395 protein-coding genes, 8 tRNA genes, 4 pseudogenes and 1 riboswitch are annotated in these 438,395 nt (G+C 70.1%); of the genes and pseudogenes, 190 read left to right on the plus strand and 217 right to left on the minus strand.

Annotated elements, in window-relative coordinates; all coding sequences use genetic code 11:
- Window positions 1-95: 95 nt before the first annotated feature.
- Entirely contained in the window at window positions 96-842 is a 747-nt protein-coding gene (locus ACTWQA_RS04495; RefSeq protein WP_443158027.1) for a hypothetical protein, read from the plus strand.
- Window positions 839-2,134, plus strand: coding sequence for a mycofactocin biosynthesis glycosyltransferase MftF (gene mftF / locus ACTWQA_RS04500; RefSeq protein ID WP_443158028.1), 1,296 nt, complete (start codon window positions 839-841; stop codon window positions 2,132-2,134). Before ACTWQA_RS04495 ends, mftF begins: the two co-directional genes overlap by 4 nt.
- On the opposite strand, the gene ACTWQA_RS04505 is transcribed toward mftF, so the two are convergent.
- Both ACTWQA_RS04505 and ACTWQA_RS04510 read right to left on the minus strand, forming a co-directional pair.
- On the minus strand, window positions 2,106-2,702 hold the full coding sequence (locus ACTWQA_RS04505) for a LuxR C-terminal-related transcriptional regulator (protein ID WP_443158029.1): 597 nt from the start codon (window positions 2,700-2,702) through the stop codon (window positions 2,106-2,108). The genes mftF and ACTWQA_RS04505 overlap by 29 nt on opposite strands.
- A gap of 28 nt (window positions 2,703-2,730) precedes the next feature.
- On the minus strand, window positions 2,731-3,549 hold the full coding sequence (locus tag ACTWQA_RS04510; RefSeq protein WP_443158030.1) for an inositol monophosphatase family protein: 819 nt from the start codon (window positions 3,547-3,549) through the stop codon (window positions 2,731-2,733).
- Between the two features lie 145 nt (window positions 3,550-3,694).
- Here ACTWQA_RS04510 and ACTWQA_RS04515 point away from each other — a divergent pair, with 145 nt between their 5' ends.
- Genes ACTWQA_RS04515 through ACTWQA_RS04595 form a run of 17 tightly spaced genes read left to right on the plus strand, consistent with a single transcriptional unit; the run spans window position 3,695 to window position 20,982 of the window.
- Entirely contained in the window at window positions 3,695-5,008 is a 1,314-nt protein-coding gene (locus ACTWQA_RS04515) for an aspartate aminotransferase family protein (protein WP_443158031.1), read from the plus strand.
- Window positions 5,005-5,994: a Gfo/Idh/MocA family protein gene (locus ACTWQA_RS04520; RefSeq protein ID WP_443158032.1), complete on the plus strand. Its 990-nt coding sequence runs from the start codon at window positions 5,005-5,007 to the stop codon at window positions 5,992-5,994. Before ACTWQA_RS04515 ends, ACTWQA_RS04520 begins: the two co-directional genes overlap by 4 nt.
- Window position 5,995: 1 nt before the next feature.
- The gene (locus ACTWQA_RS04525) at window positions 5,996-7,057 is read left to right on the plus strand and encodes a polysaccharide deacetylase family protein (RefSeq protein ID WP_443158033.1); all 1,062 of its coding nucleotides are present in this window, start codon (window positions 5,996-5,998) and stop codon (window positions 7,055-7,057) included.
- On the plus strand, window positions 7,042-8,100 hold the full coding sequence (locus ACTWQA_RS04530) for a hypothetical protein (RefSeq protein WP_443158034.1): 1,059 nt from the start codon (window positions 7,042-7,044) through the stop codon (window positions 8,098-8,100). Before ACTWQA_RS04525 ends, ACTWQA_RS04530 begins: the two co-directional genes overlap by 16 nt.
- The gene (locus tag ACTWQA_RS04535; RefSeq protein ID WP_443158035.1) at window positions 8,093-8,743 is read left to right on the plus strand and encodes a hypothetical protein; all 651 of its coding nucleotides are present in this window, start codon (window positions 8,093-8,095) and stop codon (window positions 8,741-8,743) included. The genes ACTWQA_RS04530 and ACTWQA_RS04535 overlap by 8 nt, the downstream gene beginning before the upstream one ends.
- The gene (locus ACTWQA_RS04540) at window positions 8,736-10,478 is read left to right on the plus strand and encodes a fatty acyl-AMP ligase (protein WP_443158036.1); all 1,743 of its coding nucleotides are present in this window, start codon (window positions 8,736-8,738) and stop codon (window positions 10,476-10,478) included. Before ACTWQA_RS04535 ends, ACTWQA_RS04540 begins: the two co-directional genes overlap by 8 nt.
- The gene (locus ACTWQA_RS04545; protein WP_443158037.1) at window positions 10,475-12,040 is read left to right on the plus strand and encodes an acyl-CoA dehydrogenase family protein; all 1,566 of its coding nucleotides are present in this window, start codon (window positions 10,475-10,477) and stop codon (window positions 12,038-12,040) included. The genes ACTWQA_RS04540 and ACTWQA_RS04545 overlap by 4 nt, the downstream gene beginning before the upstream one ends.
- Window positions 12,033-13,691 carry an acyl-CoA dehydrogenase gene (locus ACTWQA_RS04550; RefSeq protein ID WP_443158038.1) on the plus strand — a complete coding sequence of 553 codons (1,659 nt, stop codon included), beginning with the start codon at window positions 12,033-12,035 and terminating at the stop codon, window positions 13,689-13,691. Before ACTWQA_RS04545 ends, ACTWQA_RS04550 begins: the two co-directional genes overlap by 8 nt.
- 28 nt (window positions 13,692-13,719) lie before the next feature.
- A complete protein-coding gene (locus tag ACTWQA_RS04555; RefSeq protein ID WP_443158352.1) occupies window positions 13,720-13,950 on the plus strand; it encodes an acyl carrier protein in 231 nt (76 codons plus the stop codon).
- Entirely contained in the window at window positions 13,947-14,879 is a 933-nt protein-coding gene (locus tag ACTWQA_RS04560; RefSeq protein WP_443158039.1) for a 3-oxoacyl-[acyl-carrier-protein] synthase III C-terminal domain-containing protein, read from the plus strand. Before ACTWQA_RS04555 ends, ACTWQA_RS04560 begins: the two co-directional genes overlap by 4 nt.
- Before the next feature lie 38 nt (window positions 14,880-14,917).
- Window positions 14,918-16,219 carry a preATP grasp domain-containing protein gene (locus ACTWQA_RS04565; protein WP_443158040.1) on the plus strand — a complete coding sequence of 434 codons (1,302 nt, stop codon included), beginning with the start codon at window positions 14,918-14,920 and terminating at the stop codon, window positions 16,217-16,219.
- The gene (locus tag ACTWQA_RS04570) at window positions 16,216-17,493 is read left to right on the plus strand and encodes a type III PLP-dependent enzyme (RefSeq protein ID WP_443158041.1); all 1,278 of its coding nucleotides are present in this window, start codon (window positions 16,216-16,218) and stop codon (window positions 17,491-17,493) included. The genes ACTWQA_RS04565 and ACTWQA_RS04570 overlap by 4 nt, the downstream gene beginning before the upstream one ends.
- Window positions 17,490-17,753, plus strand: coding sequence for an acyl carrier protein (locus tag ACTWQA_RS04575; protein WP_443158042.1), 264 nt, complete (start codon window positions 17,490-17,492; stop codon window positions 17,751-17,753). The genes ACTWQA_RS04570 and ACTWQA_RS04575 overlap by 4 nt, the downstream gene beginning before the upstream one ends.
- 1 nt (window position 17,754) lies before the next feature.
- Entirely contained in the window at window positions 17,755-18,558 is an 804-nt protein-coding gene (locus tag ACTWQA_RS04580) for a hypothetical protein (protein ID WP_443158043.1), read from the plus strand.
- Window positions 18,555-19,148 (plus strand): hypothetical protein, encoded by a 594-nt coding sequence (locus tag ACTWQA_RS04585; RefSeq protein WP_443158044.1) that lies wholly within the window; start codon window positions 18,555-18,557, stop codon window positions 19,146-19,148. Before ACTWQA_RS04580 ends, ACTWQA_RS04585 begins: the two co-directional genes overlap by 4 nt.
- The gene (locus tag ACTWQA_RS04590; protein WP_443158045.1) at window positions 19,145-20,296 is read left to right on the plus strand and encodes an acyl-CoA dehydrogenase family protein; all 1,152 of its coding nucleotides are present in this window, start codon (window positions 19,145-19,147) and stop codon (window positions 20,294-20,296) included. Before ACTWQA_RS04585 ends, ACTWQA_RS04590 begins: the two co-directional genes overlap by 4 nt.
- A gap of 35 nt (window positions 20,297-20,331) precedes the next feature.
- The gene (locus ACTWQA_RS04595; protein WP_443158046.1) at window positions 20,332-20,982 is read left to right on the plus strand and encodes a 4'-phosphopantetheinyl transferase family protein; all 651 of its coding nucleotides are present in this window, start codon (window positions 20,332-20,334) and stop codon (window positions 20,980-20,982) included.
- Here ACTWQA_RS04595 and ACTWQA_RS04600 read toward each other — a convergent pair.
- A complete protein-coding gene (locus tag ACTWQA_RS04600) occupies window positions 20,957-22,036 on the minus strand; it encodes an inositol-3-phosphate synthase (protein ID WP_443158047.1) in 1,080 nt (359 codons plus the stop codon). The two genes, ACTWQA_RS04595 and ACTWQA_RS04600, sit on opposite strands and share 26 nt — an antisense overlap.
- Window positions 22,037-22,188: 152 nt before the next feature.
- On the opposite strand from ACTWQA_RS04600, the gene ACTWQA_RS04605 reads away from it, so the two are divergent.
- Window positions 22,189-23,721 carry an ABC transporter substrate-binding protein gene (locus tag ACTWQA_RS04605; RefSeq protein ID WP_443158048.1) on the plus strand — a complete coding sequence of 511 codons (1,533 nt, stop codon included), beginning with the start codon at window positions 22,189-22,191 and terminating at the stop codon, window positions 23,719-23,721.
- Between the two features lie 333 nt (window positions 23,722-24,054).
- On the opposite strand, the pseudogene ACTWQA_RS04610 reads toward ACTWQA_RS04605, so the two are convergent.
- The 3 genes and pseudogenes from ACTWQA_RS04610 to ACTWQA_RS04620 form a co-directional block, all read right to left on the minus strand.
- Window positions 24,055-24,129, minus strand: a pseudogene (locus ACTWQA_RS04610) (CGNR zinc finger domain-containing protein); the annotation flags it as partial.
- A 92-nt stretch (window positions 24,130-24,221) separates the two neighbouring features.
- Window positions 24,222-24,521, minus strand: coding sequence for a hypothetical protein (locus tag ACTWQA_RS04615; RefSeq protein ID WP_443158049.1), 300 nt, complete (start codon window positions 24,519-24,521; stop codon window positions 24,222-24,224).
- A gap of 369 nt (window positions 24,522-24,890) precedes the next feature.
- A tRNA-Arg gene (locus tag ACTWQA_RS04620) sits at window positions 24,891-24,964 on the minus strand.
- 197 nt (window positions 24,965-25,161) lie between these two features.
- Here ACTWQA_RS04620 and ACTWQA_RS04625 point away from each other — a divergent pair.
- Both ACTWQA_RS04625 and ACTWQA_RS04630 read left to right on the plus strand, forming a co-directional pair.
- Window positions 25,162-25,944 carry a phosphotransferase gene (locus ACTWQA_RS04625; protein WP_443158050.1) on the plus strand — a complete coding sequence of 261 codons (783 nt, stop codon included), beginning with the start codon at window positions 25,162-25,164 and terminating at the stop codon, window positions 25,942-25,944.
- Complete coding sequence (locus ACTWQA_RS04630; RefSeq protein ID WP_443158051.1) at window positions 25,928-26,881, plus strand: cobalamin biosynthesis protein; 954 nt, start codon at window positions 25,928-25,930, stop codon at window positions 26,879-26,881. Before ACTWQA_RS04625 ends, ACTWQA_RS04630 begins: the two co-directional genes overlap by 17 nt.
- 38 nt (window positions 26,882-26,919) lie before the next feature.
- Here ACTWQA_RS04630 and ACTWQA_RS04635 read toward each other — a convergent pair whose 3' ends face one another.
- From ACTWQA_RS04635 to ACTWQA_RS04655, 5 genes and pseudogenes are all read right to left on the minus strand, one after another.
- Entirely contained in the window at window positions 26,920-27,153 is a 234-nt protein-coding gene (locus ACTWQA_RS04635; protein ID WP_305916358.1) for a hypothetical protein, read from the minus strand.
- An 83-nt stretch (window positions 27,154-27,236) separates the two neighbouring features.
- Window positions 27,237-28,037, minus strand: coding sequence for an exodeoxyribonuclease III (locus tag ACTWQA_RS04640; RefSeq protein ID WP_443158052.1), 801 nt, complete (start codon window positions 28,035-28,037; stop codon window positions 27,237-27,239).
- Window positions 28,038-28,128: 91 nt separating this feature from the next.
- Window positions 28,129-28,476: pseudogene (locus tag ACTWQA_RS04645) on the minus strand (hypothetical protein); the annotation flags it as partial.
- Between the two features lie 6 nt (window positions 28,477-28,482).
- Window positions 28,483-29,472 carry an inositol-3-phosphate synthase gene (locus ACTWQA_RS04650; protein ID WP_443158053.1) on the minus strand — a complete coding sequence of 330 codons (990 nt, stop codon included), beginning with the start codon at window positions 29,470-29,472 and terminating at the stop codon, window positions 28,483-28,485.
- A 7-nt stretch (window positions 29,473-29,479) separates the two neighbouring features.
- Window positions 29,480-32,122, minus strand: coding sequence for an ATP-binding protein (locus tag ACTWQA_RS04655; RefSeq protein ID WP_443158054.1), 2,643 nt, complete (start codon window positions 32,120-32,122; stop codon window positions 29,480-29,482).
- Window positions 32,123-32,196: 74 nt separating this feature from the next.
- Between ACTWQA_RS04655 and ACTWQA_RS04660 the strand changes: the two genes are divergently transcribed.
- Window positions 32,197-33,306 carry an MFS transporter gene (locus tag ACTWQA_RS04660; protein ID WP_443158055.1) on the plus strand — a complete coding sequence of 370 codons (1,110 nt, stop codon included), beginning with the start codon at window positions 32,197-32,199 and terminating at the stop codon, window positions 33,304-33,306.
- Here ACTWQA_RS04660 and ACTWQA_RS04665 read toward each other — a convergent pair.
- A complete protein-coding gene (locus ACTWQA_RS04665) occupies window positions 33,275-33,901 on the minus strand; it encodes a hypothetical protein (RefSeq protein ID WP_305916368.1) in 627 nt (208 codons plus the stop codon). The two genes, ACTWQA_RS04660 and ACTWQA_RS04665, sit on opposite strands and share 32 nt — an antisense overlap.
- A gap of 296 nt (window positions 33,902-34,197) precedes the next feature.
- On the opposite strand from ACTWQA_RS04665, the gene ACTWQA_RS04670 reads away from it, so the two are divergent.
- Complete coding sequence (locus tag ACTWQA_RS04670) at window positions 34,198-34,362, plus strand: hypothetical protein (RefSeq protein ID WP_305916369.1); 165 nt, start codon at window positions 34,198-34,200, stop codon at window positions 34,360-34,362.
- On the opposite strand, the gene ACTWQA_RS04675 is transcribed toward ACTWQA_RS04670, so the two are convergent.
- Entirely contained in the window at window positions 34,338-35,897 is a 1,560-nt protein-coding gene (locus tag ACTWQA_RS04675) for an ABC transporter substrate-binding protein (protein WP_443158056.1), read from the minus strand. The genes ACTWQA_RS04670 and ACTWQA_RS04675 overlap by 25 nt on opposite strands.
- A 194-nt stretch (window positions 35,898-36,091) precedes the next feature.
- Here ACTWQA_RS04675 and ACTWQA_RS04680 point away from each other — a divergent pair, with 194 nt between their 5' ends.
- Window positions 36,092-37,951, plus strand: a complete 1,860-nt coding sequence (locus ACTWQA_RS04680; RefSeq protein WP_443158057.1) for a sensor histidine kinase — start codon at window positions 36,092-36,094, stop codon at window positions 37,949-37,951.
- Window positions 37,944-38,300: a DUF742 domain-containing protein gene (locus tag ACTWQA_RS04685; protein ID WP_305916372.1), complete on the plus strand. Its 357-nt coding sequence runs from the start codon at window positions 37,944-37,946 to the stop codon at window positions 38,298-38,300. The genes ACTWQA_RS04680 and ACTWQA_RS04685 overlap by 8 nt, the downstream gene beginning before the upstream one ends.
- Before the next feature lie 97 nt (window positions 38,301-38,397).
- Here ACTWQA_RS04685 and ACTWQA_RS04690 read toward each other — a convergent pair whose 3' ends face one another.
- On the minus strand, window positions 38,398-39,786 hold the full coding sequence (locus ACTWQA_RS04690) for an MFS transporter (protein ID WP_443158058.1): 1,389 nt from the start codon (window positions 39,784-39,786) through the stop codon (window positions 38,398-38,400).
- A 73-nt stretch (window positions 39,787-39,859) separates the two neighbouring features.
- On the opposite strand from ACTWQA_RS04690, the gene ACTWQA_RS04695 reads away from it, so the two are divergent.
- A complete protein-coding gene (locus ACTWQA_RS04695) occupies window positions 39,860-40,327 on the plus strand; it encodes a MarR family winged helix-turn-helix transcriptional regulator (protein ID WP_443158059.1) in 468 nt (155 codons plus the stop codon).
- Here the strand turns inward: ACTWQA_RS04695 and ACTWQA_RS04700 are convergent.
- From ACTWQA_RS04700 to ACTWQA_RS04730, 7 genes are read right to left on the minus strand one after another with little or no spacing between them, the layout of a single operon-like run.
- Entirely contained in the window at window positions 40,320-41,186 is an 867-nt protein-coding gene (locus ACTWQA_RS04700; RefSeq protein WP_443158353.1) for an ABC transporter ATP-binding protein, read from the minus strand. The two genes, ACTWQA_RS04695 and ACTWQA_RS04700, sit on opposite strands and share 8 nt — an antisense overlap.
- Window positions 41,187-41,188: 2 nt before the next feature.
- Complete coding sequence (locus ACTWQA_RS04705) at window positions 41,189-41,926, minus strand: ATP-binding cassette domain-containing protein (protein WP_443158060.1); 738 nt, start codon at window positions 41,924-41,926, stop codon at window positions 41,189-41,191.
- Complete coding sequence (locus ACTWQA_RS04710; protein WP_443158061.1) at window positions 41,923-42,771, minus strand: ABC transporter permease; 849 nt, start codon at window positions 42,769-42,771, stop codon at window positions 41,923-41,925. The genes ACTWQA_RS04705 and ACTWQA_RS04710 overlap by 4 nt, the downstream gene beginning before the upstream one ends.
- Window positions 42,768-43,784, minus strand: coding sequence for an ABC transporter permease (locus ACTWQA_RS04715; protein WP_443158062.1), 1,017 nt, complete (start codon window positions 43,782-43,784; stop codon window positions 42,768-42,770). Before ACTWQA_RS04715 ends, ACTWQA_RS04710 begins: the two co-directional genes overlap by 4 nt.
- A gap of 3 nt (window positions 43,785-43,787) precedes the next feature.
- Window positions 43,788-45,395, minus strand: a complete 1,608-nt coding sequence (locus ACTWQA_RS04720; protein WP_443158063.1) for an ABC transporter substrate-binding protein — start codon at window positions 45,393-45,395, stop codon at window positions 43,788-43,790.
- Between the two features lie 22 nt (window positions 45,396-45,417).
- Window positions 45,418-46,983 carry a hydantoinase/oxoprolinase N-terminal domain-containing protein gene (locus ACTWQA_RS04725; protein ID WP_443158064.1) on the minus strand — a complete coding sequence of 522 codons (1,566 nt, stop codon included), beginning with the start codon at window positions 46,981-46,983 and terminating at the stop codon, window positions 45,418-45,420.
- On the minus strand, window positions 46,976-48,055 hold the full coding sequence (locus tag ACTWQA_RS04730) for a DUF917 domain-containing protein (RefSeq protein ID WP_443158065.1): 1,080 nt from the start codon (window positions 48,053-48,055) through the stop codon (window positions 46,976-46,978). The genes ACTWQA_RS04725 and ACTWQA_RS04730 overlap by 8 nt, the downstream gene beginning before the upstream one ends.
- 193 nt (window positions 48,056-48,248) lie before the next feature.
- On the opposite strand from ACTWQA_RS04730, the gene ACTWQA_RS04735 reads away from it, so the two are divergent.
- From ACTWQA_RS04735 to ACTWQA_RS04755, 5 genes are all read left to right on the plus strand, one after another.
- A tRNA-Met gene (locus ACTWQA_RS04735) sits at window positions 48,249-48,321 on the plus strand.
- A gap of 32 nt (window positions 48,322-48,353) precedes the next feature.
- Window positions 48,354-48,788, plus strand: a complete 435-nt coding sequence (locus ACTWQA_RS04740) for an RpiB/LacA/LacB family sugar-phosphate isomerase (protein ID WP_443158066.1) — start codon at window positions 48,354-48,356, stop codon at window positions 48,786-48,788.
- Between the two features lie 123 nt (window positions 48,789-48,911).
- Window positions 48,912-50,078: an amidohydrolase gene (locus tag ACTWQA_RS04745; protein ID WP_443158067.1), complete on the plus strand. Its 1,167-nt coding sequence runs from the start codon at window positions 48,912-48,914 to the stop codon at window positions 50,076-50,078.
- Between the two features lie 27 nt (window positions 50,079-50,105).
- On the plus strand, window positions 50,106-52,667 hold the full coding sequence (locus ACTWQA_RS04750; RefSeq protein ID WP_443158068.1) for a Tex family protein: 2,562 nt from the start codon (window positions 50,106-50,108) through the stop codon (window positions 52,665-52,667).
- Between the two features lie 239 nt (window positions 52,668-52,906).
- Window positions 52,907-53,914: a hypothetical protein gene (locus ACTWQA_RS04755; RefSeq protein WP_443158069.1), complete on the plus strand. Its 1,008-nt coding sequence runs from the start codon at window positions 52,907-52,909 to the stop codon at window positions 53,912-53,914.
- 15 nt (window positions 53,915-53,929) lie between these two features.
- Here ACTWQA_RS04755 and ACTWQA_RS04760 read toward each other — a convergent pair whose 3' ends face one another.
- Window positions 53,930-54,628: a TetR/AcrR family transcriptional regulator gene (locus ACTWQA_RS04760; protein WP_443158070.1), complete on the minus strand. Its 699-nt coding sequence runs from the start codon at window positions 54,626-54,628 to the stop codon at window positions 53,930-53,932.
- Between the two features lie 101 nt (window positions 54,629-54,729).
- On the opposite strand from ACTWQA_RS04760, the gene ACTWQA_RS04765 reads away from it, so the two are divergent.
- Together ACTWQA_RS04765 and ilvD are read left to right on the plus strand one after the other, a co-directional pair.
- Window positions 54,730-55,950: a saccharopine dehydrogenase family protein gene (locus ACTWQA_RS04765; RefSeq protein WP_443158071.1), complete on the plus strand. Its 1,221-nt coding sequence runs from the start codon at window positions 54,730-54,732 to the stop codon at window positions 55,948-55,950.
- A gap of 14 nt (window positions 55,951-55,964) precedes the next feature.
- Entirely contained in the window at window positions 55,965-57,626 is a 1,662-nt protein-coding gene (gene ilvD, locus ACTWQA_RS04770) for a dihydroxy-acid dehydratase (protein ID WP_443158072.1), read from the plus strand.
- 215 nt (window positions 57,627-57,841) lie between these two features.
- Here ilvD and ACTWQA_RS04775 read toward each other — a convergent pair whose 3' ends face one another.
- The 7 genes from ACTWQA_RS04775 to ACTWQA_RS04805 all read right to left on the minus strand — a co-directional run bounded on the left by ACTWQA_RS04775 (window position 57,842) and on the right by ACTWQA_RS04805 (window position 64,592).
- On the minus strand, window positions 57,842-58,735 hold the full coding sequence (locus ACTWQA_RS04775; protein WP_443158073.1) for a sigma-70 family RNA polymerase sigma factor: 894 nt from the start codon (window positions 58,733-58,735) through the stop codon (window positions 57,842-57,844).
- A 9-nt stretch (window positions 58,736-58,744) separates the two neighbouring features.
- On the minus strand, window positions 58,745-59,131 hold the full coding sequence (locus ACTWQA_RS04780) for an STAS domain-containing protein (RefSeq protein WP_305916391.1): 387 nt from the start codon (window positions 59,129-59,131) through the stop codon (window positions 58,745-58,747).
- Between the two features lie 41 nt (window positions 59,132-59,172).
- The gene (locus ACTWQA_RS04785) at window positions 59,173-60,150 is read right to left on the minus strand and encodes a phosphotriesterase family protein (RefSeq protein ID WP_327589453.1); all 978 of its coding nucleotides are present in this window, start codon (window positions 60,148-60,150) and stop codon (window positions 59,173-59,175) included.
- A 58-nt stretch (window positions 60,151-60,208) separates the two neighbouring features.
- Window positions 60,209-61,615: a methionine--tRNA ligase gene (locus ACTWQA_RS04790; protein ID WP_443158074.1), complete on the minus strand. Its 1,407-nt coding sequence runs from the start codon at window positions 61,613-61,615 to the stop codon at window positions 60,209-60,211.
- Between the two features lie 362 nt (window positions 61,616-61,977).
- On the minus strand, window positions 61,978-63,300 hold the full coding sequence (locus ACTWQA_RS04795) for an APC family permease (RefSeq protein ID WP_443158075.1): 1,323 nt from the start codon (window positions 63,298-63,300) through the stop codon (window positions 61,978-61,980).
- A gap of 185 nt (window positions 63,301-63,485) precedes the next feature.
- Window positions 63,486-63,944, minus strand: coding sequence for a universal stress protein (locus ACTWQA_RS04800; protein WP_305916395.1), 459 nt, complete (start codon window positions 63,942-63,944; stop codon window positions 63,486-63,488).
- A 27-nt stretch (window positions 63,945-63,971) separates the two neighbouring features.
- Window positions 63,972-64,592 carry a DUF998 domain-containing protein gene (locus tag ACTWQA_RS04805; RefSeq protein WP_443158076.1) on the minus strand — a complete coding sequence of 207 codons (621 nt, stop codon included), beginning with the start codon at window positions 64,590-64,592 and terminating at the stop codon, window positions 63,972-63,974.
- A 213-nt stretch (window positions 64,593-64,805) separates the two neighbouring features.
- Between ACTWQA_RS04805 and ACTWQA_RS04810 the strand changes: the two genes are divergently transcribed.
- Both ACTWQA_RS04810 and ACTWQA_RS04815 read left to right on the plus strand, forming a co-directional pair.
- The gene (locus tag ACTWQA_RS04810; RefSeq protein ID WP_443158077.1) at window positions 64,806-65,156 is read left to right on the plus strand and encodes a MerR family transcriptional regulator; all 351 of its coding nucleotides are present in this window, start codon (window positions 64,806-64,808) and stop codon (window positions 65,154-65,156) included.
- Complete coding sequence (locus ACTWQA_RS04815) at window positions 65,153-66,127, plus strand: aldo/keto reductase (protein WP_443158078.1); 975 nt, start codon at window positions 65,153-65,155, stop codon at window positions 66,125-66,127. Before ACTWQA_RS04810 ends, ACTWQA_RS04815 begins: the two co-directional genes overlap by 4 nt.
- On the opposite strand, the gene ACTWQA_RS04820 is transcribed toward ACTWQA_RS04815, so the two are convergent.
- A complete protein-coding gene (locus ACTWQA_RS04820; protein ID WP_443158079.1) occupies window positions 66,124-67,044 on the minus strand; it encodes an anti-sigma factor RsbA family regulatory protein in 921 nt (306 codons plus the stop codon). The genes ACTWQA_RS04815 and ACTWQA_RS04820 overlap by 4 nt on opposite strands.
- Before the next feature lie 181 nt (window positions 67,045-67,225).
- On the opposite strand from ACTWQA_RS04820, the gene ACTWQA_RS04825 reads away from it, so the two are divergent.
- The 3 genes from ACTWQA_RS04825 (at window position 67,226) to ACTWQA_RS04835 (ending at window position 69,905) form a co-directional block, all read left to right on the plus strand.
- A complete protein-coding gene (locus tag ACTWQA_RS04825; RefSeq protein ID WP_443158080.1) occupies window positions 67,226-67,777 on the plus strand; it encodes a DUF1707 SHOCT-like domain-containing protein in 552 nt (183 codons plus the stop codon).
- 175 nt (window positions 67,778-67,952) lie between these two features.
- Complete coding sequence (locus ACTWQA_RS04830) at window positions 67,953-68,330, plus strand: hypothetical protein (RefSeq protein WP_443158081.1); 378 nt, start codon at window positions 67,953-67,955, stop codon at window positions 68,328-68,330.
- Between the two features lie 105 nt (window positions 68,331-68,435).
- On the plus strand, window positions 68,436-69,905 hold the full coding sequence (locus ACTWQA_RS04835) for a DUF2079 domain-containing protein (protein WP_443158082.1): 1,470 nt from the start codon (window positions 68,436-68,438) through the stop codon (window positions 69,903-69,905).
- Between the two features lie 24 nt (window positions 69,906-69,929).
- Here ACTWQA_RS04835 and ACTWQA_RS04840 read toward each other — a convergent pair whose 3' ends face one another.
- On the minus strand, window positions 69,930-71,024 hold the full coding sequence (locus ACTWQA_RS04840) for a glycosyltransferase (protein ID WP_443158083.1): 1,095 nt from the start codon (window positions 71,022-71,024) through the stop codon (window positions 69,930-69,932).
- 38 nt (window positions 71,025-71,062) lie between these two features.
- On the opposite strand from ACTWQA_RS04840, the gene ACTWQA_RS04845 reads away from it, so the two are divergent.
- The 3 genes from ACTWQA_RS04845 to ACTWQA_RS04855 all read left to right on the plus strand — a co-directional run bounded on the left by ACTWQA_RS04845 (window position 71,063) and on the right by ACTWQA_RS04855 (window position 76,473).
- Window positions 71,063-71,881: a PIG-L deacetylase family protein gene (locus ACTWQA_RS04845; RefSeq protein WP_443158084.1), complete on the plus strand. Its 819-nt coding sequence runs from the start codon at window positions 71,063-71,065 to the stop codon at window positions 71,879-71,881.
- A 50-nt stretch (window positions 71,882-71,931) separates the two neighbouring features.
- Window positions 71,932-72,999, plus strand: a complete 1,068-nt coding sequence (locus ACTWQA_RS04850) for a lysylphosphatidylglycerol synthase domain-containing protein (RefSeq protein ID WP_443158085.1) — start codon at window positions 71,932-71,934, stop codon at window positions 72,997-72,999.
- Between the two features lie 78 nt (window positions 73,000-73,077).
- Window positions 73,078-76,473, plus strand: a complete 3,396-nt coding sequence (locus ACTWQA_RS04855) for a BTAD domain-containing putative transcriptional regulator (RefSeq protein WP_443158086.1) — start codon at window positions 73,078-73,080, stop codon at window positions 76,471-76,473.
- Here ACTWQA_RS04855 and ACTWQA_RS04860 read toward each other — a convergent pair.
- Complete coding sequence (locus ACTWQA_RS04860) at window positions 76,442-76,948, minus strand: hypothetical protein (RefSeq protein ID WP_443158087.1); 507 nt, start codon at window positions 76,946-76,948, stop codon at window positions 76,442-76,444. The two genes, ACTWQA_RS04855 and ACTWQA_RS04860, sit on opposite strands and share 32 nt — an antisense overlap.
- Window positions 76,949-77,111: 163 nt before the next feature.
- On the opposite strand from ACTWQA_RS04860, the gene ACTWQA_RS04865 reads away from it, so the two are divergent.
- A complete protein-coding gene (locus ACTWQA_RS04865) occupies window positions 77,112-77,609 on the plus strand; it encodes a DedA family protein (RefSeq protein WP_443158088.1) in 498 nt (165 codons plus the stop codon).
- Here the strand turns inward: ACTWQA_RS04865 and ACTWQA_RS04870 are convergent.
- A complete protein-coding gene (locus ACTWQA_RS04870) occupies window positions 77,604-77,795 on the minus strand; it encodes a YegP family protein (protein ID WP_305916409.1) in 192 nt (63 codons plus the stop codon). The two genes, ACTWQA_RS04865 and ACTWQA_RS04870, sit on opposite strands and share 6 nt — an antisense overlap.
- 105 nt (window positions 77,796-77,900) lie before the next feature.
- On the opposite strand from ACTWQA_RS04870, the gene ACTWQA_RS04875 reads away from it, so the two are divergent.
- Window positions 77,901-78,743: a D-alanyl-D-alanine carboxypeptidase family protein gene (locus ACTWQA_RS04875; protein WP_443158089.1), complete on the plus strand. Its 843-nt coding sequence runs from the start codon at window positions 77,901-77,903 to the stop codon at window positions 78,741-78,743.
- Between the two features lie 26 nt (window positions 78,744-78,769).
- Here the strand turns inward: ACTWQA_RS04875 and ACTWQA_RS04880 are convergent, their stop codons facing one another.
- Window positions 78,770-79,348, minus strand: a complete 579-nt coding sequence (locus ACTWQA_RS04880; RefSeq protein ID WP_443158090.1) for a hypothetical protein — start codon at window positions 79,346-79,348, stop codon at window positions 78,770-78,772.
- Window positions 79,349-79,403: 55 nt separating this feature from the next.
- Entirely contained in the window at window positions 79,404-79,583 is a 180-nt protein-coding gene (locus ACTWQA_RS04885; protein WP_327589434.1) for a hypothetical protein, read from the minus strand.
- Window positions 79,584-79,657: 74 nt separating this feature from the next.
- On the opposite strand from ACTWQA_RS04885, the gene ACTWQA_RS04890 reads away from it, so the two are divergent.
- Both ACTWQA_RS04890 and ACTWQA_RS04895 read left to right on the plus strand, forming a co-directional pair.
- The gene (locus ACTWQA_RS04890) at window positions 79,658-80,710 is read left to right on the plus strand and encodes a LacI family DNA-binding transcriptional regulator (RefSeq protein WP_443158091.1); all 1,053 of its coding nucleotides are present in this window, start codon (window positions 79,658-79,660) and stop codon (window positions 80,708-80,710) included.
- A gap of 121 nt (window positions 80,711-80,831) precedes the next feature.
- Entirely contained in the window at window positions 80,832-81,113 is a 282-nt protein-coding gene (locus ACTWQA_RS04895; RefSeq protein ID WP_305916414.1) for a hypothetical protein, read from the plus strand.
- 14 nt (window positions 81,114-81,127) lie between these two features.
- On the opposite strand, the gene ACTWQA_RS04900 is transcribed toward ACTWQA_RS04895, so the two are convergent.
- The 3 genes from ACTWQA_RS04900 to ACTWQA_RS04910 form a co-directional block, all read right to left on the minus strand.
- Complete coding sequence (locus ACTWQA_RS04900) at window positions 81,128-82,723, minus strand: sulfatase family protein (protein ID WP_443158092.1); 1,596 nt, start codon at window positions 82,721-82,723, stop codon at window positions 81,128-81,130.
- Window positions 82,724-82,868: 145 nt separating this feature from the next.
- The gene (locus tag ACTWQA_RS04905) at window positions 82,869-83,678 is read right to left on the minus strand and encodes a TrmH family RNA methyltransferase (protein ID WP_443158093.1); all 810 of its coding nucleotides are present in this window, start codon (window positions 83,676-83,678) and stop codon (window positions 82,869-82,871) included.
- Between the two features lie 29 nt (window positions 83,679-83,707).
- Entirely contained in the window at window positions 83,708-84,478 is a 771-nt protein-coding gene (locus ACTWQA_RS04910) for a DUF4184 family protein (protein WP_443158094.1), read from the minus strand.
- Window positions 84,479-84,651: 173 nt separating this feature from the next.
- Between ACTWQA_RS04910 and ACTWQA_RS04915 the strand changes: the two genes are divergently transcribed.
- The 12 genes from ACTWQA_RS04915 (at window position 84,652) to ACTWQA_RS04970 (ending at window position 100,187) form a co-directional block, all read left to right on the plus strand.
- The gene (locus ACTWQA_RS04915; protein WP_443158095.1) at window positions 84,652-85,290 is read left to right on the plus strand and encodes a hypothetical protein; all 639 of its coding nucleotides are present in this window, start codon (window positions 84,652-84,654) and stop codon (window positions 85,288-85,290) included.
- A gap of 196 nt (window positions 85,291-85,486) precedes the next feature.
- Window positions 85,487-87,268: a substrate-binding domain-containing protein gene (locus ACTWQA_RS04920; protein WP_443158096.1), complete on the plus strand. Its 1,782-nt coding sequence runs from the start codon at window positions 85,487-85,489 to the stop codon at window positions 87,266-87,268.
- 106 nt (window positions 87,269-87,374) lie between these two features.
- Complete coding sequence (locus ACTWQA_RS04925; protein WP_443158097.1) at window positions 87,375-88,925, plus strand: RNA polymerase sigma factor; 1,551 nt, start codon at window positions 87,375-87,377, stop codon at window positions 88,923-88,925.
- Window positions 88,926-89,211: 286 nt separating this feature from the next.
- Window positions 89,212-89,583 (plus strand): hypothetical protein, encoded by a 372-nt coding sequence (locus ACTWQA_RS04930; RefSeq protein WP_305916421.1) that lies wholly within the window; start codon window positions 89,212-89,214, stop codon window positions 89,581-89,583.
- The gene (locus ACTWQA_RS04935; protein ID WP_443158098.1) at window positions 89,580-90,710 is read left to right on the plus strand and encodes a GNAT family N-acetyltransferase; all 1,131 of its coding nucleotides are present in this window, start codon (window positions 89,580-89,582) and stop codon (window positions 90,708-90,710) included. The genes ACTWQA_RS04930 and ACTWQA_RS04935 overlap by 4 nt, the downstream gene beginning before the upstream one ends.
- Window positions 90,711-90,851: 141 nt before the next feature.
- Complete coding sequence (locus tag ACTWQA_RS04940; protein WP_443158099.1) at window positions 90,852-91,685, plus strand: glycosyltransferase family 2 protein; 834 nt, start codon at window positions 90,852-90,854, stop codon at window positions 91,683-91,685.
- Window positions 91,686-91,696: 11 nt separating this feature from the next.
- Complete coding sequence (locus ACTWQA_RS04945) at window positions 91,697-92,638, plus strand: glycosyltransferase family 2 protein (RefSeq protein WP_443158100.1); 942 nt, start codon at window positions 91,697-91,699, stop codon at window positions 92,636-92,638.
- Complete coding sequence (locus ACTWQA_RS04950) at window positions 92,635-93,438, plus strand: polysaccharide deacetylase family protein (protein WP_305916425.1); 804 nt, start codon at window positions 92,635-92,637, stop codon at window positions 93,436-93,438. Before ACTWQA_RS04945 ends, ACTWQA_RS04950 begins: the two co-directional genes overlap by 4 nt.
- Window positions 93,431-94,753: a lipopolysaccharide biosynthesis protein gene (locus ACTWQA_RS04955; protein ID WP_443158101.1), complete on the plus strand. Its 1,323-nt coding sequence runs from the start codon at window positions 93,431-93,433 to the stop codon at window positions 94,751-94,753. Before ACTWQA_RS04950 ends, ACTWQA_RS04955 begins: the two co-directional genes overlap by 8 nt.
- A 122-nt stretch (window positions 94,754-94,875) precedes the next feature.
- On the plus strand, window positions 94,876-98,241 hold the full coding sequence (locus tag ACTWQA_RS04960) for a hypothetical protein (protein WP_443158102.1): 3,366 nt from the start codon (window positions 94,876-94,878) through the stop codon (window positions 98,239-98,241).
- A 114-nt stretch (window positions 98,242-98,355) separates the two neighbouring features.
- Window positions 98,356-99,495: a DUF418 domain-containing protein gene (locus tag ACTWQA_RS04965; protein WP_443158103.1), complete on the plus strand. Its 1,140-nt coding sequence runs from the start codon at window positions 98,356-98,358 to the stop codon at window positions 99,493-99,495.
- 38 nt (window positions 99,496-99,533) lie between these two features.
- The gene (locus tag ACTWQA_RS04970) at window positions 99,534-100,187 is read left to right on the plus strand and encodes a GNAT family N-acetyltransferase (protein ID WP_443158104.1); all 654 of its coding nucleotides are present in this window, start codon (window positions 99,534-99,536) and stop codon (window positions 100,185-100,187) included.
- Window positions 100,188-100,215: 28 nt separating this feature from the next.
- Here the strand turns inward: ACTWQA_RS04970 and ACTWQA_RS04975 are convergent, their stop codons facing one another.
- From ACTWQA_RS04975 to ACTWQA_RS04985, 3 genes are all read right to left on the minus strand, one after another.
- Window positions 100,216-101,529 carry a GH39 family glycosyl hydrolase gene (locus ACTWQA_RS04975; protein WP_443158105.1) on the minus strand — a complete coding sequence of 438 codons (1,314 nt, stop codon included), beginning with the start codon at window positions 101,527-101,529 and terminating at the stop codon, window positions 100,216-100,218.
- Window positions 101,530-101,728: 199 nt separating this feature from the next.
- Window positions 101,729-102,490 (minus strand): SDR family oxidoreductase, encoded by a 762-nt coding sequence (locus ACTWQA_RS04980; protein ID WP_327589416.1) that lies wholly within the window; start codon window positions 102,488-102,490, stop codon window positions 101,729-101,731.
- Between the two features lie 35 nt (window positions 102,491-102,525).
- The gene (locus ACTWQA_RS04985) at window positions 102,526-103,575 is read right to left on the minus strand and encodes a phosphotransferase family protein (RefSeq protein WP_443158106.1); all 1,050 of its coding nucleotides are present in this window, start codon (window positions 103,573-103,575) and stop codon (window positions 102,526-102,528) included.
- A gap of 155 nt (window positions 103,576-103,730) precedes the next feature.
- Here ACTWQA_RS04985 and ACTWQA_RS04990 point away from each other — a divergent pair, with 155 nt between their 5' ends.
- On the plus strand, window positions 103,731-104,813 hold the full coding sequence (locus tag ACTWQA_RS04990; RefSeq protein ID WP_443158107.1) for a GNAT family N-acetyltransferase: 1,083 nt from the start codon (window positions 103,731-103,733) through the stop codon (window positions 104,811-104,813).
- Window positions 104,810-105,955, plus strand: coding sequence for a DegT/DnrJ/EryC1/StrS family aminotransferase (locus tag ACTWQA_RS04995; RefSeq protein ID WP_443158108.1), 1,146 nt, complete (start codon window positions 104,810-104,812; stop codon window positions 105,953-105,955). Before ACTWQA_RS04990 ends, ACTWQA_RS04995 begins: the two co-directional genes overlap by 4 nt.
- On the opposite strand, the gene pdxR is transcribed toward ACTWQA_RS04995, so the two are convergent.
- Entirely contained in the window at window positions 105,936-107,312 is a 1,377-nt protein-coding gene (pdxR, locus tag ACTWQA_RS05000) for a MocR-like pyridoxine biosynthesis transcription factor PdxR (protein WP_443158109.1), read from the minus strand. The two genes, ACTWQA_RS04995 and pdxR, sit on opposite strands and share 20 nt — an antisense overlap.
- A 71-nt stretch (window positions 107,313-107,383) precedes the next feature.
- Here pdxR and ACTWQA_RS05005 point away from each other — a divergent pair, with 71 nt between their 5' ends.
- The 9 genes from ACTWQA_RS05005 to ACTWQA_RS05045 all read left to right on the plus strand — a co-directional run bounded on the left by ACTWQA_RS05005 (window position 107,384) and on the right by ACTWQA_RS05045 (window position 117,217).
- The gene (locus ACTWQA_RS05005; protein WP_443158110.1) at window positions 107,384-108,022 is read left to right on the plus strand and encodes a pyridoxamine 5'-phosphate oxidase family protein; all 639 of its coding nucleotides are present in this window, start codon (window positions 107,384-107,386) and stop codon (window positions 108,020-108,022) included.
- Between the two features lie 85 nt (window positions 108,023-108,107).
- On the plus strand, window positions 108,108-110,450 hold the full coding sequence (locus tag ACTWQA_RS05010) for a protein kinase domain-containing protein (RefSeq protein WP_443158111.1): 2,343 nt from the start codon (window positions 108,108-108,110) through the stop codon (window positions 110,448-110,450).
- Between the two features lie 114 nt (window positions 110,451-110,564).
- Window positions 110,565-112,184, plus strand: coding sequence for a serine/threonine-protein kinase (locus tag ACTWQA_RS05015; protein WP_443158112.1), 1,620 nt, complete (start codon window positions 110,565-110,567; stop codon window positions 112,182-112,184).
- Window positions 112,185-112,205: 21 nt separating this feature from the next.
- On the plus strand, window positions 112,206-113,624 hold the full coding sequence (locus ACTWQA_RS05020) for a hypothetical protein (RefSeq protein ID WP_443158113.1): 1,419 nt from the start codon (window positions 112,206-112,208) through the stop codon (window positions 113,622-113,624).
- A 49-nt stretch (window positions 113,625-113,673) separates the two neighbouring features.
- Complete coding sequence (locus ACTWQA_RS05025; protein ID WP_443158114.1) at window positions 113,674-114,738, plus strand: DUF2510 domain-containing protein; 1,065 nt, start codon at window positions 113,674-113,676, stop codon at window positions 114,736-114,738.
- A 68-nt stretch (window positions 114,739-114,806) separates the two neighbouring features.
- Entirely contained in the window at window positions 114,807-115,400 is a 594-nt protein-coding gene (gene orn, locus ACTWQA_RS05030) for an oligoribonuclease (protein WP_305916442.1), read from the plus strand.
- A gap of 68 nt (window positions 115,401-115,468) precedes the next feature.
- A tRNA-His gene (locus ACTWQA_RS05035) sits at window positions 115,469-115,544 on the plus strand.
- Window positions 115,545-115,702: 158 nt separating this feature from the next.
- On the plus strand, window positions 115,703-115,927 hold the full coding sequence (locus ACTWQA_RS05040; protein ID WP_090938928.1) for a helix-turn-helix domain-containing protein: 225 nt from the start codon (window positions 115,703-115,705) through the stop codon (window positions 115,925-115,927).
- A gap of 63 nt (window positions 115,928-115,990) precedes the next feature.
- Complete coding sequence (locus ACTWQA_RS05045; protein WP_443158115.1) at window positions 115,991-117,217, plus strand: NAD(P)/FAD-dependent oxidoreductase; 1,227 nt, start codon at window positions 115,991-115,993, stop codon at window positions 117,215-117,217.
- Here the strand turns inward: ACTWQA_RS05045 and lat are convergent.
- The 3 genes from lat to ACTWQA_RS05060 all read right to left on the minus strand — a co-directional run bounded on the left by lat (window position 117,207) and on the right by ACTWQA_RS05060 (window position 120,783).
- Window positions 117,207-118,481, minus strand: a complete 1,275-nt coding sequence (gene lat, locus ACTWQA_RS05050) for an L-lysine 6-transaminase (RefSeq protein WP_443158116.1) — start codon at window positions 118,479-118,481, stop codon at window positions 117,207-117,209. The genes ACTWQA_RS05045 and lat overlap by 11 nt on opposite strands.
- Window positions 118,482-118,579: 98 nt before the next feature.
- Window positions 118,580-119,227, minus strand: a complete 648-nt coding sequence (gene trhA, locus ACTWQA_RS05055) for a PAQR family membrane homeostasis protein TrhA (protein ID WP_327589404.1) — start codon at window positions 119,225-119,227, stop codon at window positions 118,580-118,582.
- Between the two features lie 20 nt (window positions 119,228-119,247).
- A complete protein-coding gene (locus tag ACTWQA_RS05060; RefSeq protein ID WP_443158117.1) occupies window positions 119,248-120,783 on the minus strand; it encodes a penicillin-binding transpeptidase domain-containing protein in 1,536 nt (511 codons plus the stop codon).
- A 25-nt stretch (window positions 120,784-120,808) separates the two neighbouring features.
- On the opposite strand from ACTWQA_RS05060, the gene ACTWQA_RS05065 reads away from it, so the two are divergent.
- A complete protein-coding gene (locus ACTWQA_RS05065; RefSeq protein ID WP_443158118.1) occupies window positions 120,809-121,654 on the plus strand; it encodes a spermidine synthase in 846 nt (281 codons plus the stop codon).
- A gap of 54 nt (window positions 121,655-121,708) precedes the next feature.
- Window positions 121,709-123,178, plus strand: a complete 1,470-nt coding sequence (locus ACTWQA_RS05070) for an AAA family ATPase (protein ID WP_443158119.1) — start codon at window positions 121,709-121,711, stop codon at window positions 123,176-123,178.
- 19 nt (window positions 123,179-123,197) lie between these two features.
- Here ACTWQA_RS05070 and ACTWQA_RS05075 read toward each other — a convergent pair whose 3' ends face one another.
- The 9 genes from ACTWQA_RS05075 to ACTWQA_RS05115 form a co-directional block, all read right to left on the minus strand.
- Entirely contained in the window at window positions 123,198-123,527 is a 330-nt protein-coding gene (locus tag ACTWQA_RS05075; RefSeq protein WP_443158120.1) for a nuclear transport factor 2 family protein, read from the minus strand.
- Window positions 123,524-124,624, minus strand: coding sequence for a low temperature requirement protein A (locus tag ACTWQA_RS05080; protein ID WP_443158121.1), 1,101 nt, complete (start codon window positions 124,622-124,624; stop codon window positions 123,524-123,526). Before ACTWQA_RS05080 ends, ACTWQA_RS05075 begins: the two co-directional genes overlap by 4 nt.
- 47 nt (window positions 124,625-124,671) lie before the next feature.
- Window positions 124,672-125,232 carry a superoxide dismutase family protein gene (locus tag ACTWQA_RS05085; RefSeq protein ID WP_305916461.1) on the minus strand — a complete coding sequence of 187 codons (561 nt, stop codon included), beginning with the start codon at window positions 125,230-125,232 and terminating at the stop codon, window positions 124,672-124,674.
- Window positions 125,233-125,330: 98 nt separating this feature from the next.
- Window positions 125,331-125,606: a 4a-hydroxytetrahydrobiopterin dehydratase gene (locus ACTWQA_RS05090; RefSeq protein ID WP_443158122.1), complete on the minus strand. Its 276-nt coding sequence runs from the start codon at window positions 125,604-125,606 to the stop codon at window positions 125,331-125,333.
- Between the two features lie 9 nt (window positions 125,607-125,615).
- The gene (locus tag ACTWQA_RS05095) at window positions 125,616-126,470 is read right to left on the minus strand and encodes a carbohydrate ABC transporter permease (RefSeq protein ID WP_443158123.1); all 855 of its coding nucleotides are present in this window, start codon (window positions 126,468-126,470) and stop codon (window positions 125,616-125,618) included.
- Between the two features lie 2 nt (window positions 126,471-126,472).
- Window positions 126,473-127,387, minus strand: a complete 915-nt coding sequence (locus ACTWQA_RS05100) for a carbohydrate ABC transporter permease (RefSeq protein ID WP_443158124.1) — start codon at window positions 127,385-127,387, stop codon at window positions 126,473-126,475.
- A gap of 4 nt (window positions 127,388-127,391) precedes the next feature.
- Window positions 127,392-128,837 (minus strand): N-acetylglucosamine/diacetylchitobiose ABC transporter substrate-binding protein, encoded by a 1,446-nt coding sequence (gene ngcE / locus ACTWQA_RS05105; RefSeq protein WP_443158125.1) that lies wholly within the window; start codon window positions 128,835-128,837, stop codon window positions 127,392-127,394.
- 195 nt (window positions 128,838-129,032) lie between these two features.
- Window positions 129,033-130,247 carry an aminotransferase class III-fold pyridoxal phosphate-dependent enzyme gene (locus ACTWQA_RS05110; RefSeq protein WP_443158126.1) on the minus strand — a complete coding sequence of 405 codons (1,215 nt, stop codon included), beginning with the start codon at window positions 130,245-130,247 and terminating at the stop codon, window positions 129,033-129,035.
- Entirely contained in the window at window positions 130,244-131,161 is a 918-nt protein-coding gene (locus ACTWQA_RS05115) for a carbohydrate kinase family protein (RefSeq protein WP_443158127.1), read from the minus strand. Before ACTWQA_RS05115 ends, ACTWQA_RS05110 begins: the two co-directional genes overlap by 4 nt.
- A 47-nt stretch (window positions 131,162-131,208) precedes the next feature.
- Here ACTWQA_RS05115 and ACTWQA_RS05120 point away from each other — a divergent pair, with 47 nt between their 5' ends.
- Window positions 131,209-131,793 (plus strand): TetR/AcrR family transcriptional regulator, encoded by a 585-nt coding sequence (locus ACTWQA_RS05120; protein ID WP_443158128.1) that lies wholly within the window; start codon window positions 131,209-131,211, stop codon window positions 131,791-131,793.
- Between the two features lie 48 nt (window positions 131,794-131,841).
- Window positions 131,842-132,474 carry a class II aldolase/adducin family protein gene (locus ACTWQA_RS05125; protein WP_443158129.1) on the plus strand — a complete coding sequence of 211 codons (633 nt, stop codon included), beginning with the start codon at window positions 131,842-131,844 and terminating at the stop codon, window positions 132,472-132,474.
- On the opposite strand, the gene ACTWQA_RS05130 is transcribed toward ACTWQA_RS05125, so the two are convergent.
- On the minus strand, window positions 132,471-134,039 hold the full coding sequence (locus tag ACTWQA_RS05130; RefSeq protein ID WP_443158130.1) for a DUF885 domain-containing protein: 1,569 nt from the start codon (window positions 134,037-134,039) through the stop codon (window positions 132,471-132,473). The genes ACTWQA_RS05125 and ACTWQA_RS05130 overlap by 4 nt on opposite strands.
- Before the next feature lie 22 nt (window positions 134,040-134,061).
- Between ACTWQA_RS05130 and ACTWQA_RS05135 the strand changes: the two genes are divergently transcribed.
- Complete coding sequence (locus tag ACTWQA_RS05135; RefSeq protein WP_443158131.1) at window positions 134,062-135,270, plus strand: DUF4032 domain-containing protein; 1,209 nt, start codon at window positions 134,062-134,064, stop codon at window positions 135,268-135,270.
- 38 nt (window positions 135,271-135,308) lie between these two features.
- On the opposite strand, the gene ACTWQA_RS05140 is transcribed toward ACTWQA_RS05135, so the two are convergent.
- Window positions 135,309-135,911, minus strand: coding sequence for an NAD(P)-dependent oxidoreductase (locus ACTWQA_RS05140; RefSeq protein WP_443158132.1), 603 nt, complete (start codon window positions 135,909-135,911; stop codon window positions 135,309-135,311).
- A gap of 78 nt (window positions 135,912-135,989) precedes the next feature.
- Between ACTWQA_RS05140 and ACTWQA_RS05145 the strand changes: the two genes are divergently transcribed.
- Window positions 135,990-136,316 (plus strand): winged helix-turn-helix transcriptional regulator, encoded by a 327-nt coding sequence (locus tag ACTWQA_RS05145; RefSeq protein ID WP_443158133.1) that lies wholly within the window; start codon window positions 135,990-135,992, stop codon window positions 136,314-136,316.
- A 36-nt stretch (window positions 136,317-136,352) separates the two neighbouring features.
- Here the strand turns inward: ACTWQA_RS05145 and ACTWQA_RS05150 are convergent, their stop codons facing one another.
- The 3 genes from ACTWQA_RS05150 to ACTWQA_RS05160 form a co-directional block, all read right to left on the minus strand.
- The gene (locus ACTWQA_RS05150) at window positions 136,353-137,192 is read right to left on the minus strand and encodes an alpha/beta fold hydrolase (protein WP_443158354.1); all 840 of its coding nucleotides are present in this window, start codon (window positions 137,190-137,192) and stop codon (window positions 136,353-136,355) included.
- Between the two features lie 44 nt (window positions 137,193-137,236).
- Window positions 137,237-138,031, minus strand: a complete 795-nt coding sequence (locus ACTWQA_RS05155; RefSeq protein ID WP_443158134.1) for a hypothetical protein — start codon at window positions 138,029-138,031, stop codon at window positions 137,237-137,239.
- 171 nt (window positions 138,032-138,202) lie between these two features.
- Window positions 138,203-138,337: riboswitch (cyclic di-AMP (ydaO/yuaA leader) on the minus strand.
- A gap of 160 nt (window positions 138,338-138,497) precedes the next feature.
- The gene (locus tag ACTWQA_RS05160) at window positions 138,498-138,698 is read right to left on the minus strand and encodes a DUF5302 domain-containing protein (RefSeq protein ID WP_305916475.1); all 201 of its coding nucleotides are present in this window, start codon (window positions 138,696-138,698) and stop codon (window positions 138,498-138,500) included.
- Window positions 138,699-138,865: 167 nt separating this feature from the next.
- On the opposite strand from ACTWQA_RS05160, the gene ACTWQA_RS05165 reads away from it, so the two are divergent.
- Window positions 138,866-139,855, plus strand: a complete 990-nt coding sequence (locus ACTWQA_RS05165) for a rod shape-determining protein (RefSeq protein ID WP_443158135.1) — start codon at window positions 138,866-138,868, stop codon at window positions 139,853-139,855.
- Window positions 139,856-139,934: 79 nt separating this feature from the next.
- Here the strand turns inward: ACTWQA_RS05165 and ACTWQA_RS05170 are convergent, their stop codons facing one another.
- Window positions 139,935-140,102: a hypothetical protein gene (locus tag ACTWQA_RS05170; protein ID WP_443158136.1), complete on the minus strand. Its 168-nt coding sequence runs from the start codon at window positions 140,100-140,102 to the stop codon at window positions 139,935-139,937.
- A 54-nt stretch (window positions 140,103-140,156) separates the two neighbouring features.
- On the opposite strand from ACTWQA_RS05170, the gene ACTWQA_RS05175 reads away from it, so the two are divergent.
- Window positions 140,157-140,636 (plus strand): TetR family transcriptional regulator, encoded by a 480-nt coding sequence (locus ACTWQA_RS05175; protein WP_443158137.1) that lies wholly within the window; start codon window positions 140,157-140,159, stop codon window positions 140,634-140,636.
- A gap of 58 nt (window positions 140,637-140,694) precedes the next feature.
- Here ACTWQA_RS05175 and ACTWQA_RS05180 read toward each other — a convergent pair whose 3' ends face one another.
- The 4 genes from ACTWQA_RS05180 to ACTWQA_RS05195 are packed head-to-tail and all read right to left on the minus strand — an operon-like array spanning window position 140,695 to window position 144,342.
- Window positions 140,695-141,915, minus strand: coding sequence for an ABC transporter permease (locus ACTWQA_RS05180; RefSeq protein WP_443158138.1), 1,221 nt, complete (start codon window positions 141,913-141,915; stop codon window positions 140,695-140,697).
- On the minus strand, window positions 141,915-142,685 hold the full coding sequence (locus ACTWQA_RS05185; protein ID WP_443158139.1) for an ABC transporter ATP-binding protein: 771 nt from the start codon (window positions 142,683-142,685) through the stop codon (window positions 141,915-141,917). The genes ACTWQA_RS05180 and ACTWQA_RS05185 overlap by 1 nt, the downstream gene beginning before the upstream one ends.
- Window positions 142,686-142,693: 8 nt before the next feature.
- Window positions 142,694-143,821 carry an efflux RND transporter periplasmic adaptor subunit gene (locus ACTWQA_RS05190; RefSeq protein WP_443158140.1) on the minus strand — a complete coding sequence of 376 codons (1,128 nt, stop codon included), beginning with the start codon at window positions 143,819-143,821 and terminating at the stop codon, window positions 142,694-142,696.
- Between the two features lie 5 nt (window positions 143,822-143,826).
- Window positions 143,827-144,342, minus strand: coding sequence for a hypothetical protein (locus ACTWQA_RS05195; protein ID WP_443158141.1), 516 nt, complete (start codon window positions 144,340-144,342; stop codon window positions 143,827-143,829).
- Window positions 144,343-144,493: 151 nt separating this feature from the next.
- On the opposite strand from ACTWQA_RS05195, the gene ACTWQA_RS05200 reads away from it, so the two are divergent.
- Window positions 144,494-145,150 carry a response regulator transcription factor gene (locus tag ACTWQA_RS05200; protein WP_443158142.1) on the plus strand — a complete coding sequence of 219 codons (657 nt, stop codon included), beginning with the start codon at window positions 144,494-144,496 and terminating at the stop codon, window positions 145,148-145,150.
- The gene (locus ACTWQA_RS05205) at window positions 145,147-146,346 is read left to right on the plus strand and encodes a sensor histidine kinase (protein ID WP_443158143.1); all 1,200 of its coding nucleotides are present in this window, start codon (window positions 145,147-145,149) and stop codon (window positions 146,344-146,346) included. The genes ACTWQA_RS05200 and ACTWQA_RS05205 overlap by 4 nt, the downstream gene beginning before the upstream one ends.
- Before the next feature lie 11 nt (window positions 146,347-146,357).
- Here ACTWQA_RS05205 and ACTWQA_RS05210 read toward each other — a convergent pair whose 3' ends face one another.
- From ACTWQA_RS05210 to ACTWQA_RS05250, 9 genes are all read right to left on the minus strand, one after another.
- Entirely contained in the window at window positions 146,358-147,302 is a 945-nt protein-coding gene (locus ACTWQA_RS05210; protein ID WP_443158144.1) for a hypothetical protein, read from the minus strand.
- Entirely contained in the window at window positions 147,299-149,716 is a 2,418-nt protein-coding gene (locus tag ACTWQA_RS05215) for an AAA family ATPase (RefSeq protein WP_443158145.1), read from the minus strand. The genes ACTWQA_RS05210 and ACTWQA_RS05215 overlap by 4 nt, the downstream gene beginning before the upstream one ends.
- Complete coding sequence (locus tag ACTWQA_RS05220; RefSeq protein WP_443158146.1) at window positions 149,716-150,855, minus strand: exonuclease SbcCD subunit D; 1,140 nt, start codon at window positions 150,853-150,855, stop codon at window positions 149,716-149,718. The genes ACTWQA_RS05215 and ACTWQA_RS05220 overlap by 1 nt, the downstream gene beginning before the upstream one ends.
- A 14-nt stretch (window positions 150,856-150,869) precedes the next feature.
- Window positions 150,870-152,621 (minus strand): ATP-binding protein, encoded by a 1,752-nt coding sequence (locus ACTWQA_RS05225; protein WP_443158147.1) that lies wholly within the window; start codon window positions 152,619-152,621, stop codon window positions 150,870-150,872.
- Window positions 152,622-152,687: 66 nt separating this feature from the next.
- Window positions 152,688-153,650: a hypothetical protein gene (locus ACTWQA_RS05230; RefSeq protein ID WP_443158148.1), complete on the minus strand. Its 963-nt coding sequence runs from the start codon at window positions 153,648-153,650 to the stop codon at window positions 152,688-152,690.
- Window positions 153,651-153,655: 5 nt separating this feature from the next.
- Window positions 153,656-154,783 (minus strand): ROK family transcriptional regulator, encoded by a 1,128-nt coding sequence (locus ACTWQA_RS05235; protein ID WP_443158149.1) that lies wholly within the window; start codon window positions 154,781-154,783, stop codon window positions 153,656-153,658.
- A 72-nt stretch (window positions 154,784-154,855) separates the two neighbouring features.
- Window positions 154,856-155,692 (minus strand): NAD(P)H-binding protein, encoded by an 837-nt coding sequence (locus tag ACTWQA_RS05240; protein WP_443158150.1) that lies wholly within the window; start codon window positions 155,690-155,692, stop codon window positions 154,856-154,858.
- A 10-nt stretch (window positions 155,693-155,702) separates the two neighbouring features.
- Window positions 155,703-155,846 (minus strand): hypothetical protein, encoded by a 144-nt coding sequence (locus tag ACTWQA_RS05245; RefSeq protein WP_443158151.1) that lies wholly within the window; start codon window positions 155,844-155,846, stop codon window positions 155,703-155,705.
- A 161-nt stretch (window positions 155,847-156,007) separates the two neighbouring features.
- A complete protein-coding gene (locus ACTWQA_RS05250; protein ID WP_443158152.1) occupies window positions 156,008-156,640 on the minus strand; it encodes a hypothetical protein in 633 nt (210 codons plus the stop codon).
- A 187-nt stretch (window positions 156,641-156,827) separates the two neighbouring features.
- On the opposite strand from ACTWQA_RS05250, the gene ACTWQA_RS05255 reads away from it, so the two are divergent.
- The 9 genes from ACTWQA_RS05255 to ACTWQA_RS05295 all read left to right on the plus strand — a co-directional run bounded on the left by ACTWQA_RS05255 (window position 156,828) and on the right by ACTWQA_RS05295 (window position 172,439).
- Window positions 156,828-157,943 (plus strand): hypothetical protein, encoded by a 1,116-nt coding sequence (locus ACTWQA_RS05255; RefSeq protein WP_443158153.1) that lies wholly within the window; start codon window positions 156,828-156,830, stop codon window positions 157,941-157,943.
- Between the two features lie 92 nt (window positions 157,944-158,035).
- A complete protein-coding gene (locus ACTWQA_RS05260; RefSeq protein ID WP_443158154.1) occupies window positions 158,036-158,827 on the plus strand; it encodes a hypothetical protein in 792 nt (263 codons plus the stop codon).
- Window positions 158,828-158,947: 120 nt separating this feature from the next.
- Complete coding sequence (locus ACTWQA_RS05265; protein WP_443158155.1) at window positions 158,948-159,835, plus strand: SseB family protein; 888 nt, start codon at window positions 158,948-158,950, stop codon at window positions 159,833-159,835.
- A complete protein-coding gene (locus ACTWQA_RS05270) occupies window positions 159,832-160,236 on the plus strand; it encodes a hypothetical protein (RefSeq protein WP_443158156.1) in 405 nt (134 codons plus the stop codon). Before ACTWQA_RS05265 ends, ACTWQA_RS05270 begins: the two co-directional genes overlap by 4 nt.
- Window positions 160,237-160,329: 93 nt before the next feature.
- A complete protein-coding gene (locus ACTWQA_RS05275; RefSeq protein ID WP_443158157.1) occupies window positions 160,330-160,728 on the plus strand; it encodes a YbaB/EbfC family nucleoid-associated protein in 399 nt (132 codons plus the stop codon).
- A gap of 2 nt (window positions 160,729-160,730) precedes the next feature.
- A complete protein-coding gene (locus ACTWQA_RS05280) occupies window positions 160,731-161,075 on the plus strand; it encodes a hypothetical protein (protein WP_443158158.1) in 345 nt (114 codons plus the stop codon).
- Window positions 161,076-161,085: 10 nt separating this feature from the next.
- Window positions 161,086-171,327 carry a WXG100-like domain-containing protein gene (locus ACTWQA_RS05285; RefSeq protein ID WP_443158159.1) on the plus strand — a complete coding sequence of 3,414 codons (10,242 nt, stop codon included), beginning with the start codon at window positions 161,086-161,088 and terminating at the stop codon, window positions 171,325-171,327.
- Between the two features lie 49 nt (window positions 171,328-171,376).
- Window positions 171,377-171,901 carry a hypothetical protein gene (locus ACTWQA_RS05290; protein ID WP_443158160.1) on the plus strand — a complete coding sequence of 175 codons (525 nt, stop codon included), beginning with the start codon at window positions 171,377-171,379 and terminating at the stop codon, window positions 171,899-171,901.
- Window positions 171,894-172,439, plus strand: coding sequence for a hypothetical protein (locus ACTWQA_RS05295; protein WP_443158161.1), 546 nt, complete (start codon window positions 171,894-171,896; stop codon window positions 172,437-172,439). The genes ACTWQA_RS05290 and ACTWQA_RS05295 overlap by 8 nt, the downstream gene beginning before the upstream one ends.
- 130 nt (window positions 172,440-172,569) lie before the next feature.
- On the opposite strand, the gene rnhA is transcribed toward ACTWQA_RS05295, so the two are convergent.
- The 6 genes from rnhA to ACTWQA_RS05325 all read right to left on the minus strand — a co-directional run bounded on the left by rnhA (window position 172,570) and on the right by ACTWQA_RS05325 (window position 176,656).
- Window positions 172,570-173,067 (minus strand): ribonuclease HI, encoded by a 498-nt coding sequence (rnhA, locus tag ACTWQA_RS05300; protein ID WP_443158162.1) that lies wholly within the window; start codon window positions 173,065-173,067, stop codon window positions 172,570-172,572.
- Window positions 173,068-173,079: 12 nt separating this feature from the next.
- Window positions 173,080-174,573: an AAA family ATPase gene (locus tag ACTWQA_RS05305; protein WP_443158163.1), complete on the minus strand. Its 1,494-nt coding sequence runs from the start codon at window positions 174,571-174,573 to the stop codon at window positions 173,080-173,082.
- Between the two features lie 186 nt (window positions 174,574-174,759).
- Window positions 174,760-175,230, minus strand: a complete 471-nt coding sequence (locus ACTWQA_RS05310) for a plasmid pRiA4b ORF-3 family protein (protein WP_443158164.1) — start codon at window positions 175,228-175,230, stop codon at window positions 174,760-174,762.
- Between the two features lie 193 nt (window positions 175,231-175,423).
- Entirely contained in the window at window positions 175,424-176,089 is a 666-nt protein-coding gene (locus ACTWQA_RS05315; protein ID WP_443158165.1) for a hypothetical protein, read from the minus strand.
- A gap of 96 nt (window positions 176,090-176,185) precedes the next feature.
- A complete protein-coding gene (locus ACTWQA_RS05320) occupies window positions 176,186-176,563 on the minus strand; it encodes a hypothetical protein (RefSeq protein WP_443158166.1) in 378 nt (125 codons plus the stop codon).
- Window positions 176,564-176,582: 19 nt separating this feature from the next.
- Window positions 176,583-176,656, minus strand: a tRNA-Lys gene (locus ACTWQA_RS05325).
- A 136-nt stretch (window positions 176,657-176,792) separates the two neighbouring features.
- Here ACTWQA_RS05325 and ACTWQA_RS05330 point away from each other — a divergent pair.
- Both ACTWQA_RS05330 and ACTWQA_RS05335 read left to right on the plus strand, forming a co-directional pair.
- Window positions 176,793-177,632 carry an AAA family ATPase gene (locus ACTWQA_RS05330; RefSeq protein ID WP_305916513.1) on the plus strand — a complete coding sequence of 280 codons (840 nt, stop codon included), beginning with the start codon at window positions 176,793-176,795 and terminating at the stop codon, window positions 177,630-177,632.
- Window positions 177,625-178,992, plus strand: coding sequence for a vWA domain-containing protein (locus ACTWQA_RS05335; RefSeq protein WP_443158167.1), 1,368 nt, complete (start codon window positions 177,625-177,627; stop codon window positions 178,990-178,992). The genes ACTWQA_RS05330 and ACTWQA_RS05335 overlap by 8 nt, the downstream gene beginning before the upstream one ends.
- Here ACTWQA_RS05335 and ACTWQA_RS05340 read toward each other — a convergent pair.
- Window positions 178,989-179,756: a nuclease-related domain-containing protein gene (locus ACTWQA_RS05340; RefSeq protein ID WP_443158168.1), complete on the minus strand. Its 768-nt coding sequence runs from the start codon at window positions 179,754-179,756 to the stop codon at window positions 178,989-178,991. The genes ACTWQA_RS05335 and ACTWQA_RS05340 overlap by 4 nt on opposite strands.
- A 153-nt stretch (window positions 179,757-179,909) precedes the next feature.
- Between ACTWQA_RS05340 and ACTWQA_RS05345 the strand changes: the two genes are divergently transcribed.
- On the plus strand, window positions 179,910-180,509 hold the full coding sequence (locus ACTWQA_RS05345; RefSeq protein WP_443158169.1) for a TetR/AcrR family transcriptional regulator: 600 nt from the start codon (window positions 179,910-179,912) through the stop codon (window positions 180,507-180,509).
- On the opposite strand, the gene ACTWQA_RS05350 is transcribed toward ACTWQA_RS05345, so the two are convergent.
- From ACTWQA_RS05350 to ACTWQA_RS05360, 3 genes are read right to left on the minus strand one after another with little or no spacing between them, the layout of a single operon-like run.
- Window positions 180,480-181,523, minus strand: a complete 1,044-nt coding sequence (locus ACTWQA_RS05350; RefSeq protein ID WP_443158170.1) for an acyl-CoA dehydrogenase family protein — start codon at window positions 181,521-181,523, stop codon at window positions 180,480-180,482. The two genes, ACTWQA_RS05345 and ACTWQA_RS05350, sit on opposite strands and share 30 nt — an antisense overlap.
- Entirely contained in the window at window positions 181,520-182,683 is a 1,164-nt protein-coding gene (locus tag ACTWQA_RS05355; protein WP_443158171.1) for an acyl-CoA dehydrogenase family protein, read from the minus strand. Before ACTWQA_RS05355 ends, ACTWQA_RS05350 begins: the two co-directional genes overlap by 4 nt.
- Window positions 182,680-183,882: an acyl-CoA dehydrogenase family protein gene (locus ACTWQA_RS05360; RefSeq protein ID WP_443158172.1), complete on the minus strand. Its 1,203-nt coding sequence runs from the start codon at window positions 183,880-183,882 to the stop codon at window positions 182,680-182,682. Before ACTWQA_RS05360 ends, ACTWQA_RS05355 begins: the two co-directional genes overlap by 4 nt.
- Before the next feature lie 106 nt (window positions 183,883-183,988).
- Here ACTWQA_RS05360 and ACTWQA_RS05365 point away from each other — a divergent pair, with 106 nt between their 5' ends.
- Entirely contained in the window at window positions 183,989-184,567 is a 579-nt protein-coding gene (locus tag ACTWQA_RS05365) for a GNAT family N-acetyltransferase (protein WP_443158173.1), read from the plus strand.
- A gap of 3 nt (window positions 184,568-184,570) precedes the next feature.
- On the opposite strand, the gene ACTWQA_RS05370 is transcribed toward ACTWQA_RS05365, so the two are convergent.
- The gene (locus tag ACTWQA_RS05370; RefSeq protein WP_443158174.1) at window positions 184,571-185,128 is read right to left on the minus strand and encodes a TetR/AcrR family transcriptional regulator; all 558 of its coding nucleotides are present in this window, start codon (window positions 185,126-185,128) and stop codon (window positions 184,571-184,573) included.
- An 85-nt stretch (window positions 185,129-185,213) separates the two neighbouring features.
- Between ACTWQA_RS05370 and ACTWQA_RS05375 the strand changes: the two genes are divergently transcribed.
- Window positions 185,214-186,371: an FAD-dependent monooxygenase gene (locus tag ACTWQA_RS05375; RefSeq protein ID WP_443158175.1), complete on the plus strand. Its 1,158-nt coding sequence runs from the start codon at window positions 185,214-185,216 to the stop codon at window positions 186,369-186,371.
- On the opposite strand, the gene ACTWQA_RS05380 is transcribed toward ACTWQA_RS05375, so the two are convergent.
- On the minus strand, window positions 186,357-187,247 hold the full coding sequence (locus ACTWQA_RS05380; protein ID WP_443158176.1) for a hypothetical protein: 891 nt from the start codon (window positions 187,245-187,247) through the stop codon (window positions 186,357-186,359). The two genes, ACTWQA_RS05375 and ACTWQA_RS05380, sit on opposite strands and share 15 nt — an antisense overlap.
- Window positions 187,248-187,422: 175 nt before the next feature.
- Window positions 187,423-187,797, minus strand: a complete 375-nt coding sequence (locus ACTWQA_RS05385; protein WP_443158177.1) for a VOC family protein — start codon at window positions 187,795-187,797, stop codon at window positions 187,423-187,425.
- A 221-nt stretch (window positions 187,798-188,018) separates the two neighbouring features.
- Between ACTWQA_RS05385 and ACTWQA_RS05390 the strand changes: the two genes are divergently transcribed.
- The 5 genes from ACTWQA_RS05390 (at window position 188,019) to secA2 (ending at window position 193,425) form a co-directional block, all read left to right on the plus strand.
- The gene (locus ACTWQA_RS05390) at window positions 188,019-188,435 is read left to right on the plus strand and encodes an acyltransferase family protein (RefSeq protein ID WP_443158178.1); all 417 of its coding nucleotides are present in this window, start codon (window positions 188,019-188,021) and stop codon (window positions 188,433-188,435) included.
- A gap of 196 nt (window positions 188,436-188,631) precedes the next feature.
- The gene (locus ACTWQA_RS05395; protein ID WP_443158179.1) at window positions 188,632-189,108 is read left to right on the plus strand and encodes a hypothetical protein; all 477 of its coding nucleotides are present in this window, start codon (window positions 188,632-188,634) and stop codon (window positions 189,106-189,108) included.
- Between the two features lie 89 nt (window positions 189,109-189,197).
- Window positions 189,198-190,016, plus strand: a complete 819-nt coding sequence (locus ACTWQA_RS05400) for an SAM-dependent methyltransferase (protein WP_443158180.1) — start codon at window positions 189,198-189,200, stop codon at window positions 190,014-190,016.
- A gap of 194 nt (window positions 190,017-190,210) precedes the next feature.
- A complete protein-coding gene (locus ACTWQA_RS05405) occupies window positions 190,211-191,134 on the plus strand; it encodes a DMT family transporter (RefSeq protein ID WP_443158181.1) in 924 nt (307 codons plus the stop codon).
- 140 nt (window positions 191,135-191,274) lie between these two features.
- Entirely contained in the window at window positions 191,275-193,425 is a 2,151-nt protein-coding gene (gene secA2, locus ACTWQA_RS05410) for an accessory Sec system translocase SecA2 (RefSeq protein ID WP_443158182.1), read from the plus strand.
- Here the strand turns inward: secA2 and ACTWQA_RS05415 are convergent.
- The 3 genes from ACTWQA_RS05415 to ACTWQA_RS05425 all read right to left on the minus strand — a co-directional run bounded on the left by ACTWQA_RS05415 (window position 193,422) and on the right by ACTWQA_RS05425 (window position 195,415).
- Window positions 193,422-194,018 carry a nucleotidyltransferase gene (locus ACTWQA_RS05415; protein WP_305916530.1) on the minus strand — a complete coding sequence of 199 codons (597 nt, stop codon included), beginning with the start codon at window positions 194,016-194,018 and terminating at the stop codon, window positions 193,422-193,424. The two genes, secA2 and ACTWQA_RS05415, sit on opposite strands and share 4 nt — an antisense overlap.
- A 109-nt stretch (window positions 194,019-194,127) precedes the next feature.
- Window positions 194,128-195,150 (minus strand): SDR family oxidoreductase, encoded by a 1,023-nt coding sequence (locus tag ACTWQA_RS05420; RefSeq protein ID WP_443158183.1) that lies wholly within the window; start codon window positions 195,148-195,150, stop codon window positions 194,128-194,130.
- Between the two features lie 7 nt (window positions 195,151-195,157).
- Window positions 195,158-195,415 (minus strand): hypothetical protein, encoded by a 258-nt coding sequence (locus ACTWQA_RS05425; RefSeq protein ID WP_443158184.1) that lies wholly within the window; start codon window positions 195,413-195,415, stop codon window positions 195,158-195,160.
- 54 nt (window positions 195,416-195,469) lie between these two features.
- Between ACTWQA_RS05425 and ACTWQA_RS05430 the strand changes: the two genes are divergently transcribed.
- Genes ACTWQA_RS05430 through ACTWQA_RS05440 form a run of 3 tightly spaced genes read left to right on the plus strand, consistent with a single transcriptional unit; the run spans window position 195,470 to window position 196,868 of the window.
- Window positions 195,470-195,850, plus strand: coding sequence for a hypothetical protein (locus ACTWQA_RS05430; RefSeq protein ID WP_443158185.1), 381 nt, complete (start codon window positions 195,470-195,472; stop codon window positions 195,848-195,850).
- A 45-nt stretch (window positions 195,851-195,895) separates the two neighbouring features.
- Window positions 195,896-196,144 (plus strand): BON domain-containing protein, encoded by a 249-nt coding sequence (locus ACTWQA_RS05435; RefSeq protein ID WP_138664103.1) that lies wholly within the window; start codon window positions 195,896-195,898, stop codon window positions 196,142-196,144.
- Window positions 196,128-196,868: a metallophosphoesterase family protein gene (locus tag ACTWQA_RS05440; RefSeq protein ID WP_443158186.1), complete on the plus strand. Its 741-nt coding sequence runs from the start codon at window positions 196,128-196,130 to the stop codon at window positions 196,866-196,868. Before ACTWQA_RS05435 ends, ACTWQA_RS05440 begins: the two co-directional genes overlap by 17 nt.
- 129 nt (window positions 196,869-196,997) lie before the next feature.
- Here the strand turns inward: ACTWQA_RS05440 and ACTWQA_RS05445 are convergent, their stop codons facing one another.
- Window positions 196,998-197,147: a GPGG-motif small membrane protein gene (locus ACTWQA_RS05445; protein ID WP_305916535.1), complete on the minus strand. Its 150-nt coding sequence runs from the start codon at window positions 197,145-197,147 to the stop codon at window positions 196,998-197,000.
- Between the two features lie 152 nt (window positions 197,148-197,299).
- On the opposite strand from ACTWQA_RS05445, the gene ACTWQA_RS05450 reads away from it, so the two are divergent.
- Together ACTWQA_RS05450 and ACTWQA_RS05455 are read left to right on the plus strand one after the other, a co-directional pair.
- On the plus strand, window positions 197,300-197,953 hold the full coding sequence (locus ACTWQA_RS05450) for a TIGR03557 family F420-dependent LLM class oxidoreductase (RefSeq protein WP_443158187.1): 654 nt from the start codon (window positions 197,300-197,302) through the stop codon (window positions 197,951-197,953).
- Window positions 197,954-198,100: 147 nt separating this feature from the next.
- A complete protein-coding gene (locus ACTWQA_RS05455) occupies window positions 198,101-199,930 on the plus strand; it encodes a transketolase (protein WP_443158188.1) in 1,830 nt (609 codons plus the stop codon).
- Between the two features lie 24 nt (window positions 199,931-199,954).
- Here the strand turns inward: ACTWQA_RS05455 and ACTWQA_RS05460 are convergent, their stop codons facing one another.
- Together ACTWQA_RS05460 and ACTWQA_RS05465 are read right to left on the minus strand one after the other, a co-directional pair.
- Window positions 199,955-200,338: a ChaB family protein gene (locus tag ACTWQA_RS05460; RefSeq protein ID WP_443158189.1), complete on the minus strand. Its 384-nt coding sequence runs from the start codon at window positions 200,336-200,338 to the stop codon at window positions 199,955-199,957.
- Between the two features lie 13 nt (window positions 200,339-200,351).
- The gene (locus ACTWQA_RS05465; RefSeq protein ID WP_305916539.1) at window positions 200,352-200,633 is read right to left on the minus strand and encodes a hypothetical protein; all 282 of its coding nucleotides are present in this window, start codon (window positions 200,631-200,633) and stop codon (window positions 200,352-200,354) included.
- A 38-nt stretch (window positions 200,634-200,671) separates the two neighbouring features.
- Here ACTWQA_RS05465 and ACTWQA_RS05470 point away from each other — a divergent pair, with 38 nt between their 5' ends.
- Both ACTWQA_RS05470 and ACTWQA_RS05475 read left to right on the plus strand, forming a co-directional pair.
- Complete coding sequence (locus ACTWQA_RS05470; protein WP_443158190.1) at window positions 200,672-201,175, plus strand: shikimate kinase; 504 nt, start codon at window positions 200,672-200,674, stop codon at window positions 201,173-201,175.
- A gap of 124 nt (window positions 201,176-201,299) precedes the next feature.
- Window positions 201,300-204,575 carry a protein kinase domain-containing protein gene (locus tag ACTWQA_RS05475; protein ID WP_443158191.1) on the plus strand — a complete coding sequence of 1,092 codons (3,276 nt, stop codon included), beginning with the start codon at window positions 201,300-201,302 and terminating at the stop codon, window positions 204,573-204,575.
- A gap of 10 nt (window positions 204,576-204,585) precedes the next feature.
- Here ACTWQA_RS05475 and ACTWQA_RS05480 read toward each other — a convergent pair whose 3' ends face one another.
- Together ACTWQA_RS05480 and ACTWQA_RS05485 are read right to left on the minus strand one after the other, a co-directional pair.
- The gene (locus tag ACTWQA_RS05480; RefSeq protein WP_443158192.1) at window positions 204,586-206,217 is read right to left on the minus strand and encodes a protein kinase domain-containing protein; all 1,632 of its coding nucleotides are present in this window, start codon (window positions 206,215-206,217) and stop codon (window positions 204,586-204,588) included.
- 92 nt (window positions 206,218-206,309) lie between these two features.
- Window positions 206,310-209,285: an ATP-binding protein gene (locus ACTWQA_RS05485; protein ID WP_443158193.1), complete on the minus strand. Its 2,976-nt coding sequence runs from the start codon at window positions 209,283-209,285 to the stop codon at window positions 206,310-206,312.
- A gap of 122 nt (window positions 209,286-209,407) precedes the next feature.
- On the opposite strand from ACTWQA_RS05485, the gene ACTWQA_RS05490 reads away from it, so the two are divergent.
- The 3 genes and pseudogenes from ACTWQA_RS05490 to ACTWQA_RS05500 form a co-directional block, all read left to right on the plus strand.
- Entirely contained in the window at window positions 209,408-210,508 is a 1,101-nt protein-coding gene (locus ACTWQA_RS05490) for a winged helix DNA-binding domain-containing protein (RefSeq protein ID WP_443158194.1), read from the plus strand.
- 93 nt (window positions 210,509-210,601) lie between these two features.
- Window positions 210,602-212,533 (plus strand): helicase-related protein, encoded by a 1,932-nt coding sequence (locus tag ACTWQA_RS05495; RefSeq protein ID WP_443158195.1) that lies wholly within the window; start codon window positions 210,602-210,604, stop codon window positions 212,531-212,533.
- A 21-nt stretch (window positions 212,534-212,554) separates the two neighbouring features.
- A pseudogene (locus ACTWQA_RS05500) lies at window positions 212,555-212,764 on the plus strand (histidine kinase); the annotation flags it as partial.
- A 4-nt stretch (window positions 212,765-212,768) separates the two neighbouring features.
- On the opposite strand, the gene ACTWQA_RS05505 reads toward ACTWQA_RS05500, so the two are convergent.
- From ACTWQA_RS05505 to ACTWQA_RS05515, 3 genes are all read right to left on the minus strand, one after another.
- Window positions 212,769-212,900, minus strand: coding sequence for a hypothetical protein (locus ACTWQA_RS05505; protein ID WP_443158196.1), 132 nt, complete (start codon window positions 212,898-212,900; stop codon window positions 212,769-212,771).
- Between the two features lie 14 nt (window positions 212,901-212,914).
- A complete protein-coding gene (locus ACTWQA_RS05510; RefSeq protein ID WP_443158197.1) occupies window positions 212,915-213,433 on the minus strand; it encodes a phospholipase in 519 nt (172 codons plus the stop codon).
- Window positions 213,434-213,679: 246 nt separating this feature from the next.
- The gene (locus ACTWQA_RS05515; protein WP_443158198.1) at window positions 213,680-214,537 is read right to left on the minus strand and encodes a DUF4429 domain-containing protein; all 858 of its coding nucleotides are present in this window, start codon (window positions 214,535-214,537) and stop codon (window positions 213,680-213,682) included.
- Window positions 214,538-214,566: 29 nt separating this feature from the next.
- Here ACTWQA_RS05515 and ACTWQA_RS05520 point away from each other — a divergent pair, with 29 nt between their 5' ends.
- Window positions 214,567-215,148: an HD domain-containing protein gene (locus ACTWQA_RS05520; protein ID WP_443158199.1), complete on the plus strand. Its 582-nt coding sequence runs from the start codon at window positions 214,567-214,569 to the stop codon at window positions 215,146-215,148.
- A gap of 6 nt (window positions 215,149-215,154) precedes the next feature.
- On the opposite strand, the gene ACTWQA_RS05525 is transcribed toward ACTWQA_RS05520, so the two are convergent.
- Window positions 215,155-215,865: a FadR/GntR family transcriptional regulator gene (locus ACTWQA_RS05525; protein ID WP_305916549.1), complete on the minus strand. Its 711-nt coding sequence runs from the start codon at window positions 215,863-215,865 to the stop codon at window positions 215,155-215,157.
- Window positions 215,866-216,002: 137 nt separating this feature from the next.
- Here ACTWQA_RS05525 and ACTWQA_RS05530 point away from each other — a divergent pair, with 137 nt between their 5' ends.
- Genes ACTWQA_RS05530 through ACTWQA_RS05550 form a run of 5 tightly spaced genes read left to right on the plus strand, consistent with a single transcriptional unit; the run spans window position 216,003 to window position 222,375 of the window.
- A complete protein-coding gene (locus ACTWQA_RS05530) occupies window positions 216,003-217,607 on the plus strand; it encodes an ABC transporter substrate-binding protein (protein WP_443158200.1) in 1,605 nt (534 codons plus the stop codon).
- Window positions 217,604-218,563 (plus strand): ABC transporter permease, encoded by a 960-nt coding sequence (locus ACTWQA_RS05535; RefSeq protein ID WP_327589312.1) that lies wholly within the window; start codon window positions 217,604-217,606, stop codon window positions 218,561-218,563. Before ACTWQA_RS05530 ends, ACTWQA_RS05535 begins: the two co-directional genes overlap by 4 nt.
- Window positions 218,560-220,491, plus strand: coding sequence for a dipeptide/oligopeptide/nickel ABC transporter permease/ATP-binding protein (locus tag ACTWQA_RS05540; protein ID WP_443158201.1), 1,932 nt, complete (start codon window positions 218,560-218,562; stop codon window positions 220,489-220,491). The genes ACTWQA_RS05535 and ACTWQA_RS05540 overlap by 4 nt, the downstream gene beginning before the upstream one ends.
- Window positions 220,484-221,473 carry an ABC transporter ATP-binding protein gene (locus tag ACTWQA_RS05545; RefSeq protein WP_327589310.1) on the plus strand — a complete coding sequence of 330 codons (990 nt, stop codon included), beginning with the start codon at window positions 220,484-220,486 and terminating at the stop codon, window positions 221,471-221,473. The genes ACTWQA_RS05540 and ACTWQA_RS05545 overlap by 8 nt, the downstream gene beginning before the upstream one ends.
- A complete protein-coding gene (locus tag ACTWQA_RS05550; protein WP_443158202.1) occupies window positions 221,470-222,375 on the plus strand; it encodes a dihydrodipicolinate synthase family protein in 906 nt (301 codons plus the stop codon). Before ACTWQA_RS05545 ends, ACTWQA_RS05550 begins: the two co-directional genes overlap by 4 nt.
- Window positions 222,376-222,402: 27 nt before the next feature.
- Here the strand turns inward: ACTWQA_RS05550 and ACTWQA_RS05555 are convergent, their stop codons facing one another.
- Complete coding sequence (locus ACTWQA_RS05555) at window positions 222,403-222,678, minus strand: DUF1876 domain-containing protein (protein ID WP_305916555.1); 276 nt, start codon at window positions 222,676-222,678, stop codon at window positions 222,403-222,405.
- Between the two features lie 269 nt (window positions 222,679-222,947).
- A complete protein-coding gene (locus tag ACTWQA_RS05560; protein ID WP_443158203.1) occupies window positions 222,948-224,006 on the minus strand; it encodes a hypothetical protein in 1,059 nt (352 codons plus the stop codon).
- A gap of 611 nt (window positions 224,007-224,617) precedes the next feature.
- Between ACTWQA_RS05560 and ACTWQA_RS05565 the strand changes: the two genes are divergently transcribed.
- The 3 genes from ACTWQA_RS05565 (at window position 224,618) to ACTWQA_RS05575 (ending at window position 228,410) form a co-directional block, all read left to right on the plus strand.
- On the plus strand, window positions 224,618-224,911 hold the full coding sequence (locus ACTWQA_RS05565) for a hypothetical protein (protein WP_443158204.1): 294 nt from the start codon (window positions 224,618-224,620) through the stop codon (window positions 224,909-224,911).
- Window positions 224,911-225,171, plus strand: coding sequence for a nucleotidyl transferase AbiEii/AbiGii toxin family protein (locus tag ACTWQA_RS05570; protein ID WP_443158205.1), 261 nt, complete (start codon window positions 224,911-224,913; stop codon window positions 225,169-225,171). The genes ACTWQA_RS05565 and ACTWQA_RS05570 overlap by 1 nt, the downstream gene beginning before the upstream one ends.
- 182 nt (window positions 225,172-225,353) lie before the next feature.
- On the plus strand, window positions 225,354-228,410 hold the full coding sequence (locus ACTWQA_RS05575) for an AAA domain-containing protein (protein WP_443158206.1): 3,057 nt from the start codon (window positions 225,354-225,356) through the stop codon (window positions 228,408-228,410).
- 161 nt (window positions 228,411-228,571) lie between these two features.
- Here ACTWQA_RS05575 and ACTWQA_RS05580 read toward each other — a convergent pair.
- The 3 genes from ACTWQA_RS05580 to ACTWQA_RS05590 form a co-directional block, all read right to left on the minus strand.
- Window positions 228,572-228,645: transfer RNA gene (locus ACTWQA_RS05580), tRNA-Lys, on the minus strand.
- Window positions 228,646-228,687: 42 nt separating this feature from the next.
- Window positions 228,688-229,614 carry a nucleoside hydrolase gene (locus ACTWQA_RS05585; protein WP_443158207.1) on the minus strand — a complete coding sequence of 309 codons (927 nt, stop codon included), beginning with the start codon at window positions 229,612-229,614 and terminating at the stop codon, window positions 228,688-228,690.
- Window positions 229,615-229,854: 240 nt separating this feature from the next.
- Window positions 229,855-230,271 carry an OsmC family protein gene (locus ACTWQA_RS05590; protein ID WP_305916558.1) on the minus strand — a complete coding sequence of 139 codons (417 nt, stop codon included), beginning with the start codon at window positions 230,269-230,271 and terminating at the stop codon, window positions 229,855-229,857.
- Window positions 230,272-230,323: 52 nt separating this feature from the next.
- Here ACTWQA_RS05590 and ACTWQA_RS05595 point away from each other — a divergent pair, with 52 nt between their 5' ends.
- Together ACTWQA_RS05595 and ACTWQA_RS05600 are read left to right on the plus strand one after the other, a co-directional pair.
- A complete protein-coding gene (locus ACTWQA_RS05595; RefSeq protein ID WP_443158208.1) occupies window positions 230,324-231,025 on the plus strand; it encodes a hypothetical protein in 702 nt (233 codons plus the stop codon).
- A 50-nt stretch (window positions 231,026-231,075) separates the two neighbouring features.
- Entirely contained in the window at window positions 231,076-231,852 is a 777-nt protein-coding gene (locus ACTWQA_RS05600; RefSeq protein ID WP_443158209.1) for an FAD:protein FMN transferase, read from the plus strand.
- Here the strand turns inward: ACTWQA_RS05600 and ACTWQA_RS05605 are convergent.
- Complete coding sequence (locus ACTWQA_RS05605) at window positions 231,849-232,118, minus strand: hypothetical protein (RefSeq protein WP_138664138.1); 270 nt, start codon at window positions 232,116-232,118, stop codon at window positions 231,849-231,851. The genes ACTWQA_RS05600 and ACTWQA_RS05605 overlap by 4 nt on opposite strands.
- Before the next feature lie 134 nt (window positions 232,119-232,252).
- On the opposite strand from ACTWQA_RS05605, the gene ACTWQA_RS05610 reads away from it, so the two are divergent.
- Window positions 232,253-232,633, plus strand: a complete 381-nt coding sequence (locus ACTWQA_RS05610) for a phage holin family protein (protein WP_443158210.1) — start codon at window positions 232,253-232,255, stop codon at window positions 232,631-232,633.
- Window positions 232,634-232,640: 7 nt separating this feature from the next.
- Window positions 232,641-233,999, plus strand: coding sequence for an aromatic amino acid ammonia-lyase (locus ACTWQA_RS05615; RefSeq protein WP_443158211.1), 1,359 nt, complete (start codon window positions 232,641-232,643; stop codon window positions 233,997-233,999).
- A 139-nt stretch (window positions 234,000-234,138) separates the two neighbouring features.
- On the opposite strand, the gene ACTWQA_RS05620 is transcribed toward ACTWQA_RS05615, so the two are convergent.
- The gene (locus ACTWQA_RS05620; RefSeq protein WP_443158212.1) at window positions 234,139-235,128 is read right to left on the minus strand and encodes a LacI family DNA-binding transcriptional regulator; all 990 of its coding nucleotides are present in this window, start codon (window positions 235,126-235,128) and stop codon (window positions 234,139-234,141) included.
- A 251-nt stretch (window positions 235,129-235,379) separates the two neighbouring features.
- Here ACTWQA_RS05620 and ACTWQA_RS05625 point away from each other — a divergent pair, with 251 nt between their 5' ends.
- The gene (locus ACTWQA_RS05625) at window positions 235,380-236,240 is read left to right on the plus strand and encodes an amidohydrolase family protein (RefSeq protein ID WP_443158213.1); all 861 of its coding nucleotides are present in this window, start codon (window positions 235,380-235,382) and stop codon (window positions 236,238-236,240) included.
- Entirely contained in the window at window positions 236,237-236,767 is a 531-nt protein-coding gene (locus ACTWQA_RS05630; protein WP_443158214.1) for a cysteine dioxygenase, read from the plus strand. Before ACTWQA_RS05625 ends, ACTWQA_RS05630 begins: the two co-directional genes overlap by 4 nt.
- Here the strand turns inward: ACTWQA_RS05630 and ACTWQA_RS05635 are convergent.
- Together ACTWQA_RS05635 and ACTWQA_RS05640 are read right to left on the minus strand one after the other, a co-directional pair.
- Window positions 236,739-237,404 (minus strand): hypothetical protein, encoded by a 666-nt coding sequence (locus ACTWQA_RS05635; RefSeq protein WP_443158215.1) that lies wholly within the window; start codon window positions 237,402-237,404, stop codon window positions 236,739-236,741. The two genes, ACTWQA_RS05630 and ACTWQA_RS05635, sit on opposite strands and share 29 nt — an antisense overlap.
- A gap of 16 nt (window positions 237,405-237,420) precedes the next feature.
- Window positions 237,421-238,593: a CynX/NimT family MFS transporter gene (locus ACTWQA_RS05640; RefSeq protein WP_443158216.1), complete on the minus strand. Its 1,173-nt coding sequence runs from the start codon at window positions 238,591-238,593 to the stop codon at window positions 237,421-237,423.
- 70 nt (window positions 238,594-238,663) lie between these two features.
- Between ACTWQA_RS05640 and ACTWQA_RS05645 the strand changes: the two genes are divergently transcribed.
- Complete coding sequence (locus ACTWQA_RS05645; RefSeq protein WP_443158217.1) at window positions 238,664-239,641, plus strand: LacI family DNA-binding transcriptional regulator; 978 nt, start codon at window positions 238,664-238,666, stop codon at window positions 239,639-239,641.
- Here the strand turns inward: ACTWQA_RS05645 and ACTWQA_RS05650 are convergent.
- On the minus strand, window positions 239,610-240,599 hold the full coding sequence (locus ACTWQA_RS05650; RefSeq protein WP_443158218.1) for a DUF5937 family protein: 990 nt from the start codon (window positions 240,597-240,599) through the stop codon (window positions 239,610-239,612). The genes ACTWQA_RS05645 and ACTWQA_RS05650 overlap by 32 nt on opposite strands.
- Window positions 240,600-240,663: 64 nt before the next feature.
- On the opposite strand from ACTWQA_RS05650, the gene ACTWQA_RS05655 reads away from it, so the two are divergent.
- From ACTWQA_RS05655 to ACTWQA_RS05695, 9 genes are all read left to right on the plus strand, one after another.
- The gene (locus tag ACTWQA_RS05655) at window positions 240,664-241,857 is read left to right on the plus strand and encodes an MFS transporter (RefSeq protein WP_443158219.1); all 1,194 of its coding nucleotides are present in this window, start codon (window positions 240,664-240,666) and stop codon (window positions 241,855-241,857) included.
- Between the two features lie 91 nt (window positions 241,858-241,948).
- The gene (locus tag ACTWQA_RS05660) at window positions 241,949-242,917 is read left to right on the plus strand and encodes a sugar-binding transcriptional regulator (RefSeq protein WP_443158220.1); all 969 of its coding nucleotides are present in this window, start codon (window positions 241,949-241,951) and stop codon (window positions 242,915-242,917) included.
- Between the two features lie 146 nt (window positions 242,918-243,063).
- Window positions 243,064-244,158 (plus strand): ABC transporter substrate-binding protein, encoded by a 1,095-nt coding sequence (locus tag ACTWQA_RS05665; RefSeq protein WP_443158221.1) that lies wholly within the window; start codon window positions 243,064-243,066, stop codon window positions 244,156-244,158.
- Entirely contained in the window at window positions 244,158-244,928 is a 771-nt protein-coding gene (locus tag ACTWQA_RS05670) for an ATP-binding cassette domain-containing protein (RefSeq protein ID WP_305916573.1), read from the plus strand. The genes ACTWQA_RS05665 and ACTWQA_RS05670 overlap by 1 nt, the downstream gene beginning before the upstream one ends.
- Window positions 244,925-246,205 carry a sugar ABC transporter permease gene (locus tag ACTWQA_RS05675; RefSeq protein ID WP_443158222.1) on the plus strand — a complete coding sequence of 427 codons (1,281 nt, stop codon included), beginning with the start codon at window positions 244,925-244,927 and terminating at the stop codon, window positions 246,203-246,205. Before ACTWQA_RS05670 ends, ACTWQA_RS05675 begins: the two co-directional genes overlap by 4 nt.
- Window positions 246,205-247,674, plus strand: coding sequence for an FGGY family carbohydrate kinase (locus ACTWQA_RS05680; protein ID WP_443158223.1), 1,470 nt, complete (start codon window positions 246,205-246,207; stop codon window positions 247,672-247,674). Before ACTWQA_RS05675 ends, ACTWQA_RS05680 begins: the two co-directional genes overlap by 1 nt.
- The gene (locus ACTWQA_RS05685) at window positions 247,671-249,107 is read left to right on the plus strand and encodes an FGGY-family carbohydrate kinase (RefSeq protein ID WP_443158224.1); all 1,437 of its coding nucleotides are present in this window, start codon (window positions 247,671-247,673) and stop codon (window positions 249,105-249,107) included. The genes ACTWQA_RS05680 and ACTWQA_RS05685 overlap by 4 nt, the downstream gene beginning before the upstream one ends.
- Window positions 249,104-249,724, plus strand: a complete 621-nt coding sequence (locus ACTWQA_RS05690; RefSeq protein ID WP_443158225.1) for a histidine phosphatase family protein — start codon at window positions 249,104-249,106, stop codon at window positions 249,722-249,724. Before ACTWQA_RS05685 ends, ACTWQA_RS05690 begins: the two co-directional genes overlap by 4 nt.
- Window positions 249,721-250,725, plus strand: coding sequence for a 2-hydroxyacid dehydrogenase (locus tag ACTWQA_RS05695; protein WP_443158226.1), 1,005 nt, complete (start codon window positions 249,721-249,723; stop codon window positions 250,723-250,725). The genes ACTWQA_RS05690 and ACTWQA_RS05695 overlap by 4 nt, the downstream gene beginning before the upstream one ends.
- Here ACTWQA_RS05695 and ACTWQA_RS05700 read toward each other — a convergent pair.
- The 3 genes from ACTWQA_RS05700 to ACTWQA_RS05710 all read right to left on the minus strand — a co-directional run bounded on the left by ACTWQA_RS05700 (window position 250,722) and on the right by ACTWQA_RS05710 (window position 253,914).
- A complete protein-coding gene (locus ACTWQA_RS05700; RefSeq protein ID WP_443158227.1) occupies window positions 250,722-251,510 on the minus strand; it encodes an AMP-binding protein in 789 nt (262 codons plus the stop codon). The genes ACTWQA_RS05695 and ACTWQA_RS05700 overlap by 4 nt on opposite strands.
- A 550-nt stretch (window positions 251,511-252,060) precedes the next feature.
- Window positions 252,061-253,518: a penicillin-binding transpeptidase domain-containing protein gene (locus ACTWQA_RS05705; protein WP_443158228.1), complete on the minus strand. Its 1,458-nt coding sequence runs from the start codon at window positions 253,516-253,518 to the stop codon at window positions 252,061-252,063.
- Window positions 253,519-253,554: 36 nt separating this feature from the next.
- Complete coding sequence (locus ACTWQA_RS05710; RefSeq protein ID WP_305916809.1) at window positions 253,555-253,914, minus strand: MerR family transcriptional regulator; 360 nt, start codon at window positions 253,912-253,914, stop codon at window positions 253,555-253,557.
- Window positions 253,915-254,065: 151 nt separating this feature from the next.
- On the opposite strand from ACTWQA_RS05710, the gene ACTWQA_RS05715 reads away from it, so the two are divergent.
- Entirely contained in the window at window positions 254,066-254,989 is a 924-nt protein-coding gene (locus tag ACTWQA_RS05715) for an aldo/keto reductase (protein ID WP_443158229.1), read from the plus strand.
- A 228-nt stretch (window positions 254,990-255,217) separates the two neighbouring features.
- Here ACTWQA_RS05715 and ACTWQA_RS05720 read toward each other — a convergent pair whose 3' ends face one another.
- Window positions 255,218-255,856 carry a TetR family transcriptional regulator gene (locus ACTWQA_RS05720; protein ID WP_305916583.1) on the minus strand — a complete coding sequence of 213 codons (639 nt, stop codon included), beginning with the start codon at window positions 255,854-255,856 and terminating at the stop codon, window positions 255,218-255,220.
- Window positions 255,857-255,946: 90 nt separating this feature from the next.
- Here ACTWQA_RS05720 and ACTWQA_RS05725 point away from each other — a divergent pair, with 90 nt between their 5' ends.
- Window positions 255,947-257,248, plus strand: coding sequence for a GH1 family beta-glucosidase (locus tag ACTWQA_RS05725; protein WP_443158230.1), 1,302 nt, complete (start codon window positions 255,947-255,949; stop codon window positions 257,246-257,248).
- Here ACTWQA_RS05725 and ACTWQA_RS05730 read toward each other — a convergent pair.
- On the minus strand, window positions 257,230-258,126 hold the full coding sequence (locus tag ACTWQA_RS05730; RefSeq protein ID WP_443158231.1) for a coiled-coil domain-containing protein: 897 nt from the start codon (window positions 258,124-258,126) through the stop codon (window positions 257,230-257,232). The genes ACTWQA_RS05725 and ACTWQA_RS05730 overlap by 19 nt on opposite strands.
- A gap of 202 nt (window positions 258,127-258,328) precedes the next feature.
- Between ACTWQA_RS05730 and ACTWQA_RS05735 the strand changes: the two genes are divergently transcribed.
- Both ACTWQA_RS05735 and ACTWQA_RS05740 read left to right on the plus strand, forming a co-directional pair.
- A complete protein-coding gene (locus ACTWQA_RS05735; RefSeq protein WP_443158232.1) occupies window positions 258,329-261,355 on the plus strand; it encodes a M14 family zinc carboxypeptidase in 3,027 nt (1,008 codons plus the stop codon).
- Window positions 261,356-261,481: 126 nt separating this feature from the next.
- On the plus strand, window positions 261,482-262,915 hold the full coding sequence (locus ACTWQA_RS05740) for an aldehyde dehydrogenase (RefSeq protein WP_443158233.1): 1,434 nt from the start codon (window positions 261,482-261,484) through the stop codon (window positions 262,913-262,915).
- A 231-nt stretch (window positions 262,916-263,146) separates the two neighbouring features.
- Here ACTWQA_RS05740 and ACTWQA_RS05745 read toward each other — a convergent pair whose 3' ends face one another.
- The 4 genes from ACTWQA_RS05745 to ACTWQA_RS05760 all read right to left on the minus strand — a co-directional run bounded on the left by ACTWQA_RS05745 (window position 263,147) and on the right by ACTWQA_RS05760 (window position 267,616).
- Window positions 263,147-263,899 carry an alpha/beta hydrolase gene (locus ACTWQA_RS05745; protein ID WP_443158234.1) on the minus strand — a complete coding sequence of 251 codons (753 nt, stop codon included), beginning with the start codon at window positions 263,897-263,899 and terminating at the stop codon, window positions 263,147-263,149.
- 10 nt (window positions 263,900-263,909) lie between these two features.
- Window positions 263,910-264,302, minus strand: coding sequence for an AMP-binding protein (locus ACTWQA_RS05750; RefSeq protein ID WP_443158235.1), 393 nt, complete (start codon window positions 264,300-264,302; stop codon window positions 263,910-263,912).
- A 56-nt stretch (window positions 264,303-264,358) separates the two neighbouring features.
- On the minus strand, window positions 264,359-266,773 hold the full coding sequence (locus ACTWQA_RS05755; protein WP_443158236.1) for a LuxR C-terminal-related transcriptional regulator: 2,415 nt from the start codon (window positions 266,771-266,773) through the stop codon (window positions 264,359-264,361).
- Window positions 266,774-266,863: 90 nt separating this feature from the next.
- Window positions 266,864-267,616, minus strand: a complete 753-nt coding sequence (locus ACTWQA_RS05760) for an AMP-binding protein (protein WP_443158237.1) — start codon at window positions 267,614-267,616, stop codon at window positions 266,864-266,866.
- A 264-nt stretch (window positions 267,617-267,880) separates the two neighbouring features.
- Here ACTWQA_RS05760 and typA point away from each other — a divergent pair, with 264 nt between their 5' ends.
- Complete coding sequence (gene typA / locus ACTWQA_RS05765; protein ID WP_443158238.1) at window positions 267,881-269,731, plus strand: translational GTPase TypA; 1,851 nt, start codon at window positions 267,881-267,883, stop codon at window positions 269,729-269,731.
- Window positions 269,732-269,811: 80 nt separating this feature from the next.
- On the opposite strand, the gene ACTWQA_RS05770 is transcribed toward typA, so the two are convergent.
- From ACTWQA_RS05770 to ACTWQA_RS05780, 3 genes are all read right to left on the minus strand, one after another.
- Window positions 269,812-270,462, minus strand: coding sequence for a DUF2461 domain-containing protein (locus ACTWQA_RS05770; protein WP_443158239.1), 651 nt, complete (start codon window positions 270,460-270,462; stop codon window positions 269,812-269,814).
- Between the two features lie 35 nt (window positions 270,463-270,497).
- Window positions 270,498-271,295: a polysaccharide deacetylase family protein gene (locus ACTWQA_RS05775; RefSeq protein ID WP_443158240.1), complete on the minus strand. Its 798-nt coding sequence runs from the start codon at window positions 271,293-271,295 to the stop codon at window positions 270,498-270,500.
- A 454-nt stretch (window positions 271,296-271,749) separates the two neighbouring features.
- Window positions 271,750-272,325, minus strand: a complete 576-nt coding sequence (locus ACTWQA_RS05780; RefSeq protein ID WP_443158241.1) for a helix-turn-helix domain-containing protein — start codon at window positions 272,323-272,325, stop codon at window positions 271,750-271,752.
- 94 nt (window positions 272,326-272,419) lie between these two features.
- Here ACTWQA_RS05780 and ACTWQA_RS05785 point away from each other — a divergent pair, with 94 nt between their 5' ends.
- Together ACTWQA_RS05785 and ACTWQA_RS05790 are read left to right on the plus strand one after the other, a co-directional pair.
- Window positions 272,420-273,253: an EamA family transporter gene (locus ACTWQA_RS05785; protein WP_443158242.1), complete on the plus strand. Its 834-nt coding sequence runs from the start codon at window positions 272,420-272,422 to the stop codon at window positions 273,251-273,253.
- Window positions 273,254-273,280: 27 nt separating this feature from the next.
- Complete coding sequence (locus ACTWQA_RS05790) at window positions 273,281-274,225, plus strand: anti-sigma factor RsbA family regulatory protein (RefSeq protein ID WP_443158243.1); 945 nt, start codon at window positions 273,281-273,283, stop codon at window positions 274,223-274,225.
- Here ACTWQA_RS05790 and ACTWQA_RS05795 read toward each other — a convergent pair.
- Window positions 274,222-274,806: a sigma-70 family RNA polymerase sigma factor gene (locus ACTWQA_RS05795; protein WP_305916598.1), complete on the minus strand. Its 585-nt coding sequence runs from the start codon at window positions 274,804-274,806 to the stop codon at window positions 274,222-274,224. The two genes, ACTWQA_RS05790 and ACTWQA_RS05795, sit on opposite strands and share 4 nt — an antisense overlap.
- 248 nt (window positions 274,807-275,054) lie before the next feature.
- Here ACTWQA_RS05795 and ACTWQA_RS05800 point away from each other — a divergent pair, with 248 nt between their 5' ends.
- Window positions 275,055-276,128 (plus strand): PLP-dependent cysteine synthase family protein, encoded by a 1,074-nt coding sequence (locus ACTWQA_RS05800; RefSeq protein ID WP_443158244.1) that lies wholly within the window; start codon window positions 275,055-275,057, stop codon window positions 276,126-276,128.
- On the opposite strand, the gene ACTWQA_RS05805 is transcribed toward ACTWQA_RS05800, so the two are convergent.
- Entirely contained in the window at window positions 276,125-277,105 is a 981-nt protein-coding gene (locus tag ACTWQA_RS05805) for an ABC transporter substrate-binding protein (protein ID WP_443158245.1), read from the minus strand. The two genes, ACTWQA_RS05800 and ACTWQA_RS05805, sit on opposite strands and share 4 nt — an antisense overlap.
- Before the next feature lie 104 nt (window positions 277,106-277,209).
- Here ACTWQA_RS05805 and ACTWQA_RS05810 point away from each other — a divergent pair, with 104 nt between their 5' ends.
- Genes ACTWQA_RS05810 through ACTWQA_RS05820 form a run of 3 tightly spaced genes read left to right on the plus strand, consistent with a single transcriptional unit; the run spans window position 277,210 to window position 280,063 of the window.
- The gene (locus ACTWQA_RS05810) at window positions 277,210-278,244 is read left to right on the plus strand and encodes a FecCD family ABC transporter permease (RefSeq protein ID WP_443158246.1); all 1,035 of its coding nucleotides are present in this window, start codon (window positions 277,210-277,212) and stop codon (window positions 278,242-278,244) included.
- Complete coding sequence (locus tag ACTWQA_RS05815; protein WP_443158247.1) at window positions 278,241-279,284, plus strand: FecCD family ABC transporter permease; 1,044 nt, start codon at window positions 278,241-278,243, stop codon at window positions 279,282-279,284. Before ACTWQA_RS05810 ends, ACTWQA_RS05815 begins: the two co-directional genes overlap by 4 nt.
- Window positions 279,281-280,063, plus strand: coding sequence for an ABC transporter ATP-binding protein (locus tag ACTWQA_RS05820; RefSeq protein ID WP_443158248.1), 783 nt, complete (start codon window positions 279,281-279,283; stop codon window positions 280,061-280,063). Before ACTWQA_RS05815 ends, ACTWQA_RS05820 begins: the two co-directional genes overlap by 4 nt.
- Window positions 280,064-280,128: 65 nt before the next feature.
- Here the strand turns inward: ACTWQA_RS05820 and ACTWQA_RS05825 are convergent, their stop codons facing one another.
- From ACTWQA_RS05825 to ACTWQA_RS05850, 6 genes are all read right to left on the minus strand, one after another.
- The gene (locus ACTWQA_RS05825; protein WP_443158249.1) at window positions 280,129-281,784 is read right to left on the minus strand and encodes a tetratricopeptide repeat protein; all 1,656 of its coding nucleotides are present in this window, start codon (window positions 281,782-281,784) and stop codon (window positions 280,129-280,131) included.
- 251 nt (window positions 281,785-282,035) lie between these two features.
- On the minus strand, window positions 282,036-283,214 hold the full coding sequence (gene ftsY, locus ACTWQA_RS05830) for a signal recognition particle-docking protein FtsY (protein WP_443158250.1): 1,179 nt from the start codon (window positions 283,212-283,214) through the stop codon (window positions 282,036-282,038).
- A 67-nt stretch (window positions 283,215-283,281) separates the two neighbouring features.
- A complete protein-coding gene (locus ACTWQA_RS05835; protein WP_443158251.1) occupies window positions 283,282-287,097 on the minus strand; it encodes an AAA family ATPase in 3,816 nt (1,271 codons plus the stop codon).
- A 167-nt stretch (window positions 287,098-287,264) separates the two neighbouring features.
- Window positions 287,265-287,459, minus strand: a complete 195-nt coding sequence (locus ACTWQA_RS05840; RefSeq protein WP_090938435.1) for a hypothetical protein — start codon at window positions 287,457-287,459, stop codon at window positions 287,265-287,267.
- Window positions 287,460-287,650: 191 nt separating this feature from the next.
- On the minus strand, window positions 287,651-287,938 hold the full coding sequence (locus ACTWQA_RS05845; RefSeq protein WP_443158252.1) for an acylphosphatase: 288 nt from the start codon (window positions 287,936-287,938) through the stop codon (window positions 287,651-287,653).
- 18 nt (window positions 287,939-287,956) lie between these two features.
- Window positions 287,957-288,859, minus strand: a complete 903-nt coding sequence (locus ACTWQA_RS05850; protein ID WP_305916810.1) for a LysR family transcriptional regulator — start codon at window positions 288,857-288,859, stop codon at window positions 287,957-287,959.
- Between the two features lie 91 nt (window positions 288,860-288,950).
- Here ACTWQA_RS05850 and ACTWQA_RS05855 point away from each other — a divergent pair, with 91 nt between their 5' ends.
- Window positions 288,951-290,102 carry an MFS transporter gene (locus tag ACTWQA_RS05855; RefSeq protein ID WP_443158253.1) on the plus strand — a complete coding sequence of 384 codons (1,152 nt, stop codon included), beginning with the start codon at window positions 288,951-288,953 and terminating at the stop codon, window positions 290,100-290,102.
- Here the strand turns inward: ACTWQA_RS05855 and mutM are convergent.
- The 8 genes from mutM to ACTWQA_RS05895 form a co-directional block, all read right to left on the minus strand.
- Complete coding sequence (gene mutM / locus ACTWQA_RS05860) at window positions 290,041-290,895, minus strand: bifunctional DNA-formamidopyrimidine glycosylase/DNA-(apurinic or apyrimidinic site) lyase (RefSeq protein WP_443158254.1); 855 nt, start codon at window positions 290,893-290,895, stop codon at window positions 290,041-290,043. The two genes, ACTWQA_RS05855 and mutM, sit on opposite strands and share 62 nt — an antisense overlap.
- 100 nt (window positions 290,896-290,995) lie before the next feature.
- Complete coding sequence (rnc, locus tag ACTWQA_RS05865; protein WP_443158355.1) at window positions 290,996-291,715, minus strand: ribonuclease III; 720 nt, start codon at window positions 291,713-291,715, stop codon at window positions 290,996-290,998.
- Window positions 291,716-291,929: 214 nt separating this feature from the next.
- Entirely contained in the window at window positions 291,930-292,109 is a 180-nt protein-coding gene (rpmF, locus tag ACTWQA_RS05870; RefSeq protein ID WP_033409409.1) for a 50S ribosomal protein L32, read from the minus strand.
- A 1-nt stretch (window position 292,110) separates the two neighbouring features.
- Window positions 292,111-292,662: a YceD family protein gene (locus tag ACTWQA_RS05875; RefSeq protein ID WP_305916610.1), complete on the minus strand. Its 552-nt coding sequence runs from the start codon at window positions 292,660-292,662 to the stop codon at window positions 292,111-292,113.
- A 72-nt stretch (window positions 292,663-292,734) separates the two neighbouring features.
- The gene (gene coaD / locus ACTWQA_RS05880) at window positions 292,735-293,211 is read right to left on the minus strand and encodes a pantetheine-phosphate adenylyltransferase (protein ID WP_305916611.1); all 477 of its coding nucleotides are present in this window, start codon (window positions 293,209-293,211) and stop codon (window positions 292,735-292,737) included.
- Between the two features lie 14 nt (window positions 293,212-293,225).
- Window positions 293,226-293,792 (minus strand): 16S rRNA (guanine(966)-N(2))-methyltransferase RsmD, encoded by a 567-nt coding sequence (rsmD, locus tag ACTWQA_RS05885; protein ID WP_443158255.1) that lies wholly within the window; start codon window positions 293,790-293,792, stop codon window positions 293,226-293,228.
- Window positions 293,793-294,280: 488 nt separating this feature from the next.
- Entirely contained in the window at window positions 294,281-296,473 is a 2,193-nt protein-coding gene (gene recG, locus ACTWQA_RS05890; protein ID WP_443158256.1) for an ATP-dependent DNA helicase RecG, read from the minus strand.
- A gap of 49 nt (window positions 296,474-296,522) precedes the next feature.
- Window positions 296,523-298,067 (minus strand): DAK2 domain-containing protein, encoded by a 1,545-nt coding sequence (locus tag ACTWQA_RS05895; RefSeq protein ID WP_443158257.1) that lies wholly within the window; start codon window positions 298,065-298,067, stop codon window positions 296,523-296,525.
- Window positions 298,068-298,338: 271 nt separating this feature from the next.
- On the opposite strand from ACTWQA_RS05895, the gene rpmB reads away from it, so the two are divergent.
- Window positions 298,339-298,524 carry a 50S ribosomal protein L28 gene (gene rpmB / locus ACTWQA_RS05900; RefSeq protein ID WP_049556934.1) on the plus strand — a complete coding sequence of 62 codons (186 nt, stop codon included), beginning with the start codon at window positions 298,339-298,341 and terminating at the stop codon, window positions 298,522-298,524.
- Window positions 298,525-298,658: 134 nt separating this feature from the next.
- On the opposite strand, the gene thiD is transcribed toward rpmB, so the two are convergent.
- The 3 genes from thiD to ACTWQA_RS05915 all read right to left on the minus strand — a co-directional run bounded on the left by thiD (window position 298,659) and on the right by ACTWQA_RS05915 (window position 302,613).
- Entirely contained in the window at window positions 298,659-299,462 is an 804-nt protein-coding gene (gene thiD, locus ACTWQA_RS05905; RefSeq protein WP_327589250.1) for a bifunctional hydroxymethylpyrimidine kinase/phosphomethylpyrimidine kinase, read from the minus strand.
- Between the two features lie 8 nt (window positions 299,463-299,470).
- Window positions 299,471-300,499, minus strand: coding sequence for a hypothetical protein (locus tag ACTWQA_RS05910; protein WP_443158258.1), 1,029 nt, complete (start codon window positions 300,497-300,499; stop codon window positions 299,471-299,473).
- 1,145 nt (window positions 300,500-301,644) lie between these two features.
- Complete coding sequence (locus tag ACTWQA_RS05915) at window positions 301,645-302,613, minus strand: thiamine-phosphate kinase (RefSeq protein ID WP_443158259.1); 969 nt, start codon at window positions 302,611-302,613, stop codon at window positions 301,645-301,647.
- 47 nt (window positions 302,614-302,660) lie between these two features.
- On the opposite strand from ACTWQA_RS05915, the gene ACTWQA_RS05920 reads away from it, so the two are divergent.
- Both ACTWQA_RS05920 and ACTWQA_RS05925 read left to right on the plus strand, forming a co-directional pair.
- Window positions 302,661-302,894 (plus strand): Lrp/AsnC family transcriptional regulator, encoded by a 234-nt coding sequence (locus ACTWQA_RS05920; protein WP_138666743.1) that lies wholly within the window; start codon window positions 302,661-302,663, stop codon window positions 302,892-302,894.
- Between the two features lie 16 nt (window positions 302,895-302,910).
- Window positions 302,911-303,390, plus strand: a complete 480-nt coding sequence (locus ACTWQA_RS05925) for a DUF3515 domain-containing protein (RefSeq protein WP_443158260.1) — start codon at window positions 302,911-302,913, stop codon at window positions 303,388-303,390.
- Window positions 303,391-303,393: 3 nt separating this feature from the next.
- Here the strand turns inward: ACTWQA_RS05925 and ACTWQA_RS05930 are convergent, their stop codons facing one another.
- The 3 genes from ACTWQA_RS05930 to ACTWQA_RS05940 are packed head-to-tail and all read right to left on the minus strand — an operon-like array spanning window position 303,394 to window position 306,274.
- On the minus strand, window positions 303,394-304,488 hold the full coding sequence (locus ACTWQA_RS05930; protein WP_443158261.1) for a D-alanine--D-alanine ligase family protein: 1,095 nt from the start codon (window positions 304,486-304,488) through the stop codon (window positions 303,394-303,396).
- Between the two features lie 60 nt (window positions 304,489-304,548).
- The gene (locus ACTWQA_RS05935; protein WP_327589245.1) at window positions 304,549-305,559 is read right to left on the minus strand and encodes an NAD(P)H-dependent glycerol-3-phosphate dehydrogenase; all 1,011 of its coding nucleotides are present in this window, start codon (window positions 305,557-305,559) and stop codon (window positions 304,549-304,551) included.
- Between the two features lie 4 nt (window positions 305,560-305,563).
- The gene (locus ACTWQA_RS05940) at window positions 305,564-306,274 is read right to left on the minus strand and encodes a lysophospholipid acyltransferase family protein (protein WP_443158262.1); all 711 of its coding nucleotides are present in this window, start codon (window positions 306,272-306,274) and stop codon (window positions 305,564-305,566) included.
- Between the two features lie 295 nt (window positions 306,275-306,569).
- Between ACTWQA_RS05940 and cofC the strand changes: the two genes are divergently transcribed.
- Window positions 306,570-307,208 (plus strand): 2-phospho-L-lactate guanylyltransferase, encoded by a 639-nt coding sequence (gene cofC / locus ACTWQA_RS05945; RefSeq protein WP_443158263.1) that lies wholly within the window; start codon window positions 306,570-306,572, stop codon window positions 307,206-307,208.
- Window positions 307,209-307,219: 11 nt separating this feature from the next.
- On the opposite strand, the gene ACTWQA_RS05950 is transcribed toward cofC, so the two are convergent.
- Window positions 307,220-308,425, minus strand: a complete 1,206-nt coding sequence (locus ACTWQA_RS05950; RefSeq protein ID WP_443158264.1) for an MFS transporter — start codon at window positions 308,423-308,425, stop codon at window positions 307,220-307,222.
- Between the two features lie 56 nt (window positions 308,426-308,481).
- Here ACTWQA_RS05950 and ACTWQA_RS05955 point away from each other — a divergent pair, with 56 nt between their 5' ends.
- Window positions 308,482-308,688, plus strand: coding sequence for a hypothetical protein (locus ACTWQA_RS05955; protein WP_305916624.1), 207 nt, complete (start codon window positions 308,482-308,484; stop codon window positions 308,686-308,688).
- 73 nt (window positions 308,689-308,761) lie between these two features.
- Here ACTWQA_RS05955 and ACTWQA_RS05960 read toward each other — a convergent pair whose 3' ends face one another.
- The 4 genes from ACTWQA_RS05960 to leuC form a co-directional block, all read right to left on the minus strand.
- Window positions 308,762-309,061, minus strand: a complete 300-nt coding sequence (locus ACTWQA_RS05960) for an HU family DNA-binding protein (protein ID WP_305916625.1) — start codon at window positions 309,059-309,061, stop codon at window positions 308,762-308,764.
- A gap of 99 nt (window positions 309,062-309,160) precedes the next feature.
- Entirely contained in the window at window positions 309,161-309,388 is a 228-nt protein-coding gene (locus ACTWQA_RS05965) for a hypothetical protein (protein WP_443158265.1), read from the minus strand.
- A complete protein-coding gene (gene leuD, locus ACTWQA_RS05970) occupies window positions 309,367-309,954 on the minus strand; it encodes a 3-isopropylmalate dehydratase small subunit (RefSeq protein WP_443158266.1) in 588 nt (195 codons plus the stop codon). Before leuD ends, ACTWQA_RS05965 begins: the two co-directional genes overlap by 22 nt.
- 12 nt (window positions 309,955-309,966) lie before the next feature.
- Window positions 309,967-311,352, minus strand: a complete 1,386-nt coding sequence (leuC, locus tag ACTWQA_RS05975) for a 3-isopropylmalate dehydratase large subunit (RefSeq protein ID WP_443158267.1) — start codon at window positions 311,350-311,352, stop codon at window positions 309,967-309,969.
- A 67-nt stretch (window positions 311,353-311,419) separates the two neighbouring features.
- Between leuC and ACTWQA_RS05980 the strand changes: the two genes are divergently transcribed.
- Window positions 311,420-312,136 carry an IclR family transcriptional regulator gene (locus ACTWQA_RS05980; RefSeq protein WP_043618626.1) on the plus strand — a complete coding sequence of 239 codons (717 nt, stop codon included), beginning with the start codon at window positions 311,420-311,422 and terminating at the stop codon, window positions 312,134-312,136.
- A 58-nt stretch (window positions 312,137-312,194) separates the two neighbouring features.
- Entirely contained in the window at window positions 312,195-313,907 is a 1,713-nt protein-coding gene (locus ACTWQA_RS05985; protein ID WP_443158268.1) for a hypothetical protein, read from the plus strand.
- A 144-nt stretch (window positions 313,908-314,051) separates the two neighbouring features.
- On the opposite strand, the gene ACTWQA_RS05990 is transcribed toward ACTWQA_RS05985, so the two are convergent.
- The 3 genes from ACTWQA_RS05990 to ACTWQA_RS06000 all read right to left on the minus strand — a co-directional run bounded on the left by ACTWQA_RS05990 (window position 314,052) and on the right by ACTWQA_RS06000 (window position 314,605).
- Window positions 314,052-314,124, minus strand: a tRNA-Glu gene (locus ACTWQA_RS05990).
- 19 nt (window positions 314,125-314,143) lie between these two features.
- Window positions 314,144-314,219 (minus strand) — tRNA-Glu (locus tag ACTWQA_RS05995).
- Window positions 314,220-314,533: 314 nt separating this feature from the next.
- Window positions 314,534-314,605 (minus strand) — tRNA-Gln (locus ACTWQA_RS06000).
- A gap of 164 nt (window positions 314,606-314,769) precedes the next feature.
- Here ACTWQA_RS06000 and ACTWQA_RS06005 point away from each other — a divergent pair.
- Window positions 314,770-316,740, plus strand: a complete 1,971-nt coding sequence (locus ACTWQA_RS06005) for a M3 family metallopeptidase (RefSeq protein WP_443158269.1) — start codon at window positions 314,770-314,772, stop codon at window positions 316,738-316,740.
- Here ACTWQA_RS06005 and ACTWQA_RS06010 read toward each other — a convergent pair.
- Genes ACTWQA_RS06010 through ACTWQA_RS06020 form a run of 3 tightly spaced genes read right to left on the minus strand, consistent with a single transcriptional unit; the run spans window position 316,718 to window position 319,730 of the window.
- Window positions 316,718-317,551, minus strand: coding sequence for an NmrA family NAD(P)-binding protein (locus ACTWQA_RS06010; protein WP_443158270.1), 834 nt, complete (start codon window positions 317,549-317,551; stop codon window positions 316,718-316,720). The genes ACTWQA_RS06005 and ACTWQA_RS06010 overlap by 23 nt on opposite strands.
- Before the next feature lie 30 nt (window positions 317,552-317,581).
- Window positions 317,582-318,919, minus strand: a complete 1,338-nt coding sequence (gene gltX, locus ACTWQA_RS06015; protein WP_443158356.1) for a glutamate--tRNA ligase — start codon at window positions 318,917-318,919, stop codon at window positions 317,582-317,584.
- Between the two features lie 34 nt (window positions 318,920-318,953).
- Window positions 318,954-319,730, minus strand: a complete 777-nt coding sequence (locus tag ACTWQA_RS06020; protein WP_443158271.1) for a fumarylacetoacetate hydrolase family protein — start codon at window positions 319,728-319,730, stop codon at window positions 318,954-318,956.
- 56 nt (window positions 319,731-319,786) lie between these two features.
- Between ACTWQA_RS06020 and ACTWQA_RS06025 the strand changes: the two genes are divergently transcribed.
- Together ACTWQA_RS06025 and ACTWQA_RS06030 are read left to right on the plus strand one after the other, a co-directional pair.
- Window positions 319,787-320,050, plus strand: coding sequence for a hypothetical protein (locus tag ACTWQA_RS06025; protein WP_443158272.1), 264 nt, complete (start codon window positions 319,787-319,789; stop codon window positions 320,048-320,050).
- Between the two features lie 49 nt (window positions 320,051-320,099).
- Complete coding sequence (locus ACTWQA_RS06030; protein WP_443158273.1) at window positions 320,100-320,444, plus strand: antibiotic biosynthesis monooxygenase family protein; 345 nt, start codon at window positions 320,100-320,102, stop codon at window positions 320,442-320,444.
- Window positions 320,445-320,448: 4 nt separating this feature from the next.
- On the opposite strand, the gene ACTWQA_RS06035 is transcribed toward ACTWQA_RS06030, so the two are convergent.
- Window positions 320,449-321,045 carry an HD domain-containing protein gene (locus tag ACTWQA_RS06035; RefSeq protein WP_327589232.1) on the minus strand — a complete coding sequence of 199 codons (597 nt, stop codon included), beginning with the start codon at window positions 321,043-321,045 and terminating at the stop codon, window positions 320,449-320,451.
- 117 nt (window positions 321,046-321,162) lie between these two features.
- Here ACTWQA_RS06035 and ACTWQA_RS06040 point away from each other — a divergent pair, with 117 nt between their 5' ends.
- Complete coding sequence (locus ACTWQA_RS06040; protein WP_443158274.1) at window positions 321,163-322,797, plus strand: heparinase II/III domain-containing protein; 1,635 nt, start codon at window positions 321,163-321,165, stop codon at window positions 322,795-322,797.
- Between the two features lie 33 nt (window positions 322,798-322,830).
- Here the strand turns inward: ACTWQA_RS06040 and cimA are convergent, their stop codons facing one another.
- Complete coding sequence (gene cimA / locus ACTWQA_RS06045) at window positions 322,831-324,405, minus strand: citramalate synthase (RefSeq protein ID WP_443158275.1); 1,575 nt, start codon at window positions 324,403-324,405, stop codon at window positions 322,831-322,833.
- 184 nt (window positions 324,406-324,589) lie between these two features.
- Complete coding sequence (locus ACTWQA_RS06050; RefSeq protein WP_443158357.1) at window positions 324,590-325,222, minus strand: DsbA family protein; 633 nt, start codon at window positions 325,220-325,222, stop codon at window positions 324,590-324,592.
- Window positions 325,223-325,248: 26 nt separating this feature from the next.
- Between ACTWQA_RS06050 and ACTWQA_RS06055 the strand changes: the two genes are divergently transcribed.
- Window positions 325,249-325,893, plus strand: a complete 645-nt coding sequence (locus tag ACTWQA_RS06055; protein ID WP_443158276.1) for an O-methyltransferase — start codon at window positions 325,249-325,251, stop codon at window positions 325,891-325,893.
- 4 nt (window positions 325,894-325,897) lie between these two features.
- On the opposite strand, the gene ACTWQA_RS06060 is transcribed toward ACTWQA_RS06055, so the two are convergent.
- Both ACTWQA_RS06060 and ACTWQA_RS06065 read right to left on the minus strand, forming a co-directional pair.
- Window positions 325,898-326,995 carry a branched-chain amino acid aminotransferase gene (locus ACTWQA_RS06060; protein WP_443158277.1) on the minus strand — a complete coding sequence of 366 codons (1,098 nt, stop codon included), beginning with the start codon at window positions 326,993-326,995 and terminating at the stop codon, window positions 325,898-325,900.
- A 221-nt stretch (window positions 326,996-327,216) separates the two neighbouring features.
- The gene (locus ACTWQA_RS06065; protein ID WP_443158278.1) at window positions 327,217-328,263 is read right to left on the minus strand and encodes a 3-isopropylmalate dehydrogenase; all 1,047 of its coding nucleotides are present in this window, start codon (window positions 328,261-328,263) and stop codon (window positions 327,217-327,219) included.
- Between the two features lie 75 nt (window positions 328,264-328,338).
- On the opposite strand from ACTWQA_RS06065, the gene ACTWQA_RS06070 reads away from it, so the two are divergent.
- Window positions 328,339-328,950 (plus strand): class I SAM-dependent methyltransferase, encoded by a 612-nt coding sequence (locus ACTWQA_RS06070; protein WP_443158279.1) that lies wholly within the window; start codon window positions 328,339-328,341, stop codon window positions 328,948-328,950.
- A 416-nt stretch (window positions 328,951-329,366) separates the two neighbouring features.
- Here the strand turns inward: ACTWQA_RS06070 and serA are convergent, their stop codons facing one another.
- Window positions 329,367-330,956, minus strand: coding sequence for a phosphoglycerate dehydrogenase (serA, locus tag ACTWQA_RS06075; protein ID WP_327589225.1), 1,590 nt, complete (start codon window positions 330,954-330,956; stop codon window positions 329,367-329,369).
- Between the two features lie 244 nt (window positions 330,957-331,200).
- On the opposite strand from serA, the gene ACTWQA_RS06080 reads away from it, so the two are divergent.
- A complete protein-coding gene (locus ACTWQA_RS06080; protein WP_443158280.1) occupies window positions 331,201-332,055 on the plus strand; it encodes a hypothetical protein in 855 nt (284 codons plus the stop codon).
- A gap of 12 nt (window positions 332,056-332,067) precedes the next feature.
- Window positions 332,068-333,429, plus strand: coding sequence for an MFS transporter (locus ACTWQA_RS06085; protein WP_443158281.1), 1,362 nt, complete (start codon window positions 332,068-332,070; stop codon window positions 333,427-333,429).
- On the opposite strand, the gene ACTWQA_RS06090 is transcribed toward ACTWQA_RS06085, so the two are convergent.
- Genes ACTWQA_RS06090 through ACTWQA_RS06100 form a run of 3 tightly spaced genes read right to left on the minus strand, consistent with a single transcriptional unit; the run spans window position 333,389 to window position 337,171 of the window.
- Window positions 333,389-335,983, minus strand: coding sequence for an FtsX-like permease family protein (locus tag ACTWQA_RS06090; protein WP_443158282.1), 2,595 nt, complete (start codon window positions 335,981-335,983; stop codon window positions 333,389-333,391). The genes ACTWQA_RS06085 and ACTWQA_RS06090 overlap by 41 nt on opposite strands.
- Window positions 335,980-336,663 (minus strand): ABC transporter ATP-binding protein, encoded by a 684-nt coding sequence (locus tag ACTWQA_RS06095; RefSeq protein WP_443158283.1) that lies wholly within the window; start codon window positions 336,661-336,663, stop codon window positions 335,980-335,982. Before ACTWQA_RS06095 ends, ACTWQA_RS06090 begins: the two co-directional genes overlap by 4 nt.
- Window positions 336,647-337,171 (minus strand): PadR family transcriptional regulator, encoded by a 525-nt coding sequence (locus ACTWQA_RS06100; RefSeq protein ID WP_443158284.1) that lies wholly within the window; start codon window positions 337,169-337,171, stop codon window positions 336,647-336,649. The genes ACTWQA_RS06095 and ACTWQA_RS06100 overlap by 17 nt, the downstream gene beginning before the upstream one ends.
- Window positions 337,172-337,259: 88 nt before the next feature.
- Here ACTWQA_RS06100 and ACTWQA_RS06105 point away from each other — a divergent pair, with 88 nt between their 5' ends.
- From ACTWQA_RS06105 to ACTWQA_RS06115, 3 genes are all read left to right on the plus strand, one after another.
- Window positions 337,260-337,811 carry a DUF1707 and FHA domain-containing protein gene (locus ACTWQA_RS06105; protein ID WP_305916648.1) on the plus strand — a complete coding sequence of 184 codons (552 nt, stop codon included), beginning with the start codon at window positions 337,260-337,262 and terminating at the stop codon, window positions 337,809-337,811.
- 97 nt (window positions 337,812-337,908) lie between these two features.
- Window positions 337,909-339,453 (plus strand): D-alanyl-D-alanine carboxypeptidase/D-alanyl-D-alanine endopeptidase, encoded by a 1,545-nt coding sequence (gene dacB, locus ACTWQA_RS06110; protein WP_443158285.1) that lies wholly within the window; start codon window positions 337,909-337,911, stop codon window positions 339,451-339,453.
- A 182-nt stretch (window positions 339,454-339,635) separates the two neighbouring features.
- Window positions 339,636-340,427, plus strand: a complete 792-nt coding sequence (locus ACTWQA_RS06115) for a CAP domain-containing protein (RefSeq protein ID WP_443158286.1) — start codon at window positions 339,636-339,638, stop codon at window positions 340,425-340,427.
- A gap of 251 nt (window positions 340,428-340,678) precedes the next feature.
- On the opposite strand, the gene ACTWQA_RS06120 is transcribed toward ACTWQA_RS06115, so the two are convergent.
- The 7 genes and pseudogenes from ACTWQA_RS06120 to ACTWQA_RS06150 all read right to left on the minus strand — a co-directional run bounded on the left by ACTWQA_RS06120 (window position 340,679) and on the right by ACTWQA_RS06150 (window position 345,382).
- Window positions 340,679-340,951, minus strand: a complete 273-nt coding sequence (locus tag ACTWQA_RS06120; RefSeq protein ID WP_443158287.1) for a hypothetical protein — start codon at window positions 340,949-340,951, stop codon at window positions 340,679-340,681.
- Window positions 340,952-341,167: 216 nt separating this feature from the next.
- Entirely contained in the window at window positions 341,168-341,935 is a 768-nt protein-coding gene (gene map / locus ACTWQA_RS06125) for a type I methionyl aminopeptidase (RefSeq protein ID WP_305916652.1), read from the minus strand.
- A 164-nt stretch (window positions 341,936-342,099) separates the two neighbouring features.
- Window positions 342,100-342,984, minus strand: coding sequence for an alpha/beta fold hydrolase (locus ACTWQA_RS06130; protein ID WP_443158288.1), 885 nt, complete (start codon window positions 342,982-342,984; stop codon window positions 342,100-342,102).
- 35 nt (window positions 342,985-343,019) lie between these two features.
- Window positions 343,020-343,859, minus strand: a complete 840-nt coding sequence (locus ACTWQA_RS06135) for a hypothetical protein (RefSeq protein ID WP_443158289.1) — start codon at window positions 343,857-343,859, stop codon at window positions 343,020-343,022.
- Window positions 343,856-344,119, minus strand: a pseudogene (locus tag ACTWQA_RS06140) (hypothetical protein); the annotation flags it as partial. The gene ACTWQA_RS06135 and the pseudogene ACTWQA_RS06140, both read right to left, overlap by 4 nt.
- 55 nt (window positions 344,120-344,174) lie before the next feature.
- Window positions 344,175-344,336, minus strand: coding sequence for a hypothetical protein (locus ACTWQA_RS06145; RefSeq protein WP_443158360.1), 162 nt, complete (start codon window positions 344,334-344,336; stop codon window positions 344,175-344,177).
- 2 nt (window positions 344,337-344,338) lie between these two features.
- Window positions 344,339-345,382 carry a glycosyltransferase family 2 protein gene (locus ACTWQA_RS06150; protein ID WP_443158290.1) on the minus strand — a complete coding sequence of 348 codons (1,044 nt, stop codon included), beginning with the start codon at window positions 345,380-345,382 and terminating at the stop codon, window positions 344,339-344,341.
- 285 nt (window positions 345,383-345,667) lie between these two features.
- Here ACTWQA_RS06150 and ACTWQA_RS06155 point away from each other — a divergent pair, with 285 nt between their 5' ends.
- Window positions 345,668-346,297: a class F sortase gene (locus ACTWQA_RS06155; RefSeq protein WP_443158291.1), complete on the plus strand. Its 630-nt coding sequence runs from the start codon at window positions 345,668-345,670 to the stop codon at window positions 346,295-346,297.
- Here ACTWQA_RS06155 and ACTWQA_RS06160 read toward each other — a convergent pair.
- Entirely contained in the window at window positions 346,290-348,305 is a 2,016-nt protein-coding gene (locus tag ACTWQA_RS06160; RefSeq protein WP_443158292.1) for a heavy metal translocating P-type ATPase, read from the minus strand. The genes ACTWQA_RS06155 and ACTWQA_RS06160 overlap by 8 nt on opposite strands.
- Before the next feature lie 66 nt (window positions 348,306-348,371).
- Here ACTWQA_RS06160 and ACTWQA_RS06165 point away from each other — a divergent pair, with 66 nt between their 5' ends.
- Entirely contained in the window at window positions 348,372-348,743 is a 372-nt protein-coding gene (locus ACTWQA_RS06165) for an ArsR/SmtB family transcription factor (RefSeq protein ID WP_443158293.1), read from the plus strand.
- A 28-nt stretch (window positions 348,744-348,771) separates the two neighbouring features.
- On the opposite strand, the gene ACTWQA_RS06170 is transcribed toward ACTWQA_RS06165, so the two are convergent.
- The 7 genes from ACTWQA_RS06170 to ACTWQA_RS06200 all read right to left on the minus strand — a co-directional run bounded on the left by ACTWQA_RS06170 (window position 348,772) and on the right by ACTWQA_RS06200 (window position 352,124).
- A complete protein-coding gene (locus ACTWQA_RS06170; RefSeq protein WP_443158294.1) occupies window positions 348,772-349,281 on the minus strand; it encodes a MauE/DoxX family redox-associated membrane protein in 510 nt (169 codons plus the stop codon).
- Entirely contained in the window at window positions 349,278-349,760 is a 483-nt protein-coding gene (locus tag ACTWQA_RS06175; protein WP_305916660.1) for a hypothetical protein, read from the minus strand. Before ACTWQA_RS06175 ends, ACTWQA_RS06170 begins: the two co-directional genes overlap by 4 nt.
- Before the next feature lie 72 nt (window positions 349,761-349,832).
- Entirely contained in the window at window positions 349,833-349,991 is a 159-nt protein-coding gene (locus tag ACTWQA_RS06180; RefSeq protein ID WP_305916661.1) for a hypothetical protein, read from the minus strand.
- Entirely contained in the window at window positions 349,991-350,482 is a 492-nt protein-coding gene (locus tag ACTWQA_RS06185; protein WP_443158295.1) for a hypothetical protein, read from the minus strand. Before ACTWQA_RS06185 ends, ACTWQA_RS06180 begins: the two co-directional genes overlap by 1 nt.
- A gap of 5 nt (window positions 350,483-350,487) precedes the next feature.
- Window positions 350,488-350,985, minus strand: coding sequence for a hypothetical protein (locus ACTWQA_RS06190; protein WP_443158296.1), 498 nt, complete (start codon window positions 350,983-350,985; stop codon window positions 350,488-350,490).
- An 11-nt stretch (window positions 350,986-350,996) separates the two neighbouring features.
- Window positions 350,997-351,677: a hypothetical protein gene (locus ACTWQA_RS06195; protein WP_443158297.1), complete on the minus strand. Its 681-nt coding sequence runs from the start codon at window positions 351,675-351,677 to the stop codon at window positions 350,997-350,999.
- A 27-nt stretch (window positions 351,678-351,704) separates the two neighbouring features.
- A complete protein-coding gene (locus ACTWQA_RS06200) occupies window positions 351,705-352,124 on the minus strand; it encodes a spore-associated protein A (RefSeq protein ID WP_443158298.1) in 420 nt (139 codons plus the stop codon).
- A gap of 171 nt (window positions 352,125-352,295) precedes the next feature.
- Here ACTWQA_RS06200 and ACTWQA_RS06205 point away from each other — a divergent pair, with 171 nt between their 5' ends.
- Window positions 352,296-353,909, plus strand: coding sequence for an AfsR/SARP family transcriptional regulator (locus ACTWQA_RS06205; protein ID WP_443158299.1), 1,614 nt, complete (start codon window positions 352,296-352,298; stop codon window positions 353,907-353,909).
- Here the strand turns inward: ACTWQA_RS06205 and ilvC are convergent.
- The 5 genes from ilvC to ACTWQA_RS06230 form a co-directional block, all read right to left on the minus strand.
- The gene (ilvC, locus tag ACTWQA_RS06210; protein WP_327591021.1) at window positions 353,906-354,889 is read right to left on the minus strand and encodes a ketol-acid reductoisomerase; all 984 of its coding nucleotides are present in this window, start codon (window positions 354,887-354,889) and stop codon (window positions 353,906-353,908) included. The two genes, ACTWQA_RS06205 and ilvC, sit on opposite strands and share 4 nt — an antisense overlap.
- Before the next feature lie 23 nt (window positions 354,890-354,912).
- Entirely contained in the window at window positions 354,913-355,437 is a 525-nt protein-coding gene (ilvN, locus tag ACTWQA_RS06215; RefSeq protein WP_443158300.1) for an acetolactate synthase small subunit, read from the minus strand.
- A complete protein-coding gene (locus ACTWQA_RS06220; protein ID WP_443158301.1) occupies window positions 355,430-357,169 on the minus strand; it encodes an acetolactate synthase large subunit in 1,740 nt (579 codons plus the stop codon). Before ACTWQA_RS06220 ends, ilvN begins: the two co-directional genes overlap by 8 nt.
- 205 nt (window positions 357,170-357,374) lie before the next feature.
- Complete coding sequence (locus tag ACTWQA_RS06225) at window positions 357,375-359,987, minus strand: putative bifunctional diguanylate cyclase/phosphodiesterase (protein WP_443158302.1); 2,613 nt, start codon at window positions 359,985-359,987, stop codon at window positions 357,375-357,377.
- Between the two features lie 236 nt (window positions 359,988-360,223).
- Window positions 360,224-361,132: a 2-hydroxyacid dehydrogenase gene (locus tag ACTWQA_RS06230; RefSeq protein ID WP_443158303.1), complete on the minus strand. Its 909-nt coding sequence runs from the start codon at window positions 361,130-361,132 to the stop codon at window positions 360,224-360,226.
- 38 nt (window positions 361,133-361,170) lie between these two features.
- On the opposite strand from ACTWQA_RS06230, the gene ACTWQA_RS06235 reads away from it, so the two are divergent.
- On the plus strand, window positions 361,171-362,232 hold the full coding sequence (locus ACTWQA_RS06235; protein WP_443158304.1) for a PQQ-dependent sugar dehydrogenase: 1,062 nt from the start codon (window positions 361,171-361,173) through the stop codon (window positions 362,230-362,232).
- A gap of 64 nt (window positions 362,233-362,296) precedes the next feature.
- Here ACTWQA_RS06235 and ACTWQA_RS06240 read toward each other — a convergent pair whose 3' ends face one another.
- The 3 genes from ACTWQA_RS06240 to ACTWQA_RS06250 all read right to left on the minus strand — a co-directional run bounded on the left by ACTWQA_RS06240 (window position 362,297) and on the right by ACTWQA_RS06250 (window position 366,627).
- Window positions 362,297-364,288 carry a VanW family protein gene (locus ACTWQA_RS06240; RefSeq protein WP_443158305.1) on the minus strand — a complete coding sequence of 664 codons (1,992 nt, stop codon included), beginning with the start codon at window positions 364,286-364,288 and terminating at the stop codon, window positions 362,297-362,299.
- Between the two features lie 93 nt (window positions 364,289-364,381).
- Window positions 364,382-365,050, minus strand: coding sequence for a response regulator (locus tag ACTWQA_RS06245; RefSeq protein WP_443158306.1), 669 nt, complete (start codon window positions 365,048-365,050; stop codon window positions 364,382-364,384).
- Window positions 365,047-366,627 carry an ATP-binding protein gene (locus tag ACTWQA_RS06250; RefSeq protein ID WP_443158307.1) on the minus strand — a complete coding sequence of 527 codons (1,581 nt, stop codon included), beginning with the start codon at window positions 366,625-366,627 and terminating at the stop codon, window positions 365,047-365,049. Before ACTWQA_RS06250 ends, ACTWQA_RS06245 begins: the two co-directional genes overlap by 4 nt.
- Window positions 366,628-366,783: 156 nt before the next feature.
- Here ACTWQA_RS06250 and ACTWQA_RS06255 point away from each other — a divergent pair, with 156 nt between their 5' ends.
- Genes ACTWQA_RS06255 through ACTWQA_RS06265 form a run of 3 tightly spaced genes read left to right on the plus strand, consistent with a single transcriptional unit; the run spans window position 366,784 to window position 369,746 of the window.
- On the plus strand, window positions 366,784-367,752 hold the full coding sequence (locus ACTWQA_RS06255; RefSeq protein WP_443158308.1) for a Bug family tripartite tricarboxylate transporter substrate binding protein: 969 nt from the start codon (window positions 366,784-366,786) through the stop codon (window positions 367,750-367,752).
- Entirely contained in the window at window positions 367,752-368,237 is a 486-nt protein-coding gene (locus tag ACTWQA_RS06260) for a tripartite tricarboxylate transporter TctB family protein (protein WP_305916675.1), read from the plus strand. Before ACTWQA_RS06255 ends, ACTWQA_RS06260 begins: the two co-directional genes overlap by 1 nt.
- The gene (locus ACTWQA_RS06265; RefSeq protein WP_443158309.1) at window positions 368,238-369,746 is read left to right on the plus strand and encodes a tripartite tricarboxylate transporter permease; all 1,509 of its coding nucleotides are present in this window, start codon (window positions 368,238-368,240) and stop codon (window positions 369,744-369,746) included.
- On the opposite strand, the gene ACTWQA_RS06270 is transcribed toward ACTWQA_RS06265, so the two are convergent.
- The 7 genes from ACTWQA_RS06270 to ACTWQA_RS06300 form a co-directional block, all read right to left on the minus strand.
- Window positions 369,730-371,073: an MFS transporter gene (locus ACTWQA_RS06270; RefSeq protein ID WP_443158310.1), complete on the minus strand. Its 1,344-nt coding sequence runs from the start codon at window positions 371,071-371,073 to the stop codon at window positions 369,730-369,732. The genes ACTWQA_RS06265 and ACTWQA_RS06270 overlap by 17 nt on opposite strands.
- 185 nt (window positions 371,074-371,258) lie before the next feature.
- Window positions 371,259-372,746: an Asp-tRNA(Asn)/Glu-tRNA(Gln) amidotransferase subunit GatB gene (gatB, locus tag ACTWQA_RS06275; RefSeq protein WP_443158358.1), complete on the minus strand. Its 1,488-nt coding sequence runs from the start codon at window positions 372,744-372,746 to the stop codon at window positions 371,259-371,261.
- A 2-nt stretch (window positions 372,747-372,748) separates the two neighbouring features.
- Window positions 372,749-374,239, minus strand: a complete 1,491-nt coding sequence (gene gatA, locus ACTWQA_RS06280; protein WP_443158311.1) for an Asp-tRNA(Asn)/Glu-tRNA(Gln) amidotransferase subunit GatA — start codon at window positions 374,237-374,239, stop codon at window positions 372,749-372,751.
- Entirely contained in the window at window positions 374,236-374,535 is a 300-nt protein-coding gene (gatC, locus tag ACTWQA_RS06285; RefSeq protein ID WP_305916679.1) for an Asp-tRNA(Asn)/Glu-tRNA(Gln) amidotransferase subunit GatC, read from the minus strand. Before gatC ends, gatA begins: the two co-directional genes overlap by 4 nt.
- Window positions 374,536-374,677: 142 nt before the next feature.
- Window positions 374,678-376,750, minus strand: coding sequence for a putative bifunctional diguanylate cyclase/phosphodiesterase (locus tag ACTWQA_RS06290; RefSeq protein WP_443158312.1), 2,073 nt, complete (start codon window positions 376,748-376,750; stop codon window positions 374,678-374,680).
- A 277-nt stretch (window positions 376,751-377,027) separates the two neighbouring features.
- Window positions 377,028-379,217: an NAD-dependent DNA ligase LigA gene (gene ligA, locus ACTWQA_RS06295; RefSeq protein WP_443158313.1), complete on the minus strand. Its 2,190-nt coding sequence runs from the start codon at window positions 379,215-379,217 to the stop codon at window positions 377,028-377,030.
- Window positions 379,218-379,319: 102 nt separating this feature from the next.
- A complete protein-coding gene (locus ACTWQA_RS06300; RefSeq protein ID WP_443158314.1) occupies window positions 379,320-380,312 on the minus strand; it encodes a methionine synthase in 993 nt (330 codons plus the stop codon).
- A gap of 24 nt (window positions 380,313-380,336) precedes the next feature.
- Here ACTWQA_RS06300 and ACTWQA_RS06305 point away from each other — a divergent pair, with 24 nt between their 5' ends.
- Window positions 380,337-380,969 (plus strand): MBL fold metallo-hydrolase, encoded by a 633-nt coding sequence (locus ACTWQA_RS06305; RefSeq protein ID WP_443158315.1) that lies wholly within the window; start codon window positions 380,337-380,339, stop codon window positions 380,967-380,969.
- 98 nt (window positions 380,970-381,067) lie between these two features.
- On the opposite strand, the gene mnmA is transcribed toward ACTWQA_RS06305, so the two are convergent.
- Window positions 381,068-382,129, minus strand: coding sequence for a tRNA 2-thiouridine(34) synthase MnmA (gene mnmA / locus ACTWQA_RS06310; protein WP_443158316.1), 1,062 nt, complete (start codon window positions 382,127-382,129; stop codon window positions 381,068-381,070).
- Window positions 382,130-382,196: 67 nt separating this feature from the next.
- Here mnmA and ACTWQA_RS06315 point away from each other — a divergent pair, with 67 nt between their 5' ends.
- On the plus strand, window positions 382,197-383,252 hold the full coding sequence (locus ACTWQA_RS06315; RefSeq protein ID WP_443158317.1) for a DUF695 domain-containing protein: 1,056 nt from the start codon (window positions 382,197-382,199) through the stop codon (window positions 383,250-383,252).
- On the opposite strand, the gene ACTWQA_RS06320 is transcribed toward ACTWQA_RS06315, so the two are convergent.
- Window positions 383,245-384,408: a cysteine desulfurase family protein gene (locus ACTWQA_RS06320; RefSeq protein WP_443158318.1), complete on the minus strand. Its 1,164-nt coding sequence runs from the start codon at window positions 384,406-384,408 to the stop codon at window positions 383,245-383,247. The genes ACTWQA_RS06315 and ACTWQA_RS06320 overlap by 8 nt on opposite strands.
- Before the next feature lie 53 nt (window positions 384,409-384,461).
- On the opposite strand from ACTWQA_RS06320, the gene ACTWQA_RS06325 reads away from it, so the two are divergent.
- From ACTWQA_RS06325 to ACTWQA_RS06335, 3 genes are all read left to right on the plus strand, one after another.
- On the plus strand, window positions 384,462-384,983 hold the full coding sequence (locus ACTWQA_RS06325) for a TetR/AcrR family transcriptional regulator (protein ID WP_443158319.1): 522 nt from the start codon (window positions 384,462-384,464) through the stop codon (window positions 384,981-384,983).
- Window positions 384,984-385,272: 289 nt separating this feature from the next.
- Window positions 385,273-386,466, plus strand: a complete 1,194-nt coding sequence (locus ACTWQA_RS06330) for an MFS transporter (RefSeq protein ID WP_443158320.1) — start codon at window positions 385,273-385,275, stop codon at window positions 386,464-386,466.
- A gap of 154 nt (window positions 386,467-386,620) precedes the next feature.
- Window positions 386,621-387,091 carry a GNAT family N-acetyltransferase gene (locus tag ACTWQA_RS06335; protein ID WP_443158321.1) on the plus strand — a complete coding sequence of 157 codons (471 nt, stop codon included), beginning with the start codon at window positions 386,621-386,623 and terminating at the stop codon, window positions 387,089-387,091.
- Here the strand turns inward: ACTWQA_RS06335 and ACTWQA_RS06340 are convergent.
- From ACTWQA_RS06340 to ACTWQA_RS06405, 14 genes are all read right to left on the minus strand, one after another.
- Entirely contained in the window at window positions 387,081-387,476 is a 396-nt protein-coding gene (locus tag ACTWQA_RS06340; RefSeq protein ID WP_443158322.1) for a type II toxin-antitoxin system VapC family toxin, read from the minus strand. The genes ACTWQA_RS06335 and ACTWQA_RS06340 overlap by 11 nt on opposite strands.
- Complete coding sequence (locus ACTWQA_RS06345) at window positions 387,470-387,724, minus strand: type II toxin-antitoxin system Phd/YefM family antitoxin (RefSeq protein ID WP_443158323.1); 255 nt, start codon at window positions 387,722-387,724, stop codon at window positions 387,470-387,472. Before ACTWQA_RS06345 ends, ACTWQA_RS06340 begins: the two co-directional genes overlap by 7 nt.
- A gap of 220 nt (window positions 387,725-387,944) precedes the next feature.
- Complete coding sequence (locus ACTWQA_RS06350) at window positions 387,945-388,898, minus strand: electron transfer flavoprotein subunit alpha/FixB family protein (RefSeq protein WP_443158324.1); 954 nt, start codon at window positions 388,896-388,898, stop codon at window positions 387,945-387,947.
- An 18-nt stretch (window positions 388,899-388,916) separates the two neighbouring features.
- Complete coding sequence (locus ACTWQA_RS06355; RefSeq protein ID WP_305916693.1) at window positions 388,917-389,696, minus strand: electron transfer flavoprotein subunit beta/FixA family protein; 780 nt, start codon at window positions 389,694-389,696, stop codon at window positions 388,917-388,919.
- A 237-nt stretch (window positions 389,697-389,933) separates the two neighbouring features.
- A complete protein-coding gene (locus ACTWQA_RS06360) occupies window positions 389,934-391,139 on the minus strand; it encodes a serine/threonine-protein kinase (RefSeq protein WP_443158325.1) in 1,206 nt (401 codons plus the stop codon).
- Between the two features lie 105 nt (window positions 391,140-391,244).
- Complete coding sequence (locus ACTWQA_RS06365) at window positions 391,245-393,059, minus strand: serine/threonine-protein kinase (RefSeq protein ID WP_443158326.1); 1,815 nt, start codon at window positions 393,057-393,059, stop codon at window positions 391,245-391,247.
- The gene (locus tag ACTWQA_RS06370; RefSeq protein WP_443158327.1) at window positions 393,049-395,013 is read right to left on the minus strand and encodes a serine/threonine-protein kinase; all 1,965 of its coding nucleotides are present in this window, start codon (window positions 395,011-395,013) and stop codon (window positions 393,049-393,051) included. The genes ACTWQA_RS06365 and ACTWQA_RS06370 overlap by 11 nt, the downstream gene beginning before the upstream one ends.
- A 121-nt stretch (window positions 395,014-395,134) precedes the next feature.
- Complete coding sequence (locus ACTWQA_RS06375; RefSeq protein ID WP_305916697.1) at window positions 395,135-395,647, minus strand: YbaK/EbsC family protein; 513 nt, start codon at window positions 395,645-395,647, stop codon at window positions 395,135-395,137.
- Between the two features lie 59 nt (window positions 395,648-395,706).
- Complete coding sequence (locus ACTWQA_RS06380; RefSeq protein WP_443158328.1) at window positions 395,707-397,275, minus strand: flavin monoamine oxidase family protein; 1,569 nt, start codon at window positions 397,273-397,275, stop codon at window positions 395,707-395,709.
- Window positions 397,276-397,290: 15 nt separating this feature from the next.
- The gene (locus tag ACTWQA_RS06385; protein ID WP_443158329.1) at window positions 397,291-398,133 is read right to left on the minus strand and encodes a M55 family metallopeptidase; all 843 of its coding nucleotides are present in this window, start codon (window positions 398,131-398,133) and stop codon (window positions 397,291-397,293) included.
- 34 nt (window positions 398,134-398,167) lie between these two features.
- On the minus strand, window positions 398,168-399,385 hold the full coding sequence (locus ACTWQA_RS06390; RefSeq protein ID WP_443158330.1) for a DUF6395 domain-containing protein: 1,218 nt from the start codon (window positions 399,383-399,385) through the stop codon (window positions 398,168-398,170).
- The gene (locus tag ACTWQA_RS06395) at window positions 399,376-399,735 is read right to left on the minus strand and encodes a hypothetical protein (protein ID WP_443158331.1); all 360 of its coding nucleotides are present in this window, start codon (window positions 399,733-399,735) and stop codon (window positions 399,376-399,378) included. The genes ACTWQA_RS06390 and ACTWQA_RS06395 overlap by 10 nt, the downstream gene beginning before the upstream one ends.
- A gap of 56 nt (window positions 399,736-399,791) precedes the next feature.
- Window positions 399,792-400,565 carry an enoyl-CoA hydratase/isomerase family protein gene (locus tag ACTWQA_RS06400; protein WP_327589178.1) on the minus strand — a complete coding sequence of 258 codons (774 nt, stop codon included), beginning with the start codon at window positions 400,563-400,565 and terminating at the stop codon, window positions 399,792-399,794.
- Between the two features lie 9 nt (window positions 400,566-400,574).
- Window positions 400,575-401,228 (minus strand): endonuclease, encoded by a 654-nt coding sequence (locus ACTWQA_RS06405; protein WP_443158332.1) that lies wholly within the window; start codon window positions 401,226-401,228, stop codon window positions 400,575-400,577.
- 96 nt (window positions 401,229-401,324) lie between these two features.
- Here ACTWQA_RS06405 and ACTWQA_RS06410 point away from each other — a divergent pair, with 96 nt between their 5' ends.
- A complete protein-coding gene (locus tag ACTWQA_RS06410) occupies window positions 401,325-401,609 on the plus strand; it encodes a Fe-S cluster assembly protein HesB (protein ID WP_305916704.1) in 285 nt (94 codons plus the stop codon).
- Here the strand turns inward: ACTWQA_RS06410 and ACTWQA_RS06415 are convergent.
- Window positions 401,606-402,295 (minus strand): rhodanese-like domain-containing protein, encoded by a 690-nt coding sequence (locus tag ACTWQA_RS06415; RefSeq protein WP_327589176.1) that lies wholly within the window; start codon window positions 402,293-402,295, stop codon window positions 401,606-401,608. The two genes, ACTWQA_RS06410 and ACTWQA_RS06415, sit on opposite strands and share 4 nt — an antisense overlap.
- Before the next feature lie 85 nt (window positions 402,296-402,380).
- Here ACTWQA_RS06415 and ACTWQA_RS06420 point away from each other — a divergent pair, with 85 nt between their 5' ends.
- Complete coding sequence (locus tag ACTWQA_RS06420) at window positions 402,381-404,396, plus strand: CehA/McbA family metallohydrolase (protein WP_443158333.1); 2,016 nt, start codon at window positions 402,381-402,383, stop codon at window positions 404,394-404,396.
- Here the strand turns inward: ACTWQA_RS06420 and ACTWQA_RS06425 are convergent.
- Window positions 404,393-405,112: a helix-turn-helix transcriptional regulator gene (locus ACTWQA_RS06425; protein ID WP_443158334.1), complete on the minus strand. Its 720-nt coding sequence runs from the start codon at window positions 405,110-405,112 to the stop codon at window positions 404,393-404,395. The two genes, ACTWQA_RS06420 and ACTWQA_RS06425, sit on opposite strands and share 4 nt — an antisense overlap.
- 86 nt (window positions 405,113-405,198) lie before the next feature.
- On the opposite strand from ACTWQA_RS06425, the gene ACTWQA_RS06430 reads away from it, so the two are divergent.
- Window positions 405,199-405,606: a hypothetical protein gene (locus tag ACTWQA_RS06430; RefSeq protein ID WP_443158335.1), complete on the plus strand. Its 408-nt coding sequence runs from the start codon at window positions 405,199-405,201 to the stop codon at window positions 405,604-405,606.
- A gap of 10 nt (window positions 405,607-405,616) precedes the next feature.
- Here ACTWQA_RS06430 and ACTWQA_RS06435 read toward each other — a convergent pair whose 3' ends face one another.
- Window positions 405,617-406,243 (minus strand): TetR/AcrR family transcriptional regulator, encoded by a 627-nt coding sequence (locus tag ACTWQA_RS06435; RefSeq protein ID WP_443158336.1) that lies wholly within the window; start codon window positions 406,241-406,243, stop codon window positions 405,617-405,619.
- Between the two features lie 58 nt (window positions 406,244-406,301).
- Between ACTWQA_RS06435 and ACTWQA_RS06440 the strand changes: the two genes are divergently transcribed.
- Window positions 406,302-406,946 (plus strand): DUF4386 family protein, encoded by a 645-nt coding sequence (locus ACTWQA_RS06440; RefSeq protein ID WP_443158337.1) that lies wholly within the window; start codon window positions 406,302-406,304, stop codon window positions 406,944-406,946.
- Window positions 406,947-407,055: 109 nt separating this feature from the next.
- Here ACTWQA_RS06440 and ACTWQA_RS06445 read toward each other — a convergent pair whose 3' ends face one another.
- Window positions 407,056-408,198 carry a helix-turn-helix domain-containing protein gene (locus tag ACTWQA_RS06445; RefSeq protein WP_443158338.1) on the minus strand — a complete coding sequence of 381 codons (1,143 nt, stop codon included), beginning with the start codon at window positions 408,196-408,198 and terminating at the stop codon, window positions 407,056-407,058.
- Complete coding sequence (locus ACTWQA_RS06450) at window positions 408,191-408,913, minus strand: hypothetical protein (RefSeq protein WP_443158339.1); 723 nt, start codon at window positions 408,911-408,913, stop codon at window positions 408,191-408,193. The genes ACTWQA_RS06445 and ACTWQA_RS06450 overlap by 8 nt, the downstream gene beginning before the upstream one ends.
- Before the next feature lie 276 nt (window positions 408,914-409,189).
- On the opposite strand from ACTWQA_RS06450, the gene ACTWQA_RS06455 reads away from it, so the two are divergent.
- Window positions 409,190-410,104, plus strand: coding sequence for an NAD(P)-binding domain-containing protein (locus ACTWQA_RS06455; RefSeq protein ID WP_443158340.1), 915 nt, complete (start codon window positions 409,190-409,192; stop codon window positions 410,102-410,104).
- Between the two features lie 88 nt (window positions 410,105-410,192).
- A complete protein-coding gene (locus tag ACTWQA_RS06460; protein WP_443158341.1) occupies window positions 410,193-412,106 on the plus strand; it encodes an N-acetylmuramoyl-L-alanine amidase in 1,914 nt (637 codons plus the stop codon).
- On the opposite strand, the gene ACTWQA_RS06465 is transcribed toward ACTWQA_RS06460, so the two are convergent.
- Window positions 412,069-412,965: a MurR/RpiR family transcriptional regulator gene (locus ACTWQA_RS06465; RefSeq protein WP_305916713.1), complete on the minus strand. Its 897-nt coding sequence runs from the start codon at window positions 412,963-412,965 to the stop codon at window positions 412,069-412,071. The genes ACTWQA_RS06460 and ACTWQA_RS06465 overlap by 38 nt on opposite strands.
- A 65-nt stretch (window positions 412,966-413,030) precedes the next feature.
- Window positions 413,031-415,613 (minus strand): alpha-glucan family phosphorylase, encoded by a 2,583-nt coding sequence (gene glgP, locus ACTWQA_RS06470; protein WP_443158342.1) that lies wholly within the window; start codon window positions 415,611-415,613, stop codon window positions 413,031-413,033.
- A gap of 243 nt (window positions 415,614-415,856) precedes the next feature.
- Between glgP and ACTWQA_RS06475 the strand changes: the two genes are divergently transcribed.
- From ACTWQA_RS06475 to ACTWQA_RS06515, 9 genes are all read left to right on the plus strand, one after another.
- Window positions 415,857-417,965 (plus strand): alpha-1,4-glucan--maltose-1-phosphate maltosyltransferase, encoded by a 2,109-nt coding sequence (locus ACTWQA_RS06475; RefSeq protein ID WP_443158343.1) that lies wholly within the window; start codon window positions 415,857-415,859, stop codon window positions 417,963-417,965.
- A 70-nt stretch (window positions 417,966-418,035) separates the two neighbouring features.
- Entirely contained in the window at window positions 418,036-419,739 is a 1,704-nt protein-coding gene (treS, locus tag ACTWQA_RS06480; protein WP_305916716.1) for a maltose alpha-D-glucosyltransferase, read from the plus strand.
- Window positions 419,740-419,742: 3 nt separating this feature from the next.
- Window positions 419,743-421,068, plus strand: coding sequence for a maltokinase N-terminal cap-like domain-containing protein (locus ACTWQA_RS06485; RefSeq protein WP_443158344.1), 1,326 nt, complete (start codon window positions 419,743-419,745; stop codon window positions 421,066-421,068).
- A gap of 117 nt (window positions 421,069-421,185) precedes the next feature.
- Window positions 421,186-424,284, plus strand: a complete 3,099-nt coding sequence (locus tag ACTWQA_RS06490; protein WP_443158345.1) for a BTAD domain-containing putative transcriptional regulator — start codon at window positions 421,186-421,188, stop codon at window positions 424,282-424,284.
- Window positions 424,285-424,448: 164 nt separating this feature from the next.
- Window positions 424,449-426,602, plus strand: coding sequence for a 1,4-alpha-glucan branching protein GlgB (gene glgB, locus ACTWQA_RS06495; protein ID WP_443158359.1), 2,154 nt, complete (start codon window positions 424,449-424,451; stop codon window positions 426,600-426,602).
- A gap of 99 nt (window positions 426,603-426,701) precedes the next feature.
- Entirely contained in the window at window positions 426,702-428,603 is a 1,902-nt protein-coding gene (locus ACTWQA_RS06500) for a S8 family peptidase (protein ID WP_443158346.1), read from the plus strand.
- 210 nt (window positions 428,604-428,813) lie between these two features.
- Window positions 428,814-430,307 (plus strand): S8 family peptidase, encoded by a 1,494-nt coding sequence (locus ACTWQA_RS06505; protein ID WP_443158347.1) that lies wholly within the window; start codon window positions 428,814-428,816, stop codon window positions 430,305-430,307.
- 163 nt (window positions 430,308-430,470) lie between these two features.
- Window positions 430,471-431,829, plus strand: coding sequence for a S8 family peptidase (locus ACTWQA_RS06510; protein ID WP_443158348.1), 1,359 nt, complete (start codon window positions 430,471-430,473; stop codon window positions 431,827-431,829).
- Window positions 431,830-432,249: 420 nt separating this feature from the next.
- On the plus strand, window positions 432,250-432,501 hold the full coding sequence (locus tag ACTWQA_RS06515; RefSeq protein ID WP_443158349.1) for a hypothetical protein: 252 nt from the start codon (window positions 432,250-432,252) through the stop codon (window positions 432,499-432,501).
- A 245-nt stretch (window positions 432,502-432,746) separates the two neighbouring features.
- Here ACTWQA_RS06515 and ACTWQA_RS06520 read toward each other — a convergent pair whose 3' ends face one another.
- A complete protein-coding gene (locus ACTWQA_RS06520; protein WP_443158350.1) occupies window positions 432,747-433,181 on the minus strand; it encodes a hypothetical protein in 435 nt (144 codons plus the stop codon).
- Between the two features lie 103 nt (window positions 433,182-433,284).
- On the minus strand, window positions 433,285-438,395 hold a 5,111-nt coding region (locus tag ACTWQA_RS06525), incomplete at its 5' end, for a golvesin C-terminal-like domain-containing protein (protein ID WP_443158351.1).

Raw genomic sequence — 438,395 nt, forward strand, 5'->3', positions numbered from 1 at the left:
CCCCCCCTCCCCCCCCCCCCGCGTCGGCGGCGCATCCGATAGAGATCGCGGAGGTCGAGCGATCGGCCGCCGGGCACAGGATGGAGACGGCCGCGTTGGCACACATCCGTTCCACGCTGCGCGCCTTCCCCTCGGCCAACTTCCCGCGCGCGTCCGCGCCCCCGGAGAAGCCTCGATACCGGCAGGGCGGCCTGGGCTCCTATGCCGTGGGCGCCGCGCTGGACGCGCTGGCCGCCCGCTATCGCGTCGGCAGCTCGACCATCGCCCTGGCCGCCACCGCCGCGATGCTTCGCGCGGTCACCGGACGCCACGAGGTGGGCCTGCTGCTCGTGGCGGGAAACCGGATCCCCGCCGAGCTGCGCCATGCTGTCGGCACGCTCACGCAGGACGTCCCGGCCCTGATCCCCGTGACAGGCCAGGTCTTCTCCGACGTGATCCAGACGGTCTGGAAGTCGTCCATGCGCGCCTACCGTCACGGCAGATTCGACCCCGCCAAGGCGTGGGACATCATCGACGAGCTCGGGGAGGAGCGGGGCGCCCACCCCGAGCTGCGTTCCTTCTACAACGACTTCCGGACCGGCTCGGGACCGTCCGCGGCCAAGGGCGGCGGCGTCCCGTCTCGGTTCCGATGGGCCGACAGCGCCACCGAGGAGGGCAGCACGTTCTTCATGGAGGTGGGCGACGTGCCCGGCCATCCCGGCGCGGCCCTGCTGTCGCTGTGCGCCGACACCATGTACCTGCCGTCCGAAGTCATGGAGCGGTTCCTGTGGGGCTGCGAGCGACTGCTGGTCGATCAGCTCTCCGAGGACGTGCCGGTTTCACGGCTGGGAGAGTACACGTGATCCCGCGGATGGCCCCGGAAACGCGCATCCTCGCCAATGGTCGCGTGCTGGTGGGGGGGTTTCCCACCAGGATGGTGCGCCTGGGGCGGGCGCAACGCGACGAGGTCGCCCGCTGGCAGGCCGGGCACCGGGTCGCCGGCCCGCACCGGGCCTTCGCCCGGCGCCTGCTGGAGGCCGGGCTGCTGCTGCCCGAACCGGGCGTGGGAGGGCCGACGACCGGGGATGTCACCGTCGTCGTCCCGGTGCACGGCCGGGTGCTGGAGTTGGCGGACTGCCTGGCGGGACTGGGCGGGCTCGCGGTGATCGTCGTCGATGACGGTTCGCCGGACCGGGACGCCGTGGAGGCTGTCGCCGTACGTGCCGGGGCCGCCTATGTGCGCCGCGACGGGCAGGGCGGGCCCGCCGCGGCCAGGAACACCGGGCTGGCCGCCGTGGCCACGCCGTACGCGGCGTTCGTGGACTCCGACTGCGTTCCGGAGGCCGGCTGGCTTGACCGGCTGCTGCCGCACTTCGCCGCACCGGAAGTGGCGGCAGTCGCGCCGCGCATCATCTCCCATGACACCGGCCGCGACTGGCTGTCGCGCTACGAGGCTGCCCGATCGTCGCTCGACATGGGCGAGGTCGCCGCGGTCGTCAGGCCGGACGGTCGCGTACCGTACGTGCCGACAGCGGCGCTGGTGGTGCGGCGGGCGGCAGCCGGTGGCGGCTTCGACGAACGGCTTCCGCTCGGCGAGGACGTCGACTTCGTCTGGCGGCTGGCGGCCTCCGGATGGCAGGTCCGCTACGAGCCCGCCGCGAAGGTGGCTCACCGGCATCGGGTCCAGCTGCGCGCATGGCTGGCCCGTCGCGTCGAGTACGGCACCACCGTGGCCGCCCTCGACCGGAGACATCCGGGCGCCATCCCGGCCCTGGACACCTCCGGCTCGGGAGTCCCGGCCTGGGCTGCGATGGTGTGCGGCGAGCCCGCAAGAGCGGCGATGCTCGCGGGCACGGAGACGCTGGCGGCCGGACGGCTGGTGGGGACGTCCGTGGCGCAGGTGTGGTGGCCGCTGATGCTGCCCGCCGCGCTCGCCGTGCCCCGGCTGCGCCTGCCGCTCGCGGCCGCGCTGGCTCTGCCGGCGCTGGCCGAGTGGGTCGAACGCCGCCCGGCGCTCGACCCGGTCAGGTACGTCGCCACGCATCTGCTGGACGATGTCGTGGGTGCGGTCGGCCTGTGGAAGGGGATGCTGCGCGAGCGCACGTTCCGGCCTCTTCTACCGCGTCTCAGGCGTGTTCGATCAAGCGCGCCTTGATCGCCGCGACAACCGCCGCGGTCCTGTTCGGTGAGTCCAGCTTCAACAGCACGCTCGCCACCAGCCGTTTCGCGCCGTGCTCGGAGATCGACAGGCGGCGGGCGATCTGTTTGTTGCTCAGGCCGTCGGCGAGCAGCGACAGTGTGGCGCTCTCGCGAGGGGTGAGGCTCACCGGCCTGCGCTGAAGCGTGTCGGCACGGGTGATGAGTTCCCGGGTGAGTCTGTCCGGGACGGCCATCTCGCCCGCGGTCACCCGCTGGATGGCGTCGCCCAGGAGGTCCGCCGTGATCTCCTGGAGGATCAGGTAGCCATCGGCGTGCGCCGAGGGCGTGAACGCCGATCCTGCCACCTGAGCCTCGTCCAGCAGCACGAGGGCCTTGGCGGCGCCGTAACGGGTGTCCGGAAGGGGGTGGGTGGTGATCAGGACATCGGCGCCGTGGACCGTGAGGTTGACCACGGGGAGCCGACGCAGAATGGTCTCCAGACCCTGGTGGAGCAAAAGGCTGTCCACCTGGATCGCGACGTCGATCTGTGCGTTCGCCGTACGGTGCGGAAATGTCATTGTCATAGCTCTCATCAAATACAGTGCTCGTTTCTCAAGGCCAGACATTTGACGCGTTCCGGACAGTAAGCTCCGCGAACCCCGCCAGCCGGTCCGCCAAGTCGCGGCCCTGGGCGGCGAAGAGCGGGCCCCACGCCACGAAACCGGACCGGCGCTCCGTCCCCGGCTCATCTGGCACCCCGGCGAATCCGCCGCCCGCCGCGACGACCAGCGCCCGGCCGGCGGCCACATCCCAGACGAACACGTCGGCGTTCGCGGCCATGTCCGCCCGTCCCGCCGCCACGTAGGCCAGGGCCAGCGCCGAAGAGCCGATCCGGCGCACGTCCGCGGCCTCTACCAGCTCCGTGTGCAGCCGCGCCTCCGCAGGATCTCCGACCCCGGGTGTCGGGATGTCGGTCAGCACGACGGGCAGCGGATCGGGCGGTGCCACGGAACGGCACACCGGTGTGCCGTTGACCCGCAGCACGCCACCGGCCGCGGTGAACAGCTCGCGGCGCACCGGGTCGTAGACCACCCCTCCGACCGGATCACCGCGCACCGACACCCCGATGGAGATGGCCCACAACCCGAGGCCGCGCGCGAAGTTGTGCGTCCCATCGATGGGATCGACCTGCCACTCGACCTCGCCCGCCCCGCTGGTGCCGCTCTCCTCGCCGACGATGGCACTGTCCGGGCAGGACGCGGCCAGGACCGTACGGATCACCGCCTCGGCCCGAGCGTCGGCCTCTGTCACCACGTCATGCCTGCCGCTCTTGGCCCGGGTACCGGCGCCCTGGCCGAAACCCGTCACCAGCAGGGATCCCGCCTCGGCGGCGGCTGTCGCGGCCAGAGCGACCAACTGCTCATGATCCATCTCCTCACCCTAGAAGGCCGGGCTTCCCGCGGCATCGGCTCGTTCGGGTATGCCCGCTCGCCCGGCCGATCGTGGCTTATGCCACGACGGGCCAGGCAGCACGCTGAAGCCCACAGGGCCGGTCAACACCTGGAAGGGCCTGGAGATGGCAATTGGACTGACGGCCGACCGCAGCAGGTCGGACACGCACTGGGCCCACGAGCAAGAGGTCATCGGGCCAGGTCTGCAAGCCGTGATGCTGTGGTCGAAGCTGTGCGTGGAGCGCGCCGAAGGCGCCATGCTCACTGACGTCGACAGGCACGACATCGTCGACTTTCAGGGCGCCGGAGGCGTGAACTCGATCGGGCACGCCCACCCCCGATACGTCGCGGCGCTGGCCGCCCAGCTCGCCACCACACCCACCGGCGCATTCGGCTCGCCTGCCCGCCTCGACATGGTCAACGCACTGCGCCGTCTGCTGCGCGCGCCCCTGGACCGCATCCAGCTCTACAGTGGCGGCACCGAAGCCGTGGAAGCCGGCCTGCGGCTGGCCAAATCGGTCACCGGAAAACACGAGTTCCTCTCCTTCTGGGGCGGCTTCCACGGCAAGACGCTGGGCAGCCTGGCCCTCACCTCGGGGGCCAGGAAAGGACTCGGGCCGATGCCCGCCGGCTTCTTCAGCGCGCCGTACGCCAACTGCTACCGCTGCCCGCTGCAGCTGACGAGCCCGTCATGCGGGCTGGCCTGCGTGGACGCCGCCCGAGACGTCATCAAACGCGAATCCACCGGAGCGCTCGCCGCGATCGTGGTCGAGCCCGTACAGGGCCGCTCGGGCAACGTGGTCCCGCCCGACGGCTACCTTGCCGCGCTCAAAGAGGTCGCCGAGGAGTTCGACGCCCTGCTCGTCGTCGACGAGATGATGACAGGGTTCGGCCGCACCGGGGCCGCCATGGCCCACCATCACGAAGACGTCACCCCGGACATCGTGACAGTGGGCAAGGGAATGGGCGGCGGGTATCCGGTCACGGGTGTGATCTCCACCGCGGCTCACATGGCGTCCGCGCCCTTCTCCGAACCCAGCGCGAGCTCGTCGAGCTTCGGCGCTTTCCCCCTGGCCTGCCGGGCCGTCGCCACCACGGCGGACGTCCTCGTCGAGGAGAACCTGGCCGAGCACGCGCGCAAGCTCGGCGCCGAGTTGCTGGACCTGCTGCGGCCGCTCGCCGACGAGGCTCCGCTCGTCGGGGAGGTACGTGGTCTCGGCCTCGCCATCGGCATCGAGCTGGTGGCCGACAAGGCGACGAAGGAGCCGGTGTCGGGCGAGGTGCTGCGCGAGACGTTCCTGGCGCTGCTCGAAGCCGGCGTCCTCGTCATGACCGGCGGCAACACGCTGCGGCTCTATCCTCCACTCAACGTTGACGCCGACCTTGCCCGCGAGACGGTCGACGTCATCGGCGCAACCCTGACGAGAGGCGCCCGATGAAGGTTGTCATCGCCGGCTTCGGGACCGCGGGTACCGCCCGGCTGGCGGCCTACGCCGGCGTCGAAGGCGCGGATGTGGTCGCCGTCGTCGATCCGTCGCCGGCCAGGCGAGCGGCGGCCAGGAGCGCCGGAGTCAGCGCTTACCCGGAGCTTGCCGCGCTGCCCGGCTCCGACCGGCCGGACGTCGTGGACGTGTGCGCCCCTCCCAGCTATCACCGGCTCCTGACCATGGCCGCGCTGGACGCCGGCAGCCATGTGATCTGTGAGAAACCCGTCGCCTTCCGCACGGCCGACGCCCTCGCGATGGCCGCCGCGTCCAGGCGGGCGGGGCGGCTGCTCTACCCGGCGCACAACTACCTGTTCTCGCCGATGATGGGGCAGCTCCGCGAATGCGCCGCCACTGCGGGCACACCGCAGGCGCTGCGCATCCGCATCGAGCGGCAGACGCACGCCAAAGGAAGCCGCGGCTACCAGCCCGACTGGCGGCGCGATCTGCGCATCGCCGGTGGCGGGATCCTGCTGGACCACGGCTCGCACTGCGTCTACATGGCCACGCGGTTGTTCGGCGAGCCACCCGCCAAGGTGTCGGCACTGGCTCGCTGGCAGACGGAAGGCCTCGACGAGGCCATGAACGTGCGGCTGCACTTCCCGCATGGAACCGCCGACATCGAGCTGAGCTGGGTGGGCGAGCGGCGCACCAACCTCTACGCCCTGACCGGCCCGGCCGGCTCAGTGACGATCACGGATGGCACGGCACGGCTGATCGGCCCCGGCGGAACCGAGGAACGCGCGCTGGAGTCACCAACGGGCAGTTCCACCCACGAAGAGTGGTTCGCCGGCCTGTTCGCCGACTTCACCGCGGTGCTGTGCCGCCCAGCGGCGTGGGAGCGGCCTCTGGCCGACGTGATCTCCACCACCGAGATCATCGAAGCCGCCTATACATCGGCTCGCCTGCACGGGGAGCCCGTCCCCATCCGGGAAGGCTGACATGTGGTACGCGGGCCTCGGATGGGAGGGCGACGGGCACGAGGTCTCCGTCGTAGACGGAGCGGGCGTCCCCGTCGCGCCGCCTGCCCGGTTCGGCACGGGCGGCATCGGCGCGGTGGTGTCCTATCTCCTGCGCTTCGCCGCGGCCGAGCCGCTGACGTGCGTCATCGACAGCACCAACGGCCTCATCGACGGCCACCTGACCGCCGCGGGAGTGTCCGTTCACCGGGCGGATCCGGGAACGGCGCCGCCTCGACGCACCTTCGGCTCGGCCAATCCCGCCGCGCTGGCCGGGCTCGGCCGTACGCACAGATCGAGATTGACCCGGCTCACGCTCGACTCCGGCACACTCACCGGGCTCGACGAGCACATCGAGGAGGATCTCGAACGGGCAGCTCCCGTCGAGCGGGAACTGATCGCGGAGGGCAGGTGTCTGACCCACGGCGACCGCGCCCGCCCCGTAGTGGCCCTCACCTTCGATGACGGGCCACATCCCGATCACACGCCGCGCCTGCTCGACATGCTGCGACGCTACGAGGTGACCGCGACCTTCTTCTGCCTCGGCATGAACGCCGCAGCTCACCCCGAACTGGTGGCGCGGATCGCCGACGAGGGCCACAGCGTGGGCAATCACACCTGGTCGCATCCCTACCTGCCACATCTCACCCCGGTCGAGGTCATCGCCCAGGTGGAGCAGACCGCCGCGGTCCTGGCCGGCATCACCGGCGAGCGACCGACGCTGTTCCGGCCACCGTTCGGCGGCCGCGACGCCGATGTGCTGCGCACGGTGGCCTCAGCCGGGCAGGCCACCGTGCTCTGGGACGTGGAGGCCGGCGACTGGACGCTCCCGGGCACGCCGGCGATCGTGCGGCAGGTGATCCGTGACACGGACTTCGGGTCGGTCATCCTCCTGCACGACGGCGGCGGCGACCGCACCCAGACCGTCGAGGCATTGCCGCTGATCCTGGAGAACCTCATGGTCAGAGGGTGCAAATTCGTCCCGGTCGACGACCTGATCGATGCCGACAAGGAGTACACAGCCCCGTCATGGACGTCCGCCTGAGCGTCGCGATCATGCACCATCCACGTCGAGCCGATCGTCTCCCCGCACTGCTGGCCTCGTGTGCACCGTTGTCGGCGCGGGTGGTCGTCGACCCCGACCCCGCCAGCCCGCCCAGTCCGCTGCGAACCGCCAAGCGCGCCTGGGCAGCCGGTCTTCCCGCGGCCACCCACCATCTCGTCCTGCAGGACGATGTGCGGCTGAGCCCGGGTTTCGCCGAGCACCTGCTCGCGGCGATCCGGCACCGCCCCAAGCACGCTATCGCCCTCTACTCCAACTGGAACAGTCCGCAGAACTCCTACCTCGTACGGCGGGCGGCGGCCACCGGCTCCGCGTGGGCGCCACTGTCAGGGGTCGAGTGGATACCCACCCAGGGACTCGTGCTGCCCGCGGCCCGTGCCAGAGATTTGGCCGTATTTCTCGCCCCGATCAGTGACGACGTCCGCGACGACGACGAGATGATCGCGCTGTTCTGCGCCGAGCAGGGCATCCCGGCCGTCGCGACGGTGCCGCACCTCCTCGACCACGCCGACGAGCAGAGCCTCGCTGGCCATCCCGGTTCCTTCCACGCCACGGTCTACGCCGACGGCCGCCCGCTCGCGCCGCACCACTGGGACGGCGGGCAGGACAGGCGACCAGGCGGCTTGGCCGTCGAACTGATCGACTCGCGCTGCTTCCTACGACTGTCGCGGCCGGGCGAACCCGTCGAACATCCGTTCGGCTGGTACTGGGCAGACTGGTCGGCGCTGATCGGCCTGGAGCCGCGGCAGATCCTGCGGGCGGCACCGGGCGATCTGCCGTCATACGCACGCGAGCTGTGGGCGGCGGCCTACATCCTGGGCGCCGACGCCGCCGGCGAAGGCGGCAGGGGCGGCTGGATCCTGCACGAGGCGATCAGCTCGTGGGTCTCCTCCGGTCTCAGCGACCGTGACCGTGCCGGCATGGACGCGCGTTCGCGCGCCGCCCTGATTGACATGGGCGTCGCGGCCGTCGAACACGGCCGGACGGCAGCGCGGCCACGGCGGCTGGAGTTCATCGGTGCGTGAGGAAACGACCATCGCCGAACGGATGGCGCGGCGTGAGGCGAGGGCGTTGCTGCTCGTCCCACCGTCGATCCCGGCGCCGCCGGGGGTGCTCGACCCGCAGATGAGCTTCCGCGCCGTCCGCTGCCCCTGGTGCGGCGTCGGGCCGGCGTGCCACGACGAGCGTCCGCCGAACGAGCCGCCTGACCGGCCACTGGTGACAGTGCTGGCCTGCGAGTGGCTGGCCAACCGGGCGATGCTGGCCGTGCTCGCCGCCGGGCGACCGGCCGGCTCCTACCTGTCCCGGGCGGTCTTCGCAGCGAGGCACCGAACGCTCGGAAACGCCACCGACCTGCTGGCCGCTCTGGACGCCGCGGAGAGATGGGCGGACCCGCTGACATCGGCCGGTGCTGTCCGGGACGCAGTGGTTCCGGCCGCGACGCGGAGCACGCACTCGGTGGTCTCGCATTTCCTCTCACCCCATGCGGGCCGAGAGTTCGACGACCTCAACACGCTGTACGCACGGGTCAGGCTGGGCGCCGTGCGCGCCGGGCTGGGCGGCCGATCAGGCATAGCCCAAGGGCCGCCCGAACGCGGCTGTCACCCGGTTGAACCCGGCGAAATCATCCCTATCAGGTACTCCACTCCGGGAGGGGCGCATGCCTGACCACGACACGCTGACGGCGGTCCTGCGGGACTGGGCCGTCGTCCACGCCGACCGCGAGGCGGTCATCTTCTCGCCTGACCCGATGGACGCGACCGCCGACCGGTCCGTCACCTACGGCGAGTTGGACCGGATGGCGCGCCAGGTCGCGGCGCTCTTGCAACTGCACGCTGATCCAGGCGACCGGATCATGCTGCTCAACGAGCCGGGACTCGACTTCGCCCTCGCCTTCCTCGGCTGTTTCTACGCCGGCATGGTCGCGGTCCCCGCGCCGCCTCCCGACGGCCACCGAAGCCAGCAGACTCGCCTGACCGCCATCGCCAGGGACGCGAGCGTCGCTGCGGTCCTCACCGAGCAGGCCGGCCTCGACGCCGTCCAGAGATGGGTGACCGACTCGGGAATGGACGAGATCGCCTGCCTCGCCGTCGACGGGCCGCGCCCGCCGGCCGAGCGCTGGACGGAGCCGACGGCGACCCGCGCCGAGTCGCTGGTCTTCCTCCAGTACACCTCGGGCTCGACGGACGATCCCAAAGGGGTGATGGTCGACCACCACAACCTGCTGGAGCACACCGAGCTGTTTCGCCGGCTCACGGGAGCGACCCCGGACACGCGCTTCGGAGGATGGCTGCCGACCTTCCACGACTTCGGCCTCATCGGCCTGCTGCTGTTCCCGCTCTCCCTGGGCGCGACCACCGTGCTCATGCCGCCGCTGGCGTTCGCCATGCGGCCGTACTCCTGGCTGCACCTGCTCCAGCGGCACCGGATCAACTTCACCGGCGCCCCGAACTTCGCCTTCGAATTGTGCGTACGCAGCGTGACCGAGCAGCAGGCCGCCGGGCTGGATCTGTCCTCGGTGACCCAGATGCTCAACGGGTCCGAGCCGATCAGGGCGGCTACCCAGCAGGCCTTCACCGCACGCTTCGCGCCGTACGGCCTCGACCCCGCCGCAATGCTTCCCGCCTACGGCCTGGCCGAAGCTACCCTTGCCGTGACCTGTGCCGATCCGCGACTGGGCACCGTGACGACCCACGTGGACCCCGCCGAACTGGCCACTGGAGCCTTGGTACCGACCACAGAGACGCCGCCCGACCGCAGCCAGCCGCTCGTCTCCAGCGGCCTGGTCAGGGACGAGGTCGTCGTCGCCGATCCGGTCACGGGCGAGCTCCTGCCGGAGGGCCGGATCGGGGAGATCTGGGTGCGCGGGCCCCAGGTGACCCGTGGCTACTGGAACCGCCCGGACGCGACTGCCGCCGTCTTCGGGGCAGGGAAGCGCGGCTACCTGCGCACCGGCGACCTCGGAGTCATCCACGACGGCCAGTTCTACGTGACCGGAAGGATCAAGGAGGTGCTCGTCGTCCGAGGCCGGAACCTCTACCCCCAGGACCTGGAGGCCACGGCGCGGAACGCGCATCCGGCCCTCGCCCGCGGCGCCGGAGCCGTCTTCACCGTGCCCACCCCCAACGAGCAGATCGTGATCGTGCAGGAGTGCCGGGCCCACGCCCTGGAGGACATGACGCCGGCGTTGCTGGCCGCGGAGGTGCGCAGGGCGATCCAGCGTGACTTCGGCGTGCCCGTCGGCGGCGTGGTCCTGGTCCGTACCTCGCAGGTGAGGAGGACCACGAGCGGCAAGATCCAGCGTGTCCTCACCAGAGAGCTGTTCACCCGCGGCGCGCTCAGGACCGTGTATGAGGATCTCTCACCCGCCGTGCGCACCCGGTACCGGAGTGACACGCCATGACCACCGCCGCCGACCTGGACCGCGCGCTGGGTGACCCCACCGACGCACGCTGTCTCTTCTCCTTCGCACGCCTGGCCGAACTGGACAGGGCCGAGGCGTTCCCCGCCGACCACTGCCGCGAGCTCGACAGGCTCGGGCTGGCCGCGCACTACGTGCCCGCCGAGTTCGGCGGCGACCTGCGCTCCTACCCTGAGCTGCTGGAGCTCGTCAGGGTGGTGGCGCGCCGGGACCTGACCGTGGCGGTCGCGCACGGCAAGACCTTCCTCGGCACGGTATGCGTCTGGCTGGCGGGCGACCGCGACCAGGCAACAGGGCTGGCCCGCGAGGTTCGGGCCGGCATCCCGGTCTCGTTGGCGCTTACCGAGCGCGACCACGGCAGCGACCTGCTGGCCGGCCAGGTCCGTGCTGCCGAGGGCCGGCTGACCGGCGAGAAATGGCTGATCAACAACGCCACTCGTAGCAGCCTGGTCAGCGTGCTCGCCCGCACCTCGCCCGCAGGCGGGCCACGCGGGTTCAGCATCCTGCTAGCCGACAAGCGGACCCTGCCCGAGGGGAGCTACCGCCTGCTGCCCAAGGTGCCGACGCACGGCATCAGGGGCGCGGACATCAGCGGCATCGAGTTCCGCGACGCCCCGGCGGCCCTGGTGGGTCCGGTCGGAGGCGGCCTTGAGCTGGTGTTCAAGGCGCTCCAGCTCACCCGCACCTTCTGCGCCGGACTGTCTCTCGGCGCCGCCGATCAGGCACTCAGCCAGGCGACCGCGTTCACGCGCTCCAGGCACCTGTACGGCAGGCGGCTCATCGACATGCCGCACATCCGTCGGAAACTGGGTGAGGCGCACGCGGCCAGGACGGTGGCCGAGGCCGTCACTACGGTCGCGGCCCGGTCGATCCACACCCTGCCCGGCGAGATGGCCGTCGTCTCAGCCGTGGCCAAGGCATTCGTCCCGGCCAGGGTCGACGAACTGATCGCCGGGTGCGGGACGTTGCTGGGCGCCCGCGCCTTTCTCACCGAGGTCCTCGACCACGGCGCCTTCCAAAAGCTCGACCGCGACCACCGCGTGGTGGCGATCTTCGACGGTAGTTCGTTCGTCAACCGGAACGCCCTGATCAACCACTTCCCCGCGTTGGTCCGCGGCTACCGCGCGAGCAAGGTGGACGAGATGGGATTGCGAGAAGCGCTCGACGCGCGCGGACCCCTCCCTCCGAGCGATCCGCGGCGGCTCGCGCTGTCGTCCAAGGACGGGTCAAGCCTGGTGCAGAGCCTGCGCGACGGCCCCGGCGACCTGACCGGCGCCACCGAACTGCTGCGGGCCTGCGACGACCTGCACGAGAAGCTCGTGCGGGTCAAACCTGCCCCCCGTGACGTGCCTTCCGAGGCTTTCGCGCTGGCCCAGCGCTACGAGTTCTGCTTCGCCGGGGCCGCCGTACTCGGGCTGCACCGGGTCGGCGCCCTCGCCACAGGTCAGGCCACGGCAGCGCTCGCCTACGTCCTGGCCGGGCTCACCGGCCGACCCGCCAAGGCCGCCTACGATCGGCTGGCCGAGGAGGTCCTCAATGACTGAAGCGCTGGAACGCCTGCTCGGCGACCCCTGGGACCCGGCGAACCCGCTCAGCCACGCAGCCGCGGTGGCCGCGGATGAGCGACAGGAGATGTTCACCGAGGCCGAGCGGCGGCTCGACGCCTTCGGGATGAACGCCGAGTTCGTCCCCGCCGAGCTCGGCGGCCGCTTCACCACCCTGGACAGACTGGGCCGGCTGATGCGCGCCGTATGGCGGCGCGACCCCTGTCTTGGCCTCGGCTACGGCGCGAGCAGCTTCATCGCCTCCGTCAACGTGTGGACGGCAGGATCGCCGGAGCAGAAGAAGAGGTTCGCCGAGCAGATGCTGGCCAACCGGAAGATCGCCTCGGTCTACCACGAGCTGGCTCACGGCAATGACTTCGCCCGCGCCGAGTTCACGGCCTACGACGGGCGGCTGAACGGCCGCAAAGAGGTAGTGACGAACGCCCAACGCGCCGACTCCCTCGTGATTTTCGCCAGGACGTCGCCCGGCGCCGGCAGCCGGAGCCACTCCCAGCTCTTCGTCGACAAGGCCGACCTGCCTGCCGACCGGATGGCCTACCTGCCACGCTTTCCCAGCATGGGTATGCGTGGCGTCCAGCTGGGCGGCATCGTCTTCACCGACTGCCCGGTTCCCGACGACGCGATCCTCGGCACGCCGGGGCGCGGCATCGAGACCGCACTGCGCTCCTTCCAGCTCACCCGTGCGGCGCTGCCTGCGATGATCACCGGCGTACTCGACACGGGACTGCGCACCGCGCTGAGGTTCACCACGGGGCGACGGCTCTACGGCCGCACCGCGGCGGACATCCCGCACGTGCGGGCGATCCTGGCTGAAGCCTTCACCGACCTGCTGCTGTGCGACGCCTTCTGCACGGTGACCGCGCGCACAGTCCACGAGCTGCCCGGTACGGCCAGCGTCCCGGCCTCACTCGTGAAGTACGCCGTCTCCCAGCAGTTGATCGAGGCGATGGACCGGCTGTCGCTGGTGCTCGGCGCCCACTTCTACATCCGAGAGGGCGATCATGCGATCTTTCAGAAGCTGCTGCGCGACCTGGCCGTCATCGGATTCGGTCACGCGGCAAGGGTGGCGTGCCTGGCCACCGTCCTACCGCAGATGCCCCAGCTCGCGCATCGATCATGGCCGTCCGCCTGTCCGCCGCCCGCCCCCGTCTTCCGGCTCGGCGCCGAACTGACGCCGCTACCGTTCGAGGAGCTGACCGTCGCCGCTGGCGGGCGAGACAGCCTGAGCTCAGTACCCCTGGCTCTTCTCGACGAGGGCGGCCTCCCCCCCGAGCTGCGCCGGCTGACGACGCTGTTCGCCGACGAGTTGATCGAGCTGACGGCCGAGGCGGGGAGTCTGCGGCCCAGGGACACCGGCGTGGGGGCGACCCCCGAAGCGCTGGCCGTACCAGCACGGCTGTCGGCGGTGCTGGCCGCGAGTGCCTGCCTCGGGATCTGGCGGCATGCCGAAGGCGGGTTCCTCGCGGACCCTGCGTGGGTGGTGGCCGCGCTGACCCGCCTCACGGCCCGGATCGGTAAGGGCGACGGCCACCTGACCGCCTCACTGACCCGGCACCTCATGTCCGAGCTGCTGACCCGGGAAGCAGACCGACGCGGTTTCGACCTGACAGCCGACCCGATCGCCGGCTGACCATGTGAAGGAGATACCTGTGGACGACATGCGTGATTGGCTGACCCACCTGGTGGCCTCCTACCTCGACAAAGATCCGGCCGAGATCAGCGGCTCGGTGTCGCTCAGCGACTACGGGCTCGACTCCGTGTACGCCTTCGTGATGTGCGGCGACATCGAGGACCGCCTCGACCTGCGACTGGAGCCGACCGTGGCCTGGGACTACGAGACCATCAACGCGCTGGCAGACCATCTGACGTCCCTGGTGGCGAAGCAGTGACCGTCCTGAAAGGGCTGGCTACCAACCTGCCGTCGCGACGGGTCCCGATCCGCTCGCTCCAAGAAGAGCTCGAACTGCCCCCTGAGCAGATCAAGATGTTCGAACGGTTCTACGATCTGTCGCACATCCTGCGCGAGCCCGAAGGCGACATCACCGACCTGCTCCTGGCCGCCGCGGGCAAGCTCAGCGAGCTGCGTGGCCTGGAGGAGCGGATCCGCTTCGTCATTCAGGCCCGCACCATGCCGGTCGCGACGCCATATCCGGTGAGCGCGGTCCACGAGGTCGCCCAGGCGCTCGGCCTGCGGCGGGCGCAGGCGTTCGTGGTCTTCCATCATGCCTGCGCGTCCGGTCTGCTGGCGGTGGACCTGGCCGGCCGGCTGCTGGAGGAGAACGGCGACCCTGACACGCTCGCCCTGGTGCTGGCCGGAGAGAAGACGTTCACGCTGGCCGCCAAGCTGGTGCCTGACGCGGCCATCAACGGAGAGGGAACCGCTGCGGTCCTGGTCGGTCCGGGGAGTGGGCGCGACCGACTGCTGAGCTATGCCACTCGTACTCACGGGCGATTCAGCGCAGGGCTCACGCTTTCTGCAGCGCTGGCGGCCGAGTTCGGCGAGGTCTATCCGAAGGCGCTCGCCGAGGTGATCCAGGAGGCGGCCGAGCGGGCTGGGCTGGACCTCGCCGACCTTGACCTGATCCTGCCGCACAACGTCAACCGTGTCTCTTGGGTGCGGTTGTGCCGCCTGCTGGGCTTCCCCCTGGACCGGGTCTTCCTGGACAACATCCCGGTGACCGGCCACTGCTTCTGCGCTGATCCCTTCCTGAACCTCCAGTCGGCGCGCGAGCTCGGACGGCTGAATCCAGGGGACCGCTACCTCATGGCCGCCGTCGGACTCGGGGCGACGTTCTCGGCCATGATCTTCGAGCATTAGGAGACCCCATCGTGTTTCTCACCAGGATGAAATCGGCGGTGACCGGTTCACCCCACACCCCGCTGGTCTTCGTGGGCAATTTCGAGGTCGAAGACCAGTGGGCCGAGGGGGAGAACGGCCTGCCGCGCGTGGACTTCTCGGCCACGGCCGCGATCGTCAACCGGATGGACGAGTTCGCGCTCCTGCTCGCCGGCCCCAGCGACCACGTCGTGCTCAAGGAGGCACCGGACGAGGACTACCTGGCGCACCTCGACGCGCTCGGCGTGCCACTCCCGCACCTGCACACCGTGGTGCGCAACGACCCCGCGCGGACAGTGACGCTCGACGCGCTGGACGACGAGAGGCTCCTGGCGAGGCTGGCCGCGCTCGACGGCGCCATGATCGCCCCGCACGGTACCTCCGTCCTGGAGGAGCGGATGGCGGCGGCGGCCCGCCTGCCGCTGATCACGCCGCCCGCAGCGGTGTGCAAGGCGGCCAACAGCAAGATCTACAGCCGCCGGGCAGCCGAGGAGACGGGCCTGCGCCAGGCCGCGGGATGGACCGCAGGCAGCCTGAGCGAGCTGGAGGTCGCGCTTGACGAGGCGCGCTCCCTGCTGAGCCGGGACCGCACCGTGGTGGTCAAGGACGCGTTCGGAGTGTCGGGCAAGGGCATCTCGGTGATCGCCGACGTGCGGAAGCTGGATCGTCTGCACACCATGATCCGGCGCCGGGCGGCCAGGACCGGAGACGAAACGCTCGCCCTCGTGGTCGAGGAATGGGTGGCCAAGGTGGCCGACCTCAATTACCAGTTCACCGTGGGCCCCGACGGATCGGCCCACTTCGACTTCGTCAAGGAGGCGATCATCGAGGCCGGCGTGCACAAGGGCCACAGGATTCCGGCCGAACTGGTCCCCGAGCAGGTGGCCGAGCTCGAAGACGCCGCCCACCGGCTGGCCAAGGTGCTCGCCCGTGACCGCTTCTACGGTGTGGTCGGCGTCGACGCCATGGTGGCGCCCGACGGCGGCCTCTATCCCGTGATCGAGATCAACGCACGCAACAACATGTCGACCTATCAGCTGCCGGCCCAGGAACGGTTCATGGAACCCGGGCAGGTCGCGCTAGCCAGACAGTACCCGCTGAACCTCGACGAGCGCCTGTCCTACCGGGACCTGCGGCGAAGACTTGCCGGCCGACTGCTGGACGGCCGCGGCGGAACGGGCCTGCTCGTCAACAACTTCGCCACGGTCAACGCCGCCGCCCGGGACGCCTCCTTTGGAGGACGCCTGTACGGCCTGCTCATCGCCGACGACCGGGCGGCGCTGGCCGCGCTCGACAACGAGATCGTGAGGAGACTCCCATGACGGCATTCACGGTGCAGGGCCTCGGCATCGAAGACCTGGCTGAGCGGTACGGCACGCCGCTCTACATCTACGACGGCGATGAACTGCGCAGACAGTACGAAGGACTACGCACCCGGCTCCATCCCCGGATGGAGATCTTCTTTTCGCTCAAGTCCAACCCCAACTTGTCCATCTGCGCGCTGCTGGGCTCGTTCGGCGCGCGTGCCGAGGTCTCCTCCCTGGCCGAACTGACCACCGCGCTGCGCGCCGGCATCTCGCCCGGCGACATCCTGTTCCTCGGCCCCGGCAAGAGCGAGGCAGAACTGCGAACCTGCCTCGACGCGGGCATCCATGCGATCGTGTGCGAATCCTTCGGCGAGCTGGAGCTGATCGACCGGCTGGCCGCCGAGCGCGAGGCGCGGGCTGCTGTCGTGCTCCGGGTCAACCCCGCCTTCGCGGTCAAGGGCTCGAAGCTGACCATGGGGGGAAAGCCGCGCCAGTTCGGCATCGACGAGGATCAGCTCCTCGCCGAACCCGATCTGGCGGAGCGCTACCCGAACGTGCGCCTGGCCGGCGTTCAGGCATACATGGGCACGCGCATCCTCAGCGAGGACGTCGTCGCTCAGAACACCCGCCTGATCCTGGACCTGGCGGAGCGGCTGTCGGACAAGCTCGGCTTCCCGCTCGACCTCGTGGACGTCGGGGGCGGGCTCGGCGTGGCTTACTTCGACGGCGAGCGCGACCTCGACGTGGAGGTGCTGACCGGCCTACTCAACCCGATGATCGAGGAGTTCTGCGCACGGCACCCGGACACCCGGATGGTCATGGAGCTCGGACGCTACCTGGCAGCCCTTTGCGGGATCTACGCCATCCGCGTCCGCTACGTGAAGAGCTCGATGGGCGAGCACTTCGCGATCGCAGACGGCGGTACCAACCATCACATGGCGGCCGTAGGCATCGGGTCGTTCGTCAAGCGCAACTTCCCCATTCGTCTGCTCAGCAGGTCGGCGGAGACCACCGGACGGTGGACCGTCACCGGCCCGCTGTGCACGCCCAACGACATCCTCGGCAAGGCAGTCGACCTGCCCGACCTGCGGCCCGGCGACCTGCTCGGCGTTCTCAGGTCCGGCGCGTACGGCCCCAGCGCCTCGCCTGTCCATTTTCTCAGCCACGGTCACCCCGCCGAGGTCCTCGTCGTCGACGGGGAGCCGCGGCTGGTCCGCGACCGCGACGGTGTCGACGACCTGCTGCGGCAGCAGCACCTGTCCCTCCCCTGCAAGGAGAACCGCGCATGAGCCACACCCAGAGCCTCGAGCGTTCCGCGATCACCAAGGCGATCGCGGGGGAGCTTGCCGACATACTCAACCGCGACGCCGAGAGCATCTCGGAGAGCTCCGCGCTCTTCGACGATCTCGGGCTCGACTCCACGACCGTCCTCGAACTGCTGATGCGTCTGGAGGACTCGATCATGATCGAGTTCGACACCGACACGCTGGAGCAGCACCACTTCGAGACGGTCGGCACGCTCGCCGACTACGTCATCGAGCAGGCATGACGTGCGCCTGAACAGGATCGAGACGCGATCGTTCGAGGACGGCCGTCCGTTCTCGCCGGGGCGATCTCACCGGTTGATGGAGCACTACATCCACGACATCACCGGCCAGTACGGCCTGGCCCTGCGGCCCGGACACCTGTTGACGCGGCGCAACAGTTACGCCGAGATGGCTGCGGCAGTGCTGGAGGACCTGGGACCGGTCCCGGTCGCCATGGACGTCGTCGCGATCGCCAGCGCGGTGCCCGACGCGGATCTGGTCCAATCGCCGATCGCGATGCTGGCTGACATGCTCCCCGGAGACCCGCTCCCGCTGGGCGTGGGTGACCAGGGGGCGATCGCGCCCTTCACCGCGCTCGGGCTGATCGCGCTGTACGACCCGGACAACGCCCTGCTGATGGTGATGGATCAACGGAGTCTGCCGTACGACGTGCCGGGTCCGAGCGAGAGCACGCCCCGCGAGGACCGCGTGGTCGCCCTGCTGTTCACCGAGGACGGTCGCGCCGGTGACGGCTTCGCCGTTCGGCATTGGATGGACGTGGCGCCCGAGCAGGCCTCGAAACTGCTCGCCGGCGCGCTGGAGGCGGGTACCTCGCTCATCGCCGGACGCGAACTGGCCATGGTGTTACCGAGTGGGTTTCCCGTTCTTCGCGTGGCGCGGCCCGGACGGCCCTGCACGGGAGCCTGGGTGGAGTTCGCCGCGGCCCTGCCCGGGCTGAGGGGCCGCCGGGCCGCCGTCGCCGAATACGACCACGCGCGCCGGCTGCTCAGCATCTGCACCCTCGACATCCCTAGCGAGGCGCAATGATCTCCTATGACTCCCTGCGAACAGCGGCGCGAACGGAAGGCCTGGTCGTCGCGCTGACTCTGCTCCACGGGACCGACGGGCGACTCGAGCACGGTCCCGAAGGCCATGCGCTCGTCCCCCGCGGTCTGATCGAGGCCGGCCCCACCGCCGTGCTCCTCGACACGATCGACTTGCATGGCCGGCTGATCGACGGCCTGCGCGACCCCGGCCGCTCAGGAGAGGTGTCGCCTCCTTGGGCGCTCGGGCTCGTCTGGCTGCGCTACGGCCTGTCCGAGGCGCTGCTCGAATCATGTCTGGACTACCTCGGCGGCCGCACGGTCGGGGGGTCCCCACTACTGCTCCAGCAGATGGTCAAGGGCCAGCTCGCCGAGGCCGTGGTCGAGCAGCTGGAGGTCCTCACCATGTTGGACGGCGCACGGCCGGGCGACCTCAGCCAGGACGCACTCGCGAGCTTGCATCAACAGATCACCCGCGCCGACCGCAGGCTACTGCGCCTGCTCGGCGGCAGCAGCCTGCGCGCCGACGGTCCTGGCCAGGACGCCCACGTCTCCGAGCTCATGGCCGACGCGTACACAGGACGGACGGCATGATCGACCTGACCGAACAGCAACTGACACTGCGCGCCTACGCCCACGAGTGGGCTGTCGAACTGGCGAAGCACTCCTTCGAGCTGGAGCGCGCGCCGGACCTCGTACACGACCTCCTGGATCTTCCCGGCATGGTCTTCCTGGCCCGGACCCCCGTTCCTGACGAGTACGACCGCGATCCGATCTTGCTCGATGGCCACCGTTACAGCGGCGGTTCGATGGAGCGGGTGACGATCTGTGAGGAGTTCGCGGCCGCCGACGCCGGGATGATGCTCGCGGCGCCGGGTCCGTCCATGTCCGGCGTCCTCGTCTCTCAGCTTGGCGACAAGGCACAGCAGGAGTGGTTCTTCACCCATGTCCTGGAACGCCCCACATGGACATTCTTCGCGCTCACAGAACCCGCTCGCGGTTCCGACGCCGCCGCCCTGGAGACCTCGCTCACCCCCGATGGCGACCGCCTGCTCCTCAACGGAGCCAAGCGATTCATCGGCAACGCCGCGCGCGCCTCGTCCGGCGTGGTCTTCGCTCGGGTCAAGCCCGGGCCGCTCGGGGTGGTGGCCGTCCTGGTCGAGACTCGGCTGCCCGGCTTCACCGCCACCCCCCTCCCGACTGTCGGTCTACGCGGCAACCAGGTCACCGACGTGCGATTCGACAATATGGAGATAACGCACGACCGCATACTCGGCGCGCATCTGTCGCCCACGAGGCGGGGCCTTCTGGGCGCCGTGCGCGGCCTGAACAAGCTGCGGCCCGGTGTCGCGGCCCTGGGCCTCGGCATCGCGCGGGGCGCCTATGAGTACGTGAGCGCGGAACGGCGCGACCTCACCTCATGGGAGAGGTCTCAACTCGACGCGATGGGCCGCAGCATCGGCGCGGTGCGGCAGCTTGTCCGCCGCGCCGCCACCGCGGCCGACGCCGACGACCCGGCGCTCGGCGCCTTGGCGTCGGCCGCCAAGTCCCGTGCCTCCCGCCTGGCCGAAGAGGTGACACTGGAGGCACTCGGCTTCTTTGGCGCGGGCGCGCGGTTGCAGCACCCCATGCTGGACAAGTACGCCAGGGACGCCCGCGCCGTCGAATACATGGAGGGCACCCGCAACATCCATCACCTCAACGTTTTCCAGGCGCTCGTCCAGAGAAAGCTCGCCGGTTGATGACGCGCGCACGCCGGTCACACAGTCTCGCACTGATGGCCGGCGTGGCCCTGCCTGACGATCTTGAGATCTGGCAGGTGGCCCTCGACCAGGAGGCCGATCTGGAAGCCCTTCTTGCGACCCTGGACGAGCATGAGCGGGGGCGGGCGGGGCGTTTCGCCGACGCCGCGGCCTTCCGGCGCTATGTCGTGGCCCACGCGGCGGTACGGCGCCTGCTGGCTGTGCGGATGCGGATAGCCCCGGCGGAGGTATGGATCGCCGCGGGCAGGCACGGTAAGCCGTACGCGCCGACGCATCCTGACGTGCAGTGGAACCTGTCCCACTCCGGGGAGTTGGCGCTCGTGGCTGTGGCGCACGGGCGCAGCGTGGGGGTGGACGTGGAGCGGGTGCGGCCCGAGCTCGACAGGGCCGCCTTCGCCGCCCGCTTCTTCTCGTCAGGTGACGCCGCCTATGTCAGGGGATCACCGGAGCGCTTCGCGTCACTCTGGGCGCGGAGGGAAGCTTGTGTCAAGGCAGCGGGCGGCCGGCTTGCCCAAGGGCTGCGTCTCCCGGTCCGCCGGCTGGCTCCGTTCCTCGTCCGGGACGCTGAGCAGGCGCTGCCCGGCACGTGGCTGGTCCTGGACATACCGGTGCCGCCCGGGTACCGGGCGGCGGTGGCGATCAGCGCTCGACCTCACCCCGGATGAACTTCTCGACGTAGTCCCGAGCCTCATCGTCGGAGAATTGCTGGGGCGGTGACTTCATGAAGTACGACGACGCCGACAGGATCGGCCCGCCGATGCCCCGGTCCAGCGCGATCTTGGCGGCCCGGACGGCGTCGATGATGATGCCGGCCGAATTGGGCGAGTCCCAAACCTCGAGCTTGTACTCGAGATTGAGCGGAGTGTCGCCGAACGACCGCCCCTCGAGCCGCACGTACGCCCACTTGCGGTCGTCCAGCCACGGCACGTGGTCCGACGGCCCGATGTGCACGTCGGCCTTGCCCATCTCGTGCGGGATCTGCGAGGTGACCGACTGCGTCTTAGAGATCTTCTTGGACTGGAGCCGCTTGCGCTCCAGCATGTTCATGAAGTCCATGTTGCCGCCGAAGTTGAGCTGGTAGGTGCGCAGCAGCTCAACGCCACGGTCCTCGAACAGCTTGGCCAGCACACGGTGCGTGATTGTGGCGCCGACCTGCGACTTGATGTCGTCGCCGACGATCGGCACCCCCGCCTCGGTGAACTTCGCCGCCCACTCCGGGTCGGAGGCGATGAAGACCGGCAGCGCGTTCACGAAGCCCACCCCGGCCTCGATGGCGCACCGCGCGTAGAACCGGGTGGCGTGCTCGGAGCCGACGGGCAGGTAGGAGACGAGCACGTCGACCCGGTTGTCGCGGAGCACCTGGACCACGTCGGCCGGGGTCTCGTCGGACTCCTCGATGATCTCGCGGTAATACTCGCCCAGGCCGTCGAAGGTGTGGCCGCGCTGAACGGTCACCCCCGTCGGCGGCACATCAGTGATCTTGATCGTGTTGTTCTCGCTCGCGACGATCGCCTCGGACAGGTCACGGCCGACCTTCTTGGCGTCAACGTCGAACGCCGCGACGAACTCGACGTCGCCGACGTGGTAGTCGCCGAACTTCACATGCATCAGGCCCGGCACCCGTCTGCCGGGATCGGCGTACCGGTAGTAGTACACACCCTGGACCAGCGACGACGCGCAGTTGCCGACACCGACGATCGCCACGCGAACAGAACCCATGCGGTCACTCCAATCAGGGGATGGCGAATGGCCACCATCCAAGTCCAGTCAATGCCGAAGGACCATAAATCTGTCGGGAAGCCGACAACTCCCTTGTGAGGGGTTCTCAGCCAGGGAATTGTCTGATTTGTCACTATCAGCTAAGGGGACTCATGAGCCTGCCGCCGCTCGCCATCCACGCCGTCGATGCCGACGCTTTCGAGGAGAACTTCAACCCCCTCATCCTCGACGGCGCGAACCACGGCACCACCGGGATGATCTACGAGACGCTGGCCTTCTTCAACCGGCTCAAGCCTGGCGAGGTCACACCCTGGCTGGCCACGGGGCACGAATGGTCCGATACGGGCAGGACGCTGACCTTTGCGCTGCGCACCGGCGTGAGGTGGAGCGATGGTCAGGCGTTCACCGCCGAGGACGTGGCATTCACCTTCGACACACTGAACAGGCACCCGGAGCTGACCAAGGGGCCGCTGGAGCTGGATCACGCGGAAGTGCTCGCCGCTGATCGCGTCAGGCTCCATTTCGCCGCCAACTCCTATATCAAACTGTTCAAAGTCGCCGGTAATCAACCGATCGTGCCGAAGCACCTGTGGGAACGCGTCGCCGACCCCGTCACCCACACCAATCCGCGACCGGTCGGGACGGGGCCCTACGTGCTGTCGGCGTTCTCTCCTGAGCTGTACGAGATGCGCAGGAACGAGGCGTACTGGCAGCTGGGAAAACCTGCCGTGCCGCTCCTGCGCTTCCCGGCCCATACGGCGCGAGCCGCGCAGGAAGAGCTGCGGCGCGGTCAACTCGACTGGGCAGGCACCTACGTGCCCGACATCGAGGAAACCTTCGTGCGAGGACGTCCCGACCAGAACACATTCTTCTTCCCGCCGGAAGGGCTGGTATGCCTGCTGGCCGGCCTGGCGCATCCGGTGCTCTCTGCAGTGGAGGTACGGCAGGCGATCAGCCTCACGATCGACCGGCAACGGATCGTCGACATCGCCGAACGCGGCTACACCACGGTCGCGCATCCGACCGGGATGCTGATGCCGGGCAGCGAGCACTACATGAGCCCCAGGCAACGCACAGCCACCTTCGGCATCGACACCGCCGTGGCAAGGAAGCTGCTGAACGGCTTCACGCCAGATCAGCTCACCTTCTCCCTGCTGGTGCCGGAGCCGTTCACCGACTGGGTCCGGGCCGCAGACCTCATCGTCGAGGACCTCGCGGAGATCGGCATCACCTTGCGGTCCCAGAGCCTCGCCTTCGACGAATGGCTAACTAGGGTGCAGTTGGGAGATTTCGACCTGACTATCAAGGACACCCCCGGAGGTCCCACGCCCTTCCTGCAGATGTGGTCAACGATGTTCGGGCGCCTCGCCCCGCCTGTCGGCACTCCGGCCGTTGTCGGCAACTTCCAACGGTGGCAGGACAAGGAGACGGAGGGATTTCTCGCCGATTATGCCTTCACCGACGATGCGGACGAGCAGCGGCAGGCAATCCAGCGGCTCGGTGACATTGTGATGACGAGGTACCCGTTGCTTCCGTTGTTCTACAGCCCGTCCTGGGCGCAGTTCAGGACGACCAACTACGTGGGCTGGCCGTCTCGTGAAGATCCATACGCCTTGCCCTCCCCGTACACCTGCCCAGACGCGGCCATCGTCCTGCTCAATCTGCGACCCGCGCGGGCGAGCTGACCGATCACACCCGATGCCCGTCGGCCCCGAAACCGTAGATCAGCGGCAGGGTATATGACCTCCTGGCAGGGGAGGGGCGGACGAATGACAGCCACGCCGTGCTTCGGCCTCACTGGACGTTCCTTCCAGCACGGCCGCTCATTGGCCAGGCCAGGAGAAGTCGCGCCGGAAGCCCTGCGGCGGACGGGGCTCGCCGACCGGCTGCCGGTGCGTGATTATGGCGACTTCCCTAAGATCCGAATTGCCCCGACCCCGGCCATCACCCACAGAACCTGGAGCTGACCGCCGCGGTAGCCAGAGCCGCGGCCGGACGGACGTCTGAGACCTATCTCTTCAAGGGCGCGCGGCGGCCTTGCGATGGTGAGAGGCGCGGGCCTTGGCGCGATTCCCGCAGAGGTCCATGGAGCATCAGGTCCGGCGTCGATTGCGGGAGAAGTCGTAGTAGGCCAACCGGCAGCTCCGCTCCCGGCAGGCCTTGAGCCTCGTCCACGTGCCGACCGCTACAGCCTGGACGACGAGCGCAGCCGACGATGGCGTTGCGCATGCCGCAGGAGCGGGCGATAGGTGAGGGCTGGCATGGTGGCCTTTGCGTGCAGCACCGTCGGCAACCACCGGGCCAACGCCGCGAGAACAGCCCGATCGGCCCAGTCCGGCTTCGGCCGTCCAACCTGACGCCGCGGCACCGCCACCTCATGACGCAACACCATGATCTCCGCGTCCTTCGACGCTTGACCACGGCCCAGCAACATCAGCCAGCCGAACACCCGGAGCGCGATCAGATAGAGCAGGCGGACAAGCACAAGACGCGATCTTGCCTGTGGGGCCTGGATCCCGTCAACCCGCAGGCTAGAGCCGTCGTGACTGCATTTTGACGCGGTACAGGCCGAGAAGACCGCCGCCCTGCTCTTCGGCGAAGAAGACCAGGCTGCGATAGGGAGACTCATCTCGCTGCGAGGCTGAACAGTCGGATTAAGCATCCGGCCCCGCGATCGCCGCCTGCTCGCGGTGAGGCGGGGCCGTTACTCTTCCCGCGGAAGCCGAGGATGGCGATTGAATCATGGTGTGTGCAGGGTTGGTACACGCGAGCACGCACGGAGCACGCAGACGCCAGACATATATTCTAGAACGCATCCGACGCTGCGTTTCCGCAGGTCAGGCCTTGATCAAAGCGCGCCCTGCAGGATTCGAACCTGCGACCGTCGGATTAGAAGTCCGGTGCTCTATCCAGCTGAGCTAAGGGCGCTCCCGCCTTATTGTGCATGATCCTGCGACTTGTCACGCACTCGTTTTCCCAGTGTCAGCCCTCCGGCCCCGTGACACCCCCCCGTGAGCAGCGTTCCCGCAGGCCATGATCCTTAGCGTCCAGCCGGTTCCATCGCCCTGGAGGTGGGCGGAAAAGGCGGGGCGATCGTGGGGCGGGAAGGTCTAAGCTGTCGTGGCATGGTTGCGACGCTCCTGCATGAGATCCCCCTGCAGGGCGGGGATGTGACTGACGGGGTGGTGCGGGTCGGGGACACCGTACGGAGACCGGTCAGTGCGTCCACGCCCGCCGTCCACGCCCTCCTCAGACATCTTGAAGCCGTCGGGTTCGCAGGGGCGCCGCGCGTGTTGGGCGTCGATGAGCTTGGGCGGGAGATGCTCACCTACCTGCCGGGCGTCAGCGGGTTGCGGCTGGAGAGTGTGACGGATGAGGCGCTTGAAGGTTTAGGGCGGTTGTTGCGGGACTACCACGATGCGACGGCTGGGTTTCCACTGACCTTGGACGGATGGGAAGGCGGGTCGAATGATGACTTGGCGCCGGAAGTTCTTGGGCATTGTGATTTAACGCCGGACAACGTGATCTTTCAGGCGGGACGCCCCTACGCGCTGATCGACTTCGAGCTGGCCCGGCCCACCACTCGGCTTTTCGACGTCGTGACCACACTGCGGCACTGGGCGCCCATCGCCGATCCCCTCGATCGGGCCCCGTTGCTCCGCAATCTCGACGTGGGAGCCCGCCTGCGGCTCTTCTGCGACGCGTACGGCCTCCCACCGCGCGATCGGCGGCGGCTGCTGGAGTTGGCGAGGCTGCGGTTCCAGCGCTCCTACGCGGTCATGCGGGACCGCGCCGCGGTGGGCGGCAACTGGGCGAAGATGTGGGCGGGTGGCTCCGGTCAGCGCATCCGCCGGGCGGCGGCCTGGCTGGATGTGCACGAAGATGAGCTTCATGCCCATTTGGTATGACCCCCTCGGCCTCGCTCTCGGCGTGGCGCTCGATCGGCTGCTCGGGGATCCGCGCAGTGCCGCCCACCCGGTCGCCGTGTTCGGGCGGGCTGCGGCAAAGCTGGAGCAATCCCTGTACGGCGACACGAAGGCGCACGGAGTGCTGCATGTGGCCATCTGCGTAGGGGGCGCGGCGGGGATCGGCGTTGCGGTGCAGCGCATCCCCAGCCCCATGGCCCGTACGGTCGCCACAGCCCTCGCCACCTGGGCCGTGCTCGGCGGTACCACGCTGGCCCGCGAAGGCGCCTACATGGCCGACGCCCTCGAACACGACGACCTGGAACGAGCCAGGGCCAGGCTGCCGCATCTGTGCGGGCGGGATCCCGCCGCGCTGGAGGCGGCCGAGCTGGCGCGGGCCACGGTCGAGTCGCTGGCGGAAAACACCTCCGACGCCGTCGTGGCGCCGTTGTTCTGGGGTGCGGTGGCGGGGGTGCCGGGGCTGCTGGCGTACCGGGCGATCAACACGCTGGACGCGATGATCGGGCACCGGTCACCGCGTTATCAGCGGTTCGGGTGGGCGGCTGCCCGGCTTGACGACGTGGCGAATTACGTGCCGGCCCGGGTGACGGGGCTGCTCACCGTCCTGGCCGGGCCGGATCGGCGGCAGGCGCTGGCCGTGCTGCGGCGCGACGGGCACCGGCATCCCAGCCCGAATGCAGGGCGCTGCGAGGCCGCGTTCGCCGGCGCGCTCGGCGTCACCCTGGGCGGCACGAACGTCTACGGCGGGCGGACCGAGCACCGTCCCACGATGGGCGACGGCCCCAAGCCCGGCGTCGGGGACATCCGGCGTGCCGTACGCCTGACCGGGATGGTGAGCCTGGCCGCGGTCGGCGTCGCCGTGGCCGCTTCCTTCTTGCTGAACCGAGCCACGACGGGCCGCCGACAAGGAATCCGGTAATCGGTCAGAGCGGATGGTAATCAGCCAAACGTCATTTTTCACATGACGCTGTTCAGGTTGATCACTAGCCAGATCACGAATATCGAGATCAGCGTTATTCCGATCATCGCCTTGGCGGCACTGTTCGCGACTTCCTTCCTGGCCGTCACCTGCTTGGCGCTCTGCTTCCACACCTGCCGCATAATGATCATGGTCTGGAAGCGGCGGCCAAGGGCGAATACGGCCACGGCGAGGAGGATGAATAAGAAGACGCGGCCGTCTGCAGATTCCACGGAGACCCCCTGTGGCCTTGAAGAGGTTTAATGCCCCCGAAACATTTGAGAACACAGGATACTCGGACGGCTGCGATTTGTAATTAGATTTCCGGGCCGAGGTCCACCACGATCGGCGCGTGGTCGGACGGTCCCTTCCCTTTGCGGGCCTCGCGATCGACGTACGCCGACCGCACCCGCCCCGCCACCTCCGTGCCGGCGTACACGAGGTCGATGCGCATCCCCTTGTTCTGGTGGAACATCCCGGCCCGGTAGTCCCAGTACGTGAACGGATGCGGCCCCTTCATCGGCGTCGGCACCACGTCGTGCAGGCCCAGCGCGCGCAGCGCGGCCAGGGCCTCGCGCTCGGCGGGGGTGACGTGGGTGGCGCCGACGAACAGAGCCGGATCCCACACGTCGGCGTCCGTGGGCGCCACGTTGAAGTCGCCGCACGCCACCAGCGGCAGGTCCATCTCCGCGGCCAGCGCGTCCCGCAACGCGGCGAACCACTCGAGCTTGTAGAGGTAGTGGGGCGAGTCGACGGTACGGCCGTTCGGCGCGTACAGCGACCACACCCGCATCCCGCCGCAGGTCGCGCCGATCGCGCGGGCCTCGGGACGAGCCGGGCCCACCTTGTCCAGCTCTCCGAAGCCCGGCTCGCCGGGAAAGCTCAGCGTCACCTCGTCCAGGCCCACCTTGGACAGCAGCGCGACGCCGTTCCACCGCCCGTCGCCGTGGGCCGCGGCGGCGTAACCCAGTGCGCCCACTTCCGCGATGGGGAACACCTCGGCCGGGCACTTGGTCTCCTGCAGGCAGACGACGTCGGGCCTGGTCTCGGCCAGCCAGTCGAGCAGCCGGGGCAGGCGTGCCTTGACGGAGTTGACGTTCCAGGTAGCCAGGCGCATGCCCCCAGCCTGCCACCGGCTCCGACGGTTCGGGGTCGGCGACCCAGCCGGCGGTCAGGACGAGGCCGCTGCGTCGCTCGACCGCGAGGAAGCCGAACGGGCGGGCGAACTCCACGTCGACGCGCCTGACCCGGTAGGGCGGCGGGGGGAGAACGCCGCCTGGAACGGCGGCGAAGACGGTGACGGACGCGGACTCGAACCCGGTGGCGCTGAAGACCGCGACGGCGGCCTGCGCGGCCTGGTCGATCGCCAGCGGCTCGGGGCTGATCCCCGGGAAGTGGCCGTAACGGGCGTCGGTGACCGCGCCCAGGCCGAACACCTCAGGCAGGCGCAGCAGGTCGTGCGCGGAGTGGACGGTGAAGCGGGGCACGGTGACGTTCAGCGTCTCATCGCGGGTGTAGGAGGGGACCACGGCGACGTTCACCCCTGGTCCGGGCATAGTGTGTCAAACCGCCTTCATCAGCGTGGCGGACACCTCCTCGAGGAGCCCGCCGACGCCCTGGTCCATGGCCGCCTTGGCGTGCCGGACCGCGTCGAGGGCGTTGCCCGCGGCACTGGGCGAGTCCTCGACGACCATGCGCAGCTCCACCTCCAGCGGGGAGCCCCCGAACCCCTCGCCGTCCAGCCGGATGTAGGCGACCTTGCGGTCCTCCATGAACGGTATGTACTGGGCGCCGACGTGCGCGGCCGAGCCCGCACCCGTGACCTTGGTGGCCTTCTTGCTCGCCATCCGCGAGGCGTCCTGGAGGTTGACGAAGTCCATGTTGCCGCCGCCGAGCAGCTGGTGTCCGCCGCCGAGGCGGACGCCGCTCGCCGTCAGCGCGTCGACCAGCGCCCGGTGCAGCAGCGTGGCGCCGAACGAGCTCTTCAGGTCGTCGCCGAGCAGCGGCAACCCGGCCTCGGCGAAGCGGCGCCGCCACTGCGGGGAGCGGGCGAGGACGGCCGGCATGCAGTTCACGAACGCGCAGCCGGCGTCCAGGGCGGCCCGCGCGTACCGCTCGGTGGCCTGCTGCGCGCCCGTGGGCAGGAAGTTCAGCACGACGTGGGTGCCCGTGGCCGCCAGGTGCGCGGCGACCTCCTCCGGCGTGAGCTCCGTGGCGCCGGAGCTCGCGCCGCGCGGGTCCACGAGATCCGCGGAGTCGGGACCCACGCCGTCGGCCAGGATCCCGTTCACGACCGGCACCCCGAGATACGGCACGGCGGCGAACGCGCGGGCGTTGTTGGGCGGCGTCCAGATGGCCTCCGACAGGTCGCGGCCGAGCTTGGCGGCGTTGACGTCGAAGGCGGCGGTGAAGCGCACGTCGGAGATCGCGTAGCCGGCGCACACGGGGTGCCGCAGACCGGGCGCGTCGCCGCCGCGGTAGTACTCGACGCCCTGTACCAGGGACGACACGCAGTTGCCCACGCCGATCACGGCTACGTTCACGGTAGTCATGACGGGATTAGATCAGCCCCGCGCGACGGGCCAGCGCGGCGGCCTCCACGCGGGAGGTCGCGCCCAGCTTGGCCAGGATGTTCGAGACGTGAACGCCCGAGGTCCTGGCGGAGATGAACAGCCGCTCGGCGATCTGCCGGTTGCTCAGCCCCTCGGCCACCAGGCCGAGCACCTCCAGCTCCCTGGCCGACAGGTGGAGGTCGCCGCTGAGGCCGACCCTGAGCGCGGCGGCAGCCGCTTCGACCTCCCGCCGCAGCGGCTCCGCGCCCAGGCTCGCGGCGATCGCGGCCGCCTCGCGGAGTAGCTCGCGGGCGCCCGCCCGGTCCTGCTCGGCCGCCCTGACCAAGGCCTGCCCCAGCGCGTGCGGCTGCCTGACGGTACGCCAGCACGCAACGGCCGCCGCCCACGACCCGCCGCGCTCGGCCTCGAACGTGGCCCGGTACGCCTCCTGCACCGGCCCCGTCGTGGCGATGCCCGCAGGCGCCTCCCGCACGCGGCCGACACGGGCCGCCAGCACCAGCAGCGGCCAGGCGTACCGGCGGCTCTGCCGGAGATCGTGCTCGGCCAGCACGTGGTCGATCACCCACCCGGCCCGCTCCGGGTCCGCCTGGGCCACCGCGAGCCGGCACTCCAGCAGGTCGGGCTCCAGACAGGAGTCGTAGCCCCGCGACCGTCCGCGCATCAATGGCCTGGCCAGGCGGACGACGCCGGCGGCCTCTGCCAATGCCCCTTCCCAGACGGCGACCGTCCCCAGCACCATGAGGATCCAGGCCCGGTGGATCGGCGCCGGGTCCAGGGCGAGCGCCGCCCGGATGACCTCGCGGGCCTCCTGCCAGCGGCCGAGCGAGACGAGCGGTTCGGCGAGGTTCGCGGCCAGGTGGGCGCCCCTGGTGCGGGCCATGCCCAGACGTCTGGCCCTGGACATGCCCTCGCGGGCCACGGACTCGGCCCTGACGTGCTCCCCCGCGGCCTCCAGCACGTCGGCCTCGCTGGCGTAGGACACGAGCAGACTGTCGTCGTCGGGCGCGGCAGACCGGAACTCGGCGTACAGGCTGGACGCCGCGGCGAGGTCGCCGTCGAGCGCGGTGAGCGCGGCCAGCGTGACCATGGCCCGGGCGTCGCCGAGCGCGAGCGCTTCCTCGGCGTGGGCGCGGGCCTCGGTGTCCTGGCCGTTCCAGGCCAAGACGGTGGCGAGGGAGCCGATCAGCATGGCCTCGCGCGGGGCCAGGCGTACGGCTTCGCGCAGGTCTCCGAGGCCCTCCTCGCCGAGCAGGTCGCGGATGGCGACGCGCAGCTCCAGCAGGTGCGCGGCCCGCAGCGGGTCGTCCACCTCCTCCAGCGCCCGGGTGGCCAGCTCCTCGGCCCGCTCGGCGTCGCCCACACACAAGGCGTCCCGCGCGGCCTGCTCCAGGACCCACGCATGATCCCGCCCCTGACCGACCGGGTCCGCGTGCGCGGCGTCCCCCAGCGGGCCCGCCGGGTCCGCGTGCGCGGCGTCCCCCAGCGGGCCCGCCGGGTCCGCGTGCGCGGCGCCCCACAGCTCGAGCACACGTTCCCAGCGGCCGGCCCGCCAGGCGGCGTCGAAGGCGCGCCGCCGGTCGCCCGCCGCGTACCAGTGGTCGGCGGCCAGCTCCGGCCACGCCTCGGCGCAGCGGGCGTGCAGGCGTCGCCGCTCCCCCGGCAGCAGGTCGTCGTAGACGGCGTCGCGGATCAGGGCGTGTCTGAAGGCGTAGCCGTCCCCGTCCACGAGCAGCAGCCGCGCGCGTACGATCGGCCGCAACGCGTCGTCGAGCGCCAGCTCGTCCAGCCCGGCCACGGCCGACAGCACCTCGTGCGGCGTCCTGCGCCCGGCCACGGCGGCAATCCGCAGCACATCCAGACTGAGCGGGCCGAGCCGGTCGGCCCCGGCGAGCAGCAACTCGCGCAGCGAGGCCGGGGTGGCCGCCCCGGCGCCGGCGTCGGCCAGCGCCTCGACGAACAGCGGGTTACCCTCGCTCCGCGACACGATCGAGTCCAGCTCCGCGACACTCCAGCGGGCCCGCCCGGCGGCGACCCGCGAACCGGGCTCCACCCCCTCGCCGTCGCAGCTCAGCATGCGGGCCACCTCCTCGCGCCCGAGCGGCGGCAGCCTGATCACCTCGGCGGCCGGGAGCCGCAGCGGCTCGCGGGAAGTCCCGATCACCAGCACGCCCGGCCGCATCAGATTGCGCAGCAGGAACACCAGCAGGTCACGGCTGGCCTGGTCGGCCCAGTGCAGGTCCTCCAGCACGAGCACCACGGGACGCCGCTCGGCGGCCCGCTCGACCAGCAGGAGCACCTCCTCGAACAGCCGCGCCCGCCCGAGCCCGGGCAGCTCCGTCGCCTCTCCCAGTTCGGGCAGCAGCCGCGCCAGCCCGCCGCGCCCGCCGCCCGGCACGAGGCCAGCTCCGTGCTCCCTGACCAGCCGCCGCAGCACGGGCACGAACGGCGCGTACGCGGCCCCGCCCGGATCGGCCCCGCCCTCCACGACGAGCGCGTCGATCCCGCTGACGAACTCGCGGACCAGGCGCGACTTGCCGATGCCCGCCTCGCCGACGACCAGCACGGCGGCCGGTGTGCCTGCCTGCGCCGCGGCCAGCCGCCGCAGCTCCGCCTCACGTCCGACGAACACATCACCCATTATGAAGAGGCGGCTAAGCATCTTGCCCAATGTGCCTGGGCACCGGCTCAGGCACCGTCGTCGGCATGATGATCCGCTCGATGAACCTGATGATGGCCGCCTCGATAGCCGGGCTGTTCGGCTTCTACCTGCTGTTCTCCGCGGTCCCCCTGTACGCCACGACGGGCGGCGCCGGTGAGCTCGGCGCGGGGATGACGACAGCCACCATGATGCTGGCCACGGTCCTGGCCGAGCTGGCCGTCCCGTGGCTGCTGGCGCGGTTCGGCTACCGCACCGTGATGGGGCTGGGCCTGGCGCTGCTCGGCGGACCCGCGCTGCTGCTGCCGCTGTCGGCCGCGCTGCCGCTGGTCCTGGCCGTCTCTCTGCTGCGCGGGGCCGGGCTCGGCATCGTCGTGGTCGCGGGCACGGCGCTGACCGCCGAGCTCGTGCCCGCGGAGCGGCGCAGCGAGGGCCTCGGCCTGTACGGCGTGGCGGTCGGCATCCCGTCGATCCTCGGCCTGCCCCTCGGCCTGTGGGCCGGCGACGCGCTCGGCTTCACGCCCGTCCTGGTCGTGGCCGGGCTGGTGCCCCTGGCCGGGCTCGTGACCGTGCGCGGGCTGCCGGCCACCAGGCCCGCCCGCGTGAGCGCCCGGCACTCGACGGAGGCACGCGGGCTGGCCGGGCCCGCGCTGATCTTCGCGGCGGTGACTACCGCCACAGGTGTCATGGTGACGTTCCTGCCGCTGGCGGGCTCGCCCGCGCTGGCGTCGGCCGCGCTGCTCACCCAGTCGCTGGCGACTCCGGTGGCCCGCTGGCTGGCCGGCAGATTCGGCGACCGGCACGGCTCGGCCCGCCTGCTGCTGCCAGGCCTGCTCGCCGCCGTCGCGGGGATCGCACTGCAGACCCAGGTCGACGGCCCGGTCGCGGTGGTGGCCGGGATGGCGGTGTTCGGCGCCGGGTTCGGGGTGCTGCAGAACGCGACGCTGGCGGTGATGTTCGAGCGCGGCGAACCCTCCCGCGTCAGCGCCCTGTGGAACCTGGCCTACGACGCGGGGATGGGCGCGGGGGCGATGGGGTTCGGGCTGGTGCTCGGCCACACCGGTTACCCGCTCGGCTTCGCCCTGGTGGCCGCGCTCATGGCCGTCACGCTGCCACTGACCAGGGTCAGGCCGGCGGGCGTTCCACTCCCACGGTGATCTCGTTGCCGAGCCGGCGGCCGGTGAGCAGGTCGAGATCGTCGCCGCTCCAGAACCTGCCGGGGTCGTACCAGTTGGGGCGGCGGCCGGACTCCAGCAGCCCCATCGCCTCGTAGGTGACGGCCACGACCTCGGCGCAGTAGGCGCTCTCCAGCGCCACCTCCTCGCGGGTCCGGCGCGGGATGCGGCCCCTGAACCAGCGGGCCGCCAGGCGGGCGGTGGAGGGGAACGGGGTGCCGTCGAGGCGGGCCACCGTGCGCAGGGCCGCGTCCTCCATCTCCGGCGTGACCTCCGGCTCCAGCTGGCGCAGCCAGGCCCGCTGACCGTATTTGTTGGCCCACACCGTGACCGCGCCGCGCAGGTCGTGCAGCTGCACCCCGCGGTGGTGGGTGCCGGCCCACAGGTCCGGCAGCGACCTGCCGAGCTCGGCGTGCCACATCATGGGCGGCAGATCCTCGATCACGATGGCCATGCCCACGTGGTTGACCGGGCTGTTGGTCATCGTCTGGATCGCGCGGTCGGGGACCGAGCGCCCGCGGAAAACCCACAGGTCGCCGGTCCTCGTCACCTTGACGGCCTCGTCGAGAGTCAGCACACCACTAGCGTCTTCGGTTCTCTGTGTTTACGCAAAACGAACATCGGCGTAGCCTCGTCGCACGCCGACCGAGGCCGGGCAGTGATCCGGTGGAAGCCGAAGCCGCGTCCGTCCGGCAAGCCGGGCGAACCTTGGCTGTGAACCGCGTTGTCGGGGCCTGACTCCGCACTCCTGGAGGGAGTGCGGCTCTTGGGCCACCGCCCCGCCGGACGCTGTCCTGTTGATGGGGACACCAACGGCCGGTAACCACCGGCTCCCATGGCGAGCGCTATCAACAGGTCATACTCTAGGCAACTATGCGCTGGTGGAAGATGCTGGGTCTGGCCGGAATCATGGGCGTCGCGGCCACGGGAGTAGTGATCGCGCGGGCCGAACGACGGCGCCGCGCCTACACGCCCGAGGAGATCAGGACACGCCTGCGCGAGCGTGCCCACACTCAGCCGGACGGACGCAACTCGTAGACGAAGACCACGTCGGAGTAGGCAGGATTGTCCACGTAGCCTTGGACGCTCCCCTGGTAAGCGCGCTGGTAGTTGACCACCCAGGGCAGCGCGGCGGCCGCCCGCTGGTCCAGCACCCGCTGGGTGGCCTGCTCGTACGCTCGCTGCGCCGCGTGCTTGTCGGTCACGGTCAGCTCGGGCACGGTGTCAAGCAGCGTGTCCAGCGCACGATCCTTGAGGTAGGTCAGGTTGAACACGGGCGGCTCGGCGCTGTGGAAGACGTTGCCGAAGTAGGAGTAGCCGTCGGCGTAGTCGGGCCACCAATACATGACGAAGATGTCCTGACCCTTTTCCCTGCCCTGATCCCACTGCGCGGTCCAGGGCATCGCCGTGGCCTCGACGCTGACGTTGAGCGGCTTCAGCGTGGCCTCCAGCCGCGTGGCGAGCAGACGCCAGTCGGTGTCGCCCTGCCCGTACGTCAGGCGCAGCCGCAACGGCCGGCCTCCCGGGCCGTAGCCCGCCCGGCGCAGCAGCCGCTGCGTGGCGGCCAGGTCCTGGCGGGGCACGCGGCCGGGCACGTAGCCGAGCAGTCCTTCGGGGATGACGCCGCTGGCCGGTGAGCCGGCCCCCTTCAGGTTCTTGATGAGGCCTTGATAGTCGATGGCCTTCTGGACGGCGCGCCGCACCCGTACGTCTTTCATGGGGCCGCTCGCGGTGTTGAACAACAGCATCGCCGTCTGGAACGACGGCCGCTCGGACGTGCGCACGCCCGGCGTGCGCGTCGCCCTGGCGAACAGGCGCGGGTTGAGCCGCTCGACGAAGCTCACCTCACCGCGCAGCAGCAGGCGCCACGCCTGGTCGGCGTCCGGCACGACGCGGTACTTCACCGTGCTGTAGTGCGGCTTGTCCCAGCCGCCCCAATACTTGTCGTACGCCGTGAGCGTGAGCTCCTCGTCCTTGCCCTTCTGCCACTTGGCCACCGTGTACGGCCCGGAGCCCGCGTCCCTGCCCTGGCCGAACCACTTCGTCAGGTCGGGCGCCGCCTTGGTGTCGTAGATATAGGCCGCGTACCCGGCGGAGGCCACCAGGTCGAGCGGCACCGGGTATTTGAGCACGAACGTCACCGTCGACGCGTCGTCGGCCCTGATCGAGGAGACCGCGTCCCAGATGTAGTACGCGCCGGTCTTGGAGGCGATGGTGCGCTCGATCGACGCCTTGACCGCCGCCGCGTCCAGCGGCCGGCCGGTGTGGAAGGTCACGCCGGATCGCAGGTTGAACGTCCAGGTGCGGCCGTCGGCGGAGGCCCGCCACGACGTGGCCAGGCGGGGGACGGACTTCTTGGTGACCGGGTTCCAGAGCGTGAGCGTCTCGTAGATGTTCTGGAAGGCGATGATCTCGTTGGAGTAGGACTTGCCTGGGTCCCACTCCGTGATCACGTCGAGGTTCTGTACATGCACGAACGGCGCCTCGCCGGCCGGGGCCCGCGGTGGTTCGGGGGGCGGTGAGCAGGCCGCGAGAAGCGCCAGCGCGACGGCCGCGGCGAGACGACGGCGCAACGCATCTCCCTCTGTCAGCGATGTACCCCGGGAAACCTACTCCAAGATCACGGAGGTAGGGGGCGCGTGTCAAAAAGTCCCGAAAAATTGGGCATTTTGGTGATCGGATTGCTATCCTCACCCTGTCCCGTCCGGGGTTGCCAGCAGGGGACCGACCGGAGTGAGGTGCCATGGGTCGTAGCCGAACGATCCGCATGAAGATCATCGGCCTACTGCTGGTGCCGCTGGCCTCCATGGTGGTGTTGTGGGGGGTCATCACCGCCGTCACCGCGACCGAGGGTTTGGAGCTGCGCGAATACAAGACACTCTGGACGAACCTGCGCCTTCCCGCGTACAAACTGATCAGCGAGATCCAGCATGAGCGTCTCGTCTCGGCCAAGCTCCTGCGGCACACGGCCGGCACCGCAGCCGTCGCCGCGCAACGAACCCGCACCGACACCGCCAGGGACACATTCAGGCAACTCTCCAGCACATCCAAGGACCGATCGGAAGAGATCCGCACACAGGTGGACGCGGTGTATGCGCAACTCGACAGGCTCGACGCGATCAGAGGAGAGATCGACACGGGCCTGTCCGACCGTCTGCACACCGTGGAGGCCTACAACGCGATCATCGACACGCTCTTCGGCCTGCACCGCCGCGTCGCGCTCATCGACGACATCCCGATCTACGAGCAGTCCCGCGTGGTCATCGACATGAGCTACGCCAAGGAGTTGCTGACCCGGGAGCAGGCCATCGCGCTCGGGCCGGTCACGGCCGCGGAGCGCAGGTTGTTCACCGAGATCGCCGGCAACCGGCGCTTCCTCATCGACCAGTCCCTCGCCGAGCTCGACCCGGCCCTGCGCGACGCCAACGCCGCCCTGATCGCCTCCCCCGCCTACCAGCGGATGCGGATGATGGAAGAGCAGATCATCGCCGGCGGCTTGCCCAAGGGCTGGCTCAGCGCGACAGAGGGGCTGGCCACGTCGTTCAACAAGACGCAGATGCAGGCCAGCGCGATGCTGAGCGCGCGGGCCGAGCCGGTCGCCGACGAGGTGATCAATCGGGCGTTCATGTTGGCCGGCACGTGTTTCGCGCTGGTCGTGGTGTCGATCGCGTTCTCGCTGCGGATGGGTGACCGGCTGTCGAAGGAGCTCGGCGCGCTCCGGCTGGTCGCGCTGGAGATGGCCCAGGAGCGGCTGCCGCACGTGGTCGCCAAGCTGCGCAGGGGCGAGAAGGTCGACCTGCCGGAGCTGTCGGTGACGAGCACGACGACCGAGATCGACGACGTCGGCCAGGCCTTCTCCACCGTCCAGCAGACCGCCGTGGAGTCCGCGGTCGGCCAGGCGCAGCTCAGCGAGGGCGTCGGCCACGTGTTCCGCAACCTGGCCAGGCGCAGCCAGACCCTGCTGCACCGCCAGCGCATCCAGCTGGAGGACATGCAGCACCGGGCGACCGATCCGGACGCCCTCGAAGATCTTTTCAAGCTCGACCACCTGACCACCCGCATGCGCCGCCACGCGGAGGGCCTGATCATCCTGTCGGGCGCGACCCCGGGCCGCGGCTGGAGCCGGCCCGTGCCGCTGCTGGACGTGGCCCGGGGCGCGGCCGCCGAGGTGGAGGACTACCAGCGGGTCACCGTCGAGCCGATGCCGGCCAACCGCCTGGCCGGGCCTGTCGTCGGAGACGTGATCCACCTGATCGCCGAGCTCATCGAGAACGCCACCGTCTACTCCCCCGCGCACACCTCGGTCATCGTGCGTGGCGAGAAGGCGGCCCGCGGCTTCGTCTTCCAGGTCGAGGACCGCGGGCTCGGCATGAGCGCAGAGGAGCTGGCCGAACTCAACGAGCGGCTGGCCAGCCCACCGGAGTTCGACCTGGCCGACAGTGACCGCCTCGGCCTTTTCGTCGTCTCCCGCCTGGCCGCCAGGCACGACATCCGCGTGACGTTGCGCGGTTCACCATATGGAGGGACCACCGCCATCGTGTTGATCCCGGAAGAGCACGTGGCCGAACCGGAGGATCCCGTGCTGCAGGAGCCCGTACGCCCCATGCGGGTGGTGCGAAGTGAGTGACGAGCGCTGGCTGGACGAGGACGCCGGTCCGATCGTCCCCGCCTACCTGCTGACCAGGGGCCGTACGGTGCCCGCGAGCGAGGCCATCGACCTCATCGCGGTGATCATCACCGCCGGCGGCCTGACGCCGCCCGCGGGCCTCGGGCCCGAGCATCTGATCATCTTGCAGAAGTGCACCAAACCCACCCGGCTCGCCGACGTGGCCGCCGAGCTCAACTTGCCGGTCGGCGTGGTCCGCGTGCTGGTCGGCGACCTGCACGCGCGCCAGCTCGTGCAGGTCGAGCACCCGCCTCCCGCGCCGGACGCCAAGGTGCTGCTGGAGGTGATCAGCGGGCTGAAGGCGCTGTGACGCGGCGATCTCATGCCGACTTCTTAGACCGCTGTGACATGGCGATCTCATGCCGACTTCTTAGACCGCTGTGACATGGCGATCTCATGCCGACTTCTTAGACCGCTGTGACCTGCTTGCGGTTGAGCCGCCCGTAGACCGTGGCGAACACCGTGGCCACCGCCCCGGCCGCGGTGGCCACGCCGAAGACCCACTGATAGCCGGTGACGCCGGGCTGGGCGGCCAGGATGGCGGCGATCACGGCGCCCGAGGTGCTGCCGCCCACGATCCGTACGAGCGCGTTCACGCCTGCCGCCACGGCCGTCTTGCCCGGGTCCACATGCTCGACGGCCATGGTGCCCAGGGCCGCGTAGCCGACGCCGAGGCCGACGCCCATGAGCGAGGCGGCCACGTACAGGTGGGCAGGAGTGTCGTGCATGTACACCAGCCACAGCGCGGCCAGGCCGGTGACCGCGGAGCCCGCCGCGACCATGGTCGAGGCCCGGAAGATCCGCATGAGCCGGCCCGCGAACAGCGAGATCACCAACATGAACAGCGTGCTCGGCAGCAGGTAGAGCCCGACCTCCAGGGTCGAGGCGGACAGGCCGGACACGGGCGACTGGGCGAACCCGGACATGCCCGTCAGGATCGTGAAGAACGCGAACCCGAGCAGCATCGAGGCCACCGTCGCGCCGACCGTGCCCCGGTGCACCAGCATCGACATCTCCACCAGCGGCTCGGCCACCCTCCGCTCGACCAGGACCCAGACTGCGGCCAGCAGCGCCGCGGCGGCGAACAGGCCGAGCACGCCCGGCGAGGTCCAGCCCCATGAGCCGCCCTCGCTGATGCCCAGCAGGAGCGCCACCAGCCAGGCGGCCATCAGCGCGGCGCCCAGCAGGTCGGGGCGGGCGCGCACGGCCGGGGCTTGGTCGCGGACGAGGAAGGCCACGATGATCGCGGCCACCAGGGAAATGCCGGCCATGATCCAGAACACCAGGTGCCAGTCGCCCGCGGCGAGCCCGGCCAGGATCATCCCGCCGCCGGCGCCGAACCCCATCGTCGCGCTCACCACCCCGATGCCGGTCGCCAGCTGCTGCCGGGGCAGCACGTCGCGTACCACCCCGATCGACAGCGGCACGAGGGCGGCCACGGCGCCCTGCAGCACCCGCGCCACCAACAGCCAGGCCAGCGAGGTCGCCAGGGCTGCCATGACCGAGCCGATCACCAGTAGGGCCAGCGCGCCGAGGATCATGGTGCGCCTGCCGTACATGTCGCCGAAGCGCGACAACAGCGGCGTGGCCACCGCGGAGACCAGGAGGCTCAGCGTGAGCGTCCAGCTCACGGCGGCAAGAGAGGTGCCCAGCTCGCGTTGCAGCACTGGAAGCAACGGCACCACCGCGGTGTTCTGAAGGGCGGCGATGGATGCGCCGAAGGCCAGCGCGATCACTCCCGGCCAGGGGTTCCTGTTCGACGTCGTGCGTGCGCTCGACGCGACGGCTGTCGCCATCTCGGCTCCTTTAGATAACTTAGGTAAGTAACAAGAAGCGATAATACATACGTAAGTTAGGTAAGCAAACGAGATGGACGAAGATCTCAACAGAACGGTGTCGGCCTTCCGCACGCTCGTGACCACCCTCAAGCGCGGCAAGACCCACGAGCGGCTGACCGAGGCCGCGGGCATCCGGCTCGACCGGCCCGGCGTGGAGATCCTCGTCAGCCTGCTGGACGCGGGCGAACCGCGCAGGATCGGCGCGATCGCCGAGGCACTTCAGGTGGAGAGCCCGCATGTGACCAGGCACGTCGCCGCGCTGGAGCAGCGCGGCCTGGTCGAGCGCGTCCGCGACCCCGACGACGGCCGGGCCTGGCGCATCGCCCTCACACCGGAGGGCGCCGAGGCGGCGGGGAAGTGCCGCAAAGTGACCACCGACTGGTTCGAGGGAGCGTTGGCCGACTGGTCGGCGGCGGACCGGACGGAGCTGGCCCGGTTGATGGAGAATCTCGCGGACGACGTCACCGCCCACCTGAGGGCTCAGCTGGTCATCAAGTGAGCAGCACCTCCTCCGCCCGGTGGCAGGCCACCTGACGGTCCTTCAGGTCCCGCAAAGGAGGCGCCTGCTCGCACGCCGGCACGGCGATCGGGCAGCGCAGACGGTACGGGCAGCCCGTCGCCGCCGGCACGGCCTCCGTCCGCCCCCTGGCCTCCGGCGGGGACCCGCCGAGCTTGGGCACGGCGTCGCGCAGGGCCTTGGTGTACGGGTGGGGGGGCTCGGCCAGGAGGCCGGCCGTGGGTCCCGACTCGACGACGCGGCCCGCGAACAGCACGTGGGACGTGCGGCACAGCCGCTCCACGACCGCGAGGTTGTGGGTGATGAGCAGGCGCTCGGTGTCCAGCCCCGCCAGCAGGTCGAGGATCTTGGCCTGGACCGTCACGTCCAGTGCGCTGGTGGGCTCGTCCAGGATGAGCAGGCGGGGGCCGACGGCCAGGGCCCTGGCGATCACGACGCGCTGGCGCTGGCCTCCGGAGAGCTGGTGCGGCCTCCGGGCCGCAAGGTCCGGGTCCAGTCCGACCTGTTCGAGCAACTCCCCCACCCTGGCTCGCTCGGCTCTGGGGAGCGCCTCGGCTATGGAGGAGCCGATCCGCATTCGCGGGTCGAGGGCCTCGGCCTGGAAGACGGGCTGGACGTCCTTACGGAACGCCCGCATGTCTGTGTTTTTCAGCGTTTGGTCGCCGTACCAGATCTTTCCGGACATAGGGCTGAGGAGGCCCAGGAACGCCCGGGCCAGCGTCGTCTTGCCTGAGCCGCTCTCCCCGATCAGCCCGACGCCACCCTCCGTGATGTCCAGGCTCACGTCGTGCACGACCGGGCGCTTGCCGTACCCGAGTGTCACGCGTTCGGCCCTCAGCATCCTCACGGCAGGGCCTCCAGCAGCTCGCGCGTGTACGGGTGGGACGGCGCGGCCAGCACGTCCGCGGCGGGCCCCGACTCGACCACCGCGCCGTCCTTCATGACGAGCACCCGGTCGGCGATCGTGGACACCAGGGCCAGGTCGTGGGAGACGAGCAGGAGCGACAGGCCCCGGTCGGCCCGCAGCCTGCGCAGCACGCCCACCACCTCGGCCTGCACGGTCACGTCGAGAGCGCTCGTGGGCTCGTCGGCCAGGATCACCTCCGCGCCCAAGGCGATGGCCAGCGCGATGGCGAAGCGCTGGGCCTGGCCGCCCGAGACCTCGTGCGGATAGCGGCGCAGGAGCTCCGGGTCGAGCAGCACGGCCTCCATGGCCTCCACCATGGCCTGCTCCGTGGCGTCTCTGCCGTGAAGCCTGAGCGCGCGGCGCATGAGGACGCCGAGCCGGGTGGCCGGGCTGAGCGCCGCCTGCGGCGACTGCATGACGAGCGCGGCCCTGGCACCGCGGATCTCACGGAGGCGGCGGGGCGGGGCGGTCAGCACGTCGACGCCACAGACCTTGATGTGTCCCGAAATTTCGGCATCCGGGGTGAGGCCCAGCAGCGAGAGGAGGGTGGTCGATTTGCCCGAGCCGCTCTCCCCCACGATCGCCACGCACTCGCCCGCGCCCACGTCGAGTTCCGGCACGTCGGCGACGACCCGTCCCCCGTAACTGACGCGGAGGTCGCGTACCTCGATCACTTGACCACCCTTCGCGGGTCGAGCGCGTTCCTGAGCCCCTCGCCGAGCACGTTGAACGCGAACGCCGTCACCAGGATCGCCAGCCCTGGGAAGGTCACGACCCACCAGTTCGTGGTGAAGAGCGTCTGGCCCTGCTGCACCATCAGCCCCCATTCCGCGGTCGGCTCCTGGGCGCCCAGCCCCAGGTACGACAGCGCGGCCGCGGTGAGGATCACCCCGCCCGCGTCCAGCGAGATCTGGACCAGGACGGGGGTGAGCGAGTTCGGCAGCACGTGCCTGAGAATGATCAGCGGTGCGGGGACGCCGAGGCACCGGGCAGCGTCCACGTAGCTCCGGGTGGCGATCGACGCGGCCACCGAGGCGGACAGCCGCGTGTACCACGGCCACCAGGTCACCGCGATGGCCAGCACGACGGTGTTCACGCCGGGCTGCAGCACCACCGCCAGGGCCAGGGAGAGCAGCAGCGCGGGGAAGGCCAGGAACACGTCCGTGACCCGCATGATCACGTCCCTGATCCAGCCGCCCGCGTACCCGGCCACCACGCCGAGCGTCACCCCGACCACCGCCGAGACGGCCAGCACGGCGACGGCGATGAACAACGACGTGCGACCGCCGTACAGGATCCTGGTGAGCACGTCCCGCCCGGCGTTGTCGGTGCCGAACCAGTGTGCGGCGCTCGGCGGCTGCGTCCCAACCAGCGGGTTCGGCTCGTCCGGGTACGGCGCGAGCCACGGCGCCAGGATCGAAGCCAGCACGACGACCACGATGAGCACCGCCCCGAAGGCCGCGAACCGGTCGGGGATCCTCGGCAGCGTGCGCCGCAGCGGCGCCTCGGTGGCGGTCATCGTGCCCTCGCCCGCGGATCGACGACGCCCTGCAGCAGGTCCACGACGAGGTTGGCCAGGGTGTACACGAGGGCGACGAGGAGGGTGACGCCGGCGATGGCCGGGGTGTCCAGCGACTTGATCGACTCGGCGGCGTAACGGCCAAGACCCGGCCAGTTGAAGACGGCCTCGACCAGGAAGCCGTTCACGATCGAGTACGCGAACACCAGGGCGATCAGCGACAACACCGGGCTCAGCGCAGGTCTCAGGGCGAACCTGGTCAGGATGGACGTCTCCCCGAAGCCCAGTGCGCGCTCCAGCCGGGCGTGGTCCTGCCCGGACTCCTCGATGAGGGCCGCCCTGGTCATCTGCGCGATCACGCCGGTCGGGTAGGCGGCCACGACGAGGGCGGGCAGCACCAGGTGTTCGAGCGTGCTGGTGAAGATCGGCCAGTTGCCGGTGATGAGGGCGTCGACGAGGGTGATGTTCGTCCAGAGGGTGAGGGGGCTGGTGGTGTCGAGCGAGGAGTCGTACTCGCCGGCGATCGGGAACCAGCCCAGATGGCCGGCGAACACCAGCTGCATGGCCAGGGCCAGCCAGAAGACCGGCACGGAGACCGCGAGCATGCTGGTGAACCGCACCCCGAAGTCCGGAAATTTCGTCCTATAGCGGGCCGCCAGCACCCCGATCGGGATGCCCACGACGACCGCGACCACCAGCGCCGCCCCTACGAGCTCCAGCGAGGCCGGGAAAGCGAGATACAGGTCGTCGCGTACCGGCTGCCGGGTCCGCAGACTGGTCCCCCAGTCGCCGGTGAACAGGTCACGCACGTAGGTCACGAACTGCAGCGGGATCGGGTCGTCGAGGCCGAACCGTTCGCGTGCCGCGGCCAGTTGCTCGGGCGTGGCCTTCGGCCCGGCGAACGCGACCGCGGGATCGCCGGGCACCAACCTCATGACGGCGAACGTGAGCATGACCACGCCGGCCACGACCAGGAGGGCCTGGCCGAGCCGGCGGGCCAGATAACGCGCCATAGGTCAGCTTGCGCGCTTGAGGTCGTAGAAGAAGACCACGTTGGGGTAGGCGGGATTGTCCACGTATCCCTGGATGTCGTCCGTGAGCGCGCGCTGGTAGGTCTGCACGTACGGCACCGCCACCGCCGCCTGCTCCTGGATGATCTTCTTCTGCAGATCCTGGTACGCCATGTCCGCCTTGAGCTGGTCAGTGGCCGTGAGCTGCGGCAACGCGTCAATGGCCGCGTCGATCCCGGCGTTCTTCAAGTAGGACAGGTTGAACTGCGGCTTCTCGGCGCTCTTGAAGACGTTCACGAACCACGAGTAGGCGTCCGGGTAGTCCGGATACCAGTACATGACGAAGATGTCCTGCCCCTGCTTCTTGCCCAGGTCCCACTGCGCGTTCCAGGTCATGGGCTTGGCCTGCAGGGTCACGTTCAGCTTCTTCAGCGTGGAGCTGAGCAGCGTGACCAGCAGCTTCTGGTCCTCGTCGCCCTGGGCGTAGGTCAGGGAGAGCTTGAGCTCGGGGAGGTCGGGGCCGTACCCGGCATCCGCCAGCAGTTCCTGGGCCTTGGCGAGATCCTGCTTGGGCTCCATGCCCGTGGCGTGGCCGAGCAGACCCTGGGGCACCAGGCCGCTGGCCTTCGTGGCCGAGCCCTTGAGCGCGGCGATCAGGCCGTCGTAGTCGATGGCCGCCTGCAGCGCCTGCCGTACCCGCTCGTCCTTCGTCGGCCCTGAGGCGGTGTTGAACAACACGAGCAGGTTCTGGAACGACGGCACCTGCGCGGTCTGCACCTTCGCGGTCGTGCCCGCCTGCTGGAAGAGCTGCGGATTCAGCCGCTGGACGAAGTTCACCTCGCCGTTCTGCAGCAACTGCCAGGCGGTGGTGATCTCGGGTGTGACGCGGAAGGCGACCTTCTTGTACTGCTCGGGCTTCCAGCCGCCCCAGTAGCCCTCGAACGCCTTCAGTGTGAGCTCGGTCTCCTTGCCCTTCTGCCAGGAGTCGATCGTGTACGGGCCGGTGCCGGCGGTGGTCTTGCCGTCGGGGTCCACGGCGTCCACGTCGTAGATGTAGGCCGCGTAGCCGGAGGAGGCGACGAGGTCGAGCGGCGTGGCGTACTTGAGCGTGAACTTCAATGTGGACGCGTCCACGGCCTCGATGGTGTCGACCGCGTCCCAGATGTAGGCCGCGCCGCCCTTCTTCTCGATCGTCCGCTCGATGGCCTTCTTGGCGGCCTCGGCGTCCATCGTGGCGCCGGAGTGGAACTTCACGCCCGGCCGGAGCTTGAACGTCCACTCCTTGCCGTCGTTCGCCGAGGTCCACTCGGTGGCCAGGCGCGGCTCGGCCTTGCGGGTCTCCGAGTTGTACCTGGTCAGGCCCTCATAGATGTTCGACAGGGCGACGATCTCATTGGAGTAGGAGGTCGCCGGGTCCCAGTCGGTGACCACGTCGAGGTTGGGCACGTAGACGAACGTGCTGTCGTTGGCCTGCGTGGTCGCCGGCTGACTGCCGCTTGGCTGCGGCTGGGGTGTCCCGCCGCCGCCACGCACCTGGCCGCCCGCGCACGCGGACGCGGTCAAGGCCAAGACACTGGTGACTCCGGCCACGAGCAGACGCTTGTGCCAGCGCATGGTGGGGGGATCCTTTCGATTTTCACCGGGCGAGTGGTCCGGCTGCTTTGACGTGTACCCGCACGGCGGGTTCGGAGAGGTAGCTCAGCGGCACCTCAAGGAGATCGACGATCTCGACCGCGGAGGGATCCGCCCCCGCGGCCACGGCTCGCGCCGCCGCCTCCTCCTTGGCCCTTTCGATGGCTTCTGACCGGCTATCTCCCGCAGGCAAGATCGTATCGACTCTGCCGCTCGCCAGTGCGATGGCGGCGCCCACCGCGTTGGCCACCTCGGCATGCTCGGGGCGGATCACCCGGCCGACGCCCGGGATGCGCTCCGGCAGGACGAACGCGCCGCCCCCCACCGCGACCAGCGGTCTGTCGGACTTGCCGAGCGCCATCCTGTCCACGGCGTCGATCACCATCTCGTCCGCGACGGCCACCGCCCTTTCCAGGGTGTCGCGGATTCCTTCCGACATGTCACCCATGCGGGCGCGCCAGCCTTCTCCGTCAGCCGGGGTACGGCCGGTCGCCACGGCGGCGTCGGTGATCGTCGGCGTGCTGCCGCCGAACACCAGCGCCTCCTGGACGATCCGATAGCCGACCGAGTCCGGCCCGATCCCGCGGTCTCTCACTACGGTCCCACCGCCGAGCGCGATGGCCAGGATGTCCGGCATGCGGAAGTTGGTGAGCACCCCGCCGATCTCGACCGCCGCCGCCGATTCCCTGGGGAACCCGCCGACCAGCACCCCGAGGTCGGTGGAGGTGCCGCCCACGTCCACCACGATCGCGTCCGCTACCCCGGACAGGTACGCCGCCCCGCGCAGCGAGTTCGCCGGGCCGGAGCCGATCGTCGACACGGGCAGCCGCGCGGCGTGCTCCAGCGTCATCAGCGTGCCGTCGTTCTGTGCCAGGTACGGCCGGGCTCGCAGGTCGCGTTCGGCCAGCGCGGCGACCAGGGCGCCGGTCACGTGGGCGGCGACCCCGTACAGCGCGGCGTTGAGCACCGTGGCATTCTCGCGTTCGAGCAGGCCGAGCGAGCCGATCTCGTGGCTGAGCGACACCGGCAGCCCGTACTCGGCCCGGACCAGCTCCTCGACCAGGCGCTCGTGCTCACCGCTCGCCGGGCTGAACACGCTGGTGACGGCCACGGCCTCCGCCTCCACGCCGTCCAGGAAACGGCGGATCGCGCCGAGGTCCGGCGGGCGGATCACGCGGCCGTCGACGTAGTGGCCGCCCTGCACGATGGCCTCTCCGGCCGAGACGGCCTTGCGCAGGTCGCCGGGCCAGCCGGAGAGCGGCGGCACGGACGTGGTGGCGGGCGCTCCGAGCCGCAGCACGGCCACCCGGCCGAGGTTGCGGCGCTCCAGGATCGCGTTGGTCGCGTGCGTGGTGCCCAGCATGACGCGGGTGACCCGGTGCCGCGCGTCCCCGAGTTCCGCCAGGACCGCGTCGAGTGCGGCACGCAGCCCCTCGGTCACCTCCGGCGTCGTCGGGCGCTTCGCCTTGGCGATCACCCGGCCGTCGGCGCCGAGCACGACCGCGTCGGTGTTCGTGCCTCCGACGTCGATCCCGATCCCGAGCTCCGCGAGCTCCGGCAGGTCAGCCATGTGCCGTCAGCTCCTCGACCGGAACGTAGTCCAGCTCGTACCCGAACGCCCGCGGCCCGGCGGTCTCCAGTCCCTTGGGGGTGCGCCAGAGCGGGTCGCACGGCCAGGCGAGCACCGTGACGCGCTGGCCGTACCTGAGGCCCTCGGTCTGGATCGCGGCGGCGGTCTCGGTGTCCACGACCGTGATCAGGTCGGGCACCATGGCCAGGACCCGGCCGTCCTCGACGGCGACCAGGTTCTCGTTCTGCAGCTCCAGCGTGACGGTGCGGGTCCGGTCGTCGCCGGTGCCCTCGATCGTGGCCGTGCCCCGTACGAACCCGCCCGTGGTGCGCCGCTCCACGTCGGTCAGCTTGCCCGTGATCAGCCTGGCGGCGCCGAGCCGGTCCTGCAGCGCGCGCAGCGGGTCGGCCGCCCGGGCACCCGTAGGGGACGTGCCCTCGGTGGCCCTGCCGATCTCGAGCGCGCGCGTGACCGTGCCCTCGATGACCGCGCCCCGCGCCTGCGCGGCCGTGATCACGTAGTCGGCCATCAACGCGCTCGATCCCGCCGCCACGCACACGGCCCTGGCCAGCCTCTCCGACCACAATCCGTCGATCGGGCGGATGGTGACCACGTTCCCGGCGACGTCGGTCATGATCACCAGGTCGGCCGGCAGCCCCGCCACGTACATCGACACCATCTGGACCTCGGGGAAGGCCCGCCCCATGCCGTCGGCGTCGAGCAGCGGCAACCCGAGCTGCGCGGCCCACGCGACCGGGGCGACGCCGTTGGAGCCGCCGATCTCGGACGACATGACGGCGGAGGGCGGGCGGCCGAAGAGGCGCTCGATCTCCTCGGCGATGCGCTTGGGCTCGTCCTCGCTGTGGATCATCTCGTGGCTGACGGTCGGCGCCCCGATCCCCGACAGCGGCATGATCAGCGCGTCGTCCGCCAGGTCGGCCAGCCGGACCAGCGGCACCTCGCCGTACTCGCGGATGGCCCGTGCGGCGGCCAACGATCCGGTACGGACGTCTCCTCCACCGCCGGTGCCCAGAACTGCGCACCCTCGGGCGAGTGCCGGAATATCGCTCACATCAATGCTCATTTGGCGACTCAACCAACCACATGGCACCTCAATCCGCCAGCGCGGCACGTGTGGGCGGGTAAATCCGTTGCGCCGGCGCGGTGGCCACCGGCAAGATCGAGGCCATGAACACCGGGCGAATGCGCAGGCGGCACCGCACGGGCGTGTCCTGATCTCAAGGACCCCGCCCGTCGCTCATCGAGGCGGGTGGGGGCGCTGGTGTGCCCGGCGATTTCATAGGTCGCGCAAGGCGGGTTCGATTCCCGCACCCGCTACGGGTCTCCCCATGCCGTGGCACCCTGGTGTCATGCGGATTTCGGTGGCCGCCGACAGCAAGGACGGCGTGGCCGAGCGGGTCGTGACGGAGCTGCGCAAGCGCGGGCACGAGGTGGTGACGCACGGCGCGCTCAACGACGAGGAGCGCGACGACTGGGCGTGGGCCTCGGAGCTGGCCGCCAAGGACGTGAGCGAGGGGCGGGCCGACCAGGCGGTCGTGTGCTGCTGGACCGGGACGGGCGCGTCGATCGCGGCGAACAAGGTGCCCGGCGTGCGGGCCGCGCTGTGCGTCGACGCCTACACCGCCGACGGGGCCCGCAAGTGGAACGACGCCAACGTGCTGGCGCTGAGCCTGCGGCTCACCTCCGACGTGGTGCTCGATGAGATCCTCGACGCCTGGCTGGAGGGACGGCCCAGCACGGACTCCGCCGACGCCGCCAACGTGTCCCACCTGGACGAGATCTGACCGCTACGCTCTGCGGGGCGAGAGCGCCAACCATCTTGAGCTTTCGCCAGTCGCCCCGACTGGCCGAGAACGGTCACGGCGGAGACACGGAAATCGTCGGCCCGGCCGTCTAGGGTTCTTGGCATGACCGACGTGCTGCTGCGCGGCGGGCTCCCCTGGGGGCTCGGGGCCACCGCCGACATCCTCGTCCGCGACGGCCTGATCCACCACGTCGGCCAGGGCATCGACGCAGCGGACGACGCCCTGGTCGTGGACATCGCGGGGCAGCTGGTGCTGCCCGGCCTCGTCGAGGCGCACTGCCACCTCGACAAGACCCTCTACGGCGGGCCGTGGGTGCCGCATTCGGCCGACGACACGCTCGCCGGCCGCATCGGCAACGATTTGGGGAGGCGGGCCGAGCTCGGCGTCCCGAGCGTGGAGCGGATCGGCGCGCTGCTGGAGCGCATGAGCGCGGCCGGCACCACCCACGTGCGCACGCACACCGACATCGACCCGCTGGTCGGGCTGCGCGGTGTGGAGGCCGTGCGCGAGGCCGCCGCCCGCTCCCCCCTCGAGGTGCGCCAGGTCGCCTTCCCGCAGCACGGCCTGCTCACCAACCCGGGCACGGCGGAGCTGCTCGAAGAGGCGCTGAAGAGCGGTGTCGAGGCGGTCGGCGGGCTCGATCCCGCGGGCATCGACCGCGACCCCGTGCGCCATCTCGACGTGATCTTCGGCCTGGCCGAGCGTTACGGCGCCCACGTGGACATCCACCTGCACGACGGCGGCTCCCTGGGCGGGTGGGAGCTGGAGCTGATCACCGAGCGCACCAAGGCGCTGGGGCTGGGCGGCCGGGTGACGGTCAGCCACGCTTACGCCCTCGGCCAGCTCGACGACGCCTACCAGGACCGGCTGATCCAGGGCTTCGCCGAGGCGGGTGTGGCGCTGGCGACCGCGGCCGTCTACAGCTTCCCTGTGCCGCCAGTGAAGAAGCTGCGGGCCGCGGGCGTCACCGTGGCCTGCGGGCACGACGGCATCAGGGACCTATGGGGTCCCTACGGCAGCGGCGACATGCTGGAGCGGGCGATGCACGTCGCCTACCGCAGCACCTTCCGCAGGGACGCGGACATCGAGCTCGCGCTGGAGGCCGCCACGCACGGCGGCGCCCGCGTGCTGGGGCTGGAGGGCTACGGGCTGTCCGCGGGCGACCGGGCCGACCTGGTCGTGGTGCCGTGCGCGAGCGCGGCGGAGGCCGTGGTCGTTCACCCTCCGCGCACTCTGGTCATGAGGAACGGCGTCGTCCTGCACAATTGACCGGCGGGACCATCGAAAGGCAGGCAAGTGCTCTCTATACACCAGCGGATCGCGGCAGAGCTCGGCGTACGCGACGGGCAGGTGCAGGCGGCCGTCGAGTTGCTCGACGGCGGCGCGACCGTGCCGTTCATCGCGCGATACCGCAAAGAGGCCACCGGCACCCTCGACGACGCACAGCTGCGCACGCTGGAGGAGCGGCTGCGTTACCTGCGTGAGCTGGAGGAGCGCCGCGCGGCGATCCTGGAGTCGATCGAGTCCCAGGGCAAGCTCGACGACCAGCTGCGCGAGCAGATCATGGCGGCCGAGACCAAGGCCAGGCTCGAGGACATCTACCTGCCTTACAAGCCCAAGCGGCGCACCAAGGCGCAGATCGCCCGCGAGCTGGGGCTGGAGCCGCTGGCCGACAAGCTGCTGGCCGACCCGGGGCTGAGCCCGCTGGCCGTCGCCGAGGGCTTCGTGACCGAGGGCGTGGCCGACGCGGGCGCGGCGCTGGAGGGTGCCAGGGCGATCCTGATCGAGCGGTTCGCCGAGGACGCCGACCTCATCGGCGAGCTGCGCGAGCAGCTGTGGAGCCGCGGGCAGCTGGTGTCGAAGGTGCGCGAAGGCAAGGAGGAGGCGGGGGCCAAGTTCTCCGACTACTTCGACTTCGGCGAGCCGTTCACCAAGCTGCCCTCGCACCGGATTCTGGCGATGTTCCGGGGCGAGAAGGAGGAGGTGCTGTCCGTCGCGCTGGAGCCGGACGACAGCCCCGATTACGAGCTGCGCGTCGCCTCCAGGTTCGACATCGCCGACCTGGGCCGGCCGGCCGACAAGTGGCTGACCGAGACCGTGCGGTGGGCCTGGCGCACCCGCATTCTCGTGCATCTGGGCATCGACCTGCGGATGCGGCTGTGGCAGGTGGCCGAGGACGAGGCCGTGCGGGTGTTCGCGGCCAACCTGCGCGACCTGCTGCTGGCTGCGCCGGCCGGCAGCCGCCCGACCATGGGGCTGGACCCGGGCCTGCGCACCGGGGTGAAGGTGGCCGTGGTCGACGCCACCGGCAAGGTCGTCGAGACCGCGACCATCTATCCGCACGAGCCCAAGCGACAGTGGGACCAGTCGCTCGCCGTGCTGGGCGCGCTCGCGCAGCGGCACGGGGTCGAGCTGATCGCCATCGGCAACGGCACGGCCTCGCGCGAGACGGACAAACTGGCCGGTGAGCTGGTCCAGCACATGCCGTCGGTCACGAAGATCGTGGTGTCGGAGGCCGGCGCCTCGGTCTACTCGGCCTCGCCGTACGCCTCGCAGGAGCTGCCCGAGCTCGACGTGTCGCTGCGTGGCGCGGTCTCCATCGCGCGCCGCCTGCAGGACCCGCTGGCCGAGCTGGTCAAGATCGACCCCAAGTCGATCGGCGTCGGCCAATACCAGCACGATCTCGCCGAGACCAAGCTGTCGCGTTCGCTGGACGCGGTGGTCGAGGACTGCGTCAACGCCGTCGGCGTCGACGTCAACACCGCATCGGCGCCGTTGCTCACGCGGGTGTCGGGCATCGGGTCCACGCTGGCCGAGAGCATCGTGCGCCACCGCGACGCCAACGGCCCGTTCCGCACGCGGTCGGCGCTGAAGGAGGTGCCGCGGCTCGGTCCCAAGGCGTTCGAACAGTGCGCGGGCTTCCTGCGCATCCGGGGCGGCGACGACCCGCTCGACGTCTCCAGCGTGCACCCGGAGGCCTACCCGGTGGTCCGCCGCATCCTCACCTCGGTCCAGAGCGACCTCAAGTCGCTGATCGGCAACACGGTGGCCCTGCGGTCGATCAAGCCGCAGGACTTCACCGACGAGACGTTCGGCCTGCCGACGGTCTCCGACATCCTGCGCGAGCTGGAAAAGCCGGGCCGCGACCCGCGTCCCGCCTTCAAGACCGCCACGTTCAAGGAGGGGATCGAGAAGATCTCCGACCTGACGTCCGGCATGATCCTGGAGGGCGTGGTCACCAACGTGGCCGCGTTCGGGGCATTCGTGGACGTCGGCGTGCACCAGGACGGTCTGGTCCACGTGTCGGCCATGTCCCGCACCTACGTCAAGGACCCGCGAGACGTGGTCAAGCCGGGTGACATCGTCCGTGTCAAGGTGCTGGACGTGGACATCCCCCGCAAGCGCATCTCGCTGACCCTGCGCCTGGAGGACGAGACCACGGCCCAGGGGCCGGGCGACGGCCCCCGGCGATCGACCGGCCGCCAAGGCGGCGGCCGTGACGGCACCCGGAGCGACGGCGGCGGCCGTGGTGACGGTGGCGGCCGTGGCGAGGGCGCTCGCGGCGGCGATGGCGGCCGTGGTGACGGAACCCAGCGTGCTCGAGGCCAGGGCGGCCGCGGCCAGGGGCCGCGCGGCGACGGCCAGCGCGACGGACAGCCTGGCGGACAGCGCGACGGCCGGGGCGAGGCAGGCCAGCGTGGCAACGGCGACGGCGGTCAGCGCGGGCGCGGCGACGGCCAGCGGGGGCGGGGCGACGGGCAGCGCGGCGGTCAGCGCCGCCAGGACCGCCCGGCCCCGACGGGTGCCATGGCCGAAGCCCTCCGCAAGGCGGGTCTCACCGGCGACAACGGTCGCTGAACTCAGCAAGCGGCCGCCTGGGCGACAACCGCCCAGGCGGCCGGCTCATCGGTGGCCTGATCGACGGGTGGCCGGCCGCATTTGCGACTCGCTGATGACCACCTGCTTGGAGCCCCACGGGGTCCTGAACAGCATCACCGTTTCGCAACGCCGCTCGATCGGCTTGATCTCCGTCAGGTCGGTGTCGACGACAGCGACCGCCGCGGCCTCAGCGCGTGCTGGAGAGATACGGTCGGATGGTGAGCACATCAGCGTTTACCACGGCGATCACCCAGGCCCACGACCTGCTCAGGTGGCATTCTCCGCTGCGGACGGAGCTATGGGCGGCGCGGCTCACGGCGAGCCTGGAGCAGGACCAGGTGGCCGCGTTCCTGCGGGAGCTGGCGGAGGACGGCGGGACGGAGGCACGGCTCACGCTTGTGGCGCTGGCGGCCGTCAATCCGAGCCCTTCACCCGGCGATGAGGCCCCGTCCGCCGAGGCCGATGAGTCGGGGGTGTACACGCGGGCCGCAGAAGGGCTGGTGGACACGCTGTCGCCGTGGGCGAGCCGGATGGGCAGGGTGACGTGCGAGGGCGCTTGGTACGGCAAGGCCGACCCGTACGGTGAGCAGACCCTGGCCGTCCTTTCCTTCCGCTACGAGAACGGCAAGGAGCCGCACATCCTGGTCGTCGGGATCGACCAGCCCAACGGCGGGCTGGCGGTCGACGCCGTGGTCGAGGAGCCGAAGTTCCTCGACGACCTGGGCCTGGACGCGGCCGATCCCGGGGTGGTCGGGGGCCGGATCCTGGACGCGATCGAACTGGGCGACCGGATCATGGGTGCGGCGGTCGCCGTCACGCTGACCGAGGTCCGGCCGCTCGCGATCGCCAGAGCCCGCACGGTGCCGGGCGTCGTCCGTGGGGCGGGCGATGACACCGCCTCTCGGTTCGACGACCTGCCCGACCTGCCGGGGGCGCGGGAGGCGTTCGAGAAGCTGGTCGAGTTCATCGGGGACCGGCCGCTGTGGTGGAGCCCGAGCCGGGTGTCGCAGTTCCTGACGTCGTGGCTGCCTCGGGAGGCCATCCTGTCCGACGAGGCCATTGCGGCCATGCCCGAGGTGGTGCGCGCCTGGAGCCACTTCTCGGGCGATCAGCCGGCGGTGCTGCGTCAGATCGACGAGGACGCGCCGCGCCTGCCCGCCCTCATGGCCGACGACTCCCCGGCCGGACTCGCCAAACGCATCGCCCAGAGCCGCCGCCGCCTTTGACCGTACGGTTCCGCATCATCTGCTGAGCTGGGCCGCCGCGCTGGACAGCAGCATGTCGAGTGCCGCCGGGTAGGCGCTGTCGTTCATGCGGGCCACCAGCAGCGGCGCCGTGGCGGCGATGTTGGGGTGGGTGGCGGCGGGCAGGCGGGCGTAGGTGTCCCGCCACACCTCCTCGTCGGCCTCCCGCGCGGCCGCGGGCAGGGCCAGGGTGGCGGCGTCGAGGATGGAGAAGGCCAGGCTCTGGTCGATGAAGGCGTGGTAGATGCGTACGGCGTCGGCGTCCGGGAAGCCGGCGCCGCGGAGGACGCCGAGGATCGTCTCGTCGGCCGCCACCTCGTTCGGGCGGCCCGTGACGCGGCTGGCGGTCAGCACGGCGGCCTGGGGGTGGGCCAGGTAGGCGTGGTGAATGCGGAGCCCGAGGTCGCGAAGGTCGGAACGCCAGTCGCCGGTGGAGCGCCAGCCGGCCATGGCCTGGGCGAAGAGCTCGTCGGCGATGGCCAGGATGAGGTCGTCCATGCCCCGGAAGTAGCGGTAGACGGTGCTGGCGTCGGCCCCCAGGGCGAGTCCGAGGCGGCGGGCGGTCAGGCCGGCCGCGCCGTGCTCGCGCAACATGCGTAGCGCGGTCTCCACGATGAGCTGGTGGGTGAGGACCTGACCCTGTTTGGTGGGGCGGCGGCGGCGCCGGCTCGCCTCGGGGACCACCCGTTTCGGCATCCCAATCCTCCTTATGCCAACGCCATTGACGTTGATGAGCGTAGTCGAGTTGGATGAAAGGACACAGCCCCCCAAAAGCGGATAAAAGGGGATTTATTGTCATGCGTATCCTTCTCGTGGGAGCCGGCGGGGTGGGAACCGCCATCACGCGGATCGCCGCCCGCCGCCCGTTCTTCGACCACATGGTGGTCGCCGACTACGACCTCCCCCGCGCCAAGGCGGCCGTTGCCGCGCTGGGCGAGCAGGCGACCAGGTTCACTCCCGTCAGGATCGACGCCGCCGACTCCGCCGCCGTCGCCGCGGTGCTCAACGAGCACGAGTGCGACGTGCTGCTCAACGCCACCGATCCGCGTTTCGTGTTGCCGCTGTTCGAGGCGGCGCTGGCCGCCAGTGCGGACTACCTCGACATGGCCATGTCGATGTCGAGGCCGCACCCCGAGCGCCCGTACGAGGAGGTCGGCGTCAAGCTGGGCGACGAGCAGTTCGCCAGAGAAGAGGAGTGGGCGGGGAAAGGCAGGCTGGCGCTGGTCGGCATGGGCGTGGAGCCGGGGCTCGCCGACGTGTTCGCCCGGTACGCCGCCGACGAACTGTTCGACGAGATCGAGGAGATCGGCATCAGGGACGGCGCCAACCTCACCGTCGACGGCTATGAGTTCGCCCCGTCATTCTCCATCTGGACCACGATCGAAGAGTGTCTGAACCCGCCGGTCATCTATGAAAAGGATCGTGGCTGGTACACGACCGAGCCGTTCAGCGAGCCGGAGATCTTCGACTTCCCCGAAGGCATCGGCCCGGTCGAGTGCGTGAACGTCGAGCACGAGGAGGTGCTGCTCGTCCCCAGGTGGATTTCGGCGCGCCGGGTCACCTTCAAGTACGGCCTCGGCGAGGAGTTCATCGGTACCCTCAAGACCCTGCACGCGCTGGGCGTGGACAGCACCGAGCCGGTCCCCGTCAGGACCGATCAAGGCACGGCCAGGGTGGCGCCGCGCGACATGGTGGCGGCGGTGCTGCCCGACCCGGCCGGGCTCGGCGACCGCATGCACGGCAAGACCTGCGCCGGCACCTGGGTGAAGGGACTCAAGGACGGCCGGCCGCGCGAGGTGTATCTGTACCACGTCGTAGACAACCAGTGGTCGATGCGCGAGTACGGCTCCCAGGCCGTGGTCTGGCAGACCGCCGTCAACCCGGTGATCGCGCTGGAGCTGATGGCGAGCGGGGTCTGGAAGGGCGCGGGCGTGCTGGGGCCCGAGGCGTTCGAGCCACGCCCGTTCCTGGACCTGCTGGTGACGTACGGCTCACCATGGGGCATACGGGAACAGTGAGGAATCATGGACGTGTGACCACCAGAAATACCATCGCCGACGATCCCGACCGCGCACCCGCCCGCTCCCACCTCTATGCCATGGGCATGTCGGAGGAGGAAATGCGCCGCCCTGTGGTCGGCATCGCCTCCACCTGGACCGGCACCATGCCCTGTAATCTCACCCACCGCGAGCTGGCCGCCCACGTGGCCGAGGGGGTGCGGGCGGCGGGCGGCATGCCGATGGAGTTCAACACCATCGCGGTCTCCGACAACCTGACCATGCACACGCCCGGCATGCGTACGTCGCTGATCAGCCGCGAGGTCATCGCGGACTCGATCGAGCTGATGGGCCGGGCGCACGGTTTCGACGCCATCGTCGCGATCGTGGGCTGTGACAAGACCGTCCCCGCGGCGATCATGGCGCTGGCCCGGCTGGACGTGCCGTCCGTGATCCTCTACAGCGGCAGCATGATGCCGGGCCGGTGGCGCGGCCGGGATGTGACGATCCAGGACATGTGGGAGGCGCTCGGCGAGCGTGCCGTCGGCCGTCTGGACCAGTCCGAGCTGGACGACCTCGCCAAGCACGCCTGCCCGGGCGCGGGCACCTGCGCCGCTCAATACACCGCCAACACCATGGGCAGCGTCGCCGACTTCCTGGGCCTGGCGCCGTTCGGCGTGGGCGACATCCCGGCCGTGGCCTCGGAGAAGAACGCCGCGGCGTACCGGGTCGGCGAGATCGCCATGGACGCGCTGGCCCGCGACGCCCGCCCGTCCCGCGTCCTCACCGAGGACGCCCTGCACAACGCGATCGTGTCGGTGGCGGCCATGGGCGGCTCGACCAACGCCGTGCTGCACCTGCTGGCCATCGCCCGCGAGGCGGGGCTGCCGCTGGAGATCGACAGGATCGGCGAGGTCTGCCGCGAGACACCGATCATCACGGGTCTCAAGCCGAGCGGCGGCGACCACACGGCACTCGACCTGTGGCGGGCCGGGGGCACCTCGCTGGTGGCCCGCCGGCTGCTGGCGGCCGGGTTGCTGCGCGAGAACGTCACGCTGGTGGACGGCCGCAGGCTCGTCGACGTCGCCGGGGCGGCCCACGAGAGGCCGGGGCAGGAGGTGGTGGCGAGCGTGGAGCGGCCGTTCAAGCAGCGCGGCGCGCTGGCCATCCTGCGCGGCACGCTGGCGCCCGACGGCTGCGTGCTCAAGCTGGGCGGCAAGAGCGACTTCCGGCACGAGGGCCCGGCCAGGGTGTTCGACTCCGAGGACGCCTGTTACGACGCCATCCAGGAGGGCCGGATCGTCGCGGGTGACGTGATCGTCGTCCGGTACGAGGGCCCGGCGGGCGGCCCCGGCATGCGCGAGATGCTCTCGGTCACGGGCCCGCTCGTCGGCCGGGGCCTCGGCTCGTCCGTGGCGCTGGTCACCGACGGGCGGTTCAGCGGCGTCTCGCACGGTCTGGTGATCGGGCACGTGACGCCGGAGGCGTACCACGGCGGGCCGATCGCGCTGGTGCGGGACGGGGACACGGTGGTCGTCGACAGCGCGGCCGGGACGATCGACCTGCTGGTGCCCGAGGCGGAGCTGGCCGAGCGCCAGGCCGCCTGGCGGCGGCCCGAACGGCCGGTGGAGCGGGGGGTGCTGGCCAAGTACGTCGCGACGGTCGGCTCCGCCTCCGACGGCGCGGTCACCGTTTGACGGCGGCTATGCTGCCCAGTGACGTGTCGGCAGTGCCCGCATAGGGCGTCCCAGAGGAGACTTGCGCAATGTACAAGGAGTTCGCTGTCGAGGCCGTGATGTGGCTTGTCCCGGTCGCCGTGCTGATCGGGGTAGCGCTCCTCGTCACCGCGTGAGCCTGGGGCTGGGCCGGGGGTCGGCGGACCCCTGGCCACTCACTCAGCCACGTTCGTGGGTTATGAGGCCCACGACAGCAGCGGCCCTCCCTGCCTGAGCCGTTTCAGTGCCTGCTTCTCCAACTGGCGGATCCGTTCCCTGGTCAGGCCCAGTTGCTCACCGATCTCGGTGTACGTCTGGACCTGCTGACCGCTGAGGCCATACCTGAGCCTGATGACGAACGCCTCGCGTGGCGGCAGCATGGTGACCACCTGGTGGAGCTCGTCGCTCATCGCGCGGCGCTCGGTCGCCTCCTGCACCTGCAGCCCGTTCTCGTCGGCGATCATGTCCCCGATCCGGCCCTCCCCGTTCTCGCCCACCGGGATGTCCAGGCTGACCACCTCCTGCCCGAGCACACGTAACGAGGCGACCTGCTCCGGCGAGCGCTCGGCCGCCTCGGCGAGCTCGGCGTCGGTCGGCTTCCTGCCCAGCTCCGAGGCCAGCTGCCGGGTGACCCTGATCAGTCGCGACAGCTCCTCCGCCACATGCACCGGCAGGCGGACGGTACGGCTCTTGTCGTGGATGCCGCGCTCGATGGCCTGGCGGATCCACCACATCCCGTACGTGGAGAACTTGTATCCCCGCCGGTAGTCGAACTTCTCCACAGCCCTGATCAGTCCGAGATTGCCCTCCTGGATGACGTCGAGCAGCGGCAGCCCCCGGAAGGCGTAACGCCTGGCGGTGGCCACCACCAGCCGGAGGTTGGACCTGATCAGCAGGTCCTTGGCGCGTTGCCCATCGAGGGCAACGAGTTCGAGCTCCGGCGTACCGGCGCCGCGCTCGATCAGATGGCCCGCGTACAAGCCTGCCTCGATCCGCCGGGCGAGGTCGACTTCGTCCGCGGCGGAGAGCAAGGGGGTCTTTCCGATCTGCTCCAGATACGTGCCGAGCAGGTCGGGCTCTTCGGCCGACATGCCCGGGAACTACCCGGTAAACGGCGGCGAATTCCCGGCTTCGTTGAGTTCGGCGATGGCCAGCTCCGCTGTGCTGCGGATGTCGAAGAACTTGTCCAGCGCGGTGATGGCGAACAAGTGCTTGCACCGGCCGTTGAGCCCGGACAACAACAGCCGGCCGCCGGAGGCGGTGACGGCCTTGTGCAGGTAGACCAGCACGGACAGCCCGGAGGAGTCGCACACGCTGACGGCCTGCATGTCGATGACGAGAAGCGGGGGTTGGGTCAGGTCGAGGGCCTGGGTGACGCGGTCACGGACCTCCGCCGCGGAGCCGAAGTCGAAATCCCCCGTCAGTCGCGCGATGACGCAGGGTCCCTGGAGTCCGAGGCTGATCGACAAGGCCTGCTCCGAAGTCACCCAGCTCCACCTACCTGCGTCGCTCTCCCGATCCACCCACTTTACGAGAAGTAGCGCTTCGGGTTGAACACCAGCATCTGCTCAATCTGGTCGTCGGTCACACCCGAGTCCAGCAATGCGGCCAAGACGTCGTCGTGAATGTGATCGTAGCGCCAGTTGGGCGCGAGCGCGCTGTGGGCCTCGTCCCAGGCACCGCCGAAGTAGTCCATGAAGCAGGCGGCGTCGTGGCTGAGCACCATGCGGTCGGCGTACCCACGCTCGCACAACGCCGCGATCGTGGCCACGCGCTGCGCGGTCGGGTTGTAGACGTCCAGGCCGAACCTGTCCATCCCGAGCGTCGCGCCGGTGTCGGCCAGCCGCATGAGGTAGTCGAGGTCGTTGCTGTCGCCCGCGTGCCCGACGACCACCTTCGTCAGGTCCACTCCTTCCTTGGCGAACAGGTCCAGCGCGATCAGTCCGCTCTGGGTGAAGGAGTTGGTGTGAACGGTGATCGGCGCGCCGGTGCGGACATGGGCCTGCGCGACCGCCCGGGCTATGCGCTCGACGCCCGGGGTCAGGCCTTTCGCCTCGACCACGCATTTGAGGAACGCCGCTTTCACCCCGGTGTCGGCGATGCCGTCGGTGAGGTCGCGGACGAAGTCGTCGACCATCGGCTCGGGTATGTCCATGAGCAGGCCGGGGCCGCGGAACTCGTACTGGTGCGGCAACTCTTCGAAGGAGTAGATGCCGGTCGCGACGATGATGTGCAGCCCCGGCACCTGCTCCGCGATGCGCTGGATGCGCGGGATGTACCTGCCGAGGCCCCACACCGTCGGATCGACGAGCGTCCGCACGCCCTTCGCCACCACGGCGTTGAGCTTGGTGATCGCGTCCTCGACCCGGTGTTCCTCGTCCCACCAGGCGCCCCTGCCGTAGTTGTCCAGGTGCTCGGTGGCCATGAAGAAGATGTGCTCGTGCATCAGGGTCTGGCCGAGGTCGTCGACGTCTACCGGGCCGCGGACGGTGTTGACGGTGGGCATGAGAGCCTCCATACCGGCTGGTCGGTGGGCGCCAACCTAGGCTTCCCCACGACCGCCGTCAACCGGCGACTCTGGGGTAAAGAGGCTTGGGCCGGGCCAGGCGCGCTCCGCTCACCGCCGCGGCCACCCGCGCCGCCGCCGTGGGCAGGAACGGCTCCAGGTGTACGGCCAGCGCCCGGCACGCGTGCACGAGCGTGCCCAGCGACGCCTCCTGCCCGGCCCGGTCCTGCTGCCAGGGCCGGGTGCGCTCGACGTACCGGTTGGCCTCCTCGACGATCGTCCATACGGCCGCGGCCGCGCGCCGGAAGTCGTAGTCCTCCAGCGCCTCGTGCACTGCGCCGGACACGTCGGCCAAGTCTTCAGCGGGGTCGGGCACGTGGCCGTCCAGGAAGCGGCAGACCATGGTGGCGACCCGGCTGACCAGGTTTCCCAGCCCGTTGGCCAGGTCTTCGTCGGCCCTGGCGATCAGGCGTTCCTCGGTGAAGTCGGCGTCGCCCACGCGCGGCACCTCGCGCAGCAGCCACCACCGCACGGCGTCCACGCCGTACGTGTCCACGAGCGCCACGGGATCGACCGCGCCGCCCGACGACTTGCTGATCTTCTGCCCGGCCACCGTCAGGTAGTCGTGCACGAAGATCTCCGTGGGCAGCGGCAGCCCGGCGGACAACAACATCGCGGGCCAGTACACGGCGTGGAACCTGATCACGCCCTTGCCCATCAGGTGCACCTTGCGCGGCTCGGCGACCCACCACCGCTCGTAGTCGCCGTTGCCGTCCAGCGCGGTGATGTAGTTGGCGAGCGCGTCCCACCACACGTAGACGACCTGGGCCGGATCGCCCGGCACGGGGATGCCCCAGCCGCGGGCGCGGGCGGCCGATCGCGAGACGCTGATGTCCGACAGTCCCGCCTCGACGAACGCCAGCACTTCGTTCCGCCGCGCGATCGGCTCGATCCTGAGCCGCCCGCCGCGGATCAGCTCGCTCAGGGCGTCCTGGTAGCGGGAGAGCCGGAAGAACCAGTTCTCCTCCGACACCCGCTGCAGCGGCTCCCGGTGTCCCTCGGGGCAGGGTCCTTCGGCGTAGAACTGCTCGCAGCCCACGCAGTAGAGCCCTTCGTAGTGCCGCTGGTAGAGGTCGTGTTCAACGGCCCGCCAGATCCGCTCAACCCCGGCGCTGTGCCCCGGATGACTACTTGTCCTGATGAAGGAGTCGAAGGACAGGTCCAGCGGACCGCGTAGCCCCTCGAACGCGGCCGCGTTCCTGTCCACCAACTCTCGCACCGGCACGCCTTCCGCCTCCGCGGCCAGCACGTTCTTCAGCGAGTTGTCGTCGGTGCCGGTCTGGAAGCGCACGGGTTCGCCGCGCCGCCGATGGTGTCTGGCCAGCACGTCAGCCTGGACGAGTTCCAGGGCGTGCCCGAGGTGCGGGCGGGCGTTGACGTAGGGGATGGTCGTCGTGATGTACATCGGATGCCTCCCGAAGGGCCCCGGACACGACGTGAGGCCCCGGATCGCAGGGCCTCAACAAGACGTCGCCGATGAAACCCCCTAGGGGGCCATCATCACCAGCGAGATCGTCATGCTCCCATGCTAACCGCCACGACGCCGCACCAGCCAGCCGATAATCCCGGCTCCGATGGCGCTCACCCACCTGTCCGCGCCCCGGCCGCTCCCGGCACGGCGCGGCGTGGGCGGCGCGGCGTGGGCAGCGCGGCGTGGGCAGCGCGGCGTGGGCAGCGCGGCGTGGGCAGCGCGGCGTGGGCAGCGCGGCGTGGGCAGCGCGGCGTGGGCAGCGCGGCGTGGGCAGCGCGGCGTGGGCAGCGCCGATGTCAGCGGCGGCGATGCCGGGCCAGCCACACTGACAGGCCCACCGCGAACACCGCCAGCCCTGCCAGCACGGACGCCGTCGGCAGGGTGGCCGCCAGCACCAAGCACAAACCTAATCCCAGGACGGGCACCGCCTTCGGCGGCGCGCCCTCCTCCCGGGTCAGGGTGAAGGCGCACGCGTTGGCGATGGCGTAGTAGACGAGCACGCCGAACGATGAGAACCCGATCGCCCCCCGCAGGTCGGCCACCAGCAGCAGCACGATCACCGCGACCCCGACCGCCAACTCGGCCCGCCGCGGCACCTGCCGCACCGGGTCCACGGCGGCCAGCACGCCCGGCAGGTCCCGCTCGCGTGCCATGGCCAGCATGGTGCGGGAGACGCCGAGCAGCAGCGCCAGCAGCGCGCCGAGCGCGGCCACCGCGGCGCCCGCCCCCACGACGGGGGCCAGCCACCCGGCCCCGCCCTCCTTGACGAGGTCGGACAGCGGCGCCACGGACCCTGACAGCAGCATGAGCCCGAGCACCCGTAGCGCGCCGACCGCGACCAGGGCGTAGACGACGAGCGTGATGGCCAGTGCGATGCCGACGGCCCGGGGGATGGTGCGGGCCGGGTCGCGGACCTCCTCGCCGAGCGTGGCGATCCTGGCGTATCCAGCGAACGCGAAGAACAGCAGCCCGCCTCCCTGCAGCACGCCCCACAGGTCGAAGCCGTCCAGCGGGAACCCCGACCGATAGACCGCCGTCATTTCCCGCGTGCTGTCAAGGTCGTTAAGGATGAACGTGAGCCCGGGCTCCGGCACGTAGGCGAACCAGCCGAAGGTGACCCTCGAGTCGCCCACCAGGCCCACGACGATCACGGCTGTCAGCACGGCCAGCACGAAGGCCACGATCACCCTGGCCACCCCGGCCGAACGCTGCACGCCATAGAGGTTGAGCGCGGTCAGCGCCACGACGGCGCCGATGGCGAGAGGCCTGGCCAGATCGGGGGCGACGTAGGCGCCGAAGGTGAGGGCCATCGCCGCGCAGGAGGCGGTCTTGCCGACGGTGAAACCCCAGCCCGCCAGGTAACCCCACAGCGGGCCGAGCCGCCGCCGGCCGTAGACGTAGGTGCCGCCCGACTCGGGATAACGCGCGGCCAGACGGGCGGAGGAGGTGGCGTTGCAGTAGGCCACGACGGCGGCGAGCGCCAGCGAGACGAGCAGCCAAGAGCCCGCGGCCGCGGCGGCAGGCGCAAAGGCGGCGAACACGCCCGCGCCGATCATCGCGCTCAACCCCACGACCACCGCGTCCGTGGTGCCCAGTCGCCGCGCCAGCCCCTCGGGCAACGTCCCCGCCTCCTCTGCCTATCGAGCAGGCACCCACTCTGCCGCATCCCACCGACGATCCGAACCGGGGACGCTTACAGCGGGCCGAATACGCCGGAACAAGAGGGATAACGAGACGCGGCTGACCGTGCGCGCCGGAGAGACACGCGGCAAGCCGCGCGGCGCTGGAACACGCCGGGCCGGGGTCAGTCGCCGGTACGCGGGGCGGGCACCACCAGGACCGGCCGGTGTGTGTGGTGCAGGACGCGGTCGGACGTGCTGCCGAGCAGCAGCGAGCGCACCCCGCCCAGCCCTCGCGTCCCGGTCACGATGAGCGTGGCGTCGATCTCGTCCGCCACGTCCACGATCGTCGCCCACACGACCACCGAGTCCGCCTCGCACCGCGGGACGGCGTCCAGCCCGGCCTGCCGGGCCAGGTCGGCGCCGTGCCGGGCCAGCTCACGCATCGCCTCGCCGATCGCCTCGTCCGCGGCGTTGTCACCGTCGATGGACGTCATGAGCCCGGCCGACGTCCTGGCCGAGGTCGTCGCCAGCCGCTCCCACACCGTCAGCACGACAGCGGACTCCCCCTTCAGGATCTGGCCCGCGAAGGCGATCGCCGCCTTGGCGTCGTCGGAGCCGTCGTACGCAATCAAAATCGTCATAGGAGCCCCCTTCCCCGGGGGCGGGTTTCACGCCTGGCGGACGACCGGCCGTCCCACGAGCGAATGCCGCAGCATCGACAGTCCGGCCAGCGCCAGCACGCCGAGCTCGGTCACGACCACGGCCCGCTGGGTCAGCCCGGCCGGGATGTCGTCGTTGGTGAGCGGGATGCCGAACATGCGCACCACGTACGGGATCACGACCAGCACCAGCGCCCCGAGCGCCAGCGCGCAGAGGACCTTCATCGCCTTGGCGTACCGGATCCTGGACTTGACCAGCAGCAGCCCGGCCACGGGCATCACCAGGAAGGCGGCGAAGGCGGCGTACCTGTGAATGCCTCCCGACAGGGACAGCGGCAGTCCTGGCGGGTCGGTGGGGAACGCGCCGATCAGGAACATGCTCGCGCCCCAGGCCAGCAGCAGGCCCACGATCCAGCGGTTCACACCCGTGCGGCGCATCGCCTCCGCGATCAGCGCCGAGCCCACGGCGAACAGGGTCAGCGAGGCGGGCAGGAGCCAGCCGGACTCCTGGAAGGCGTACTCACTGATGACGCTGTGCAACGGGTCGAGGCCGGCCTCCGCGTGGAGGGTGAGCATGGCGCCGGTCCCGATGCCGATGGCCGTGAATCCACTGACGAGCAATCCCTTCATGCCTCAAAGCTCGTGGAACACGGCATTCCCGAGTATCGGAGATCGGCCCGAAGCGGCCCTGAAGCATCCCCTAATACTTAGGTCGGGGCACCCTTGGGCCGGGCTCGCTGACCTGTGGGGACGTGACCCTGAGTAGGGCCTGCCCCCTCAGGGTAGGTGCCGAGGGCCTCCCCGATTTGACTTAGAGCGCGCTCGAAGGGTGACCCTGGAGACATGACGATCCAGGAGGCCGCGCAGCGGTCGGGCCTGAGCGCTCACACGCTGCGCTATTACGAGCGTATCGGGCTCATCCACTCCGTCGGCCGCAACGGCAGCGGCCACCGCGACTACGCGGAGGAGGACCTCCAGTGGCTGGAGTTCCTCACCAAGCTGCGCACCACCGGCATGCCGATCGCCGACATGTGCCGGTACGCGGAGTTGCGCCGTATGGGCGCGCACACCGCCGACGAGCGCAGGGAGATGCTGGAGCTCCACCGGGAGCGCGTGAGGACCAGGATCGCCGAGCTCACCCAGGACCTGAAGGTGCTGGAGTACAAGATCGACCTCTACAAGGAGCTGGCATGAACACCCGAACGCTTGGAACAGGCGGTCCTCAGGTCTCCGCGCTCGGCCTCGGTTGCATGGGCATGTCCGAGTTCTACGGTCAGGCCGACGAGGCGGAGTCGATGGCCGTCATCCACCGCGCGCTGGACTTGGGCATCAATTTCCTCGACACGGCCGACATGTACGGCAGGGGAGCCAACGAGGAGCTGGTCGGCCGGGCGATCAAGGGCCGCCGGGACGAGGTGGTGCTGGCCACCAAGTTCGGCGTCAAGCGCGAGGGCGACAGCCGTTCGATCGAGAACAGCCCGGAGTACATCAGAGCCGCCTGCGACGCCTCGCTGCGGCGGCTGGGCGTGGACCACATCGACCTCTACTACATGCATCGCCGCAACCCCGACGTGCCGGTCGAGGACGCGGTCGGTGCCATGGCGGAGCTGGTGCGGCAGGGCAAGGTGGGGCACCTGGGCCTGTCGGAGGTGAGCGCCGAGACGCTGCGCAAGGCGGCCTCCGTCCACCCGATCGCCGCGCTGCAGAGCGAATACTCCCTGTTCACCAGGGGTCTGGAGGCGGAGATCCTGCCCGCGGCCAGGGAGGTGGGGACGGCGCTGGTGGCGTACTCGCCGATCAGCCGCGGCCTGCTGACCGGCACGCTGCCGCGCTCGGAAGAGCTGCCCGCGGACGACTTCCGGCGCCACATGCCGCGCAACGTGGGCGAGAACGCCGAGCACAACGCCAAGCTCGTGGCTGAGGTGACGAGGATCGCCGAGGCGGCCGGCGTCACCGCGGCGCAGCTCTCGCTGGCCTGGCTGCTGGCCCAGGGCGAGGACATTGTGCCGATCCCGGGCACCAAGCGGCTGAAGTATCTGGAGGAGAACGCGGCGGCGGCCGGCATCACGCTGACGCCGGAGCAGCTCGGCGAGCTCGCCGCGGCCGTGCCCGCGGACGCCGTACGCGGCACCCGGTATCCGAGCATGGCGGAGGTCGAGCGTTAGGGCGCGTCGAAGTAGGCGCGGACGGTGGTGGCGCCGGCCCGGGTGTGCACGCGTACGAGATCGCTGAGCAGGTTGACGATGAGCAGGCCGCGCGAGCCCGAGTGACGCGGATCGACCGGCCTGCGCCCGGCCAGCGGGTCGGTGATGTGTCCCGCGTCGCTGACCTCGCACACCAGCCGGCCCTCCGCCGCCCAGACCCTGATCGTGCCGGCGCCGCCGCCGTGGTCGAGGCTGTTGGCGCCCAGCTCGGCCGCGGCCAGCCGGATGTCGTCGAGCCGGTCGCCGGTGAAGCCCATCATGGCGGCCTGCCCCGCGGCCAGGGCACGCGCGGCCGACAGGTTGGTGCGGTCGAACCGCAGCGACCGGCACTCCTTCGGCTCCTCCAGCGGCCGGTTGTGCCCCTCGACCACCAGATCGGGGGCGTAGTCGTCGCTTCGCCACTCGCCCGAGACGTCCCGCAGCACGGGATGGGTGCGGGCGGCGTCGCGGATGACCTCCGGGTCCAGGCGCACGGTGTCGTACGGGCACAGGATCGTCAGGTCGCGGCCCGCGAACGACAGGTTGATCAGCGCCTCGTGCTGGGCGCAGGCGGGATATTCCGTCTCGCTGCGCCCCGGCCAGATCGGCTCGCCAATGATCCGCACGTGCCCGTCGCGGTGCCGGTCGGCGAAGTCACGCAGCACCGCCGGGATGATCCGCCCCGGATTGCGTCCGGCCACGCTCATGTCGAGCAACTGCACGGCACTTGCGTCCGGGCCCAGCTCGGCCTCGATCATGGCCAGATTGCGGCCGGGGACCGCGACCGCGACCGGCTCGCCCGCCGCCAGCCCTTCCCGCACGAAAGCCGTGGTCGCAGCCACATACTCCCGGTCGCTCCGATAGAAGAGCGCTGGGTGTGAGAATGGTTCGGCCAGCATCAGCGTTCACGCTACCCAACGATGATGACTTCATGGCAGTCCGTTGGGTAGGTCATGCGACGTGAAGAGAGCCCAGGTCATCCGCCGTCCCCGTCCTCCACGCCGGCTGCCTCCCCTCGATCTGCGCACCCCTTCCGGCCGTATGCTCCCGTTCTGAACGTGGTGAATCTATGCTCAGGACATGTCGGAATTGCAGATGCGGGTCTCCGACGACGACCGTGAGCGCACGACACGCCGCTTGCAACAGGCGTTCACCGAGGGCCGACTTACCCAGCTGGAGCTCGAGGACCGGCTCGAGGTTGCCCTGACCGCGCGGACGTATGGCGACCTGCTGGGCCTGATCACCGATCTTCCGGACGAGCAGTCGCAGGTCGACGATGTGATCGACCTGGAGTCCAAGAACGGCAACCTCAAACGCTCGGGTGACTGGGCGGTGCCGCGGCGGCTTCGGGTGTCGTCCAAGTACGGCAGCGTCGAACTCGACTTCTCCGAGGCGGTCATCGCCCATCCGGTCGTGGACGTCGAACTGGACCTCACCTACGGATCCGCGAAGATCATCCTGCCCGAGGGCGGGGTGGCGAGCGTGGACGCCTTCCGCAGCGACTACGGCTACCCGAAGAGCACCGCGCCGAGCCGCCCGCGCCCCGGCTCCCTCTACGTGGTGGTCACCGGCAGGTCGAAGTACGGCGGGCTCGTCGTGCGTTATCCGCGGAAGCGCTGGTTCGCCCACTGACGGAACACGGGGACCGCGCCGCCTCCCCCTACCCGAACCGGGGGAAATCGTCCGGGTCCTCCTCCATGGCTTTACATCGGCTTGATACCGATGGTGTTACTGGGGTGCAAGTGGCGGTTAAGTGGGGGCCCATAATGTTCCCTTCGTTCGCTAAACCTACGAAGGGCACTGGAAAATGACTCCCCCTCGCCGTCGTCTGGCCGTCGCGGCCGCGACGCTGACTCTTGCCGTCCTCACCATGACGGGCTGTGGTGCTCTGGGCCAGGCCGTTGACTGCAACACCGCGGCCAACGAGGCCACCAAGATCATGACTGACTGGAGCTCGGAGGTCAGCAAGAACGCCACCGACACCAAGGCCGTCGGGGACGCCTCCAAGACGGCTGCGGACAAGACCAAGGAGCTCGCCGGCAAGTACGACGGCGACGTCGCCGCCGCGCTGAACGACCTCGCCGCCGGCTTCGAGACCATGGAGAAGGGCGACCTGAACGGCGTCACCGAGTTCACCGGCAAGATGAACGGGTTCGCGCAGAAGATCACCGCGGCCTGCTCCTGACCATGGGGCCCGCGGTCGCCGCTCCGCCTGTGGGGGGCAGGTCGGCGCGGCGGCCGCGCTTCTAGGCGGCCACATTCATGTGGATTCGTTCTAGTCTTGTCGCCCGTGACGGGTGACACGCTCGTGGCGCGCGCGGGGGCCGCCGCCGCCACGGCCTCAAGGACCATCCGGCTTTCCGGCCACCGCCTGCGGGTGAGCGCGATCGCGCTCCTCGCCGCGGTGGCCTATGCCGTGCTGGGGCTGGTCAAGCTGGCGTCCTTCAAGGCCAGCACGTTCGACCTGGTGATCATGGACCAGACGGTGCGCAACTACGCCGCCTTCCGGCCTCCGCACGTCCCGGTGCTCGGCATGTTCCACGGGCGCGGCATGGACTATCTCCAGCTCGCCGACCACTTCTCCCCCATCTACGCGCTGCTCGCGCCGTTCTACTGGATCCACGACGGGCCGGAGACCCTGATCGTGGCACAGGCTGTGCTGTTCGCGGCCGCGATCCCGTTCCTGTGGCGCTACACCAGGCGCGTGCTGGGTGTGGCGCCCGCTTATCTGGTCTCGGTGGCGTACGCGCTGTCGTGGCCGGTGTCGCAGGCGGTCGCGTTCGACGTGCACGAGGTCATGTTCGTGCCCCTGCTCACCGCGATCATGATCGAGCGTTACCACGCCGGGCGCATGCTGCCGGCGTTCCTGGCGATGGTGGGGCTTCTCCTCGTCAAAGAGGACATGGGGCTCATGGTGGCGGGCTTCGGGCTGTGCCTGATCGTCATGGGCGAACGATGGCGGGGCGCGCTGTGCGGGGTGTTCGGCATCGGGGCCATGCTGCTCGTGCGCGGCCTGGTGATCTCGGTCTTCGGCGGCAACGCCCAGGACTTCTGGGCCTACGGGCACCTCGGGAGCGATCTTCCCGGTGCGGCCCTCGGGATCATGCGTGATCCGCTCGCCGCGCTGCTGCTGCCCTTCAGCGAGGAGGCCAAGGTCGACACGCTGTTCTTGCTCGCGTGGCCGACGCTGATGTTGTGCCTGCTCTCGCCGCTGTCGCTGGCGGCGCTGCCGCACGTGCTCGAACGGATGTTGTCCGACCGTGTCCAGTGGTGGCAGGCCGACTTCCAATACAGCGCGTTCACCGTGGTGATCCTGTTCTGCGCGGGCGTGGACGGGCTGGCCAGGCTGCTGCGGTGGTACGAACGCTCCGACGACACCGCGCTGAAGCTGGTCTGGTCCGCGGCGGTCTGCGTGGTCGCGCTCACGCTGGTCCCCAAGTTCGCCTTCGACCAGCTCTACCATCCCGCCTTCTACAAGGGCGACCCCAAGGCGGCCGCCGCCGCCGAGGCGGTGAGCAAGGTGCCCTCGGGCGTCACCGTCGAGGCCGTCAACGCGGTCGGACCGGCGCTGACCTCGCGCGCCACCGTCCTGCTGTGGTCGCCCACCCCGCGCGGCGCGCCCTGGGTGGTGGCCGACACGTCCCGCTGGGAGTTCCCCTTCGGCTCGCTCAACGATCAGCTCGCCAAGGTCAACGAGCTGCAGGGGCAGGGGTACGTGAAGGTCTTCGAGCGCGACGGGTACGTGGTCCTGCGCCGCTGAGTGCCGACACGCGCTCGACCATGCCTAACGCGCGGCGCGCGCCTGCCGATAGGCCTGGTCGAAGCCCTCCAGCACCGTCGGCCAGGAGCCGGCGGCGGGTGGCGTGGACCGGTTGTGCGCGGCGATGGACTCGCGTAGCCCGGCATCGGCGCACAACCGGGCCACCGCGCGGGACAGGTCGCCGAGGGTGCGCCCGAGCAGACCCTCGACGCCGTCCTTGACGAAGTCGGCGACCCCGCTCTGCGTCCTGGCCACCACCGGCACCCCCGCCGCGCGGGCCTCCAGCGCCGCGATGCCGAACGACTCGCGCGGGGCAGGCGCCACGAAGACGTCGGCCGACTCCAGGACCTTGGCGATCTGCTCCCTGGTGTAGCGGCCCGGCAGGGACACCCAGTCGCCCATGCCGTGCCTGGCCAGGAAACGCTCCATCTGCCCGCGAGCGGGCCCGTCGCCGACGATCGTGGCCCGCATGGGGATCCGGGCGGGCACCCGGGCGCGCGCGGCCTGCAGGATCCTGAGGAGGCGTACGGGTTGCTTGCGCGGCGCCAGCCGGCCCACCGCCACGACGTGCACCTCCGCGCGCCGGTCCGCGCGCTCCCGCGCGCCGGGGGGCGGTGCCCAGCCGGACAGGTCGAGACCGTTGGAGACCACGCGCACCGGCACGCCGGGCCCGGCCACCGCGCGGATGGACGCCGCGGCGGCGTTGCTGACCGTGGTGGCCACCAGGCCCCAGCGCTGCCAGCCGAACACCAGCCGCAGCAGCCGGTAGATCAGGCGCGTGCCCGGATCCCACATGCTGTGCACGGTCACCACGCACGGCGTCCCCGCCCGCGCCGCGGCCCGCACGCCCATCCAGGCGAACGGCGAGACCGCCCCCGTGTGCACGTGCACGACGTCGGGACGCGAGGAGGTGATCCACCGTGTGAGATGCCCCACGCCGAACGGGTGCACCGGCAGGTCGAACGGCATCCTGGCGACGATCCTGCGCACGCCGGGCAGCGCCTCGCCCTTGGTCGCCGTGGCCACCGCCACCTCGTGGCCGGCCGCCTGCTGCATGCGTACGAGATCGGCCACCTGGACCTCGATCCCCCCGAGTCGCGGCAGGTAACAGTCACTCACGTGAAAGATCCGCACCCCTCCCAGACTAATCTGGGCGTGTGCCTCCACGTACCGCTGTGTTCTTCCATGCCCACCCCGACGACGAGGCCCTGCTGACGGCGGGCACCATGGCGATGCTCGCGGCCGAGGGGCACCGCGTGGTGCTCGTGGTGGCCACCGCGGGCGAACGCGGCCTGGCCGAGATCGAGCCGGGTGAGACGCTGGGCGAGACCAGGATGAAGGAGCTCTACGAGTCGGCCGCGGTGCTGGGCTGCGCCCGCGTCGAGTGCCTCGGCTACGGCGACTCGGGGCTGAGCCCCAAGGGCGGCCGAGCGGACGAGCGGCCGGACAACGCCTTCATGGACGCCGACAGCGAGGAGGCGGCCAAGGCGCTGGCCGCGATCTTGCAGGACGAGCAGGCCGACCTGCTGGCGATCTACGATCCGGCCGGCGGCTACGGGCATCCCGACCACGTGCAGGTGCACCGGGTGGGCAAGCGGGCCGCGCAGATCGCCGGCACGGAGATCGTCCTGGAGGCGACGGTCAACCGGGATCCGCTGCTGCGGCTGCTCAAGCTGGCCAGGCGGTTCTACACCTTCCCGCCGGAGTTCGACGTGCGGACGTTCGAGAGCGCGTACTCGCCGGGAGAGACCATCACCCACTGGGTGAATGTCCGGAAATATACGAAACAGAAGCGGGCCTCCATGGCCGCGCACGTCTCCCAGGCCAGCGGCGGCGACAGCGACCGCACACTCGCCGTCCTGCTGAAGGTCCCGCGCCCCCTCTACCGCTTCGTCTTCGGCACCGAGTGGTACGTTCGCCGCGGGCTTCCCGAGGGGACCCGGCTGCGTCATCCTTTCGAGAAGTGGCCTAAGTAGCACTTCCGGAGGAAGAGACCGCCGGCCCTGACCCGGCAGACTGGACTCCGATGAAGAACAAGTGGCTGCAGATCGCCCTGTCCGTGCTGTCGCTCGGGCTGGCCGTGCTGCTCGTGGTCTATTTGCCGCAGATCGTGCGCGCCCTCACCGGCAAGCCGGTCTCCTGGGCGGAGATCGGCGCGGTCTTCGGCACGCTGCGCGCGGGCGAGATCGCGCTGATGACCGCGTTGTGGCTGCTCAGCCTGCTGGCCTACACGTTCGTGCTGACCAATTCGCTGCCCGGGCTCAACAACCTGCAAGGTCTGACGCTCAACGCGGCCGGCAGCGCGGTGAGCAACCTGCTGCCGTTCGGCGGGGCGGTGGGGGTCGCTCTGTCGTTCGCGATGACCAGGGGATGGGGTTTCCCCAACCGCTCGATCGTGGTCATGACGCTGGTCAGCGGCATCTGGAACACGTTGTTCAGATTCATCCTGCCGGCCATCGGGATCATCGCGCTGCTGATCGCGGGCGAGGCGCCCAACGCGACGGTCGCCAACGCGGGCTGGACGGGCGCGATCTCCATCCTGGCGTTGTGCGTGATCGTGGCCGCCGCACTCTATTGGCAGCGCGCCGCGGACCTGCTGGGCCGGGCGCTCGACGGCCTCACCCGGGTGCTGCGGCTGAGGATCGACGCCTCCCAGGCGTTCCACCGGCTGCGTGCCGACACCGCCGGGGTGGTCAGGACCCGGTGGCCCGGCCTGTCGCTGGGCATGGTGTTCTTCCTCGGGTTCCAGTGGTCGATCATGGCGGCCTGCATGCACGCCACCGGCGCCTGGCCGGGACTGGCCCAGTCGATCGCGGTCTTCGCCCTGTCACGGGTGCTCACCAGCGCCGTGATCACGCCCAGCGGGGCAGGGATCATGGAGAGCGGCGTGGTGATTTTGCTCACCACCGCGTTCGCCGTTCCCGCGGCTCCGGCCACCGCGACCGCATTGCTTTTCGGCTTCTGGACATACACTATCGAGATCCCGTTCGGCGGCCTGGCACTGGGCGCATGGGCGCTGCTGCGCAGGCGCAACGGCCGGAACGCCGGCACGGGGTCCCCGTCCGCGATCTCGAAGTCGAAGGCCCCCCAGTGACAATCCCAAACCCCTCAGGTGTTTATCAATCACGGGCCTTGTGCGTGATTCACAGGCCCGCATAGCGTGGCGGCTGACATGGTGGCGTTCCGAGTTCTGGGGCCAGTCGAGGCGTACGAACACGACGACGAACTCGACCTCGGCGGGTTGCGGCAGCGGGCCGTCCTCGCCCGACTCCTCGTGGCCAGGGGTCAAGTCGTGCCTGTTGACACGCTTCTTTACGATCTGTGGGACGACGACGCGGCCAAGGGCGCGCAGTCGGGCCTGCAGGTCTACATCTCGCGCCTGCGCCGCGTGCTGGAGCCCGGTCGCCCGCGCGGCGGGCCCAACCGGTTATTGGTGACGGTCGCCTCCGGCTACGCGCTGCGGGTGGCCTCCGATCAGGTCGACGCGCTCAGATTCGAGCAGCTTGTCCGGGCGGCGGGCGAGCACCTGGAGGAGGGCGATCCGCAGTCGGCCCGCGGCCGCCTGGAGAAGGCGCTGGGCCTGTGGCGCGGGACTCCCTACTCCGACTTCGCCGACCAGCAGTGGGCCGAGGCGGAGGTCAACCGGCTGACCGAGCTGCGCCTGGTGGCGCGCGAGCGGCACGCCGACACCGGGCTGCGGCTGGGCATGCACGCCGAGACCGTGCCCGACCTGGAGGCGCTCACCACGGAGCATCCGCTGCGCGAGGAGGGCTGGCGGCTGCTGGCGCTCGGGCTCTACCGCTGCGGCCGGCAGGGCGACGCCCTCGCTGCCCTGCGCAGGGCCAGGAACATCCTGGCCGACGAGCTCGGCATCGACCCGGGCCCCGCGCTGCGCAAGTTGGAGTCCGACATCCTGGCCCAGTCGCCGGAGCTGGAGCTGGCCGTGCCCGCGCGGCCCTCGCGGCCGGCGCCGGCGACCACCGACACCTGGCCGCCCCGTCCCACCTCGCCCGTGGAGCCGCCGCCGCTGGAGCCCGAGCCGTTCGTGGGCCGCGACGCCGAGCTGACCAGGCTGACCACGGCGGCCTCGCGGACGGGCAGGTTCCAGGTCGCGATCGTGACCGGGGTCGCGGGCGCGGGCAAGACCACGCTGCTGCGCCAGCTGGAGGGCAAGCTGGCCGGTGACGGCTGGATCACCTCCTCCGGCGCCTGCCCCGACTCCAGCGCCACCCCGCCGGGGTGGGCGTGGGTGGAGATCCTGCGCACGCTCGTCGGCATGACCGGCGCGGGCGAATACCAGCAGCTGCTGGCGCCCCTGCTGGACGACGCCGTGCCCGATCCCGACGAGGACGAGGTGTCCGGCGGGTTCCGGCTGCATCGCGCGGTCGGCGGCTATCTGGCCGGGGTCGCCCGGCGGGCGCCGGTGCTGGTGACGCTCGAGGACCTGCACTGGGCCGACGACCAGACACTGGCGTTGCTGCGGGCGCTGCCGAGCCTGCTGGCCACCAGCCGGGTGCTGCTCGTGGTGACCTGCCGGGAGAGCGAGCTGGACGACCGCCAGTCCGACGTGCTGGCCGCGCTGGCCCGGCTCGGGCCGCTGCGGGTGGGTCTGTCGGGACTCGATCCGAAGGCCGTGGCCGAGCTGGTCAGGGCGACGTGCGTACGCGAGATCGACGAGGACGCGGTCGAGTCCATCGTCGAGCGCACCGGCGGCAACCCGTTCTTCGTCCGCGAGACCGTGCGCCTGCTGGACGCCGAGGGCGCGGCCGACCGGGCCAGCGCCACCGAGGTGCTCTCCAAGGTGCCGTCCGGCGTACGTGACGTGCTGCGGCGGCGCATCTCGCAGCTGCCGTCCGGAGCCCAGCAGATCCTGCTGCAGGCCGCCGTGATCGGCCGGGACGTCGATCTCGACGTGCTGATCGCCGTGGCCGGCGACGAGGACGCGGTGATCGAGGCGGTCGAGGCGGCCCTGCTGGCCGGACTGGTCACCGAGCCGGGGCCCGGGCTGCTCAGGTTCGACCACGACCTGGTGCGCGACACCATCTACTCCGACGCCTCCAGGCTGCGCCGCACCCGGCTGCACGCGGCCGTGGCCGGCGTGATCGAGCAGCGCACGGCGTCCGACGTGGCCGCGCTGGCGCACCACTACTACCTGGCCGACGCGGCGGAGAAGGCGGTCCACTACGCGGGCCTGGCCGCCGAGCAGGCCGAGCGGCGCTTCGCGCACCGTGAGGCGGCCACGCTGTGGGAGCAGGCCATCGCCGCGTTCGACCGGTCCCGCAACGACGAATCGGGCGAGCAGACGCCGGAACGCGCAAAGGAGCGCCTGCGGCTCATGCTGCGCCAGATCAGGGCGCTGGCGTTGTGCGGCGACATGCACGCCGCGCGGTTGCTGCGCCGCCAGGCCATGGACGCCGCGCTGCCGCTGGGCGACCTGGAGATCACCGCGAAGGTGGCGGCGTCGCTGGCCGTGCCGCACAAGGGCATGGCGCGCGATTTCACCCGCACCGCGTGGGAGATCGTGGACGTCACCGAGCGGGCGCTCATGGAGCTGCCGGCGGGCGAGCAGCGGCTGCGGGCCAGCCTGCTGACCACGCTCGCGCTGGAGCTGGAGGGCTCCTCCTCGCCGGAGCGCGGGCGGCAGGCGTCGCTGGAGGCGCTGGAGCTGGCCCGGCAGAGCGGCGACCCGGCACTGATCGCGGCGGCGCTGAGCGGCCGGCTGCGGCAGTCCTACGACATCCCGGCCGTGGACACGCGCGAGAGCATCGGCAGGGAGCTGCTGGAGGTCGCCCAGCGCTCGGGGCAGATGGCCACGCAGGCGCTGGCGCATCTGGTGCTCCTGGAGTGCGCGGCGGCCAGGGGCGAGTTCACCGTGGCCGACGAGCACGCGAGCGCCGCCGACCAGCTGGCCAGGCAGTATGACCTGTCGGCCCCGGCGGCGGTCGTGGTCTGGTACGGCGGCATGCGGCTCATGATCGCCGGCGACTACGCGGGCGCCGAGCGGGCCTACCGGGAGGCGGCCAGGATGACCGCGCGGGCGGGCATGCTCGAAGGCCGCCAGGACCTGCCGCTGATCACGATGTTCTGCCTGCACCTGGTGGACGGGCGAGCCGCGGAGACCGTCGACCTGCTGGCCGAGAAACATCACAGCGGCGCCAAGTGGACGCTCGACGCCTACGCGCTGGCCCTGGCCTCGGCCGGGCACGTCAACGACGCCAAAGCCGTGGCCGCCACGCGTCCGCCGGTGCGCCCCGACTTCCTCTACGAGCTGGCGATGACCTGGCGGGCGCTGGCCGGCATGCTGCTGGACGACCGGGAGCGGATGGTCGACTGCTACGACAAGCTCAAGCCGTTCGCCGACCGGGTGGCGGGTGCGGGCACGGGCGTGGTGGCGCTGTGGCCGGTGGCGCTGACACTCGGCGACCTGGCCATCCGCCTGGGGCAGCCGGACGCGGCACACGACCACTACCTGAAGGCCCTGGAAGTGGCCGAGCGGGTGGGCGTGCCGCGCTGGGTGGAGGCGGCGCAGCGGTCGGTCAGCAGCTCACCTGGAAACGGTCGCTCGTGACGGTCTTGGCGCCCTCGACGGCCAGCTCGACGCGATACCAGCCGGGGTTGCGGGTGATCTGGGTCCGCCACTCGACGGTCCGTGCCGCGCCGACGAAGCCGTCGTGGTCGACCATGTAGGTGCGCCAGGCCTTGGTTGCGGGGCTCCAGCGGGCCAGCCGCCAGCCGTATGTCACGCCCTCGGCGGGGTCGGGGTTGAGCAGCACGCTGCGGGCGACGTACGACTTGGCGCACCCGGCGCCGCCGTCGGCCAGGACGCTCATGGTGACCTTGCCGGCCTGGGCGGGCAGCTGCTCGGTGATGGGCGCCTCCCGGGCCGACAGGGTGACGGTCCTGGCGGGCTCGGGGGTGGAGCTGGCGCTACTGTAGGCGGAGAAGCCGACGTACGCGCTGGTGAAAGCAAGGGCGGCCACGAACAACCTGGCCGCGTTCGCGGTGCCACTGGCCAGGACGGCTGCGCTTCTCGTCGTCGACATCGTCAACACCCCTTTTTGGCTCACCCCTAGAGTGGGGCGGAGGGGTTGAGTGCTGGTTGTCGGCTGGTTGCACCTTTTGCGGGCGACTTGCAAGCCGGTGTGGCCATCACTTGCACCTTGAACTAAGGTAAGGCTGACCTAAGGCTTCAGGAAGGGCGGGCCGATGGACGACTTCGCCAGGCCGTTCTGGCTGGGCCTGCCATACTGGCTGGTGGGCGCCATCCTGATCCTCGCCCTGTTCGGCGCGTTCCAGGTCTACTACTGGGTCGGCCGCAAGCTGGGCGACAAGCTCTACGACTCGCGCATCGGCGTCAAGGTGGGCCGTGAGCGGATCGAGAAGGTCGAGCGGGTCGTCGAGAAGTGGGGGGCGCTGGCCGTCTACGGGTGCTTCTGGGTGCCCATGCTGCGGCACACGCTTCCGTGGGTGGCGGGCGCGCTGCGGGTGTCCTATCCCTGGTATGTGGTCGCCAGCGCGCTGGGCTGCCTGACCTGGGCGCCCCTGTGGTGGTTCGGCCTCTGGGGCTGGCTCCAGCTGGCCGTGCGCTCGCCTGTCACGGCGGCGGTCGTCGCCGTGGTGGCCGTCGCGGCCGCGGCCCTGCTCATGGTGCGGCGGCGCAGGAGAAGGCGACGCGCCGTGGACGAGACGCTCCTGGTGTCATAGCTCCTTCCCGTTCTGGTCCTCGATGACGGCGTCCACGGCGTTCCTGCGCACCGTCTCGATGCCGTTCACGCAGGCGACCTTGGTCGGATAGCCCTCCCCCACCGCCAGCGTCTGCCCGTTGTTCGCGACGAGCGCGAAGCGGAAGCCGCCCTGCCCGTCCTCGCTGATCACGAACCTGCCCGCCACGGTCGCCCCCTCCTCCTCGATCTAAGATTCGTTTACCCATGCCTGATGGGGCCTTATGGCGCTACTTCGCAAACGAACCGTTGATCTCCTGCCAACATGTTTGGCATGCGTATTGCGGGATTGATCAGCTGTGCCGTACCCGCGGTGGTTATGGGGGTCTCCTCCCCCGCTACCGCTACCGCGGCCGACGCGCCGAGCGTGATGGCCTCGTCGGCGTACGTCGTCGACTCGACGGGAACGGTCCACTTCGGCAAGCGGGAGACGCGGCGGGTCCCGGTGGCCAGCCTGGTCAAGGTCATGACGGCGTACGTCGTGCTGCGCGAGGCCCGGCTGAGCGACACGATCACGATCACCGCGACCGACGTGAAGTACGCCGCCCATGGCGGCGCCACCACGGCGGGGCTGAAGAAGGGCGAGACCCTCACGGTCAGGGACCTGTTGTACGGGCTCATGCTGCCCTCAGGAGCGGACGCGGCCAACGCCCTGGCCCGCCGCTACGGCCCGGGCAAGACGGCCTTCGTCGCCAAGATGAACGACACCGCCCGCGCCCTGGGCCTGACCGGCACCCGCTACACCAATGCCGACGGCATGCCCACACCGGCCAACGGCGGCTACTCGACGGCGATCGACCAGGCAAAGCTGGCCCAGCACGCGCTGGCGAGCAGCACGTTCAGGAGCGTGGTCGGCAAGAAGCTGCACATGGTGGGCAAGACCGCGCTGCACCGGGCGCACACGTGGCGCAACTCCAACAAGCTGCTGTCACGGGCGGACGGGGTGCTGGGTGTGAAGACCGGATACACGAACGCGGCCGGATATTGCCTGTTGTTCGCGGGCGAGCGCGCCGGTCGGCAGGTGGTGGGCGTGCTGCTGAACGACACGAACGAGCGCCGCTTCACCACGGCCGAACAGCTGCTCGACTACGCCGAAGAGCAGATCATCGAAGGCTAGCCGGGAGGGGGCGGAGAGGGACGGTGCTAGCTGAAGGTCATGTGGCCCGCGCCGTTGAGGCGCTCCAGACCTTGGGCGGCGCAGCCGAGCAGGCCCGTGTCGGGCGCGATGCCGCCGCGCGTCCGCGCACCCCCGAGCGCCCCCGACGTGACGGCGCCGGTGAGCAGGGTGTCGGCCGGGCGCTGGGTGGCCAGAGAGTCGCCCCCGCCGCGCAAGCTCGAGGTGCCGACGGGGCGGCCGTCCCCGCCGAACCAGGTGATGACCGCGCGACCGCGGACGCGGCGCGCGCTCGTGCACGAGAGCACGCCGTCGGCCTTCAACGCGACCCAGCCGGAGCGCAGTCCGGTCGCCGAGCCGTCCGGCGACGTGCAGCCCGTGAGCTGGAGGTGACCGCGGACCGCGGCGCGCCGGGGCGCGAGCCCGACCCATGGGTCGAAGACCAGCGGCCGGCCGGGTGGCGTGGCGACGGCGCAGATCAGGGCGGCCGGCGAGGTCGCGGCCGGACTTCGCAGACCACCGGCCACGGGCGGACTCAGCGCGTGCGCCACGTCGGCGGTCAGCGGGCCGGCCGCGGCCGCGACTGCGATGATCCAGGTCATTTTCACGGACCCCTCCCTGGGTAAATCTGTCTAGGTAATCGGCCCGTCACATTCTGCAGCATCACGCCGTGCGGCACACCGGATCCAGGCGGTCGGCCGTCCACCTGAGCGAGTGCGCCAGCCGTACGCGAACGCGGCTCCGGTCCCGATGCGGCCTGCGCGGCGCACCCGGCAGCGCCGCACTCAGCGACTCCCGGTATCCCATCGCGGTCTGATGCGCGAGGACGTGCATGGCATCCATCGATCTCCTCCTTAATCAATTAAGACCTTAATTGATTAAGAGCAGCATCACAAGGTCTTCGGTACGGTGGGACGATGGCCAGGGTCACACTCCAGACGATCGCCGACCGGCTCGGCGTGTCCCGGGCCACCGTGTCCTACGCCTTCTCCCGCCCCGACCAGCTCAGCGAAGGGCTACGGCAGCGGATCATGGAGGTGGCCGACGAGCTCGGCTATGCGGGGCCCAATCCGACGGCACGGTCCTTGCGGCTCGGCCGGGCGGGAGCGCTCGGACTGATCTTCAGCGAGACACTGGCGTACGCGTTCGCCGACCCCTACGCGATCGGGTTCTTCCAAGGGCTGGCCACGGCCGCCGAGGACGCGGGAGTGGGGCTGCTCATCCTGCCGCTGCCGCACGGCGACCGGCGCAGCGAGACCGTGCGCGACGCGGTGGTGGACGCCTTCTGCGTCGTGTCGCTGCCGGACGGGCACCCCGCGCTGGCGGAGGTGCTGGCCAGGAAGTTGCCGGTGGTGATCGTGGACGAGCCCTACGTGCCCGGCCACCCCTTCGTCGGCATCGACGAGCCCGCGGCGGGCGCGGCGGCCGCGCGGCACCTGCTGGAGCTGGGTCATCGCCGGATCGGGGTGGCCATGGTGGGGCTCAACGACGACGGCTACACCGGCTGGGCCGACCCGGCGCGGCAGGAAGGCGCGGTGTTCGAGGCCATGCGGGGGCGGCGCGGCGGCTACCAGAGCGCGTGCGAGGAGGCCGGGCTGGCGTGGGCGGGGGTGCCGTTCTACGAGGTGGCGCGCAACTCGCGTGAGGCGGGGAGGAAGGCGGGGCACGCGCTGCTCGGCCGCTCTCCGCGGCCCACCGCGATCCTGACCAACACCGACGTGCTGGCGCTGGGCGTGCTGGACGCGGCGGCCGACCTGGGGATCGGGGTGCCCGGGGAGCTGTCGGTGGTGGGGTTCTCCGACAGCGCCGCCGAGGAGGCCGGGCTGACCACGATCAGGCAGGCGAAGCAGGAGATCGGCGAGACCGCGGGGCGGCTGCTGTTGTCGGGGGACGCGGCCGAGCCCGAGCGGCTGCTCTTCCCCCACGAGCTCGTCGTCCGCTCCTCGACCGCCCCGCCCCCTGAGCGTTAGGCGCCTCCTGGCGGGTTTGGGGCGCGATCCGCCCCTGTTCCATGACACATCCCATGGGGTACGGTTCAGTCGCTCATGCGAGTGGCGTCGGAATTTCAGGCCATTTGAGAGGGAATGTGCCATGGCGGAGTTCATCGAGGTCCGCGCGACGATCGAAGGCCGCACGAAAGCGGCCGCGGTGGCGCACGGCATCCTGCGTGCGGGCCTGGCGACGTCCATCGACATCGACGAGGTGCCCCACCCGTCCGCGAACGCCTGGCAACTCACGCTCATCACGACGGACCAGCACGCGCCGACCCTCGAACAGCACATCAGAGGAAGCGGCGAGAACGGCCCGATCGTCAGCCGGCCGGTGAGCCACGACCTCGACGGTTACCCCGCCTGGCTCACCGACCAGCCTTGAAAGTCCTCCAAGCCCTACGGCTCGCGTAGGTGCGCGGCGTCCCAGCAGTTCGTCCTGCCCGGCTTGCCGCAGCTATCCAGGTCGTCGAGAGCCTGCGCGAGGCCGGCCGTCCTGGGGTTGCCCGGGTCGTTGGACTCCTGGTGGGGATCGGTGACGGTGTTGTAGTACTCGGGTTTCGGATCACCCTCGTACTCGACATAGAGCTCTCCGGCGGTGCGCACGGCGCCGTACGTGGGCGGCGTGGCGTTCCCCACCTTGCGCGAGTCCACGTCGGGATCGAAGCCCGGCGTGGCCGGCTTCGGCTTGACGTGCTCGATCAGCGCCGCGTTGCGCCAGTCCCGCACCGGGCGGCCCTGGATGAGGGGCAGCAGGCTGCGTCCGTCGCGGCTGTCACGCAGCGCCGGATCGATGCCGGCCATGTCGAGGAAGGTCGCGAACAGGTCCACGTTCTGGACGATGGCACCGGTCACGAGATCGCCCTGCCGTCCCGCGGCCGGGCGCTTGACCAGCAGCGGCACCCGGACGTCGTGATCATAGGCGGTGGACTTGTTGCGGAGCAGGCGATGCTGGCCCAAGTGGAAACCGTTGTCGCTGGTGAACACCACGTACGTGTTCCGACGCTCGCGCTCGGTCAACGTCGACAGCACGCGCTCGACCATGTCGTCGATCGACTGCACCATGCGGATCCGGTTGCGGAAGTCGGTGCGCAGCTCCTTGATGAGCTTTGGCTCGATCGGCTCCCGCCGTACCCACGAGGGCTTGTCCGCGGTGTCCTCGTTGAACGCGGGCAGCGTGGTCACATCGATGTCGGCGCAGTCGACGCCGCCGCAGTCCCCGTGGGGGAACTCGCCGGCGGGCCACTTGGTCTTCGGCCGGTCACGCCGCGCGGGCGGGAAACGCGGCTCTTTGTCACCCGGCTTGACGTCGACCCTGGCGTGTGGCGAGAACGGCGAGACCTGGAGGAAGAACGGCTCGTCGGGCGCGTACCGGCGGGAGCGCTCGATGAACCCGACCGCCCGCTTCCCGAGCTCGTCCACCAGATAGGTGCCGTCGGACGGGTCACGGGGCCTGGCGCCGGGCGTCTGCTCCTTGATGTAGCGAGTGAGCTGGTACCTGTACTCGTTGTAGCCGCCGGCCCCCGCGACATGCCACTCGTCCCAACCGGCCGGCACCTTGTAGCCCTCGCCCGCCGGATACTCGTTGACGTACTTGCCCAGGTAGCCGGTGCGGTAGCCGGCCTGGTGCAGCGCGGTGGCATAGGTGCGGCCCTCGTGCGGCGCGAACGCCCGGTAGCCGCCCCTGTCGTAGCCCTCGTTGGTGCGCACGCCGGTGTTGTGCGGGAACTGCCCGGTGAACATCGTGGCCCGCGACGGACAGCAGAGCGAGTCGGCCACGTAGTAACTGCCGAACGTGGTGCCGCCCTTGGCCAGGCCCTTGACGGCGTCCATGTACTGGAGCAGCTCGGCCGACAGGTCGTCGACCAGGAAGAAGATGATATTCGGCCGCTCAGGCTTGGCGACGACGCTCGCGGCGTTCGCCTGGCCGGCGGTGGTCAGAACCAGGACGACGGCCAACACCATCGCCCAGGCTCGCAGGATTTTCGCGCGCATGGACATGACAGCCCTTTACGGAGGGAGGGAGCTCAGGGCTGCAATGTACGCTAATGTCCGACATCGTGAACAATCGACCGATTCATCCCATGATCAGGGAACGGTCGGCAGGGCCGATCGCGTGCGGGAGCGCGAACGGTTCAGGTCACGTGGCGCGCATCAACCCGTGGCAGGCGATCGCGGCGGCGGCTACCACGTTCAGTGAGTCCACGCCGGCGGCCATCGCCGTCGCGCTCATCGGGATGCACACCGCCTGATCGGCTTCCTCCAGCCAGTGGGACGACAGCCCATCCCCTTCGGCGCCGAGCAGCAGCGCCACGCGATCCGCCAAGACGACCTCGTCCATCGGGATGGCGGCCTGATCTGGGGTCAGGGCGAGGGTCTGGTAGCCCGCCTCCCGCAACCGGGCGAGCCCGTCGAACCAGTCGTCCATCCGCGCGTACGGGATCGAGAACACCGCCCCCATCGAGACCTTCACCGCCCGCCGATAGAGCGGATCCGCGCACCGGGGCGACAGGATGATCGCGTCCACCCCCAGCGCGGCGGCCGATCTGAAGATCGCGCCGACGTTCGAGTGGTCGACCAGGTCCTCCAGCACCAGCAGCCGCCGTGTCCCGCCCTTGAGCAGAGTGTCGACCGAGGGCAGCGGGAGCCGCTCCATGGAGGCGAGGGCGCCGCGGTGGACCGGGAAACCGGCGATGCCCGACATGATCTCGTCGCTCACCACGTAGACGAGGGCGTCACCGAGCACGTCGGACAGCGAGGGCAGCCAGCGGCCCGTGGTCAGCACAGAGCGGATCGGGTAGCCGGCGCCAATGGCACGCCTGATCACCTTCTCGCCCTCGGCGAGGAAGAGGCCGCGCTCGGCCTCCAGGCTCTTGCGCAGCTCCATGTCCCGCAGACGGGTGTAGTCGGAAAGGCGCGGGTCGTCGGCGTCGGTTACGTACTCCAGCACGCTCCCGATACTGCCAGCCGGCGAGGCGCTCAAGTGCCTTCAGCCACCGTCATGCGCCGCCTGACCTGCCACACCATGGCGTAGCAGGTGAGGACCGCGCACAGGCCGATCACCGTGCCCGCGCCGACCTTGGTGATCAGGCCGGGCAGGCCGAACACCGGGTTGGGCTCGTCCACCAGAGGCCAGAGGAGCGCGCCGGCGGCGGCCCCCGCGGCGCCGGCCGCCAGGACGGTCCAGCGCGTGCGCGAGGAGATCCGCAACCGGTCCGGCACGGGCGCCGCCGCCATCCTCGACAGTTCCCGCCACCCCCACCACACCACCACGGCCAGCCCGATCGCCGACGACATGTACTGCAGGAGGCGGAACAGCCTGATCACCCCGAAGACCGACACGGACAACCATGGACCCCACTCCGCCGGGCCGGTGGAATGGGTGAAGGAGTCCCACACGACGTGAGTCGCCGCGCCGAGCACCGCGCCCGCGGCGATGGGGAGCGGCCGTAGCCGGTCCGGGGCCAAGAGCGCGGCGCGGCCGGCCAGCGACGGCGGGAGCAAGGAGGTCAGCGGGTCCCTGAAGATCCAGTGGAACAGCGGCACCAGCATCAGCACCGCGGCCAGGTCGATGGTGACGACGCCGAGCCAGGAGTGCCAGTTGGTGTAGTCAGGCAGGAAAGGGAGGAAGATCGGCAGGTCCGGGACCATCGCTCCCATCGCCAACGCCCACGGATCGGCGAATCTGCGTACCCGTGATGACATGATCAACGGCACCACCGCGGCGATGTGACTGGGCGTGAACGGCACAGACTTGCCCTCCCCCGAAGAGTCGTGAAGAGTCCCGAATCGTCCCCAACGATCAGCGCTCATTATGTGCGGAACTGGACCATCCCTTTGCCTTCGTCTTCCAGGATAACGATGCGTGATGGGTAAGTAACAGTTCGCTGTCGACGGCCGGATAGCCGGGAGTTCGGGGGTTCATGGTGCCTGATCAGCGGATTCATGAGCATCCGGCCGCGTCAGCCGATTGGCTCCGCGCGGCCCGCACGGCCCGCTGGCTGTCCGTCGCCACGCTCGCCTGGCTGGGTGTCGAAAGCACGCTCGGCCTGGCGGCGGGCTTGGCCGCGCACTCGGTGGCGCTGATCGGATGGGCGCTGTCCGCACTGGTGGAGGCGGCGGCCAGTTTGATCGTGCTGTGGCGGTTCACCGGGGCGCGCACGCTGTCGCCGGGCGCGGAGAGCACCGCCAGGAAGGCGATCGCGCTGAGCTTCTGGCTGCTCGCGCCCTATCTGGTCGTACACGTGGCCTACGACCTGGGCGAGGGCCACCGGGCGACGCCGACCGCCTTGGGCATCGTGGTGACGGCGTGCAGCCTGGCCGGCATGCCCGCACTGGGGCTCGCCAAGCGGCGGCTGGGCCGCCGGCTGGCCTCGGCGGCCACGTCGGGCGAGGGCATGCAGAATCTGATCTGCGGGGCGATGGCGGCCGGCGTCCTGGCCGGGCTGTGGCTCAACACCCTGGGCTGGTGGTGGGTGGATCCGGCCGTGGCGCTGATGCTGGCGGCGGTCGCGGTACGGGAGGGGAAGCGGGCCTGGCGCGGCCACGTCTGCTCCCACTGAACAACCATCCAGTCCACAACCCCGTATATTGCTGGCACTTCGGTCACAGTTGCGACCAGCGATGGCCACAGAGCGTAATTGCCGCATCAAAAGGGCTGTTTTGCACCACTGACCGCACCGAGTATCGTTCCCGGAGTATTGCGGAGCATCTCCCGCTAGGGTCTCCGGAAGGTCTCAACACACCTAAGAGGACATCGTGGGGCGACACCGCACAGACGAGCTCGACGGCGGATACGGCGGCGGATACCGAGCCAGCGAACCCCCCTCCCGCAGGCGCCGCAGCAGCCGGGGCCGCGTTCTCGTGCCGTTGGCCGGCGCCGTGGCGCTGGCCGTGCTCCTCGGTGTGGCCGCGTTCGTCATCTTCAACCGCGACCACGACTGCTCGGGCGGCAAGCTCGCGCTGCGCGTCGTCGCCACTCCCGACATCGAGCCGTCGCTCAGCAAGATCGCGAATAACTATAACAAGGCCATGCACTCGATCGACGGCAAGTGCGTGGACGTGACGGTGGCCAAGGAGGCGGCGGCCAGGACGGCCAACGCGCTGGCCGCGGGCAAGGCCACCGCCGACTTCTGGGTGGCGGACTCCAGCCTGCTCTTGGAGAGCATGCGCAGGACCCCGGCGGGCAAGGCGCTGCCCGAGCCCGAGGTCTCGATCGCCACCTCCCCCGTCGTGCTGGCGGCGGCCAAGTCGGCCGCGGCGAAGTTGTCCAGCGCCCTCAAGCCGAGCTGGTCCAGCATGATCGCAGCGGCGAACGTGGCGAACGTGGACGGCCCGGGCAAGCAGGTCCGCGTGCTCGCCCTCGACCCGCAGAAGAACTCCGCGGGCCTGGCCGCGCTGGTGGCCGCGGCGGGCACGGCCAAGGAAGCCGGGCAGGACAAGGCGCTGGTGGGCGCGCTGAAGGAGCTGTCGGGCCAGCTCGCGTCCGACTCGACGGCGCTGCTGGCCAGCCTCACCGTGAAGTCCGGCAGCAAGGTGCCCGTGGGCGTGGCCTCCGAGCAGGCCATCTACGCGCACAACACGAAGAAGCCGGAGGCTCCGGTGGTGGCCCTCTATCCGGAGGAGGGCACGCTCAGCCTCGACTACCCGGTCACGATCCTCACCAAGGATCCGGCCACGCAGAAGGCTGCGGCGGACTTCAAGCAGGAGCTGTCCACGGATCCGGCCAAGAAGGTCCTGCGTGACGCCGGTTTCCGCAGCGCGGACGGCAAGGCGGGCGACGTGCTGACGAAGGACAAGGGGTTCACTCCGGAGACGCCGCAGGCGCTGCCCGCTCCCGACGGAGCGACCGTGGCGCGGATGGTGCAGACCTGGTCCAGGCTGAACCTGGGCTCACGCCTGCTCACCCTGCTCGACGTCTCGGGCACGATGGCGCTGCCGGTGCCGGGCACGGGCATGACCCGGATGCAGGCCATCGGCAAGATCGCCACTGAGGGTCTCGGCCTGTTCCCCGCCGACTCCGAACTGGGCGTGTGGACGTTCTCCACGCATCTGGACGGCCGCGGCAAGGACTGGAAGGAGATCGTCTCCCTGGGGCCGCTCACCGAGAGCATCGACGGCGTCCTCCGCAAGGACATGCTGGTCAGGCAGCTCACCACGATCCAGGCCAAGGCGACGGGCGACACGGGGCTTAACGACACGCTCAAGGCCGCGTACACGGAGATGACCGAGACGTACCAGCAGGACAAGATCAACACGCTCTTGATCCTCACGGACGGCGCGGGCAACGACGACCCCGATGGCGGGATCAAGAATCCGGCGATCCTGCAGTTCCTGAAGGACACCTACGACCCCAAGCGCCCGGTCAGCATCATCATCATCGCCTTCGGCCCGGACGCCGCGCCCGGCAAGCAGCGGATGGACGCGCTGGCCAAGGCGACCGGCGGCGAGGCGTACATCGCCAAGAACATCCTGCAGGTCCGCGACTTCTTCCTGCAGGGCATGGAGCGCCGCCTCTGCTCCCCGAACTGCGACGGCTGAGTTCACCTCTCATGCCCAATGGGCATGAGGGGCGAACCTGGACAAACTAGGCCGCGTCCTCTCCGCGTGGGGCTTGAGTGCCCGTCGTACCTGCGGGGAGGGATCCGTGCCTGGATGGCCGACCGTCGATCGCGCCGGTGATCAGGAGCTCGTGGAGGCTCTGCGGCGCGCGGACGCCGACGCTCCCGCCAAACTCTTCGACTCCTACGCAGAGCGGCTGTACGACTACGCCTTCTCCCTGGCCGGGGACCGGGACCTGGCGACGGACGCCGTACACGACGCCCTCGTCACCGCGCAGGGGTGCGTGGAGCGGCTGAGGGAGCCGGGCCGGCTGCGGGCCTGGCTGTACGCGCTGGCCAGATTCCAGGTGCGGGCCAGGATGGCGCACCGGAGCACCCCTGCACAAGAGCTTCCCGACCTGGAGGAGCAGGCGGATCCGGAGCTCGCCGACCTGGTTCACGAGACGCTGGGCGAGCTCGGCGAGAGCGAGCGGGAGGTCCTGGAACTGTCGCTGCGCCACGGCCTGACCCCGTCCGAGGCCGGCGCGGTGCTGGCGCTGACCTCGCGACAGGCGGCCGCCAAGCTGGGCCGGGCCCGCGACCATCTGGAGATCGCCGCGGCGGCCGTGGTGCTCGCCAGGACGGGCCGGGCGCACTGCCCCGACCTGTCGGCGATGGTCGACTCGTGGGAGGGGCCGCTCACCCCGCTGCTGCGGCGGCGGTTGTCGGGGCACATCGGCGGCTGCGAGGTGTGCACCGAGGGCCGGCATCGGCAGGTCTCGGCCGGGCGGCTCCTGGACATGGTGCCGGTCGCGTTCCCGCCGATCTCCCTGCGCCGCCGGGTGATCGACACGTGTCTCAGTCCTGAGCGCGGTCAGACCCGCACGCTGATCATGGATCGCGGGGACAGCTTCGACCGGGCCGGGTTCCCGGTGCCGGCCGAGCGCCGCTCGCGCCGGCGCCGGCCGCGCAGGCTCGCGCCGGTGGTGCTGGCGGGCGTGTGCGTGCTGGCCGCGACGGGCGCCATGGTCGTGATCAGCGGCGGGACGGCGTCGAACCCCACCTCGCTGCAGTTCTCCCCCACCCTCCCCGCCGAAGAGAGTCCGACGCCGGAGGCCGTGCCCGAGCAGGATGACCTGACTCCCTCACCGAAGCCGACGCCGACCCCGACCCCGACCTCGAGCACCGGCCCGTCGGACGGGCCCACGCCGAGCGGGCGGCCGGCCGCCGCGCGGCCGAGCACGAGGCCCGCGGCCGCACCCACGGCCACCCGCCGCAGGCCCGCGCCCGGCGCCAGGCTCGGCGTCTCGTGCCCACGGGGAGTCGATGGGGCGGCCAAGATCGGGCTCAGCGCCCGCAACGCCTCGGTGTCCTGGGTGGCGACCGCCTCTCAGGGCCTGGACGTGTTCCCGGCGAGCGGGTCGATCAAGACCGGCGGCTCGGTGATGATCTGGGTAACGGTGATCGACCCGAACGAGGCCGGCACGGGCCGGGTCACATTCACCTCGAACGGCGGCACCGGGACCTGCTCGCTCTCTTGGGACGGCCGGGAGCCCCGGGCATCCGACCCGCCGAGCGACGAGCCGACGCCCACTCCTGAGCCGACCGAATCACCCACGGGGCTCGGGACGTCCTCAGTGGACACCATGGCAGGGTAAAGCTCGCGTAACGTCACAGTAGACTCATATTTAGACGACAATCGGGGATATATCGGACCCCGACTCGAAGATCCTAGGCTACATAGGGCATCCTGGTGTGCTTGGGGCCGCGTCGGCGTCCGGAGACTGCTTGACCGTGTGTTTAACCTCACACGAGAAATCTCTGCCTGCCGGTAAACCGGAGCGCGTCGCCAAGCGTCGGCATTGACGTGCTCAGGCGCGGATTGGTCCCATGAACTGCGATAAACCGCGCTTTTGACCAGTGAGAGCAGGAGAGATACAGGAGATGCTCAGGCAGCACCGCAGAGCCCTCGCCTGGTTGGTGGGGCTGGCCTGCATAGCGGGAGCGGTAGTGGCGCTGTTCGACATCGAGACGCCGCTGCGCCCGTTCCTGATCTCGTTGTTCCTTCTGGTGGTTCCAGGTGCGGCCGTAGTGGGACTGTTGCGTGATCGTGACCCACTGGCCGCTCTATCTGTAGGAGCCGCGGCAAGTCTCGTACTGAACGTGCTGCTCGCCGAGGCCATGCTGCTCTTCGGCGCGTGGTCGCCGCGGGCCGGTGTGGCGACGGTCGCCGTGCTCGGCGGGTTCATGTACGTGCTCCGCGTCTTGTACCGGGGGAAGAGCATGCAGAGCGAACAGGGGGCCAGGGCAAGGTGAACATCCAGGTAGTTCGGCCGGGAGAGCTCGGAGACTCCGAGCGGGCCCGATGGCGTGAGCTGCAGAAGGCTGACCGGAGTCTGGACAACCCGTTCCTGTCGGTCGAGTTCGCCGTGGCGATGGACCGCTTGCGTGACTACGTGAGGGTGGCGGTCATCTCAGATGGAAGCGGCATCAAGGGATTCTTCCCATACGAGCGGCACAGCTTCGGCATCGGCAAACCGCTCGGCGGCTTCCTCACCACCTGCCACGGTCTGATCTCGGCCCCGGACCTGACGCTGGACGCCAAGGCCCTGCTGCGGGCCTGCAAGCTCAGCGTGTTCGACTTCGACCACCTGGTGGCCGGGCAGCCGACGTTCGCCCCCTACGAGCAGGACGTGCGCCCGGCTCCGGTCATGGACTTCACCTCCGGCTTCGAGGCCTGGATCGAGCAGGTCAAGGCCAACTCGCCGAAAAACCTCAAGACCGTGCGCTACAAGGAGCGCAAGATGGGTCGCGAGCAGGGCGAGCTGCGCTTCGAGTGGGCCTCGGCCGACCCCGAGGTGATGCGGACGTTACTGGCCTGGAAGTCCGACCAGTATCGGAGAACTGGCCGGGTGGACAGATTCGCCCAGCCGTGGATCGTCGAATTGACCGACATGATGCATGCCGAGAACTCATCGGACTTCGCCGGCGTCCTCACCATGCTTTATGCCGGTGACGTGCCGGTCGCCGGACATTTCGGCCTCCGTACGGCCACCACCCTTGTAGGGTGGTTCCCCGCCTACGACACCGAGTACGCGCGCTATTCGCCCGGCATCGTGCACCATCTCCAGATGGCCGAGGCCGCCGCGAAGAACGGTCTGCACATGGTGGACATGGGCAAGGGCGGCAAGGAGTACAAAGACTGGCTCAAGAGCGGGGTCCTGTACGTCGCCGAAGGCCGCATCTCCCGGCCGTCCGCGACGGCGGCGGTCCACTGGATCGGCCGAACTCCTTTCAACAAAGCCCGAACAATTGTCATGGATCGACCGTCTCTTTATAGAGCGGCTGACCGTGTCCTCAAGGGCTTCGGTCGGGTGCGCACCTCGATGCAGCAGCAGGAGCCATCCAACGCAGTAGTCAAGGAACCGACCGGAGCACGCTGAGCGCTCCACCCAAACCCGCAGCACACCCTCACTCCACAGGACCCTTCAATGCACCGTTCACCGGTTTCGCCATTCCCGCAGCACCCGGGGCTGGCCTGGGCCGGCCCGCAGCACAGGGCCCCGGAAGGATAATCCCTCGCCATGAGTCCCGAGATCACCAAGCACAACGGCAAGGTCCACACCTCGCCCCTTCGGTCGATGCCACCGCCCACGAGCTTCACGCCCGTCACGCCTCACCTGGCCATTTCCCCAACGGTGAGCGTGGTCGTGCCGGCGATGAACGAGGCCGAGAACCTCCCGCACGTCTTCGCCACGATCCCGCAGTGGATCGACGAGATCGTGCTCGTCGACGGCAACTCCGTTGACGACACGGTGGCCGTGGCCAAGCGGCTGCGGCCCAACGTGAAGATCGTCACGCAGACCGGCAAGGGCAAGGGCGACGCCCTGGCCGCCGGGTTCGCCGCGTGCACCAGCGACATCATCGTGATGATCGACGCCGACGGCTCGACCGACGGCCGCGAGATCATCAACTTCGTGGGCGCGCTCGTGACGGGCGCCGACTTCGTCAAGGGATCACGCTACGCCTCGGGGGGCGGCAGCGACGACCTGACGCTGAACCGGCGCCTGGGCAACAAGGTCCTCACCGGCATCGTCAACGTCATGTACAGCACCAAGTACACCGACCTGTGCTACGGCTACAACGCTTTCTGGGCCCGCCACCTGGACGTGCTCAACCTCGACTGCGACGGCTTCGAGGTGGAGACGCTGATGAACGTGCGGGCCGCCAAGGCCGGGCTGAAGGTGCACGAGGTGCCGAGCCACGAGCGCAACCGCATTCACGGCGAGAGCAACCTGCGCGCCGTACGAGATGGCTTCCGCGTGCTCAAGACCATCCTGAAGGAGTGGCGTCGCCAGCCCGCTCCCGCTCAGCCTGAGCCGACCGCCACTCCTGCCGCTGACCGAGGCGTCGCTTAAGAAGGATCGTTGTGAACACGTCTGTTGTCATCTGCGTCTACACCGAGGACCGGTGGGAGGACATCAGGCAGGCAGTCGAGTCGGTCGAGAACCAGACACGCCCGGCACACGAGCTGATCCTGGTGGTCGACCACAACCCCGACCTGCACCTCAAGCTCAAGCTTGAATACCCGCAGGCCATCGTGGTGGAGAACACTCACGAGCAGGGGCTGTCCGGCGGCAAGAACACCGGTGTGGCCACGGCCACCGGTGAGATCGTCGCGTTCCTCGACGACGACGCGGTCGCCGATCCCAGGTGGCTGGAGGCTTTGGAGGAGGGCTTCCAGGAACCGGGCGTGGTGGGCGTGGGCGGCCGTACCGACCCCTTGTGGGCGTCGAAGGTGCGGCCGCGGTGGTTCCCGTACGAGTTCGACTGGACGGTCGGCTGCACCTACCGCGGCATGCCGTCGGTCCGTGCGCCGATCCGCAATGTGATGGGTGGCAACGCGGCGTTCCTGCGGGACGTGGTGGCCGAGGTGGGCGGGTTCCACAGCGGCATCGGGCGCAGCGTGCAGGGACGCAAGTCGCGCCCGCTCGGGTGCGAGGAGACGGAGTTCTGCATCCGGCTGAGCCAGCGCAAGCCGGGCTCGGTCATGTTGTTCGAGCCGCGCGCGATGATCGGGCACAAGGTGTCCCGTCAGCGCGAGCGGTTCGCGTACTTCAGGTCGAGGTGCTACGCGGAAGGGCTGTCGAAGGCCCTGGTGACGCAGGAGGTCGGCACTCAGGACGGGCTGGCCAGCGAGCGGGCGCACGCGCTCAAGACGCTGCCGCTGGGCGCGCTGCGCGGGATCGGCGAGGCTCTGCGCGGCGACCTGGGCGGGCTGGGCCGGGCGGCCGCGATCGTCATCGGGCTGGCCTGGACGACCTGGGGCTACGTGGTGGGTTCCGTACGGCTTAAGGTGGCACGATCATGATCCGAGTTCCGATCCTGATGTACCACTCCGTCACGGACACTCCCAATGACGAGACCCGCCCGCATTCGGTGCGGCCGTCGGACCTGGACGAGCAGCTCGCCTACCTGAAGGAGAGCGGCTTCACCCCGCTCACGCTGGGCGACCTGGTGGCCGCGCTCAACAAGATCGACGGCCACGAGGTGCCGGCGAAGCCCGTCGTGGTGACCTTCGACGACGGCTACGCCGACTTCCACAGCCAGGCGCTGCCGCTGCTCGACAAGCACAGCTTCCCGGCCACGGTCTTTCTGACCAGCGGCTGGGTCTCCGACGCGGGCAAGGACGCCGCGGGCCGGCCGCTGGACGACATGCTGTCCTGGGGCCAGGCCCGCGAGGCCGCGCAGACCGGCATCGAGATCGGCGGCCACAGCCACAGCCACCCCCAGCTCGACCAGCTCCGCATCGACGACATGCGGCAGGAGCTGCGGAGGAACAAGGGCCTGCTGGAGGAGAAGATCGGCGCGCCGGTCGCCACCATGGCCTACCCGTACGGGTACTCCAGCGCCCGTGTGCGGCGAGAAGTGCGCAAGGCCGGATATTTCGCAGCTTGCGCGGTGAGCAACACGATCGCCGCGGACCGGCACGACATGCTCGCCATCCCCCGGCTGACAGTCGGCAAGGGCACGACCATCAACATGTTCAAGCGCGCCGTCGAAGGCAACGCCGTACCTCTCATCTACCTGCGCGAGCGCATCCTCACCAAGGGGTACGCGGTCGTGCGGCGCACGAGGTACGGGCTGCAGCGGGTGCGCGGCAATGTCTAGCGTCTGGGGGAAGATCCTTCGCGACCTGCGCAACCCCCTTTTCCGGCAGGGATACTCCCTCATGGCGAACACCGTCGTCACCGGCGTGCTCGGCATGGGCTACTGGCTCCTGGCCGCGAATCCCGCGCTCTACTCCGAGGAGGAGTTCGGCCGCGGCCAGGCGGTGATCACGGCGATGCGGCTGTTCGCGTCGCTGACCGCACTCGGGTTCGTGGGGGCGCTCGCCCGTTACCTGCCGGTGGCGGGCCGCCGCACGCCCGAGCTGATCCTGCGCGGGTACGGCCTGGCCGCCGCCACGGGCGGGGTCGCGGCGCTCGGCTTCCTGCTGACGCTGCCGATGTGGGGTCAGACCTACCAGGTGCTGAGCGGCTTCGGGCCGGGGTTGTTCTTCCTGGCGTCCGTGATGGTGTGGGCCGTGTTCACGCTGCAGGACGTGGTGCTGACCGGGCTGCGCAGGGCGACGTTCGTGCCCATGAACAACTTCATCTTCGGCCTGGTCAAGATGGGGCTGCTCGTGGCGCTGGCGGCCGCGCTGCCCGAAGGCGGGATCTTCGTCTCCTGGGTGATCCCGACGGCGCTCGCGCTGATCCCGGTCAACTGGCTGATCTTCGGCGTGGTGGTGCCCCGGCACGTGCGGGAGTCCGACAGCGAGCAGGCGCCGCCGCGGCTGCGGGAGATCGGCAGGTTCCTGGCCGGGGACTTCCCCGGGACGTTGTCGATCCTGGCGATCGTCTATCTGGTGCCGGTCGTGATCGCCACACAGGTGGGCGAGGCCACGTTCGGGCGCTTCTCGATGGCGCACACGCTGGCCAGCATGATCGAGCTGCTGGCCATGAACATGGCGGTGTCGCTGACCGTCGAGGGCTCTTTCGATCCTGCTCGGCTGGCCGCGAACTGCCGGCGGGCGTTGCGGCGGGCGTTCATGATCGTCACTCCGCTGATCGCGGTGGCGATCCTCGGGGCGCCCCTGATCCTGACGATCTTCGGGCCGAAGTTCGCCGAAGAGGGCACTCTGCTGCTGCGGCTGATGTCGCTCGCCGTGTTGCCTCGGGTGCTGATCGAGGTTTATCTGAGCGCGCTGCGGTCGCAGAGCAAGGCGCGGTCGCTGGCGATCGTGCAGATCGGGCTGGCCGTGCTCGTGCTGGTGTCCACCATCGCCTTGTTCCCGTTCGCGGGGGTGAACGCGGTGGGATACGGGTTGCTCTTCAGCGAGCTGCTCGTAGCGATATTGATCTTCGGGAATCTCCGTAAAATTCTCAAGTTCGATGAAACAGGGAAGGCGACTGTCATCCAGGGGTCGTCCGGGACCGCATGATGGTCAACGTGAGGCAACGGGACGGCGATGGCATGACAACGGGGATCACGGGCTCCTCGGACGTGCGTGAGGACGGAGAGGGGAGCGGAGCTCCCGAGCCAAGAGGAAACGAGGATTCAGACGTGCCTTTCGATCCGGAAGCTACCGGGGTGATCCCGAAGCTGACGTTCGACAAGGAACCTGCCTCCGCGGAGGTCGATGAGGGCGCGGCTGAGGACTCTGCTGCCACGGACGAGTCCGCCGCGGACCAGACCACGACGTTCCGGATTCCCGGGCCGTCCCTCCACATCGGCCGGCCGCCTACGGCGGAGGAAGCGGACCCGGGGGCCGCCGGGACCGTCTCGATGCCCGTCCAACGGCCTGACTGCGACCCGTCGGAGACCGGGACCGGTGCTGCCGAGGTCGACGCTCCTGAGGCCGACGCTCCTGAGGCCGACGCTCCTGAGGCCGGCGCGCTTGAGGGGCCAGCGGGGACGAAGGCGGCCGATTCGGACGCCAATGCGCCGACCAACCCGGGCCTGCGCACCCAGCCGCCCAGCGGACCGCAGCCTGCCGGCGCCGCCAAGCCCACCAGCGGGCCGCAGCAGGGGGCTGCGGGTGCGAAGACGGGCGCGTCCAAGGGCGCGTCGACGACCGGTGCGCCCGCCGAGGAGGAGCCCGCCCCCAAGGGGGCGCCGACCGCCAAGGGGACGTCCACCCCCAAGGACACGCCGGCCGGCGGGCCGACGCCGCCCAGCGAGACGACACCCGCCGCCAAGGGCACTCCCACCCCGAAGGTCACGCCCACCCGGAAGGGCATGCCGACCGCGAAGGGGACATCCAAGGCGACAGGCACACCCGCTGAAGCGCCGACCGCGAAGTTGCCCACTGTCGGACCGGCGGCCAAAGGACCGCTCAGCGGCGCGTCGCCCACGGGCACGCCTACCCCTGCCGGCCGGTCGGGGAAGCCGACCGCCGGCGGGCCGTCCGGCGAACCGACCGCTGGCGGACCTGATGCTGGCGGACCCGCCGGTAGCGGACCGGCCGGAGCCGGACCCGCCGGAGGCGCACCCGCCAGGGGCGGACCGGCCTCTGGAAGGCCCGGTTCTGGCGGGCTGGGCGCATTGGTGCAGCCCATGGGGCCGCCGCAGGGCCCGGGAGGCCCGGGCGTGTCTCCAGGTCCCCCTCGGGGCGTGCCGCCCCGGCAAGGCCACCCCCAGCAAGGCCACCCCCAGCAAGCTGTGGCCCAGCAGGCAGTCGCCCAGCAGTCCGCCCCGCAGCAGGCGCTCCCCCAGCAAGCCGTGCCGCAGCACCCTCAGCAAGCCGTGCCGCAGCAGGCGGCGGCTCCCAGGCCGCGCCTCGCCGTCGGCCGTATCGGCGCGCTGATCGCCAGTGCCCCCAAGTGGCTGCCCGCCCTGCTGGTCCTTGAGGGCCTGCTCATGTACATCCTCGCCCTCAAGGTCCCCGCGGGACCCCTGCGCGGCGTGGATCCCAATGACATCGACGGCCTGGGCCTGATCTCGGCGCTCCCGGCCACGGCCTTCATCGCCATTCTCATCATGATCGTGTCGTTCTTCGTCACGGTCGCCCAGAGCACGGACCGCAAGTTCCTGCTCCTGTTCCAGATCGCCGCCATCACGTTCGCCCTACATGGCGCGGGCGCCCTGGTGGCGACCGAGCCGCGCTTCCCCACTGCCTACATCCATGCCGGTTTCGTCGAGTTCATCAGTAGAACCGGCGAGACCGCCATCAGCATCGACGCCCGTATGGGCTGGCCGGGCTTCTTCGCGTTGTTCGCGTTCGTGACGAAGGCCGCCGGCATCACCGACCTGACGCCGATCCTGATGTGGACGCCGCTCCTGTCCAACCTGCTCTACCTGCTCCCGTTCGTGCTGATCCTGCGCCAGGTCGTGGCGACCACGCGCGCGCGGTGGTTCGCGGCGCTGCTGTTCGTGCTGGTGCAGTGGATCGGGCAGGACTACTTCTCGCCGCAGGGCTTCACGTTCGCCCTCTATCTCGCGTTCGTGGCGATCCTGCTGCGCTGGTTCGGGCGAGTGGAGCCGCGGACCAAGCCGATCCCGACCAAGGGCCTGCGCAAGCTGCTGGGCAAGCTGGATGCGATGACGCCGGGCGAGCTGGCCAACACCGGCACGTACCGAGCCGACAAGCTGCTCATGCTGATGATGTTGCTGGCGTTGTTCTTCGCGTCGGTGGCCTCGCACCAGATCACGCCCTTCATGATGCTCGGCGTCGTCACCGCGTTCCTGATCTTCAAGCGGACCTCGCTGACGTGGGCGCTGCCGTTCGCCCTCGGGCTGGTGGTGCTGGCCTGGATCAGCTACATGACGGTCGGGTTCTGGGCGAGCCAGATCGACGCGATCTTCGGCGGCCTGGGCAACATCCTGCAGAACCTGCGCAGCAACACCGGCGACCGGATCGAGGGCAGCGACCCGGCGCACGCGATGGTGCTGCAGGCCCGCCTCGGCATCCTCGTGGTCATCCTCAGCCTCGCGGCGGCCGGCCTGTTCAGGCGGTTGCGGCGCGGGGTGTTCGACCGGTCGGCGCTGATCCTGCTGTGCGTGCCGGTGCTGGCGCTCGGCCTGCAGAGCTACGGCGGCGAGATCGGCCTGCGGATCTACATGTTCGCGCTGCCCGGCGCCTGCCTGCTGGCCGCGTACGCGTTCTTCCCGAACCTGCCGGCCGACAGCGCCGACGTGCGCGAGGAGACCGTGCCGCTGCGCAAGCGGAACGTGCGGTTCAACCCGCAGCTCACGAAGAAGCTCTCGGTCGTGCTCGCGGCCTGCTTCGCGGTGTTGTTCGCGTTCACGTTCCTGCTGGCCAGGTATGGCAACGAGAAGTTCGAGCGGGTCACCGCCGGCGAGGTCGGCGCCATGCACTACGTCTACGAGCACGACAAGCCCAGCGCCAGGGTGATCTATCTGGTGCCGAAGGAGGGCCCCGAGGTCACGCCCACCATGCCGTGGGGCGAGCGGGACGTCGAGATCGTCAGCTTCAACCTGCAGGCCCTCGTGCACAAGGACCCGACGAAGATCGCGGACGCGGTCAAGAAACTGAAGGACTCGCCACGGAACTCGTACCTCATGGTGAGCCGCGGCCAGGTGAGCTACCTGCAGCTCAACGAGGGTTTCTCGGCGGACTGGGGGGAGAGGTTCCGCGCTGCGCTGGACGCCTCGCCGGACCTGAAGCGGGTCTACTCGAACGCGGACGCGGCGCTCTACACGTGGAAGACGTTCGTCCGCGGCACGGAGATCCCCGAGCCGAACCCGTACGCGGGGCGCGGCGACCCCACCTCACCCTGGACGCCGGTGGGCATCGGCGCGCTGGGTGTGACATGGGTCGCACTGTTCGGCTATGAGGTCATCCGGCTGAACGGCCCGAACCGGGCCAGGAAGGCCCGCAGGCGGCTGCTCTACTTGGCGGTTCCCGCGTTCGTGGTGGCCTTCGCGGTGATCGTCGAGCGGTTCATCTATATCGCACAAAATAACTGAATTCACAGGAAACGCTCAGGATGTGCGGAATGATGTCACTCGATGAGGACACAGAAGACACTTTCCGCAACCTCCGACGCAAGAGCCCCATCCGCGGCGGCCAGGATCGCTTCTGTGGATGCCCTACGCGGCTTCGCGCTCCTAGGCATCCTCGTCGTGAACATCGCCTTCCTGGCCTCCGGTTACCGGATGGCCGGGCTGGCGGAGCCCGCGTTCCACTCGTCGCTGGACTGGGGCGTGCGATGGTCCGTGACGCTGCTGATGGAGAACAAGTTCTACCTCCTGTTCTCCTTCCTGTTCGGCTACAGCTTCACGCTCCAGCTCGACTCGGCCGCCCAGCACGGCCGCGCGTTCGTCCCTATGTTCCTGCGCCGGCTGGCCGGGCTGTTCCTGCTCGGGCTGGCGCACGCCGTGTTGTTGTTCCCGGGGGACATCCTGACGACGTACGCGGCCGTGGGCGTGGCGCTGCTGGTGCTGCGGCGGATCACGCCCCGGGCGGCGGTCCTGCTGGCCGCCGGCCTGACCGCCCTGCTGGCCCTCGGCTTCGTGCTCCTGGCCCTGATGGCGATGTCGGGCCACGACATGTCGGGGACGGTCGCGCCCGCGGCCGCTGACGCCGCCCGATCGGACGCGGCCCTGGGTGGCGGCGTCTGGCAGATCATCTCCGAGCATGTCCGCAAACTGTCGCTGATCATCATGTTCCGCGTGCTCTTCCAGGGGCCCGCGGTGCTGGCCGCGTGCCTGATCGGCCTGGCCGTCGGCAAGCTGGGCGCCCTGCGTGACCTGTCCGCTCACACGCGGGCGCTGCGCAGGCTCCAGTGGACGGGCTTCACGGTGGGGCTGGGCGGCGCGTTCTTCTATACCCTGTCGGCCTGGAACGGCACCGTGCACAAGTTCTGGGGCGAGGCGGTGGACCTGGTGACGGCCCCGCTGCTGGCGGCCGCATACGGGGCCACGTTCCTGCGGCTGTTGCCCTCTATGCCGCGGATCGGGCGTGCTCTGGCCGCGCCCGGGCGGTTGGCGTTGTCCAACTACCTGGCGCAGTCGCTGATCTGCTCGCTGATCTTCACGGGGTACGGGCTGGCACTGGTCGACCGGGTCAGCCCGCCGGTGGAGGTGCTGATCGCCCTCGGCATCTTCGGCGCCCAGGTGCTCTACAGCCGGTGGTGGCTCAAGGGCCATCGGTACGGGCCGGTGGAATGGCTGCTGCGGTACCTCACGTACTGGCGCAGACCGGGCGTCGCGCGTAAATGAGATGACCTTGTAGGCGGGGCCCGGAACAATGGGCCGACATGCGCCACTGGCCTCTCTTCAACCTGCGCCTTACCACGCCCCGGCTCGAACTGCGGTTCCCCTCCCTGGACGACCTCGACGAGCTGGCCGACCGGGCGCTGGAGGGCGTGCACGATCCCAGCCGCATGCCGTTCGGGGTGCCGTGGACCGACGCCCCCGCCGCCGAGCTCCCGGGCAACGTCATCCGCTTCCACCTCGGAGTCATGGCGCGCTGGCAGCCCGAGAGCTGGCACTGCAACTTCGTCATCGTCCACGAGGGCCGCGTGATCGGCGCCCAGGACCTGACCGCCACCGACTTCGCCGTCACGCGGGAGGCGCACACGGGCTCATGGCTGGGCCGCGCCCACCAGGGGCACGGGCTCGGCACCGAGATGCGCGCCGCCGTACTCCACCTGGCCTTCGCCGGCCTCGGCGCCCAGACCGCAGTCTCCGGCGCCTTCCTGGACAACCCGGCGTCACTCGCCGTCTCCCGCAAGCTCGGCTACCGGCCGGACGGGGTGTCTGTGCATCAGATCCAGGGGCGGCGCGCGATCCAGCAACGCCTGCGTCTGGACCGGGACGACTTCACCAGCCCGGTGCCGGTGAAGATCCACGGCCTGGAGGCCTGCCTTCCCCATTTCGGCCTGCCGGCGACACAGCCACAGCCGTCATGAGCACATGACCCCTAGTAGTCAGATGGGCCTATGCGCCGCCCCGGCCCGTCCACCTGATCTCGTACGGCGCCAGGGTGACCTGTTTGCCGTCCACCGTCGCCGTCACTTCCTCGTCCGCGGTGTTCACCATCACGAGCTGGCGTTCCTGACCCAGGACCTTGACGCGTTCGTCCGAGGACTGCACGTCGGCCACTTGCACACCCGTCGGGAACCATTTCGTGAAGCCGCTCAGCAGGCCGGCCATGGGCATTTCGTCGCCGACTTTCGGAGCCCATAGGCAGCCGCCGCAGTCGCCCTGGTCCTTCTGCTGCGGATTCCAATACAGGGCCGTGGTCACGCCGCTCTTGGCGAATTCCATCAGCGCCGTCGCCTGGACCGCCGTGCGCTTTTCCTCCGACCAGTTCGCGTTTTCCGGCTCCACGTACCACTCGGCCCACCACACCGGCAGGTCGTCGCTCTTCTCGCGCAGCCACGTCGTGATCGCGCTGAACTTGGCCTGGGCGGCGAAGTCGTTGGGGACGTTCCCCTTGTCGTTCGTCATGGAGGCGCCGTCGACCACGATGAAGTCGGCGCCCTTCTTGCGGTCGATCCAGTATTCGATCGCGTCCAGGGCCCGCTGGTCGATCGTCCCCCACGCGCCGCTCAGCTCCGAGGGGCGGGGCGAGCGGGCGTTGCTCTCGATCGGGATGTACGGGCCCCCGACCTGGATGTCCTTGTTGACCTTCTTCAGTGCCGTATAGACCTTGTTGTACAGCTCGGTGTAGCCCCTGGCGTCCCAGCGGTTGGTGGCCGGGTCCCAGAAACCTTTGAACTCGTTCCACACCATGTAGTGCTTGACCGTCGGGTACTGCTTGGCCACCCGCACGGCCAGCTTGGCGAAGTCGTCGAAGTGCTCGGGCTCGGGCGCGACCGTGTGGTTCTTGTTCCAGTCCGTACGCCCGGCCTGCCCGCCCTTCATCCAGTCGGGCGCGCAGCACAGCGTGATCACCGGCACCGCCCGCGACGACGCCATGAACTTCAGCCGCCGGTCGAGGTCGCGGAAGTTGAACTGCCCGGGGCTCGGCTCGGGGTTGCCGACGCCCCAGCCCATGATGTGCTGGTTCTGCAGCATCGGGACCCGGCCGAGCACGCCCCTGGCCTGCTCGACGACGTCCTGCGGCTCGTTGTCCGCGCTGTACTGGGTGTGCGTGATGCCCCAGCGCGGCCAGGTTTCCAGCGCCGGCGGCTGGTCGAGCTGGGGCGCGGGCTCGGTGGGCACCTTCGTGGCCACCTCGGCGCCGGTGAACCCGGTGCGGGACTTGGTCCGCATCGAGGCATAGACCATGATGCCTGCCACTAGCACGACCGCGAGGATCCCTGCTCCCAGTGCGATGGGCCAGGGCGATCGTCGGCGCGCGTGTCGGCCGTCGGTCGGAATCACTGAAACGCTCCTCACGGGTCGCGGACGTCATCAGGGCTGGGCACCTAGCATGGCCCAGCCCTGATTACGGTAATCGCCCTACTTGCAAGAGACTTACGGTTGGTCTACGCCCAGCTGACGCTCAGCTACCGCCGTCCCCCAGCGGCGGCCTCTGCCCGCCCGCCGGGCCGGGGACCCCGGCATAGCGGTAGGGGACCGGCTGCCTGCCGGGCTGGACGATCAGGAGCGTGCCTGGAACGTCAGTGTAGAAGGCGGACTCCACGGCGGCGGCCACGTCCTCGGCCGTGAGCAGCGGGAACCCGGCGTTGACGAACATCTCCCGCGACTCGGCCACCAGCGGCGTGTCCGTGAAGCCCGGGCAGACGGCGCTGATGCGGATCTTCTGCGCCGCCAGCGGCTCGGCCAGCGCCCTGACCAGCCCGACCACGGCGTGCTTGGTCATCGTGTAGATCGGGTCGCCGGAGTAGCCCACGAGCCCGGCCAGCGACGAGCTGACCACGATGGCGCCGCCGCCGGAGCGCAGCAGGAGCGGCACGGCGGCGCGTACGCCGAAGACCACGCCGTCCACGTTCACGCCCATCACCTGGCGGTAGCGCTCGGCGTCGAACGCCGCCAGATCCACCTTGCCGGAGATCCCGGCGTTGAGGTGCACCAGGTCCAGCCGCCCGTATCGCTGCCCGGCCAGCGCCACGGCCTCGAGCGAGGCCTCCTCGCGGCTGACGTCGGCGGCCAGCCACGCGCCGTCCACTTCCTTGGCCAGCCTCTCGACGCCCTCGCCGTCGAGGTCGACGAGGACGCATTTGACGCCACCCGCCGACAGTCGCCGCGCCGTGGCGGCGCCTATGCCGCTCGCCGCTCCGGTGATCAGTGCAACTGTGCTCATGGCGCTCGCTCCTCGTGGGGTCCGGTCAGGTGCGGTCAAGCCTGGTCGAGCATGCGGTGTGCGCGGGAGATCAGCGTCGGCACGGCGGAGCCGATCCCGTCGAATCCCTCCCCCACGGTCTTACCTTGCCGGAACCGCGCGTGGATACCCTCCACGATGACCGCCAGCTTGAAGTTACCGAAGGCCACATAAAACCCGAGATCCGAAATATCCCGCCCGGACGCCTTCGCGTAATGGCCGGCGAACTCGGCGCCGTTCATGAACCCGGGCGCGACCGTCACGTCCCCCGCCACGGGGATCCTGGCCCGCTCCTCGTCCCCGCGATCATGCCAGTACGTCAGCGTCAGCCCCAGATCGGCCAGCGGATCCCCGAGCGTGGACATCTCCCAGTCGACCACGGCCATGATCTCCAGATCGCCGAGCCGGATCAGCGTGTTGTCCAGCCGGTAGTCGCCGTGCACCAGCGTGCCGGAGCCCGCGGCACCCGCGGCCGGCTCGGCGGGCAGGCGCTTGCGCAGCCGTTCCACGAGCCGGTCGTACTCCGGCAGGTCGGCCGTCTTCGACCGCTCCCACTGCTGGCACCACCGGTCGAGCTGCCTGGCCAGGTAGCCGTCCGGCCGCCCGAAGTCGCCCAGCCCGACCTCGCGGTAGTCCACGGCGTGAATGGCGGCCAGCACCTCGGCCAGCCGCTCCGACAGCCGCCGCGTCCGCTCGGGCGACGACTCCGGGTCGCCGAGCTCCTCCCTGGTCCGTACGGCGGTGCCGTCCACGTGCCCCATGAGATAGAACGGCGCCCCGATCACGTCCTCGTCGGCGCAGAACGCGACCGGCTCCGGCACCGGCACCGGCGTCGGCGCGAGCGCGGAGATGACGCGCCACTCGCGCCGCATGTCATGGGCGGTGGGCAACACGTGACCGAGCGGCGGGCGACGCAGCACCAACCGCCGCTCGCGGGCCTCGATCAGATAGGTCAGGTTCGACCTGCCGCCGGAAATGAGGGAGACGGACAGGGGCTCGCCCGCGTCGGGCACGTTCCGGCCCATCCACTGGACCAGGCGGGGCCGGTCGATGCCAGGTACGGTCATGGACACCACATTAGAACGTCACTCTGTTCGCAACGCCATCTGAGAATTCTGTAAGAATCCCCGGCCACGTCGCTGAGCAGTGAGGACAACCCTTAGGCTGGGCGTACTTGTCTGCCCGCACGCCGGAGCAGGAAGCATGCCGTCAGTAGGAGCCCATGCGCGTCACCCTTGCCCTCCCCCGTGAGCTGGGACCGACCGAAGTGAGTCGATGGCGGGCTCTACAGGAGTCCAACCCCGCTTTCGACAATCCGTTCCTGTCCCCCGAGTTCACGATCACGGTGGGTGAGCTGCGAGATCTCGTCCAGGTCGCCATCCTGTACGACGGTTCCGAAATCATGGGATTCTTCCCCTTCGAACGGCATCCGCTGGGCATCGGCAAACCGGTCGCCGCGGGACTGACCGACGCCCAGGGCCTGATCCACGCCAAGGACTTCGAGATTGACGCGCGCCGGCTGATCAAGGAGTGCGGGCTCGCGGTTTACGAGTTCGACCACCTGGTGTCCGGGCAGCCGCTGCTGGGCGCCCGGCACGAGCGCCACCCGTCACCGATCATCGACCTGCGCGACGGGTACGAGCGTTACACCATGGCGCTGAGGGAGCATTCCGGCAAGACGTACAAGACCACCCTGGCCAAGTCACGCAAGCTCCAGCGCGACGTCGGCACGTTGCGCCACGACTTCGCGACCACCGACCTGGCGCCGCTGCGCACCCTGCTCGGCTGGAAGACCGACCAATACCGGCGCACCGGACGCACCGACAGGTTCGCGCACCGGTGGATCGTCGAGCTGGTCGAGCGGCTGCTGGCGACCCGGTCGGACACCTTCGCCGGAGTGCTCGACATGGTCTACGTGGACGACCAGCCGGTGGCCGGGCATTTCGGGGTGCGCACGCGGACGACGCTCGCCGGCTGGTTCCCCGCCTACGACACCCGCTTCGCCAAATACTCCCCCGGCCTCATCCACCACCTCGCGATGGCCGAGCAGGCCGCCGCGGCCGGGATCGAAGTGATCGACATGGGCCGTGGCCAGAAGGAATACAAGGACAAGCTCAAGACCGGCGAGCTGGAGGTGGCCGAGGGCCGGGTGGCCAGGGCCAGCGCGGCGGCGGGCGTCCACTGGATGATGCGCGTGCCCGCACGCAAGACCCGGGCCACCGTGATGGCCAGCCCGCTGCTGCTCAAGACCGCGGACAAGGCGTTGAAAACCTACGGGCGTTTCCGTACCGTCATACATCGGTGAAACACATCGCAGAGCGCACGGGCCGTCACTGCCTGCCGCTGCCGTCCAACCGTCTCGGCCTCTACCTGGCACTGCGCCACTGGTGCACGCCCGGCCAGCGGCTGCTCATGTCGCCCATCTCCGCCGACGAGATCCTCTTCCTGGTGCTCGCGGCCGGCCTGCGCCCGGTGATCGCGCCGCTGTCGCCACGTGACGGCAACATCGACGCCGACCGGGTCGATCTCGCCGCGGTGGACGTGGTGCTGACGACCAATCTTTATGGACTGCCCGACCGCGCCGAGGCCTTCGCCGGGAAGATCCTGATCGAGGACGTGGCGCACGCCATGGAGACGAGCGTCGGCGGGCGGCCGCTGGGGACGCTCGGCGAGGCAGGCGTCTTCAGCCTCTCCAAGCATCCGGGAGCGGGCTCGGGCGGCGTGCTGGCGGTGGCGCGGGAGCCGGACCTGCGGGCCCTCGAACGCGCCCGCGACCAGCTGCTCGTCACGGGGTCGTGGAAAGCGGACCTGATCGGCGTGGCCACCTCCATGGCCCGCCGGGCGGCGCTCAAGCTCGACCTCGTACGCCCGGCGCTCGCGCTCATGCGCGCGCTCGGCATGCAGGAGGAACGCGAGGGCTACCGTATCCCGCTCGACCCCGACAGGCTCGATGCGGCACTCAAGGAGACCCCTTCGCTGCCGCCCTTCGACCCCTGGGTACGCGCCGACCTGCACGACTACCGCGCCCGCCGGGGCGCGCCGGCCCGCTGGTACCAATCCCGGCGCCTGGCCAAGGTCCCCGCCGACCGCGGGCGGCGGCTTGCGGGCGTCGCCCGGCTGGCCGAGCTGCCCACCGTGGCGCCGGCCGTGCGGGACAACCTGGACCAGCCGCTGTTCCGGGTCCCGCTGCTGGTGCGCGACAGGGACGCGGCCATCGCGGAGCTGGAGCGGCACGGGGTCGCCACGGGCTACCTGTACGACCCCCCGTACGACGACTACGCCCCGGCCTTTACCGAGCCGTCGCCGGACCCGCTCCCGGCCCGCTGGTGGGCACGGCATGTGCTCCCCGTCGACCCGGTCTACGCCGGCCGCGCCCTGCCCGTCCTGCGCCGCCTGGAGCCCGCGCCACCGCTTCCTGCCGGCGGGGTCAGCGGGGGGCGTTCTTGATCAGGTCGGCCAGGATGCGGCAACCGCGGCGGACGTCGGCGAGCGACGCGGAGCCGTAGCCGATCACCAGGCCGTGCAGCCGCTCCCGCCCGTGGTGGTGCCGGCCGGTCGAGTCGAGCAGGACGCCGCGTTCCCTGGCCCGCTCGACCAAGGCGGGAACCACGGCCGCGGGCAGCTCCGCCAGCACGTGCAGCCCGGCCGTGTCGCCGCGCAGCCTGCAGACGGGTCCGAGGAGCTCGACGACCGCGGCGCGGCGGCGGGCGTATTCCAGCCGCATGCGCCGCAGGTGCCGGTCCAGGTCACCGCGCTCCAGCAGGGTCGACACCGCCTGCTGGACGGGCCCGCTGGTGCGGTCGGCCACGGCGCGGCGCAGGCGGGCGATCCTGGTGACGAGTTCGGGGTCGCCGACCAGCCAGCCGACGCCGACGTCGGGCGTCAGGGTCTTGGAGAGCGTGCCGAGGAGCACCACCCGGGACGGGTCGAGGCCGTAGAGCGCGGGCAGCGGGGCGACGTCGTAGCGGAACTCGGCGTCGTAGTCGTCCTCGATGATCGTCGCGCCCGTGCTCCTGGCCCAGGCCAGCAGCCGTTCCCTGCGCGGGATCGGCAGCCGCCCGCCCAGGGGGTATTGGTGGGCCGGCGTCGTGTAGAGCACGCGCAGATCGGCGGGCAGCCCGTCCACGATCACGCCGTCCTCATCCACCGGGCACGGCACGATCTCGGCCCCCCGGGCCGCGAACACGGTCCGCGCCACGTGGTAGCCCGGATCCTCCACGCCGGCGCGGGCGCCCCCGCCGAGCAGGGCAAGCGCGCACAGGTCGAGGCCGTTGCCGGTGCCCCTGGTGACCAGGATGTTCTCCGGGCCGACGGCCATGCCTCTGGCCCGTCGGAGGTGGTCGGCGAGCAGCTCTCTGAGACGCGGCAGGCCGTGCGGGTCGGGCGCGGCGCGGGGCGGCAGGTCGGCGGCCTTGCGCCAGGCCCGCTTCCATGCCGCCCGGTCGTAGTCGCGCACCCAGGGCTCGCCGGCCGTGAGGTCGATCCAGGTGGCCGGAGGCGTGGGCGGCGCGGGCACGTACGTCGTCTCGTGGGGCGGCGTGGGCGCCTCCATGTCGGCCACGAACGTCCCCGAGCCGTGCCGCCCGTCCAGCCACCCCTCCGCGTACAGCTGCTGGTAGGCCTCCGTGACCACGGTCCTGCTCACCTCCAGCTGGGCCGCGAGGGCCCGGGTGGACGGCAGCCGCTCGCCAGGCGCGAGCGCGCCGTCCAGCATGGCGCGGCGCAGCCAGTCGGCCAGCTGCGCGGTGAGCGGCTCGGCGCTGTCACGCGAGAGAGAAACGGGCAGGTCAACAGACGTACGCACGCAAGTGGTCCCTACGAAGGGGTCGATAGTGGCCCTACAGGATAGGTCCACTTCGCGACTACGGTCGAATCATGCTCTCCACCACTCCTCGCACCACGCTCGGCCGCTCGAAGGAACGCGGCAGCGCCGACAGGAACGATCTCTACGAGGTGCTCGACACCGGCCTGATCTGCCACCTGGGCGTCGTCGTCGACGGTCACCCGATGGTCGTGCCCACCGGCTACGGCCGGCTCGGCGAAACGCTCTATCTGCACGGTTCCACGGGCGCGAGGTCCCTGCGCGCGGCCGGTGACGGCGAGGTGTGCGTCACGGTCACGCATCTGGACGGCATCGTGCTGGCCCGCTCGATCTTCCACCACTCCGTCAACTACCGCTCGGCGGTCATCTACGGCCGGGCCAGGCTGGTGACCGACCCGGATGAGCGGCTGACGGGGCTGCGGGCGCTGACCGAGCAGCTCGCGCCCGGCCAGTGGGACTACGCCCGGCCGCCGTCGCGCAAGGAGCTGGCCGCCACGGCCGTGCTGGCGTTGTCCCTGGAGGAGGCCTCGGTCAAGATCCGGCGCGGCGCGCCGATCGACGAGGAGGAGGACTACACCCTTCCGGTATGGGCCGGCGTGCTGCCCCTGGTGACCGGGTGGGGCGCGCCTCAGCCAGATCCGCTGCTCCCAGAAGGTATCGATGCTCCTGTTCACATCCTCCATCGGGAGTAGTTCCATAAATCAGGTACCACCTGGCAAACCCGACTCCTTGATCGCACGTCTCATCAGGTGGGCCGGCTCCTGATGGGAGAGGCATATGGAGTGGAGTGCTCCCGGGTACACGGAGATCAGACAATTAGGCGCGGGCGCCAGCGGGCGGGTCGTGCTGGCCGTACACGACGAGACCGGCGTCAAGGTCGCGATCAAGTACCTCTCGGCGAACCTGCTGCGTGATCCGGCCGCGCTGGCCAGGTTCCAATCCGAGGCGCGGCTGCTGACCACGCTCAGGGACCCCAACATCGCCACGATGTGGGAGTACATCCAGGACGCCGGCGGCGCGGCCATCGTGATGGAGCTGGTCAACGGCGTCTCGCTGCGCGCGTTGTTGCGCGAGCACGGCGCGACCGAGCCGGAGGCGGCGCTGGTCGTGCTGAAGGGCTCGCTGCTGGGCCTGGCCAGGGCGCACACGCTCGGCCTCGTGCACCGCGACTACAAGCCCGAGAACGTGATCGTCAGGGACGACGGGATCAGCAAGCTCGTCGACTTCGGCATCGCCGTGCGGCAGGGCGCGGTCGCGCATCCGGAGGGCACGCCGCCGTACATGGCGCCCGAGCTGTGGTCGGGCGCGCCCGCCGGGCCCGCGACGGATGTGTACGCGGCTACCGCGGTCTTCTTCGAATGCCTGACCGGGCACCGGCCATACCGCTCGACCGAGCCCAGCGTGCTCGGCTACCAGCACATCCATGCCCCGGTGCCGTTCCACGACGCGCCCGAACCGGTACGCGGATTGATCAGGCGCGGCCTGGCCAAGGATCCGGGGCAGCGGCCGGAGAGCGCGCTGGCGTTCGTGGCCGAGCTGGAAGCGGTGGCCCTGGCGGCGTACGGCGAGGACTGGGAGGAGCGGGGCAAGCGGCGGCTGGCCGCGCTGGTGGCCCTGCTCGCCCTGCTGCTGCCGACACCGCCACCGGCTGCCACGCCGGAGGTGTCCACGTCGCTGGCCAGGACGGTCTTCCGCGGGCTGCGCTCGAATGCGAGCTCCGTCGCGCGGGTGGCGATCGGCGGCGCGCTGGCCGCCGCCGTGGCGGTGGCGGTGGTGGTCGTGGTGGCCAACAGGGAGCGGCCGCCCGGTGGGCCGATCGGCGCGGCGGCGGCCGTACCGCCGACCGAGATCACCCCGGAGCCCGCTTCGGCCCCGCCGACGACACCTGAGGGGACGCCCGAGGAAACGCCGGAGAGCACGCCCGAGCCCGGCCCGGAGAACACGTCCGAGGCGGTCCTTCCCGAGGAGAGCCCCGCCGCGTCCCCACCGGCGTCAACCAGACCCGCGCCCACGCCCACGCCCACGCGGACCCGGACGCCCACCCCGACCCCGACCCCGACATCTACCTCCACCCCCACCTCGACCCCCACCGTGACGCCGACGGTGACGCCCACCGTGACGCCCACCGTCATCCCGACGCCCACGGTGATCACGCCGTCGCCGGTCACGTCGGTGCTCGCGATCGGCCTCGGCGACCTCACCGTCAACGACGACGGTGTCGCCACCACCACGGTCACGGTGCGCGCCAGCGGCACCGCCGCCGTCACCGCCACCGCGACCTGGGCGGCCTCCGGCACGGACGGCCGCACCGAGCGCGTGCGCCTGAGCGGCTCCACCACCTACACCCGGACGCTCACCTGGTCCATGGGGGAACGCCCGTGCGGCAAGACGGTCACGCTGACCGTCTCCACCTCACCCGCGGCGCCCGGCGGCGAGAGGACCGCATCGGTGTCCGTGCCGCGCTGCCCGACGCGGGTGACCGGGCTGCGGGTGAGCCTCGTGCTGCCTGCCGCGCCCGCCCGCGCCGCCCAGGCCAGGATCAGGGTGACGGCGAGCGGCACCGGCGAGATCCCGGTCCAGGCCGAGTTCGCGGTGAACGGCGACCCGGTCGGCACCCGCACGGCGAGCCTGTCCGGCCAGACCTCCTACACCCGGACCCTCACCCACACCTTCAGATCCCGCCCCTGCGGCGCGACGTTGTCGGTGAAGGTGACCGCGGGCGGCCGGACGGAAACCGCGCGAACCTCGGTCGCCTGCCCGCCGGAGGTGCGGCGAGTCTCGATCGTGCGGGCGGGCCCCGGCGACGGTCTCTCGGCGACCGTCCAGGTGCTCACGTCAAACAGCCAGCCGGTACGGCTCAGCGTGTCGTTCTCGGCCGGCGAGCTCGGCGAAACGAAATCGGACACGCTGTCCGGCGAGACGTCCTACACCAGGACCTTCACCCTCCCGGTCAAGCAGCTTCCGTGCGGCACGAAATGGTCGGTGACCGCCTCCACGGACCCGGCCGCGGGCAACGGCAGCGACACGGCCAGCGGGGTCACGCCCGAGTGCCCGTCCGAGGAAGAGCCCACGAAGGAGCCGCGCCCCGAGACATCCGACACTCCCGGCAAGATCGACTAAAAGTCGTAATCCAGACTTATCAGGATGTTGGTAGCGAGAATGCGGTTCCTTCTGGTTAAGCTACGCATCCGTTTGATGCGGGTGGGGGCCCAGACAAGTCCAGAGGAGGCCGTTATGTACGGCGAGGGGCAATGGGGGGTCCCCGGCTACACCGGGGTTCGCGAACTGGGCTCAGGAGCCGCCGGTCGTGTCGTGCTGGCCACACGCGACTACGACGGCGTGGAAGTGGCCATCAAATACCTCAGCGACGAGCTGAGATCCGACATGGGCTTCGTCGCCCGTTTCCGGCACGAGGCCAGGCTGCTGGCCACGCTGCAGAGCACGCACCACGCCCGCTTGATCGACTACGTCGAGTCCGGCCAGGGCGCGGCGATCATCATGGAGCTGATCAACGGCGTCTCGCTCCGCGAGCTCCTCAGGTCCGAGGGACCGACCGGGGCCGAGGCCGCGCTGACCGTGCTCAAGGGCTCGCTCCAGGGCCTGGCCTCCGCGCACGCCATCGGCGTCGTGCACCGCGACTTCAAGCCGGAGAACGTCATGGTGGAGGGCGACGGCACCAGCAAGCTCGTGGACTTCGGCATCGCCGTCAAGGCGGGCGAGGAGACGAGCGTGGCGGGCACGCCGCCGTACATGGCGCCCGAGCAGTGGTCGGGCGCGCCCGCCGGGCCCGCGACCGACGTGTACGCCGCCACCGTGGTGTTCTTCGAGTGCCTGACCGGCGGCCGTCCCTACCGGGCGACCAACATGGCCGCGCTGGCCCGCCAGCACCAGAGCGCGTCGGCCCCGGTCGAGGAGGTGCCCCCGGCGCTACGCGGCCTGGTCGAGCGCGGCCTGGCCAAGGACCCCGCGGAGCGCCCGCCGTCGGCGGAGGCGTTCCTGACCGAGCTGGAGGCCGTGGCGGCCGAGGGGTACGGCCCCGACTGGGAGGAGCGCGGGCGTCGCCGCCTGGCGGCTCTCGCCGGTCTGCTGGTCCTGCTCTTCCCGAGCCCGCTCGCGGACCCTGCGGAGACGCAGACGTCGCTCGCCGAGACCCGTTTCCGCGACCCGACCCGTGTGCTGCGCAAGCTCCCCGCGAAACTCGCCATCGGCGCGCTCGCGGCCGGCGTGCTGATCGGCGCCGTCGTGATCATCGCGACGTCCTCCGCCGACGAGCCCGTGCTCCAGGCGCAGACCACCACGACGACGCCGAGCCCGGCGACGCCGTACACGGGCGAGCCGGCCGAGACGGACGAGGCGTCGGCCACGCCGGAGGAGACCACGCCAGAAGAAAGCACGCCGGAGCCGACGGCCACGACCAGCGACACCCCGCCGCCGGTGCCGACGACGAGCGCCGCTCCGACCACGACGGCCACGCCCACACCCGCCAAGACCAAGAAGCCGGCCTCCACCCCGAGCGAGAGCGCCGAGCCCGAGGCGAGCGGCACGATGAGCGTGCCGGACGACACCCGTCCGCCGGCCTCCCCGACGCCGACCCCGACGCCCACCCAGACCACCAGCCGTCCGACGACCCCGCCGACTCAGTCCACGCCGCCGACGACGCCGTCGACCACACCGCCGACGAGTACAACGCCGGAGAATCCGGGAGACCAGGTGCCGACCGAGGAGCCCAGGATCGACGCTGTCGGCATGGCGCAGTCCGCGTTCGTCGCGTTCGGCCTGATGACGTCCGGCGCGGTTCCGGTCACACTTGCGGTGAGACGCCGTATGGCGGGCCGCCACAGAAGGAAGCACTAGCAGAGTCGGGGGGCGACGGCGATGAACAACCCTACGACCGATATCGCCGGATTCCGGCTCACCGAACACACCTGGATGACCGAGCTGGGCAACTGGATCGACGCGATCTCGCCTGACGGCCGCCGCGCCGGCGCCTTGCTCTTCGACCCGAAGATCATCGGGCTGCCCGGCGTCCGTGACCGCGTCGTCCAGGCGGTCATGACCGACCAGCGGCTCGTGCTGGGCGGGATGACCGGCCTCATTCCGGTGGCCGACGTCGTGGCGGCGGGCGACCAGGTGTGGTTGCTCACGGGCCAGGCGGTCAGCCCCACGCTGGCCGACCTGCTCGCCAGTGGCCCTGTCGATCCGGCGGGCGCGGCGTCCGCCCTGGTGGAGACCGCCCAAACGCTGATCGCGCTGCACGCCGCCGGGATCACGCACGGCTCCGTGCACCCAGGCACCGTGGTGATCACCGCGGAGGGCGCCGCGTTGTTGTCCGAGCGCGGCCTGACCGACGCGATCCGCGGCCAGGTGTCCCGGCCCGAGCGGGACGCGGCCGGGTGGGCGGCGCTCGCCCGCGGTCTGGCCGCCTCCTCGGGCTCCGCGAGCTCCGTCGCGCCGGGTTCACCACAGGCCGGCTCCTCCGGGTCTGACGCGCGGCAAGCAGGCGCGTCGCAGGCCGCTCAGCTGTTCGAGCGGGTCGCGGCCATGGCGGGCACGCTCGGCCTGGCCGCCGCACGCAACGCGCTGCTCGGCGAGCAGGCGGCGCTGCCCGGCGGCGCGATCAGCCGGGAGGGGCTGGTGCGGGCGGCACGCGGCAGGTCGGCGTTCGCGCAGCCGCGGGCGTACGCGCAACCACCTGCCCTGCCCCAAGACGAGGGCGACATCGTCACGCTGCTGCACGTGCCCGGCCGAGGGGCGCGGCCCCTGCAGTTCGGGCCGGGGATCGGCACGCAGGAGCAGCGGCCGGAGACTACGGCGGAGCGGATCTGGCGGGCAGGACGGGGCGAGGCGTCCACGGTGCACCGCCCGGGTGGCAAGCGGCCCAGGGCCTCGCGGGCGCGGCGGTGGCGGACGATCTGGGCCACGGCCGTCTTCGCCGCGATCATGGCGGGGGCGATCCTGGCCTGGTTCAAGCTGGGCAGCACGCCCGAGCTGGTGGTCCAGTCGATCGACGTCGTGGCGCCGAAGAAGACGCAGGGGTGCGACAGCAAGGTCCTGATCACCGGAAAGGTCGTCACCAACGGGGCGCCCGGCGAGATCACCTTCGAATGGCGCAAGAACCTGGACAAGGAAGTCGTCAAGGGATCGCTGCGCACGAACTCCGACCAGACGTCCTACACGCTGCCGCTGAGGTGGTCGCTGTCGGGCAAGAGCAACGTCAAGGCCACCGCCACGTTGCGGATCCTGACGCCGGGACCGGTGCGTACGGACAAGGCCAGCTTCACGTACAAGTGTTGATGCCGTCTCAGCGATGCATATCAAAGCGGTTCTTACTAATCTGGCGAATATGACCTCGCAGACCCCCGCGGGCTGGTACCCGGACCCGTACGGCGAGCCCCAGCTCCGCTGGTGGGACGGCAACCAGTGGACCGACGCCACCCATGCGCAGGAGCCTGCCTCCGGGCCCCAGCAACCGCAGCCGCAGGCCGCCTCAGGGCCGCAGCAGCAGTCGCGGCCCGACTGGTCGGCGACGCCGGCGAACCCCACGCTCCAGTACGGGCAGCCCACCTTCGGGCAGTCCGCCTACGGCCAGCCCACGCCGCCCACCCAGCAGTGGGGCGGCGCGCAGCTGCCCGGCCCCGGCTACGGCCCGCCGCCCAAGCAGGGCAATCCGCTGCCCTGGGTGTTCGGCGGACTGGCGGCGCTGGTGGTGCTCGCGCTGATCGTGGTGGGCGGGATCTTCCTCGTCAACAGGAGCAACGACATCCCGATGTCGGCGCCGACGGAGACGTCGGCGCCCCAGGAGCAGCCGCCCACCAACGAACCGCCGTCCAACGAGCCGCCCAGCCAGGGCACCGGCCAGCCGCCTCCTCAGCCGGCCGATGGCCGGATCACCGACGCGCAGGCCGGCATCTCCTACCCGGTGCCCGAGGGCTGGACGGTGCCCGCGCAGCTCAACCCCGCGACCCCGAGCCCGACGCAGCAGCTGTGGTCGGCCGGGGTGCAGGCCACGTCACAGGAGAACTTCGTCGATGACGAGGATTGGGTCGGCAACGTCTACTCGGGGCTGCTCAACGAGCTCTACCCCTATAGCGGCGCCGCCGGCATGGGAGATACGGCGAAGGCCGTCTTCGTGGACTTCTCCAGGTTCTACGCGCCGCCGCACGAGACCAAGATCGTGGCGGACAAGGCCATGAAGATCGGCGATCGGGACGCGTGGCTGCTGCAGTTCGAGCTCGACTTCACCAAGGTGTCGGAGGAGAAGGGCTACAAGTGGAAGAAGGAGAGCGGTGCGCTCGTGCTCATGGATCGCGGCTCCGGTGAGCGCCCGGCCCTCCTTTACATCTCCGTACCGGACAATCTGGGCACGGACGTGGTGGGCAAGGTTTTGAGCTCGCTCAAGCCCGCGTGAGCAGTGGCACTAGGCTGGTGGGGTAACAAGCGGGCGGATTGCTCCGAGCCGCTGGGCGAGGAGATCTCATGAGTGACTTGCTGGTCTGGATCGACTGCGAGATGACCGGGCTCGACCTCGGGCGGGACGCGCTGGTGGAGGTGGCGTGCGTCATCACCGACAGCGAGCTCAATCAGCTGGACGAGGGCGTCGACGTGGTCATCAAGCCGCCGCCCGAGTCGCTGGAGCAGATGTCGGAAGTGGTGCGCGAGATGCACACCGCCTCCGGGCTGCTGCCCGAGCTCGGCAGCGGGGTGACGTTGTCGGAGGCGGAGTCGCTCGTGCTCGACTACATCCGCCGCCATGTGCCCGAGCCGAAGAAGGCGCCGCTGTGCGGCAACTCGATCGGCACCGACCGCACGTTCCTGGCCAGGGACATGCCCGCCGTGGATGCTTTTCTGCATTATCGGATGATCGACGTTTCGTCGATCAAGGAGCTGGTCCGCCGCTGGTATCCGCGGGTCTACTTCGCCGCGCCGGAGAAGCAGGGCGGACACCGGGCCCTGGCGGACATCACGGAGAGCATCCGGGAGCTGCGTTACTACCGTGCGGCGATCTTCGTGGAGCAGCCGGGACCCGACTCGGCGACCGCGAGATCGCTGGCAGAGCGTGTCAGCGGCTAAAGGAGTGGCGTAAAGACTCCCGAATCCCGCTACACTTTTCCTGTGCCGCCGCGTAGCGGGTGGCCGTGGTGGGTGTAGCTCAGTTGGCAGAGCGCCAGGTTGTGGTCCTGGATGTCGAGGGTTCAAGTCCCTTCACTCACCCCACTGCACGACGGCCGGTCCTAGATGGACCGGCCGTCGTCGTTTTCTCCCGACTACGCCCCCAAATCATGACAATGCGAGTTATGCTCGCTGTCTACCGCTAACGCCGGAAGCACGGGGGCCCTCGGCGATCTGACCGTCTTCGCGCCCCCGGAGGCCGGATGAGAGTCGACGACGCAGCGTTCGAGAGCGTGTTCACGTCCCTGAGCAAACGCGAGGCCGAGGTCATGGACCTCATCGCCACGGGTCAGTCCAACGGACAGATCGCGCAACGACTGTTCCTCAGCGAGAAGACCGTCAAGAACCACGTCAACCGCATCTACGCCAAGCTAGGCGTGGACTCCCGCGTCACCGCCATCGGCCTCTGGCTGTCCCGCCGGCAGTAGCCGTGCCCGGCGTCACTGACCTCCCTGTGGTTTAAAGGCCGTCGGCGGTGTCATAGGAGTCCCATGAGCATGACGCGTAGAGCGCGGGTCGTCGTCGTCGGGGCAGGGTTCGCGGGGCTGGAGGCGACGCGGGCGCTCGCCAAGGGCGGAGCGCTGGTGACGCTGGTCGACCGGAAGCCGTACTCGACGTTCCAGCCGCTGCTCTACCAGGTGGCCACGGCGAGCATGGGCACGTCCGACGTGTCCTACCCGATTCGCACGTTCGCCGCCCGATGGCCGAACGTACGGGCGCGCCACGCCGGGCTGAGCAAGGTGCTGGCCGAGGAGCGGCGGGTGGAGCTCGATGACGGCAGCTCGCTGGAGTACGACTACCTGGTGCTGGCGACGGGCGTCACGACCAACTGGCTCGGCGTGGCGGGTGCGCGGGAGAACGCGTTGCCGATCTACTCGCTCAACGACGCGGCCAACCTTCGGCGGCGGCTGCAGCAATGCCTGGAGGACACGGCCACGGGCCGGCGGGAGAGCACTCACGTCGTGGTGGTGGGCGCGGGCGCGACCGGCGTCGAGGTGGCGGGCACGCTGGCCGAGTTGCGGTGGCGCACGTTGCCGCTGACGCATCCGGAGATCAAGCCCTCCCAGACGAGCGTGAGCCTGGTCGAGCGGTTCGACTATGTGCTGGCGCCGTACAAGCCGCGGCTGCGGGACGCGGCGGCGGCCGCGCTGCGCAAGCGAGGGACGCGGCTGCATCTGGGCTCCACGCTGGCGTCCGTGGAGCCGGACGCGGTGGTGTTGACCGACGGGACGCGGCTGCCGAGCGACCTGACCGTGTGGGCGCTCGGCGTGACCGCGCCCGATGACGTGGCCGACTGGGGACTGCCGCAAGGCAAGGGCGGCAGGATCACGACCACGCAAGAGCTGCGCGTCCCCGGCCACCCCGAGATCTTCGTGGCCGGCGACCTCGCCGGGCCGCCGGAGCCGCTGCCCCAGCTCGCCCAGCCCGCGATCCAGATGGGCAAGCACGTGGGCAGGCAGATCCTGGCGGCGGCGCAGGGACGGCCGGTGCAGGCGTTCTCCTACGACGATCCCGGCATCATGGCGACCGTGGGCAAGGCGGAGGCCGTGCTCCAGTTCCGCAACGGGATGACCATGCGCGGGCTGCCGGCGTGGCTGACCTGGATCTTCATTCACGTGGCCTACCTGCTGGGCGGGCGCAACCGGGTGAGCGTGCTGCTCAACTTCTTCTGGCGTTACTTCGGGCCGCGCCGCGCCGCCACCAGCGTCACCCCGTGAGCGCGCCCGCCAGGGCGCTCAGTCCGTGGTCCAGGTCGGGCTCAGGGATGTTGAGGGCCGGGCGCAGGCGCACTGAGCGGGGGCCGCAGGGCAGTACGAGCACGCCGTGGTCGTCCCTGAGCCGGGTCACCAGGGCGTCGCGGGCGGCCTGGTCGGGCAGGTCGAACGCGCACATCAGGCCACGGCCGCGCACGCCCGACACCGCCTCGGGGCGCTCGGCCTCCAGCTTGGTGAGGCGTTCGAGCAGCACGCTGCCCAGCGTGGCGGCACGCTGGATGAGGCCGTCGCGTTCGACGATCTCCAGGATGCCGCGGCTGCGGACCATGTCCACCAGGCCGCCGCCCCACGTCGAGTTGATCCGGCCGCTCAGCTGGAACACGTTATCGGGGACCTGGTCGACCCTGCGGCCCGCCATGATCCCGCCGACCTGGACCTTCTTGGCGAAGGCCACCACGTCGGGTGCCAGCCCCAGCTGCTGGTAGGCCCACGGCGTGCCGGTCGTCCCGCCGCCGGTCTGGACCTCGTCGAGGATGAACAGCGCGTCGTACTCGTGGCACATGTGCTGCATGGCCTGCAGGAACTCCGGCCGCATGTGGTTGTCGCCGCCCTCGCCCTGGATCGGCTCGGCGATGAAGCAGGCGATGTCGTGCGGATGGCGCTCGAAGGCCTCCCGTGCCTGCGCCAGCGCGCGTTCCTCGGCCGCCTCGACGTCGCCGAAGTGGATGGCGGGCACGTCGATGCGCGGCCAGTCGAATCTGGGGAAACGGTCGGTCTTGCCCGGCTCGGTGTTGGTCAGGCTCATGGTGTAGCCGCTGCGGCCGTGGAAGGCCCGTGTCAGGTGCAGGACCTTGGTGCCCAGCTCGCGCGGGCGGCCCGCGGCCTCGTTGTGGCGGCTCTTCCAGTCGAAGGCGGTCTTGAGCGCGTTCTCCACGGCCAGGGCGCCGCCCTCGACGAAGAACAGGTGGGGCAGCTCGGGGTCACCGAGCACGCGGACGAAGGTGTCGACGAAGTCGGCCAGGTGCTCGGTGTACATGTCCGGGTTGGCCGGCTTGTTGCGCGCGACCTGCCCGAGCAGCTGGACGAAGTCGGGGTCGAACGGCGGGTTCACGCCGAGCGGGGCGGAGGCGAAGAAGGTGTAGAAGTCCAGGTAGCGGCGGCCGTTGCGGGCGTCGACGAGCCAGGAGCCGCGGCTCAGCTCCAGGTCGAGCACCAGACGGTAGCCGTCGATGAGCAGGTGGCGGGCAAGGCGGGTGTGTACGTCCATGTCCACTCCACTGTGGGCAGGTGGGCCGTACGTTCCTCCGGCGGAACGCCGACACATGCGTAATATTTACGGTACATCTACCCACAAAGTGGAGTTCTTTATGCGTGGGAGTAGACCACGATCGACACCGCGATGTACTGGACCAGGTAGGCGGCGACGGTGAACGCGTGGAACACCTCGTGGAAGCCGAACCAGCGGGGCGACGGGTCGGGACGGCGCAGCCCGTACACGACGGCGCCGGCCGAGTAGAACACGCCGCCCACGGCCACCAGCACGACGGCGGCCACGCCCGCGCCCTCGAGCAGCTGCGGCATGACGAAGACCGCGGTCCAGCCGAGCGCCAGATAGAGCACGGTGTAGAGCCAGCGCGGCGCGCCCATCCAGAACACCCGGAACAACACGCCCGCCAGCGCGCCGCCCCAGATGACGCCCAACACGGCCACCCGGGCCACCCCGTCCAGGGCCAGCAAGGCGAAGGGCGTATAAGTCCCGGCAATGATCAAATAGATGTTGGCGTGATCGACCCTGCGCAGGAACTCGGCCAGCTTCGGGCCGAGCGTGCTGCGGTGATAGGTGGCCGAAATGCCGAACAACAACGCCGAGGTGAGTGCGTAGACGGCGGAGGCCACACGGGCCTGCAACGTCGGGCCGAGCGCCACGAGCACGAACCCGGCGATCAGCGTCACGGGCAGCGCTCCAGTGTGCAACCAGCCTCGCAGCCTGGGCTTAACGGTGATGGTCGTCATGTAACCTACGGTACCGTAGGTTAGAGCCCATTCAAGAAGCGGGCGGCGATGGGAGCGGCGGTCGCGGCACCACTGCCGCCGTGCCGGACGAACACGCAGAAGGCCAGGTCGTCGCGGTATCCGACGAACCAGGCGTGATCCTCACCGTCGACCACCTCCGCCGTGCCGGTCTTGCCCGCCACGCCCTCCGGCAACCCGGTGTCGGCCGCCGTGCCGTAGTCCACCACCGCGCGCATCATGTCCCTCAGCGCCGTCACGATCCCCTCGTCCATGGGCGCGGGCTCGGGTGGCGGCGTGCCGTCGATGCGACTCACCTGCTCCGTCGACAGCAGTCTGGGCGAGCGCCACACGCCGCTCTGCACGGCTGCGGCGAGCGCCGCCATGCACAGCGGGGTGGTGACGACCTCGCCCTGGCCGATCACGTCCTCGGCGAACGCGTCCACGTCGTCGGTTTCCCGCACGGAGCCGCAGCTCCCGCCGATGCCCGTCATGATCGGCCGGCCGAACCCCCACTCGTTCGCCGTCTCCACCAGGTCCTTCGGGCTCAGCCTGGTGGTGGCCTGCTCGACGAACGTCGTGTTGCAGGAATGGGCGAACGCGTCGGTGAAGCTGATGAGGCCGCGATCCACCGCCCCGTCGTTGTCGACGGTCCGATGGCCGGGGATGGTGTAGCTGCCCGGGCACGAGACCTCCGAGAACGGTTCGAGGCCGTTCTTGAGCAGCGCCGCAGCCGTGATCGTCTTGAAGACGGAGCCCGGCGGGAAGACGTCCTGCACGGCGCTGAAGTTCTCCTCGAGGCGGTCGGCCAGCCCCACGATCTCGCCGGTGCCCGGCCGGATGGCGACGATCGCGGAGTCCTCCACGCCGTCCAGCGCCCGGGCGGCCGCCGCCTGGACAGGCCGCGACAACGTGGTCTGCTCGACGTTCGCCCCGGCCTGCTTGCTGAGCAACGGCCGGTCCGGCTGCCCCGGAACCTTCAGCACCAGCTCCCAGCCCTGGTTCGCCTCGGCGAACTCGGGTTTGAGCCGCTCGAGGTACGCCTCCGCGTAGCTGTCGTGAGGAATCCGGTCGCCCTCGCTCGTGACCAGCTCGGCCCCCACCATGTCGATCTCGCCCAGCTCCAACCTTCCGCCGTCCTTGAGCAGCGGGTGAAGCGTCTCGGGCGCCCATAACACCTTCCACACCCCGTCCCGCACGGCCAGCCGCAACGTGCTGTCGAACGGCCACGCCCCGAACTCGGTCAGCTCCCGCACGCCCGCGAACGGCACCTCGGCGGACCCGTCCCCCATGCTCTTCAACGGCGCCGGGGTCAGCTGGATGGACTCGACGTGCAGCTCGTCCGACAACGCCCGATGCCGGACGACGAAGTCGGCCGGCGGCTGGTACACCAGCCGCTCCATGCCCGTGATGTCCCCCTTGCGCCACGCCTCGAAGTACGCGGCCGCCGTTCTCGAGGGGCTCCCCTTGACCCGGTTGGACGCCAAGACCGCGAACGTGCTCGCCCCGACTATCGCGACAACCGCGATAACGAGCACGATCAGCCTTCGTCGTCGCATACGGTTTCTCCCAGGAGGGATCAGCGTGACACGTGGACAGCGGGAACCGATGCCCGGCCTTTATCCGGTGACGTTCGGCGAGGTGGAACTCCTCCGGGATCTGGACAGGCAGGACGGCTGGGTGCTGTCCAAGGATGGCGTACCTCAGTCGTATGTGGATCTCAAAGATCCCACATTCCTCGAATTCGAGTACGTCCGTCTCATGGCGGACGTTATTGACCTTCTCCAGGACGGACCGCTCAGCTGCGTCCATGTCGGCGGCGGAGCCTGCACGATCCCCCGCTACGTCGCCGCCACCCGCCCGGGCTCCCGGCACATCGTGATCGAGCCCGACGGCCTGCTGGTCAATCTGGTACGGGAGCAGCTGGAGCTGCGTTCCGTGCCCCGGCTGAAGGTCATCGTGGAGGGCGGCCGGGAGGGCGCCGCGAAGGTGTGGGACGCCACGGCGGACCTGGTGGTGCTGGACGCGTTCACCGGGGCGACGATGCCGGTGGAGCTGGCCACGATCGAGTACATGGGCGACATCGCCCGGGTGCTGCGCCCGGACGGCACCCTGCTGATCAACCTGGCCGACGGCAAGGGCCTGGCCTTCGCCAGGCGCCTGCTGGCCACGGTGATCGCCACGTTCCACCATGTGGTGTTGCTGGCGGAACCGGGCGTCATGCGGGGGCGCCGCTTCGGGAATCTCATCGTGGCGGCCTCGCGTACGGATCTGCCGGTGGACCTGCTCACGCGGCGCGCGGCCGGCGGGCTGACGCAGGCCAGGTGCGTGCATGGGGAGGCGCTGACGAACTTCGTCGCCGGGGCCTATCCCATCAGGGACGGCGACCCCGTCCTGGCCCCGGTGCCCCCGCCCGCCGTCTTCGGATGATCCCGCACTCTTTTAGGAGCACACTTATTATAATCGTGCTCCTAGGAGGTGCCCATGCGCATTCCCAAGCCCGCGGACATGTTCGATCGCACGTGGGAGTGGGCCCAGCTCACCAACTTCGTCTCCGACGAGCAGCCTGGGGCCAGCCTCGGCATCGTGTCGGGTCGCCGACGCCAGGGCAAGACGTTCCTCCTCGAGGCCGTATGCGAGGCCACGGAAGGCTTCTACTACGCGGCAACCGAAGTCGTCTCTGCCGAGGAATCACTCAGGCAACTCGGTGAGGCGCTAGGGCGGCACATCGGCTCGCCCGGGCCAATCCGCTTCGCAAGCTGGGAAGAAGCCATCGACGGCCTGCTCGCACTGGGCAAGGTCCGCCCCACGCCCGTGGTCCTCGACGAGTTCCCCTACATGGTGCGCGGGGCGCCGCAGCTGCCGTCGGTGCTCCAGCGGGCACTGTCACCCCGGCGCAGGGAACGCCGCGAGTCCCGTGCGCGGATCTTGCTCTGTGGATCGTCGATTTCGTTCATGGGCAACCTGCTGACGGGATCGGCCCCTCTCCGTGGCCGGGCTTCTATGGAGCTCATTGTGCCGACCTTCGACTTCCGCGCGGCCAGGGAGTTTTGGGGGCTCGACGACCATCGCCTCGCCGCGCTCGTCTACCTGATCGTGGGCGGCACACCCGCCTATAAGTCCGAGTTCCTGCGCGGAGCGGCACCCGCACGTATGGAGGACTTCGACGACTGGGTGATCAATCATGTGCTCAACCCGGCGAGCTCTCTCTTCAGGGAGGTCAGATTCCTTCTGGCGGAGGATCCGACGCTCAGGGACACCGGCCTCTATCACACGGTGCTCGCGGCGGTCGCCGAGGGAAACTGCACACGAGGTTCCATAGCCAGCAGGATCGAGCGCAAGGCAACCGACATCTCCCACCATCTGACCGTCCTCGCCGACGCAGGCCTGCTCGCCGTCGAGCCGGACGCGTTCCGCCAGAACCGCTCGGCCTACCGCATCATCGAGCCGCTGGTCCGCTTCTACCACTCGATCATGAGACCGATGTTCGCCCAGCTCGAACAGGTGCGGCCGGGCCGCACCGAACGCCTGTGGCAGGCCGCCCAACCCCGTTTCCGCAGCGCCGTCGCAGGGCCGGTCTTCGAGCACATGTGCCGGACATGGGCGCACGACATAGCGTCCGAGGAGACACTCGGCGGCTTGGCCGTCCGGGTGCTGTCCGGCGTCGTTCACGAACCTGCTTCACGCACCAGCCACGAGGTCGATCTCGTATCGATGGACGAGGCCGGGAACCTCCTGGCCATCGGGGAGGCCACGTGGGGTGACACGCTCGGCATGGCGCACCTCGAACGGATGGAGAAGATCTCGGCCCTCCTGAAAGCCCGTGGCAGGGAGCCCAAGGCGATCACTCTCTTCAGCGCCGCCGGATTCATGCCCGCCCTCCGGGCCGCTGCCGCGAAGAGCGGCGGGCAGGTTCAGCTGGTGGATCTCGAACGGCTCTACACGGGTGAGTGATCCCCTACGGCGTCGGTGATCAGGTGACCGGGAGGGCGGCGGCCGTCTGGCGCCAGATCCGGCCGTCCCTGACCACGAGCGTGCCGTACGTCGTCACCCGGTTGCCGCCGATCGTCATCACCGCGTTGTAGAAGATCACGTCATCGGTCACCTGCAGCGAGACGATCTCGTCGACCTGGGGCTTCGCCGACAGATACGCCGTGAACAACTCCCTGATCTCGGCGGGGCCCCTGGCGACGCGGTCTAAGCGGATCACCGTGGCATCGTCGTGGTATTGGGCGAGGAGGGCCTCGAGGTCCTGGCCGGCGATCGCGGCCAGCTGGCGGTCGAACAGGTCCTTGGTGGTCATGCGGCGCCTTCCGGTCGTGGTCGGAGCAGGACGTACGCCACCTGCGCGGCCGCGTACAGGAGAATGAGCGGCAGCGCAGCCGCGGTGGGCAGCGCGGCGGTGGCGAGGGTGAGCGCGGCGGCGGCCAGGCGGATGACGGCGGCGTGGCGGTCGAGCGAGCACAGGTGCTGCACCCCGAGCACGGCGAACACCAGCGCGGCCGGCAGCCCGATGGCCCAGCTCGTGCTGGACGGGTGGGCGATGGCGTGCTCGATGCCGATCCCGAAGGCCACCAGGCCCAGTGACAACGGCAGGTGCGAGTAGACCCACACCTGCCCGGCCAGCCGGGTGCGCAGGACGACGGACTCGTCGAGGTGGCCGAAATAGAGCCACCAGAAGCCCATCGCGACGGCCACGCCGGCCAGGGCGATCAGCAGCGTGCCCGGCGTGACGTCGTGGCCCTTGAGGCCGACGACGACCGCGGCGACGACCTCACCGAGCACGATCACCACGAACAGACCGAAACGTTCGGGCAGGTGCTCGGTCTGCGGAGGCAGCTTGCCCTGGTAGCGGCGGGCCAGCAGGGGCGTGGCCAGGTCGATGACGATGGCGACGGCCCAGAACCAGTAACGCGTGGGCGGCTCGACGGCGAGCGAGGCCAGCCAGATGACCGCGGCCGCGGCGAACCCGGCGGCGTAGCGCACCGTCAGCGGCCGGGCCTCGGGCACGTGGCGGCCGGCGCGGGCGTAGGCCACGATGAGCAGCACCCGGGCCACCGCGTAGGCGATCGCGAAGAGCCCGGAGCGGTGCTCGATGTCGCCCACGCTGGCGGCCATGGTCGCCACCGCCAGGATCTGGGGCAGCGCGAGCAGCCGGTGGCTGACGTCGTCGGTGTCGAATCTGTTGGCGTAGAAGACGTATCCCGCCCAAGCCCACCAGATGGGGACGAACAGCCCCACGAACGCGCCGACGTTGTCACCTTCGGCGAGCACCGCGGCCAGCTCCGCTACGGCCACGACGAAGACGAGGTCGTAGAGTAACTCGAGCCAGGTGGCGCGGCGGTGGGCGTCCTCGAAGAGTCTTAATCGGGGTGGCTGCCATTGGCGGCTACTGGTCACTCATACCTCCGCTATGTAATTGTGTAATTATGCCCTGCCTGCCGGGCTTAGCGTAGCGTGAGGCAGGCGACGCGGTCCCCCGCCTGGCCGGCCTTCGGACCGCTGGTGACGGTGGGCTTGGCGTGGATCACGAGCGAGTGGGGCAGCCGGTTGGGGTCCAGCGCCCAGGGGTTGCGGGCGGTCGAGCGGCCCGCGCCCTGGGCGTCGGTGGCGACGCCCAGCCAGACCTCGCTGACCGGGTCGATCTGTCCCTGGCGGTGCTGGTAGTGCGATCCCGCGTCGTCGGGCTTCTTGCCACATGGCTTGGCGTGCAGGTGGACGCCGTAGGTGTGGCTCGGCAGGAATCCCTCGACGACGAGCGACGTGCGGGTCTGGCCGCCGGAGGACTCGGCGGTGACGCTGGCCTGAGCACCCTTGGGGGCCAGCTTGCGGTCGTAGACGATGGCGTCGGTGTCGGACAGGGTGAAGTCGCCGGCGGCGGACAGCGAGAGCTGGCTGTTCGCGGATGCGCCCCGCGCGGGGGCGTTCTGCAGCGGGGCCGACGGGCCCGCGCAGGCGGCGGCGCCGATCGCGACGAGCGGGATGAACAGGACGGTGGGCACGCGCATGAGATCTCCTCATCGGCCGAGCCGCTGTCAGGCTCGGAGAAAGCACCCACTCTAACGAGTAATCGACCCACTACTCTGGGTATTCGCCGCCAAGTCTTTCAAGCGCCGTGTCTCGCCGCGATGTCGTCGATCATCGCGGCCAGGGTGAAGTCGAGGTCGGTGAGGCCGCCCTGGTCATGGGTGGTGAGCGACAGACGCAGCGTGCGCCACCGGATGTCGATGTCGGGATGGTGGTTGAGCTCCTCGGCCTTGACCGCGATCTCGTCGACGATGCGGATGGCGGCGGGGAAGTCGGGCGCGGTGACCGTGCGCCGGATCTCCTCGCCCTCGCGCCGCCACTCCGGCAGGGCTTTGAGCTTGCTCTCGACGTCCATGACTGCACTTTATTTCAGTGCCCCCGTGCCGAGCCCGGACTGGATCTGACGCTGGAAAATGATGTAGACGATCATTACCGGCAGGATCGTCATGCTGAGGGCGGCGAACAGGCCCGGCCAGTCGGCCTCGTACCCGGCCAAGGTGGAGATCCTGGCGATGCCCTGGGTGAGGACCCATTTGTCCGGGTCGCCGGCGAGGAGGACGAGGGGCAGCAGGTACTGGTTCCACTGGCCGAGCACGTTGAAGATGGTGATGCTGATCAGGCCGGGCTTGGCCATCGGGACCATGATCTGGAAGAACGTGCGAGTGTGCGAGGCGCCGTCGATGAGGGCCGCCTCGGCAACAGCATCCGGCAATGTCCGGAAAAATGCCGCCAAGAAGAACACCGTGAACGGCAGCGAATAGGCGATGTAAACCAGGACCAGGCCGAGGTGCGAGTTCAGCAGGCCGACCTGCTTGACGACGAAGAAGAGCGGTCCCAGCGCCAGGAAGACCGGGAACGCCAAACCGGCCACAAAGTAGTAATAAATCAGCTTGTTGCCGATGAAGCGGTATCGCGCCAGCACATACGCCGCCATCGACCCGAACACCATCGTCCCAGCCGTACCGAAGAACACGACGACGACCGTGTTGAGCATGTACTGCCCGATGTGCGCTTTGTCCCAGGCCCGGCCCCACGCGTCGAGCCGCAGCGCGCCGGGCAACTGCAGCGGGTCGCCGAAGATCTCGGTGTTGGTCTTGAACGACGCCAGGAACGTCCACGCCAGCGGCGCGATGATCAGCAATGCCCAGACCGCCAGCGCCATGTGCGACAGCCCACTGAGCACACTGGGCCGCGGCCGGCCGATGTCACGCGCGGCCATGTCTAGAGCTCAATCCTCTCGCGCCTGGTGGTACGCAATGTCAGCACGGCGAACGTCACGGTCAGGAAGAACAACGCCACGCCCATCGCGGAGGCGTACCCGACCTTGTTGAAGGCGAAGGCCGTCTTGTAGATGGTGACCGGGAGAATGGTCGTGGCCCCGTCGGGCTCGCCCTTGTCCCCCGCCAGCACCAGGATCAGCGCGAACCCGTCGAAGGCGGCGATGCCGAGATAGATCCAGCCGACCTGGACGGTGTCGCGCAGCAGCGGCAGCGTGATCGAGAAGAACAGCCGCACGCGCCCGGCGCCGTCGAGCGCCGCGGCCTCGAAATAGTCCCGAGGAATGGCGGCCATCCCCGCGGAGAAGAGCACGACGTAAAACCCGACCGCCTGCCAGACCATCACCGCCATGATCGACCAGAGGGCGAGTCCCGGCTCGGTGAGCCAGCCGACGGGCTCGACGCCGAACCTGCCGAGCACGCCGTTGAGCACGCCGTCCTCGTCCGGCCGGTAGACGGCCTGGAACAGCACCCCGACCACGGCCACGGCGAGCACTTGGGGGAAGAAGTAGACCACCCGGTAGAACGTCGACCCCCACACGCCCTTCATGCCCGCGCCGCGCGTGCCACCGCCCAGGTTCAGCAGGAACGACAGGAATAGCGCGATGACGAGGGTGACGACCGGCAGGACGAGCAGGAGAAGTCCGTGATTGCGCAGGGCCCGCCAGAACACCTCGTCCTCGAACAACCGGCCGAAGTTGTCCAGCCCCACGTAGCGCACGACCGAGGAATATCCGTTCCAGCTCGTCAGCGAGAGCTGGAACGCCTGGATATAGGGGCTGATGACGAAGACCGAATAGAGGGCGACGGGGACGACGAGGAATCCGGCGACGAACCCGTACCTGCGCAACCGCTCCATCGTGCTATTGGCTCCGCGTCTGCTTGGCGACGGCGTCGTCCTTCTTGATGGCGTCGGCTTTCTTCTGCATGTTGGCGCAGAACTTCTCCGGCGTGATCCGCCCGGCCATGACCACGTTGATCTGCTCGGTCCCGTAGTCGAAGAGCTCTTTGTACCAGCCTTCGAAACGGGCGTCGGTGATGATGTTCTCACCGGCCGCGTCCTGGGCCTTGGCCGCGCTCTTCAGGCCGGCGGGCAGGTCCAGGCCCTCGGCGGCGCCGTTCACCACCGTGAGGTTCTTGGTCTTCTCGGTGAAGCCCTTCGCGCCTTCCTTGGAGAGCATGATGCGCAGGTATTCGAGGCCTCCCTGCGGGTTCTTGCCCTTCGCGGCGACGACGAAGTTCTCGCCGACGCCGACCTGGATGGCGCCGTACGGCATCTTGTCGGCGGCGGTGACGTCGGGAATGGGGGCGATGGCGTATTGGAAGTCCAGCGGGATGTCCTTGGTCATCTCGTTCTCGATCCAGGACCCGACCGGGTAGAACAACACCTCGTTCTGCAGGTGCTTGATCTGGGTCTGCGTATGGTCGAGACCGAAGTATGCCTTGTCGCCATATTTCGCCTGGACGTCGGCCCACGCCGTGACCGCCTGCTTCACGGGCTCGGCGTTCCAGGCGTTGTCCACCAGGTTGTCGAGGTCGATGATCACCTGGTTGTCGCCGATCTTGGCGGCGGTGTAGAGCACGTTCCACAGCTGGTAGTACGGGCCCTTCTGGCCGGGGTAGGCGAACAGCAGGATGCCGTCCTTCTTCGCGGTCTCCCCCAGCGCCGTGAACTCGGCCCACGTCTTCGGGACCGCCCATCCCCTCGACTCGAACAGCTTGGCGTTGTACCAGAGCGCGCGGTGGGACACGGTGTAGTTCAGCACCAGGTCCTTGCCGTCGATCTTGGCGTTGTCGAGCACGGCCGGCGTGATGGTGTCGCGCACCTTCTTGCCCGGCTCGTCCACCGACGGCGCGTCGAACAGCGGAGCCAGGTCCGCCAGGTGGCCCTCGGCGGCCAGCGCGACCAGGTCCATCGCCTCGGGGCCTGAGTTGTTGAGCACGTCGGGAGCGTCGCCGCCGACGAAACGGGGGCGGAGCTGGGTGCCGATCTGCTGGGTGGCGGTGTGCTTGATCGACACCCCGGCGAACGCCTTCTTGTAGAGCTCTTCGTGCAGGTCCTTCGCGTAGGCGTCGCCGTACCCGCCGCTGAAGATGACCACTTCGAGCGGTTTCTTCGCGTCGACGCCGAAGGGGTTCTTGGGGTCGGCGGAGGCGGCGATCGAGGTCGCCGGGGCGGCCGTGGGATCGCTGCCCGTGCCGGCGGTGGCGCAGGCGCTCAGCAGGCCCGCGCCGGGGCCGGCCACGAACGCGGTCATGCCGATGCGGCGGAGCAGTTGGCGTCGCGTGATTTCGCCCGGGTGGGTCATGAAGGCTCCCGAATTAGGAAAGTTTCCTAAACGTTTGCCCGAAAGGTACGAACGGCCGCTGGCCTGCGTCAAGGTCCGAGATGGAGCCGTGACCTCGCCGTGACCGCGGGCGGCATGGCCGTGACCTGGAGGTAGACGACAGCATCGTCTACCTGGGCGAAGAGGGCAAGAGCCGACGGCACGTCAGGCCCGGCCTCAGCCGAAGTGTGCCCGAGTCTCGGCGAAGGCCTGGTCGGTGCCCTCCAACGCCTTGGCGACGTCGTCGTCCGTGTGCGCGGCCGACATGAACCAGTTGTGCCACGGGTGCAGATACACCCCGTGCCGCAGGCAGGCGTCGCTCCAGTACATGGCCACGGACAGGTCCGCGTCGCCGTCGAAGCTCAGCCACGGGATCGTGACCGGCCCGGTCTGGTTCACCACGAAGCCGTGGGACTTGGCCTGGTCGTTCAGGCCCTCGCGCAGGAGCGTGCCGGCGCGCTCCATGGCGGCGATGCCGTCCGTGTCGCGCAGGGTCTCGATGGTGGCCTTGGCCGCCGCCATCGCGACCGCCGAGAACCAGAACGAGCCGGTCGAATACAACGTCTGCGCGGGCCCGCGCAGCGCGTCGGTGCCGGTGACGGCGGCGATCGGGTAGCCGTTCGCCATGGCCTTGGACCAGGCCGTCAGGTCGGGCCGCACCCCATAGGGCTCCCACGAGCCTCGCAGGTCGATGCGGAAGCCGGCGCGCACGTCGTCGATCACCAGCGCCGCCCCCAGCCGGTCGGCCAGGGCGCGGGCGCCGCGGGCGAAGGCCGGCTCGACCAGTTCCTGGTCCTCGAACGCGTCGTGCTTGAACGGCGTCACGATGATCGCCGCCACGTCCCCCTCCACGGTGGCCGCCGCGGCCTCCAGCGACTCCAGCGAGTTGTAGGTGAACTCGACCAGGTCGGCCCGCTCGTTCGGCGTCGTGCCCGCCAGGGAGGGCGTGCACCAGGGGTCGGCGCCGTGGTAGGCGCCGTGGGCCATCAGGACCTTGGTGCGCCCGGTCGCGGCCCTGGCGACCATCAACGCCTGCGTGGTGGCGTCCGTGCCGTTCTTGGAGAACATCGCCCAGTCGGCGCTGGGGACGGTGTCCACCAGCAGCTCGGCCAGCTCCACCATGATCGGACCGGGGCCGTTGAGGCAGTCGCCGAGCGCGGCCTGGCGGGCGGCGGCCTCCTCCACGCGCGGATGCCGGTGCCCGAGCACGATGGGTCCCCAGCTGCACATGAAGTCGATGTACTCGCGGCCGTTCACGTCCCACTGGCGGCATCCTTCGCCGCGCTCGAAGAACTGCGGGAAGCCGGGGGCGAAGAGGGCGGCGTTGAGGTGCCCGTACATGCCGCCGGGCACGACCTTCGCGGCGCGCTGGCGGAGTTCGGCGTCGTTCACGTGAGCATCCCTAGGGTCGAGTCGAGGTCGGTGAGGCCGGCGTCCGAGCCGAGGCCGGTGGCGACGCGGGCGGCGGCGGCCGTGCCCCATCGTGCGGCCGTCAGAACGTCCTGGTCGTGGAGGAGGCCGGTGAGGAAACCCGCGCAGTACGCGTCGCCGCAGCCGGTCGTGTCCACCACGTCCGTCTTGAGGGCGGGCACCCGTTCGGATCCCCCGGCGGTGACCACGAGGCTGCCTTCCTCGCCGAGAGTGACGAGGACGCCGCGCGGTCCGTCGGCCAGCAGGGTCGCGGCCGCGGTCTCGAGGTCCGTGGCCCCGGTCATGAGGAGGGCCTGGGACTCGTTCGGCAGGACGTAGTCCACGTGCGGGAGGAAGGCGCGGGCCATCCCCAGTAAGTCGGCCATCTCCGACAGGACGTCCATGGTGACGATGGTCCCGGCTGCCCGTACCTCGTCCAGGAGCGCGAAGAAGGCCGGGTCCCCCAAGCCGAACGTGACGTCCATGCCGCCCAGGTGGATCGCCCGCGCGCCGCGCAGCACGCTGACGTCCAGGTCGGCATACGTCACGGAGAGGTTCGCGCCGGGCACGTGGAAGCTGGGCCGTCCGCCGTCGGGCCTGATGGGCAGGATCGAGGCGGCCGTCTGCTCGCCTTCCCTGCGGGCCAGGCACGAGGTGTCCACCCCCCGCTTGGCCAGCACCATCAGCAGGAAGTCGCCGAGCTCGTCGTCACCGATGGCGCCCATCGTGACCACGTCGTTGCCCAGCTTGACCAGATCGACCGCCGTGCCGGCGGCGGCGCCCGCGGCGGTGAGGCGGATCTGGTCGACCAGTACGGTGTCCTGGCCCTCGGGAATGTGATCGATGGGCCTGGCGAGGATGTCGGCGATGTGGACGCCGACGGTGGCGACGGTCATAGTCTAAATAGACAGACGTCCGAATAAAAAGTCAATGGAGGCGACCGATGCCGAAGATCGTCGATCATGACGAGCGCAGGCGCGAGCTGTTGTCGGCGGCGCGCCGGGTGATCGTCAGGGACGGCATCGACGCCGCCACCACCAGGGCCATCGCCAAGGAGGCCGGCTACTCCAACGGGGTGCTCGCCCACTACTTCGCCGACAAGGACGAGATCCTGCTGTCGGCGCTGCGCGAGTCGCACGAGCGTATAAGGGCGCGGCTGACGCGCAAGGTGGCGGGCGTGAAGGGGCTGGCGGCCCTGCGCGAGCTGCTGCTGGACAACCTGCCGCTGGACGCCGACCGCACCCAGGAGTCCCGGCTGGAGGTCAGCTTCTGGAGCCGGAGCCTGGCCTCGGAGCGGCTGGCCGAGGTGCAGCGGGCGGAGGCGGCCGAGCTGCGGGCCGCCGTACGCGAGCTGCTGGGCCAGGCGCGCGCGGCAGGCGAGCTGCGGGCGGACGACAACCTCGACGACCTGACCGAGCACCTGCTCGCCCTGGTCGACGGCCTCAGTCTGCACCTGCTGCTCTACCCGGGCCGGCTGACCCGCGTCGACCTCGAGCGGCTCATGCTGCAGGCACTCGACCGGCTGTGATCCGCCTTTGATTGCTGTATATCGGACGACCGACTACATTGCGAGCGTATGAGCCTCCGCGAGCAGCTGTGCGAGTACGGGCGGCGCGCCGTCGAGCTCGGCCTGGTCATCGGCACCTCCGGCAACCTGAGCGTGCGTCAGGGCGACCTGGTCGCGGTAACCCCGTCGGGGGCCGCGCTGGACCGGCTCACCCCGGAGATGTGCCCCATCGTGGACGTCGAGGGCTATCTGGTGGAAGGCGAGCTGCAACCGTCGAGCGAGACGCCCATGCATCTGGCCGTCTACGAGACCACCGACGCGCAGGCCATCGTGCACACGCACTCGGTGTTCGGCACCGTCGTGGCGACCACGATGACCGAGCTGCCGCCGGTGCACTACAACGCGCTGCTGCTGGGCGGCGTGGTCAAGGTCGCCGAGTACGCCACCTATGGCACGCCGGAGCTGGCCGCCAACGTGCGGGCGGCATTGGAGGGCAAGCGGGCCGCCCTGATGGCCAACCACGGAGGGGTGACCATCGGGGCGACGCTGGAGCAGGCGTTCGAGGCCACCCTGCTGCTCGAGTGGCTCTGCGAGGTCTACGTCCGCGGCCTCAGCATCGGCGAGCCGACGATCCTGACGGAGGAGCAGCTCGCCGCCGTGGTGGACCGCGCACTCAACCCGCCCGAATTCCCCCGGCGCTAAGCCAGGGCCGCCTGCTCGGCCAGGCCCAGCGGCAGGCCGCCGGATCCCGCGATCTTGTCGTGGAACTCCTTCAGCGTGCCCTGGAACGACGCCCGGATGCGGTCGATCTCGATGGCGCCGGTGAGGTAGGAGGGCGCCTGCGTGGGCCACGCGCAGTAGCGGTTCACCTCGCCCTGGGCGGTGCCGGGCGAGAGCGACGCCTTCGTGGCCATGAACGTCTCGGCTTCTTCGATCGACATGTCCTCACAGTGCAGCGCCGTGTCCACGACGATCCTCGCGGCGCGGAAGATCCGGCAGTCCAGGTGCGCCAGCTCGGTGGCGGGGGTGTCGAAGTAGCCCTGCTCGTGCAGGAGCTTCTCGACGTAGAGGGCCCAGCCCTCGGTGAAGTACGCCGTGCGGAAGACCTTCCTGACCGTGCGCGGGTTGCCCGCCATGTACGACAGGTGCCAGTGGTGCCCCGGGTACGCCTCGTGGACGGCGATCGACGGCATCTGGGCCCGCGAGTTCGTGCGCAGGCGCTGGCGCACCTGCTCGGGGGTGAAGTCGTCAGGCGTGTACGGCACGAAGAACACGCCGGTCCGTGAACTGGCCAGCGGCGGCGGCGCGAGGTAGTGGGCGACGGCCAGGATCGGCCGGGTGTACTCGGCGGACGGCAGCACGTGGCACTCCTCGCCGTCGGCGAACGTGACCAGGTCCCGCTCCTTGACGAACTCCCGTGCCCGCCGGGTCTCTGCCTCGTACTCGGCCCGCATATCCGCCAAGGTCGGCGGGTGGTCGTCCATGAGGGTCTCCATCGCGGCCCGCCAGTCCTCGCTCCCGTTGACCCGGACCGCCACCTCCCGCATCCTGGCGTCCAGCTCGGCCCACGCGCTCTTGCCCTTGTCGTGCAGCTCGGCGGCGCCGTACCCGAGGAGCTCGCGCTCGCGCAGCAGCGTGGAGTAGAGCCGCTCCCCCATCCGCCAGGTGCCGCCGCACTGGAAGGACTCGAGGAACGTGACAAGCCGGTCGAACGCCTCGGCGGCCGGCTCGGCGGCGGTCGCCAGCTTGGCCCGCAGCTCGGGGTCCTCGACCATGCCCGGGATCGTCCTGGTGAGGAAGTTGCGACCGGTGCGGGCCTGGCCAAGACCCCGCTGGATCAGCAGCGGGGCCGCCAGGTCGGGGTCGAGGTTCGCCCGGCAGGCCGCCAGCACGCCGGGAACCTCCGCTAACCGGGAGATCGCGGCCGACACCAGCTCGGGCTCGGGCCTGAGGCGCCGCTGGAACGGCGTGTACATGGAGCCGAAGATCGACGAGAGGTAGGCGGCGGGGTCGCGGCGCCACTCGGGCCAGGACGCCAGCGCGATGGAGCCTCTCAGCTGCGAGAGGACAAGATCTCTGTCGATCGCGTCGTCGGGCGAGGCGGCCTCGGTCGCCGACAGGCGCTCGAGCCAGCGGACCTCTTCCTTCTCGCGGGCGGTCCAGGCAGAGGCGGTGAAATCGCCGAGGGTGTGATCGTAGCCGTCGGCTCCCAGGAAGCTGGCGACGACGGGACGGTCGGAAAAGTACCACTTGAGAAACTCGTCCACCGGTGCACCTTATCCTGAGCAAATGCCCCTGCAGATGACTGGCGCGCTCGGTGACCCCGACCTTATTCGCCTCCCCTGGGACGTTCCACTCGCTGACTGGCCACAGCACCATCTCGTCGATCTCCCGCGCGGCATCTCGCGGCACGTGGTGCGCTTCGCCCGGCTCTCGGGCAAGGTGTACGCGATCAAGGAGATCAGTGAGCGCTACGCCAAGCGCGAATACCAGTTGTTGTGGGACCTGGCCCGGCTCGACGCACCGGCCGTGGAGCCGGTCGCGTACGTCACCGGCCGCGAGCACGACCTGGACGCTGCGCTGATCACCAGACACCTGCAGTTCTCGCTGCCCTACCGCGCCGTCATGTCGGGCACGCTACGCCCCGACACGCTCACCCGGCTGCTCGACGCCCTGGCCGTGCTCCTGGTGCGGCTGCACCTGAACGGCTTCTACTGGGGCGACTGCTCGCTGTCCAACACGTTGTTCCGCAGAGACGCGGGGGCGTTCGCGGCGTACCTGGTGGACGCCGAGACCGGCGAGATGCACCCGATGATCAGCAACGGCCAGCGGCTGGCCGACATCGACGCGGCGCACACCAACATCTTCGGCGAGATGCTCGACCTGGAGGCGGGTGGGCTGCTGCACCCGTCCATCGACCCCATGGAGACCGCCGAGGACGTCGTCACCCGGTACCACCGCCTCTGGGACGAGATCAACGAGAGCGAGATCATCGAGGAGGTGGACTGGCACCGCGTGGAGCAGCGGATCAGGCGGCTCAACCTGCTGGGCTTCGACGTGGCCGAGATGATGGTGCGGCGCAAGGTCGGCACCGGGCGGCTCATCGTGCGGCCCAAGGTCGTCGACGCCGGACACCACCAGCGGCGGTTGCTCCGGCTGACCGGACTCGACGTGGAGGAGAACCAGGCGCGGCGGCTGCTCAACGACCTCGACGGGTTCCGGGTGGCCAAGGGGCTGCGGCACGAGGACGAGGCCATCGTGGCGCACAAGTGGCTGGCGGAGGTGTTCCAGCCGACGGTCGAGGCCATTCCCGCGAGGCTGCGCGGGAAGCTGGAGCCCGCGCAGCTGTTCCACGAGATTCTGGACCACCGCTGGTATCTGTCGGAGCAGGCGGGCGCCGACGTCGGGCTGGAGGCGGCCGTGAAGTCGTATGTGGACAACGTGCTCGTCCACAAGCCCGACGAGAAGGCGCTGCTGCCGGAGGACGCCGCTCAGTAGGCCGGCGTTCAGTACGCCTCTGCTCAGTACGCCTTCGTTCAGTAGGCCACCGTGATGCGCCGGCGCGGATGTGCGCCGTTCTCCAGCTCGTCCGCGACAGCGACCGCGTAGTCCTCGGCGGAGATGAAGCTGCGGCCCTCCGCGTCCACCAGCAGCTGATCGCCGCCGATGCGGTAGACCCCGGTGCGCTCGCCGGGCGCGATCTCGGCGGCCGGCGAGATGTACGTCCAGTCCAGGTCCTCCACCTCGCGGAAGAGGCGCAGCACGGCACGCGCGGCCAGTGCCTCTTTCTTGTAGATCTCCGGGAACTCGGGCGTGTCGACCAGGTCGACCCCGGGAGCGACCTGGAGGCTGCCGGCGCCGCCGACGGCGATCAGGCGGCGCACGCCGGCCACGCGCACGCCGTCGATCAGCGCGCGATAGGCGGCGACGAAGGGCGGTTCCGGCTCGGTGCCGTCGCGCGGGGGGCTGATAGCGGAGACGACGGCGTCATAGCCCTTGGCCAGAGTGGCGGAGTCGTGAACGTCGCCCTTGACGGGACCCGAGCGGCTGACGCCGGTCACCTCGTGCCCGCGGTCGGTGAGCTCTGCGGCGATACGCTGGCCGATCATGCCGGTCGCGCCAAAGAGAAGGATCTTCATGGCAGCAAGAGTATCCATTGGATACTGGTTACTTCATCGTGCTATAAGTACCTTATGGATACCGGCAATGTCTTCGATATGAATTGCCCGACTCGGGTGGTTCTGGATCGGATCGGCGACAAATGGTCGGTGCTGGTCGTGCTCAGCCTCATCGGCGGGCCGATGCGGTTCACCCAGCTGCGGGCACAGATCGGTGGGGTCACACCCAAGGTGCTGACGCAGACGTTGCGGGCCATGGAGCAGGACGGGCTCGTCACGCGGGAGGTGTTCGCCGAGGTGCCACCGCGGGTCGAGTACACACTGACGGAGCTCGGGCGCTCGCTGCACGAACCGATCGCAGCGGTGGCCGAGTGGGCCGAGCGGAACATCACCGAGATACTCCGGTGCCGCGAGAAGTCGGCCTGAGCGGCACGCAGGCCGGTGCGGGCCGCCGCCGGGCGTTCAGGCGCTGGTGAGCTTGGTGATCTCGGTGACGATGTCGGGCCAGAGGGGGCGTGGCAGGTCGTGGCCCATGCCGGGATAGGTCACCAGCCTGGCGCCGGGGATGGCCGCCGCCGTGGCCTGGCCGCCCGCCACGGGGATGAGCTGGTCCGCCTCGCCGTGCAGGACCAGCGTGCGCACCTTCACCTGGGCGAGCAGCTCCGTCCGGCCGCCCGAGGCCATGATGGCGGCCAGTTGCCTGGCCGTGCCCGCAGGATCGAAGCACCGGTCGTAGGCCATCCCGGCCATCGCGATGATCCGCTCGCGGTCCAGGTCGTAGCCGGGCGAGCCGATGACGGACCAGGTGCGCAGCGCCTGCTCCAGCACGCCGTCACGGTCGGCCGGCGGCGTGGCCATCAGCACCTCGGCCGCCGCCGCGGTCGGCGGGGCGACCTCGGGGCCCGGCGTCGACATGATCGAGGTCAGGGTCAGCACCCGTCCGGGATGCCGGATGGCCAGGGCCTGGGCGATCATCCCGCCCATCGACGCGCCGACCACATGGGCGGCGGGCCAGCCGAGTGCCTCCATGAGGCCGGCGGCGTCGTCGGCCAGGTCGTCGAGCAGGTATGGCGCAGGCGTCCCCGCTGGGGGGACACCCTGGTCGTGGAAGTGCGTGGACAGGCCCGCGTCGCGGTTGTCGAACCGTACGACGTGGTGTCCCTGCTCCGCCAGGAGCCGGCAGAGCCCCTCGTCCCAGTGGATGAGCTGGGCGCCGAGCCCCATGATGAGGAGCAGGGGTCGTCCTGCCGGTGAGCCGAAGGTCTCGTAGGCGATGTCGATGCCGTTGACGGCTGCGCGCATGGTCACGGAGACCAGAATGACATTCTGGTCTCCGTCTCGTAAAGTCAGCGCTTGATAAGCCTGCGCAGGCGCTTGTGGCCGAGCACCACGCCGCCCCCGGCCATGGCCAGGGCGCCCGTGAGGAGGACGCCGCTCACGGCGCTCGACTCCTCCGCCTCGGTCTTGGGCGTGACGGGGTGCCCAACCGGAGCCGCCACCGCCTTGCCGCCGGCGGGCTCCTCAGCGGGCTCGACCTCGGCGGACTTGGCCTCGGGGGTCTTGACCTCGGCAGGCTCCTCCTCGGCCACGACCTTCGGAGGCTTGGCCGGGTTGGTGTCCTTCCTGCCCCAGGCGCCGGTGGAGAAGGGGACCGGGTAGTTCTTCTTGCCGACGCCGTCTCCCCACTTGGTGATGACGTAGTCGATCTTGATGTGACCCTGGCCGCCGACGCCGTCCACGCTGAGCGAATTGGGGTTGAACCTGCCGCCAGTCAGCTCCGCGAAGGTCTTGGCGTCCAAGTCGAGCATGATGCCACGGTTGGAAGGCACGCCCGGGCCGCGGTCACCGACGAAGAAGGGGAGCTTCTTGCCCTTGTAGACCACATATCCCTCGGTCAGCAGCGGCCAGCTCGGACTGGCGGCCAGGCCTTTCTGCATGGGCTTGCCGCTGGCGGGCATGCCCGTGTCACCGTTGCGGCCGGATCCGTCGTCCCAGTAATAGGACGCCGTGGTAGAGCCCTTGAGCAGGATCTTCTCTTCGGTGTCGGAATCGGCGTGGGCCGCCGTGCAGGCGATGGCCACAACGGTGGTGGCGGAGGTGGCGAACAGGGCGCAGGAACGCAGGCCAAAACGTGCAGACATGGGGCAGTGAGGTCCTTTGCGAGGGGTCAGGGACACGCGCTCCCAAAAAAGGGCGTAGCAAGGCAGAACGCCGAACGGGGGTTACTACGCGGAGCGCGAAAAGAGCCTGGGAAAAGGGCCGATCAACCGGAGGCCGGCACGACGCTGTCTGGGGGTACGTACATCAATGCGGTGTCCTCTCCATCACGCCTACCGGGTTAGCTGACGGGTTCGGGCGGTGGAGATGCCCTACCGGCACGTGGCCGGATTCACCCCAGGGGTTGGGTCCCCGGTTCCCGATCTATCGGGATTCGGCTAGGTAATGGCCCACACTTTAACCACGTATTCCGGACACGCGCAAACAAATCATCATGAATCTGCAGAAAGATCTACCTAGGGCTGTAAAGGGACGAATCGGGCAGAGGTTGGCGTTCGCGGGCATAGAAAGAGGGGGTACGGCATGCCGTACCCCCTCGCAATCCCAGCCTCAGCCGCCGCTCTTGCGCCTGAACGATCTTTTACTCGCAGCCGGACCGTGCGCCCCGTGGATCTTCGATGGGTCACCGCCCCTGCCACCTTCGCCCGAGCCCGCGTGCTGGTTGCGCTTGCGCTCCAGCGCCTCGCGGAACTTGCGCTTCATCTCGTCCTCGGGAGTTTCGCTGTTTTCCGGCTCCGGTGTATCCGCCATGAGGACCTCCATGGTGTTGGGGACAATCACAGCTTCGCACGGCGGCGGTTATGGCGCGAAACCGGGGCTGAGGCCGTGCCTTGGGCAAAGACGAACCGTTCCTGGTATTGCGTTGGTACGCACCGGGGAAGCAGAAGCGACATGATAGCCAACCCCCCGGAGCGGCAATGAGCGTCCTCGGCCATGACCTGGCGATGGATCTCGGGGCCGCGTCCACCCGGATCTACGTCAAGGGCAAGGGCATCGTGCTGGACGAGCCCTCGGCCGTCGCACGCCACGCCGAGACGGGCAAGGTCCTCGGGTACGGCGCGGCGGCCGTCGACGTCCTCGGCGAGACGTGCTGGCCGATCAGCGACGGACTGCCTGCCGACGGTGAGCTCACCCGGCGTCTGATCCGGTATTTCGTCCGTAAAGTGCACGGGCATCCGTTCGCCCGGCCCCGTGTGGTCCTGGCGCTGCCCGACGGGTGCACGCGGATCGACCGGGCGGCACTGCGGGACCTGGCGTTCGAGGCGGAGGCGCGGGACATCCTGCTGATCCCGCACGCGCTGGCGGCCGCGCTCGGCGCGGGCGTGCCGGTCAAGGACTGCGCCGGGTGGATGGTCATCGACATCGGGCGCGACGCGGCCAGGATCGCGGTGCTGTCTTACGGGGCCGTGGTCGCCTCTGGCACGGTCCCGGGCGGCGGCCATGCCATGAGCAGGTCGATCGCCCGCCTGGTCGAGCGCGAGCACGGACTGCTGATCGACGAGGGCGAGGCGGAGGCGGCGAAGCGGCGCGCGGGCTCCGAGTGGAAGCCTCTGGACCGGCAGGTGCTGGTCCACGGCAGGGACGCGGAGACCGGCAGGGAGCGCACGGCGGCGCTCCCGGTGCAACTGATCTATGAGGCGACCAGGCAGCCGGTCGAGACCATCGAGCGGGCGGCGGTCGGGATCGTGGAGGACTGCCCGGCGGAACTGGTGGCCGACCTCGGGGAACGGGGTGCGGTGCTGGTGGGGGGTGGCGCACTGCTGCGAGGGCTGTGCCGGCGGATGCGTACCGCCTTGTGCATGCCGGTGCGCCGGGCGGAGCGGCCTCTGGAGTCCGTGGCGCTCGGCCTCGGACACTGCGTGGACGACCTGGGACTGATCGCCAAGCTCAGGGGCGGCGCCAGGTGACACCGGGCCAGGCCCGGCGAACCTAGCGTTCGTCGACCAGCTCGGCCGCGGCCTCCAGGTCGGCCGGGGATTCCCAGCGCTAGATGTCGACCCAGGTCCGTTCGTCGATCCGGATCAGCTTGGCCTCCGAGGGTCCGGAGATCTTGGCGCGGAGCACGGCGATGAGGGCGGCCCGCGCGGCGAGCACCTTTTCGGTGGCGGCGGGGTCGGCGGTGAAGCGGGTGGTCAAGAGGGTCGGCAAACTCACGCAGAAGGCCAGGGAGACGCGCAGGCGGATCCTGCAGGCGGCCGGGAGTTGTTCGTGCGCGACGGGTACGGCACCACGAACCTGCAGGACATTGCGAACAAAGCGGGCGTGGCCGTGCAGACGATCTATTTCGTCTTCGGCAACAAACGCTCGCCGCTGAAGGAGCTGGTGGACGTCACGATCGCCGGGGACGACGAGCCGGTGGCGACCATGGACCGGCCGTGGTTCCACGCGGCGATGGCCGCCGATCATGAAGGTGCTGAGCACGGCCGCGGCGATGGACCCCGAGGTGGGGGCGCTCTGGTCGTACGACATCGATCCCGCTACACGGTGCAGCGGGCCGCGGCCGACGCGCTCATGGCCAAGCCGGGAGCATGGGCTGGCGTCTCGGCCGAGTTCGCGGCCGACGTGCTCTACACGCTGCTCAGTCCCGAGGTCTACCTGCAGTTCGTCGAGGAGCGCGGCTGGAGGCCCGAGCAGTGGGAGGAGTGGGTCCACGGGACCCTGGCCGCCCAGCTCCTCCAGCCGGAATAGGACGCCGGCCCGCGCCCGGGCGGCGGGCGAGGGCCGAGCGTGCCCGGGTGGGCGGGGGTCACGGCGTGGAGAGTGCCTCCGTCGGGGACAGGCGGGAGGCGCGGATCGCCGGGTAGAGGCCGGCCATGGCGCCGATGGCCAGCGTCGCGGCGAGCCCGCCGACCGTGGCCCAGGCCGGGACCACGGAGGGCCACCCGCTGTAGAGCGCGTACCCCATGGTGACGGCGGTGCCCAGGAGCACACCGCCCGCTCCGCCCATCGCCGACAGCAGCAGCGACTCGGCCAGGAACTGGGTGCGGATCTGACCGCGGGTCGCCCCGAGCGAGCGGCGCAGCCCGATCTCCGAGCGGCGTTCCAGCACCGAGATGACCATGGTGTTGGCCACGCCCACACCGCCCACGAGCAGGGCCACCGCGCCCACGCCCAGCAGGAGGTTGGCGAACGCCTGACTGGTCGCCTGCTTGGCGGCCAGCGCGTCGGACGGGCGGGAGACGTCCACCTCGTTCGGCGCCTCCGGGTTGGCGGTGCCGGCCAGGACCTGGCGTACCGCCTCCAGCTTGGCCTCCTCCGAGCGGGTGTAGAGCGTGGTCGGGTGCCCGTCGAAGTCCAGCCGTTCCTCGGCCACCGGCCAGCCCACCATGACGCCACTGTCCAGGTCCGTGGCGAGCGCGACCGGGTTCAGCACGCCGACGACGGAGAAGCGCTGGCCGCCGACGACGACCTGCGTGTCCTGGCTGACCGCGCCGATGCCGAGCCTCTGGGCGGCGGCCGAGCCGAGCACGGCCGCCGGATAGCGTTCGGTGGCCTGGTTGAGCCAGGTCCCGCTGCGCAGCGTCGCGCCGACGGTGGCGGGCAGGTCGAGGCGGGCCGCGTACGTGGCGATGCCACCGGTCTGGGCCTCGGGAATCTGCTCGGACCGGTAGACCTTGGCCGCGGAGATCTTCGCCACCGCGGAGGCGGCCTCCACGGGCCCGATGCGCTCGATCATCGCCTCGGCGTCCTTCGGCATCTGCGCCGCCTCGCCCGTGAGCGTGGTGCCCGAGGCGACGGTGAGCAGGTTGGTGCCGAGGGCGGAGAGCGTGCGGTCGAGCTCGGCGCCCGAGGAGGACGAGAGCCCGACCACGCCCACCATGGCCGCGATGCCGATGGCGATGCCGAGCGCGGACAGGAACGCCCGCAGGGGGCGCGTCCGCAGGCCCACCGCGCCGACCCGCATGACGTCGCCCAGCCGCATGCCGGCCGGGGCCAGTTTGGGCCGTTTCACCTCGACGACGGCCATCACGCCACCCCTGATTCGGCCATATCCGATGTGCCCGAGTCCGGCACCGCGTTCGATGTGCCCGAGTCCGGCACTATGTCGGACGTGCCCGAGTCCGGCATGTCCGGCACCGCGCTGTCCGCGATGATCTCGCCGTCCCGCATCCGCACCTGCCGGGGCAGGCTGGCGGCGATCTCCCGATCGTGCGTGATGATCACGATGGTGGTGCCGGAGGCGTTCAACTCGTGCAGCAACTCCATCACCCCCGTGCCGGACACCGAGTCCAGAGCCCCGGTCGGCTCGTCGGCCAGCACCAGCGGCGGCTCGCCCGCCACGGCCCTGGCGATGGCCACGCGCTGCCGCTCGCCACCGGACAACTCGTGCGGCTCGTGGTCCATCCGGTGCCCGAGACCGACCCGTTCGAGCGCGGCGGCCGCCCGGCGGCGCCGCTCGGACCTGCTCATGCCGGTGTAGATGAGGCCGTCGGCCACGTTGTCCAGCGCGGGGATCTTCGCGGCGAGGTGGAAGTGCTGGAAGATGAAACCGATCGTGGTGGCGCGCAGCGCCGAGAGCTGGCCGTCGGACAGTTTCGACACGTCGTAGCCGTCGATGTGGATGGTTCCCGAGGACGGCCGGTCGAGGGTGCCGACGACGTTGAGCATGGTCGACTTCCCCGACCCCGACGGGCCGGCGATGGCGACGAGCTCACCGTGCTCGATGCGCAGCGACACCGAGTTCAGCGCCGTCACCCCGCCGGGGTAGGACTTGGACACATCCGTCAGAGAGATCATGGGGTACGTCACTTCGGCATCCCCACGGTCATGCCCTCGGTGAGCCCGTCGCCCTCGACCTCGACCCGCCCGCCGGCGAACAGCCCCGTCTCGACGGCGATGTACCTCGACGTGCCGCCCTCGATCACCTCCAGGCCGAAGCCGCCCTCCCGCAGCGCCACGAGCGCCGCGACCGGCACGGTCAGCACGTTCTTGCGCTGGGAGGCGGTGAACGTCACGTCCACCGACGCCTTGTCGAGCCCCTTGGCGGCCTTGGCATTGCCGATCGAGACCAGCGCCTCGACCCGGGTCTCGGGGTCGGCGTTCTGGCTCTCGCCCGGCACGATGACCGTGGCGACCTCGGTGACCTTGCCGTTCACGTCCTTGCCGTCGGGCAGCGTGACCTCGACCTTGGCCCCCTTCTTGGCCATCCGCTGGTCCTCGGCCTCCAGCTCGACGGTGACGACCTTGGACGTGCCCGTGTACGTCAGGACCTTCTGGCCGGGCTGGGCCGGCTGGCCCTCCTCGGACTCGACGCTCTCCACGCGTACCTTGCCCGGCGCGAAGACGACGCGGCCCAGCTCGACCACGCCGGTCTCGTCCAGGCCACGGTCTTCCTGCCATTCCATGACGGCCTCGGCGGTGTCGTAGGTGTACTCGTCGTCGACCGTGAAGCCGTCGTAGCCCAGCTTGCTGAGGTTGCGCTCCAGGTTCTCCACGTCGTTGCCCTCCGCGCCGATCTTGAGGTCGCGGTAGGCGGGCGTGTCGCCGTACATGAGCGTGACGGGGTCGTTGTCCAGCCGGTACATCGACTTGCCGCGGGTGATCTGCTGACCGCTCTCGGGCAGCCAGGTGATGGTGCCGGGCTTCCTGGTCACCGCCGTGGTGACCGGTCCGTAGCCGAGCTCGCCATCGGCGTCCATGGTGTCGTTCAGCGTCTGCCTGGCCACCGTGGCGGTGGCCGGGGGCAGGGCCTTGGCCGACTGGGTCGGGCCCGAGGCGCCCTCCAGCAGGCCCGCGCTGTTGATCGCCACGAACCCGCCGCCCGCTGCGGCCAGCACGATGAACAGTCCGGCGACCACCTTGCCCCGCCCGCGACGGCGGCGCGGGCGGGAGGGCATCGCATCGGGCTCCGCCTTCCCGTCAAGGGTGGCCATTCCCATCACATTCCTCCCATACCGGCCTCAGCCATCTGCTCCTGGCACTTCTCCTTGGCGGACTTGAAGTCGGGGTCCTGGCCGACGTCGCCGGTGATGCGCATCATGCCGCCCTCGGGGTCCGGGTACTTCTCGACGCCGTTGTCCCGCATGCACTGCGCGACCTTGCGCAGGGCCTCGGCCCGCTTGGGGTCACCCCCGCCCGCCTTCTGACCGCTCGGGGCGTACTGCTTGCAGGCCTCCTGGGCCTTCTGCATCGTCTCCCTGGGGGTGTTCTTGTCGAGCCGCAGCATGACGCCCTTGCCCGGCTCGGGGTCCGGCATGTCGATGCCGTTCTCGCGCATGCACTGGGCGTACTTGAGCGCCCTCTCGTGCGGGTCCTCGCTCGGCTTGGCGCTGGCCCCGGCCTGATTGCCGGTGCCGGTGACCGAGGCCACGTCGGAGCCGCCGGCGGCGGCGCCTCCGCAGCCCGCCAGCAGCATGGTGGCGGCGGCCAGAGTTATGAGAGCTCGTGCTCGCATAGATGATCTCCTCCGTCGAATCAACGTCGTCGAGGGGAGATGCAATACGGCCCGCCGTTTCCTCCGCGTTTCCGCAGCTGACTTATTTGGAGCAAACGCCCCGTAGGTCACACTCGGCTCTGAAAGCAGAGAGAGGGGCCTGAGCTACGCCATGCGGGTGCTGGTGGTAGAGGACGAGCGGATGCTCGCCGACGCGATTGCCGAGTGGCTGCGCGAGGAGACCCACGCGGTCGATCTGGCTCACGACGGCGAGGCGGCGCTGGAACGGATCGCGGTCAACGACTACGACGTGGTCGTGCTGGACCGCGATCTGCCGCGGGTCCACGGCGACGAGGTGTGCAGGGAACTGGTCGCCTCGGAGTCCGACGCGCGGGTGCTGATGCTGACGGCGGCCGCGCAGCTCGACGACCGGGTGACGGGGCTGTCCATCGGGGCCGACGACTACCTGTCGAAGCCGTTCGCGTTCCCCGAGCTGGCCGCCCGCGTCCTGGCCCTGGGGCGGCGCTCGCGGCCGGCCGTGCCGCCGGTGCTGCGCCGGGCCGGGATCACGCTGGACCCGGCGCGCAGGGAGGTGTTCAGGAACGGGCGGTTCGTGCCGCTGTCGAAGAAGGAGTTCGCGGTGCTGGCCGAGCTGATGCGGGCCAACGGCACCGTGGTCTCGGCCGAGCAGCTGCTGGAGAAGGCGTGGGACGAGCACGCCGACCCGTTCACGGGGGCCGTCCGGCTCACCATTCTCAAGCTGCGCCGCAAGCTCGCCGACCCGCCGGTCGTGGAGACCGTGCCGGGGGTGGGGTACCGGATCGCATGAGAATCCCGCGCCTGCAGCCCACGTTGCGACTGCGACTCACGCTCGTGTACGGCGCCGTCTTCTTTCTCGCCGGGCTGACCTTGCTCGGCGTCACCTATTTGCTGTTCAACCAGCAACTGACGCAGACGTTCGAGAGCCGGTACGCGCCGGAGCCCGGCAAGGTCAAGAACCTGTTCTTCATGAAGGACGGCGTCCTGATGGAGGGCCAGGCCGCGATCGAGTGGCTGCGCCAGCAGGAGCTGGAGCTGCGCAGCGCCGCCATCACGTCGCTCCTCACGCAGGGCGCGATCGCGCTGATCGTGGTCGGCGGCGCGGCCGTCGGGCTCGGCTGGGTGGTAGCGGGGCGGGTGCTGGCGCCACTGCACCGGGTCACCGACACGGCCCGCAAGATCGCCGCCGAGCCCATGGCCGAGCGCGGCCTGCATCAGCGGATCGGTCTCGAAGGGCCGGAGGATGAGGTCAAGACGCTGGCCGACACGTTCGACACCATGGTGGAACGGCTGGACGACTCCTTCGACGGGCAGCGCAGGTTCGTGGCGAACGCCTCGCACGAGCTGCGCACGCCGCTGACGCTCAACCGGGCGCTGGTCGAGCTGGCCATGCACCGCCGTACGGCCTCGGCTGACGTCAAGGAGCTGGGCGAGAGCCTGCTGGAGATCAACGCCCGCCACGAGCGGCTCATCTCCGGGTTGCTGCTGCTGGCCAGGTCCGAGCAGGAGATCGCGGACCGGTCGCCGGTGGACCTGGCCGACGTGGTGACGCACGTGGTCAGGCAGACCGAAGGGGACGCCGCCGAGGCCAAGATCACCGTGTACGAGGTGACCGCGCAGGCGCCGACCACCGGGGACGCGTTGCTGCTCGAACGGCTGGTGCACAACCTGGTCGAGAACGGCATCCGGTACAACGTCGACGACGGCACCGGGTGGGTGCGGGTGGTCAGCCGTACGGTGTCGGAGGGAAAGGTCGAGGTGGAGGTCAGCAACACCGGGCCGGAGGTGCCGCCCTACGACATCCCGCTGCTGTTCAAGCCCTTCCACCGGCACGGCGCCGAGCGGGTGGTCACCGCGCGGAGCGCGGGTCTTGGCCTGTCGATCGTGCAGTCGGTGGCGCTCGCGCACGGCGGCGACGTCAGGGCACGGCCGCGCGAGGGGGGCGGCCTGATCGTGACCGCCTCGCTCCCCCGCGCCCGCCACTGATAGGTCAGCGCCTAGCCGCCCGCGGCGGTGCGCAGCGCGCGGTAGAGCAGGCGGGCGTCGCCCAGGTGGTGGCGCAGGAGCTTTTCCAGGCCGCCGATCGGGACGAGGTTCTGTGGCGCGCGCGGGTCCTTGTAGTCCACTCCGGCCAGCGGCGGCAGGGCCAGCGTGACGGCGTCGGCCAGCCCGACGACCTGGGCCGGCTCCAGCTCGGCGCCGGCCTCGCAGCGGGCCACACCCGCCCAGGGTGCCGATGACTGGACGGGGAGCCGTACGTACCAGGCGTGCCGCCGCCAGCTGGTGCCCATGAGGAAGACCGGCGTACGCTGCCCGGGCATGAGCGCGGCGACCACCGCGGACTGCGGCGGCGGCAGGTAGGCGGTGTGGTGCGTCTTGATGTAACCGACTGTGCGCGGCAGATGCGTACGCCCCCGCAACGGCCCGTCCACCAGCAGCAGGTCGTCACTCTGCGACCGGTGCCGCACCGCCAGGTCCACCTCCAGCTGCGTGACCTGCCGCTGCAACGCCAGCGACAGCTCCTCGAAGCTGCCGTCGGCGGCCTTGCTGGGGTGGTAGGTGGCGTGCGGGGTCTTGACCTCGGGCGCCTGCGGGAACGCCGAGATCAACGCCCGGTGGACCTCGATCTCGGCGAGATCGGCGCCGTCCGGGCCGCACCGCACGATCCCGGCCGCGTAGGAGGCCGCGATCCCGGGAACGGGCATGGGCGCGTCGGGATCGTGGACCCAGACGCGGGCGTCGATCCTCCGGACGCCGTCGGCGACCAGCAACGTCTCGGGGGCGGCGGCGTCAGGGCCGGGCGTGACGGGCTTCCAGTCTGCGGCCGACCGCTCGATGTCCAGCACCAGCTCGGCGCTGGTCGCGCCCAGCTCGGAGAGGGCCTCGACGGCGAGGGCGGCGGCGTAGCCGGGGTCCCACGGGTCAACGGTGAAGCCCGTCACTGAACCTCCGCCTTCCGCACATGGGAACCCTTGGCGTCGCGCCTGACCTCGAAGCGTACCGGCACCCGATCGGCCAGCGCGGGAACGTGGGTGACGACGCCGATCATGCGATCTTGGCCGGCGGCGAGGCGTTCGAGCGTGGTGGCGACGATGTCGAGCGTGGCCGGGTCCAGGGTGCCGAAGCCCTCGTCGAGGAAGATGGAGTCCAGTCCCCTGGCGACGGCGCCGGACAGGGCCAGGGCGAGTGCAAGCGCGGCCTGGAAGGTCTCACCGCCCGACAGCGTACGGGCGCTGCGCCGCATCCCGGCCTCGCCGAAGTCGATGACCTCGATGTCGCCGGTCTTGTCGCTGAGCGCCAGCTCGTACTGGCCGTCGGACAGCTCGCGCAGCGTCTCGGAGGCCGAGGCGACCAGCACGGCGAGGGCTTCGGCGCACAACCAGCGCTCGAAGGCGTTGGCGCGCAGGCGCAGCGCGAGCTCGTGGGCGACCTTGGCCTCGTGCTCCTTCATCGCGACCTGGTTCTCCAGGTCGGCGGCCCGCTTGCGGTCCTCCTTGAGCCGGTCGAGCGCGCTTTCGGCGCGGGCCGCGGTCCCGGCGACGGCGGCGCCCAGCTGGTCGGGGGAGGCTTCGCGCGGGGCGACGACGCCGTGCTCGGCCAGGCGCTCGCCGAGCCTGCGGCGGTCGGCGGCGAGCCGCTCACCGACCTGGACGAGCTCCTCGTCGTGCGCGGCCAGCGCGGCGCGGGCGGCCTGTGCGGCCCGGTCCCGCCAGCCGAGCAGCTCGCTCCAGGCCCGGTGCAGGTCCTCGCGGACCAGGGGCGGCGGCGGGTCGTCCTGGACACCCGAGACGAGCAGCCGGTCGCGGGCGGACTCCAGCGTGCGCCAGGCGCTGTCGGCCTGCCGCTCGACCTGCTCGGCGGCGCTCCGCGCGCGGTCCAGCCGGCCGCGGGCGGCGCGTACGGCGTTGCGGGCCTCGGTGGCGAGCTCGTCGGCCTTGGCGATGGCGGCCAGCCGCGCTTCGAGCTCGGCCCGGTCGCCGGGGGCGGGCAATGCGGCCAGCTCAGCCTCCAGCCGGGCGGCCTGCGTGGCCAGCATCGACGCCGACGTCTCGGCCTTGGCATGCGCGGCTCTGGCCTGCTGGACCCGTTCGCGGGCGGTGGCGAGGGCGCGGTCGGCGGTGCGCATGTCGGTGGGCTGCTCGTGGCGCGGCAGCTCGATGATCGGGTGGCGGCAGACCGGGCACGCTTCGCCGACGGCGAGCCGCTGGACGAGGTGGGCGGCGGCGTGGGCGTCACGCAGGCGTTCGCGGCGCGCCTCCACGTTGGCGAGCGCTCGTTCGGCATCGGCCGCCTCGGCGGCCAGGCCCTCCAGCGGCGCGGCGGCTGAAGCGGCGGCGCCGCGGGCGCGACTGGTCTCGGCGTGCAACCGCTCGCGGGCGTCCAGCGCGGCCAGCGCCGCCCGCGGCGCGCCCCGATCGCCCAGGGCGGCCAGCGCCTCGTACGCCTCATGATCGTCGGCTTCCAGGGTGGCGACCTCGGCGGTCAGCGTCTCGACCGCCTCGGCGGCGGCGCGGCGGGCCGAAGCCAGGGTCGGGACCGCGTCGGGCATGCGCAGCGCCGACAACACCGACTGCCGTTCGGCGACGGCCGCCCGCTCCTGCTCGGCACGGCGGATGTCGGACTCGCGGGCCCGCAGCAGGTCCAGGTCGGCGCTGATGGTCTCGGCCAGCCGCCGCAGCGCCGCCAGCCGCTCGGCCAGCTCCCGCTCGGCCTCCTCGCTCGCGCCGGACAACTTGGCGAGCTGGTCGCGGGCGAAGGAGGCGGCCTGCTTGGCGGTCTCCTCCTCGCGGGCGGCGCGCTGCCTGATCCGCTCGTACACGTCGGCGTCGAGCAGCTGCACCAGCAGGTCCTGCCGCTCGCGCGGCGCCGCGTGCAGGAACTCGGCGAAACGGCCCTGCGGCAACACCACGCACTGGGTGAAGAACCGGTATTCCAGACCGGTCACCTGCTGGGCCTCGATGGTGACGTTCTCGCCCTCGGCGAGGGGTTTGACCACCGCGTCGAAAGCCGGCGGGGCCGCGGGGTCGAGCTCGTCGAGCCTGGCCTCCTTGGTACGCACCGCGCCCTTGGCGTCGCGCACCATCGCCCGGACCACGCCGTACCGGCGCCCGTTGCTCTCGAACACCATCGCCACCTTGCCGGCGCTGACGGACGGCGCCAGGGCGTGGGCGACGGCGCCCTCCCTCCCCCAGCGCGGCACCGTGCCGTACAGGGCGAAGCAGATCGCATCGATGATCGTGCTCTTGCCCGCCCCGGTGGGGCCGACCAGCGCGAAGTATTCGGTGTCGGTGAAGTCCACCGTCACCGGCTCGCGGAAGCTGCCGAAGTGGTCCAGGTGCAGCAGCAGGGGGCGCATCAGCCGGTCACCTCGTCGTAGAGCCGGTCGAACAGGGTGGCCACCTGGTCGTCGTGGCGTCCGGTGGCGGCAAGGTAGTCGCGGAACAACTCGCGCGGGCTGCGGTCGGCGGAGCTCGCCCGCCGCGTGGCGGGCACCGGACGGAACTTCTCATCCAGCATGACGTCCACGGCGCCGGACAGCAGCTCGCGCACGTCGTCGGCGAGGCCCACGCGGGGTTTCTCCTCGACGATCACCTTGAGCCAGTCGTCGCCGGGCTCGATGGCCTCCAGCTGCTCCAGCGTGCCGCGTACGGTACGCAGCCGGCGGGCCGAGCCGAACGTCAGCTCGCGCACCACGGCGGGCCGTCCTGGGGAGACCTCGACCAGCAGCGCGCCCGGGGTGTTGCCTTCTTCGCCGAAGTCGACGGCGAGCGGCGAGCCGCTGTACCAGATCGGGCACGGGCCGGGGATCTGCTGGCGGCGATGGAGGTGGCCGAGCGCGGCGTACTGGGTGGCCGTCGGGAAGGCGGTCGGCTCGAAGTAGTAGGAGAAGATCGACTGCGCCTCCCGCTCGCCGCCGCCGAACGCCCCGCCGGGCAGGGTGCCGTGGGTGGTGACGAGGTTGACGGTGTCGCCGTGGAAGCCGGCGGTCAGCGCGCCGATCAGCTCGCCGATGCGGGCGGCGTAGTCGCGGTTGTGGTCGGCGGCGGTGCCGGTGAGGACCTCGGCGGCGCGTACGACGTAGCGGTGCGACAGGAACGGCAGCACGGCCAGCCGCACCGGCTCACCGGAGCGCGCGGTGAAGGCCAGCGTGCCGCCCGCGTCGGGACGGCGGAAGGCGCCGAGCACGTGCAGCCCCAGCTTGCCCAGCACCGGCCGGTAGACCTCCAGCAGCTGCGGGTTGTCGTGGTTGCCGGCCAGCACGATCACGTCGCGGTTGTCGGCCCGCAGCGCCATGAGCGCGTTGAGCACCAGCGACTGGGCCTCGGGGGTGGGGGCGGAGGTGTCGAACAGGTCGCCGGCCACGATGACGGCGTCCACGTCATGGGTACGGGCGGCGGCGACCAACTCGCGGAGCACGGCCCGGTGCTCGTCGAGTCGGGGGCGGCCTTTGAGCACCTTGCCCACGTGCCAGTCCGCGGTGTGGAGGATCTTCACGAAACCACCTGTGATCAGAAGGGCGGGATGTCGTCTTCGACGCCGGGCAGGCCCTTGAACGGATCACCGCTCGACGCCGTCACCTGCGCCGCCGCCTCGGCCGGCCGGGTCGCCCACGCGGGGAAGGGGAAGGCCACGGCCAGCGGGACCGGGATCTCCGGCTGGGCCACGAACATGGTGCCCGGCTTGGCGATCGTGGCGCGCTCCCGGACGGCCGGGGGCAGCCAGCCGTACTCGGATCTGGCGGCCTCGGCCGGGTCGAGGCGGCCTGCGACGCGTACGGCGCTGTTGGAGACGATGCGCCGCTCCACCTCCGAGGCGGTCTGCTGGGCGCCGATGAGGATGACGCCGAGTGAGCGGCCGCGCTCGGCCACGTCCAGCAGGATCTCCTTGATCGGCGAGTCGCCTTCGCGCGGCGCGTACTTGTTGAGCTCGTCCAGCACCACGAACAGCAGGGGTTTGGCCGTGCCGGAGGACTCCTTGCGGTGGAACTCGCCGCGCAGCACCACGCCGACCACGAACCGCTGCGCCCGCTCCGGCAGGTTGTGCAGGTCCACGATCGAGACCTGCGCGTCGGAGGTGCTGACCGAGTGGGCGCGGTAGAACGGCAGGTCGCCGCGGACGATCGGGGACAGCGGGCGGACCGCGCTGCGGAGCCTGCGCAGGAAGGCGTTGACGGTGCCGAGCGGCGTCTGCGCGCCGGTCCACTGCAGCCGGCTGCCCTCGTCCTGCAGCTGGTCGGACAGCATCTCGACGAGGTCGGCGAACGTCCGGCACGTCGTGCCCTGCACCCTGACCGCACCGCCGTCGCCCACGGGCTCGGCCCACGCCTTCAGCCGGGCGGCGACCTGGCCGACGAGCAGCGAATAGCCGGCCCGCTCGTCGTCGGCGTCGGCGAAGACGAACCGCAACAGCTCGTCCTCACAGAACTCGACCAGCGTCCAGTAGAAGGCGCTCACCCCCTGGGTGCGGGCGGCGACGTGGGGCACGCCGTTCGGGTCGTTCGGCCGGGGCGGGGCGAAGACGTGCACGCTGCCGAACGGCCGCGCGGGCAGCCCGAGCCTGGCGTAGGCGCTCCTGGCCTTCTCGTCGAGGCGGAGGTTGTCGTGGTCGAGGAAGAGCAGGTCCTCGCCCTTGACGGAGAAGATCAACGCCTTGGTGTTGGCCGACTCCGCGTCCAGCACTCCCGAGTTGAAGATCGAGTAGAGGAGGAAGGTGGCGAAGGAGGTCTTGGTGGCCACGCCGGACACGCCGGAAATCGACACATGCGCGCCGCGGGTGCCGTCGAGGAAGTCGAAGTTGACATAGAGCGGCTGCCCGTCGCGGCCCATGCCCATCGGGATGCGCCGGTCCATGACGTCGAAGTAGAGCGCCTGGTCGCGGTCGCCGGCACTGGCCAGGTAGACCTGGGCGCCGGGCAGCGGCGGCACGAACACCTCCGGCTCGACCCTGGTCACCCGTATCTCGGCCACCTCGACCACGGCGGCAGGCAGCGCGCCCTCGGCGATCAGGAACACGTCCGAGTCGTACGCCGCGCCCTCGTGCCTGGCCTCCACGGTCGTCACCACGCCCGCCATCAGTACCGGCCCGTACCCGGGCACCTCCCGCCTGGTCACCACCACGTCGTCGAGCTGCAGGACCTTGCCTGGCTCCAGCCCCACCCAGAACGACAGCGGCGAGGCCGCCTGCGTGCCCAGAACCCGCCCGACCGCCTGGCCCGTCACCTCTGCCACAGGCGTCGTCGCCGACGCCCCGTTGACCGTCACTAATCCCTCCGCCCCCAAGAATGCCCTTCTATGGGAGCGTAATGGGGCCCGAGGCGTGCGTCCGGCTCATTCAGCCCGAACGCGAAGGACGCGCAGCTCGTGTGCCCCGTCCTGGCGCGTCATCTCGTAGTAAAGCCACCACTGGCCGTCGAGGATCAGTGCGTCGAGATAGCGTACGGATCCGCTGCGGTGCGGCGAGGTGACCCACGGCCCATATTCCGACAGCCGCCGCCAGTCGAACAGATCGGTGGAGACGGCGATGCCGCAGCGCTCCTCGTAGTTCTCCGCGTGCGAGGCCGAGCCGTCGTAGAAGCCCACGTATCCGCAGCCGGGGATCGGCACCACGCTGTTCAGCCTGGCCTGGTAGCGGTCCCAGCCGGCGCCGACCGGCAGGACGCTCCCCCGCCAGGTGAACGACTCGCCGTCGAGGCTGGTGGCCAGGCCGGTGGGGTGCGTGGTCGCGCCGACGTTGTAGATGTCGGCGGTCGCGTGCGCATCGGGGTCGGGGCTCTCCAGCGGCTCGGCGTAGCTGGCGAACAGGTAGGTGACGGGACCGGCCCGCAGCACGTACGGGTCCTTGACGCCTTCGGTGCCGGTGGAGGCCGCGGTCAACACGGGCCGGGCCCGCGTGACGTCGAAGGCGGAAGGGTGCGCGGCGGTCACCGCGTCGATGCGCCACCGGTTGTCGGCCGGGTCCACGTACGACAGGTAGAGCCGGAACCCGCCGCCGTCGGCCGGCGCCAGGCAGAAGCGCTCCATCGACGGCGTGCCCAGCTCGTCCTTGTGCACCGACCACACGTCGGTGAAGTCGAGGCCGTCGTCGCTGACCGCGACCGCGCACTGCCAGCCGCGCTCCGACGCGGCGCCCCTGGGCCGGCGTCGCCGGTAGGTCAGCCAGAACCGCTCGCCATCGTGCAGCACGCCGGCGGCGCCCGACCAGTAACCCTCCTCGTCCTTCTCCGGCGCGAGCACCAGCTCACCCGCCAGCGGGTCGAACGCGGTCAGCGGGGCGTAAACGCGATTAACCACAGTTCCTACCTTTCGTACAAGTAACAATCCAAGGCGACGGCGGCCCCGCCCACCACGCCGGCGGCCTCGCCGCCGAGGGTCGGCCGCTCCACCCGCACCGCGTCGCGGAGCACAGGGAACGCCTTGGCCCGCAGGGCGGCACGCACCCGGTCGAACACCGGCTCAGGGGCCGGCGCGAAGATGCCGCCGAGCAGGATCAGCTCGGGGTTGAGCAGGTTGACGGCGCTGGCCAGCCCGGTGGTCAGGTGATCCACCAGGTCGTCGAGGAGTCCGTCGGGGATCTCCGCGAGCGGGTTGGCGGAGCGGCGGCCAAGCTGCTCGATCAGGTATGGCTCCGACACCACGGTCTCCAGGCAGCCGGTCGCGCCGCACGGGCACGGGCGGCCCTTCTCCAGCACCCGCAGGTGGCCCAGCTCGGTGACCCCGTAGGCGCCTGGCCGGAACGGGTGGCCGCCGATCACCAGGCCGGCGCCGACACCGGTGCGGACGTACACGTACAGGAGGGGGTCGGCGCCGGCCGTCTCCCCGTAGCGGCACTCGGCCAGCGCCATGGAACGTACGTTGTGGTCGACGACCGTGGGGACGTCCAGCGCGGCCTCCAGCAGGTCGGCGAAGGCCACGTCGCGCCAGCCCAGGTTGACCGATAGCAGGTTGCGGCGGTGCTCGGGATCCACCGGTCCGGGGGCGGCGACCCCGATGCCCAGCAGCCGGTCGGCGGGCATGTCGGCGGCGAGCTCGGACGCGGCCTCGGCGATGCGCGCGACGACCCGCTCCGGGGCCTCGACGTCAAAGGCGAACGATGCGCTCCGGACGATTCGGGCCCTGAGGTCGCACAGCCCCAGTTGCACCGCGCCAGCGCCGACCTGGACACCGATGACGTATCGGGCGTCCGCGCGGATCCTGATGCCGGTCGACGGGCGGCCGACCCGCTGGCCGGCGCCTTCCACGGCGTCCTCCGCGACCAGGCCCTCCTCGAGCAGCTGGCCCACCACCTTGGTCATCGTGGTGGCCGACAGAGCCAGCCGCCGCGCCAGATCGGCACGCGGCTGAGGGCCGTCGTCGCGCAGGCTTCGCAGCACGAGCCGGCGGTGGTGCCGCCGTAAGTCCTGAACCGGCGAATACCTCTGGTCCATGAGCCGCCCCTTAATTAACTACTGGTGAGAAACTAATCCATGCAGGGCGGACCGGTCAAACCCCCAAAATGCCTAGATCTTTGCCAGGAGCTCCTCGAAGGTCGTCGCCGGGTGCCCGGTGAGGGCCGGGATGGCGTCGCTGACTCCTTCGAGCTCGCCGGCGGCGATCGCGAGGTAGGTGGACACCCACGCGTCGACCTGCCAGTCGGGTGCGCCGTAAACCCGGCGTGACTCGTAGGCCTCCTCGAGGGTCTCGGGGTGATAGGTGACGGTCCGCCCGGTGGCCCGGCTCAGTGTTGCGGCGACCTCGTCCAGCGTCATCGCGCGCGGCCCGGTGAGGTCGTAGGTCGCCCCTTCGTGCGCACCCGGGTCCAGCAGCACCGCGGCCGCCGCGTCGGCGATGTCGTCCTGGGCCACGGCCGCCACCCGGCCTTGGCCGGCCGGGCCGCGGATCACGCCGTCCTCGCCGGCCATGCTGGGCAGGAAGTCGGCGTACAGGCTGTCGCGCAGGAAGGTGAAGGGCAGGCCGCTGCCACGGATGTGCTGCTCGGTAGCCCAGTGGTCACGCGCCAGCGTGAACGTGGCCGACGGCGAGGCGCCGTAGAAGGAGATGTAGACCAGGTGCGTGACGCCGGCGTCACGGGCGGCGTCGACGAACGCGCGGTGCCGGTCGAGCCGGTCGGCGCTCTCCGACGCGGACACGAACAATACGGTCGTCGCTTTGTCGAGGGCCCGCCTCATCGCCTCGGGATCGCCGTAGTCCGCGCTGATCGCGCTCGCGCGGTCGAGCTGCGGCACGCGGCCCGCGTCCCGGGAGACGAGCCGCTGCTCGGCCCCGGCGGCCGCGAGCCGGGCGGCGATCCGGCCACCGAGCCTGCCGGTGGCGCCCGTGGTCACGATGAAGGTCATACCGCCCAGCCTACGGGCGCTCGTAGGCGACGACCACGGCCTGGGCGCGGTCGCGCAGGCGAATCCCGCTGCTGGCCGCGCTCGTGCCGGCGGGGGTGGCGATCGCGATGCTGGGCGCGTTTCTGCCTGCCCGCTCGGCGGCCCGGCTGACCATCGCGGAGGCGCTGCGTACGGAATGACGGCAGCGATCCCTTCCCGGCCCCTTCCCCCTCGCCCTGCTCAAGGCGAGGGAGGAGGCGGGGGTCCGATCGGCGGCCGGCGCCCCGGCGTCACGAAGGAATGGCTGGACTGGGAGAACACCGAGAGGGCATGGCCTCAGGGCGCGAACGCCGCCTTGGTCCACACGTATTGGGCGTCCAGCACCTCCCCCAGCAGGTCGAACAGCTCCCCTCTCGGCTTCCCCTCGACGCGGACAGGTGCGGCATAGCCGCCGGACGGACCCCGCTCGGCCACCAGCAGCACACGACCCTTCTGCCGGTCCACGCCCAGGGCCAGGGCCGTCTCCCGTGCGTCCACGCACGCCTCGGCGTCGCCATCGCGGTAATAGCCCTCGACCAGGTTCGCCCACAGTGCGCGGGCGGACGGGCTCTGCTGCGGAGCGAACGCCCGCGCCGAAACCACGAAGACCATCGCGTCCACCCGCATTACTGCCGCCACTCGCCGGTGCCCCTCGGCGAACGCCTCCTTCGGCGGCACCGGGTGTGCCCGCATCGACCCGGCGGCGGCGCGCAGCAGGGAGGCCGGGTCGAGAGCCGCCGCCTCCGGGCCCAAGTCGTTCTGCAGGTATCCGACCAGCGGAAACGGTGGATTGGGAAGCGCGTTGTAGCCGAGGAAGAGTTTCGGTCCGTCCTCGATGCCAGACAGGGACGTCAGCGCTCCGTGCGCCACCTGTCCCAGCCCTCCATGCCCATGGTCAGGCAGGCCATTGGCCGACTGCAGCATTTTCATATACGCATTGTAATGGCTTCATTACTCTATGTTAAGAGCGGCGTAAAACCATCTCAGAGAAGTCCCAGACAGGCTCTCCCGTCGCAGCGCTCGGACACCATCGCGGGACTCCAGCCGCGCTCACGCAAGGCGGCAAAAGGTGCTACTTGCATCAATCCGGCGCAGCAGGGGCGCATAAGCTGCTCGGATGATCGGTCGGCCCACCGAAGTGGAATCCCTCTTATCCCGCCATCGTCCCGCCCCCGTCACCGTCGTCGGCTGGCAACCCGTGCCGCCCTGGGCCGTCGCACGAGCACGGCTGGACGACGCCGAACGGGTGATCGCCAAATGGACGCGTCCGCACCGAGGTGCCGACGGTCTCCGTACCGCCTCGTGGCGGACCCGCACCGAACTGGCCGTGCTGCGCTTCCTCTCCGACGACCTCGGCCTCGGCCTGGCTCCGCGCGCTCTGGCGGCCGACCTGGATGCCGGGCTCATCGTGCTGGAGGACCTGGCGCCACGCACGCCGCTGGACGGGCTGCTGCGTGCGGACGGCGCAGCCGCCCACGCCGTACGCCTGGCCGCCTTCGCCCGCGCCCGCGGCGAGCTGAACGCCGCCACCGCCGGGCAGGCCGCGACCTACCACGCGCGCAGGGCCGCGCTCGGCCCGATCACGCCGGACGAGGACCGTATCGTGCATTTCGCCGGGAACCGCGAGGAGGGGCACAGGCAGGCCGCGGCCCTCGGCGCGCCGATCGTGGGGCGGGCCGAGCGGGAGCTGGCCGCCGTACGGGAGGAGCTGGCCGAGCCCGGATCGTTCCTGGCGTTGAGCAGCGGCGACCCGGAGACCAACAACATCCTCGTGCATCTCTCGGGCGACCCGGACGCCCGGCTCATCGACTTCGAGTTCGCCGCCTACGCCCACGCTCTCCACGACGCCGTCTGCCTGCACGTCCCCGGTCCCGGCTGGTTGTCAGTCCGCGACGACGGCCTCGCCGCCGAGTATCGCCGCGCCCTGGCCCGCGGCGTGCCCGAGGCCGAGGACGACCGGCGTTATGGTTTCGGACTGGCCGCGGCCTGCCTCTCCTACGCCCTGAACCGGCTGGAACGCTTCCCCAGGGTGGACGCCCGCCTGGCGGGCGACGACAGCCGCCCGCAGCTCGTCGCGATCCTGGAGGCCGCCGCCCGTACCGCCGAGGCCCACCGTGCTCTGCCGCATCTGGCCGGCTGGGCCCGTCAGGCGGCCGGCCTGCTCCGCCGCCGCTGGCCCGACGCGGATCTGGACCTCGAGGCCGTCCCGCCCTACACGCCCCGACGCGGCTGACCGGGTTGTCCATATGTGGACATTCGTGTCAACCTCGTGTCTCCACCAGGATTTTCCTCTGGTGCCTCATCTGCCACAAAGGAGGGCCCGCCGTGCGCGTCCACCTGGTCGTCCCGATCATCGCCCTGCAGTTCTTACCCGCCCCCGCGGCGAGCGTCGTGGACTACGAGTGCACCACGACGGCCACAGGCCAGAAGCAGCAGGTCAAGGTCGATGTCGAACTAACGGTCCCCGCGCGTGCCGCTGTGGGGGAGAACCTGACGATCGGCTGGCGCGGCACCTATGTGGCGGGAGCCGAGCTCCGCGCACCCTCGACCGGCCTGGACGGCAGTCTCAAGCTGTACGCGTACGCCGGCATCAGCAAAATCCCGCGGCTGACCTCGGCCACCGGCGTTGGGCAGCTCGGCACGATCACCCCAGGCCAGCCCATCCTGCTCCCCACGACCACGGTCAACCTGACGACGACACCGCCGGGCAAGGGCGAGGGCGAGGTACACGCCGCCGCCATCAACATCGGCCCCAGCCCTCAGGAGCCCTTGATCGAGTGCGAGGTCAAGAACAAGTCCGCTCTCACGCAGTACCCGCTCGCCGTCGGGGAATCCGATGGCGCGACAACCCCTACCTCCTCCCCCACCGACACGGCCGACGACGAGACCACGGACGACGAGGACGAGAGCGACGCCACGACCCCAGAGGTGACGACCACCGTCACGACCACCGCGACCCCGGAGGGAGGAGTCGATACGGGGGCCGGAGGCGAAGCCGGGCCGGACGGGCGGGCGTTGATGCTGGCCGGATCCCTGGTGATCCTCTCTTCCGCCACCGGCCTCGCATTGCGCCGCCGCGGGTCAAGACGGCCGGCACTGCGACGGCCCGGTCAGTAACCCTCCATCTCCCGCATGAAGGCCGCCCGCCCTTGCGAGGCTCAGCACAGCGGCGGGCCGAAGAGGCCGCGACATCACCGCAGCCCACCTTCACGTGTGAGGCAAACTGGGCGGGTGAGGATGAGCGATCATCAACCGGTCACGCCGTTCGAGGAGCGGCTGTGGGCAGCCCATCAGGACGGGCAGGAGGCCCTGTGTCTGAGCCTGCTCCGCGATGCCGACCTGGCACTGCCGATCACTGCCGCCGCGGCGGCCGGGACCGAGGCTCCCGCGTGGGCGACCGTCAGCGACTCGGAGCGGACGTGGCTGCTCGCCTACACCTCCGTCGAGGCGATGCGACTGGCCACCGGGGGCGTCGCCACGCACTGCCGGGTCATCTCGCTGGTCGAGCTGGCAGCCGGCTGGCCGGACCTGCGGTGGGGCCTTGCGATCAATCCCGGGTTGACGGCCTTCCTCCTGCTGGAGTCCGGAACGGTGGCCAGGCTGGCGGTGCCCACGCTGGCCCAGGACCTCCTGCTCGATCCCGCGTCAGGGGTGCCGGCGGTTCAGAAGCTGCTCTCCCCCGTCGACGTCAATGACCTTCTGACCGGGGGCGAGCCGAGGATCTCCGGCTACTGCCATCACGCCCTGGACGTCTCGCACATCGCGACGCCCGCCGTGCTCGCCCAGGCGCTGGGGCAGCCGGACATGCTGACCGCGGATGGCTCCCTGAACATCCTGCGCTGGCGCCCGGCCGGCCTCGACCTCTACCGCACCCCCTACGGCGGGACCGACGAGGAGAGCCGGGCGGCGGTGGCGGGCTGGGTGATCGAGGAGCCGCCGTTCGTGGGGATGGGCCTGGTGCCGAACGTCGATCACGTCATCCGCGAGTACAAGGTGTACGGCGTGGGCCTGCCGCACGGCGCGGAGATCTGGGAGCTCACCTCCAGGGGGACGGAGCACCGGCGCGCGATCTACCACGGCGACCTGCGGCGGTGGCTGCTGATCGGGACGCGAGCAGCGCGATGAGCAGGCACTTCTACCGGGCACGCTGGCGGGAGAAGGATTACGTGGCCAGCCCAGAGCCGCACTCTCTGGAGCTGTGGGTACGGCTGCGCCGCCCCGATCCGGCGGACGGCTTCGAAGAGGTCGAGCCCGGCTGCCATGTACGCACGGTCCCCGCGACCGAGTGCTCGGCCCTGCACTTCGTGACGACGGTGTGCACCTGGCGGGGAGAACAATTCCACGTGCACGACGAGCATGACGGGCGGCTGCTGCTCGAATACCTGGGCGGATCCGCGCTCGCGGCGGTCGACCTAGGGATGGAGCGCATCGAGCGGGGCGTTTACCGCCTCTGGGTGCCCCGCGCGGAGGTCACCGGGCTCCACGAGCACGCCGTTTCGCTGAATGTCGGAAATCAACACTTTTGACGGACACCCTTGTCTTCCGTTGTTCATGTGACGGAAACTGACTAGAAACGTAGGAGTGTCGTAAGAGACTTTCACGTGACATCAAGGGGATACATGGAGTCGCTGGAGCAGCCCGACGCGGCGGCGATGAGGGCTTATGCCGACGAGCTGCGCGACATGTTCCGGCAGATCCAGGACACGGGCAAGGAACTGCATGCCCAGGCCAGAGCGGTACAGATCACCGAGAAGTCGCGTGACGGCCTGGTGTCGGTGACGGTCGGCCCACGCGGCGAACTCGTCGGGCTCGACGTCGACCCGCGCATCTACCGGCGGCCCGACGCGCGGCACCTGGCCGACACGATCGTCGAGACGGCCCAGCGGGCGGCGGCCAGAGCTCGGGAGCGCATCACGGAGATCCTCGAGTCGGTGATCCCCCGTGCCGAGCTCGAGGCGCACCTCGACGGCGACCTCGAAACCGCCATGACGCAGCTCGCCGAGCGGATGGAGGGATAGCGGTGAGGCTCTGGGACGGCACAGAGATCGTGAAGTCTGTCGTGAACCGGGGGATCTCCGAGTGGTCGACGATGGCCGAGGACCTCGAACGAGAGGCGTCGAAGCTGATCGCCGAGGTCAAGGAGGCGCTCGCCGCCGCTCCTTGGGGCTCCGGCGTCGAGGGTGAGGCGTTCAAGGCCGCCCACTTCCGCGGCAACGGCCCGGACCGGATGCTCACCCAGTGCGCCCAGCTTGGCAGGGAGATCATCGACGCGGGGGACAGGGTGCGTAAATCCGTCGACAACACCCTGCTGACGGACGCCGACATCGAGCACCAACTCCGGGCCGGGCTAACGCGGGAGATCTGAGGCCCCAGACGTGACGGTGAACGCCGGCGTCGGCGTCGACAGCCCCGGCCAGCCGAATGCGCAGCCCCCGGTCCAGATCGACAGCGACGTCCTCCCAGCGTGGGAGACGGAAACGCTGCCCGACTGGGTTAACAGGTGGCTGATCCCCCTGCTGTCCGCCGGGCAGAAATGGCCGGAGACCAGCGAGAGCGGGATGTCGTACCTGGCAGGGAAGTACGACCGCCTGGCCACGGGGTCCATCGGCTTCACGCCGCTCGCGGGCTCGGCCGCGCGCACCATCGTGACCGGCTGGGTCTCGCCCGCGACCGCGAACTTCGTCACCAGGGCCCAGTTCCTGCACGGTCATGAGGGCGGATTGGCCGGGGTGTCCGGGAACGCGCGGGCCTACGCGCAGCAGGCCAACAACTTCGCCGTCCAGACGCAGTACTCGAAGCTCTCCATCAACGTGGCCTTCTGGGTGACGGTCATCGCCATCGCCATCGCCCTCTTCGTCGCGTTCTTCACCGCCGGGTCCTCCACCGCGATCATCGGGCCGTACGCGGCGGGGGCCCGCGCGGCCATCAGCAGGATCATCGTCAGGCTCGCGACGCTGGGCGCCAGGGAACTGGGCACGACGCAACTGGCCAGGGTGACCGCGCTCAGCGGCGCCACCGGGCGCGGCCTCCTCGCCCGGCTGCTGAGCACGGCGATCGGCAAGGAGCTCGTCGAGGAGATCGGCGAGGAGTTCATCATCGACGCGGTCGCCCAGTACCAGCAGATCAAGATGGGCACCCGGAAGAACTGGGACTGGCGGCAGTCCTGGGCCGCGATCATCGGCGCGGGCAGCGGCGCGATCATCGGCACGAAGGTGGCCGGGCCCGTGTCCCGCCTCACCAGGAGTGTGCCGGGATTCGCGGGCCGCGCCCTGACCACCGGCCTGACCAACACGATCGCCTCCCCGGTCGGCAGCTTCATCGCCAACGGCGTGGTCTACGGCCAGTGGCAGAACCCGTTCACGGCCGATTCCCTCTTGGGCGGCTTCATGGGCGGCGCCGGGCGTACCGGGACGATCAGCCCGTTCAATCCCGACGTCTACACCGCACTGGCCCACCCGCTGACCTCCCTCGCCTCCGCGTACAACGCCGCCGCGCACACCGACGCCGCCCGCGCGGCGGGTGATCCGCCCGGCGGCACGGCAGGCGGTAACCCGTCGAACGGCGGCCGCACCCCGAGCGGCGGCCAGCCCGACATGTCCGGGTCCGTGCAGCAGCCCGAGCCCGCGACGCCCGCGCCCACGAGGTCCGGCGGCACGGCAACTGCGCCGGACCTGAACACGACCTCGAGCAGGCGCGGCTCCACGCCGAACGCCGACCAGAACAGGACAGACGAGCGTCCGGAGGCGGCCAGGCAGGCCGACCCCGCGTCACGTCCCATCGGCGAAGCTGCCCCGCAGTCCGGGCGCAACACCACGGCGGCAACGCCCTCTGCGCAGAACAACGCCGGGACGGCAGAGCGCCTCGCCCCCAGCGCAGCGACGGCAGCGCAAACGCCGGACGGCACCAACGCACAGCACGACGACAACCCCGCCCGGCCGGACAGCACTCCTGCACAGTCCGACGGCCAGCAGGCACGGCCCTCCGACCAAGCGGTGCCCGCCGCCCAGGCCACCGGCGACCAAGCGGTGCCCGCCGCCCAGGCCACCGGCGACCAGACGGTGACCGCCGACGACGGTTCCGGGCACCCGGTCTCCTCCCTCACCGGGTCGGAGTCGGCCGCCACCCCCATGACCGCCGCCGAACGAGCCCGTACCGCGCTGATCGGCGCGCTCGCCACGGACTTCCCCGATGCGATGATCGGTCCGACGGGCGACCTCCTCATCACCTCCGCCAACGGCGTTCGCGTGATCTCCACCGCCACCATGACTCGCATCCGCGCCGCGCTGGACACGCGGGCCGAGGAGGTCCCGAACCTCGCCGAGCTGCAGGCCGAGGCAGCCGCCATGCTGGCGGTCGCCCAGGGCGAGGAGACGGCCGCCCCCGAAACCGACGCCGCGCCCGCCGACGGCCCCGCCGCCGCGCCCGCATACACGAGCAAGCCCGGGACGGTCACGTCGAGGCCGGTCCCCGGCACCAGGTACGTTCCCGGTGGCCGCCAGGGCGAGGACCTGGACCTCGACGAGGTGGGGCGCGCGATCGGGAATTGGCTCGCCCGCCACTTCCTCGACCAGGGCGTGACGCGCTTCACCTGGTCGAAGGATTCGAAGGGCCGCCGGACGCTGGCCGTCCATACGGAGACGGACGGCATCCACTACTTCCGCCCCGTCATCGGCAAGCCGTCCTCGGACCTGATGGCCAGGACCGAGATCAATACGGGCCGGGACGTGAACGACCCCCACGTGGTGCACTTCAACCCGCGTGTGGCCGCCGACCAGCTGTCCAGGGTCTGGCTGCACGAAATCACCGACACCCTGCAGGAGGTGCGGTCGGCCGGTGAGGGTAAGCGGCAGGGCGTCCTGCGACGCGGACGCGGCGGCGAGGCCACGCAGGACGCGTGTGTGCCCGCCTTCTACAACGAGCTGTCGTTGCTGGCCGGGAAGTGGCACCAGGCCCAGACGCTCGCGGAGAAGCGGCTACTCGCCGTCGACATCGACGGTGTGGCGCGCCGGCTGCGGGAACGAGGTCACACCCCGCCCCTGCCCCCCTGGGCGCCCGCACAGGCCACGCGGCCCCGCCACGCACCGGCCTTACCTGGTGAGGGCCTGTCAGCGGACGACGTGCGGGCCGTCATCGACGCGCTTGTCCGGGCGGAGCAGGACCTCCAGCTCCAGATCACGACGAAGACGGACAGCGCGAAAGAGGCGGGCGAGGAGGCCCGCAAGGCCGCGCGGAATTCGGTGCAGGCGCGGATGCAGCACGACCAGGGCAGGTTCGAGCGGGCCCGCAAGGCGCGGCAGGAGATCCGCAAGCACCGCGCCACGCGGGCGCGGCACATCAGGATCGCAGAGGCGAATGCCATCGCGCTGGCGCAGGCGACGCAGGCGCGGAAGGCCTACGAGCGACTGCTGGCGGCGATGAGCCAGGCAGGAAGGCTCGCCCTGCCGGGAGAGGTCGGCATGGCCACGATCGCCCAGTCGCTGGAGGCCGAGGCCAGGCGGCACCATAAGGGCTATCTGGACGCGCTGGCCGAGGCGCTGCCGCATAAGGACAGCCTGTCCACGACCATGCCGGGCCCGCTCGCCCACCTCAACGCCCTCACCGAAGCCGTCAACGACTTGCTGGAACGCAACAAGATCGGCCACCGCTTCGACCCGGACCAGCTGGAGCGCGCCCTGCGGGCCGACTGGCACAAGATCGTCTCCCCCGACGGCGCCGTGCTGCGCGTGGGCCGCGGCAGTAGGGCGGCGGAGGTGCGGATCAGGCTCTCACTCGCCGACCTGATCGAGGTGCTCGACCCGGCCGTCAAGGCGTCGGAGATGATGGTGGGCCTGTTCTTCCAGTCGGGGCGCACGGTCACAGCCACCGAGTCGGGCAGCGGCGGACTGCCCCTCGGCTTCAACACGGCCGCCCTGGCGAAGCTCCTGCCCGAAGGCGAGTCGGCCAGGATGCTGGCCGAACTGCTCGGGGTCGGCGTCGGGGTCGTCGCCGGGCGCAACTGGTCGGCGACGGGCGGCGCGGGGATGTACGCGCAGGGCGGCTCGGTCGCCGACAACAGGAGCGAATCCCTGCTGTTCGACGCCGCCGCGACGTGGACCGTCGAGATCCGCACCGGACAGGACGAGAGCTGGCGGGACACCACCGTGGTGGACTCCGGCAAACCCGGCGACTTTGCCGGCCAGCGGATGTGGGTCTCGCACTCCTTCACCGACCGGACGCCGCGGAGGCTCGCCTGGATCGACGGCAAGAAGCGGGACCCGAAACTCCCCAACCACGTCCTCGCCAACATGACCGGCCTGGAGGGCGCCCTCGACAAGATCGCGGCGACGCTCGGCGGGGAGTACACCGAAGTCGGCGCCGTCCCCCACGACCAGCTGCGCACGTTCGTGACCGACGAGCTGCCCCACCGGCTGCGCGACGCGGTCAACAACGGGCTGGAGCGGGTCTTCACCAAGGACGGCGAGCCGCACGCGAGGGTACGCGCCGAGACCCGGGTCGTGCTCGTGGCGAGCGAGCCGCTGGGCGGGACGACCCAGGATGAGTGGGAGGAGGAGGTGCTCGTCGACTTCGTCTCGGCGCCCGGCGGGGCCTCGTCCGGCGGGTCGCTGGAGGCGAACGCCTCGGCCGGGTTCAACGATCCCGCCCTGCAGGAGGTCGGCGGACCCGGCGGCTACCAGCCCAGCATCGGGCCGCGGGTCAGAGGTTCCAGGTCGGTGTCGCGGTCGTACTCGGCCACCGCCAACATGCAGGCCATCCATCCGAGCGTGCACAGGAAGACCAGCACCAAGCAGAGCTATCGGCTCGCGCTGGAGACCACGTTCACCGTGGAGGTGTTCGGCAAGCCGCCCGTCACGCTGCGGCCGGTGCACAGCGAGGCGGTGGTCAGCATGCGGGAGTCGGCCGCCTACCGCTTCGGCCTGCCCGTCGATCACGCAGCACTGGTGTACAAGGGCGGAAAGCCACTCATCGTGGACGGCAACCAGGTGCTGCGCGGCGATCCACGTCCCGGTCCGCCGCCGGGCCGCAAGGCCGAGCTGCCCGTGTGGCTCGGCGACGGCCCCGGTCAGATGCGCGGTGCCGGCCCCGCCCTCGTCCAGGAAATCACTGGTCTGGACGACGTCAGGAAAAAGGTGCTGGCCGAGCTCGCCGAGCGCGGAATCATCCCGAAGGTCGAGAACGGCGTGCCGCAGTACTCGTCCAACCGGCTCGCGCGCGCCGCCCAGATCCTCAACCTCCAGGAGGTCACGGAGCAGCTGTCCGAGCACCGGATCAGGTCCGCGTACGACTCGCTGGCCCAGGACGGCATCCTCGTCGACCTGGTGATGCACGGCTTGAACAACGCACCGGAGCACCACACGCTGCGCGTGTCGCTGAAGCAGGACTTCAACGACACGAAATACGTCGGATACTCCGAGTCGGAGACGGTGGTCAACCTCGAAATCGGCTCCGACACCTCGGCCCGGGCCGTCGGCCGGTCCAGGACGTACGCAGGCGGCGCCTCGGTCAGCGAGAGCGACGGCCCCGACCAGGGGCACGACGGGCTGTCGCACGAGGCGGGGGTCAACGCCGGCGGCAGCCGCACCCGTGCCGTGGGCTGGAGCGTCGGCAGCACGGTCAACGTGGTGACCCTGCAGGAGAGCACCGGCCCGGTCGCGATCTTCTCCGTGGGCCACGAGCTGACCGTCGAGCTGGTGCACGACGGGGAGACGACCCTCTTGGCGACCGACGAGGGCAAGGGCAGGGCCAGGCTGCTGTTCGCGGCGGACCTCCTCCCTTCGGAGAACGAATCGGCGCCCACGCCTCTGGGCAAGATGTCGCGGAAGGTGCTGTCCAAGGCGAAGCTCCTCCACTTTGACTCGCACGGCAGCCTGGAGCCTGCGGCGAAGCGAGTGCTGCCGAGGGGCATGCGCCCGGATTCGGTGGCGTACCAGACGATCAAGGCGATGCTGGGCGTCCGCAACCTCGTCTCCCACCCCAGGATGCTGATGAGGATGCTCACCACCGGCCTCGGGATCCGCACCAAGGGAATGCCCAGCCGCTCGTCGTTGACGGTGCAGGGTGAGGTCGGCGACGTGGAGGTGCTGGGCGTCGTCGACCATGTGAGCGGCGACATTCTGTTCGGGCTCGGCAGCGCCGGCGTGTCCTGGGGCGGGTCGTCCGGCGTGTCCGCCGGCGCCTCGACGAACGTCTCCGACCTCGACGGCGGCGGCGCGTCGAGCGACGGCGGCAAGCTCTCGCTGCCCTCCCGATCGGGAGGCACCTCCGTCTCCACGTCGATCCTCGACATCTGGGGCTCTGAAGAGCTCGCGATCAACTTCGGCCGCCAGTACATCTTGCGCGCCAACGTGGACCTCACCCTCACCGGCTCGGAGAGCGCGGCAGACGCCTTGCCGCTGGCGGACCGGGTTCCGCTCGGCGAGGCCGGCGAGGATACGGCACAGGGCACCGCGCTGTTCTCGCTCCCGGAGGACGACGCGCTGCTCCTGTACTCCGAAGGCGAACTCCCACTGCCGGGAGCCCTGGTTGCCGATGCCATCGAGCGGTTCGTCAACGGTAGCCTGAGCCTCGACCCGAGCCTCGCCGTGCCCCTGGTCCAGCGGTACGTCATGGACGTGGCCAAGGCGCGGGCGGCCGGCGAGGACGTGGGTTACGCCGACCGGCACCCCCGGCGGGCCCTGCTCGCCAAGATCCAGGAACTGACGGGTCTCGGCCCGACGGCGACCACGGCCCGGCAAGCTGGCGAGCAGCAGCTCGACCAGACGCTGAGCGACGCGGCGGACCTGGTCGAGCGCTCCAGGGAAGTCGTGGTGGCACCGTCGTTCGACAGGGGAATGGCCCGGGTGAAGTCGTTCGAACTGAGCGACGATCAGGGCAATCCCGTCGACTTCATGGACGCGGTGCTGGGCGCGGTGCGTACCGCCGCCCCCGAGGGGGTGGACGAGAGCCCGACCCTGAGCGAAGAGCTGAGCGTCGACTTCTCCCACGACGCCGCGCGGATCCACGTCATCGACATGTGGTCGGCCCGCGGCTACGAGAAGACCTACCACGTGCAGACGGGCCCGCAGACCTCGCAGGCCGAGGAGGTGACGGTCACGGCCCGGCTGGTGTACGACGACCCCGCCGACTCCCGCAAGGCCAGGCTCCTCATGCACACCTCGCAGGCCGGGGACATCGACCAGGACTACCGCTACCTCGACCTGTCGCACTCGGAGTCGTACAACGGCTCCTACTCGGCGGGCCTGGACTACAGCAGCTCGGACCATGGCGACGGCAACGGGGCCGGCGTGTCGACGGACCGGGGCCGCTCGTACACGGGCTCCACCAACCAGCAGAGCACGGAACTGCAGCGGATGGCCCAGTTCAACGGCGTCAACTGGGTCGAGCAGAAGATGACACTAGTCATCGAGGTCACGCGCAAGCCGGTGCGCCGCGGCAGGATATCGGCCGCGGCCCACAGGGCGGCCGACGCGTTGCGGCGCAGGCCCCGCACCGCTCGGGTCACGCACCGCGCCACGCTCGTGCGGCGCATTCCGACCGGCATGATCCGGCCCATCGCCGAGGATCCGGGGCCGGTCGTCATGGTGTCCGACCCCCGGCAGGTCGAGCTGCGCCCCGGCCACTTCGCGCAGCGGCTTGTGGGGCACCCGGGCAAGCCCACTCTCGTGGATGTCGTCACCGCGCAGCTGACGAAGATGCTGGGCGCCAAGGCGGTCGACGAACACCAGTCCAAGCTGACCACGAAGCTGTCCCTGAGCGCGCTGAAGACCGAGTTCGAGCGGATGACGGGGCCGCGCGGCGACGTCGTCGATCGGGTGCCCAGGCAGAAGTTCAAGGACCAGGGTGCCCAGTTCTCGGTCCGGGCCCGCATGTCGGACTTCACCATCATCGCCGGACCGTTCGAGACGGAGAGGGGAAGGGTCAACAGGAAGGCGGACGCCGAGAACGTGACGGTGTCCCGCAGCCAGGTGCTACCCGTAAGCCAGGGCGGCTCCCTGAGCGACGGCGAGTCGGGCCTCAACGGCGGCGTGCGGGCCGGCGAGCAGGCGTCCCAAAGCGTGACCGACCACCACGGGGCGCGCCGCGAGCGCAGCGAGTTCATCAAGGGCAAGGCCTACACGGTCCGGCTCAGGGTGGACTACGACCTCACCTTCGAGTACGTGGCGCGGCTGCGGAACGGCGACGAGCGCGTCGTCGGCGATCCGATCCACCTGCCGGGCGCCACGAGCGGCGAGGTCGACGTGGTGCTCTTCGAGGACGAGATCGCAGAGCTGCGCGCCCGGGTGGAGGCGGACGTACGGCTCGCGCCTGCCGTCGATCACGGATGGCCGACGTTCGCGTTCGCTCCTCATGTGGGCCGCGAAGGGCTGATCCAGATCCTGCAGGACGCCCGCCTGGCCGCCCGCGAACGCGGCGCGGTGGCCCGTGTGGCGGTCCGGGACGCCGACGGCATCCACCGTTACCTGGCCGCCCCCGACGGCTCGGTGCAGAGCGAGACCCCCGACGGCGGGTTCGCCGAGGCGTTCGCCACCCTCTCCCCCGTCGTGCTGGACGCCGCCGACGAGGCCGGTCTCGACCTGCGCGACGTCTTCATGAACTCCGAGGAGCCCGGCACCTTCTCCCATCAGGTCAAGGCCGCGCTGATGGCGCGTGGCGTCTTCCCGGTCGACACCGCCAAGGCGGCCTGGCCCGTCGACCGGCAAGAGGAGAAGCAGCCGGTGGGCGGCAGCGTCGCCCAAGGGCTGGTGGGCGGCACCGTGTCCGATCCCGCGATCGAGGACACGCCTCTCGGCCGGTCAGCCCGGCCCGACGACGTCCCCGACCTGACCTTGGACGAGACGCGCCGCCAGGACACCACAGCCGGCGACCTGGGCGGGGCCGCAGCCCACCTTCGCTGGGGCCGGGGCGGCATGCTGACCGTCCAGGTCCCCACCGCACCCGACCAGCACATCCGCGTGCTGATCGGGGAACCGGGCGAAGGGCTCGACGCCTCCACCGACCTGCGCGCGGGCACGCAGGACGACCCGCATCTCCTGCGTATCTGGCCGCGCGTGCATCCGGACGTCGTGTCGTCGGTCCTGGTGCACGAGCTCTCGCACATCACGCAGGCGGCGGTCGCCGCGGCGGCGGGCGCGCCGCATGGCGTGATCAGGACCTCTCTGTCGGAAAACCAGGCCGAAGGCACCGACTACTGCCTGATCCCCCGCCTGGACGAGCACGCCCACCTGTCGCGCAAGTGGCACGCGACCTCCGACCAGGCCACGCGCGAGCTCCTGGCCGACGCGATCGACGCCATCAGCGCCGACATCGACCGCCGCGGCCACACCCCGCCCCTGCCGCCGTGGGGCACGGGCCCGCGCGCGCCGGCTCCCTCCCCGCCGCAGAGCAGGATCGCGCGGCTGCTGAACGGGGAGTCCCCCGCGGGACCGGACACCTCGCCGGCCGGGCTCGGCAGGCTGGCGGAGATCGCCGGCGTCGCCGAGATGGCTCCGGCGGGCCGCGCCCGCGAGCTCACCGTGACCACGAGAGACGGGACCTTCACCGTGGCGCTGGCCGACGCGGCACCGGACGCCACGGAAGTGACCGTCGACTCGCGCACGCAGGACCGGCTGGTGCTCCGGGTGCCTCGAGGAGCCGGGCGAGGGGCTGACGTCGCCGTGGCCGAGCAGATCGCGGCACACGCGGCCGCGCTGGCCGGCCGCCCGCCGGCCCGGACGCTCGCGCCGGGACCGATGACGCCGGGCCAGATGCCCGGAACGGGCCCCATAGCGCCAGGACCGGTGCTCGGGGTGCCCGACGCCGTGACGCTCGCGAGGCTCCGCGGGCTGACCCGGGTGATCTCCGAAGCCGGACCGGCCGGCGCGACCGCCGAGAGGGCCGCGCTGCGTACCGAGGCGGAACGGGCGGGACTGGCTCCCGGCCGGCCGGGGGCGGCGCCCAGGTTGCTGGCGCTGGCCCGGGCAGGCGAGCTTTCTCCCGCTCACGTCGCGGCGATCCGTGGCCACGCGACGCTGCCGGAGATGGCCGCGGCCGGGGCCATCGAGCGCGGCGCGGCGCTCATGGGCGCCCGAGTCCACACGTACGGTCCTGGCCTGATGGACATTGTGGTGCCCGGCCGCGCGCCCATTCCCGTCGAGGTGCGGCCGGACCAGGCCGGTGACCCCGAGCCGGGCATGCTGACCTTCCCGGTGGACGGCCACCGCACGATCGGCGCGAACGAGCGGGCCGCCGCCGCGACGGCCGCGGGAGCGGTCGCCCGGTCGCTGGGCGGGCGACCGGGTGACCACGCGGCCCTGGCCGAGCTGTACGAGGCCGTGCGCCAGGCGCGAGCGGCCACGGCGCGCCAGCGGCCGGCGCGGCTCGGCGTGCTCTTCGACCTGCTGGCCACCGCCCGGCCCGAGGTGTGGCGGCTCCTGCCGGAACCGCTGGCCACCGAGCTCGCCACGCTGGCGAACGGTCGGCGCCCCCGGGACTGGCCCGCGTACCTGGACCACCTGCGCGCGCTCGCCAACACGACCGGCTGGTACCGGCCCGACTGCCGGTGCCCCGCCGACGAGCCGTGCGTGTGCGGCCGACGCGGCGCACCGCCCCCGCTGGAGGTGGCGGCCACGGCATCCGTGTGAGCGGGACCGCTCGTTCCGGCATGATGGGACTCCTGAGGAGAGGACGGCAATGGCATTCGCGGTGGCACGGACGAGGGACGAGGCGCATCTCTACCTCGATCTGCACCCGTGCGCCTGCGGGTCGGTGGACACGACCTGGCAGAGCGGGCTGGTCAGCGTTGAGGAGGGGCTGGTCAACCGCTATTCCGGCGCGTGCGAGGAGTGCGGGACACGACGGGAATACCTGTTTGGCCTGCCCGAGCGTCCGGTGGTGGCCACCGGCTATCCGACGTTCGGCGGCGCGGAGCCCTCGGAGCTGCTCGACGCAGGCGAGTGGTTGTGGGTGGCCGACCTGACAGCGGGCAACGTGCCGGTGGACGACCAGGCCGAGGCCCGGCGCGCGCTGCGGATCGCGACCGCGGCCGTCGAGGAGGTCGTCAAGTTCGTGCCGCCCGGCGCGGAGGCGGTATCGGACGACGGGTTCTGGTCCGAGCGCGGGCAGCGGATGCGGGCGGCCGAGCCCGGCAGGTTCCAGCTCGACCGGCTGCTGGTCGTCAGGGACACCTACCAGGAACTGGCGGGAGAGCATGCCTGAGCGCGGACTCGCCCGTTCACTCGTGGAGGCGTACGTCTACTTCGACCTGGCGCACGCCGGCGAGCCAGGCGCGTCGCGCCGCGCGGAGGTCGCGCAGGACGAGGACGGCTGGGTGCTGCGGCTCGGTGGTGCGGAGGTGCTCGTCCCCCAGGAGGCCGAGGCCGCGGCGAGACAGCTGGAGCTGACCTTCGGCTCCGGCCTGTCCGAGCTGATCGACCCCGGCCAGTGGGTGCTCATCGCCGCCACCTACGCGAGCAGGGCGCTGGAAGGTGCGCTGTTCTACGCCGCGGACCCCTCCGACCCCGCGGGGTTCGACAAGGTCGCGGCCGACTGGCGCTTCGCCGCCGACGCTGTGGCGGAGGCGCTGAAGTTCTTCCCCGACGGCGCCACCGAGCTGGCTCCTGACGCGTTCTGGACCGAGATGGGCAGATCGCTCCGGGATTCCGAGCCGGATCGGGTCACCAGGACAAAGCTGGAGAGCGATCTCTCCTTCTACCGCCAGAGCCTGGACGACTTCCGCCGCCTCCACCACCGCTGACAGGCGGTGTCAGCTGCCCGCCACGCGGGCGACCGTAATGAGGCCTCTCCAGCCGCATGTGGTCCGAACCACATTCTGTGGAAGAAGCAGTGCGGCGCATCATCCCACGTCTACAGACAGCGATGGCGCGTCATGATGCCGCCTGCGCCACGCCGTGGAGTGCGGCATTACACCTTGACCTACCGCCCCCGCTCACGACCTCGTCGCAACCCCGTCGGGCCAGTTCATCCGCCCGTTCGTTGCCAGGGTGGCCGTTGTGCCCCTTGACCCACAGCCACTCGACCTGGTGCCTGTCGGCAGCCTGATCGAGCCGCTGCCACAGGTCGGCATTCTTGACCGGCTCCTTGGCCGCAGTGTGCCACCCGTTGCGCTTCCACCTGGCGATCCAGGAAGTGATTCCGTTCCTGACATACGTGCTGTCGGTGTGCAACCGGACCTCGCAGGGCCGTTTCAGCGTCTCCAGCGCCATGATCGCAGCCAACAGCTCCATGCGGTTGTTGGTGGTTTGGCCCTCGCCACCGTGCAGTTCCCGCTCATGTTCGCCGTACTGCAGCACGGCACCCCAGCCGCCTGGCCCGGGATTGCCGCGGCATGCGCCGTCGGTGAAGATGTCGACCACGTCCGTCACGCTGACAGTCTCTCAGGCCTGCAGCACGGTGACCGACCGGCCGGAGGGCGTGGTGGCGGTCGTCAGGGTCGTGCGTTCGGCTGCGGGCGGGGCGTCCCGCCGTACGTCAAAGACGATGAGGAGCCCGGTGCGCAGGTCGAGATGGTCCAGGTAGCGGTCCAGCTGGGCCAGGCCCTCGACGACCGGGTCGGGGCGGTCCGGGCGGTGGACCTTGAGCTCGACCGCCTCCCACTGCCAGACCCGCTTGCCCTCCCCGTCGCGATACGGCCAGCGGACACACAGGTCGATCCGCCCCCGGCCCAGCGCGTACTCACGGTCGATGATGCCGCCACCGTTGACGACCCTGTGCAGGAACCCCATGAAGACCAACTGGGCGGCGGCCTCGGTATAGCCTTGCCCAACCGTGAGGATTTCCCCGTCCTTGCGCCAGAACGCCGCGAACTCCGCTACCAGCCTGGTCATGTCCAGCCGCCCATCGGCAGCGACAAAGCTACGCGGCTCCAGCACGACCTGGTCCTCGACCTTCGCCGCGAGTACCCGGGTGATCACTTCCTGGTAGATCGGGTTGGAGATCTGCAGCGGCTTGCCCCGCGTGACCAACCCCAGGTCCTGCACATAACGCACGTCGTCGCTGTACACGGCGATGTTCTCGGACGGCACGGTCAGCCCGGCGAGCATCGGCTCGATGACCCGCTGCACCCGCGTCTCGTGCAACCGGGCCGCCAACGAGTCCAGATGGGTCTCGCGCTGCCGGATCAGCCGCTCGACCGCCTCGTCCATCAGCTCATCGGTGACCGGCCCGGTAATGCCACGCTCAGTGATGATGTCGTAGGCCAGGGCGTTGACCAGCCAGGGCTGCCCCTGGCTCGCCTCGAAGGCCCGCTGCACCGCCGCGAGCGCGAACTCCTGGCCGGTGGCCGAGGTGTGCTGGCGGTACAGCTCGGCCACCTGATCGAAGGTGAAGTCCGCGACCCGCATCCCCACCTTCATATTGAAGGGGGACGAGGAGACCAGCCGCTCCGGATTGCCACCCGAGGCGGCCTTGTAGTCGCGTCCATCACGCATCCCACAGACCGCCACGCTCTGCGGGAACGCCGCGGGGCGGCTGTTGTGCCCATCACGCAACTGCCGCAGCACGCTCACCAGATGGTCGCCGGGCAGCGCGTCGATCTCATCCAGGAAGAGCACCACAGGACGGGGAGAGCGGCGCGCCCACTCGTGCAGCCCCCGGCGCAGTTTGAAGCCCCCAGGGGCCTGCGGCCACGGCTCCGGCGGGAGGCATTCGGGCGGAAGCTGCGCCTGGGCCGCCATTACAGAAATCGCCGCCAGGATCCGATCCTCCGGCGAGGCGGCGCCCGGTTGTTCGGTGGAAGCGGTCTCGCAGGACGCGTAGACCGCCGCGTACACACCCTCGGCCGTCAGAACGTCGGCATAGGCCTTGAGTGTGGTGGTCTTCCCGGTCTGCCGGGGGGCGTGCACGACGAAGAACTTCTCTTCCTCGATCATCCGACGTACCTTCGGCAGGCGCGCCAGGGGATCCAGTTGGTAATGGAGATTCGCGCGGCACGGGCCGGTGGTATTGAAGAACTTCACACATTGCACCTTAGTCACTGCGCTCCGTTACATCCCGCCCTTCAGGAAACCCATGAGCACCCTGGACGCCGTCCAGATGCTGCCGGCATCCGCGACAAGTCAGAGGAGTCCTGACATCGGCCGGTAACTCTTGAATGCCGTGATCGAGCGCACGGGTGACGAACGGGTCCGGACTCGCGCACTGAAACTGGAACTACCCGAAGCCTGAGCCAGGGCCCTGGTCACTCGTCCACATCGTCCTCCCACGGGGGTCTCCTCGGGGAGGACCTTCTCCAGGACTATCTCGCGCTGCCAGCAGTCACCGAGGTCGTAGGTGTACGACAGCGTCGACCGGGGGGCGGGCAGCACCCGCTTCAGGTGGCATAGACCCTCGTCCCCGCACTCCTCCAGCCGGGCGAACGGGTCGCTGTAGCGGCGCCTGCCCACGTTGAACACATGCAGGTGGTGGCCAGAGCAGCCGAACAGCACCCGGATGACCTGGTGCAGGCGGCCGAGCGAGCACTTCTCCGGCACCAGGACCCGCCGCCACATCGCGGCGGCCAGGGAGATCTTGAGCTCGTAGACCGGCATCGGAGTCGACGGCGATCTACCGGGTGGCCTGGCCGTGGAAAGCGGCCCGCAGGCGGCTGGTCAGTGGGAGCAGGCCAGTTACCTGGCCGAGCGGGCACGACCGGGCGCGAGCGACCCACTCCTCGGCAGCCGACTCGTCCGCGCAGACGCACCTTCGCAGGGCTTCACCTGCTGTTGCGGCCCGCGCGGGCCACTAAACCTTTGAGCTTGTACGACTGCGCGCCAACTGGGTGGCAGCGAATCCCAGCCAGATCAGCCCGCCGAATCGGACGATTGGCAGCAGGTAGGAAAGGGGCGTGATGGCCGGGCTGAGGATGGACACCAGCCCTGCGGCGGCAAGGAGCAGGCCGGTCACGTTGATCGCGCGCGGGAGGCGAACGCTTGCCGTCGAGGTGCCCAGGATCAGCACGGCGAGTGTGGCGGCGAATGCCGGGCCGCCGAAGATGAACGACCATTCGGCGAAGGCGACTGCCTCGTCGGTGGTGGCGGCGCCGGCGCCACGCCAGATGTAGAGTGCGCTGCCGGTCAAGGCGCCGGCGGCCATCAGCCCCCCCGTCAGGGTGAGCGCGCGGCTGTACGTGGTGGCGCCGAGTGCCCGCAATCGCTGGTGCATGGCCGCCGCCAGCAGCACCAATGCCACAGCGGAGGCGATGAGCAGAAGCGCGCCCAGCGTCATCGTGCCGCCGTGGCTTTGCGCGTAGTGGAGCACCTGGGTGTCGGTGGCACCCGGTTGCGGGGTGGATCGGTTGGCGATGACGTAGCCGATGGTCAGTGCGACATGGCCGGTGGCGGCCACGATCAGGCTCGAGTGCCGGGCTACGCCGTCGGGGCGAGGTTCCCGCTGGGCAGGGGCGGCCATGGATTGTCTCCTTGATAGGCGGTTTCTCGCAACGCGAGGCGGTGCTGTGTCGGGCACGTAGGGTGCCCAGGGAGGCTCTGAGAACCAAGGGGTGGATCAGCGGTGGTATTCACCAGTTGCATACCGCACCCGCCCCGTTGGCTTGATCTTGCCGAATGGCTTGTAGAGCGAGAGCCAGGCGGCCACCAGGATCGCCTTGCGCCACGGCTTGGCTAGCCGGAATCCAAGGGTTTTCGTCACGATCGCCTCTCCCAGGTCCAGGTACCGGTTCAGAATGGCGGGCGGCGTCGGGCGCTGAAATCCGCCTGAGGAAGAGTGGTCCTCTACAACCAGCGGAGTAGATGACCAAACCGGCGGCCGCCAGTAGACGGCGCGGACTTGGCGAGCATTGGCAGACCAGCGGCAGACAGTATTTCCGCGATCTCGATCGGCATTCGGATGGCCACTCAACAAAGAAACCCAGGTCACGTTCATGACCTGGGTTTCTTCTCGGTGCGCCGCCAGGGACTCGAACCCCGGACCCGCTGATTAAGAGTCAGCTGCTCTAACCAACTGAGCTAGCGGCGCCTGCAGAGGAATATACCGGTGATCCTCATCCTGGTCGAATCGGTATCAGGCGGGCTCCTGACGCCGGGCCGGGCGGCGAAAGCTCAGCCTGGCTAGAATAAAGTTCGGCACCGAGCCCCGGCAGACAGGATCATCGATGTTCGACTCGCCCGCCGACGTGACGGAACGGCTCGCCGCCGTGGACTACCTCTCCGACGACGCCATCTCCACCTCGGTGTTCCTGGCCGCGGCGCTGGGCAAGCCGCTGCTGGTCGAAGGGCCCGCGGGCGTCGGGAAGACGCAGCTGGCCAAGGCGGTCGCCCTGGCCACGGGCGCCCAACTGGTCAGGTTGCAGTGTTACGAGGGGCTCGACGAGGCCCGGGCGCTGTATGAGTGGAACTACAAGAAGCAGTTGCTCAGGATCCAGGCCACCAGCGCCGATGACGACATCTTCAGCGAGGAGTTCCTGCTGGAGCGGCCGCTGCTCAAGGCGATCAGGTCGGCGAACCCCACCGTGCTGCTCATCGACGAGACCGACAAGGCCGACGTGGAAGTCGAGGGGCTGCTGCTGGAGCTGCTGTCCGACTTCCAGGTGACGATCCCCGAGCTGGGGACCATCGCCGCGACGCGCCGGCCGTACGTGGTGCTGACCTCCAACGCCACCCGCGAGCTTTCCGAGGCGCTCAAGCGGCGCTGCCTCTACCTGCACCTCGAGTACCCGACCCCTGAGCGGGAGCGGGACATCGTGCTCAGCCAGGTGCCCACGATCCGGGCCGATCTGGCCGAGCAGCTGGCCAGGACGGTCGCGACGCTGCGGGCGCTGGAGCTGAAGAAGGCGCCGTCGGTGGCCGAGACCGTGGACTGGGCCAACACGCTGCTGGCGCTCGGCCGGGAGGAGCTGGACGAGGCGACCGTCGCGGGAACCCTGGGCGTGGTGCTCAAGCACGCCTCCGATCAGGTGCGGGCGGTCAAGGAGCTGGGGTTGCCGGATGCCTGACTCTCTCGTGGATCGGCATGTGGGGTTCGTGCACGCGTTGCGCGCCGCCGGGGTGCCGGTGTCGGTGGCCGAAGGGCTGGACGCGGCGCACGCGCTGCGGATGATCGAGCTGGCCGACCGGGAGTCGTTGCGCGCCGCTTACGCGGCGACGCTGGTGAAGAAGCCCGCGTACCGGCCGGGGTTCGACGTGCTGTTCGACCTGTGGTTCCCGGCGGCGACAAGCGGCATGTACGCCGAGCGCCTGGATAAGACGATAAATCCGGAAAAGGCGTCGGTTGAGGACCTTCGTGAGCACCTCGCAAGCCTCTTGACCGGCGGCGCCGACCAGGAGATGCGCGAGTTCGCCCAGGCCATGGTCGAGCGCTTCGGACGCCAGCCCGCCGGCCCCGGCCGCCAGGGCTGGTTCTCCTACAGCGTCATGCGTGCCCTGTCCCCCGAGACCCTGATGGCCCGCATCCTCCGCAATGTCCTGACCGGCCAGGACCGCGGCGGCCTGGCGGAGAAGACCGTGCGCCAGCAGGTCAACGCCGGCATCCGGCGCTTCGAGGAGGCCGTCGCCACCGACGTGCGCCGTCGCATCGCCGAGGACTCCGGGATCGAGCGCATCGCCCGCTCCACCGTCCGCCCCCCACTCGACCAGATCGACTTCCTGCGCGTCACGAAGGCCGACCTGGCCCGGCTGCGCAGGGAGGTCTATCCGCTGGCCAGGCGCCTGGCGGCGCGGCTGACGATCAAGCACAGGAAGGGCCGGCGCGGGCGGCTGGACTTCCGCAGGACGATGCGGGCCTCGCTGCAGAGCGGCGGCGTGCCGCTGATCACCCACTTCAGGCCGCCCCGGCCGCACAAGCCGGAGCTGGTCATCCTCTGCGACACCAGCGACTCGGTCTCGTCGTTCGCGCACTTCACGCTGCTGCTCACGTACGCGTTGCGGGAGCAGTTCACGAAGGTGCGGGCGTTCGGCTTCGTGGACACGGTGGACGAGATCACCAGGTTCTTCGTGCCGGGCGCCGACGTGGTCGAGGCGATGACCAGGCTGGCGAACGAGGCCGACATGGTGCGCTTCGGCCGCACCAACTACGGCCACTCGCTGCAGCGCTTCGCCGAGCGGTACGGCGACGCGATCGGCCCCAAGACGTCACTGCTGATCCTCGGCGACGCCCGCTCGAACTACCAGCCGCCCGCCCTGGACGTGCTGAAGGATCTGGTCTCCAGGTCCCGGCACGCCTACTGGCTCAATCCCGAGCCGAGGCGGCAGTGGGACACGGGCGACTCGGTGGCGGGCGACTACGGCACGGTCGTCCCGATGCACGAGTGCCGCAACGTCGCCCAGCTCACCGCGTTCATCGAAACGCTGGCTTAGACCTTCTGCAGCGCCCTGGCCGCCGTGCGGGTGAGCAGCTCGATCTGCTCCTCGGTGTAGACCCGCCCCTCGGCCGCCTTGATCACCTTGGCCGCCAGCCGGGGCTTGAGCAGCGTGAGCCCCTCGGCCACCAGGATGCCGCCCTTGGGCATGTCCCCACAGTGGACCGCGAGCATGGGGGAGATCGTCACCGGGACGCCCGTCTCGCGGGTCAGCAGCTCGGCGAACGCCTCGGCGGTTCCCACCAGCGCCTTGGCCTCCTTGGAGCCGTACTTCTCGCCGAAGAACAGCCGCCCGGCGTAGCAGGCGATCTCGGTGTCGGGGCTCCAGGACTCGTTGTCGACGATCCACACCCCGGCCGGGCCGATGACCAGGTGGTCGATGGAGGCCTGGTCGCGGATGGCGCGGCCGTCGAGCACGTTGTAGCCCTGCTTGCCGAGCGACCTGCGCAGGAGCCTTCCTGTGATCGCCTCACCGCGTTTGGCCCCACGCCAGACCGCGGTCGCGTGGAACGAACGCCAGTCGAGGAACCAGTCGCCCCCGGCGACCAGGCCGCCGAGGAAGAGGCCGATGAACGGCGCGGCGCCCGTGAGGTCGAACCTGATCGCCAGCGCCACGCCCAGGACGAACCCCACAGCCGTCTTGACGTATCTCGCCCGGCGGCGGTTCTGGGCATCCTCACGCCAGAACTTCTCGTACCACCACTGGGGGGAATTCCCTGTGTACTTCTCGCTTGGCTGCACGTAGATAGAGCCACCGGGCACGGCAAACTCCCCGAATGAGTAGGTGAAACAGGATCTGCCACGCCGAAGATCCCTCGCCGGTCAAGGGATACCCTTCCGCGAACCAAGGCAAGCCTAAGGTGACGCCATTCGAACCAGCAAGGCCAGTAACCGACCAGTCGGTATGCTAGGTCCGTGACTCATGGGAAAGAGGAACCGGTCAGGCAGCGGCTCCTGGCCGAGGCGACCCGCTTGTTCGCCGAGCGCGGGTTCGAGGGCACCTCTGTGCAGGAGGTCGTGTCAGCCGCCGGCGTCACCAAGGGCGCCATGTACCACTATTTCGACTCCAAAGACGATCTACTGCACGAGATCTACGCCCGGGTGCTGCGCATGCAGATGGACCGGTTGACGCAGATCGCCGACGGCCCGGGCACGCTGAAGGAGCGCCTGCACAAGGCAGCGGCCGACGTCGTGGAGACCACGACCGCGAACCTCGACGACTCCAAGATCTTCTTCAGGTCGATGCACCTGCTCGCGCCCGAGACGCAGAAGACCGTGCGGGCCGAGCGCCGCCGCTACCACGAGCGGTTCCGCGAGCTGGTGGCCGAAGGGCAGCGCACGGGCGTCTTCAGCGACAAGGTGCCCGCCGAGCTGGTCGTGGACTACTTCTTCGGCTCGGTGCACCACCTGGGCACGTGGTTCCACGCGGCGGGGCCGCTGACCGGCGCCCAGGTGGGCAGGCACTTCGCCGACCTGCTGCTCGCCTCACTCGGGGCCGGGGACGCCGGCGAGTGAGGCCAGCGCCTCACGGTGGTCGCCGGGCGTGCCCAGTGCGATCTCAGTGGCCTTGGCGCGCTTGAGATAGAGATGGACGGGGTGCTCCCACGTCATCCCGATCCCGCCGTGCAACTGCAGGGCCTCCTCGGCGGCGTGTACGGCCACGGCGGCGTTCCATGACTGGGCCACGGCCACGGAGAGCGGCGAGGGGTCGGCGACCGCGTTCCTGGCGGCGGCCCTGGCCCTGACCACGTCCAGCCACAGGTCGGCCAGCCGGTGCTTGATCGCCTGGAAGGAGCCGACGGGACGGGCGAACTGGTGGCGCTCCTTGACGTAGGCGAGCGTCGACTCGAGGCACCACTCGGCCACCCCGAGCTGTTCGGAGGCCAGCAGCGCCGCGCCGGAGCGCAGCACCGCGGCCAGGTCGCAGGCCCCGACGCGGCGGGCCCGCGCCCGCTCGAACGTGACGGTGGCCACCGGCCTGGTCAGGTCGAGCGACGGCACGAGCTCCACGGTCGCCCCTTCGGCGGTGTACAGGTCGCCGTCCACCGGCACGAGCAGCACGTCGGCCACGTCCGCCCCGGCCACGCCGGTGACCGTGCCCGACAACCGCCCGTCCTCGATCCGCACCGACGAGCCACGCAGCGGCCGGTACGGCGAGGCCGCGAACGACACCGCCAGCGCGGCCGTCGTCCGGCCCTCGGCCAGCTCCCCGAGCAGGGCGTCCCCGGTCGGCAGCAGCGCCTGGGTGGCCAGCACCGAGCTGGTGAAGAACGGCACCGGCGCCACCGCCCGGCCCAGCTCCTCCAGCACGACGGCCACCTCGCTGGCCGACGCGCCGGCGCCGCCGAGCTCTTCGGGGATCAGCAGCCCGGCCACGCCGATCTCGCCGGCCAGCGTCTTCCACACGTCCAGGTCATAGGGGTCGGATTCGATCCGTTTCAGCACCGCGGCGGGCGGGCACCGGTCGGCGAGCAGCCCGCGCACGGCCGCCCGCAGCTCCTCCTCGACCTCGGAGTAAAGGAGTGTCATCGCGGCAGGTCCTTCCAGGGCACGTCCTTGTCGACGCGGGGTTCCGAGGGCAGGCCGAGCACCCGCTCGGCGATGATGTTGCGCAGGATCTCGGACGTGCCGCCCTCGATCGAGTTGCCCTTGGCCCGCAGGTAGCGGTATCCGGGGCCGCGGCCGTAGAAGTCGACGTCCTCCGAGCGGCGGAACGCCCAGTCGTCGTAGCCCAGGTCACGCTGGAACTCGACCTCGAAACCCGACAGCGCCTGGTTGAGCTTGGCGAACGACAACTTCATGCCCGACCCCTCGGGCCCGGGGTGCCCGGCGGCGAGCTGCTCGCGCAGCCGCGTCCCCGACAGGCGGGTGACCTCGGCCTCCACCCAGAGCGCCAGCAACCGCTGGTGCAGGTCGTGCGTACGCAGCTCGGGGTGCGCGTGCCAGGCGTCGAGCACGGGCCCGACCATGCCGCCGCCGCGCCGCACGGGCGCGCCGCCGATGGCGACCCGCTCGTTCATGAGCGTGGTCTGCGCCACTCGCCAGCCGTCGCCGACTTCGCCGAGCCGCAGGTCGTCGGGCAGCCGCACGCCGGTGAGGAACACCTCGTTGAACTCGGCCTCGCCGGTGATCTGCCGCAGCGGCCGCACCTCGACGCCGGGCGCGTGCATGTCACAGACGAAGTACGTCATCCCGCGGTGTTTCGGCACGTCAGGGTCGGTACGGGTGACGAGGATGCCCCACCGCGCATGATGGGCGCCGGACGTCCAGACCTTCTGGCCGTCCACGACCCATTCGTCCCCGTCCCTGACCGCCCTGGTCGCGAGCGTGGCCAGGTCCGACCCGGCGCCCGGCTCGCTGAAGAGCTGGCACCAGATCTCCTCCCCCGTCCACAGCGGACGCAGGAAGCGGCGCTGCTGCTCCTCCGTGCCGAACGCCAGGATCGTCGGCGCCGCCATGCCGAGTCCGATGCCCTGGACACCGGTGTTGATCTGCGGTGTGCCGGCCAGCTCCCGCTCCACGACCTGCTGCAGCTCCCTGGTCACCCCCAGCCCGCCGAGCCCTTCGGGGAACCACACCCAGGCGAGCCCGGCGTCGAACCTCGCTCGCAGGAACGCCGGCCGGTCCCCGCCGGGGTCGTGCTCGCCGAGGAACGCCGCGACCCGCTCCTTGATCTCCGCCTCGTTCACATCCACCTCTTGAGCTCGCGATAGGCCAGCGACCGCTTGTGCACCTCGTCGGGCCCGTCCGCCAGGCGCAGCGAGCGGGCGCCCGCCCACAGCGCGGCCAGCGGGAAGTCCTGCGAGACGCCGCCCGCGCCGTGCACCTGCACGGCCTTGTCGAGGATCCACTCCACGGTGATCGGGGTGGAGATCTTGATGGCCTGGATCTCGGTGTGGGCGCCCTGGTTGCCGACCGTGTCCATGAGCCAGGCGGTCTTGAGCACGAGCAGGCGCAACTGCTCGATCTTGATGCGGGACTCGGCGATCCAGTCCTGGACGACGCCCTGCTGCGCGACGGGCTTGCCGAACGTGGTCCTGGCCAGCGCGCGCTTGCACATGAGCTCGACCGCCCGCTCGGCCATGCCGATCAGGCGCATGCAGTGGTGGATGCGGCCGGGGCCGAGCCTGGCCTGGGCGACGGCGAAGCCGCCGCCTTCCTCGCCGATCAGGTTTTCGGCCGGGACGCGGACGTCCTGGAACTCGATCTCGGCGTGGCCACCGTGGTCGGCGTCGGTGTAGCCGAACACGTGCATGCCGCGCTTGATGTGCAGGCCGGGCGTGTCGCGGGGCACCAGGATCATGCTCTGCTGGCGGTGCGTGGGCGCGTCGGGATTCGTCTTGCCCATGACGATGAAGATCTTGCAGTTGGGGTTCATCGCGCCTGAGATGAACCACTTACGGCCGTTGATGACGTACTCGTCGCCGTCGCGCACGATCGAGGTGGCGATGTTGGTGGCGTCGGAGGAGGCCACGTCGGGCTCGGTCATCGCGAACGCGGAGCGGATCTCGCCGTCGAGCAGCGGCTGCAGCCATTCCTTGCGCTGCCACTCGCTGCCGAACATCGACAGCACTTCCATGTTGCCGGTGTCGGGCGCGGCGCAGTTGGTGGCGGTGGGCGCGATGGTGGGACTCCGGCCCATGATCTCGGCGAGGGGCGCGTATTGGAGGTTCGTGAGCCCGGCGCCATGCTCGCCCGGCAGGAACAGGTTCCACAGGCCGCGCTTCCTGGCCTCGTCCTTCAGGTCGGACATCAGCGGCGGTGTGCTCCAGCCGCTGGTCGCCGCCTGCTCCTCGAAGGCAGGCTCGGCGGGGTAGACGCACTCGTCCATGAAGCGCAGCAGACGCTCGCGCAGGTCCTCGGTGACTTTGTCAAAGGCGAAGTCCATGACGTGAGCCTACCGACCGGCCGGTATGCGTGTCGACAGGTGGTCTCCCGCAAAAACCGCCATGTGGCCATAATCCTGACATTCGGCTCCCCCTAGGGTTGCCGCCATGACCACGAAGTTGCCTATCCCTGTGGTGCTCGAGAACGACGTCGTCCGGCTCGAGCCACTCGCCCTCCACCACGTGCCCGACCTGTTCGCCGCCGGAGGCGGGGACGAGGAGGTGTGGCGCTGGATGTCCGTCGCGACCCCGCGGTCGGAGGAGGAGCTGGGGAAGGTCGCGCTGGGGCTGATCCACGACGACAAGCACATCCCCTTCGCCGTGGTGCTCAAGGAGAGCGGGCGGGCCGTCGGCTGGACCACCTACGCCGACGTGCCGGGCTTCGAGGCGAGCATCGAGATCGGCTGGACCTGGTACGGCCGCGCGGTCTGGCGCACAGCCGTCAACACCGCTTGCAAGCTGCTGTTCATCGACCACGCCTTCGAGTTCGGCTACAACCGCGTCCTGCTCAAGACGGACAACCTCAACCTCCGCTCCCAGAACGCCATCAAGCGCATCGGTGGGTTCCATGAGGGCACCCTGCGACGGCATCGGAAGAGGCCCGACGGCACCTGGCGTGACACGGTCTGTTTCGGCATCCTCGAAGAGGAGTGGCCGGAACACCGGGCTCGCCTGCATCGCGGGTGACCGTCAGGTGCCGAGCATGCCGGTCAGGAGGTCCCGCATGGCCTCGATGAGCTCGTCCAAGGTGGGCATGGCACCGGCGCCCGCGATGGCGTCGAACATGAGGCCTTCGCCGAAGGCCACCAGCTGGCGCGCGTGCCGTACCGGATCGCGTGAGCCCACCGCGGCCAGCAGGGCGACGGCGGGATCGCGGAAGCGGCGGCCCGCCGCGTCGTAGATCTCGCGCAGCTCGGGCCGCCGCGTCGCCTCCAGCGCCAGCTCGTAACGGGCCAGCGTGCGCCTGCGGTCCTGGAGCTGGATGTGCAGCGCCTCGCCCATCACAGCAGGCAGGTCGGACAGCTCCAGTGCCTCGCTCCGGTACGCCGGCGCGAGCGCCCGCAGCTCCAGCTCCGTGAGCCGCGACAAGGTCAGCTCCAGCAGGGCGGCGCGGGTGCGGGCCAGGTTGGAGGTGGAACCGGACGGCAGGCCCGCGGCCTCGTCGACGGCTCGGTGGGTGAGGCCGCGCATGCCGCGCTCGGCCAGCAACGTGATGGCCGTGTCCGCAACGGTCTCCGAACGCTTCACGGATCCCGATACTACAGCGGTAGTGCACCTGAACTACAGACGTAGTATGGTGAGACTACAGGCGTAGTAGTGAGAGGGTCGTGAGATGCCCAGGGCTGTAGTGATCGGCGGCGGGATCGGCGGGCTGAGCAGCGGGATCGCGCTGCGGCGCAACGGGTGGGACGTGACCGTGTTGGAGCGAGCCCCCAAGATCGATCCGGTCGGGTCGGGGCTGGCGATCGCGGCCAACGCCCTCAAGGCGCTCGACACGCTCGACCTGGGGGATCACCTACGCAAGCTGTCCAGGATCCAGGGACAGGTGGGGATTCGCCGGGGCAACGGGCCGTGGCTGGTGCGGACCACGCCCGATGCGGCGCAGGCCCGCTACGGGGATTCGGTGGTCGTCACGCTGCGGGCCACGCTGATGGAGGTGCTCGCGGACGCGCTGGGGGCCGATCGGCTGCGGTTGGGGGTCAGCGTGTCCGGTGTGGACGCCGACGAGGGCATCGTGCGTACCCATGAAGGTGATCTACGGGCGGATCTGATCGTGGCCGCCGACGGCATTCACTCGAAGGTCCGGCAGGCGCTCTTTCCCGAGCATCCCGGGCCGGCGTACTCAGGGGTTTCGGCCTGGCGGGGTCTCATCCCTCGGGGTGATCTGGATGTCCAGAGCACGGAGAGCTGGGGAAGGGGGCTCGTGTTCGGGGTCGCACCTCTGGCCGATGACCTGGTGTACGTGTACGCGACCGATGTGCTGCCCGCGGGAACCACGTTCGGGGACGAGCGGGAGGAGCTGCTGCGGAGGTTCGGGGACTGGCACGAGCCGATTCCCGCGCTGCTGCGGGCGGCCGATCCCGGGATGATCAAGCGTAACGACGTCTACTCCTTCGACACTCCGCTGCCTGCCTTCCACCGCGGGAAGGTGGCGCTGGTCGGGGACGCGGCGCACGCGATGACACCGAACCTGGGGCAGGGGGCCTGTCAGGCGATCGAGGACGCGGTCGTCCTCGCCCACATGGCGGGTAGCGGCGGCCTCAGTGCCTACACCGCCGCCCGGCTGGGGCGGACGTCGAAGGTCGTGCGGCAGTCGAGGCGCATCTGCGGGATGACCAAGATCCGCAACCCGGTGGCCGTCCGGCTGCGCGACCTCGGGATGTCCCTGGCCGCCCGGACCATGCCGGACATGATGTTGCGATCCATGGATGAGGTGCTGAGCTGGCGTCCACCGGTGGGGGCTACATGTGCCCGATCAGGTGGCGTCTGAGGTCGCTGTCACCCGGTGCGGGGACGGCACCGGGGGGACCTCGACTGGGGCCGGCTGGGTGTGATCGGGGGCAAGGCGGCCAAGGGTGATCGTGCCGCCGATGGTGAGGGCGCTGGCCAGCAGGGCGGGGATCGCGGTGGACGGGCTGGTCGGCAGGGGCTCGCCGAGGAGGAGCGCGCCGGCCAGCACCGAGGTGATCGGGTCGACGACCTGCACGCCGGCGTACGCGATCCCGAAATACCCCACGGCGTACGAGCGCTGCAGCAGCACCACCGCGCAGATCAGCAACACGGGCACGGCGAGGGTGAACCAGTGGATCAGCCGCCCCCAATCGCCCTCCATGCCGCCGCCGACCACCCGCACGAACGTCGACACGCTGGCGGTGACCGCCCCCGCCCCCACGCTGAGCAGCAGCGCTCGCCCGGGGCCGTGGACGCGGCCCGCCATCACCTGGGTGACCAGGACGATCGCCCCGATCACGGCGATGAACCCGAGTGCGGCTCCGGCACCGAGCCGAGGCGGCACGTCGTGGTGCGGCACCAGCAGCATCAGCCAGAGCAGCCCCACGGCTACCGCGATCGAGCCGAAGATCTCCGCCTTGTACGGCTTGCGCCCGTACATGAACGCCGCCAGCGGCACGGCGAACACCAGCGTGGCGACGCTGATGGGCTGGACGGCGACCAGCGGCGCGAAGCTCAGGGCAACGGCATGCAGGCAGGCGCCGGTGAACCCGATGACGCCGCCGATCCACCAGCGGGGGCGTCGGACCAGCCTGAGCGAGGCACCCTCGGCCACCGCCTCGTACTGTTGCAGGGCTGCGCCGAGCGCGTATCCGAGCGCTCCGGCCAGGGCGATGATCAGGCCGACCCAGGTCATGAGCGCCCACGCGGGGGCATGGATCCTTCCAAGAGCATTGCTCCAGCTTAGGAGGCGAGCGGAGCGATGGAATCATACTTTAGGCGGATCATTGAGTGAATCTCGCTCCCCGCCTGCACGAACATCTAGCCCATCGGCAGGTCAGCACAGCCCCTTCCGGCTACCGCGGCCCACGTCAGGACGCCTCCGGGCAGACGCAGAACAGGTGGCCCTCCGGGTCCTGGAGGACGATCCAGCGTGTCCCCTCCTCCGTGACCCCCGGCTGGAACGCGGGCCTGGTCGCCCCCAGCGCGATGTACTCCTCTGCCGCCTTCTCCACGTCCGGCACCCGGAAGTCGAGGTGGAACTGCTTGTCCGGGCTGGGCCACGTCACCGGCCTGCGGTCGGCGACCCGGCCGAAGTAGATGTTCGTGGTGCCGTCGCCCACGGCCGCGTACTCGTCCTCCGCGTACTGGATGTCCAAGCCGGTGATCTCGTGGTAGAACTCGGCCAGTTTCTTGGGCTCGGCGCAGTCGATGGTGAACGCCAGGAGTTTCGCCTTCGTCGTCATGGATCCAGCGTTCCAGCCGTACCTGCCATCTGCTGTCAGGTACGACGCCGCAACGTCACGCGGCGAAGGGCCGCGCCCGCCGAGGGGCGCGTCCTTGATCTCCGCCTTGGTGCGCGCGACGCGTCTCGGTAAATCCCTTACAAAGTGCTTGCAGGCAGGCGATGTCAACCCCGGCGCAAGGGTCCGAGCGCACCCTCTCCATGACAGGAAGGGGTGGACCCATGCGAAACAGGTCAGACAGGCTGTACGAGCTCGACGGGCTCCGACTTCTGGCGGCGCTGTGCGTCGTGGTGTTCCACTACACGTTCTCCGGCTGGGTCGGCGGCGCCAGCCCGGTCGCCTTCCCCGAGGAGAGTTCCTGGTCCAAGTACGGCTACCTCGGCGTGGACCTGTTCTTCCTGATCAGCGGGTTCGTGGTGCTGATGAGCGCGTGGGGCAGGAGCCCGCGGGCGTTCCTGGTGTCGCGGGCCGTGCGGCTCTACCCCGCCTACTGGGTCGGCGTCGCCGTCACCGCCACAGTCGCCGTGACGCTGGGGCAGGGGATGTTCCAGGTGACGTTGCCGCAGGTGCTGGCGAACCTGACGATGTTCCAGGCGGTGCCCGACATCACCAAAGCCCGCGAGAGTGCCGATGGGTGATGCTATGGTTACGCACGGGTGATGGACGGGGCTGAAGGCACCGGGCGACCGGGAAACGGCTCCTGGCCCGATACCGGCCATCACTTCATCGCGGGCGGCATGCCGCCTGGGGCGTTGTCAAGCGCCCGGACGCTACGGTCGTCCGGCAGCCAGCCGGAAGTCGCGAGAGCAAGCTCCTCCCGCCAGGTGGGTGCACTTGACGCTCTACAAGTTCGGATTCAACCTATGGACTGCGTTGCTCGTGCCGATCTGCCTGGGCAACGCCGTCTACCGGGCCATCGGGTACGCCGACGCGGTCGGCGACCGTTACTCCGTCACGTACTCGCCCGCGATCATCACGACCGTCGTCGTGGTCATCTTCCTGGTCATGACGCTCGTGGCGCTGCGCGTCACCCAGCGGCTGACCAGGCCGTTGCTGGTGCCGGCCGGGGCGCTGACGTACCCGCTCTACCTACTGCACGCCCACATCGGCTTCATCGTGTTCGCCAGGCTCGGGGACGCGGTCGACGCGCACGTGCTGCTGTGCGGGCTCATCCTCGTCATGCTGGGGGCGGCGTACCTGGTGCACAGGTTCGTGGAGCGGCCGCTCGCGCCCGCGCTCAAGCGCCTGCTCTCGCGCCGGCCGGTCGCCCCGGCGCTCGGGGTGCTCGTGGCGGGACAGCCGACACGGTGACCTGACTCTCCTGACAACCGCCTGCCAGGCCGGGCGTCGGAGCCCCAGGTGCGGATAGCATCCGCCTCATCGGACGGAAGGAGGCCCGCGTGAGTCTGAACAGTCACGAGTGGGCTCCCCCCGGCGTCGATCCGGACCAGCCGAGCGTGGCGCGCGTCCATGACGCCCTGCTCGGCGGCCTGGAGAACTTCGCCTCCGATCGCTCCGTGGCCCGCAGGCTGAAGGACGCGGTGCCCGAGGTGGTGAACCTGGTCTGGTGCAACCGCGCCTTCCTCGGCCGGGTCGTGGACTTCCTCGTCCGCGAGGCGGGCATCAGGCAGATCGTCGACCTGGGCGCCGGGCTTCCCACGGTGGAGAACACGCACGAGGTCGCCCAGTTCGCCGATCCCCGGTGCCGGGTGGTCTACGTGGACATCGACCCCATGGTGGAGCCGCACGCCCGCGCGCTACTCAGCGGCAACCCGAACGCCGACGCGATCACCGCCGACGTCCGCGACGTGGAATCCGTGCTCGGGCACCCGGCGCTGACCAAGCTCATCGACCTGACGCAGCCCACGGGGCTCCTGGCCGTCGGGCTGCTGCACCTGCTGTCCGACCAGGAGGATCCGCACGGGCTGGTCAAGCGGTACATGGCCGCGCTGGCGCCGGGCAGCTACCTCGCCGCCTCGAGCCTCATGGCCTCCCCAAGCCCCAAGGCCAAGGCTCTGGAGGTGCTGCTCCAGGCGACCATGGGCACCGGGCACTTCCGTGAGCGGGCGGCCATCTCCGGTTTCTTCGACGGCCTGGCGCCCGTGGAGCCTGGTGTGGTGCACCTGCCGGAATGGCATCCCGACGAGCGGATCCCGGGGCCGCTGGCGCCCTGGGAGGAGTTGCTGCTGGGCGGGGTGGCCCGCAAGCCGCACCTCTGAGGGGCCGGCGCCGCCCGTGAGCCGCCGGCGTGAGGCGCTAGGGTGAGGTCTGTGCCGCGACGTTTGATCTGCTCTCCGCCGCCCGCCCAGTAGCGGGCGGCCTTTCCTGAAATCTCCGGGTCTGACTGATCCGGGAGTGGCTGCTGCCCGCGTACCGGGCCCATTTCCACCACTCCCATCGGAGAGCTCCTGTCATGACCCATGTCTCCGCCCGGCGGGGCGCCGTGTACGTGTCCGTGGCCGCGACCGCCTGGGGCACCGGCGGCGCGGCCGGTTCGCTCCTCTTCGAGACCGGCGGCCTCGGCCCCGTCGGCGTGTCACTCTGGCGCTACCTGATCGGCGCCGCCTGCCTGCTCGCCCTCACTCCCCTTCCGTCCTCCACCAAGCGCAGGAACCCGGCCGGAGAGAGCGACGCAGGCCGGCGCGACCATGATCAAAGCCGGCTGACCTGGCGCGTGTTGCCTATCGGCTTCGGGATGGCCGTCTACCAGGCTGCCTACTTCGCCGCGATCACTCATTCCGGCGTGGCCGTCGCCACCGTGGTCACGATGGGCGCCACTCCCGTCTTCGCCGCCCTGGGCAGCCGTTTCCTGCTGCGCGAGCGCCTCGGCAAGGTCGCGTTCGCCTCACTGGCCGCCGCCCTGGCCGGGCTCGCCCTGCTCACTGCCGAAACCGCACTGCAGGCCCGTACATCCTCCGTCGCCGGCATCGGCTTCGCCCTGGCCTCGGCCGCCGGGTACGCCGGCGTCACACTGTTCTCCCGCCGCCACAGCGACGACCCGCGGGGCACGGCGATCGGCGGGTTCGTCGTGGGCGCGGCGTGCCTGGCGCCGTTCGCGCTGGTGGAGGGAGTCGTGCCGGAGATGAGCCTGGCCACGGCCGCCTTGCTGGTCTATCTGGGCGTGGTGCCGACGGCGCTGGCGTACGGGCTGTATTTCCGTGCGCTGACCGCGCTGAGCGCCACCACGGTCTCGATCATCTCCTTGGGTGAGGCCGTGGGCGCGGCACTGCTCGGCGTGGCGGTGTTCGGCGAACATCTCACACTTCTCGCCTGGTCGGGGTGCGTGCTGCTGCTCGCCGCCGTCGCCGTGCTCGTGGCGCGGGCGGAAGCAGGCTGAGTGGGGCTCCGGATGGGTTAAGGTCCGGTACGGCGGCCCGCCTCGCGAGTGCGGGGAACGGTGTCGGCGCGGCGCGCGTTGGAGGAACTGTGGCCTCGATAAAGGGAATATTCAAAAACCTCCTGGACCGTCCAGGAGGCGTGCCCTTGACGGGCTACCAGAAGACCGTCAAGGCGGCTGACGCTCGCGCCGAGCGGGTGGCGAAGCTTGACGAGCTGCCCAAACCGGACATGGGCGACCTGGCCGAGTTCTGCGCCGTCGCGCGGGAGGCCGCCGACCGGACCCTCGGGCTGCGGCCATATGACGTGCAGTTGCTCGGCACGCTCGCGCTGCTCGACGGGAAGGTCGCCGAGATGGCGACCGGCGAGGGCAAGACGCTGGCCGGCGCCATGGCCGCGGCGGGCTATGCGCTGCAGGGCAAGCGCGTGCACGTGATCTCCGTCAACGACTACCTGGCCAGGCGCGACGCCGAATGGATGGGGCCGTTCTACGAGGCGCTCGGGGTGAGCGTGGGCTGGATCGGTCAAAACTCCACGCCGGACGAGCGGCGCGCGGCGTACGCGAAGGACGTCACCTACGGGCCGGTCAGCGAGATCGGGTTCGACGTGCTGCGCGACCGGATCCGTACGGACGCGAGCGAGATCATCGTGCCCGCGCCCGAGGTCGCGCTGATCGACGAGGCCGACTCCGTGCTGGTCGACGAGGCCCGGGTGCCGCTGGTCATGGCCGGCTCCACCGACCCCGGCAACGCGGTGCCGGAGATGGCGGCCCTGGTCAGGCAGCTCGTCCGGGGCTACCACTACGAGATCGACGAGCAGGCCCGCAACGTCTACCTCACCCCCAAGGGCGCCGACAGCGTGGAAAACCTCCTCGGCGTCGAGCTCTACGACGAGCACGAGCCGGGCACGCTGATCGAGCTCAACCTGGCCCTGCACGCCCACGCGCTGCTGGCCCGCGACGTGGACTACATCGTGCGCGACGGCAAGGTGCAGCTGATCAACCCCTCGCGCGGCCGAGTGGCGCTGCTGCAGCGCTGGCCCAACGGCCTGCAGGCGGCCGTGGAGGCCAAGGAGGCGCTGCCGCCCAGCGAGAAGGGCGAGATCCTCGACTCGATCACCGTGCAGGGCCTGATCCGCCGCTACCCGCAGATCTGCGGCATGACCGGCACCGCCGTGGCCGTCAGCGAGCAGCTGGGCGAGTTCTACGGGCTCAAGGTCGCCGTGATCCCGTCCAACCGGCCGTGTGTCAGGAAGGACGAGCCGGACCGCATCTATCCGACCGTGCCCGACAAGGACGCCGCGCTGGTCGAGGAGATCCAGGAGGCGCACGCCACGGGCCGGCCGATCCTCATCGGCACGCTCGACGTGGCCGAGTCGGAAAACCTCGCCAAGCTGCTGCAGCGGCGCGGCCTGGAGCCGGTCGTGCTCAACGCGAAGAACGACGCCGAAGAGGCCGCGATCATCGCCAAGGCCGGCGAGCGCGACGCGATCACCGTCTCCACCCAGATGGCCGGCCGCGGCACCGACATCCGGCTCGGCGAGGGCGTGGCCGAGCTCGGCGGGCTCTACGTGATCGGCTCAGGACGCCACGCCAGCAGCCGGCTCGACGACCAGCTCCGGGGCCGCGCCGGCCGCCAGGGCGACCCCGGCGGCTCGGTGTTCTTCGTCAGCACGCAGGACGATCTGATCACCCAGTTCGTCCCCGACGAGCGCCCGCCTGCCGCGGACGCCGACGGGGTCGTGCGTCACCGGCGCGGCGCCTACCTCGTGGGCCACGCCCAGCGCGTCGCCGAGGGCGTCAACCTGGAGATCCACCGCAACACGTGGCGCTACACCCGGCTGCTGGAGCACCAGCGCGAGCTGATCCTGGAGTGGCGTGACAAGGTCCTGCACGGCGACGCCGCCGCCAAGGCCCTGGCCGCGGCCGATCCCGAGCGCTGGGCGGAGCTGCCCGAGGACACCAGGGACGAGACGGCCCGCCAGATCGTGCTGCACGCCATCGACACCTGCTGGACCGAGCACCTGGCGTTCCTGACCGACCTGCGCGAGGGCATCCACCTGCGGGCGCTGGGCCGGATGAGCCCGATCGACGAGTTCCAACGGGAGGCCGTGGCCGAGTACAAATCGCTGCTCGCCGAGGTGGAGCGGCGGTCGCTGGAGTCGTTCGAGTCGCCGGAGCGGGAGCTGAGGCGGCCGCAGGCGACGTGGACTTATCTGGTGCAGGACAACCCGTTCGGCACGGAATGGGACCGCATCCTCCGGAGAGTCACCGCGGCCACGCGGCGCGGCTAGGGCCACTTGGGATCGCCGGACGGCTCGACCGGCCCGTTGAGTACGCCGAGCCGCTCCAGCAGGGTGATGAACGTGGCCGCGTACGGCGAGTCCGCGGTCACGGCCGCCACGCGCGGCCAGTCGACCTGCTCGCGCATCGCGCGGACCTGGGCCAGCAGCGCCCCGTAGTCGCAGGCGTGCTCCGACAGCGGCAGCAGCCACGAGATCACCAGGTCGGTGGCCTCCAGCACGGGCACGATCACCGCTGACGCCTTCAGCGGCTCGGCCCGGTCGAGCAGCTCGTCGGTGATCGGCAGGTCGGACACCCGGTAGATCAGGTCCACCAGCCGGCCCTCGTCGTACGCTTTGACCAGCCAGTCCTCGGGCGGCTTGGCGGTCTGGAACCCGATCGCCCGCAGTGCCTCAAGGGCGGCGGGCACGTCGTGCTCGGTGAGCACGAAGTCCACATCGTGCAGCGAGGGCGCGGCGCCCCTCGCGTACGCGGCGCAGCCCCCGGCCAGCGCGAACTTCACTCCGGCATCCTTCAGCCCGGAGCTGGCACGCTTGAGCGTGTCAAGGATGGCGTCGGTGACCGCGTGGCCATGGCTACTCATGTGGTCGGGCTACCCAAACGGTCACCGAGTAGACGTTTGCACGCGCGCGCCTGAGGCCAGGCGACGACGACGGCGGATCAAGGCCGGGCGGTGGTGCGGCGGAAGGCGGTCACGGCGGCGCCGACGTGGTACGGCGGAGGGCGGTCGCGGCGGCGCCGGCGGCCGCGGCGCCGGCCAGCGCGAGCAGGACAGGGCCGCGGTGCAGGGACAACCACAGCTGCGGGCTGCGCCCGTGGGAGCGCCGGTCGAACGCGCCGTGCGCGCCGTAGTCCGTGCTCTCGTCCGCCGGCTCCCACAAGTTGGACACCCCGCTCGGCGGCTTCTCGTCCGTCTGCTGGGAGCGGATCCCGGTGCGCGCCACGTACCGGTCCACCAGTGCCGGCGCCACCCGCTGCGCCAGCAGGGTGGCGACGGTGGGGGCGCCGACCCAGTATTCCTTGCGCTCGGGATGCTCGGCCGCGTACACGATGGCCTTGGCCGCGACCTCCGGCTGGTAGATCGGCGGCACCGGCTGCGGGTGGCGGCGGAGCTTGGACAGCACCCAGTCGAACTGCGGGGTGTTGAGCGCGGGCAGCTGCACCAGCGTGATGTGGATGTCGCTGCGGCCGGCCATCAGCTCCGTGCGGACCGACTCCGTGAATCCCTTGATCGCGTGCTTGGCGCCGCAGTACGCCGACTGCAGCGGGATGCCGCGCTGCGCCAACGCCGAGCCCGCCTGCACGATGGCGCCCGCGTTGCGCGGGCGCATGAGGTCCAGGGCGACCTTGGTGCCCCAGACGTACCCCAGGTACGTGACCGCTGTGGTGCGCTCGTACTCCTCCGGGGTGATGTCAGTGAATTTGGCGAAAACGCTGGAGAAGGCGATGTTGATCCAGACCGCGATCGGCCCCTGCTCCGCCTCAATGCGCTCGGCCGCCTGCCTCACCTGGTCGTAGTCCGCCACGTCCGCCTCGTACACCTGGCCGCTGCCGCCCGCGACGCCCACGTCCACGGCGGCGGCTCCCAGCCCCGTCGTCCCACGTGCGATCAATGCCACCTCCGCGCCCTGCTGCCCCAATTCGCGCGCGACCGCCCGGCCGACTCCGCCACTCGCGCCTGTCACCACCACAACTCGCCCGCGAAGTGGTGCCATGTCGAGATCAGCCCGCCTCTCCGTCGCTCCGCCGATTCTGACGCCGTACGGCCAGGATGATGTCGACCACCGTGCCCACGGCCAGCGCGATGGCGATCGCCGTCATCACGGGCGCCCCGGTGATGACCCCCAGCACCGCGAACGCGAACGCGCACACCAGCATGAACGAGCCCACCCTGATGTGGACCACGTCACGCGGTGTGGCCGGCACCATGGCGTGGCCTTTACGGTCCCGCTCCTCGTGCCACTCTCCCTTATCAGCCATGGCGCTCACCTGCCCTTCCTGTTTGCCACCTAACGTCCTGGGTAGCCGCCCTTCGTGCCGGAGCTGCATCTCAGTGACCAGAGTGAGCCGGGGATCGCGCGGCGGCGCCGCGGGCGCGGATTCAGCTACCTGCAGGCCGTCGGCACGGACGCGGCCGACCGCAGGCAGTACCGCTACCACGACGTATGGAGCGAGCAGCAGGACCGGGCCAAGTTCGACCGGGTGCTGGCGGCGGCCGCACGCCTGCCGGAGATCGGCTTCTTCCGCATCGGCGGCGAGAGCTACGACAAGGACTTCCGCACCTGGCACGCCACGGTCCTGGCGGCCGTGGGGCTGGCGGTGTCCAGACCGGCCGCGTTGGAGGGGCCGGCCAAGAGGCAGAGAGCGGCGGGCCTGGTGGAACGGGCGGTCATAGAGCTGATTCGTACCGTTTGAGCGGTTCATGCCCGGGCATGCGGCGACAGAAGAAGGAGGCGAGCGATGGAAGCTCCGCAGTACGTCGCGGCCCGCGTCCAGCAAGCGCTGGCCGAGGACGGACGCACACACGAGCTCGGCATTCGCGTGGATATAAGAGGCGACCAGCTGTTCCTGCGGGGTCAGGTGAGCGGAGCCGAGCAGCGCGAACGGCTCGGCCAGGTGGCGCACGAGGCGGCACCCGAGCTCCGCGTGCACAACGAGATCAAGGTCGTGGACTTCAGCGAGCCAGGAGAGGATGAGCACCTTGATTGACCTGCGCATAGCGGCCGTGGGAGACATCCACCTGGGAGAGGACCAACGCGGCCAATACCGCAAGAAACTTGCGGGTATCGAGGACCGGGCCGACGTGTTCCTGCTGGCCGGGGACCTGACCAGGCACGGCACGCTGGAGGAGGGCAAGGTGGTGGCCGACGAACTGCGCGACCTGCCCATCCCGGTCGTCGCGGTGCTCGGCAACCACGACTACCACTCGGACCTGCACTACGAGATCGCCGGCGAGCTCCGCGACGCCGGGGTCGTCGTGCTCGACGACGACGGCGCGGTGGTCGAATGCGGTGAGCACAAGCTGGGCGTGGTCGGAGGCAAGGGCTTCGGCGGCGGGTACGCCGGAAAGTGCGCGAGCGAGTTCGGCGAGCGCGAGATCAAGAACTTCGTGGCCCACACCCGCTACATCGCCGAGGCGTGGAAGGTCGCGCTGAAGGAGATCGTGGCCGACCACCGCGTGGTCGTGTCGCACTACTCCCCTATCAAGGAGACGCTGGAGGGCGAGCCGCCGGAGATCTACCCCTTCCTCGGCAGCTACCTGCTGGCCGAGGCGGTCGACACGGCCGGCGCCGACCTGATCGTGCACGGGCACGCGCACAAGGGCACTGAGAAGGGCATGACCCCAGGCGGCATCAGGGTGCGCAACGTGGCGCTGCCGGTGCTGCGCCGGGCCTACGGCATCTACTCCATGGGCGAATCAGAGCACTTCTAGAGGACCTGTGCGGCGATTGCTGCGGTGGCCTCGTCGACTATGGCCTCGCTGCGCATCTGGTGAGGTGCGCAGCTTACGATCTTTCGGCAAACTCCGGCGGAGATAAGGGGGACCGAATTACCGGTGCCCCTAGACATTGAAGATGCTGATCCCGCCGGGCCCGACCAGGAAACCAAGGACGATCAGGACGATCCCCCAGAGAAGGTCGCGCCGCGCCAGAATCACGTAGATCCCGGCGATGACGAGAATGACTGCGATGATCCAGAGCAAAGTAGCCATGGGCTGCAACTGCCCTGGGGGCCCGCTACTTAACATGTTTCCCCCGCCGCAAAGGGCAGGGAAAAACGTATGACGACATTCGGCTATTTCCTGTCTCGCGAGGAGCACGGCCCCAAAGAGCTGGTACGGCAGGCCAAGGCCGCCGAACGCGTGTGACGTGCCCGCTCATCCGCACCCACCCGGTGGTCATCGCGCAGGCCACGGCCACCACGGCGGCACTGACCGGCGGCCGCTTCCGGCTCGGCGTGGGCACCGGCGAGGCGCTCAACGAGCACGTGATCGAGTCCCGCTGGCCGCCGCTCGCCGAGCGCCTGGAGATGCTGGAGGAGGCCGTCGCGCTGATGCGGGAGCTGTTCACCGGCAAGCTGGTCACCCACCGGGGCGAGCATTACCGGGTGGACACCGCGCGGCTCTACACCCTGCCGGACGAGCCGGCGCCCATCCTCATGTCGGGGTTCGGCGAGAAGTCCACGGGGCTGGCCGGGCGCATCGCCGACGGCTACATCTCCACCGCCCCGAACGCCGAGTCCGTCCAGGCGTTCCGCCAGGCCGGCGGCGCGGGCAAGCCGACGCTCGGCGGGCTCAAGGCCTGCTACGCCGCCGATGAGGGGTCAGCGCGGAAGACCGTGCACCGCCTGTGGCCCACGCAGGGCATCAAGGGCGAGGCCTCACAGCTCCTTCCGCTGCCGCGCCACTTCGAGCAGCTCGCGCAGTCGGTCACCGAGGTGTACGTCAGCCAGATCGGCGACGAGCAGGACGTGTTCTTCGACTTCTACGCGCGCGAGGTCCTGCCACGGGTCCGCTAGCCCGGTTTCACGCGGACCAGCGGGCGGCCGGCGTGCGACGACGGGGCAGGTGCGGGCCACGGGTCCGGCACGTGTTCCGGGGAGCGGGATGGGTCGAGTTAAGCGGGCCGGAGGGGGTAGGCGGCCAGGAACCGTCTCGAGGAGGTCATGATGCCTGAGCGCGATCTTCGATACCTGGCCGAGCTGGCCGCGCAACTACGCGTCGACTCCGTACGGGCCGCCGCCGCGGCCGGCTCCGGCCACCCGACCTCGTCCATGTCAGCGGCCGACCTCATGGCCGTGTTGTTCTCCTGCCATCTCCGGTATGACTTCGAAAACCCCGGCAACCCGGCCAACGACCACCTGATCTTCTCCAAGGGGCACGCCTCTCCCCTGCTCTACTCCCTTTATAAGGCGGCGGGGATCATCGATGACGAGGAGTTGCTGTCGTTCAGGAAGCGCGGGAGCCGGCTGGAAGGCCATCCGACCCCCCGCCTGCCCTGGGTGGACGTGGCGACCGGGTCACTCGGTCAGGGGTTGCCGGTCGGGGTCGGGGTGGCCATGGCCGGTCGGCTGGAACGGCTGCCGTACCGGATCTGGGTGCTCTGTGGCGACAGCGAGCTGGCCGAGGGATCGATCTGGGAGGCCGCGGAGCACGCCGGGGAAGAAGGGCTGGCGAACCTGACCGCCATCGTCGACGTGAACAGGCTCGGGCAGCGCGGCCCCACCAGGCACGGGTGGGACACCGGGGCGTACGCGCGCAGGTTCGGGGCGTTCGGGTGGCACACGATCGAGATCGACGGGCACGATCCCGGGCAGATCGACTTCGCGCTGAACGACGCCTGCAACACACGCCGGCGGCCCACCGTGATCCTGGCCAAGACCCGCAAGGGCGAAGGCGTGCTGGAGGTCGAGAACCGCGAGGGCGCGCACGGCAAGGCGCTGAAGGATCCCGGCAAGGCCGTCGAGGAGCTGGGCGGGCCGCGGAACGTGCGGGTCGACGTACGCATGCCCGACCCGGCGCCCGCGGCGCACCGGTTCGAGGGCGGGCGGCTGGAGCTGCCCGCGTACAAGGTGGGCGACGCGGTCGCCACGCGCACGGCGTACGGGGAGGCGCTCAAGGCGGTTGGCGCGGCCAGGGGCGAGGTGGTGGCGCTGGACGGCGAGGTGGCGGACTCGACCAAGACCGAGACGTTCGGCGCGGCCTTCCCCGAGCGGTTCTTCGAGATGTACATCGCCGAGCAGCAGATGGTGGCCGCGGCGGTCGGGCTGCAGGTGCGGGGGTGGAGGCCGTACGCGGCCACGTTCGCGGCGTTCTTCACCCGGGCGCACGACTTCATCAGGATGGCCGCGGTGAGCCGGGCCTCCATCCGGCTGGTCGGCTCGCACGCGGGCGTGGCGATCGGGGAGGACGGTCCTTCGCAGATGGGGCTGGAGGACCTGGCCATGCTGCGTGCCCTGTACGGCAGCACCGTGCTGTATCCGTGCGACGCCAACCAGGCGGCGGCGCTGGTGGCCGAGATGGCGGACGTCGAGGGCGTGTCCTACCTGCGGACCACGCGCGGCGCCACGCCCGTGATCTACGAACCGGGCGAGCGTTTCCCCATCGGCGGGTCGCGGGTGCTGCGGCACTCCCCCGGCGACCGGGCCACGATCGTGGCGGCCGGGGTGACCGTGCACGAGGCGCTGGCGGCGGCCGACGAGCTGGCCGGGGCCGGCGTCCCGGTGGGGGTGATCGATCTGTACTCGGTCAAGCCGGTCGACGCGGCGGCGCTGACCGAGGCGGCCACCACGACGGGCAACCTGATCACGGTCGAGGATCACCGGCTGGAAGGCGGGCTCGGCGATGCTGTCATGGACGCCGTGAGCGAGCTCGGGCCGCGGGTGATCAAGCTGGGAGTGACGGAGCTGCCCGGGTCCGCGACGCCGGAGGAGCAACTGGCCGACGCACGCATTGACCGCCACGCCATAGCCGCGGCGGTCAAGCGGTTGTTGTGACCGGTTGTCCTTCTCCGGCGAAGGTCACCGCGCCTTGGCGGTGGCCTGCCGGTTGGCCTTCTTGATGGCGCCGACCAGCTCCTGCTTGGTCATCTTGGACCGGCCGCGCACGCCGAGCCTGGCGGCCACGTCTTGCAGGTGCTCCTTGCTGGCGTTGGCGTCCACGCCTTCGGCCGTACGACCGGATCGGTCCGTCGCTCCCTTGTCGGAAGGTCCCTTCTTCGACTTGGGCTCCCAATGGTCGCCGACCTTCTCGAAGGAGTGCTTCAGCGCGGCGAACGCGGTCATGTGGGCGCGGCGGCCTTCGCCGTACTGCTCCACGGCATTGTCGTGCGCCTTGATCCACGTGGTCTGCGCCTTCTTCGGCGAACGCCTGATGGTCGTGGGTAGTTCTTCAACAGCAGGCATGCCGATTCACCTCCTACAGCGGTGGTTCGTCGTAGTGGCGGCGTTCCTCGTACACGGTGGTCCTGCGGGGCTCAGGCTCCTCGTAGACGTCGTGGCGGTGCACCGGCTCGTCGATCGGGCCGACCGCCCTACGGGTGACGCTGATCCTGTAGATGCCGAACAGGAGTCCGACGAGTCCGCCGAGCATGAGGATGACCCCCACGACGTTGATGTCGAGGCCGGCGAGGTCGAATTCGACGGCCCAGGTGAGGATCGCGCCGAGCATGATGAGGATGATGCTTCCGGCGATGGTCATCAGGGTTACCTCCTTGACACGAAGGAACCTCTATCCACATGTCGAAAAACAAACACGTCGTGATGATCGGGCTGATGGGATCCGGCAAGACCACTAACGGCCGCCTGATCGCGCAGGCGCTGGGGCTGGAGTTGAGCGACAGCGATCCGTTCCTGGAGTCCCGGTACGGCGGCACGGCCGCGCAGATCGCCCGCTGCGAGGGCGCCGACACGCTGCACCGGTACGAGGCCGATCATGTGCTCCATGAGCTGGCCGGCGAGCCCAAGGTGATCGCGGCGGCGGCCAGCACGGTCGAGGACCCGCGGGTGCGGGCGGCGTTGCGTGATCCTTTCGTGGTGTGGGTGGACGCCTCCGACGACGTGCTGGCCCAGCGGATGCAATCCGGCGACCATCGTCCCGACTTCGACCCGGCGGCCATGCGGGCGCGCCGCACGCCCTTCTTCCGTGCGATCGCCGACCTGGTGTGCGACGTCGGCGTCCTGCGTCCTGAGCAGGTGCGGGACGCGGTGCTGCAGGCGCTGGGCAAGCCGGTGCACCGGTGACCGTACCGAGGGGACGCCCGGAGGTGGCATAATGATCATGACGCCTGGGTCCTTCGAGGCGCGGGGGGCCTGTGGCGTCATTTCGGACAACCAATGAACCCTGCCACGCATCTAAGCATCAGTGATGATGGTGCCCGGCGATCCTGAGAGGCTTGGCGGCTACTGGCTGGCGGCCCGGCTCGGCGCGGGCGGGCGCGGCGTGGTCTACGACGCCTACGACGACGAGGGCCGCAGATACGCGGTCACGGTGCCGCGCGGCGAGACCGGCGAGCCTCGGTTCGAGCGGGTGAGCTGCCCCCATCTGGCCGACGTGGTCGCCGTCGGGGTCGACGAGGGCGTGCCCTATGTGGTGAGCGAATACGTCGACGGTCCGGACCTGCGGCGGGCGGTCGAGCTGCACGGCCCGTACAAAGAGGACGACCTGGTCGCGCTGGCCGCCGCGCTGGCCGCTGCCGTGGGCGCACTGCACCAGGCGGGGCTGACGCATCGCGGGCTCAATCCCGAGAGCGTGCTGCTGGCGGACGACGGCCCCAAGGTGATCGAGCTGGGCCTGCCGGGCGCGGGGGCCATGGATGGAAGGGACGGCACGTTCACGTACCTCGCTCCCGAGGTGCTGACCGGCACGGAGGCGGGGGCGGCGGCCGACGTGTTCGCCTGGGGAGCGGTGGTGTTGTTCGCGGCGACCGGCCACGACCCGTTCCGCGGGGAGAGCCTGGGCGGGGTCATGCACCGGCTTCTGACGGTGGACCCCGATCTGAGCACGCTGCCCGACCCGCTGCGCGAGCTGGTCGGGCGCGCGCTGGCCAAGGACCCGGCCGGCCGTCCCGTCGCGGCGGAGCTGCGGATCGAGAGCACCGCCGAGCTGCGTCCCCCCGAGGGTCACGCGGGGCCGCGCTCGCTCGGCGAGGTGGCGGAGGAGGCCTACCTGGCCCTCACCCCCGGACAGCAGGAGGAAGTGCCCGGCCTGCTGCTGCGCCTGCTGGACGGCGACAGCCCGCACGACGAGGGCGACGTGCTCGGGCCGCTCCTGGACGCCGGGCTCCTGGTGCGGCGCAGCGTGCGTGTCCCGCCGACCGAGACCCCCGTCGGCAAGCTGGTGGCCGTCGGCGACGGCCGGGTGGCGCCCGCCAGCGCCGCGTTGTACCGGGCGTGGCCGAGGTTGCGCGGCTGGGTGGCGGACGAGCGCGAGAGCATGCTGGTGCACCGGCGCATCAGGGAGGCGGCCGGTCACTGGTCGCAGCGCCGCCGCGGGAGAAGTCACCTCTTCCGCGGCGAAGAGCTGGACTCGGCGCTCGGCTGGGCCGCGACCAAGCGCCGCCATCTGCGGCTCAACCAGCTCGAACGCGACTTCATCAACGACAGCGTGACCCTGTCCAAGCAGCGCAGGAGGCTGCTGATCCCCGTGCTGACGACGCTGGTCGCGGTGCTGGCGGTCGCGGTGTCGATGTCGGTGATCTCCGTGCAGGGCCAGAACGAGCTGCGCGGACGGCTCATCGAGGCCAACGCGCGGGCCGTGGCGGCGCGGGCCGAGGCGCTGCGGACCTCGGATCCGCGCACCGCGATGCGGCTGAGCGTGGCCGCCTGGCGGATGTCGCCGGTGTTCGAGGCACGGGCGGCGTTGCAGGCCTCGCTCGTGCAGCCGGAGGTCGGTGTGTTCACCGATCCGGCGCCGGACTCGCGGGCCCGATACCTGCTGCGCGGTGACGAGCTGGTCAAGTGGGACGTGGACGGGGTCACGATCTGGGACGTGGGGACCGGGCAGCGCGTGGCCTCGTACGGGCTGCCGCCGGGCAACGCGGCGCTGAGCGACGACGGGCGGTTCGCGGAGGGGGTGGACGGCCGGCCGTTCGACGTGGCGACCGGGCGCCCGCCGGCCGCGGGCGTCTACGCCATCAGCAGGGGCAATCGGACCAGGGTCTACCGGGGCGGCCGGGTGTTGTTCGAGGTCGCCGACCGGAAGGTGGCGCTGTCGGCGGACGGGACCAGGGCGGCCGTCTCCCGCGTGAGCGGGCGGGTGGAGTTGTGGGAGCTCGCGGGCCGGACCAGGACGGCGACCGTCGAGGTGCGCCCGCTGCGCGGTGCGGACGCCGCGGCGCCGTCCATGGCGTTCAGCCCGGACGGGAGCGTGCTGGCCGTGGCGGGACGGGACGGGGTCACGCTGGTGGACTCGGCGGCCGACGCCCTCGGCAGGGATGCGCGGACCGGCGGCACGCCCACGGCGCGCCAGGAGGATGCCGCGGTAACCGGGCCTGCGGCGGCGCCCCACGGCACCTCGGCGGACGTCCCCGTCTTCAGCCCGGACGGCCACCTGCTCGCCCTGCCCGGCGCCGGCGAGGTCCGCGTGTGGAACGTGGCCGAGCGCCGGCTCGCCGGCTCCTACCCGCTGAAGGACCCCCAGCCCGGCGTTGCCTTCTCCACCGACGGGCAGACGCTGCGCTACCTGAGCGGCACCGGCTCGGTCGTCTCGCTCGCCGTGTCCGGGCTGCCCGCGCCCGCCGACGACCACGCGGCCGCCGCGTTCTCCGGCAACGGCAGGTACGCGGCCAAGGAGGTCGGCAACGCGATCGAGCTCACCGACACCGTGGAACACAGGAAGCTCGGCAGGATCACCGCCGCCGGCGACCTCGCCTTCGACGCGAGCGGCCGCCTGCTGGCCGTGGCCGGCGACCCGGTGACCGTGTGGAACGTGGCCGGCAGCAACCTGGTGACGTCCATCGACGCGGGCGGCGACGTGCTGGCCGTGGCGCTCTCCCCCAAGGGCGACCTGCTGGCCACCGCACGCGGCCGGACCCTGGAGACGTGGGACGTGAGTGCGGGGCGACGGGTCAGGGTGTACGAGGGCGCGGGCGACCTGGCGCTGGCCTTCAGCCCGGACGGCTCGACGCTTGCCGCCGGCGCCAACCTGCTGGATCTGCCTACGGGCAGGGTCACCCCGCTCGACCTGCGTACCGCCGCCACGGCCGACGCGCCGGTGCCCACCGCGCTGGCCTACTCCCCCGACGGGCGCACGCTGGCGTTCGGGCTGGACGGCGGCCGGGTGCTGCTCTGGGACGTCCGCGGGCGCATCCGGCTGGGCACGATCGAGACGGGCACGTCGGCGGTGGACGAGCTGCGTTTCTCCCCGGAGGGCGACCTGCTGGCCGTCGACGCCGCCCGTACGTCGTTGTGGGACGTGCACACGTTGCGCGAGGTCGGCCAGGTCGCGTCGTGGGCCGCCGGGCTGGCCTTCAGCCAGGACGGCAAGCGGCTGCGCGGCGTGGCGCTGGACGGCAGCGTACGCGAGAGCCCGGTCGATCCCGCGCTGACGGCACAGGAGGTGTGCGCCCGGGCCGGCGGGCCGCTGAGCAGGGCGGAGTGGTCGCGCCTGATCCCGGAGAGCGGCTACCAGGACGTGTGCTGACGGTCTCCGGTCACTCGTGCGGGTACGTTCGGAGGACCTTCCCCTCAGGGTTGGCGACCAGGTAACCCCCGCGGCTGTAGTCGTCGGACACGTAGACGCGCAGAATCGGGGCCTCGGACGTGGTGTCAGGGTCCACGATCACGTAGCGCGAGGTGGGCTTGGGAACGCCCAGGCTCTTGTTCGCCTTGTTGACGAGCGTTGCAAGAACGTTCCAGTTGTACGTGTCCAGGTCCACCAGAGGGTCGTCGACTGTGCCGCCGTTGCCGACGCGGGTGACGGCGCCGTTGCGGTAGCTGTACCTGTCGTAGAGCTCCTTGTCCGTCGCGAGCGGCGCCTCGATGAAGGCATAGGTCGGGTAGACCGTCATGCTGACGACCTTGCTGCCGCCGATGGTGTTCTTGACTTTGGCGATCATGGCCTTCATGCCCGCGGTGGTCAGCAGGTTCTCCGGCTCGTCGCTCTCGGTCTTGGTCTCGGCCGGGGTCTCGGGGTCGCTGCTGGCGGCCGGGGTGACGTTGAGTGCCGTCGGGTCGCCGCCGGCGACCGTGGTCGTGGTGGCCGGGAGGAACCGCCACACCAGCACGCCGGCCACGGCGAGCGCTGCGATGGAGAGCGCGATCCCCACGTTGACGGCGGCGCGGCGGGGGCGCTGCGAGCGCACGGTTTTCGCCTGCGAGATCGGCGCCGGACCCCACGGAGGCGCCTGCGATGCCACACCCCACGGGGGCGGCTGGGGCGCCACACCCCACGGGGGCGACTGCGGCGCCGCATGACCCCCGTAGCCGGATGGGGGCACCGGTGGGAACGTGCCAGGGCCGGGCTCAGTGGCCGAGACCAGCATGCGGTCCAGGGTCGCGGCGTCGGGGCGGGCGGCGGGTTCGCGCCGGAGCAGTGCCGACAGCACGGGTCCGAGGGGCCCGGCGCGCTCCGGGGGCGGCACGTCCTGGTTGAGCACGGCGGCCAGCGTCGCCAGCGTGGTGCTCCGGCGCAGCGGATGGCGTCCCTCCACGGCCACGTACAGCAACATGCCGAGCGACCACAGATCGGAGGCGGGGTCGCCTTCGTGGCCGTTGATGCGCTCGGGCGCCATGTACTCGGGCGAGCCGATGAACGACCCGGTGGCCGTCAGGCTCGTGGACTCGCGTACCGCCGCGATGCCGAAGTCGGTGAGCACCGACCGGCCGTCCTCGCGCAGCAGCACGTTGGCGGGCTTGACGTCGCGGTGCTGGATGCCGACGGCGTGCGCGGCACGCAGGGCCGATAAGACCTCGCGGCCGAGCCTGGCCGCCTCGGCCGGCGTCAGGGGGCCGCGCTGCAGGCGGTCCTGGAGCGAGCCGCCGGTGACCAGCTCCATGACGATCCACGGGTAACCCTGGTCGCCGGGGTCGACGATGTGGTGGATGGTGGCCACGTGCGGGTGGTTGAGGCGGGCGAGGGCGCGGGCCTCGCGCAACACCCTGGCCCGCAGCTCGCGGGCGCGGGTCGGGTCCTGCTCGTCCATGGAGGCGTCCGGCGGGCGTACCTCCTTGAGCGCCACCTCGCGGTGCAGGGCCACGTCCCAGGCGCGCCACACCAGGCCCATGCCACCGCCGCCGAGCCGCTCCATCAACTCGAAGCGGCCGTCGATCACCCGTTTGTGCATGGAGAGCAGCGTAGGGCCGAGCCACCACCCACGTCATGCGCCCAGGTATGTACGTCTTGGGTTTGTGCGAGCGCCTATCGGGCCGCGGCGGCTCACTCCCTTAGATCGCTCAACCTCCCGATGAGCGCCGTCCTCGACGTGATGCCGAGCTTGGTATAGATGTGGCTCAGGTGGTATTCGACCGTCTTGACGCTCAGCACCAGCTTGCGCGCCGCCTGCCGGTTGGTCAGCCCCTTGCTGATCAGCACCGCCACAGTGTGCTCCTGCGGTGTCAGCCCCAGCCTGGCGGTGTCCTGAGGGCGCAGCACCGCCCGCCCGCTCGCCGCCAGCTCCACGTCACACTGCTCCAGGTACGGCAGCGCCCCCAGCCTGGACAACGTGAGCTGAGCCGCTTCCAGCTGCTCGGCGGCGGCCGCCCGGCGCCCTCGGCGGCGCAGGAACGTGCCGTACGCGAGCTGGATCCTGGCCTCCTCGAACGGCATGTCGATCTTGGCGGAGTGCTCGAGCGCGCCCTGGAAGACGGCCTCCGCCTCGGCCGGCTCGTGCCTGGCTGCCAGCAGCCCGGCCCTGGCGCGGGCGGCCGCGGCCAGGACGCTGCGGCGCTCCCTGACCAGGGCCGACAGCTCGCACGGCACCAGGACGGCCTCGGCCTCCTCCAGCCGCCCGGCGTTGACCAGGGCGTCGGCGAGGAGCGTGCGCCAGAGGACCACTACGGGCTCGTCCGGCAGGTCGGTCCTGGTCAGCGGCATGAGCGCGGTCACAGTCGCCTCGTGGTCGCCCCTGGCGGTGGCCGTCAGCGCGTCGGCGCCGGCCGTGCTGACCAGGGCCAAGAGGTTGTCCGGGCAGCACGCGGCGCGGGCGGCGCGGACGTGGCCGAGCGCCCGCTCCCACTCGCCGCGGGCGGCAGGCACCAGGGCGGCCACCGCATGAGCGTAGCTCGCCAGCCACACCTGGCCGAAGTCGTCGGCGGCGGACGCGCCGATCTCGGCGTGCGCGGCCGCCTCGTCCCAGCGGCCGAGCCGGTACTCGGCCTGGGCCAACGCGGTCGCCACCAGCAGCTGGAACGGCGCCGACCCGTCGGCGCCGACGGTGAGCACGCCCAGCAGGTCGTCGTGCGCGCCGGCCAGGTCGTCGGCCCACATCCGCAACATGCCCCTGCCGAGCAGCGCGTCGGAGCTCGCCGGCTCGCCGCCCGCCGCTTGCCCGGCCCCGGCCACGTCCCCGCTCAACGTCAGCCCTTCCTCTATGCGCCCCGCCAGCCCGAGCCCCGCGAGCCGCGCGAACCACACCAACTGCCCGCCACCCACCAGTGGCACATCGGCCGAAGTCCGCACATCGGCCGAAGTCCGCGCGCCAGGCGACGGCCGCGACTCATCACCATCCGGGAACCGTGCAGGGGGCGCGTGGGACAGGCCGGCGGATCGTGGTGGCCGGGCCGGCGGTGGTGGGGCGGCGGGCGAGGCGTGGAGGGCCCATAAGACGGCGGCCGGGCCGTCGCCGCGGATCAGGGACGCCATGGCCAGGCGGCCGGCGATGCCGGAGGCCAGCCGAGGGTCGTGGGTAGCGTGGGACCAGGCGTTGTCCAGTTGCCGTCCCGCCTCCTCCAGCCGCCCGGCCACCAGCGCCACCGATCCCAGCGCGTAGTCCCGCGCCGCGGGATCGGCTGCGGGCGTCACCTGGGCGGCCAACGCGCCCGCGTCCCCGGGCCGCCCGGCGGCGAGCAGCGCCTCGACGGCCTCCGCGATGAGCCGGTCCCGGGCCGCCCCCTCCCCGGTGAGCTGCACCGCCCGTGTCAGGCACCCGCACGCGCTGGACCACCGCCCGGCCGCCGCCTGCCGCCGGCCGATCCTCGCGACCTCCCGCACCAGCTCGTCGTCCACCTGGTCGGCGGCCGCGAGCCTGTGGTGCAGCCGGTGCACGACGTCGTCGGCGAGATCGGCGGCCAGCAGGTGCAGCCGGCGCCGCGTGGCCGGGCCGAGGTCGTGGTAGATGGCGGCTCTGACCAGGGGATTCGGGAAGCCGAGCGAGACCCCGGCCCCGGTGCGCCACTCGACGAGCAGCTCCGCGCCCGTGGCCTGCTCCAGTGCGGGCAGCGGCTCGGCCAGCTCCGCCATGCGGGCGGCGAGGTGCAGCGGTGCGGACGTGCCTAGCACGGCGGCCGCGGTCAGCAACCGCTGCGCCGCGTTCCCGCACTGCCCGAGCCGATCGAGCACCAGGGCGGTGTAGGCGCGCGGAGCGGGCAGCGGGGCGTCCACGTCGGCCAGGGTCTCGGGGCGTACCTGCTGGAGCAGCGCGCGGGCGTGCAGGGGGACGCCCTTGGTGTGCTCGTGCAGCCGCTCGGCCGCCTGGGGCGTCAACCGTACCGGGCCGAGCCTCGCGCTGAGCGCCTGCAGCTCGCGCGCACTCAGCCCGCTGAGCGGCAGCCGGAGCGCGGCGCTGCTGCGCAGCAGCCGCCGCAGCCCGTCGGGCAGGCGGGGATCGTCGCTCTCCCTGACGATCAGGAGGGCGAGCACCCGGTCGGTACGCAGCCGCCGCAGCGTGAACGTCAACGCCTGCAGCGACGGCAGGTCCGCCCACCCGGCGCCGTCGATCGCGAGGACGACCGGGGAGGTGCGCTGCAGCCGGCCGAGCAGCTCCAGCAGCGCGGCCCCGACCACCAGCGGGTCGGGCGGCGCGAGCGCCCCGGGATCGGGCGCCTCGGGCGACGGCCGCCCGCCGGGACCCGGCACTGATGACAGGGGGTGGGCACCGGGACCCGACAGGCGGCCCAGCACCTCGGGCAGCGGCCGGGTCTGTGCCCCGAGCTGGCCCAGCACGCCGTACGGCAGCTCGGCCTCCCCTTCTTCCCCGCTCACGTCCAGCACGATCGCGTTCTCGATCGCCGACAGGAACTCCCCGGCCAGCGCGGTCTTACCGATGCCCGCCGGCCCCTCCACCACCACCAGACTCGACCGCCCCTCGCAGACCCGGCCGAGCTGGGCATGGAGCACCGCCAGTTCCCGACAGCGGCCGACGAACTGCTCGTCGCCGGAACGCTCGGGTCCGGTGCGAAGGGCGCGTACTGCCATGGACTCACCCCCCTGGAGACCAATACATCGTGGGCCTTGGTCCGGCGACCGTCCAGTGTCCTGGTAACCCGAGTCGGCTATTGCGGCCTGGGATCGGCCGCAATAGCCCCTACCGTTGACCCATGGATCCCCTCATCACCCGCAGGGCGCTCAACCGGGCCACCCTCGACCGTCAGCTCCTGCTGCGCCGCACCACCAGAGGCGTCGTGGACGTCGTCGAGCATCTCGGCGGGTTGCAGGCGCAGACACCGCACACCTGGTACACGGGCCTGTGGAACCGCATCGCCGGCTTCAAACCGGCCGACGCCGCCGACCTGCTGCTGTCGCGCGACCTCGTACGCATTGCGCTGCAGCGCTCCACCATCCACCTCGTCAGCGCCCGCGACTGCCTGGCCATGCGCCCGCTGCTGCAGGTGGTCACCGAGCGCGGGACCCGGACGACGTTCGGCAAACGCCTGGCGGGGGTGGACCTCGACGAGCTGGCGGCCACCGGGCGGGCGCTGCTGGAGGCACGGCCCATGACGTTCGCCGAGCTCGGGCGGGCGCTGGCGGAGCGGTGGCCGGCGAACGACCCGCACGCGCTGGGCCAGGGAGTGCGGTGGCTGGTGCCGCTGGTGCAGGTGCCGCCGCGCGGCGTGTGGGGCAGGAGCGGGCCGGTCGCGCACACGAGCGCGGAGTCCTGGCTGGGCTTCGAGGCGCCGCCGATGACGCCGGCCGAGCTGGTGCGGCGTTACCTCGCGGCGTTCGGGCCCGCGTCGGTGATGGACGTGCAGACATGGTCCGGGCTGACCCGGCTGAGCGAGGTGGTGGAGTCCATGGACCTGGTGCGGTTCAGGGACGAGGCGGGCCGCACCCTGTACGACCTGCCGGACGCCCCGCGGCCCGGCGAGGACGTGCCGGCCCCGGTGCGCCTGATGTACGACTTCGACAACCTGTTCCTGTCCTACGCCGACCGGTCCAGGGTCATCACGGAGGCGGGGATGGCGGCGCTGCAGGGCTTCATGGGCACCAACGTGATGCCCCGGACGATCCTGGTGGACGGCTGCACGGCCGGGGACTGGACGGTCGCCCGCGCCAAGGGCGTCTCGACGCTCACCATCCACCAGTGGGCGCCGATCTCCGTGCTGGACGAGGTCGAGCAGGAGGGGCTGCGGCTGCTGGAGTTCCTCGCACCGGGCGACAAGCACGAGGTCGCGGTCCGCGACAGCCCCTCCAAGTCCTGACGCCTGGGCACGGCGGGCCAGCGCATGGCTGACGATCCGGGATCAGCCACAGCAGGCCCAAGAATTGTCAGTGGGTAGTCGTAAGGTCACTGTGTGTCATACAGCCCCCTTGATCGGCCACTTGGCCGGGAGAAGACCCGCACACTGCTTGGACTGACCGTCTGGGAGATCGAACTCGCCGTCGACGTCGGCCTGTTGACCAAAACCGGCAGCCAGTTCGCCCCCGAGCCGATCATCCAGGCGCTGGCTGATCCGGCCTCCTTCCGGGAGAGGCTCGCGGCTGAGCGCCGCCTCAACGCCACCGAGGCGGCTGAGTCGCTCGGCATCACGCCGGGCAGATTCACCAGACTGGCCTCCGCACACGGGCTGGCGTCGGTCGGGGAGAAAGAGATCCACAAGTACGGCAGGGAGCTCACAGTCCGCTACTGGCGGACCTCGGACGTCGAGTCGCTACGTGAGGCTGCGGCCAAGGCCAGTGAGCGGCTCGCGGCCCAGCGGCACCGACGGGCCGATCGGGAGCGGGAGGCCGCAGCCCGGGCCAGGGTCCGCATCGCCGTCCGGCAGGAGCCGCCCGAACAGGTGGTGCTGCACCTCGGCCCGACCAACTCCGGCAAGACGTACGCGGCCATCGAGCGACTGGCCGAGCACGGCTCGGGTGTTTACGTCGCTCCTCTTCGAATGCTGGCAACAGAGGTCTATGAGCGGCTCCGGGCGAAACTCGGCCGGGTCGGCCTGATCACCGGTGAAGAGGTGATCGATCCCGACGCGCCCGTGCTGTGCTGCACAGCTGAGGCCGCCCCTGTCGAAGCCGACTTCGCCGTTATCGACGAGGCCCACTGGCTGGCCGACCCAGACCGGGGCCCGGCCTGGACCAAATTGCTGTACTCGGGCGCTTACCGGATTATTCATGTCGTCGCCGCGCCGGAGGTAGAGCCGCTGTTGCGACACCTGCTCGGCGAGGTAGCGGTCGTACGGCACACGCGGTCCGCTCCGCTGCTGTCCGGCGGGCCGTGGACCGCGGGGACACTTCCGGCCGGCTCGGCCGTGGTCGCCTTCGGCCGCAAGGCCGTGCTGGCCCTGCATGGTGAGCTCACCGAGGCGGGCCGGAGTGCCACGGTTCTTTACGGCGCGCTGCCTCCGCACGCGCGCCGCGCCCAGATCGCCCGGTTGGCCGGTGGATCGGTCGAAGTGATCGTCACCACGGACGTGGTCGGACACGGAGTGAATCTGCCGCTGAACGCGGTGGCATTCGCCGAGACGTCGAAATTCGACGGGCACCGCCGCAGATCGCTGCTGCTCTGGGAAGCGGCCCAGATCGCTGGACGGGCGGGCCGCCGCGGCCTGACCGACCAAGGCTGGGCGGGCCTCTACCGCAGCGAGCTTCCCGGCCTGGCCGCCGACTCCGCGCTGATCGGCCGCGCGGTCAAGGCGGCCAACGGCACCATCGGAACCGGCCTGGCCGTACCGCATGCTCTTCTGGCGCCCTCCTGGGCCGAACTCGGCGACCCCACCCCCGCAGAGCTTCCGCACGCGCTGGCGGGCTGGGTTGCGCTCGCTCGCACCCCACCGCTACGCCCGGTGCCGGTCGACAGGCTGATCGAGCGCTGGAAGATCATCCGTTCAATCGTGACCCGCTGGGGCGGCAGAGGGCGCGAGGTCTGGCGGCTCATGCGCCTGCCAGTCGAGACCGATTCACCGGTCTTCGTGCCGATCGTCCGCGCAGTCCTATGCGGCGTCCCCCTCGAGGCTCTGGGCCGTGGCTGCGGGGACCTCCAAGCCGCTGAGCGACAGGCCCGCATCGCCCGCGATCTGCGCACTGCCGTCCGAGTCCTCGGTCCGCTCGGCGGCATCACCGCGGCCGACGCCGCAGCGGCCGAACGCGAAGCCGCCGAGCGCATCAACGTGCTGCTGTCGGGAAAACGGCCTCTGTCGAACTTCGGGCGCTGCTGGTCATGCGGCAATCTCTGCGCGCCATGGTTCGACCACTGCGATCCCTGCTTTGGGGACTACTCCTACTCTTCGTAAGCCGACCGGCACGACGTCCTTGGCCACCGGCTGTCGGTCATGACGTTGAAGAGCCAGCTCGCCGCCCGCCTCATCGCCGCGGTCCCCGACCGGACACGCCGCGAGATCGAGCAGGTGGAGGCGTTGTCCAGGCAGGCGCTCGACGACGTGCGGGATACGATGGCCGGTTATCGCGCGCTGTCGCCGCCGGAAGAGCGGCCCCTGGCGGGGCTACCTGCTCAGGGCGGGTGAAGGCTCAGCCGTAGTAGTCCTCGACCAGACGCTGGTTGCCGGCCCCTGCCGGTCCGTGCAGCGCGAGCACCGCCGGCAAGGTCTGCGCGCGATCGCCGATCACGCGCGAGCCTTGCCAGCGGAAGCCGTCGAGCAAGGTCAGCACTGTAGTCAGGCGTTCTGAGCGGCCTGCAACTCGGTCTGCCGCTTGACCTCCTGGATCTGCGCGTCGGTGACGGTGAGACTGCCGAACTGCTTGACCGCCTGGTAGTACGTCCAGGCGATCCCGTCACAGGTTGACTTGGACAGTCCCGAGTAGCGGGCGCACACTTGCTTCATATCGAAGTAGAACGCGTCGTCAATTCGTGCCTTGTTCGCCGGGAATTGGTTGACCACCTTGTAATTGCGGTATCCGAAATCGTGCCGCCGGCACGGCATGCGGAAATCGTAGCCGAGCGGTCGGTCGGGGCTGCTCGAGCACAGGTCGGTCGACCAGTCGAAGGCGTAGTCGGCCCAAGCCGCCTGGTTCTGCCAGGCGGACCGCCAGGCGGCGGCGCTGGTGGAGGTGGGCTGGGAGAACTGGGAGAGGGCGGCGAGCTTCTGCTCCAGGGTCACCGCGTGGGCGGGTAAAGCGAACCCGAGTACGGTGCCCAGGGAGACGGTGAGCATGGCGAGGGAACGTCTGACCATTCTGACCATGAGTAACCTGCTTCGCTGCTGGGGAGCCGGTGCGTGTCATGGCAAGGTTCGCCTGACGTCCTCACAATGAAGCGAAAATCGCGGAAACGCAGAAGCAGATTGTGCTCAATTTTTCGGCGGGCTTCGCCGAGGGTCGCTCTTTACAAAGAGTCAATGGCATGGATAGTGCATGGCTCAGCGGTAGTAGCCCTCGACGGGCACGACGCGGCCCAGGCCCGAACGGCCGATCACCGTCGATCAGGATTGTTGCAGGCGGCGGATCACGGCCTGCTTGGCGAGGGCGAACTCCTCGTCCGTCAGCACGCCCGAGCGGTGCAGCTCGCCCAGCTCGGCCAGGCGGCGCAGGACCGCGTCGTGCACGTCGTCGGCACCCGGCGGAAGCGGCGGAAGCTCGGGTACGTCGCGCGGGATGCGGGCGAGCACGGCCGCGGCCACCAGGGCGGTCGCGCCGCCGAAGCGCTGGATCCCCCACGACACGCACCGCAGGTCCTTCTGCGGCTGCTGGGCCGGCCCCTCGCCCTTGATCCGGAAGCGCAGCGTGCCGTAGCCCATGCCGGACTGGGGCTTCCATTCCACGCCGGACACATCCGACAGTGGGTACTCCTGCGGCCCCGCCTTCTCCTTCTCCGTGCCGGCGAACCCGGTCCACTCCAGCCGCACGCGCTCGCCGTCGAAGATGGCCGTGCCGTCGCCGGCGGTGGCGGAGATGGGCACGTCGGGCCCGGGCAGCAGGTAGTCCTCGCAGGGGGCGGCCGGGGTCTGGTAGACGACCAGCGTGTCGCGGACCTCGTCGGCGAAGTATTCGGCCGCACCCGTGCGGGTCTTCGGGATCGACAGCCGGTACGGGTCCGCCGGCGCCGTCAGCGCGCCCGCAGCCACGTCCGACAGCGGATCGGCGCCTTTACGCAACCGCAAACGCAGGTGCCCGCCCTTGCGTGCCGGCTCGAACGCCACCCCCGCGATAGCGTCGCGCGGGACCACCACCTCGCCCAGCGTCTTGCGCAGATCGTGGACGTCCTTGTCGCTGCCCGGCACGACGCGCAGAATGTCGCCGTTGAACGTCCAGGAGCCGTCGGGGACGGCGATCTCGGCCATATTCTCACCCTAAGACAGGAAGGAGCGGGATGAAGATCTTCACGAGCTGGCCGTCCTGGAAGCACGCGGAGGTCCCGCTCGCGCGGGCGCTCCCGGCGACCACGGTGGACGCGTTGCGGGAGGCGGTCGCGTTCGCCGGGCGGTGGCACGGGGTGCAGCAGCGGCCGACCGGGCGGCCGTACGTGGAGCATTTGCTGGAGGCGCTGGAGGTGGCCGTGGCCGGCGCCGGGATCGACGACCGGGACGTGCTGGTGGCGATCGTGCTGCACGACGTGCTGGAGGACACGCCATGCACCGAGCGGGAGATCGCGCGGCGATTCGGGGATCGGGTGGCGGAGCTCGTGCGCTGGGTGACCAAGCCGCGCGGCGCGGCCAAGGGCGACTACCTGGGCTCGCTCGTCAAGGCGCCTCCGCAGGCCGTGCTCGTGAAGCTGGCCGACCGGGCGAGCAACGTGCAGGAGCTGCAGCGCATGTCGTGGCGGTTCCAGCGGCGCTACTACCTGCAGACCGTCGCGTACATCATGCCGCTGGCCGGGGCCCACCCGTGGTTCGCGCAATGGTACGGGGAATGGCGGCGGCACTGGCGCCGGGTGGAGCGCTGGCCCGCCTGAAGACCTTCAGCCCCTGAGCCGGGCCAGCCGGTTGCGTACGCCGTCGAAGTGGGCGGTCACGGCCGCGGCCGCGGCCGGCCCGTCGCCCGCCAGCACGGCCGTGTAGATGTCGCGATGCCGCTTGGCCACGTCCCCCGGCGGCTCGTCGGGCGTGCCGAGGTGGTCACGCAGCTGGTAGTAGACATCCCAGAACGCGCCCAGGAGCTGGCTCACGAGCGGGTTTCCGAGCGGCCGGTAGAGCAGGTCGTGGAAGAGACGGTCGGTTTCCGGCGAGACCAGGCCCTGCTCGGCCTCGGCGTCCATCCGGGCGATGACGTCGGCCACCGGCGTCAGGTCGGCCTCGGCGCCCAGGTCGATGAGGCGCTGGACGAGACCGCGCTCCAGGAGCTCGCGGATCTCGACGAGGTGCGCGAGGTGATTCTTGCCGTTCTGCAGCGTGATGCGGCTGTGGAAGGCCAGCTCGTCCACCAGCCCGGCCAGCGACATGCGGCCCACGAACATGCCGAAGCCGTGGCGGATCTCGACGATGCCGACCGCCTGCAGCGCCTTGAGCGCCTCCCTGATCGAGTTGCGGCTCACCTGGAGTTGCTCCATGAGCTCGGACTCGGTCGGCAAGGGATCCCCTGCCACCAGACCGCGCCGGACGATCAGGTCCTTGACGCCCTCCTGGGCCTCGACGGCACGGCTGGGCCGTGTCGGACGCGGAACTGCGGCCATGAAGGATCCTTTCGTCGTAGGTAACAATCCTGAAATCTTCTGTTGACCTCAAGCGCGTGCAGCATTTAGCGTCCACGTTACGCACAAGATAGGACATGGGATGTCCCACGTTCTACGTTAGGCACCAGGAGGCATCCGTGAGCTCTGAGTTCAGCCGCCGTGACTTCCTGCGTTACAGCGGGGCGACGGGTGCGGCGGCGTTCATCGCGGCAACCCTCTCCGCCTGTTCCGGAGGTCCGGCCTCGACCGGCTCGGTAGGCGCCGGATCCAACAAAGACCTGATCACCGCCGTCATCGGGTACGGCAACGACCAGAGCTGGGACCCCACGCAGACGGCGTCGGCGTTCGCGATGGCCGGGATCAGCCATGTTTACGAGGGATTACTCGACACCGACCCGATCACCCGCGAGCCCTACCCGGCGCTGGCCACCGCGGTGCCGTCCGACCTCAACGCCACCACCTGGACGTTCACCCTGCGGGACGGCGCCAAGTGGCACGACGGCCAGCCGGTCACGGCCGACGACGTGGTCTTCACCTTCGAGCGGATCCTGGGCCCCGACAATGTCCTGACCGGCAACTTCTTCAAGTCCTGGCTCCAGGAGGTGAAGAAGGTCGACGACAAGAACGTCGAGCTTGTCTTCAAGTTCCCCTTCCCCGACGCCGCGCCCAGGCTGACCATCGCCAAGATCATGCCCAAGCACGTCTTCAGTCAGGCGGGCGCGTGGGACAAGGCGAAGAGCGGCATGACGATGGGCTCGGGACCGTACAAGCAGACCTCCCACAACCCCAAGTCCAACACCTCGTTCGAGGCGTTCGACGGCTACAACGGCCCACGCCCGGCCACGGTCAAGAAGATGAACTGGCTGACGATCGTGGACGCCGCGGCCCGCGTCGCCAAGATCTCCGGCGGCTCGGCCGAGGCCCAGATCGCCGACAACATCCCGTACGCCAACGTCGAGCAGCTCAAGCAGCAAGGCCTGACGGTCGAGGGCGGCAAGGGCATGAACCACATCTTCCTGATGTTCAACACGGGCACCAAGCCGTTCGACGACGTACGCGTCCGCCAGGCGCTGCACTACGCCATCGACAAGCAGAAGATGATCGACGTGGCGCTCAAGGGCCACGGCACGGCCTCCAGCTCCTTCCTCAACGAGGGGCACCCGGACCACAAGCGGGCCTCGGTCGTCTACGACTACGACCCGGAGAAGGCGAAGGCGCTGCTCAAGGAGGCAGGGGTCGACAACCTGACGATCAACCTCATGGCCGTCAACGTGAGCTGGATCGCCGACTGCCTGCCGACCATCGCCGCCTCCTGGGAGGCCATCGGCATCAAGACCACGCTGGAGCCGCAGGACACGGCCGCGTTGTTCACCAAGATGGACCAGTTCCAGGACTACCAGGTGGTCGCGGCGGCCTCGAACCCCAACCAGTTCGGCATGGACGCCGACCTGATCCTGCACTACAACTACGTGCCCGGCGGCCTGTGGATGAAGTACGCGAAGTGGGACGGCAGCGACGACGCCAAGAAGCTCTTCGCGATGATGGACGAGGCCAGCAAGGAAACGGACAAGGCCAAGAGGACCGAGCTCATCCACAAATATCTGGACTTCGTGGCTGAGCAGGCCATCCTCTACCCAGTCGTGCACAACGAGCTGATGACCGCCTGGGACCCGAAGAAGTTGTCCGGCATCCGCGCCCAGCCCTACCCCGGCATCAACCTCCTGCAGGCCAAGAGGACATGACGCTCGTCGCCCGGATGCTGCTGCGGCGGCTCCTCATCCTGATCCCCGTGCTGCTCGGGGTGATCGCGTTCGTGTTCATCGTGATGCGTTTCTCCAACAGCAAGCCGGAGTACGCCTACTTCCAGGGCGCGAACCCGACCCCCGAGCAGATCCACCAGTTCCAGCTGGAGAACGGCCTGCTCGACCCGCTACCGATCCGCTACGTGCGCTTCGTCGCCGACCTGGCGACGGGCGACATGGGCACCAGCGTGCTCACCAAGAAGCCGGTGCTGGAGTCCGTGACGACCGCGCTGCCGCTGACGTTGCAGCTCACCTTCCTCGGACTGGCCGTGGCGGTGGTGTTGTCGCTGGTGTTCGGCGTGACCGCGGCGTTGTTCCGTGACCGCTGGCCCGACCAGGTGATCCGGGTGGTCTCCCTGGTCGGGGTGGCGGCGCCGCCGTTCTGGCTGGCGCTGCTGATGATCCAGTACCTGGCCGTCGGCGAGGGCCTGTTCCCGACCGGCGGCTACATCAACCCGGCCGACTCGACCATCGGCTGGCTGCAGTCCATGACGCTGCCCGCGCTGTCGTTGTCGTTGCCGATCGCTGCCCAGCTCACCCGCATCATCCGCACGTCGATGGTGGAGGAGCTGGACCGGGACTACGTCCGGACCGCCGTCGGCAGCGGCCTGCCGCCGATCGTCGTGATCGGGCGCAACGTGCTGCGCAACGCCCTCATCACCCCGCTGACCGTGCTCGGCCTGCGCATCGGCTACCTGATCGGCGGCACCGTGGTCATCGAGACGATCTACGGCCTGCCCGGCATGGGCCAGCTCATGATCAACGCGGTACGCGACGGCGACCCGGCCGTCGTCCAGGGCGTGGTGCTGACCATCGCGGTCGGCTTCATGGTCGTCAACCTGGTCGTCGACGTTCTGTATCTACTGGTCAACCCCCGACTCAGGAGCGCCGCATGAGACGTGGATTGACGGAGCGCCTCGCCCGGCCCGGGATGCGGTTCCGCCGGCTGAAGCCCTTGTCCTGGGTCGCGGTCGGCATCATGGCCGTCGTCGTGCTGGCCGCGCTGCTCGCGCCCTGGATCGCGCCGCACTCGCCGTACTTCCAGGAAGCCGCCGGCGGCGGCCCCTCCGCCGAGCACTGGATGGGCCTCGACAGCGCCAACCGCGACATCCTGTCCAGACTCCTGTACGGGGCCCGCTGGTCACTGCTCATCGGCCTCGGCGCGACCGGGCTCGCCCTGGCGGCCGGGGCGATCGTCGGCTCGGTCGCGGCCACCTCGCGCCGCGCGGTCGACGAGACCATCATGCGCCTGCTCGACGTGATCATGGCCTTCCCCGGCATCGCGCTGGCCGCGGTGCTCGTGGCCGTGTTCGGCGGCAGCATCCCGGTGCTGGTCATGGCCATGGCGTTCCTCTACATGCCGTCGGTGGCCCGGGTGGTGCGGGCCAATGTGCTGGCCCAGTACGGCGAGGACTACGTGGCGGCCGAGCGCATCATCGGCGCCCGTACCCCGCACATCATCATCAGGCACGTCGCGATCAACTGCGCGGCGCCGGTGCTGGTGTTCTGCACGGTGATGGTGGCCGACGCGATCGTGTTCGAGGCGTCGCTGTCGTTCATCGGCGCCGGCGTACGCCCGCCGAACCCGTCCTGGGGCAGCGTCATCGCCGACGGCAAGAACCTCGTCCTGCTCGGCGGCTGGTGGGCCACGGTCTTCCCCGGCCTCCTGATCCTCATCACCGTGCTGGCGCTGAACATCCTGTCCGAGGGCATCTCCGACGCCTGGGCGGCGCCCGCCGCCACCAAGGCCGTCGTCCGCAAGGATGACGCCTTCGAGCAGGCCCGCCCCGGCTCCGGCGAGATCGTCGAGCTGCCCGGCCTGGCCGAGGCCGCCCAGCGGCTGGCCGAACGCGCCCGCCCGCTCCCGCAGGGCCCGCCGATCCTCGCCGTGGAGCGGTTGCGCATCGGGTTCGGCGACGGGGTGGACATTGTCGACGGCATCGGCTTCGAGGTGCGTCCCGGCGAGGTGCTCGGCTTGGTGGGCGAGTCCGGCTGTGGCAAGTCGCTGACCGCGCTCACCATCATGGGCCTGCAGCCGCGCGACGCCCGCGTCAGCGGGCACGTGCGCTTCGACCAGAAGGAGCTGCTCGCGCTGCCGCGCCGGGCCCGGCGCAGGCTGCTCGGCCACGAGATGGCGATGATCTACCAGGATGCGCTGTCCTCGCTGAACCCGGCCATGACCATCAAGGCCCAGCTCAAGCAGGTCACCCGGCGCGGCGGCCGGCGCAGCCCCGCCGAGCTGCTGGAGCTTGTCGGCCTCGACGCCCGCCGCACGCTGTCGTCCTACCCGCACGAGTTGTCGGGCGGGCAGCGCCAGCGGGTGCTCATCGCCATGGCGCTGTCGCGCGACCCGAAGCTGATCGTCGCCGACGAGCCCACCACCGCCCTCGACGTGACCGTCCAGGCCCAGGTCATCGAGCTGCTGCTGCGACTGCGGGAGGAGCTCGGGTTCGCCCTCATCCTCGTCTCGCACGACCTCGCACTGGTCGCCGACGTCACCGACCGCGTGGTGGTCATGTACGGCGGCCAGATCGTCGAGGCCGGCGCCACCGCCACGCTGGTCGGCGCGCCCGCCCACCACTACGCCCGTGGCCTGCTCGGCTCGGTGCTGTCGCTGGAGTCGGGGGCCGAGCGGCTCACGCAGATCCGCGGCGTGGTGCCGTCCCCGGCCGACTTCCCGGCCGGTTGCCGCTTCGCCGACCGGTGCCCGATGGTCACGGACGTGTGCCGTACCGAGACTCCGGTGCTGGAAGGAGACGCCACGCACGTGGCGGCCTGCCACCATCCGGCCGTGGCCCTCGTGAGGAGTGAGCAGAGTGCTTGAGCTGACGGACGTGCACGTCGTGCACAAGGCCCGCTCGGGCGGGGTGTTCTCACGCGACCGCGTCTACGCGCTGACCGCCGCGAACCTCACGGTCAACCCGGGCGAGACCGTCGGCGTCGTCGGTGAGTCGGGGTGCGGCAAATCCACGCTGGCCAAGGTGCTGGTGGGGCTGCAGCGGCCGACCGCGGGCACCGTCGTCTTCCGCGGCCAGGATCTGTGGGCTTTGAAGGAGCCCGAGCGGCGGGCGCTGATCGGCTCCAGTGTCGGGATGGTCTTCCAGGACCCGTCCACCGCGCTCAACCGGCGCCTGCCGGTCAGGCAGGTGCTGCGCGACCCGCTCAACGTGCACGGGCGCGGCACCCCTGCCGAGCGCGACGCCCGCGTCCGCGAGCTGCTCGAACTCGTCGGCCTGCCCAGGAGCGCCGCCGACGCGCTGCCGGGGCAGCTGTCCGGCGGGCAGCGCCAGCGGGTGGCCGTGGCCAGGGCGCTCGCGCTCGAACCCGACCTGCTCATCGCCGACGAGCCCACCAGCGCGCTCGACGTGTCGGTCCGTGCGCAGATCCTCAACCTGCTGTTGGATCTGAAGGAGCGGCTCGGGCTGGCGCTGGTGTTCGTCTCGCACGACATCCAGACCGTGCGCAGGATGAGCGACCGCGTGGTCACCATGTATCTGGGCAGGATCGTCGAGCAGGCACCGGCGCAGGCCGTCCCGCTGGGGGCGCGGCATCCGTACACACGGGCGCTGTTCTCCGCGACGCCCGGGCTGATCTCGCCCATCAACCCGATCCCGCTGGTGGGCACCGTGCCGTCGGCGACGCGGCCGCCGAGCGGGTGCCCGTTCCGCACGCGGTGCTGGCGGGCGGACGACCTGTGCGCGGTGGAGATGCCCGCCGCGGTGACCGACGACGACCACCTCTTCCACTGTCACCATCCGGTGGCGGCGGGAGCGACCGATGTAGAGCTGATCCAGGAGCGCGTATGAGTTTGACCGGCGTCATCCCCCCGGTATGCACCCCCATGACCCCTGACTACTCGGTGGACGCCGCGTCACTCACGCGGCTGGTCGACCACCTTCTGGCGGGCGGGGTGGACGCGCTGTTCGTGCTCGGCTCGTCGTCGGAGGTGGCCTACCTGACGGACGCGCAGCGGCGGGTGGTGCTGGACACCGTGGTCGGGCACGTGGCGGGGCAGGTGCCGGTGCTGGCCGGGGTGATCGACATGACAACGCCGCGGGTGCTCGACCACGCGCGGGTCGCGATCGAGGCCGGGGCGTCCGGGCTGGTGGCCACCGCGCCGTTCTACACGCGCACCCACCCGGAGGAGATCCGCACCCACTTCCGTACGATCGCCGCCCGCAGCGGCCTGCCCGTCTACGCCTACGACCTGCCGGTCTCCGTGCACACCAAACTCAGCACCGAGCTGCTGCTGGAGCTGGCCGCCGAGGGGGTGCTGGCCGGGGTCAAGGACTCCAGCGGCGACGACGGCGGCCTGCGACAGGTCATCATGGGGCGGGAAGCGCCGTTCAGCGTGCTGACCGGGTCGGAAGTGACCGTCGATTCGGCACTGTGGATGGGAGCCGACGGCGTCGTGCCCGGGCTCGGGAACGTGGACCCGCACGGCTACGTCGAGCTCTACCGGCACGCCTCGGGCGGCGACTGGCAGGCGGCCAGGGCGGAGCAGGAGCGCCTGGTCAGGCTGTTCGAGATCGTCCGGGTCGGCGGCACGCGCATGGGCGGCAGCTCGTCGGGGCTCGGGGCGTTCAAGGCCGCATTGCACCTGCGCGGTGTCATCGACTGCCCGATCACCGCGCTCCCGCAGATCCCGCTCAACGACGACGAGATCGGTCAGATCGGCAAGCTCCTGGCCGGGGCCGGGCTGCTCTAGCGCAGGCGGCCCGGCCAGGCCTACAGATCAGGTCGCGCCGGCCCGTCCAGCCGTGCCGGCCATCTGGGCGACGTCCTTCGCGCCGTCCTCGATCAGCTTCGAGGCGAGCTCCGACAGTGCCCGCCCGGCGGCCAGCTCGTCCCCGATCCCGGGCACTGGCCGGTCGACCGGGTTGCGGCGGGCGTGCGCCACGCTCTCGTGCCGCTTGCCGTCCGGCGTGAACAACACCGCCGTGGCCGTGGTCAGAGCGTCGGCGTCATCCTCGCTGATCCAGATCTGTACGTTCCACTGTTTGTAATCCACGACGACCACCTCCTAATTCGACCCTACCCAGAGGCGCCGCATTGACCTGCACCTAGCCGTGGACGACGAGGATTCCCATCCCGCCTTCGGCAGGAACCCGCGGCGAAGACGCCGCAGATCGTGGAATGGGGTGCTTGGCGTTTCACAGACCCGACTACCGTCTGGAGGTCTCCGCGCCCTGAGACGACCGGCCCGGCCGCCTTGCGACTTCATTGTGTACAGGATTGATTATCGTGCGTGTTCAAGATAGCAAAGGCTCCGGCTCCGCGCTAGGCGCTCCGGTCTATCCCACCTCGCGCGACCTTCGCCAGCCATGCCGCCGCCTCCTCCTGCGGCAGGATGCGACGCAGGCGCACGTCCCCGCGCATCATCGGGTACATCCGGCCGGGGCTCCACGTCCGCGCGTACGGCGGCGGGTCGAGGACCACGACGCGTACGCCGTCCAGGCGGGGGATGTCAGCCGGGCGGCCCTCGTTCCAGATCCACTTGCCGTTCGCGTCCACCAGATTGAACTGGCCGCGTACCGGCTCGGCGCCCGGCTCCACCGGCCCGTCCGCGGCGGCCCGCACCCACGCCGGGTCCGGCCGTACCCCTTCGAGGAGCCCGTCGGCGGCCGGGCCGCTCAGCGCGCCGGCCAGCAGCGTGTGCAGCTGGAAGTTGTCGCCGATCCCGCTGATCAGCACCTCGTAGCCGCGCCCGCTCTCTCGGTGCAGCACGATCAGCCGCTCGCCGTCGAGCACCCGCAGCAGCCCGGCGAGGAACTCCAGGTCGGCGCGCTCGTCGAGCACGGATCCCAGAGCCGCGATCAGCCGCTCACGGCCCGGTAGTGCGGCCCTGACCTGCGGCGACAGCTGCAGGATCGACATGACGGGCATGGCCCACAGGTGCGCGAGCGTCCACGCGTCGGTCAGCACGATCGCCTGCTCGCGGGTGAGCGCCGCCCCCGTCAGCCGTTCCGCCGTCGCCGGGATCCAACCGTAGTCGTCGTCGACGGGCTCCGGCGGCTCCTCGCCCGTCGCCGTACGCCACGCCGCGGCGAACGTACCGGCCAGCTCCAGACAGTCGCTCAGCCCGTTGACCAGCGGCTCGGCCGCCGGCGCCGGGTCGGCGCCGCGCTCGGCCAGGGCGCCGCACAACACGCCCAGGCGGGCGCCGATCCCGGACGGGACCCGCTCGAAGAGTCCGCTGAGCCGCGCCAGCACGGCGGACAGCGTCTGCCGGTCGGCGCCTTCGGCCGCGGCGAAGAGCCGCGGCATGACGTCGAAGAAGCGTGCGGAGTCCCGGTCCTCCGCGGCCTGGGCCAGGTCGTCGAGAAGTTGATCGAGCATTTCGGCAGGTTATGACATTCCGGGTTACGCGCGGCGCTGTTTGGGCGTAAAGACGGTTACGGGCAGTGGTCGTTCCGGTTGCAGTTCAGTCGATCGTTTGAACGCCGTCGGCCGGCCGCCGCAACAGGTCCAGATCGGCCCTCGCGCGCCGAGCCTCGCGCGATGCCTTCTCGGCGGCAGCGCGCCGGGCGCGCTCCTCAGCAGATCCGTGGATCCGCTCCGCAGGGATCTGCCACCTGCGCCGCGATCACCGGCTCCAGCACGGTATACCAGCGGTCGGCATCCTGATCGTGACCTTTCGCAGCGCAGCCCTTGAGCGGCTCATCGGCCACTTGATCGCACAGGTCAGGTGGGAGAACCTACGGAAGTGGCCGAGGAACGCTGCTTACACGATCTCATCGTGGGCCAGTGCGCCGGGACCTGCCGAATGCCACCGCAGCCCCGTACGGCGTCCGAGCCCGCGCGGAGCCCGAATACCGTCCTGGCCGGGTGACTGCCTCAGCTCACCCGTGGGGGTGTCAACGCCTCCTGCCAATTGGATCAGGCACACTTGAGCTATGGCTGGTACGCGGAGCACACCCTTCAGTTACGGAGACACCAAACCGTATGCGGTGCCAGACGCGCTGAGCGAACTGCGCGGGCCCGAGCACGGCGTTGTCGTGCTGGACCACCACCTGGCCTGGAGCGGCCGCCGCGAGTTCGACCTCGACGACGAATACGACTGCGCCGCCCTCTACAAGATCGTGCTTGAAGAAGGCGTCGAGGACGACATCTGCCGCTTGCTCAACCGCAACCTGCTCCTGCGCCGATGGGCCGACCTGATCCCGGCCCGGCAGGTCCGCGCTCTCTGGGAGAACCGGTTCCCGGAATTGAGGAATCTCCGGCCCAGCCCGCGCGTGGCCTGATGGACGAGCTACAGGAACGGCTCATCCGGATCGCGCTCGGCACCGTGGCGGACCGGGGATTCGTGCTCGGAGGCGGGTTCGCCGTGCAGCTTCACGGCATGGGCGACCGACCTTCCGAAGACATCGACCTGTTCACCACCCGAAGTGGGACCCCCGGCCAGATCAGCGCGGATCTCGTGGCCACGTTCAAGGCGCATCAACTGACCGTCGAGGTCATCCGTGGGCAGCCCGGCACGGCACCCATAGGAAGGTCTCGGTAGGGGCGGCCGCGCATGGTGGCCGCCCTTACTTGTGTCTTCACCACTCCGGCACGCTGCCCCTTCCACGAGCTTTGTGACGGCCCGAAATCACCTGAACACGTGATCGAGTGCGTGCCGAGCCGGGCGTGGGTAAGGTCCTGATCCGCATTGCCAGGTTGACCTCCTCATCCCCAGGGAGCGCGATGACAGGTCCGCAGCGCAAGCCGTTCCCCGTAGATGAGCTCTTGAGAGCCGTACGCCTGGAGGTCGCCGCGGAACTACGGAGCGACGGTGACGGGGACAAGCTCTCGTTGTCGGCGGGACGCCGAGTCGGGAAGCACGGAGAGCGGCATGAGTACCTGTTTGCCTGTAAGGCATGGAAGGACTGGTTCGCCGGAGAGCGGCAACTGATCCGTCTGTCCAGCTCTCGCGACGCCTGGACACCCGCCGAGGTCCACCGCATGCCCGACGGGAAGGTCAGGGTCCGTACCGTGGCCGACCTCGGTAGCCAACCGGGCAACGCGCAGGTGCGTGAGGACGAGACAACCGGATGGGAAACCGTCATCGAGAGGCTGGAATCGACCGCCGGGAGTAACAGCCCCGTCAGCCTGACCGCCACAGCCTGGCTGACCGGCCAGGCGCGACCACGCATCGACCACTGCGCCACCCCCGAGCGCTTCATCCGGGGCTACCGGGAGCGCACGCTCAACGACCAGCAACGACGAGCGATCGAGCAGGCACTTGGCAGCGAACTGACCTTCATCTGGGGGCCACCGGGCACCGGAAAGACCGACGTGGTCGGGTGCATCGTCGAGGGCTGCTACCGGCAAGGACTCCAGGTGCTGTTCGTGGCCCCGACCAAGGTAGCCGTCGATCAGGCCCTGGAACGGATCTGCATGCTGCTGTCAGACGAGCAAGGCTTCGACACAGGACTCGTGCAACGCGCCGGAGAGATCGAACTGGCCTCACTGGCAGCCGCTTTCGGCGACAAAATCGACCCGACCCAGATCACGCAGCGACTGTCGACCTCCATCACCGTGCAGATCACCGATATCCGTGAGCGGCTGGAGGCGGCACGCCGAGATCTCGCCGTCCATGCCGATGCGGCGGAGGCGGAGACCCGGCTGGTGAATCTCCGCACCCAGTGCGGGGACGCCAATCGCCACCTCGGCTTCCTCCAGCAGCAGATCCAGCTACAGCATGCCGCGATCGGCGAGATAGACCGAGAGATCCACAGCCTCGGCGCACCCTCCGGGCTTTTCGCCAAGAGGAAGCAGGACAAGCTGGACCACCTGGGCCTGATGCGGTGGGAACGCCAGCACGAGCTGACCACCCTCGATCAGCAACTGCCCGCCGCTCATGCCGCCCAGCAACGCTACGCAGCCGAGGCAGCCAGGACCGAAACCGAGGTGCTCGCCCTGCGAGCGCGCCTCCGCACGATCCCGCCCCGCGGCCCGCTCCAAGATGCCGTTGACCAGTTGCAGCAGCACCTCTCGCGGCTCCAGAAGGACCTCCAGAAGATCACCGACGTGGTCCGCGCGAACTGCCGGGTCATGGGCACCACGGTGGCCAAGGCGGTGCAGTCACGCAAGCTCATGGACTCGATCGACGTCGTCATCATCGACGAGGCCGGGATGGTCAACACACCCTCAGCCTGGTGCGCGGCCGGGCTCGCCACCCGCCGGCTCATCCTCGCCGGAGACTTCCGGCAACTGCCCGCAGTGACCAAGGCCTCCGGCGACCGCAAGGCCTCGCCCAGCGACCAGGAGCATGCTCGGCTGTGGATGGACCGCGATCCGTTCAGCTTGGCAGGACTCGTCGACGTCTCCGGTACGGCCCAGCGCGCCGATCCCCGCATGGTGTGCCTGGATACCCAATACCGGATGCGCCCTGCGATCTGCGAGATCGTGAATGCCGTGGCCTACCCGGACTCGCCGCTCCGCACCGGACGAGGAGACCGTGGCAGCCTTCCCCACTCGCCCCTCCTGGACGGGCCGCTGATCCTCATCGACACCGCCGCACGCCGTCTGCCCAACCCCAGGTCCCGCGCCGACGCCCACACCACCAACACCGTACACGAGGCCGTCATCCACGAACTGATCCGCGGTCTGCAGTACGACGAGATCTTCCCCGCCCGTAAATGGACAGATCTGTCGGCCGACGAGCAGCCCACCAGCCGCATGGCGGTGATCGCCCCGTACAAAGCTCAGGTGAAGGCGCTCCGCGACAGCCTGACCTACCGCTTCGGCCAGACCTACCACGGACTCGTCGACACCGTCCACCGCTTCCAAGGCAGCCAGCGCCCACTCGTGATCATCGACACGGTGGCCGGAGCCGGAAACAAGGTCGGCTACTTCTACGAGGGTCTCGGCCTGTCCTCTTCTACCTGCCGCCTGCTCAACGTCGCCCTCAGCCGCGCCCAGGACCACCTCATCCTGGTAGCCGACACCGAGTTCTTGCATGCCAAGCTCAACCCCTCCAGCGAAGCCGCCCGCATGCTCGACCACCTGGAACGACGCGCTCATCGGCTGTCGGTGGACGATCTCGTGCCCTTCCGCAGCGCGGCCGACCTGGCCGGACTACCCGAAGAAGAGCTCGCCCGACCCGCGTTCTTCCCCGCCGACGAAGTCGCACGCGCCGTCGCCTGGGACATCGCCCGCGCCGAGCGCACCATCGAAATCTACTGCGCCTTCCTCGACCCGGCTCCCGTCCGCACCTGGCTGCGCCACCTCGGCCCCCGCGTGCAAGCCGGTGTCCAGGTCACCATCCACACCCGCGACCAGACGCAGGATCAGCGCAGAGACGACCTCGTCAACGAGCTCCGCAGCGCCGGATGCCAGGTGAACCTGCGTGAACGCATGCACGAGAAGGTCCTCATCCTCGATGAAACCGTGCTGTGGCACGGCTCCCTCAACCTCCTGGCCAACATCGGCCCCACCGACCTGATGATGCGGATCACCGACCCGACCTCCTGCCAGCGAGTCCAACACATCGTCGAACGCGCCCGCATGGAACGCCCCGCCCGCCCCTGGCCGCCCCGAACCCCCACCCCACAGACATCCAGTGACGGCCACATCGCACCAGGCGTCGTCGCCGACGGCCGCCTCTACCTCGATACGCCCCGTCACGAGAAGGATGACCTCAAGCAAGTGGCCCGAGCGGCCGGGATGCCCGCTCGGTGGGATCCAGCCCGCCAGTTGTGGCACGTCGACGCCGCCATCCCCCGCCATCTGGTGGAACGTTGGCTCCCACCAACCTAAACGGAGTGTCCAGGGCCTAACGGGGCGTTCCGATCATGGAATTACCAAGATCTCCGCGTTCGAGCCCGTTTCGAGTCCGCAATCGCGATCTTGACCCGATTGGCATAGTCGCCAAACAAAAAATCCCAGGTCGGAACAGATCCAACCTGGGATTTTCGCTGTGCGCCGCCAGGGACTCGAACCCCGGACCCGCTGATTAAGAGTCAGCTGCTCTGACCAACTGAGCTAGCGGCGCGACAGGTGTAACTGTATCAGCCGCCGCTCAGTGCCCAGTACGTCAGCCGAGCCGGGCGGCCAGCCGCTCGTACGCCCCCAACACCAGGTCCCAGAACCTCTTCACGTCCAGCGACGTCGCCACCAGCGCGTTCGCCCGCCGGTCCCCGACCTCGAAGTCCGTCACCGTCATCCCCCGCGTGAAGGACCCGTTCGTCTCCACGTTCACCACGGCCGGGACGCAGGTGAAGAGGGAAGGATCGAGCACGTACGCCACCGCGCACGCGTCGTGGATGGCCGGCCCGCTCTCGGCCGTCACGGGCATGTACGACTGCGCGGCCGGCACCAGCAGCTCGGCCAGCCGCCCGAGCGGCCGCATGCGGTCCAGCACGTCCAAGGTCACGACGGCGGACAGCGTCACGTCGAGGCCCAGCTGCTTGACCGTCCACCCGGCGTCGAAGACGATCGCGGCCGCCTCCGGGTCGGCCAGGATGTTGAACTCGGCGGCGGGGTTGTGATTGCCGCGCGTGTAGGAGCCGCCCATGATGACCAGGTCGCGGGCCCACTCGACAACCCGCGGCTCACGCCGCACGGCGAGGGCGACGTTCGACAGGGGGCCCACCGCCACCAGCGTGATCTCGCCGGGCGCGGCCCGCAGCGTGTCCACGATGAAGTCGACCGCGTGCCCATCGGCCGTGCCGCGCAGCGGCGCCGGCAACACCGCGTCGCCGAGTCCGGTGACGCCGTGGACGGCGGTGGCGCGCACCGTGTGCCGCAGCAGCGCGCCCGCGCTGCCCGGCGTGACCGGCACGTCGCCGAGGTCGAGGAACTCCCTGAGCGCCAGCGCGTTCGCCGTGGTCAGTGGGAGGTCGACGTTGCCGCCCACCGTGGTGACGCCCACCACGTCCAAGTCGTCACGGGATCCGGCGGCCAGGGCCAGGGCGAGGGCGTCGTCGATGCCGGGGTCGCAGTCAATGAGAACTTTCTTCACGGAACCGGAGGATACGCATAGATCGGGCCGGGCAGTTCCCCCAAAGCTGCCCGGCCCGATCGGCGGCGGTCCAGGCCGACGCTTTCCCCCAAAAACGTCGGCGGTCCCGCACTAGCGGCCCGCGGTCCCCCTCCGCGTCCGCTTCGGTGAAGGTCCTCAGTCAGTCGCAGAGCTCCTGACCTGCTACAACGCTACCGAGACGAATGCAACGGTCGCGTCATAACGGGGTCGAATATCTGTTTAATCCGACTCTGTTTCGTCTGGTGGGGACAGCTCCAGCCGAACTTCCGTGCCCTCACCCAGGGACCTGCTCACCGTGCAGTACTTGTCGTGCACCCGCCCCGCCACGGCCCGGAACACCTCATCGGCCTTCTCCGACGGCACCTCCACGTCGTACGTGACCGTCACCGGGCCCAGCTTGTTCGATTCCACCTTTTCTGCCTCGACGGTCATGGCCAGCCGCAGCAGCCGGTGCCCCCGCTGGGCGGTGAGCGGCTCGACGGTCACGATGTTGCAGCCTCCCACCGCCGCCAGCAACAGCTCCACCGGCGAGAACACCCCGTCGTCCTTCCCACCGCCGATCCGCACCTCGGCGCCGCGGCCGTTCACTGCCCGGAACCCGCCATCTTCGGTCCGCTCAACTCGCACATTAGCCATGTTTCAGACCTTACTCAGCAACCTTTCATGTTCCTTCAGCATGGTGGTCACCATGGCAAGCCAGGCGAATGCGCAACACGGCCCGGTCCTGTTCTGGAGCGGGGTCGCCGTAGCCGAGTTCGGTGCGATCCAGCCGGGTTTCGGATACCCGTGGACTCCCACCGCCTACGCCGCCGCGGGGTTGCTCGTGGCGCTCGGCTTCCTCAGTGTCAAGGCCGCCGACTACCTGCGTACCGAGGAAGCCAAGCAGCGTCTGCGACTCGGCGGTTACCTGGCGGGCGCGCTGCTGGTGGCACACCAGTTCGGCTCGACCGCGTACGTGACGAGCCTCAGCCGCGCGGGATCCCTCATCCTGTACACGGCGGCGGCCGTGATGGCGGTCTGGAGCCACCAGGTCCCCCACACGACCAGGGGCTCCCTGCTGATCGCCACCGACCTGGACCCGGCCGCGCTGCGGGCGCGCCTGGCCGGCGCCACGGACACGGTCGCGATCTACCGCACCGAGCACCCCACCGATGAGCTCCGGGACCTGGAGGCCAGGTACGAGCTCATCCTCGTCGTCGGCAAGGAGCACGATCCGCGGGCCAAGGAGCAACTGAGCGCTTCCGGACTGAGTCGTGAGATTCCCGACATCGCCGAGCGGGACGTAGTGGTGGCCGGTCCGCGGCAGTTCAAGCGGTACGTCGGCGGCGCGCTGTCACGCCTTGCAATCCCGAAGTCACAAATTCATCTCAAATCCCGGCAAAGGGTTTAGCCCCACATTACGCGTCGTCTGCAACGGTGGTCTGCGGACAAGGAGGCAAGGTGACGACTTTCCCAGGAAGCGCACGTGTCGAAATGGTCATGGGCATGCCCGTCAGCGTGGACATCCGCACCGCCCTCCCGGCACGGGAGCTGACGCCCCTGCTGGATGACGCCTTCGCCTGGTTGAGGTGGGTGGACGACACCTTCAGCCCGGTCAGGGAGGACAGCCAGATCGGCCGGCTCAACAGAGGCCAGACGATCAAGCAGATCCCGGAGTTCATCGAGGTCCTGCACCGATGCGACGAGCTCAGCGAGGCCACCGACGGCTGGTTCGAGCCCCGCATCAACGGCGTGACCGACCCATCGGGCTACATCAAGGGATGGGCGCTGGAGCGCCTTTCCCGCGCCCTCTGCAACGCGGGCGCGGTCGACCATCGCCTCACGGCGGGCAACGACATCCGGGTGCGCGGCTCGGCCGCCCCCGGCAAGCGCTGGCGCATCGGCGTCCGGGATCCGCGCAAGGACATGGTGCGCAAGGTCGTCTTCGCTCACGACCTGGGCATCGCCACCTCGGGCGGCGCTCCCATCGTCAACCCGCGCACCGGCGAGGTCCAGAAGGGGTTCGGCTTCGTCACCGTGATCGGCCCCGACCTGGGCGTGGCCGACGCGTACGCCACCGCGATCTACGCCATGGGCCCCCTCCTGGCCCGCCGCTACGCGGTCCGCCTCGCCGAGTCCGGCCCGTACCAGACCCTGATCGCAGGCCGCGACGGCCAGGAGTTCAGCACGCCGGGCTTCGCGGCGTACAGCGGCGCGGAGGCCCGCATGGCGGGCTAGGCGTCGGGATGCTTACGCAGATATTCGATATAAACCGGGCGCAGCGCCTCCCCCAGCTCGCCCTCCCCCGCCGCGATGGCGTCGCTGAGCAACGCGGACACCTTGGTGAGGTCGGCGTCGGTCTCGTGACCGGTGGCGGCCTCAGCGGCGGGGATCACCTTCAGCAGGTCCCACAAGAACCCCAGGTCACCGTGGCGTACGGCATACCGCACCGCACGATCGTGCAATTCGTTCGCCGGCAACGACTCGAGCCCGTTCGCGTCCATCTCGCTCCCTCCCCTGCACGCCTCTTCCCCGAGTTCGGGCAGCGATAACCGGTGACTACCAACGGTGACGACCGGGCATCGTTCTGACTGCGCCTCTACCGCGGCGCCGATCGCAAGTGGGAGGATCAACCAGCGTGAGATTCATCATCAGAACCCTCGCGGCGGCAGCGGCGCTGTGGGTGGCCGTGCAGTTCATCGACGGCATCGACGTCAACGCTCCCACCAACTCGGCCACATACTGGGGTGTCCTGCTCCTCGTGGCACTGATCTTCGGCATCGTGAACGCGATCGTCAAACCCATCGTCAAGGCGCTGGGCTGCGCGATCATCGTCTTGACACTGGGCCTGTTCCTGCTGGTGATCAACGCGGCCATGCTGCTGCTGACCAGCTGGATCGCGGGCCAGTTCGACATCCCCTTCCAGGTCGACAACTTCTACCCGGCCGCGTTCTGGGGCGCGATCATCGTCAGCGTGGTGAGCTGGCTGCTGGGGCTGTTCATCCCCGACAACGACTGACCTTCCGATGGTGCTGCTCGACGGCGCCGGACTGACCTGCGCGCAGGTCCACGAGGCCGCGTACGGCCGGGCCCGGGTCGCGATCGCCTCCCTCGATCGGGCCCGCGCCGCGTGGGTCACCGCTCAGGAGCTGACCGGCCCGGTCTACGGCCGCAGCACCGGCGTGGGCGCCGGCAAGGACGTCCCCATCGAGGCCCCCGGCCTGCACGTGCTGCGCAGCCATGCGTGCGGCGCCGGGGCGCCGGTCGAGCCCGCCCGCGCCCGGGCGATGCTCGTCGTCCGGCTCAACCAGTTGCTCGCCGGCGGCTCCGGCATCGACCCGGCGGTGCTCCCGGTGCTGGCCGACGCGGTCAACCACGGATTCACGCCGCCGATCCGCACGTACGGCGCCATCGGCACCGGCGACCTCACGGCCCTGGCCACCACGGCGTTGTGCCTGCTCGGCGAACTCCCCTGGCACCACGAGCCCGCGCAGGAACGCCGCGACGGGACACCACCACCTCCCCGCTATCCCCTCACCTCGGGCGACGCGCTGCCGTTCATCAGCTCAGGGGCGGCCACCCTGGCCGACGCCGCCATCGCCTGCCATCGCCTGCGTCTCCTGCTCGGGGCCGCCGTAGACGTCGCCGCCCTGTCGTTCACCGCGGTCGCGGCCTCGGCCGAGCCGCTGGCCGCCGCCGTACAGGAGGCCCGACCGCATCGTGGCCAGGCCGCCGTCGCCGCGCGCCTGCGCGGGCTGCTCGCCAGGGAGCAGGCCGCCCGCATCCAGGACCCGTACGGCTTCCGCGCTTTCGCCCAGGTGCACGGCGCCGCCGTGGACGCCCTCGACCGGGCCGCCGCCACCGTCGAGATCGACCTCAACGCCGCGGCCGAGAACCCGCTCATGGCCGGCTCCCTGGCCTGGCACAACGGCAACTTCCACTCCTCTCCCGTCGCCCTGGCGCTGGACGCGCTGCGTGCCGCGCTGGTGCAGACGGCCCAGCTCAGCACGGCCCGCCTGGCCGCCCTCATGGACCCGGTCTACACCGGCCGCCACCCCTTCCTCGCCGACCGTCCCGGGGCCTCCGGCGTCCTGATCCTCGAGTACGTGGCCCAGGACGCCCTGACCGAGCTACGCCACCTGGCGAACCCGGTGACGACCGGCACCGCGGTGATCTCCCTGGGGGTCGAGGATCACGCCGGCTTCGCCACCCAGGCCGCACGGCACGCCCTGCGCTGCCTGGAGCCGTTGGAGCTCGTGCTGGCCTGCGAGCGCGCCGCCGCCACCCGGGCGCTCAACACCCCTCCCCCGGACCGGCCGCTCACCGACGACCTGGAGGAGGCACGCCGCGCCCTGACCACCTCCACCGCCCACCACACGCATTGACCGCCGCGAGCGCCACACGCCCGGCGCCATCCACGCCCGTGGACCCACGCTCCGCCCGGCGAACGCCACCGCCCACCGTCAGACCGTGCCCACCGTCAGACCGTGCCGGCCATACATGCGGCAGCCTGGGGGGCGGGGGTCAGGAGAGCTGAGCGACCGAGCCGCGTTCCCTCAGGGTGGGGGCCTGGACGATGCGGCGCCGGCGGGTGGCGCCGTCGGCCGCCGCCGAGATGAGCCGCACGGCCGCCCGCACGATCCCGTCGATGTCCCAGTCCACCGTCGTCAGCCCCGGCGTAAGCAGCCCCGACATCGGGTGGGCGTCGTAGCCCATGACCGACACGTCGCCGGGAACCGACAGCCCCAGCTCCTGCGCCGCCGCGTAGACCCCGTACGCGATGGAGTCGGCGAAGCAGAACACCGCGCTCGGCTTGTCGTCGGCGAGGATGTCGCGGGCCACCGCGGTGGCCCCGGCCAGGCCGTGCGGGGCGGTGGTGAGCTCGATGTCCAGCCCCAGGCGCTCGGCCTCGGCCGTGACGTGCACGTCGGCGGGACGGTCGGGCGTGCTGGCCCTGGTCGGGGTGAGCACGGCGATGCTGCGGTGCCCCAGGGCGCGCAGGTGCTCCAGCGCCAGCGTCACCCCCTTCCGGTTGTCGAAGATCACCTCCCCGGCCGTGCCGGCGAGCGAGTCGCCGATCGCCACGACCGGCAGCGACTCGCACAACTCCTTCCAGAACGCGGCGGAAGGATCGAGCGGCTGGACGATCATGCCGTCCACCCGCTGGTCGCGGAGCTGCTGGGCCAGTGCCCGCTCTCTGGCGGGGTCGCCGACGGCGTCGAGGATCAGGGCGTAGCGGTCCTTCTCGCGCAGCCCCCTGCTGATGCCGACCGCCAGCGACTGCTGCCACAGGTCCTCGAGCGAGCCGCAGAGCAGCCCGATCATGCCCGTGCGTCCGCTGGCCAGGGCCCTGGCGATGGGGTCGGCCTCGTAGCCGAGTTCGGCGGCCGCGGCGCGCACCCGCTCCATCGTCTCCTCGGACACTTGCAGGCCGCGTAGTGCGTAGGAGACAGCCGCCGGTGACAGGCCAGTGGCCTGAGCCACCTCACGGATCGTGGCTCTCTTGCGAGGCATTCAGCCAGCCTATTGTGTGGCACCGACAGATTCGGGTTTCCGCCGTAGGCATACCCGGCCAGGGGCGTGAATTCTCCGTAGCTTCCCGAAGAAATCGGGCAGCTCGGACGGGCCGCGCACCGGGGTGACCCATTGACAGATCCTACGTGAAGCGGTTCACTGAAACGAATCACTGAAGCGGTTCACAAGCCTCGATTCGCAGGTGAAGGGTTTGCCTGCAATACTTGTAGGAAATACAGGGAGGTGTGGGCGTGGGCATCGACGTGCATCAGCATCTGTGGACAGGGTCGTTCGTCGACGCGCTGCGGGCCCGCACCTCCCCGCCCTGCCTCGACGAGTGGACGTTGATCCTCGACGGCGAGCCTCCGTACGAGGTGGATCCGGCCGACCATGAGCACCGCGACCCCACCGGCCTGGAGCTGGCGCTGGTGTCGCTGTCGAGCCCGCTGGGCATCGAGTTCCTGCCACCGGAGGAGTGCTGGCCGGTGCTCGACGCCTATCACGACGGCGCGCTGGCCCTGGGCGAGCCGTTCGGCGCCTGGGCGGCCACCTGCCACAGCGAGCCCGACCCCGACCGACTGGCCAAGGACCTCGACCGGGGCTGCGCGGGGCTGCAGATCCCCGCGACCGCCGTGCCCGACGACCGGCTGCTGGAGGTGCTCACCGACCGGGACCTGCCGTTGTTCGTGCACCCGGGTCCGGCGAAGGTCGCCGAGGGCCTGCCGCCGTGGTGGCCGGCGCTCGTGCCGTACGTCCAGCAGATGCACCAGGCGTGGCACTACTTCCGCGCCGTCGTCAGGCCCAGGCACCCGCGGCTGCGCGTGTGCTTCGCGCTGCTGGCCGGCCTGGCGCCGCTGCACGCCGAACGCCTGATCACCAGGGGCGGGACCGTCCGCGGCCTGGTCGACAGGAACGTCTTCGTGGAGACCTCCTCCTACGGCCCGCGCGCGATCGACGCGATCGTCCGCGAGCTGGGCATCGACGTCGTGGTCAACGGCTCGGACGCCCCTTACGCCACCGCACCCGACCCCGGCCTGGGCGCCGCGGCCGCCCACGCCATCCGCGTGACCAACCCCCGTCGCCTTCTCAACGGAAAGGAGCCTCGCAAGTGAGCACCAAACAGATCCAGGACGGGGGCACCTGTGCCACGCTCCCGGAGCGCACGCTCGACCGGCGCGAGCTGCGCGACCTGGTGGACCAGTTGGCCGCCCGCCCGGAGGAGTGGCGCGACCTGGTGGCGTTCCCCGGGGACGGCGGCCGGCACTTCGCCTCGCTGCACCGCGACGCGTACGTGGACGTCTGGGTGCTGTGCTGGCGCCCCGAGGACGACACAGGCTGGCACGACCACGACATCTCCTCCGGGGCCGTGCACGTGGTCAAGGGCGCGCTCCTGGAGTGCAACCCGCGGATCGGCGGCGAGCATCTGGAGACGGTGATGCCGGAGGGACAGTCGTTCTCGTTCGGGCCCGACCACATTCACCGGCTGACCGGCGCGGTGGACCAGAGCGTGTCCATCCACGCCTACTCGCCACCGTTGTGGCGGCTCGGGCAATACTCGATCGACGGCACCGGTGTCATGCGCCGCGTCTCCGTCAGCTACGCCGACGAGCTCAGGCCGCTGGACGATGCCGTGGCCTGAGGACGCAGCAGCTTCCGCAGGGCTCGACGTCGGGAAGCGTGATCCAGAGACAGCAGGTCCTGCGGAAGTATCCGTCGTCCGTGGGCTCCACCAGCCCGTCGACCGGCCGGCCGATCTCCCTGAGCAACGTCATGTAGTCGCCGGGCACGACGGCCGTCAGCGGGTGGGCCAACGCCTCCGCCGTGGAGCCCCACAACGTGCGCTCCCCGACCTTGGCCCGCGCGTTGATGGCCTGGACCAGGGGTTCTTGCGACTCCGCCAGCGCCTCACGGATGGCTTCCGCGCCTGAGTCCCAGGTCACGCGGGTAGCGGCGATCGTCACCCCGGCGCCGGACGGCTTGAAATAGGTCTCCGGCAGCCGCATGATCGGCACCCGCCGGTCCAGCGCCCAGCCGAGCGCCATCGGCAACGTGTGCCAGTAGGCGAAGGTCTTCCAGAACAACGCCGCGCCGACGTGGCGTGGCGCGTTCCAGCGCCCGGCCGTCTCGTCGATCAGCCCGTCCAGCAGCGTGTACGGCTCCCGCAGCAACTCCGCGACCGGCGTCCAGCTCGGGTCAGGCTCGACGACGAGGCCGAGCTCGACCCCGATCACCCCGCCGCGCCCGTCGGCCAAACGCTGGAGCGCCTCGGTCAGCACGCTGGAACACCCTCCCCTAAAGGTTAGCCTTACCTAAAGTAGCAGGGCGGCCGGCGAACCAGCCAGCCAAGATCTGCACCGCCAGCACCCCCAGCACCGCGATCAGGGGCACCGACCAGCCGCCGGAGACCTCCCGCAGGAGCCCGAACACCATCGGCCCCAGCGCCGCGATCACATACCCGACGGACTGGGCCACGGCCGACAACGCGGTCACCGTGGCGGGGTCGGCCGGTCGCAGGGCGATGATGAGCAGCGCAAGCGCGAAGGACGCGCCCTGGCCGACGCCGAGCACGATCATCCACAGCCACGGCGCGGCCAACGGGGCCAGCAGCACGCCGAGGTAACCGGCCACGGTCAGCAGGCCCGCCCCGACCACGTACGGCACCTGCGAGGCCCGCCGCCCGGCCAGCACCGGGACCGCGAGCGCGGTGGCGACCTGGACCAGGTTCGTGAGGCTGAGCAGGTAGCCCGCCTGGTCGGCGGGGAGGCCGTGGTCCAGGAAGATCGTCGGTAGCCAGGCCAGGACGACGTAGAAGGTGAGCGACTGCAGGCCCATGAGGGCCGTGACGTACCAGGTCACGCGGCTGCGCAGGACCATACCGATCGGCCTGGGCCCGTTCTGCGCTCCGGCCTGCTTGGCGAGGGCCTGGGGCAGCCAGAGCAGCGCCGCGAGCAGGGCGGGCACGGCCAGGAGCGCCGAGACGCCGCGCCAGCCGTACCCGGTGGCGTGCTCGAGGGGGATCATCACAGCGGAGGCGGTGGCGGCGCCGGCCACCACTGCCGAGACGTAGACGCCCGTCATCAGGTTGATCCGGAGCGGGAAGTGCTGCTTGACCACGGCGGGCATGGCCACGTTCATGGCGGCGATCGCGGTGGCGGCCAGGGCCGAGCCGAGGTAGAGCACCGGCGCGCCGCCGAGAGCTCGCAGCACGACGCCTGCGGCGATGACGAGCAGCCCGGCCAGCAGCATGCGGTCGAGCCCGATGCGCCGCGCGAGCAGCGGCGCGACCGGGCCGAACACGCCCAGACAGATCACCATGACCGTGGTGATCGCGCCACCGCCCGCGGGCGAGAGGCCGACATCGTTCATGATCTCGTCGAGAAGCGGGGAGACGCCCGCGATGGCGGGCCGCAGGTTGAGCGCGGCCAGGATGAATCCGGCCACGAGCACAGCGGATCTCAACGACATAGGGGACCACTCTGGCACAGCCGCCTTGACAACGTTGTCTGTCCCCTACCTGGTGAGACATGATCCTGGCGTGAGACCGACGATGAAGGACGTCGCCACGGCGGCGGGCGTGGCGCTCAAGACCGTCTCGCGCGTCGTGAACGGCGAGCCGGGCGTGCACCCGGCCACCGCCGAGCGGGTGCGCGCGGCCATCGACCGGCTGGGCTACAGCCGCAACGAGAGCGCGCGGGTGCTGCGCCGGGGCAGGACGGCCACGGTCGGGCTGGTCATCGAGGACGTCGCCGACCCGTTCTACTCGGTGTTGAGCAGGGCCGTGGAGGACGTGGTGATCGGTCACGACTGCCTGCTGCTGACCGGCTCGTCCGGAGAGGAGCCGGTCAGGGAGCGGGAGCTGGTCGAGACGTTCTTCACCCGCCGGGTGGACGGGCTCATCGTGGTGCCGGCCGGGGACGACCACACATACCTGCGGCCGGAGCTGGAGGCGGGGACGAAGGTGGTGTTCGCGGACCGGCCGCCGGGGGCGGGGCTCGACGTGGACACCGTGCTCGCCGACAACGCGGGCGGGGCCGAGCAGGCGATCCGCCACCTGCTCGGGCACGGGCATCATCGCATCGCCTTCCTCGGCGACGACCTGGCGATCTACACCGCCGCCGAGCGGCACCGCGGCTACCGGGAGGCCCTCGGCGGCCTGTACGACCCGCGGCTGGTCTCCATGCGCCCGCCCACGTTGGAGGGGGTGCGGGCGGACCTGGACAGGATGTTCGCCCTGGACAGGCCGCCGACGGCGCTGTTCACCGGCAACAGCCGCTACACCGTGACCACGCTGCGGGCGCTGGCCGGCCGGCCGATCGCGGTGGTGGGCTTCGACGACTTCGAGCTGTCCGACCTGCTCCAGCCTGGGGTGACGGTCGTGGCGCAGGATCCGTCCTGGATGGGGAGGGTGGCGGCCGAGCTCCTGTTCCGCCGCTTGCGCGGCGACGTGGGGCCTCCCGAACACATCCAGCTCCCGGTCCGCCTCATTCCCCGCGGCTCGGGTGAGCTCCCTTGATCAATGCGTCGCCGAGCGGCGTGCGGACGTACAGGACGCTGCGCCCGGTACGGGTGCCGATGATCAGGCCCGTCCTGCGCAACGCCGCGACATGCTCGCCCGTGGTGCCCACGCTCTGCCCGAGCAGGGCCGCGAGCTGCGTGGTCGTGGCCGGCTCGGCCAGCTCGGCGAGGATGCGCGCGCGGCTGCGGCCGATCAGCGACGACAGGTCGGCGTCGGGGACCGGTGGAGCGGCCGCGATGCCCCTGGCGGGGTAGATCATCGCGTACGGCCACGCGTCCTCCAGGTAGACGGCGATGGTGCGCATGAATGCCGACGGCAGGAAGAGCAGCCCTTTGCCGCCCAGCCTGCGGGGCCCGCTGATCGACTTCATTTCGAGCTCGATGCGCCCGCTGCGCTGCCAGTGAACGCGGGGGCTGAGATCCTCCAGGGCCGCCTCCCAGCCATAGGCGGCCAGCCGTCCCGCCCGCTGGGCCACGTCGCGCTGCAGGATCGCCCGGAATCGCGGCCACTCGTGGGAGATGATCTCCGTCCACAGCGCCTCGTACGCGTCCGCGAGCAGCTCGACCACGTCCGGACCCAGCAGCAGATCCCTGACCCAGTCAGGAACCCGCCGCTCGGCCAGGACCCTGGCGATCTCCTCGTGCGCCTGCTCCAGCGGCGTGGCGCGCATGGACGACAGCTCTACCTCGAACGGCACGTCCACGGCCGTGGGCGGAGGGGCGATGAAGTCGACGTTCGCGTCGCCCATGTTGCCGCTGATCGCCCCGGCCGCCCGGAGCGCCGGATGATCGCGCACGACCTCGCGGTAGGTCTCCCGCCACCGCCGGACCCACTGGCCGTGTACGCCTGCCTCGGCCCGGCCGGCAAGCACCCACTGGGCGTGCATGGTCTCGATCAGCGGCGAGATGGCGAACCTGCTGGCCACCAGGTCCTGCGGAGTGACCTCGATGCTCACGACCACCTTTCGGTTATATCCGAAAAAGTCGCCCGATGGCTGTGGCGCTCGCAGCATCGGTCCCATGAAGGGTGCGACGTTCGGCGAGGTGTTCGCCGTCAGGGAGTTCCGGGTGCTGTTCGGCAGCTTCGTGCTGCTCATCGCCGGCGACATGATCAAGATGCTGGCCCTGGCCGTGCTGGTCTACGAGCGCACCGGCTCTCCAGGACTGTCGGCCGCGGCGTACATGGCCGGGTGGTTGCCGTTCATCCTGGGCGGGCTGTTCCTGTTGTCGCTGGCCGACCGGATGCCGCCGCGGGCGCTGATGATCGCCGGCGAGCTGGTCAGGGCGGTCACGTGCCTGCTGCTGGCGTACGCGGGGCTGCCGGTGTGGGGGCTGCTGGCGCTCGTGCTGGTCACCGGGCTGTTCTCGCCGGTGTTCTTCGCGGCGCGGGCGGCGATGCTGCCCGAGGTGCTGCCGGGTGACGCGTTCGTGCTGGGGCGTTCGGTGCTCAACGTCGCCTCGGCGAGCGCGCAGATCGCCGGGCTGGCCGTCGGGGGCGCGTTCCTGGGTTTCGCCGGGCCTTCCGGGGCGCTGGCGGTCACCGCGGGCCTGTCGGTCGTGGCCGCCGTGGTGCTGCGGGTGGGGCTGCCGTACGGGCCGGCGCGGGGTGCGGCCAACGGCGGTGCGGTACGGGAGACGCTGCGGGTCAACCGGCGACTGCTGGCCAACGGTCGGGTTCGCGGGCTGTTGCTGGCCGGCTGGGTGCCGTGTGTGTGCCTGGCCGGGGCCGAGGCCATGGTGGTGCCGTACATGGGCGGGGAGGGACAGGCCGGGGTGGTGCTGGCGGCGGCCGCGGCCGGTATGGCGGTCGGCGAGTTCGCGGTCGGCCGCTTCGCGGCGCCGACATTGCGCGAGCGGTTGTCGTTGCCCCTGGCACTGCTCCTGGGGATCCCCTGGATCGGCTACGCGTTCGGGCCGGAGGTGGTGTGGGCGTCCGTGCTGGCTGGGGTGGCGACGGCCGGGCTGGCGTACCAGCTGGGGTTGCAGCGGCGGTTCGTGGACGCGGTGCCCGAGGAGGTGCGCGGGCAGGCGTTCGGGCTGCAGTCCGCCGGGCTGATGACGGGCCAGGCGGTCGGCGCGGCCCTGGTCGGGGTGCTGGGCGAGGCGATCGGGCCTGGCCCCGCGATCGCGGTCGCGGGCGGCGGGGGCATCCTGGTGGCGCTGGCCCTGGCCGGCGTGCTGCGCCCGTCTCCCGCGCCGCAGCCGGCCCGCTGATCATGATCAACGACTAGCCTTCTCTCCGGAGAGCACACGGGTATAGTCGTTGCACATCAGTTCAGCAAGCTTGTTCACGAGGAGCGCGTGCATGAATGCCGCCGACGTCGCCCCGGACGCGCAGCAGGCCAGGTTCCCGCATGAGCTGATGTACGCGGCGGCGCAGCAGTATTACATGGAGGACGCCACGCAGGGCGACATCGCCCAGCGGCTCGGCGTCTCCAGGGCGACGGTCAGCAGGCTGCTCACCGAGGCGCGCAAGCAGGGCATCGTCGAGATCAAGGTGCACCGTCCCGCCGCTCTGGCGGAGGGCCCGCTGGCCGACGAGGTCGCGCAGGCGCTCGGCCTGGAGCGCGTCTTCCTGGTGCCCAAGGTCAGCGGCCCGGCGCTGGGCCCCTGGCTGGCGCCCGGCGTGGCCCGCGCGCTGGCCGCCGTGGGCCTGGCATCCGGCGACGTCGTGCTCGTCTCCTCCGGCAGCACCGTTTACGAGTGCGCCCGCGAGGGGCTCGGCCGCTTCCCCGGCGTCACGATCGCGCCCGCGGTCGGCGGGCAGGAGGAGCCGCAGCCCTGGTTCCAGACCAACGAGACCACCCGCATCCTGGCCGAACGCGTCGGCGGCGTGCCCGCCTACCTCTACGCCCCTGCCCTGCCCGGCCCCGAACTCTTCTACTCCCTGCAGCACGAGCCGTCCGTACGCCGCGTCATGGACCTGTGGGCGCATGCCAAGTGCGCGATCGTCGGCGTCGGCTCGCCGCCGCTGATGCGCCAGATGGTGCCCTCGCTCATGCCGCGCGACGCCGACAGCCTGCGCGAGGCCGTGGGCGACGTGTGCATGCGGGTTTACGACCGCAACGGCGCCCCGATCACCTATCCGGGCGGCGAGCGGCTGGTGGCCACGAAGCTGGAGGAGTTGCGCCGCATCCCCGCCGTGATCGCGGTGGCCGTGGGCGCGGAGAAGGTCCTGTCGATCGTCGCCGGCGCCAGGGGCGGCTACTTCAAGCAGCTCGTCACGGATACGCCCACCGCGGAAGGCCTGGTGGCAGCCGCTCGCCAGCTCTGAACATCTGTGCTGGACAAAGTTTCTGAACGCGCGCTAACGTGTGCCGCACCACGGGATTTCCCCTCACGTGAGGGCATGCCCGTGTCTCGGGGGCAGCGAGCGTTTGGATCCGTCCGCGAGGACATAGCGAGTGAGGAACGAATCCCGTGAACAGAGCTCAGATGCGGACCTCCGCGTTCGCCGCAGTGGCAGTGCTGGCCTCGACGCTGGCGGCGTGCGGCTCAGGCTCCGGCTCAGCCGGCGGTAACACTGGCGGCGGGAACACCGGCGGCGACCTGCAGAACGCCAAGGTCGCCTTCCTCATGCCCGACCTTGCGTCGACCAGGTACGAGCTGCAGGACAAGCCGCTGTTCGAAGCGAAGATGAAGCAGCTCTGCCCGACCTGTGAGGTCATCTACCAGAACGCCGACTCCGACGCCGCCAAGCAGCAGCAACAGGCCAACTCCGCGCTCGCCCAGGGCGTCAAGGCCATCGTGCTCGACCCGGTCGACTCCGCCGCCGCGGCCACCATCGTCAAGTCGGCGCAGTCGCAGCAGGTGCCGGTCATCGCCTACGACCGGCCCATCCCGGCCACACCGGCCGACTACTACATCTCGTTCGACAATGAGAAGATCGGCGCGATGATCGCCCAGTCCCTGGTGGACCACCTGAAGAAGGAGAACGCCGAGGGCGGGATCCTCCAGGTCAACGGCTCCCCGACGGACGCCGCGGCCGGGCTGATCAAGAAGGGCATCCACAGCGCGGTCGACCCGAGCGGCTTCAAGCTGCTGGCCGAGTACGACACCCCCGACTGGCAGCCGGAGAAGGCGCAGACCTGGGTGAGCGGCCAGATCACGCAGTTCAAGGACCAGATCGCCGGCGTGGTCGCGGCCAACGACGGCACCGGCGGCGGCTCGATCGCCGCGTTCAAGGCCGCGGGTGTGCAGGTGCCGCCGATCACCGGCAACGACGCCGAGCCGGCCGCCGCGCAGCGCATCATCGCCGGCGACCAGTACAACACGATCTCCAAGCCCATCAAGATCGTGGCGGAGGCGTCGGCGAACGTGGCCTGGGAATTCATGCAGGGCAAGAAGCCCGCCGGCAAGACCACGCTCTACAACACGCCGTCCGAGCTGTTCACCCCCACGGTCGTGACCAAGGAGAACATCAAGGAAGTGTTGTTCGACAGCGGCATCATGAAGGCCGCCGAGATCTGCACGGGCGCGTATGCCAAGGGCTGTGCCGAGCTCGGAATCAAGTGATGAACGTTCTTTCGCTCCGCGGAATCAGCAAGACCTTCGGCGCGGTGGCCGCACTCACCGGCGTGGACCTCGACGTGGCCGCCGGTCAGGTCGTCGCGGTCGTCGGCGACAACGGCGCGGGCAAGTCGACGCTGGTCAAGATCCTGTCGGGGGTGCACCCGCAGGACTCCGGCACGATCACCTTCGAGGGCCGCGAGGTCGACATCCCCACGCCGGCCGCCGCGCACAAGCTCGGCATCGCCACGGTCTTCCAGGACCTGGCGCTGTGCGAGAACCTCAACGTCATCCAGAACCTGTTCCTCGGCCAGGAGGTCCGCCCGCTGCGGCTGAACGACGTGGCCATGGAGACCCGCTCGTGGGAGCTGCTCCGTCAGCTCTCGGCCAAGATCCCGAGCGTGCGGGTGCCGGTCGCGGCGCTGTCCGGCGGCCAGCGGCAGACGGTCGCCATCGCCAGGTCGCTGCTCGGCGACCCGAAGGTCATCATCCTCGACGAGCCCACCGCCGCGCTCGGCGTCGCGCAGACGGCCGAAGTGCTCAACCTGGTCGAGCGGCTGCGGGAGAGCGGCCTGGGCGTCATCATGATCAGCCACAACATGGCGGACGTGAAGGCCGTCGCCGACACCGTGGCGGTGCTGCGGCTCGGCCGCAACAACGGCGTGTTCGACGTGGGCGAGGTCTCCACCGAGGACATCATCGCCGCCATCACCGGCGCCAGCGACAACGCGGTCTCCCAGCGGGCGGCTCGGGCGCAGGAAAGGAAGCCCTCATGAGCACGCGACGGCATGCGGCGACCGAGCCCGCCTCACCGGGTGAGGCCATGAGCACGGCGACCGACCGGCAGGACGAGCGGCTCCAAGACCGCGACGGGCTGCGCGGCGCGCTCGCCGACGTGGTCGAGCGGGCCCGCGGCGGCGACCTGGGCGTCATCCCGGTCGTGGTCGGCCTCGTGGTCATCTGGACGGTTCTGCAGGTGCTCAACCCGGTCTTCCTGTCCAGCGCGAACCTGGTGAACCTCACCCTCGAATCGGCCGCCGTCGGCGTCATCGCGCTCGGCATCGTGTGCGTGCTGCTCGTGGGCCAGATCGACCTGTCGGTCGGCTCGGTCAGCGGGCTGTCGGGCGCGGTGCTCGCGGTGCTGTTCGTGGGCGAGGGGCTGCCGGTCTGGCTGGCCGTCGCGGCCTCGGTCATCATGGGCGCCGTCATCGGCTGGGTGTACGGGCAGCTGTTCAACAGGTTCGGTGTGCCGAGCTTCGTGATCACGATGGCCGGTCTGCTGGGCTTCCTCGGGCTCCAGCTGTACGTGCTGGGCACGAAGGGGTCGATCAACCTGCCGTTCGACTCGGGACTGGTGAACTTCGCGCAGCTGGACTTCGTGCCGGCCTGGCTGTCGTACACGTTCGCGGTGATCGCCGCGGTCTGGCTGTTCGCCAGCGGCTACCTGCACGCGCGGGAGCGGCGCCGGGCGGGGCTGTCGGCCAGGAGCGTGTCCACGCTGGCGCTCAGGAGCGTGGCGCTGCTGGCGGTGCTGGCCTTCGTGGTCTGGTATCTCGGCCAGACGCGCGGCGTGGGCTGGATGTTCGTCTTCTTCGTCGCGCTCGTGCTGATCATGCACTACCTGCTGTCGCGGACGAAATGGGGCCGGGCGGTCTACGCCGTGGGCGGCAACGTGGAGGCCGCACGCCGGGCGGGCATCAACGTCAAGGCGATCTACACCTCGGTGTTCGTGTTGTGCTCGACGTTCGCGGCGGTCGGCGGCATCCTGGCCGCGGCCAGGCTCGCGGCGGCCAACCAGAGCAGCGGCGCGGGCGACGTCAACCTCAACGCGATCGCGGCGGCCGTGATCGGCGGGACGAGCCTGTTCGGCGGGCGCGGCACGGCCTTCGGCGCGCTGCTCGGGATCATCGTGATCCAGTCGATCTCCAGCGGCCTCACGCTGCTCAACCTCGACTCCTCGATCCGGTTCGTGGTCACCGGCGCGGTGCTGCTGCTGGCGGTGATCGTCGACTCCGTGTCGCGCCGGTCGAGGACCTCCCACGGCAGGGCCTGATGGCGATCATCTGCGTGGACGCGGGGACCACCGTCATCAAGGCGGTCGCGTACGACGCCGCGGGCGCGGAGTCGGCCGTCGCCCGGCGCGAAACCGTGGTGTCCAGGCCCGCGCCCGGCCACGCCGAGCAGGACATGCGCGCGGTCTGGGACGCGGTCGCGGCCACGGTCCGCGAGGTCGCGACCGGGGACGTCGACTTCCTGGCCGTGACGGCCCAGGGCGACGGCTGCTGGCTGGTCGGCGCGGATCTCGAGCCCACCGGCCCGGCCATCCTGTGGAACGACGCCCGCGCGGCGGCGACCGTGGACTCCTGGACGCGGGAGGGACGGGCCGCGGCGGCCTTCCGGATCAACGGCTCCTCGGCCGCCTCCGGGCTGCCGCACGCGATCCTGACCTGGCTGCGCGCCCACGACCCCCAGCGGCTGGACCGGTCGGCCGCCATGCTCACCTGCGGCGGCTGGATCTTCGCGAAGCTGACCGGGGAGCTGGTGGCGGATGAGTCGGACGCCTCGGCTCCCTTCATGGACCTGCGGGCACGGGCGTACTCCCCCGACCTGCTCACCCTGTTCGGCCTGGAGCAGGCCGAGCGGCTCCTTCCACCGGTCCGCTCCTGCCCCGTCGCCGAGCTCACCCCGGATGCGGCGCGGGCGCTGGGGCTGACCCCGGGGACGCCGGTCGTCATGGCTCCGTACGACATCGCCGCGACGGCGCTGGGCGCGGGCGCGGTCGCGCCCGGGCAGGCGTGCGGCATCCTCGGGACCACGCTGTGCACCGAGGTCGTCGTCGGCTCTCCCGAGCTGGACGGCGAGCCGATCGGCGTCACGATCGCGTTGCCCGGTGGCTACCTGCGGGCGTTCCCCACGTTCGCGGGCACGGAGGTGGTGCAGTGGACGTGCCGCCTGCTGGGGTTGCGCGAGCCTGCGGAGCTGGGCGAGCTCGCCGGGCTGAGCGCGCCGGGAGCGGGCGGGCTGACGTTCCTGCCTTACCTGTCGCCGGCCGGCGAGCGGGCGCCCTTCACCGACCCCCTTGCCCGGGGCGCGATGCTCGGCATGTCGTTCGAACACGGCCGTGAGCACGTCGCGCGGGCGGCACTCGAAGGGCTCACCATGGTGATCAAGGACTGCCTGGCGGCCACCGGCGCCGCGCCCACGGAGCTGCGCGTGTGCGGAGGCGGGTCGGCCAACGCCGCCTGGCTGGGGATGATCGCCGACGTCACCGGGCTGCCGGTGCGGCGCTCGGCCGACGCCGAGGTGGGGGCGCGGGGCGCGTACCTGGTGGGCCTGGCCGCGACGGGCGCCGCGCCGTCGGTGGCCGCGGCGGCCGCCGATCACGTACGCCTGCGCGACGCGATCGAGCCCGACCCCGGGCGGCAGGACTTCTACGCGCGGATGTTCGCCGACTTCCTGACCCTGCGCGAGGCCAACGCCGGTTCGTGGCCGCTGCTGGGCGAGCTGAGGGGCCGTTCATGAGCGTCTGGATCGGCATCGACCTCGGCACGCAGAGCGTGCGGGCGATGGCCGTCGGCGAGGGCGGCGAGGTGCTCGGCGCGGCCGGTCGCCCGCTGACCAGCCGCCGCGACGGGCCCCGCCACGAGCAGGACCCCGAGGAGTGGTGGCGCGCGCTGGCCGCCGCCACCCGCGAGGCGCTGCGCGACGTGCCCTCTTCCCTGGTGGCGGGCGTGGCCGTGGCCGCCACCTCTGGAACGATCCTGCTCACGGACGCGGCCGGCCGGCCGCTGACCCCGGCGCTCATGTACGACGACCGCCGCGCCGACGCCGAACGGGTCAACGAGGTGGGCGCGCGGGTGTGGGAGCGGCTCGGCTACCGCCGGATGCAGCCCAACTGGGCGCTGCCGAAGCTGCTGTGGCTGCTCAGGGACGCTCCGGCCGGGGCCCGGCCGGCACACCAGAACGACTTCGTGAACAGGCGGCTGGTCGGGCACGAGGTGCCTACGGACCTGAGCAACGCGCTCAAGACCGGCGTGGACCTGATCGAGGAGCGCTGGCCCGCCGAAGTGCTGGACCTGGTGCCTCCGGAGATCCTCCCCGAGGTCGTACGTCCGGGCACCCAGTTGGGGGTGGTCTGCGCGGCGGCCGCCGAGGAGACCGGCCTCCCGGCGGGCACACCGGTGATCGCCGGGATGACGGACGGCTGCGCGGCCCAGCTCGGCGCGGGCGCCACCCGGACCGGCAGCTGGAACTCGGTGCTGGGCACGACGCTGGTGCTCAAGGGCGTGACGAAGGAACTGCTCCACGACCCGCTCGGCGTGGTGTATTCGCACCGCGCCCCCGACGGCTCCTGGCTGCCGGGCGGCGCTTCGAGCACAGGCGCGGGCGCCCTGACCCGCGACCTGCCCGGCCGCGATCTGGACGCGCTGAGCACGCAGGCCGCGGCGCGCTTCGGCGTCACATCCGAAGGGCCCCTCTTCGTGCCCGTGACCTACCCGCTCGTGTCGCGCGGTGAGCGCTTCCCGTTCGACGCGCCCGCCGCCGAGTCCTTCACGCTCGGCGAACCGGCCGACGACGTCGAACGTTATGCGGCCATCCTCCTCGGGGCGGCCTTCGTCGAGCGCCTCTGCTTCGACCACCTCGACCTCCTCGGCGCTCCCGTGGACGGCGAGGTGATCCTGACCGGCGGCGCCACGCGCAGCGCCTTCTGGAACCAGCTGAGGGCGGACGTCCTGGGACGTCCCGTGACGCTGCGCGAGAACGCCGAGCCCGCGCTGGGCATGGCCGTCCTGGCCGGCGGGGACCCCAGCCGGATGATCAGGACCCGCGCGACAGTGGAACCGTCGCGCACCGACCTGCGTGAGCCGTACCTGCGCTTCGTCGCCGAGCTGGAACGACGCGGCTGGCTTCAGGAGCAGGCCGCGCGACACGCCCGCGAGAGGACCGCCCGATGACCGACCTCGTGCTCGTCCGCCACGGCGAGACCGTCTGGCACGCCGAGAACCGCTACGCCGGCGTCAGCGACATCGAGCTCACCCCCCGCGGCCACGCCCAGGCCGCCCAACTGGCCGAATGGGCGGCACGAGCGGGCCTGTCGGCGGTGTGGTCCTCCACACTCAGCCGCGCCAGGATCACCGCCGAGGCGAGCGCGGCCAAAGCCGGCGTGGCGCTCCGGACCGACCCCCGGCTGCGCGAGCTGGACTTCGGCCAGGGAGAGGGCCTGACCTCGGCCGAGATGGCCGAACGGTTCCCCGGGGCACGCGCCGCCTTCGAGGCCGACCCCGGCGGGCACCCGCTGCCCGGCGGCGAGGACCCGCACGGGGCCGCCGCCCGCTTCGTCGCGGCCCTGCACGACATCGCCGCCGCCGATCCCGGCGGCCGGGTGCTGGTGGTCGCGCACACGACCGCGATCAGGCTGACCCTGTGCCGGCTGATCGGCGTGCCGCTCGGCGAGTACCGGCGGTTGTTCCCGCGTCTGGACAACTGCGCGCTGACCGAGCTGCGTCTGCGTGATGAGGGCGGGCGGGCCGCGTTGCTGCAGTACAACTCCCCGATTGGAGCCGTTCGTTGACCACCCGAGTCCTTGTCGCAGGCGACCACTTCGTCCAGAACCGCCTGCTCATCGACGCGCTCAGGCGCGAGGTCCCCGGCGAGGTGGACATCCGCGAGCTGACGCTGCCCTGGCCGGTGCAGCCGTTCGGCCGGGTGGGCGAGGTGGACGAGGCCTCGGACGTGGAGGACGAGCTGATCGAGGCGCTCCGCGGCGTCGAGGTCTGCGTGACCCAGATGGCTCCCCTGACCAAGCGGGTCCTGGACGCCTCTCCCGACCTGCGACTGTTCTGCGTCAGCCGGGGCGGCCCGGTGAACGCGAACCTGGAGGCGGCGGCGCAGGCCGGCGTGGCGGTGACGTACGCGCCCGGCCGCAACGCGGTCGCCACCGCCGAGCACACGCTCGCCATGTTGCTGGCCGCCACCCGCAGGATCCCCCAGACACACGCCGATCTGGCCGCAGGCGTGTGGCGGGGCGACTACTACATGTACGACAACGTCGGCCCCGAGCTGGACGGCAGCACGGTCGGCCTGGTCGGCTACGGCGCGATCGGCCGCCGCGTGGCCCGCATGCTGGAGGGCTTCGGCGCGAGCGTCCTCGTCCACGACCCGTACGTCGACGTGCCCGGCCGGGTGGAGCTTGACGAGCTGCTGCGCCGCTCCCGCTTCGTCTCCCTGCACGCCCGCGCCACCCCGGAGACCGTCGGCATGATCGGCGCGGCCGAGCTCGCCACCATGCCGCGCGGCTCGGTCCTGGTCAACTGCGCCCGTGGCGCGCTGCTGGACTACGACGCGATGTGCGACGCGCTGGATTCCGGTCACCTGTTCGGCGCCGCGATGGACGTCTTCCCCGAGGAGCCGATCCCGCCGGGCTCACGCCTGCTCACGACGCCAAACCTGATCATGAGCCCGCACCTGGCCGGGGCCAGCAAGGAGACGGCGATGAAGGCGGCCGCGATCGTGGCCGCGGACGTGGCCCGCTATGTGCGCGGCGAGCCGCTCCTCCACCCTGCCACTCCTTAAAGGGCCACCCCTTGACCGCTCCCGCGGACGCGCTGCAGCCTGCCCTCGGTGCCCGCCACCACGGTGACGGCGAAGTCGTGGATGCCGCCGGGTAGATCATCACCTGCGGCCACCACCAGAGCGCCCTTCGACATGCCGAGACCGACGAGGGCGAGCAGGTCGCAGCCGCCGTCGGGCCGCCACGTGGTCAGCACCACGTCGGACTCGGCCAGGCGTACGGGCCGGTCGAACTCGGCCATCCTGGCCAGCAGCGCCGCGTGCGACATGCGGCGGCCGTCGGCCAGCAGCAACGCGTCCTGGTGCGCGGCGTCGAGCGCGGGCAGCGCGGTGGGCTCCAGCGTGAGCAGGGTGCGGAAGTCGATCGCCTCGAGCGCCGCACCGAGAGAGACGACCTGCCGCACCTGGGATCCGCGCGCCGCCTGCCTCGCCGTCTCGGCCAGGTCGGGTGTGGTGATCAGCGTGCGTGCGTCGCAGGCCAGCAGCCAGGCGGCCATGTCCTCGGCGCCGAGCGCGGGGTCGACGGGCGCCGCCACCCCTCCGGCCGCCAGCGCCGTGTGCACGGCCAGCGTCTGCGCCCCCGCCGTCGAAACGTGCACGGCCACCACCTGGTCGCGTCTGGCGCCCCCGCGCACGAGCCCGGACGCCGCCCTGGTCACCTCGGTCACCAGCCGCCGATAACCGTAGACGTGGCCGCCGCGCAGGTCGACCAGCGCCGGCCGGTCACCGCGCTCGTAGGCCCGGTGGAACACCTCGTTGATCACGGTGGCCGAGGCGTCGGGCTGCATATCCGCCAACGTACGACCGCCCCGGACGGCGCAGCGTCCACCGATCTATGGAGGCCTCTGTGCTTTGGGCGGGCCCGAGCCCTGCGCGGCTCGAGCCCGCTGCCGCGCGCCCGGAGCCGGACACCCACCCCTCCGAAGATGTCCGGCCCCCTAGGCTGCGCGGCGTCCCCAACCGTAGAGCTACGCAAGGGGGCCGCACATGCATTGACATGGCCATACGACGATGCAGAAGGCAATATGTAGACGAGGCAGATATTACTATGCGTATTCGAGCAACTACTCTCGATAATCGATGGTGAACTGTTGGTGCCCGTAGGCACACTCGAGCCCGCGCGACCCAGCGCCTGGCCAGCGTCCGCTACGCCGAGCGCATCTACGTCCTCGACCACGGCAAGGTCACCGAGCAAGGCGACCACGACACGCTCATGGCCCTCGACGGCCTCTACGCCGACCTCTACTCCCTCCAGGCCAGGGCCTACCGCTGACCGACGCTCACGCCAGGGCCTACCGCCGGCGGGCGTTCACGCCAGGGCCTACCGCCGGCGGGCGCTCACGCCAAGGCGGCCTCGATCACGGCCCGCGCGATCGGCGCCGCGTTGGCGGCCCGGGCGCCCGGGTGCTCCAGCACCACCCCCACCGCCACTTCTGGTTTGTCGGCAGGTGCGAAGGCGGTGACCAGCGCGTGGTCCTCCGCACCGGGGACGGCCCGTGACATGGCGGTCTCGGCGGCCACCTCCACGCCAGGGATGGCCGCGCCCGTTCCTGTGCCGCCCGCGTGCGTCACCGTGGTCATCATCGCCGCCAGATGTCTGGCCAGCGGGGCCGGCACCGCCGTGCGGTACGGCGTGGGGCCGGCCCGGTTGATGACCGAGCCGTCCGCCAGGCGCACCTCCTCCACCAGGTACGGCCGCATCAGCACCCCGTCGTTGGCCACGGCCGCCGACAACATGGCGATCATCAGCGGCGTGGCCCTGTCCTCGTGGTGCCCTATGGCCGCCAGCGCCGTCTGGGCGCGCGTCATGGCCGGAGCGGTAGGAAACCTGCTCGGCGTCGCGGCCACCGGAATCGCCAGACTCTCCTCGTTGAACCCGAAGGCCTCCGCCTGGTCCCGCAGGATGTCCTGGCCGAGCTGCATCCCTATGGTGGCGAACGCCGTATCGCAGGAGACCTGGAAGGCGTACAGGAGCGTCGGGCGGGTGTCGCGGCAGCCGGGATCGTTTCGGACGTACGCCGAGGTCCCCGGCAGCGGCAGCCGCGCCGGGGCGTCGACCAGGCCGGCCGGGTTGTACTCGCCGGAGCCCAGTGCCGCGGCCGTGGTCACCAGCTTGAACGTCGAGCCCGGCGGATACGTCTGGCGCAGCGCCCGGTTCAGCAGCGGCCGCCCGGGCGCTCGCCGCAACCCCCGCGCCGCCTCGGCCAGCCGGGTGCGGTCGAACGTGGTGAGGACGTTCGGGTCGTACGACGGGTACGAGGCCAGCGCCAGGATGGCGCCCGTCGCCGGGTTGATCGCCACCACCGCCCCGGGCACGCCCACCGCCTTGAGGCTCTGGTACGCAGCCCACTGCGCCCGGTCGCTGATCGTCAGCCGCACGTCGGCCCCTTCGACGCCGCCGTCCCTCACCAGCGACCGGACCTTGACCTTGGCGTCGTCACCGGACAACACCGCGCCCTGCGCCTGCTCGATGCCGGAGGAGCGGTAGAGCGACAGGTGCCCGGTGACCGGCGCGTAGACCTCGCCGTGCCGGTAGACCCGCTGATAGAGGTACGGGCCGCCGCCGGCCGGGCGGCTCGTGGCGATGGCCGTGCCGTCGTAGGTCAGGATGTCGCCACGCGGGTGGCCGAACCTGGCGAGCAGTGGCCGCTCGTTCCTGCGGTCGGCGTTGAGCGCCTGGGACCCGAACGCCTGCACGATCGTGATGTGGCCCAACAGCACGAACAACATCGCCGCACCCACCATGGCAACGCGGCGCAGCGACACGTTGATCCGTCCGGCCCTCGCTCCGGCCATGGATCTTGGTCTATCGGCCGGATGGCAAAGGCGGGTCTACATGACGCTGCGGTAGTAGGAGATCTTGTTGTGGATGTAGCGCTGGCGCTCGGCCAGATTCGCGATCTGCGCCTGGACGTGCCCGTCGTGCTCCTCCAGCAGCTTGATCCGATCCGGGATCGTGTGGTCTCCCGCGCGGACGAGCTCGGCGAAGCGCAGCATCGTGGCGATGGGCATGCCCGTGTCACGCAGGCAGCGCAGCATGCCGAGCCAGCCGATGTCGTCCTGAGTGAACCTGCGCTGGCCGGAGGCGTTCCTGGTGACCCGCTCCAGCAAGCCGATCTTCTCGTAGTAACGCAGGGTGTCGAGACTGAAGCCGGTCTCCTCGACCGCCTCCGCAGGCGTATACACCGTCATGCGACCTCCTGCGGAGGTCGCATCACGGTGACCGTGCTGTGTCCATTGGTTCGCTCGCTACGCTCGCTCACGCAGCCAGTTTCCCACCTGGAGTCCACTCCAGGTCAACCGCTTTGACATGGAGTGCACTCCAGCTCCCAGAGTCGGGGCCATGAACATCGCACTCGGCACGATTCACTTCGGCACCGGCGTCGATCTGCGGGACACCTTCGCCATCCTGGACCGGTTCCACGAGGCGGGCGGCACCATGCTCGACACCGCCAACAACTACCCGTTCTGGGTGGAGGGCTGCACCGGCGACGAGAGCGAGCAGGCCATCGGTGCCTGGCTGGCCGCCCGCGGCAACCGGGACGAGATCTTCATCAGCACGAAGGCCGGGGGGCGGCCCACCGTCCCCGGCGACAAAACCCTGGACTCCGCCGAGGGCCTGTCGGCGCCCGTCATCGATAGGGCCGCGGAAGGCAGCCTCCGGAGGCTGGGGACGGACTACATCGACCTGTACTGGGCGCACATCGAGGACCGGTCCGTGCCGCTGGAGGAGACCCTGGCGGCCTTCAACGAGCTCGCCGTGCAGGGCAAGGTGCGCGCCCTGGGCGCGAGCAACGTGGCGACCTGGCGGCTGGAGCGGGCCAGGAACGTCTCGGCGGCGCGCGGGTGGATGCCGTACACGTACGTGCAGCTGCGGCATACGTACCTGCGGCCCCGGCCGCTCACCAAGCCCGCGGAGTCGGGGCACACGCTGGTGACGGACGAGTTGCTCGACTACCTGGCCGCCGAGCCGGACATGACGTTGTGGGCGTACAACACGCTGATGTTCGGCGCGTACACGCGTCCCGACCGGCCGATCTCCGAGATCTACGACCATTCGGGCACCACCGCCCGCCTCGCTGTCCTCCAGGGGGTGGCGAAAGAGCTGGGCGCCACCCCGAACCAGGTGGTCCTGGCCTGGCTGATGGCCGACGGCATCGTCCCGATCGTCGGCGTGTCGACGATGGCGCAGTTGGAGGAGGCCATCGGCGCCACGGACCTGAAGCTGGACCCGGACCTCCGCGCCCGCCTGGACGCCCCGGCCTGAGCCGTGTGGCCCCGCGCCGCCGCCCTCAGGCTACGGGGCGGCGGCCCGCCGCATGCGTCCGCTCTCCGTGGCGGAGCTCGCGTTGCGACCGGTCTCGCCGTGACGGAGCTCGCGTTGCGACCGGTCTCGCCGTGGCGGAGCCCGCGTGTGGCCGGTCTCGCCGTGGCGGAGCCCGCGTGTGGCCGGTCTCCGTGGCGGGGGCGGCGGGCGGGCGGGTGCCGGTGGTGGTTACGGGAGGTGGTCGGAGAGGTAGCGGCGGACCAGTTGTTTGCACTCGGCGATCAGCGCCGCGTCGCCTCGGGGGTCGACGCGAAAGGCGAGCTTGAGCACCGCGTCCGTCGCCTCGACCGCCACCACCAGCGCCCGGTCGAGCCCCGGCCCCGCGGGCATGTCAAGCACCTCCATCGTGAGGGCACGCAGCCGGTCGGCCACGATCGCGTTGTTGTCCCTCGCCCCGTCGAGCGTGCGATCGGTCCCCGGGACCGCGGGCCCCCCTGGCGCGACCAGCACCTCGCCGAAATCCATGACCGCGAACCCCGGCGTGGTGCGCTTCATGTCGACGAACTCGTCGATGGCGAGGTCGACCAGGTCGGTCCAGTGGCCGAGCTCGGCCGTGGCGATGCGCTCGGTGATCCGCTCCAGGAACGCGTCGAGGTTGCGCAGCGCCAGCGCCCGCACCAATCCCTGTTTGTCGTGAAAGAACTGGTAGAAGGTGCCGATCGGCACCTCGGCCCGGCGGGCGACCTCCTTCGTCGTCAGTCCCTCATATCCGACCTCGTCGAGCAGCAACGCGCACTCGTCGAGCATCCGCTCCACCCGCTCCACGCTGCGGCGCTGGGCGGGACGGCGGCGCAAGATACTCGTCATGCCCCCATCCTGGCGTATTACCAGGAGGTAAAGGGAGTCACTTGGGCTTCAGATAACATGAGCCATACTCGCATCTACCGGGAGGCTGTCATGTTCCTTTGGGGTACGGCCACCGCCGCCTACCAGATCGAGGGCGCCGTCGCCGAGGACGGCAGAGGCGCTTCCATCTGGGACACCTTCAGCCACGAGCCCGGCCGCACCAGGGACGGCCACACCGGCGACGTGGCGTGCGACCACTACCACCGCTGGCGCGAGGACGTCGCCCTGATGTCCGGCCTCGGCGTGAACGCCTACCGGTTCTCGATCGCGTGGCCGCGTGTCCAGCCCCTCGGCTCGGGCCCGGCCAACGCCAAGGGTCTCGACTTCTACGAACGGCTCGTGGACGCCCTGCTGGAGGCGGGCATCCAACCGGTGCCCACGTTGTTCCACTGGGACCTGCCCCAGGCCCTGGAGGACCGCGGCGGGTGGCTGAATCGCGAAATTTCGGAAATGTTCGCCGAGTACGCCGCCATCGTCGCCACCCGCCTCGCCGACCGCGTCCCTCTGTGGATCACCCTGAACGAGCCGTTCGTGCACATGGCCTTCGGCTACGCCATGGGGGTGCACGCCCCCGGCCAGGCCCTGCTGACCGGCGCCCTGCCGGCCGCGCACCACCAGCTCCTGGCCCACGGGCTGGCGGTGCGCGCCCTGCGAGCCGCGGGGGTGCGCCAGGTGGCCATCACGAACAACTGCACCCCGGTCTGGCCCGCCTCCCAGCAGGAGCCCGACCTGAGGGCGGCCGAGGCCTACGACATCCTGCACAACCGCCTGTTCAACGACCCCATCCTTCTCGGCAAATATCCCGACCTGTCGGCCTACGTCCCGGCCCTCGACGTCGTCCGCGACGGAGACCTCGACGTCATCGCCACACCCTTGGACGCCCTGGGCATCAATTACTACAACCCCACCCGCATCGCCGCCCCGACGTCGGACGGCCTGCCGTTCACCGACGCCGGCATCACCGGCTACCCCACGACGGCGTTCGGCTGGCCGATCGTCCCCGACGGCCTGCGCGAGCTCCTCACCGGACTCAAGACCAGGTACGGCGCCGCACTCCCGCCCATCCTCATCACCGAGAACGGCTGCTCCAACGACGACACGAGCACGCTCGACGACGCGGCCCGCATCGCGTTCCTGGAGGGCCACATCGCCGCGATGCGGCAGGCCATGGCGGAGGGCGTGGACGTCCGCGGCTACTTCGTCTGGTCGCTGCTGGACAACTTCGAGTGGGCCGAGGGCTACCACCAGCGCTTCGGCCTGGTGCACGTGGACTTCGCCACCCAGCGCCGCACCCCGAAGGCGTCCTACGCGTGGCTGAGGGACTTCCTGCGGGGTCAGAACACCGACACGTGAACGTGGTCGTAGTGGTTGGCCGTGACCCCGCCGCGGTCCGACATCGGATCCCAGCCGCCCCCTGAGCGGATGTCGTAGTAGCGCTGCTTCCAGATGATGTACATCACGCCGAGCCTGGAGCCGTTCTTGATGAGCCAGTCGGCCAGGGCGTCGCCGTTGGCGGCGTCGGCCCCGGCGGCCATGGTGCCGCCCCGGGACATCATGAAGTCGCAGGCCCGGCCCTTGCCGTGCTCGCCGGGGTCACCGGGGCGCAGGCAGCCCACACCGTATTTCATCGGGAAGTTCTGCATGATCTCGGCACGCACCTGGACCATGCGCGGCGTCAGGCCGTCCGCGCCGCCGGGCTGCTGGAAGCCGTATTTGTTGAGCAGGCGCTGAATGTCGTCGCGCTTGCCCAGGAGGGTCTTGATCTCCTTCTTCAGCTTCTCGATCTTGTCATTGGCGTTGAGCTTCGCCTCTTTGGAATCCTCGATCAGCTTCTGGATGCTCTTGACGCGCTCGGTCCGCTCGGTGGCCATGTAGGTCATGTTGGCCGCCTGGCCGAGGACCTGATGCGGCTCAGCCGTCATACCGAAGAGCTGGATGCCGTCGATGGGGCCGACCATGTAGGCGGTCTGGGCGATGCGCCCCACGTCCGCCTGCGCGGCCGCGAGCTTGGCCTGCAGACCGCTCGAGGTCTCGGTGGCCCGCTTGGCCTGGATCCTGATCTCCTCCAGGCTCTGGATCTGGCCGCGGTAGAGCTCGTTGAGCCGGGCCGCCTGTTTGGTGAGTTTGCGCAGCTCAGCAGGGCTGGGATCGGCCGACGCCGGCTGCGGCGAGTGGAGCCCGAGCAGCCCGGAGAGGACGGCGACAAGAACGGCGAACCGCCAGATTCTCACACCCGTCCCTCCCCTCATAGACGGACCGAAACTATAGAAGATGATCTTGATTCCTGTCATCCGAACGACCGAACTGCCGCACCTTTGGCGAGGTTTGGCACCCTTTGCCGTAGTTAACGCGGATCTAAAACATTAGGTCTTGCCTAGATCGCTCCAACGGTTTGAGATGGCGATCGAATCGACTCTGCGAAGGGGCAGACTGTTGTCTCGATCAACGAACCTCGCCGCCGCCGTGATCCTCGGCTTAGGCACCTTACTCGTGGCCGCCCCCACCTCCGTGTCCGCCGACCCGCTGCCGCCCGGCGACCAGATAGAGCTCTACCAGCTCGAAAGCGCGCCAGGCACCGCCCAGACGCTCAGAGAGAAGGGCTTCGACGTCGTCCAGCACGAGACCAAGGGCGACAAGGAGCACGTGGAGCTGACCGCCGCCCAGGCGGACGTGGCCGGGCTGAGGAAACTCGGCTTCAAGCCGGAGCCCGTACGCAACCCCCAGGGCCAGACCCAACTGCAGGCCGCCAAGGCACAGGCGGCCGGCGGCTACACCGTCTGGAAGTCCTACTCCGAGCCGGGCGGCATCGCCGACCAGCTCAAAGCCATCGCGAACGCCAACAAGGACATCGTCAAGCTCCAGTCGATCGGCAAGTCCGTGCAGGGCAAGGACATCCTGGCCGCCAAGGTGACCACCGGCGCGCGGGTGCTGCCCGACGGCCTCAAGCCGTCCACCCTGTTCTCCGCCACGCAGCACGCTCGCGAGTGGATCACCACCGAGGTCGACATGCGGCTGCTGAAGCACGTGATCGCGAACAAGGGCGCGCTCAAGGACCTGCTCAACAAGACCGAGTTGTGGTTCGTGCCGGTGGCCAACCCCGACGGTTACGACTTCACCTTCACCGAGGGCAACCGCCTGTGGCGCAAGAACCTGCGTGACAACAACGGCGACGGCAAGATCGCGGTCGGCGACGGCGTCGACCCGAACCGCAACTTCCCCACGAACTTCCACTATGACGAAGAGGGCTCGTCGAGCGTCACGAGCAGCGACACCTACCGCGGCCCCGGTCCGGCCAGCGAGCCGGAGACCAAGGCCATGGACGGCCTGCTCAAGCGCGTCGGGTTCGAGATGCAGCTGAACTATCACTCCTACGGCCCGCTGCTGCTCTACCCGATCGGCGTGCAGATCGCCACGGAGACGGCCGACAACCCGATCTACGAGGCGCTCACCGGGACCGACGACAAGCCGGCCGTGCCCGGCTTCGACCCCGACCTCGGCGCCGAGCTCTACACCACGAACGGCGACACCAACGACCAGGCCCACTTCCGGTACGGCACGCTGTCGTGGACGCCGGAGCTGAACGAGGGCTGCGACGGCTGCGGCTTCGTCTTCCCTGACGACGAGGCCCTGGTGCAGGCGGAGTTCGAGAAGAACGTGCCGTTCGCGCTCGACGTCGCCAAGTCGGCGGTCAACCCCGTCGAGCCGGTGAGCCACCTGGGCAACAAGACCCCCGACTTCGTGCTCGACCCGTTCGAGGTCAGCCATGGCAAGGACCAGGTCGTCCAGGTCAACGCCAAGCGCAAGCTCGGCCCGGTCTTCCTGAACTACCAGGTCAACGGCGGCCGTACGAAGATCGTTCCGACCGGCGAGTGGAAGGGCGGCGAGCGCTACGGCAAGGGCTACAACCGCTACTACCACTGGATGCGTGGCAAGATCTCCGGTGCCAAGCCCGGCGACCAGGTGAAGGTCTGGTTCACCTCGATCGGGAAGAAGAGCGCCGACTTCACCTACACCGTCGCGTCCGACATCGGCGGACAGGTGCTGGTGCTGGCCACCGAGGACGTCACCGGCATCAGCCCCGTCCAGGGCGTGGCCGAGGCCAAATACGCCGACGAGTACACCGCGGCGCTGACGGCGGCCGGCTACACCTCCGACGTGTACGACATGGACAAGATGGGCCGCAAGGCCCCGCACCCGCTGGGCGTGCTCAGCCACTACAAGGCCGTGGTCTGGGAGACCGGCGACGACATCATCCCGCGCTCGACCGGCCAGGTGCCCGGCACCACGTCCAAGGGCGGCGTGGACACCGAGCTCGCCGTGCGCGACTACCTCAACGAGGGCGGCAAGCTGCTGCACGCCGGCAAGTACGCGTCGTACGCGGCCAACAACAACGGCTCCTACTACTACGAGCCGGACCAGCCCGCGCAGTCCGAGTGCGCCGTGGCCGACGACCCGCCGTGCATCCCGGTGTTCAACGACTTCCAGCAGTACTACCTGGGCGCCTACGTCTTCTTCGACGACGCGGGCACCGATCACGACACCGGCCAGCCGTACCCGCTGACCGGCAACGGCGGCAGGTTCGACGGCTTCAACGCCACGCTGGAGCCGAGCCACACCAACTCGTTCGTGGCCACCTCGGCCATCCTGCCCGCGCAGCAGTTCCCGCTGTTCGAGAGCTCCGCGCAGGTCAAGTGGGTACGCCCGGGCGGCCCCTTCGACCCGCACACCGGCGCCTGGGACGTCTACAGCGGCATCGCGGACGTCTCGTGGAAGCGGCTGACCAAGACCATCGACCTGACCGGCAAGTCGAGCGGCGACCTGTCGTTCTGGACGTCGTACGACACCGAGAGCGAGTGGGACTTCCTGACCGTGGAGGCCCGCACGGCCGGCGGCGACGACTGGACGACGCTGCCCGACGCCAACGGCCACACCTCGCAGGCCACCGGCAGCAGCTGCGACCCGCCGAGCGGCGGCGACGGCTGGCGGACCATCCATCCGTTCACGCAGCGCTACCAGGGACCGAACTGTGAGCCGACCGGCACCTCCGGCGCGTGGCACGCCGCCTCGGGCAATTCGGCCGGCTGGCAGCAGTGGAAGATCGACCTGACCCCGTACGCGGGCAAGCAGGTCGAGCTGTCCATCTCCTACATCAGCGACTGGGGCACCCAGGGCGCGGGGGTCTTCCTCGACGACTTCAAGGTCACGCTGGACGGCGCGACGGCGGAGGAGACCTCGTTCGAGTCCGACCTCGGCGGCTGGACCATCGGGGCGGCGCCCGAGGGCTCCTCCTCAGCGGTCAACAACTGGTTCCGCACCGACCAGGTCTTCGAGGAAGGCGGCGGCATCGTCACCAAGGACACCGTCTACCTCGGATTCGGCGCAGAGAGCATCACCGACCAAGCGGCGCGTACGGACCTGATCAAGCGGTCCATGCTGCACCTGCTCGGCGATCCTCGCTGACGCTCACCTGAGGGGCGCGGCACGCTGGTGCCGCGCCCCTCTTGCGTGCGCGGACAGAACATGGTTCGGTCGGCTTGGGATATCCCGCGAGCAAGCAAGCATTAGGTCATCAGGAGGGCTCACGACATGCGCCAGCACGACACGCTGTTCATCGGGGGCGAATGGGTGGCCCCGGCGGGCACGGGAACGATCGACGTCGTCTCACCTCACACCGAGGAGGTCGTCGGCCGGGTGCCGGAGGGCACGGCCGCGGACATGGAACGCGCGGTGGCGGCCGCCCGTGAGGCGTTCGACCACGGGCCGTGGCCGCGGATGACGTTCGCCGAGCGGGCCGAGGTCATCGGCAGGCTGGCCGCGATCTACAACGAGCGGCAGGGCGAGATGGCCCAGCTCATCACGGAGGAGATGGGCTCGCCGATCACCTTCTCCAACCTCGCGCAGGCGCCGCAGCCGCTCGGCATGCTGCAGTACTACGCGGAGCTGGGCAAGACGTACGAGCAGGAGGAGCAGCGGCCCGGGCTGTTCGGCCCGGTCACGGTGCGGCGTGAGCCCGTGGGCGTGGTGGCGGCCGTGGTGCCGTGGAACGTCCCGCAGTTCGTCACGATGACCAAGCTGGCGCCCGCGCTGCTGGCCGGCTGCACGGTCGTGCTCAAGCCCGCGCCGGAGACGCCGCTGGATGCGTACCTGCTGGCCGAGTGGGTGGCCGAGGCAGGCGTGCCCGCCGGGGTGCTCAACATCGTGGCCGCCGGCCGCGAGGTCGGCGAGCACCTGATCTCCCACCCGGGCGTGGACAAGGTGGCCTTCACCGGCTCCACCGCGGCGGGCCGCCGCATCGCGGCCATCTGCGGCGAGCAGCTCAAGCGGGTCAGCCTGGAGCTGGGCGGCAAGTCGGCCGCGATCATCCTGGACGACGCCGACCTGGCCGCCAGCATGGGCTTCCTGTCGATGGCCTCCCTCATGAACAACGGGCAGGCGTGCGTGGCGCAGACCCGCATCCTGGCCTCGCGCAACCGCTACGACGAGGTCGTCGAGGCGATCGCGAACATGGTCAACTCCCAGCCCGTCGGCGACCCCGCCGACCCGGCGACCGGCATCGGCCCGCTCGTGGCCAAGCGGCAGCAGGACCGGGTGGAGGGCTACATCAAGATCGGCATGGACGAGGGTGCCAAGGTCGTCGTCGGCGGCCTCGACCGACCCCACGACCGCGGCTGGTACGTCTCCCCCACCGTCTTCGCCGGCGTCACCAACGACATGCGCATCGCCCGTGAGGAGATCTTCGGCCCGGTCCTGGCCGTGATCCCGTACGAGGACGAGGCCGACGCCGTCAGGATCGCCAACGACAGCGACTACGGCCTGGCCGGCACGGTGTGGACGGGCGACACCGAGCGCGGCATGGAGGTGGCCCGTCAGGTGCGCACCGGCACCTACGGCGTCAACTGCTTCATGCTGGAGACCAACGCGCCCTTCGGCGGCTACAAGGCCAGTGGCGTCGGCCGCGAGCTGGGGCCCGAGGGCCTGCAGAGCTACCTGGAGTACAAGTCGATCGCCCGGCTCGGCTGAGGCCCTGCTCATTTGGCCTCACTCCATGAGGCTGCCTGCTCGGGGCCCCGCGCGGTGTCTCGCGGGGCCCACGGCGGGCATGGGCAGGATGCCACCCAGCGCGCCCCCGCGACGCTGGGCGACCGCCTGACTACTGAAGTATGTCCCACGTCCACCGCATCGACGGTTTCCTTCCCCAGGGACTTTCTCCCGGCGGTTTCCTTCCATCCGCTCTAGGTAGACGTGTTTTACTCACAAAAAGTTCGAGGAGATCCATTTGCCGATTCTGGCGATGAGTGCGGGGGTCGCGGCGGCCTCGGCGTGGCCGTACCCGGGCTCGACCCAGAGCTCTTTGGGCTCGCGTGCGCCGGCGTACAACTGGTGCGCGTGCTCCAGCGGGAAGAACGTGTCGGCGTCGCCGTGGACGATCAGCAGAGGGGTCGGCGAGATGAGCGCGGCGGCCTCGTAAGGCGGCATCGGGATCGGGTCCCACGGGCCGCGGGCGATCCTGGTGCGCTTGGCCACCCTGGCCGCCCACCGCCCGAACGGCTGCTCGATGGCCCAGTGCACCTGGCGCATCGGCTTGGTGCCCCGGTAGTGCCAGCGGGCCGGGCCGCTCACCGCCGCCACCGCGTCGACCCCGCCACGCAGCCCCGCGTGCCGTACGGCTACCGCCGCGCCCATGGAGAACCCCACCACCGCGATCTTCTCGTAGCCCACCACGCGCGCGTGCCTGACGGCCGCTTCCACGTCCAGCACCTCCAGTTCGCCCACGGTCGTCTCGCCGCCGGAGCGCCCGTGGCCGCGGAAGTCGAAGGCGATCACGCCGGCGTACCCGCTGAGCACGTGCACGATGCGGCGCGCCGGACGCTCCCGCCACGACCCGGTGAAACCGTGCGCCACCACGATCCCGAGGTCCGTCCGCGCGGACGGGGTGTGGGCGGCATCGATGCGAACCCCGTCCTCAGTCCTGAGCATGACGGGGAAGTTGGGCGCGAAAGGCATGAATACGAGCTTATGCTCGCTCGGCGTCCGCCTCGCGGGCGGCCTGGAGGGCGCTGAGGTCTGCGACGCTCATGACGATCCGCACACGGGACTCCTCGGCCGCCTCCAGCGCCTGTGGGAGGTCGGAGATCAGCACGCGGGCCCCGCTGGCCTCAATGCGTTCATGGAGCGCCCACGTCTCGAGGTCGGCCGGCACCGGCCAGGCCACGCCGCCCACGGCGATCACCGCGTCGGCCGCCACCAGCAGGTCGGGCCCGACCGGCAGGCAGATGAGCACGGTGTCGCCCACCCGCACGCCCCTGCGCCGCAACTGGATGATCGCGGCAGCTGACCTCTCGTCCAGCTGCTCCTCGGTGAGCGTCAGTCCTGTGTCCGAGTCCACGATGACGATGCGCTCATCCATGCCGCCCACGGTAGGGAGGGCGTCTCATGCGTACATGGGGCGGAATATGCAGATGCCTATGCAGACGGGTTGGAGGAGTGCTCGGCCGCCCAGACGGCGATCTGCGCGCGGGAGGTATAGCCGAGCTTTTCCATGATGTTGGCGATATGCCGGGCGACCGTGGCCGGGCTGATCACCAGCTCCTCTGCGATGGCCCGGTTGGACAGGCCGCGGGTGAGCAGGCCGGCGATCTCGTGCTCGCGGGCGGTCAGGAGCGAGTGCCTGACGGGCTCGGCGGCCACCGGAGTCTCGCTCGCCGGGCGCTCGCCCTCCAGCACGTGGCGGGCGGCGTCGTCCGCGCTCATCGCCCGGCCACGCGACCACAGCGACAGGGTGCGGCCCGCCCCCAGTTTGGCACGGGCCCTGCCGAGCAGCTCCTCGATCCTGACCGTGGGCGAATGTTGCCCGATCGACTCGCGTAGCGCGGCCGCGGCCGCGGCGGCCAGCACGGCGCCCTCCAGGTCGCCTTCGTGCTCCGCCAGCACCGACAGCCCCGCCAGACACCGGGCCACCCCCCGGCGTTGCCCGGTCTCCCTGCTCAGCGCGAAGCTCGCGGCAAGCCGCTCCCTGGCGAGGCCGAACTCGTGCGACATCGCCGCGACCCGGCCGATCCTGGCCAGGCAGCGGGCCAGGTCGGCGTGGCTGCCCAGCTCCCGCAGCCAGGGGACGGCCATCGCGTAGTGGGCCTCGGCCGTCGCCAGGTCGCCGCGCGCCTCGGCCACCGCGCCGAGCTGGGCCGCGGCCCCGGCCATGATCCAGCGGTGGCCGTGCTCGCGGGCTCGGGCGAGCGCCTCCTCGGCGTGCCGCTGGGCCTCGCGCACCCGGCCGCGGGTCAGGGCCACCGCTGACAGCCCGGCCAGCCCCGCCGCCTGGTTCCACAGGTCGCCGGAGCGGGCGGCGACGGCCAGGCCCTCCTCCGCGTAGCGCAGCGCCTCGTCGGCCCGGCCCATGCGGAGCAGCACCGTCGCGATGGTGTTGAGTATGGCGCTGCGGGAGAACGCGTCCATCGGCGACATCCCGGCCAGGCTCTCCTCGGCCACCTCCAGCGAGCGGCTCAGCTCGTCGCGCGCCTCCAGGCCATAGGCCAGGTACGCCTTGGCGTGCGCGATCCGCTCGGCCGGCACGCGGGACAGGTCGCGCGAGAGCAGGCGCTCGATCCAGGCGACGACCTCCGTCAGGCCGCCGATCGGCAGCAGCCCGGTGCTGGTCGCGCAGAGGTGCAGCCCCCGTGACACGTCCCCGGATTCGGCGGCCCAGTCGAGCGCCACCCGCTGATCGTCGAGCAGGCTCCGGCTCGCGGTGAGGGCCCGCAGGCGTTCGCGCCACGGCACGCCGGGCTCGACCATCTCCGTCGCGAAGTGGCGCGCCTGCAGCTCACAGAGCACGTGGAGGTGCCGCTCGCGCAGCGCATCGCGCTCGCCGGCCTGCTGGAGTCGTTCGAGCGCGTAACGCTTGATGGTCTCCAGCAGCCAATAGCGCGTGCGGCTCTCGTCGCACAACACGAGCGACTTGTCGACCAGGCTGCCCAGCAGGTCCACGAAATCCGCGGGCGCGATGGGTTGCTCCGCGCAGACCTGCTCGGCCAGATCCAGGTCGAAGGCCCGGGCGAACACCGACAGCCGGCGCAGCAGCACCTGCTCCTTGGCCGACAGCAGGTCGTGGCTCCACTCGACGGCCGCCGCCAGTGTGCGCTGCCGGGCGGGGGCGGTGCGGCCGCCCGTGGTGAGCAGCGAGAAGCGGTCGTCGATGCGGTCGGCGATCTGCCCGGGGCTGAGCAGGCTCGTACGGGCCGCGGCGAGCTCCAGGGCCAGCGGCAGCCCGTCCAGTGCCCGGCACAGGCGTATGACGTCGGCCAGGCCGCCGGGGGCCGGCCTGGTGCCCGCGGCCGCCGCCCGGTCCAGGAACAACTGCACGGACTCGGCGTCGGCGCTCTCCGCGTCGGGCAGGTCGAGCGGCGGCACCCGCCAGATCAGCTCGCTGGCGATGTGCAGCGGCTCCCTGCTGGTGGCCAGGACGCTCAGCCGCGGGCAGGAGGCCACCAGCCCGGCCGTCACCTCGGCGCACGTGTCGACCAGGTGCTCGCAGTTGTCGAGGAGCAGCAGGCAGCACAGGTCGCGCAGCCTGGCCGTCACGGTGTCGAGCAGCGGCCGGTCGACCTCCTGGTGCACCCGCAGCACACGGGCGATCTCCGGCACGACCAGCTCGGCCCGGCGCAGCCTGGCCAGCTCGACCAGCCAGACTCCGTCGGGATAGCGGGACAGCAGCCCCGCGGCGACCCGCAGGGCCAGCCGGGTCTTGCCGATGCCGCCGACCCCGCACAAGGTCACGACCCGCGTCTCGCCGAACAACCTGCGGAGATCGTCGACATCGCGTTCGCGGCCGACGAACCGGTTGGGCTCTGCGGGAAGGTTGTGCCTGGGGGGCTCTGGCATCTGGTCACCCTGCGTCGCTGAAGGATCACCCTTTTCGCACAGTGTTTCACAGCCCACGACCTCAAGGGCCGCACCGCGGGCCCTGGGCGGTCACCGGCGGAGTGAGCTGACGACCGCCCTCTCGTCCACGACGCGCACGAACGCGAGGATGGGGTCGCCGAGCAGCCGCCTGGCCAGGTCGTAAGGGGCGATGATCATGGTGGCTCGGCGTTCCTCGGCCAGCACGCGGCACCCGACCACGCTGGGGTCGTGCGCGAGCACGACGTGGGCGCCGGCCATCATCGCCAGGTCCAGCACCCGCAGACCCGTGAACGGCTCGCTGACCGCGCTGATCACCACGTCGTCCGTGCCGATCACCAGGCGCGCGGCCACCCTGCGCAGGTCGCCGGCCAGCTCGATGTGGTCGAAGACGCGCGCGCTGTCGAGCGTGAGCGCGGGACCCGCCAGCGGACCGAAGTCCACGGCACCGCTGACCAGCAACTCACCGAACGGCCGGACACCCGGTCCCGGCCGGAAGGCGAAGACCCGATCGGCCTTGACGGCCGCCGGATCGTAGTCGCGCAAGGTGATCATCATGCGGGCCTTGCCGGTGGACCCGAGTGCCGCGATCCCACCGGCCCAGGCGACGGAGTGGACCGCGACGGGCAGCGACACACCGAGCGGGACGTCGACGATCACGTGCTCGCCCTGCTGGAGGCCGTGGCGGCGCAGGCCCGCCGCGGCACGCGTGACGCGGCGCACGAACGCGGCGTACGACAACACCTCACCGGTCCTGACGTCGCTCACCGCCGGCTGGTCACCTTTTGTCGGCGCCGACGTCATAACCAGCTCTGTCCACGTCATGCCGACAATCTAGGGACCGGCCTGACCATTGCCATGCGCACAAATGTGCAACCCTCTATGTAGCTGCAGCCGAGGTGCGCCCCAGGTACAGCCGAGGTGCGCCCCAGGTGCAGCCGAGGTGCGGCCCCGCTCGGCAACGACGAGGACGCCCGCGCTTACGCTCGCCGTCATCTCGTGCCGCTCTTGCCATGAGAGGGGATCAACTAGACTTAAGTGGTCGCGACTTCGCGCGGCCGACCCCACGACACAGAGCGAGACGTCATCATGCCTTTGAACAGCCGCGACGACCTGCGGAATATCGCGATCATCGCGCACGTCGACCATGGCAAGACCACGCTGGTCGACGCCATGCTCTGGCAGTCCGGGGCATTCCGCGCCAACCAGGATGTCGACGACCGCGTCATGGACTCCAACGACCTCGAGCGCGAGAAGGGCATCACCATTCTCGCGAAGAACACCGCGGTCAAGCACGGCGGCATGACCCTGAACATCATCGACACACCCGGCCACGCCGACTTCGGCGGCGAGGTCGAGCGCGGGCTGTCGATGGTCGACGGCGTGGTGCTGCTGGTGGACGCCTCGGAGGGGCCGCTGCCGCAGACCCGTTTCGTGCTGCGCAAGGCCTTCGCCGCCAAGATGCCCGTCATACTGTGCATCAACAAGGTCGACCGTCCCGACGCCCGCATCAAGGAGGTCGTCGACGAGGTCTACGAGCTGTTCATGGACCTCGACGCCACCGAGGAGCAGATCGACTTCCCGATCGTCTACGCCTCGGCGAAGGCCGGCCGGGCCTCGATGAACCGCCCCGACGACGGCGGCATGCCCGACTCGGAGGGCCTGGAGCCGCTGTTCGACATCATCAAGTCGACCATCCCGGCGCCGACCTACGACCCGAGCGCGCCGCTGCAGGCCCACGTGACCAACCTCGACGCCTCCTCCTACCTCGGCCGCATCGCGCTGTGCCGCATCCACCAGGGCGTCATGCGCAAGGGTCAGCAGGTGGCCTGGTGCCGCACCGACGGCACGATCCAGCGCGTCAAGATCACTGAGCTGCTCATGACCGATGCGCTGGAGCGCAAGCCGGCCGAGGAGGCGGGCCCCGGCGACATCATCGCCATCGCCGGCATCCCCGACATCATGATCGGCGAGACGCTGGCCGACCCCGAGGACCCGCGCCCGCTGCCGCTGATCACCGTGGACGAGCCGGCCATCTCGATGACCATCGGCACCAACACCTCGCCGCTGGTCGGCAAGGTCAAGGGCAGCAAGGTGACCGCGCGCATGGTCAAGGACCGCCTGGAGAAGGAGCTGGTCGGCAACGTGTCACTGCGCGTGCTGCCGACCGAGCGGCCCGACGCCTGGGAAGTGCAGGGCCGCGGCGAGCTGGCGCTGGCCATCCTCGTCGAGCAGATGCGCCGCGAGGGCTACGAGCTGACCGTCGGCAAGCCGCAGGTGGTCACCAAGGACATCGACGGCAAGGTGCACGAGCCCGTCGAGCGGCTCACGGTCGACTGCCCCGAGGAATACCTCGGGGCGGTGACGCAGCTGCTGGCCGTGCGCAAGGGCCGCATGGAGCACATGACGAACCACGGCACCGGCTGGATCCGGATGGAGTTCGTGGTGCCGGCGCGTGGCCTGATCGGATTCCGTACCGAGTTCCTGACCGAGACGCGCGGCACCGGCCTGGTGCACCACGTGTTCGACTCGTACGAGCCGTGGTTCGGCGAGCTGCGCACCCGCGCGAGCGGATCGCTGGTGGCCGACCGCTCCGGTCCGGTGACCGCGTTCGCCATGCTCAACCTGCAGGAGCGCGGCACCCTGTTCATCTCCCCCACCACCGAGGTCTACGAAGGCATGATCATCGGTGAGAACTCGCGGTCCGACGACATGGACGTGAACATCACCAAGGAGAAGAAGCTCACCAACATGCGCTCCTCCACCTCCGAGGAGACGGAGAAGGTGATCCCGCCGCGCGTGTTGTCGCTGGAGCAGGCGCTCGAATTCATCCGTGAGGACGAGTGCGTGGAGGTCACCCCGGACGCCGTGCGCATCCGCAAGGTCGTGCTCGACGCGGCCACCCGGGGCCGCGCCGCCGCCCGCGCCAAGCGCGCGTGATCCCGACGCGTAGGCACCGCCCCCGACGCGCAGGCGCGGGCGGTGCCTGCGCGTAGGCCGTAGGGGGCGGGATCGGGTGGTCAGCGGCGGGGGAGCTCGCTGCCCCTGACGTGGGTGCAGAGCCATTCGACCAGCGGCCCGAAGGCGCGCCAGGTCTGCTCCACGCGGGCGCGGGCCTCCGTCGTGTGCACCCAGGGCTCCGGCTCGAAGCGCATCCCCGCGTACAACGACTTGTGACGCAGCAGGTCGATGCGCGGGTGGTCCTCGGTGAAGCCGCGCGGCTTGGTCTTCAGCCGCTCGCCCCCCACCTCGTAACCGGCCGCCGCCAGCGCGTCGATGATCGCCGTCAACGGCTTGCCCGAAAGATCCTCATCCACCGCCGCGCGGTAGCGAGCCACCTGGTCGGCCGCCTGCGTGTAGAAGCCCCCGGCCGCGAACAGTCCTGACGCGCTGATCTCGACATAAAGCCCGATCCCCGGCATCAGATCCACGAACGCACCCTGATGCGTCTTGTATGGCGACTTGTCCTTGGAGAAACGCACGTCACGATAGGGCCGGAAGAGCTGCGCGGGCCCGAACTCGGCGGCAAGCTCGTCGGTGAGCGCGACCATGGGCGCCCGCACCGCCTCCTCGTAGAGCTGCTTGTGCCGGGTGAAGTAGGTCTTGCTGTTGTCCGCCTCGAGGCCCTCATAGAAGATGAACGCCTCGTCGGGGAAGCCGGTGAAACCCATGCCGTCAGGGTGCCACGTCCCACCGACATCCCGGGTCACCGCGAGGTGTACGTCCTGCCCGGCAGCGGCGTCTTGCCGTACAGCTCCGAGACCGTGACGAACGTGAACCCCTTCCTGCTCAGCGTGTCGAGCACCGCCGGCATGGCGTCCACGGTGCTGCGGTGAATGTCGTGCAGCAGGACGATCGACCCGGGTTTGGCCTCGCAAGCCCGCTTGGCCACAGTCGGGGCCGCCCGGTCGCGCCAGTCGAGGGTGTCCACGTTCCACAGGATCTGCGCCAGCCCTTCACGGCGGGTCTCCGCGGCGACGCCGTCGTCCGTGGCCCCGTACGGCGGCCGCATGACCCGCATCCGCACCCCGGTCAGGTGCTCCACGATGTCGTCGGTGTACTTGAGCTCGCGATGGACCGCCTCGTGCGACAGCGCGGCCAGCGGCGGATGGCTCCAGGAGTGGTTGCCGATCTCGTGGCCCTCGTCCACGATGCGCCGCGTGAGGAGCCCGCCCCTGTCGGCGGCCACCATCTGCCCGATGACGAAGAACGTGGCCCGGACATCACGCGCGCTGAGCAGGTCCAGGAGCCGGCCGGTGTGCTCGCCGGGACCGTCGTCGAAGGTCAGGGCCACGCACTTGAGCCGCGCGCAGTCGAACTTGCGGCTACGCGGCCAGCCGGCCTGCATCGACGCCAGCCGCTTGGCCAGCTGGGCGGGATCGACGCTCACCTGCCGCAGCGGCACGATCACCGGCGGTTCCTCGGCAGATCGGCGGTACGCCACCGAGTAGGTGACACAGGCCACCAGGGCGAGCAAGGCCAGCGGCAGAGCCCAGACGCGCATGCTTCCCCCCGAAACCGCGCATGCGGGGGCCTATGGGTAGTCCTGGACCGGTTTTCCCCGCAGTTCCCTGGCCAGGTCGTCCCACCAGAGTGGGATATCGGCCTGCAGTTCCTTGTAGCGGCGCGCCACGCGTATGGCACATCCAACCGGATCCGTACCCAAACGCCGACGTTTCGCAGGTCCTTCCTGCCAGCGGTAAAAACCATCCCTATATCGCACGACAAGGCCTATCCACACCGCGATGGTGGCGTCGTCGCCCACCTCGTACGCGCTGGTGACGCCCAGACCATGAAGCTCCGTGTGGAGCTTCTCCGTCGCCGCTCGGGCCTCACTCACCCGCCACCCCCTGCCGAGGTACCGCCGTTTACCAGGGATGTACCCAGCAACGGTCACGAGTGGTCCAAGATATGCCGGAGTCGTCAACTCCGCAGGGCGATCAGGAACACACTCGCCGTCACTGGTCATGTGTCTCGCGTGGTTCGGCGACCACCATGATGAGCCTGAGCTCCTCCTCGCCCTGGTTCGCATAGCGATGGGGGCGGTCGGCGGTGAAGAGCACGGCGTCGTCCTTGCCGATCACGTGGCTCCTGCCGTAGACGCTGAGCGTCAGCTCACCCTCCAGCACGGTGAGCATCTCGCGGGTACCGGGCGGGTGAGGGTCGCCGTCGTGGTGCTCCCCCGGGGACAGGCGCCAGTCCCACAGCTCCAGGATCATCGGCGTGTCCGCGCCGACGAGCAGCCGCGCCTGCACGTCGCCCTGGCGGAACGTGACCACGTCGGCCTTGTCCACGATCCGCACCATGGGGACGTCCGCGACCTCGACCAGCCGGGCCACGGTGACCCCCAGGGCGGAGGCGATCCTGGTGAGGGTGGAGACACTGGGGTTCGTCCGCCCCTGCTCGACCTGGACGAGCATGCCCCGGCTGACACCGGACCTGGCGGCCAGCTGGTCCAGCGTCAGCCCTCGGTGCGAGCGCTGGAAGCGCACATTGTTGGCGACGGCCTGATTGATCAGCTCGGGATCCTCCATGGAGTGCAGTCTAGTGAACTTGATTTGCACTATGTTGCACCTATTGTGTTGTACTAGGAGTGCAACTCATTGAACTGACCCGAGGAGAACAAGGGTGACCGCAGTGATCTTGGCTACCGCCTGCGCGGTGGTCTACGGCACGGCCGACTTCTTCGGCGGCCTGGCCACCCGACGGACCCAGGTGCTGGCGGTCGTCATCCTCTCCCAGCTGGCGGGGCTGACGCTGATCCTCGCCCTGCTGCCGTTGCTCCCGGGCACGTTCAGCGACCGGGCGATCCTGTGGGGGCTGGCCGCAGGACTGTCGGGCGCCGCCGGGCTGGCGCTGTTCTACCGGGCGCTGGCCACGGGGGTCATGTCGGTGGTCGCGCCGACGACCGCGGTGACCTCGGCGGCGTTGCCTGTGGTGTTCGGGCTGGCCACGGGCGAGCGGCCGGGGTTCTGGGCGCTGACCGGCGTTGCGCTGGCCCTGGGCTCGGTGTTGCTGGTCAGCCAGGACGGGTCCCCCGGCGGGCGCGCCTCGCTCGGGGCGCTGGTGTCCTCGCTGGCCGCGGGCGCCGGGTTCGGCGGGTTCTTCATCCTGCTCGCCATGGCGCCGGCCGAGGCAGGCCTGTGGCCGCTGGTCGGGGCCAGACTGTCATCGGTGAGCGTGGTGGCGCTGGTGGCCCTGGCCGCCCGGCGCTCGCTCCGGCCGCGGGCGGGCTCGCTGCGCATCATCGTGGCCGCGGGCGTGCTCGACATGGTGGCGAACGTGCTCTTTCTGCTGGCGCAGCGCCAGGGCCTGCTCAGCCTGGTCGCCGTGCTGGTGTCGCTCTACCCCGCCAGCACGCTGCTGCTGGCGAGGCAGGTGCTCGGAGAGCGGCTCAACACGATCCAGATGACCGGTGTGGCATGCGCGCTCGGCGCGGTGGCCCTGATAGCCGTTGCATAGCCACGCGGCGCTTGTTACGTTTCGCCCGTGCGCCCTGAGCGGGCACGTTTCGATGGCGAGGGTCTGCGGCACGTCGGCGTGCCCTACGACTCCGATGAGTCCTTTCTGGATCTCACCGTGCCGCGCGTGCGGGCCGCGCTCGACGAGGACAGGCGGGTGCTGGTGATCACCGGCGCGGCCAGGCTCGCCCTGCTGGCCGACGCCCTGGGCGACGACGCGGGACACGTCGACACCCGGGTCTCCACCGCTTGGTACGGCCATCCGTACCGCACACTGGCCGCCTACCACGACTACACACGCGGGCGCCGAACTCTCGTGATCGCCGAGCCCAGCTGGGAGGGCCTGAGCCGGCGCGAGATCACGGAGCTGATCCGCTACGAGTCCGTCGTCAACGCCGCGCTCAGCGCGGCCTCGGCCGTCATGTTGTGCATGTACGACCTCCGCGAGGTGCCGCCTGCCGCGCTCGACTACCACGAGGTGAACCACCCGCTCCTGCTCGGCGTGGACGGCGAGGCGACCAGCACCCGTTTCATCCCGCCCCACCAACTGGTGCTCAACGACGACCACGCGCCGCTCCCCGAGCCGGGACCCGGCGCGGTGACCATCCGGTTCACCGGACGTGAGCTGCGGTGGCTGCGCCAGAGCGTCGGCGAGTACGCCCGCGCGGCGGGCATGGACCGCAACCTCATCACGTCGCTGGTCATCAGCGTCTCAGAGATCGCCGCGAACAGCATCGAACACGGCGCCGGATACGGCACGATCACGATGTGGGAGAACAACGGGGAGCTCATCTGCGAGATCGCCGACCCCGGCGGCTCGCTGGACGACCCCTTACCCGGCTATATACCACCTGAGCCCGAGTCCCCCAGGGGATACGGGCTCTGGATCAGTCGTCAGCTCTGCGATCTCGTGGAGCTGCGCACGGAAGGCGGACTGTTACGCGTCCGCCTTCATCTGTCTATGCAGTCCTAGGCAGCACGCTGGGTCGGGACGCGGACAGCGCCCTCCTCGCGGGCGTACTCCTCCAGCATGCCGCGCAACTGCCGGCGGCCCCGGTGCAAACGGGACATGACAGTGCCGATGGGCGTGCCCATGCGGTCAGCGATCTCCTTGTACGCGAACCCTTCGACGTCGGCCAGGTAGACGGCCACGCGGAAGTCCTCGGGCAGGGACCGCAGGGCGTTCATCACGACGTTGTCGGGAAGCCGGTCGAGCGCCTCGCTCTCGGCCGACCGCAGGCCCGTCGAGCTGTGCGACTCGGCGGCGTGCAGCTGCCAGTCCTCGATCTCCTCGGCGGCGGACAGCTTGGGCGAGCGCTGCTTCTTCCGGTAGTCGTTGATGAAGTTGTTGGTCAGGATCCGGTGCAGCCACGCCTTGAGGTTCGTGCCCTCCCGGAACTGGTGATACGACGTATATGCCTTCGCCACCGTCTCCTGCACCAGATCCTCCGCGTCAGCGGCGTTACGGGTGAGGCGCATGGCAGAGGCGAACAGCTGCGACGTCACCGGCACGACATCGCGCTCGAACCAGTCCTGACGCTGCTCATCGGTCATAGTGATCAATTCATTCCCCCTTGCGCTATCCCCCGTTTCGGCACAGGCCGCCTGACGGCGGTCCCATCATGGCAAGTCCCGGGTAAGGGACGCGTTAACGAGGATCCGCCTGGGTCAGAGGGGGGTTCCGTCCATCTGCTCGCGGCGTGCGTGGTCACGTCCACGGCCGGACAAGTCTCAATAGCATAACACTAACCACCCAAATTCGCAGTTCTAGTGGCCAACGTCACATGGGATAGCGTAAGGACATGGATTTCGTGGACCATCACAACACGGGAACGCGCCGCTGGGTGGCGGAAGCCATCCGCACGGTCGAAGCCGACGCCAACCGCAGTTGTGACACACACCTGCACGTCTTTCCGCTGCCCTCGGACTGGGGTGTAAACCTCTACTTGAAAGACGAGTCGGTGCACCCGACCGGTTCACTGAAACATCGACTTGCCCGATCCCTATTCCTCTACGGCCTGGCGAACGGCTGGATCGGACCCACGACCACGATCGTCGAGGCGTCCAGCGGCTCCACGGCCGTGAGCGAAGCCTACTTCGCCCGGCTGCTCGGCCTGCCCTTCATCGCCGTCATGCCCGCCTCCACGTCACCGGAGAAGTGCCACCTCATCGAGTTCTACGGTGGGAAATGTCACCTCGTGGCGGACGCCGGCGCGATCTATGACGAATCTCACCGTCTCGCCGCCGAGGCCGGCGGGCACTTCATGGACCAGTTCACCTACGCGGAGCGGGCCACCGACTGGCGCGGCAACAACAACATCGCCGAATCGATCTATTCGCAGATGTCCATGGAGCCCCACCCCGAGCCCTCCTGGATCGTGGTCGGGGCCGGCACCGGCGGCACGTCGTCGACCATCGGCCGCTACATCCGCTACCGCCGCCACCCCACCCGGCTGGCTGTCGTCGACCCCGAGGGCTCGGCCTTCTACCCCGCCTGGATTTCCGGCGACGCCTCCGTCACCGCCCGGGGCTCGCGCATCGAGGGGATCGGCCGCCCCCGCGTCGAGCCTTCGTTTCAGCCGTCCGTCATCGACCGCATGATCGCGGTGCCCGACGCCCGCTCGATCGCCGCCATGCACTGGACCCGCGAGGTCACCGGCCTGAACGTCGGCGGCTCCACGGGCACCAACATGGCGGCCTGCGTGGAGCTGATCGACGAGATGCGGCGAAAGGGCGAGCGGGGCAGCGTCGTCACGCTGATCTGCGACAGCGGCGACCGCTACAAGGGCACGTACGGCAATCCGGAGTGGCTCGCCGGCCAGCGTCTGGACGTCGAGCCACACCTGACGGAGCTCCGCGCCTGGCTGCCTCGTTAGGCGGCCCTGGCCGGGTCCACGCCGAAGAACTTGGCAACGTCGTCCAGGATCGAGTGCGCACCCTGGATGCCCACCGCGGTCATCCAGGTCAGGTCGGCGACGTCGTGCTTCTCGCCCTTGAGCTTGCCCCACAGCGGGTTGTTCAGGAACTTGTCCTTGGTCTCGGCCACCGTCGGGTCCTCGTAGGTGGAGACGAAGATGTGGTCGGCGTCCAGGTCCGCGATCTTCTCCTGGCTCACGTCCACCACGATCGAGTCCTCCACGGTCGGCTGGCCGTCGGGGCGCGGGAAGCCGACGTCCTTCATCACGATGCCGGAGTAGGACTTCTCCACGTACAGGCGGACCGTGGGCTCACCGGCGAACCGCACGATGGAGATCGTGGGCAGCTCGCCGCCTTCCTTCTCCTTGATCGACGTGCCGATCTTGGCGGCCCGGTCCTCGTACTCCTTGATCTTGGTGTCGGCGAGCTGCTCCTTGCCCAGGGCCTGCCCCATGAGCCGGATGTTCTCCTTCCAGATGGCCCCGGTGGTCTCGCTGAAGACGGTCGGCGCGATCTTGGAGAGCTTGTCGTACAGGGCCTCGTGCCGGACCTTGGCGGAGACGATCAGGTCGGGCTTGAGCGCGATGATCTTCTCCAGGCTGGGCTCCTCCAGCGTGCCGACCGGGGTCGCCTCCTTGCCATACTGCTCGGCGACGGTCCCCAGATAGTCGGGCAGCTTGTCGTCAAGCGAGCGATACGTCGTGTAGCCCACCACGGGCGTCTCCAGCGTGAGGACGGCGTCGACGAAGCTCTGGTCGAGCGCCACGACCCGCTTCGGCTGAGCGGGGATCTTCGTCTCACCCATCGCGTGCTTGACGGTCTTGAACGGCGCGGCCGCCGTGGCGCCGGCAGTGGTGGTGGCGGCGGGCTCCGTCGAACCGCAGGCGGCGAGTCCCGCCACAAGAAGAGCGCCGACCAGCGCACGCAACGGTCTCATGGTCAAAGTTCCTTCCCTGAAAAGTAAGGCAAACCTAAGTTAGGTAAGCCCTGCCTAAACTGGCATACTTCACCGGGATCGAGCAAATGCCGAGGAGGAACAGGGTGAGCACAACCGTGGCCGCGCCGCGCCTCCACGGCATCCGTCACCGCCGGCTCACCGTCCTGCTCGCGCTTGTCGCCGCCGTGGCGGTGGCCGTGGTGCTCAGCATCACGATCGGCTCCAAGTCCGTGCCGCTCGCCGACGCCTGGGCCGCGCTCACCGCGCCCACCGGCAGCGAGAACGACATCATCATCCGCTCGCTCCGCGTTCCGCGGACCGTCTTAGGGGTGCTCGCCGGCCTCGCGCTCGGCGTGGCCGGCGCGCTGATGCAGGGCCACACCCGCAACCCGCTCGCCGACCCGGGCCTGCTCGGGGTCACGCAGGGGGCGGCGTTCGCGATGGTGGCCTCGATCATCCTGCTGGGCGCCTCCAGCCTCCTCGTCTACATCTGGTTCGGGCTGGCGGGGGCGTTGATCGCCAGTGTGGCGGTGTTCGCGCTCGGCATGGCAGGCGGCAGGGGCGGGCCCACGCCCGTCACGCTGGCGCTGGCCGGCACCGCCGTCAGCGCCATGTTGTACGCGCTCACCTCGGCCATCGTGCTGCTGGACGAGCAGGCCATGGACGTGTTCCGCTTCTGGCAGGCCGGCTCGATCGCGGCCAGGGGCGCCGACGTGGTCTGGCAGGTGCTGCCGTTCATCCTGGTGGGCCTGCTCCTCGCGACGGTCAACGCGCCCGGCCTGAACGCGCTTTCGCTCGGTGAGGACGTGGCCAGGAGCCTCGGCCAGAACATCGCCATGACGCGCACCATCGGCGTCGCCGCCGTCACCCTGTTGTCGGGCGCGGCAGTCGCCGCGTGCGGCTCGCTGTCGTTCGTCGGCCTGATCGTGCCCCACCTGGCCCGCCCTCTGTCGGGCACCGACCACCGGTGGCTGCTGCCGTACTCGGGGCTGATCGGCGCGGCGCTGCTGCTGCTCGCGGACGTGATCGGCCGCGTGGTCGCCCCGCCGGGCGAGCTGGAGGTCGGCGTGGTACTCGCGCTGATCGGCGCCCCCTTCTTCGTGGCCCTGGTCCGCCGCAGGAAGCCGGTGCGACTGTGACCGCTCTCTCCCTGCGCGTCGGCGCCCTGTCCTGGCGGGTACGCCTGCGCGGCGTCGCGATCACCCTGTTCGGCCTGGTCCTCCTCGCCCTGCTCATGGCCTTGAACATGCGCATCGGCGACATCGAGATGACCGTTGCCGAGGTGATCGCCGGCACCTTCGACCCGAACAGCGCCGCCCACTTCATCATCATGGAGCTACGCCTGCCGCGCGCGCTGACCGGCGCCCTGGTCGGCGCGGCGCTCGCGCTGTCCGGCGCCATCATCCAGTCCATCGCCCGCAACCCGCTGGCCAGCCCCGAGATCCTCGGCGTCACCACCGGCGCCTCCGTCACGGTCGTGGCCGGCGTGGTGGCCAGCGGCAGCGTGTACGGCGGCACCAGCGGCCTGCTCGCCACCCTCGGCATCCCCGCGCTCGCCCTGCTCGGCGGCCTGATCGGCGCGGCCGTCGTGTACGGGCTGGCGTGGCGGCGCGGCCTGGACGGCTACCGCCTGGTCCTGGTCGGCATCGGCGTGGCCGCCGTCTTCACCAACGTCAAGTTCTGGCTCCTGACCGTCGGCGACGTCAACGACACCGCCCGCGCCATGGTCTGGATCAGCGGCTCGCTCAACGGACGCGGCTGGGAGCACGTGGCGCCCACGGCCCTAGCCCTGGTCGTGCTGGTGCCGCTGACCCTGCTCGGCACGCGCTCGCTCGACGCGCTGCGCTTCAGCGACGACACGGTCACTTCCCTGGGCGTGCGCACGAACCTGGCCCGCGCCCTGATGATCCTGGCCGCCGTGCTGCTGGCCGCCGTGGCCACGGCCTCGGCCGGGCCGATCGCGTTCGTGGCGCTCGCCTCCCCGCAGATCGCGCTCCGGCTGGCCCGCTCGGGGCAGCCGCCGCTGCTGTGCTCGGCGGTCATCGGCGGCGTGCTCACCACGGCCGCCGACCTGATCGCCAGGACCGCGTTCTCGCCGATCGAGCTGCCCGTCGGCATCGTCACCGCCGTGCTGGGCGCCCCATACTTGATCCATCTGATCTGGAGGTCTCGCAAGTGAGACTGCAGGCCGCCGGCGTCAAGCTCGGATACGGCGACCGCGTCGTCGTCGACGGGCTCGACCTGGGCATCGAGGCGGGCACGGTGACCACGATCATCGGCCCCAACGGCTGCGGCAAGTCCACGCTGCTGCGCGCGCTCGGCCGCCTGCTCAAGCCGCAGGGCGGCGAGGTGCTGCTGGACGGCAAGCGCATCGACAGGATCCCCACCCGCGAGGTGGCCAAGATCCTCGGCGTGCTCCCCCAGGCGCCCACCGCTCCCGAAGGGCTGACCGTGGCCGACCTGGTGGCCAGGGGCCGGCATCCGCACCAGACCTGGTACCGGCAGTGGTCCTCCGACGACGAGGACGCGGTCGCGGCGGCGCTGGACATGACGGGCCTGGCCGACCTCGCCGAGCGGCCGCTGGACGAGCTGTCGGGCGGGCAGCGGCAGCGGGCGTGGATCTCCATGGCGCTGGCCCAGGGCACGGATCTGCTGCTGCTCGACGAGCCCACGACGTTCCTGGACCTGGCGCATCAGGTGGAGGTGCTGGAGCTCGTCCGGCACCTGCACCAGGAGGCCGGCCGCACGGTCGTCATGGTCCTGCACGACCTCAACCTGGCCGCCCGCTACGCCGACCGGCTGGTGGCCATGCGGGCCGGCCGGGTGATCGCGGCGGGCTCCCCGCACGAGGTGCTCACGGAGGAGCTGCTGGGCGAGGTGTTCGAGCTGGACGCGAAGGTCATCGAGGACCCCGTGGCCGGGACGCCGCTGGTGGTGCCGATCAGGCCGCGTTCCTGACCCCGGTGCCGCTCAAGCGGCGCTCCCGGCTTGCCACCCGCGGGCTGCGTCCCGCCGTCGAGTCGTCAGACCTCGGCCAGCGCCCGCTTCACGTCCTCGTCGCCAGGGGCCAGCTCGGCGGCCCTGAGCAGGTCCTTCCTGGCCTGGTCCGGCCGGCCCGCGGCCCGATGCACCACCGACCTGTTGAACAGCAACTCGGCGGTCTCCTCCAGCTCCAGCGCCCGCGCCAGATCGGCCAGCGCCGCCTCGTGGTCGCCACGCTCGAAGGCCAGCTCGGCCCGGTTGGCCCAGCCCGCCGCCAGGCCCGGATCGAGCTCCAGCGCCTGGTCGAACGCGATGCGCGCTTCCGGCAGGTGGCCCTCGGCCAGCTCCACCTGACCGAGCACGCACAGCAGGTGGGGGTCGCGCGGCGCGATCTCCAGTCCGTGCTCGACGTCGTCCCTGGCCTGGGCGTGATCCCCGGCCGCCACCCGGAGTCCGGCGCGGTTGACGTAGGCGGGCGCGAAGGCCGGGTCCAGCTCCAGCGTGTGATCCAGGTCGGCCAGGGCGCCGGCCAGATCACCGGCGGCGAAGCGCAGCTCGGACCGGTTGTAGTAGGCCTCGGGGAACGGCGGGCTCAGCCGCATGACGGCCTCGTAGTCGGCCAGGGCCTCCTCGGTCCTGCCGAGCCTGTGCAGCAGGTTGCCGCGGTCGAGGTAGTAGTCGGGGTAGCCGGGGTCGGCCTCGACGGCCCGCGTGTAGTCGGCCAGTGCCTCCTCCTCGCGGCCGGCCATGGCCAGGAGCTGGGCCCGGTTGGCGTGCAGGACGAGCCGGTGGATCGGGTGCTCGCCCGGCAGGTCCGCATCGGCCAGGTCGATGGCCCGCTGCACGAGCTCCATGGCGGCCTCGCGGCGTCCCCTGCGTACCTCGACCAGGGCCTTGCCGTTGAGGTCGAAGCCGAGGTGGAAGGCCCGCTCGCGCGGGTCAGGCAGGAGGGACGTGATCGTGATCGCCTCGTTGATCCAGGCCAGGGCGTGCTCGGGGTCGCGCCGGTCGTGGTCGTGGTGGCGTACGAGGATCATGGCGGTGGCGTAGGCGGCGGTGGCGCGCTGTTTGGGGTCCGTGCTCTCGCGCCGGGCCCGGTCGTAGAGCTCGCGGGCCTCGTCCTCGCGTTCGATGGCCTCCAGGGCGGCGGCGACGCGCAGCAGGAGCGGCACATCCTCCACACCGCGCAACGCCTCCAGGCCCGACTCCGCCATGGCGTGGTGGAAGCCCTCGTCGCGGTAGCGGTCGAAGTCGGCGGGCAGGGGCCCGGCGCCCGGCGCGGAGGGGCCCTCGTCGATTCTGAGGAGGCCGGGGTCCAGCCTGCGCCGCAGCACGGCGACGAGCTCGGCGTCGGTGTGGTCGGCCTCGCCCAGGTTCGTCACGGTCAGGGCCAGCGCCCCGGTCCGGCGCAGGTGGTCGCGGACGAACTCGGCCAGCCCGTTGGCGATCCTGAGGCTGCGCCGGGCGCCAGGCACGAGGACTCGCTGCGCCCTGGGCAGATCATCGGCCAGCGACCGCCGCCGCGCGGGCACGGCGCCGCGCAGGTGGGGCGCCGCCGCGCGGATCTCGATGTCGTGGTCGGCGACCAGGCCGGGCCGATGGTCCAGCGCCTGCGGGACGAGGCGGTCGAGGAGCGCCGCGGCCAGCGTGTACGGGCCGCCGACACGGCGGTCGGCGTCGAGCAGGATCGTGTCCACACGAACCTCCTTGGCGCCGGCGCCCCCGACGAGACGCCGGGCCGGCGGTTGTCAGGAGCAGTGTCTTGGCGCGGCCGCAGCCGTCGGCTTCACGGTCCCGGGCCTGTGGACAACGATCTTCTTCATGGGCGCCCTTTCACCTGAATGCGATCATTGATGACCGGTACATCTCAACACAGACATATGTGACCGATCACCCTTTATCCGGTAAGGGCCATTACCGGACTAATTACCGTATGACCGGAAATCGATCATTCGCCGAGGATCGCGTCCACGAACACCTCGGGATCGAACGGCGCCAGGTCGTCCGGCCCCTCGCCCAGCCCCACGACCTTGACCGGAACGCCCAGCTCCCGCTGCACCGAGATCACGATGCCGCCCTTGGCGGTGCCGTCGAGCTTGGTCAGCGCGATGCCGGTGACGTTGACCACCTCGGCGAACACCTGGGCCTGGCGCATGCCGTTCTGGCCCGTGGTGGCGTCGAGGACGAGCAGCACCTCATCCACCGTGGCCTTCTTCTCGATGACCCGCTTGACCTTGCCCAGCTCGTCCATGAGCCCGGTCTTGGTGTGCAGGCGGCCGGCGGTGTCGACGATGACCACGTCGACCTTCTCCTCGATGCCCTTGGCCACGGCGTCGAAGGCCACGGAGGCCGGGTCGCCGGCCTCGGGGCCGCGCACCGTGTCAGCGCCGACCCGCTCGCCCCAGGTCTGCAGCTGGTCGGCGGCCGCGGCGCGGAAGGTGTCCGCCGCGCCGAGCACGACCTTCTTGCCGTCGCCGACGAGGAACCGGGCGAGCTTGCCGGTGGTGGTGGTCTTGCCGGTGCCGTTGACGCCCACGATGAGCGCCACCGCGGGCCGCTCGCCGTGCTTCTGGATGTGCAGCGTGCGATCCAGGTCGGGGTTGATCTGGATGAGCAGCTGCTCGCGCAGCAGGCCGCGCACCTCCTCGGGCGTGCGGCTGCCCAGCACCTTGACCTTGGTGCGCAGCTCCTCCACGATCGCGCGGGTCGGCGCGACACCCACGTCGGCCGTGATCAGGCGCTCCTCGATCTCGTCCCAGACCTCGTCGTCGAGCCGGTCGCGGGACAGCAGCTCCAGCAGGCCCCGCCCGAGCGTGCTCTGCGAACGCGCCAGGCGCGAGCGCAGCCGCACCATCCGGCCCGCGGACGGCGGCGGCACCTCGATCTCGGGCTTGACGACGGCCGGCTCGGCCGGTTTCGCCGGAGGCGGCAGCGTGGTGGTCGCGCCCTCGCCCTCCTCGCCCACGCCGGCGGGCCGCTGCTCCTTCTCCTCCGGTATCGGGAGGGTCTCAGGCGGCTTGACGGGCGGGGCCGCCTTGCGGCCCGGCCTGAAGAGCAGGAACAGGCCGCCCGCCGCCAGCAGGGCGACGACGGCCACGATCACGATGACGCCGAGGTAACCATCCACAAGATGTCAGTTTTCCAGATCGTCCGGCCCAGTTGGACCAGCAGGGTCACGCACACGACCACACCGATCAGGCGGACTCGCGCTCCCGAAGCCGCTGGCTGACGACCTGCGTCACGCCGTCGCCGCGCATCGACACGCCGTAGAGCGCGTCGGCGATCTCCATCGTGCGCTTGTTGTGGGTGATGACGATCAGCTGCGAGCTCTGCCGCAACTCCTCGAACAGGGTCAGCAGCCGCTGCGTGTTCGTGTCGTCGAGCGCGGCCTCGACCTCGTCCATCACGTAGAACGGCGACGGCCGCGCCTTGAAGATGGAGATCAGGAACGCCACCGCCGTGAGCGACCGCTCCCCGCCCGACAGCAGCGACAGCCGCTTGACCTTCTTGCCCGGCGGCCTGGCCTCGACCTCGATGCCGGTGGTCAGCATGTCGTTGGGATCGGTCAGCACCAGGCGGCCATCGCCTCCGGGGAAGACCCTGGTGAAGATCTGCTCGAACTCGCGGGCCACGTCCTCGTACGCGGCGGCGAACATCTGCTCGACGCGGTCGTCGACCTCCTTGACCACGGTCAGCAGGTCACGCCTGGTCTTCTTGAGGTCTTCCAGCTGCGAGGTGAGGAAGGCGTGCCGCTCCTCCAGCGCCGCGAACTCCTCCAGCGCGAGCGGGTTGACCTTGCCCAGCTGGTTCATCTGCCGTTCGGCGGCCCTGGCCCGCTTTTCCTGCTCTTCGCGCACGTAGGGGATGGGCGGGTCGCCGGGGATCGGGACCTCGGGGCCGTACTCGGAGATCAGTGCCTCGACCTCGACCCCGAATTCGTCCATCGCCCGCTGCTCCAGCTGCTCCAGCCGCAGGCGCTGCTCGGTGCGGGCCACCTCGCTGCCGTGCACGCGGTTGACCAGCTTGTCCAGCTCCTGGCCGAGCTCGCGGACCCGCAGGCGCACCTGCTTGAGCTCCGCGTCGACGGCCACCCTGGCCAGATCGGCCTCGTCGCGCTCCCTGGCGGCGAGCCGGACGGACTCGGCCAGGGCCCTGAGCACCTGCTTGGCGCCCTTGCTGACCGACTCGGCCACCGCCGCCTGCCGCCTGCGCCTGGCGCGCTGGGCGGCCGCCTGGGCGCGTTCGTGGCGTTCGCGCTGCGCGGCCCGCACGAGGCCGTCGGCGCGGCCCTCGATGCCCTTGACGCGTTCTTCCGCGGTGCGTACCTGGAGCCGGGTGTCCATCTCCCGCTGCCTTGCCACCTCGCAAGCGCCGGCCAGCTCGTCGCGCAGGTCGGTGGTGGGCTCGGACTCCAGCTCTTGGGCGTATTCGGCCTCGGCCAGGCGGATCTCCAGCTCGGCCAGCTCCTCCTGGCCCTCGGCGCGGGCCTCCTCCGCCTTCGTGACGCTGCCTGCCAGCCGCTCGGCCTCGGCGCGGGCGGCGTTGGCGGCCGCCTCGAGCTGGGCCAGGCGCTGGGCGGCCGCGGCGGTGCGCTGGTCGGCCTCCCTCTGGCGGGCCCTGACCTGGTCCAGCGTGCCCTGGGCGGCGCTCACGCCGGCCTGGGCGGTGGTGACGGCGGTCTGGGCCTCACTCACCTGCCCCTGGGCGGCCTCCAGCGCCGCCTGGGCGCGCTGCTCCAGGCCGATCGCCTCGTCCAGGCCCGCGGCGGTCTCCTCGGCCCTGGCCTCGGCCCGCTCCAGGTCCCTTACTGCCTCATCGAGCGCGGCCCGCACCTGCAGCACGGAAGTGCCGCCCTCGGACCCGCCGCTGGCCAGATGTGCCCCGACCACGTCACCCGCCCTGGTGACGGCCTTCAGGTGGGGGTGCCGGTCGACCAGGTCGCGGGCGGCGTCCAGGCCCGATACGACCACGACGCCCTCAAGCACATGGTCCAGGGCGGGGCGCAGGTGGTCGGGCACGGTGACCAGGTCGGCCACCCACTCGCCGCCCTCTGGCGCCGCCGCACGCGGACGCCGGACCGCGCCGTATGCCTCGCCGGCGCGGCGCTCCGACGGGTCGCCGGCCGCGGCGGTGAGCGCGTTGTCGGCGGCCGCGGCAGTCAGCGCATCGTCGCCATCCGGGCCGGTGCCGAGAGCCGCCGTGTGCTCGTCCTGTGCGCCACCGTTCAGCGCCACCAAGAGGGTCGCCTGGCCGGCGCCTCCCGTGCGCAGCAACTCCAGCGCCTCGACGGCCGTGTCCAAGCTCTTGACGACGATGGCCTCGGTGACCTGTCCCAGGATGGCCGCCACCGCCAGCTCGGCCCCCGGCGTGACCTGCATCGAGGCGGCCAGCGGGCCGAGCACCCCGGCCAGGTCCGCATCCAGCAGGGCCGCGCCGCCGTCGCCCTTGGCCAGCCCCAGCTCCAGCGCGTCCCGGCGAGCGACCAGGGCGGCCACGGACCGCTGGGCCTCCTGGTCGGCGGAGCGGGCGGTCCCGACCCCCGACTTGGCGGCCTGGAGCGCGGCACGCGGCGCGTCCAGCGCGGACTTGGCCTCCTCCGCCGCGAGTCTGGCCTCGTCGGCCACGGCCTTGGCCTCCTCGACCACGGCCTGCGCCGTGGCCAGCTCCTCGGCGAGGGCGGGATCGACCGCGGGCTCCTCCTGCCGCTGCGTTTCGAGGTCCTCCCTGGCCTGCCGCTCGCGATCGGCCGCGTCGGCCACGGCCTGCTGGAGCCGGCCGATCTCCTCCTCGGCGGCCCTGGCCCGGCTTCGTACGGAATCGACCTGGCCGCGCAGCTTGGCCAGCCCCTCGCGGCGGTCGGCGGCGGCCCTGGCGGCCAGCGCCAGCCGCTGCTCCTCGGCGCTCAGCTCGGCCTCGGAGTCGGCCCGCCGCTGGACGGCCTCCTCCAGCAGCTCCTGGGCGTGCTCCAATTCGGCCTTGAGCACGAGCTCCTGCTCGCGCACCTCGGCCGCCTCCCGTTCGAGATCCTCCGGGTCCCGGCCGCGGCGCTCGATGGCGGCGGCGTCCAGCGCGTGCCGGTGGCGCTCGGCGGCGAGCTGCTCCAGGCCGGTGATGCGCTCGCGCAGCGACGAGAGCCTGAAGTAGGTCTCCTGCGCGGCCGCCAGCCGGGGCTGGGCCTCGGCCTCGGCGCTCTCCAGCGCCGCCTCGCGCTGCTGGGTCTCGGCCAGCTCGGCCTCCACCTGGTTGCGCCTGGCCATGATCGCGGCCTCGTCGGCGGCCTCGCGCTCCAGCGTCACCCGCAGGATGCCCAGGTCGTCGGCCAGCAGCCGCAGCCTCGCGTCTCGCAGGTCGGCCTGGATGACGGCGGCCTTGCGGGCGATCTCCGCCTGCCGACCCAGCGGCTTGAGCTGGCGGCGCAGCTCGGTGGCGAGGTCCTGGACGCGGGTCAGGTTGGCCTGCATGGCGTCCAGCTTGCGCAGCGCCTTTTCCTTGCGCTTGCGGTGCTTGAGCACGCCGGCGGCCTCTTCGATGAACGCCCGCCGGTCCTCAGGCCCCGCGTGGAGAACGGCGTCGAGCTGGCCCTGCCCGACGATCACGTGCATCTCGCGGCCGATGCCCGAGTCGGACAGCAGCTCCTGGATGTCCAGCAGGCGGCACGTGTCGCCGTTGATCGCGTATTCGCTCTGCCCCGACCGGAACATCAGCCGGCTGATCGTGACCTCGGTGTAGTCGATCGGCAGCGCGCCGTCGGAGTTGTCGATGGTCAGCGTCACCTCGGCACGTCCCAGCGGGGGCCGGGAGGAGGTGCCGGCGAAGATCACGTCCTCCATCTTCCCGCCACGCAGCGACTTGGCGCTGTGCTCCCCCATGACCCAGGCCAGGGCGTCGACGACGTTGGACTTGCCGGAGCCGTTGGGGCCGACCACGCAGGTGATGCCCGGCTCGAACCGCAGGGCGGTCGCGGAGGCGAAGGACTTGAAGCCGCGCAGGGTGAGGGTCTTCAAATACAAGCGCGACCCCCTTCTCCCTGAACGGACTTCGGAAAAGACTACTGGTCCTGACTGCCCCACGTGGGCATGTACAGTCCGGGACGGCCTTGACCAGGGCTTTTCAATTCAGGGCAAATAACAAGGGACGCCTCTCCGAGACGTCCCTGGGTCTTGCGCTCCGATCACTCTCAGGTGAGTGCCGGCTCGCGCTCTTGCATACGGCTTAGCGCCTCGTCGCGAGTTTGCGCTGCAAGAGCGTCATTCGTGGCCTGAAGTCGGATGAGTTCTGCCTCCAGGTCACGGATACGCTGCTGCAGGCGGCGCATCTCCGAGACCATCCGAGGGTCAGGACCGCCGACGTGGCCGAGTAGAGCCTTCGCCATGGTAAAGGGTCCTCCACGCTGAGTGACCAGACTGGTTCGCGCACTTCTTATTCCGCGGGAGGGGTGCGCGTGGTACCTAACAAGAGTCGCACCGGCAGTGTGGGCGGTCAAGTCGAACAAACCGCTGCGCCCTACTGATGGGCACTCCCGACATACAACTATACCCTATTTGGCCGGTTTACCGGAAGCGGCTACCGCTCCACAAAACCGCCCAAGCTACCTCGGGGTTCGCTCCAGCGTTCTACTACTCCATCGACCCTGCCCGGCGTGTCGCAACCTTTGAGCAGCTCCAGCAGCTTGACGCAGCTCTCACGCGGCCCCTCCGCGACGACCTCCACCCGGCCGTCCTCGGTGTTGCGCGCCCAGCCCGCCAGACCTAGCTCCAAGGCCTTGGCCCGGGTCCACCAGCGGAACCCCACACCCTGGACTCTCCCCCGTACCCACGCCGTCAGCCTGACGTTTTCCGAATTTTCCTGCATTTTTCCTCCCCTGAGGTCTCAGGCCACCAGGGCCTCCACCCCGAGCGCGTGCCCCGCCGCCGCCTCGTCGAACGCCCTGACCGCGGCCGTCTCCGCCGCCTTCACCCAAGCCAGCCCCAAGATCGACGGAGGCAGTCCCGTGACGGGGACGAAGCTTATGTCGGGACGCTCGTGGTGGGCCGCGGTGGGCGTGCAGAAGAGCATGCCGCCCCGGTCCAGCGCCACCTGGGTGAGGCCCTCCTGGGTGGTGGCGACCGCGCCGGCGCGGGGAATCGGACGTCCGGAAGGGGTCACGGAGGGCGCGACCCGCTCGCGCCACCAGCGCGGGGCCGGCCCCTCCACACCGATCAACGGCACGCAAGCCAGGTCCTCGGCGTCGATGCGCGCGCGGGCCGCCAGCGGATGGCGGGTGGAGAGGCCGAGCCGGTAGGAGACCCGGTTCAGCACCGCGCCCGTGGCCAGGTCGGGCTCGTCCACCGGCAGCAGCGTGAACGCGACGTCGACCTGCCCGGCGCGCAACTTGCTGAAGGGGTCGGAGAGGGGGATCTCGACCAGCTCCGCCTCGCACTCCGGGTGGCGGCCCTCGAAGGCCCGTACGCTGCCCGTGACGGCGTCCGTGGGCGTGGCCAGGAAGCCGACCCGCAGCACGCCGGTCACCTCGCGGGCGGCCGCCTTGGCGCGGCTCAGGGCGTTCGCCAGACCGTCGTAGGAGGGCCTCAGATCGGCCAGGAAACGCTCACCGAGGGGTGTCAGGTGGACGCGCCGGCTGGTGCGGTCGAAGAGCCTGCCGCCGATCCTGGTCTCCAGGGAGCGCACGAGCTGGCTCACCCGGCCCGGCGACAGGTAGAGGCGTTCGGCCGTACGCGCGAAGTGCAGCTCCTCGCTGAGAACCACGAAGCACTCCAGCTCCCTGAAGTCCATCTTCACCTCCGGACGATCGCTTAGCCTGCCTAAACCAAGCCTTCGGCCTTCGTCATTGTTCCCGTCGGGGCACGGCAGAAGGCTGGGGCGCATGACGACAACCCTTGTCTCCACCCCTGTGCGGGCGCGCTGGCTCGCCGTGTCCTCGCTGGCGCTGGGCACCTTCACGCTCGTGACCAGCGAGATGCTGCCTGTCGGCCTGTTGACCTCGATCGCCGCCGACCTCGGCGTGTCCGCCGGCACGGCCGGGCTCACGATGTCGGCGCCCGGGCTGGTCGCCGCGGTCTCCGCCCCCGTGCTGGCGGTCGCCACCCGCCGGTTGGACCGCCGTACCGTGCTGCTCGGGCTGATGGCGCTGCTGGCGGTGGCCAACCTGGCGGGCGCGCTGGCGCCGAGCTATCCGCTCATGCTGGCCGCCCGGGTGATCACCGGGGTGAGCATCGGCGGCTTCTGGGCGTTCGCGGCCGGGCTCGGGACGCGGCTGGCGCCGGAGCGGCACGTCGGGCGGGCCACATCGATCATCCTGTCCGGGGTGTCGGTGGCGTCGGTGCTGGGAGTGCCGGCGGCGACGTTCGTCTCGTCGTTCGCGGGCTGGCGCACGGCGTTCGCGGCGATGGGCGTGCTCGCCCTGGCCCTGCTCGCGCTGCTGGCCGCGACGGTGCCGCCGTTGCCGGGCGAGGCCCGCGGCGCCCGTGCCGGGAGGGTCTCCGGGCCGCTGAAGGTCGCCCTGGTCCTGACGGTCCTGATCGTGTCCGGCCACTTCGCGGCCTACACCTATGTCCGTCCGTTCCTGGAGGAGGTGGCGCACGCCGGTCCCGCGCTCGTGAGCACGGCGTTGCTGGTGTACGGGGCCGCGGGCGTGCTCGGCAACTTCGCCGCCGGTGCCCGGGCGGCCAGGAACCCCCAGCCGGTCCTGATCACGCTGGCCGCCCTCATGGCCCTGGCCACGGCGGCGCTGCCGCTGATCGGCCTGCCGCTGCCCGCGCTCGTGGTGTGGGGGCTCGGCTACGGCGGCGTGGGCGTCACGCTGCAGCTGTGGATCATGCGGGAGGGCGGCGGCGAGCTGGGCACGGCGCTGTTCGTCGCCGCTTTCAACGCCTCCATCGCGCTCGGCTCGTTCGCCGGCGGCCGGATCGTGGACGGTGTGTCGATCTCCGCGGTGATGGGAGTGGCAGCCGCGCTCAGCGTGCTGGCCGCGGCCGTCGCTGGCAGGTGGGGCAGGAGTAGGACGACCGGTTCATGAACGCCTCCCGCCTGATCGGGGTGCCGCAGCGGGAGCACGGCAGGTCGCGGCGGCCGTAGACCTCCAAGGAACGGTCGAAGTAGCCGCTCTCGCCGTTGACGTTGACGTACAGGCTGTCGAACGATGTGCCGCCCTGGTGCAGGGCGGCGGCCATGACCGTGCGGACGGCGGCGAGCAGCTCGTGGATCTTGGGACGGGTGAGCGTGTGCGTGGGTCGGGCCCAGTGCAACCTGGCGATCCACAGCGCCTCGTCGGCGTAGATGTTGCCGACGCCGCTGATCAGCGACTGGTCGAGCAGCGCCCGTTTGATCTCGGTGTGCTTGGCCCTGAGCCTGCGGGTGAACTCGGCCTCGTCGAACGCCGGCTCGAACGGGTCGGGGGCGATGTGCGAGATCGGCTCGGGCACGCCGCCCACCAGGGAGGTGATCATGACGTGGCCGAACGTCCGCTGGTCGACGAAACGCAGGTCGAGGCCGCCGTCGGCGAAGCGGAGGCGTACCCGCAGATGCTTCTCCGGCGGCGCGTCCTGGTCCACGACGAGCAGCTGGCCGCTCATCCCCAGGTGGGCCATGAGAGCCTCTTCCGCCCCGGACAGCGGCAACCACAGGTATTTGCCGCGGCGCTCGGCGGACACCACCGCGCGGCCCTTGAGCCGCGCGGCGAACTCATCGGCTCCGGGCACGTGACGCCTGACGGCGCGAGGGTGGAACACCTCCGCCGCCGCGATCTCGCGGCCGGCGACCCACTGCGCGAGACCGCGCCTGACGACCTCGACCTCCGGCAACTCCGGCAACCCGCACCTCGACTCTCTGATGCCCCGAACCGATCAGGACCCTCGAGGGTCCTGAGGGACGTCGCGCACCCGCCGCCGGGCCGTGTGACGGCTGATCGGCTCAGCCGGCCGGCTGGCTCTCCCGCTGCTCGCGCCGGGCCCTGATCCGGGTCCACGCCGCCTCGGCCGCCTGCTGCTCGGCCTCCTTCTTGCTGCGCCCGGTGCCCGAGCCGTAGGACTCGCCGCCGACCCGCACCATGGCCGTGAACGACTTGGCGTGATCGGGGCCGCTCTCCTCGACGTGGTATTCGGGCACCCCGAGCGCCTCGGAGGCGGTCAGCTCCTGCAGCGAGGTCTTCCAGTCGAGCCCGGCGCCGAGCGAGGCCGAGCGCACGATCAGCGGATCGAACAGCAGGTGCACGACCCGGAACGCCTCGCCCAGCCCCTTGTCGACGTAGATCGCGCCGATCAGGGCCTCCAGCGTGTCGGCCAGGATCGACGACTTGTCGCGGCCGCCCGTGCCCTCCTCGCCCCTGCCGAGCCGGAGGAACTTGCCCAGGCCCAGGTTGCGGGCCACATCCGCGAGAGCGCGCATGTTGACCACCGCCGCCCGCAGCTTCGCCAGCTGGCCCTCGGGCAGGTCGGGGTGGTTGCGGTAGAGGGTGTCGGTGACGACCAGGCCCAGCACCGAGTCGCCCAGGAACTCCAGGCGCTCGTTGGTGGGCAGGCCGCCGTTCTCGTACGCGTAGGAGCGGTGCGTCAGCGCCCGCTCGAGAATGTCGTGGTCGAGACCGACCGACAGAACCCGCTCCAGCTCGTCTCTGGCGACCTCCACGGCCACCGGCTTAGGACCTGCGCCCACGTGCTTCCTCCTCGGACATCTTCACATGGCGCGACGACTGCGGAAGATGCCCGAAAACGTGGTGGGCGTCGGGGTAACGCGTAGCCCCGGCGTCCACCACGGCCGCGGGCGAGCCGCTGCCGTACGCATCTGAGACGGTAACGCCGACCGAGGCACAATGGCACCCGGTCGGCATCACGTCAACTGTTGCGGATCAGGCGGACGGCTCGATGACCTGACGACGGTTGTAGGTGCCGCAGGTGGGGCACGCGATGTGCGGCTGCTTCGGCGAACGGCACTGCGGGCAGCTCACCAGGGCGACGGCAGTCGTCTTCCACTGGGAGCGACGGGCGCGGGTGTTGCTCCGCGACATCTTTCGCTTCGGGACGGCCACGTCACTTCTCCTGATCGTTATCTTTGTCGGTAACCAGACCTTGCAACGACGCCCAGCGGGCGTCGATCTTCTCGTGCCGGTGATCGTCGCCGGCCTCGGCCAGCTTGATCCCACACTCCACGCAGAGCCCCTCGCAATCCTCGCGGCACACCGGGCTCAGCGGCAGTGCGAGCACCACCGCGTCGCGGAACGTCGGCTCGAGGTCGAGCAGCTCACCGTCGAGCAGTGAGTCCTCCTCCGAGGCGTCCTCGTCGGAGTAGAAGAACAGCTCCTGCAGGTCCACCTCGATGTCCGAGGAGACCGGATCCAGGCAGCGCGCGCACTCCCCGGCGAGCGGGGCCTGCGCTGTGCCGGACACGAGCACGCCTTCCATCACTGCTTCGAGCCGGAGATCCAGCTCGACTTCGGCGTCCTTGGGGACACCGATCATGTCGACGCCGAGATCCGCCGGTGCCGGGAGGGTCAGAGTCATCTGCCGCATCGTGCCCGGCCGCTTACCCAGGTCATGAGTGGAGATCACCCACGGGGAGCGGGGGTCGAGGTGCTGAGTCATCCTGCTCTCGCTAGGCGTGGCGAAAAGAATCGCCGTCGTACAAGGCCGAAATGAAAGGATAGCAGGTCGAAGTCAGCCCCTGAGCCGCTCGATGAGCAGCTTGTGAACGAGGTCCGGCACCAGGCCCGAGACGTCCCCGCCATACCGGGCGATCTCCTTCACCCGGCTGGAGGACAGGAACGAGTATTCGGGGTTCGTGGGCATGAACAGCGTCTCCACCCCGGACAGGCGGTAGTTGAGCTGGGCCATCTGCAACTCGTAGTCGAAGTCGCTGACCACCCTGATGCCCTTGACGATGGCGGGGATGCCGTTCTGCTTGCAGAAGTCCACCAGCAGGCCGTGGAACTTCCGAACCTTGACGTTGTCGAATTCCTTGGTCACGGTCTGCAGGATCTCGATGCGTTCATCGACCGTGAACAGGCTGCTCTTCTCGACGTTGATGAGCACGGCCACGGTCACCTCGTCATACAGGCGGGCCGAACGGCCGATGATGTCGAGGTGACCATTGGTGATGGGGTCGAACGACCCCGGGCAGACTACGCGGCGCAAGACGCCTCCCAGGTCTACGGGTTCCCGGCGGCGCGACCGTACCAAACAGACGCTTCGCCATAGCGACGGACCCTCTCCTCAACGTACCCTTCGGGCCACACCAGGATCTTTCCCCTGCTTTCCCTCTCGAACGCCACCAACCCCTCCTCGACCAGCCAGCCGTTGTCACGCAACAACTCCAGGACCGCGAGCACCTCGGCGTCGGAGACGGCGTAGGGCGGGTCGGCGAAGACGATGTCGTACGGGGCGTCCGGAGTCTTGGCCAGGACCCGCACCACCTTGTCGGCCACCACGTGGGCGCCATCGAGGCCCAGGGACTGGACGTTGGCCTTGATCGTCCTTACGGCCTTGGGGTCGGACTCGACCATCACGGCCTCGGCGGCTCCGCGTGACAGCGCCTCCAGGCCGATCGCGCCCGAGCCGGCGTAGAGGTCCATGACCCGGGCGTCGTGGAGTCCGTACAGTGAATCGAGCGTCAAAAAGATCCCTTCTCGCGCCCTGTCGCTGGTCGGTCTCGTCCCGCGCCCCGGCGGGACGGTCAACCGCCGCCCACCCGCGCTCCCCGCGATGATCCGAGTCATGTGCCCCATTCTTTCGCATGTTCAGGCAGGTCAAGAGTGGACAAGTGTCTGCCTCAAGTGCGCAAGGGTGATTCACATTGGTGCGGCGGGCCCGCATGATGAGTCTGCGGCCTTCAAGGTGACCCACATGAAGGTCGACCGGCGTGATCGTGAGCCCTTCCGCACGCCGGTTCCCTCGGCACCTGACCCGAGGGTGGGCCCAGCCGGGGACGGCATTCGGGGGGAGGCCGTCCCCGCGGCTGGGGCGCTTTCTTTTCTTTCTTTTACGCGGTGACGTGGTCCGCCACTCTCGCTACTTCGGCTGAGGGCCCTCCAGGAAACGGCCTCTGATCCCTTCACCGGTGGTCCGCCGTTACGCGAGCCCATCTTGACCGGGCTCCGTGGTTCCCATCCGATCGCCGCACGCGCCGGTCCCCATCGCACGCCTCCTCGCCGCATCGGTGCCCAAGACCCGCGCCCCGCCTGGCCCGATCCGGCGCCGCGTCGTGTCAGGTCTTCTCCAGGTAATCGGCTCGTTCGTCCTCCAGGAGCCGGTCGATCTCGGCTCTCAGTCCCTCGTGGGTCGTGAGGTCCGGGTCTTCGGTCAGGAGGGCGGAAGCCTCCTCTCTGGCGGTGGCGATGACGTCCTCGTCGCGCAGGAGTTGCAACAGCTTCAGTGACGAGCGCTTGCCCGACTGGGCCGCGCCCAGGACGTCGCCCTCACGTCGTTGTTCCAGGTCCACTCGGGACAACTCGAAGCCGTCCAGGGTGGCGGCCACCGCGTCCAGGCGGAGGCGGGCCGGGGTGCCCTCGGGGAAGTCGGAGACCAGGAGGCACAGGCCGGGCAGGCCGCCGCGGCCCACTCGGCCACGCAACTGGTGGAGCTGGGAGACGCCGAAGCGGTCGGCGTCCATGATGATCATGACGGAGGAGTTGGGCACGTCGACGCCCACCTCGATGACCGTCGTGGCGACCAGGACGTCGAGCTCGCCGCGGGTGAAGGAGCGCATGATCGCGTCCTTCTCCTCCGGCGGCAGCTTGCCGTGCAGGGTGCCGACGCGCAGATCGTGGAAAGGACCCTGGGTGAGCAGCTCGGCCACGTCCAGGACGGCCAGCGGCGGGCGGCGCTCGTCCTCGCCCGAAGCGCCTCCTGACGCGACGACCCCCATGTCGCCCTCGTCGCCCTCCAGGTCGCCGATGCGCGGGCACACGATGTAGGCCTGCCGCCCCAGTGCCACCTCCTCACGGACCCGCTCCCAGGTGCGCTCCAGGTAGTGGGGCTTCTCCGCGGCCGGCACGACGTGCGTAGTGATGGGGGCGCGGCCCGACGGAAGCTGGGACAGCGTCGAGACCTCCAGGTCGCCGAAGACGGTCATGGCGACCGTGCGGGGGATCGGGGTTGCGGTCATGACCAGGACATGCGGGCGCCCGTCCCCCGCCTTCTCGCGCAACGCGTCGCGCTGCTCGACCCCGAAGCGGTGCTGCTCGTCGACCACGACCAGCCCAAGGTCGGCGAACTGCACGTGCTCCTGCAGCAGCGCGTGCGTGCCGACGACGATCCCGGCCGTGCCCGAGGCGGCGTCGAGCAGGGCGGAGCGCCGGGCGGCCGCGCCCATGGAGCCGGTCAGCAGCGTGACCGCCGTCCCGCCGAACATGCCGCCCTGCGCCAGGTCGCCCAGCATGGTGCTGATCGAGCGGTGGTGCTGCTGCGCGAGCACCTCCGTGGGGGCCAGGAGCGCGGCCTGTCCGCCCGCGTCGACCACCTGCAACATCGCGCGCAGCGCCACCACCGTCTTGCCCGCGCCGACCTCGCCCTGCAGCAGCCGGTGCATCGGGTGCTCGCGTGCGAGGTCGTCGGCGATCTCCTCGCCCACCTGCGCCTGCCCCTCCGTCAGCGAGAACGGCAGCCGCTCGTCGAACGCCGCCAGCAGCCCGTCGCCCCGCCTGGGCCGCGGCTTGGCGGGCCAGGCGGTGGCCGCCTGGCGGCGTTGCAGCAGCACGGCCTGCAAGACGAACGCCTCGTCGAACTTCAGCCGTTTGCGTGCCCGCCCCACCTCGGCGAAGTCTTTCGGCCGGTGGATGGCCACCAGCGCGTCGGCCAGCGGCTGCAGGCTTTGGCGCACCCGCAGCTCGGCGGGCAGCGGGTCGTCCAGCGGGCCGAGCGTGTCGAGCACGATGCCGACCGCGCGCCTGATCGCCCACGGCGTCAGGTCCTTGCCCGCCGGGTAGATCGGCACCGGCGCCGCCGCGAACTCCTCCGCGCTCCCCTCGCTCTCCTCGAACAGCTCGAACTCCGGGTGCGCGAGCTGCCAGCGCGGCCTGCCCCGCCCCCCGAACAGCCCCACTTTGCCCGCGAACATGCCGCGCCGCCCCGGCTTCAGGCGTGACTCGGCCACAGGAGAGCCCTTGCCGAAGAACGCCAGGTAGATCTTGTTGCCGTCGCCGTCGACGACCTCGACCTCCAGCCAGGTGCCGCCGCGGTTGCGCATGGGCTTGCGCATGAGCCTGGTCACCTCGCCGACCACGGTCACGTGCTCGTCCACCTCGAGCGCGTCCAGCGCGGTCAGCTCGCCGCGCTCGGCGTAGCGGCGCGGATAGTGGCGCAGCAGGTCACCGACCGTCTCCAGGCCGAGCACGCTGTGCAGCAGCTTGGCGGTCTTCGGGTCGAGCGCCTTCGTCAGAGGCTCGTCGAAACGGCTCACGGCATTAAGTTCTACCGCCTGCGGCCGACAGGAATCCCGTTCACGCGGCTTACTCCACACCGATCAGCAGCGGGTAGCCGCCCTGCTCGCCGTCGTAGACCACTAAGTCCACGTCCAGTCGGGTACGTCGCAGGTGCTCCTCGACGCCGGCGGCCAGGCCCGCGGGCGCCTCGGCACCCGTCACCAGCGTCACCAGCTCGCCGCCGCCGGCCACCATCCTGTCCACGATCATCGTGGCCACCCGCTCCAGAGTGCCGCCGATCAGCGCCACGTCGCCCTCGATCATGCCCAGCACGTCGCCGGGACGGCACACCCCGGCGCTCGTGAAGGCCTCCCTGTCGGCCACCGTGACGTGCCCGTACCTGGTCTGGCTCGCCGCGTCGGTCATCGCCACCACATCGTCGTCGAAGCGGCGCAGTGGATCGTGCACGGCCAGCGCCGCCAGCCCCTGTACGGTCGCCTTGGTGGGCAGCACGCTGACGGTGACGCCGTCCTCGCGGGCGATCTCGGCCGCCGCGGCGGCGACGGAGCCGACGCCGTCGTCGTTCGGCAGGACCGCGACCTCGCTGCCGGCCTGCCTGATGGCGGCCAGCAGGGCGGGGAGCGCGGGCCGGGCGCCGGGCGCGCGGCGTACGACGACGGCCCCGCACTCCTCGAACAACGCCGCGATCCCTTCTCCGGCGGCGACCGCCACCACGCCCCTGCCGGCGCTGCCGCGATGGGTGCGCTCGGCCAGGTAGGTGATCTTGATCCGGTGCGGTCGTCCCGCCCGCAGCCCGGCCTCGACGGCGGGACCGGCCTCGGCCACGTGGACGTGCACGTTCCACAGCCCTTCGCCGCCCACCACGACGAGCGAGTCGCCCATGGCGTCGAGCTCTTCGCGCAGCCGGGCCACCGCCCGGTCGTCGGCGTCCAGCAGGTACATCACCTCATAGCCCGCCCCGACCTCGGTCATCGGCGCCACCCGCGTGGTGGGCGGGGGCACGTCGTAGTGGTCGGCGTACGAGTCAGTGATCACTGCGGCCAGGGTCTCCAGCACGATCGCCGCGCCTGCGCCGCCCGCGTCCACGACGCCGCTGCGGGCCAGCACGTCGAGCTGATCCGGAGTACGTCCGAGCGCCGCCCGCGCCTCCCCCGCTGCCTGCCGCGCCACCTCGTGCAGGTCCCCGTCCACATCCTGTACGGCCCGCGCGGCGGACTCCAGCACGCTCAGCACCGTGCCCTCGACCGGCCTGGCCACCGCCTCCCTGGCCAGCACGGCGGCCCTGAGCAGCCCGGCTCGCAGGTCGTGGCCGTCCTTCAGCACCTCGGCGAGACCGCGCAGCGCCTGGCTGACGATCACGCCGGAGTTGCCCCGGGCCCCGACCAAGGCGCCGTACGAGAGCGTCTGCCACACCACGGCCGCGTCCACGTCATCGGGCAGCGACTCGACGGCCTCGGCCGCGGACAACAGGGTCAGGTGCAGGTTGGTGCCGGTGTCGCCGTCGGCGACCGGGAACACGTTGAGGGCGTCGATCTCCGTCCTGGCCCGGCCCAGGGCGTCGGCCGCCAAGCGGGCCCAGCGGCGCACCGCGGGCGGGTCGAGGATCTTCATCTGCGTCCTCCGACTGTGTCCCCGACCAACCGACCCCGGCCGACCGCATCCCGGCTGGCCGGCCGGCCCGAATGCGCTACTGTTGTTGGAGGAGAATATCTCTGCGCAGGGGCCAAGTGGAGTGTGCGTCAGCACTCGGTCCAGCGCTCCGGTTCGCGCCCAACGGTATGGATCGGATATTCTCGTCTGGCTAGCCGGTTGTCCCGGCATGCCCTCCGCCCGGAAAGCATCAGCGGACAGGGCTATATCGACTGTTTTAAGGAGCGATACCGTGGCTTCCGTCTGCGATGTCTGCCGCAAGGGCCCGACCTTCGGCAACAATGTGTCCCACTCGCACCGCCGCACCCGCCGTCGTTGGAACCCCAACATCCAGACGGTTCGCGCGGTCATCGGCGGCACGCCGAAGAAGCTGAACGTGTGCACCTCGTGCATCAAGGCGGGCAAGGTCACCCGCTAGTCCACACTTTCGCGCAAGCCCGTCGCTCCTGAGGGAGTTGCGGGCTTGCGCATTTTCGTCCCCAGCCCGGATGTCCACAGCCCGGTCATGCTCAGCCCAGAGGCGCCCCCACCCGGGGTGCCCCATGCTGCTGGTCAGCGCCAGTGCCAGGCGTGGTCCACCGGGCCGATGCCCGCGCCCAGGGGGAATCCGCGGGCGATCGCACCCGTCACGTACTCCTTCGCCTTCCCCACCGCCGCGGGCACGTCGTCGCCCAGCGCGAGCCGGGAGGCGATGGCCGAGGCCAGTGTGCAGCCCGTGCCGTGGGTGTGGCGGTTGTCTAGGCGCTCGGCGGCGAAGCGGTATTCGCTCGTGCCGTCCGTGAGCAGGTCCACGGGCGCGCCGGGCAGGTGGCCGCCCTTGATCAGCGCCCACGTGGGCCCCAGCTCCAGTACGGCGTCCGCCGCCCGCCGGAGCCCGTCCTCGTCCTCGACCTTGACCGAGGTGAGCTGCTCCACCTCCCACAGGTTCGGCGTGGCCACGGTGGCCACAGGCAGCAGCCGGGTCCGCACCGTCTCGACGGCCTCGGGCGCCAGCAGCGGGTCGCCGTGCTTCGACACCCCGACGGGATCGACCACCACCGGCGCGGCATAGCCGCCCAGCACGTCCGCCACGAGCTCGACCAGCGCCGGAGAGGCCAGCATGCCGGTCTTGACCGCCTGGGCGCCGATGTCGCCGAGCACCGAGTCGAGCTGCGCCCGCACGGCTTCGGGCGGCAGCTCCCAGTAGCCCTGGACACCGAGCGAGTTCTGCGCGGTCACGGCCGCGATGACGCTCATGCCGTGGACGCCCATGGCCAGCATGGTCTTCAGATCGGCCTGGATGCCCGCGCCGCCCCCTGAGTCGGAGCCGGCGACGGTCAGCACGCGTGGAGGGGTCGAAACCGTCATGTCCCCCATCCAACCATTCAGCTGACTACGCACTCCCCGCCGACCATGCCGCAGGCCTGGGCCTCCTGGCCGCGCCCTGTGGCGGTGAACGAGACCTTGGCCGAGTCACCCACAGCCAGCGACCCCGACAGGTCCAGGATCAGCAGGTCGCCGTCCTGCGTCCACTCGGCGCCGCTCACGCTCAGCACCTGGCCCTCGACGGGCACGGAGACCGTGGGATTGTCCAGCTTCTCCTGTGAGGTGTTCGAGAGCGTCATGTCGGCTCTGTAGGTGGTCAGGCGCTGGTTGATCGTCTGCTTGACGTTCAGCGCGCCTGCGCTTCCGCCGGAGTTGAGCGTCCCCGCATCGGCAGTGGGCTGCGGCGTGGCGCTGACGGTCGCCGTGCCGCCCTCGTCCAGCGCCGACGGGTCGTCACTAGGCGAAACGGTCACGCCGTCCTCAACGGGCGCCTCCGACGACTGTGTCGGCGTGGGCGTGGGCGTGGTGGTTTTCTTCACCCTGGTCTTGGTCGGCGTCGGCTTGGCCGAGGTGGTGCGCCGCGGCGTGCGGGGGACGTACGAGGCCGTCGGCGTCGGGGTCTCGGAGGGCGTGGTCTCCTCCTCGACCGGCTCCTCCTCGGGCTCGGTCTCGGTCTCCTCCGGGGCGGGGTCGGAGACCGCGGGGCCCGGTTGCCCGCTGGTGGTCTGTGCGGCCGCACACGTGGTGCCCTCGCACTTGGCGGGGGCGCCGGAGGAGCTCATGAGTTTGACGCCGGCCACGGTGCCGCCGAGCACGACGGCCACGGCCGCCACCGACAGCAGCGCCACCCGGCCCTTGCCGGCTCCGGAGGCGGGGGCGGGCACCTCGTCGTCGCCACGGCCACCACCACGACCGCCCTTGCGGCGGCCGCGGCGGCCCTTGTGCTCCTCCGGCTCGTACGGGCCGGAGTCAGCCGACCAGCCGGAGCCCAGGAACCCGGTCTCGGTCTCCGCCCAGGCCGGGGCCTGCACGGCCGTCGGCTCGCCAGCCACCTTGATGTCGCCCGGCTCGGGCGGATCGCCGGCCACGGCCCCGAAGCCCGGGGTCCGATCGAACCTGGCCGTACGATCCGCGGGCCCGCCAAAGGCGCCATCACGGCCGTCAGGTCCATCGAACGCGCCGTCGCCACCATCCGGCCCGCCGAAGGGACGGTCGCCACCATCCGGCCCGCCGAAGGGACGGTCGCCGCCATCCGGCCCGCCGAAGGGACCGTTGCCACCGTCCCTGCCGTCAAAGGGGCCATTGTGACCACTGTGGCCACGTGGGCCGTCGAAGAAATCGTTGCGGCGGTCCGGGCCGTCGAATGGCCCTGGGCTGTCGAAGGGTCCTGGGCTGTCGAAGGGTCCCTGGCCGCCGAAGGGGCCGGTTGCGTCGGCTGGTCCATCGAAGGGGCCGGTCCCGCCCCCGGGTGTGTTGAAAGCGCCCGGTCGATCCGCCGGGCCGTCGAAGGCTCCTGGACGTCCGGGGCCCGGCGCGCCGAAGCCGCCAGGGCCATCGCCTGGCCTGGGCCCGTGGGGCCCGCCGGGGCGATCGAAGGCTCCGGTAGCGGGACCGCCGAAGACCTCGGGGCCGTGGGGGGCGTTGAAACCGCCGACCGGCCCCGCGCCACCGGCGCCGCTCGCCGGCCCTGGAGGGCCGAAAGACCCTGCCGGCCCTGGAGTGCCGAAAGAGCCTGGAACGTTTGAAGGGCTGGGACCACCTGGGAAGCTCGACTCGTTCGGGGCGCCTGGACCGCGGCGGTCGGGAGGCGAGTCCCACTCCGGCGGGCGGGTGAACGCACCCGTCGTCTCGAAAGGCCCGGCCTGCTCGTCATACGGGCTCGGCGGCTGCGCGAAGGCGCCGGTGGTCTCGAACGGCTCGGGCTGCGCTCCGCGCGCCGGCGGCTCGCCTTCCCTCCGTGGCATCGGGGCCCACTGCCCCGTCACCTCGGGCCGGTCCGGCAGCGACGGCCAACCAGGCGGCTCGTCCTGCTCGTCAGGACCCCAGAATGCGCTGCCGCTCCCCCATTCATCCCCGTCGTCGGATCCACCTGTGCCGTGGCGGCCCATGGCTGCCCTTTCTGCCGGTTACAGTGGCCGCCAATCTTCATAACACCTTTGATACGCCGTTGTCACAGCAATCCCACTAGTCATACCACAAATCGGGCAATTATCACTCAAATCGGGACAGATCGTTACCGAAAGTGATCCCACCCGCCGTGTCCTATCTCACGCCCATAGACCAGTACGCCGTCACCCTCGACCACCCGGCCCACGACATGCCACGACGCCGGCAGCCGTACCCCTTGGGGGAACACGGCCGCGAGCGCGTGATCCTCGCCCCCCGTGAGCACCCACTCCAGCGGATCGACTCCGAGTTCCTTGGCCGCCGCGGCCACCGGCTCCCCGATGGCGAACGCCTGCGGATCCAGCTCCACCCGCACCCCGCTGGCCTTGGCGACGTGGCCGAGGTCCTGCAGCAGCCCGTCGCTGACGTCGAGCATCGCGGTCGCGCCCAGCTCCGCCGCCCGCGGACCCTCCGCGTACGGGGGACACGGCCGCCGATGCGCGGCCACGACCTCCTGGAGCGCGGCGGAGTCCACCGGCGCGCCGGCGTCGAGCAGCGCCCACCCTGCGGCGGCGTACCCGAGCCGTCCCGAGACCGCCACAACCTGCCCCGGCGCCGCACCGGCACGGGTGACGGGCGGCCGCCCGCCCAGGTCCCCCAGCGCGGTCACCCCGAGGACCACCAGGTCACAGCGGGTGATGTCGCCGCCGGCCACGCTCGCGCCGACCACGGCGCACTCGTCGCGGATCCCGTCGGTCAGCGCGTCCAGCCACGCCACCGGCAGGTCCGCCGGCATCCCGAGCCCGACCACGATGCACGTGGGCGTCGCCCCCATGGCGGCCACGTCCGCGAGGTTCTGCGCGGCGGCCTTGCGACCCACGTCATAACCACTGGACCAGTCCCGGCGAAAGTGTCTACCCTCGATCAGCAGATCCGTGGACACCGCCACGCGCCCGTCAGGCGCACCGATCACCGCGGCGTCGTCACCCGGGCCCAGCATCACTGCCGCGCCCTGGGGCAGACGTCCGGTAATACGATTTATCGCTCCGAATTCGCCGAGATCTCCGACTGTGATGACGCACCTCCTGACGCACACAGGGTACGGTGGCCCTTCGGCGTGATCCAATCGCCTGGGAGGACGTAATGGTGCAGGCCTACATCCTTATTCAGACCGAGGTCGGCAAGGCCGCTGCGGTGGCTCATGAGATTTCCGGGATTCCTGGGGTCACTCAGGCTGAAGACGTGACGGGCCCCTACGACGTGATCGTCCGCGCGGAGGCCCGCAACGTCGACGAACTGGGCAAACTCGTCGTGGCGCAGATTCAGGCGGTGGACGGGATCACGCGTACTCTTACGTGTCCGATCGTTCACATCTGAGGGTAGTAGTCGTCGCATGCGTGCCGCCGCCATCCTGCTCGTTCTCCTAGCACTCGCCGGTTGCGGCGGCACCGTGCAGGTCGAGCCGCCCGCGCCGCAGGGCCAGGCGGCAGCCGCCTGCGACAAGCTGGCACCCCTCCTGCCCCAGACGCTCGACGGGGCGCCGCGCAGCACGTCCACGCCGGAGTCGCCGTACGTGGCCGTCTGGGGCGACGGCGTCATCGCGTTGCGTTGCGGCGTGCCCCGGCCGGCCAGGATGGCGCCCACCGACCAGCTGCAGGAGATCGACGGCGTCGGCTGGTTCCCCGATCCGGAAAAGCCCGCGTTGTTCACCGCCGTGACCGACTCCGCGTATGTGGAGGTCACGGTCGGCGGCGAGCACACCGCCGCCGAGGTGCTCGCTGACCTGTCCAAGCCGATCGCCCAGATCGCGCCCCAGGCCGCCGGCGGCGGACCCGCGGACTCCACCATCTTTTACACGCTCTCCCCCCGCTGACCGTCAGCGCAGCCCTGGCGACCGGGACAGCGCGAGCTGGATGAGCCGGTCCACCAGCGCCGGATACGGCAGCCCCGTCGCGGCCCAGAGCTGCGGCGCCACCGACAGCGACGTGAACCCCGGCATCGTGTTGATCTCGTTGAAGACCAGCTTGCCGTCAGGCGTGTAGAAGAAGTCCACCCGTGCGAGACCTTCGCAGTCGAGCGCCTCGAACGCCCGCACGGCCATGGCCCGCAGCTCCTCGGCCGTCTCCGCCGGGAGGTCGGCGGGCACGGTCAGCGACATCTGGTCGGGGTAATATTTCGCCTCGAAGTCGAAGAATTCCTGCCCGCCCTCGACCTTCACCTCGCCGGGCAGCGACGCGGCCGCGGGCTCGTCACCGAACGACTCCAGCACCGCGCACTCGATCTCACGCCCCTCGATCGCGGCTTCGATGAGCACCTTGGGGTCGTGCTGCCTGGCGAACTCGACGGCCTCCGCCAGCTGCTCCCGGTCGTGCGCCTTGGAGATGCCCTGCGAGGAGCCGGCCCTGGCGGGCTTGACGAACACCGGCCAGCCGAGCTCCTCCGCCTCCTTCAGCACGAGCTCGCGGTTGGTCCGCCAGTCCCGGTCACGTACGACCACGTAGGGGCCGGTCGGCAGCCCAGCCGCGGCCATCACGGTCTTCATGTGGGCCTTGTCCATGCCGACCGCGCTGGCCAGCACGCCGGAGCCGACGTATCGCACCCCGGCCATCTCCAGCAGCCCCTGGATCGTCCCGTCCTCGGCGAACGGCCCGTGCATCACGGGGAACACCACGTCGACCGAGCCGAGCTCCACGGGGATGCTGCCCGGGTCGTACGCCACCAGCGAGGGGCCGCCGGACGGCAGCGCCAGCGCCGCGCCCGAGCTGTCGACGACCGGCAGCTCGCCGCCCTCGATGGCGAAGCGCTGGTCGGAGGCGGCCAGCACCCACCTGCCGTCCTGGGCGATCCCGATCGGGATCACCTCATATTTGCTCCTGTCGATCACATCCAGCACGCTGCCCGCGCCCATCAGGGACACGGCATGCTCGGAATTGCGACCTCCGAAAACGACGGCGACGCGTGGCTTGCTCATGGTGTCCGAATCTACCGGGGTGTCCGCAGGACAGCGAGCCAAGCACGCCGCGAGCACAGATCAGAGGCCATATCGCTCCGGCTTGGGCGATCGCGACATGAGCAGCATCCCCGCCTCTGCCGGGGACATGCCGTCGTGCACGACGCCGACGACGACCTCGGTGATCGGCATCTCCACGTCGTGTTTCCTGGCCAGCGCCAGCACCGACTCGCAGGACTTGACGCCCTCGGCGGTCTGCTTGGTGGCGGCGATCACCTCCGCCAGCGTCATGCCCCGGCCCAGGTTTTCGCCGAACGTGCGGTTGCGCGACAGCGGCGAGGTGCAGGTGGCGACCAGGTCACCCATCCCGGCGAGCCCCGAGAACGTGTGCGGGTCGGCCCCCAGCGCGGCGCCCAGGCGGGAAATCTCGGCCAGCCCTCTGGTGATGAGCATGGCGCTGACGTTGTCGCCCATGCCCATGCCCGCGGAGACACCCACGGCCAGCGCGATGACGTTCTTCACCGCACCGCCGAGCTCGACGCCGACCACGTCGGGGTTGGTATAGGGGCGAAACCACGGCGGCAGGTGGCAGATCGCTTGCAGCCGTTCGGCCACGGACAGGTCCGTGCAGGCCGCGACCGTCGCGGCGGGCTGGCGCTGGGCGATCTCCAGGGCGAGGTTGGGACCCGAGATCACCGCGACCCGCTCCTCCGGCACCTCGGCGACCTCGCGGATCACCTCGCTCATGCGCTTGGTCGTGCCGAGCTCGATGCCCTTCATCAGGCTGACCAGGATCGCGCCCGGAGGGAGGTGCTCGCGCCAGCGGGCCAGGTTGGGCCGGAGCTGCTGTGACGGCACGGCCAGCACCACGAACTCCGCCCCGTCCAGCGCCCGCGCCGGGTCGGTGGTGGCCCGCAGCGACTCGGGCAGGGGGATGCCGGGCAGGTAGTCCGGATTCGTGTGGGTACGGTCGATCGCCTCGGTCAGCTCCCGCCTGCGGCCCCACAGCGTGACCTCGTTGCCGGCCTCCGCCAGGATCATGGCGAACGTGGTCCCCCACGAGCCCGTGCCGAACACGGCCACCTTTGTCATGCCATCACCGCCCAGCCGGATCATACGGCGTCTCGGGGCCCTTCTCGCCACGCAGCTCGGCCAGCTGCTCGGTGATCGCCGCCATGATGTCGGCCGTCGCCTCGCGCAGCACGCCGGCCTGCAGCGGCTGGCCCGCGTACTTCGACAGATCCACCGGCGGGCCCACCGTCACGCGGAACGTCTTGCGCGGGAACAACCTCGGCTTCTTCTCCCCGTACGGCAGCAGCTCCTGCGCGCCCCAATGGGCCACCGGGATGACCGGGGCGCCGCTCTCCAGCGCCAGCCGGGCCGCGCCCGTCTTGCCCACCATGGGCCACAGGTTGGGATCACGGGTGCAGGTGCCCTCGGGGTAGAACAGGATCGCGCACCCGTCGTCGAGCCGCTGGGCCGAGGCGCGCAGCGACCTGGCCGCCTCGCTGCTGCCGCGATCGACCGGGATGGCCAGCAGGGCCGTCACCGCCTTGCCCAGGAAGGGCACCTTGAACAGGGCCGACTTGGCGAGGATGACCGGCCAGCGCCCGTTGTTGTAGAGGAAGTGGGACAGCAGGACCGGGTCCGTCCAGGAGAGGTGGTTCGTCGCGATGATCACGCCACCGGTGCGGGGGATGCGCTCGCCGTGCCGCCAATCCCGCTTGACCAGGAGCCGGGACAGCGGTTTCACGATGATCACTGCCAGGGTTTCCCAGAAACGCGATGGTCGCGTGGGGCGGCTCATGGTTTCCTCCTCCGGTCTGCGCCCCAAGTCTCCCGGTTGGCCGCGGGGGGCGCGATGCTTAAGCGCTGCGATTCTCTGTGCCCACCTAAGTATTTCCGGCAAATCGGGCGGGCGGGACCGCGGCGGGGCGGCCTCCCACAGGCGTGTCCATCAGCCCCTCGGCCGATCCCGCGTTAGCGTAATCGCCGCAACACCCGCGCAGACAGCGTGGTCAGTTTGTTGAACCAACACAGCCACGAAGAGATCGTGGCAGAGCCTTAGGTTTCGTAGCGACTATGAGAAACGGTTCCACCCTATGAACATCCGATGGTCGCTGGTGATCCCGGTGAAGACGCTGGTCGCGGCGAAGACTCGGCTGGCGGCGGCGACGGGCCCGCATCGCACCGAGTTCGCCGTGGCCGTGGCCAGTGACACCGTCGCGGCGGCGCTCGCCTGCCCGCCGGTGGCACGGGTGATCGTGGTGACGGCCGACCCGGCCGCCGCAGGACCGCTGGCGGCGCTGGGCGCCGACGTGGTGCCCGACCCCGACCGGGGCCTGAACACCGCGCTGCGTACGGGCGCCGCCCACGCCGCACGCGTGGCGTCCGGCGACGCGGTGGGCGCGCTCCAGGCGGACCTGCCCGCCCTGCGGCCGGCGGAGCTGGAGGTGGCGCTGGCGGCGGCGGCCGAGTTCGACCAGTCCTTCGTGCCGGACGCGCTCGACGTCGGCACGACCTTCTACGGGGTACGTCCCGGTGTGGCCTTCTCGCCGCGGTTCGGCGGGGAGTCGCGGGCCAAGCACCTGGCCGGTGGGGCGAAGGAACTGTCCGTGCCGGGCATCGACTCGGTCAGGCGCGACGTGGACACGCCCGACGACCTGCGCGCGGCCGTCGCGCTCGGGCTGGGGCCGCACACAGCCGCCGTGGTCGCCCGGCTGTGGCCCGAGTCGCCCTGAACCTGAGGCCGTCATCGAGCGGCCGCGCGGGTGATCCCCGGAGCGAGGACGACGGCGAGATACGACAGGGCGACCCCGGCGATGCCCGCGGCGAAGGCCGCGTACCCGCCGAGCCACTCCCCCAGCGCGCCGCCGGCCAGCCCGCCCAGGGGCATCGCGCCCCACATGAGGAAGCGCATGCTGGCGTTGACCCGGCCGAGCAGGCGTTCGGGGGTGATGCGCTGGCGGTGGCTGAGCTGGGCGATGTTGAACACCACGGCGGCGGCGCCGGCCAGGGCCGAGAAGACGGGGAAGGTCAGCAGTCGCCATCCCGGTCCGGTAGCCAGGGCCGGCAGGTAGAGCACCATCGTCGCCAGGGCGGAACCATAGAGGGTCGGGCCGACTCCCCACCTGGCCGCCAGCCGGGCTGCCAGCGGCGCGCCGGCCAGGGCGCCGACGGCGGAGGCCGACAGCAGGAGGCCGTAGGCGGTAGCGCCGACGCCCAGCTCCGCCACCAGATACAGCGGAGAGCCGACCGCGCCGGCGCCGAGCGCAAGCCTGGTGAGCGCCCCACCGATGGCGATCCGGCGCAACACGGGGTCCCGGACGACGAAGGCGATCCCCTCGGCGACCTCCGATCGCCACCCCCGCCCGCGCTCCTCTGCCGGTCCCCGCCCCTCCTCGGCCCGTACCCCGGCGAGCAGGAACCCCGACACGACGTAGCCGAGCGCGTCGGCGAGCAGGGCGAACGGGGCCGTCAGCGCGGTGACCAGCCAGCCGCCCAGCCCAGGCCCCGCCAGCACGGACATCTGCCTGGTGACCTCCAGCCGGCCGTTGGCGCGTTCGAGCCCCTCCTTGGGAACGATCGCCGGGAGGAAGCTCATCTGCGCCACGTCGAAGAACACCGTGCCCACGCCCAGCACCAGCGCGACGGCGTACAGGTGCGGCAACGTGAGCACGCCCAGCCAGGCGGCGGCGGGGACGGTCAGCAGCGCGACGCCTCTGGCCAGGTCGGCCCAGACGAGGATCGGACGGCGGCGTGCCCGGTCCACCCAGACGCCGGCCGGCAGCCCGATCACCAGGAACGCCACCATCTGGGCGGCCGACAGCAGGCCCAGCTCGAAGCCTCCGGCGTCCAGCGCGAGCAGGGCGGTCAGCGGCAGTGCGACGACCGTGACCTGCGTGCCCAGTTGGGTGACGCCGTTGGCCCAGGTGAACCGCCGGAAGTCGCCCCGCATACTCGGCGATCCTCGCGTGCTCGCCGGGCCGGGGCAAACGCTTTAGGCTGGTCTGCGTGCAGGCGACGGTACGCACCTTTGACGAGGCCACGCGGTCAGGCACGGTCTTCCTGGACGACGGGACCGTGCTGGAGTTCGGCACGTCGGCCTTCGACGCGGGCCCGCTGCGGCTGCTGCGCTCGGGGCAGCGGGTGAATCTGGCGATGTCGGGCGACGAGATCACCTACATCACGCTCTCGACCTTCCCGGTCCCGAACCCGTAGGTCCCCGGCCGTAGCCGGTCCCGGAAATGCGGACGCCCGGACCGCGGGGTCCGGGCGTGCTGGTCCGCTGGATTTACTTCTTCTTGCCGACTTTCCGCCCGCCCGCGTTCACCAGCTCCTTGAAATCAGAGCCGGGCCGGAACTTCGGCCCCCAGCTCTCCGGAACGTTGATTTCCGCGCCGGTCGACGGGTTCCTCGCCGTGCGGGCGGGCTTGTGCACCATCTCGAACGCGCCGAAGCCCGTGATCGAGACCTTGTCGCCGCTCGCCACGGCCTTCTGGACGGCGTCGATGACCGCGTTCACGGCCTCGGTGGCCGTCTTCCTGTCCCCCACCCGATCCGCGATGGCCTCGACGAGTTCTCGCTTGTTCATGAAAGTCCTGCTCCCCCAGTTATGGCTCGGGGTTCCAGCTCACGAGTTCAACGTAGAAACCCCTTACGCGCTTGAAAGTAGGCGGGATCGCGAAGGAACTCAATCACCGAGCGTGTTTTCGTCATTGCGTGGCGTGTCGAGTGCGCTCAAGAAGGCCTCGAGCCGGGCGGACGCCCTTTCCGGGTCACGCTTGGCCAGGTCACAGATGGCGAGATAGCGGCGGGCCAGCCGCTCCTTGTCGCTGGCGGGCAGCATGCGGACGCGGCGGTGCGCCTCGCGCAACCGCCGCGCCAGTTCGTCGTCTTCTAGACGGTCCTCGGCAGCCATGGCTGCCGACCATTCTCGTACGCCCCGACATCCTCGGCATGACGCAGGGTCAGCCCGATGTCATCGAGGCCTTCCATGAGCCGCCAGCGCGTGTAGTCGTCGATCTCGAAAGACAGGACCTCGTCCGCCCAGCGCACCTGGCGTTCGGCCAGGTCAACCGTGATCTCCAGCTTGGGGTCCGCCTCGACGGCCGACTGCAGGGCCTCGACCTTGTCGCCGGGCAGGATGACCGGCAGCAGGCCCATCTTGGTGGAGTTGTTGCGGAAGATGTCGCCGAAGCGGGCAGCGATGACGACCCGGAAGCCGTACTGCTGCAGCGCCCAGACGGCGTGCTCGCGGGAGGAGCCGGTGCCGAAGTCGGGGCCGGAGACGAGGATCGTGCCGCCCTCGTAGGCGGGGTCGTTCAGGACGAACGTCGGGTCCTCGCGCCAGGCGGCGAACAGGCCCTTCTCGAAGCCGGTGCGGCTGACCTGCTTGAGCCAGACGGCCGGGATGATCTGGTCGGTGTCGACGTTGCTGCGGCGCAGCGGCACCGCCGTACCGGTGTGGGTGGTGAAAGCGTCCATCTGTCTGTTTCCTTACAGGTCGGCGGGAGCGGTCAGGCGGCCGGTGACGGCGGTCGCGGCGGCGACCTGCGGCGACACCAGGTGGGTACGGCCACCCTTGCCCTGGCGGCCCTCGAAGTTGCGGTTGGAGGTCGAGGCGCTGCGCTCGCCCGGCTGGAGGGTGTCAGGGTTCATGCCCAGGCACATCGAGCAGCCGGCCTCGCGCCACTCGGCGCCCGCGGCCTTGAACACCTCGTGCAGGCCCTCCTGCTCGGCCTGCAGCTTGACCAGCATCGAGCCGGGCACGATCAGCGTGCGGGTCTTCACCTGACGGCCGCGCAGGATCTCGGCGGCCGAGCGCAGGTCCTCGATGCGGCCGTTGGTGCACGAGCCGACGAACACCGTGTCGACCTCGATCTGGCGCAGCGGCGTGCCGGCGGTCAGGCCCATGTACTCCAGGGCCCGCTCGGCGGCCGAGCGCTCGACGGGGTCGGAGAAGCTCTCCGGCGACGGAACGGACGCGCCCAGCGGCAGGCCCTGGCCGGGGTTGGTGCCCCACGTGACGAAAGGCGTCAGCGTCGAGGCGTCGATCTCCACGACCTTGTCGAACACGGCGTCGTCGTCGGTGCGCAGCGTCTTCCAGTATTCGACGGCCTGGTCCCACGCCTCGCCCTCAGGCGCGTGCGGGCGGCCCTTGAGGTAGGCGAACGTGGTCTCGTCCGGCGCGATCATGCCGGCCCGGGCGCCAGCCTCGATCGACATGTTGCAGACCGTCATGCGGCCCTCCATGGAGAGCTTGCGCACGGCCTCACCGCGGTATTCGACGATGTAGCCCTGCCCGCCGCCGGTGCCGATCTTGGCGATGATGGCCAGGATCAGGTCCTTGGCGGTGACGCCGACGGGCAGCTCGCCGGAGACCTCGATGGCCATCGTCTTGGGCCGGTAGGCCGGCAGCGTCTGCGTGGCCAGCACGTGCTCGACCTCGGAGGTCCCGATGCCGAACGCGATGCCGCCGAACGCGCCGTGCGTCGAGGTGTGAGAGTCGCCACACACGATGGTCATGCCCGGCTGGGTCAGGCCGAACTGCGGGCCGATGATGTGCACCACGCCCTGCCCGGCGTCGCCCATCGGATGGAGCCTGATGCCGAACTCGGCCGCGTTCTTGCGCAGGGTCTCGACCTGGGTCTTGGACACCGGGTCGGAGATCGGGCCGAGCACGGTCGGCACGTTGTGGTCCTCGGTGGCGATCGTGAGATCGGGTCGTCGCACCTTCCGGCCGGCGAGACGGAGCCCGTCGAACGCCTGCGGACTGGTCACCTCATGAATGAGGTGCAGGTCGATGTAGAGCAGGTCAGGTTCGCCCTCGGCACGCCTGACGACGTGTTGCTCCCAGACCTTCTCGGCCAGTGTGCGGCCCATGATCTCTCCTCCTTGAGAACTTCCCTCCGACTTGCTTTCTCATATGTCGAGACTGCAGTATCGGTGTATGGACAACTCTAGCGGAGTCGGAGTACTCGACAAGGCGGTTCTTGTACTCAATGCCCTCGAAGCGGGGCCCGCTTCACTGGCGCAGCTCGTCCAGGCCACCGGCCTGGCCCGCCCCACCGCCCACCGGCTGGCCGTCGCACTTGAGCACCACCGCATTGTGAGCCGTGACACACAGGGCCGATTCGTGCTCGGCCCGCGGCTGTCGGAGTTGTCCACAGCGGCCGGCGAGGACCGACTGCTGGCGGTGGCCGCACCCGTGCTGATGCAGCTGAGGGATCTGACCGGGGAGAGTGCGCAACTTTACCGCCGCCAGGGCGATGAGCGGGTCTGCGTGGCGGCCGCCGAGCGGGCCAGCGGCCTGCGTGACACGGTTCCCGTGGGCTCGGCGCTGCCCATGACCGCCGGCTCCGCGGCCCAGATACTGCTGGCGTGGGAGGAGCCCGACCGGCTGCACCGCGGCCTGCGCGGCGCCAAGTTCACCGCCGCCACGCTGGCCTCCGTACGCCGCCGCGGGTGGGCCCACAGCGTCGGCGAGCGCGAGCAGGGCGTGGCCAGTGTTTCCGCCCCGATCAGGGGCAGCGGCGGGAAGGTGATCGCCGCGGTCTCCGTCTCCGGCCCCATAGAAAGGCTGACGCGGGCACCTGGGCGGCTGCACGCGGTGCCCGTCATGGCGGCTGCCGAACGCATCACGGAGGCCATGCGTCGCACGTCATGATCAGCAAAAGCACGTATTTGGGGAGCCGAGTGCCTCGGGAGCGCACTAGCCTGAGTGCGTGACCGATCGCATCGAGGTAGCCGCCACTGAGCTGCGACCCCTGCTCGAAGAGTTCATCATGTGGGCGCGGGCCAACGCGCCCGACAGCGACCCCGAGCTCGTGGGCCCTGCCGCACTGTGGCACCGTCTCGCCTTCTCGCAGGATCTCGGCACCTGGAAGCGGGCCGACCTGCGCAACCTGCTGCTCGACCGCATACCCAAGGTCGTGGAGGATCCCGACGCCGCCGCCGACGGGATGCTCCCGGCCGTGGACGCGTACCTGACGTTCCTCTCGCAGACCGGCAGGCTGACCAAGGACTCGGACTCCCTCGCCGATCTGCAGGCCGAGCTCGATGACGTCGAGGACGAGTTCGTCGACCTCATGGAGGAGCTGCTGGAGGACGCCGAGGGCGACGACGAGGAAGACGAGGCCGGCGACCTCGGCGACTTCGAGCCGTTCGCCGACGAGCTCTCCGATCTCGACACGATCAGGCTGCGGCCCGACTCGGAGCTGGCCGCGGCCGCCCGCCAGGCGCCGCTGATCGCCAAGGCCCGCGACCTGGCCGTGTGGGTCGGGTCGGGGCGCCGGGTGGGCCAGGACACGCTCCTCAGTGACGCCGAGGTGGAGGAGGCGCTGAGGGTCGTCGGGTTGCCCAGACCGGAGACCGACGGCCCGATCTCCGAGGCCGTCCCGCAGCTGTGGAACATCTGGAACCTGGCCGTCGACCTGGAGTTCCTGGAGCCGGGCGACGGCAACACGGTCGGGGTGCAGGACGACACCTCGGAGTGGCCGTTCGACGACGACGAGGACGTCCTCGACGCGTGGATGCTCGGGCTGCACTCGATCGACTACGGCGACCCGGAGCTCGAGGACGAAGATCTCACCATGGCCCTGGCGGGCCTGACCCGCGGCATGCTGGTCAGGCTGCTGCTGGCGGGCGGCTCACGCGACCTCGACGAGCTGGCGCAGGAGCTGTCCGAGGCCGCCGCCGAGCTCGACGAGGAGCTGGGCGCCGATGCGTGGGAGGCGGCGGACGACCCGCTGGCGCCCCCGATCGACTGGCTCGTGGGCTACGGCATGGTCGAGGTCCAGGACCGGACGCTCAGCCTCACGCCCCTCGGCACCGAAGGCGTCGTCCACCTGGTGGACGACGCCGACATCGAGCTGGACGCGCGGCCGGCGATCGAGTCCATGAGCGCCCACGAGCTGCTCGCGCTCAGCGCGGAGCTGCCCGAGGACGAGGCCGACGCGGAGTTCGCGGCCTGGATGCGGCTGCGCGAGCCGGGCAAGGCGGCCGAGGAGCTGCTGGAGGCGGCGGCGGAGGACGAGAGCGACGCGCTGATCAGGGTGCAGGCGGCCAGTGTGGTCGGCACCCTGGGGCAGGATGCGATCCCCGCCTGGCAGGCGGCGCTCAAGCAGCCCTCGCTGCGGCCCTACGCGGCGACCCATCTGAGCCAGCTGGAGATCGAGGGGGCGCCGGAGCCGACGCAGGATGACACGCACTGGCTGATCCTGGACATGTGGACGATCTCGGCCGGGCTCGGGCGGTCGGAGTTCGTGAGCAGCCTGCAGGACATCGGGCCGGACCTGCTCAACGACCTGCTCGAGGTGATCTGGAAGATTCCGCACGCGCATGTGGAGGAGCTGCTGGATCTGATCGCCCAGGTGCATCCGGACAAGCAGGTCGCCAAGGTGGCCAGACGCGCCCTCTACAAGGCTCGCTCCGCCTGAGCGCGGCGCTGTTCAGCGCCGCTGCCGGATTCTGAGGCCCCCGCCGTTCGCGGCGGGGGCCTTTTCGGTTCGCGTGAGAATCGTCACCTGGCGGGAAAAGCAAAACGCTCCGGGGCCATGGGCGCCGGAGCGGAGAAGCAGACGTAGTCCCGACCGGATTCGAACCGGCGCTACCGCCTTGAGAGGGCGGCGTCCTGGGCCACTAGACGACGGGACCTTCGCGGGCTTGTGACCAGTGGTAGTCCCGACCGGATTCGAACCGGCGCTACCGCCTTGAGAGGGCGGCGTCCTGGGCCACTAGACGACGGGACCCTGTCCACAAGCTCGTGTGCCGGGGACTCCCCCGGCGACGCAGGTAACTCTACCGCACCCCGCAGACCACAACCAAACCGCTTATCCGGCCATCAGATCCGGTCTGTGGCGGCGGATCCGACTGGTGATGGCGGGCAGCCGTCAGCGGGCGTCTGCCGGGCGAAACCGGCCCCGTCATGGCCCGATGTCGAGAAGGAGGGGTTCGCCGGTGTACGAGAGCGTGAGGGCCGTTCCGGAGGCTCTGGCGTGCTTGGCGACGTTCGCGAGGGCGAAATGCAAAAACGGACGTCTCCTTGGGAGACATCCGTTCACTGCTGGGGTACCAGGACTCGAACCTAGACTAACTGAACCAGAATCAGTCGTGCTGCCAATTACACCATACCCCACCGCTGCGAACCCCTAGAGGCGCGCTTGGGCGACGTCCGAAAGAATAGCCCAGCTCGGGGGGTAAGACCAAAACGATTCGCGGACGGACCTTGTGCCGCGCACGGAAGCGGCCGTGACGTGCCAAGCTGAGGGGGACAAAACACCACGTGGAGGAGCCCGAGCGTTGGCCGAGAATCCGTTCTTCGCCCCAAGCACCCTGCCGTATGAGCTGCCGCCCTTCGCCGACATCCGTGAGGAGCACTACCTGCCTGCCTTCCGGCGCGGCATGGCCGAGCAGCTGGCCGAGGTCGACGCGATCGCGGGCAGCACAGAGCCACCGACCTTCGACAACACGATCGCCGCGCTCGAGCGGTCGGGGCGGATCCTTGATCGCACGGCCACGGTCTTCTTCAGCATCGCCGCGTCCAACACCAGCGACGGCATCATGGAGATCGAGAAGGAGATCTCGCCGGAGCTGACCAGGCACGCCGACGCGATCCACCTCAACCGGGCGCTGTGGGCCCGCATCAAGCAGGTCGCCACGGAGGACCCGGAGGAGGCCTGGCTGCTGGAGAAATACCGCGACGACTTCATCAGGGCCGGCGCCGACCTGTCGGAGTCCGAGCAGGACCGGCTGCGCGAGCTCAACGAGGAGCTGTCGAAGCTCTCCACCACCTTCGCGCAGAGCCTGCTGAAGGCCTCGACGGAGTCGGCGCTGGTGGTCGAGGACCCCAAGGAGCTCGACGGGTTCGACGAGGCCGGGATCGAGGCGCTGCGCAAGGACGACGGCACCTACGTCCTGCCGCTGCTCAACTTCACCGCCCAGCCGGGTTTGGCCCAGCTGACGAACCGCGACGTGCGCCGCAGGCTCTACGAGCTGAGCGTCGGCAGGGCACAGGGCAACTTCGAGGTGGCCGCCACGATGGCGACATTGCGGGCCGAGCGGGCGGCGCTGCTCGGGTTCCCCAGCCATGCCGCTTACTCGGTGGCCGACCAGACGGCCAAGACCGTCGAGGCGGTCGAGGAGATGCTCGGCCAGCTCGTCGGGCCGGCCGTGCGCAACGCCAAGCGAGAGGCCGAGGAGCTGACCGAACAGGCCGGGTTCGACATCGAGCCGTGGGACTGGCCCTACTACTCGGAGAAGGTGCGCGAGGCGCGCTACGACTTCGACGCCGACACGATGCGCCCCTACTTCGAGCTCAACCGCGTCTACCGGGACGGGGTCTTCTTCGCGGCGGGCAAGCTGTACGGGGTCACCTTCACCGAGCGGCCCGACCTGGGTGGATATCACCCGGACGTGACGGTGTTCGAGGTGTTCGAGGAGGACGGGAGCCGGCTGGGGCTGTTCGTGCTCGACCCGTACGCCAGGTCGACCAAGCGCGGCGGGGCGTGGATGAACAACCTGGTCGACCAGTCCCTCTTGTTCGGGCTGCGGCCCGTGGTGATGAACAACCTCAACGTCACCAAGCCGGCCTCGGGGCCGACGCTGCTGACGTACGACGAGGTGAACACGGCCTTCCACGAGTTCGGGCACGCGCTGCACGGGTTGTTCTCCCAAGTGCGCTTCCCGCGCGTGTCCGGCACCAGCGTGCCGCGGGACTTCGTCGAATACCCCTCACAGGTCAACGAGATGTGGGTGACCTGGCCGGAGGTCCTGGCCAACTACGCCAAGCACCACGAGACGGGCGAGCCGATGCCGGCCGAGCTGGTGGAGAAGCTGCAGGCGGCCGAGAAGTTCAACCAGGGTTTCAAGACCGTCGAATACCTGGCCGCCACGCTGCTCGACTGGGCCTGGCACAAGCTGGCCCCCGGCGAGACGGTGGCCGACGCCGAGGCGTTCGAGTCGGCGGCGCTGGAGACGGCCCAGATCGCCGTGCCACAGGTCAGGCCTCGCTACCGGACCAACTACTTCGCGCACATCTTCTCCGGCGGCTACAGCGCCGGCTACTACTCCTACATCTGGAGCGAGGTGCTGGATGCGGAGAGTGTGGAGTGGTTCAAGGAGAACGGCGGCCTGACCAGGGCGAACGGCGATCACTTCCGCCGTGAGCTGCTCTCTCGCGGCGGAAGCCTCGATCCGCTGACCGCCTTCCGCAACTTCCGGGGGCGGGAGCCGAGCATCGATCCGCTGCTCAAGCGCCGCGGCCTGGACTGAAAACCGCGGCATGTTCGGCGGCCCACTGCGCGAACGTGCGCGGTGGGCGCCCCGTGACCTGCTCGACGGTGGGCGTGATCTGGTAGGCGTCCTCGGGCACGTTGCCGAAGACCTCGATCTGGAACTCGATCATCTCCTCGGGGACGCCCTCGGCCCGGTAACGCTCGCGCATCTCGTCCACCGTGAGCTCGACGAAGGCGATCTCCTTGCCGATCGCCTTCGACAGGGTCGCCACCTTGGCCGGCATGTCGAGCAGTTCAGGGCCGGTGAGGCCGTAGGAGTGGCCCGCGTGCCCGTCCTCCGCCAGCACGGTGGCGATCACGGCGCCGATGTCCGCCTCGTGCACCATCGCGGTCTTCGTCGCGCCGAAGGGCTCCTCGATCACACCCCTCGTCCGGACGGACTCCGCCCACACGAGGGCGTTCGCCATGAACTCGGTCGGCTGGACGTAGGTCCACGACAGGTCGCTCGCGGTCACGGCGGGCTCCAGCGTTCCCTGCGACCAGCCGCTGAGCAGCGTCACCCGGCGCACGCCGGCCTCGGCGATCAGCTGGACGATCTCCTTGCCGTTGGGGAGCGGCGCGTAGCCGGACCCGCCGACGTCGATGAGGTGCACGCCCTCGACGCCCTGGAGCGCGGGGACGAGCGTCTCGGCGCGGCTGAGGTCGCCCTGGACGACCTCCACCTGCTCGGGCAATCGTGCTCGGCCCGGGTCGCGGGTGAGCGCCCTCACCCGCTGCCCCACGCGTACGAGATGGTCGACGACATGCCTGCCCACGGAGCCCGTCGCTCCGGTCACCAAATAGGTCATGCCGGAGACGGTAGAACCCGTCGCGGCAGACTACGTGCCTGAATGGAGCCGCGTCAGGGCGGCGCGCAGCCGGTCCACGGTCCGCGCGCGGCCGAGCACCTCGATCGACTCGAACAGCGGCAGACCCACCGTGCGGCCGGTGACCGCCACGCGCACCGGGGCCTGGGCCTTGCCGAGTTTGAGCCCGTGGGCGCTGCCGACCTCCTCCAGGGCCTCCTTGAGCGACTCCGGGTCCCAGCTGACGCTCTCCAGACGCTCGAGATAGCCGGTGATGATCTCCACCGGGGAGTTCTTCATCGCCTTGTCCCAGGACGCCTGCTCGAAGACCGGCTCCTCGAGGAAGAGGAAGTCGATGTTCTGCCGGATCTCCGACAACACCGCGAGGCGGGTCTGGGCCAGGACCGCGACCTTGCTGAACAGCTCGCGGTCCCAGGACGGGTCGAGGTAGGACGCGCAGCGCTCCTCGAACGTCTCCAGCGGGAGCGCCCGGATGTATTCGCCGTTGAACGCGCGCAGCTTCTTCTCGTCGAAGAACGCGCTGGCGGAGTTGACGTCCTCCAGCCGGAACAGCGGCACCATCTCCGACCACGGCATGATCTCGCGGTCCTCGCCGGGCCCCCAGCCGAGCAGCATCAGGTAGTTGACCATGGCCTCGGCCAGGTAGCCCTCCGCGCGGTAGTCCTCCAGCGCCACCTTGTCGCGGCGCTTGGACAACTTTTTGCGCTGCTCGTTGACGATCACCGGCAGGTGCGCCCAGACCGGCGGCGTCGCGCCCAGCGCGGGCCACAGCAGCATCTGCTTGGCCGCGTTGCCCAGGTGCTCCTCGCCGCGGACGACGTGGGTGATGTTCTGGGTGATGTCGTCGACCGCGTTGGCCAGCACGTAGAGCGGCGAGCCGTCGCTGCGGGCGATGACGAAGTCCTCCTGCGCCTCGTTGGGGAACTCCACGTTGCCGCGGACCAGGTCCGCCACCACCGTCACGCCCTCGTCGGGAGTGCGGAAGCGCACCGCGCCCTCGGTCAGGCCGCGGTCGCGGCAGTAGCCGTCGTAGCCCTTGTGCTCGGAGCCGGTGCGGGCGACGAGCGCGTCGCGCGTGCAGTCGCAGTAGTAGGCCCTGCCGTCGGCCAGCAGCTTCGCCACCGCCTCGCGGTGCTGCGGCTCGTAGGCCGACTGGAAGTAGGGGCCCTCGAACACCGGGTTGGAGCCGTTGATGCCGATCCAGTCCAGCGCGGAGATGATGCCCTCGGTCCACTCCGGACGGTTGCGTGACGCGTCGGTGTCCTCGATGCGCAGCACGAAGCGGCCGCCGGACTGCTCGGCCAGCGCCCAGTTGAACAGCGCCGTGCGGGCGCCGCCGACGTGGAACATGCCGGTTGGGGACGGGGCGAAACGCACCCGTAGATCAGTCACGGGAGACCACCTTGTTCGTGAGTGTGCCGATGCCTTCGATGCCGACGCTGACCTCGTCGTCGATCTGGAGCGGGCCGACACCTGCCGGGGTGCCGGTCAGGATGATGTCGCCGGGGATCAGCGTCATGACCGCGCTGACGTAGGCCACCAGCGCGGGGATGTCGTGGATGAGCTGGCTGGTGCGGCCGCTCTGGCGCACCTCGCCGTTGACCGTGGTCGTCAGCGCCAGGTCGCTCGCGTCCAGGTCGGTCTGGATCCACGGCCCGAGCGGGCAGAACGTGTCGAACCCCTTGGCCCGGGTGAACTGCACGTCCTTCTTCTGCAGGTCGCGGGCGGTGACGTCATTGGCACAGGTGTAGCCGAAAATGACGTCCTTGACCCGCTCGACCGGGACCTCGCGGCAGAGCCTGCCGATCACCACGGCCAGCTCGCCTTCGTAGTCGACGCGGTCGGACATCGACGTGGGATAGGCGATGTTCTCGCCGTGGCCGATCACCGAGGTGGACGGCTTCATGAAGATGAGCGGCTCCTCGGGCACCTCGTTGCCCATCTCGCGCGCGTGCTCGGCGTAGTTTCTGCCGATGGCGATCACCTTGCTCGGCAGCATCGGAGCCAGCAGCTTCACCTGGCTGAGCGGGAACCGATCGCCGGTGAACTGCACGTGGCCGAAGGGGTGGCCGGCGACCGTGGACACGATCTCCTCGCCCGGACCGCCTTCGACCACGCCGAACGACACGCCTTCGCCTGTGGAGAACCTCGCTATACGCACCCGATAAGGCTATCGCCGCTGCCACAGGGGTCCGCCCACTCGACACCCGACGAGTCATGAGCCGTCCATTTATGCGGCTGGAGTCCGTCGTGCAGAGCATCACCCGGATTGCTGCGGTTAGCTGTCAGGGCATGAACAACGTCCAGTGGACGCCGCTGATCGGCATGGCCGTCGGCATCGTTCTCGGGGTGGTCGGCGCCTTCGGCGGCCTCGGCGCGTTCCTGCTCGTGCTCGGGCTCGGCTCGATCGGCTTCGTGGCCGGGCGGGTCGCCGCGACGGGCGAGGTGAACGTGTTGGGCCTGTCCCTGAGGCGCAAATGATCCGCGTTAGCCTGGAGCCCTCAGCTGCGCCGTATGGGAGGGGTTCCCCTTGTCCGTCGTGAAGATCAACGTGCTGACCGTGCCCGCCGACATGCGGGAAGAGCTCGAAAAGCGCTTCTCCAAGCGGGCCGGGATGGTGGAGTCGGCCGACGGGTTCGAGTGGTTCGAGCTGCTCAGGCCCGTGGAGGGCACCGAGCAGTACCTCGTCTACACGCGCTGGCGCAGCGAGGAGGACTTCCAGAAGTGGCAGTCGAGCCAGGCGTTCGCCCGCGGGCATGCCCAGGCCGCCGCCTCCGCCGCCGCCCAGGGTCACGGCCACGGTCAGGGCCCCGCGGCCTCGGGCTCCGAGGTGTGGACCTTCGAAGTCGCCGAGACCGCGGGCCCCAAGGCCTAGCGCTCTAGGCGTCCAGCGGGTTGCGCGCGATGCGGTCGAGGACGCCGCCTGCCACGAACCGGCCGGCGATGCTCTCGGGCTTGCGCGCGCCCTGCTCGGAGATGCACACGGCGAACTCCTTGGCGATCTCCAGCCGCGGATAACGCTCCAGCACCTCCCGTCGCACCTCGGCGGGGATCTCGTCGGTACGGCGGCCGGAGATGTCCATGCCGGTGGACAGCTCCAGAAGGTGCCCCTCGGGATCCTCCGCCACCGGCACCTCGTCCCACATATGCCGGATGATCACCTCGGCCGCGCGTGACCTGCGCTCGGGCGACCACCCGGCTCCGGCGGCGAAGGCCCAGGCCACGTGCCCGCCCGCTTCCTCAAAGGGCACCGTGTGGCTGTCGAACTCGGCGACCAGTCCGAGGTCGTGCAGCATGGCCGACACGTAGAGCAACTCGGCGTCGAACGCGATGTCGTTGTCCTGCGCGTACGCGGCCGCCCACAGGTAGGCGCGGATCGAGTGGTTGAGCAGCGACGGCGAATGATAGCGGCCGGCCAGTTCGAGCGCGCCGCGGCAGGCGGGCGTGTCGGGAATCACAAGGTCGTCGAATCTCACGGAAACAAGCATGCCAGTGGGGCATCGCGCGGTTAACGAATCGGGCACGCAGCTTGACCAGTTGATCGTAATTCGGACAGCATGTTCCGCCCTCATCTTTTCCCGAAAGGACCTGGCGTGCGCCGGCTCGCGATACCTCTTGCCCTCATGCTCGCCCTCGGCGGGCTCGTGAGCCCTGCACAAGCCGACGACAAGGTGACGCGTACCGCGCAGTGCCAGGGCGACTGGCTGCCCGGCACGCCGACGGCCGACGACGTCATGCGGGGTGAGCTCTCGCTGGTGGGCCTGCCCGCCTACAAGTTCGGCAAGAAGATCAACTGGGACGCGAGCCCGTACAAGAACCGCTCCTGGGAGTTCGTCTTCCAGTCGCTGCGCTGGATGGGCACGCTGGTCGTCGAGTACGAGAACACCGGCGAGCGCGGTTACCTCGACCGCGCCGAGGAGATCGCCAAGGACTGGGTGGCCAACAACAAGTACGGCGCCCGCGGCACCCAGCCGTACGTGTGGAAGGACCACCCGGTCTCCCTGCGCACCCAGCCGCTGCTGTGCCTGAGCATGCACGTCAAGGAGGGCTGGCTGAAGGACAGCCTGGCCGTGCACGCCAAGCTCCTGTCGGACTCGCGCCTGTACAAGAAGGGCCACAACCACGGCATCGACCAGGACATCGCGCTCATGGGCATCGGCTGCAGGTACGGCCGCAAGGACTGGGCGGACCTGGCCTCCAGGCGCCTGACGGGCACGGTGGCGATCGACGTGGACGCGCAGGGCGCGCTGATGGAGCAGGCGCCGCGGTACGCGGTCTACGTCTACAGCCGGCTCCAGTTCGCGATGACCGTCATGAAGTCCTGCGACCGCAAGGTGCCCGGCACGATCGCCTCGCGGACCGAGGCGCTGAAGGACTTCATCGCCCACGCGACCATGCCGAACGGCTACATGGCGCCCCTCGGGGACGGCAGCGCCGAGACCGAGCCGAAGATGGAGACCGGCACGCCGAAGCAGGAGGTCAAGGCGTACCGGGCGGGTTACGTGTTCGGCCGGACCGCCTGGGGCAAGCCCGAGTCGGCGTACTACTCGATCAGGTTCGGGCCCGGCCTGAAGTTCCACGGGCACGAGGATCACCTTGGCGTCACGTACTACGCGCAGGGCCGCGACATCCTCGTCGACGGCGGCTTCCACTCCTACGAGAAGAGCTCCTACCGCTACTGGACGATGTCGCCCGAGGCACACAACGTCCCCACCGTGGTCGGAGCCCGCTTCAGGCCGCGCACGTCCTCCAAGCTCACGGAGTCGAAGTACGGCTCGGACCGGCAGTCCTTCCGGCTGACCGACCAGGCCTACGGGGTAAGCCGGACCCGGTCCGTGCTGGTGAACCACGGCGAGGACGTGATGGCCGTGCTGGACACGGCCTCCGGCGGCAAGAAGGTCAGAAACGTGTGGCGCTTCGACCCCTCGCTCAAGGTGGTCTCCAACGGCGGCGGCAAGGTGGTGCTGGAGGACGGCAAGTTCAAGGTCACGCTGCTGCAGTTCTCCGCCTCCTGTGACCGGGTCGGCGGGCAGAAGGTGGAGCGCGGCGGCAAGCTCGGCTGGGTGTCGCCGACCTACCTGTCGAAGAAGCCCACCAACGTGGTCGTGTCACCGGCCGCGAAGTCGCTGCTGACCGTGATCGTGCCGGGCGCTGATTCGCCCAAGGTGTCCTGCTCGGGCGGCAAGGTCACGGTCGACGGCGTGTCGTTCCCTGCCGATCTGTTCTAGCGGCGGCCGGCACGCCGGCCGCCTGCAGGACTCTCAGCAGTCGCGGCCGGCACGCAGCAGGCCGTACGTGACCGCCTGCTCCAGTGCTTGCCAGGAGGCGTCGATGATGTTCTCGGCGACGCCGACGGTGGCCCATTCGCCCGTGTCGTCGCTGGAGGTGATCAGGACGCGGGTGATGGCGTCGGTGCCGTGCGTGTCCTCCAGTATGCGGACCTTGAAGTCGACCAGCTCCAGCTTGGCCAGCTCGGGGTAGAGCTGCTCCAGCGCCAGGCGGACGGCCTTGTCCAGGGCGTTGACGGGGCCGTTGCCCTCGCCGGTGGCCACGATGCGCTCGCCCTTGGCGTGCACCTTGACGGTGGCCTCGCTGACCAGCTCGCCGCCCTTGGTCCGCTCGACGATGACCCGCCAGGACTCCACGTCGAAGTGGCGCTTGCGCTCCCCAGCCACGGTGTCACGCAGCAGCAGCTCGAACGAGGCGTCCGCGGCCTCGAACGTGAAGCCCTTGGACTCCAGGTCCTTGACCCGCTCGACCAGCGTCTTGGTGTGCTCGGGCGTCAGCTCGTAGCCCAGCTCGCGGCCCTTGAGCTCGACCGAGGCGCGGCCTGCCATGTCGGAGACCAGCATGCGCATGTCGTTGCCGACGGCGGCCGGGTCGATGTGCTGGTAGAGGTTGGGGTCGACCTTGATCGCGCTGGCGTGCAGGCCGGCCTTGTGGGCGAAGGCGGACATGCCGACGTAGGGCGCGTGGGAGTTGGGGGTGACGTTGGTGACCTCGGTGATGGCGTGCGCGATGCGGGTCATGTCGGCCAGCGCGGCCGCCGGCACCAGGTCGAATCCCCGCTTGAGCTGCAGGTTGGCGACGACGGTGAAGAGGTTGGCGTTGCCGGAGCGCTCGCCGTAGCCGTTGGCGCAGCCCTGCACGTGGGTGGCGCCCGCCTTGACGGCGGCCAGCGTGTTGGCGACCGCGCAGCCGGTGTCATCGTGGCAGTGGATGCCGACGCGGGCGCCGGCCTGAACGGCCTCGTTGACGATGTCGGCCAGCTCGTCGGGGAGCATGCCGCCATTGGTGTCGCACAGGGCGATGACGTCGGCTCCGGCTTCGGCGGCGGTCCTGAGGACCTCCAGCGCGTAGGCTGGATTGGACTTGTAGCCGTCGAAGAAGTGCTCGGCGTCGAGGAAGACCCGCTGTCCCTCCGCACGAAGGTGAGAGACCGTGTCGCGGATCATCGCGAGGTTCTCCTGGAGAGTCGTGCGGAGGGCCAGCTCCACGTGCCGGTCGTGACTCTTGGCGACAAGGGTCACGACCGGCGCGCCGGATTCGCGCAAAGCGGCCACCAAAGGGTCGTCGGCTGCCTTCACACCGGCCCGGCGGGTCGCGCCGAACGCGGCGAGTTGCGCATGCTTCAGGTCGAGCTCTGTTTGAGCGCGCCTGAAGAACTCGGTGTCCTTGGGGTTGGCGCCGGGCCAGCCCCCCTCAATGAAGCCGACGCCCAGCCCGTCCAGGTGACGCGCGACGGCGAGCTTGTCGGCGACGGTCAGGTTGAGCCCCTCCTGCTGCGCGCCGTCCCGCAGGGTCGTGTCGTATACGTGGAAGCGGTCGTCGGCCATGAGCCTCTCTTTTCGTGAAAACAAAAAGACCCCTCACGGACGTGAGAGGTCTGCGCGCTGGCGTTGTCCCTGTGTCAGCCAGCGCGCCTGTCGATAATGAGCAGACCGTAGAACATGGTGTAACCCAGTGTGCCATAGCGATTCACCACTTGGCACACCGGTCTCACCTTGTGGGATCTCCGGGTCACACCTCTACGCCTGTGCCCCCGGTGATGGCCTTTTCGAGCGCGGTGGCGTCGAACGCCTCGTCGCCCAGCAGCTGCCCGTCCAGGACCAGGGTCGGCGTGCCCTCCAGTCGGATCGTGGCCGTCTGCTCCAGGTGCGCCTTCGCGTACGACTGCGAGGTCACGCACTCGTCGACCGCCGCGCCTGCCTTCCTGGCCGCTTTGACCAGCTCCTCGACGGTGAACCCTGACGCCTCGCCGTGTGGCGCGGGCTGGATGGCGTACAGCTCGTCGCGGAAGGCCAGCCAGTTCGCCTCGGGAACGCAGCGGGCGGCCGCGGCGGCGCGGACGGAGTTGGACCGCATGGGCTCGTCCTGGAAGATCGTCACCGGGTGGAAGACGACCTTGACCTTGCCCTCGCGTGCCAGCCGCTGGATCGTGGCGTCGACCTTGGCATGCATGTCCTTGCACACCGGGCAGTCGTAGTCCTCGTACACGTCCAGCACTGGGGCGTCGCTCGACCTGTCCGCCAGCACCATGGAGCCGTCCGCCTGCCTGCTCAGCTGTACGCCATCGGACGACGTGCCCGGCTGGGCGAACCACAACACGGACAGAACCACGCAGGCCAGCACGACCGCCGCAAACCGCTTCATCACTTGCGAGACCCTATCGTGGGCTTATGAAGGCAGACCTCATCACTCCCGCCGTCGCGCGGTATGTCCTTGAGCACTCCACCAAGCCCGACCCCCTGCTGGAGGAGCTGACCAAGGAGACCATGGAGGTCACGGGCGGCTCCGCGGTCATGCAGATCTCCCCCGGCCAGGGCCTTTTCCTCACGATGATCACCCAGCTGATGGCGCCTGAGGTGGCTGTGGAGGTGGGGACGTTCACCGGCTATTCGTCCCTGTGCATCGCCCGTGGGCTGTCAGGCGGCCGGCTGCACTGCTTCGACGTGAGCGAGAAGTGGACGTCGATCGCGCGCCGCTACTGGGCGAAGGGCGGCGTGGCCGACCGGGTGACGCTCACGCTGGGACCGGCCATGGAGACGCTGGCCGCCTTCGACCAGACCGTCGACCTCGCCTTCCTGGACGCCGACAAGGGCAACTACCCCGGCTACTACGAGTTGCTGATCGAGCGCATGCGGCCCGGCGGGCTGCTGATCGCGGACAACACGCTGCGCGGCGGGCACGTGGCCGATCCCGCCCACGACGAGGTCACGACCGTGGAGATCCGGGAGTTCAACGACCTGGTGATCGAGGACCCCCGGGTCACCGTGCTCGTGCTGCCGGTCGCGGACGGGATGACGCTGATCAGAAAGAAGTGACGGACTAACCGATCTTGTGGACCCAGTTGTGGGCGTCGGGGCGGGCGCCATACTGGATGCCGACCAGCTCCTCGCGCACCCGCATCGTCACCGGCCCGGGGGTGCCGTCGGCGACGGTCCAGGCGCGGTCGGCGCCCTTCACCGAGCCCACCGGGGTGACCACGGCGGCCGTCCCGCAGGCGAAGACCTCCGTCAGCTCGCCGGACTCGCAGCCGGACTGCCATTCCTCGACCGAGATGAGCCGCTCCTCGGTCTCCAGGCCGAGGTCACCGGCCAGCTCCAGGATGGAGTCCCTGGTGATGCCGGGCAGCAGGGTGCCGGTCAGCGCGGGGGTGACGAGCTTGTTGCCGAAGACGAAGAACAGGTTCATGCCGCCCATCTCCTCGACGTACTGGTGCGCGCCCGCGTCCAGCCACACCACCTGGTCGCAGCCGTTCGCCACCGCCTGCCGCTGGGCGACGAACGCCGCCGCGTAGTTGCCGCCGCACTTGGCGAAACCGGTGCCGCCGGGCGCCGCGCGGGTGTATTCGGTGGACAGCCAGACCGAGACGGGCTTGATGCCGCCCGTGAAGTAGGAGGCCGCCGGCGAGGCGATCGCCATGTACTTGTACGTCTTCGACGGATAGTTGACCCCGAGTCCCGCCTGCGTGGCGATCATGAAGGGCCGCAGGTAGAGGCTGTGCCCCTCGGTGGTGGGCACCCACTCCTTGTCGGTCTCGACGAGCAGCTCGAGCGACTCGACGAACGTCTCCTCGGGCAGCGCGGGCATGGCCATGCGGGCGGCCGAGCGGTTGAACCTCGCGGCGTTCGCGTACGGGCGGAACATCACGATCGAGCCGGTGACCTGGCGATAGGCCTTCAGCCCCTCGAACAGCTCCTGGGCGTAGTGGAAGACCGAGGTGGCCGGGTCGAGAGAGAGCGGTCCGTACGGCATGAGCCTGGCGTCGTGCCAGCCCTGGCCCTCGGTGTAGTCGATCGAGACCATGTGATCGGTGAAGGTCTGCCCGAATCCCGGGTCCGCCAGCACCTGCTCGCGCTCTGCCGCGGTGCGAGCGTGGTCGGATAGCTGCACGTCGAAGCTGAGCTTCTGAGCGATGGTCATGACGACGGTCCTTCTCTCTGCGAATCTGCGAAATCTACCTAATCCTGCGGACCTACGGATCCGCGAGGGCGATGGCAGCACTGCCCGAGGGCAGCTCGTACTTCCTATTGTCTCGCCATATGGGATGGCAAGCGGCTGATGGGGTGGTTTCAACCGTTTGGACATGAAAAAGCGCCTGGCAGCCCTTCTCGGACCGCCAGGCGCGTTCGAACTAGGCGGCCCTAGCCGGATACTCGCGCGGTGATGGCGTCGCCGATCTCCTGCGTGCTGCGGCCCGCCCAGCCGGCCGGCCGCTCCACGATGTCGTCGGCGACCGCCTGCTCGACCTTCGCCGCCTCGTTGTGCAGGCCGAGGTGGTCGAGGAGCATGGCGACCGACAGGATGGTCGCGGTCGGGTCGGCCTTGCCCTGCCCGGCGATGTCGGGCGCGCTGCCGTGCACCGGCTCGAACATGCTGGGCGCGGTGCGCTCGGGGTTGATGTTGCCGCTGGCGGCCAGGCCGATGCCGCCGGCGATGGCCGCGCCGAGGTCGGTGATGATGTCGCCGAACAGGTTGTCGGTGACGACCACGTCGAACCGCTCCGGCTGGCTCACGAAGAACATCGAGGCCGCGTCGATGTGACAGTAGTCGGTCGTGACCTCGGAGTATTCCTCCGCCAGCCGGTTGACCGTGCGCTGCCACAGGTCGCCCGCGTAGGTGAGGACGTTGGTCTTGTGGACGAGCGTGAGCTTCTTGCGCGGGCGCGTCTTGGCCTTCTCGAACGCGTAACGCACCACGCGCTCGACGCCGTAGGCGGTGTTGAGCGACTCCTGGGTGGCGATCTCGTGGGGCGTGCCGCGCCGCATGGCGCCGCCGGTGCCCGCGTAGAGGCCCTCGGTGCCCTCCCGGACGACGATCATGTCGATGTCCTCGGCAGCCGTGTCGGCCAGCGGGGTCCGGACGCCGGGGAACAGCTTGACCGGCCGCAGGTTGACGTAGTGGTCGAACGCGAACCGGAGGCGCAGCAGCAGGTCGCGCTCGAGGATGCCCGGCGGCACGCTGGGGTCGCCCACGGCGCCGAGCAGGATCGCGTCGTAACCGCGCAGCTCCTCGAGCACCGAGTCCGGCAGTGTCTCGCCGGTGCGGTGGTAGCGTGCTGCCCCCAGGTCGTAGTGGGTGGGCTCCATCTTCGTGCCGACGGCCTCCAGGACTTTGAGTCCTTCGGCCACGACCTCGGTGCCGATGCCATCCCCGGGGATGACGGCCAAGCGGATATTACGCGACTCCATGGCGGTTACCTTACCGGCTCGTCTCGACTGACGAACACATCATCTCACTCTTCGGACACGCTTTCGTGGCGTACCGTGGGTGCATGCCCGAGAGGGCTCGACCACGATTTCCGCAAGACCGGCATCACCGCGCGCACTGCGCCGGCCGTGGCGCTCAGGGCCCGTTTCATGGACCGGTGGGCCACCGAGTTCCTGGCCGCACATCCCGGCGCCACGGTGCTGCACCTGGGCTGCGGGCTCGACACCCGCTTCCACCGGCTGGCCACGCCGCCGACCGTGCGCTGGTACGACGTCGACTATCCGGAGGTCGTCGACCGGCCTGTGCTGGTCGTCGCCGAGGGCCTGTTCTACTATCTCGATCCCGGCGAGGGCCGGGCGCTGCTGCGGGCGATCGTGGAGCGCTTCCCGAGCGGCCAGTTCGTCTTCGACGCCTTGAACCGCCTGGGGCTGCGCCTGCAGAAGCTCAACAGGCCCGTCCAGAAGGCCGGGGCCACGCTCCACTGGAGCATCGAGGGCCCGGCCGACCTGGCAGCGATCCACCCGAAGCTGCGCTGTCTGGACGCGACGAGCGCGTTCGACATCGACGGGTTCGACCGTCCGTCGACGCCGCATCGCATCGTGACCCGGATCGTCGAGCTCGTGCCGGGGATGAAGCGGACGGCGGTGTTCTACCGGCTGGAATTCTGAGGCGCGCCGCCGTTGTCCCTGCGGTCCAGGGCGGTCTGCACGGCCTCCGCGGCCTCGTCGGTGTATTCCTCGGCACGGTTCCAGGCATCCATCTCGTACATGTCTCTCATCTCGTTTCGCGGGCGCGTTCCAAAAGGGGACTTCGGATTCCGGTCGCGAACCCGACCGGGCCTGATCTCGTCGGTCCGGGTCACGGACCGGAGGAAGGGACTTATCGGCCGACGCACGCCGCTCACCGCGGCGAGTCGTCGACCTGCCCTAACAGGCCTCGCCGCGGCAGGTAATGAGTACGAGCACCTGGCGCATTTGTCGTTACGATACCTGAGGCATCTCGTTGGATGTCCTAGTATCTCACATGCTGAGACAACAAAAGGCCGCCACCCCTGAGGGCGGCGGCCTTCCGCGAGACGAACGGGTCAGTCCTGCAGGTCCACCGAGCGGCCGCTCTCCGCGCCGATCTCGGACACGATCTGCTCGGACACGTCAGCCGGGATGGCCGAGTCGACGGTCAGCGCGATGAGCGCCTTGCCGCCCTTGGTGGAACGGGCCACCTGCATCGAGGCGATGTTGACGTTGTGCTCGCCGAGCAGGCGGCCGACCACGCCGACGATGCCGGGCCGGTCGGTGTAGGTGAAGAACGCCAGGTGGGCCGTCGGCTCGATCTCCATCTCGTAGCCGTTGACCTCGACGATCTTCGTGATCTGGCGAGGGCCGGACAGCGTGCCGGAGACCGAGACCTGGCGGCCGTCGGCGAGCACGCCGCGCACGGTCACCACGTTGCGCCAGTCAGGGCTCTCCGAGCTGGTCACCAGCTCGACGGCGATGCCCCGGTCCTTGGCCAGCAGCGGCGCGTTGACGTAGGTGACCTGCTCCTCGATCACGTCGGCGAAGACGCCCTTGAGCGCGGCCAGCTCGATCACCCGCACGTCCTGCGAGGCGATCTCGCCGCGCACCTCGATGTCGAGCTTGGTGGCGACCTCGCCGGCCAGCGCGGTGAACACCCGGCCCAGCTTCTCCGCCAGCGGCAGCCCCGGCTTGACCTCCTCGGCCACCGCGCCGCCCTGGACGTTGACCGCGTCCGGCACGAACTCGCCGGCCAGCGCCAGCTTCACGCTCCGCGCGACCTGGGTGCCGGCCTTCTCCTGCGCCTCGTGCGTGGAGGCGCCCAGGTGCGGCGTGACGACGACCTGGTCGAGCTCGAACAGCGGGCTGTCGACGCACGGCTCCTTGGAGAACACGTCGAGGCCCGCGCCCGCGACGCGGCCCTCCTTGATGGCCGAGTAGAGCGCGGCCTCGTCCACGATGCCGCCGCGGGCGACGTTGACGATGCGGACGTTCGGCTTGACCTTGTGCAGCTCCGCGTCGCCGATCAGCCCGAGCGTCTCCTTCGACTTGGGCAGGTGCACGGTGATGAAGTCGGCCTGCTTGAGCACCTCGTCGAGGCTGAGCAGCTTGACGCCCATCTGCGCGGCGCGGGCCGGCGGCAGGTAGGGGTCGTAGGCGATCAGCTCGACACCGAACGGCTGCAGCCGCTGCGCCACCAGCTGCCCGATCTTGCCCAGGCCGAGGATGCCGATGACCTTCTCGTCGAGCTCGACCCCGGTGTACTTGGAACGCTTCCACTCCCCGTTCTTCAGCGCGGCGTGGGCCTGAGCCGTGTTGCGCGCGCTGGCGAGGATGAGGGCGACGGTCTGCTCGGCGGCGCTGGTGATGTTGGAGGTCGGCGCGTTGACCACCATGACGCCCGCCTTCGTGGCGGCCTCGACGTCGACGTTGTCGAGTCCGACGCCGGCGCGGGCGACCACCCGCAGCTTGGGCGCCGCGGCGATGGCCTCGGCGTCGACCTGCGTGGCGGAGCGGACGATCAGCGCGTCCACCTCGGCGAGAGCGGGCAGCAGCTGGGAACGGTCGGCGCCGTCGGTGTGGCGGACCTCGAAATCAGCACCGAGCACGGCGAGGCCAGCCTCGGACAGTTCCTCTGCGACCAGAACGACGGGCTTGTTCACGGGTGTGGATCCTTAGGGGCTCTGCGACGGGTCTTCGGGGAACACGTCCACGGGTCCCCCGGCTGTCCCACCGAGTCTATCCGCCGCTTGTGAACGTGTTCACGAGGGACCCACGATGTGAGACAGCCCAGCCCGTACCCACCGGGTCGGAAACTCATCCACATCGCGCCCATCTTTGTCTTGATCGGAAGATTTCTTGCCCATTAGCCTGATAAGCCGTGACCAACTACCTATGGTTCGTCATATGAGCATCGGGAATCCTGCGCTTGCCGACGTGCTCGCTCAGCATGGCACTCCCCACCGTCTGCTGAGCGCTCTCGCCGATGGCGGTGTCCTGGTGGCAGTGCGACCAGATCGTTCGGTCGTCCTCGGGACGACCCAAGCCGGTGACCGCGTGTTGCTGGGCTACACAAGCCCGGCAACCTACGCCAGGCACCGTGGCAGTCATTCTCTGTCGGCCTGCGACGTCGACACCATCCTGGACATCCAGCGCGTCACGGGCGTGCGGGAGATCGTGATCGACGCGGCCGGACCAGCCGCCGCGGCCGTGCCCATCGACGATCTCCAGCGCTTCCTCACCACGACGCGCACGGGGCCCACGCCCGTCCTGTCGGGGGCGGCGCCCGCCGCCTACGCGACGGGCGCGATGGCCACCGTGTCGCGCGGTGCCACGCTGGCCCAGGTGGCCCCTCCGGCTCCGCAGGCGCCGGCCATCCCGTGGGTGCCCGCGCCGCGGCCGCACCTGTCGGGGCCGATGCAGCAGGTGGATCCGGGCTACCGGCGGTGCACGCACCCGATCCTGCCCGCCCTGCGCAAGGCGATCGGACAGCTGCTCATGGACTTCCCGCTGGTGCACCACGTCTGGATCTCCGAGGCCCGCACCGCGTCCGGAGTGCCGGGGATCATGCTGCATGTGAAGACGCACATGTCGGCCGCCGAGGACGTCGTACGCGACCTGCACCGCCTGGTGCGCGCGCGGTTGCCGCAGTTCGCGGCCAGTGGCGCGCCCATCCTCATGGCCAGGGTGGCGGACGCGCGCAGCGAGCGACGGATGATCGAGATCGGCGCCCACGTGGTGTGCGCCGATGTGTGCGACTGACGAACCACGTTCATGAACGCACCGGCGGGGAGCACGCCCGCGGTTTCCAGGGGCGTGCGCCTCGGCTATGGCGTGGGTTCCTTCTGCACGGCCACGGTCAACGCCGTGCCCGGGCTGCTGCTGCTCTACTACATGACCAATTTCCTCGCCGTGCCCGCGTGGCTGGCCGGCGTCGTGGTCACCGCGCCCAAGGTCTGGGACCTGGTCGTCAATCCGATGGTGGGGCGCTGGTCGGACCGCACCGTCTCGCGGTGGGGTCCGCGACGGCCGTGGCTGCTGGCCGGGGCGTGCACGCTGCCGGCCGCGTTCTTCCTGGTGTTCGCGGGGCCGCCGCTGACAGGGGTTCCGGCCGCCGCGTACGTGGGCGTGTGCTTCCTGGCGACGGCGACGGCGTACGCGTTGTTCGAGGTCCCGTACAAGGCGATGCCCGGCGAGATGACACACGACTACCACGAGCGCACGTCGCTGCTGCAGTGGCGGATGGTGTTCATCGCGGCGGCTACCGCGGTCAGCGGCGTGCTCGCGCCGGCCATCGCCACCAGCGAGGGCGAGGACGGCACGCTGGGCAGCTACCGGTTGATGGCGGCCACGATCGCGATCATCATGCTCGCCGCCATGCTGGGCTCCTTCTTCGGCACCGCCCGCGCCCCCATGACCGGCGCCCCCGAGGCGGATCACGGCGGGTGGCGCGAGCAGTTCGCGGCGATCAAGGGCAACTCGGCGTTCCTGTGGCTGACCGTGCTGTCCTGCACGCAGATGCTGGCCGTGAGCATGATGCTGGCCGGGGCGCCGTATTTCGCGACCTACACGATCGGCTCCTCCAAGGCCACGCAGACGCTGTTCGCCGCGCTGGTGGGCCCGATGCTGCTGACGATGCCGCTGTGGGTGCGGCTGTCCAGGCGGTTCGGCAAACGCGGCGCGATGCTCACGGGCACGCTGCTGTTCGGGTGCGGCACGACGGCCACCATGGCGACGCCGCTGTTCGGCGCGGTGTGGGCGCATGTGACGGTCGCGCTCGTGGGCGTCGGGTACGCGGGGCTGCAACTGCTGCAGTTCTCGATGCTGGCGGACGTGATCGCGGCGGACGCGGCGCGGACGGGCAAGCGCCGGGCGGGTGTGCTGACCGGGCTGTGGACGGCCATCGAGAGCGCGGTCAGCTCGTCCGGTGCGCTGATCTTCGGGGTGATCCTCTCGATCGGTGGCTTCATCGAGTCCGAGCCGAGCAGGCCGGTCCAGCAACCGGACAGCGCGGTGACCGCGGTGCTCATAGGGCTGACCGCGGTCCCCGCGCTGATCATCTTCGCGTCGGTGCTGATGGTGCTGAAGTACCGCCTCACGCCACCCGTCGTGCCAGTGCCAGACGCGTCCGCGTGAACGCCCCGGTCACGAGCGCCGCCAGCAGCGGCAGCCCGATCACGAGGCCGGCCAGGAACACCCAGGGAATGTCGATCGTGGTGGTGCCGGGGTCGAAGAAGGCCGCCCCCGGCGCCCGGTCACCCATCCGGGTCATCGGCCAGGTGAGCGCGATGCCGCTGACCACGCCGCCGGCCAGCCCCGCCACGGCGCCGAGTCCCGAGACGTACGCCGCCTGGCCCGCCACCACGAGCCTGCGGACCAGCGGCGCCCCGCCGACCGCCGACATGGTGTCGAGATCCCTCCGCATGTCCGCCGCCGCCAGGCCGGTGGCCGCGAACGTGCCGCCGAGCACCAGGACGACCGCCGCGCCGAGCAGCATCAGCAGCATGCCCGCGACGGACTCGTCGGCGCGCTGCTCCACGTCGACGAAGGCGCCACCGCCCACGACCCCGAGATCGCGCTCCAGACGCTCCACGTCGGCGGGCACCTGGGAGGCGTAGACCACGCGCTCGGCCGGTTTGAAGCCGGCGGCCGTCACGGCCGAGGCCGGGATCAGAGCACCGGTCTGCGCGTGCTCGGCCGCGCCCGCCACCACGGCCGGCACCGTGAACCTCTTGGGCTTCGTGCTGCCGTCCGGGCCCCATGACTCGCTCATCAGCTCGATCACGCCGCCCCGCACCAGCCCTGCGTCGAACGCCACGGCCTTGCCCGCGCGCAACGCCGCGGCGGCCTGCGGGTCGTGGCGTCCCTGGAGGAGCGCAAGCAAGCGCTCGTCGCCGATCGGCAGGGACAGGCGGTGGAAGCCGGGCGGGACGCAGGGTCTTTTCTCCCCGCACGCCCCGGGATCCCATGCGACGGTCAGGTTCACGTCCTCCCCTTGCCCGTCCTTCGCCCTCAGCCCGGAGACCAGGTCCACGCCGGGCAGCGCCTGCTCGGCCGCCACCCGGATCGCGGACCACGCTTGATCGTCCGCGTCGTACCTGCCGATGGTGAGGGTTCCCGCGGGCAACACGGTGTTCCTGTTCGCCTCGCGCTCGGCGTAAGAGCTGCTGAGACCGATGCCGAGGGTGACCGCCACCATGGTGGCCGCCATGACCGCCGCGGCGGCGGAGGCTGTGCGGACGCGATGGCGGGAGCCGTCGCGTACGGACAGCCGTAACGGGAGTGGCAGCCGCGCCGCGAGCCGTCCCGTGGTCCGCACGAGCCACGGCATCAGCGCGACGAGGCCGAGCACGAGGACCGCCCCGGAAGCCGCGACGGAGAGCACGCCATGGCGGACGGCGAGGAAGCTCCCGCCGATCCCCAGCGCCACCAGCACCGCTGCGAGCACGGGACGGCCCGCCCGCGCGTGCGTGTCCACGGCGGCGCGCCCCGCCAGGACGTGCACCGGGCTCTGCCGGCTCGCCTGCACCGCCGGCACCAGCGCCGCGGTCACCCCGCTCACCACGCCGAGCGAGGCCACACCGAGCACCTGCCACCACGGGACGTCCACCGGACCGTGCGTCCAGTCCAGCGCGCGGGCCGCGATCGACTCCGCCAGCGCGCCCGCCACGATGCCGAGCACGGCGCCGAGGAGCGCGGCCGCGCCGCCCAGCACGAGCCCGTCGGCCAGCACGATCGTCCGGAGTTGCGAACCGGAGGCGCCCTGGGCCGCGATCACCGCCAGCTCCCTGCGCCTGCGCCGCAGCCCGACCGCGAACGACGGCCCGGCCAGCAGCACGGTCTCCGTGACGATGAGCACGACCGCGATGCCGAGCGCGGCCAGCGTGCGCACGGGGCCGTCCGGGTGGAAGTTCTCTTGCCTGAGCTGGGCCGCCGTCGGGTTCTCGATCACGGCACGGGAGATGACGCCCAGCCCCGCCTTGTTCAGCCGCCGGACATCGGCCCACTGCACGGGAGCGGAGGTGTCGGCCAGCCAGCCGCTGCTGTTGCCGTCGTTCTGGTGCGGGAGCAGCCCCTCCGGCAGGGCGACCATCTCGCGCAGCCCGGGACGGTTCGGGTGCTCGACGACGCCGACCACGCGCACGGTCCGGTCCGGCCGCCACACCTTGATCGTGTCGCCGAGGTGGACGCCTCGGCCGATCATCTCGGGAGACACCGCGACCTCGCCGGGCGCGGCGGGCAGCCTGCCCTCGACGAGACGGCGCATCCCGCCGGCCATCGGGTCACGCAGGTCGACCTCGAACACGTCCACACGGTCGTAGCCGTCCGCCAGGCGGGCCTCCACGAGGTTGCTCTGGTAGCGGAGCAGGCGGCCCTGGAGCAGCGTGTTGATCTCCGCCGGCGTCCAGGCCCGGTCAGAGCGCCGCGCTTCGCGCTGGCTCGGGCTCTGGCCGGCGCGGTCCTGCCTCACCGGAGTGCGGAACGGGAGGGTGACGACGCGCGCGTCGGCCGTCCCCAGCATCGAGTCCAATTTGTCGCGCGGCGTGATGTCCGTGGTGGCGGAGCCGGTGAGCACCGCCGTGATGACCAGCACGGGCAGGCCGATCATCACCATGATCAGCGCGGTGCGGCCTTTGAAGCGCAGCGCGTCCCTGCGCGAGATCCGCAACGCGGCGCGGAACGCGCTCATCGGGCGCTCTCCAGGCGCACGGCGTTCGCCTCGGCGATCAGTCCGTCACGCAGGTAGACCACGCGGTCGGCCCAGGCCGCGTAGCGCGGCTCGTGGGTGACGAGCAGCACCGCCACGCCCTTGTCGCAGCGGGAACGCAGCAGTTGCAGGATCTCGTCGCCGGTCGCGGTGTCAAGCGCGCCGGTCGGCTCGTCGGCCAGCAGCAACCGCCGCTCGCCCGTCAGCGCCCTGGCGATGGCCACGCGCTGGCGCTGCCCGCCGGACAGTTCCTCGGGGAAACGGTCGGCGACCTCCTCGGCTCCCACGTCGGCCAGCGCGGCCAGTGCCTCGGCGCGGGCCCGGCCCGACCGTACGCCGTCCAATTCCCTGGGCAGCATCACGTTCTCGGCGGCCGTCAGGGACGGGATCAGGTTGAGGTCCTGGAAGACGTACCCGACGCTGCGGCGCCTGAGCGCCGCCAGGTCCTTCACGGCGGCGAGGTCGCGGCCCTCGATCGTCACGCTGCCGGAGGTGGGCCGGTCGAGGCCACCGGCCAGGTTGAGCAGGGTCGACTTGCCCGAGCCCGACGGGCCCATGACCGCTACCAGCTCGCCGCTCGACACCTCCAGGCTCACGCCCCGCAGCGCGCGCACCGAGCCGTGCTCGCGGGTCACATCGTGCAAACTACTCACCACGGTCATGCTTCTTCTCCTTGGAAACGGCCTCGCAGTGGTCCAGCCAGCGCTGCTCCGCCTCGGCCTTGAAAATCAGCGAATCGAGGACCAGCCGCTGTGCCAGGCCTCCGGTGGCGCCGCGCTTGGCCTGGGTGAGGTCCTGCAAGGCGCGCATGGTGGCCATGCGCTGGGTGAGGATGACTTCGGCCACGTCGACGTCCGCGCCGGCCACGGCCATCGCGATCTTGATGGCCAGCTCGTCCCGAGGCCGGTCGTCCTGGGCGACGGGGGTGCTGAACCATCGCTCCAGCTCCGTACGACCGGCCTCGGTGATCGTGTAGACCGCCCGGCCCTGCTCGTCCGCGCCGCCCGGCGCGACCAGGCCGTCGCGTTCGAGCCGCGAGAGCGTCGTATAGACCTGGCCGATGTTGAGCGGCCAGGTCGCCCCCGTCGACGCCTCGAATTCCACGCGCAACTGGTAGCCGTAACGCGGTCCTCTGCTCAGCAACGCGAGCAGTCCGTGTCTGATCGACATGGATACTGAGTATGCATACCGAGTATGCTCATCGCAACTGATTCGCGTTTTCTGGACAGGGGGCGAGGTTCGGGCCGATACTCGCTACATGAGCTCGACCCATCCGCCCTTTCGCGCATCCGACGGGGAACGTGACCGTGCGATCGACGAGCTCAAGCACCGCGCCGTAGAGGGCCGGATCTCCCATGACACCTTCGTGGGGCGTGTGGACCAAGTGCTGCGGGCCCGCAACAGGTGGGAGCTCGACGAGCTGGTCGCCGACTTACCGAAGCGCCCGACGATCAGGCAGCGGCTGACCGACGCTGTGGCCTCTGTTTCCGAGTTCACCACCAAGCTGCAGTCCGCCTGGCGACGGCCGCGCCTGCCCCGGCTGGCACTGCCCGACGACGACCGGCTGCGCTATGTGGTGGGGCGGGGGTCGGCGTGCGATCTCGTGTTGTCCGACCTGACGGTGTCGCGGGTCCACGCCGAGCTGCGGCGGGATGACGATGGCGGGTGGATGCTCGTCGACCTTGGATCGCTCAACGGCACGCGGCTGAACGGGTGGCGGCTCGTGGGGCCCGCCCGGGTCAGGTCCGGCGATGAGATCTCCTTCGGCGACTGCGGATTCCTCCTGACCTCCGGACAGCCATCCGCCTGAGGGACGGCGGCTGGGGCGGAAATACGGATATTTGCGGATTGCAGGATGGCGGGGCTGGTTCATGATCTGATCGATCCCTCAGCCCTTTGGAGACCCCATGCGGCGCACCTCAGCATCCCTCGTCGCGGGCGCGCTCGTCGCCGCCCTCGCGTGGGCGTCCAGCCCCACCTCACCCGCCGTCGCCGTCGATCCCTCGGCCGGAGTGGCCGACCTGGCCCAGGACATCAACCAGATCCTCAGCGACTCGCGGCTCACGATCGCCAGAGCGGGCGTCGTGGTCAAGAGCGCCGCGACCGGCGAGGAGCTCTACTCCACCGACGCAGGCAAGCTGCTCATCCCCGCGTCCAACACCAAGCTCTTCACCGCGGCCGCGGCGGCGGAGACGCTCGGTCTCGATTACCGCTTCTCCACCTCCGTGCTGAACACCGGCCGCAGAGCCGGCTCGCTCCTGACCGGCGACCTGGTGCTGCGCGGCACCGGTGACCCGACCATGCTGGCCGAGGACTACGACGCGCTGGCCGCGAAGGTCGCGGCGGAGGGCATCAAGGTCGTCACCGGCAAGCTGGTGGCCGACGACACGTGGTTCGACTCCCAGCGGCTCGGCAACGACTGGTCGTGGGACGACGAGACCGCCTACTACGCGGCGCCCATCTCCGCACTGACCGCCTCACCGGACCGGGACTACGACGCGGGCTCGGTGGTCGTGGCCGTGGCCGCCGACGGCGACCAGGTCAAGGTGACCACGACGCCGGAGACCGACTATCTGAAGATCGTCAACAAGGCCACCGCGGGAACGCGGACCGACGTGCTCATCGAGCGGCAGCACGGCACCCGGACGGTCGTGATCACCGGTACGGTGGCGACCCCGTACCAGGAGTGGGTGGCCGTGGACGACCCCACCGCGTACGTCTCCTCGCTGTTCCGCAAGTCGCTGGCCAAGCACGGCGTCAAGGTCCTCGGCCCGACCGTGGCCGCGGCGACCCCGCAAGGGGCGACGGAGCTGGCCGCGCACGAGTCGATGACGCTGGGCGAGCTGCTGGTGCCGTTCATGAAGCTCAGCAACAACATCCACGCCGAGATCCTCACCAAGGCCATGGGCCGCAAGGTCGCCGGCCAGGGCACGTGGTCGGCCGGGCTCAAGGTCAGCACCGACTTCGCCAAGGCGAACGGCGTCCAGGTGATCAACATGCGGGACGGCTCCGGGTTGTCGCGCCGCGACGGGTTCTCGCCCGGCTCGATCGCGCAGCTGCTGACCGCCGTACGCGGCAAGCCGTGGTTCCCCACCTGGTACGAGTCGCTCCCCATCGCCGGCAACGCCGACCGCTTCGTGGGCGGCACGCTGCGCAGCCGGATGCGTAACACGCCGGCCGCGAACAACGTCCACGCCAAGACCGGCTCGCTGACCGGGGTGACGTCGTTGTCCGGGTACGTCACGAGCGCCGACGGCGAGCCGCTGATCTTCTCGATCATGCTGAACCAGTACCTGTCGGGCTCGCCGAAGGACATCGAGGACAAGATCGCGATCCGGCTCGCCCAGTTCTCCCACGCCAACCCGGTCAACACCACGGCCCAGCTGCGCTCGGCGGGTGACGCCCCGGCAGGCGACCTCGAGTGCTCGTGGCTGAAGCCCGCACAGTGCTAACCGCCGTCGCGGCCCCCTGACGCCCAGGGGGCCGCGATGGTTTACCGGGCTCAGCACGGCACCTGATCACGATTCGGCCACTTGGAGCTCCAGGTATGCCGCTACTTTTCAGGACATGGCGGACTTCGGAGGACCAGAATGCGGATTCGACGCAATGTCGAGCCCGTAGTCGGAGGACAAAAATGCGCAGACCGCTCCAGGCCTTGGCCTGTGCCGGGAGTCTGGCGGCATTGAGCTTCCCTGGACCCGCCGAAGCTCGCGCGGCGGCCGCTCAACCCCAGGCCACCCAGCAGGCATGCCGGGTCGTCGCGGTCAAACCGGTCGTCTCCAAGGGCAAGGTGCGGGGCACGGCCGTCCGGGCCGGCTGCGCCGACCAGGCCCGCCTCCGGGTACGCATCACGGTGGCCGTCACCGGCCCCGACCGCATCGTCAAGAGCGGCTCCCAGATCATCGGCAACGGCCGGATCACCGCCGGCGCCACCTGCACCGCCACCGCCCGCCGTTACTACGTCGTCGCGCTCGACGCGCAGGGCCGGGTCGACACGTCCGGCTCCGTGAAGCTGTCGTGCGGGCGCCCGGCCGCGAGCCGGAGCTTCGCCTCGGCGGCGGAGACCGCGGTCGTCAAGCTCACCAACGACGCTCGCGCCAGGAACGGCTGCCGCCCGCTGATCCACGACCGCAAGCTCCACCTGGCCGCCGAACGCCACTCGGCGGACATGGCCGCCAACAACTACTTCGACCACGACTCGCGCGACGGCCGCACGTTCGACCGGCGCATCAGGGCGGCGGGCTTCGCCTTCACCAGGGCGGGCGAGAACATCGCCAAGGGCCAGCCCACCGCCGCAGCGGTGGTCCGGGCCTGGCTCAACAGCCCCGGACACCGGGCCAACATCATGAACTGCGCCTTCACCCATATCGGCGTCGGGCACAACACCAAGGGCCCGACCTGGACCCAGGACTTCGGAACCCCCTGAGAGCCACGGGAGCGCAGGGCTTTCACCGGCCACACCCCTAGCCGGTTTCCCACCGCACGCCCACAGCGCTCCCCTTCCAGCGGGCCCGGCCGCGCCTCCCCCGCACACAGGACCGCGGCCGGGCCCGCTCCTTTCCACCGAGCGACTGCTTCGGATCGCGCGTCACTCGTTCGAGGCGGCGTTCGCATGCGAGGGGTGAACGCGGCGAAGGGGCCCTGCCCAGGCGGGCGGGCCCCTTCGTACGCGTTCCGTCAACCGCTCACACTGCCCAGGAGTGGGATTCCGAGCGTCCGGAGAATGTCGTGCAGGCCCAGCTTCAGGTCGAGGTTGTCGTTGTCCTGACCGAGGTTGTTCTGGTCACCGAAGGACACTGACCTGCCGTCGTCAACGTCTTGGCTCGGGCCAGGCACGATGTCGGCCTGGACGGATGCGGCGGTGACGATGGGTGACGCCGCCAGCGCGGGCCCTCCGAACGCGACCATCCCGCCGACGAGACCGGCCAGGACGAGCCCTGCTCTATACATATGCCTCTCCTCTGATACCGGATGACTACTCTCCGTAGCCATCGCGAGAAGATCTGCCCGACGCCCTCTTTCAACAAACCACCTGCATTCCTGTCTTGACCTGCGAAAACATGCCAGCTGGGGGAAGAGGCGCCAAAGATCATCCTTCTTGGCGCATATATGCGCTCGGATGAGGAAGACCCTCCGCTTTCATGACCGCCGGATGACCTTCGATCGCTAGGGCAGGGTGAGGACCACCGGGCCGTCGGCGGTGACGGCGACCGTGTGCTCGACATGCACACTCCTGCTGCCGTCCGCCGAGCACACCGACCAGCCGTCATCGGCCATGTAGTAGTCGTCGCCGCCCCCGGCCATCAGGCTCGGCTCGATCGCGATCACCAGGCCGGGTCGCAGCAGCAGGCCCCGTCCCCCGCGGGCCTCGTTGGGCACGAACGGCGACTCGTGCATGGCCCGCCCGATGCCGTGGCCGCCGAAGTCGTTCTGCATGCCGTAGCCGGCGCCACGGCCGACCATGGACATGGCGTGGCCGATGTCGCCCATCCTGCCGCCGGGCACGGCCGCCTCGATGCCGGCAGCGAGCGTCTCCTCGGCCACCTTGATCAGTTTCAGGTCCTCCGCGTGCGGCCGGCCGACCGTGAAACTCACCGTGCCGTCGGCGTGCCACCCGTCCACGTACGCGCCGCAGTCCACGCTGAGCAGGTCGCCGTCGCGCAGCCGGTACGGCGTCGGCAGGCCGTGCAGCATGACCCCGTTCACGGAGGTGCAGATCACGCCCGGGTACGGGGTGGCACCGAACGCCGGGTGGTACCCCAGGAACGACGCCCCCGCCCGGGCCTCCTCGATGACCGTCCGCGCCACCTCGTCGAGCCGCGCCAGCGACACCCCGACGGCGGCCTGCTCCCGCACCGCGGCATGGACGGCCGCGACCACCCGTCCCGCCTCGCGCATCGCGGCGATCTCCCCGGCACTCTTCAACTCGATCACGGCCCCTCCTCCACATCCATGCGATAACTATACCGGTATTATTATCGCCAGACCGTGGTCGTGTCGACTCAGTCGAGTCCTCGCCTGCCCGGGGTCCAGAACGGCTTCGTCCGCACATCCCTGCGCGACCAGCCGCGCTCGTTGACGAGGTGGGCGCGGCCCGGTCACATGAGGACGCGGACCAGGAAGTCGCGGATGAGGGGGACGATCTCGCCGAGGTTGGTCTCCAGCGCCCAGTGGCCGGCGTCGAGCACATGCAGCTCGGCGTCCGGCAGGTCGCGCAGGTACGCCCTCGCGGCGCCCTCGGGCATGTAGCCGTCGTGCGGGCCCCACACGATCAACGTCGGGGGACGATGCTCGCGCAGGTACGCCTGCTGTTTCGGGAACCATCCGAGCGTGGTCGCCTGGTCTTCGAAGAGCCCGACGACGTTCTCGCGGCGCTGCGGAGTGTCCATCAGCACCCAGTGCAGTTTCCACAGGTCCGGGCTCACCCGGACGGCCAGGTGCTCGGGCAGCTCGCCGGCGAACTCCTCACGGAAGCCGTCCTCCGTGACGTTGGCGGCCAGCTTCGCCCGCCCCTCCGGCGTCGGGCGCGCCCAGAACTCCTTCAGCCACTCATACTTCGGCCCCAGCTGGTCCTCATAGATGTCGCCGTTCTGGATGACGAGCGCGGTGACCCGCTCGGGGGCGCGCATGGCCAGGCGGAGCCCGAACTGGGAGCCGTAGTCATGCAGGTAGATGGCGTATCGGGACAGTCCCATGGTCCGCGTGAAACGGTCCAGGAAGTCGGCGTAGCCGTCGAAGGTGTAGGAGAAAGCGGATCGGTCGGGCGTTCCGCTGTAGCCGAAGCCCGGCAGGTCGGGTGCGATCAGCCGCCAGCGGTCGCCGAGTGCGGGCAGGAGGTTGCGGAATTCGTACGAAGAGCAGGGGTAACCGTGCGGCAGCAGGAAAACCGGCGCGTCCGGCGGCCCGGCCGCGCGGTAGAAGATCTCGATCCCGTCGACGTCGATCGTCCTGTGCGCGACCGGTGCCATGGTGCTTGTGGTCATGGCGTACGCACCTGCCCGCCATGACCGGGAGCTATCTAGTTCCAGACCCCCGGAACACCGGCGGGAACGTCATCCTTGACCTCACTCTGGTCGATCACGTCCCCCCGCAGAGGAAGCAGAACGGTGACCTGACGCCCCCAGTCCATGAACCTGGTCTCCGACTCGACCTGCACCGAGCCCTTGTCGCCCACAGGCAGCACACCCTTGGCGGACACCCGCTCGACCAGGCCGTCGCCACCGACCCAGATCGTGTAGGAGATCTTGCCGACCCGGCCCTTCTTCGAGGGCGCCCCGAACCGCTCGGCAAAGGCGTCGGACACCGAGGCGAGCTTCTTGGTCGTGATCGACCCCTTCACCACCCCGTCACGCGCGGAGGTGCGCTCGGCCAGCAGCGTCTTGAGCGTGGCCGGCTCCAACACCTCGATCAACAGATTGCTGGCCGGTCCCGCCACGGCTCCATAGCGCACCCAGCTCGCGTCGGCCCGCCGCAACGCCGTCTCCACCACCGGCCCGGAGACATAGCTCACGTCCCCAGCCGAGATCATCCTGGTGGACGACTGCTGCAGCGCCTCGGTCTCCTCCGGCTTCGCCTTCATCATCCTGCGCAGCAGATCCGCGCTGTAGCGCAGGGTGTGGGCCACATCGGAGGCGACCACGCCACGCGTGCCGAACCCGATCGTGCCATCGAGCTCGGACGTGGCGACCTGGCCCGGCGAGTACGTCACCTTCGCCGTGGCCAGCACATTGACGGCCTTGCCCGGCGCCAGCTCGGCCTTGAGCGTCTTCACCGGGTCGATCTTGGGCGTCGCCTGCGCGGGGGCGGCCGCTAAGGCCAGGCCCGCTACCACCGCGGCACCGACGATTGTTCGCTTCATTCGCGTTTCCTTGGGACGGTCCAAAGGGACGCGAACAATCTTGTGCATCTAAGATCGTTAGTCAACTTGTTCGAGCAAAGCGATATTGCTAGGCGTTGTCGCGGATTTCCTCCGCCAGTCCGCGCAGCGACGCGATCGGACGCACGATTTCCGTCCATGGTGGTGTGAGCCACCTCTACGGCGGCCCGCATGGCGTGCGCCGCCTCCTCGATCGGGATGTCCGCGAGATCACGGTGATGCGTTCTCGGGACGACGAGCGTGTGCCCCTTGGTGGCCTGGGTGAGCGCCCCTCGACGAGAGAGGCGCTCAAGGGGTTCAGGCCCCGCGCTTGGGAATGATCCGCTTGACGGCGAGACCCGCGGAGACGACCGTGAAGATCGCCAGCCCGATCCAGATCGCGTTGACCCCGGCGAATGGAGCGGACACGAGACCCCCGAAACCGGCCGCCACACCCCCGATCGGCAGGTTGTTGTACATACTCACCATTTCCTTTCTCTGTGCCAGGCCGCCTCCCAAAAGGCCTTCGCCTGGACGATCTGCAGGAACACGTCGAAGACCATCTCCACGAACAGCAACCCGGCCAGGAGCATCTGCCGGGGACCGCGGGCGCGTACGGTCACGACGCGTTCGACCATGAAGACCACGGTGATGGCGGCCCACACGGGCTGGATCAGCAGGCCACCCGTCACCGCGATGGACCACGCAACGGTCCCCAGGTAGAGGAAGACGACCACGACGCCGATGAGCGAGAGCACCTGCCGTCCCCAGTAGGGCCGGGTCACCTTCGTCCATCCGTAGTCGGTCAGGTTCTCCAGCGCGCCGCGCTTCCAGCGCAACCGCTGGCGAAAGAGCTCGCGCCAGGTGGGCATGACCTCGGTGGTCAGCGTGCATTCGCTGGGCGCCAGGATGCGCAGGCGCAGGTGAAGGATGGCCAGCGTCAGCTCGTTGTCCTCGGTGAGGACGCGCACGTCGTACACGTGGCCCGCGCCGGGCAGGCGACCGGCGCGCCGCGCGGCGACGACCTGTTGCAACGTGAGCGCGCGGAAGAGGGTGGCGGTCCCGGTCAGCACGAGCGCCTTGCCCTGGAGCCGGCGGACGTCGCGAGCGTAGCGGACGTACTCGTTGCGCTGGAGCATGCCGACGAACCCGCCGCCGTCCTTGCCGGTGAAGGTGCCGCCGACGGCGGCGTAGCGGCCGCCGCTCAGGTATTCGAGCCCGGCCTGGACGAAGCCCCGCTCCAGCGCCGAGTCGGCGTCCATGACGAGGATCGCGTCGTCGGGACCGAGGAAGTGCAGCAGCCGGTCGAGCACCTGGTTGAGCGCGCCCGCCTTCTTGTGCGCATTGCCCACGGTCTCGTACACCTCGGCGCCACAAGCGCGGGCGATGCGGGCAGTGGCGTCGAGGCAGTTGTCGGCGATCACGATGACGCGATCCGGCGGCCGGGTCTGGAAACGCAGCGAGTCGATGCTCTCGGCGATCTGCTCGGCCTCGTTGTGGGCGGGGATCAGCGCCGTGACACGCATCCGGTCGATCGGCGTCCAGGGCAGGGTTGTCTTGCCATCGTCACGGTGCGACGTCGGTCGCGGTCGCGCGACGGCCCGCTGAGGGGTCACGTGGGCGCTTTCAGGCGAAGTGGGGTGATGAGACGCAGCTATCGCCTGGTGGAGCAAATGCCCAAGTCAGCGAGCAAAAGGCAATCTACCACACCATTTGCCCTGCTTTAACACCTCAAGAGGCCCTATCGGCTCATATACAGTTGCATCTCACGAATGCCGCTTGTCTACCCCTTGATCCGGGCTAGGTACCCTTTGTCCAAACCTCGTGCCCGCCGTGGCGTCGTGCTGCCCGCCCTCGCCGCCGGGCTCGGCGCCGCCGCTCTGATCGCGACGTCGTCGTGGCCCCGGTCCGCGGCGCCCGCCCTTCCGGCTCCCGCGCCCGCCACCGCCGCCACCGTTCCGGCGGCCGCGACTCCGCGGGTCCCGGCCTCGCCCCCGGTGCACGTGGAGATCCCCGGGATCGGCGTACGGGCGAAGGTCATGAAACTGGGTCTCGGCTCCGACGGCACGCTGGAGGTCCCGCCCCTGTCGAAGGCCGAGCAGACGGGCTGGTACGAGCGGAGCGCGGCCCCGGGAACCGCCGGCCCCACCGTGATCGTCGGCCACGTGGACACCGCCGACGGCCCCGCCGTCTTCTACCGGCTCGGCGAGCTGCGCCCGGGCGATCGCGTACGGGTGACGCGTGCCGACGGCAGGGTCGCCACGTTCCAGGTCGACGCGCTGGAGTCGGTCCGCAAGGACGCCTTCCCCACCCAGCGCGTCTACGGCGACGTGGCGTACCCGGCCATCCGGCTGATCACCTGCGGCGGCGCCTTCGACCGCACGAGCGGCCACTATCGGAACAACACCATCGCCTACGGCCACCTCGTCTCGATCACCTGAGGCCCGCCGTCGCAGCGCGACGCCAGGCCGCGTCGCGAAGCAGGCGCAGGCCGTTGAGGCCGACGATGACGGTGGAGCCCTCGTGCCCGGCCACGCCGAGCGGCAGCGGCAGCTCGCCGAACAGGTCCCAGCCCACCAGCACGGCGATGAAGGTCCCGGCAATGGCGAGGTTGGCGATGACCAGGCGGCGGGCCCGCCGGGCCAGGGAGAGCACGGCCGGTACGGCGGCCAGCTCGTCCCGCGTGATGACCGCGTCGGCCGTGTCCAGGGCGAGATCGGAGCCGGCCCGGCCCATCGCGATGCCGGTGTGGGCCGAGGCCAGCGCGGGGGCGTCGTTGACGCCGTCGCCCACGAGCGCCACCCGTGCACCCCGTTCCTGGAGCTCGCGCACCGCGGTCACCTTGTGCTCCGGTAGCAGGCCGGCGTACACGTCGCCGATCCCGACGTGGGTGGCCACCCGGCCGGCCGCGCGCGGGTTGTCGCCGGTCAGCAGCACCGGCGGGGCCTCGGTCACGGCCTTCAGGTGGGCAACGGCGGCGGCCGCGCCGGGCCGCGTGCGGTCGGCGAGGGCCAGCACGGCGACGGGCACACCGTCCACCCGCATCACCACGGCACTGTGCCCACCGTCCTCCAGCTCGCCGACCACCGACCTGCACCCGCCAAGGCCGTCGTCCAGCTCGCCGACCACCTCGCCGCACTGCCGGTTCCCAGGAGAGGCAGGCGGCAGGAGCGCGGCGGGGCTGCCGATCTCGACCAGGTTCCCGTCGACATGCGCCCGTACGCCGGTCCCCGGCACCGCCTCGAACGACTCCGCCGGGGGCCAGGCCAGACCCGCCTCGCGAGCCGCCTGGACGACGGCGCGGCCGAGCGGGTGCTCCGATCCCTCCTCCGCCGCCGCGGCCAGCGCGAGGACGCCCTCTCGAGTGCCGGACAGTACGCGGACCTCGGCCAGGTAGGGCCGCCCCTCGGTCAGCGTGCCGGTCTTGTCGAAGGCGACCTGGGTGACCGCGGCCAGCTGCTCCATGACCACGGCGGACTTGACCAGCACGCCGTTGCGCCCCGCGGTGGCGATGGCGGCCAGCAGCGGCGGCATGGTCGCCAGCACCACGGCGCAGGGCGAGGCCACGATCATGAAGGTCATCGCCCGCAGCAGGCTCTCCTGGAGCGGCACGCCCCACAACAGCGGCACGGTGAACAACGCGATGGTCGCGGCGACCATGGCGACGGAGTAGCGCTGCTCGACCTTCTCGATGAACAGCTGAGCACGTGCTTTCGTGGCGCCGGCCTGCTCCACCATGGCCACGATCCGGGCGATCACCGTCCCCGCCGCCGGCCGCGTCACCCGTACCCGCAGGACGCCCACGCCGTTGAGGGTGCCGGCGAACACCTCGTCGCCGGGTCGCTTGTCCACCGGCAGGCTCTCGCCGGTGATGGTGGCCTGGTCGACGTCGCTGGCGCCGGCCACGACCTCGCCGTCGGCGCCGATCCGCTCTCCCGGCCGCACCAGGATGATCTCGCCGACCTGCAGGCCGGCGGTGTCGACGAGCTCCTCGCCGCCGGTCTCCGTCACGCGGGTGGCCTGCTCGGGGGCCAGGTCCAGGAGCCCGCGTACGGAGTCCTCGGTGCGTTTGGTGGCGACGGCCTCCAGCGCGCCGGAGGTGGCGAAGATGACGATGAGCAGCGCGCCGTCGAAGACCTGCCCGATCGCGGCGGCCCCGATCGCCGCCACCACCATCAGCAGATCGACGTCCAGCGTCTTGTCCCGCAGCGCCCGCAGTCCGGCCAGCCCGGGTTCCCAGCCTCCGGCGGCGTAGCAGGCGAGATAGAGCGCCCACCAGATCCACGACGGCGCCCCGGCCAGGTGCGCGGCGCCTCCGGCCGCGAACAGCGCGGTGGCGGCCACCGCCCAGCGGACCTCGGGCAACGATCCCGCCCCGGTCCGCCACCACGTCGCGGCTCCGGCCGGCGGCACGACCTCAGCAGGGCGCGTTCTCAGCTCTGTAGTCACCGTGGCATCGTACATGCGCATTCACGCAGGTACGCAAATAAGGGGGTCGGCGGCTATGCTGGCGGCATGCACACGTCGCTGCCCGACTTCGACATGCCGAACGAGGAACAGGTGCACCTGGCGGCGGAGTCGTTCCGGCTGCTCTCCGACCCGACCCGCATCAAGATCCTGTGGGCGCTGCTACAGGGCGAGTCGTCTGTCGCCTGCCTGGCCGAGCTCGCCGACGCCGCCCCCACCGCCGTCAGCCAGCACCTGGCCAAGCTTCGCCTGGCCGGGCTGGTCAAGGGGCGGCGCGAGGGGACGTTCGTGTATTACAGAGCGGCGGACGAGCACGTACGCCGTCTCCTGACCGAGGGCCTCTACCACGCCGATCACATCGACCGGCCCGCTCTTGAAAGCGATCAGCATGCTGTCGCCGAGCCGGGCCGCACCGCGTAGCGGCGGGCCGCCGCTACGCGGTGGACCTTTATGGATGTGCTTCGCGAAGAGCCAGCACTCGATCGAGAAGGACCAGGAGCGCCGCGACGAAGAGTGCCACCGGCAGGTGAACCAGCCGCAGCCCCAGGCCGGGAGGCGGTGCGCTCCCGGCCACGGCGACGCACGCCACCGCGATCACGGCGGCCCGCCCGATCTTCGCCGGCGTCACCGGGCTCTCCTCATCCAGGCAGCCGCACGGCACCCTGCCCTTCTTGCGGAGCACCAGCGCCAGATATCCGGCCAGGAACGCGTACCAGACCGCCCCGGCCAGGAAGGGCAGCAGCCATCCCGCAAGCCATGAAACGGACATGGACAGGCCCACGACCAGTTCGATGGGCTCGGCGAGCCGGGCCGACGCGGGCGGCAGGATGCCGTGCGCGGCGACCGTACGAGACAGGCTCCCGCCGCCGGCCAGGCGGCGCAGCGAGGCGTAGAGCAGCAGCATCGCACCCGCCAGCGCCAGCCCGGCACACAGAGCGTTGAGCACGGCCACTGTCACATCACCACGATGAGCAGCGACAACAGGAAGCCGACCGCGCACAGGCGGCCCACCCACACGATCGACCGCAACATCGCGTTGTCCCATTGCCGGGGATCGTCGCTCAGCGCGCGAGCGGTCGGCATGAGCGCACGCCCCAGTCCGAACCCGATCCCGACCAGCAGCCCCTGACCGATCCCGCCCACGAGGACGGTGACCAGGACCAGCAGGTGAGGCAGGGCGGTCGGGGTGAAGGTCCGCACACCGGTGCCCATCTCGAAGCCGAACTGCAGAGGACCGTCGAAGCTACCGTGGTTGACGACCTCCTGCGGCACGAGCCGCCGGTTCTGCGGCAACGAGAGCGGCCTCCCGGCCAGTTCGAAGGCCAGGATCACAGCAGCGACCGGAACGAGCACCCAAAGGCGCACCGTCAGGGGCAGCACGGCGGCCAGACCGCCGACGATCCCCACGACGAGACCGGAGACCAGCGCGCCGAGCATCAGCCCGATGACGAACGCGCCCAGCTTGCCTCGCCAGACCGACGAGGTCAGCAGATCCGCTGAATTGAGGCTTCAAACCGACCCGGACAGCGAGTACCCGGCGGTGACCCCGAGCAGGGTCCACGCCAGCACGTCGAGCGAGAGGCTCCACGTGAGGTGGCTCGCCGCCAGGGCGATCGCGCAAACCGCCAGGCCGAGCGCGATCGGGGACGCCTGGAGCGCGCGCTTCATCAGGGATTCGACCAGGAGCAGATGTAGGTGCTGGTAGCACCGCAGGTCGCGACCTTGCCGTCGGCGCACCGGTACGGTGTGCCGCTGTGGGTCCAGCGCCAGGCGTTCCTGTTGCTGTAGCTGCCCTCACCGCAGATGGAGATCGGGTAGCTGTTGTAGCAGGTGCCGCTCGACCTGATGAACCAGCCGTCGGAGCCGCAGTAACTCCTGCTGTAGGGGAAGCCGACGCAGGCTTTGGTGTTGTTGCTGTAACCGGAATAGTTGTTGTAGCCGGCGCAGTTGAGATGCTCGGTGCCCACTGCCGCGCTCGCGCTCTTCGGCCGGATCGGCGGGAGCGCGCTGACGACGTTGAGGGCGAGGGCACCGCCCAGCGCCACGATGGACTTCATCATCGTCCTGCGCGATGGGACGAGCGTGCCGAGCCCGGCCCGCTTGGCGGGCTCATCGTCCACTGACGGGACGCCATCCCAGTAACGTGCGACGTCGGTCATCCAGCTCACCTCACTTCGATGGGTTCTTGTACGGACACGCCGAGGTAGGTGTCCAGGTCTTCGTCGGAGCCGACCGCCCGCCGCCACTCCTCCGTGCCGTCGGCGGCGTACTTCACCAGCGATGGCGTGGCACCGACCGCGACCGTGCCGAGCAGGTCGGCGTCGATGATCGCCGTCACGTCCGTACTCGCCACCCAGTCGGCGCATCCCGGGGTCGCGGCGAGCAGGACCAAGTGCCCCTGTACGGCGGAGCCGGGGGTGAGCGCCAGTCGCCGCGCCCGCTCGGCGCAGTTGTAACACTCCTCCCGCACCACCAGCACGAAGGTCGGCAGCCCGTCGGCCGAGGCGAAGCGGGGCACCGACCGTTGCATGGTCGGAACGGGCGCGACCGAAGCCATGCCGCGGACCTCGTTCTGCAGATCGCGCACCATCTTGAGGAGCGCGGACAGGGCGAAGAGCGCGATCACGGTGCCGAGCAGGGCCAGGACCGCGATGGTGTTCATGATGTTCTGCATCAGCTCAGCCCGCAGCTCACCGATTCGACCACGCCGACGAACGCCGGGTCGTCCGGCTCGGCGGCCACGATCGTCGTGGCGGTGGTGTCGTTGACCACGATGGCCGAGCGCACCTTCAGGTTTCCTTGCTCGTCGTACTCGTCGGAGCGCCACATCGATCCACCGCGCACGCGCTTGCCCGTACTGCGCGGCAGTGCGTCCGTGACATCGCCCTTCGGCTTGATTTGCACGGAGCACACCTGGTCGATCGTGTTGAACGCGAGCATCCGCCCATATCGCACCCGCGATCCCGGACGGGGAAGCATGGTCAGGCCGGTGGGCGAGTCCTGGACGTCGAACTGGGCGAGCCAGTCCATGAAGATCTCCAGGGGGACGTTCGTCCCGCCGATGTAGGTGGCGATCTCGTGCTGCGGGCCCACCCATACGAAAGTGGTCCCGCCGATGGAAGCGTCCTCGAGCGAGAGGATTCTTCCGCCGTTGTGTGCGATCTCGCGGACCTTGTAGCGCGGCCAGTCGCCGAGCTGCTTGCCCAGGATCTCCGCCGAGCCGGCGGGCACGACCTGGGCGCGGAAGGCCCCGTCGGGACCGTGCATCCAGAAGACGTAGGCCCAGGAGTTAAGGAAGGGCAGCGAATTTCCGTCGACCACGAGGGTGCGGCCGTCCGGCGTACGATCTTTCACCTCATCGCTCCTCTGTGTGGTTGGTGCTCATCCGCAGTGGCCCCACGGGCTCAGGCTCGCGAACCTCTGGCCGCCCCGGTCGGAGGCCGTGCCGCCGAACTGGACGCACTTGCCTCGGGCATACGCCCGGACCGGACCCGCGTACTCGAAGAAATTGCCGTTGTTTCGGTGAATCGTGGACGATCCGCTGACCTGCAGCCGCGCCTCGGTGAACGTGGCCACGGAGAGGTCGGTCTTCTTCATCGTGACCACGCAGTTGTAGCCGTTGCCGCTGTTGTACAGCAGGTACACCGTGGCCCAGAGCTTTCCGGTGGAGATGGGCAGCGAGTCGACGACCGAGTAGCCGGACCCGCAGACACCTTGTGGGGTTGCCGCGTTGGCGGGAGATGCCGTCAGCAGCACAGAGGCGGCCAGGGCCACCGATGCAGCGAGCGATAGCGAGCGCATGGGACCGACGATCAAGCCAGACCAATCAACCATCAAGAGGATTCCGCGCAGAAAAATCGGATGATTGACCACATATGGTGCGCGGAAAGGCTCCGGAAGGATTCCGGAAAGGGCCCCTACCAGAAAGATCGACCGATCCGTATGATCGTCGTCAAGATCGGGAGGTGACGGTTGCGCAACGTCGTCGTAGGGGTGCTCGGTCCAGTCGGTCTGGTCAGAGACGGCGCCCTCCATGCTCCACCCGCGCCGGTCCTGCGGGCGCTGCTCGGCCTGCTCGCCTCCGCCTCGACGCCCATCGCCGCTCAGGCGCTGATCGACGTGGTCTGGCGGCACGATCCGCCGCGCGACCCCAAGGGGGCTCTCTATCTCGCCGCCTGCCGATTACGCGCCTGGCTTCGCGAGTCCGATACCGACCTCCAGCTCGTCACCGACGCCAACGGCTACTACCTCGACCTCGGCGAGAGCGCCTCCGATCTCGGCCTGTTCCGCCGGGAGGCGGCCAGAAGCGATGCCACGTTCCAGTCGCTGTCCAAGGCCCTCGGACTCTGGCGTGGCCGCCCCTTCACCAACGTGCCCGCCAGGCGCGTCGACACCCGCCTCGTCAAGGTGCTCCTCACCGAGCGCGACGCCGTGATCCGGCGCTCCGCGCAGGTCGCGCTCGACGAGGGTCGCCCCGCCCTGGCGATCAAGCTCATCCAGCCACTCTGCCACTCCGAGTCTCTGGATGAGGCAGCGCACGCCATATTGATGACGGGTCTGACCGCGCTCGGCCAGCAGGGCTCGGCCATCCAGGTGTTCGACACCATCAGGAGGCGGCTGTCCACCGAACTCGGCATCGGCCCCGGAACCCAGCTCCAGCAAGCCCACACGGATTCCCTCGGCCGCAGACCGTCGCGCCCGCGCACCCGGCTGCTGGGCCGGGCGACCGAGTGCGAACAGATAGGCGCGCTGCTGGCCCAACATCGGCTGGTGACGGTCATCGGGCCACCGGGCGTCGGCAAGACCAGGCTGACGGCGGAAATCGCGCTCACCCATCCCGGTGGCCGGTACGTGCGGCTGAGCGATTTCGCCGGCGACGACGCGGCCAGGCGGATCGTGGCCAAGCACGCCGACGCCGGCGCCACGCTCCTCGCGATCGACGGCTGCGACGACCGGCTCGATCTGGTAGCGCAGCTGACACAGCCGTTTCTCGCCGGTGACGACTCCACTGCCGTCCTCGTTGCGGCCAATCGGCCGCTCGGGCTGTCCGGCGAGGCCACCTGGGTGACCCGGCCGCTGGACAAGGCGTCGTGCGAGAAACTGTTCCGGCTTCGCGCGACGCAGGCCGTGCCCGGACTGTCCTTCTCCCCCGACGACCAGTCGCACGTACGCAGCCTCTGTGGCCAAGCGGACGGCATCCCGGCCGTCGTGGAGTTCCTCGCCTCGTTGCTGCGTGCCCTCCCCCTCGCCACGCTGGCCGCGTCAGACCTGAGCTCGCTGATGGACGCGACGGCTCCGTTCGCGAAGAGCCTCGACGCGGCGTGGGGCGAGCTGACGGAGCCCGAGCAGACCCTGCTGCTCCAGGCGGCCGCGCTGGGCCGGCAGTTCAGCCTCGAGAGGCTGACCGCTCAGCCGCTCAACACCCTGGCCGCCCTCGTCGATCGCGGGCTGGTGCTCTCGGAGGAGACGCCGGCCGGACGCCGGTACCGTCTTCTCGCGCCCATCCGGACCTTGATGCTGGCCACGTACGCCGATCGGGCACCGGGTGGGCGCGCGAACGCCCACCCGGATCGCCCGGTGAACTAGGCCTTCAGCCAGCTCATCATCGGGCGCAGCTTGGCGCCCGTCTTCTCGATCGGGTCCTCGGCCAGCTCCTCGCGGTATTGCGAGAACTTCTTCTGGCCGCTGTCGAACTCATCGACGAGCTCCCGCGCGAACGACCCGTCCTGGATCTCGCCCAGGATGCGGCGCATCTCCTGACGGGCCTCATCGCCGATCACGCGCGGGCCGCGCGTGTAGCCGCCGTACTCGGCCGTGTCGGAGACGGACCAGTACATCTTGGAGATGCCGCCCTCGTACATCAGGTCGACGATGAGCTTCATCTCGTGCAGGCACTCGAAGTAGGCGACCTCCGGCTGGTAGCCGGCCTCGATCAGCGTGTCGAAGCCCGCCTTGATGAGCTCGGACACACCGCCGCAGAGCACGGCCTGCTCGCCGAACAGGTCGGTCTCCGTCTCCTCCTTGAACGTGGTGCGCAGCGCGCCGGCGCGGGTGCCGCCGATGCCCTTGGCGTACGACAGCGCCAGGTCCAGCGCCTTGCCGGAGGCGTCCTTCTCGACGGCCACGAGACACGGCACGCCGCGCCCGGCCTCGAACTGACGGCGGACGAGGTGGCCGGGGCCCTTCGGGGCGACCATGCACACGTCCACGCCCTCGGGCGCCTCGATGAGGCCGTAGCGGATGTTCAGGCCGTGGCCGAAGAACAGGGCGTCGCCCTCGACGAGGTTGGGGGCGACGTGCTCGGCGTAGAGGTGGCGCTGGATGTGGTCCGGCGCGAGGATCATCGTGACGTTGGCCTCCTCGACGGCCTCCGCCGGCGTGACGACCCGCAGGCCGTCGTTCTCCGCCTTCTCGCGGCTCTTGGAGCCCTCGGGCAGGCCGACCCGCACGTCCACGCCGGAGTCCCGAAGGGAGAGCGCGTGGGCGTGGCCCTGGCTGCCGTACCCCAGCACGGCCACGTGGCGTCCCTGGATGATCGACAGGTCGGCCTGGTCGTCGTAGTAAATCTCGGTCACTTGCTCAAAACCTTTCAGGCGGTACGGTCCAGTGCCCTGAGGGACCGGTCAGTGATGGAACGGGCGCCGCGGCCGATGGCCACCATGCCCGATTGGACGAGTTCTTTGATCCCGAACGGCTCGAGGACCTTGATGAACGCGTCGAGCTTGTCGGGAGTGCCGGTGACCTCGATGGTCACGGCGTCGGCCGCCACGTCGACGCAGCGGGCGCGGAAGAGCTGGACGAGCTCCAGCACGTGCGAGCGGTTCTCGGCGTCGGCCTTGACCTTGATCAGCATCAGCTCGCGCTGCACCGACTGCGACGGGTCGAGCTCGACGATCTTGAGCACGTTAACCAGCTTGTTGAGCTGCTTGGTGACCTGCTCGAGCGGCAGGTCCTCGACGCTGACGACGATCGTCATGCGCGAGATGTCGTCGTGCTCGGTCGGCCCGACGGCCAGCGAGTCGATGTTGAAGCCGCGCCGGCTGAACAGCGCCGACACGCGCGCCAGCACGCCCGGCTTGTTCTCGACAAGCACCGACAGAGTGTGCCTACTCATCCTCGTTCTCCCACTTCGGCGCCATGTCGCGGGCGATCTTGATGTCGTCGTTGCTGGTGCCTGCCGCGACCATGGGCCAGACCATCGCGTCCTGGTGGACGACGAAGTCGACCACGACGGGCACGTCGTTGATCTCCATGGCCTTCTTGATGACGGCGTCCACGTCCTCGGGACGCTCGCACCGCAGACCCACACAACCATAGGCCTCGGCGAGCTTCACGAAGTCCGGGATCCGGCGCGTCTTCTGCAGGTCCGTGTTGGAGTATCGCTCCTCGTAGAAGAGCGTCTGCCACTGGCGGACCATGCCCAGGTTACCGTTGTTGATGACGGCGATCTTGATCGGCACACCCTCCAGCGCGCAGGTGGCCAGCTCCTGGTTGGTCATCTGGAAGCAGCCGTCGCCGTCGATGGCCCACACCATGGCGTCCGAGCGGCCCATCTTGGCGCCCATCGCGGCCGGCACGGCGAAGCCCATGGTGCCGAGGCCGCCGGAGTTGATGAACGTGCCCGGGTTCTCGTAGTCGATGAACTGAGAGGCCCACATCTGGTGCTGCCCGACCCCGGCCACGTAGTAGGTGTCCGGTCCGGCGATCGCGCTCAGCCGCTGCATCACGTACTGAGGGGCCAGCGAGCCGTCCTCGAACTCCTCGTAGCCCAGCGGGTAGGTCTCCTTGTAGCCGTTGAGCACCGTCCACCAGTCGGCGTAGTCGCCCTTCTGCCCGGACGCCCGGATCGCGGCGATGAGGTCGGTGATGACCTCCTTGCAGTCGCCCACGATCGGCACGTCGGCGTGACGGTTCTTGGAGATCTCGGCCGGGTCGATGTCGGCGTGCACGACCTTCGCGTGCGGCGCGAACGACGGCAGATGGCCGGTCACCCGGTCGTCGAAGCGCACGCCCAGGCCGATGAGCAGGTCGGACTGCTGCAGCGCGCCGACGGCCGACACACTGCCGTGCATGCCCGGCATGCCCATGTGCTGCGGATGGCTGTCGGGGAACGTGCCGCGCGCCATCAGGGTGGTGATGACCGGGATGTTCGTCAGCTCGGCCAGCTCCAGCAGCTCGGCCGAGGCTCGGGCCTTGTGCACGCCGCCGCCGACGTACAGGACCGGCCGCCTGGACTCGGCGATCAGCTTGGCCGCCTCGCGGATCTGCTTGGAGTGCGGCCGCGTGACCGGGCGGTAGCCCGGCAGCTGCATCACCGGCGGCCAGGAGAAGGTGGTCTCGGCCTGCAACGCGTCCTTGGAGATGTCCACCAGCACCGGCCCGGGACGGCCGGTCGAGGCGATGTGGAACGCCTCCGCGATCGTGCGTGGGATGTCCGCGGGATCGGTGACCAGGAAGTTGTGCTTGGTGATCGGCATTGTGATGCCGGAGATGTCCGCCTCCTGGAAGGCGTCCGTGCCGATCGCCTTGCTGGCCACCTGTCCGGTGATCGCCACGATCGGCACCGAGTCCATGTAGGCGTCCGCGATCGGCGTCACCAGGTTGGTCGCGCCGGGACCGCTGGTCGCCATGCACACCCCGACCTTGCCGGTGGCCTGCGCATAACCCTCGGCCGCGTGGCCTGCGCCCTGCTCGTGCCGTACAAGCACGTGCCGGACCTTGGTCGAGTCGTAGAGAGGATCGTAGGCGGGCAGGATGGCGCCGCCAGGGATCCCGAACACGGTGTCGACTCCCACGTGCTCCAACGCCCTCACCAGGGCTTGTGCACCTGTCATGCGTTCGGTCATCGGCTCGTTCCTTGCGTGGCTACTCGCTTAGGACATAAAAAATGCCCCTTCCCACCGGGGGCGGTGGGTCTGGGGCGGCGCGCAGGTCGCGGTGCTTCGCTAACGGCCTGCGCGCCGGCGAAGTACTACGAGAATCTCACTGCGAAGCATGACGTCCACGATAGCCGCTTCGAACGCCCTGATGCCAACTTCGTGGACACAAGTCTCAAACCGTGAGACTCGTCCGCATCAGGGAGTCGACCCCGCGCGCCGCCATGGGGCGGGCCACGAGGAAGCCCTGGCCGCTGGTGCAGCCCATTTTCCGCAGCAGCTCCAGCTGTTCTGGACGCTCGATTCCCTCAGCCACCACGGTCAGCCCGAGATCGTGGCCGAGCCGCACGATCGTCCGCGTGAGCAGCGTCAGCGTGTCGTCCCTGCCGAGCCCCGCCACGAACGACGGATCGATCTTGATCATGTCGACCGGCAGTTGCCTGAGGAACGCCAGCGAGGCGTAGCCGGTGCCGAAGTCGTCGATCGCCAGCCGCACCCCGAGCGCACGCAGCTCCGACAGCCGCCTGATCGTCTCCTCGGCGTCCTCGACGAGCATCTCCTCGATCACCTCGAGGGTGAGGGCGGAGGCCGGCAGCCCGCTCTCGGCCAGCGCCTCCTCGACCGTCTCGACGAAGCGGGGCGCGGTGATCTGACGGGCCGACAGGTTGAGCGACAACCCGATGTCCCACGACGAGGCCCGCCAGGCGGCGACCTCCCTGCACGCCTCGCGCAGGATCCACTCGCTCAGCGGCACGATCAGTCCGGTGTCCTCGGCCGGCCCCAGGAACTGCTCGGGCGGCACGAACACCGACCCGCGCCACCACCGTACGAGCGCCTCAACCGAGGTCACCCGCGACGTGGCGAGGTCGACCACGGGCTGGTATTCGATCGCGAACTGCTGCTCGATCAGCGCCCGCTGCAGGTCGGCGGCCAGCTCCAGGCGGCGTACGACGTCCGCGTGCATGTGCGCGGCGAACACCTCCACCCGCCGCCCGCCCAGCTCTTTGGAGCGCGCCATGGCGACATCCGCGTTACGCAGGAGATCGCCGGCCGGCGTGTCGTCCTCGGTGAACGCCACGCCCACGCTCGCGGTCAGCGCCACGTCCCGGTCGGCCACCCGGAACGGCTCCTGGGAAACCGCCCGGACCAGCCGCTCGGCCAGGTCCACGGCGACCTGCGCCTCGCCGCCGGTCTCCACCAGCACCGCGAACTCGTCGCCGCCCCACCGGGCGAGCGTGTCGTCGACGCGTACGGCGCCACGCAGCCGCCGGGCCGCCTGCCCGAGCAGGTAGTCGCCGCTGGCATGCCCCACCGAGTCGTTGACCGAGGTGAACCCGTCGAGGTCGAGGAAGATCACCGCGACGTGCCCGGAGGCGCGCCCGGTCAGCACCTCGCGGGTGCGCTCCTCGAAGTAGGCGCGGTTGGGCAGGCCGGTGATGCCGTCGTGGAAGGTCAGGTGGGCGACCTGGTTGCGCAGGGCCTCCTCGTCGCTGACGTCCCTGGTGGTGACCAGCATGAGCTCGTCGCCGCCGACGTGGCGGGTGGCGACCGACTCGGTGGGACGCCAGGTGCCGTCGGCCGCGCGTACCCGGCAGGCGATCAGGCAGGAGCCAGGGGCGGCGTTGTCCTCGTCGAGGTGCATGGCACGCAGGGCGACCTGGATGCCGGGCACGTCCTCGGGGTGGATGTAGTCGAAGATCGACCCGCCGACCACCTCGTCGGGGCGGTAGCCGTAGGTGACCTCGACGCCGGGGCCGATCTCGCGGAGGACGCCCTCGTAGTCGCACAGGAACACCACGTCGCCCGAGCTCTCGGCCAGCTCTCTGAGCTGGCGCTCGCCGAGCCTGACCAGCCCGCGCAGGCGCATGTTGGCCGCCGAGGCCACGAACAGGCGCGCCAGCAGGAGCAGCACCACGGAAACCGCGACCACCACGACGCCGGTGACGGGTTGCTCGGCACGCGCCCCGGCCAAGTGGGCCAGCAGCGTGCAGGCCGCCACGGCGACCAGCGCCAGGGGGACCATCGCGACGACGTTCCTGGCGACGGGCACCCCCGCCTCTCTGACCCGCGGCGTCCACGGGACGGCGGCGAGCAGCAGGAGCGCCACGGGCGCCAGCATGACGGTCCAGGTCGGCGGCGTGCCGCCGTCCAGGCGCGCGACCCCGGCGGCCAGGGCCGCCGCGGTCATGGTGGCGAGCACCCCGGTGCCCGCCAGGCCGAGCAGCCAGGAAGAAGACCTGCTGGTCAGCACGGACGGGATCACGGCGCACGTCACCAGCAACGCCACCATCGGCGGCAGCATGACGAGCGTGAACGCCGGCGGATCGGCCGCCGCGTACACGTGGCGCAGCTGCACCACCCATCCGATGAGGAAGAGAGAAGCGGCGCACAGGTAGGCGTCGCTGATATGCCGCAGAACAGTCTTGGCCGGGAGCTTGCGATCGGCGGCCACCAGTGCGCCGCCGGCGGTGACCACAACGCCGACCAGCACGAACATGTCGGCGACCCCGGCGACCACGCTCTCGGAGAACGGACGCAGCGCCATGCCGGCGCCCCAGATGACGGCGCCGCCGCCCATCCAGCGCGCCCCCATCGCCGTCGGGCGGTGGCCGGCCGACCTCAGCGAGAGGGCCAGCAAGGAGGCGGCGGCGACCAGCGCCGCGAGGCCTCCGGCGATCGCCCCGGCGATCAGGACCTGTTCGTCCTTGACGAACGCGGCAGCGAGCACCACCGCGCCTGCCGCAACCGCGGCGGTCAGCGGCGCACGTGGATCACGCCAGCGGATCACAGTCGTTGCCCATCCCGTCTCGAGCACTGCACCTGTGACCGCCGAAGTCCGGCGATCACTTTCGCCAGTGTGAGCGGTCACGGGCACGCGGGTGGTGACAACGGCGATGTCGTCACCGATCTGATAACCACACAGACCAATTGCCGCCAAAAGTTCCTTGACAGTCAGTCAGGAACTCCCCGCAAACGTAACGGTACGCACCGAAGGTCACGGACCAGCCACGTTCCGGGATCCTCTCAGTACGACTCCGTGATGACGTTGATCAACTGCTCGCCCGCGAGATAACGCGAGAGCTGGGCCTTGATCAGGCGGAGCATCCGCCGCCCCGACGCGGGGGTGCTGCCCGCGACGTGCGGGGTGATCAGCACGCCCGGCGCGCTCCACAGAGGGTGACCCTCGGGCAGCGGCTCGGGCGCGGTCACGTCCAGCGCGGCGCGCAGCCTGCCGTTCTTGAGTTCCAAGATCAGAGCGTCGGTGTCGACGACACCTCCCCTGGCGGCGTTCACGAGGACGGCTCCGTCCTTCATCCGGGCCAGGAACGTGGCGTCCACCATGCCGGCGGTGTCGGGCGTGGCGGGGACCAGCAGCACCACGACGTCCGTCTGGGGCAGCAGCCCGGGCAGTTCGGCCATGCCGTGCACGTCCTCCCGGGCGCTCCTGGCCACCCGTACGATCTCGACCTCGAAGCCCTCCAGGCGGCGCTCGAGCGCGGCGCCGATGGAGCCGTAGCCGACGATCAGGACGGTCGAGTCGGCCAGCACGCCGGTGTGGTGGTAGGTCCACTCGCCCCTGCGCTGCGCGTCCACGAACTCGGGAAACTCCCTGAGCACCGCGATCATCGCGCCGACCGCCCACTCCGCGGTCCCCGCGTCGTGCACGCCACGGGCGTTGCACAGCACCGCGCCCTCAGGCATGTGCGGCCGGTACGGCTCCACCCCCGCGGTGACGGTCTGCACCAGCCGCAGCGAGCCCATCCTGGCCAGCGTGCCGGGCACATCGGGCACCGTGACGAGCGGCGGGATCCAGACCTCCACCTCCTCGATCCCCTTCGGCATCGAGGTCGTGCCGTCATAGACGGCACATTCGACTCCCGGCAGATCGGACAGAACTTCGGCCACCGCGTCGGAGGGAACCCAGGTCTTCATGCGCAGAACTTTATGTCTCGCCGGTAAGTATGGGGGATATGAGGAAGCTCTGGACGATCCTAGTCGTGGCCGCGCTCACCGCCTGCTCCGGCGGTGGCGGAACAGGCGGTGCGGTGCTCCCGACCGCCGCTTTGGGTGACGCCGCCGCCCCTGGCCAGCCGAAGGACGTGGTGACGGGCCTTTCCGTGCCGTGGGCGGTGGCGTTCCTGCCCAGCGGCGACGCTCTCGTGACCGAGCGGGACTCGGCCAGGCTGCTGCGGGTCAGCCAGGCCGGGCAGGTGACGGAGCTGGGGACGATCGAGGGGGTGCGGCCGGACGGCGAGGGCGGCCTGATGGGCGTGGCCGTCAAGGATCAGCAAATATTCCTTTACTTCACCGCGGCAGCGGACAACCGGATCATCCGCTACGCCTTCGACGGCAACCGCCTCGGGCAGCGGCAAATCCTCGTCGAGGGCATCCCCAAGGGCGGCATCCACAACGGCGGCCGGCTCGCGTTCGGCCCCGACGGCTACCTGTACGCCACGACGGGCGAGGTCGGCGATGGCGAGCTGGCGCAGCAGCGCGACTCGCTCGGCGGCAAGATCCTGCGCATGACCGTGGACGGCAAGCCCGCCCCCGGCAACCCGTTCGGCACGCTCGTCTACAGCTACGGTCACCGCAACGTCCAGGGGCTGGCGTGGGATGAGCAGGGGCGGCTGTACGCCTCCGAGTTCGGCGCCAACGCCTACGACGAGGTCAACCTGATCAAGGCGGGCGCCAACTATGGGTGGCCCGAGGTCGAGGGGCGCGGGGACGACCAGCGCTTCGTCAACCCCATCCTCACCTGGACCACCGACGAGGCGTCACCGTCCGGGATGGCGTACGCGAACGGCTCCCTCTGGGTCGGCGCGCTGCAAGGAGCCCGCCTGTGGCAGGTCCCGCTGGGCGAGGACGGCTCGGCCGGCAAACCGGTCGCCCACTTCACCGACCGGTACGGCCGCATCCGCGCCGTCACCACCGCCCCCGGCGGCGCCTTGTGGATGGGCACCAGCAACAAGGACGGCCGAGGCTCGCCCCAGGAGGGCGACGACCGCATCCTGTCGGTCACGGCGTCTTCGTAACGCCACCGCGGCGGCCGACGCGCGACGCCCGGCCCGCGGACGGCGCAGGGCCGGGCAGGCGGTGTTACTGGCCCGAGCCGGCGCAGGTGATCTGGGCCTGAGGCCGGTACTCCGTGGTCAGCTTCCTGTCCTTCTTGACCACCTTGCCGCCCTTGTAGAACACGCGGGCGACGTCGATGGTGAACCCCGGCTCGCCCACCGTCGGCAGACAGTCGGGCTCGGAGCTGACCTCGCTCCGGAACGGCTTGACGTCCCGCCGCTCCGACGTGACCGGCTCGATCTTGTCGTACCGCTTGGTGCTCCACAGCGTGACCGTGACCGACGTGTCGGTGAAGGCGGTCTTGATCAGCACGCCGTGCTCGGAGTCGTTGCGCCACTTCAGGTCGGTGTCCGGATAGAGCAGCGCGACATCCCGCCCAGCGGGATAACGCTGCGCGTAGTAGTCCATCGGCTGGTGCTCCACGTCGTCGAATCCACCGAAGAAGACCGCGTTGTACATGGTCGTGGCGAACTGCGAAACGCCGCCGCCGACGACGTTCACCATGCGCCCGCCGACGATCTGCCCGGCTTCGACGTAGCCATCCTCGACGGTCGGCTCCCCGATGACCTCGTTGATCGAGAACGTCTGCCCCGGCCTCACCAGATGCCCGTCGAGCTGCTGCGCCATGCGCTGGATGTTCTTCACCCGCGGCAGGCAGCAGTCGAACGTCGTGCTGAACGAGCCCACGATCTCCTCGATGCCGAGCCCGCGGACCTGCTGCGTGCTGACGGCCGGCGCGACCACCCCCAGCCGCACGGGGATCGTCCGCTCACCGCCGGCGTCGAACACCTTCTCCGCATCCCTGGCCAGCAGCTTGTCGTTCACGCCCCGCCCCGTCCGGGCGGGCACCAGGACCGGCTTGCCGTCCACGATCTGGTACGTCGCGTCGCGCGGCTGCTGGGCGGCGTCGACGAGCGCGCTCTCCACGTCTACCAGCACCGCTTTGGCGTCGAACTCCGGCACCAGCGAGCCGTCGCCGTCGGGGTTGAACGTCAGGTTCGCCGCGATCACCGCAGGGGGAATCTGCACCTGCTTCTCGCCGAGGGTCAGCGTGATGGGCCCGGCGACAGCACTGCGCGCCTTGACCAGGGCCCTCTGAACGGCCTCGCTGGTCGTGTCCGGCTTGGCCGGCCGCAGCGTCAGCACCACCGTGCCGCCGCCGCGCAGGAAGGCGTCGCCGATCTGGCGTACCGCGTCGTCCCGGTCGAGCAACACGCCGTCGGCAGGCTCGCGTCCCTTCGGCTGCAGCCCGGTGAAGCCCACGCGGCCTTCGACCGCGGGCTTGTCCACGCCCTCCGCCAGGCCCTCGACGGTCCTGGCGAGCTGGGAGGAGTCGATGCTGACCTTCGGCTGGAGCTCGGTGATGCCGGTCAGGCCCTGCCACACCTCCTGCGGGCTGGGGAACCCGCTCGGCGCCTGCCCGATCGTGCCGACCACGTCCAGCTCGAGCCCGGCCTCGTCGGCCTGGACGGTGTCCTTCTTGCCGCCGACGTCGACCACGACGGGCTTGCTGAGCTTGGCGCCCAGTTCGTTACGCAACTTGTCGGCGGCCTGGGTCACGGTCAGCCCGCCGATGTCGACCCCGGCCACCCGGGTGCCGCGCAACACCGACCCTGACATGAGCACGGCGGGCACCACGTACGCCAGCGCCGCGAGCACCACGACGAACAACGCCAGGCCCGGCAGGACCCGGCGCCGCTTCGGCGGGTCGGGGTCGAAGGCGGCGGGCCGTTCGGCCACTCCGAAAGCGGGCGGGGCGGACGGCTGCGTGTCCTTCATGGGCCACGGCTGCGCCGGCGGCGGCACCGGTGGCAGCGCGCCTCCCGGTGAACCGCCCGGCGCGCTCGGGCCCGGTGCCGGCCGGGGCTCCTGCCTGGCCGGCGGGCCGAAGATGTCCCGGGAGACCCCTGGGGGTAACCCTTCGATCCGCGGCTTCTTGGAGACTGCCGACGAGGGCAGTGGCACCGAGGCGAACGGGTCGGTCGGTGATTCGATCGGTCCGGCGCCGTTTCGCACGCCTCAATCTCCTCCCGCGTCCGCAGCCAAGTCTCAGGCAACAGTAAGGCACGCGGATCCGCATATGTCACGGGAAATGGCTACGGAAATGTGTCAACCTAGCCACCGGTAGCGATGTTCCGGACGTCCGGCCGTGCCGTACCGTGGCCGCAACTCCGCTTGGCCCGCCGCGCACAGGTGTTCGAGATAGCGGCGGGCGCTGACCCGCGACAAGCCCGTGAGCTCGGCCGCTTCGGCCGCCGACAGGTCGCGACCCACCTCTCGCAGGGTATCGGCGACCAGCGCGCAGGTGGCCGAGGACAACCCTTTCGGCATGGGCGTGGGGGCGGCCGACGTGTGCCTGCCGAAGAGGCGGTCCACGTCGTCCTGGCGGGCCTCGGGGCCGATGGCGGTCAGGCGGTTGCGGGTGTCGGCGTACTGCTGGAGGCGTTCGGTCAGGGCGGCGGCGGTGAAGGGCTTGATCAGGTAGTTGAGCGCGCCGCCGCGCATGGCCTCCCGAACCGTGGGCACGTCGCGGGCGGCACTGATCATGATGACGTCCACGCCGTGGAGCGCCTTGAGCACCTCCAGGCCCGACATGTCGGGCAGGTAGATGTCGAGCAGCACGAGATCGGGGCGGAGCTCGGCCACCGCGTTGAGCGCGTCGGCGCCGTTGTGCACCATGGAGACGACCCGGAAGCCGGGCACGCGGGACACGTAGCCGCTGTGGATGCGCGCGACCATGAAATCGTCGTCCACGACAAGCACGCGAATGTCGCTCATGTCCCCGCCTCCGCCGGGAGGAGGGCGGTGAAGACCGCTCCCCCGGAGTTGACTACCCGAACCCAGCCGCCTCTGCGCAAGCACGCCTGCCTGGTCAGCGCCAGGCCGAGGCCGCGCGGTCCCGAGTGGGCGGCCTTGGTGGTGAAGCCTTCTCTGAAGACCTCGTCCACCAGGTCGGGGGCGATGCCGGGCCCCGAGTCGCCGACCCGCACCCGCAGCCCGTCGGAGTCCGCCTGCACCGACACCTCGATCGTGCCCGCCGCGCCGTCGAGCGCGTCGATGGCATTGGCGACCAGGTTGCCGACCACCAGGACCGCGTCCTGCGGGTCACCGATTATGCCCTCGGGGACTGAGGAGTCCTCCGACAACACCAGCGTGGCGCCGCGCTCGGCCGCCTCGGCGGACTTGGCCAGCAGGAGGGCGGCCAGCGTGGGGTCCTGGACGCGTTCGCGCAGGTCGGTCGCGTAGGTGCCGCGGGTGGTGCGGGTGATGAAGCCGATGGCGGACTCGTGCTCGCCCAGCTCGAGCAGGCCGACGACGGTGTGCATGCGGTTGGCGAACTCGTGCGCCTGGGCCCGCAGCGCCTCCGTCGCGCTGCTGGTGTCGTCGAGCTCGCGGGCCAGGCGGACCAGCTCGGTGCGGTCCCTGAGGGTGACCACCCAGCCGCGGTGCTGCCCCCGTACGGAGACCGGGGTGCGGTTGAGCACCAGCACCCGCTCGCCGTGCAGCACGACGCGGTCCTCCCCCTGGTCGGCGCCGCCGAGCACGTCGCGCATGCGGTCGGAGACCGGCATCCGGCTCAGGTCCTCCCCTTCGACCACCGCGCCCAGCAGCTCGCGGGCGGCGTCGTTGACCAGCGTCACGCGGCCTGCGAGGTCGAGCGCGAGCACGCCTTCCTTGACGCCGTGCAGGACGCCCTCGCGCTGCTCCAGCAGCGCGGCGATCTCCTTGGGCTCCAGGCCGAAGGTCTGCCTCCGCACCCGTGCGGTGATCATTGCGGCCAGCGCGAGGCCGGCCAGCATGACCGCGAGCGCCGTCCAGATCAGCGGCGGCAGCGCGGCGCCGAGCTGGCCCATGACCGTTGTCTCCAGCACGCCCACGGAGACGAGGCCGATCACGTTGCCGTACTCGTCGCGGATCGGGTACTTGCCCCTGACCGTGGTGCCGATCGTGCCGGTCTGGGTGCCCACCCAGCCCTTTCCTGTCCTGAGCACCTCGGTGCCGTCGGTGGACAGCTTCTCGCCGATCAGGGCGGCGTTGGGGTGGGCGTAGCGCCTCTGCTCGGCGTTGGCGATCACGACGTAGTCCGCGCCGGTCTCCTGCTGGACGCTCATGGCCAGCGGCTGCAGCACCGCCGAGGGGTCCGGCCGTTTGAAGGCCTCACGGACCTGCGGGAGCGCGGCCACCGACTGGGCGATCGCGAGGGCCCGCTGCTGGTGGAGCCCGGCGAGCTGGTTTCGGGTGTGCCCGGCCCACACGCCGGCCGTGCCCCCGACGGCGAGCAGCACGATCACCATCTGGAGCACGAAGAGCTGGGTCCCTAGGGACGCGTCGCGTACCCTTCTCACGAGGCACATGGAAACAAACGCAGGTCACAGCCAGGTCGCGACCAATACGACCACTATGACGGCAAGGTTCCAAAGCCTCGACGAGGGGCGGCATGGGGATTCACCATCCCAGTCTCATAACCAGTGTTTCCTAGCCGTGAAATTCCCCCCTCGTTGGAGTTAACAATGCGCCTGCGCATACTCGCCGCACTCGCGGCGCTCTCGATCGGCGCCCTGGCCGGCTGCGGCGGTCAGAGCGGCACCACCGCCTCCGGCACGCTCCGCATCATGGCGCCGGCCTCGCCCGGCGGCGGCTGGGACCAGACCTCCCGCACGGCCGAGCAGGCGCTCAAGAGCGCCGCTCCCGACCGCAAGGTGGAGGTGTTCAACGTGCCCGGCGCGGGCGGCACGATCGGCCTGGCGCAGCTCGCCGGCGAGAAGGGCAACGGCAACCTGCTGATGACCATGGGCCTGGTCATGGTGGGCGCCATCGAGCAGAACAAGTCGAAGGTCACGCTGGCCGAGACGACGCCCATCGCCAAGCTGACCGAGGAGTACGAGATCATCGTGGTCCCGGCCGAGTCCCCGTTCAAGACGGTGGCCGACCTGGTCGCCGCGTGGAAGGCCGACCCCAGCAAGGTGTCGATCTCCGGCGGGTCCGCGGGTGGCACCGACCACATCGTGGCCGGGCTGATGGCCAAGGCCGCGGGCGTGGACCCCAAGCAGGTCAACTACATCGCCAACTCGGGCGGCGGCGAGGCGCTCAACCAGCTGCTCGGCAACAAGGTCAGCGCGGGCATCTCGGGCGTCGGCGAGTTCGCCGAGCACGTGAAGTCCGGCAAGCTGCGCGCGCTCGGCGTGACCTCGGGCGAGCGGATCGAGGGCCTGGACGCGCCCACGCTGAAGGAGGGCGGCCTGGACGTGGAGCTGGCCAACTGGCGCGGCTTCGTGGCCCCCGGCGGACTCTCCGACGCCGACAAGAAGACCCTGACCGACCTGGTCACCAAGATGCACGACTCGCAGGCGTGGAAGGACGCGGTGGCCAAGAACGGCTGGATCGACTCCTTCCAGACCGGTCAGCAGTTCGCCGACTACCTGAGCTCCGAGCAGACCCGGGTCAAGGCCATCATCGCCGAGATGGGGCTCGTCTCCTGATGGCTCGCTGGCGGCGGCCCGAGCTCGGGCTGGCGGTCGTGGTGCTCGGGCTGGGAGTGTTCGTGATCGCCGGGACGCTGGACGTCTCGGCGGCGGCCTCCCAGCTCGGCATCGGGCCGCGTTTCTTCCCGATGCTGGTCGGCGGGGCCATGGTGCTCGTCGGCCTGTTCTACGTGATCGACGTGCTGCGAGGCGGGCACGGCGACCCCGAGGAGAGCGAGGACGTGGACGTGGACGCGCCGGCGGACTGGCGCAGCGTGGGGCTGGTCAGCGGGATCTTCCTGGCGTTCGCGGCGTTGCTGAACGTGCTCGGCTGGATCATCGGCGCGAGCCTGCTGTTCTTCGGGCTGTCGCTGGCGCTCGGCGCCGAGCACAAGGTGCGCGCGGCGGTGGTCGCGGTCGTCATGGGGATCGCCACGTACCTGCTGTTCGTCAAGGGCCTCGGCGTCACGCTGCCGGGCGGCCCGCTGCAGGGGGTGATCTAGGTGGAGTCGCTGCAGCTCCTGCTCGACGGGTTCGCCGCCGCACTCACCCCGGTCAACCTCATGTACGCGCTGATCGGTGTCACGCTCGGCACCCTGGTCGGCGTGCTGCCCGGCATCGGGCCCGCGATGACGGTGGCGCTGCTGCTGCCGATCACGTTCACGGTGCCGGCGGCCAGCGCGTTCATCATGTTCGCCGGCATCTACTACGGCGGCATGTACGGCGGCTCGACCACGTCCATCCTGCTCAACACGCCCGGCGAGTCCTCGTCGATGATCACGGCGTTGGAGGGCAACAAGATGGCCAGGCGCGGGCGGGCCGCCCAGGCGCTGGCCACGGCGGCCATCGGCTCGTTCGTGGCGGGGACCATCGCGACCGCGTTGCTCGTGGTGGCGGCGCCGGCTGTGGTGGCGTTCGCGATCTCGTTCGGCCCTGAGGACTACTTCGCGCTGGCGATCCTGGCGTTCACCGCCGTGTCGTCGGTGTTGTCCCGCTCGATCGTGCGCGGCCTGGCCTCCCTGGGACTCGGCCTGACGATCGGGTTGGTCGGCATCGACCAGCAGACCGGGCAGGCGCGGCTCACGCTGGGCATCCCGCAGCTGCTGGACGGCATCGACGTGGTGATCGTCGCGGTCGGCCTGTTCGCCCTCGGCGAGGCCCTGTACGTGGCCTCGCGGCTGCGCCACGCGACACCCGAGGTGGTGCCCGTCGGCCGGGCGTGGATGGGCCGGGCGGACTGGGGGCGCTCCTGGCGGCCCTGGCTGCGCGGCACGGCGCTGGGCTTCCCGTTCGGCGCGCTGCCCGGCGGCGGGGCCGAGATCCCCACGTTCCTGTCGTACGCGGCCGAGAAGCGCCTGGCCAAGGGCGTGGCCAAGGAGGAATACGGCAAGGGCGCCATCGAAGGCGTCGCAGGCCCGGAGGCGGCCAACAACGCCTCGGCGGCCGGCACCCTGGTCCCGCTGCTCACCCTGGGCCTGCCCACGTCGGCGACTGCGGCGATCATGCTGGCCGCCTTCCAGCAGTACGGCCTGCAGCCCGGGCCCCAGCTGTTCGACCACAACCCGGCGCTGGTGTGGAGCATGATCGCGTCGCTGTTCATCGGCAACGCGATGCTGCTGGTGCTGAACCTGCCGCTGGCACCGGCGTGGGCGAAGGTGCTGCGAATCCCGCGTCCGTACCTGTATGCCGGGATCGTGCTCTTCGCCGCCCTCGGCGTCTACGCGCTGAACGGCACCGTGGTGGACCTGTTCGTGCTGTTCCTGCTCGGCCTGCTCGGGTACGCCATGCGCCGCTTCGGCCTCCCGGTCGCCCCCGCCGTGATCGGCATGATCCTGGGCCCGATGGCGGAGATCCAGCTGCGCCGGGCCCTGGCCATCGGCGCGGGCGACGTGACCGTCCTGGTCCGCAGCCCGGTGGCGGCGGTGCTGCTGGGTCTTTCGCTCTTGGCTCTGCTCACGCCGCTGTTCAGGAAGCTCTTCGCCCGGAAGAGCGACGTCACGCCGGTCGGCTGAGCGACTCCTGGGACGGTTCCGCCACCGTGGCGGAACCGTCCTTGATCGAGCGCCCGGCGATGGCCAGCCCGGCCAGCGCCATGACCAGCGTGGCCGCGAACACCGTCCAGTAGCCCGACTCGGTGGGCGTGAACAGCGCCGCCGTGACGGCCACCGCGACCACCGAGAACACCGACTCGCCCACCTGCAGCGCCGAGCTGTTCTTGCCCTGCTCGCCGGGCGCCGACAACTCCAGCGTGAGCACCGACAGCGTCGGGTACACCAGCCCGATCCCGAACCCGGTGATGATCCACGACGGGTACGCCAGCGCCACCGGCACCGTGGTGAACGCCACCGTGCCCATGATCAGGATGCCCAGCGCCATCATGGCCGAGCCGAGCCGCAGGTTCGTCTTCTTGCTGAAGAACTCCCGCCCCTGCACCCAGGAGGCGAACGACCAGGTCAGCGAACCGCCCATGAGCGCGAGCCCGGACGCCCACGTGGGCAGGCCGCGGTGGTCGATCAGCATGAGCGACACCATCACCTCGGCCGCGAAGAACGCCCCGGCCGACAGACCGCGCAGGCCCACGACGGCGGGCAGCCCGCGGGCGGCGCGGAGCGTGCCGCGGGGAAGCAACCTCGGGAGCGCGACAGCCAGGACCACCATGCCGGCGATCAGCAGGGGGAAGCGGTCCCCGCTGCTGCCGTACTGCATGAGGCCGGCACCGACGGCGGTCACGGCCGCCCAGGCGATCTTGCCCATCAACCCGGGGGCGGGCTCGCCCTGCCCGCCGCTGACCGGCTGCCCAGCCAGGCCACGCACCAGCACCAGGCCGGAGAGCACGGTCAGGATCGGGACCAGCAGGAACACCCAGCGCCATCCCAGCGTGTCGGTCACCACGCCCACGATCGCCGGCCCCACCATCGAGGGCACCACCCACGCGGTCGCGAACAACGAGAAGATCCTGGGGTGCAGGCTCTCGGGGTAGACCCTGGCCACCACGACGTACAACGCCACGCTGACCAGCGCCCCGCCGAAGCCCTGCAGGAACCGGCCCGCGATCAGCACCTCCATGCTGGGCGCCAGTCCCGCGACGGTCAGCCCCGCGGCGAACCCCACCGCCCCCGTCCACAGCGGCGCCTGAGGACCGTGGACGTCCGCCCATCGGCCGCCGAGCACCGTGCCGACCACGCTCGCGGCCATCGCGCCGCTGAACGCCAGCCCGTACAGCTCCAGCCCGCCGAGCTCCTTGGCCACGACCGGCATGGCGATCGCGACCGCCATGTACTCGAAGGCCACCAGCGACACCATCGCCACCAGGCCCGCCGTCAACGCTTTCCTCGTCATGCCGACGAACCTACGAGGCCCTGCGGCACCGCACCTCCAGCGGGGGCCCTAGTCCACCCGGGCCATTGGGCCTAGGACCGGCGCCCTTCCTTTCCACGGCTGCCCCGTATGGCCGGCAGACGACAGCCGCCATCACGCCGAAGAGCCCCGCCACCGAAGCGGCAGGGCCCTCACGAGACGGCGGTCTACTCCGAGACCCCGAGCTTCTCCAGGATCAGCTGCCGGGCTCGGGCCGCGTCGGCCTTGCCCTTGCTGGCCCGCATGACGCCACCCACCAGCGCACCGGCCGCCGCGATCTTCCCGGACCGCACCTTCTCGACCGCGTCGGGGTTGTCCGCCAGCACCTGGTCGATGATCGCCAGCAGCTCGCCCTCGTCGCTGACGATCTGCAGCCCGCGCTTCTCGACCACCTCATCGGGCGTGCCCTCACCGGCCAGCACGCCTTCGAGCACCTCGCGCGCCAGCTTGTCGTTGAGCGCACCCGAGGCCACCAGCTCGGTCACCCGCGCGATCTGGGCCGGCGTGATGGGCAGGTCCGCCAGCGGGACGGCGCTCTCGTTGGCGCGCCGCGCCAGCTCGCCCATCCACCACTTGCGCGCGTCCGCCGCCGGCGCACCCGCCGCGACCGTGGCCTCGACCAGGTCGAACGCGTCGGCGTTGTGCATGGCCTGCATGTCGAGGTCGGACAGCCCCCACTCGGCCTGCAGCCGCTTGCGCCGGACCGACGGCAGCTCGGGCAGAGCCGCCTTCAGCTCGGAGACCCACGCCGCATCCGGCGCGATCGGCACCAGGTCGGGCTCGGGGAAGTAGCGGTAGTCCTGCGCTTCCTCCTTGGACCGGCCGGACGTGGTCGTGCCGGTGTCCTCGTGGAAGTGCCGGGTCTCCTGGACGATCTTCCCGCCCTCGGCGAGGACGCCCGCCTGCCGCTCGATCTCGCTCCGCACGGCGCGCTCGACGCTGCGCAGCGAGTTGACGTTTTTGGTCTCCGTGCGGGTGCCCCACTCGGAGGAGCCGCGCGGCATGAGCGAGACGTTGACGTCGCAGCGCAGCGAGCCTTCCTCCATGCGCACGTCGGACACGCCGAGCGAGCGCATGATCTCACGCAGCTCGGTGACGTACGCCTTGGCCACCTCGGGCGCGAGCCGGTCGGTGCCCGGGATGGGCTTGGTGACGATCTCCACCAGCGGGATGCCGGCCCGGTTGTAGTCGACGATCGAGTAGTCGGCCCCGTGGATACGGCCGGTCGCGCCGCCCACATGCGTGGACTTGCCGGTGTCCTCCTCCAGGTGCACCCGCTCGATCTCGATCCGCACGGTCTCGCCGCCCACCTCGACATCGACGTAGCCGTCGAAGCAGAGCGGCTCGTCGTACTGCGAGATCTGGTAGTTCTTCGGCATGTCCGGATAGAAGTAGTTCTTCCGGGCGAAGCGGCACCACTCGGCGATCGAGCAGTTCAGCGCGAGGCCGATGCGGATCGTCGACTCGATGGCCATTTCGTTGGCCACCGGCAGGGCGCCGGGCAGCGCCAGGCAGGTCGGGCAGACCTGGGTGTTGGGCGGGGCGCCGAAGGTGGTCTTGCAGCCGCAGAACATCTTCGACTTGGTGCCCAGCTCGACGTGGGTCTCCAGGCCGAGCACCGGCTCGAACCGGTTGAGCGCTTCGTCATAGACCATGGTCATAGCGACGGGGCCTCCTTCAGCAGCGGGCCGCCCCAGCGGCTCTCCAGGGCCTTCTCCACGGCGGCGCCGACGCGGTAGCAGCGGTCGTCGGCCAGAACCGGCGCCATGATCTGCAGGCCGACGGGCAGGCCGTCCTCGTCGGCCAGGCCGCACGGCACCGACATGGCGGCGTTGCCGGCCAGGTTGGACGGGATGGTGCACAGGTCGGCGAGATACATCGCCATCGGGTCGTCGGTGCGCTCGCCGATCGGGAACGCCGTCGTCGGCGTGGTCGGCGACACCAGCACGTCGACCTGCTGGTAGGCGGCCTCGAAGTCGCGGGCGATGAGCGTGCGGACCTTCTGCGCCTGGCCGTAGTAGGCGTCGTAGTAGCCGCTCGACAGCGCGTAGGTGCCGAGCATGATGCGCCGCTTGACCTCGGGGCCGAAGCCGGCGGCCCGGGTCAGCGCCATGACCTCCTCGGCGCTGCGGGTGCCGTCGTCGCCGACGCGCAGGCCGTAGCGCATGGCGTCGAAGCGGGCCAGGTTGGACGAGCACTCCGACGGCGCGATCAGGTAGTAGGCCGGCAGGGCGGTCGTGAACGACGGGCAGGAGACCTCGACGACCGTGGCGCCGAGCGACTCCAGCAGCTTGACGACCTCGTGGTAGCGGGCCAGCACGCCGGCCTGGTAGCCCTCGCCGGAGAACTCCTTGACGACGCCGATCCGCATGCCGGCGATGTCGGGGTTCTTCGCGGCCTCGACCACGCTGGGGACCGGGGCGTCGATGGAGGTGGAGTCCATCGGGTCGTGCCCGGAGAACGCCTCGTGCAGCAGGGCCGCGTCGAGCACGTTGCGGGCGAACGGGCCGGGCGTGTCGAGCGAGCTCGCGAACGCGATGATCCCGTAACGGGAGGAGCCGCCATATGTCGGCTTCATGCCCACGATGCCAGTCACGGCCGCGGGCTGCCGGATCGAGCCGCCCGTGTCGGTGCCGGTGGACAGCGGGGCCTCGTACGCGGCCACGGCGGCGCTGGAGCCGCCGGACGAACCGCCCGGCACCTTCGTCAGGTCCCACGGGTTGTGCGTCGGGTGGTAGGCGGAGTTTTCCGTCGAGGAGCCCATGGCGAACTCGTCGAGGTTCGTCTTGCCCAGGAAGACCAGCCCGGCCTCGCGCAGCCGCTTGGTGACGGTCGCGTCGTAAGGTGGCCGCCAGCCCTCGAGGATCTTGGACGCGGCCGTCGTGGGCATGTCGTGCGTGGAGAAGATGTCCTTGTGCGCGATCGGCACCCCGGCCAGCGGACCGAGCTTCTCGCCCGCCTTGAGCCTGGCGTCGACGGCCCGCGCCTGCTCCAGCGTGACCTCGCGATCGATGTGCAGGAACGCCCTGATCTTGGGCTCCACCTCGGCCATGCGGTCCAGGTGAGCCTCGGCCACCTCGGCGGCCGACACGTCGCCGGCAGCGATCATCGCCCCCAGCTCGGCGGCGGTCTTACGAATGAGACTCATGCCTCCTCCCCGAGGATGCGCGGCACCTGGAAGCGGTCGCCCTCGACGGCGGGCGCGCCGGCGAGCGCCTGCTCGGGGGTCAGCGACTGTCGCACCTCGTCGGCACGGAAGACATTGGTCAGCGGAAGCGCGTGCGACGACGGCGGCACGTCCTCGGCGGCGACCTCGGAGACCTTCGCGACCGCCTCGATGATGGCATCGAGCTGGGTGGCGTAGTGTTCGAGCTCGTCGTCGGTGAGCGCCAGCCTGGACAACCGGGCCAGGTGTGCGACCTCGTCGCGGGTTATGGCGGACATGAGTCGTTTAACCCGTTTCGTGGATGGAGTCTTTGGACACTGCCATCCTAGGGGGCTTGACGCAGCGCCCCCGAACCATTAACCGCCTGGCAACACACCACCCAGGGTCCGATGGGCTCCACCGGATCGGCGTGTCGCCGGGTCAGGCGGAGCGACTGACCTCTGGCTGGTAGCCGAATCCGGCCTCGGCATTGCCCCTGGAGTGGTCGCGGAGCCAGACCGTGGCGTCGGCGCCCGACATGGGCTTGCAGAACAACCACCCCTGCCCCACGTCGCAGCCCATCTCGGCCAGCCGAATGGCGACCTCGTCCGACTCGACGCCCTCGGCCACCGAACGCAGCCCGAGTGAGCGCACCAGGTCAACGATCGAGCGCACGATCCGCTCGTCGTCCTCGGAGCCGGCCATCCTGCGCACGAACGAGGCGTCGATCTTCACCTCGGACACCGCCAGCCGCTGCAGCCTGATCAGCGAGGAGTAACCGGTGCCGAAGTCGTCCAGGGCCAGCGGCACGCCCAGCGTGGCCAGCGCCTTGATGGTCTCCTGCGTATACGCCTGGTCGCCGGTCAGGATGCGCTCGGTCACCTCCAGCTGGATGGCCGACGGCGGCAGCCCGTACTTGGCCAGACCCACCTCCAGTTGCTCGGGCAGGGCCGAGTCGAGCAGGTCGCGGGCGGAGATGTTGACGGAGATCTGCACCCTGAGCCCGGTGTGCCACCAGCAGGCGGCCTGCTCGAGAGCCTCTTCGATGACGTATGCCGTCAGCTGCCGCATCAGGTAGGACTGCTCGGCCAAAGGAACGTATTCGGAGGGCGCGATCGCCCCGTGCACCGGGTGCCGCCAGCGCAGCAGGGCCTCCACCCCGTGGACGGCGCCGCTGCCGAGGCTCACCTTGGGCTGGTAGTGCAGCCGGAGCTCGCGGTTGTCGATGGCGCGGCGGAGATCACCGAGTAAGGTGAGCCGCTCGGGTGAGTTGCGGTCCTTGTCCGGCTGGTAGAGCTCGACGCCGGTGCGTCCCTCCTTGGCCAGGTACATCGCCACGTCGGCCCGCTGCAGCAGCAGCTCGAAATCGGGCGCGTTATCGGGATAGAGCGCGATCCCGACCGAGGCGTCCACGTCGAAGGTCATGCCCTCCAGCCGCACCGGCTCGGTCAGCGCCGCGCGCAGCCTGGCCGCCACCTCCCTGGCCGCGTGGGCGTCCCTGATCGAGGGCAGCAGCACGGCGAACTCGTCGCCGCCCAACCGGGCCACGACGTCCTTGGGGCGTACGGAATGGGTGAGCCGGTGCGCGACCATCTGCAGCAACCGGTCGCCCACCGGGTGGCCCATCGTGTCGTTGACCTCCTTGAACCGGTCGAGGTCAAGCAGGAACAGGCCGACCCGCTCGTCCTGACGGGCCTCGGCGAGCGCCTCCTCGGTGCTCACGATGAGCATCTTGCGATTGGGCAGGCCGGTCAGCTCGTCGTGCAGGGCCTGGTGGTCGCGGCGCATGGACAGCGTGGCGGTGAAGTAGACGGCGGCCAGGGGGGCGACGAAGAGCGGCACGAGGCCGGGCGAATGGTTCATGACCACGACGACCAGGGGCGCCAGGCCGAGCAGCGCGGCGTAGACGAGGCTCTGCGGCCCCACGGTGACCTTCAGCACCCGCACGATCGAGCGCCGTTCGTGCAGCGCGACCGCCCCGCTGACCAGCGTCGCCCTGGAGGCGAAATAGGCCACCCCGGCCAGCGCGATCGCCGGCAGGTGGCCGCCGCTCGGCTCCCACGGCGCGGCCGGGCTCGGCGCGATCCCGAACGCCCCCAGCACCACGGCCGCCGCGGTGAGCGCCAACGTCGACTGAGCGATGTTGAACATGACCCGATGCCACGACTTGCGGGTCACCACCCCGTTGATGGCGACGGCGACAGCCTGCATCAACACCGCGACCGGCAGCCCGAAGTGCAGCAGCACGGCGAAGGTGAACATGGTGGACGGGTAAGTGCCGCCCACCAGGCTGGCGGATGACACCATCACGGGCCTGAGCTCGCCCAGGATCACGAGCACCGCCAGCACCCAGAACAGTGCCGTGCGGGCCAGCTCCACGAGCGCAACCCAGTCCAGCCTGATCATCGCCACGACGAGGGCGGTGAAGCCGACCACGGTGACGCCTGCGAGAAACGCCCAGAGCGGCGTGCCGACGCGTGGTCCGGTGTCGCGAGTGTCGGTTGGGTCAGTCATCGGTAACAGAACCCCCATTAGGTCACTATGGGAGGGTACGACCTTCACCCCACTTCGCGAAACCAAGCGCGTACGGTCCGTAATACTCCTTTCCGACATATACCCAAAAACCACCCTGCGTAGCAAACGCGAAGCCATGCGTATGTGCGCCCGCGCCACAACACCCTGACTCCGGGTGCCACCCCTCGCTACCGCGGCGGCCGACCCCAGCCGGGCCCGCCGCCGTTAAGCCTCCTCGGGCTTGACCGCCCGGCCGCCCCAGCCGAACCCGCCGCCGTTAAGCCTCTTCGGGCTTGACCGCCACCTGCGCCGCCGCCTCCGGCCCATCGTTGAGCAGAGTCTCGAACCCCGCCCGGTCCAGGATCGGCACCCCCAGGCTCACCGCCTTGTCGTATTTGGACCCGGCGTTCTCCCCCGCCACCAGGAACGACGTCTTCTTCGACACCGACGAGGCGACCTTCCCGCCCCGCCCGGCCAGCGCTTCGGAAGCCGAGTCCCGGGTGTAACCCTCCAGGGTCCCTGTGACGACGAACGTCAACCCGCCGAGGGTCTGCGGCCCCTTCTCCGGCGCCGGCTCGTCCTCCATCCGCACTCCGGCCGCCCGCCACCGTTCGATGATCTCCCGATGCCAGTCGACCGCGAACCACTCCTTGATCGTCGTGGCCATCCGCGGCCCGACGTCTTCGACCGCCGCCAGCTCCTCCTCCGAGGCGTTCATGACGGCGTCGATCGACCGCATGGCGTCGGCGAGCTTGCGCGCGGTGGGCGGCCCCACGTGCCGGATGGACAAGGCGACCAGCACCCGCCACAGCGGCAGCTGCTTGGCCTCCTCCAGCTCCGACAGGATCAGGCGAGCGTTCTGGCTGGGCTCGCCGTTGATGTTGGAGAAGAACGAGACGATCTTCTGCTCACCCGTCTTGGGGTCGATCTTGGGCAGGCCGGTGTCCTGGTCGCGGACGACCGACTTGATCGGGGTGAGCTGCTCCATCTTCAGGTCGAACAGGTCGGCCTCGGTGCGCACCACGGGCTCCTGCGGCGGCAGCGGCTGCGTGAGGGCGGTCGCCGCGACGTAGCCGAGCCCGTCGATGTCGAGCGCGTAGCGCCCGGCCGCGAAGTAGATGCGCTCGCGGATCTGCCCAGGGCAGCTGCGGGCGTTGGGGCAGCGCAGGTCGGCGTCGCCCTCCTTCTCGTATGCCAGCTGCGTCCCGCACTCCGGGCAGTGCGTCGGCATGACGAACTCGCGCTCGGACCCGTCACGCAGCGCCGCGACCGGACCGACGATCTCGGGGATGACATCGCCCGCCTTGCGCAGCACGACGGTGTCGCCGATGAGCACGCCCTTCTTGACCACGATGGCCGCGTTGTGCAGCGTGGCCCGCTCGACGGTCGAGCCGGACACGACGACAGGCTCCATCACCGCGTATGGCGTGACCCGCCCGGTCCTGCCCACCCCTACCTGGATGTCCACCAGCTTGGTGTTGACCTCCTCCGGCGGGTATTTGTACGCGATCGCCCAGCGCGGCGCCCGCGAGGTGGAGCCGAGCTCGCGCTGCGTGCGGAAGGCGTCGATCTTGACCACGACCCCGTCGATCTCGTACGCGGGATCGTGCCGGTGCTCGCGGTAGTGCTCGATGTAGCCGTTGACCCCGTCGAAGTCCGGCACCACCTTGTAGAGATCGCTCACCGGCAGCCCGAACTCGCGCAGCCGGTCGTAGACGTCCGACTGCGCCCGCGGCTCCTTCGCGCCCTCCCAGACGCCGATGCCGTGCACCAGCATCCGCAGCGGCCGCTGGGCCGTGATGCGCGGGTCCTTCTGCCGCAGCGTGCCCGCCGCCGAGTTGCGCGGGTTGGCGAACGGCGGCTTGCCCTGCTCCACGAGCTGCTCGTTGAGCTTCTTGAAGTCCTCGACCGGGATGTAGACCTCGCCGCGCACCTCGACCAGGCTCGGCACGTCGTCACCCTTGAGCCGGTGCGGGATCCCCTTGATCGTGCGGACGTTGGCCGTGACGTCGTCGCCGGTGCGCCCGTCGCCCCGGGTTGCGGCGCGCTCCAGCCTGCCGTCCCGGTAGACCAGCGCGATCGCCAGCCCGTCGATCTTCAGCTCGCACAGGTAAGGCCCGGGGTCGCCTTCGGCCAGCCGCTCTGCGCGCGTCGCCCACCCCGTCATGTCCTCGGCGTTGAAGGCGTTGTCCAGGCTCTCCATCCTGGCCAGGTGCTCGACCTTGGCGAAGTCGCCCGCGACCGGCGCGCCGACCTTCTGCGTCGGCGAGTCCGGCGTCTGCAGCGACGGATGGGCCTCCTCCAGCGCGAGCAGCTCCTTGAACCACTCGTCGAACTGGGCGTCGCTGACCGTGGGCTGGTCGAGCACGTAGTAACGCCAGCGGGCGTCCTCGACCAGCTCGCTCAGCTCGGCATGCCGCTTGAGCGCGGCCACAGGCACGCCCCCGACGCTCGACTCGCTGGTCACGGCACCCTCTCCTCTCGTCCGACGGCTTGAGCAAACGCTACCGCCGAGCACCGACAACGCGAATGGCCCAGGCATCCAAGAGTGCCCAGCGCGTATCCGCGCTCAGCCCTCTTGCCTGCCGCCCGCAGGATCCTCCTTGAGCACCTGGGCGGCCTTCCTGCACGCCGCCAGCGCCGCCTTGGCGTAGGCGGGGGACGCCCCGGCCAGCCCGCACGCCGGGGTCAGCACGACCTGCCCGGCCAGTTTGTCCGGCGGGAACCCGAGCCGCCGCCACAGCTCCACCGCCGGCTTGGCGATCACTCCCACATCCGGCAACCGCACGTCCCTACCCAGCACGACGCCGAGCAACAACATCGCCCCGGTCTCGACGAGCTCCCCCAGCGCGTCCTGGTCCCGCCGCCGCAGCAGCGAGGCGTCCACGGAAACCCCGCGCGCCCCGCCCCGCCGCAGCACGTCGAACGGCACGGAGCGGGCACAGCAGTGCACGACCGGATCGTCGAACAGCCGCAGCGACTCTTCGACCCGCCATTCCTCCACGGCGGCGAGCCGGCCGAACCCGGAGGCCGTCGGCACGGTCCCGGCCAGCACCCCAGGCAGCCCCGGCTCGTCGAGCTGCAGCACGATCTCCGTCACCCCGGGCAGCCGCCGCCGCACCTCGGCGCAGTGGTCCGCGACTCCCTGGGCGAGCGAGGCGGTCAGGTCGCGTACGGCCCCGGCGTCGGAGAGCACCTTGTCCCCGTGCCTGAGCTCGATCGTCCCGGCCAGCGTCCACGGCCCGCAGACCTGGAGCTTCAACGGCCCGGCATAGTCGTGCCCGATCTCCTCCAGCGCGTCCAGGTCCCGCCGCAGATGATCGACGGCCCGCTGATGATCACGCCCGGGCCGGTCGGTCAGCCGCCACCCGGACGGCTGCACCTCGACGGGCAGTTCGATCAGCAGCGCGGCCGTCCTGCCGACCATGTCGGCGCCGACGCCCCTGGCCGGCAGCTCGGGCAGGTACGGCAGCCCCGGCACCTCACCGAACACGACCCTGACCGCTTCAAGATGATCATCTCCAGGATGCGAGCCGACCCCGGTGGCTTCCCACGTAGACATGGGTACAAGCGTAGGCTCTGGCGAATGGAGCTCACCAAGTACGGTCACGCGTGCGTACGCCTGGAGAAGGACGGCAAGGTCCTCGTCATCGATCCGGGGGCGTTCACCGAGGACCCGGTGCTCGACGGCGCCGACGCGGTCCTGATCACCCACCAGCACTTCGACCACGTCGATCCTGGCAAGCTCGCGACCGCCCCGCCGGGCGTGGAGATCTGGACGTGCGAGGGCGTCGCCGGCGAATTGTCCGACGTGCCGGTCAAGGTGAACGTGGTCCGGCACGGCGACGGCTTCGAGGCGGCCGGTTTCGCGGTGAAGGTGTTCGGCGAGTGGCATGCGAAGAACCACCCCGATTGGCCGATCGTCCAAAATGTCGGCTTCCTGGTGGATGACGAGGTCTTCTACCCAGGTGACGCGCTCACCGTCCCCGAGGCGGAGGTGCCCACGCTCCTGGTGCCCACCCACGCGCCGTGGCTGAAGATGGCGGAGATGGTGGAGTATCTGCGGACGGTACGCCCCGCGCGTGCGTACTCCACCCACGACGGCCTGCTCAACGACAACGGCCTCGGCCTCGTGGACAACTGGCTGAGGGTGGAATCCGACAAGCTCGGCGCCGACATCCGCCGTCTCCAGATCGGCGAGTCGGTCACCCTGGGCTGACGTCAGGTCAGGTCGGCGTCCACCGTTCGGCCGGCGTCGTCACGACCTCGGACGCGACGAGCGCTACGAGGCCGTGACGATGCCCTCGGACGCGAGCGCTACGAGGCGCCGGCGATGGTGGCGGACCCCACGACGGTGTCCCCGCGGTAGAGGACGGCCGCCTGGCCCGCCGCGACGCCCATGGCCGGGCGGTCGAGCTCGATGCGCAACCCGCCGTCGGCCTCCTCGAAGCGGCACCCGTAGACCTCACCGTGTGCCCGCAGTTGCACGGTGAGCTCGCCGGAGACCTCGGACGGCCCGTTCCACACCGGCGGACCGCAGGTGATCGACGTGACCTCCAGCGCCGAACGCGGCCCGACCGTGACCGTGTTGGACACCGGCTCGATCGACAGCACATAGCGCGGCCTGCCGTCCGTGGCCGGGCGGTCGATGTGCAGGCCCTTGCGCTGGCCGATCGTGTAGCCGTGCGCGCCCTGGTGGCTGCCGACCACCGCGCCGCTCTGGTCCACGATGGGCCCTTCCGCCGACCCGAGCCGCTTGGACAGGAAGCCCCGTGTGTCGCCGTCGGCGATGAAGCAGATGTCGTGGCTGTCGGGCTTGTCCGCGACGGTCAGGCCGCGCCTGGCGGCCTCCGCGCGCACCTCCGCCTTGGTCGAGTCACCCAGCGGGAAGATCGCGTGGCCGAGCTGCTCGCGGGTGAGCACACCCAGCACGTAGGACTGGTCCTTGCCCTCATCGACGCTCCTGGACAGGACCCCGTCGGCCAGCCTGGCGTGATGACCGGTGGCGACCGCGTCGAAGCCCAGGGCCAGCGCCCGGTCGAGCACGGCCGCGAACTTGATCTTCTCGTTGCAGCGCAGGCACGGGTTGGGCGTGCGGCCCGCCGCGTATTCGGCCACGAAATCCTCGACCACGTCACGCTGGAAACGCTCGGCCATATCCCAGATGTAGAACGGGATGCCGATCACGTCGGCGGCGCGGCGCGCGTCCCGCGAGTCCTCGATCGTGCAGCACCCCCGGGCGCCCGTGCGGTGAGATTGGGGGTTGGCGGACAGGGCAAGGTGGACACCAGTGACATCGTGGCCCGCCTCGGCGATCCGAGCGGCGGCCACGGCGGAGTCGACGCCGCCCGACATGGCGGCAAGCACACGCAATCCCATGACCTTTCCAGCGTACTGTCCGGCGGGGAGTGCGCGACCATGACGGGGATCTGGGAGTATTCAGCCCATGCGACTGTTCGGGCGCAAGGACGCAGACGACGAGGACGACGAGCCGCGCGGAGACGGGATCGCCGAGTTCTGGACGTGGTGGCAGGAGGCCAGGCCGCGGCTCGACTCGCTCGTGGCCGCGGGCGACACCGGAGGGCTGGAGGACCTGCTCGCCCCGGCCGTCGCCGCGCTGCATCCCGACCTGGTCTGGGAGGTGGCGCCCGGCAGGAACGCCATGCACACCCTGGTGGTGACCTCGGCGGGCGACGCCGAGCTGCGCCCGCTCGCGCACCGCTGGGCCAAGGGCGCGCCGGAGGCCGACCTGCTCTGGGAGTTCCACCCATCGCGGCAGGCCAATCCACAGGCGCTGGAGCTCACCCTGGACGTGGGCGGCTTCGAGTTCGCGCTCGACAAGCTGATGCTGGGCCTGCGGGCGCCGCGGGACACGCCGCGGGTCGACGTGGCCGCCTACCATCCGATCTTCGGCGAGCTCGACGAGGACACCAGGATGGAGACCGCGCTGCTGGCCCTGGACTGGCTGCTCGGCGAGGACGACGTGGCCAGGTGGGTGGGCGAGATCACGGCCGTCACGTTCGAGCCGATCGACGCGGTGCCCGCCGTGCATCTGCCCGCCGTGGTCGCCGACGTGGCCTCCGGCTTCGACGAGGAGCAGTGGGTGTTGCTCGAAGGGCAGACGGCGGGCGGCGCGCCGCTCGTCGCCACGGCCCGCTATCCGCTGCGCCCGGTCGACTATCCGCTGTTCGACCAGCACATCGCGATCACGCTGCCGTACGCGCACCGCGACGAGGCCGGCCTGCCGATCGGCGAGTCGCTGACCGCGCTGCGCGACTTCGAGGAGCGGCTGGCCGCCCGCATGCTCAAACTGCGTGATGACGCGGTGCTCGCCGCGCACCTGAGCACCGAAGGGCTGCGCACCATCCACGTCTACGCCGACCCGACCGGCGAGGCCGCCATCCACGCCAAGGAGCTCATCGTGGGCTGGGAGGAAGGCGAGCCCCGGGTGGACGTCAGCACCGACGCCGGATGGACCGCGGTGGCCCCCTTCCTCAGCTGAGGCCGGCGCGGCGGGCGCGTTCTACGACGGCCGGGAGCACCTCGATCAGCCGGTCGACGTCCTCGCGGGTCGAGGTGTGGCCCAGGGTGAACCTGAGCGAGCCCCGAGCCGCGGCCGCGTCGGCTCCCATGGCCAGCAGCACGTGTGACGGCTGCGCCACGCCCGCCGAGCACGCCGAGCCCGTCGAACACTCCACGCCCTTGGCATCCAGCAGCATGAGCAGCGCGTCGCCCTCGCAGCCGGGGAAGGAGAAGTGGGCGTTGCCGGGCAGCCGGTTGTCCGGATCGCCGTTGAGCAGCACGTCGGGCACGGCCCGGCGGACGCGTTCGATGAGCTCGTCGCGCAGCGCCGTCAGACGGCTGCTCAGGGCCTCCTGATGCTTGACGGCGGTGCTGACGGCGGCCGCGAGCCCGGCGATGGCGGGTGCGTCGAGCGTGCCGGAGCGCACGTCGCGCTCCTGGCCACCGCCATGCTGCACGGACACCGGGGTCAGTCCTCTGGCCAGCAACAACGCGCCGACTCCCATCGGGCCGCCGACCTTGTGGCCGGTCAGCGTGAGGGCGTCGGCCCCTGACCCGGCGAACGAGACCGGCAGCTGCCCGATCGCCTGGACCGCGTCGGTGTGGAACGGGATGCCGTGGTCGCGGGCGATGGCGGCCAGCACGCGCACCGGCTGGACGGTGCCGACCTCGTTGTTGGCCCACATGATGCTGATCATCGCCACGCCGCCGGGGTCGCGCTCGATCGCTTCCCGAAGCGTGTCGGGGTGCACCCGGCCGTAGGCGTCGACGTCCAGCAGCTCGACCTCCGCGCCCTGGCTGCCGGCCAGCCAATGGGCAGGGTCGAGCGCGGCGTGGTGCTCCACGGAGCTGAGCAGCACGCGCCGCCGCGGCTGCCGCGCCCAGTAAAGCCCCTTGATCGCGAGGTTGTCCGCTTCAGTGCCGCCCGAGGTGAACACGACCTCGCTGGGCCGGGCGCCGAGCGCGTCGGCGATCGTCTCCCGCGACTCCTCGACCACCCTGCGCACCTGACGGCCCGCCGCATGCAGCGAGGAAGGGTTTCCCACCCGTTTGAGTTGCTCCGTCATGGCCTCGATCGCCTCGGGCAGCATGGGCGTGGTCGCTGCATGATCAAGATAGGCCGACGGTCTGGTCACGTGCTCAGGGTATCTCGTTTGCGACTGTACCGTCCGGACGGTACAGTAAAGGCATGAGACGAGACGAGCTTTTGGACGCGGCGGAGGAGCTCCTCTGCGACCAGGGCTCGGCCGCGCTCACGCTGGCGGCCGTCGCCGAGCGGGCGGGTGTGAGCAAGGGTGGCCTCCTCTATCACTACAGCTCCAAAGAAGCCTTGATCAAGGGCATGGTGGAGCGATTGATCGAGGACTTCGACGAGCTCATGGCCGCTCAGCCAGATGAGACCTACACCGAGCGCTACGTGGGCGCGACGCTGGCCGCCGTGCGATCGGGCCGGCTGCGACGATGGGCGGTCGTCACAGGGGCATCGGGCAACCTCTTCCTGCTCGCGCCGCTCCGTGACGCGATGGCCCGATGGCATCGCGAGGGGTTGAGCGAGGAGCCGGATCCGCGGGCATCGCAGATCGTACGGCTCGCGTGTGAGGGGCTCTGGGACGTGGCCAGCCACGACCCGGAGCTGAACACCGAGGACGATCTGGCGGCCCTCGAGGGCCGCCTGCGAGCCCTGCTGAAAACTCCGCCCAAAGCGCCCTGACCCGGCCCGTCCCAACGACCCGCACCTAACGCCGCCGAGGGACTTCGGCCGACCCCGCCGAGGGTCCGCCGTCCGCGAGGACCCGACGCCTACCGCCACGCCCCCGCTCCGTCCGCCAACCCGGCGCCGGGTCGGCGAGACGGCGTGCGGTGGAGGCCGGCGCGACCAGCACGGCGCCTAGCCACACGACGCCCCACCCGCACGACGCTCCAACCGAGCGACGTGCCACCTGCGTCACCCCACGCCAGTGATGTCCAAAATAATTAACGATCTTGTGAGGTGTTGCCGAATGACCCGCAACCTGAGGAGCGCCCGCTACGGGGCGGTCCTCACCTTCGTCCTTGGCGGCCTGATGGTGGGCACGATGACCGTGCGTATCCCGGCGCTGACCGACAAACTCGGCCTGTCCGAGTCCACGGTCGGCGCCATCCTGCTGGTCTGGGGTCTGGGCGCCCTGGTGACCATGCAGTCCATGCGCAGGATCATGACCCGCGCGGGCAGCAGGGCGGTTCTGCGGGTCGGCGGCCCACTCACCGCGCTCAGCCTCGTGGCCGTGGCCTTCGCCCCGGATCTCCCGTGGCTCATGGCCGCCGTGGCGGTGTTCGGCCTGGGGTTCGGCATGGTCGACATTGCCATGAACGCCCAGGGGTCCACCGTCGAGCAGGCGTACGGCCGTCCGCTGATGAACGGCATGCACGCGGGCTGGTGCGTCGGCGCGATCGCGGCAGGCGCCCTGGGCAGCCTGTCGATCGCCCTGGGACTGTCGTTCACCGCCAACGTGGCGCTGATCGGCCTGGCCGCGCTGCCGGTCATGATCGTGCTCGGTCGCACGTACCTGCCCGAGGCGCCGGCCGCCAAGGCCGCCGCGAGCGGCCGCCGCCGCATGCCGCCGATCGTCTACCTGCTCGGCGCGATCATGTTCTTCGCGTTCATGGTGGAGGGCACGGTCGCCGACTGGAACGGCCTGTACATGCGCAACGAGCTCGGCGCCCCCGAGGCCCTGGCGGCGCTCGGCTACCCGGTCTTCGAGGTGGGCATGCTGATCGCCAGGCTCACCGGCGACCGGCTGCGGACCAGGTTCGGCGTGCGCGGCATGCTGACCGTCTCCGGGGTTGCCACGGCCGGGTTCTTCGCGGTGGTGCTGCTGGCTCCCGCGGCGCTGGTGGCGGTGTTCGCGATGTTCTTCGTGGGCCTCGGCGTGGCGACGATCTCGCCGCTCACGCTGTCGCTCGCCGGGACCGCGACCGACACCCCGGGGCCGGCGATCGCCCAGGCGGGCGCGATGGGGTACACGGGCCTGCTGCTCGGCCCCGTGGTGATCGGCTTCCTGTCGGACGCCACCAGCTTGCGTACCGCACTCGGCATCGGCGTCATCCTGGGCCTGCTGATCGCCCTGGCCGCCCGCCTCCTCCCCCGTACCGAACCGGCCACCGTCAACCGGCTCCCGCTCCCGGACCGGCAACCCGCCGAGATCGCCGCCTGACGACCCGATCTGGGAGTTTCCTGTGGATCGCCGTCGCCGCCCCGCGCTCACCCGCCGGGCGGTGCGGCGAGGCGCTATCTCGGCTCGATCATGGAGGAGTGGCTGGATCCAACTGGGATCTCAACGCAGCGCCTGCAGGTGAGGGCGACCACGCGTGACGACCTGCCCGCGTTGGAACGTACATGGCTGGACCCGGACATCCTTCTGCCACTACGGACGCACCGAGCAAGACGACCTCGAACTGTCCTACAGCTTCCTGCCCGAACACTGGGGACACGGCTACGCTCACGAGGCATGCGCGGCGGTCCTGGACCGGGGCTTCGCCAACGTCCCAGACACCGGCCGGATCGTCGCCATCACCCCAGGCGGCCAATCTCCCCTCCGTCCGGCTGCTCCAGGCGTTGGACATGGTGAAGATCGACGAGTTCATTCGGTTCGACGCCCTTCAGGTGATGTACGCGGCACACCGCTGAGCACGGCTTCCATGTCCGCCGCTCGAACATCCCTCGGCAGAATGCCCACACACCCTTCGACAGAACGCCCACAGAACCTTCGGCGGAACGCCCACACAAGCCACTTGAGCTGCGGTAATCGACGCCAGAGTGACGCAGATCTCACAGCTTGATGACATCGACACCAGGCATTTCGTCATAGTCCGCGTCCTGTGTGACGACGGGAACGTTGTGCGCTATGGCCGTCGCGGCGATCCAGCTATCGTTTATGGGCGCCTTCTGCCCGGCGGCACGTAGACGAGAAACCAGCAAGGCCCATGCGTCGGAGACGGCCTCGTCGATGGCGATGGGCTCGAAACGTCCGGCGAGCTGATACGTGGAGAGTCGTCGGGCAGATGTGTCAGGATCGCGAGCCTGAAGCACGCCGAGCCTCAGCTCACTGAGGGTCACCACAGAGACACCCCACTCATAGTCCACGAACCGGCTGGCATCGAAGCGCTCCGCCTCTAGCCCGATGAAGATCGATGTGTCAGCCAGCGCGCGTTTGCGCTCTACCACCGGAGATCGTCCGTCGTCTCAGTGAGTGTCTCCCGCAGTTCGTCCGCAAGGCCTGTGGCGTCCGCACCGAGACGGGTCAGTTCGGTACCGATTTCGACAGCGGAAATCCATCGGCGGCGACGAGAGACCGGGATGATCTTCGCGACCGGGCGATTGTCTCGGAGAACCTCGATCTCCTCGCCGGATTCAACACGCCGCAGCACATCGGCAGTGTTATTTCGCAATTCTCGGGCAGGAATAGCTGCCATACCACAAGCGTAGGTGATGCGCTACAAGCGTAGCAACGTCTCCGCGGCCTCGGTTGTGGAGTCCTCCCGCCCACGCCCTCGGCCACGCGGTCGAGCCGACGAATCGGCGAAGCGGCTTTGAGCGGGGGTTTGGGGGGCCGCGCCCCCCAAAGTCACAGCCTGAGCTCCCTTGCGGCAAGCGCCACCGAGCGAAGACCGTGCCTGCCCCACCCGCCGCAACCTACTTGCGCTTCTTGACTTCCTCCGTGAGCTGGGGCACGACCTGGTGAAGGTCGCCCACCACGCCGTAGTCGGCCAGCTCGAAGATCGGCGCCTCAGGGTCCTTGTTGATGGCGACGATCGTCTTGGCGGTCTGCATGCCGGCCCGGTGCTGGATCGCCCCGGAAATGCCCGCCGCGATGTAGAGCTGCGGCGACACCGTCTTACCCGTCTGGCCCACCTGGAACTGGTGCGGATACCAGCCCGCGTCCGTCGCGGCGCGCGAGGCGCCGACGGCCGCGCCGAGCGCGTCCGCGAGTTCCTCGATGATGGAGAAGTTTTCGGCCGAGCCGACGCCGCGGCCGCCGGAGACCACGATCGCGGCCTCGGTCAGCTCGGGACGGGCGCCCTTCTCCTGCTTGACGCGCTCCACGATGCGGGCCGCCTTGGCCGCGTCGGACAGCGCCACCGAGATCTCCTCCTCCGCTCCGGCGCCCGCGGCGGGCGCGGGGGCCGTGGAGTTGGGGCGTACGGCGACGATCGGGGTGCCCTTGCGGACCTTCGACTGCACGTTGATGCCGCCGCCGAAGATCGACTGGTCGGCCACGAAGCCCTCGCCGAGGCCCACGGCGTCGGTGATGACGCCGGAGTCGGTCTTGACCGCGAGGCGGCCGGCGACTTCCTTGCCCTCAGGCGTGGCGGCGACCAGCACGGCCGACGGCGACTTGTCGGCCACCAGCTGCGCCAGGAGCTCGGCTTTGGGCGCGACGACGTGGTCGACGATGTCGCTCGCGGGAGCGACATAGATCTTCTCGGCGCCGTACTCGGCCAGCCTGGCCTTGGCGTCCGGCGTGATGCCGGGGCCGGCCCAGACGGCGGCCGGCGTGCCGAGGGAGCGGGCCAGCGTGAGCAGCTCCAGCGTGACCTTCTTGACCTCGCCGTCGACGTGCTCGACGAGAACGAGAATCTCCGACATTTCAGTAATCCCCCGTTCTCAGATGAACTTCTTCGACGCCAGGAAGTCGGCGGCCTTCTCGCCACCGTCGCCCTCGTCCTTGACGACCGTGCCGGCCGCGCGCGGCGGGGCCGCGGCGAAGTCGACAACCTCGGACCAGGCCGCGGCCAGGCCAACCTGGGCGGCATCGATGGAGGCGTCGCCGATGGCGAGCGTCTCGACCGGCTTCTTCTTGGCCGCCATGATGCCCTTGAACGAGGGGTAACGCGGCTCGTTGATCTTCTCCACCACGGAGACGACGGCCGGCAGCGTGGCCGAGACCTTGTCGAAGCCGTAGTCGGTGAGGCGCTGGATGGTGATCGAGGAGCCCTCGATCTCGACCTTGTTGGCCAGCGTGAGCTGTGGCGCACCGAGGCGCTCGGCCAGCATGGCGGCCAGCACGCCGGTGCGTGCGTCGGTGGACTCCGAGCCCAGGACGACCAGGTCGAAGCCGATCTTCTTGAGCACCTGGGCCATCGCGTACGAGGTCGACAGCGCGTCCGAGCCGTGCAGGGCCTCGTCGCTCAGATGCACGGCCTTGTCGGCGCCCATGGCCAGGGCCTTGCGGATGGTCTCGGTGGCCTTGCCTGGGCCCATGGTGAGCACGGTGACCTCGCCACCGTGGGCTTCCTTGAGCTTCAGCGCCTCCTCGACCGCGTACTCGTCAAGCTCGTTGACCACGCCGTCGGCGGCGTCGCGGTCGAGCGTCTTGTCATCGGACCGCAGCTTGCGCTCGGTCGCCGTGTCGGGGACCTGCTTCACGCAGACGACGATGTTCATGGCCGGTGGCCGACCTCCCGTTTCGCGTGCGCCACCGCGTCGCTGCGGTGGGCGCCGGATGCAATGCTGTCCAGACTGCCAGGTGTCCTCCGGGCTCCCGGCAGAGGGTGGCTTGTCGCGGTCATGTTACCCATGGGTAGCTTACGCGCAAACCGCCGCGGATGCGGACGATACGACAGCCACCATACCGAGCTTAATTCTGTTGACGCCCACCAGGCCCCGCGCCGCCACGGACCGTCATGCCGACAGCAGGAACACGATCCCGACCACCAGCGCCGTGCCCGCGAACAGCGCCAGCGTGAACGTGCTGAAGAGCGCCGCCAGCCCGAAACACAGCCCGACGACCCCCGCCACGCTCACCATATCCGTGATCATGCGACTGCGCCGGTAAGGGCCGCGTGAGAACAGCGCCACCCCGGCATCCGCCACCACGGCCAGCGCGTACGCCGCCAGCAGGAAGAGCGCGACCTCCGACAGCGGCTCCCACGCCGCGGCCGCCAGTAACGACACGAACAGGCCGGAGCCGATCAGCCAGCGCCTGCGTACCTTCTCCCGATGCCGGGCCTTGGACTCCTCCACCGTCCGCCGATGCCGTTCCTTGCCCGGCCGCCACTCCACGGTCATCGCGTGGTCGGCTGCGAGGGAGGTGCGGGGCGGCGGGGCAGGCACATGGGCGACGCCCAGCTTGGCGCAGATCTCCGCGGCCGTCGGCCGCGCGGCCGGATCGACGGACAAACACGCCCGTAACAGCGGCGCCAGCCACTCGGGCACGCCTTCCAGATCGGGCGGATGGTGCACGACCCGGTAGGCGACCGCGGAGGCCGGACCCTGCCCGTACGGCTGCCGCCCGGTCGCCGCGTACGCCAGCGTCGCCCCGAACGAGAACACGTCGGCCTCCATGCCCGCCTGCTTGCCCTCCAGCACCTCGGGGGCCAGGTAGCCGGGCGTGCCCACGACCGCGCCCGAGGCGGTGACCGACAGCGAGTCAAGCGCGCTGGCGATGCCGAAGTCGATGACGACGGGATCGCCTTCGGCCATCATCACGTTCGCCGGCTTGAGATCGCGGTGGATCACTCCGGCCTCGTGCATGGCCAGCAACGCGTCGGCCAGTCCGGAGGCCAGCCTGTGCAGGTCGTCCATGGGCGCGGGCAGGGCGCTGAGCGGGCGGCCCTGGACATAACGGGTCACGAGATAGGGTCGGGCGCCCTCCAGAGAGGCGTCGAGCACCTCCGCCACATGCGGCCCGCCGACCCTGCGCATGGTCTCCACCTCGCGCGCCAGCCGGGCGAGCGCGCCGGAACTGGCGCCGTCGGCCGCGATGTGCGGGTGCAGCACCTTGACCGCGACCGTGCGTCCCTCGGCGTCGAGCGCGAGATGCACCTCGCCGAACCCGCCTGCCCCGAGCCGGGAAAGTAGCTCATAGGGGCCGAGACGCTCGCTCATACCTCTACTCTCCCCCTGACGGCTCGCCGGGACACTCGGGCGCCATCCTCCTGACGCCCACCCGACAGACTCAGGCGCCAGACTCAGACGCCCTGCCGGGACGCCTCAGGACCAGTTGGTCAGGAAGCCCAGCCCGAGATCGTCCAGCAGGCTGCCGATCAGTCCGCTGATCAGCCCCATCGTGCTCTGCCTGGCCTCGCTGGCCAGTTGGTCGATGACCGTCTCCGGCGCCTGCCACGGCGACCACACCGGCTGCTGGCCCAGCGCGAACATCACCGCGAACAGCGCCGCCGTGCCCACCAGCACAACCGCGACCAGCGCCGCACCGGGCGTACGCAGGACGCTGGTGAGCGAGCGGGTCACGGCCTTACGCGGCGAGCCGCCGCCGGGCAGCACGAACAGGCCGGCGGTGAACGCTCCGGCCCCGTAGGCGGCCGCCTCGTTGACGCTCATCCTGCCCGCCCAGTAGAGCACGCCCCACACGCACACGCCGAACAGCAGCGCCAGCGGCCCGTGCACGGCTGTCACGAGCGCCGACTTCACGAGCGCCCACGGCGTGCCGACCACTACGAGCAGCGGGTCGGACCCGCTGCTTCCGCGGATCTGCCGCCGCTTGACCAGGTCGCCGAACAGGTATTCGCCGAGCCGCAACACCAGCACCAGTACGACCGCCACCGCGCCCACCATGACGGGCATCATGACCGTCAGCGCGACCAGCGTGACCAGCAGCAGCAACCCGGTGAACTGGCTGCCGAACAGATATTTCTTCCGCTCGGCCGGCGGAGTGTATTGAGGCGGCGGAGCGTAGCGAGGCGCCGGTGGCGGCGGGGCCGTGCGCGGCTGCGGCGCCGGGTAGCCTGCCACCCGCTGGTCGGCCATCGGCGGCCGGGCGGAGACGGGCGCGGGCACGTAGGGCGGCGGCTTCTCCTCACGCCGCTTCTTCTCCCGCGGTGGAGCCGGAGGCGGCGGCGCAGGCTTGGCGTATTGGACCGGAGGCAGCAGGTCGGAGTAGGAGTCCATGACCCGCGTCCCGCTGCCCATCCGCTTGGTCCCCGTCGGCCCGTCGAAGGACGGCGTCTCGTTGAACGTGGTCACCGACGGATCCAGCGCCCTGGCCATCCGCAGCAACTCCTGGGCGCCGGGCCGGGCCGCAGGGTCGACCTGCAGGGCCCGGCTGAGCCAGTGGCGCAGCCACGCGGGCGCCTTGTCGAGCTGCGCCCGCCCTTCCATGATGTTGAAGCAGACCGCCTCGAACGTTCCCGTGCCGAACGGCGGCGCGCCGGTCGCGGCGAAGAACACCGTCGAGGCCAGGGCGTGCACGTCGGCCGCCTGGGTGATGTCCGTATCGCGGATGATCTCCGGCGCCAGGTAGCCGGGCGTGCCGACGAACATGCCGGTCTGCGTCAGCCTGGTGGCGTTGACCAGGTGGGCGATGCCGAAGTCGATGACCAGCGGCTCGCCGTCGACGAGCATGACGTTGGACGGCTTGAAGTCGCGGTGGATCACCTCGGCCGCGTGAATGGCCACCAGCGCCTGGCAGAGCCCCTGGGCGAGCTTGATGACCTCGCGCGCCATGAGGGCGCCGTCGGTCAGGACGGTGTCCTCCAGCGTGCGGCCGGGGGCGAAGCGGGTCACGACGTAGGGCTGGCCGCCCACGAGCTCGGCGTCGATGACCTCGGCGACGAACGGGCTGCGCACCCGGCGCATGGTCTCGACCTCGCGGGTCAGCCGGTCGCGCGCCTTGAGGTCGGCGGCCACGTGCGGGTGGAGCACCTTGATGGCGACCTCGCGGCCCTCGCCGTCGAGACCGAGATGGACGACACCCATGCCGCCTTCGCCGATCTTCCTGACGAGCCGATAAGGGCCGAGCCGCTCTGGTGCCTGGGTGTTCATCGCCGCCTTCCCCGGATCATCCCCCATCCTTCAAGTCCTTGAGCAGCTCCACCACTGGATCGACGTTCAGCGGAGTCCATACGGCCCCCCTTGCGTTGTCCCCGAACGTGCCGTAAGCGAGGATCAGCGAGAGCGCGGCACCCGCCGCGAGGATTCCCGCTATCACCATCGCCGCTGTTCTCGAGGGTACGAGCGATGAGAGCGTTCTGCGCATTTGTTTGCCGGGACCCTCGACCCCGGGGCCGGCGCACACGGTCCACAGCGCGACCGCGGCGCCCCAGGCGAGGGCATTGTATGAATCCATCCCGGCCACTACCGATAGCAACAGTGTAACCGGCAGCCCCAGGATGAGCGCGTAGAGCACCAAGGCGAGCGTGATGCCCACCGACTTGGCGAGTGCCTTGGGGTAGGCCAGCACCCTGATCACGTCGAGCGCGGCGGCGCCGGCGGCCCGGCGGGCGGTGAGCTGGGGCTGCGCCAGGTCGGCCGCGCGCAGCAGCACCGCGATCGGGATGGCCGCGACGGCCACGAGCACGGGCGCCAGCACGGCCGCCACGGTCATGAGGACGAGCAGCATGGCGCTCGCCACGCCGTACGCCCTGGAACGCTGCAGTGCCCTGCCAGGCGCGGCCGCCGGGATGTAAGGCTCCCGCCTGGTCATCCGGTCCGGCGGATATTGCGGCTGCGCCGGGATGTAAGGAGGCGGCTGGGCCGGCGTCGGGCTCGGCCTGCCGTAGTCGGGCATGTCGGGGCCGTGACCCACCCTGCCCATGTCGGGGCCGGGCCTGCCGGCGTCAGGGCCGGTGCTGAGCCTGCCGTAGTCCGGCGAGTCGGGGCGTACGCGCATGGTCGGCACGTCGGTCTCGCCCGGCGGGACCGGGTGGTTGTTGGCCTGCGGCTGCGGCCACGGCTGGCTCGGCGGAACCGGAGCGCCCTCGCGCTGGATCTGCCGCAGCTCCTCGGGCGTGACCCGGCGGGTTGGCCACGGGTCGGCCTGGTTGGGCAGCAGCGAGACGTATGGCTGCTCCTGCGGCGGCGCGGCGGGCTGGTCCTGGCCTTCGAGCAGCCGCCTGGGCGTGACCGGCGGCGTGGAGATGTCGTAGGCCGGCTTGTCCGTCACCCGAGGCGGCGGTGTGTCCGTCGCGCGTGGCGCGGTGGAGATCTCGTCGGGCATGCCGCCCGGCGGCGGCTGCTGCGGCAACATCCTGGCGGTCTGCTCGGCCAGGTCGGCCGCCTTGGGACGCTTGTTGGGGTTGCGCTGGAAGGCCGCCTTGAGCAGCGGCTGCAGCGTCGCCGGGGCGGCGCTGACGTCGGCCTTGCCCGCGGTGATGTTGTAGAAGATCATCTCCAGCGTGCCCTTGCCGAAGGGCGGCTGGCCGGTCGCCGCGAACAGCAGCGTGCCCGCCCACGCGTGGACGTCGACCTCGGGGCCCGCCTCCTGGCCCTCGATGATCTCGGGCGCGAGGTAGCCGGGCGTGCCGATGAACATGCCGGTCTGCGTCAGCCGGGTCGCGTCGACCGCCTGGGCGATGCCGAAGTCGATCAGGACGGGCTCGCCGTCCAGGATCATGACGTTGCCGGGCTTGAGGTCACGGTGGATCACGCCGACCGAATGCACGGCGGCCAGCGCCGACGCCACCCCGTGCGCGACCCTGGTCAGCGCGGGCAGGTCGAGGGGGCCGTCGTCCTTGACGATCTCGTCGAGCGGGCGGCCCGGCACGAAACGGGTGACGATATAAGGCCGATGACCGGTGACGTCTGCGTCGACGACCTCGGCGATGTATTTGCTGCGGACCCGGCGCATGGTCTCGACCTCGCGCGAAAGCCGCCGCCTGGCGACCTCGTCGCCGGCGACCTCTCCGCGCAGGACCTTGACCGCCACCTGCCGCCCCTGCGGGTCGGCAGCGAGGTGGACAACGCCCATCCCGCCTTCACCGAGCCGCCTGAGCAGCCGGTAAGGGCCAAGTCGGTCATCGTTCATGGCATGAAGCACCATACCGGCTTAATCCCCGCCCACGAGATGAACCATGAGGCCACATTCCCACTCGTACAACGTCCGCAATGGCCCCATGGGTTTCCCATCCAACGGTCTCGAATCGGCTTCAGTTTGCTAGGGCCAGGACCTCGGCCCGCTTGAGCCCGGACAGCGCGGCACCGGAGACGGCGAGCTTCGATCTGCGCAGGCCGCTGCCGATCACCACCCTCGGATGCTCGGCGACGTGCGCGTCCACCAGGATCGGCCAGTCGTCGGGCAGGCCGAGCGGCGTGATGCCGCCATATTCCATCCCGGTCAGCTCGACCGCGTCGTCCATCGGCGCGAAGCTCGCCTTACGGGCGTCGAGATGCCTGCGTACGACGCCGTTCACGTCGACGCGCATGGTCGCGAGCACCATGCAGGCGGCGTAGCGCGTCTCGCCGCCCCGTTTGGCCGCCACGACCACGCAGTTGGCCGACTCGTCGAGCCGTACGCCATAGCGCTCGCAGAAGGCCGCGGTGTCGGCGAGATCGGGGTCGATCTCGGCCACCTCGACGCCCTCCATGCCGGCCACGGCGTGAGCCACGGGATCGGCCAGGAGGTCGGTTCGTTCGGTCGCGGGGACCCAGTGCAGCGTCATCCCATCTCCTCGATTCGCTTCTCCTCGGACCCTATGCCGGTCCGTGGAGCAGCGTGCCGTCACGGCGACTGCAACACGCGCTGGTGCAGCTGGGTGACGGCGCCGCGGGCGGACTCCATGGCCCCCGCCTGCCAGGCGATCAGGTGGGTGAGCCAGTCGCCCGCGAAGTAGACCCTTCCGGCAGGGCGTTGCAGAAGAGTGAAGGACGAATCAAAGGCGGGCCAGCGTACCCAGCCGCCCTGGATGTGGGCCTGGCGTTCCCAGGCGATGGAGACGCTGGACAGGAGGTTCTGGCGGTATTTGTCGCCGTGGATTTTCTTGCCCTGGGTGAGCGCCCTGCGCCTTCTGTCCTCCGGGGTGAGGGCGCCGTAGAGCTCGGCGTGGCGCTCGGTGTTGTAGTAGCCGACGATGAGGCCGCGCTCCGCGTGGTAGCCGTGGGACGGATACCAGATGTGGGTGATGTCCAGGTCGGTCTCGGTCACGCCGCCGTAGATGCGGTCCTCCAGCTCCCACCAGCGCGTGCCGTACTCCAGGCCGATCTTGCCGGCGGCGATCGGGACCGGCGTCCTGAGCGCGGCGGTGACCTGGGCGCCGAGGTTGTGCGGGATCTTGGCGAGGAGGTGGGGCGGGAGGGTGGCGATGCAGTAGTCGGCCTTGATGGCGCCGCCCTCGTAGACGACCTCCACGCCGTCGTCCAACGTGGTGATCTTGGTGACCTTGGCGCCCGTGATGATGCGGTCCTGACCCACCGCCTCGGTGAGCTTGGTGACGATCGCGTCCATGCCGCCGACCGGCTGGAACATGGGGGTCGCCTGGTCGTGGCCGAAGTCGTTGGTGATCGCGCGGCCGGTGCCGGCGGCGAGGACCTGGCGGAGGGTGCCGGGGGCGTCGAGGGGGGTGCCGAGGTCGATCGCCGGATATTTCACGAAACCGCGGCGAGGGGAACCCTCGTACTCGAGCTTGGGGCCGAGGTCGCCGAACCTTCTGAGGAAGTCGAGCAGGCGTTCCTGGTCGTCCTGGGTGATGGCCTTGTCGAGGGCGCCGAGGTTCGTGGCCTTGGCAAGTAATTCCGCCATATATCCGTACATGTCGGCTCGGGCCGTGCGGGCCCGTACCGTCTGGCCGGCGGTGTGCACGTAGGCGGAGGCGTTGTTGTTCACGAACGTCTCGATGGGGATGCCCAGCTCGCGGCAGTAGTCGAGGGTCACCATCCAGGGGGCGATGCGGCCGGGGCCCGCGTTGAAGTAAACGCCCTCGCCGAACGTCACCTCCTGGGCCGGGCCGTTCAGCTCCGTCAGCCGGTCGCCGCCGCGGAGCGTCAGGTTCCTGCCGCCCGCCTTCTCCCTGGCCTCGAGGAGGGTGCAGTCGTAGCCGCTCTTGCCGAGCTCGTACGCGGCGGTCAGGCCGGCGACGCCCGCGCCCAGGATCACCACCTTGGCGGAGGCCTTCCCGCGCAGCGCGAAGTCGCCCGGCCTGGGGGCGGCGAACTGCTTGTCCTGCCCGGAAGGAGCCAGGCCCAGGGCGCCCATGGCGGCGTACATGGCGCCCGCGCCGCCCACCGCCCCGATCCCGACGAGCAGCCCCCTCCGGGTCAGCGCCGCGGAGCTCCGAGCTCCGGCACCTTCCACGCCCGCTCCCCTTCCTCAGCCGTAGGGGCCGCTGCCGCAGGCGACCTGACCACCGATGGTGGCGAAGATGCCGAACAGCGCCATGATCTGGGTGAAGTCGTCGGTGGTGAACTCGATGTGCCGCGACCCGGCGGTCTTCACGCCGGGAATCAGCGCGACGGCAGCGGCGATGGCGGTGGAGTTCCACTCCACCCCGAGCGTGTACGGCGCCGCCAGCCGGTAAGGCGTGAAGTCGCTCAACCGGCCTAGAGCGCGAGCCATGGCCTCACGGATCCGAGCCTGGGCGACGCCCGGCGGCAGCAGCTCGGCCGAGAACTTGTCGATGCCCTTCTTCACCGCGACCGTCTCTACGTCGCCGAGCAGCTCGCGTGCCTCCTCACCGACCGCCTCGTCCCCGGTGACCAGCACCACCGGCACGCCGTGGAACCCGGCGCACGCGGCCACGAGGCGCGTCTCGCCGCACAGCTCGCCGTTGAGGTAGACGTTCTGGATCTCCTTGCCCATCCAGGTGTGGTTGAGCACGCCGTCCGCCACGCCTGCGCGGGCGTGGTAGCCGACGAACCCGGCCGCCTGGAACGAGCCGTCGAGCCCCTGGGCCATGCGCTGCGCCTTGCCCGGTCCCCGGATGAGACTGGCCCGCTCGTCCAGCAGGTCGATCCTGAGGTTCTTGGTGGAGCCGTGGGCGTCGTTGACCAGCACACTCGCCGCCCCCGCCTGGTAGGCGCCCGCGACGGCGGCGTTGGCGTCGGCGGTCATCAGCTCGCACCCGCGCTCGTAGCCGCGCTGGCCGGCGTGCATCTCCTCGGGGTCGGTCAGCCCCGTCACGCCCTCCATGTCCACCGACAGATAAACCTTCACGCACCCAGCTCCTCACCCCGGTCGACGATGTCCGTCAGGAGCCCCATGTTTCCACCCGGCGGGCCTCGGCCTCGGTCATGAACCCGACGTGGGCCGCCATGAACGCGGCCGCCTGGTCACGCCACTGCGCCGGAATCTCGTCGATGGCCGGCGGGTAGCAGTGGTCGAGCCAGCTCGTCGACTCCTCGCTCGCCTCGAAGTAGTCCAGCGCCCGGGCGAAGGGCGTGTTCTCGATCCCGGGCACCCGCGCCAGCCCGTACTCGATCATCTCTTGCCCGCCGTACGGCGGCTTCCTCAGCCACTTGCGCACGACGGGACGGTCGGCGGTGAGCGGCGTGTCCAGCGGCCGCCGCTCCACGGCGGCCTGGATGAGCTCCTTGTACAGGCATTTGCCGCACGTGCGGCACGGGCCGTCGGTGCCGCGCAGGCACCAGCGCACCTGGCCCTTGAGGTCGGAGCTCAGGGCCACCCGCATGGTGATCGCCTCGCTCACGCCGCCGACGGGCAGCACGATGTGCACCCCGGCCGCGGCGAACAGCTTTCCCCACCGGCCATGCGGCGACCACATGGGGTTGTCGGGCGTGTACCGGTGCAGATAGCGCCCGCCACCCAGCCAGCGTGAGCCGAGCTCATAGCCGAAGCCCAGCCCGCCGAGGTCCAGCTCGTCGGCGAGCAGCAGCGCTCCAGCCGCCACCGCGTGGTGCTCCGGGTAGCCGGGGCGCGGCTCGGCGAGTGTGTATTCCAGGTCGGACGTGACCGTGGACACCGTCCGTCCGGTCGTCGCGGCGAGCCCGGCCAGCACGTCGGACCGGTAGTGCGGCCACCGGTTGGGCACGCGCCGATGCGCCACCCGCCGGAAGTGCACGAAAGGCGCTTCAGGGTAGATCGTGGCCGCGGCCACGGAGTCCGCGCCACCGCTGTACGAGATCGCGAGCGTACGGCCCGCCTGCCGTGCCTGCGCCCCCACCGGCCCGGCCTCGATGCCCCAGCCGTCATGGAAGGCGGCGGCGAGCTCGGCCGAGATGGCCCGGTCGAAGGAGATCCGGCGCCGGGTCCACGGCGCGACGACGGTCCAGGCCGCGACCGCGAACAGGTCGGGGTGGGCGTCGGCGGGGACGCCGCCGATGGAGCAGGAGTTGGTGGCCAGTTTGACGGGGTAGTCGTCGGAGGCCCGCCCGGTGATCTCGTCCGCGGGGTCGAGCCGGAAGCTCAGGTCCCCGCCAGTCGAGGTCACAGCCCACGTCACACGCACGGCCGCTCCCCCGGCTCGGCCGAGCTCCGGCGAGCTCCGGCGTGCCGCAGCTCGTCGATGGCCTGCCAGACGAGGACCTCGTTCTGGAGCACCCCGTCCAGCGCCTTCGCCGTCTCCTGGGCGAGCCGGCGCGTGTCGTCGATCGTCGCCTGGTCCGCTGCCACCGGCGGCCTGGCGTTCCTGAGGCGTGCCACCTCGTCCTGGAGGGTGACCACTTCCCGCCGCAGCGTCTGGACCTCCCAGAGCGCGTCCTTGATGTCCTGCCGGTGGTCGGCGATCGAGATGTAGCGGGAGTCGAACCACGTGCGCACGGCCGCGCGGAGCCGGGCAGGGACCAGGACGCGCATCATGAAACGCCACCATACTGGCAAACCCGGAGCCAGATGGACGGCCTGAACGAACGGGCCTACCGGCCGGTGAACTTGGGCTTGGTCTTCTCGGTGAACGCCTGCATACCGATCTTGGAGTCGTCCGTGGCGAAGAGCCCGGAGAACTGCAGCCGCTCGACCTCAAGGCCCGTGTCCAGGTCCACCTCCAGACCTTGGTCGACGGCCTGCTTGGCGGCGCGCAACGCGATCGCGGGGCCGCCCACGAACGTGGCGGCCCATTCCAGCGCGGCCGTGTAGACCTGCTCGTCCGGCACCACCCGGTCCACCAGCCCGATCTCCTGGGCCTCGGCGGCGGGAACGTGGCGGCCGGTGAAGATCAGGTCCTTGGCGCGGGCCGGGCCGATGAGGCGGGGCAGGCGCTGGGTGCCGCCCGCGCCAGGGATGATGCCCAGCAGGATCTCCGGCTGCCCCAGCTTGGCCGACTCGCCGGCGACCCGGAAGTCGGCACACAGGGCCAGCTCGCAGCCGCCGCCCAGGGCGTAACCGGTGATCGCGGCGATGACCGGCTTGCCGATCCGGGCGACCGCCGTGAAGCACTCCTGGAGCGTGCGGGAATGAGCGACCATGTCCGCGTAGGACATGTCGGCCATCTCCTTGATGTCGGCGCCCGCCGCGAAGACCTTCGCGCCGCCGTAGAGGATGACCGCCTGCACCTGCGGGTCGGCGTCCACGATGCGCGCCGCTTCGGCGATCTCCAGCTGAACCTGGCCGTTGAGCGCGTTCATCTTGGGACGATCAAGACGGATCGTGGCGATCTGGTCGGCTACTTCGACGCTCACAAACTCACCCATGGTCCGAACCTATCCTGCCGCCGACTTCACCTCATCAACCGTCTTCTTGCTCCGCGACACCCGGACGAGTGCGGCCGACAGGCGGGCCAGCTCCTCACCGGAGTGGGTCAGCTCGGACAGCGGGCCGGCCTGCTTCGGCAGCCCCAGCTTGCCCGCGCCGTCCAGCACCCGCTTGTCCAGGTGCGGCGCGACCTGCGGCCACACGGCCTGGACCTCCCGCAGGAAGATGTCCGCCCCGGTCGGCCCGATGCCGGGGAACTCCATCAGCAGCGAGGCGATCCGCCGGTCGTCGCCCTTCGCCTCGTCGCGCAGCTTCCGCAGGTCCCCTTTCCAGCGGTCGAGGAGCAGCTCGGCGCCGTCCCCGAGCATGGTGGCGGTACGTTCGTCGTAGCGGCGGTAGTGGCCGCGGCCCAGCGCGTCCACCCGGTCCTGCCAGCTCGCCTCCCGCATGCCCTTGGGCGTGCCGTACCCGGCCTTGAACAGCTCTTTCGCGGCCGCGACCGCGACACCGGACGAGATCCGAGCGCTGAGCAGTGTGGCCAGGACGAGCAGTTGGTACAGCGGCCTCGGCTGGTCGGACAGCTTGATGCCGGCCTCGCCCGCGAACGTGCTGCCGTAGCGGTCGAGCAGGACGTCGAGAACCGCTTTGTCGGTCTTGGTCATGCCCATCCCGCTACCCGGCGGCGGACCCGCCATGCCGCGTTTGGGCAGATCGCTGCTGGGGAGGCGGAGGTTCTCGATGGTGTGAAGGAGCTTGCAGTGCTGACCTTGACTCACAACGCCGTCGTCGCGATCCGCGACGTGATGGCCGGCGTCGACGTGCCCGCCGACGCGGGCCTGCGCATCTCCGCGAAGGCCGACGAGGCCGGTGCGCTCGAACTCGCCCTGGCCAGCCAGCCGCAGGCCGGCGACCAGATCATCGAGGCGGAGGACATACGCGTCTTCGTGGCCGAGGACACCGTGGCGATCCTGGACGACAAGTCACTCGACGCCCAACCGGGCACCCCGGGCCAGCCGACGTTCCGGCTGGACCGGCGGCCCTAGCCGAGGTCGGACTCCGTTGCCTGCGGGCGGACGTCGCCGAGCCCGAACAGGCCCACCAGCGTGCCGTCCGCCTTCGTGACGACGACATGATCTACTTTCGCCCGGTCCATCCGCTGGATCAGCGGCTCGAGCTGCTCGCTCGGGCGCACCGTGGTCACCCCGACGCGCATGGCCTGCTCGGCGGTGCCGCTCATGTCGGCGCCCTTGAGCTCGCTCGACCCGACGACGCCCTGGACCACGTCATCCTGGTCGACCACCACCGCAAGCCCCGCCGGGTCGCCGATGATCCGTTCGGTGAGCTCCTCCAACGGGTCGTCGAGGCCGGCCGTGACGGGGTCGCGGCGCACGTTCTCCGACACCAGGTGGGCCTCCCCCTCGTACGGCAGCCCGGCCGCCAGCCAGTCCATCTTGCCCGCCCCATAGTCGTGCACCTCGCCGAATCCCAGGCGTTCGAGCCGGTGGGCGGCGCGCGGGCTCAGGTCGCACAGCGCGTCGTGGCAGTAGACGACCACCGGCCGCGCGCGGTCCAGCGCCGAGGAGCCCTTCTCGAGGGCGCCGAGCGGCAGGTTCACGGCCCGGGGCAGGTGCGCCCACGTGTACTCCTCCTCCGGAAGCACCTCGACCAGCTGGGCCTGGCGGGCGGCGACCAGGTCCTGTACGGCTTCGCGATCGATGATGTGCGTCATGAGGATTCACGTACCCCCAGATATCGCTCGCATGGGCTCGTCCTCCGTGTCACGATGACGGCGCGGCCTATTCAGGGAGTGTCCGATGTGTGACAATCCGCTGCTACCCGACTCCGTCGCCCGCGCGCTGGCCGACTACCGTTCCCTGCGTGACGCCCACGGGCCCTGCTGGGGCGAGCCGCCCATCTCCTACGTCGACGAGGCGTGGGCCACCGTCTTCCTCGACGCCCGCCACAACTACCGGAGTGCGGCCATCAGCCAGCTGGCAGAGCGCTACCCCGAGGTCCCTCCCGACGAGCTCAACGACCGCTTGGGCGAGGTGGACCTGGACCGGCTGCTCCGCGACACCCTCGGCGGCGAAGTGCCGGACAACCTGCCGGCGCTGCGCCTGACGCCCGCGGGGGCCACGCTGGCCGCCGACACGCGGGTGGTGCTGGACGACGGCCCCTTCCGTACGGCGTTGTTGCTGGACTCCAGCTCGGACGAGCCGGTCGAGGTCGTCGTGGACGGCACGGCGCACGTGGTGCCGCCCCGCGGGGCCAAGGTGGTCGAGCTCGTGCGGGAGATCGCCGTCGGCGGCCGGCCCGTGGACCTGTCGCCACTGGCCAGGCGGGCCGCCGCGGCCACGATCCGGGTGCGGGCCGGGTTCCCCTGCCGGTGGAGCGTGACGAGCGCGAACGGACAAGGCTGGTATCCCGAGGGCGCACCGCCCAAGCTGGACGCCCGTCGCCGGCCGTACTTCCACGGTGACGACCTCATGATCACCGTGCCCGCCGAGCCGATCACCGTGACGGTGACCAGGGGCATGGAATACACCTCCGCCGAGGTCGTGGTGACCCCTGACGCGGGCCGGGAGACGCCGGTGGAGCTGACGCCCGAGCGGTTGTACGACGCCGCCGCCCGCGGCTGGTACGGCGGCGACCTGCACGTGCACCTCAACTGGATGGGCGAGGAGCCCGCCGCGCCCGCGCTGGCCGCGGCCGCGCAGCATGGGGAGGACCTGCACGTGCTCAACCTCGTGGCGGGCAACGTCGCGAGCGAGCGGGTCTACGACGTGGAGGCGCTGGAGCACTGGGTGGGCGAGGACCTGCCGTGGTCGGACGAGCGGCACCTGGCCAGGATCGGGGTGGAATACCGCAACGACCTGGTCGGCCACGTCAGCGCATTCGGCCTGCGAGACCTGCCCAAGCGTTACCACACGGGCTTCCTCGGCACGGTGGACTGGCCGCCCAACGCGGTCGCGCTCGAAGAGCTGCGCGCGCTGGGCGCGATCACCGGGTACGGGCATCCGTTCCACGTCCCCTTCGACGACGAGGACCCGCCCGACGTGGTGCTCGCCCGCGGGCGCAACTGCTCGGCCAGGGAGATCGTCGCCGACGCCGCCCTGGGTCTGATCGACACCTTGGACGTGCTCAACCACTCCTCTATCACGGCCACCGCCGCCGTCTACCGCCGCCTGATCGGCGCGGGCAACCGGCTCACCGTCACCGCGGGCACCGACGCCGTGCTGTCCTTCTGCCGCCGCGGCACCGCCTCCGGTCCCCCGGGCTGGGAGCGGGTCTACGCCAACGTGGCCGGCCCGCTCACCGCGGAGTCCTTCGCCGAGGCGATCCTGCTCGGCCGCACGTTCGCCACCACCGGGCCGTGGCTGGAGATCACGGTGAACGGGCACGGGCCCGGGAACACTCTGGAGCTGGCGCCCGGGCAGCGGGTGGAGATCGTGGCCGCCTCGATCGGGCCCGAGGTCGAGCACCTGGAGATCCACACCGCGGCGGGCATGCTGGCGCAGGGGCGGCCCGGGCGCCTGGTCACGTCGATGGAGGTGAGCGAGCCGACGTACGTGGTGGCCGTGGCCTCGGGCGGGCCCCATCCGCGGGCCTTCCATCGGCGCGGCGCGTACGCGCACAGCAGCCCGGTGTACCTGGACGTCGCGGGCGAGCACGTGGCCAGGGAGGCCGACGTGCGATGGTGCCTGGCATGGCTGGACCGGCTGGAGGCGGTGATCCGCGAGTTCGGCACGTTCGAGACCGACGATCAGCTGGGGGACCACCTGGAGCTGTACGAGCGGGCGCGGGCCGTCTACCGGGGGCGGCTCGCCTAGCCGGACCGGCCGCCCGTCTGTCCTTCCATGGCCAGGCTCACGCAGCAGCGGTTGTCGCCAGGTTCCAACCTGGCCTCCACTTTGGGCGGCGCGACGCTCTCCACCAGGCCGGTGATCAGAGCGTGGTTCATGTGGCAGACCAGTTCCCGCTGTGCCTCTGCGAGAGCGTGGAAGGGGCAGTTGGCCATGATGACGCGGGTGCTCTCGCGCCGCGGCTCGTACCCGTGCTCGCTGAGCGCCCCGACCGCGAGATCCAGCGCCGCCTGCGGGGTGGCGGGCCGGCCTTCGGCGGACACCGCCCCTCCGCCGATCGCGGCGCCGTGCTCGGCCGCCACCCGCCGGAGCACTTCCAGGATGGGCGCACCGGTCCCGGCCGACTCGGCGATCGCGTCGGCCATGAGCCGACCGGCGAGCAGGTAGTCGCGGCTGGGCAACGAGACGGCGAACTCGCGGGCCGCCCGGCGGTACAACTTCGCGCTGCGTCCCGCGCCCGGCCCCGTCCTTCCGGTGAGCCGGGCATAGACGGCCTCGAGCAGCCCTTCGGACTCGAGCCTGTCGAGATGGAACTTGGCCTTGTGGCGGGCGATCCCGATGGCCTCGGCGGCCTGGTCGCGGCTCACGGGTCCTGGCTGCGCGCACACGAACAGGTACAACTCCTGGCGTACGGGGTCGGCGAGGGTGCCGATGCCCGTGATGTTCTGATCGACTCCGCGCACCGGCCGGCCTTTCTAACGGAGAAAGCCATTGACGTTACATAGGTGGCCTTCTAACGTACAAAATAGCATCCGTTAGGAGCTCACCCATGAGTACTGATTTATCGACTCGCCTGAAGAATCCCTCTTATCAGGCATTCGCACTGCTGCGCACCGGATTCACGGTCGCGCCGATCCTGTTCGGGCTCGACAAGTTCACCAACATCCTGACCGAATGGACGGCGTACCTGGCGCCGTGGATCGACAACCTCGTCCCCGGCGACGCCGTGATGGCCATGAGGATCGTCGGTGTGATCGAGATCCTGGCGGGCCTGCTGGTCGGGTTCGCGCCGAGGATCGGGGCGTACGTCGTCGCCCTCTGGCTCGCCGGGATCATCGTCAACCTGCTGACGTTCTCCGGGTTCTACGACGTCGCGTTGCGCGACTTCGGCCTCATGATCGGGGCACTGGCGCTGGCCAGGCTGGCGCAGGCGCACACCAGGGACGCAGGCAGCTAGTCCTGGCGCACTACTTCCCGGCCGCCAATCCGGCCAGCACCCGCTCCAGACCCCAGCGGAACTGGCCGGTCGAGATGTACGCCGCGATGGCGTCCGCGGCGGCGTAGGTACGCGGGAAGGCCTCGGGTTCGATGTCGAACGCCACCCGGCGGGCGGCGATCCGCTCGGCCTCCGGCGGGACGGGGCCAGGCCCGCGTATCTCCGCCGCCTCCAGGGCTATCGAGCCCAGGACGTACACCATGACCGTGTAGGCGGCGCGCGGGTCGGGCAGCGCGGCCAGCAACGACTCGCCCACCCGTAGCGCGACCGGCCCACTGAAGGCGGCGCCGAGTATCGACGGGACCGCGGCGGGGTGACGCATCAGGACCTCGCGCAGGTTGAGCGCGAAGGCGGCGATGCGCTCGCCCGGCGGGCGGCCCTCGTCCTCCAGCAGTCCGAGGTCGGCCTCACCGAGCAGGCGGTCGGTCAGGGCGGTCACGATCGCGGCCCGGTCCGGGAAGTAGGTGTACAGCGCGCCGGGCGTCAGGCCCACGCGAGTGGCCAGCGCCCGCATGGTGAGCCCACCGGCGTCGATCAATTCCAGGGCGGCGTCGAGCACCGCCTTCTGGTCCACCGAACGTTGAGGTCCTCTCTTCACAAGACAACTCTAAACGGTGTTTAATGTTAAACACCGTTCAGAGTTAGGAGCCTGTGCCATGAGATGGACCCTGATCGCCGCCGTCGTCGCCGCGAACCTCGCCTTCGCCGGCCTCGCCGCCACCTTCGACTACCCCGGCGTACTCGCCGAGCCTCCCGGGCGGATCCTGGCCGCGTTCGCCGCCAATCAGGCGGTGGTGTCCGCCTGGTTCCTGCTGCTGGCGGTGAGCGCCCTGGCGCTCGTGCCCGCGGCGGTCTTACTGGGCCGGCTGCTGCCCCCGGGGCCGGCCGCCGCTCTGTCCATGCCGGTCGGCGTGCTCGCCGGCCTGGTGCAGGCGCTGGGGCTGCTGCGCTGGCCGTACGCGGTGCCGGCGCTGGCCCACGCGGCCGATCCGGGCGCCGCTGAGACGACGTTCGCCGCCCTGCACGGCTACCTCGGGACAGGGATCGGCGAGACCCTCGGTTACCTGCTCACCGCCGCCTGGACGGCGCTGGTGCTGGCCGCACTGCCACGGTCGCCGCGCTGGTTCGCGGTGGCCGGTGTGGTCTCGGCCGTGGCCATAGCCGCCGGCGTGCTCACGCCGCTCGCCGTGCCGGGTGCGGACCTGGTCAACTTCGCTGGGTACGTGGTGTGGAGCGTGTGGGCCCTGGTGCTGGCCGTCCTGCGTGATCGCCTCCTGCCCCCGCAGCAGGTGCACGCCTGACACGAACCGCGGCAGGGCTGCTCGACGGACCTAGGTCAGGGCCGCCGGCCCTGCCGGTCGACCACGCCGGAGGCGAGCAGGCTGCCCGGGTTTCTTCTTCGAGCTTTTTCTAGAGAACCAGCTTGAGTGAGGGGCGCTGGTCGGGCAGGCCGATGAGTTCGCGCACGCGGGCGATGGGCCAGGCCAGCTCCCGGGCCAGGGTGGCGGCGGTCAGGCCGGCCTCCCGGGTGGCCAGGTCGAAGGCGTGGGCCAGCAGGACGGGCTGTTCGCCCGGGTAGCCGGATACGGGCTCGTTGGTGAAGCCCGGCTGGTCGCGCAGCGCGGCCAGGCGCTGGTAGGCGCGGCTCGCGGCGGAGTCGGAGATCAGCCCCGTCTCGCGGCACCGGTAGAGCAGCGAATCGACCGACACGCCCCACGTCCGCCGCAATTCGGCGAGCTTGCGCAGGTCGGCGCGGAGCGGCAACTGGGGCAGGATGTTCTCGCGCGGCGTCAGGAACTCGGCGGCGAACGCGTCGGCCTCGCGCTCCTGGTGCGTGTCCCCGGCGGCGGTGTCGCCGTGCAGGACGAGGTGGCCCAGCTCGTGCGCGGCGGTGAAGCGGTGGCGGTAGATGTCGTCGAACCTGTTGGGGGTCAGCACGACGATCGGCCTGGGCAGGCTGGACGTGGAGAAGGCGTCGACGGTGACCGCGTCGGGGTCGTGCCGGGGGAAGGCGACGACGATGCCGTGCGCTTCCATGCGGCGTACGAGGTGGCTGATCGGCCCGGCGCCCAGCCCCCAGTGGGCGCGCAGCGCCCGGGCGGCGCCGGCCGGGTCGCGGGGCAGCGCCGAGTGCATCTCGCCGCCCGCGAACCCGGGCAGGTCCACGGCGGGCAGCTGGATACGCTTCTCCAGGGCGTAGGTCAGCTCCCACACCTGCTCGACGAACGCGACGGCCTTGGCCCGCTGGTAGGCACGGGTGGAGCGCAGGCTGCGGAAATGCGCCATGGAGCCGTCGAGCTTGCCGTGCGGGCGCCCGGGCAGGAAGAACGTCAGAGGAACCCCGAGCACCTCGGCCAGCAGCGGAATCAGGTCGGGGCGCGGCCGGGTGGCGCCTGCCTCGTACTGGCCGACCGCGGCGGGAGAGACGCCGAGGTGCTCGGCGACCTCCTTCTTGGTCAGGGCGGCCAGATGGCGGGCCTGAGTGAGACGGGTGGCGTCGAACGCGTCGGCGACGGCCTGCGGGGTCGGCCTGCCGGGTCGGAGACTACTCACCGCTCGCGGCTTCTGCCCTGAACGCGCGCGGCACCCGGGGGTTGAGCGCCGGCGTCGGCACGACGCCCTGATCGAAGGCGACCCCAGGCAACGACGTCTGCGCGGCCCCGGCGTCCTTGGCCAGCGGGATCCCCTCACAGTGATGCCAGCGCAGGCTCCCGGTGCGGTCCAGCAGCTCCGCCTCGCCCCACCAGGCGTCCAGCAGCCCGGCATGCGCGTTGCAGGCGTACGCGATCAGGACCAGGCTGGTGTCCTTGGGCAGATCGCCGAGCGCCTCGGCCACCGGCACCGCGTGCGGCGCCACGTCGGCCAGCGCGAGCTGCCGCATCATCGGCTCCGGCCCGAACCGATTGAACAGCGCCTGCACCAGGGCCGACGGCCGGCCCTCCCCGATGCGCGCACTCATCACGCTCACCGAGCGGTCCTTGGCGTAGCGGAATGGGAACAGCAGCTTGCCGTCCAACACCACCAGTTCGTGCGCCGACCCTGCGGGCTTGACGATCCGCACGTCCCCCATGTCCTCGAACGCCTCGGCCAGCGCCTCGAACTTGCGGGACATGAGCGTGAACCCGAACGGATGCGTGTGATCGGTCTGCGCCGCCGTCTGCGCGTCGCGGGCATTGTCCAGCGCGACCGACAGCGCCTCGGCGATCCCCTGTCTGATCACCGGCGCACGCTGCCCGAACGTCTCCTGGGCCCACCGCGACACCAGCATGCGCGCACCTCCGCAACGCTTTGCCCAGCAGCAACCGCACACCGGAGCCACTTTAATTTCCAACATCATAGTCCCGGCCGCGCTTCACGAAGCCCCTTCCCCTGAGGGCGTGTCGCGCCGGCCTCGCTGAGATGCTGTGCACGTGACCAGGTGGACCGCCAACTGTTCGATCCTCTCTACCGATCTGCCCCTTGTGGAGCGTCCCGCTGCGGCGGCCGATGGGTTCGGGGCGGTGGAGTTCTGGTGGCCGTGGCCGGGGCGCTCGGGTGAGCGGCGATGGAGCAGGACGAGCTCGCCCTGGAGATGCCGGCGGCCTGTGCGCGGGGCAGCCCCATGGCGGTGCAGCTGGTCAGGGCCGGGCACAGCGTGGCCGGCTACAACCGCTCACCGGCGAAGGGCAAGGCCCTGGCCGAGGAGGCAAGCCGCCGCGGCCTGCGCTACCTGGACGCGCCGGTCTCGGGCGGCGAGGCCGGTGCTCGGAATGCCGCTCTGTCGATCATGGTGGGCGGCGAGGGCGACGCCTTCGAGGCTGCCAAGCCGGTCTTCGACGCGGTCGGCAATACCGTGGTCCACGTGGGACCGAGCGGCGCGGGCCAGACGGTCAAGGCGGCCAACCAGCTCATTGTGGCCGCCAACATCGAGGCGCTGGCCGAGGCCGTGGTGTTCCTGCGGGCGTACCTCGTAACGAACGGCCGGAAACTGTCGGTGGGGACGGGTTCAATCGGCGGAATGGAGACGCAAGCACGTCAAGGGGCGTTCTGGGACATGGTCGCGGGCCGGGCTGCGCCGCCTGCCGCGGCGGACACGCTGGGCTGGGAGCTCCTGCACGTGGACCCCGACCAGGGGACCATTGAGGTGGCCTTCGAGGCGAGTGATCGGTTCACCAATCCCATGGGCGTGATACAGGGCGGCTTCCTGGCCGCGATGCTCGACGACACCCTCGGACCGGCGCTGGTGGCGACGTTGCCCGCGGGCGAGTTCGCGCCAACCCTCGACCTCCATGTCCAGTTCCTGCGCCCGGCCCGCCCCGGTCGGCTCGTGGGCCGCGGTCGGGTCGTACGGCGCGGCAGGCAGGTGTGCTTCATGGCCGGCGAGCTCCTGGGCCCGGATGGCGAGCCCGTGGCCGTGGCCACCGCCACCGCCCACATCCAGTCCCTCGACCCGCAGGCCCGACAGAGTGTTAACGAGTGAAAAATATCTTCGCAAAGATCTCGTCAGCGAAGGAAAATGTTGAGACGCTGAACTCCACCACAGCGCCCCCAGCCCTGAGGAGTGGTTCATGCGCAGATTACTGGCGATCGCCGTGGTCGCCATCCTGCCCTTAACGAACGTCACCGCCGCCCGCGCCCAGGAGCCCGCCGACCGCCAGCAGGCCTTCGCCGCGGCCGCCGAGGAGTTCCAGGTCCCGCAGAGCGTTCTGCTCGGCGTCTCCTACCTGGAGTCACGCTGGGACGCCCACGCCGGCCAGCCTTCCAGCGACGCCGGGTTCGGGCCCATGCACCTCACCGACGCGGCCGCGTACACCGGGTCCAACCATCACCACGAGGGTGAGGAGGACGCCCGCGGCGACGAGAGCCGGCCGCTGCCCGCATCCGAAGAGCAGCCTGAGCCCACCGAGATCCCCGCCTCCTTGCGCACCATGGAGCGGGCGGCCGAGCTGAGCGGCGAGAGCCACGAGCGGCTGCGAACGGACGACGCCGCCAACATCCGGGGCGGCGCGGCGCTGCTGGCCGACTACCAGAAGGCGCTCGGCGCGCCGCTGAGCGACGACCCGGGCGAGTGGTATGGCGCCGTGGCCAAATACTCGGGCGCCGAGGAGGCCGGCGCCGCCAAGTTCTTCGCCGACGAGGTCTTCACCACGATCAAGGAAGGCGCCGAGCGGACCACCGACGACGGGGAGCGGGTCCGGCTGCCGGCCGTGCCCGGCCTGGTGAAGATCGAGAAGTGGCTGGAGAAGCTCGGCCTGCGCCCGCCGCGGGCCGACGGCGTCGAATGCCCCGCCTCGGTCTCCTGCGAGTGGATCCCCTCGGCTTACCAGCAGTTGCCCAATGGCAACTACGGGCACTACGACCTGGCGAACCGGCCGGTCAGCCAGAAGATCGACTACATCATCATTCACGACATGGAGGGATATTTCCTGCCCTCTATCCGCCTCAACCAGGACCCGAACTACCGCGCGAGCTGGCAATACTCCATCCGCTCCACCGACGGCCACATCGCCCAGCACATCAAGAGCAAGGACGTCGCCTGGCAGGCCGGCAACTGGTACATCAACGCCAAGTCCATCGGCCTCGAGCACGAGGGCTTCCTGGCCGAGGGCAGCACCTGGTACACCGAGGCGATGTACCGCTCGTCCGCCCGCCTGGTCCGCTACCTGGCGCTCAGGCACGGCGTGCCGCTGGACCGCGCCCACATCCTGGGCCACGACAACGTGCCGGGCACGTTGCCGACGACGGTCAGGGGCATGCACGAGGACCCCGGCCCGTTCTGGGACTGGGCGCACTACTTCCAGCTGATGGGCGCGCCGCTGCACCAGTTCGGCGGGCCGCGGGCCGGGTCGATCATGATCAAACCGGACTTCGCCACGAACAAGCCGTACTTCTACGGCTGCGACCGCAAGAACCCGTCAGCCGCCTGCCCGCCGCTGCCCGCCGGCACCGTCTGGCTGCGTACCGAGCCACGCGCTGATGCGCCGCTGGTCAAGGACATCGGCAAGCACCCCACGGGCGAGTCCCTCTACAGCGTGTACGACCACAGCGCCCGCGCCAGCACCGGCCAGCGCTTCGCGGTGGCCGACCGACAGGGCGACTGGACGGCGATCTGGTATCTCGGCCAGAAGGCGTGGTTCCACAACCCGGCCGGCGCGCCGACCGCCATCCCGTCCATGGGCCTGGTCGTGACCCCGAAGCCGGGCAAGGCGACCGTCCCGGTGTACGGCAGGGCGTACCCGGAGCAGGAGGCGTACCCGCCGGGCATTCCCTACCAGGCCGTGACCCCGCTGCAGTACACGTTCTCGGCAGGCGAGAAGTACACCCTCGCCGGGCCGGCTGCCACGGAGTACTACCGCGCGGTCACGTTCAACCTGGAGGACCACAAGGTGGTCCGCGGCAAGACCAAGTATCTGGAGATCCAGTTCGGCCACCGCGTGATGTTCGTCAAAGCTGACGACGTGCAGGTGAGTTTCTCCGGGTGAACTCCTTGACGGCGCGCCTGGTGCTCGCGAGCGCCTCCTGAGAGGAGTCGTACGTGCGCTGGGCGACGCCGACGAACAAGCAGTCGACGACGAGGAGCTGGCTGATCCTGCTGGCCAGGGCGCCGGGACGGAACTCCGTCTCACGCCCGGCGGAGATCAGCACGTGCTCGGCCAGCTCCGCGATCGACGAGCGCGGGTTGTTGGTGATCGCGACCGTGGTCGCGCCCGCCTCCTTCGCCCGCAACAGGGGCTCGATCACGTCGGGGGTCTCCCCCGAGGTGCTGATCCCGATCGCCACGTCCCCGGCCCTGAGCAGGACCGCGCTGGTCAGCGCCAGGTGCGCGTCCTGGAAGGCATGGCTGGACAGGCCGATGCGCAGCAGCTTCTGCGCGACGTCCTCGGCCACGAGCCCGGAGGCGCCGACCCCGTAGGCGTCGATCCGCCGGGCCGCGACGATGGCGTCGACGACCAGGCCGAGCCGCTCCGAGGTCAGCTGGGCCACCGTGTCGTTGATCGCCTCGGACTCGGCCCGCGCGACCTTCTGGATCACCTCCGACAGCGGGTCGTCGGGGGCCAGGTCGCCGGGCACCAGCCGGTCCGGCTGCGCGGCGGCGGCCGCCAGGGCCAGGCGCAGCTGCGGATAGCCGGCGAACCCGAGGAGCCGGGCCGTCCGCACGATCGTGGCCTCGCTGGTGCCCGAGGCGGCGGAGAGCTCCGTGATAGTGCTCCTGGCCACCGTGGCGGGGTCTTCCAAGATGAGCCGGGCGACGGTCTGGGCGGCCGGCGTCAGGGACGGCAGCACACCGCGAACCGTGGCCACCAGAGTGTCGGCCCGCAGGCCGTTGCCGCTGTCGTCCACGGTCCCGATTATGCCCCCTGCCGCCAATGCCCGAGCAGGGCCGGAAGTGCCGTGATAGGTCGCGGTTAGCGCAACGTGCCGTTCGTCATGCCCGCGGGTTCCTCGGGCACGGCGATCAGCCCCAGTTCCGCAGGGGTCGCGAGGAGCGGGTGGTAGGGGACCACCCGGACGGTGTACCCGTAGGCACCCGTGCGGTCGAGCGGCACCGTGCCCGTGTAGTGCGCCCTCCCGTCGTCGTCCACCGACCCCACGGTCAGCTTCGCGTAGGAGGGATGCATCAGCTCGTCGTGCGGCCCGACCTTCCCATAGGCCGCCTCGACCAGCACGTCAGCGGCCTCCAGATCGCCGAGCGCGATGGTGGCGTGCAACTCCACGGTGGCGCCGACCTCAGGCGTGTCCCCCACGCCCGACGCCTCGACGTGCTCCACCCGGACGCCGGGCCAGGCCCGGGTGACCCGGACCCGCCAGGCGGCGAACGCCTTCGCCGGCGCGTGCGAGTCCACCGACAGCGCCCTGGCGGCCTTCGCGGCCGGGATGTAGAGGCCCACCACGTAGTCCCTGAGCATGCGCCCGGCGAGCACCTTGGGCCCGAGCGAGGCCAGGGTGTGCTTGACCATCTCCATCCAGCGCCGCGGCAGTCCGTCCATGGGACGGTCGTAGAACCGGTCGGACACCTCGTGCTCGATCAGGTCGTACAGGGCGGTGGCCTCCAGCTCGTCGCGCCGCTCCGGGTCGCTCACGCCGTCGGCGGTGGGGATGGCCCAGCCGTTGGTGCCGTCGTACCACTCGTCCCACCAGCCGTCGCGGATGGACAGGTTGAGCCCGCCGTTCAGCGCTGACTTCATGCCGGAGGTGCCGGACGCCTCCAGGGGCCGCAGCGGGTTGTTCAGCCACACGTCGCAGCCCTGGACCATGAGCTGGCCCAGCGCCATGTCGTAGTCCGGCAGGAACACGATCCGATGCCTGACGTGCTGCTGGTCGGCGAACTTGACGATCTGCTGGATCAGCTTCTTGCCGCCCTCGTCGGCGGGGTGGGCCTTGCCGGCGATCACGATCTGGACCGGCTTGTGCGGGTCGAGCAGGAGCTCGGCCAGCCGCTGGGGGTCGCGCAGCATGAGCGTGAGCCGCTTGTACGACGGCACGCGCCGGGCGAAGCCGATCGTCAGCACGTCGGGGTCGAGCGCGTCGTCGATCCACCCCAGCTCGGCGTCGGAGGCGCCGCGCTCGCGCCAGGCCTTGCGGAGGCGGATCCTGGCGCCCTCGACCAGGCGGCGCCGTTGCGTGCCCCTGATCTTCCAGATGTCGCTGTCGGGGATCTTCTGGATGCCCTCCCAGCCGCGGGCCCGCTCCAGCAGCGAGGGAAGCTCGCGGCCGGCCAGCTCCATGAGCTCGCGGCCGACCCAGGTCGGGGCGTGCACACCGTTGGTGATGGATCCGATCGGGACCTCGTCCACGTCGAATCCCGGCCAGAGGGCCTTGAACATGTCCCTGCTGACGTGGCCGTGCAGCTCGGACACGCCGTTGACCCGCTGGGCCAGCCGCATGCCCATGACCGCCATGTTGAACCGGCTGGGGTCGGCCTCCGCACCCAGCGCCAGGATGCGCTCGACGGGCACGGTGGGCCAGGCGGCCGAGCCGCCGAAGTGGCGCTCGATCATGTCGCGGGGGAACCGGTCGATGCCCGCGGGCACGGGCGTGTGCGTGGTGAACACCGTGCCCGCCCGCACGGCCTCCAGCGCCTCGTCGAAGGAGAGGCGGGCCTCGGTCAGCTCGCGGATGCGCTCCAGGCCGAGGAAGCCGGCGTGGCCCTCGTTGGTGTGGAAGACCTCGGGCTCGGCATGGCCGGTGATGCGGCAGTAGGCCCTGATGGCGCGCACGCCGCCGACGCCCAGCAGCAGCTCCTGCATGAGCCGGTGGTCGGTGCCGCCGCCGTAGAGGCGGTCGGTGATGTCGCGGGCAGGATTGTCGTTGTCGGCCACATCGGAGTCGAGCAGCAGCAGCGGCACCCGGCCCACCTGCGCCACCCACACCTGCGCGTGCAGCACGCGCTCCTCCGGCAGGGCCAGGCGGATCTTGACGGCGGTGCCGTCGGGCTCCTTGAGCAGGGACAGCGGCAGGCCGCCCGCATCGAGCGACGGGTAGTGCTCGAGCTGCCAGCCCTCGGGCGAGAGCGACTGCGTGAAGTAGCCGTGCCGGTAGAGCAGGCCGACCGCGAGGATCGGCACGCCCAGGTCGCTGGCCGCTTTGAGGTGGTCGCCCGCCAGGATGCCGAGGCCGCCGGAATACTGCGGCAGCGCGGCCGCGATGCCGTATTCCGGCGAGAAATATGCGATGGCGGCGGCGCTGTCGGGCAGCGTCTGATACCAGCGCGGTGAGGTCATGTATTCGCGCAGGTCGTCGGCGGCGTCGGCGAGACGGCGCAGGAAGCGGCGGTCGGCGGCCAGCTCGGTCAGCCGGGCCGGTGTGACGGCGCCGAGCAGGGCCACGGGATCGTGCCCGACCTGCTCCCAGAGCTCCGCGTCGACCTCGGCGAAGAGGTCCATCGTCTCCGGGTGCCATGACCAGCGGAGATTGTGCACGAGCTCGCCGAGGGCGGCCAGCTCCGCGGGCAGAACGGTGCGGACGGTGAACCGGCGGATTGCTCTCACGATGTGCACCCTACGGGCTAGGAGGGACCAGTCAGTCCTTCACCCCCAGGAACGCCCTTCAAACCCCTTCCGGGAACAAGCATGAAGAGGGAGCATTGGGGCAACTTTCCATGTTGTTGGGCTCTCCCGCACCACACTCGGGAGGTCTATCCGCTGCTGTCCACAATTTACGTGCAAGGATCGTTCCTGCTGAGGAAAGCCTCCGGCGGCACCGGGTGCGCCGCCGCAAACCCTTGAAATGCGATGATCGGACGAATTCCCATCTCGGACATCTCCCCCGTCGTCGACTGCGGGCAGTGGCCCGCCAAAGCGGTCGCCGGCGAGACCTTCCGGGTCTCGGCGACCGTGTTCAGAGAGGGCCACGACGCCGTGGCCGCGGGCGTGGTGCTCACCGCGCCCGACGGGCAGCGTGGTCGGCTGAGACCGATGCGCGAGCTCGCGCCCGGCACCGATCGCTGGGGCGTGGACGTGTCCCTGCCCGCGGAGGGCGACTGGCTCTTCCGCGTGGAGGCGTGGAGCGACCCGATCCACACGTGGCTGCACGACGCGGAGATCAAGATCCCGCGCGGCATGGACGTCGATCTCATGTGCGAGGAAGGCGCCCGGCTCTTCGAGCGGGCCGCCAAGGCCGTGCGCACGCCGGACTGCCCCAACGGCGCACCCACGAGCGGCAGTGGCCGCAATAACGGCGGCAATAACGGTACAAAAGGGCAAAAAAAGGGGAACGGCAACGGCGAGAGCACCTGCGGGCACCGGGCGGCGCTGCTGTCGATCTCCGCCACGCTGCGTGATGAGAACCTGGACCCCCGAGCCCGGTTGTCGATCGCGCAGTTGCCCGAGACCGCCGCATTGCTGGACGCGCACCCCTACCGCGAGATGGTGACCCGGTCCAAGTCCCACAAGATCAGAGTGGACCGGCGCCGGGCGCTCTACGGCTCGTGGTACGAGTTCTTCCCCCGGTCGGAGGGGGCGATCGTCAGCGACAACGGCATCTCCAAGTCCGGAACCTTCCAAACAGCCGCGAAGAGGCTCCCCGCGGTCGCCAAGATGGGGTTCGACGTCGTCTACCTGCCGCCCGTCCACCCCATCGGCAGCACGTTCAGGAAGGGCCGCAACAACACGCTGAGCCCGGAGCCCGACGACCCCGGTTCCCCCTGGGCGATCGGGTCGGAGGACGGCGGCCACGACGCGGTGCACCCGGACCTGGGCACGATCGAGGACTTCGACGAGTTCGTGGCGCGCACGCGCGAGCTGGGCATGGAGGTCGCCCTGGATCTCGCGCTGCAGTGCTCGCCCGACCACCCGTGGGTCAAGGAGCACCCCGAGTGGTTCACGATCAGGGCCGACGGCTCGATCGCCTACGCCGAGAACCCTCCGAAGAAATACCAGGACATCTATCCGGTCAACTTCGACAAGGATCCCGAGGGCATCTACGCCGAGGTCAAGCGGGTGGTGCGGCACTGGATGGACCACGGGGTGCGGATCTTCCGGGTGGACAACCCGCACACCAAGCCGGTGGGGTTCTGGGAGCGGCTGCTGGCCGACATCCACACGACCGACCCGGATGTGATCTTCCTGTCGGAGGCGTTCACCCGGCCGGCGATGTTGCGCACGCTGGCCAAGATCGGCTTCCACCAGTCGTACACGTACTACACGTGGAAGAACTCCAAGTACGACGTGGAGACGTACCTCGCGGAGCTCTCCCAGGAGACCTCGGCCTACCTGCGGCCGAACCTGTTCGTGAACACGCCGGACATCCTGCACGAATACCTGCAGCACGGCGGGATCCCGGCGTTCAAGATCAGGGCGGTGCTGGCCGCGCTCACGTCGCCGACCTGGGGCGTGTATTCAGGGTACGAACTCGGCGAAAGTATCCCGGTTCGCCCAGGCAGCGAGGAATATCTAGATAGTGAGAAATATCAGTACAAGCCCCGCGATTGGATTACGGCCGAACGCGAAGGGCGCAGCCTGGCTCCCTTCATCACCCACCTGAATTTGTTCCGAAGAGCGCATCCGGCGCTGCAGGAATTGCGTAATCTACGATTCCACAGGGTCGACCAACCGGACATCGTCTGCTTCTCCAAGCGGCTTCCTGGCGCCTATGACACGGCCACACGAAGGCACGGGCTGGGCGACGTCGTTCTGGCGGTCGTCAACCTGGATCCGCACCACACCCACGAGGCATCCGTTGATCTTGACCTGCCCGCGCTCGGACTCGACTGGGGCGCCGAATTCGTCGTCGACGACGAGCTCTCCGGCGAGTCCTACCGGTGGAGGCAGAGCAACTATGTACGCCTCGACCCTCATATCCAGCCTGCCCACATTCTCACCGTCCGAGCCGCGCCACGGTAGAACAGATTCAGCGGGGAGTCTTCAACGTGTGTGAAAGCGCCTCCCTCATGAGCACTCGGCGAGGGCGCTCATGAGCTCCACCACACCCATTCCCAACACCTTTGACGAGGAAAAGCCGCGCGATCCTTACTGGTACAAGCGGGCGGTCTTCTACGAGGTCCTGATCAGAGGCTTCGCCGACTCCAATGGGGACGGCACGGGTGACATCCGTGGCCTCATCAGCAAGCTCGACTACCTGCAATGGCTGGGCGTCGACTGCCTCTGGCTGCTGCCGCTGTACGAGTCGCCGCTGCGGGACGGCGGCTACGACATCGCCGACTTCATGAAGATCCTGCCCGAGTTCGGGGATCTGGGGGACTTCGTACGGCTCGTCGATGAGGCGCACAAGCGCGGCATGCGGGTCATCGCCGACCTGGTCATGAACCACACCAGCGACGCGCACCCGTGGTTCCAGGCCTCGCGGCACGATCCCGAGGGACCGTTCGGCGACTTCTACGTGTGGTCCGACACCGATGAGAAGTACCAGGACGCCCGGATCATCTTCATTGACACCGAGACGTCCAACTGGACCTACGACCCCGTGCGCGGCCAGTACTACTGGCATCGCTTCTTCCACCACCAGCCGGACCTCAACTACGAGAACCCGGACGTTCAGGAGGCCATGCTGGAGGTGCTGCGGTTCTGGCTGGACCTGGGCATCGACGGGTTCCGCCTGGACGCGGTGCCCTACCTCTTCGAGGAGGAGGGCACCAACTGCGAGAACCTCCCGAGGACGCACGAATACCTCAGGCGCATCCGCACCGAGGTGGACCGGCTCTTCCCGGACCGGGTGCTGCTCGCCGAGGCCAACCAGTGGCCGTCGGACGTGGTGGAGTACTTCGGCGACCCGGTAGGCGGTGGGGACGAATGCCACATGGCCTTCCATTTCCCGCTGATGCCTCGCATCTTCATGGCCGTACGCCGGGAGTCCCGTTACCCCATCTCCGAAATCTTGGCCCAAACGCCGAAGATTCCTGAGCACTGCCAGTGGGGGATCTTCCTCCGCAACCACGACGAGCTGACGCTCGAGATGGTCACGGACGAAGAACGCGACTACATGTACACCGAATACGCCAAGGACCCCCGCATGCGGGCGAACGTCGGCATCCGCCGCCGCCTGGCCCCCCTGCTGGAGAACGACCGCAACCAGATCGAGCTGTTCACCGCGCTGCTCCTGTCGCTGCCCGGCTCCCCCGTGCTGTACTACGGCGACGAGATCGGCATGGGCGACAACATCTGGCTCGGCGACCGGGACGGCGTCCGCACGCCCATGCAGTGGGACCCGGACCGCAACGCCGGCTTCTCCGACTGCGACCCGGGGCGGCTCTACCTGCCGGTGATCATGGACCCGATCTACGGCTACCAGGCCATCAATGTCGAGGCCATGCAGAAGAACGCCGGTTCGCTGCTGCACTGGACCCGGCGCATGATCGAGATCCGCAAGCGGCACCCCGTGTTCGGTCTCGGCGAGTACATCGAGCTCAATTCGTCCAACCCCAGCGTGCTCGCGTTCGTGCGAGAGCTGGGTGATGACCGGATGCTCTGCGTGAACAACCTGTCACGCTTCCCGCAACCGGTCGAACTCGACCTGCGCAGATTCGTCGGCGTCTCCCCCGTGGAAACCATGGGGGGCGTGCCATTTCCGGCAATTGGCGAACTTCCGTATCTTTTGACGCTACCTGGGCATGGGTTCTACTGGTTCACACTCCCGCCGGCCATAACCCAGGAGGAGTAGGACGTGCTTGCTGAGCTCCTTGCCGCATGGATCAGCCGACAGCGATGGTTCGGCGGCAAGGGGCGCCCGATCGACCAGCTATCGATCGACTCGGACGTCGAGCTGACGCCCGGGCTCAGACACTTGATCGTCGCCATCTGGCAGGACGGGTCGCGCGACCGCTACCAGCTCCTGCTCGGCGAGCGCACGGAGCTTCCCGACCGGCTGGCCCACGCCCTGATCGCCACGGTCGACGACATCTACCTGTACGACGCCGCACACGACCCCGACCGCACCGGCTGGCTGCTCGAGGGCATGGGCCACGACGAGACCCGCAGCGGCCTGCGCATGCGCCACGTCCCCGGCATCGAGATCGACACCTCGCCGCGCAGCCTGGTGCTCGGGGCCGAGCAGTCCAACACCTCTCTCGTGTACGGCGACGCCTACATCTGCAAGCTCTTCCGCCGCCTCATCCCCGGCATCAACCCGGAGCTGGAGATCATCACCGCCCTGGCCGCCAGGAAAGCCCCGCACATCGCGCAGCCGTACGGGTGGATCGAGACCGATCTCGACGGCACGGACACCACTCTGGCGATCATGCAGGAGTTCCTGTCCAACGCCAACGACGGCTGGGACCTGGCGCTGGCCAGCGTGCGCGACCTGTACGCCTCCATGCCCGAGGTCACGGCCGCCGACGCGGGAGGCGACTTCGCGGCCGAGTCGCATCGGCTCGGCGTCGCCACCGCCCAGGTGCACCACGAGCTGGCGGCCGCCTTCCCCACGGACGTCGTCGAGTCCCACGATGTCAAGCGCATGGCGGAGGCCTTCAGACGCCGGCTGGGCCGGGCCGTGGCCGAGGTGCCGGAGCTGCGGCAGCACGTGGGTGTCCTGGAGGACGCCTATCACCAGGTGGAGCAGCTCACCACCGAAGTGTTCGTGCAGCGGGTTCACGGGGACTACCACCTGGGCCAGGTCATGCGCACCCCCACCGACTGGGTGGTGCTGGACTTCGAGGGCGAGCCCGGGCAGCCGCTGGCCGAGCGCAGGGCGCTGTCGTCGCCGCTGCGTGACGTGGCGGGGATGCTGCGCTCGTTCGACTACGCCGCCAGGCACCTGCTGGCCGGCCATCCGGAGGCGGCCGAGCTGGAGCCCAGGGCCCAGGAGTGGGCGGACCGCAACCGGACCGCCTTCATGGAGGGATACATGGAGGGCGGCGGCGGGATCAACCGCGGGGACGCGGCGCTGCTGCGGGCGTTCGAGCTGGCGAAGGCGGTGTACGAAGTGGTCTACGAGGCCAGGAACCGGCCCACCTGGTTGCCCATCCCCTTGGCCGCCTTCCGGCCGCGCTAGGAGAGCTCCCCGAGGTCACGCCGCTCGGACGACGCCCTTGGCGATCAACGGGTCTGCCTCGGCTGCGAAAACTGTCGGAGCGTGAGGCTATGGTCTGCTCGGACTGGGCTATGGGGGGTGGATGTGCGTTTCGGGGTGCTGGGGCCGCTCGCCGTGTGGACGGCGGACGGGGAGCCGGTCCGGGTGGTCGAGACCAAGGTCCGGGCGCTCCTCGCCGGCCTGCTGATCCACGCCGGCCAGACGGTCTCCGCCGACCGACTGGTCGAGGACCTGTGGGGCGATCGCCCGCCCGCTGACGCGCCCGCCGCGCTGCGGGTGAAGGTGTCGCAGCTGCGCGGGGTGCTCGAGGATCGAAAGCTGGTGGCCTACCGGGCTCCTGGATACGTGCTGCGCGTGGAGCCGGACACGGTGGACGCCGGCCGGTTCGAGACGCTGCTCGGGCGCGCGCAACACGCCGACGACCCCGGCGAACGGGCCTCGCTGCTGCGGCAGGCGCTGGCGCTGTGGCGCGGCGGCGCCTATGCCGAGTTCGCCGACGAGCCGTTCGCGCAGGCCGCCGTGGCACGGCTGGACGAGCAGCGGCTCGTGGCGATGGAGGAGCTGGCCGAGGCCCGGCTCGGGCTGGGCGAGCACGCGCTGGTCGCCGCCGAGCTGGCCGACCTGGTGGCCCGGCATCCGCTGCGCGAGCGGCTGCGGGCCGTGCACGTGCGGGCGCTCTATCTGGCCGGGCGGCAGAGCGAGGCGCTGGCGGCGTATGAGGATCTGCGGCGCCGGCTGCGGGAGGAGTTCGGGGCGGACCCGTCGGCCGAGCTGGCCGGCCTGCACCGGGCGATCTTGCGCCAGGATCCGGCGCTGGACGTGGCCGCTGCCCGGCCTCCGACCAACCTGCCCGCGTCCCTGAGCGGTCTGGTGGGGCGGGAGGAGGCGGTGACCGAGGTCCGTGCCCTGCTGCGCGCCAACCGGCTCGTCACGCTCACGGGGCCGGGAGGCGTCGGCAAGACGCGGCTGGCCCTGGCGGCCGCCGACCTGTTCGCGGGCGCCCCGGGAGTGGCGCCGGGCGGCGGCGGGTTCGACGGCGGGGTGTGGCTGGTCGAGCTGGCCTCGCTCCGTGCCGGGGCGCCGGAGGTCGAGGTGGCGGAGGCGATCGCCGGTGTGCTCGGCCTGCGTGACGACATGCCGCACTGCATGCTGGAGCGGCTGGCCGCCACGCTGGGGGCCAAGCGGACGCTGCTCGTGCTGGACAACTGCGAGCACGTGGTCGAGCAGGTGGCCGCACTGGCGAGCAGGCTGCTGCGCGCCGCCCCGGGACTGCACGTCATGGCCACCAGCCAGGAGTCGCTGCGGATCGAGGGCGAGAGCCTATGGAGCGTGCCGCCGCTCGGACGCGAGGCGGCCGTCGAGCTGTTCACGACCCGGGCGGGCATCGAGCCGGACGCCGACGTGGTGGAGGTCTGCGCGCGGCTGGACGGCATCCCCCTGGCCCTGGAGCTGGCCGCCACGAGGATGCGGACCCTGACCCCGCGCCAGCTCGCCGACCGCCTCGACGACCGCTTCCGGCTGCTCGCCTCGGGTGCGCGCGACGCCCCGGCCAGGCAGCAGACGTTGCGGGCGATGATGGACTGGAGCTGGGAGTTGCTCTCCCGGCACGAGCAGGTGGTGTTGCGGCGGCTGGCCGCGCACGCCGACGGGTGCGCGCTGGAGGCGGCCGAGGACGTGTGCGCGGAGCCGGGCGTGGACGTGCTCGACCTGCTGGCCAGGCTGGTGGACCGGTCGCTGGTGGTGCGGGCCGCGGGGCCGCGTTTCCGGCTGCTGGAGTCGGTCGCGGCCTACTGCCGGGAACGGTTGCGGGAGGCCGGCGAGGACGACCTGATCGCACTGCGGCACGTCCGCTACTACACGGCCCTGGCCGAGCGGGCGGAGCCGCACCTGAGAGGGCACGAGCAGCGGCGCACGCTCGCGCTGCTCGACGCCGAGGGCGCCAACCTGAGAGCGGCCCTGGAGACGGCCGTGCGGCTCGGCGCGGCCGGCGAGGCGGTGCGGCTGGTGAACGCGATGGCCTGGTATTGGGTTCTGCGCGGCAGGCTCGGCGAGGGCCGGCGGGCGCTGGAGAGCGCCCTGGCCGTCCGCGGCGGTGCGGCCGAGACCGAGGTGTGGCTGGCCGGGCTGCGGGCGCTGGCGGGGCAGCCCCAGGTGCCGGACGCCGCGGTGTTCGAGGCCATCGAGGATCCGCTGTCCAGGGCCAGGGCGAGGTGGTTCGCCGGGTTCGCGCTCTACGGCTACCACCACCTGGCGGCGAGCGTGGACCTGGTGCGCGAGGCGTTGGCATGCTTCAGGGAGCTGGGCGACACGTGGGGCACGGCGGCGGCGCTGAGTGTGCTCGCCCGCAACGCCGCCATGCGCGGCGACCTGGAGGCGCTGCGGCGGGACGGCGAGCAGGGGTTGGTGCTGTTCAGACAGGTCGGCGACCGGTGGGGCGAGATGCGGGCCGCGGAGAACCTCGGCACGCTCGCCGAGATCACCGGCGACTACGACCGGGCTGCCGAGCTGCGCATGGAGGGTCTGCGGATGGCCGAGGAGCTGGGGCTGTGGAGCTCGGTGTCCGACGCGCTGTCGCGGTTGGGCAGGATCGCCCTTCTGACGGGCGACCACGCGGCGGCCGACGATTACCACGAGCGGGCCAGGCGGCTCGCGGCGGCGCAGTCGAACCGGCCCGCGGAGGAGTTCGCCGAGCTGGGGCTCGCGCTGTCGGCCCGGCGGCAGGGGCGGCTGGAGGAGGCCGAGCGGTGGCTGCGTAAATGGCTGGACTGGGTCAGGGACGTGGCGGGCGAGTCAGGGGCCGCGCTGATCCTGGCCGAGCTGGGGTTCGCCGCCGAGCAGCGGGGCGACGCGGCGGCCGCGCTGGAGCTGCAGTCACAGGGCCTCGCGGCGGCCCGCAAGGTCGGCGACCCGCGCGCCATGGCGCTGGCGCTGGAGGGCCTGGCAGGGGCACGGGCGCTCGCCGGACGGCACGAGGAGGCGGCGTTACTGCTGGGCCAGGCGGCGGCGCTCAGGTCGTCCGTGGGCGCCCCGCTGCCGGCCGGCGAGCGCGGTGACGTGGATCGGATCAGCGCCGCGGTGGAGGCGGCCCTGGGCCGGGAGGAGGCCGCGGCGGCGGTGTCCCGTGGTGCGGCCCTGCCGCTCGATGACCTACTGTCCGACTACGACCAGTTCGATTAGGACGCCGGGGACCCCGACGGCCAAGAACGCGGAAAGGATCAGTTATCCCTTCCAGCATGCTCTCGTGATGAAGCCGGGATTTTGCACTTTCTGTGATTGTCTCGGTGAAAGCGGGCAGTGCCTGGGATGAACGGTCATCGTAGGGCAAGGTTGGGAGCATGCCGATGAGGACAGAGCTCGACCGCCTGGCGGGCGGGGCGCACCATGATCCGCACTCCGTGCTGGGAGCGCACCCCGTCGCGGGCGGGGTGGTCTTCCGCGCGCTGCGCCCACTCGCCGAGCGGGTCAGGGTGGTGCTGGAGGACGGTACGGCCCACGACATGAAACACCAGGCCCACGGGGTGTTCGAGGTCACGGTCCCCGGCCTGGACAAGGTGCCCGACTACACACTCAGCGTCAAATACGCCGGCGCCGAGCCGCGTACGTTCCGGGACCCGTACCGGCACTGGCCCACGCTGGGCGAGGTGGACCTGCATCTCATCGGCGAGGGGCGGCACGAGCGGCTGTGGGAGGCGCTCGGCGCACGGGTGATGAAGCATGAGGACGTCGAGGGCGCCGCGTTCGCCGTCTGGGCGCCGAACGCGCGCGGCATCAGGGTCGTCGGCGACTTCAACCATTGGGACGGCACCGCTTACCCGATGCGGTCGCTGGGCCGGTCAGGGGTGTGGGAGCTGTTCATCCCCGAGCTGGCGGCGGGCGAGCGATACAAATACCAGATCCTCGGCGCGGACGGCATTTGGCGGGACAAGGCCGACCCGATGGCCAGGCGGACCGAGGTGCCGCCGATGACGGCCTCCGTGGTGGACAAGTCGTCCTACAGCTGGGACGACGAGGCGTGGATGGCGAACCGGCCGGACAAGGACTCCCAGGCCGAGCCGATGAGCGTCTACGAGGTGCACCTGGGGTCGTGGCGGCCCGGGCTGACGTACGTGGAGCTGGCCGACCAGCTGTCGGAGTACGTCGCCGACATGGGGTTCACGCACGTGGAGCTGCTGCCGGTGGCCGAGCACCCGTTCGGCGGGTCGTGGGGCTACCAGGTGACGTCCTACTACGCGCCGACGGCCAGGTTCGGCACCCCCGACGAGTTCCGCCACTTCGTGGACCGCATGCACCAGCGGGGCATCGGCGTGCTGCTGGACTGGGTGCCGGCGCACTTCCCGATGGACGACTGGGCGCTGGCGCGCTTCGACGGCACGCCGCTGTACGAGCACGCCGACCCGGGCAGGGGCGAGCACCCGGACTGGGGCACGTACGTCTTCGACTTCGGCCGCAGGGAAGTGCGTAACTTCCTGGTCGCCAACGCGCTCTATTGGCTCAAGGAGTTCCACATCGACGGGCTGCGGGTGGACGCGGTGGCGTCGATGCTCTACCTGGACTACTCGCGCCGCGAGGGCGAGTGGACGCCGAACGTCTACGGCGGCAGGGAAAACCTGGACGCGGTCGACTTCCTCAAGGAGATGAACGCCGTCTGCTACCGGGAGACGCCCGGCATCTCGACCGTGGCGGAGGAGTCGACGGCCTGGCCGGGGGTGTCGCGGCCGGTGCACCTGGGCGGGCTCGGGTTCGGGTTCAAGTGGAACATGGGCTGGATGCACGACACGCTCGAATACCTGCGCCATGAGCCGATCTTCCGCCAGTATCACCACCACCAGATGACGTTCTCGCTGCTGTACGCGTACTCCGAGAACTACGTGCTGCCGCTGTCGCACGACGAGGTCGTGCACGGCAAGGGCTCGCTGCTCGGCAAGATGCCCGGCGACGAGTGGCAGCGCTTCGCGCAGCTGCGGGCGCTGCTGGCGTTCATGTGGGCGCATCCGGGCAAGCAGCTGCTGTTCATGGGCGGTGAGTTCGGCCAGGGCTCGGAGTGGTCGGAGGAGCGTGGGCTGGACTGGTGGGTGCTGGAGTTCGACGGGCACCAGGGCGTGCAGCGGCTGGTCCGGGACCTGAACCGGATCTACAAGGAGACTCCGGCGCTCTGGCAGCAGGACTCCTCGCCGGACGGGTTCCGGTGGATCGACGCCGACGACGCTTCCGGGAACACGTTCTCGTTCGTCCGCTACGCGAACGACGGGTCGGCGGCGGCGTGCGTGGTGAACTTCAGCGGCGCGCCGCACGAGAACTACCGGCTCGGGCTCCCGTACGCGGGGCGGTGGGAGGAGGCGGTCAACACCGACGCCTACGCCTACTGGGGCAGCGGCGTGGGCAACATGGGGTCGGTCGAGGCGGCCGTGGAGGCCTACCACGGGCTGCCATACTCCACCACGCTGCGGGTGCCGCCGATGGGCGCGGTGTGGCTCACGCACGAGGGCACGCGCTGAACGTCCGCTGAAAGTTCGGTGGGAAACCGGGCCCGGGGCCTGTGCCTGCCGGGCAAATCGCCATAAACTCCGAGATCATCCCCCTCGGAGGAAGAACGCGTGCGACTTCGCCATCTGATCGTGTGCTCGACCGTGCTGGCCGTGCTCCCGTTAGCGGGTCCGGCCTACGCAGACGACCCGACACCGACACCGACTCCCGCGCCCAGCAGCACCATCGCTCAGGACAAGGTCGAGGATGGCTTAGCCGCCGACGGCGGCCCCGAGCGGGCCATCGTCGAGCTGACCGAGCCCGCCCAGAACGAGCCCGTGGCGAGCCAGGCGGCGGCCGAGAGCGTGGACGTGCTGCTGCGGCCGCAGAACCAGTCGTTCATGGTCGTCGAGGGCACCGCGGAGGAGCTGGCCAAGCTGGCCGAGGACCCGCGGGTCACCTCGATCCACCGGGACAGGACGTACACGCCTGCCGACGTCTCCCCCAACCTCAAGCTGATCGGCGCCGACCAGGCGCACGCCAAGGGCTTCACCGGGACCGGCCAGGCCGTGGCCGTGCTGGACACCGGCATCGACCGCGACCATCCGTGGTTCGGCAACCGGATCGTGGCCGAGGCGTGCTTCTCCGCCGTGGAGAGCGGCGTGGAGTCGCTGTGCCCGAACGGGCAGCCGGAGCAGATCGGGGCCGGCGCGGCCGACGCCATGACGGCGAAGTGCCTGGCGGGCGGCGTCAACCTGTGCGATCACGGCACCCACGTCGCGGGCATCGCGGCCGGCACGGGAGGCGTGGCGCCAGGCGCCGGAATCGTGGCGGTCCAGGTGTTCAGCCGGGTCAACGACGAGGACGTCTGCGGCGAGCCGTCGTGCCTGCTGGCGTTCGAGTCGTCGCTGCGGCTGGCCATGGACTACGTGGCCGGGCTGACCCAGCCGGTCGCCGCGGTGAACCTGAGCCTGGGCGGCATGGTGTCGGAGACCGAGTGCGACGCCAGCGAAGAGGGCGCGATCTTCAAGCCGAAGATCGACGCGCTGCTGGCCAAGGGCACCGCGACCGTGGTGGCCGCGGGGAACGAGTTCTTCGAAGGGGCGTCGTACCCGGCCTGCATCACCTCGGCGGTGGCCGTCGGGGCGAACGACGGAAGCGACGCCATCGCGGACTTCTCCAACCGCGGTGCGCTGGTGGACCTGTTCGCGCCGGGTGTGGACATCGAGTCGTCGGTGCCGGACAACGTGACGACCGTCTACAGCGGCACGTCGATGGCCACGCCGCACGTGGCCGGCGCGCTGGCGCTGATGAAGCAGGCGGCGCCGCAGACGGCGATGCCCGACCTGATCAACACGTTGAAGACGACCGGCCGGCCGTACGTGTACCAGGCCAACGGCACGCAGGTCACCACGCCGCGCCTGGACCTGGCGGCGGCGCTGGCCGGCGCGACGACGCAGCCGCCCATCACGCAGACCCCGGTCGCTCCGCCGGAGCCCGGCCCCACGGAGAGCGGCCCGAGCCCTGAGCCTTCCGACGACAATCCCTCGGACGCCCCGTCGGACGAGCCCTCGGATGAGCCTTCGTCGTCCACCTCGCCGGTCCCGCTGCCGACCGTCACGGTCACGGTGACCGTCACGCCGACGCCGGCCACCACGGCGGCGGTGTGCACGCGCGGCACGGCCGCCACGAAGATGCCGGCCAAGACCTGGGCCGTGGAGATCCACCGCAGCAGCGGCACGATCCCCGACGCCACGCTCACCTGCTACCTGAAGCTGATCAGCAAGTCGAGCAAGGTGTTCCCCGAGCTGACGAAGGCGTCGTCGCTGGGCAAGGCGTACCGGGTGCTGAAGAACACCAAGACCGGTAAGAGCAAGCTCGAGAGCGCGCTGCTGACGGCCTGGCTGAACTGGGCGCACGGCACGAACGGCACCACGACGCTGACCGCGGCGGAGAAGGTGCGGCTGAGCAGCAAGCCGTCCGCGGCGGCGCTGAAGAAGGCGACGAAGGACATCCTCAAAACCGTCAAGTAGCTCACTGTCAGAGAAGGCCGGTCAGTCTTGACCGGCCTTCTCTTTTGCCTCATCAACGTAAAAACACCTCCAACGCTTATCTCCGGCACATAGGTCACCGACATCACAGTTGTCGCAGGTGGGGATGTATGTGGCTGTACGCAAGCCGGGAGCCGGAAGAGCTTCACGGCTCCAGCCTCAGCCACGTCACAGCCGTCCTCGGAGGAAACAGTGAGGCTACGGTCCTTGCTCGCCCGCACCACCGCGCTGGCCGCCATATCCGCCGTGCTCTGCACGGCCCCGGCACTCCACGCCGACACCACCGACACCACCGACACCGCTGGAACACCCAGCACGCCCAGCGCGCCGGGCTCGGCCGACACGGGCACGCCAGGCGCGCCGAGATCCGGCAACTCGCGCCTCACACCCGGCAAGGCCGACATGACCGGCCCGGCCATCAGCCCCGCGCTCGTCGAAGAGATCGAGTCGGGGGCCAGAGTCCGCTCCATCATCCAGGTCAAACCGGGCCAGAGCGTGGACGCCGTCGCCGGCGACATCGAACAGACCTCCCAAGGCAGCCGGGTCCTGCAGTCGGCGAAATCGCCGAACTTCTTCGTCGCCAAAGTGGACCAGCCGACGCTCGCCAAGCTCCAGAAGGACGTCCGCGTCCAGGCGGTCTACAAGGACGAGCTCCACTCGCCCGCCCTCGACACCAGCACCGTCGTGATCCGCTCGAACCGGGCGAACACCGCAGGCTGGACCGGCAGGGGCACGGCGATCGCCGTCCTCGACACGGGAATCGACCGCGACCACGGTTTCTTCACCAGCCGGCTGGTGGACGAGGCGTGCTTCTCCTCATCCGACGCCGGCGACCGCACGGTCTCCCTTTGCCCGAACAACCAGCCCAGCCAGACCGGCCCCGGCGCGGCGGACGCCGAGACCGCGCAGTGCATGGTCAGCGGGAGGAGCATCTGCGACCACGGCTCCCACGTGGCCGGCATCGCGGCGGGCAGGATGGCCTCCGGCGCCCCGGCCAACGGGGTCGCCCCCGCGGCCGGCATCCTGGCGATCCAGGTCTTCAGCCGGGTGGACAACCCCCAGCTCTGCGGGGGCGGCAGGAGAATGTCGCCGTGCCTCCTGAGCTACACCTCCGATCAGAAGCTGGCGCTCGAGTACGTCGCCAGGGTGGTCAGGACGCACAACATCGCGGCGGTGAACATGAGCCTGGGCGGCGGCGGCCCGTACACCACGGCGTGTGACGGCAACCCGAGCGCCGCCGCGGTCAAGCCGGACTTCGACACCCTGGTGGGGCTCGGGGTGGCGCCAGTAGTGGCGGCGGGCAACAACGGCTCCGCGAACGGCGTCAGCGCCCCCGCCTGCATCTCCACCGCCGTCGCGGTAGGCGCGACCGACGACGCCGACGGCCTGGCCTCGTTCACCAACCGGGGGCCGCTGCTCGACCTGTTGGCGCCGGGCGTGCGCGTCCGCTCGGCGGTGCCCAGCGGGACGTACCGGGAGGCGAGCGGCACGTCGATGTCCGCGCCACACGTGGCGGGCACGTTCGCGCTGCTGAAGCAGGCCTTCCCCGGCAACTCGGTCGCGCAGAACCTGCAGCGGCTGCAGGCGACAGGAAGGGCGATCCAGTACAACGCCGGGGGCATCTCGGCGACCACGTCGCGGATCGACGCCGAGCGCGCCACCGCCGGCGGACGCGCCGCCGCGTGAATGTGCAGGGCCGGAGCCGGTCGGCGATTCCGGCCCTCCCGCATCCCGGGAAAAGACGCGCCCAGAACAAGAACCGATAACGGAACCCACAGTCCCGCTGACACCAACAGTCCGATTACTACACTTCGGTGGGATAAATGCCCCCTGACCCCCGGAGGAGCAGTTGAGGCTCCCGTCTCTGCTGGCCGGCGCGATCGTGTTAGCCGCAACCTCGGCAACACTCGTCGCCGCACCCGCGTTCGCCGACCCCGAATCCAAGATCGACCCTGAGATCACGGCGACCGGCGAGCACCGCGCCATCGTTCACGTGCAGCAGCCCGCCCAGGTCGGCTCCGTGCAAGCCAGCGCAGAGCAGGTCAAGCAGGGCAAGAAGAACGTCGCCGCGGAACCGCCCTCCGAGGTCGCCGGCAAGCTGGACTTCTTCGTCTACCGCGGCACCCGCGCCGAACTCGAGAAGATCGCCGAGCAGTCCGACGTCGTCTCCATCCGCAAGGACAAGCTCAACGAGCCCACGCTGGTGCAGAGCATCCCGCTGATCGGCGCCGACAAGGCGCACAAGCAGGGCTTCACGGGCAAGGGCACCGCCGTCGCCATCCTCGACACGGGCATCGACCAGGACCACCCCGCCTTCGGCGGCCGCATCGCGGCCCAGGCCTGCTTCTCAGCCACCGACCCCGTCGACGGCTCCAAGCCGCTGTGCCCGAACGGCAGCCAGTTCCAGATCGGCGACGGCGCGGCGAACGCCGAGACCGACGCGTGCATGACGGGGGCGCCGCAGCCGCAGTACGGCCTGTGCTACCACGGCACGCACGTGGCGGGCATCGCGGCAGGCCAGGCCACGAGCGGCTTCGCGGCCAACGGCGTCGCCCCGAAGGCCACGATCATCCCGATCCAGGTCTTCAGCCGCTTCGACAACTCGCCGTACTGCGCGGGCCGCCCCGTGTGCGTCCTGGCGTACGACTCCTCGATCCTGACTGGCATGGCCTACGCCGACACGCTGGCCGACCAGCACAACCTGGCCTCGGTGAACCTGAGCCTGGGCGGCGGCAAGTACGACACCGCCTGCGACACGGGCGACGGCGTGGACTTCAAGGCCGAAGTGGACAAGCTCCTGGCCAAGGGCGTGGCCACGGTGGTGGCCTCGGGCAACAACGGCTACGACGCGGCGGTGTCCTGGCCGGCGTGCGTCTCCAACACGGTCGCGGTAGGCGCCACGGACAAGCAGGACGCCGTGGCCGCCTTCTCCAACCGCGGCCCGCTCCTGGACGTCTTCGCCCCGGGCGTGGCCATCACGGCGGCGATCGTGGACGACTCGTACGCGGCCCTGAACGGCACCTCGATGGCGACCCCGCACGTCACGGGCGCCTTCGCCCTGCTGCACCAGAAGTACCGCCGCGCAGGAGTGGACCAACTCCTGGAGGCCCTGAAGAGCACAGGCAAGCCGATCACGTACTCAAGCGCAGGCATTGAGGTGGCAACCCCCAGGATCAACGTCTACGCCGCACTCCGCAGCCGCCTCTGACCAACGAACGCACGGGGTGGGTTGCCCGCGCGCACCCACGCCGTACCCAGTTACGTGCTTGCCTGACGGAACACCGCCCCGAGCGGACCTCGCTCCGCTCGGGCAGTTCCTCCTGGGGCAGGCTTGCCGGCGCACATGGTCTTCGCAAGGGGGCGCTTCGCGCCATTAGATCCAGATCCGCCCTTCGGGCGTGCTCGCATGGATTCACGTGTCAGAGCAAAGGCGCTCTTATTCAGGCGCCTCCGGCGCACTCTCCGCGTCATCAAGCCCACTCCCGGAGTTCGCCAGCCCATGGATCACTTTGCCTGGCTGAGCCCCATGCCCGTAGTGGGTCGAATCTCAGGCGCTAGGCAGCTCCCAGGAGGGCCCACCAGGCGCGCCTACGGTCTACTCGGCACCACCAGCTACAGCACGGGCCAGATGACCTACGACCTGCGGCGGTTGCGACTCAACGGCCTGATCCGCCGGCTACCCCGCTCCAACCGCTACGTCCTGACCGACGACGGCGTCCGCATCGCCGTCTTCTACACCAAGATCTACAACCGGTTACTCGTCCCGCTCACCGCCGCCGATCAACCCCAAGCGCCACCCGAACTCCGAGCGGCGCTCAAGACCATCACCCGGCATGTCGACGACTACGCCGCCCAAGCTCGACTTCCCCGGGCGTCGTGAAACTTGACACAAACCTACAGAAACCAGCGACCAAAGATCGCTAGAGATGACCCGTCACCAGGCTCATGCGGAATGGATGACGACGGTGGGGCCGCGGTCGTCCAACCCGTCATTGACCTCGACGACAAATCACCACTGTGGGTACTGCACGTAGGCGGAGTATCCCCAGGCCTCTGTCACTCGTTCGACGAGGATCTTGACTGGCTTCTCATCCTGCTCTGCTGGGCGCACGGAACGTATTCGGTTTACGAATTAATCCACTGCTCCAGAAACTCATCGGCTTCACGTTGTGTGACTACTTTACTGGCAGGTGCAGGATCGAAACTGTCCACTATTTGCCTGCGACTGACAGGTCGCCCCATCCGGACAAGATAGCAGGCCTGGCCGTCGCTCATCTGGCGTGCCATCGTGCTGACGAAGGCGTTTTTTCGATATCTGTTGATGAGGAGTAGAAGGTTGCGCTGCTCTAGCCGTGTCCGCATCATCTGCAAGGCTTCTTCGAAGTCTTCCTTGGCCTGTACGGCCAGCACGGTTTCGTCGCCTCTCTTTATTTCGATCTCATACAGAGAGTGATCCTCATCATGTCTAGATACAATTGTGCAGGCCTCTTTAACCCCTGTGGCGGTGTCCAACAGCTTGGGTGTCCGATGGATCCTCAGCATCCATTTGAGATATCTCATTGTGACTTTTATGAAGGGCAATCGGATTTCCCCGATCGATTCAGAGGGATTTGGGGTTGGGGGTGATGCGGCACCCTGGCAGCTGATGCCGCATCACTTTTCACTACTTAACGTAGTTTGGATTAGGGATCCAGGTGCGCTGACCCTGGCGATTAACGCGCCAGGCTCCAACGATATCACTGGGTTCGATGCGGGTCCACCAGTACTCGTGTTCAGCCTTAAGGTGCCGGTATTTCTTGTCTAACTTGTCGTACTGGACCTTGAATCCTCCTCCTGTATTGCGGATCTTATAAATGAGCACTTCTCCGTTCCCTTTGCCCTTGTTGGCGTTCCCGATTGCGAAACCGATCGACACGTCCCGATCTGTAGAAGTCGCGATTAGGCCGTGGTTGCCGGTCTTGCTGTACAGGTGATCTTCGAGAGGCATATTCGGATCACGTGCCGTAAAGCCGTTGTTGAAGATGTCGTCGGCCGACCGGCTATCACCCCTATAGAGGAATGGAACATCGTCGCTCTTCTTGACTGCGCTGACTATCGCGGCACCTGCCCGAGCAGCGTTTTTGAGGAGCGATGACAGCTTCATAGTGAGGATGCTGATCGCAGATTCCGCGCATGCGTCCCGATTCCCGCGGGCGCATCTCTTGTATTCCCCAATGAGGACGTCTTCGACAACCTCGACGGTGCGGTCGCGGGTCGTCTCGATCCAGGCATTCACGAGGTCTGGATCGGACTGAGCGACGGAACTCGCTGTGACTTTCGTCTTGTCGTTCTCGTTCAGATTGCTTATATGCGTTTTGAAGGCGATCTCAGAAACATCACCCGGGCTAGCGGTCTTAGAATCGGCCTTCTGCTGGAGCGTCGGCGCACACTCCATCCGTCCGGAGCCGTCACCACAGCCGTCGGGCCGGTGGCCGTCGAGTTCGATGCCGCTGATGGGATTGCCGCCGAGGAAGGCGTAGCGGTTGGCGGTCCAGGGGTCGAGGCCGAGGGAGAGGTCGTCGAGTGCGCCGTTGTAGGTGTCGAGGTTGAGGAAGCGGTTGAGGTTGGGGTTGTAGTCGCGGAACCCCATGTCGTACATGCCGGTGGAGTTGTCCCAGCGCTTGGCGTTGAAGCGGTAGGGGTTGTACTCCTCTTTGGCGGTGGGGTCGACGGGGTCTGGTTTGTCGACGCCGGTGAAGAGTTTGTCGTCGTTCTTGCCGTAGGCGGTGTAGCCGTAGGTGGCCCGGGTGTCGCCGGTCTCGCTGGTGATCTGCTCGACGTCGGTGTGGGCGTTGTAGCCGTAGTAGGAGGATTCCTCGGTGTTGTCGGCCTTGACCTTGACCTGTGACAGCCGCTCGCCCCACGGGCTGTATTGGAAGGACTTGGTGAGCTTGCCGGCCACCTCCTCGTCCAAGACCTCGGCGGAGAGGCCGAGGTAGGAGTAGGTGGTGGTTTTGGCGTTGGCGGTGCCTTCCTTCTCGGTCTTGGACGATGTCCTGTCGAGCGGGTCGTAGGTGTAGCTGGTGACCGTGTTGGTGACGCCGTCGGTGCCGAGCTTTTCGTGCTTGGTGACGTGGTCGAAGCCGTCGTAGGTGTACTTCTCCAGCGTCTTGCCGGCGGACTGGATGGTGCGCAGCCGGCCGTAGGGGTCGTAGGTGTAGGTCGAGGTCTGGCCATTGGTGACCGAGGTCATCAGGCGGTTGCGGTCGTAGGTGAAGGTGGTCTTCTTGCCGAGCACCTCCTCCTCCCAGACGTTGCTGTTGGCGTCGTGGGAGTAGGTCTCAGTCTCGACTGGGCCGCCGCCGGTCGGGGTTTTGACGGTTTTGGCGATGCGGTCGCGGGGGTCGTAGGTGTAGGCGTAGGTGTTGTCCAGGTAGGCGCCGGGGTTGTCGGCGTTCTGGATCTTGGCGTGGTCGCTTGAACGGTGCAGGTTGCCCTGGTAGCCGATGGTGTGCTCGGAGACGACGGTGGCGTTGGGCTTCTTCTCGAGGGAGTGGCGCAGGACGCCGGACAGGAAGTAGTCGTAGGTGACGGTGTTGCCGTTGGCCTTGGTCTCCGTCGCCCGTTCGGCGCGCGGGGTGTAGGTGTAGCGGGTGGTCTTCGGCGCAGTGTCGGTGGCCGACTTCTTGTTGACGACCTCGTTGACCAGGTCGCGGACGTCGTAGCCGTAGGTGGCGATGGTCTTGTCGTGGGTGCGGGTGGTGACGGCGCTGTTTTCGTTGTAGGCGTAGCTGGTGGTGTTCTTCAGCGCGCCGTTGAGGAACTCCTTGATCGTGTCGATCTGGTTGAGGTTGGTGTAGGCGACGTCCCACACGTCGATCTTCGCGGTGGGGGACCTGTCCTCGATCTTCGTGAGGTTGGCGTTGGGGTCGTAGGTGTAGGTGAAGTCCTTCTTCTCGGTGTCCGTCTCGCCGGTGTTGTCGCGGACCAGCTTGACCGCATCCGCCGCCACCGTGCCGTTCGCGGCATCGGTGAGGATGACGCTGTGGGCGGTGCCGGCGGTGAAGGTGTAGCTGCCCAGCTCGACCCAGGTGCCGGCATTCTGGGTCTGGTCGACGGTGACGCCGGCCTCGCCGCCCTGGTGCTTGACGCTGTATCTGGCGTTGGTGGCCGTGGCGCCGGTTGGGTACTGCACCTGAACCTTGTAGGTGCCGTCGGTGGGGGTGGTCAGGTTCCAGGTGAACGACGACTGCCCGGTCCCCGCCGGGGCGGTGGCGTAGTCGTAGCCGACGAACCCGGTGGCCGCCTCCGTCTGGGGACCGACGATGTTCGAGGCCGAGCTGCCGCCCGAACCTGATGTCCAGGTGCCGGTGGTGGCGACTTGGCCGGTGTCGGAGTTGTCGTTCATGACGACGTCGAGGCCGAGCGGGACACCGTTGTCGGAGTGGGTCTTGAGTTTGCCGTCGGGGTAGTAGTCCCAGTCCAGGGCACGCTGGGAGGAGCCGCCCGCGCTGGTGACGGTGCGGTTGGTCTGCAGGCCGAGTTCGTTGTAGTCGTAGGTGGCCTTGATGTCCCATGGGTCGGTGGTGGTCTTGGACCAGCCGTTGTCCCAGTAGGTCATCGTCGATACGTTGCGGATGGTCTGCCCGTGCGAGGGCGGGTGGGAGATCGTCTTCAGCCGGGAGACCGGGTCGTAGGAGTACAAGACGCTGTCGGGCTTGTTGTAGACCGGGTCGGACCGGTCGTAGGGGTAGATCTCCTCGATCGGGCGGTTGAGCTTGTCGTATTTTGTTTCGGCGACGAAGTCGACCAGGTCGCCGCCGCGTTCCACCCCGCGCGGGGTGATGGTCTTGGTCTTGTTGCCGACCTCGTCGTAGGTGAACTGGGTGGTGACGTACTTGATGACGCCGCCGGTCTCCGAATGCGGCACCTTGGTTTCGGTGACGTCGCCGCGTGCGTTGTAGGCGGTGATCGTCTTGTTGTTGTCCTGGTCGGTCTGGCCGACGACGAGCCCGTCCAGGTCATACTCGGTGGACGTCTCGAAGCCCGCGGCGTCCTTGACGGTCTTGACGCGGTGGTTGAGGTCGTAGGTGTAGAACGCGGTGTAGTCGGCGCTGTCGGTGGTGGCGTTCTTGCGCGGGTCGATGACCTTGATGGTGTTGCCGACGTTGTCGTACTCGTAGGAGATCTTGTTCTGGCGGTTGCCGTTGGCGACGTCGGCGTTGAGGACGTCGGTCAGCTGGTAGATCGGGTCGTAGGTGTAGGTGGTGGTGAAGTCGGCCGCGTTTGCGCCGGTCAGGTGGCCCTTGGGCTCGGTCTGGGTCTTGAGGTTGCCGGCCAGGTCCCAGGTGAAGGTGGCCTTGCGCTCGGGCCCCGTCTCGGTGTCCTTGGGCAGCACCGACTCGAGCAGCTGGTCGGCCTTGTCGTAGGTGGCGGTGGCGACGGCGCCGTTGGGGGCGGTGGTTTTCGTGATGTTGTCGTTGCGGTCGTAGACCGGGGCCGGGGTGGTGATGAACACCGGTGGGGAGGCGTCTTGGTCCTTGGGGACCTTGGACTCCAGCGGACGTTTGAAGATGTCGTAGGTCTGGCTGGTGGTCTTGCCCAGCGCGTCGGTCACCGACAGCACGTTGCCGCGCACGTCGTAGCCGGTGGTGGTGACGTTGCTGTCGGCGTCGGTGATCTTCTCCGGGAAGCCCGAGGCGTGGTAGTCGGTGAACGTGGTGGGGTTGTCTCTGGCGTCGATGACCTTGGCCAGCTGGCCGACGGGGTCGTAGTCGTAGAAGGTGGTGTAGTCCGTCGCGTCCGGCGTCGGGACGCCGAGCGGGTCGGTGACCGTCTTCAGGTTGCCGTTGGCGTCATAGCCGAAGGCCCAGGAGCGGCCCTCCGGGCTGGTCTTGGTCTTCAGGTCGGCGACGTAGCCGCCCAGGCCGCGGTAGTAGTCCAGCACCGTCGCCTTGGTGACCTCGGCGTTGTTGGCCTCGGCGTCGGTGATCGTCAGCGGGTAGCCGGTCTTCTGGTCATACGTCCAGCTGGTGACCGCCTCGTTGGGCTGCCCGCTGGCCTCGATCAGGTCGGTGACGTTGTGATCGGGCTCCCACACCAGCCGGGTGGTCTCCTGCTTGGCGTTGATGATCTTCTCGGGGCGGCCCAAGGCGTCCAGCTCGTACTTCGTGGCGTGCTGGAGCGGGTCGGTGACGGTGGCATGGATCCTCGCCTCGCCCGGGCCGTCGGGGTCGACGTAGTCGAAGTGGGTGATGCCGTTCTCGCGGTCGGTGAGGGTTTCGAGCTCCCACTTGTCCTTGGGGTCGTTCGTCGCCTCGTAGTAGGCCAGCTTGGTGCTGTTGCCCCGCGGGTCGGTGACGTTGACGAGTTTGACGTTCTTGGTGCCCTGGGTGGCGTCGTAGGTGAAGCCGAACGTCTTCGCGCCATCGTCGCCCGCGCCGTCGACCATCTTGGCCATCAGGCCCTTGTCGGTGTAGGTGAAGGTGACCGTGCGGCCGGCGATGTCGGTGATCGACTCGACGTTGTCGATGATGTGCGGGTTGGTCAGCTTCGTGTCACTGACTTCCTGGCCGGCGTCGTTGACGTAGGTGTAGTCCTGGCCCTTCTTGTAGTAGTCGAAGGTCAGCGTCTGGCGGCCGGCGGCGTCGGTGATGTACTGCAGGAACTTGGTGGGCTTGTTGTTGGAGTGGCGGCGCTCGTAGGTGAACGCCATGGTGTTGCCGTTCTTGTCGACGATCGCGGACTGGAAGCCCTCCTCGTCGAAGAAGAACTGGGTGCGGTCCGGCTTGGTGA

The sequence above is a fragment of the Nonomuraea sp. 10N515B genome (genome assembly GCF_052245915.1).
In the GTDB taxonomy this organism is placed as follows: Bacteria; Actinomycetota; Actinomycetes; order Streptosporangiales; family Streptosporangiaceae; genus Nonomuraea.

Coding starts and splice junctions, on each gene's coding strand:
- ACTWQA_RS04505 (WP_443158029.1), bottom strand. CDS start 2,702: ATGACAATGACATTTCCGCACCGTACGGCGAACGCACAGATCGACGTC.
- ACTWQA_RS04510 (WP_443158030.1), bottom strand. CDS start 3,549: ATGGATCATGAGCAGTTGGTCGCTCTGGCCGCGACAGCCGCCGCCGAG.
- ACTWQA_RS04515 (WP_443158031.1), top strand. CDS start 3,695: ATGGCAATTGGACTGACGGCCGACCGCAGCAGGTCGGACACGCACTGG.
- ACTWQA_RS04520 (WP_443158032.1), top strand. CDS start 5,005: ATGAAGGTTGTCATCGCCGGCTTCGGGACCGCGGGTACCGCCCGGCTG.
- ACTWQA_RS04525 (WP_443158033.1), top strand. CDS start 5,996: ATGTGGTACGCGGGCCTCGGATGGGAGGGCGACGGGCACGAGGTCTCC.
- ACTWQA_RS04530 (WP_443158034.1), top strand. CDS start 7,042: ATGGACGTCCGCCTGAGCGTCGCGATCATGCACCATCCACGTCGAGCC.
- ACTWQA_RS04540 (WP_443158036.1), top strand. CDS start 8,736: ATGCCTGACCACGACACGCTGACGGCGGTCCTGCGGGACTGGGCCGTC.
- ACTWQA_RS04545 (WP_443158037.1), top strand. CDS start 10,475: ATGACCACCGCCGCCGACCTGGACCGCGCGCTGGGTGACCCCACCGAC.
- ACTWQA_RS04550 (WP_443158038.1), top strand. CDS start 12,033: ATGACTGAAGCGCTGGAACGCCTGCTCGGCGACCCCTGGGACCCGGCG.
- ACTWQA_RS04555 (WP_443158352.1), top strand. CDS start 13,720: ATGCGTGATTGGCTGACCCACCTGGTGGCCTCCTACCTCGACAAAGAT.
- ACTWQA_RS04570 (WP_443158041.1), top strand. CDS start 16,216: ATGACGGCATTCACGGTGCAGGGCCTCGGCATCGAAGACCTGGCTGAG.
- ACTWQA_RS04575 (WP_443158042.1), top strand. CDS start 17,490: ATGAGCCACACCCAGAGCCTCGAGCGTTCCGCGATCACCAAGGCGATC.
- ACTWQA_RS04585 (WP_443158044.1), top strand. CDS start 18,555: ATGATCTCCTATGACTCCCTGCGAACAGCGGCGCGAACGGAAGGCCTG.
- ACTWQA_RS04590 (WP_443158045.1), top strand. CDS start 19,145: ATGATCGACCTGACCGAACAGCAACTGACACTGCGCGCCTACGCCCAC.
- ACTWQA_RS04595 (WP_443158046.1), top strand. CDS start 20,332: ATGGCCGGCGTGGCCCTGCCTGACGATCTTGAGATCTGGCAGGTGGCC.
- ACTWQA_RS04600 (WP_443158047.1), bottom strand. CDS start 22,036: ATGGGTTCTGTTCGCGTGGCGATCGTCGGTGTCGGCAACTGCGCGTCG.
- ACTWQA_RS04605 (WP_443158048.1), top strand. CDS start 22,189: ATGAGCCTGCCGCCGCTCGCCATCCACGCCGTCGATGCCGACGCTTTC.
- ACTWQA_RS04625 (WP_443158050.1), top strand. CDS start 25,162: ATGGTTGCGACGCTCCTGCATGAGATCCCCCTGCAGGGCGGGGATGTG.
- ACTWQA_RS04630 (WP_443158051.1), top strand. CDS start 25,928: ATGCCCATTTGGTATGACCCCCTCGGCCTCGCTCTCGGCGTGGCGCTC.
- ACTWQA_RS04640 (WP_443158052.1), bottom strand. CDS start 28,037: ATGCGCCTGGCTACCTGGAACGTCAACTCCGTCAAGGCACGCCTGCCC.
- ACTWQA_RS04650 (WP_443158053.1), bottom strand. CDS start 29,472: ATGACTACCGTGAACGTAGCCGTGATCGGCGTGGGCAACTGCGTGTCG.
- ACTWQA_RS04660 (WP_443158055.1), top strand. CDS start 32,197: ATGATGATCCGCTCGATGAACCTGATGATGGCCGCCTCGATAGCCGGG.
- ACTWQA_RS04670 (WP_305916369.1), top strand. CDS start 34,198: ATGCGCTGGTGGAAGATGCTGGGTCTGGCCGGAATCATGGGCGTCGCG.
- ACTWQA_RS04680 (WP_443158057.1), top strand. CDS start 36,092: ATGAAGATCATCGGCCTACTGCTGGTGCCGCTGGCCTCCATGGTGGTG.
- ACTWQA_RS04690 (WP_443158058.1), bottom strand. CDS start 39,786: ATGGCGACAGCCGTCGCGTCGAGCGCACGCACGACGTCGAACAGGAAC.
- ACTWQA_RS04695 (WP_443158059.1), top strand. CDS start 39,860: ATGGACGAAGATCTCAACAGAACGGTGTCGGCCTTCCGCACGCTCGTG.
- ACTWQA_RS04700 (WP_443158353.1), bottom strand. CDS start 41,186: ATGCTGAGGGCCGAACGCGTGACACTCGGGTACGGCAAGCGCCCGGTC.
- ACTWQA_RS04710 (WP_443158061.1), bottom strand. CDS start 42,771: ATGACCGCCACCGAGGCGCCGCTGCGGCGCACGCTGCCGAGGATCCCC.
- ACTWQA_RS04715 (WP_443158062.1), bottom strand. CDS start 43,784: ATGGCGCGTTATCTGGCCCGCCGGCTCGGCCAGGCCCTCCTGGTCGTG.
- ACTWQA_RS04720 (WP_443158063.1), bottom strand. CDS start 45,395: ATGCGCTGGCACAAGCGTCTGCTCGTGGCCGGAGTCACCAGTGTCTTG.
- ACTWQA_RS04725 (WP_443158064.1), bottom strand. CDS start 46,983: ATGGCTGACCTGCCGGAGCTCGCGGAGCTCGGGATCGGGATCGACGTC.
- ACTWQA_RS04740 (WP_443158066.1), top strand. CDS start 48,354: ATGCGGATTTCGGTGGCCGCCGACAGCAAGGACGGCGTGGCCGAGCGG.
- ACTWQA_RS04745 (WP_443158067.1), top strand. CDS start 48,912: ATGACCGACGTGCTGCTGCGCGGCGGGCTCCCCTGGGGGCTCGGGGCC.
- ACTWQA_RS04760 (WP_443158070.1), bottom strand. CDS start 54,628: ATGCCGAAACGGGTGGTCCCCGAGGCGAGCCGGCGCCGCCGCCGCCCC.
- ACTWQA_RS04765 (WP_443158071.1), top strand. CDS start 54,730: ATGCGTATCCTTCTCGTGGGAGCCGGCGGGGTGGGAACCGCCATCACG.
- ACTWQA_RS04775 (WP_443158073.1), bottom strand. CDS start 58,735: ATGTCGGCCGAAGAGCCCGACCTGCTCGGCACGTATCTGGAGCAGATC.
- ACTWQA_RS04785 (WP_327589453.1), bottom strand. CDS start 60,150: ATGCCCACCGTCAACACCGTCCGCGGCCCGGTAGACGTCGACGACCTC.
- ACTWQA_RS04790 (WP_443158074.1), bottom strand. CDS start 61,615: ATGTACATCACGACGACCATCCCCTACGTCAACGCCCGCCCGCACCTC.
- ACTWQA_RS04800 (WP_305916395.1), bottom strand. CDS start 63,944: ATGACGATTTTGATTGCGTACGACGGCTCCGACGACGCCAAGGCGGCG.
- ACTWQA_RS04805 (WP_443158076.1), bottom strand. CDS start 64,592: ATGAAGGGATTGCTCGTCAGTGGATTCACGGCCATCGGCATCGGGACC.
- ACTWQA_RS04810 (WP_443158077.1), top strand. CDS start 64,806: ATGACGATCCAGGAGGCCGCGCAGCGGTCGGGCCTGAGCGCTCACACG.
- ACTWQA_RS04815 (WP_443158078.1), top strand. CDS start 65,153: ATGAACACCCGAACGCTTGGAACAGGCGGTCCTCAGGTCTCCGCGCTC.
- ACTWQA_RS04820 (WP_443158079.1), bottom strand. CDS start 67,044: ATGCTGGCCGAACCATTCTCACACCCAGCGCTCTTCTATCGGAGCGAC.
- ACTWQA_RS04825 (WP_443158080.1), top strand. CDS start 67,226: ATGTCGGAATTGCAGATGCGGGTCTCCGACGACGACCGTGAGCGCACG.
- ACTWQA_RS04830 (WP_443158081.1), top strand. CDS start 67,953: ATGACTCCCCCTCGCCGTCGTCTGGCCGTCGCGGCCGCGACGCTGACT.
- ACTWQA_RS04850 (WP_443158085.1), top strand. CDS start 71,932: ATGAAGAACAAGTGGCTGCAGATCGCCCTGTCCGTGCTGTCGCTCGGG.
- ACTWQA_RS04855 (WP_443158086.1), top strand. CDS start 73,078: ATGGTGGCGTTCCGAGTTCTGGGGCCAGTCGAGGCGTACGAACACGAC.
- ACTWQA_RS04860 (WP_443158087.1), bottom strand. CDS start 76,948: ATGTCGACGACGAGAAGCGCAGCCGTCCTGGCCAGTGGCACCGCGAAC.
- ACTWQA_RS04865 (WP_443158088.1), top strand. CDS start 77,112: ATGGACGACTTCGCCAGGCCGTTCTGGCTGGGCCTGCCATACTGGCTG.
- ACTWQA_RS04875 (WP_443158089.1), top strand. CDS start 77,901: ATGCGTATTGCGGGATTGATCAGCTGTGCCGTACCCGCGGTGGTTATG.
- ACTWQA_RS04885 (WP_327589434.1), bottom strand. CDS start 79,583: ATGGATGCCATGCACGTCCTCGCGCATCAGACCGCGATGGGATACCGG.
- ACTWQA_RS04890 (WP_443158091.1), top strand. CDS start 79,658: ATGGCCAGGGTCACACTCCAGACGATCGCCGACCGGCTCGGCGTGTCC.
- ACTWQA_RS04895 (WP_305916414.1), top strand. CDS start 80,832: ATGGCGGAGTTCATCGAGGTCCGCGCGACGATCGAAGGCCGCACGAAA.
- ACTWQA_RS04900 (WP_443158092.1), bottom strand. CDS start 82,723: ATGCGCGCGAAAATCCTGCGAGCCTGGGCGATGGTGTTGGCCGTCGTC.
- ACTWQA_RS04915 (WP_443158095.1), top strand. CDS start 84,652: ATGGTGCCTGATCAGCGGATTCATGAGCATCCGGCCGCGTCAGCCGAT.
- ACTWQA_RS04930 (WP_305916421.1), top strand. CDS start 89,212: ATGCTCAGGCAGCACCGCAGAGCCCTCGCCTGGTTGGTGGGGCTGGCC.
- ACTWQA_RS04940 (WP_443158099.1), top strand. CDS start 90,852: ATGAGTCCCGAGATCACCAAGCACAACGGCAAGGTCCACACCTCGCCC.
- ACTWQA_RS04950 (WP_305916425.1), top strand. CDS start 92,635: ATGATCCGAGTTCCGATCCTGATGTACCACTCCGTCACGGACACTCCC.
- ACTWQA_RS04955 (WP_443158101.1), top strand. CDS start 93,431: ATGTCTAGCGTCTGGGGGAAGATCCTTCGCGACCTGCGCAACCCCCTT.
- ACTWQA_RS04970 (WP_443158104.1), top strand. CDS start 99,534: ATGCGCCACTGGCCTCTCTTCAACCTGCGCCTTACCACGCCCCGGCTC.
- ACTWQA_RS04980 (WP_327589416.1), bottom strand. CDS start 102,490: ATGAGCACAGTTGCACTGATCACCGGAGCGGCGAGCGGCATAGGCGCC.
- ACTWQA_RS04985 (WP_443158106.1), bottom strand. CDS start 103,575: ATGACCGTACCTGGCATCGACCGGCCCCGCCTGGTCCAGTGGATGGGC.
- ACTWQA_RS04990 (WP_443158107.1), top strand. CDS start 103,731: ATGCGCGTCACCCTTGCCCTCCCCCGTGAGCTGGGACCGACCGAAGTG.
- ACTWQA_RS05005 (WP_443158110.1), top strand. CDS start 107,384: ATGCTCTCCACCACTCCTCGCACCACGCTCGGCCGCTCGAAGGAACGC.
- ACTWQA_RS05010 (WP_443158111.1), top strand. CDS start 108,108: ATGGAGTGGAGTGCTCCCGGGTACACGGAGATCAGACAATTAGGCGCG.
- ACTWQA_RS05015 (WP_443158112.1), top strand. CDS start 110,565: ATGTACGGCGAGGGGCAATGGGGGGTCCCCGGCTACACCGGGGTTCGC.
- ACTWQA_RS05020 (WP_443158113.1), top strand. CDS start 112,206: ATGAACAACCCTACGACCGATATCGCCGGATTCCGGCTCACCGAACAC.
- ACTWQA_RS05025 (WP_443158114.1), top strand. CDS start 113,674: ATGACCTCGCAGACCCCCGCGGGCTGGTACCCGGACCCGTACGGCGAG.
- orn (WP_305916442.1), top strand. CDS start 114,807: ATGAGTGACTTGCTGGTCTGGATCGACTGCGAGATGACCGGGCTCGAC.
- ACTWQA_RS05040 (WP_090938928.1), top strand. CDS start 115,703: ATGAGAGTCGACGACGCAGCGTTCGAGAGCGTGTTCACGTCCCTGAGC.
- ACTWQA_RS05045 (WP_443158115.1), top strand. CDS start 115,991: ATGAGCATGACGCGTAGAGCGCGGGTCGTCGTCGTCGGGGCAGGGTTC.
- lat (WP_443158116.1), bottom strand. CDS start 118,481: ATGGACGTACACACCCGCCTTGCCCGCCACCTGCTCATCGACGGCTAC.
- trhA (WP_327589404.1), bottom strand. CDS start 119,227: ATGACGACCATCACCGTTAAGCCCAGGCTGCGAGGCTGGTTGCACACT.
- ACTWQA_RS05060 (WP_443158117.1), bottom strand. CDS start 120,783: ATGCGACGACGAAGGCTGATCGTGCTCGTTATCGCGGTTGTCGCGATA.
- ACTWQA_RS05070 (WP_443158119.1), top strand. CDS start 121,709: ATGCGCATTCCCAAGCCCGCGGACATGTTCGATCGCACGTGGGAGTGG.
- ACTWQA_RS05075 (WP_443158120.1), bottom strand. CDS start 123,527: ATGACCACCAAGGACCTGTTCGACCGCCAGCTGGCCGCGATCGCCGGC.
- ACTWQA_RS05085 (WP_305916461.1), bottom strand. CDS start 125,232: ATGCGCGTGCCCACCGTCCTGTTCATCCCGCTCGTCGCGATCGGCGCC.
- ACTWQA_RS05090 (WP_443158122.1), bottom strand. CDS start 125,606: ATGGACGTCGAGAGCAAGCTCAAAGCCCTGCCGGAGTGGCGGCGCGAG.
- ACTWQA_RS05095 (WP_443158123.1), bottom strand. CDS start 126,470: ATGGCCGCGCGTGACATCGGCCGGCCGCGGCCCAGTGTGCTCAGTGGG.
- ACTWQA_RS05100 (WP_443158124.1), bottom strand. CDS start 127,387: ATGGAGCGGTTGCGCAGGTACGGGTTCGTCGCCGGATTCCTCGTCGTC.
- ngcE (WP_443158125.1), bottom strand. CDS start 128,837: ATGACCCACCCGGGCGAAATCACGCGACGCCAACTGCTCCGCCGCATC.
- ACTWQA_RS05115 (WP_443158127.1), bottom strand. CDS start 131,161: ATGACCGTCGCCACCGTCGGCGTCCACATCGCCGACATCCTCGCCAGG.
- ACTWQA_RS05120 (WP_443158128.1), top strand. CDS start 131,209: ATGCCGAAGATCGTCGATCATGACGAGCGCAGGCGCGAGCTGTTGTCG.
- ACTWQA_RS05125 (WP_443158129.1), top strand. CDS start 131,842: ATGAGCCTCCGCGAGCAGCTGTGCGAGTACGGGCGGCGCGCCGTCGAG.
- ACTWQA_RS05135 (WP_443158131.1), top strand. CDS start 134,062: ATGCCCCTGCAGATGACTGGCGCGCTCGGTGACCCCGACCTTATTCGC.
- ACTWQA_RS05140 (WP_443158132.1), bottom strand. CDS start 135,911: ATGAAGATCCTTCTCTTTGGCGCGACCGGCATGATCGGCCAGCGTATC.
- ACTWQA_RS05145 (WP_443158133.1), top strand. CDS start 135,990: ATGAATTGCCCGACTCGGGTGGTTCTGGATCGGATCGGCGACAAATGG.
- ACTWQA_RS05150 (WP_443158354.1), bottom strand. CDS start 137,192: ATGCGCGCAGCCGTCAACGGCATCGACATCGCCTACGAGACCTTCGGC.
- ACTWQA_RS05155 (WP_443158134.1), bottom strand. CDS start 138,031: ATGTCTGCACGTTTTGGCCTGCGTTCCTGCGCCCTGTTCGCCACCTCC.
- ACTWQA_RS05160 (WP_305916475.1), bottom strand. CDS start 138,698: ATGGCGGATACACCGGAGCCGGAAAACAGCGAAACTCCCGAGGACGAG.
- ACTWQA_RS05165 (WP_443158135.1), top strand. CDS start 138,866: ATGAGCGTCCTCGGCCATGACCTGGCGATGGATCTCGGGGCCGCGTCC.
- ACTWQA_RS05180 (WP_443158138.1), bottom strand. CDS start 141,915: ATGGCCGTCGTCGAGGTGAAACGGCCCAAACTGGCCCCGGCCGGCATG.
- ACTWQA_RS05185 (WP_443158139.1), bottom strand. CDS start 142,685: ATGATCTCTCTGACGGATGTGTCCAAGTCCTACCCCGGCGGGGTGACG.
- ACTWQA_RS05190 (WP_443158140.1), bottom strand. CDS start 143,821: ATGGCCACCCTTGACGGGAAGGCGGAGCCCGATGCGATGCCCTCCCGC.
- ACTWQA_RS05195 (WP_443158141.1), bottom strand. CDS start 144,342: ATGCGAGCACGAGCTCTCATAACTCTGGCCGCCGCCACCATGCTGCTG.
- ACTWQA_RS05200 (WP_443158142.1), top strand. CDS start 144,494: ATGCGGGTGCTGGTGGTAGAGGACGAGCGGATGCTCGCCGACGCGATT.
- ACTWQA_RS05205 (WP_443158143.1), top strand. CDS start 145,147: ATGAGAATCCCGCGCCTGCAGCCCACGTTGCGACTGCGACTCACGCTC.
- ACTWQA_RS05215 (WP_443158145.1), bottom strand. CDS start 149,716: ATGCGCCCCCTGCTGCTGCACCTGGACCACTTCGGCAGCTTCCGCGAG.
- ACTWQA_RS05235 (WP_443158149.1), bottom strand. CDS start 154,783: ATGGACCAGAGGTATTCGCCGGTTCAGGACTTACGGCGGCACCACCGC.
- ACTWQA_RS05240 (WP_443158150.1), bottom strand. CDS start 155,692: ATGACCTTCATCGTGACCACGGGCGCCACCGGCAGGCTCGGTGGCCGG.
- ACTWQA_RS05245 (WP_443158151.1), bottom strand. CDS start 155,846: ATGGTCAGCCGGGCCGCCGAGCGGGCAGGCAGAAACGCGCCCAGCATC.
- ACTWQA_RS05250 (WP_443158152.1), bottom strand. CDS start 156,640: ATGAAAATGCTGCAGTCGGCCAATGGCCTGCCTGACCATGGGCATGGA.
- ACTWQA_RS05255 (WP_443158153.1), top strand. CDS start 156,828: ATGATCGGTCGGCCCACCGAAGTGGAATCCCTCTTATCCCGCCATCGT.
- ACTWQA_RS05265 (WP_443158155.1), top strand. CDS start 158,948: ATGAGCGATCATCAACCGGTCACGCCGTTCGAGGAGCGGCTGTGGGCA.
- ACTWQA_RS05270 (WP_443158156.1), top strand. CDS start 159,832: ATGAGCAGGCACTTCTACCGGGCACGCTGGCGGGAGAAGGATTACGTG.
- ACTWQA_RS05275 (WP_443158157.1), top strand. CDS start 160,330: ATGGAGTCGCTGGAGCAGCCCGACGCGGCGGCGATGAGGGCTTATGCC.
- ACTWQA_RS05290 (WP_443158160.1), top strand. CDS start 171,377: ATGGCATTCGCGGTGGCACGGACGAGGGACGAGGCGCATCTCTACCTC.
- ACTWQA_RS05295 (WP_443158161.1), top strand. CDS start 171,894: ATGCCTGAGCGCGGACTCGCCCGTTCACTCGTGGAGGCGTACGTCTAC.
- ACTWQA_RS05305 (WP_443158163.1), bottom strand. CDS start 174,573: ATGATCGAGGAAGAGAAGTTCTTCGTCGTGCACGCCCCCCGGCAGACC.
- ACTWQA_RS05310 (WP_443158164.1), bottom strand. CDS start 175,230: ATGCCGGTCTACGAGCTCAAGATCTCCCTGGCCGCCGCGATGTGGCGG.
- ACTWQA_RS05315 (WP_443158165.1), bottom strand. CDS start 176,089: ATGGCCGCCCCTGCCCAGCGGGAACCTCGCCCCGACGGCGTAGCCCGG.
- ACTWQA_RS05320 (WP_443158166.1), bottom strand. CDS start 176,563: ATGAACGTGACCTGGGTTTCTTTGTTGAGTGGCCATCCGAATGCCGAT.
- ACTWQA_RS05330 (WP_305916513.1), top strand. CDS start 176,793: ATGTTCGACTCGCCCGCCGACGTGACGGAACGGCTCGCCGCCGTGGAC.
- ACTWQA_RS05335 (WP_443158167.1), top strand. CDS start 177,625: ATGCCTGACTCTCTCGTGGATCGGCATGTGGGGTTCGTGCACGCGTTG.
- ACTWQA_RS05350 (WP_443158170.1), bottom strand. CDS start 181,523: ATGACACTCCTTTACTCCGAGGTCGAGGAGGAGCTGCGGGCGGCCGTG.
- ACTWQA_RS05360 (WP_443158172.1), bottom strand. CDS start 183,882: ATGGACTTCGCCTTTGACAAAGTCACCGAGGACCTGCGCGAGCGTCTG.
- ACTWQA_RS05365 (WP_443158173.1), top strand. CDS start 183,989: ATGACCACGAAGTTGCCTATCCCTGTGGTGCTCGAGAACGACGTCGTC.
- ACTWQA_RS05375 (WP_443158175.1), top strand. CDS start 185,214: ATGCCCAGGGCTGTAGTGATCGGCGGCGGGATCGGCGGGCTGAGCAGC.
- ACTWQA_RS05380 (WP_443158176.1), bottom strand. CDS start 187,247: ATGACCTGGGTCGGCCTGATCATCGCCCTGGCCGGAGCGCTCGGATAC.
- ACTWQA_RS05385 (WP_443158177.1), bottom strand. CDS start 187,797: ATGACGACGAAGGCGAAACTCCTGGCGTTCACCATCGACTGCGCCGAG.
- ACTWQA_RS05390 (WP_443158178.1), top strand. CDS start 188,019: ATGCGAAACAGGTCAGACAGGCTGTACGAGCTCGACGGGCTCCGACTT.
- ACTWQA_RS05405 (WP_443158181.1), top strand. CDS start 190,211: ATGACCCATGTCTCCGCCCGGCGGGGCGCCGTGTACGTGTCCGTGGCC.
- ACTWQA_RS05415 (WP_305916530.1), bottom strand. CDS start 194,018: ATGAGTAGCCATGGCCACGCGGTCACCGACGCCATCCTTGACACGCTC.
- ACTWQA_RS05420 (WP_443158183.1), bottom strand. CDS start 195,150: ATGGCACCACTTCGCGGGCGAGTTGTGGTGGTGACAGGCGCGAGTGGC.
- ACTWQA_RS05425 (WP_443158184.1), bottom strand. CDS start 195,415: ATGGCTGATAAGGGAGAGTGGCACGAGGAGCGGGACCGTAAAGGCCAC.
- ACTWQA_RS05435 (WP_138664103.1), top strand. CDS start 195,896: ATGGAAGCTCCGCAGTACGTCGCGGCCCGCGTCCAGCAAGCGCTGGCC.
- ACTWQA_RS05440 (WP_443158186.1), top strand. CDS start 196,128: ATGAGCACCTTGATTGACCTGCGCATAGCGGCCGTGGGAGACATCCAC.
- ACTWQA_RS05445 (WP_305916535.1), bottom strand. CDS start 197,147: ATGGCTACTTTGCTCTGGATCATCGCAGTCATTCTCGTCATCGCCGGG.
- ACTWQA_RS05455 (WP_443158188.1), top strand. CDS start 198,101: ATGATGCCTGAGCGCGATCTTCGATACCTGGCCGAGCTGGCCGCGCAA.
- ACTWQA_RS05460 (WP_443158189.1), bottom strand. CDS start 200,338: ATGCCTGCTGTTGAAGAACTACCCACGACCATCAGGCGTTCGCCGAAG.
- ACTWQA_RS05465 (WP_305916539.1), bottom strand. CDS start 200,633: ATGACCATCGCCGGAAGCATCATCCTCATCATGCTCGGCGCGATCCTC.
- ACTWQA_RS05470 (WP_443158190.1), top strand. CDS start 200,672: ATGTCGAAAAACAAACACGTCGTGATGATCGGGCTGATGGGATCCGGC.
- ACTWQA_RS05475 (WP_443158191.1), top strand. CDS start 201,300: ATGATGGTGCCCGGCGATCCTGAGAGGCTTGGCGGCTACTGGCTGGCG.
- ACTWQA_RS05480 (WP_443158192.1), bottom strand. CDS start 206,217: ATGCACAAACGGGTGATCGACGGCCGCTTCGAGTTGATGGAGCGGCTC.
- ACTWQA_RS05485 (WP_443158193.1), bottom strand. CDS start 209,285: ATGGCAGTACGCGCCCTTCGCACCGGACCCGAGCGTTCCGGCGACGAG.
- ACTWQA_RS05490 (WP_443158194.1), top strand. CDS start 209,408: ATGGATCCCCTCATCACCCGCAGGGCGCTCAACCGGGCCACCCTCGAC.
- ACTWQA_RS05510 (WP_443158197.1), bottom strand. CDS start 213,433: ATGGTCAGACGTTCCCTCGCCATGCTCACCGTCTCCCTGGGCACCGTA.
- ACTWQA_RS05515 (WP_443158198.1), bottom strand. CDS start 214,537: ATGGCCGAGATCGCCGTCCCCGACGGCTCCTGGACGTTCAACGGCGAC.
- ACTWQA_RS05520 (WP_443158199.1), top strand. CDS start 214,567: ATGAAGATCTTCACGAGCTGGCCGTCCTGGAAGCACGCGGAGGTCCCG.
- ACTWQA_RS05525 (WP_305916549.1), bottom strand. CDS start 215,865: ATGGCCGCAGTTCCGCGTCCGACACGGCCCAGCCGTGCCGTCGAGGCC.
- ACTWQA_RS05535 (WP_327589312.1), top strand. CDS start 217,604: ATGACGCTCGTCGCCCGGATGCTGCTGCGGCGGCTCCTCATCCTGATC.
- ACTWQA_RS05540 (WP_443158201.1), top strand. CDS start 218,560: ATGAGACGTGGATTGACGGAGCGCCTCGCCCGGCCCGGGATGCGGTTC.
- ACTWQA_RS05550 (WP_443158202.1), top strand. CDS start 221,470: ATGAGTTTGACCGGCGTCATCCCCCCGGTATGCACCCCCATGACCCCT.
- ACTWQA_RS05560 (WP_443158203.1), bottom strand. CDS start 224,006: ATGCTCGATCAACTTCTCGACGACCTGGCCCAGGCCGCGGAGGACCGG.
- ACTWQA_RS05570 (WP_443158205.1), top strand. CDS start 224,911: ATGGACGAGCTACAGGAACGGCTCATCCGGATCGCGCTCGGCACCGTG.
- ACTWQA_RS05575 (WP_443158206.1), top strand. CDS start 225,354: ATGACAGGTCCGCAGCGCAAGCCGTTCCCCGTAGATGAGCTCTTGAGA.
- ACTWQA_RS05590 (WP_305916558.1), bottom strand. CDS start 230,271: ATGGCTAATGTGCGAGTTGAGCGGACCGAAGATGGCGGGTTCCGGGCA.
- ACTWQA_RS05595 (WP_443158208.1), top strand. CDS start 230,324: ATGGCAAGCCAGGCGAATGCGCAACACGGCCCGGTCCTGTTCTGGAGC.
- ACTWQA_RS05605 (WP_138664138.1), bottom strand. CDS start 232,118: ATGGACGCGAACGGGCTCGAGTCGTTGCCGGCGAACGAATTGCACGAT.
- ACTWQA_RS05615 (WP_443158211.1), top strand. CDS start 232,641: ATGGTGCTGCTCGACGGCGCCGGACTGACCTGCGCGCAGGTCCACGAG.
- ACTWQA_RS05620 (WP_443158212.1), bottom strand. CDS start 235,128: ATGCCTCGCAAGAGAGCCACGATCCGTGAGGTGGCTCAGGCCACTGGC.
- ACTWQA_RS05640 (WP_443158216.1), bottom strand. CDS start 238,593: ATGTCGTTGAGATCCGCTGTGCTCGTGGCCGGATTCATCCTGGCCGCG.
- ACTWQA_RS05655 (WP_443158219.1), top strand. CDS start 240,664: ATGAAGGGTGCGACGTTCGGCGAGGTGTTCGCCGTCAGGGAGTTCCGG.
- ACTWQA_RS05660 (WP_443158220.1), top strand. CDS start 241,949: ATGAATGCCGCCGACGTCGCCCCGGACGCGCAGCAGGCCAGGTTCCCG.
- ACTWQA_RS05670 (WP_305916573.1), top strand. CDS start 244,158: ATGAACGTTCTTTCGCTCCGCGGAATCAGCAAGACCTTCGGCGCGGTG.
- ACTWQA_RS05675 (WP_443158222.1), top strand. CDS start 244,925: ATGAGCACGCGACGGCATGCGGCGACCGAGCCCGCCTCACCGGGTGAG.
- ACTWQA_RS05680 (WP_443158223.1), top strand. CDS start 246,205: ATGGCGATCATCTGCGTGGACGCGGGGACCACCGTCATCAAGGCGGTC.
- ACTWQA_RS05685 (WP_443158224.1), top strand. CDS start 247,671: ATGAGCGTCTGGATCGGCATCGACCTCGGCACGCAGAGCGTGCGGGCG.
- ACTWQA_RS05690 (WP_443158225.1), top strand. CDS start 249,104: ATGACCGACCTCGTGCTCGTCCGCCACGGCGAGACCGTCTGGCACGCC.
- ACTWQA_RS05700 (WP_443158227.1), bottom strand. CDS start 251,510: ATGCAGCCCGACGCCTCGGCCACCGTGATCAACGAGGTGTTCCACCGG.
- ACTWQA_RS05705 (WP_443158228.1), bottom strand. CDS start 253,518: ATGGCCGGAGCGAGGGCCGGACGGATCAACGTGTCGCTGCGCCGCGTT.
- ACTWQA_RS05710 (WP_305916809.1), bottom strand. CDS start 253,914: ATGACGGTGTATACGCCTGCGGAGGCGGTCGAGGAGACCGGCTTCAGT.
- ACTWQA_RS05715 (WP_443158229.1), top strand. CDS start 254,066: ATGAACATCGCACTCGGCACGATTCACTTCGGCACCGGCGTCGATCTG.
- ACTWQA_RS05720 (WP_305916583.1), bottom strand. CDS start 255,856: ATGACGAGTATCTTGCGCCGCCGTCCCGCCCAGCGCCGCAGCGTGGAG.
- ACTWQA_RS05725 (WP_443158230.1), top strand. CDS start 255,947: ATGTTCCTTTGGGGTACGGCCACCGCCGCCTACCAGATCGAGGGCGCC.
- ACTWQA_RS05740 (WP_443158233.1), top strand. CDS start 261,482: ATGCGCCAGCACGACACGCTGTTCATCGGGGGCGAATGGGTGGCCCCG.
- ACTWQA_RS05745 (WP_443158234.1), bottom strand. CDS start 263,899: ATGCCTTTCGCGCCCAACTTCCCCGTCATGCTCAGGACTGAGGACGGG.
- ACTWQA_RS05750 (WP_443158235.1), bottom strand. CDS start 264,302: ATGGATGAGCGCATCGTCATCGTGGACTCGGACACAGGACTGACGCTC.
- ACTWQA_RS05755 (WP_443158236.1), bottom strand. CDS start 266,773: ATGCCAGAGCCCCCCAGGCACAACCTTCCCGCAGAGCCCAACCGGTTC.
- ACTWQA_RS05760 (WP_443158237.1), bottom strand. CDS start 267,616: ATGACGTGGACAGAGCTGGTTATGACGTCGGCGCCGACAAAAGGTGAC.
- typA (WP_443158238.1), top strand. CDS start 267,881: ATGCCTTTGAACAGCCGCGACGACCTGCGGAATATCGCGATCATCGCG.
- ACTWQA_RS05770 (WP_443158239.1), bottom strand. CDS start 270,462: ATGGGTTTCACCGGCTTCCCCGACGAGGCGTTCATCTTCTATGAGGGC.
- ACTWQA_RS05775 (WP_443158240.1), bottom strand. CDS start 271,295: ATGCGCGTCTGGGCTCTGCCGCTGGCCTTGCTCGCCCTGGTGGCCTGT.
- ACTWQA_RS05780 (WP_443158241.1), bottom strand. CDS start 272,325: ATGGAGGATCCCGAGCTGATCAATCAGGCCGTCGCCAACAATGTGCGC.
- ACTWQA_RS05795 (WP_305916598.1), bottom strand. CDS start 274,806: ATGACCGATGAGCAGCGTCAGGACTGGTTCGAGCGCGATGTCGTGCCG.
- ACTWQA_RS05800 (WP_443158244.1), top strand. CDS start 275,055: ATGGATTTCGTGGACCATCACAACACGGGAACGCGCCGCTGGGTGGCG.
- ACTWQA_RS05805 (WP_443158245.1), bottom strand. CDS start 277,105: ATGAGACCGTTGCGTGCGCTGGTCGGCGCTCTTCTTGTGGCGGGACTC.
- ACTWQA_RS05840 (WP_090938435.1), bottom strand. CDS start 287,459: ATGGCGAAGGCTCTACTCGGCCACGTCGGCGGTCCTGACCCTCGGATG.
- ACTWQA_RS05845 (WP_443158252.1), bottom strand. CDS start 287,938: ATGCAGGAAAATTCGGAAAACGTCAGGCTGACGGCGTGGGTACGGGGG.
- ACTWQA_RS05850 (WP_305916810.1), bottom strand. CDS start 288,859: ATGGACTTCAGGGAGCTGGAGTGCTTCGTGGTTCTCAGCGAGGAGCTG.
- ACTWQA_RS05855 (WP_443158253.1), top strand. CDS start 288,951: ATGACGACAACCCTTGTCTCCACCCCTGTGCGGGCGCGCTGGCTCGCC.
- ACTWQA_RS05875 (WP_305916610.1), bottom strand. CDS start 292,662: ATGACTCAGCACCTCGACCCCCGCTCCCCGTGGGTGATCTCCACTCAT.
- rsmD (WP_443158255.1), bottom strand. CDS start 293,792: ATGACTCGGATCATCGCGGGGAGCGCGGGTGGGCGGCGGTTGACCGTC.
- ACTWQA_RS05895 (WP_443158257.1), bottom strand. CDS start 298,067: ATGAAGATCCTCGACCCGCCCGCGGTGCGCCGCTGGGCCCGCTTGGCG.
- thiD (WP_327589250.1), bottom strand. CDS start 299,462: ATGGGGGACATGACGGTTTCGACCCCTCCACGCGTGCTGACCGTCGCC.
- ACTWQA_RS05920 (WP_138666743.1), top strand. CDS start 302,661: ATGGTGCAGGCCTACATCCTTATTCAGACCGAGGTCGGCAAGGCCGCT.
- ACTWQA_RS05925 (WP_443158260.1), top strand. CDS start 302,911: ATGCGTGCCGCCGCCATCCTGCTCGTTCTCCTAGCACTCGCCGGTTGC.
- ACTWQA_RS05930 (WP_443158261.1), bottom strand. CDS start 304,488: ATGAGCAAGCCACGCGTCGCCGTCGTTTTCGGAGGTCGCAATTCCGAG.
- ACTWQA_RS05935 (WP_327589245.1), bottom strand. CDS start 305,559: ATGACAAAGGTGGCCGTGTTCGGCACGGGCTCGTGGGGGACCACGTTC.
- ACTWQA_RS05940 (WP_443158262.1), bottom strand. CDS start 306,274: ATGAGCCGCCCCACGCGACCATCGCGTTTCTGGGAAACCCTGGCAGTG.
- cofC (WP_443158263.1), top strand. CDS start 306,570: ATGAACATCCGATGGTCGCTGGTGATCCCGGTGAAGACGCTGGTCGCG.
- ACTWQA_RS05950 (WP_443158264.1), bottom strand. CDS start 308,425: ATGCGGGGCGACTTCCGGCGGTTCACCTGGGCCAACGGCGTCACCCAA.
- ACTWQA_RS05960 (WP_305916625.1), bottom strand. CDS start 309,061: ATGAACAAGCGAGAACTCGTCGAGGCCATCGCGGATCGGGTGGGGGAC.
- ACTWQA_RS05965 (WP_443158265.1), bottom strand. CDS start 309,388: ATGGCTGCCGAGGACCGTCTAGAAGACGACGAACTGGCGCGGCGGTTG.
- leuD (WP_443158266.1), bottom strand. CDS start 309,954: ATGGACGCTTTCACCACCCACACCGGTACGGCGGTGCCGCTGCGCCGC.
- leuC (WP_443158267.1), bottom strand. CDS start 311,352: ATGGGCCGCACACTGGCCGAGAAGGTCTGGGAGCAACACGTCGTCAGG.
- ACTWQA_RS05980 (WP_043618626.1), top strand. CDS start 311,420: ATGGACAACTCTAGCGGAGTCGGAGTACTCGACAAGGCGGTTCTTGTA.
- ACTWQA_RS06010 (WP_443158270.1), bottom strand. CDS start 317,551: ATGACCTATTTGGTGACCGGAGCGACGGGCTCCGTGGGCAGGCATGTC.
- gltX (WP_443158356.1), bottom strand. CDS start 318,919: ATGTTCCACGTCGGCGGCGCCCGCACGGCGCTGTTCAACTGGGCGCTG.
- ACTWQA_RS06025 (WP_443158272.1), top strand. CDS start 319,787: ATGAGCCGTCCATTTATGCGGCTGGAGTCCGTCGTGCAGAGCATCACC.
- cimA (WP_443158275.1), bottom strand. CDS start 324,405: ATGGCCGACGACCGCTTCCACGTATACGACACGACCCTGCGGGACGGC.
- ACTWQA_RS06050 (WP_443158357.1), bottom strand. CDS start 325,222: ATGAAGCGGTTTGCGGCGGTCGTGCTGGCCTGCGTGGTTCTGTCCGTG.
- ACTWQA_RS06055 (WP_443158276.1), top strand. CDS start 325,249: ATGAAGGCAGACCTCATCACTCCCGCCGTCGCGCGGTATGTCCTTGAG.
- ACTWQA_RS06060 (WP_443158277.1), bottom strand. CDS start 326,995: ATGACCATCGCTCAGAAGCTCAGCTTCGACGTGCAGCTATCCGACCAC.
- ACTWQA_RS06065 (WP_443158278.1), bottom strand. CDS start 328,263: ATGGAGTCGCGTAATATCCGCTTGGCCGTCATCCCCGGGGATGGCATC.
- ACTWQA_RS06080 (WP_443158280.1), top strand. CDS start 331,201: ATGAGCATCGGGAATCCTGCGCTTGCCGACGTGCTCGCTCAGCATGGC.
- ACTWQA_RS06085 (WP_443158281.1), top strand. CDS start 332,068: ATGAACGCACCGGCGGGGAGCACGCCCGCGGTTTCCAGGGGCGTGCGC.
- ACTWQA_RS06090 (WP_443158282.1), bottom strand. CDS start 335,983: ATGAGCGCGTTCCGCGCCGCGTTGCGGATCTCGCGCAGGGACGCGCTG.
- ACTWQA_RS06095 (WP_443158283.1), bottom strand. CDS start 336,663: ATGACCGTGGTGAGTAGTTTGCACGATGTGACCCGCGAGCACGGCTCG.
- ACTWQA_RS06100 (WP_443158284.1), bottom strand. CDS start 337,171: ATGTCGATCAGACACGGACTGCTCGCGTTGCTGAGCAGAGGACCGCGT.
- ACTWQA_RS06105 (WP_305916648.1), top strand. CDS start 337,260: ATGAGCTCGACCCATCCGCCCTTTCGCGCATCCGACGGGGAACGTGAC.
- dacB (WP_443158285.1), top strand. CDS start 337,909: ATGCGGCGCACCTCAGCATCCCTCGTCGCGGGCGCGCTCGTCGCCGCC.
- ACTWQA_RS06115 (WP_443158286.1), top strand. CDS start 339,636: ATGCGCAGACCGCTCCAGGCCTTGGCCTGTGCCGGGAGTCTGGCGGCA.
- ACTWQA_RS06120 (WP_443158287.1), bottom strand. CDS start 340,951: ATGTATAGAGCAGGGCTCGTCCTGGCCGGTCTCGTCGGCGGGATGGTC.
- ACTWQA_RS06130 (WP_443158288.1), bottom strand. CDS start 342,984: ATGACCACAAGCACCATGGCACCGGTCGCGCACAGGACGATCGACGTC.
- ACTWQA_RS06135 (WP_443158289.1), bottom strand. CDS start 343,859: ATGAAGCGAACAATCGTCGGTGCCGCGGTGGTAGCGGGCCTGGCCTTA.
- ACTWQA_RS06145 (WP_443158360.1), bottom strand. CDS start 344,336: ATGTACAACAACCTGCCGATCGGGGGTGTGGCGGCCGGTTTCGGGGGT.
- ACTWQA_RS06150 (WP_443158290.1), bottom strand. CDS start 345,382: ATGCGTGTCACGGCGCTGATCCCCGCCCACAACGAGGCCGAGCAGATC.
- ACTWQA_RS06165 (WP_443158293.1), top strand. CDS start 348,372: ATGCACACGTCGCTGCCCGACTTCGACATGCCGAACGAGGAACAGGTG.
- ACTWQA_RS06175 (WP_305916660.1), bottom strand. CDS start 349,760: ATGCTCGGCGCGCTGGTCTCCGGTCTCGTCGTGGGGATCGTCGGCGGT.
- ACTWQA_RS06180 (WP_305916661.1), bottom strand. CDS start 349,991: ATGAAGCGCGCGCTCCAGGCGTCCCCGATCGCGCTCGGCCTGGCGGTT.
- ACTWQA_RS06185 (WP_443158295.1), bottom strand. CDS start 350,482: ATGACCGACGTCGCACGTTACTGGGATGGCGTCCCGTCAGTGGACGAT.
- ACTWQA_RS06190 (WP_443158296.1), bottom strand. CDS start 350,985: ATGAACACCATCGCGGTCCTGGCCCTGCTCGGCACCGTGATCGCGCTC.
- ACTWQA_RS06200 (WP_443158298.1), bottom strand. CDS start 352,124: ATGCGCTCGCTATCGCTCGCTGCATCGGTGGCCCTGGCCGCCTCTGTG.
- ilvN (WP_443158300.1), bottom strand. CDS start 355,437: ATGAGTAGGCACACTCTGTCGGTGCTTGTCGAGAACAAGCCGGGCGTG.
- ACTWQA_RS06220 (WP_443158301.1), bottom strand. CDS start 357,169: ATGACCGAACGCATGACAGGTGCACAAGCCCTGGTGAGGGCGTTGGAG.
- ACTWQA_RS06230 (WP_443158303.1), bottom strand. CDS start 361,132: ATGAAGACCTGGGTTCCCTCCGACGCGGTGGCCGAAGTTCTGTCCGAT.
- ACTWQA_RS06235 (WP_443158304.1), top strand. CDS start 361,171: ATGAGGAAGCTCTGGACGATCCTAGTCGTGGCCGCGCTCACCGCCTGC.
- ACTWQA_RS06245 (WP_443158306.1), bottom strand. CDS start 365,050: ATGAGCGACATTCGCGTGCTTGTCGTGGACGACGATTTCATGGTCGCG.
- ACTWQA_RS06250 (WP_443158307.1), bottom strand. CDS start 366,627: ATGTGCCTCGTGAGAAGGGTACGCGACGCGTCCCTAGGGACCCAGCTC.
- ACTWQA_RS06255 (WP_443158308.1), top strand. CDS start 366,784: ATGCGCCTGCGCATACTCGCCGCACTCGCGGCGCTCTCGATCGGCGCC.
- ACTWQA_RS06260 (WP_305916675.1), top strand. CDS start 367,752: ATGGCTCGCTGGCGGCGGCCCGAGCTCGGGCTGGCGGTCGTGGTGCTC.
- ACTWQA_RS06270 (WP_443158310.1), bottom strand. CDS start 371,073: ATGACGAGGAAAGCGTTGACGGCGGGCCTGGTGGCGATGGTGTCGCTG.
- gatB (WP_443158358.1), bottom strand. CDS start 372,746: ATGGTCTATGACGAAGCGCTCAACCGGTTCGAGCCGGTGCTCGGCCTG.
- gatA (WP_443158311.1), bottom strand. CDS start 374,239: ATGAGTCTCATTCGTAAGACCGCCGCCGAGCTGGGGGCGATGATCGCT.
- gatC (WP_305916679.1), bottom strand. CDS start 374,535: ATGTCCGCCATAACCCGCGACGAGGTCGCACACCTGGCCCGGTTGTCC.
- ACTWQA_RS06290 (WP_443158312.1), bottom strand. CDS start 376,750: ATGACTGACCCAACCGACACTCGCGACACCGGACCACGCGTCGGCACG.
- ACTWQA_RS06300 (WP_443158314.1), bottom strand. CDS start 380,312: ATGTCTACGTGGGAAGCCACCGGGGTCGGCTCGCATCCTGGAGATGAT.
- ACTWQA_RS06305 (WP_443158315.1), top strand. CDS start 380,337: ATGGAGCTCACCAAGTACGGTCACGCGTGCGTACGCCTGGAGAAGGAC.
- mnmA (WP_443158316.1), bottom strand. CDS start 382,129: ATGGGATTGCGTGTGCTTGCCGCCATGTCGGGCGGCGTCGACTCCGCC.
- ACTWQA_RS06315 (WP_443158317.1), top strand. CDS start 382,197: ATGCGACTGTTCGGGCGCAAGGACGCAGACGACGAGGACGACGAGCCG.
- ACTWQA_RS06325 (WP_443158319.1), top strand. CDS start 384,462: ATGAGACGAGACGAGCTTTTGGACGCGGCGGAGGAGCTCCTCTGCGAC.
- ACTWQA_RS06330 (WP_443158320.1), top strand. CDS start 385,273: ATGACCCGCAACCTGAGGAGCGCCCGCTACGGGGCGGTCCTCACCTTC.
- ACTWQA_RS06345 (WP_443158323.1), bottom strand. CDS start 387,724: ATGGCAGCTATTCCTGCCCGAGAATTGCGAAATAACACTGCCGATGTG.
- ACTWQA_RS06350 (WP_443158324.1), bottom strand. CDS start 388,898: ATGTCGGAGATTCTCGTTCTCGTCGAGCACGTCGACGGCGAGGTCAAG.
- ACTWQA_RS06355 (WP_305916693.1), bottom strand. CDS start 389,696: ATGAACATCGTCGTCTGCGTGAAGCAGGTCCCCGACACGGCGACCGAG.
- ACTWQA_RS06360 (WP_443158325.1), bottom strand. CDS start 391,139: ATGAGCGAGCGTCTCGGCCCCTATGAGCTACTTTCCCGGCTCGGGGCA.
- ACTWQA_RS06365 (WP_443158326.1), bottom strand. CDS start 393,059: ATGGGGGATGATCCGGGGAAGGCGGCGATGAACACCCAGGCACCAGAG.
- ACTWQA_RS06370 (WP_443158327.1), bottom strand. CDS start 395,013: ATGAACGATGACCGACTTGGCCCTTACCGGCTGCTCAGGCGGCTCGGT.
- ACTWQA_RS06375 (WP_305916697.1), bottom strand. CDS start 395,647: ATGACGCTGCACTGGGTCCCCGCGACCGAACGAACCGACCTCCTGGCC.
- ACTWQA_RS06395 (WP_443158331.1), bottom strand. CDS start 399,735: ATGATGCGCGTCCTGGTCCCTGCCCGGCTCCGCGCGGCCGTGCGCACG.
- ACTWQA_RS06400 (WP_327589178.1), bottom strand. CDS start 400,565: ATGGGTGAGTTTGTGAGCGTCGAAGTAGCCGACCAGATCGCCACGATC.
- ACTWQA_RS06405 (WP_443158332.1), bottom strand. CDS start 401,228: ATGACCAAGACCGACAAAGCGGTTCTCGACGTCCTGCTCGACCGCTAC.
- ACTWQA_RS06415 (WP_327589176.1), bottom strand. CDS start 402,295: ATGACGCACATCATCGATCGCGAAGCCGTACAGGACCTGGTCGCCGCC.
- ACTWQA_RS06420 (WP_443158333.1), top strand. CDS start 402,381: ATGTGTGACAATCCGCTGCTACCCGACTCCGTCGCCCGCGCGCTGGCC.
- ACTWQA_RS06430 (WP_443158335.1), top strand. CDS start 405,199: ATGAGTACTGATTTATCGACTCGCCTGAAGAATCCCTCTTATCAGGCA.
- ACTWQA_RS06440 (WP_443158337.1), top strand. CDS start 406,302: ATGAGATGGACCCTGATCGCCGCCGTCGTCGCCGCGAACCTCGCCTTC.
- ACTWQA_RS06450 (WP_443158339.1), bottom strand. CDS start 408,913: ATGCTGGTGTCGCGGTGGGCCCAGGAGACGTTCGGGCAGCGTGCGCCG.
- ACTWQA_RS06455 (WP_443158340.1), top strand. CDS start 409,190: ATGGAGCAGGACGAGCTCGCCCTGGAGATGCCGGCGGCCTGTGCGCGG.
- ACTWQA_RS06460 (WP_443158341.1), top strand. CDS start 410,193: ATGCGCAGATTACTGGCGATCGCCGTGGTCGCCATCCTGCCCTTAACG.
- ACTWQA_RS06475 (WP_443158343.1), top strand. CDS start 415,857: ATGATCGGACGAATTCCCATCTCGGACATCTCCCCCGTCGTCGACTGC.
- treS (WP_305916716.1), top strand. CDS start 418,036: ATGAGCTCCACCACACCCATTCCCAACACCTTTGACGAGGAAAAGCCG.
- glgB (WP_443158359.1), top strand. CDS start 424,449: ATGAGGACAGAGCTCGACCGCCTGGCGGGCGGGGCGCACCATGATCCG.
- ACTWQA_RS06515 (WP_443158349.1), top strand. CDS start 432,250: ATGACCTACGACCTGCGGCGGTTGCGACTCAACGGCCTGATCCGCCGG.
- ACTWQA_RS06520 (WP_443158350.1), bottom strand. CDS start 433,181: ATGAGATATCTCAAATGGATGCTGAGGATCCATCGGACACCCAAGCTG.